Source organism: Tateyamaria omphalii (genome assembly GCF_019802125.1).
In the GTDB taxonomy this organism is placed as follows: Bacteria; Pseudomonadota; Alphaproteobacteria; order Rhodobacterales; family Rhodobacteraceae; genus Tateyamaria; species Tateyamaria omphalii_B.
The window spans coordinates 1,292,813-1,745,574 of the sequence record NZ_JAHVHT010000001.1; the positions used below are offsets into that span (position 1 = coordinate 1,292,813).

450 protein-coding genes, 8 tRNA genes, 1 other RNA gene, 1 pseudogene and 1 riboswitch (1 of these 461 cut by a window edge) are annotated in these 452,762 nt (G+C 61.5%); of the genes and pseudogenes, 222 read left to right on the top strand and 238 right to left on the bottom strand.

Features of this window, described 5'->3' with window-relative positions:
* Positions 1-8 precede the first annotated feature (8 nt).
* The 4 genes from KUV51_RS06445 to KUV51_RS06460 are packed head-to-tail and all read right to left on the bottom strand — an operon-like array spanning position 9 to position 3,115.
* The gene (locus KUV51_RS06445) at positions 9-1,112 is read right to left on the bottom strand and encodes a dimethylsulfoniopropionate demethylase (RefSeq protein ID WP_222520740.1); all 1,104 of its coding nucleotides are present in this window, start codon (positions 1,110-1,112) and stop codon (positions 9-11) included.
* Positions 1,112-1,621, bottom strand: a complete 510-nt coding sequence (locus tag KUV51_RS06450; protein ID WP_315898797.1) for a DinB family protein — start codon at positions 1,619-1,621, stop codon at positions 1,112-1,114. Before KUV51_RS06450 ends, KUV51_RS06445 begins: the two co-directional genes overlap by 1 nt.
* On the bottom strand, positions 1,618-2,325 hold the full coding sequence (locus KUV51_RS06455; RefSeq protein ID WP_222520741.1) for a DUF1326 domain-containing protein: 708 nt from the start codon (positions 2,323-2,325) through the stop codon (positions 1,618-1,620). The genes KUV51_RS06450 and KUV51_RS06455 overlap by 4 nt, the downstream gene beginning before the upstream one ends.
* 1 nt (position 2,326) lies before the next feature.
* Entirely contained in the window at positions 2,327-3,115 is a 789-nt protein-coding gene (locus KUV51_RS06460) for a DUF2182 domain-containing protein (RefSeq protein WP_222520742.1), read from the bottom strand.
* Between the two features lie 86 nt (positions 3,116-3,201).
* Between KUV51_RS06460 and KUV51_RS06465 the strand changes: the two genes are divergently transcribed.
* From KUV51_RS06465 to KUV51_RS06510, 10 genes are all read left to right on the top strand, one after another.
* Entirely contained in the window at positions 3,202-3,957 is a 756-nt protein-coding gene (locus KUV51_RS06465) for a FadR/GntR family transcriptional regulator (protein WP_222520743.1), read from the top strand.
* Positions 3,958-4,031: 74 nt separating this feature from the next.
* Positions 4,032-5,435 carry a selenium-binding family protein gene (locus tag KUV51_RS06470; RefSeq protein WP_222520744.1) on the top strand — a complete coding sequence of 468 codons (1,404 nt, stop codon included), beginning with the start codon at positions 4,032-4,034 and terminating at the stop codon, positions 5,433-5,435.
* Between the two features lie 5 nt (positions 5,436-5,440).
* The gene (locus KUV51_RS06475) at positions 5,441-6,088 is read left to right on the top strand and encodes a hypothetical protein (RefSeq protein ID WP_222521269.1); all 648 of its coding nucleotides are present in this window, start codon (positions 5,441-5,443) and stop codon (positions 6,086-6,088) included.
* A 71-nt stretch (positions 6,089-6,159) separates the two neighbouring features.
* A complete protein-coding gene (locus KUV51_RS06480) occupies positions 6,160-6,852 on the top strand; it encodes a lysophospholipid acyltransferase family protein (RefSeq protein ID WP_222520745.1) in 693 nt (230 codons plus the stop codon).
* A gap of 37 nt (positions 6,853-6,889) precedes the next feature.
* A complete protein-coding gene (locus KUV51_RS06485; protein ID WP_222520746.1) occupies positions 6,890-7,243 on the top strand; it encodes a DUF4345 family protein in 354 nt (117 codons plus the stop codon).
* 76 nt (positions 7,244-7,319) lie between these two features.
* Positions 7,320-7,671, top strand: a transfer-messenger RNA (tmRNA) gene (ssrA, locus tag KUV51_RS06490).
* Between the two features lie 91 nt (positions 7,672-7,762).
* Positions 7,763-8,191, top strand: coding sequence for an ester cyclase (locus tag KUV51_RS06495; protein WP_222520747.1), 429 nt, complete (start codon positions 7,763-7,765; stop codon positions 8,189-8,191).
* Positions 8,192-8,341: 150 nt separating this feature from the next.
* Complete coding sequence (locus KUV51_RS06500) at positions 8,342-9,070, top strand: rhodanese-like domain-containing protein (RefSeq protein ID WP_222520748.1); 729 nt, start codon at positions 8,342-8,344, stop codon at positions 9,068-9,070.
* On the top strand, positions 9,067-10,317 hold the full coding sequence (gene chrA / locus KUV51_RS06505; protein WP_222520749.1) for a chromate efflux transporter: 1,251 nt from the start codon (positions 9,067-9,069) through the stop codon (positions 10,315-10,317). Before KUV51_RS06500 ends, chrA begins: the two co-directional genes overlap by 4 nt.
* Positions 10,318-10,392: 75 nt before the next feature.
* A complete protein-coding gene (locus KUV51_RS06510) occupies positions 10,393-10,896 on the top strand; it encodes an SspB family protein (RefSeq protein WP_222520750.1) in 504 nt (167 codons plus the stop codon).
* A gap of 4 nt (positions 10,897-10,900) precedes the next feature.
* On the opposite strand, the gene KUV51_RS06515 is transcribed toward KUV51_RS06510, so the two are convergent.
* Entirely contained in the window at positions 10,901-11,470 is a 570-nt protein-coding gene (locus KUV51_RS06515; RefSeq protein ID WP_261385670.1) for a hypothetical protein, read from the bottom strand.
* 180 nt (positions 11,471-11,650) lie between these two features.
* On the opposite strand from KUV51_RS06515, the gene fumC reads away from it, so the two are divergent.
* Genes fumC through KUV51_RS06535 form a run of 4 tightly spaced genes read left to right on the top strand, consistent with a single transcriptional unit; the run spans position 11,651 to position 13,665 of the window.
* Positions 11,651-13,042 carry a class II fumarate hydratase gene (gene fumC / locus KUV51_RS06520; protein ID WP_222520751.1) on the top strand — a complete coding sequence of 464 codons (1,392 nt, stop codon included), beginning with the start codon at positions 11,651-11,653 and terminating at the stop codon, positions 13,040-13,042.
* Between the two features lie 7 nt (positions 13,043-13,049).
* Positions 13,050-13,262: a DUF4169 family protein gene (locus KUV51_RS06525; protein WP_222520752.1), complete on the top strand. Its 213-nt coding sequence runs from the start codon at positions 13,050-13,052 to the stop codon at positions 13,260-13,262.
* Positions 13,263-13,303: 41 nt separating this feature from the next.
* A complete protein-coding gene (locus tag KUV51_RS06530) occupies positions 13,304-13,453 on the top strand; it encodes a hypothetical protein (protein ID WP_222520753.1) in 150 nt (49 codons plus the stop codon).
* Entirely contained in the window at positions 13,450-13,665 is a 216-nt protein-coding gene (locus KUV51_RS06535) for a ribbon-helix-helix domain-containing protein (protein WP_222520754.1), read from the top strand. The genes KUV51_RS06530 and KUV51_RS06535 overlap by 4 nt, the downstream gene beginning before the upstream one ends.
* Before the next feature lie 359 nt (positions 13,666-14,024).
* Here KUV51_RS06535 and KUV51_RS06540 read toward each other — a convergent pair whose 3' ends face one another.
* From KUV51_RS06540 to KUV51_RS06555, 4 genes are all read right to left on the bottom strand, one after another.
* On the bottom strand, positions 14,025-14,918 hold the full coding sequence (locus KUV51_RS06540) for a fructose bisphosphate aldolase (RefSeq protein WP_222520755.1): 894 nt from the start codon (positions 14,916-14,918) through the stop codon (positions 14,025-14,027).
* An 85-nt stretch (positions 14,919-15,003) separates the two neighbouring features.
* A complete protein-coding gene (locus KUV51_RS06545; protein ID WP_222520756.1) occupies positions 15,004-16,344 on the bottom strand; it encodes a cytochrome P450 in 1,341 nt (446 codons plus the stop codon).
* Complete coding sequence (locus KUV51_RS06550) at positions 16,341-17,576, bottom strand: SoxR reducing system RseC family protein (RefSeq protein ID WP_222520757.1); 1,236 nt, start codon at positions 17,574-17,576, stop codon at positions 16,341-16,343. The genes KUV51_RS06545 and KUV51_RS06550 overlap by 4 nt, the downstream gene beginning before the upstream one ends.
* A gap of 84 nt (positions 17,577-17,660) precedes the next feature.
* Positions 17,661-18,413 carry a cytochrome c biogenesis CcdA family protein gene (locus tag KUV51_RS06555; protein ID WP_222520758.1) on the bottom strand — a complete coding sequence of 251 codons (753 nt, stop codon included), beginning with the start codon at positions 18,411-18,413 and terminating at the stop codon, positions 17,661-17,663.
* A gap of 94 nt (positions 18,414-18,507) precedes the next feature.
* On the opposite strand from KUV51_RS06555, the gene KUV51_RS06560 reads away from it, so the two are divergent.
* Entirely contained in the window at positions 18,508-18,738 is a 231-nt protein-coding gene (locus tag KUV51_RS06560; protein ID WP_222520759.1) for a sulfurtransferase TusA family protein, read from the top strand.
* Positions 18,739-18,773: 35 nt separating this feature from the next.
* Here KUV51_RS06560 and KUV51_RS06565 read toward each other — a convergent pair whose 3' ends face one another.
* The 8 genes from KUV51_RS06565 to purC all read right to left on the bottom strand — a co-directional run bounded on the left by KUV51_RS06565 (position 18,774) and on the right by purC (position 28,753).
* Positions 18,774-21,614 carry a ribonuclease E/G gene (locus tag KUV51_RS06565; RefSeq protein WP_222520760.1) on the bottom strand — a complete coding sequence of 947 codons (2,841 nt, stop codon included), beginning with the start codon at positions 21,612-21,614 and terminating at the stop codon, positions 18,774-18,776.
* Positions 21,615-22,112: 498 nt separating this feature from the next.
* Positions 22,113-22,916: an endonuclease/exonuclease/phosphatase family protein gene (locus KUV51_RS06570; RefSeq protein ID WP_222520761.1), complete on the bottom strand. Its 804-nt coding sequence runs from the start codon at positions 22,914-22,916 to the stop codon at positions 22,113-22,115.
* A 72-nt stretch (positions 22,917-22,988) separates the two neighbouring features.
* Positions 22,989-23,666, bottom strand: coding sequence for an HAD family hydrolase (locus KUV51_RS06575; protein ID WP_222520762.1), 678 nt, complete (start codon positions 23,664-23,666; stop codon positions 22,989-22,991).
* 111 nt (positions 23,667-23,777) lie between these two features.
* Positions 23,778-25,112 carry a sigma-54-dependent transcriptional regulator gene (locus KUV51_RS06580; RefSeq protein WP_222520763.1) on the bottom strand — a complete coding sequence of 445 codons (1,335 nt, stop codon included), beginning with the start codon at positions 25,110-25,112 and terminating at the stop codon, positions 23,778-23,780.
* 19 nt (positions 25,113-25,131) lie between these two features.
* Positions 25,132-26,913: an ATP-binding protein gene (locus KUV51_RS06585; protein WP_222520764.1), complete on the bottom strand. Its 1,782-nt coding sequence runs from the start codon at positions 26,911-26,913 to the stop codon at positions 25,132-25,134.
* 37 nt (positions 26,914-26,950) lie between these two features.
* Positions 26,951-27,619, bottom strand: a complete 669-nt coding sequence (gene purQ / locus KUV51_RS06590) for a phosphoribosylformylglycinamidine synthase subunit PurQ (RefSeq protein WP_222520765.1) — start codon at positions 27,617-27,619, stop codon at positions 26,951-26,953.
* A 127-nt stretch (positions 27,620-27,746) separates the two neighbouring features.
* Positions 27,747-27,977: a phosphoribosylformylglycinamidine synthase subunit PurS gene (gene purS, locus KUV51_RS06595; RefSeq protein WP_039687109.1), complete on the bottom strand. Its 231-nt coding sequence runs from the start codon at positions 27,975-27,977 to the stop codon at positions 27,747-27,749.
* Between the two features lie 14 nt (positions 27,978-27,991).
* Positions 27,992-28,753, bottom strand: a complete 762-nt coding sequence (gene purC, locus KUV51_RS06600) for a phosphoribosylaminoimidazolesuccinocarboxamide synthase (protein WP_147104752.1) — start codon at positions 28,751-28,753, stop codon at positions 27,992-27,994.
* A 149-nt stretch (positions 28,754-28,902) separates the two neighbouring features.
* Between purC and KUV51_RS06605 the strand changes: the two genes are divergently transcribed.
* From KUV51_RS06605 to bmt, 3 genes are all read left to right on the top strand, one after another.
* The gene (locus KUV51_RS06605) at positions 28,903-29,220 is read left to right on the top strand and encodes a DUF1476 domain-containing protein (protein ID WP_222520766.1); all 318 of its coding nucleotides are present in this window, start codon (positions 28,903-28,905) and stop codon (positions 29,218-29,220) included.
* A 165-nt stretch (positions 29,221-29,385) separates the two neighbouring features.
* A complete protein-coding gene (locus tag KUV51_RS06610; protein ID WP_222520767.1) occupies positions 29,386-31,260 on the top strand; it encodes a phosphatidylglycerol lysyltransferase domain-containing protein in 1,875 nt (624 codons plus the stop codon).
* 39 nt (positions 31,261-31,299) lie between these two features.
* Positions 31,300-32,322, top strand: coding sequence for a betaine--homocysteine S-methyltransferase (bmt, locus tag KUV51_RS06615; protein ID WP_222520768.1), 1,023 nt, complete (start codon positions 31,300-31,302; stop codon positions 32,320-32,322).
* Here the strand turns inward: bmt and KUV51_RS06620 are convergent.
* Positions 32,319-33,395, bottom strand: a complete 1,077-nt coding sequence (locus tag KUV51_RS06620; RefSeq protein WP_222521271.1) for a PA0069 family radical SAM protein — start codon at positions 33,393-33,395, stop codon at positions 32,319-32,321. The two genes, bmt and KUV51_RS06620, sit on opposite strands and share 4 nt — an antisense overlap.
* 207 nt (positions 33,396-33,602) lie before the next feature.
* On the opposite strand from KUV51_RS06620, the gene KUV51_RS06625 reads away from it, so the two are divergent.
* Genes KUV51_RS06625 through KUV51_RS06635 form a run of 3 tightly spaced genes read left to right on the top strand, consistent with a single transcriptional unit; the run spans position 33,603 to position 35,501 of the window.
* Positions 33,603-34,304 carry a corrinoid protein gene (locus KUV51_RS06625; RefSeq protein WP_222520769.1) on the top strand — a complete coding sequence of 234 codons (702 nt, stop codon included), beginning with the start codon at positions 33,603-33,605 and terminating at the stop codon, positions 34,302-34,304.
* Between the two features lie 28 nt (positions 34,305-34,332).
* Entirely contained in the window at positions 34,333-34,878 is a 546-nt protein-coding gene (locus KUV51_RS06630; RefSeq protein WP_222520770.1) for a thioredoxin family protein, read from the top strand.
* On the top strand, positions 34,869-35,501 hold the full coding sequence (locus KUV51_RS06635; protein WP_222520771.1) for a DUF1638 domain-containing protein: 633 nt from the start codon (positions 34,869-34,871) through the stop codon (positions 35,499-35,501). The genes KUV51_RS06630 and KUV51_RS06635 overlap by 10 nt, the downstream gene beginning before the upstream one ends.
* 96 nt (positions 35,502-35,597) lie before the next feature.
* On the opposite strand, the gene KUV51_RS06640 is transcribed toward KUV51_RS06635, so the two are convergent.
* Entirely contained in the window at positions 35,598-36,002 is a 405-nt protein-coding gene (locus tag KUV51_RS06640) for a SufE family protein (protein WP_222520772.1), read from the bottom strand.
* A gap of 136 nt (positions 36,003-36,138) precedes the next feature.
* Here KUV51_RS06640 and KUV51_RS06645 point away from each other — a divergent pair, with 136 nt between their 5' ends.
* Positions 36,139-36,672 carry a hypothetical protein gene (locus tag KUV51_RS06645; protein ID WP_222520773.1) on the top strand — a complete coding sequence of 178 codons (534 nt, stop codon included), beginning with the start codon at positions 36,139-36,141 and terminating at the stop codon, positions 36,670-36,672.
* Between the two features lie 9 nt (positions 36,673-36,681).
* Here the strand turns inward: KUV51_RS06645 and rnd are convergent, their stop codons facing one another.
* The 3 genes from rnd to purM all read right to left on the bottom strand — a co-directional run bounded on the left by rnd (position 36,682) and on the right by purM (position 39,542).
* Entirely contained in the window at positions 36,682-37,842 is a 1,161-nt protein-coding gene (gene rnd / locus KUV51_RS06650; protein WP_222520774.1) for a ribonuclease D, read from the bottom strand.
* A gap of 66 nt (positions 37,843-37,908) precedes the next feature.
* Positions 37,909-38,499, bottom strand: coding sequence for a phosphoribosylglycinamide formyltransferase (gene purN / locus KUV51_RS06655; RefSeq protein WP_222520775.1), 591 nt, complete (start codon positions 38,497-38,499; stop codon positions 37,909-37,911).
* The gene (purM, locus tag KUV51_RS06660) at positions 38,496-39,542 is read right to left on the bottom strand and encodes a phosphoribosylformylglycinamidine cyclo-ligase (protein ID WP_222520776.1); all 1,047 of its coding nucleotides are present in this window, start codon (positions 39,540-39,542) and stop codon (positions 38,496-38,498) included. Before purM ends, purN begins: the two co-directional genes overlap by 4 nt.
* Before the next feature lie 104 nt (positions 39,543-39,646).
* On the opposite strand from purM, the gene KUV51_RS06665 reads away from it, so the two are divergent.
* Positions 39,647-39,723, top strand: a tRNA-Ile gene (locus KUV51_RS06665).
* 14 nt (positions 39,724-39,737) lie between these two features.
* Here KUV51_RS06665 and KUV51_RS06670 read toward each other — a convergent pair.
* Positions 39,738-40,184, bottom strand: a complete 447-nt coding sequence (locus KUV51_RS06670) for a PaaI family thioesterase (RefSeq protein WP_222520777.1) — start codon at positions 40,182-40,184, stop codon at positions 39,738-39,740.
* 77 nt (positions 40,185-40,261) lie between these two features.
* Complete coding sequence (locus tag KUV51_RS06675; protein ID WP_222520778.1) at positions 40,262-41,581, bottom strand: ATP-binding protein; 1,320 nt, start codon at positions 41,579-41,581, stop codon at positions 40,262-40,264.
* Between the two features lie 42 nt (positions 41,582-41,623).
* Between KUV51_RS06675 and KUV51_RS06680 the strand changes: the two genes are divergently transcribed.
* A complete protein-coding gene (locus tag KUV51_RS06680) occupies positions 41,624-42,535 on the top strand; it encodes an MBL fold metallo-hydrolase (protein ID WP_222520779.1) in 912 nt (303 codons plus the stop codon).
* An 80-nt stretch (positions 42,536-42,615) separates the two neighbouring features.
* Positions 42,616-42,690: transfer RNA gene (locus tag KUV51_RS06685), tRNA-Asn, on the top strand.
* Between the two features lie 442 nt (positions 42,691-43,132).
* On the opposite strand, the gene KUV51_RS06690 is transcribed toward KUV51_RS06685, so the two are convergent.
* The 8 genes from KUV51_RS06690 to KUV51_RS06725 form a co-directional block, all read right to left on the bottom strand.
* Complete coding sequence (locus KUV51_RS06690; protein WP_222520780.1) at positions 43,133-43,528, bottom strand: RidA family protein; 396 nt, start codon at positions 43,526-43,528, stop codon at positions 43,133-43,135.
* Positions 43,525-43,932 carry an acyl-CoA thioesterase gene (locus KUV51_RS06695; protein WP_222520781.1) on the bottom strand — a complete coding sequence of 136 codons (408 nt, stop codon included), beginning with the start codon at positions 43,930-43,932 and terminating at the stop codon, positions 43,525-43,527. Before KUV51_RS06695 ends, KUV51_RS06690 begins: the two co-directional genes overlap by 4 nt.
* Before the next feature lie 103 nt (positions 43,933-44,035).
* Positions 44,036-45,661 carry an AMP-binding protein gene (locus KUV51_RS06700; protein WP_222520782.1) on the bottom strand — a complete coding sequence of 542 codons (1,626 nt, stop codon included), beginning with the start codon at positions 45,659-45,661 and terminating at the stop codon, positions 44,036-44,038.
* Complete coding sequence (locus KUV51_RS06705) at positions 45,655-46,815, bottom strand: acyl-CoA dehydrogenase family protein (RefSeq protein WP_222520783.1); 1,161 nt, start codon at positions 46,813-46,815, stop codon at positions 45,655-45,657. The genes KUV51_RS06700 and KUV51_RS06705 overlap by 7 nt, the downstream gene beginning before the upstream one ends.
* Entirely contained in the window at positions 46,815-47,615 is an 801-nt protein-coding gene (locus tag KUV51_RS06710; protein ID WP_222520784.1) for an enoyl-CoA hydratase family protein, read from the bottom strand. Before KUV51_RS06710 ends, KUV51_RS06705 begins: the two co-directional genes overlap by 1 nt.
* Positions 47,608-48,093: a MarR family winged helix-turn-helix transcriptional regulator gene (locus tag KUV51_RS06715; RefSeq protein WP_222520785.1), complete on the bottom strand. Its 486-nt coding sequence runs from the start codon at positions 48,091-48,093 to the stop codon at positions 47,608-47,610. The genes KUV51_RS06710 and KUV51_RS06715 overlap by 8 nt, the downstream gene beginning before the upstream one ends.
* Positions 48,090-48,818, bottom strand: coding sequence for an SDR family NAD(P)-dependent oxidoreductase (locus KUV51_RS06720; protein WP_222520786.1), 729 nt, complete (start codon positions 48,816-48,818; stop codon positions 48,090-48,092). The genes KUV51_RS06715 and KUV51_RS06720 overlap by 4 nt, the downstream gene beginning before the upstream one ends.
* A 2-nt stretch (positions 48,819-48,820) precedes the next feature.
* A complete protein-coding gene (locus KUV51_RS06725; protein ID WP_222520787.1) occupies positions 48,821-51,115 on the bottom strand; it encodes a bifunctional salicylyl-CoA 5-hydroxylase/oxidoreductase in 2,295 nt (764 codons plus the stop codon).
* Positions 51,116-51,266: 151 nt separating this feature from the next.
* Here KUV51_RS06725 and KUV51_RS06730 point away from each other — a divergent pair, with 151 nt between their 5' ends.
* Positions 51,267-52,478: an acyl-CoA dehydrogenase gene (locus KUV51_RS06730; RefSeq protein WP_222521272.1), complete on the top strand. Its 1,212-nt coding sequence runs from the start codon at positions 51,267-51,269 to the stop codon at positions 52,476-52,478.
* Between the two features lie 22 nt (positions 52,479-52,500).
* Here KUV51_RS06730 and KUV51_RS06735 read toward each other — a convergent pair whose 3' ends face one another.
* Entirely contained in the window at positions 52,501-53,442 is a 942-nt protein-coding gene (locus tag KUV51_RS06735; protein WP_261385672.1) for an AraC family transcriptional regulator, read from the bottom strand.
* A 171-nt stretch (positions 53,443-53,613) separates the two neighbouring features.
* On the opposite strand from KUV51_RS06735, the gene KUV51_RS06740 reads away from it, so the two are divergent.
* The 6 genes from KUV51_RS06740 (at position 53,614) to kynU (ending at position 59,169) form a co-directional block, all read left to right on the top strand.
* Positions 53,614-54,072: a cupin domain-containing protein gene (locus KUV51_RS06740; RefSeq protein WP_222520788.1), complete on the top strand. Its 459-nt coding sequence runs from the start codon at positions 53,614-53,616 to the stop codon at positions 54,070-54,072.
* A 12-nt stretch (positions 54,073-54,084) separates the two neighbouring features.
* Positions 54,085-55,572, top strand: a complete 1,488-nt coding sequence (locus KUV51_RS06745) for a flavin-containing monooxygenase (RefSeq protein WP_222520789.1) — start codon at positions 54,085-54,087, stop codon at positions 55,570-55,572.
* A 106-nt stretch (positions 55,573-55,678) separates the two neighbouring features.
* Positions 55,679-56,128, top strand: coding sequence for a cupin domain-containing protein (locus KUV51_RS06750; RefSeq protein WP_222520790.1), 450 nt, complete (start codon positions 55,679-55,681; stop codon positions 56,126-56,128).
* Between the two features lie 244 nt (positions 56,129-56,372).
* Entirely contained in the window at positions 56,373-57,143 is a 771-nt protein-coding gene (locus KUV51_RS06755) for a GntR family transcriptional regulator (RefSeq protein ID WP_222520791.1), read from the top strand.
* Positions 57,140-57,970 (top strand): tryptophan 2,3-dioxygenase, encoded by an 831-nt coding sequence (locus KUV51_RS06760; RefSeq protein ID WP_222520792.1) that lies wholly within the window; start codon positions 57,140-57,142, stop codon positions 57,968-57,970. Before KUV51_RS06755 ends, KUV51_RS06760 begins: the two co-directional genes overlap by 4 nt.
* Entirely contained in the window at positions 57,967-59,169 is a 1,203-nt protein-coding gene (kynU, locus tag KUV51_RS06765) for a kynureninase (RefSeq protein ID WP_222520793.1), read from the top strand. Before KUV51_RS06760 ends, kynU begins: the two co-directional genes overlap by 4 nt.
* An 11-nt stretch (positions 59,170-59,180) precedes the next feature.
* Here kynU and KUV51_RS06770 read toward each other — a convergent pair whose 3' ends face one another.
* From KUV51_RS06770 to KUV51_RS06795, 6 genes are read right to left on the bottom strand one after another with little or no spacing between them, the layout of a single operon-like run.
* Positions 59,181-59,606: a YybH family protein gene (locus KUV51_RS06770; protein WP_222520794.1), complete on the bottom strand. Its 426-nt coding sequence runs from the start codon at positions 59,604-59,606 to the stop codon at positions 59,181-59,183.
* A gap of 1 nt (position 59,607) precedes the next feature.
* Positions 59,608-61,062, bottom strand: a complete 1,455-nt coding sequence (locus tag KUV51_RS06775) for an aldo/keto reductase (RefSeq protein WP_222520795.1) — start codon at positions 61,060-61,062, stop codon at positions 59,608-59,610.
* Entirely contained in the window at positions 61,052-62,008 is a 957-nt protein-coding gene (locus KUV51_RS06780) for a branched-chain amino acid ABC transporter permease (RefSeq protein ID WP_222520796.1), read from the bottom strand. Before KUV51_RS06780 ends, KUV51_RS06775 begins: the two co-directional genes overlap by 11 nt.
* Positions 62,008-62,925: a branched-chain amino acid ABC transporter permease gene (locus KUV51_RS06785; RefSeq protein ID WP_222520797.1), complete on the bottom strand. Its 918-nt coding sequence runs from the start codon at positions 62,923-62,925 to the stop codon at positions 62,008-62,010. Before KUV51_RS06785 ends, KUV51_RS06780 begins: the two co-directional genes overlap by 1 nt.
* The gene (locus KUV51_RS06790; RefSeq protein ID WP_222520798.1) at positions 62,922-63,653 is read right to left on the bottom strand and encodes an ABC transporter ATP-binding protein; all 732 of its coding nucleotides are present in this window, start codon (positions 63,651-63,653) and stop codon (positions 62,922-62,924) included. Before KUV51_RS06790 ends, KUV51_RS06785 begins: the two co-directional genes overlap by 4 nt.
* Positions 63,650-64,420, bottom strand: coding sequence for an ABC transporter ATP-binding protein (locus KUV51_RS06795; RefSeq protein WP_222520799.1), 771 nt, complete (start codon positions 64,418-64,420; stop codon positions 63,650-63,652). The genes KUV51_RS06790 and KUV51_RS06795 overlap by 4 nt, the downstream gene beginning before the upstream one ends.
* A gap of 114 nt (positions 64,421-64,534) precedes the next feature.
* On the opposite strand from KUV51_RS06795, the gene KUV51_RS06800 reads away from it, so the two are divergent.
* The 5 genes from KUV51_RS06800 to KUV51_RS06820 are packed head-to-tail and all read left to right on the top strand — an operon-like array spanning position 64,535 to position 68,326.
* Complete coding sequence (locus KUV51_RS06800) at positions 64,535-65,245, top strand: GntR family transcriptional regulator (protein WP_222520800.1); 711 nt, start codon at positions 64,535-64,537, stop codon at positions 65,243-65,245.
* The gene (locus KUV51_RS06805; RefSeq protein WP_222520801.1) at positions 65,238-65,582 is read left to right on the top strand and encodes a TIGR04076 family protein; all 345 of its coding nucleotides are present in this window, start codon (positions 65,238-65,240) and stop codon (positions 65,580-65,582) included. Before KUV51_RS06800 ends, KUV51_RS06805 begins: the two co-directional genes overlap by 8 nt.
* Entirely contained in the window at positions 65,579-66,628 is a 1,050-nt protein-coding gene (locus KUV51_RS06810) for an aldo/keto reductase (protein WP_222520802.1), read from the top strand. Before KUV51_RS06805 ends, KUV51_RS06810 begins: the two co-directional genes overlap by 4 nt.
* Positions 66,628-67,038 carry a hypothetical protein gene (locus KUV51_RS06815; RefSeq protein ID WP_222520803.1) on the top strand — a complete coding sequence of 137 codons (411 nt, stop codon included), beginning with the start codon at positions 66,628-66,630 and terminating at the stop codon, positions 67,036-67,038. Before KUV51_RS06810 ends, KUV51_RS06815 begins: the two co-directional genes overlap by 1 nt.
* 31 nt (positions 67,039-67,069) lie before the next feature.
* Positions 67,070-68,326, top strand: a complete 1,257-nt coding sequence (locus tag KUV51_RS06820) for an ABC transporter substrate-binding protein (protein WP_222520804.1) — start codon at positions 67,070-67,072, stop codon at positions 68,324-68,326.
* A gap of 32 nt (positions 68,327-68,358) precedes the next feature.
* Here KUV51_RS06820 and KUV51_RS06825 read toward each other — a convergent pair whose 3' ends face one another.
* The 3 genes from KUV51_RS06825 to KUV51_RS06835 are packed head-to-tail and all read right to left on the bottom strand — an operon-like array spanning position 68,359 to position 71,216.
* Positions 68,359-69,495, bottom strand: a complete 1,137-nt coding sequence (locus KUV51_RS06825; protein WP_222520805.1) for an aminotransferase class V-fold PLP-dependent enzyme — start codon at positions 69,493-69,495, stop codon at positions 68,359-68,361.
* Complete coding sequence (locus KUV51_RS06830) at positions 69,492-70,601, bottom strand: cupin domain-containing protein (RefSeq protein ID WP_222520806.1); 1,110 nt, start codon at positions 70,599-70,601, stop codon at positions 69,492-69,494. Before KUV51_RS06830 ends, KUV51_RS06825 begins: the two co-directional genes overlap by 4 nt.
* 9 nt (positions 70,602-70,610) lie before the next feature.
* On the bottom strand, positions 70,611-71,216 hold the full coding sequence (locus KUV51_RS06835; protein ID WP_222520807.1) for a helix-turn-helix domain-containing protein: 606 nt from the start codon (positions 71,214-71,216) through the stop codon (positions 70,611-70,613).
* Positions 71,217-71,502: 286 nt separating this feature from the next.
* On the opposite strand from KUV51_RS06835, the gene KUV51_RS06840 reads away from it, so the two are divergent.
* The 4 genes from KUV51_RS06840 to KUV51_RS06855 all read left to right on the top strand — a co-directional run bounded on the left by KUV51_RS06840 (position 71,503) and on the right by KUV51_RS06855 (position 75,421).
* Entirely contained in the window at positions 71,503-72,675 is a 1,173-nt protein-coding gene (locus KUV51_RS06840) for a thiolase family protein (protein ID WP_222520808.1), read from the top strand.
* Between the two features lie 14 nt (positions 72,676-72,689).
* A complete protein-coding gene (locus tag KUV51_RS06845) occupies positions 72,690-73,925 on the top strand; it encodes an SDR family NAD(P)-dependent oxidoreductase (RefSeq protein ID WP_261385673.1) in 1,236 nt (411 codons plus the stop codon).
* Entirely contained in the window at positions 73,925-74,704 is a 780-nt protein-coding gene (locus KUV51_RS06850; protein ID WP_222520810.1) for a cyclase family protein, read from the top strand. The genes KUV51_RS06845 and KUV51_RS06850 overlap by 1 nt, the downstream gene beginning before the upstream one ends.
* Positions 74,705-74,869: 165 nt before the next feature.
* Positions 74,870-75,421, top strand: coding sequence for a winged helix DNA-binding protein (locus KUV51_RS06855; protein WP_222520811.1), 552 nt, complete (start codon positions 74,870-74,872; stop codon positions 75,419-75,421).
* An 80-nt stretch (positions 75,422-75,501) separates the two neighbouring features.
* On the opposite strand, the gene KUV51_RS06860 is transcribed toward KUV51_RS06855, so the two are convergent.
* The 5 genes from KUV51_RS06860 to KUV51_RS06880 are packed head-to-tail and all read right to left on the bottom strand — an operon-like array spanning position 75,502 to position 82,028.
* Positions 75,502-77,040, bottom strand: coding sequence for an indolepyruvate oxidoreductase subunit beta family protein (locus KUV51_RS06860; RefSeq protein ID WP_222520812.1), 1,539 nt, complete (start codon positions 77,038-77,040; stop codon positions 75,502-75,504).
* Positions 77,037-79,187: an indolepyruvate ferredoxin oxidoreductase subunit alpha gene (locus KUV51_RS06865; RefSeq protein WP_222520813.1), complete on the bottom strand. Its 2,151-nt coding sequence runs from the start codon at positions 79,185-79,187 to the stop codon at positions 77,037-77,039. The genes KUV51_RS06860 and KUV51_RS06865 overlap by 4 nt, the downstream gene beginning before the upstream one ends.
* 8 nt (positions 79,188-79,195) lie before the next feature.
* Complete coding sequence (locus KUV51_RS06870; protein WP_315898798.1) at positions 79,196-79,675, bottom strand: MarR family transcriptional regulator; 480 nt, start codon at positions 79,673-79,675, stop codon at positions 79,196-79,198.
* Entirely contained in the window at positions 79,672-81,240 is a 1,569-nt protein-coding gene (locus KUV51_RS06875; protein ID WP_222520814.1) for a phytoene desaturase family protein, read from the bottom strand. The genes KUV51_RS06870 and KUV51_RS06875 overlap by 4 nt, the downstream gene beginning before the upstream one ends.
* Complete coding sequence (locus KUV51_RS06880; RefSeq protein ID WP_222520815.1) at positions 81,237-82,028, bottom strand: cyclase family protein; 792 nt, start codon at positions 82,026-82,028, stop codon at positions 81,237-81,239. Before KUV51_RS06880 ends, KUV51_RS06875 begins: the two co-directional genes overlap by 4 nt.
* A gap of 114 nt (positions 82,029-82,142) precedes the next feature.
* Between KUV51_RS06880 and KUV51_RS06885 the strand changes: the two genes are divergently transcribed.
* The 6 genes from KUV51_RS06885 (at position 82,143) to KUV51_RS06910 (ending at position 88,835) form a co-directional block, all read left to right on the top strand.
* Positions 82,143-83,711, top strand: coding sequence for a phytoene desaturase family protein (locus KUV51_RS06885; RefSeq protein WP_222520816.1), 1,569 nt, complete (start codon positions 82,143-82,145; stop codon positions 83,709-83,711).
* 24 nt (positions 83,712-83,735) lie between these two features.
* The gene (locus KUV51_RS06890) at positions 83,736-85,259 is read left to right on the top strand and encodes an ABC transporter substrate-binding protein (protein ID WP_222520817.1); all 1,524 of its coding nucleotides are present in this window, start codon (positions 83,736-83,738) and stop codon (positions 85,257-85,259) included.
* Between the two features lie 65 nt (positions 85,260-85,324).
* Positions 85,325-86,335 (top strand): ABC transporter permease, encoded by a 1,011-nt coding sequence (locus KUV51_RS06895; protein ID WP_222520818.1) that lies wholly within the window; start codon positions 85,325-85,327, stop codon positions 86,333-86,335.
* Positions 86,328-87,179 (top strand): ABC transporter permease, encoded by an 852-nt coding sequence (locus KUV51_RS06900; protein ID WP_222520819.1) that lies wholly within the window; start codon positions 86,328-86,330, stop codon positions 87,177-87,179. Before KUV51_RS06895 ends, KUV51_RS06900 begins: the two co-directional genes overlap by 8 nt.
* Positions 87,176-88,051, top strand: a complete 876-nt coding sequence (locus KUV51_RS06905; RefSeq protein WP_222520820.1) for an ABC transporter ATP-binding protein — start codon at positions 87,176-87,178, stop codon at positions 88,049-88,051. The genes KUV51_RS06900 and KUV51_RS06905 overlap by 4 nt, the downstream gene beginning before the upstream one ends.
* Positions 88,041-88,835 carry an ABC transporter ATP-binding protein gene (locus tag KUV51_RS06910; protein WP_261385674.1) on the top strand — a complete coding sequence of 265 codons (795 nt, stop codon included), beginning with the start codon at positions 88,041-88,043 and terminating at the stop codon, positions 88,833-88,835. Before KUV51_RS06905 ends, KUV51_RS06910 begins: the two co-directional genes overlap by 11 nt.
* A gap of 33 nt (positions 88,836-88,868) precedes the next feature.
* Here the strand turns inward: KUV51_RS06910 and KUV51_RS06915 are convergent, their stop codons facing one another.
* From KUV51_RS06915 to KUV51_RS06935, 5 genes are all read right to left on the bottom strand, one after another.
* Positions 88,869-89,591, bottom strand: coding sequence for an SDR family NAD(P)-dependent oxidoreductase (locus KUV51_RS06915; RefSeq protein ID WP_222520821.1), 723 nt, complete (start codon positions 89,589-89,591; stop codon positions 88,869-88,871).
* 157 nt (positions 89,592-89,748) lie between these two features.
* On the bottom strand, positions 89,749-91,365 hold the full coding sequence (locus KUV51_RS06920; protein WP_222520822.1) for an AMP-binding protein: 1,617 nt from the start codon (positions 91,363-91,365) through the stop codon (positions 89,749-89,751).
* On the bottom strand, positions 91,362-91,850 hold the full coding sequence (locus tag KUV51_RS06925) for an aromatic-ring-hydroxylating dioxygenase subunit beta (protein ID WP_222520823.1): 489 nt from the start codon (positions 91,848-91,850) through the stop codon (positions 91,362-91,364). The genes KUV51_RS06920 and KUV51_RS06925 overlap by 4 nt, the downstream gene beginning before the upstream one ends.
* The gene (locus tag KUV51_RS06930; RefSeq protein ID WP_222520824.1) at positions 91,850-93,160 is read right to left on the bottom strand and encodes an aromatic ring-hydroxylating dioxygenase subunit alpha; all 1,311 of its coding nucleotides are present in this window, start codon (positions 93,158-93,160) and stop codon (positions 91,850-91,852) included. Before KUV51_RS06930 ends, KUV51_RS06925 begins: the two co-directional genes overlap by 1 nt.
* Positions 93,161-93,171: 11 nt before the next feature.
* Entirely contained in the window at positions 93,172-94,110 is a 939-nt protein-coding gene (locus KUV51_RS06935; protein WP_261385675.1) for a PDR/VanB family oxidoreductase, read from the bottom strand.
* Positions 94,111-94,226: 116 nt separating this feature from the next.
* Between KUV51_RS06935 and KUV51_RS06940 the strand changes: the two genes are divergently transcribed.
* A complete protein-coding gene (locus KUV51_RS06940) occupies positions 94,227-94,679 on the top strand; it encodes a MarR family winged helix-turn-helix transcriptional regulator (RefSeq protein ID WP_222520826.1) in 453 nt (150 codons plus the stop codon).
* 121 nt (positions 94,680-94,800) lie between these two features.
* Positions 94,801-95,232 carry an acyl-CoA thioesterase gene (locus tag KUV51_RS06945; RefSeq protein WP_222520827.1) on the top strand — a complete coding sequence of 144 codons (432 nt, stop codon included), beginning with the start codon at positions 94,801-94,803 and terminating at the stop codon, positions 95,230-95,232.
* A gap of 12 nt (positions 95,233-95,244) precedes the next feature.
* Here the strand turns inward: KUV51_RS06945 and KUV51_RS06950 are convergent, their stop codons facing one another.
* The 3 genes from KUV51_RS06950 to KUV51_RS06960 form a co-directional block, all read right to left on the bottom strand.
* Positions 95,245-96,558, bottom strand: coding sequence for a TRAP transporter large permease (locus tag KUV51_RS06950; protein WP_222520828.1), 1,314 nt, complete (start codon positions 96,556-96,558; stop codon positions 95,245-95,247).
* On the bottom strand, positions 96,555-97,040 hold the full coding sequence (locus KUV51_RS06955; protein WP_222520829.1) for a TRAP transporter small permease: 486 nt from the start codon (positions 97,038-97,040) through the stop codon (positions 96,555-96,557). Before KUV51_RS06955 ends, KUV51_RS06950 begins: the two co-directional genes overlap by 4 nt.
* A 101-nt stretch (positions 97,041-97,141) precedes the next feature.
* Entirely contained in the window at positions 97,142-98,158 is a 1,017-nt protein-coding gene (locus KUV51_RS06960) for a TRAP transporter substrate-binding protein (RefSeq protein ID WP_222520830.1), read from the bottom strand.
* A 579-nt stretch (positions 98,159-98,737) separates the two neighbouring features.
* On the opposite strand from KUV51_RS06960, the gene KUV51_RS06965 reads away from it, so the two are divergent.
* The 6 genes from KUV51_RS06965 (at position 98,738) to KUV51_RS06990 (ending at position 106,329) form a co-directional block, all read left to right on the top strand.
* Complete coding sequence (locus KUV51_RS06965; RefSeq protein WP_222521276.1) at positions 98,738-99,367, top strand: CDP-alcohol phosphatidyltransferase family protein; 630 nt, start codon at positions 98,738-98,740, stop codon at positions 99,365-99,367.
* A complete protein-coding gene (locus KUV51_RS06970; protein WP_222520831.1) occupies positions 99,364-100,560 on the top strand; it encodes an ABC transporter substrate-binding protein in 1,197 nt (398 codons plus the stop codon). The genes KUV51_RS06965 and KUV51_RS06970 overlap by 4 nt, the downstream gene beginning before the upstream one ends.
* Before the next feature lies 1 nt (position 100,561).
* Positions 100,562-102,262, top strand: a complete 1,701-nt coding sequence (locus KUV51_RS06975; RefSeq protein ID WP_315898799.1) for an ABC transporter permease — start codon at positions 100,562-100,564, stop codon at positions 102,260-102,262.
* Positions 102,255-102,914, top strand: a complete 660-nt coding sequence (locus KUV51_RS06980; RefSeq protein WP_222520832.1) for an ATP-binding cassette domain-containing protein — start codon at positions 102,255-102,257, stop codon at positions 102,912-102,914. Before KUV51_RS06975 ends, KUV51_RS06980 begins: the two co-directional genes overlap by 8 nt.
* 235 nt (positions 102,915-103,149) lie before the next feature.
* Positions 103,150-104,250, top strand: a complete 1,101-nt coding sequence (locus KUV51_RS06985) for an aminotransferase class I/II-fold pyridoxal phosphate-dependent enzyme (RefSeq protein WP_261385676.1) — start codon at positions 103,150-103,152, stop codon at positions 104,248-104,250.
* A gap of 243 nt (positions 104,251-104,493) precedes the next feature.
* Complete coding sequence (locus KUV51_RS06990) at positions 104,494-106,329, top strand: PAS domain-containing sensor histidine kinase (RefSeq protein WP_222520833.1); 1,836 nt, start codon at positions 104,494-104,496, stop codon at positions 106,327-106,329.
* Here KUV51_RS06990 and KUV51_RS06995 read toward each other — a convergent pair.
* Entirely contained in the window at positions 106,326-107,312 is a 987-nt protein-coding gene (locus KUV51_RS06995) for a response regulator transcription factor (protein ID WP_222520834.1), read from the bottom strand. The genes KUV51_RS06990 and KUV51_RS06995 overlap by 4 nt on opposite strands.
* Positions 107,313-108,186: 874 nt before the next feature.
* On the opposite strand from KUV51_RS06995, the gene KUV51_RS07000 reads away from it, so the two are divergent.
* Both KUV51_RS07000 and KUV51_RS07005 read left to right on the top strand, forming a co-directional pair.
* A complete protein-coding gene (locus KUV51_RS07000) occupies positions 108,187-110,514 on the top strand; it encodes a BNR-4 repeat-containing protein (protein ID WP_222520835.1) in 2,328 nt (775 codons plus the stop codon).
* A gap of 334 nt (positions 110,515-110,848) precedes the next feature.
* Positions 110,849-111,364 carry a GNAT family N-acetyltransferase gene (locus KUV51_RS07005; protein ID WP_222520836.1) on the top strand — a complete coding sequence of 172 codons (516 nt, stop codon included), beginning with the start codon at positions 110,849-110,851 and terminating at the stop codon, positions 111,362-111,364.
* 127 nt (positions 111,365-111,491) lie between these two features.
* Here KUV51_RS07005 and KUV51_RS07010 read toward each other — a convergent pair whose 3' ends face one another.
* Complete coding sequence (locus tag KUV51_RS07010; RefSeq protein WP_222520837.1) at positions 111,492-112,409, bottom strand: aminotransferase class IV; 918 nt, start codon at positions 112,407-112,409, stop codon at positions 111,492-111,494.
* A gap of 10 nt (positions 112,410-112,419) precedes the next feature.
* Between KUV51_RS07010 and KUV51_RS07015 the strand changes: the two genes are divergently transcribed.
* From KUV51_RS07015 to KUV51_RS07035, 5 genes are all read left to right on the top strand, one after another.
* The gene (locus KUV51_RS07015) at positions 112,420-112,965 is read left to right on the top strand and encodes a GNAT family N-acetyltransferase (protein ID WP_261385677.1); all 546 of its coding nucleotides are present in this window, start codon (positions 112,420-112,422) and stop codon (positions 112,963-112,965) included.
* Between the two features lie 47 nt (positions 112,966-113,012).
* Complete coding sequence (locus KUV51_RS07020) at positions 113,013-113,930, top strand: galactose mutarotase (protein ID WP_222520838.1); 918 nt, start codon at positions 113,013-113,015, stop codon at positions 113,928-113,930.
* 241 nt (positions 113,931-114,171) lie between these two features.
* Entirely contained in the window at positions 114,172-114,501 is a 330-nt protein-coding gene (locus KUV51_RS07025) for a TfoX/Sxy family DNA transformation protein (RefSeq protein ID WP_222520839.1), read from the top strand.
* Between the two features lie 70 nt (positions 114,502-114,571).
* Positions 114,572-114,742, top strand: a complete 171-nt coding sequence (locus KUV51_RS07030; RefSeq protein ID WP_076627211.1) for a YqaE/Pmp3 family membrane protein — start codon at positions 114,572-114,574, stop codon at positions 114,740-114,742.
* Positions 114,735-115,112, top strand: a complete 378-nt coding sequence (locus KUV51_RS07035) for a DUF4112 domain-containing protein (RefSeq protein WP_222520840.1) — start codon at positions 114,735-114,737, stop codon at positions 115,110-115,112. Before KUV51_RS07030 ends, KUV51_RS07035 begins: the two co-directional genes overlap by 8 nt.
* A 297-nt stretch (positions 115,113-115,409) precedes the next feature.
* Here the strand turns inward: KUV51_RS07035 and ndk are convergent, their stop codons facing one another.
* Together ndk and KUV51_RS07045 are read right to left on the bottom strand one after the other, a co-directional pair.
* Complete coding sequence (gene ndk, locus KUV51_RS07040) at positions 115,410-115,832, bottom strand: nucleoside-diphosphate kinase (RefSeq protein WP_147104679.1); 423 nt, start codon at positions 115,830-115,832, stop codon at positions 115,410-115,412.
* A gap of 60 nt (positions 115,833-115,892) precedes the next feature.
* Positions 115,893-117,086: a multidrug effflux MFS transporter gene (locus KUV51_RS07045; RefSeq protein ID WP_222520841.1), complete on the bottom strand. Its 1,194-nt coding sequence runs from the start codon at positions 117,084-117,086 to the stop codon at positions 115,893-115,895.
* A 45-nt stretch (positions 117,087-117,131) separates the two neighbouring features.
* Between KUV51_RS07045 and KUV51_RS07050 the strand changes: the two genes are divergently transcribed.
* From KUV51_RS07050 to KUV51_RS07060, 3 genes are all read left to right on the top strand, one after another.
* Entirely contained in the window at positions 117,132-118,979 is a 1,848-nt protein-coding gene (locus KUV51_RS07050; protein WP_222520842.1) for an ABC-F family ATP-binding cassette domain-containing protein, read from the top strand.
* A gap of 88 nt (positions 118,980-119,067) precedes the next feature.
* On the top strand, positions 119,068-119,691 hold the full coding sequence (locus KUV51_RS07055; RefSeq protein ID WP_222520843.1) for a MarC family protein: 624 nt from the start codon (positions 119,068-119,070) through the stop codon (positions 119,689-119,691).
* 31 nt (positions 119,692-119,722) lie between these two features.
* The gene (locus KUV51_RS07060) at positions 119,723-120,304 is read left to right on the top strand and encodes a TIGR02281 family clan AA aspartic protease (RefSeq protein ID WP_222520844.1); all 582 of its coding nucleotides are present in this window, start codon (positions 119,723-119,725) and stop codon (positions 120,302-120,304) included.
* Here KUV51_RS07060 and KUV51_RS07065 read toward each other — a convergent pair.
* Positions 120,301-120,756 carry a DNA polymerase III subunit chi gene (locus KUV51_RS07065; RefSeq protein ID WP_222520845.1) on the bottom strand — a complete coding sequence of 152 codons (456 nt, stop codon included), beginning with the start codon at positions 120,754-120,756 and terminating at the stop codon, positions 120,301-120,303. The two genes, KUV51_RS07060 and KUV51_RS07065, sit on opposite strands and share 4 nt — an antisense overlap.
* A gap of 1 nt (position 120,757) precedes the next feature.
* The gene (locus KUV51_RS07070; RefSeq protein WP_222520846.1) at positions 120,758-122,230 is read right to left on the bottom strand and encodes a leucyl aminopeptidase; all 1,473 of its coding nucleotides are present in this window, start codon (positions 122,228-122,230) and stop codon (positions 120,758-120,760) included.
* Between the two features lie 174 nt (positions 122,231-122,404).
* On the opposite strand from KUV51_RS07070, the gene lptF reads away from it, so the two are divergent.
* From lptF to rsmA, 6 genes are read left to right on the top strand one after another with little or no spacing between them, the layout of a single operon-like run.
* Positions 122,405-123,532, top strand: a complete 1,128-nt coding sequence (gene lptF, locus KUV51_RS07075; protein WP_222520847.1) for an LPS export ABC transporter permease LptF — start codon at positions 122,405-122,407, stop codon at positions 123,530-123,532.
* Positions 123,529-124,626, top strand: a complete 1,098-nt coding sequence (gene lptG, locus KUV51_RS07080) for an LPS export ABC transporter permease LptG (RefSeq protein ID WP_222520848.1) — start codon at positions 123,529-123,531, stop codon at positions 124,624-124,626. Before lptF ends, lptG begins: the two co-directional genes overlap by 4 nt.
* Position 124,627: 1 nt before the next feature.
* Positions 124,628-126,817, top strand: a complete 2,190-nt coding sequence (locus KUV51_RS07085) for an LPS-assembly protein LptD (RefSeq protein ID WP_222520849.1) — start codon at positions 124,628-124,630, stop codon at positions 126,815-126,817.
* On the top strand, positions 126,814-128,043 hold the full coding sequence (locus KUV51_RS07090) for a peptidylprolyl isomerase (RefSeq protein ID WP_222520850.1): 1,230 nt from the start codon (positions 126,814-126,816) through the stop codon (positions 128,041-128,043). The genes KUV51_RS07085 and KUV51_RS07090 overlap by 4 nt, the downstream gene beginning before the upstream one ends.
* On the top strand, positions 128,040-129,002 hold the full coding sequence (gene pdxA / locus KUV51_RS07095; RefSeq protein WP_222520851.1) for a 4-hydroxythreonine-4-phosphate dehydrogenase PdxA: 963 nt from the start codon (positions 128,040-128,042) through the stop codon (positions 129,000-129,002). The genes KUV51_RS07090 and pdxA overlap by 4 nt, the downstream gene beginning before the upstream one ends.
* Positions 128,999-129,841: a 16S rRNA (adenine(1518)-N(6)/adenine(1519)-N(6))-dimethyltransferase RsmA gene (rsmA, locus tag KUV51_RS07100; protein WP_222520852.1), complete on the top strand. Its 843-nt coding sequence runs from the start codon at positions 128,999-129,001 to the stop codon at positions 129,839-129,841. Before pdxA ends, rsmA begins: the two co-directional genes overlap by 4 nt.
* Before the next feature lie 57 nt (positions 129,842-129,898).
* On the opposite strand, the gene KUV51_RS07105 is transcribed toward rsmA, so the two are convergent.
* The 3 genes from KUV51_RS07105 to prfA all read right to left on the bottom strand — a co-directional run bounded on the left by KUV51_RS07105 (position 129,899) and on the right by prfA (position 132,554).
* Complete coding sequence (locus KUV51_RS07105; RefSeq protein ID WP_222521280.1) at positions 129,899-130,468, bottom strand: DUF4167 domain-containing protein; 570 nt, start codon at positions 130,466-130,468, stop codon at positions 129,899-129,901.
* 203 nt (positions 130,469-130,671) lie between these two features.
* Positions 130,672-131,487, bottom strand: coding sequence for a peptide chain release factor N(5)-glutamine methyltransferase (prmC, locus tag KUV51_RS07110; protein ID WP_222521281.1), 816 nt, complete (start codon positions 131,485-131,487; stop codon positions 130,672-130,674).
* A gap of 17 nt (positions 131,488-131,504) precedes the next feature.
* Positions 131,505-132,554, bottom strand: coding sequence for a peptide chain release factor 1 (gene prfA, locus KUV51_RS07115; protein ID WP_222520853.1), 1,050 nt, complete (start codon positions 132,552-132,554; stop codon positions 131,505-131,507).
* A gap of 62 nt (positions 132,555-132,616) precedes the next feature.
* On the opposite strand from prfA, the gene KUV51_RS07120 reads away from it, so the two are divergent.
* Entirely contained in the window at positions 132,617-132,907 is a 291-nt protein-coding gene (locus KUV51_RS07120; RefSeq protein WP_222520854.1) for a hypothetical protein, read from the top strand.
* Here KUV51_RS07120 and KUV51_RS07125 read toward each other — a convergent pair.
* The 4 genes from KUV51_RS07125 to KUV51_RS07140 all read right to left on the bottom strand — a co-directional run bounded on the left by KUV51_RS07125 (position 132,845) and on the right by KUV51_RS07140 (position 136,451).
* Complete coding sequence (locus tag KUV51_RS07125; protein ID WP_261385678.1) at positions 132,845-133,261, bottom strand: DUF1499 domain-containing protein; 417 nt, start codon at positions 133,259-133,261, stop codon at positions 132,845-132,847. The two genes, KUV51_RS07120 and KUV51_RS07125, sit on opposite strands and share 63 nt — an antisense overlap.
* Before the next feature lie 51 nt (positions 133,262-133,312).
* Positions 133,313-134,260 (bottom strand): agmatinase, encoded by a 948-nt coding sequence (gene speB / locus KUV51_RS07130; protein WP_222520855.1) that lies wholly within the window; start codon positions 134,258-134,260, stop codon positions 133,313-133,315.
* A complete protein-coding gene (speB, locus tag KUV51_RS07135) occupies positions 134,250-135,218 on the bottom strand; it encodes an agmatinase (protein WP_222520856.1) in 969 nt (322 codons plus the stop codon). Before speB (KUV51_RS07135) ends, speB (KUV51_RS07130) begins: the two co-directional genes overlap by 11 nt.
* Positions 135,219-135,287: 69 nt before the next feature.
* Positions 135,288-136,451, bottom strand: a complete 1,164-nt coding sequence (locus KUV51_RS07140; RefSeq protein WP_222520857.1) for a M20 aminoacylase family protein — start codon at positions 136,449-136,451, stop codon at positions 135,288-135,290.
* A 30-nt stretch (positions 136,452-136,481) separates the two neighbouring features.
* On the opposite strand from KUV51_RS07140, the gene mazG reads away from it, so the two are divergent.
* Entirely contained in the window at positions 136,482-137,336 is an 855-nt protein-coding gene (gene mazG / locus KUV51_RS07145) for a nucleoside triphosphate pyrophosphohydrolase (protein ID WP_410001060.1), read from the top strand.
* Here mazG and KUV51_RS07150 read toward each other — a convergent pair.
* Positions 137,323-138,192 (bottom strand): hypothetical protein, encoded by an 870-nt coding sequence (locus tag KUV51_RS07150; protein WP_222520858.1) that lies wholly within the window; start codon positions 138,190-138,192, stop codon positions 137,323-137,325. The genes mazG and KUV51_RS07150 overlap by 14 nt on opposite strands.
* A gap of 120 nt (positions 138,193-138,312) precedes the next feature.
* Here KUV51_RS07150 and KUV51_RS07155 point away from each other — a divergent pair, with 120 nt between their 5' ends.
* From KUV51_RS07155 to KUV51_RS07165, 3 genes are read left to right on the top strand one after another with little or no spacing between them, the layout of a single operon-like run.
* Positions 138,313-139,254 carry a nucleoside hydrolase gene (locus tag KUV51_RS07155; protein ID WP_222520859.1) on the top strand — a complete coding sequence of 314 codons (942 nt, stop codon included), beginning with the start codon at positions 138,313-138,315 and terminating at the stop codon, positions 139,252-139,254.
* A complete protein-coding gene (locus KUV51_RS07160) occupies positions 139,251-139,700 on the top strand; it encodes a GNAT family N-acetyltransferase (RefSeq protein WP_222520860.1) in 450 nt (149 codons plus the stop codon). The genes KUV51_RS07155 and KUV51_RS07160 overlap by 4 nt, the downstream gene beginning before the upstream one ends.
* Before the next feature lie 32 nt (positions 139,701-139,732).
* Positions 139,733-141,130: a protein adenylyltransferase SelO gene (locus tag KUV51_RS07165; protein ID WP_222520861.1), complete on the top strand. Its 1,398-nt coding sequence runs from the start codon at positions 139,733-139,735 to the stop codon at positions 141,128-141,130.
* Between the two features lie 24 nt (positions 141,131-141,154).
* Here KUV51_RS07165 and KUV51_RS07170 read toward each other — a convergent pair whose 3' ends face one another.
* The gene (locus KUV51_RS07170) at positions 141,155-142,030 is read right to left on the bottom strand and encodes a DMT family transporter (protein WP_222520862.1); all 876 of its coding nucleotides are present in this window, start codon (positions 142,028-142,030) and stop codon (positions 141,155-141,157) included.
* 121 nt (positions 142,031-142,151) lie between these two features.
* Between KUV51_RS07170 and KUV51_RS07175 the strand changes: the two genes are divergently transcribed.
* Positions 142,152-142,946: a DUF533 domain-containing protein gene (locus KUV51_RS07175; RefSeq protein WP_222520863.1), complete on the top strand. Its 795-nt coding sequence runs from the start codon at positions 142,152-142,154 to the stop codon at positions 142,944-142,946.
* A gap of 27 nt (positions 142,947-142,973) precedes the next feature.
* Here KUV51_RS07175 and KUV51_RS07180 read toward each other — a convergent pair whose 3' ends face one another.
* Positions 142,974-144,254, bottom strand: a complete 1,281-nt coding sequence (locus KUV51_RS07180; RefSeq protein ID WP_222520864.1) for a DEAD/DEAH box helicase — start codon at positions 144,252-144,254, stop codon at positions 142,974-142,976.
* Between the two features lie 76 nt (positions 144,255-144,330).
* Between KUV51_RS07180 and KUV51_RS07185 the strand changes: the two genes are divergently transcribed.
* The 7 genes from KUV51_RS07185 (at position 144,331) to KUV51_RS07215 (ending at position 149,253) form a co-directional block, all read left to right on the top strand.
* Complete coding sequence (locus KUV51_RS07185) at positions 144,331-144,750, top strand: Fur family transcriptional regulator (RefSeq protein ID WP_222520865.1); 420 nt, start codon at positions 144,331-144,333, stop codon at positions 144,748-144,750.
* 17 nt (positions 144,751-144,767) lie between these two features.
* Positions 144,768-145,466: an NYN domain-containing protein gene (locus KUV51_RS07190; RefSeq protein WP_222520866.1), complete on the top strand. Its 699-nt coding sequence runs from the start codon at positions 144,768-144,770 to the stop codon at positions 145,464-145,466.
* A 4-nt stretch (positions 145,467-145,470) separates the two neighbouring features.
* Positions 145,471-146,346, top strand: coding sequence for a DMT family transporter (locus KUV51_RS07195; protein WP_222520867.1), 876 nt, complete (start codon positions 145,471-145,473; stop codon positions 146,344-146,346).
* A gap of 70 nt (positions 146,347-146,416) precedes the next feature.
* The gene (eno, locus tag KUV51_RS07200) at positions 146,417-147,691 is read left to right on the top strand and encodes a phosphopyruvate hydratase (protein ID WP_222520868.1); all 1,275 of its coding nucleotides are present in this window, start codon (positions 146,417-146,419) and stop codon (positions 147,689-147,691) included.
* Entirely contained in the window at positions 147,688-148,305 is a 618-nt protein-coding gene (locus KUV51_RS07205) for a DUF7002 family protein (RefSeq protein WP_222520869.1), read from the top strand. Before eno ends, KUV51_RS07205 begins: the two co-directional genes overlap by 4 nt.
* Positions 148,298-148,822: a GNAT family N-acetyltransferase gene (locus KUV51_RS07210; RefSeq protein ID WP_222520870.1), complete on the top strand. Its 525-nt coding sequence runs from the start codon at positions 148,298-148,300 to the stop codon at positions 148,820-148,822. Before KUV51_RS07205 ends, KUV51_RS07210 begins: the two co-directional genes overlap by 8 nt.
* Before the next feature lie 8 nt (positions 148,823-148,830).
* A complete protein-coding gene (locus KUV51_RS07215; RefSeq protein WP_222520871.1) occupies positions 148,831-149,253 on the top strand; it encodes a cupin domain-containing protein in 423 nt (140 codons plus the stop codon).
* Here the strand turns inward: KUV51_RS07215 and KUV51_RS07220 are convergent.
* Positions 149,240-150,343 carry an anhydro-N-acetylmuramic acid kinase gene (locus tag KUV51_RS07220; RefSeq protein ID WP_222520872.1) on the bottom strand — a complete coding sequence of 368 codons (1,104 nt, stop codon included), beginning with the start codon at positions 150,341-150,343 and terminating at the stop codon, positions 149,240-149,242. The two genes, KUV51_RS07215 and KUV51_RS07220, sit on opposite strands and share 14 nt — an antisense overlap.
* Positions 150,344-150,407: 64 nt before the next feature.
* Between KUV51_RS07220 and tyrS the strand changes: the two genes are divergently transcribed.
* Positions 150,408-151,649, top strand: a complete 1,242-nt coding sequence (gene tyrS, locus KUV51_RS07225) for a tyrosine--tRNA ligase (RefSeq protein ID WP_222520873.1) — start codon at positions 150,408-150,410, stop codon at positions 151,647-151,649.
* Between the two features lie 40 nt (positions 151,650-151,689).
* Here tyrS and lpxB read toward each other — a convergent pair whose 3' ends face one another.
* From lpxB to pyrH, 13 genes are all read right to left on the bottom strand, one after another.
* Complete coding sequence (lpxB, locus tag KUV51_RS07230; RefSeq protein ID WP_222521284.1) at positions 151,690-152,847, bottom strand: lipid-A-disaccharide synthase; 1,158 nt, start codon at positions 152,845-152,847, stop codon at positions 151,690-151,692.
* Entirely contained in the window at positions 152,844-153,743 is a 900-nt protein-coding gene (locus KUV51_RS07235; protein WP_222520874.1) for an LpxI family protein, read from the bottom strand. Before KUV51_RS07235 ends, lpxB begins: the two co-directional genes overlap by 4 nt.
* On the bottom strand, positions 153,743-154,531 hold the full coding sequence (gene lpxA / locus KUV51_RS07240; protein ID WP_222520875.1) for an acyl-ACP--UDP-N-acetylglucosamine O-acyltransferase: 789 nt from the start codon (positions 154,529-154,531) through the stop codon (positions 153,743-153,745). The genes KUV51_RS07235 and lpxA overlap by 1 nt, the downstream gene beginning before the upstream one ends.
* Positions 154,528-154,992: a 3-hydroxyacyl-ACP dehydratase FabZ gene (gene fabZ / locus KUV51_RS07245; RefSeq protein ID WP_222520876.1), complete on the bottom strand. Its 465-nt coding sequence runs from the start codon at positions 154,990-154,992 to the stop codon at positions 154,528-154,530. The genes lpxA and fabZ overlap by 4 nt, the downstream gene beginning before the upstream one ends.
* A gap of 69 nt (positions 154,993-155,061) precedes the next feature.
* A complete protein-coding gene (locus KUV51_RS07250) occupies positions 155,062-155,565 on the bottom strand; it encodes an OmpH family outer membrane protein (protein ID WP_222520877.1) in 504 nt (167 codons plus the stop codon).
* A gap of 40 nt (positions 155,566-155,605) precedes the next feature.
* Positions 155,606-157,936, bottom strand: coding sequence for an outer membrane protein assembly factor BamA (bamA, locus tag KUV51_RS07255; RefSeq protein ID WP_222520878.1), 2,331 nt, complete (start codon positions 157,934-157,936; stop codon positions 155,606-155,608).
* A gap of 153 nt (positions 157,937-158,089) precedes the next feature.
* Positions 158,090-158,215 carry a hypothetical protein gene (locus KUV51_RS22110; protein ID WP_261385679.1) on the bottom strand — a complete coding sequence of 42 codons (126 nt, stop codon included), beginning with the start codon at positions 158,213-158,215 and terminating at the stop codon, positions 158,090-158,092.
* Between the two features lie 93 nt (positions 158,216-158,308).
* The gene (gene rseP / locus KUV51_RS07260) at positions 158,309-159,658 is read right to left on the bottom strand and encodes an RIP metalloprotease RseP (protein WP_222520879.1); all 1,350 of its coding nucleotides are present in this window, start codon (positions 159,656-159,658) and stop codon (positions 158,309-158,311) included.
* A 5-nt stretch (positions 159,659-159,663) separates the two neighbouring features.
* Complete coding sequence (gene dxr, locus KUV51_RS07265) at positions 159,664-160,833, bottom strand: 1-deoxy-D-xylulose-5-phosphate reductoisomerase (RefSeq protein ID WP_222520880.1); 1,170 nt, start codon at positions 160,831-160,833, stop codon at positions 159,664-159,666.
* Positions 160,830-161,615, bottom strand: a complete 786-nt coding sequence (locus KUV51_RS07270; RefSeq protein WP_222520881.1) for a phosphatidate cytidylyltransferase — start codon at positions 161,613-161,615, stop codon at positions 160,830-160,832. Before KUV51_RS07270 ends, dxr begins: the two co-directional genes overlap by 4 nt.
* Positions 161,612-162,331, bottom strand: coding sequence for a polyprenyl diphosphate synthase (uppS, locus tag KUV51_RS07275; protein WP_410001068.1), 720 nt, complete (start codon positions 162,329-162,331; stop codon positions 161,612-161,614). Before uppS ends, KUV51_RS07270 begins: the two co-directional genes overlap by 4 nt.
* A 112-nt stretch (positions 162,332-162,443) precedes the next feature.
* Positions 162,444-163,007, bottom strand: a complete 564-nt coding sequence (gene frr / locus KUV51_RS07280) for a ribosome recycling factor (RefSeq protein ID WP_222520882.1) — start codon at positions 163,005-163,007, stop codon at positions 162,444-162,446.
* Positions 163,008-163,099: 92 nt separating this feature from the next.
* On the bottom strand, positions 163,100-163,831 hold the full coding sequence (pyrH, locus tag KUV51_RS07285) for a UMP kinase (RefSeq protein WP_222520883.1): 732 nt from the start codon (positions 163,829-163,831) through the stop codon (positions 163,100-163,102).
* 72 nt (positions 163,832-163,903) lie between these two features.
* Here pyrH and miaA point away from each other — a divergent pair, with 72 nt between their 5' ends.
* The 5 genes from miaA to KUV51_RS07310 all read left to right on the top strand — a co-directional run bounded on the left by miaA (position 163,904) and on the right by KUV51_RS07310 (position 170,778).
* Positions 163,904-164,785 carry a tRNA (adenosine(37)-N6)-dimethylallyltransferase MiaA gene (miaA, locus tag KUV51_RS07290; RefSeq protein WP_261385680.1) on the top strand — a complete coding sequence of 294 codons (882 nt, stop codon included), beginning with the start codon at positions 163,904-163,906 and terminating at the stop codon, positions 164,783-164,785.
* Between the two features lie 72 nt (positions 164,786-164,857).
* Positions 164,858-165,646, top strand: a complete 789-nt coding sequence (locus KUV51_RS07295) for a helix-turn-helix domain-containing protein (RefSeq protein ID WP_222520885.1) — start codon at positions 164,858-164,860, stop codon at positions 165,644-165,646.
* Between the two features lie 363 nt (positions 165,647-166,009).
* On the top strand, positions 166,010-167,056 hold the full coding sequence (locus KUV51_RS07300) for an ABC transporter permease (protein ID WP_222520886.1): 1,047 nt from the start codon (positions 166,010-166,012) through the stop codon (positions 167,054-167,056).
* A gap of 12 nt (positions 167,057-167,068) precedes the next feature.
* Complete coding sequence (locus tag KUV51_RS07305) at positions 167,069-168,520, top strand: ABC transporter permease (protein ID WP_222520887.1); 1,452 nt, start codon at positions 167,069-167,071, stop codon at positions 168,518-168,520.
* Between the two features lie 158 nt (positions 168,521-168,678).
* A complete protein-coding gene (locus KUV51_RS07310; protein WP_222520888.1) occupies positions 168,679-170,778 on the top strand; it encodes an ABC transporter ATP-binding protein in 2,100 nt (699 codons plus the stop codon).
* Here the strand turns inward: KUV51_RS07310 and KUV51_RS07315 are convergent, their stop codons facing one another.
* Complete coding sequence (locus KUV51_RS07315) at positions 170,779-171,264, bottom strand: hypothetical protein (protein WP_222520889.1); 486 nt, start codon at positions 171,262-171,264, stop codon at positions 170,779-170,781. It abuts the gene before it with no gap.
* Between the two features lie 88 nt (positions 171,265-171,352).
* Positions 171,353-171,940: a lytic transglycosylase domain-containing protein gene (locus tag KUV51_RS07320; RefSeq protein WP_222520890.1), complete on the bottom strand. Its 588-nt coding sequence runs from the start codon at positions 171,938-171,940 to the stop codon at positions 171,353-171,355.
* A gap of 170 nt (positions 171,941-172,110) precedes the next feature.
* Here KUV51_RS07320 and ssb point away from each other — a divergent pair, with 170 nt between their 5' ends.
* The gene (gene ssb, locus KUV51_RS07325) at positions 172,111-172,608 is read left to right on the top strand and encodes a single-stranded DNA-binding protein (protein ID WP_039687269.1); all 498 of its coding nucleotides are present in this window, start codon (positions 172,111-172,113) and stop codon (positions 172,606-172,608) included.
* 54 nt (positions 172,609-172,662) lie between these two features.
* Here ssb and KUV51_RS07330 read toward each other — a convergent pair whose 3' ends face one another.
* Genes KUV51_RS07330 through KUV51_RS07340 form a run of 3 tightly spaced genes read right to left on the bottom strand, consistent with a single transcriptional unit; the run spans position 172,663 to position 174,978 of the window.
* Positions 172,663-173,259 (bottom strand): pyridoxamine 5'-phosphate oxidase family protein, encoded by a 597-nt coding sequence (locus tag KUV51_RS07330; RefSeq protein ID WP_222520891.1) that lies wholly within the window; start codon positions 173,257-173,259, stop codon positions 172,663-172,665.
* A 26-nt stretch (positions 173,260-173,285) separates the two neighbouring features.
* Positions 173,286-174,398, bottom strand: a complete 1,113-nt coding sequence (gene aroB / locus KUV51_RS07335) for a 3-dehydroquinate synthase (protein WP_222520892.1) — start codon at positions 174,396-174,398, stop codon at positions 173,286-173,288.
* Positions 174,391-174,978 (bottom strand): shikimate kinase, encoded by a 588-nt coding sequence (locus tag KUV51_RS07340; protein ID WP_222520893.1) that lies wholly within the window; start codon positions 174,976-174,978, stop codon positions 174,391-174,393. The genes aroB and KUV51_RS07340 overlap by 8 nt, the downstream gene beginning before the upstream one ends.
* Before the next feature lie 93 nt (positions 174,979-175,071).
* On the opposite strand from KUV51_RS07340, the gene KUV51_RS07345 reads away from it, so the two are divergent.
* The 4 genes from KUV51_RS07345 to KUV51_RS07360 all read left to right on the top strand — a co-directional run bounded on the left by KUV51_RS07345 (position 175,072) and on the right by KUV51_RS07360 (position 179,316).
* The gene (locus KUV51_RS07345; protein ID WP_193743538.1) at positions 175,072-175,221 is read left to right on the top strand and encodes a hypothetical protein; all 150 of its coding nucleotides are present in this window, start codon (positions 175,072-175,074) and stop codon (positions 175,219-175,221) included.
* Positions 175,211-176,749 carry a hypothetical protein gene (locus KUV51_RS07350; protein WP_222520894.1) on the top strand — a complete coding sequence of 513 codons (1,539 nt, stop codon included), beginning with the start codon at positions 175,211-175,213 and terminating at the stop codon, positions 176,747-176,749. The genes KUV51_RS07345 and KUV51_RS07350 overlap by 11 nt, the downstream gene beginning before the upstream one ends.
* Entirely contained in the window at positions 176,746-177,678 is a 933-nt protein-coding gene (locus KUV51_RS07355; RefSeq protein ID WP_222520895.1) for a site-specific tyrosine recombinase XerD, read from the top strand. The genes KUV51_RS07350 and KUV51_RS07355 overlap by 4 nt, the downstream gene beginning before the upstream one ends.
* Positions 177,679-178,005: 327 nt before the next feature.
* On the top strand, positions 178,006-179,316 hold the full coding sequence (locus tag KUV51_RS07360) for an HlyC/CorC family transporter (protein ID WP_222520896.1): 1,311 nt from the start codon (positions 178,006-178,008) through the stop codon (positions 179,314-179,316).
* Positions 179,317-179,321: 5 nt separating this feature from the next.
* Here the strand turns inward: KUV51_RS07360 and KUV51_RS07365 are convergent, their stop codons facing one another.
* The 3 genes from KUV51_RS07365 to KUV51_RS07375 all read right to left on the bottom strand — a co-directional run bounded on the left by KUV51_RS07365 (position 179,322) and on the right by KUV51_RS07375 (position 184,094).
* Positions 179,322-180,152: a LytTR family DNA-binding domain-containing protein gene (locus KUV51_RS07365; RefSeq protein WP_222520897.1), complete on the bottom strand. Its 831-nt coding sequence runs from the start codon at positions 180,150-180,152 to the stop codon at positions 179,322-179,324.
* A 148-nt stretch (positions 180,153-180,300) separates the two neighbouring features.
* Positions 180,301-182,712, bottom strand: coding sequence for an FAD-dependent oxidoreductase (locus KUV51_RS07370; RefSeq protein ID WP_222520898.1), 2,412 nt, complete (start codon positions 182,710-182,712; stop codon positions 180,301-180,303).
* A 107-nt stretch (positions 182,713-182,819) separates the two neighbouring features.
* On the bottom strand, positions 182,820-184,094 hold the full coding sequence (locus KUV51_RS07375) for a DUF2254 domain-containing protein (RefSeq protein ID WP_222520899.1): 1,275 nt from the start codon (positions 184,092-184,094) through the stop codon (positions 182,820-182,822).
* 140 nt (positions 184,095-184,234) lie between these two features.
* On the opposite strand from KUV51_RS07375, the gene KUV51_RS07380 reads away from it, so the two are divergent.
* Complete coding sequence (locus KUV51_RS07380) at positions 184,235-186,643, top strand: FAD-dependent oxidoreductase (protein WP_222520900.1); 2,409 nt, start codon at positions 184,235-184,237, stop codon at positions 186,641-186,643.
* A 277-nt stretch (positions 186,644-186,920) separates the two neighbouring features.
* Positions 186,921-187,520, top strand: a complete 600-nt coding sequence (locus KUV51_RS07385) for an NTP transferase domain-containing protein (RefSeq protein ID WP_222520901.1) — start codon at positions 186,921-186,923, stop codon at positions 187,518-187,520.
* Here KUV51_RS07385 and KUV51_RS07390 read toward each other — a convergent pair.
* From KUV51_RS07390 to KUV51_RS07400, 3 genes are all read right to left on the bottom strand, one after another.
* Complete coding sequence (locus tag KUV51_RS07390; RefSeq protein WP_222520902.1) at positions 187,513-189,384, bottom strand: Hint domain-containing protein; 1,872 nt, start codon at positions 189,382-189,384, stop codon at positions 187,513-187,515. The genes KUV51_RS07385 and KUV51_RS07390 overlap by 8 nt on opposite strands.
* Positions 189,385-189,694: 310 nt before the next feature.
* Entirely contained in the window at positions 189,695-196,123 is a 6,429-nt protein-coding gene (locus KUV51_RS07395; protein WP_222520903.1) for a tandem-95 repeat protein, read from the bottom strand.
* Positions 196,124-197,045: 922 nt separating this feature from the next.
* A tRNA-Leu gene (locus KUV51_RS07400) sits at positions 197,046-197,131 on the bottom strand.
* Between the two features lie 87 nt (positions 197,132-197,218).
* On the opposite strand from KUV51_RS07400, the gene KUV51_RS07405 reads away from it, so the two are divergent.
* Positions 197,219-197,797 carry a YqaA family protein gene (locus KUV51_RS07405; protein WP_222520904.1) on the top strand — a complete coding sequence of 193 codons (579 nt, stop codon included), beginning with the start codon at positions 197,219-197,221 and terminating at the stop codon, positions 197,795-197,797.
* Positions 197,794-198,264: a disulfide bond formation protein B gene (locus KUV51_RS07410; RefSeq protein ID WP_222520905.1), complete on the top strand. Its 471-nt coding sequence runs from the start codon at positions 197,794-197,796 to the stop codon at positions 198,262-198,264. Before KUV51_RS07405 ends, KUV51_RS07410 begins: the two co-directional genes overlap by 4 nt.
* On the opposite strand, the gene KUV51_RS07415 is transcribed toward KUV51_RS07410, so the two are convergent.
* The gene (locus KUV51_RS07415) at positions 198,245-198,670 is read right to left on the bottom strand and encodes an Lrp/AsnC family transcriptional regulator (RefSeq protein WP_222520906.1); all 426 of its coding nucleotides are present in this window, start codon (positions 198,668-198,670) and stop codon (positions 198,245-198,247) included. The genes KUV51_RS07410 and KUV51_RS07415 overlap by 20 nt on opposite strands.
* 105 nt (positions 198,671-198,775) lie before the next feature.
* Between KUV51_RS07415 and rocF the strand changes: the two genes are divergently transcribed.
* The 3 genes from rocF to KUV51_RS07430 all read left to right on the top strand — a co-directional run bounded on the left by rocF (position 198,776) and on the right by KUV51_RS07430 (position 202,464).
* Positions 198,776-199,696, top strand: coding sequence for an arginase (rocF, locus tag KUV51_RS07420; RefSeq protein ID WP_222520907.1), 921 nt, complete (start codon positions 198,776-198,778; stop codon positions 199,694-199,696).
* A gap of 11 nt (positions 199,697-199,707) precedes the next feature.
* A complete protein-coding gene (locus KUV51_RS07425) occupies positions 199,708-200,754 on the top strand; it encodes an ornithine cyclodeaminase (protein ID WP_222520908.1) in 1,047 nt (348 codons plus the stop codon).
* 339 nt (positions 200,755-201,093) lie between these two features.
* A complete protein-coding gene (locus tag KUV51_RS07430; protein WP_222520909.1) occupies positions 201,094-202,464 on the top strand; it encodes a hypothetical protein in 1,371 nt (456 codons plus the stop codon).
* A gap of 568 nt (positions 202,465-203,032) precedes the next feature.
* Here the strand turns inward: KUV51_RS07430 and dksA are convergent.
* The gene (dksA, locus tag KUV51_RS07435) at positions 203,033-203,455 is read right to left on the bottom strand and encodes an RNA polymerase-binding protein DksA (RefSeq protein WP_222520910.1); all 423 of its coding nucleotides are present in this window, start codon (positions 203,453-203,455) and stop codon (positions 203,033-203,035) included.
* Between the two features lie 182 nt (positions 203,456-203,637).
* Between dksA and KUV51_RS07440 the strand changes: the two genes are divergently transcribed.
* The 7 genes from KUV51_RS07440 to KUV51_RS07470 all read left to right on the top strand — a co-directional run bounded on the left by KUV51_RS07440 (position 203,638) and on the right by KUV51_RS07470 (position 209,821).
* Positions 203,638-204,477: an AAA family ATPase gene (locus tag KUV51_RS07440; protein WP_222520911.1), complete on the top strand. Its 840-nt coding sequence runs from the start codon at positions 203,638-203,640 to the stop codon at positions 204,475-204,477.
* 192 nt (positions 204,478-204,669) lie between these two features.
* On the top strand, positions 204,670-205,125 hold the full coding sequence (locus tag KUV51_RS07445) for a GNAT family N-acetyltransferase (protein WP_222520912.1): 456 nt from the start codon (positions 204,670-204,672) through the stop codon (positions 205,123-205,125).
* Between the two features lie 5 nt (positions 205,126-205,130).
* The gene (locus tag KUV51_RS07450) at positions 205,131-206,489 is read left to right on the top strand and encodes a DUF2927 domain-containing protein (RefSeq protein WP_222520913.1); all 1,359 of its coding nucleotides are present in this window, start codon (positions 205,131-205,133) and stop codon (positions 206,487-206,489) included.
* Positions 206,490-206,523: 34 nt separating this feature from the next.
* Positions 206,524-206,694, top strand: coding sequence for an apolipoprotein acyltransferase (locus KUV51_RS07455; RefSeq protein WP_222520914.1), 171 nt, complete (start codon positions 206,524-206,526; stop codon positions 206,692-206,694).
* Position 206,695: 1 nt separating this feature from the next.
* On the top strand, positions 206,696-207,883 hold the full coding sequence (locus tag KUV51_RS07460; protein WP_222520915.1) for a vWA domain-containing protein: 1,188 nt from the start codon (positions 206,696-206,698) through the stop codon (positions 207,881-207,883).
* A 38-nt stretch (positions 207,884-207,921) separates the two neighbouring features.
* Positions 207,922-209,085: a cytochrome P450 gene (locus tag KUV51_RS07465; protein WP_222520916.1), complete on the top strand. Its 1,164-nt coding sequence runs from the start codon at positions 207,922-207,924 to the stop codon at positions 209,083-209,085.
* Between the two features lie 40 nt (positions 209,086-209,125).
* Entirely contained in the window at positions 209,126-209,821 is a 696-nt protein-coding gene (locus KUV51_RS07470; protein WP_222520917.1) for a M48 family metalloprotease, read from the top strand.
* Here the strand turns inward: KUV51_RS07470 and KUV51_RS07475 are convergent.
* The 5 genes from KUV51_RS07475 to KUV51_RS07495 all read right to left on the bottom strand — a co-directional run bounded on the left by KUV51_RS07475 (position 209,818) and on the right by KUV51_RS07495 (position 215,453).
* Positions 209,818-210,366: an RSP_2648 family PIN domain-containing protein gene (locus KUV51_RS07475; protein WP_222520918.1), complete on the bottom strand. Its 549-nt coding sequence runs from the start codon at positions 210,364-210,366 to the stop codon at positions 209,818-209,820. The two genes, KUV51_RS07470 and KUV51_RS07475, sit on opposite strands and share 4 nt — an antisense overlap.
* Positions 210,363-211,571 (bottom strand): RSP_2647 family RNA methyltransferase, encoded by a 1,209-nt coding sequence (locus tag KUV51_RS07480; protein WP_222520919.1) that lies wholly within the window; start codon positions 211,569-211,571, stop codon positions 210,363-210,365. The genes KUV51_RS07475 and KUV51_RS07480 overlap by 4 nt, the downstream gene beginning before the upstream one ends.
* 39 nt (positions 211,572-211,610) lie before the next feature.
* Complete coding sequence (locus tag KUV51_RS07485; protein WP_222520920.1) at positions 211,611-212,282, bottom strand: DUF6778 family protein; 672 nt, start codon at positions 212,280-212,282, stop codon at positions 211,611-211,613.
* A 130-nt stretch (positions 212,283-212,412) separates the two neighbouring features.
* Positions 212,413-212,688, bottom strand: coding sequence for a hypothetical protein (locus KUV51_RS07490; protein ID WP_222520921.1), 276 nt, complete (start codon positions 212,686-212,688; stop codon positions 212,413-212,415).
* Positions 212,688-215,453, bottom strand: coding sequence for a glutamine-synthetase adenylyltransferase (locus KUV51_RS07495; protein WP_261385681.1), 2,766 nt, complete (start codon positions 215,451-215,453; stop codon positions 212,688-212,690). The genes KUV51_RS07490 and KUV51_RS07495 overlap by 1 nt, the downstream gene beginning before the upstream one ends.
* A 65-nt stretch (positions 215,454-215,518) precedes the next feature.
* Between KUV51_RS07495 and KUV51_RS07500 the strand changes: the two genes are divergently transcribed.
* The 4 genes from KUV51_RS07500 to KUV51_RS07515 all read left to right on the top strand — a co-directional run bounded on the left by KUV51_RS07500 (position 215,519) and on the right by KUV51_RS07515 (position 217,927).
* The gene (locus tag KUV51_RS07500) at positions 215,519-215,986 is read left to right on the top strand and encodes a YbaK/EbsC family protein (RefSeq protein ID WP_222520922.1); all 468 of its coding nucleotides are present in this window, start codon (positions 215,519-215,521) and stop codon (positions 215,984-215,986) included.
* A 140-nt stretch (positions 215,987-216,126) separates the two neighbouring features.
* Positions 216,127-216,534 carry a DUF2852 domain-containing protein gene (locus tag KUV51_RS07505; RefSeq protein WP_222520923.1) on the top strand — a complete coding sequence of 136 codons (408 nt, stop codon included), beginning with the start codon at positions 216,127-216,129 and terminating at the stop codon, positions 216,532-216,534.
* Between the two features lie 66 nt (positions 216,535-216,600).
* On the top strand, positions 216,601-217,035 hold the full coding sequence (locus tag KUV51_RS07510) for an RDD family protein (protein WP_222520924.1): 435 nt from the start codon (positions 216,601-216,603) through the stop codon (positions 217,033-217,035).
* Between the two features lie 67 nt (positions 217,036-217,102).
* Positions 217,103-217,927, top strand: a complete 825-nt coding sequence (locus KUV51_RS07515) for an arginyltransferase (protein WP_222520925.1) — start codon at positions 217,103-217,105, stop codon at positions 217,925-217,927.
* A 276-nt stretch (positions 217,928-218,203) separates the two neighbouring features.
* Here the strand turns inward: KUV51_RS07515 and KUV51_RS07520 are convergent, their stop codons facing one another.
* The 3 genes from KUV51_RS07520 to KUV51_RS07530 all read right to left on the bottom strand — a co-directional run bounded on the left by KUV51_RS07520 (position 218,204) and on the right by KUV51_RS07530 (position 222,779).
* Positions 218,204-220,558, bottom strand: a complete 2,355-nt coding sequence (locus tag KUV51_RS07520; RefSeq protein ID WP_222520926.1) for a TRAP transporter large permease subunit — start codon at positions 220,556-220,558, stop codon at positions 218,204-218,206.
* Between the two features lie 66 nt (positions 220,559-220,624).
* On the bottom strand, positions 220,625-221,581 hold the full coding sequence (locus tag KUV51_RS07525; protein ID WP_222520927.1) for a TRAP transporter small permease subunit: 957 nt from the start codon (positions 221,579-221,581) through the stop codon (positions 220,625-220,627).
* 112 nt (positions 221,582-221,693) lie between these two features.
* Complete coding sequence (locus KUV51_RS07530) at positions 221,694-222,779, bottom strand: TRAP transporter substrate-binding protein (protein WP_222520928.1); 1,086 nt, start codon at positions 222,777-222,779, stop codon at positions 221,694-221,696.
* A gap of 283 nt (positions 222,780-223,062) precedes the next feature.
* On the opposite strand from KUV51_RS07530, the gene KUV51_RS07535 reads away from it, so the two are divergent.
* The 6 genes from KUV51_RS07535 (at position 223,063) to ilvN (ending at position 229,155) form a co-directional block, all read left to right on the top strand.
* The gene (locus tag KUV51_RS07535; protein WP_222521287.1) at positions 223,063-224,472 is read left to right on the top strand and encodes a cache domain-containing protein; all 1,410 of its coding nucleotides are present in this window, start codon (positions 223,063-223,065) and stop codon (positions 224,470-224,472) included.
* The gene (locus tag KUV51_RS07540) at positions 224,469-225,113 is read left to right on the top strand and encodes a response regulator transcription factor (RefSeq protein WP_222520929.1); all 645 of its coding nucleotides are present in this window, start codon (positions 224,469-224,471) and stop codon (positions 225,111-225,113) included. The genes KUV51_RS07535 and KUV51_RS07540 overlap by 4 nt, the downstream gene beginning before the upstream one ends.
* 48 nt (positions 225,114-225,161) lie before the next feature.
* On the top strand, positions 225,162-225,938 hold the full coding sequence (locus KUV51_RS07545) for a methyl-accepting chemotaxis protein (protein WP_222520930.1): 777 nt from the start codon (positions 225,162-225,164) through the stop codon (positions 225,936-225,938).
* A gap of 281 nt (positions 225,939-226,219) precedes the next feature.
* The gene (locus tag KUV51_RS07550) at positions 226,220-227,971 is read left to right on the top strand and encodes an acetolactate synthase 3 large subunit (RefSeq protein ID WP_222520931.1); all 1,752 of its coding nucleotides are present in this window, start codon (positions 226,220-226,222) and stop codon (positions 227,969-227,971) included.
* A gap of 38 nt (positions 227,972-228,009) precedes the next feature.
* On the top strand, positions 228,010-228,576 hold the full coding sequence (locus KUV51_RS07555) for a hypothetical protein (RefSeq protein WP_222520932.1): 567 nt from the start codon (positions 228,010-228,012) through the stop codon (positions 228,574-228,576).
* Between the two features lie 18 nt (positions 228,577-228,594).
* Positions 228,595-229,155 carry an acetolactate synthase small subunit gene (gene ilvN / locus KUV51_RS07560; protein ID WP_222520933.1) on the top strand — a complete coding sequence of 187 codons (561 nt, stop codon included), beginning with the start codon at positions 228,595-228,597 and terminating at the stop codon, positions 229,153-229,155.
* On the opposite strand, the gene KUV51_RS07565 is transcribed toward ilvN, so the two are convergent.
* A complete protein-coding gene (locus KUV51_RS07565) occupies positions 229,152-229,910 on the bottom strand; it encodes a helix-turn-helix domain-containing protein (protein ID WP_222520934.1) in 759 nt (252 codons plus the stop codon). The two genes, ilvN and KUV51_RS07565, sit on opposite strands and share 4 nt — an antisense overlap.
* 265 nt (positions 229,911-230,175) lie before the next feature.
* Here KUV51_RS07565 and KUV51_RS07570 point away from each other — a divergent pair, with 265 nt between their 5' ends.
* The 3 genes from KUV51_RS07570 to KUV51_RS07580 all read left to right on the top strand — a co-directional run bounded on the left by KUV51_RS07570 (position 230,176) and on the right by KUV51_RS07580 (position 232,011).
* Positions 230,176-230,538 carry a hypothetical protein gene (locus tag KUV51_RS07570; RefSeq protein ID WP_222520935.1) on the top strand — a complete coding sequence of 121 codons (363 nt, stop codon included), beginning with the start codon at positions 230,176-230,178 and terminating at the stop codon, positions 230,536-230,538.
* 103 nt (positions 230,539-230,641) lie between these two features.
* A complete protein-coding gene (locus KUV51_RS07575) occupies positions 230,642-231,796 on the top strand; it encodes an aromatic ring-hydroxylating oxygenase subunit alpha (RefSeq protein WP_222520936.1) in 1,155 nt (384 codons plus the stop codon).
* The gene (locus KUV51_RS07580) at positions 231,793-232,011 is read left to right on the top strand and encodes a hypothetical protein (RefSeq protein ID WP_222520937.1); all 219 of its coding nucleotides are present in this window, start codon (positions 231,793-231,795) and stop codon (positions 232,009-232,011) included. Before KUV51_RS07575 ends, KUV51_RS07580 begins: the two co-directional genes overlap by 4 nt.
* On the opposite strand, the gene KUV51_RS07585 is transcribed toward KUV51_RS07580, so the two are convergent.
* The 6 genes from KUV51_RS07585 to KUV51_RS07610 all read right to left on the bottom strand — a co-directional run bounded on the left by KUV51_RS07585 (position 232,008) and on the right by KUV51_RS07610 (position 240,483).
* The gene (locus tag KUV51_RS07585; protein WP_261385682.1) at positions 232,008-232,856 is read right to left on the bottom strand and encodes a DUF2189 domain-containing protein; all 849 of its coding nucleotides are present in this window, start codon (positions 232,854-232,856) and stop codon (positions 232,008-232,010) included. The two genes, KUV51_RS07580 and KUV51_RS07585, sit on opposite strands and share 4 nt — an antisense overlap.
* Positions 232,805-234,214, bottom strand: coding sequence for an amidase (locus KUV51_RS07590; protein ID WP_222520938.1), 1,410 nt, complete (start codon positions 234,212-234,214; stop codon positions 232,805-232,807). Before KUV51_RS07590 ends, KUV51_RS07585 begins: the two co-directional genes overlap by 52 nt.
* A gap of 40 nt (positions 234,215-234,254) precedes the next feature.
* Positions 234,255-235,379, bottom strand: coding sequence for a peptide chain release factor 2 (prfB, locus tag KUV51_RS07595; protein WP_222520939.1), 1,125 nt, complete (start codon positions 235,377-235,379; stop codon positions 234,255-234,257).
* Between the two features lie 75 nt (positions 235,380-235,454).
* Complete coding sequence (locus KUV51_RS07600) at positions 235,455-237,965, bottom strand: penicillin-binding protein 1A (protein ID WP_222520940.1); 2,511 nt, start codon at positions 237,963-237,965, stop codon at positions 235,455-235,457.
* A gap of 103 nt (positions 237,966-238,068) precedes the next feature.
* Positions 238,069-239,280 carry an N-acetylmuramoyl-L-alanine amidase gene (locus KUV51_RS07605; protein ID WP_410001061.1) on the bottom strand — a complete coding sequence of 404 codons (1,212 nt, stop codon included), beginning with the start codon at positions 239,278-239,280 and terminating at the stop codon, positions 238,069-238,071.
* Positions 239,281-239,340: 60 nt separating this feature from the next.
* The gene (locus KUV51_RS07610) at positions 239,341-240,483 is read right to left on the bottom strand and encodes a pyridoxal phosphate-dependent aminotransferase (protein ID WP_222520941.1); all 1,143 of its coding nucleotides are present in this window, start codon (positions 240,481-240,483) and stop codon (positions 239,341-239,343) included.
* 22 nt (positions 240,484-240,505) lie between these two features.
* Between KUV51_RS07610 and KUV51_RS07615 the strand changes: the two genes are divergently transcribed.
* Together KUV51_RS07615 and KUV51_RS07620 are read left to right on the top strand one after the other, a co-directional pair.
* Positions 240,506-241,846 (top strand): M48 family metalloprotease, encoded by a 1,341-nt coding sequence (locus KUV51_RS07615; protein ID WP_222520942.1) that lies wholly within the window; start codon positions 240,506-240,508, stop codon positions 241,844-241,846.
* A 3-nt stretch (positions 241,847-241,849) separates the two neighbouring features.
* Positions 241,850-242,596 carry a DsbA family protein gene (locus tag KUV51_RS07620; protein WP_222520943.1) on the top strand — a complete coding sequence of 249 codons (747 nt, stop codon included), beginning with the start codon at positions 241,850-241,852 and terminating at the stop codon, positions 242,594-242,596.
* A gap of 66 nt (positions 242,597-242,662) precedes the next feature.
* Here the strand turns inward: KUV51_RS07620 and ispG are convergent, their stop codons facing one another.
* The 3 genes from ispG to hemA (KUV51_RS07635) form a co-directional block, all read right to left on the bottom strand.
* On the bottom strand, positions 242,663-243,796 hold the full coding sequence (ispG, locus tag KUV51_RS07625) for a flavodoxin-dependent (E)-4-hydroxy-3-methylbut-2-enyl-diphosphate synthase (protein ID WP_222520944.1): 1,134 nt from the start codon (positions 243,794-243,796) through the stop codon (positions 242,663-242,665).
* A gap of 76 nt (positions 243,797-243,872) precedes the next feature.
* A complete protein-coding gene (locus tag KUV51_RS07630; RefSeq protein WP_222520945.1) occupies positions 243,873-245,099 on the bottom strand; it encodes a helix-turn-helix domain-containing protein in 1,227 nt (408 codons plus the stop codon).
* A 112-nt stretch (positions 245,100-245,211) separates the two neighbouring features.
* Entirely contained in the window at positions 245,212-246,435 is a 1,224-nt protein-coding gene (hemA, locus tag KUV51_RS07635; RefSeq protein ID WP_315898808.1) for a 5-aminolevulinate synthase, read from the bottom strand.
* 217 nt (positions 246,436-246,652) lie between these two features.
* Here hemA (KUV51_RS07635) and KUV51_RS07640 point away from each other — a divergent pair, with 217 nt between their 5' ends.
* The 3 genes from KUV51_RS07640 (at position 246,653) to KUV51_RS22245 (ending at position 249,029) form a co-directional block, all read left to right on the top strand.
* Complete coding sequence (locus KUV51_RS07640) at positions 246,653-248,023, top strand: M20/M25/M40 family metallo-hydrolase (protein WP_222520947.1); 1,371 nt, start codon at positions 246,653-246,655, stop codon at positions 248,021-248,023.
* 152 nt (positions 248,024-248,175) lie between these two features.
* Complete coding sequence (locus KUV51_RS22240) at positions 248,176-248,640, top strand: alpha/beta hydrolase (protein ID WP_315898801.1); 465 nt, start codon at positions 248,176-248,178, stop codon at positions 248,638-248,640.
* On the top strand, positions 248,637-249,029 hold the full coding sequence (locus tag KUV51_RS22245) for an alpha/beta hydrolase (RefSeq protein ID WP_315898802.1): 393 nt from the start codon (positions 248,637-248,639) through the stop codon (positions 249,027-249,029). The genes KUV51_RS22240 and KUV51_RS22245 overlap by 4 nt, the downstream gene beginning before the upstream one ends.
* Positions 249,030-249,052: 23 nt before the next feature.
* Here the strand turns inward: KUV51_RS22245 and KUV51_RS07650 are convergent, their stop codons facing one another.
* On the bottom strand, positions 249,053-249,925 hold the full coding sequence (locus KUV51_RS07650; protein WP_222520948.1) for a glycosyltransferase family 2 protein: 873 nt from the start codon (positions 249,923-249,925) through the stop codon (positions 249,053-249,055).
* Between the two features lie 90 nt (positions 249,926-250,015).
* Here KUV51_RS07650 and KUV51_RS07655 point away from each other — a divergent pair, with 90 nt between their 5' ends.
* A complete protein-coding gene (locus KUV51_RS07655) occupies positions 250,016-250,768 on the top strand; it encodes a hypothetical protein (protein ID WP_261385683.1) in 753 nt (250 codons plus the stop codon).
* Between the two features lie 89 nt (positions 250,769-250,857).
* Here the strand turns inward: KUV51_RS07655 and KUV51_RS07660 are convergent.
* The 10 genes from KUV51_RS07660 to lon form a co-directional block, all read right to left on the bottom strand.
* Positions 250,858-250,934 (bottom strand) — tRNA-Asp (locus KUV51_RS07660).
* 49 nt (positions 250,935-250,983) lie between these two features.
* Positions 250,984-251,060: transfer RNA gene (locus tag KUV51_RS07665), tRNA-Asp, on the bottom strand.
* A 40-nt stretch (positions 251,061-251,100) separates the two neighbouring features.
* Positions 251,101-251,634, bottom strand: coding sequence for a GNAT family N-acetyltransferase (locus KUV51_RS07670; RefSeq protein WP_261385684.1), 534 nt, complete (start codon positions 251,632-251,634; stop codon positions 251,101-251,103).
* Positions 251,631-252,569: a pirin family protein gene (locus KUV51_RS07675; RefSeq protein ID WP_222520950.1), complete on the bottom strand. Its 939-nt coding sequence runs from the start codon at positions 252,567-252,569 to the stop codon at positions 251,631-251,633. Before KUV51_RS07675 ends, KUV51_RS07670 begins: the two co-directional genes overlap by 4 nt.
* 240 nt (positions 252,570-252,809) lie before the next feature.
* Positions 252,810-252,885 (bottom strand) — tRNA-Val (locus tag KUV51_RS07680).
* A gap of 48 nt (positions 252,886-252,933) precedes the next feature.
* On the bottom strand, positions 252,934-253,506 hold the full coding sequence (locus KUV51_RS07685; protein WP_222520951.1) for a histidine phosphatase family protein: 573 nt from the start codon (positions 253,504-253,506) through the stop codon (positions 252,934-252,936).
* Positions 253,507-253,555: 49 nt separating this feature from the next.
* Positions 253,556-253,630 (bottom strand) — tRNA-Val (locus tag KUV51_RS07690).
* Between the two features lie 57 nt (positions 253,631-253,687).
* A complete protein-coding gene (locus tag KUV51_RS07695; protein ID WP_222520952.1) occupies positions 253,688-254,074 on the bottom strand; it encodes an HU family DNA-binding protein in 387 nt (128 codons plus the stop codon).
* Positions 254,001-254,279, bottom strand: coding sequence for a hypothetical protein (locus tag KUV51_RS07700; protein ID WP_222520953.1), 279 nt, complete (start codon positions 254,277-254,279; stop codon positions 254,001-254,003). The genes KUV51_RS07695 and KUV51_RS07700 overlap by 74 nt, the downstream gene beginning before the upstream one ends.
* Positions 254,280-254,354: 75 nt before the next feature.
* On the bottom strand, positions 254,355-256,763 hold the full coding sequence (gene lon, locus KUV51_RS07705; RefSeq protein ID WP_222520954.1) for an endopeptidase La: 2,409 nt from the start codon (positions 256,761-256,763) through the stop codon (positions 254,355-254,357).
* A gap of 317 nt (positions 256,764-257,080) precedes the next feature.
* On the opposite strand from lon, the gene KUV51_RS07710 reads away from it, so the two are divergent.
* A complete protein-coding gene (locus tag KUV51_RS07710; protein ID WP_222520955.1) occupies positions 257,081-257,473 on the top strand; it encodes a DUF4149 domain-containing protein in 393 nt (130 codons plus the stop codon).
* A 204-nt stretch (positions 257,474-257,677) separates the two neighbouring features.
* Here KUV51_RS07710 and tgt read toward each other — a convergent pair whose 3' ends face one another.
* Positions 257,678-258,805, bottom strand: a complete 1,128-nt coding sequence (gene tgt, locus KUV51_RS07715) for a tRNA guanosine(34) transglycosylase Tgt (RefSeq protein WP_222520956.1) — start codon at positions 258,803-258,805, stop codon at positions 257,678-257,680.
* A 186-nt stretch (positions 258,806-258,991) separates the two neighbouring features.
* Between tgt and KUV51_RS07720 the strand changes: the two genes are divergently transcribed.
* The 5 genes from KUV51_RS07720 to KUV51_RS07740 all read left to right on the top strand — a co-directional run bounded on the left by KUV51_RS07720 (position 258,992) and on the right by KUV51_RS07740 (position 263,015).
* Positions 258,992-259,903 (top strand): hypothetical protein, encoded by a 912-nt coding sequence (locus tag KUV51_RS07720; protein WP_222520957.1) that lies wholly within the window; start codon positions 258,992-258,994, stop codon positions 259,901-259,903.
* A gap of 252 nt (positions 259,904-260,155) precedes the next feature.
* Positions 260,156-260,413, top strand: a complete 258-nt coding sequence (locus KUV51_RS07725) for a hypothetical protein (RefSeq protein ID WP_222520958.1) — start codon at positions 260,156-260,158, stop codon at positions 260,411-260,413.
* A 239-nt stretch (positions 260,414-260,652) separates the two neighbouring features.
* The gene (locus KUV51_RS07730) at positions 260,653-261,195 is read left to right on the top strand and encodes a phosphoribosyl-AMP cyclohydrolase (protein WP_222520959.1); all 543 of its coding nucleotides are present in this window, start codon (positions 260,653-260,655) and stop codon (positions 261,193-261,195) included.
* A 131-nt stretch (positions 261,196-261,326) separates the two neighbouring features.
* Entirely contained in the window at positions 261,327-261,689 is a 363-nt protein-coding gene (locus KUV51_RS07735) for an SUF system Fe-S cluster assembly protein (RefSeq protein WP_222520960.1), read from the top strand.
* Positions 261,690-261,797: 108 nt separating this feature from the next.
* A complete protein-coding gene (locus KUV51_RS07740; RefSeq protein WP_222520961.1) occupies positions 261,798-263,015 on the top strand; it encodes a glycerophosphodiester phosphodiesterase family protein in 1,218 nt (405 codons plus the stop codon).
* A gap of 76 nt (positions 263,016-263,091) precedes the next feature.
* Here KUV51_RS07740 and KUV51_RS07745 read toward each other — a convergent pair whose 3' ends face one another.
* Positions 263,092-263,286, bottom strand: coding sequence for a hypothetical protein (locus tag KUV51_RS07745; RefSeq protein ID WP_222520962.1), 195 nt, complete (start codon positions 263,284-263,286; stop codon positions 263,092-263,094).
* 35 nt (positions 263,287-263,321) lie between these two features.
* Between KUV51_RS07745 and KUV51_RS07750 the strand changes: the two genes are divergently transcribed.
* Genes KUV51_RS07750 through KUV51_RS07760 form a run of 3 tightly spaced genes read left to right on the top strand, consistent with a single transcriptional unit; the run spans position 263,322 to position 264,912 of the window.
* Entirely contained in the window at positions 263,322-264,191 is an 870-nt protein-coding gene (locus tag KUV51_RS07750; RefSeq protein WP_222520963.1) for a LysR family transcriptional regulator, read from the top strand.
* Positions 264,192-264,206: 15 nt separating this feature from the next.
* The gene (locus KUV51_RS07755) at positions 264,207-264,587 is read left to right on the top strand and encodes a HesB/IscA family protein (RefSeq protein WP_222520964.1); all 381 of its coding nucleotides are present in this window, start codon (positions 264,207-264,209) and stop codon (positions 264,585-264,587) included.
* Between the two features lies 1 nt (position 264,588).
* Positions 264,589-264,912, top strand: coding sequence for a TfoX/Sxy family protein (locus tag KUV51_RS07760; protein ID WP_222520965.1), 324 nt, complete (start codon positions 264,589-264,591; stop codon positions 264,910-264,912).
* Positions 264,913-264,970: 58 nt separating this feature from the next.
* Here the strand turns inward: KUV51_RS07760 and KUV51_RS07765 are convergent, their stop codons facing one another.
* Positions 264,971-265,603: an HD domain-containing protein gene (locus KUV51_RS07765; RefSeq protein WP_222520966.1), complete on the bottom strand. Its 633-nt coding sequence runs from the start codon at positions 265,601-265,603 to the stop codon at positions 264,971-264,973.
* A complete protein-coding gene (locus tag KUV51_RS07770) occupies positions 265,600-266,505 on the bottom strand; it encodes an isopenicillin N synthase family dioxygenase (protein WP_222520967.1) in 906 nt (301 codons plus the stop codon). Before KUV51_RS07770 ends, KUV51_RS07765 begins: the two co-directional genes overlap by 4 nt.
* A gap of 85 nt (positions 266,506-266,590) precedes the next feature.
* On the opposite strand from KUV51_RS07770, the gene tpiA reads away from it, so the two are divergent.
* Positions 266,591-267,331, top strand: a complete 741-nt coding sequence (gene tpiA / locus KUV51_RS07775; RefSeq protein ID WP_222520968.1) for a triose-phosphate isomerase — start codon at positions 266,591-266,593, stop codon at positions 267,329-267,331.
* 98 nt (positions 267,332-267,429) lie between these two features.
* Here the strand turns inward: tpiA and KUV51_RS07780 are convergent, their stop codons facing one another.
* The 5 genes from KUV51_RS07780 to KUV51_RS07800 form a co-directional block, all read right to left on the bottom strand.
* Positions 267,430-268,806 carry a TRAP transporter large permease gene (locus KUV51_RS07780; RefSeq protein ID WP_222520969.1) on the bottom strand — a complete coding sequence of 459 codons (1,377 nt, stop codon included), beginning with the start codon at positions 268,804-268,806 and terminating at the stop codon, positions 267,430-267,432.
* Positions 268,807-268,810: 4 nt separating this feature from the next.
* Complete coding sequence (locus tag KUV51_RS07785; protein WP_222520970.1) at positions 268,811-269,500, bottom strand: TRAP transporter small permease; 690 nt, start codon at positions 269,498-269,500, stop codon at positions 268,811-268,813.
* Positions 269,501-269,579: 79 nt separating this feature from the next.
* Complete coding sequence (locus tag KUV51_RS07790; protein WP_222520971.1) at positions 269,580-270,578, bottom strand: DctP family TRAP transporter solute-binding subunit; 999 nt, start codon at positions 270,576-270,578, stop codon at positions 269,580-269,582.
* 245 nt (positions 270,579-270,823) lie between these two features.
* Entirely contained in the window at positions 270,824-272,053 is a 1,230-nt protein-coding gene (locus tag KUV51_RS07795; protein ID WP_222520972.1) for a sigma-54-dependent transcriptional regulator, read from the bottom strand.
* Positions 272,050-273,783, bottom strand: coding sequence for an ATP-binding protein (locus KUV51_RS07800; RefSeq protein WP_222520973.1), 1,734 nt, complete (start codon positions 273,781-273,783; stop codon positions 272,050-272,052). The genes KUV51_RS07795 and KUV51_RS07800 overlap by 4 nt, the downstream gene beginning before the upstream one ends.
* Before the next feature lie 66 nt (positions 273,784-273,849).
* Here KUV51_RS07800 and KUV51_RS07805 point away from each other — a divergent pair, with 66 nt between their 5' ends.
* Positions 273,850-275,010, top strand: coding sequence for a cytochrome P450 (locus KUV51_RS07805; RefSeq protein ID WP_222520974.1), 1,161 nt, complete (start codon positions 273,850-273,852; stop codon positions 275,008-275,010).
* A gap of 222 nt (positions 275,011-275,232) precedes the next feature.
* Here the strand turns inward: KUV51_RS07805 and KUV51_RS07810 are convergent, their stop codons facing one another.
* On the bottom strand, positions 275,233-275,700 hold the full coding sequence (locus KUV51_RS07810) for an Lrp/AsnC family transcriptional regulator (RefSeq protein WP_189368571.1): 468 nt from the start codon (positions 275,698-275,700) through the stop codon (positions 275,233-275,235).
* 140 nt (positions 275,701-275,840) lie between these two features.
* Here KUV51_RS07810 and cysG point away from each other — a divergent pair, with 140 nt between their 5' ends.
* The 6 genes from cysG to KUV51_RS07840 all read left to right on the top strand — a co-directional run bounded on the left by cysG (position 275,841) and on the right by KUV51_RS07840 (position 281,391).
* On the top strand, positions 275,841-277,244 hold the full coding sequence (cysG, locus tag KUV51_RS07815) for a siroheme synthase CysG (protein WP_222520975.1): 1,404 nt from the start codon (positions 275,841-275,843) through the stop codon (positions 277,242-277,244).
* Entirely contained in the window at positions 277,244-277,567 is a 324-nt protein-coding gene (locus KUV51_RS07820; protein WP_222520976.1) for a DUF2849 domain-containing protein, read from the top strand. The genes cysG and KUV51_RS07820 overlap by 1 nt, the downstream gene beginning before the upstream one ends.
* Complete coding sequence (locus tag KUV51_RS07825; RefSeq protein ID WP_222520977.1) at positions 277,567-279,231, top strand: nitrite/sulfite reductase; 1,665 nt, start codon at positions 277,567-277,569, stop codon at positions 279,229-279,231. Before KUV51_RS07820 ends, KUV51_RS07825 begins: the two co-directional genes overlap by 1 nt.
* 6 nt (positions 279,232-279,237) lie before the next feature.
* On the top strand, positions 279,238-279,996 hold the full coding sequence (locus KUV51_RS07830) for a phosphoadenylyl-sulfate reductase (RefSeq protein WP_222520978.1): 759 nt from the start codon (positions 279,238-279,240) through the stop codon (positions 279,994-279,996).
* Positions 279,993-280,403, top strand: coding sequence for a DUF934 domain-containing protein (locus tag KUV51_RS07835; RefSeq protein WP_222520979.1), 411 nt, complete (start codon positions 279,993-279,995; stop codon positions 280,401-280,403). Before KUV51_RS07830 ends, KUV51_RS07835 begins: the two co-directional genes overlap by 4 nt.
* 136 nt (positions 280,404-280,539) lie before the next feature.
* Positions 280,540-281,391, top strand: coding sequence for a ferredoxin--NADP reductase (locus KUV51_RS07840; RefSeq protein WP_222520980.1), 852 nt, complete (start codon positions 280,540-280,542; stop codon positions 281,389-281,391).
* 15 nt (positions 281,392-281,406) lie between these two features.
* On the opposite strand, the gene KUV51_RS07845 is transcribed toward KUV51_RS07840, so the two are convergent.
* Complete coding sequence (locus KUV51_RS07845) at positions 281,407-282,282, bottom strand: aminoglycoside phosphotransferase family protein (RefSeq protein ID WP_222520981.1); 876 nt, start codon at positions 282,280-282,282, stop codon at positions 281,407-281,409.
* 90 nt (positions 282,283-282,372) lie between these two features.
* Positions 282,373-283,245, bottom strand: coding sequence for a translation initiation factor 3 (locus KUV51_RS07850; protein WP_222520982.1), 873 nt, complete (start codon positions 283,243-283,245; stop codon positions 282,373-282,375).
* 202 nt (positions 283,246-283,447) lie between these two features.
* On the opposite strand from KUV51_RS07850, the gene infC reads away from it, so the two are divergent.
* Positions 283,448-283,999 carry a translation initiation factor IF-3 gene (gene infC / locus KUV51_RS07855; RefSeq protein ID WP_222521291.1) on the top strand — a complete coding sequence of 184 codons (552 nt, stop codon included), beginning with the start codon at positions 283,448-283,450 and terminating at the stop codon, positions 283,997-283,999.
* Between the two features lie 126 nt (positions 284,000-284,125).
* Here infC and KUV51_RS07860 read toward each other — a convergent pair whose 3' ends face one another.
* A complete protein-coding gene (locus KUV51_RS07860) occupies positions 284,126-284,503 on the bottom strand; it encodes a phasin family protein (RefSeq protein WP_222520983.1) in 378 nt (125 codons plus the stop codon).
* Between the two features lie 176 nt (positions 284,504-284,679).
* On the opposite strand from KUV51_RS07860, the gene KUV51_RS07865 reads away from it, so the two are divergent.
* Positions 284,680-285,429, top strand: coding sequence for an SDR family NAD(P)-dependent oxidoreductase (locus tag KUV51_RS07865; protein ID WP_222520984.1), 750 nt, complete (start codon positions 284,680-284,682; stop codon positions 285,427-285,429).
* Positions 285,430-285,433: 4 nt separating this feature from the next.
* Here the strand turns inward: KUV51_RS07865 and KUV51_RS07870 are convergent, their stop codons facing one another.
* The 6 genes from KUV51_RS07870 to KUV51_RS07895 form a co-directional block, all read right to left on the bottom strand.
* Positions 285,434-285,802: a RidA family protein gene (locus tag KUV51_RS07870; protein WP_222520985.1), complete on the bottom strand. Its 369-nt coding sequence runs from the start codon at positions 285,800-285,802 to the stop codon at positions 285,434-285,436.
* Between the two features lie 69 nt (positions 285,803-285,871).
* Positions 285,872-286,660 (bottom strand): FAD binding domain-containing protein, encoded by a 789-nt coding sequence (locus KUV51_RS07875; RefSeq protein ID WP_222520986.1) that lies wholly within the window; start codon positions 286,658-286,660, stop codon positions 285,872-285,874.
* A 104-nt stretch (positions 286,661-286,764) separates the two neighbouring features.
* Positions 286,765-289,128 carry a xanthine dehydrogenase family protein molybdopterin-binding subunit gene (locus KUV51_RS07880; RefSeq protein ID WP_222520987.1) on the bottom strand — a complete coding sequence of 788 codons (2,364 nt, stop codon included), beginning with the start codon at positions 289,126-289,128 and terminating at the stop codon, positions 286,765-286,767.
* A gap of 91 nt (positions 289,129-289,219) precedes the next feature.
* A complete protein-coding gene (locus KUV51_RS07885; protein WP_222520988.1) occupies positions 289,220-289,705 on the bottom strand; it encodes a (2Fe-2S)-binding protein in 486 nt (161 codons plus the stop codon).
* Between the two features lie 108 nt (positions 289,706-289,813).
* A complete protein-coding gene (locus KUV51_RS07890) occupies positions 289,814-290,806 on the bottom strand; it encodes a molybdopterin-binding protein (RefSeq protein WP_222520989.1) in 993 nt (330 codons plus the stop codon).
* Entirely contained in the window at positions 290,803-291,771 is a 969-nt protein-coding gene (locus KUV51_RS07895; protein WP_222520990.1) for an XdhC family protein, read from the bottom strand. Before KUV51_RS07895 ends, KUV51_RS07890 begins: the two co-directional genes overlap by 4 nt.
* A 163-nt stretch (positions 291,772-291,934) precedes the next feature.
* Between KUV51_RS07895 and KUV51_RS07900 the strand changes: the two genes are divergently transcribed.
* The 3 genes from KUV51_RS07900 to grxD are packed head-to-tail and all read left to right on the top strand — an operon-like array spanning position 291,935 to position 292,849.
* Positions 291,935-292,174, top strand: a complete 240-nt coding sequence (locus KUV51_RS07900) for a BolA/IbaG family iron-sulfur metabolism protein (RefSeq protein ID WP_222521292.1) — start codon at positions 291,935-291,937, stop codon at positions 292,172-292,174.
* Positions 292,174-292,485 carry a hypothetical protein gene (locus KUV51_RS07905; protein ID WP_222520991.1) on the top strand — a complete coding sequence of 104 codons (312 nt, stop codon included), beginning with the start codon at positions 292,174-292,176 and terminating at the stop codon, positions 292,483-292,485. Before KUV51_RS07900 ends, KUV51_RS07905 begins: the two co-directional genes overlap by 1 nt.
* A 1-nt stretch (position 292,486) precedes the next feature.
* Complete coding sequence (gene grxD, locus KUV51_RS07910; RefSeq protein WP_222520992.1) at positions 292,487-292,849, top strand: Grx4 family monothiol glutaredoxin; 363 nt, start codon at positions 292,487-292,489, stop codon at positions 292,847-292,849.
* A 100-nt stretch (positions 292,850-292,949) separates the two neighbouring features.
* On the opposite strand, the gene KUV51_RS07915 is transcribed toward grxD, so the two are convergent.
* Positions 292,950-293,345, bottom strand: a complete 396-nt coding sequence (locus tag KUV51_RS07915; protein WP_222520993.1) for a cell division protein ZapA — start codon at positions 293,343-293,345, stop codon at positions 292,950-292,952.
* Positions 293,338-293,829 carry a hypothetical protein gene (locus KUV51_RS07920; RefSeq protein WP_222520994.1) on the bottom strand — a complete coding sequence of 164 codons (492 nt, stop codon included), beginning with the start codon at positions 293,827-293,829 and terminating at the stop codon, positions 293,338-293,340. Before KUV51_RS07920 ends, KUV51_RS07915 begins: the two co-directional genes overlap by 8 nt.
* Before the next feature lie 279 nt (positions 293,830-294,108).
* Here KUV51_RS07920 and tkt point away from each other — a divergent pair, with 279 nt between their 5' ends.
* The gene (tkt, locus tag KUV51_RS07925; RefSeq protein ID WP_222521293.1) at positions 294,109-296,124 is read left to right on the top strand and encodes a transketolase; all 2,016 of its coding nucleotides are present in this window, start codon (positions 294,109-294,111) and stop codon (positions 296,122-296,124) included.
* 74 nt (positions 296,125-296,198) lie between these two features.
* Here tkt and KUV51_RS07930 read toward each other — a convergent pair whose 3' ends face one another.
* On the bottom strand, positions 296,199-297,155 hold the full coding sequence (locus tag KUV51_RS07930; RefSeq protein ID WP_222520995.1) for a DUF808 domain-containing protein: 957 nt from the start codon (positions 297,153-297,155) through the stop codon (positions 296,199-296,201).
* A 205-nt stretch (positions 297,156-297,360) separates the two neighbouring features.
* Between KUV51_RS07930 and gap (KUV51_RS07935) the strand changes: the two genes are divergently transcribed.
* The 4 genes from gap (KUV51_RS07935) to KUV51_RS07950 all read left to right on the top strand — a co-directional run bounded on the left by gap (KUV51_RS07935) (position 297,361) and on the right by KUV51_RS07950 (position 300,880).
* The gene (gene gap, locus KUV51_RS07935; RefSeq protein WP_222520996.1) at positions 297,361-298,362 is read left to right on the top strand and encodes a type I glyceraldehyde-3-phosphate dehydrogenase; all 1,002 of its coding nucleotides are present in this window, start codon (positions 297,361-297,363) and stop codon (positions 298,360-298,362) included.
* 75 nt (positions 298,363-298,437) lie between these two features.
* Entirely contained in the window at positions 298,438-298,581 is a 144-nt protein-coding gene (locus KUV51_RS07940; RefSeq protein WP_222520997.1) for a hypothetical protein, read from the top strand.
* A gap of 143 nt (positions 298,582-298,724) precedes the next feature.
* Positions 298,725-299,729, top strand: coding sequence for a type I glyceraldehyde-3-phosphate dehydrogenase (gap, locus tag KUV51_RS07945; protein ID WP_222520998.1), 1,005 nt, complete (start codon positions 298,725-298,727; stop codon positions 299,727-299,729).
* 125 nt (positions 299,730-299,854) lie between these two features.
* Complete coding sequence (locus KUV51_RS07950; protein WP_222520999.1) at positions 299,855-300,880, top strand: GSU2403 family nucleotidyltransferase fold protein; 1,026 nt, start codon at positions 299,855-299,857, stop codon at positions 300,878-300,880.
* Between the two features lie 5 nt (positions 300,881-300,885).
* Here the strand turns inward: KUV51_RS07950 and coaD are convergent, their stop codons facing one another.
* The 3 genes from coaD to KUV51_RS07965 form a co-directional block, all read right to left on the bottom strand.
* A complete protein-coding gene (coaD, locus tag KUV51_RS07955) occupies positions 300,886-301,377 on the bottom strand; it encodes a pantetheine-phosphate adenylyltransferase (RefSeq protein WP_222521000.1) in 492 nt (163 codons plus the stop codon).
* Between the two features lie 81 nt (positions 301,378-301,458).
* Complete coding sequence (locus KUV51_RS07960) at positions 301,459-301,893, bottom strand: CBS domain-containing protein (protein ID WP_222521001.1); 435 nt, start codon at positions 301,891-301,893, stop codon at positions 301,459-301,461.
* Positions 301,894-302,067: 174 nt separating this feature from the next.
* Positions 302,068-302,979 (bottom strand): LysR family transcriptional regulator, encoded by a 912-nt coding sequence (locus KUV51_RS07965; protein ID WP_222521002.1) that lies wholly within the window; start codon positions 302,977-302,979, stop codon positions 302,068-302,070.
* Positions 302,980-303,083: 104 nt separating this feature from the next.
* Here KUV51_RS07965 and KUV51_RS07970 point away from each other — a divergent pair, with 104 nt between their 5' ends.
* The 5 genes and pseudogenes from KUV51_RS07970 to mmsB all read left to right on the top strand — a co-directional run bounded on the left by KUV51_RS07970 (position 303,084) and on the right by mmsB (position 308,136).
* Positions 303,084-304,583: a CoA-acylating methylmalonate-semialdehyde dehydrogenase gene (locus KUV51_RS07970; protein WP_222521003.1), complete on the top strand. Its 1,500-nt coding sequence runs from the start codon at positions 303,084-303,086 to the stop codon at positions 304,581-304,583.
* 1 nt (position 304,584) lies between these two features.
* Complete coding sequence (locus tag KUV51_RS07975; protein WP_222521004.1) at positions 304,585-305,022, top strand: hypothetical protein; 438 nt, start codon at positions 304,585-304,587, stop codon at positions 305,020-305,022.
* Positions 305,023-305,083: 61 nt separating this feature from the next.
* Entirely contained in the window at positions 305,084-306,226 is a 1,143-nt protein-coding gene (locus tag KUV51_RS07980; RefSeq protein ID WP_222521005.1) for an acyl-CoA dehydrogenase family protein, read from the top strand.
* Positions 306,223-307,167, top strand: a pseudogene (locus KUV51_RS22250) (enoyl-CoA hydratase/isomerase family protein); the annotation flags it as partial. The gene KUV51_RS07980 and the pseudogene KUV51_RS22250, both read left to right, overlap by 4 nt.
* A 96-nt stretch (positions 307,168-307,263) precedes the next feature.
* Complete coding sequence (gene mmsB, locus KUV51_RS22255; protein ID WP_315898809.1) at positions 307,264-308,136, top strand: 3-hydroxyisobutyrate dehydrogenase; 873 nt, start codon at positions 307,264-307,266, stop codon at positions 308,134-308,136.
* Positions 308,137-308,139: 3 nt separating this feature from the next.
* Here the strand turns inward: mmsB and KUV51_RS07990 are convergent, their stop codons facing one another.
* From KUV51_RS07990 to KUV51_RS08030, 9 genes are all read right to left on the bottom strand, one after another.
* The gene (locus tag KUV51_RS07990; protein WP_222521007.1) at positions 308,140-308,397 is read right to left on the bottom strand and encodes a hypothetical protein; all 258 of its coding nucleotides are present in this window, start codon (positions 308,395-308,397) and stop codon (positions 308,140-308,142) included.
* Positions 308,398-308,544: 147 nt separating this feature from the next.
* Positions 308,545-309,252, bottom strand: coding sequence for a GIN domain-containing protein (locus tag KUV51_RS07995; protein ID WP_222521008.1), 708 nt, complete (start codon positions 309,250-309,252; stop codon positions 308,545-308,547).
* Between the two features lie 73 nt (positions 309,253-309,325).
* On the bottom strand, positions 309,326-312,208 hold the full coding sequence (uvrA, locus tag KUV51_RS08000; RefSeq protein ID WP_222521009.1) for an excinuclease ABC subunit UvrA: 2,883 nt from the start codon (positions 312,206-312,208) through the stop codon (positions 309,326-309,328).
* A gap of 103 nt (positions 312,209-312,311) precedes the next feature.
* Positions 312,312-313,463: an MFS transporter gene (locus KUV51_RS08005; RefSeq protein ID WP_222521010.1), complete on the bottom strand. Its 1,152-nt coding sequence runs from the start codon at positions 313,461-313,463 to the stop codon at positions 312,312-312,314.
* 62 nt (positions 313,464-313,525) lie between these two features.
* The gene (lpdA, locus tag KUV51_RS08010) at positions 313,526-314,923 is read right to left on the bottom strand and encodes a dihydrolipoyl dehydrogenase (RefSeq protein WP_222521011.1); all 1,398 of its coding nucleotides are present in this window, start codon (positions 314,921-314,923) and stop codon (positions 313,526-313,528) included.
* Positions 314,924-315,067: 144 nt separating this feature from the next.
* On the bottom strand, positions 315,068-315,646 hold the full coding sequence (locus KUV51_RS08015) for a DUF924 family protein (protein WP_222521012.1): 579 nt from the start codon (positions 315,644-315,646) through the stop codon (positions 315,068-315,070).
* A gap of 90 nt (positions 315,647-315,736) precedes the next feature.
* Positions 315,737-317,005: an MFS transporter gene (locus KUV51_RS08020; protein ID WP_222521013.1), complete on the bottom strand. Its 1,269-nt coding sequence runs from the start codon at positions 317,003-317,005 to the stop codon at positions 315,737-315,739.
* Positions 317,006-317,100: 95 nt separating this feature from the next.
* Positions 317,101-318,153, bottom strand: coding sequence for a tRNA preQ1(34) S-adenosylmethionine ribosyltransferase-isomerase QueA (gene queA / locus KUV51_RS08025; RefSeq protein ID WP_222521014.1), 1,053 nt, complete (start codon positions 318,151-318,153; stop codon positions 317,101-317,103).
* A 21-nt stretch (positions 318,154-318,174) separates the two neighbouring features.
* Positions 318,175-321,588 carry an AsmA-like C-terminal region-containing protein gene (locus KUV51_RS08030; RefSeq protein WP_222521015.1) on the bottom strand — a complete coding sequence of 1,138 codons (3,414 nt, stop codon included), beginning with the start codon at positions 321,586-321,588 and terminating at the stop codon, positions 318,175-318,177.
* A gap of 72 nt (positions 321,589-321,660) precedes the next feature.
* Here KUV51_RS08030 and bcp point away from each other — a divergent pair, with 72 nt between their 5' ends.
* The 7 genes from bcp (at position 321,661) to KUV51_RS08065 (ending at position 327,284) form a co-directional block, all read left to right on the top strand.
* Positions 321,661-322,122, top strand: a complete 462-nt coding sequence (gene bcp, locus KUV51_RS08035) for a thioredoxin-dependent thiol peroxidase (RefSeq protein WP_222521016.1) — start codon at positions 321,661-321,663, stop codon at positions 322,120-322,122.
* 162 nt (positions 322,123-322,284) lie between these two features.
* On the top strand, positions 322,285-322,647 hold the full coding sequence (locus KUV51_RS08040) for an SH3 domain-containing protein (RefSeq protein WP_222521017.1): 363 nt from the start codon (positions 322,285-322,287) through the stop codon (positions 322,645-322,647).
* Between the two features lie 206 nt (positions 322,648-322,853).
* The gene (locus KUV51_RS08045) at positions 322,854-322,997 is read left to right on the top strand and encodes a hypothetical protein (protein ID WP_222521018.1); all 144 of its coding nucleotides are present in this window, start codon (positions 322,854-322,856) and stop codon (positions 322,995-322,997) included.
* A complete protein-coding gene (locus KUV51_RS08050) occupies positions 322,994-323,803 on the top strand; it encodes a ferritin-like domain-containing protein (RefSeq protein WP_222521019.1) in 810 nt (269 codons plus the stop codon). Before KUV51_RS08045 ends, KUV51_RS08050 begins: the two co-directional genes overlap by 4 nt.
* A 174-nt stretch (positions 323,804-323,977) precedes the next feature.
* Positions 323,978-325,309 (top strand): M23 family metallopeptidase, encoded by a 1,332-nt coding sequence (locus tag KUV51_RS08055; protein ID WP_222521020.1) that lies wholly within the window; start codon positions 323,978-323,980, stop codon positions 325,307-325,309.
* Positions 325,299-325,808: a polymer-forming cytoskeletal protein gene (locus KUV51_RS08060; RefSeq protein WP_039687489.1), complete on the top strand. Its 510-nt coding sequence runs from the start codon at positions 325,299-325,301 to the stop codon at positions 325,806-325,808. Before KUV51_RS08055 ends, KUV51_RS08060 begins: the two co-directional genes overlap by 11 nt.
* A gap of 9 nt (positions 325,809-325,817) precedes the next feature.
* Positions 325,818-327,284 carry an MFS transporter gene (locus tag KUV51_RS08065; RefSeq protein ID WP_222521021.1) on the top strand — a complete coding sequence of 489 codons (1,467 nt, stop codon included), beginning with the start codon at positions 325,818-325,820 and terminating at the stop codon, positions 327,282-327,284.
* 113 nt (positions 327,285-327,397) lie between these two features.
* Here KUV51_RS08065 and KUV51_RS08070 read toward each other — a convergent pair whose 3' ends face one another.
* Positions 327,398-327,958 (bottom strand): peptidylprolyl isomerase, encoded by a 561-nt coding sequence (locus KUV51_RS08070; RefSeq protein WP_222521022.1) that lies wholly within the window; start codon positions 327,956-327,958, stop codon positions 327,398-327,400.
* The gene (locus KUV51_RS08075) at positions 327,948-328,457 is read right to left on the bottom strand and encodes a peptidylprolyl isomerase (protein WP_039687495.1); all 510 of its coding nucleotides are present in this window, start codon (positions 328,455-328,457) and stop codon (positions 327,948-327,950) included. The genes KUV51_RS08070 and KUV51_RS08075 overlap by 11 nt, the downstream gene beginning before the upstream one ends.
* Positions 328,458-328,586: 129 nt before the next feature.
* Here KUV51_RS08075 and KUV51_RS08080 point away from each other — a divergent pair, with 129 nt between their 5' ends.
* From KUV51_RS08080 to KUV51_RS08105, 6 genes are all read left to right on the top strand, one after another.
* Entirely contained in the window at positions 328,587-329,774 is a 1,188-nt protein-coding gene (locus tag KUV51_RS08080) for a phosphoglycerate kinase (RefSeq protein ID WP_222521023.1), read from the top strand.
* Positions 329,775-329,853: 79 nt separating this feature from the next.
* The gene (locus tag KUV51_RS08085) at positions 329,854-330,627 is read left to right on the top strand and encodes an SDR family NAD(P)-dependent oxidoreductase (RefSeq protein ID WP_222521024.1); all 774 of its coding nucleotides are present in this window, start codon (positions 329,854-329,856) and stop codon (positions 330,625-330,627) included.
* A gap of 149 nt (positions 330,628-330,776) precedes the next feature.
* Entirely contained in the window at positions 330,777-331,076 is a 300-nt protein-coding gene (locus KUV51_RS08090) for an FtsB family cell division protein (RefSeq protein WP_222521025.1), read from the top strand.
* A 127-nt stretch (positions 331,077-331,203) separates the two neighbouring features.
* Entirely contained in the window at positions 331,204-332,214 is a 1,011-nt protein-coding gene (pdhA, locus tag KUV51_RS08095; protein WP_222521026.1) for a pyruvate dehydrogenase (acetyl-transferring) E1 component subunit alpha, read from the top strand.
* A 14-nt stretch (positions 332,215-332,228) separates the two neighbouring features.
* Complete coding sequence (locus KUV51_RS08100) at positions 332,229-333,611, top strand: pyruvate dehydrogenase complex E1 component subunit beta (RefSeq protein WP_222521027.1); 1,383 nt, start codon at positions 332,229-332,231, stop codon at positions 333,609-333,611.
* A 12-nt stretch (positions 333,612-333,623) separates the two neighbouring features.
* Positions 333,624-334,928 (top strand): pyruvate dehydrogenase complex dihydrolipoamide acetyltransferase, encoded by a 1,305-nt coding sequence (locus tag KUV51_RS08105; protein WP_222521028.1) that lies wholly within the window; start codon positions 333,624-333,626, stop codon positions 334,926-334,928.
* 64 nt (positions 334,929-334,992) lie between these two features.
* On the opposite strand, the gene cysE is transcribed toward KUV51_RS08105, so the two are convergent.
* The 25 genes from cysE to fabD all read right to left on the bottom strand — a co-directional run bounded on the left by cysE (position 334,993) and on the right by fabD (position 356,245).
* Positions 334,993-335,802, bottom strand: a complete 810-nt coding sequence (gene cysE / locus KUV51_RS08110) for a serine O-acetyltransferase (RefSeq protein ID WP_222521029.1) — start codon at positions 335,800-335,802, stop codon at positions 334,993-334,995.
* A 122-nt stretch (positions 335,803-335,924) separates the two neighbouring features.
* Positions 335,925-339,869 (bottom strand): glycoside hydrolase TIM-barrel-like domain-containing protein, encoded by a 3,945-nt coding sequence (locus tag KUV51_RS08115; protein ID WP_222521030.1) that lies wholly within the window; start codon positions 339,867-339,869, stop codon positions 335,925-335,927.
* Positions 339,869-340,318: an NlpC/P60 family protein gene (locus KUV51_RS08120; RefSeq protein ID WP_222521031.1), complete on the bottom strand. Its 450-nt coding sequence runs from the start codon at positions 340,316-340,318 to the stop codon at positions 339,869-339,871. The genes KUV51_RS08115 and KUV51_RS08120 overlap by 1 nt, the downstream gene beginning before the upstream one ends.
* The gene (locus KUV51_RS08125; RefSeq protein ID WP_222521032.1) at positions 340,315-341,202 is read right to left on the bottom strand and encodes a DUF2163 domain-containing protein; all 888 of its coding nucleotides are present in this window, start codon (positions 341,200-341,202) and stop codon (positions 340,315-340,317) included. The genes KUV51_RS08120 and KUV51_RS08125 overlap by 4 nt, the downstream gene beginning before the upstream one ends.
* Positions 341,202-341,834, bottom strand: a complete 633-nt coding sequence (locus KUV51_RS08130) for a DUF2460 domain-containing protein (protein WP_222521033.1) — start codon at positions 341,832-341,834, stop codon at positions 341,202-341,204. Before KUV51_RS08130 ends, KUV51_RS08125 begins: the two co-directional genes overlap by 1 nt.
* 23 nt (positions 341,835-341,857) lie before the next feature.
* Complete coding sequence (locus KUV51_RS08135; protein WP_222521034.1) at positions 341,858-342,523, bottom strand: phage tail tape measure protein; 666 nt, start codon at positions 342,521-342,523, stop codon at positions 341,858-341,860.
* On the bottom strand, positions 342,520-342,726 hold the full coding sequence (locus KUV51_RS08140) for a rcc01693 family protein (protein WP_222521035.1): 207 nt from the start codon (positions 342,724-342,726) through the stop codon (positions 342,520-342,522). The genes KUV51_RS08135 and KUV51_RS08140 overlap by 4 nt, the downstream gene beginning before the upstream one ends.
* The gene (locus tag KUV51_RS08145) at positions 342,723-343,040 is read right to left on the bottom strand and encodes a gene transfer agent family protein (RefSeq protein ID WP_222521036.1); all 318 of its coding nucleotides are present in this window, start codon (positions 343,038-343,040) and stop codon (positions 342,723-342,725) included. The genes KUV51_RS08140 and KUV51_RS08145 overlap by 4 nt, the downstream gene beginning before the upstream one ends.
* A complete protein-coding gene (locus tag KUV51_RS08150; RefSeq protein ID WP_222521037.1) occupies positions 343,040-343,459 on the bottom strand; it encodes a phage major tail protein, TP901-1 family in 420 nt (139 codons plus the stop codon). The genes KUV51_RS08145 and KUV51_RS08150 overlap by 1 nt, the downstream gene beginning before the upstream one ends.
* Before the next feature lie 27 nt (positions 343,460-343,486).
* Entirely contained in the window at positions 343,487-343,897 is a 411-nt protein-coding gene (locus KUV51_RS08155) for a DUF3168 domain-containing protein (protein WP_222521038.1), read from the bottom strand.
* Positions 343,894-344,232, bottom strand: coding sequence for a head-tail adaptor protein (locus tag KUV51_RS08160; RefSeq protein ID WP_222521039.1), 339 nt, complete (start codon positions 344,230-344,232; stop codon positions 343,894-343,896). Before KUV51_RS08160 ends, KUV51_RS08155 begins: the two co-directional genes overlap by 4 nt.
* The gene (locus KUV51_RS08165) at positions 344,229-344,825 is read right to left on the bottom strand and encodes a head-tail connector protein (RefSeq protein ID WP_222521040.1); all 597 of its coding nucleotides are present in this window, start codon (positions 344,823-344,825) and stop codon (positions 344,229-344,231) included. The genes KUV51_RS08160 and KUV51_RS08165 overlap by 4 nt, the downstream gene beginning before the upstream one ends.
* 163 nt (positions 344,826-344,988) lie before the next feature.
* On the bottom strand, positions 344,989-346,167 hold the full coding sequence (locus KUV51_RS08170) for a phage major capsid protein (RefSeq protein WP_222521041.1): 1,179 nt from the start codon (positions 346,165-346,167) through the stop codon (positions 344,989-344,991).
* A 37-nt stretch (positions 346,168-346,204) separates the two neighbouring features.
* Positions 346,205-346,768, bottom strand: a complete 564-nt coding sequence (locus tag KUV51_RS08175) for an HK97 family phage prohead protease (protein ID WP_222521042.1) — start codon at positions 346,766-346,768, stop codon at positions 346,205-346,207.
* 17 nt (positions 346,769-346,785) lie between these two features.
* Positions 346,786-347,013 (bottom strand): hypothetical protein, encoded by a 228-nt coding sequence (locus KUV51_RS08180; RefSeq protein ID WP_222521043.1) that lies wholly within the window; start codon positions 347,011-347,013, stop codon positions 346,786-346,788.
* Positions 347,006-348,190 (bottom strand): phage portal protein, encoded by a 1,185-nt coding sequence (locus KUV51_RS08185; RefSeq protein ID WP_222521044.1) that lies wholly within the window; start codon positions 348,188-348,190, stop codon positions 347,006-347,008. The genes KUV51_RS08180 and KUV51_RS08185 overlap by 8 nt, the downstream gene beginning before the upstream one ends.
* 161 nt (positions 348,191-348,351) lie before the next feature.
* The gene (locus KUV51_RS08190; protein ID WP_261385747.1) at positions 348,352-349,578 is read right to left on the bottom strand and encodes a DNA-packaging protein; all 1,227 of its coding nucleotides are present in this window, start codon (positions 349,576-349,578) and stop codon (positions 348,352-348,354) included.
* 52 nt (positions 349,579-349,630) lie between these two features.
* Positions 349,631-349,975, bottom strand: coding sequence for a hypothetical protein (locus KUV51_RS08195; protein WP_222521046.1), 345 nt, complete (start codon positions 349,973-349,975; stop codon positions 349,631-349,633).
* Between the two features lie 355 nt (positions 349,976-350,330).
* Positions 350,331-351,497 carry an endolytic transglycosylase MltG gene (mltG, locus tag KUV51_RS08200; RefSeq protein ID WP_222521047.1) on the bottom strand — a complete coding sequence of 389 codons (1,167 nt, stop codon included), beginning with the start codon at positions 351,495-351,497 and terminating at the stop codon, positions 350,331-350,333.
* Positions 351,497-352,756 (bottom strand): beta-ketoacyl-ACP synthase II, encoded by a 1,260-nt coding sequence (gene fabF, locus KUV51_RS08205; protein ID WP_222521048.1) that lies wholly within the window; start codon positions 352,754-352,756, stop codon positions 351,497-351,499. The genes mltG and fabF overlap by 1 nt, the downstream gene beginning before the upstream one ends.
* Positions 352,757-353,026: 270 nt before the next feature.
* The gene (locus KUV51_RS08210) at positions 353,027-353,563 is read right to left on the bottom strand and encodes a GNAT family N-acetyltransferase (protein WP_222521049.1); all 537 of its coding nucleotides are present in this window, start codon (positions 353,561-353,563) and stop codon (positions 353,027-353,029) included.
* 150 nt (positions 353,564-353,713) lie between these two features.
* Positions 353,714-353,947 (bottom strand): acyl carrier protein, encoded by a 234-nt coding sequence (locus tag KUV51_RS08215; protein ID WP_039687539.1) that lies wholly within the window; start codon positions 353,945-353,947, stop codon positions 353,714-353,716.
* 182 nt (positions 353,948-354,129) lie between these two features.
* Positions 354,130-354,867 carry a 3-oxoacyl-[acyl-carrier-protein] reductase gene (gene fabG, locus KUV51_RS08220; RefSeq protein WP_222521050.1) on the bottom strand — a complete coding sequence of 246 codons (738 nt, stop codon included), beginning with the start codon at positions 354,865-354,867 and terminating at the stop codon, positions 354,130-354,132.
* Positions 354,868-354,882: 15 nt separating this feature from the next.
* Positions 354,883-355,320: a hypothetical protein gene (locus KUV51_RS08225; RefSeq protein WP_222521051.1), complete on the bottom strand. Its 438-nt coding sequence runs from the start codon at positions 355,318-355,320 to the stop codon at positions 354,883-354,885.
* Positions 355,313-356,245, bottom strand: coding sequence for an ACP S-malonyltransferase (gene fabD, locus KUV51_RS08230; protein ID WP_222521052.1), 933 nt, complete (start codon positions 356,243-356,245; stop codon positions 355,313-355,315). Before fabD ends, KUV51_RS08225 begins: the two co-directional genes overlap by 8 nt.
* A gap of 174 nt (positions 356,246-356,419) precedes the next feature.
* On the opposite strand from fabD, the gene KUV51_RS08235 reads away from it, so the two are divergent.
* Positions 356,420-357,646 (top strand): cytochrome b/b6 domain-containing protein, encoded by a 1,227-nt coding sequence (locus KUV51_RS08235; RefSeq protein ID WP_222521053.1) that lies wholly within the window; start codon positions 356,420-356,422, stop codon positions 357,644-357,646.
* Between the two features lie 195 nt (positions 357,647-357,841).
* On the opposite strand, the gene KUV51_RS08240 is transcribed toward KUV51_RS08235, so the two are convergent.
* Both KUV51_RS08240 and KUV51_RS08245 read right to left on the bottom strand, forming a co-directional pair.
* Positions 357,842-358,411 (bottom strand): YceI family protein, encoded by a 570-nt coding sequence (locus KUV51_RS08240; protein ID WP_222521054.1) that lies wholly within the window; start codon positions 358,409-358,411, stop codon positions 357,842-357,844.
* A 133-nt stretch (positions 358,412-358,544) separates the two neighbouring features.
* A complete protein-coding gene (locus KUV51_RS08245) occupies positions 358,545-359,030 on the bottom strand; it encodes a hypothetical protein (protein WP_222521055.1) in 486 nt (161 codons plus the stop codon).
* A 240-nt stretch (positions 359,031-359,270) separates the two neighbouring features.
* Between KUV51_RS08245 and rpsF the strand changes: the two genes are divergently transcribed.
* The 4 genes from rpsF (at position 359,271) to KUV51_RS08265 (ending at position 361,190) form a co-directional block, all read left to right on the top strand.
* A complete protein-coding gene (rpsF, locus tag KUV51_RS08250; RefSeq protein ID WP_147104055.1) occupies positions 359,271-359,624 on the top strand; it encodes a 30S ribosomal protein S6 in 354 nt (117 codons plus the stop codon).
* Positions 359,625-359,641: 17 nt separating this feature from the next.
* Positions 359,642-359,869, top strand: coding sequence for a 30S ribosomal protein S18 (gene rpsR, locus KUV51_RS08255; RefSeq protein WP_005608650.1), 228 nt, complete (start codon positions 359,642-359,644; stop codon positions 359,867-359,869).
* Positions 359,870-359,881: 12 nt separating this feature from the next.
* A complete protein-coding gene (gene rplI, locus KUV51_RS08260) occupies positions 359,882-360,523 on the top strand; it encodes a 50S ribosomal protein L9 (RefSeq protein WP_222521056.1) in 642 nt (213 codons plus the stop codon).
* A 103-nt stretch (positions 360,524-360,626) separates the two neighbouring features.
* Positions 360,627-361,190, top strand: a complete 564-nt coding sequence (locus KUV51_RS08265) for a DUF4329 domain-containing protein (protein ID WP_222521057.1) — start codon at positions 360,627-360,629, stop codon at positions 361,188-361,190.
* A 1-nt stretch (position 361,191) separates the two neighbouring features.
* Here KUV51_RS08265 and KUV51_RS08270 read toward each other — a convergent pair whose 3' ends face one another.
* Entirely contained in the window at positions 361,192-361,611 is a 420-nt protein-coding gene (locus tag KUV51_RS08270) for a RidA family protein (protein WP_222521058.1), read from the bottom strand.
* A 159-nt stretch (positions 361,612-361,770) separates the two neighbouring features.
* The gene (tig, locus tag KUV51_RS08275) at positions 361,771-363,108 is read right to left on the bottom strand and encodes a trigger factor (protein WP_222521059.1); all 1,338 of its coding nucleotides are present in this window, start codon (positions 363,106-363,108) and stop codon (positions 361,771-361,773) included.
* Positions 363,109-363,372: 264 nt separating this feature from the next.
* Between tig and KUV51_RS08280 the strand changes: the two genes are divergently transcribed.
* The 4 genes from KUV51_RS08280 (at position 363,373) to KUV51_RS08295 (ending at position 368,918) form a co-directional block, all read left to right on the top strand.
* Positions 363,373-363,756 carry a response regulator gene (locus tag KUV51_RS08280; protein WP_222521060.1) on the top strand — a complete coding sequence of 128 codons (384 nt, stop codon included), beginning with the start codon at positions 363,373-363,375 and terminating at the stop codon, positions 363,754-363,756.
* Between the two features lie 49 nt (positions 363,757-363,805).
* A complete protein-coding gene (locus KUV51_RS08285; protein WP_222521061.1) occupies positions 363,806-367,123 on the top strand; it encodes a chemotaxis protein CheB in 3,318 nt (1,105 codons plus the stop codon).
* Between the two features lie 61 nt (positions 367,124-367,184).
* A complete protein-coding gene (locus KUV51_RS08290) occupies positions 367,185-368,411 on the top strand; it encodes a sensor histidine kinase (RefSeq protein WP_222521062.1) in 1,227 nt (408 codons plus the stop codon).
* A 120-nt stretch (positions 368,412-368,531) separates the two neighbouring features.
* A complete protein-coding gene (locus KUV51_RS08295) occupies positions 368,532-368,918 on the top strand; it encodes a response regulator (protein ID WP_222521063.1) in 387 nt (128 codons plus the stop codon).
* A gap of 7 nt (positions 368,919-368,925) precedes the next feature.
* Here KUV51_RS08295 and KUV51_RS08300 read toward each other — a convergent pair whose 3' ends face one another.
* The 3 genes from KUV51_RS08300 to KUV51_RS08310 are packed head-to-tail and all read right to left on the bottom strand — an operon-like array spanning position 368,926 to position 370,767.
* On the bottom strand, positions 368,926-369,981 hold the full coding sequence (locus tag KUV51_RS08300; protein ID WP_222521064.1) for a YeeE/YedE family protein: 1,056 nt from the start codon (positions 369,979-369,981) through the stop codon (positions 368,926-368,928).
* Positions 369,982-370,023: 42 nt separating this feature from the next.
* Positions 370,024-370,407 carry an ArsR/SmtB family transcription factor gene (locus KUV51_RS08305; protein ID WP_410001062.1) on the bottom strand — a complete coding sequence of 128 codons (384 nt, stop codon included), beginning with the start codon at positions 370,405-370,407 and terminating at the stop codon, positions 370,024-370,026.
* Between the two features lie 6 nt (positions 370,408-370,413).
* Positions 370,414-370,767, bottom strand: coding sequence for a hypothetical protein (locus KUV51_RS08310; protein ID WP_261385748.1), 354 nt, complete (start codon positions 370,765-370,767; stop codon positions 370,414-370,416).
* A gap of 95 nt (positions 370,768-370,862) precedes the next feature.
* Between KUV51_RS08310 and KUV51_RS08315 the strand changes: the two genes are divergently transcribed.
* The 13 genes from KUV51_RS08315 to hemA (KUV51_RS08375) all read left to right on the top strand — a co-directional run bounded on the left by KUV51_RS08315 (position 370,863) and on the right by hemA (KUV51_RS08375) (position 382,561).
* A complete protein-coding gene (locus tag KUV51_RS08315) occupies positions 370,863-371,603 on the top strand; it encodes a cytochrome c biogenesis CcdA family protein (protein WP_222521065.1) in 741 nt (246 codons plus the stop codon).
* 15 nt (positions 371,604-371,618) lie between these two features.
* Positions 371,619-372,179, top strand: a complete 561-nt coding sequence (locus tag KUV51_RS08320) for a SoxW family protein (protein WP_222521066.1) — start codon at positions 371,619-371,621, stop codon at positions 372,177-372,179.
* Between the two features lie 153 nt (positions 372,180-372,332).
* The gene (gene soxX, locus KUV51_RS08325) at positions 372,333-372,788 is read left to right on the top strand and encodes a sulfur oxidation c-type cytochrome SoxX (protein ID WP_222521067.1); all 456 of its coding nucleotides are present in this window, start codon (positions 372,333-372,335) and stop codon (positions 372,786-372,788) included.
* 26 nt (positions 372,789-372,814) lie between these two features.
* Positions 372,815-373,237, top strand: a complete 423-nt coding sequence (soxY, locus tag KUV51_RS08330; RefSeq protein WP_222521068.1) for a thiosulfate oxidation carrier protein SoxY — start codon at positions 372,815-372,817, stop codon at positions 373,235-373,237.
* A 25-nt stretch (positions 373,238-373,262) separates the two neighbouring features.
* Entirely contained in the window at positions 373,263-373,592 is a 330-nt protein-coding gene (soxZ, locus tag KUV51_RS08335) for a thiosulfate oxidation carrier complex protein SoxZ (RefSeq protein ID WP_222521069.1), read from the top strand.
* A 56-nt stretch (positions 373,593-373,648) separates the two neighbouring features.
* Positions 373,649-374,479 carry a sulfur oxidation c-type cytochrome SoxA gene (soxA, locus tag KUV51_RS08340; RefSeq protein ID WP_222521070.1) on the top strand — a complete coding sequence of 277 codons (831 nt, stop codon included), beginning with the start codon at positions 373,649-373,651 and terminating at the stop codon, positions 374,477-374,479.
* Between the two features lie 91 nt (positions 374,480-374,570).
* Positions 374,571-376,271 (top strand): thiosulfohydrolase SoxB, encoded by a 1,701-nt coding sequence (soxB, locus tag KUV51_RS08345; RefSeq protein WP_222521071.1) that lies wholly within the window; start codon positions 374,571-374,573, stop codon positions 376,269-376,271.
* 17 nt (positions 376,272-376,288) lie between these two features.
* Positions 376,289-377,551, top strand: a complete 1,263-nt coding sequence (soxC, locus tag KUV51_RS08350) for a sulfite dehydrogenase (protein ID WP_222521072.1) — start codon at positions 376,289-376,291, stop codon at positions 377,549-377,551.
* On the top strand, positions 377,535-378,845 hold the full coding sequence (locus tag KUV51_RS08355) for a c-type cytochrome (RefSeq protein WP_222521073.1): 1,311 nt from the start codon (positions 377,535-377,537) through the stop codon (positions 378,843-378,845). Before soxC ends, KUV51_RS08355 begins: the two co-directional genes overlap by 17 nt.
* Positions 378,842-379,540, top strand: coding sequence for a c-type cytochrome (locus KUV51_RS08360; protein WP_222521074.1), 699 nt, complete (start codon positions 378,842-378,844; stop codon positions 379,538-379,540). The genes KUV51_RS08355 and KUV51_RS08360 overlap by 4 nt, the downstream gene beginning before the upstream one ends.
* Positions 379,541-379,564: 24 nt before the next feature.
* Positions 379,565-380,833, top strand: a complete 1,269-nt coding sequence (locus KUV51_RS08365; protein WP_222521075.1) for an NAD(P)/FAD-dependent oxidoreductase — start codon at positions 379,565-379,567, stop codon at positions 380,831-380,833.
* Between the two features lie 79 nt (positions 380,834-380,912).
* Positions 380,913-381,344 carry a DUF302 domain-containing protein gene (locus KUV51_RS08370; protein WP_222521076.1) on the top strand — a complete coding sequence of 144 codons (432 nt, stop codon included), beginning with the start codon at positions 380,913-380,915 and terminating at the stop codon, positions 381,342-381,344.
* Entirely contained in the window at positions 381,344-382,561 is a 1,218-nt protein-coding gene (hemA, locus tag KUV51_RS08375; protein ID WP_222521077.1) for a 5-aminolevulinate synthase, read from the top strand. Before KUV51_RS08370 ends, hemA (KUV51_RS08375) begins: the two co-directional genes overlap by 1 nt.
* A gap of 82 nt (positions 382,562-382,643) precedes the next feature.
* Here hemA (KUV51_RS08375) and KUV51_RS08380 read toward each other — a convergent pair whose 3' ends face one another.
* The 6 genes from KUV51_RS08380 to KUV51_RS08405 form a co-directional block, all read right to left on the bottom strand.
* Positions 382,644-382,832 (bottom strand): DUF2892 domain-containing protein, encoded by a 189-nt coding sequence (locus KUV51_RS08380; protein ID WP_222521078.1) that lies wholly within the window; start codon positions 382,830-382,832, stop codon positions 382,644-382,646.
* A gap of 68 nt (positions 382,833-382,900) precedes the next feature.
* Positions 382,901-383,518, bottom strand: a complete 618-nt coding sequence (locus tag KUV51_RS22260; protein WP_222521079.1) for a Crp/Fnr family transcriptional regulator — start codon at positions 383,516-383,518, stop codon at positions 382,901-382,903.
* The gene (locus KUV51_RS08390) at positions 383,515-384,456 is read right to left on the bottom strand and encodes an MBL fold metallo-hydrolase (RefSeq protein WP_222521080.1); all 942 of its coding nucleotides are present in this window, start codon (positions 384,454-384,456) and stop codon (positions 383,515-383,517) included. Before KUV51_RS08390 ends, KUV51_RS22260 begins: the two co-directional genes overlap by 4 nt.
* Entirely contained in the window at positions 384,456-385,361 is a 906-nt protein-coding gene (locus KUV51_RS08395; protein ID WP_222521081.1) for an MBL fold metallo-hydrolase, read from the bottom strand. The genes KUV51_RS08390 and KUV51_RS08395 overlap by 1 nt, the downstream gene beginning before the upstream one ends.
* Positions 385,362-385,565: 204 nt before the next feature.
* Positions 385,566-385,652 (bottom strand) — tRNA-Leu (locus KUV51_RS08400).
* Between the two features lie 122 nt (positions 385,653-385,774).
* Positions 385,775-387,457, bottom strand: a complete 1,683-nt coding sequence (locus tag KUV51_RS08405; RefSeq protein ID WP_222521082.1) for a peptidoglycan-binding domain-containing protein — start codon at positions 387,455-387,457, stop codon at positions 385,775-385,777.
* A 157-nt stretch (positions 387,458-387,614) separates the two neighbouring features.
* Between KUV51_RS08405 and KUV51_RS08410 the strand changes: the two genes are divergently transcribed.
* Both KUV51_RS08410 and lipB read left to right on the top strand, forming a co-directional pair.
* Positions 387,615-388,292, top strand: coding sequence for a DsbA family protein (locus KUV51_RS08410; protein WP_222521083.1), 678 nt, complete (start codon positions 387,615-387,617; stop codon positions 388,290-388,292).
* A 4-nt stretch (positions 388,293-388,296) separates the two neighbouring features.
* Positions 388,297-388,953 carry a lipoyl(octanoyl) transferase LipB gene (gene lipB / locus KUV51_RS08415; protein WP_261385686.1) on the top strand — a complete coding sequence of 219 codons (657 nt, stop codon included), beginning with the start codon at positions 388,297-388,299 and terminating at the stop codon, positions 388,951-388,953.
* Between the two features lie 90 nt (positions 388,954-389,043).
* Here the strand turns inward: lipB and KUV51_RS08420 are convergent, their stop codons facing one another.
* The gene (locus KUV51_RS08420) at positions 389,044-391,524 is read right to left on the bottom strand and encodes a Hint domain-containing protein (RefSeq protein ID WP_222521085.1); all 2,481 of its coding nucleotides are present in this window, start codon (positions 391,522-391,524) and stop codon (positions 389,044-389,046) included.
* 378 nt (positions 391,525-391,902) lie between these two features.
* Here KUV51_RS08420 and ctaD point away from each other — a divergent pair, with 378 nt between their 5' ends.
* The 4 genes from ctaD to KUV51_RS08440 all read left to right on the top strand — a co-directional run bounded on the left by ctaD (position 391,903) and on the right by KUV51_RS08440 (position 395,768).
* On the top strand, positions 391,903-393,576 hold the full coding sequence (gene ctaD, locus KUV51_RS08425; RefSeq protein ID WP_222521086.1) for a cytochrome c oxidase subunit I: 1,674 nt from the start codon (positions 391,903-391,905) through the stop codon (positions 393,574-393,576).
* Between the two features lie 74 nt (positions 393,577-393,650).
* On the top strand, positions 393,651-394,241 hold the full coding sequence (locus KUV51_RS08430; protein ID WP_222521087.1) for a hypothetical protein: 591 nt from the start codon (positions 393,651-393,653) through the stop codon (positions 394,239-394,241).
* Between the two features lie 339 nt (positions 394,242-394,580).
* Positions 394,581-395,195 carry a peptidoglycan-binding domain-containing protein gene (locus KUV51_RS08435; RefSeq protein ID WP_222521088.1) on the top strand — a complete coding sequence of 205 codons (615 nt, stop codon included), beginning with the start codon at positions 394,581-394,583 and terminating at the stop codon, positions 395,193-395,195.
* A gap of 90 nt (positions 395,196-395,285) precedes the next feature.
* Positions 395,286-395,768, top strand: coding sequence for a DUF2244 domain-containing protein (locus KUV51_RS08440; protein ID WP_222521089.1), 483 nt, complete (start codon positions 395,286-395,288; stop codon positions 395,766-395,768).
* Positions 395,769-395,985: 217 nt separating this feature from the next.
* Here the strand turns inward: KUV51_RS08440 and KUV51_RS08445 are convergent, their stop codons facing one another.
* Positions 395,986-396,453 carry a GatB/YqeY domain-containing protein gene (locus tag KUV51_RS08445; RefSeq protein WP_222521090.1) on the bottom strand — a complete coding sequence of 156 codons (468 nt, stop codon included), beginning with the start codon at positions 396,451-396,453 and terminating at the stop codon, positions 395,986-395,988.
* Between the two features lie 206 nt (positions 396,454-396,659).
* Here KUV51_RS08445 and carA point away from each other — a divergent pair, with 206 nt between their 5' ends.
* The gene (gene carA / locus KUV51_RS08450) at positions 396,660-397,808 is read left to right on the top strand and encodes a glutamine-hydrolyzing carbamoyl-phosphate synthase small subunit (protein ID WP_222521091.1); all 1,149 of its coding nucleotides are present in this window, start codon (positions 396,660-396,662) and stop codon (positions 397,806-397,808) included.
* An 83-nt stretch (positions 397,809-397,891) separates the two neighbouring features.
* Entirely contained in the window at positions 397,892-399,808 is a 1,917-nt protein-coding gene (locus KUV51_RS08455) for a glycosyltransferase (protein WP_222521092.1), read from the top strand.
* Here the strand turns inward: KUV51_RS08455 and KUV51_RS08460 are convergent.
* Positions 399,805-400,458, bottom strand: a complete 654-nt coding sequence (locus tag KUV51_RS08460; protein ID WP_222521093.1) for a GntR family transcriptional regulator — start codon at positions 400,456-400,458, stop codon at positions 399,805-399,807. The two genes, KUV51_RS08455 and KUV51_RS08460, sit on opposite strands and share 4 nt — an antisense overlap.
* 105 nt (positions 400,459-400,563) lie before the next feature.
* Here KUV51_RS08460 and KUV51_RS08465 point away from each other — a divergent pair, with 105 nt between their 5' ends.
* Positions 400,564-401,211: a pyrimidine 5'-nucleotidase gene (locus KUV51_RS08465; RefSeq protein WP_222521094.1), complete on the top strand. Its 648-nt coding sequence runs from the start codon at positions 400,564-400,566 to the stop codon at positions 401,209-401,211.
* A gap of 61 nt (positions 401,212-401,272) precedes the next feature.
* The gene (locus KUV51_RS08470; protein WP_222521095.1) at positions 401,273-402,478 is read left to right on the top strand and encodes a UbiH/UbiF family hydroxylase; all 1,206 of its coding nucleotides are present in this window, start codon (positions 401,273-401,275) and stop codon (positions 402,476-402,478) included.
* 30 nt (positions 402,479-402,508) lie between these two features.
* On the opposite strand, the gene KUV51_RS08475 is transcribed toward KUV51_RS08470, so the two are convergent.
* The 3 genes from KUV51_RS08475 to KUV51_RS08485 form a co-directional block, all read right to left on the bottom strand.
* Entirely contained in the window at positions 402,509-403,636 is a 1,128-nt protein-coding gene (locus tag KUV51_RS08475; protein ID WP_222521096.1) for an aminotransferase class V-fold PLP-dependent enzyme, read from the bottom strand.
* A gap of 115 nt (positions 403,637-403,751) precedes the next feature.
* On the bottom strand, positions 403,752-404,210 hold the full coding sequence (locus KUV51_RS08480; protein WP_222521097.1) for an Lrp/AsnC family transcriptional regulator: 459 nt from the start codon (positions 404,208-404,210) through the stop codon (positions 403,752-403,754).
* Positions 404,207-404,662 (bottom strand): Lrp/AsnC family transcriptional regulator, encoded by a 456-nt coding sequence (locus tag KUV51_RS08485; RefSeq protein WP_222521098.1) that lies wholly within the window; start codon positions 404,660-404,662, stop codon positions 404,207-404,209. Before KUV51_RS08485 ends, KUV51_RS08480 begins: the two co-directional genes overlap by 4 nt.
* Before the next feature lie 133 nt (positions 404,663-404,795).
* Here KUV51_RS08485 and ilvC point away from each other — a divergent pair, with 133 nt between their 5' ends.
* Entirely contained in the window at positions 404,796-405,818 is a 1,023-nt protein-coding gene (ilvC, locus tag KUV51_RS08490; RefSeq protein ID WP_039687620.1) for a ketol-acid reductoisomerase, read from the top strand.
* 10 nt (positions 405,819-405,828) lie between these two features.
* Here the strand turns inward: ilvC and KUV51_RS08495 are convergent, their stop codons facing one another.
* Entirely contained in the window at positions 405,829-406,512 is a 684-nt protein-coding gene (locus KUV51_RS08495) for an ArsR/SmtB family transcription factor (RefSeq protein WP_222521099.1), read from the bottom strand.
* 71 nt (positions 406,513-406,583) lie between these two features.
* On the opposite strand from KUV51_RS08495, the gene KUV51_RS08500 reads away from it, so the two are divergent.
* From KUV51_RS08500 to KUV51_RS08510, 3 genes are read left to right on the top strand one after another with little or no spacing between them, the layout of a single operon-like run.
* Positions 406,584-406,907, top strand: a complete 324-nt coding sequence (locus KUV51_RS08500; protein ID WP_222521100.1) for an NIPSNAP family protein — start codon at positions 406,584-406,586, stop codon at positions 406,905-406,907.
* Positions 406,904-407,251: an antibiotic biosynthesis monooxygenase family protein gene (locus tag KUV51_RS08505; protein ID WP_222521101.1), complete on the top strand. Its 348-nt coding sequence runs from the start codon at positions 406,904-406,906 to the stop codon at positions 407,249-407,251. Before KUV51_RS08500 ends, KUV51_RS08505 begins: the two co-directional genes overlap by 4 nt.
* Positions 407,241-408,158, top strand: a complete 918-nt coding sequence (locus KUV51_RS08510; protein ID WP_222521102.1) for a DMT family transporter — start codon at positions 407,241-407,243, stop codon at positions 408,156-408,158. The genes KUV51_RS08505 and KUV51_RS08510 overlap by 11 nt, the downstream gene beginning before the upstream one ends.
* Before the next feature lie 51 nt (positions 408,159-408,209).
* Here the strand turns inward: KUV51_RS08510 and glmM are convergent, their stop codons facing one another.
* The 10 genes from glmM to KUV51_RS08560 form a co-directional block, all read right to left on the bottom strand.
* Positions 408,210-409,556 carry a phosphoglucosamine mutase gene (gene glmM / locus KUV51_RS08515; RefSeq protein ID WP_222521103.1) on the bottom strand — a complete coding sequence of 449 codons (1,347 nt, stop codon included), beginning with the start codon at positions 409,554-409,556 and terminating at the stop codon, positions 408,210-408,212.
* Between the two features lies 1 nt (position 409,557).
* Positions 409,558-410,535: a dihydropteroate synthase gene (gene folP / locus KUV51_RS08520; RefSeq protein WP_222521104.1), complete on the bottom strand. Its 978-nt coding sequence runs from the start codon at positions 410,533-410,535 to the stop codon at positions 409,558-409,560.
* Complete coding sequence (locus KUV51_RS08525; RefSeq protein WP_222521105.1) at positions 410,535-411,464, bottom strand: dihydroneopterin aldolase; 930 nt, start codon at positions 411,462-411,464, stop codon at positions 410,535-410,537. Before KUV51_RS08525 ends, folP begins: the two co-directional genes overlap by 1 nt.
* 94 nt (positions 411,465-411,558) lie before the next feature.
* The gene (locus KUV51_RS08530) at positions 411,559-412,200 is read right to left on the bottom strand and encodes a cell wall hydrolase (protein ID WP_222521106.1); all 642 of its coding nucleotides are present in this window, start codon (positions 412,198-412,200) and stop codon (positions 411,559-411,561) included.
* A gap of 153 nt (positions 412,201-412,353) precedes the next feature.
* Positions 412,354-414,918 (bottom strand): putative PEP-binding protein, encoded by a 2,565-nt coding sequence (locus tag KUV51_RS08535; protein WP_222521107.1) that lies wholly within the window; start codon positions 414,916-414,918, stop codon positions 412,354-412,356.
* Positions 414,919-415,040: 122 nt separating this feature from the next.
* Positions 415,041-417,305, bottom strand: coding sequence for a glycine--tRNA ligase subunit beta (gene glyS / locus KUV51_RS08540; protein ID WP_222521108.1), 2,265 nt, complete (start codon positions 417,303-417,305; stop codon positions 415,041-415,043).
* A 9-nt stretch (positions 417,306-417,314) separates the two neighbouring features.
* The gene (gene gltS / locus KUV51_RS08545) at positions 417,315-418,517 is read right to left on the bottom strand and encodes a sodium/glutamate symporter (RefSeq protein ID WP_222521109.1); all 1,203 of its coding nucleotides are present in this window, start codon (positions 418,515-418,517) and stop codon (positions 417,315-417,317) included.
* Positions 418,514-419,035: a DUF6446 family protein gene (locus KUV51_RS08550; protein ID WP_222521110.1), complete on the bottom strand. Its 522-nt coding sequence runs from the start codon at positions 419,033-419,035 to the stop codon at positions 418,514-418,516. The genes gltS and KUV51_RS08550 overlap by 4 nt, the downstream gene beginning before the upstream one ends.
* On the bottom strand, positions 419,032-419,391 hold the full coding sequence (locus KUV51_RS08555) for a glyoxalase superfamily protein (RefSeq protein ID WP_222521111.1): 360 nt from the start codon (positions 419,389-419,391) through the stop codon (positions 419,032-419,034). The genes KUV51_RS08550 and KUV51_RS08555 overlap by 4 nt, the downstream gene beginning before the upstream one ends.
* On the bottom strand, positions 419,388-420,329 hold the full coding sequence (locus KUV51_RS08560; protein WP_222521112.1) for a glycine--tRNA ligase subunit alpha: 942 nt from the start codon (positions 420,327-420,329) through the stop codon (positions 419,388-419,390). Before KUV51_RS08560 ends, KUV51_RS08555 begins: the two co-directional genes overlap by 4 nt.
* Before the next feature lie 178 nt (positions 420,330-420,507).
* On the opposite strand from KUV51_RS08560, the gene KUV51_RS08565 reads away from it, so the two are divergent.
* Both KUV51_RS08565 and KUV51_RS08570 read left to right on the top strand, forming a co-directional pair.
* Positions 420,508-422,244 carry a serine protease gene (locus KUV51_RS08565; RefSeq protein ID WP_222521113.1) on the top strand — a complete coding sequence of 579 codons (1,737 nt, stop codon included), beginning with the start codon at positions 420,508-420,510 and terminating at the stop codon, positions 422,242-422,244.
* A 123-nt stretch (positions 422,245-422,367) separates the two neighbouring features.
* Entirely contained in the window at positions 422,368-422,640 is a 273-nt protein-coding gene (locus KUV51_RS08570; RefSeq protein WP_261385688.1) for a hypothetical protein, read from the top strand.
* Positions 422,641-422,731: 91 nt separating this feature from the next.
* Here KUV51_RS08570 and KUV51_RS08575 read toward each other — a convergent pair whose 3' ends face one another.
* The 5 genes from KUV51_RS08575 to metZ all read right to left on the bottom strand — a co-directional run bounded on the left by KUV51_RS08575 (position 422,732) and on the right by metZ (position 428,746).
* Positions 422,732-424,348, bottom strand: a complete 1,617-nt coding sequence (locus tag KUV51_RS08575; protein ID WP_222521114.1) for a 5-guanidino-2-oxopentanoate decarboxylase — start codon at positions 424,346-424,348, stop codon at positions 422,732-422,734.
* Entirely contained in the window at positions 424,348-425,796 is a 1,449-nt protein-coding gene (locus tag KUV51_RS08580; RefSeq protein ID WP_222521115.1) for a TrkH family potassium uptake protein, read from the bottom strand. The genes KUV51_RS08575 and KUV51_RS08580 overlap by 1 nt, the downstream gene beginning before the upstream one ends.
* Positions 425,797-425,894: 98 nt before the next feature.
* On the bottom strand, positions 425,895-426,122 hold the full coding sequence (locus KUV51_RS08585; protein ID WP_222521116.1) for a DUF1127 domain-containing protein: 228 nt from the start codon (positions 426,120-426,122) through the stop codon (positions 425,895-425,897).
* 180 nt (positions 426,123-426,302) lie between these two features.
* Positions 426,303-427,406: a GTP cyclohydrolase FolE2 gene (gene folE2 / locus KUV51_RS08590; protein WP_222521117.1), complete on the bottom strand. Its 1,104-nt coding sequence runs from the start codon at positions 427,404-427,406 to the stop codon at positions 426,303-426,305.
* Positions 427,407-427,558: 152 nt separating this feature from the next.
* Positions 427,559-428,746 carry an O-succinylhomoserine sulfhydrylase gene (metZ, locus tag KUV51_RS08595; RefSeq protein ID WP_222521118.1) on the bottom strand — a complete coding sequence of 396 codons (1,188 nt, stop codon included), beginning with the start codon at positions 428,744-428,746 and terminating at the stop codon, positions 427,559-427,561.
* Positions 428,747-428,818: 72 nt separating this feature from the next.
* Positions 428,819-428,896: riboswitch (SAM riboswitch) on the bottom strand.
* 115 nt (positions 428,897-429,011) lie between these two features.
* Here metZ and KUV51_RS08600 point away from each other — a divergent pair.
* The 3 genes from KUV51_RS08600 (at position 429,012) to KUV51_RS08610 (ending at position 431,459) form a co-directional block, all read left to right on the top strand.
* The gene (locus KUV51_RS08600) at positions 429,012-429,947 is read left to right on the top strand and encodes an alpha/beta hydrolase (RefSeq protein ID WP_222521119.1); all 936 of its coding nucleotides are present in this window, start codon (positions 429,012-429,014) and stop codon (positions 429,945-429,947) included.
* Between the two features lie 24 nt (positions 429,948-429,971).
* Positions 429,972-430,658 carry a glutathione S-transferase N-terminal domain-containing protein gene (locus tag KUV51_RS08605; RefSeq protein WP_222521296.1) on the top strand — a complete coding sequence of 229 codons (687 nt, stop codon included), beginning with the start codon at positions 429,972-429,974 and terminating at the stop codon, positions 430,656-430,658.
* 90 nt (positions 430,659-430,748) lie between these two features.
* Entirely contained in the window at positions 430,749-431,459 is a 711-nt protein-coding gene (locus tag KUV51_RS08610) for a Crp/Fnr family transcriptional regulator (protein ID WP_222521120.1), read from the top strand.
* On the opposite strand, the gene KUV51_RS08615 is transcribed toward KUV51_RS08610, so the two are convergent.
* Genes KUV51_RS08615 through ftsY form a run of 3 tightly spaced genes read right to left on the bottom strand, consistent with a single transcriptional unit; the run spans position 431,456 to position 434,513 of the window.
* Positions 431,456-432,076, bottom strand: coding sequence for an inner membrane-spanning protein YciB (locus KUV51_RS08615; protein ID WP_222521121.1), 621 nt, complete (start codon positions 432,074-432,076; stop codon positions 431,456-431,458). The two genes, KUV51_RS08610 and KUV51_RS08615, sit on opposite strands and share 4 nt — an antisense overlap.
* Positions 432,077-432,089: 13 nt before the next feature.
* The gene (locus KUV51_RS08620) at positions 432,090-432,992 is read right to left on the bottom strand and encodes an EamA family transporter (protein ID WP_222521122.1); all 903 of its coding nucleotides are present in this window, start codon (positions 432,990-432,992) and stop codon (positions 432,090-432,092) included.
* Positions 432,993-433,043: 51 nt separating this feature from the next.
* Positions 433,044-434,513, bottom strand: a complete 1,470-nt coding sequence (gene ftsY / locus KUV51_RS08625) for a signal recognition particle-docking protein FtsY (RefSeq protein ID WP_222521123.1) — start codon at positions 434,511-434,513, stop codon at positions 433,044-433,046.
* 48 nt (positions 434,514-434,561) lie between these two features.
* Here ftsY and KUV51_RS08630 point away from each other — a divergent pair, with 48 nt between their 5' ends.
* The gene (locus tag KUV51_RS08630; protein ID WP_261385689.1) at positions 434,562-435,470 is read left to right on the top strand and encodes a lytic transglycosylase domain-containing protein; all 909 of its coding nucleotides are present in this window, start codon (positions 434,562-434,564) and stop codon (positions 435,468-435,470) included.
* A gap of 3 nt (positions 435,471-435,473) precedes the next feature.
* Here KUV51_RS08630 and KUV51_RS08635 read toward each other — a convergent pair whose 3' ends face one another.
* Complete coding sequence (locus KUV51_RS08635; protein ID WP_222521124.1) at positions 435,474-437,168, bottom strand: NAD(P)H-dependent oxidoreductase subunit E; 1,695 nt, start codon at positions 437,166-437,168, stop codon at positions 435,474-435,476.
* Positions 437,169-437,373: 205 nt separating this feature from the next.
* On the opposite strand from KUV51_RS08635, the gene KUV51_RS08640 reads away from it, so the two are divergent.
* Entirely contained in the window at positions 437,374-438,411 is a 1,038-nt protein-coding gene (locus KUV51_RS08640) for an alkane 1-monooxygenase (RefSeq protein WP_261385690.1), read from the top strand.
* Positions 438,412-438,463: 52 nt separating this feature from the next.
* The gene (locus KUV51_RS08645; RefSeq protein WP_222521125.1) at positions 438,464-438,847 is read left to right on the top strand and encodes a hypothetical protein; all 384 of its coding nucleotides are present in this window, start codon (positions 438,464-438,466) and stop codon (positions 438,845-438,847) included.
* Between the two features lie 21 nt (positions 438,848-438,868).
* Here KUV51_RS08645 and xseA read toward each other — a convergent pair whose 3' ends face one another.
* Positions 438,869-440,410, bottom strand: a complete 1,542-nt coding sequence (gene xseA, locus KUV51_RS08650) for an exodeoxyribonuclease VII large subunit (RefSeq protein ID WP_222521126.1) — start codon at positions 440,408-440,410, stop codon at positions 438,869-438,871.
* Positions 440,411-440,488: 78 nt separating this feature from the next.
* On the opposite strand from xseA, the gene purD reads away from it, so the two are divergent.
* Positions 440,489-441,754: a phosphoribosylamine--glycine ligase gene (gene purD, locus KUV51_RS08655; protein WP_222521127.1), complete on the top strand. Its 1,266-nt coding sequence runs from the start codon at positions 440,489-440,491 to the stop codon at positions 441,752-441,754.
* A 295-nt stretch (positions 441,755-442,049) separates the two neighbouring features.
* Here the strand turns inward: purD and KUV51_RS08660 are convergent, their stop codons facing one another.
* Genes KUV51_RS08660 through KUV51_RS08670 form a run of 3 tightly spaced genes read right to left on the bottom strand, consistent with a single transcriptional unit; the run spans position 442,050 to position 443,534 of the window.
* Positions 442,050-442,448, bottom strand: a complete 399-nt coding sequence (locus KUV51_RS08660; protein WP_222521128.1) for a hypothetical protein — start codon at positions 442,446-442,448, stop codon at positions 442,050-442,052.
* Entirely contained in the window at positions 442,445-443,209 is a 765-nt protein-coding gene (locus KUV51_RS08665) for a VCBS repeat-containing protein (protein ID WP_315898804.1), read from the bottom strand. The genes KUV51_RS08660 and KUV51_RS08665 overlap by 4 nt, the downstream gene beginning before the upstream one ends.
* Position 443,210: 1 nt before the next feature.
* Positions 443,211-443,534 (bottom strand): 2Fe-2S iron-sulfur cluster-binding protein, encoded by a 324-nt coding sequence (locus tag KUV51_RS08670; RefSeq protein ID WP_222521129.1) that lies wholly within the window; start codon positions 443,532-443,534, stop codon positions 443,211-443,213.
* 125 nt (positions 443,535-443,659) lie between these two features.
* Here KUV51_RS08670 and KUV51_RS08675 point away from each other — a divergent pair, with 125 nt between their 5' ends.
* The gene (locus KUV51_RS08675; protein WP_222521130.1) at positions 443,660-444,112 is read left to right on the top strand and encodes an OB-fold nucleic acid binding domain-containing protein; all 453 of its coding nucleotides are present in this window, start codon (positions 443,660-443,662) and stop codon (positions 444,110-444,112) included.
* A gap of 71 nt (positions 444,113-444,183) precedes the next feature.
* The gene (locus KUV51_RS08680) at positions 444,184-444,708 is read left to right on the top strand and encodes a peptidoglycan-binding domain-containing protein (protein ID WP_222521131.1); all 525 of its coding nucleotides are present in this window, start codon (positions 444,184-444,186) and stop codon (positions 444,706-444,708) included.
* A gap of 94 nt (positions 444,709-444,802) precedes the next feature.
* On the opposite strand, the gene KUV51_RS08685 is transcribed toward KUV51_RS08680, so the two are convergent.
* From KUV51_RS08685 to KUV51_RS08715, 7 genes are all read right to left on the bottom strand, one after another.
* A complete protein-coding gene (locus tag KUV51_RS08685; RefSeq protein WP_222521132.1) occupies positions 444,803-446,275 on the bottom strand; it encodes a Do family serine endopeptidase in 1,473 nt (490 codons plus the stop codon).
* Between the two features lie 171 nt (positions 446,276-446,446).
* Positions 446,447-446,641, bottom strand: coding sequence for a DUF2065 domain-containing protein (locus tag KUV51_RS08690; RefSeq protein ID WP_222521133.1), 195 nt, complete (start codon positions 446,639-446,641; stop codon positions 446,447-446,449).
* Positions 446,641-447,537 (bottom strand): protease modulator HflC, encoded by an 897-nt coding sequence (gene hflC / locus KUV51_RS08695; protein ID WP_222521134.1) that lies wholly within the window; start codon positions 447,535-447,537, stop codon positions 446,641-446,643. The genes KUV51_RS08690 and hflC overlap by 1 nt, the downstream gene beginning before the upstream one ends.
* A complete protein-coding gene (hflK, locus tag KUV51_RS08700) occupies positions 447,537-448,706 on the bottom strand; it encodes an FtsH protease activity modulator HflK (RefSeq protein WP_222521135.1) in 1,170 nt (389 codons plus the stop codon). Before hflK ends, hflC begins: the two co-directional genes overlap by 1 nt.
* A gap of 73 nt (positions 448,707-448,779) precedes the next feature.
* Positions 448,780-450,258, bottom strand: coding sequence for an FAD-dependent oxidoreductase (locus KUV51_RS08705; RefSeq protein ID WP_222521136.1), 1,479 nt, complete (start codon positions 450,256-450,258; stop codon positions 448,780-448,782).
* A gap of 11 nt (positions 450,259-450,269) precedes the next feature.
* On the bottom strand, positions 450,270-451,058 hold the full coding sequence (gene rpiA / locus KUV51_RS08710) for a ribose-5-phosphate isomerase RpiA (RefSeq protein ID WP_222521137.1): 789 nt from the start codon (positions 451,056-451,058) through the stop codon (positions 450,270-450,272).
* A gap of 102 nt (positions 451,059-451,160) precedes the next feature.
* Positions 451,161-451,748, bottom strand: a complete 588-nt coding sequence (locus KUV51_RS08715) for a hypothetical protein (protein ID WP_222521138.1) — start codon at positions 451,746-451,748, stop codon at positions 451,161-451,163.
* 125 nt (positions 451,749-451,873) lie between these two features.
* Here KUV51_RS08715 and KUV51_RS08720 point away from each other — a divergent pair, with 125 nt between their 5' ends.
* Entirely contained in the window at positions 451,874-452,581 is a 708-nt protein-coding gene (locus KUV51_RS08720) for a glutathione S-transferase family protein (RefSeq protein WP_222521139.1), read from the top strand.
* Between the two features lies 1 nt (position 452,582).
* On the top strand, positions 452,583-452,762 hold the beginning of the coding sequence (locus KUV51_RS08725) for an L-serine ammonia-lyase (protein WP_222521140.1). Its footprint extends 1,194 nt past the window's final position; 180 of the gene's 1,374 nt are visible here — the first part of the coding sequence; its start codon is at positions 452,583-452,585; its stop codon lies off the right edge, out of view.

A 452,762-nucleotide genomic window follows, 5' to 3' on the forward strand; every position in this document is an offset into this window, starting at 1 on the left:
CCCGTACTCTAAATCCAGAACGCCTCTTGCACCGTCGCGCGGCGCATGCCGTCCAGGGTCTCAACTTCCAACTCCGTGCCCGGATCCCAATGTGTCATGCGCACCATACCGATGGAGACGTTGGTCTTGAAGTCGGGCGACCAGGCGGCAGAGGTCACCTGCCCCACCCGCTTGCCACCGGCATAAAGCGGCCAGGGTCGGTCGCATGTCGGCACAGGCTCACCGTGTATGGAAATGGCCCGTATCTGTTGCACCGGACCCTCCTTGGACACGCGCAAGAGCGCGTCACGACCGATACAGCCGATCGCGGTCTGGGTGTCGCAGAAGCGTCCCAATCCACACTCGTGGGGCGTGTTGTCGTCGGTCATGTCGTTGCCGTATGACAGAAGCCCGCCTTCAATCCGCTCGATCGCGTTGGGACACCCTGCGCGCACCTGAAGGTCTGCCCCTGCGTCAAAGAGTGCGTTCCAGAGCGGCATTCCCAATTCGCCGTTTTCGACATAAATCTCGAAGCCGCCCTGCTTGGAATAGCCAGACCGCGCGATGGCAAGATCCGCGCCTTCGAACTGGAACATGTCGAAGCGGAAAAAGCGGATATCCCGGATGCGATCCCCGAACACACGCGCCATGAGCTCATCGGCTTTCGGTCCCTGAATGGCGAGCGGTGACACGTCCGGTTCGTCCACCAGCACATCCAGACGGTAGCCATTGGCAATGCCCTTGACCCACAAGAGCAGGTCGCTGTCGGCAATCGAAATCCACCAGCGGTCCTCGCTGAGCTTCACGGCGACGGGATCGTTGAGCATCCCGCCTGTCTCGTCCACGATGGGCACGTAGTAGCATTGCCCGGGCAGCATCCGGCGCAGGTCGCGCGGGGTGAGCATCTGCATCAAGCGGCCGGCATCGGGGCCACGCAGCTCAACCTGCCGTTCAACGGACACGTCCCAGATCTGCACGTGATCCTTGAGATGGCGGTAGTCCGCTTCCACACTTTCGAAGACCGTGGGCAGCAGCATCCGGTTGTAGATGGTGTAGGCTTTGACGCCTGCCGCCTCGACCCCGTCGGAAAACGGTGTGCGGCGCAGGCGGCGCGAGGGGGATATGACAGCCATTACTCGTCCTTTGGCATAAAGACCAGATCGCTGACCGGTGCTTGCAGCCCTGCTGCGGTCATCATGGCGTGGATCTGGCCACGGTGGTGGGCTTGATGGTTGAAGAAATGCGCGACACAGGTTTCGAGAGGCGCCTGGAGCTCGCGCTGCGTCATGCCGGAATACCAGGAAAGTTCGGTTTTCAGGTCAACGGTATCGAGACCGTCGGCCCAGAGCCGGATCGTGCCATCCATGCGGAACCGCTCGGCGCTCCAAACCGCAAAAGTAGGGGTGAATTCCCTGTGTTTTTCTGCCGGTACCGAAGGTGGGGCCACATCCGGGGTGAACCGGCTCATCCAGATCGTGTCGCCCCACAGGATGTGGTTCAGGGTCTCCATGATTGAGCCGAAGAACGCGCCACGGTCCTTGCGCAGCTCGTCATCCGGCACGCCCGTCAGCATCTCCGTCAACTGGCGGTTCTGCCAGGCGTTGTAACGGGCCATGGTGCGCACATAACCCGCGTCGATCACGGCTTGGGACCTTTCCAGTCGATCGGGCAGATTTCGGCCGACTTGCCGCCAAAGTCCCAGATGCGGCCGTAGTCACGCACCTTCGATTTCACGCCGCGCGCCGCGATGATGTCGGGGCCCATCCAGTACTTGGAATTGGAAATCATCACAGGGTGATCGGGCGACTTCCCGTCGATCATCTCGATCTCGCCCTGGATCTTGCGCCCGATATAGAGCCCGCGCTTCTTGCCGTCGCGCACGATCTCGACCTTTTCGCGCTCGGCGCCCACGATGTCGCTTACGAGCATTGTGAACAGGCCTGTCGTGCCGCCCGCAGCGCCCGAGAAGATCTGAAGGATACCGTTGTATGCCTTGCCGCTCGCCCGCTCGTCCACATAGGCCGCGACGCGCCAACCGCCCTCGCCCATCCGGCCAGGGATGTCGACCATTAGGCCCACGTTCAGGCCGCTGAGGTCCTCGCCCTCGAAATGCCCCTCGTCGATGGCGATGGCCATCCAGGCGTGGCAGTGTCCTTCGGTGGGTGGGTGTGCGCCCAGCGAGACCACGCAAGGGCAGAAGACCTCGCACGAGCAGTTCAGGAACAACTCGCCCTTGATGGCCCATTCCGTGGGCGACATCTGGCGGCGGCCCGGGTTTGGCATCCGGCTGTCGATGCGCTGACTGACGGGCAGTTTGTCCGCGTCGGGGCGTTTCTTTACGGCCATTCTATCCTCCGTTCACAAGGGGCCAGACCAGCACGGCCAGCCCTGCAAGGGTCAGCACGACCCCCATGGGTTTGGTGACGACATGCCCGACCTGGGGCAGCTTTTCGATCACCATGAAGAGCGTTGCGAGGCCCATCCAGAGCAGGCTCATCACCCCACCGACAAATCCGAGCGCCATAAACCCCCAGCAGCAGCCCACGCAGAACGCGCCAAGGCCGAGGCCCATACGCAGGCCGCCCGCAAAGCCGGTGCGCCAGTGGCCAAGAAAATACGTCATGGGGCTATGGCAGACGCCATGGCAGATTTCCTTCGCTCGGGTGAATTGAAACAGACCGACGGCCAGCAACAGCAGGCCCGCAAATGTGGTGGTCTTAGGTATGCCCAGCATGTCGATGATACCACCAAAGAGCAAAGCAAGCTGCACACCCGCGATGAGGGCAGCGAAGAGCACCCAAACAATGAAATACCCAACGATTACGCCCAACCACCCGGCGCGCGTTCCCGTGGCACTGACCATCAGGTCCTCGTAACTGCGCAGGGTCGGCACCAACGTCGGAAGCATCATCGCCGCCATCATAATGGCCCACATCGCGAACAGCGGTCCGAAATTCGCCATCGGCATATACATGGGCATACGCGGGTCCATGGCAGCCATCCGGGCGCCCATCTCGCCGGGCCGTCCGATCAGGTCGACATCCATGTCTACAGACATCGAATACATGACCCACCAGGACGCCAGAATGGCACCGAAAAACCCGAGCCAAAGCGTGGACCTTACAAGATGCGGCATGTGTCCTCCCCGACTGAACCGCGACTCAGTGCTTGCCAGATTAAATGTCAGACAATAAAATGTATGACAAATGAAAAAGTGCGCGCATGAAAATTGATCCCGACAGCGCGGTGGACCTGTCGGCCCAGATTGCCAAGGCGATCCGGGACGCGATCATTGCGGGCGACCTTATCGTAGATCAACGCCTACCGAGCGAATCCGAACTTGCCGATCACTTTGATGTATCACGCCCGACGGTGCGCGAGGCCCTGAAACGGTTGGCCGCACAATCGCTGATCCGGACGCAACGCGGCGCATCGGGCGGCGCCTTCGTCAACCGCCTGCGGTTCGAAGATGCCTATGCCCAGCAGGTCACGACGTCGACCCTGCTGCTGTCGATGAATGCTGTCAGCTTCGATGTCGCCTGCGAGGCACGTTATGCGCTGGAACGGGCCTGCGCCCCGCTCTCTGCACAGCGCCGGACACCGGATCAACTGGCAACCATGCGCGCCGAGATTCACCGGCAGGGGCAGCCGGGTCTCACGGACGAGGCTTTCTGCGCCTCCGACGTCACCTTTCACCGCGCCCTTGTCGATGGTGCGGGCAACAAGGTGCTCAGCTACCAGCTTGCCGGTGCGGTCGAGGCGATGCAGCCTCTGATGAACATGATCACCTTCACCGCACGTTCGCGGGAAGAGATCGTGGCCCTGCACACGGATATCGCTGACGCGGTCGAGGCACAGGATGCGCCCACCGTCGACGCAACACTGATCAAACTAGAAGCCTACACGCGGCTCTTGGCGCATTCTGTCGTCAAGTCCCGTGAAAACCGGGCCGCAGAAAAGGAGCACAAGACCGCCTGATCCCTCCCCAATCAAGTCGCAAAGGCAGCCGAGGGGCCGGGCACTGACAGACACACGCTTCAGGGAGGAAGCCTATGAATTTGAGACCTGATCCAACATTTTACCCCTCGCCCAATGATGCGATCCACGCGCCGGTCGAGAAGTTGGCCTTTACGCTCATGCTCAGTCCGGATGGATCCAAACCCGACGGCCTCGCCGTGGTGGATGTTGACCCGGACAGCAAGACCTATAGCCAGATCGTCCATGAATTATACGTGGACAACCTTGGCGACGAATTTCACCATTTCGGCTGGAACGCCTGTTCCTCGGCCCTGTCGCCGCTCACCGGCCACGCCTTTCTCGAACGGCGCTACCTGATCATCCCCGGCATCCGGTCCTCGCGCATCTACATCATCGACGTGAAGGAGCCGCTGCAGGCCAAGGTTCACAAGATCATCGAGCCCGAAGAGCTGATGGCCAAAACGGGCTACTCCCGTCCCCACACCATCCATTGCGGCCCTGAAGGCATCTACGTCTCGACCCTGGGTGGCGGCGGCGAGGATGGCACAGACGGACCGCCCGGCATCTTCATCATGGATTGCGAAAGTTTCGAGATCTTGGGTCGCTACGAAATGGACCGCGGTATACAGGACAAGCACTATGACTTCTGGTGGAACCTGCCCCGCGACTACATGGTCAGCAGCGAATGGGGCCTGCCGCCGCAGTTCGAAAACGGCGTGGTGCCCGAGGACCTGCTCAGCAACAAATACGGCCACACAATCCACTTCTGGGACTTGCGTGGGCGCAAGGTCGTCAAGTCGCTGGACTTGGGTGAAAATCACCAGATGGCGCTGGAAATTCGCCCCGCCCACGATCCGGTGAAAGAGTACGGCTTCTGCGGCGTCGTGGTAGACACCACCAACCTGCAAGGCGCGATCTTTACCTGGTGGCGCGACGAGGATGGCGAATGGCAGGCCAAGAAGACCATCACCATTGATCCGGTGCCCGCCGATGCCGACGACCTGCCCGAGTTGCTCAAAGGGTTCGGCGCTGTGCCGCCGCTGGTCACCGACATCGACCTGAGCCTTGATGACAAATACCTCTACGTCGCGTGCTGGGGGCTGGGCGAGATGCACCAATACGATGTGTCTGATCCGATGAACCCGGTTCTTGCCGGCAAGGTCGAGATTGGCGGCATCGTCGCCAACCACAAGCACCCCAACGGCAAGGCATTTGGCTATGGCCCGCAGATGGTCGAGGTCAGCCGCGACGGCAAACGCGTCTACTGGACCAACTCGCTCTATTCCACGTGGGACGACCAGTTCTATCCCGGTGACCGAGGGGCGGCGATGGTCATGGCACGTGTGGGTGATGATGGTGGCTTTGCCCTCGATCCCGACTTCTGGATCGACTTCCCCGAAGGCTACCGCAGCCACCAGATCCGGCTTGAGGGCGGCGACTGTTCGACCGACAGCTTCTGCTACCCGTCGGTGGGCTAATGGACATGACAACCGCGGCGGGCCTCTGGCTCGCCGTGATCCTCTCCGGCCTCTACCACGGCCTCAACCCCGGCATGGGCTGGCCCCTTGCCGTATCGTCGGCCCTGTTCGAGCGGCGGCGCAGCGCGCTTTGGCCCGCGCTGGGGGCGCTGTCGCTCGGCCACTTCGCAGCGATGCTTGGCATCCTGCTGCCCTTTTCCATGATGACCCTGCTCATCGACTTTGAAAGCGAGATCCGCATCGGCGCGGGCGTTCTGGTCATCGGTATGGGCCTCTACCTCGCCATCACGCGCAAACACCCCCGTTTTCTCGCCCGTATCCCACCGCACAAGCTGACGCTCTGGTCGTTCCTCGTGGCCCTCGCCCATGGTGCGGCGCTCATGCTGGTCCCCATCTATCTCGGCCTCTGCGCGATCGAAGAACTCGACGCGGGCCACCGCGCCGCCTCCGCCCTGATGGCAACCACCGTGCTCGCCCTGGCGGTCGCTGTCCTGCATACTGTGGCCATGATGGGCTCCGGTGGTGCCGTCGCCTACGCCGTACACCGCTGGCTCGGCCTCAACTTCCTGAAACGCGGCTGGTTCGACCTTGAAATGGTCTGGGCGCTGAGCCTGATCCTCGTGGGCGGCATCGGCCTGTGGACCGCCTTCTGAGAAAGGCGTTGACCTAAGGACAGCCGGGCGCGACTGTCGGCGCCAGTACGAACACTCAGGTACATCAAGGCATGGTGCGGTTCATCGACAACACGCTCGGCAAATGGCTGAGACACTTCTTCTTCGCCATCGTGCGCACCTATTTCGCACTGTTCTACAACGTCAGTTGCTCAGGCAAACACCTGCTTCAGGACACGTCCGGCGCGCTTATCCTGGCGACCCACGTAAGCCGCTTCGACGGCCCGCTGATCGCGGCAATCCTCTATACCACCCAGCGCATCCGACCCGTGGTTCACTACAAGGAATACTACAACTGGGTGCAGTGGTTTCCGATGTTCGTGGCCCGCGCCATCCCTGTCAGCTCGCCCAAAAGCTGGCCCGCCGAAAAACGCCAGGCGCAGAAAGAGACCAGCATGGCCCGCATCTTCGCAGCGCTCGACCGCGGGGAAAGCATCCTGCTGTTTCCGGCAGGCCACACGCGCAAGCAGGAACCGGAAATCATTGCACCGCATCTGTCAGGCGCCCGCGACATCCTGCAAAGAAACCCGGGCCGGCCCGTGTTGATCTTGCGTCTTGAGGGGTTGGGCAGGTTCCAGACGGCAAGCTACGACTATTTCTGGACCTTCATCGGACGCAGCAAGGGGCGGCGCCACATCTCGGTCGATATCAAGACGGTGGACGACTTGAACTCGAAGGCCGACCTCGCTGCCTTCAACCAGGATCTCGAAGACAAGTTGAACACACCCATCCGCAACCACTTCTGACCTTGCCTCGCGCGGCACAAGGCCCTAGTTGCCGACCATGATCGCCATCCTGAACATCGTTGCCGCCCTCTTGACCATCGCCTTCGGCCTCTTCGGCTTTCTGGCCCCCCGCTACACCGCGTCTGCGCTCGACCTCGCGCCAACCGAAAGCACCATGGGGCTCAGCGAAATGCGGGCCTCGGTCGGCGGGCTCTTCGTCGTGGCGGGCCTCGCGGCGATGTGGATCAATGCACCCCTTGGCTATGCCATGATCGGTTTCGCCTTTGCCGGAGCCGCACTCGGGCGCGGCATTTCCCTGCTTCTGGACAATCCACCGGTCAGAAAAGTCATGCTGTTTGGCGGAATAGAGGCAGCGCTCGCAGCATGGTTTATCGCGGCAAATCCATTTTGATCAATGCATTGCGCATCGAAGCTCACGTAACACACCCACTCTTCCCTGTTTCAAAAATCCCCGCCGGAGGCACCCGCCGATTGCAAAGCACACTGCGCTCGCATATGTACGTAATGTCCTTCGGGACTATGGACATAAACGCGCTCGCAATAAGCGGATCGGACCCGGGGGCGGTACCCGGCGGCTCCACCAAACATCCTGTCGTTTGCGGGATCATGGGGCCGAAACAGGATCGACGGACGTCTAAAGGGGTTAGCTTTGTCTCGGCTGTCTGCCACCGTTACCGGCGAAAACAGTACAATTGCAAACGACAATCGTGCTCCGGTTGCTATGGCTGCGTAAGCAGTCCTAGTCGAACCGACTTTAAGCCCTTGCGCCTAGCCGCGTAAGGCGGGGTCCGCAGGCACCTGGCAACAGAAGCCTGCACTTCTCCCCCTGTCTTTTTCGCACGGCTTCAATGGTTGTTAAGAACCGCGCGCTACCAGTTTGGCACAACGAAGCTGATCCGGAACAAAACATATGCCCGACAAGGTCAAGATCCTTCAAGGCTGGTACGACGAGGTGTGGACTGAGGGAGACCTTGACGCGATCCCCAAATTCCTCGCCCCCAATGCCCGCTCGCGCGGGATCATGGGCGACATGCCCTTCTCGATCGAGGACTTGACCGAGCTGGTGACCATGGTCCGTGAACTCCTTGGGGACATCGAAATCACACTGCCGATCACGATGGAACAGGATGACTGGCTCTCCGCCCTGGTCGAGATCAAGAGCCATTCGGCAGACACCGGCGATCCCGTTCATGTCTTCGGTCAGGTGATTGCCCGCTTCGAAGGCGAGCAGATTGCAGAGGTGTATACCGGCACCGACTCCCTGACCCTGTTCGAGCAATTGGGCCTGCTGCCTGAAAACGCCATGGCCGTGATGCTCAGCGGCAACCGACTGCGCTAAGCGCCGACATGCGGCGCAACCTACCGGACTTGACCCGAGCCGTCGCGACCGGCTACGCAAGACGCGGGGACAAAGCGACGGCCCCATCAGGCGTTGCATCCGTGCTGGCCCAAATGTCGCATCCTTTTGTTGTGCTCAAAGGATGCCATCATGGACCATACGCCCAACGCGATTTCCCTTACCGAACTGTTGCCGCTTTTGGGCACGCACCGCATGCCCCAGTTGCTTGATGTCCGTTTGCCCGAGGATATCGCGCAAAACCCCCATCGACTGCCCACCGCGCGCCATGTCCCGCACAACCAGGTTGTCGCATTCGCGGACAGGTTGGACCGCGCACGTCGTGTCGTGACCATCTGCCACAAGGGCCAAAAACTGTCCCACGGTGCCGCTGCGCATCTGCGCAGCGCCGGGTATGACGCACATGTCCTGTCGGGCGGAAGCGAGGCGTGGCGTGATGAAGACTATCCAACCCTTGCCTCCGCCATGGGTCCGGCCCCAGGCGTCTCATGGGTTCTGTCTGCGACCAGAGATCGCCGCGCCGCGCTCGGCGCCTGGATCATCCGGCGATGGTTCGATGCGGGCGCAACCCTTCTTTGGGTTCCCGCCGATCATGTCCAGGATGTTGCAGACCGGTTCGACGCGCAGGCACTGCATGACAAGGCCACGCTGACATCGACCTGCGCGACGCTTGGTCTGACAGAGCCGGACCTGCTGGCCCATATCGACGCCATCGAGACCGGCCAGACGCCGGGAACGACGTGGATCGACACGTTGCCTCATCTTCATGAAACTGATGAAGACTTGGTCGAAGCCGCATTGCCAATCCTTGACGCTGCGTGGCTCGCACATCGCCAGTTGACCGGGCAGAATCGCATATGATGGAACAGAATTGGTCCCAGATGACCCGGGTCTTTGGCCGGATCGGTCTTTTGTCCTTCGGTGGCCCGGCCGCACAGATTGCGCTGATGCACGACGCGCTTGTGGACCGCGAAAGGTGGCTGAGCGAGGATCAGTTCCTGCGGGCCCTGTCGCTGTGTATGCTCTTGCCGGGACCAGAGGCGATGCAGCTTGCCACCTATGCGGGCTGGCGGCTGCGTGGTGTCGCGGGTGGCGTGCTGGCGGGGCTTCTGTTTGTGGTGCCCGGGGCAATGGTCATCCTCGCCCTGGCACTGGCCTATGTGCAATTCGGGGAGGTTCCGCTGGTGCAGGCCGCCTTTCTCGGGGTCAAGGCGGCCGTGATCGTCGTCGTACTCCAAGCGCTCCTGCGCCTCGGGCAAAAAGCGCTGACGGATACGGCGGCGTGGACACTTGCAGGAACGGCCTTTGTCGCCCTGTTTGTCCTTGGCCTTCCGTTCCCGCTGGTCGTTCTGGGCGCGGGCGTCTTCGGGGCCTTGCGTGCAAGGAACCGACCCGCGAACACGGCTGGACCCTCGCAAGGGCGCACGTTACCTGCCGTAGGTGCCTTTGCCGCGCTCTGGGCCGCGCCGCTTATCTTGCTCTGGTTCACGGCTCAGGATTTCCTGCTCGAGATTGGCCTGTTCTTTTCCAAGCTGGCCATTGTCACCTTCGGCGGAGCATATGCGGTGCTGGCCTACATGACGCAGGAGGTGGTGCAGGATCACGGTTGGATCACCACCGGGCAAATGATCGACGCGCTGGGCCTCGCCGAAACGACCCCCGGCCCCCTGATCCTCGTGACCGAGTTCGTGGCCCTGCTCGCGGGCTATGCACAGGGCGGCCTTGCCCTCGCGCTGGCCGCCGGAGCAGTGACACTCTGGGTGACCTTCGTGCCCTGCTTTCTGTGGATCTTCGCCGCCGGTCCCTATCTGGACCACATCGCCGCGCGGCCGCGCCTGTCGGCGGCTCTGTCCGCGATCACGGCTGCCGTTGTCGGGGTGATCCTGAACCTGTCGGTGTGGTTCGCACTGCACGTCGTCTTCGGCACGGTCACAAGCAGCACCCTTCTGGCACTGCCTCAACCCGATCTGTCCACGCTGAACATCTGGGCCTGCCTGCTGACCCTCACGGCAGCGTACCTGATGTTGCGGTTGCGCGTCGGATTGCTCACAACATTGGCAATGATGGCCGGCGCAGGTTGCGCTCTGTCCCTCCTGGGGGCCGTTTAGCGCGAACAGCGCCCGCGGCCCCTTCCCTCCCGGTCAAATTGGGATATGGTTGGACCAAGCACCACGGGGGATACCATGAGCCGCAGCATTGATTACGGCAACCTGATGCACGAGGCCATGCGGGGGCTCATCCGCAAGGTGCTCACCGATGTGTCCAAAAACGGCCTGCCCGGCGCGCACCACTTCTTCATCACCTTCGACACCAGCCACCCCGACGCCGAACTGGCCGACTGGCTCAGCGACCGCTATCCGGGCGAAATGACGGTGGTGATGCAGCACTGGTACGACAATCTCGACGTGGGCAGCGAAGGCTTCGCCGTCACGCTCAATTTCGGTGATGCACCCGAACCGCTCTACATCCCCTATGACGCGATCAAGACCTTCGTCGATCCGTCCGTGGAATTCGGCCTGCGCTTCGAAACCCAGGGGGAAGAGGACGACGCCTCCGCGCCAGCGACCCCGCCCGAGATTCTGCCCAGCCGCGCTCCGGCCGCCCCCAAACCGGCGGATGACGCCACGAGCGAAACCAAGGACGGCAAGGACGCCGACATCGTCTCTCTCGACAGCTTCCGCAAATAGCGGCCTAGCCGCGCTCCAGGAACGTATCAACCGCACGAAGAATGCGACCATCCCGGATGGTCTGAAAGCGAAGGTCCAGCCCGCCTTCGGTCAGTGTGCGATCATATTGCTGCAGACCGTATCCGCCATCGACATCGACAAACAGGGAAAAGACGGTCAGCGTGCTCCCGACGATCCGCGCCCAGACATAGGGTTCGCCTTTCATGGGATCGAGCTGCACCTCGTGCCCGAACACGTTCTTCTTCTGCGCCGCAGCATAGACCTGTCCCCGCCCGCTCGGCACGAAATCCACGGTATAGGACTTTTCCGAAACCTTGCCCGACGCGCGGTAGGTCACCGACGTCCACGTGACGGTGAAGCCATACCTGGACTGGCTGATCTCGACACTCATGTCGCGTGGAACCGTGGTCCCGTCGACCTGCACAACCTCCGCACTGCCGGTGTAGGATCCAACGAAAGGGGCAATATCCGCGCGCGCAGCACCGGCCAGTGCCAGGATGGCGATGCCCAGGGTCATCAGGGTGGTCAAGACACCCTGTGGCGACAAGCGGGTCATGCTGCGTGATACGGTCATGGATCGGCCCTCATTCTTTCGGCACCTGTTATATAGGGAGTGCAAAAGGCGGATGCACCCTCGGGTATGCGGCTTGTGATCACATGGCAGGGACATGCGCACCGCCTGCGCTTGTCTGGCAGGCATACGCCCGGTACATGCAATACACGAAGACGACATTGCGCAACAAGGAGCCGCTCCATGGCCGACACTCGCACCGAATCCGACAGCTTTGGCCCGCTGGAGGTCCCGTCCGACAAGTATTGGGGCGCGCAGACGCAACGCTCGATCATGAACTTTCCGATCGGCTGGGAAAAGCAGCCTGTCGCCGTGGTCCGGGCGCTGGGCGTGATCAAGAAAGCCTGCGCCATGCAGAACAAGGCGCAAGGCACGCTGGACGCCAAACGCGCCGATGCGATCATCGAAGCGGCGGGCGAAGTGGTCGCAGGCAAGCTCGACGACAACTTCCCGCTGGTGGTCTGGCAGACCGGCTCGGGCACACAATCGAACATGAACGCCAACGAGGTGATCGCAAACCGCGCCATCGAAATCCTGGGCGGCACGATCGGCTCCAAGGATCCGGTCCACCCCAACGATCACTGCAACATGGGCCAATCCTCGAACGACACGTTCCCGACCGCGATGCACATCTCGACCGCGATGACGGCGCGCGATGTTCTGCTGCCGGGTTTGGAAAAGCTGCACAAAGGGCTCGAGGCGAAGGTCGCCCAGTTCGACGGCATCATCAAGATCGGGCGCACCCATACACAGGACGCAACACCCCTGACGTTGAGCCAGGAGTTCTCGGGATACAGCCATCAGGTCGCCATGGGCATCCAGCGGGTCAAGGACGCGCTGGGGCGCATCTATGAACTGGCTCAGGGTGGCACCGCCGTAGGCACCGGCCTCAACACCAAGGTCGGCTGGGCCGAAGCGGTCGCAGCCCACATGGCCGACATCACCGGCCTGCCCTTCGTCACGGCGCCCAACAAATTCGAAGCGCTCGCCGCCCATGACGCCATGGTCGAGATGTCGGGTGCGCTGAAAACCGTGGCCGCCTCGCTCTTCAAGATCGCCAACGACATTCGCCTGCTCGGCTCCGGCCCCCGCTGCGGTCTGGGCGAACTGGTCCTGCCCGAGAACGAACCGGGGTCTTCCATCATGCCGGGCAAGGTGAATCCGACCCAGTGCGAGGCGCTGACGCAAGTCTGCGCCCACGTGATGGGCAATGACGCAGCTGTGGGCTTTGCCGGGTCTCAGGGCCATTTCGAGTTGAACGTCTACAAACCCATGATGGCCTACAATGTGTTGCAATCCATGCAGCTTCTGGGCGATGCCAGCGTCGCCTTTACCGACAACCTGATTGACGGGCTGCAGGCGGACGAGACGCGCATCGACAAATTGATGCGTGAATCGCTGATGCTCGTGACCGCTCTGGCGCCAGAAATCGGCTATGACAACGCCACAACCGTCGCCAAAACGGCCCACAAGAACGGCACAACCCTGATTGAAGAGGCGGTCAAGCTGGGCTTTGTCACCGAAGAGCGGTTCAACGAGGTCGTGCGCCCCGAAAACATGATCGGACCCAAGTGATACAGCGATGACTGAGCCGATCAATCTGAACAAGGCCCGCAAGGCCCGAGCGCGCGCCGAGAAAAAGGCGCGCGCAGATGCCAATGCGGTGACGTTTGGGCTGAGCAAGGCGCAGAAACAGCACGCGAAACACGAAAATACGCGCGCGGCGCGAGATTTGGATGGCAAAGCCGCCGAAACACCCCCGTATGGTGCGAATGGGAACGACAAAAAGCCATAAACCTTCGCCATGATGTGCGCGTTAAGAGGTACAGGTGTTCCATGACCCAAGCTGACAAAAAGCGCATTCGCGCCTTGCGCCGCGCAAGACGTTACATCCGCGCCAATGAAGGCGCCCTGGCGCGTGTTCTGAACACGTATGAACGCATCGCCCGACTCGACCCATCGCGCCGCTTTTGGGCGGATCAGTGAGCGCGCGCCCACAAAAACACTCCCTCACCCTCAAAGGGCATCGGACAAGCGTGTCCCTGGAACCCGAATTCTGGGACGCATTTCGCACCATAGCAGCACTGAAAAACCGTCCAATCAACGACTTGGCGGCCGAAATTGATGCAACACGAGGCGATATCGGTCTGGCCTCGGCCATCCGCGTCTTTGTCTTGCGACATTTCATGGACCGTTAAGAACACTCGCGGCAGGCATGCGGCATGACCCGAACTGCCACAGCCTGATCGCTAGATCCCGACAGCTATATGCGCGACCTATTTCGATCCAAGGCTGTACGCGATGGCGCTGTCATTCGACGCAAGCCCGCGACACTGACAGATTGATTGGTCGTGAGCGGTTCCTGGCGGAACTGCAACGGCGGGGTTCCGCGCCGTTGAAATTGCGTGCCAGACCGTTGTCTTCTGCAACGCCGAACCGGTTCGGGTTCTTACGTAGCCGGAAAGCGACACACTTTCCGTAGGTTTTCCGGCGCGGAAAACCGAGCGGGTTCCGGAAGTCGCGCCGATTTCCACCCGGTGTTCGCGCCGAAAACCGTTCAGGCGATGGACGCCCGATAAATCTGGTCGATATTCCCGCCCAGGGCCGCATGAAACCCATCGTCGGTCATGTCACGCTGCAACCCTTCGGTCAGGGCCCGGCTGAAGCTTGCAATCATCTTGTGATTCTGCGCCAGCCGCGCGCTCGCATCATCGGTCGAATATCCGCCAGACAGTGCCACCACGCGCTGAACACGCGGATGATCCGCCAGCGCATCATAGATGCCGGGCTGTTCGGGCAGTGTCAGCTTCAACATGATGTCCTGCCCCTCGCCCAGTGTCTCGGTTTGTGCCATCAACGCCTCGGCCAGCATTGCTTCGGCCTCGGCCTTCGTCTCGGACTTGATGTTCACTTCCGGCTCGATGATCGGCACCATGCCCGCCGCGATGACCTCATGCGCCACCTCGAACTGGTTGTCGACAATGGCCTTGATCCCGTCCGCATTCGCGCTGTGCACGACGGACCGTTCCTTGGTCCCGTAGATCCCCAGCGGCTTGGCCGCGGCGAGCGTCTCCGCCAAGCCCGGGATGGGCTTCAGCAGTTGAACGCCGTCCGCCTCGTCCTGAAGCCCCTTGTCGATCTTCAGAAACGGCACGACACCGCGCTTTTCCCACAGATAGGAGGGCACCGCCTGCCCTTCGATCTGCTCGTGCAGCGTCTTTTCGAACAGGATCGCGCCGATCACCTTCTGGCTGGTGAAATCCGGGCTCAGAATGATGCGTGCCCGCATCCGCTGAATTTCGGCAAACATCTCTTCCTCGGACCCGTAGTCCGACGCATCCACGCCATACAGCGCCAGCGCCTTGGGCGTCGATCCCCCCGACTGGTCCAAGGCAGCGATAAAGCCGCTTCCGTTTTCCATCTGGTCCCGCATCTTGGCAAAGTCGGTCATCCCGTGCTCCAAAGTCATCGCTTCAATTGCGACAGACCTAACCCATTCGCCGCCCCAACGTCATCCCGCCAAGGTGCTGTTTGCGCTATCTTTTGGCAAGATTCAGCCAAATTCCATCCTGGGCGCGCACGGTCAGGTGCGCCACGGGCACAGGCACCCGATCTTCGACCGGAGAAACCGCCATATCCCGCAACAATCGCGCCAGAATCAGCGGGCCCTCGACCATGGCAAAGCCCGCGCCCGTGCACACCCGCGCGCCCGCAGAAAACGGGATGTAGGCATCACGCCCGCAAGCCCGACCATTCTCCGTCTGCCAGCGGCCCGGATCGAACGCATCGGGGCGCTCCCACAGCCGCGCGTGCCGGTGCAGGTGCCACGGGCTCAGCACCAGCTGGCTGCCCTTTCTCACGTCACGATCCCGAAACCGCTCAGGACATGTCGCCTCGCGCACCATCATCGGCACGGGCGGGTACAGGCGCAGCGTCTCCCGAAACACATCGCGGGTGACAGGCAGCTTCGACATCACCGCAAAATCGCAAGCCTCCAGCGCCTGCGCCTCCGCGGCCACCTTCTCCTGCCACTCCGGGTACAGCGCCATCAGGTACAGCGCCCAGGCCAGCGCAGACGCGCTCGTCTCATGCCCGGCGAGGAAAAAGATCGCCACCTGATCGACCATTTCCTCGGGCGTGAACGTTTCGCCCGTCACCGGGTCGCGGGTCGTCATGATCTTGGTCGCCAGATCATCCGGGGCCTTGCCTGCCGCAATCTCATCGGCCCGCCGATCCACCAACTGCCCGATCAATCCCCGGATGCGGGCCGCACTGGCGCGCGTGTCCCGACGAAACAGACGCGGCATCCAGCGGGGCAGAGGCACGAAAGCGGCCAGGTTCAGGATCGGCTGACTGCGCTGATAGGTGCGGAACTCGTGAAAAACGGCGGTCGCCAGCGCGTCCTCGATGGGAATGGAAAACAACGTGCGAAAGATCACATCCGCCGCCGCGTGGCTCGTCTGCTCCTCGATCTCGACCACGCCCTCCGGCAACCGTGCCGCCGCCGCCTCGGACGCGGCCCACATCGCTGGAAACGTTTCACGCAGTCGGCCCCCTTCGAAGGCAGGGTCGATGATCCGCCGCTGCCGCTTCCAAACCTCTCCGTTGGTCAAAAAGACGGAGTTGCCCAAAAGCGGGCGCAACCCCTCGCCCACGCGGTCGGACTTGGGAAAGTCGTCAGGCCGGTCCTTCAGCACCGTTTTCACCAGCTCCGGCTGGTTCATCAGATAGCTGCGGAAAAACGGCGTCCGAAATTCGGCCATCCACGCGCGATAAAGCCGCGCAGGCTGCGCCGACAGGATGTCCTGCCGGAAAAGCTGCATGTAGCGCCACAACGATACACGGTCCGGGCGGCTTGGGGGCTTCGGTGGGTTCATGCCGCCACGCTGGTGTATTTCGACACGGGCACATCGATGCGCGACTTCGACGGCGGCCGGTCAGCGTAGCGGTCGGCTAGTGTCATCGGTCCGGCGGTAATCTGGAAATAATCGTAATCCCTGGGCCGATCAAAGGCACAGAGATACTGGAAATGCAGACGGAAGAACCGCCAGCGCAACTCTTTCCACCGAGCGGGGCTCAAGGACTGCGTAAAGGCGGCAGAGAACACCAGCGGCCAGCGCTTGTCTTCAGGGGCCACACCCGACACCGACACCGGATCGCACAAGGCAAAGGCGCAGCCATCACCGGGTGCTGTCACATCCACCCAGGTCAGCTCATCACGCGCCGACAGATATTGCAGATCGGCCCGCAACCGATGCGCGTCGGGCAGGAAGGATACCATCGGCACAACCTGGCCAAGCGACAGGAAGGCAAGCGCCGGACCATCGGCCGGAACCCGTCCGGCACGGATAAGGTCGGCCAGGATCGACACCGCCAGATGCGCGCCCGAGGAATGGCCGACCACCAGCACCTCGTCCACATTGTCCTCAAGCGCTGCCGCTATGCTGTCCTGAAACGCACGCATACGCTCTTCCAATGCAGGCGGGTTGGCACCTTTCGAAGCAGCGGAATAGGCGTAGTCATGCATTAGGTAATAGGCAAAGAACTTGCCGTCCTTGGCCTTGAACCAACGGAGCAGCGCCACAAAAGCCAAAACACCTGCCACTGCGGCAATCACCTCGCCCGCGAGGCCAAGCCACGGCGCCAGCAACGCCTTGCCAAAGGCAAGGATGAGAGCACCTGCCACGTAGGCAATCAGCAACTGCAAGAGCAACATGCCGACAGGATACAGCGCCGCAATCACCGGCCCTTTGCGCAAACGCATCAATCGGCGCAACGCACCCGAGGCGATATAGGTCCATGCGGTGCGCACCAGTTGCAGGTAGGTGCCGGGAATGGACGCCTCCATACTGTCCCGCACAATGTCGGACCAGACCAGCACCTCGACATCCGCATGCACAGCCTGATCGCCGATCCGCGCATCGACCTGCCAGCCGAAATGCTCGGATTTGGGTGCGGGTGTCAGCGCAATCTCGTAGCCGGAAATGGCAGCCTGCGCTGCCCCCTCCTTGCGATAGAGCTCGCGGTAGCGGCGGGGATGAATCGGGTCATAGCCGGGAATATAGAACACCCGGCGCCGCGTGACTGGTTTTGGATGCGACCTGCTCATTCATGCACCTCTTTGGCGCACCCTAGCGTGGTTCTGAGGCCAAAGTAAGGCGGAGACCGACGCGATCTGCGCGGCAAAAACCGCTTAGCCGAGCGTCGCCAGTGCTGGAAACTGCTCAAGCAGCCAGAACGAAAATCGTGTAAACAGGCCAAACAACATGGCCGCGCCGACCAGCAATAGCAGACCGCCCATCACCTTCTCGATCAGCGCCATGTGCCGCTTGATCCGGTTCATCAGGCCCATGGCACGGCTCATGAACATCGCCGCCAGCAGGAACGGAATGCCAAGGCCCGCGGCATAGACGCCCAGCAGAAATGTGCCCCGCGTCACGGACGCCTCTGTCGCGGCCAACGTCAGGATCGCGCCCAGTTGCGGTCCGATGCAAGGTGTCCACCCAAAGGCAAAGGCAAGCCCGAGGATATATGCCCCAAAGGCCGACCCACCCTGGTCCCCCGCCTCCATCCGCGCTTCGCGGTCAAGGAAGGGAATGCGGAACACGCCCAGAAAGTGCAGACCAAAGATCATGATGATGACGCCGGAGATCTGCGCAAAGAGCACCTGGTTCTGCAGAAAAAAGGCGCCAAACGCCGAGGCAGCAAAACCCAGGAAAATGAACACCGTCGACAGGCCCAGCACGAAAAACAGGGCCGTCAACGTCGCGCGGCTGCGACCGGATTGATCGTCCGACATCTCGCCCACGGTCATGCCCGACATGTAGGCTAGGTAAGGCGGCACGATGGGCAGCACACAGGGGCTAAGAAAACTGATGATGCCCGCCAGAAGTGCCACGCTCATCGCGGGGATCAGGCTTGCGTCGATGATATCGATTCCGAACATGTATCCCACCTAACCGCCCTTGCGGCTCAGGTCACGGGGGCCATCGGTCACATGTCTGTGGACAGGATGTAACATCGCGCCTAACTCTGCCGGTATGGACGATAACACACACGAACTCGACGCCGTTGGGCTGCTCTGCCCCCTGCCCGTGCTCAAGGCACGCAAACGCCTGCAAGCACTGTCCTCCGGTGACATCCTGATCATCGCGGCTGACGATCCCGCTGCCGTGGTGGATGTGCCCCATTTCTGTGCCGAGGCGGGGCACACGCTCGTCTCTGCAGACACGGATGGGCCCGTCCAGCGCTACGCCATCCGCAAGGGATAAAGGGCGCGCCACCGGCACGCCCTTCGATCTTTCTTCTACTTGCCCAGCGACCACCAGCCGCGCTTTTTCGGCTTGGGCGGCTCGTCGGGCGCGGGTGCAGACGCCTCCTCTGCCACCGGTTCGGGCACCTTTGCCTCTTCGGCTGAAGCAGGCTCCGGTGCCGCGTCCGGCACGCTCGTCGGCTCCGTCGCAACCACCGCCACATCGTCTGTGCTGGCCTCCGCCGAAACAGGGGCCGGTTCTTCCGTCTTGGTGGTCTTGGACCGGGTGCTGGTGCTGCGTGAGCGGGTCGAACGGGTTGTCTTTTTCGGCGCGGCCTCGGCCTCGGTCTCAGCAGGTTCCGCCGAAGCGCCGTCGTCGTCTTTCGCCTCTGCCGGGGCGTCCACGACCTCTTCCGTCTTTGCCTTGGTCGACGAGGCACTGCGCGATCGCGTCAACCGGCTGCTGGTACTCCGGGTCCGGCTGCTGCTGCTGCTGCGCGTGGTCTTCTTCGGCGCGTCCTCGCCGGGCTCGGTTGCAGCGTCCGTATTCGCCGCCTCCGCAGCCTCCGTCGCGTCGCTTTGAGGTTCGGCATGTGCCGTTTCCGTATCAGACGCCTCCGACGCCTCCACCTCGGCCTGCTCTGTCGCCGCCTCGGCGGTCTCCGTGCTCGACGACTTGCTCCGGCTCCGGCTACGACGCCGACGACGGCGGCGCTTCGGCTTGGGTTCACCGTCCTCGGACGCAGGTGCCTCGGGGGCCTCGGCGACGGAATCCTCGTCCTCATCCACCTGATCCATGATGGACGTATCGACAGACACGACGGGCATATCGACCGCCTTCACCACGCGGGTCGCCGTCTTGAACTTCTCAAGCGAGAAGTCGGGGCTCACCAGATGCGGGTCGCCCTCGATGCGGACAGACAGACCGTAGCGGCCCTCGATCTGCGCTATATGCTCGCGCTTCTGGTTCATCAGGAAGTTTGCGATGCCCACAGGCGCCTTGATCAGCACCTCGCGCGACCGGCGACGGGTGCCCTCCTCCTCGATCTGGCGGAGAATGGACAGGGCCAGGTTGTCATCCGACCGGATCAAACCGGTGCCGTGGCACGCCTGACAAGGCTGGGTCGTGGCCTCGATCATACCGGGGCGCAGACGCTGGCGGCTCATCTCCATCAGGCCAAAGCCGGAAATCCGGCCCACCTGGATGCGGGCACGGTCGGTCTTCAACCGATCCTTCATCCGCTTTTCAACGGCCGAATTGTTCTTGCGCTCGTCCATGTCGATGAAGTCGATGACGATCAGACCGGCCAGGTCACGCAACCGCAACTGACGCGCCACTTCGTCGGCGGCCTCCAGGTTTGTCTTCAGCGCCGTCTCTTCGATCGACCCTTCCTTGGTCGCGCGGCCCGAGTTCACGTCGATGGCCACCAGCGCCTCAGTTACACCGATCACGATGTAACCACCTGACTTCAACTGAACGGTTGGGTTGAACATGCCCGCCAAATACGTCTCGACCTGGTAGCGCGCGAACAGCGGCAGAGCGTCCTGATACTGTTTCACGTTCTTGGCGTGGGACGGCATGATCATCTTCATGAAGTCCTTGGCGATGCGGTAGCCGCGCTCGCCCTCGACAAACACCTCGTCGATCTCGCGGTTATAGAGGTCACGGATCGACCGTTTGATCAGGTCGCCCTCTTCATAAATCTTCGCAGGCGCAATCGACTTCAACGTCAACTCGCGGATCTGCTCCCACAACCGCTGCAGGTACTCGTAGTCGCGCTTGATCTCCGCCTTGGTCCGCTTGGCACCGGCGGTGCGCACGATCAGACCCGCACCCTGCGGCACCTCGATCTCGTTGGCGATTTCCTTCAGCTTCTTGCGGTCCGTGGCATTGGTGATCTTGCGGGAGATGCCGCCGCCGCGGGCGGTGTTCGGCATCAGCACACAGTAGCGACCAGCAAGCGACAGATAGGTGGTCAGCGCAGCACCCTTGTTGCCACGCTCTTCCTTGACGACCTGGACCAGCAGGATCTGGCGAACCTTGATGACCTCCTGGATCTTGTAACGACGCGGGCGCGGTTTGCGCGGCGGACGGATGTCCTCGCTGTCATCCTCGTCGGCCACGGATTCGATGCTGTCATCCTTCGATGTCGCATCCGCACCCTTTGCCTTGACCTCGTCCTCTTCGTCATCGGACGCGTCGTCTTCCGGGGCTTCTTCGCCCTTGGCATCGGCATCCTCGACCGGCGCCGCATCACCGTCCGCAGACGCCTCCTCGGAGACAGAGGCTACATCAGCTGGTGCATCTTCGCCCTCTGCCGGTGCCTCCGCATCGGCCTCGGCCACCTCCTCGTCGGATTTCGGCGTCTCTACCGGGGTTTCCTTGACCGTCTCCATGGGGGATGCGGCCTCGCCCTCGGGCACGGTCACATCGGCGCCAGCCTCGGCGTCGGCATCAAGGTCGATGGTTTCCATCCCCTCGATCTCGGTCGTGACCTTGGCATCGGTGTCAGCGGCCTTCGACGCCTTGGACCGGGAACGGGACGAGCGGCTGCGCGTGGATTTGGGTTTTTCCTCTTCTTCGTCGCGCGCCTTCATCGCCTCGGCATAGGCGCGCTCTTCCTCCATCAGCGCCTCACGGTCGGCGACGGGGATCTGGTAGTAGTCCGGGTGGATTTCCGAGAACGCAAGGAAACCGTGGCGATTGCCACCATAGTCCACAAACGCCGCCTGCAGCGACGGCTCGACCCGTGTTACTTTTGCGAGATAGATGTTGCCAGCAAGCTGGCGCTTGTTTTCGGATTCAAAGTCGAACTCCTCAACCTTGTTTCCGTCCACCACCACGACGCGGGTCTCTTCCGCGTGGGTGGCATCGATAAGCATTTTCTTAGCCATAAAAGTCCATTGCGCGCGCCCAAGCGCCTCGCGCCAGGCGGCGCAAGAGTGTTGGGGGCGTGTCTTGTCTGGGCGATTGGAGACGCGCTGCAGATCGGGCCTGTTGGGCCGTCTGCCGGGATCAGTGATGTCCTCACGCGCGTCATCGCGGTTCTTCTCCGACACACGCACGAGTGGCCGCACGGTGTCCGTTCATACGCTGCGCCAGGCCTCGGCCCGCGTCAGCAACTCGTGGCCATTTCTGGCCCAATCGGTCTGTTGAAAGCGGCAGGGATCCTGCCCGGATCAATCAACAGCGAAACTCACATGAAGCGGTGCGCCTGCACCTTGCGCTTCAACCCCTAGATAAGAGCAAGGGGTGGCAAATGACAATGGGCAATCTCCGTCACCGGAAAATGACGCATGTTCCGGCCCGTTTTCCGACGCGGAAAACGGCGCATCGCGCATGGCAAACTGCGCCGGTTTCCCCACGGTTTTCGCACTGAAAACCGGACCTGTTCAGAACCGCAGTATCAGGGGCCTGTGATCCGACACCACCGGCTGTGCGGGAACGTCAAACTCCGCTGACAGCAACCCATCGGACACGAGCATATAATCCGCAAAACGCTGCGGCTTCTCGTAAAGTGCCGTGCGGGTGTCGGTGATGCCATGATAGGCGATCAGGTCATGCAGCCCCGCCTGCCTGAACCTGGGAAAGGCGGAACTGTCGGGCAAAATGTTGAAATCTCCGGCCAGGACGGCGTGCGGCCCACCGTCCCACACCTGTTGAAACAGGGCGACAGCACGCGTCGTCTGCGCCTCCCGCGCTGGCGTATCGCCCTTGCCGTTCGGATCACGAAGGCCGTGGAAATGCCCGACACAGATAGCCCGGTTGCGGCTCGGGTCCGCCACCCGCGCCACCTGCATGGTCCGTGGCACCGGTTCCGCCCCCCACCCGTCGGCGCGGTAGCTGCCATGCACGAAGTCCTGCACAATCTGCGTGACAGCCATGCCGCGACGGACCCACAGACCCAGCCCATGCTCCGACGGGACGGCCTCGCCTGCGTCATACGTCAACGTGCCGCGCGTGGCCGGCGCAAAGAACGCCTGGTGCTCCGGCAGCAGCGCCGAGACGTCTCCAAACAGATCGGCGCGTTGCGCCAGATCGCGGTAGGGATCAACATAACGAAGCCATTCCGGACTGGGCACCGGAGCACGTGTGACCTCCTGCAGGCACAAAACATCCGGCTCAAGCGTTGAAAGCCAAGGCCGCAACGCATCCCAGACCTGCCCACCCCAGGCATTCAGACTGACAATCTTCATGGCATATCCCGGATCATATCTGCTCAGCCAATCACCGCGCACGATCCTGTGCAAGCGATCCGGGCGCAAGGATCATTCGGCAACACTGCGCTGACCAAATGCCCCGACCATCTCCAGCGCCGCTGCCAGATCGGGCGCGACCAGTTGCCCGAGCGCAGGCAGAGGTAGGTCCGGTGGCCGCATATCCGGCACCTGCACCGCACGGCAGCCCGCATGAACCGCAGCAGTGATCCCGCGATCACTGTCCTCGAACGCGGCACACAGATCGGGCGCAAGGCCAAGGGCCGCGGCCGCCTCCCGATACGGCGCGGGGTCGGGCTTGCGCGCCGACACCTCATCACCACCCAGAACGGCCTCGAAATGATCGAGCAAACCAGCGCGCCCCAGGTGCCGCCGCGCGGCCTCGCCGTTGGTCGACGTGACAACCGCCATCCGCGCGCCCTGCCCCACGAGCCGCTCCAGACTGTCGCGCACGGTTGGTCGCAAGGGCACATCGGCGCCCACCCGCACGGCCACTTCCGCGTGCCAGGCGGCGTTGAAGGCATGCACATCCGTCTCCGGCCTCAGGAACGCTTCCAACCGGCGCACGCTCTCGGCCCCGGAACAGCCCACCATCGTCAGGAAAAATGCATCCACCGCCGCGGCCTCATAGCCCCAGGGCACCAGAATGTCCCGAGCCACAGCGCCATAAATCCGCTCGCTGTCGAGCAGCAGACCATCCATATCAAACAGGTATGCATATGGGGGCATGATGAAATCTCCTTGGGACCTATGCGTCCCTCATGCCACGGCCCCACCCCACATGAAATGACCGCCGGGGGCACCGGCGGTCACATGTTCCAACAGGCTGTTACAGAAGGGTCAGAGGTAGTCCGAACGCTGCAACCCGTACTTCGCCATCTTCTCGTTCAGCGTCCGACGCGGCAGACACAGCTCTTCCATGACGGAGGCAATCGAGCCCTTGTGACGCCGCATCGTGTTGTCGATCAGCATCCGCTCGAACGCTTCCACATACTCCTTCAGTGGCTTGCCCTCGGTCGTCATCACGGGCTGCATCTCTTCGTGATCGTTCATCAACAGGGACGCGATGGAACCGGTGCCGCGACGGGCCTGCAAAACAGCCCGCTCGGCGATGTTGATCAACTGACGCACGTTGCCCGGCCACGGGGCCTGCAACAGCTGGGCCGCTTCCTGCGCCGACACCTTGGGCGCCTCGCAGCCATATTCATCGGCAAACTGATCGCTCAGACGGGTGAACAGGGTCAGAATGTCCTCGCCCCGCTGACGCAGCGGCGGCACGGTGATCTTCAAAGCGGCCAGACGATAGTAAAGATCGGGACGCAACGCATCCTCACAGGTCTTGCCCGCCTCCTGCATGTTGCAGATGCCGACAATGCGCGTCTCGGCGGGGGTCCCCTGCTCGTTGATGACAGACAGCAACCGCGCCTGCAAAGCCTCGCTCAGCGCCTCGATGTCCTCAAGGACAAGCGTTCCGCCACGGGCCTCTTCAACGGCGGGCAGCGCCGAATCCTCGGGCAACATCGGTCCAAACAGACGCTTCGCCAGCGCTTCCTCTTCCCAAGCCGAACAGCTCACCAGCACGAATTTCTTGCCAGCACGGCTGCCTACAGCATGCAAGGCGTGAGCAACAAGGGTCTTGCCCGTACCCGTCTCGCCATCGATCAAAACATGGCCATCAGCCTGCCCGAGGTCCAGAATATCCTCGCGCAACCGCTCCATCACCGGGCTTTGCCCGATCAGCTTCTTCATCAACTGACCGCCATCGCTCAACTCGCGACGCAGCGCGCGGTTGTCCATGGTCAGCCGCCGCGCGCCGGTGGCGCGCTTGGCCAGCTCGCTCATCCGGTCGGGATTGAACGGCTTTTCCAGGAAATCAAAGGCCCCCACGCGCATGGCTTCAACCGCCATGGGCACATCCCCGTGGCCCGTGATCATGATGACGGGCAAAGCACTGTCATTGCCCATCAGTTTCTTCAAAAACTGCATCCCGTCCATGCCGGGCATCTTGATGTCTGAAATGACAATGCCGGGATATTCCGGCCCCAACACCTTCAGCGCGTCCTCGGCGCTGGCAAAGGTCTCGGTGTCATAGCCCGACAGGGCCAGCCACTGGCTGATGGATTGGCGCATGTCCTGCTCGTCATCGACAATGGCAATCTTCATGGCTTGGGTCATATATGCTCCTCGCGGGTCTCTATTCCGCCGCGCTGATCTTGTTGTTGTCACCTTCCGTGTCCTCGTCTCCGAGCACCGGAAGCTGCATTTCAAATACGGCGCCGCCCATCTGTCCGTTGCGGGCAACGAGCCGTCCGCCTAAATCGTTCACAATGCCGGACGAGATGGCAAGGCCCAGACCAACCCCGTCACCGGGCTGCTTGGTGGTGTAGAATGGCTCGAACAGGCTGTCCAAATCCTCGATCCCCGGACCATTGTCGCGCACCGTCAGGGTGGCCGTCTCACCTGCGGACAGGATGATGTCGACCTGCGGCTCGCGTTCCGACTTGGTGGCATCGATGGCATTGCGCAAGAGGTTCACCATCACCTGTTCGATGCGCATCCGGTCGCCCATGACCTCGATGGGTTCCGGGGGCACAACCCGGTTGATCAGCACCTGACGCTGACGCAATTGGGGTTCCATCATCGACAGACTAGACGCCAGCGCATCGCCCATGTTTACAGGGCTCAGCGCGTCCTGCCCCTTGCGGGCATAGGACTTGAGCTGGCGGGTAATGGCACCCATCCGTTCGATCAGATCATCAATGCGCCCGAAGCTGACCAGCGCCTCGTCCGGGCGATTGCGGCGCAGCAGCAGCCGCGCCCCGGCAAGGTACGTTTTCATCGCGGCCAGTGGCTGGTTCAGCTCGTGACTGACGGCGGCCGACATCTCGCCCAAAGCGGCCAGTTTCGACGATTGCTCCAGCGTCTGTTCGGCCTGTGCAAGGTCCTCCTGCACCCGTTTTCGCTCGGCGATTTCCCGCTGCAACTGGATGTTCAGGTGGCGAAGCTCTGCCGACTCTCGCGCAAACAAGGCGACGCGCAGGGCCGACCGACGGCTCATTGCATAAAAAGCGAGCGCCAAAAGAATGGCGAATCCCATGATTTCAAGGGCCAAGACCCCGTTCACCCGCTCGCGTACGGATTCGTATGTGGTGAACGACGTCATCCGCCATCCGCGGAAAGGGATGCGCGCCTCGAGCCGCATCACACCTTCACCCTGCAAATAGGCATCGGGCGGCAGCGCAGTCCAATCAGCGGTGGCCCGAATGGCACGTTCGATGGCACTTTGCGGGGTCTGGCGGGCCAACGCCTCCTCTTCGGTGCGACCGCGCCATCGCGGTTCTGTCGCCATGATGATCCGGCCTTCGCTATCAGTAACGAGAACGGCAGCCGAAATGCCCGCCCAGGCGCGTTCGAACTTCTGAAGATCGACCTCGACAGCAATGACACCCAAGACATCGCCGCCCGCCGCCACACGCCGCGAGTAGATGAAGGAAAAGCCACCGGCTTCGCGCTCGCTCACCGTGAAAATGGTGTTGTTTGACCGCAATGCGTCAATAAAATAGGACGCCGTGCGGTGGTTCGACCCCAGTCGACTACGGTCCGTCGCGGCCACCGTGCGCCCGTCGCTGTCCAGCAGGATCAGGTTGGCCGCACCGATCTCTTCCACGAACGAGATCAGGCGCTGGGTCGATTGCTGGTAATCCTGACTGTTCAACGCCCCGATCAGCGTGGGATCCCGGGCCAGAAGCTGCGGCACGATCTGGCTTTGGCGCAGCTCGCTCAGCAGGTTGCCGGAGTAAAGCGCCAGTCGAAGCTCGGCACGGTTGCGCGTGGTTTCGGTAAAGCGGTCGGTCAGCAACCTGTTGGTGAAAAAGACGGTTGTCACCGCCGCAATGGTCAGAACGACCAACGCGATCCGAACACGCCAACTGGTCGTCGACGTTCTCGGTTCCTTGTTACGCGCTGCAACTGACATGGCCGGAACCCTACGGCCTCGGCCGTGTCGGCTCAAGTCACGCTGAGGTCAGCTGACCGACCACTGCGCGGAACAGCGCCTGTCCGTCCGTTCCACCATGGCCGGCATCCGCCGCCCGCTCCGGGTGCGGCATCATCCCGAGAACCTTGCGGTTTTCCGACAGAATACCCGCGATGTCACGCTGCGATCCGTTTGGATTGTCGGTGTAGCGGAAAGCGACCCGGTCTTCGCTCTCAAGAGCATCGAGCGTGGCATCATCCGCAAAATAGTTGCCGTCATGGTGTGCAATCGGAATGTCGACCACATCGCCCGCATTGTAGCCTTCGGTGAACGCCGATTGCGAGGTCTCGACCCGCAGGCCGACGGTCTTGCAGATGTATTTCAGACCCGCGTTCCGCAGCAGCGCGCCCGGCAGGATGCCCGTCTCCGTCAGCACCTGGAAGCCGTTGCACACGCCAAAGACATAGCCCCCCTTGTCCGCGTGGGCTTTCACCGCCTTGCAGATGGGCGAGTTCGCCGCGATGGCGCCACAGCGCAGGTAGTCGCCAAAGGAAAAGCCCCCCGGAACCCCAACGATGTCGATGCCCCCGGGCAGTTCCGTGTCCTTGTGCCAGACCATTTCAACCTCTGCCCCGGCGGCACGAAAGGCAACAGCCAGGTCCCGGTCGCAGTTCGATCCGGGGAAGACAACAACAGCAGCTTTCATGTCACGCACTCCCTGAGCGTTAAGGTTCTGGCAAGATTTGGGAGAAAAATCGAGGTGAAGTATGACTTATAAATCACTGTTTCAAAGTGATTTAACCCATCATTAACCGTTCACATCTGTGAACTTCTCACCCCATCTCCACCCGGTAGCTTTCAATCACGGTATTGGCCAACAGCTTCTCGCACATGGCGGTCACATCGTCCTCGCTGGTGCCGTCGGCCAGGTCCAGTTCAATGACCTTGCCCTGCCGCACCCCGTTGACCCCGTCAAAGCCCAGGGCTCCCAAAGCATGGCGCACCGCCTCGCCCTGCGGGTCCAGAACCCCGTTCTTGAGCATCACATGCACGGTCGCTTTCATCTCGGCTGGGTCCTTCAGTTGATCAGGGTCGGTTTGGTGATGGGGGCGGCATTCTTGGGCATCACGCCCAGGCGCCGGGCCACCTCTGTATAGGCGTCGGCCAGGTTGCCGAGGTCGCGGCGAAACACGTCCTTGTCGAGCTTCTGGCCCGTCTCGATGTCCCACAGGCGGCAGCTGTCGGGGCTGATCTCGTCAGCAATGATAAGGCGCATGAAGTCGCCCTCGTAGATCCGCCCGATCTCGATCTTGAAGTCCACCAACCGGATACCAACGGCAAGCATGACGCCCGACAGGAAATCGTTGACCCGCAGCGCCAGCGACAGGATGTCGTCCATATCCTGCTGGCTGGCCCAGCCGAAAGCAGCGATATGCTCTTCGGTGACCAGCGGATCGCCCAGCTTGTCGTCCTTGTAGCAGTACTCGACGATGGGCCGGGGCAGTTGCGTGCCCTCTTCGATCCCCAACCGCTCGCTCATGGTGCCGGCTGCGTAGTTGCGCACGATCACTTCCAGCGGCACGATCTCGCAGGATCGCACCAGCTGCTCGCGCATGTTGAGGCGCTTGAGGAAGTGGGTCGGCACGCCGATCTGGCCAAGGCCGGTCATGAAGAACTCGCTCAGGCGGTTGTTCAGCACGCCCTTGCCCTCGATCACGTCCTTTTTCTGGGCGTTGAAGGCGGTGGCATCATCTTTGAAATATTGGACAATCGTGCCGGGCTCGGGACCTTCGTAGAGAATCTTGGCCTTGCCCTCGTAGATCTTCTTGCGTCGCGCCATGGGCGTCCTTTCGCATCTGCGGGCGGCTGAGTCTGCCCGCTGTTGCGCACCTCATAAGCAATAGACCCAATTGCCGCAAGCAATGGGGTTGCATGGGGCGCCCGTGCCTGCCTATCTGATAGGGAAACATTGCCAAAAAGGGGGGGCCGATGAGCACCTTTGACGAACGCGAAAACGCCTTTGAAAACAAATTCGCTCACGATGCAGAGATGCAGTTCAAGGCCGAGGCCCGCCGCAACAAGCTCTTGGGCCTGTGGGCCGCAGACCTGCTGGGCAAGACCGGCGACGCGGCCGCCGACTATGCCCGCGAAGTGGTCAAATCGGATTTTGAGGAAGCGGGCGACGAGGATGTCTATCGCAAGGTGTCCGGCGATCTGGGTGCCAAATCCGATGAAGCGACAATTCGCGCAAAGATGACCGAACTGATGGCCGAAGCCAAGGCACAGCTGATGCAGGAAATTGATTGATTTCAAAATTCTGACAGTTGAAGTTAATGTATTCTGGGCGCGCATCGTGCGGGATGGGCGCCCTTTTGAATTGCATTGTCGGCACTTGCCAAAGCCCCATTAACAGTTGAGTTACCACTGCGCCCTAGCCGTTGGTTTGGGCGTTCGGGAAAAGGGGTCACGAGTATGCACAGGTCACAGGCGGTGACCGTCGCGCGGGCGGCGGTGCGCATCAGCTTTCCCATCCTGATCCTGACCGGTTGCGCCATGCTTCTGGCCCGCCAGGTACCTATAGAGGTGGTCGCGACCCTGCCCCGTCAGCTTGCGGATATCTCGGCGCTGCAATGGATCGCCGCCGCGGTGCTGACAGCGGGCAGTTTTTTCGCAGTTGCGCAATATGACGTGCAGGCCCACCGCACCCTGGGCACCGGCGTCTGCGCACGGCGCGGACGGATCACGGGGGCCGTGGGCATCGCGATCGGACAAACCGTCGGCTTTGGTCTGTTCTCCGGCGCGCTGGCGCGCTGGCGCATGTTGCCGGAGATGGGCGTTGGTCAGGCCCTGAAACTGTCGACATTCGTATCGCTGACATTCGTGGTGGCCTGGGCCTGTGTCACTGGCGTGATCTGTGCGCTGTTGCCCGCGCCGCCATGGACCGTGGCGCTGTCGTTGGCCGCGTTGATCCTGCTGCCGCTGAGTGCGGCCCTGTTTTTCTGGTATCCGATGCTGCGCCTGGGCAAATTCGATATCCCGCTGCCCACCTTGCGCGTGTCTGGCGCGATCCTGCTGTGGGCGATGGTCGACATGGTGCTGGCGGCCGCGGCCCTTTGGGTTTTGCTGCCCGCAGGCACAATGGCGTTTTCGGCGCTCTTGCCGCTGTTCATGGTGGCCCTGGGGTGCGGGTTGATGTCGAACACGCCCGGCGGCGTGGGGCCGTTTGAACTGGTTCTGGTGTCCGCCCTGCCGCTCGGCGCGGAGGCAAGCGTGCTAGCGGCCATATTGGCCTTTCGCGTCGTGTACTACGCCGCGCCGGCCTGTATTGCGATGGGTGCGATGCTGCGCCCTCTGCCCGTTCCGGCGCCGCGCGCGGCCCTAGCATCCAACTGGAGCGAGATGCCGCGCAGCGAAGCACAGGCCCTGCGCCAAAACGGTGGACGGGTTGAGCACACCGCTGGCACCAAGGCGCCGATCTGGCGCACCGCGCAGACAGAAACCATGTTCACGGATGCAAGGACCGCATCGCCCGGCACCTTGTCCGGCCTGAAGCAACTGGCAGGCGAAAACGGACGTGTGCCGCTGATCTACAAGTCCGGCGCGCGGCTGGCGCATGTGGCGCAGCAGGCCCGCTGGGCCGTTCTGCATATCGCCAATGATGCGGTCATCGACCTGGCCGATTATGACATCGACAGCCCGGCACGGCGACGTTTGCGCCGCAAGCTGCGCGCGGCGGACAAGGCTGGGATCACGCTCCGCTCTGGGGTGCTGCCGGACGCGCGGGCGGCGGCACGCCTTGACATCGACTGGCAGGCGCGCTGCGGCAGGGCACGTGGTGGCAGCATGGGGCGATACTGCCCTGAATACGTTTCTGAACAATGGGTTGTGAGCGCTTATTCAGGTAACGAACTGATCGCATTTGCCACCTTTCATCGCGGCGCAAGGGATTGGTGCTTGGACATCATGCGCCACGGTGCGGCGGCACCCGATGGCACCATGCACGCGCTGGTGCATCGCGCGCTGACAGAGGCGCAGGCGATCGGTGTCGTCCGTGTCAGCCTCGCCTCGGTCATAGCGTGCCCCGACCCGCACCGGGCGATTTGGCGTTGGGCGGCGGAACGTGCCGTGATCCAGGCGGGCGGGACCGGGCTGCGTCAGTTCAAATCTGCCTTCGCCCCGCGCTGGGTGCCGCGCTATGCAGCCGCGCCGACCTGGGCCGCGCTGGCCCTTGGACTGGCCGATGTCGCACGCACGATACGTGCGCCTGACCCGTTGCCCGCGGCCAATGCAAATCCTGCTCATCAAGAAGATGAGAATTATGAACTGGCTTCACGTTCAGTCGCATGACACATGACGGCATTCCCCGCGCGCGAGAGGTGATGCCCGATGTCCAATTCCGATCCGTTGACCGACCTGCTGACCGAGAAAGGCACGTTGCTGGCTGACGGTGCCACTGGCACGAACCTGTTTGCCATGGGCCTGATGTCGGGCGATGCGCCGGAGCTGTGGAACGAGGAGGAGCCTGCGAAGGTCCGCGCCCTGTATCGGGGCGCTGTTGACGCAGGCAGCGATGTGTTTCTGACCAACTCCTTTGGCGCGAATGCATCGCGGTTGAAGCTGCATGATGCGGGCCACCGCGCCTTTGAGCTCAGCAAGATCGCGGCCGAGATCGGCCGGGAGGTGGCCGATGCGGCGGGCCGGACGGTGTTGGTGGCGGGATCCGTTGGCCCGACGGGGGAGATCATGGAACCGGTCGGCAGTCTGACCCACGCCGACGCCGTCGAGATGTTTCACGAGACCGCCGCCGGTTTGAAGGCGGGTGGTGCGGATATCGGCTGGCTCGAGACGATCTCGGCCCCCGAGGAGTACACCGCCGCTGCCGAAGGGTTTGCGCTGGCCGGGTTGCCCTGGGTTGGCACCATGAGTTTCGACACCGCCGGTCGCACCATGATGGGTGTGACAAGCACAGACATGGTGTCTCTGGTCGCGGGTCTGGAGTTTCCCCCTGTTGCCTTTGGTGCCAATTGCGGGACGGGCGCGTCGGATTTGCTGCGCACGGTTCTGGGTTTTGCGGCGACGGGTACCGAACTGCCCATCGTGGCCAAGGGCAATGCGGGCATTCCCAAGTATCACGACGGGCATATTCACTATGACGGCACGCCGGAATTGATGGCCGATTATGCCGAGATGGCCCGCAATTGCGGGGCCAGGATCATCGGCGGCTGTTGCGGCACGACCCCTGCGCATCTCGAGACGATGCGCGCCGCACTAGATGAGCGGCCCGTGGGCCTTGCCCCGACGCTCGATCAGATCGTGGCAGCCCTGGGTGCGTTTTCTTCCGAAACCGATGGCACCGGCGATGACGGCGGGCGGCCCGTGCGCAAGCGCCGTGGTCGCCGTGCGGCCTAGAACAGGCTGAGTTGGGCGCTGTCCTTGCGCGGGGGCCGGAAGAGGTCCGTGCGCATGGGCGGTGCGGTTTCCCTTAACCCGAGGCGTTTGAGCGCGATCTTGAACCGATGTTGCACCAGTTCGGCATAGGCCCCTTCCCCCCGCATGCGGTGGCCCCAGCGCGCGTCGTAGTCGCGCCCGCCATGCATGTCGCGCAGCTTGGACATGATGCGGCCCGCGCGGTCGGGATAGTGCACGGCGAGCCATTCCTGCCAGAGCGGAGAGACCTCGCGCGGGAGGCGCAGCATGATCCAGCTGGCCGTGTCGGCGCCTGCATCGCGGCCGGCTTCGAGGATCGTTTCGAGTTCGGGATCGGTCAGCGCCGGCACCATGGGCGAGGCCATGACGCGCACGGGAATACCCGCCTGCGTCAGCCTGCGGATGGTTGCAAGCCGCCTTTCGGGCGTGGGCGCACGCGGCTCCATCTGGCGGGAAAGTTTCGGATCGAGCGTGGTGACCGAGATCCCCACGCGCGTCAGACCGCGTTGTGCCATACGGGCCAGGATGTCGATATCCCGCTCGATCAGCGTGCCTTTGGTGACAATGGCAACGGGATGGTGGCATTCCTCCAACACCTCGAGACAGGCGCGCATGATGCCGTGATCGCGGTCGATAGGCTGGTACGGGTCGGTGTTCGTGCCGATGGCGAGGGTCGCCACGCGGTAGCTCTTGCGCGCCAACTCGGCTTGCAAGACCTCCGGCGCGTCGGGGCGCGCCACCAGCTTCGTCTCGAAATCCAGTCCCGGCGACAGGCCCAGATAGGCGTGGCTGGGCCGCGCAAAGCAATAAACACAGCCGTGCTCACAGCCACGATAGGGATTGATCGACCGATCAAAAGGCAGATCGGGCGAGCGGTTGTAGCTGATGATCGACCGCGGCCGTTCGATGCTGACCTCGGTGCGCAGCGTTGGCAAATCCTCGTCAATGTCCCAGCCGTCGGCCTCCGCGTGACGGGTGACACTGTCGTAACGGCTGACTGTGTTGCTCACCGCACCGCGTGCCTTGGGTGTCCGGGTCTGAAGGTCGGGTTTCATCACCCGAATATAGAACACAACAAGAACATTTGCCAGTGCCATGCCGCGCCCACCCGTCAAAGCGCATACAATCGCACACAAAAACCACTGCCCCGCGTCGCACCAGAAGCGGGCCATGTCGCAATTCGGACAGTCCGCCTGCGACATTCTGAACGATACATTGGAAAATAGGCACCGGGTCCGGCACCCACGCATGAGGATTGCACCATGTCCGAAGAAGACGACATCATCCTGTCCGAGCTCGACGATGAAGAGCTGGTCCAGCAGATGTTTGACGACCTCTATGACGGTCTCAAGGAAGAGATCGAGGAAGGGGTCAACATCCTGCTGGAACGGGGCTGGCAGCCCTATGACATCTTGACCAAGGCACTGGTCGGCGGGATGACAATCGTCGGCCACGACTTCCGCGACGGCATCCTCTTTGTCCCCGAGGTGCTGCTGGCCGCCAACGCGATGAAGGGTGGCATGGCCATCCTGAAGCCGCTGCTGGCCGAAACCGGCGCACCACGCGTGGGCAAGATGGTGATCGGCACGGTCAAGGGCGACATCCACGACATCGGCAAGAACCTGGTGTCAATGATGATGGAGGGCGCTGGGTTCGAAGTGGTCGATCTGGGCATCAACAACCCCGTCGAAAACTATCTTGAGGCCATCGAACAGGAAGGGCCCGACATCCTTGGCATGTCGGCTCTGCTCACGACCACGATGCCCTACATGAAAGTTGTGATCGACACGATGGTCGAACAGGGCATCCGCGACGACTATATCGTTCTGGTCGGTGGCGCGCCCCTGAATGAAGAGTTCGGCAAGGCTATTGGTGCCGACGCCTATTGCCGCGATGCCGCCGTCGCGGTCGAGACGGCCAAGGAATTCGTGGCGCGCAAACACAACCAGTTGGCGGCGGGATAACCCTGTCGCCCCCCTGACGGAGGACGACATGCTGCTTAAAACGCCCGGCTGCGATTTCGGCGATCCTGCCCCGGACTTCAATCTGCCCGATGCTCACGGGCAGATGCACAGTCTGACCGATGTATCAGGGAAACACGGGGTTCTCGTCGCATTTATCTGTAACCACTGTCCGTACGTCGTGGCCCTGGCCGACCGGCTGGCATCGGACGCCAGGACCCTGCAGGCGGAAGGCATCGGCGTCGTCGCCATCAATGCCAACGACTACACCGCCTACCCTGCGGATGCGCCGGACAAAATGCCCGACTTTGCCGAAAAACACGGGTTCGGCTTTCCCTACCTGATCGACGAGGACCAGTCGGTCGCACGCGCCTATGGGGCCGTGTGCACACCGGATTTCTTCGGGTTCAGCGCGGACGGCCTGCTGCAATACCGCGGACGGCTGGACGACGCACGCATGGGCAATGCCAGTGACCGCACACCGGAACTGGTGAATGCGATGCGCAAGATCGCCGAAACGGGCGTCGGCCCGCGCGACCAGACGCCCAGCATGGGCTGTTCGATCAAATGGCGCTGAGCGACGCGGCTCTGACCGAAGACGGGCTTGCCGCCAAAGGCACGGGGCGCATCCTGCTGATTGCCTGCGGGGCCCTGGCGCGCGAAATCCTGGACCTCAAGGCCATGAATGGCTGGGACCACATGGATCTGACCTGCCTGCCCGCCAAATACCACCTCTACCCCGACAAGATCACGCAAGCCGTGCGCGACAGTGTAGCGAAACACCGCGACGCCTATGACACGATCTTTGTCGTCTATGCCGATTGCGGTACTGGGGGCCTGCTGCAGGCAGCCTGCGCAGAGATGGGCGTCGAAATGATCGCAGGCCCGCATTGCTACAGCTTTTTCGAAGGAAATGAACGCTTTGCCGCGCAAAGTGAAAGTGAAATCACCACCTTCTACCTGACCGATTTTCTCGTCCGCCAGTTCGAGGCGTTCATCATCAAACCCATGGGCCTCGACCGCCACCCAGAGCTGCGGGACATGTATTTCGGCAATTACGAAAAACTTGTCTATCAGGCCCAGACAGACGATCCGGCCCTCACGGAAAAGGCTCGCACTGCCGCAGACACGCTCGGCCTCACATTCGAACGCCGCTTCACAGGCTACGGCGACCTGCAAAAGACACTGAGCGCGCTCTAGTCCTTCTTCTGACTGAAAATACCATCGGGGGAGATCGAGGGGGCAGACAGCCCCCTCGTCAGAAAAAATGAATCGTGTCGCGCAGCGGCCTTTGGATCAGGCAGCGGCCACGGACTGGATCCGCTCAATCATCGCGCGCAACCCATTTGAGCGCTGCGCCGACAGGTGGTCATTCAACCCCAAACGCGCCATCTCGGCCCGTGCATCCACGGCCTGCACTTCGGCGAGCGTCAGACCGTTATACAGCCGACGCAGGACTGCAATCAGCCCCTTCACGATCATCGCATCGCTCTCGCCATCGAAGCGGAACACGCCATCCTCGACCTGCGGGTGCAACCAGACCTGGCTTGCGCAGCCGTCAACCTTTGTCGCCGGCACTTTCAGGGCATCAGGCAGTGGCTCCATCGCCTTGCCCTGCTCGATGACATAGCGATAGCGGTCTTCCCAGTCCTCAAGGAACTCGAAATCCTCGACAATCTCTTCGAAACTCGGCGTTGCCATCGGTTGCCCCCCGGGTGTGATCGTGTTTCTTGTGACGTATGCGCCCCCGTCCCAAAGGTCCAGAGCGGCAAAGGATGCTTTTCAACGGGCGCGGCTTCCGTTACCAACTTGCCAAAAGCAAAGACGCGAGCGGACGATGCCCAAGATCCTTCCAGCCCTTCTGGTGGCCACCCTGACACTGTCGGCCTGCGGCGCGGTGCGCGACAGCCGGGTGAACCCGTTCAACTGGTTCGGGGGCAGCCGGTCCGAGCCGGTGCAGCCCGATCCGCGCGCGGCGACCAACCCGCTCATTCCAGAGACAACCCGTGCCGGCCTGTTTTCCAACCTGCGCGAACAGTCGCAGGTCTACGTGGGCACCCCCATCGACCAAGTGACCGATCTGGTGATCGAGCGTGTGCCTGGCGGTGCGATCGTGCGGGCGACGGGCATCGTGGACGAAGATCGTGCCTATGACGTGCGCCTGACCACCGAGAGCGACGAGAATGTGCCCGTCGATGGCGTTCTGACCTACCAGATGCGCGCCGTCCACACCGACCGCCCGACGCGCACGCTCAGCCAGCGGGTGCGCACCGTCACCGCAGCCCGCCGCCTGACGGATCAGGAACTGGCCGAGATCCGGGTGATCCGGGTCGAGGGTCGTCGCAACGCGCAGACCACGACCCGTCGTTAAAGCCGGCTGTCAGTCGAGCGGGATGATCTGAACGTCGGCCCCGTTGGCCGTCAACGCCACCTGCCCATCACAGAGCCGCAATGCGTCGGTGCCGAACACCTCGGACCGCCACCCGTGCAGTGCGGGCACGTCCCGCACCCCGGCAGCGAGCGCATCCAGATCCGCCGCCGACGCGATCAGCTTGGCCGCCACGCCCGCGCTTTCGGTCTTGGCCTTGAGCAGAACGCGCAACAGGTCGGCAAGTGCCGGGTTCACCTGCAGCTTTTCGCGGGACCTGTCCGGGCGCGGCATGACGTCGGGATCCATATCGACCCCGCGCTTCACCGCCTTGAGGATGCCGTCCGCAATGTCGCCCTTGCGCGCTTCGCGCAGAAGCAGGCGGGAACGACCGAGGTCTTCGTAGGATTTGGGCTTGTTGCTGGCCAGCTCGACCAGCGCATCGTCCTTGAACACACGGTTGCGCGGCACGTTGCGGGACTGTGCGTGCGTCTCGCGAAACGCGGCCAGCTCCTTGACCACGGCCAGGAAGCGCGCGGAATTGGTGCGTGTCTTTACCCGCTTCCAGGCCTCTTCCGGCTGGATGATGTATGTGTCGGGGCTGAGCAGCGTCTGCAGCTCTTCCGAGACCCAGCGGGCCCGCCCGCTGTCGTTCAGCTTGGCCGACAGGAATTCGTAGATCTGGCGCAGATGCGTGACGTCCGCGACGGCATAGGTTTTCTGTGCGTCCGTCAGAGGCCGCCGGGACCAGTCGGTAAAGCGGGAGGTCTTGTCGAGCGACTGCTTGGCGATCTTGCGCACTAATGTCTCGTAGCCGACCTGCTCACCAAAGCCGCAGACCATGGCGGCCACCTGCGTGTCAAAGAGCGGCTCGGGAAAGACCTGCGCGTCGACATAGAAAATCTCGAGGTCCTGGCGCGCGGCGTGGAACACCTTGACCACGGACGTGTCGCGGAAAAGCTCGTAGAGCGGCTCAAGCGACAGGTTGTTTGCCAGCGGGTCCACCAGCACGGCACTGTCGTCGCCGTTGCCGGGCATGGCAAGCTGCACAAGGCAAAGTTTGGAGTAATACGTGCGTTCGCGCAGGAACTCGGTATCCACGGTCACATACGGGTGCGCGCGGGCCTGGGTACAGAATTCGGCCAGCGCATCCGTTGTCGTGATGGTTCTCATATGCGGTTCTTTTTGTTGCTTTTCACCGTCTGGTTGTTTGGTCCTACACCAACTCGCCGGACATGGCTAGAGCATCAGGGGTGCACGCTCTCCGGCTGCGAAGCGGCGCAGCACTGCCGGGTACAATTTGTGTTCCTGCACCAGAACGCGGGCAGCAAGTGCGTCGGGTGTATCGCCCTCTTCCACCGGCACCCGCGCCTGACCCAAAATCGGGCCATCATCCAGTTCAGGTGTGACCAGATGCACCGTACAGCCATGTTCCTTGTCGCCTGCCTCGAGCGCGCGGGCGTGGGTGTGAAGACCGCGGTATTTTGGCAAGAGTGAGGGATGGATATTCAGCATCCGGTCACGCCACGGCGTGACGAAACCCGCCGTCAGCACGCGCATGAACCCGGCTAGGCAGATCAGGTCGAGATCGTGGGGCAAGAGCGCCTCGGTGATCGCGGCCTCGAAGGCCGCACGGTCGCGGCCAAAGGGGCGATGGTCGACGACCGCAGTGGCAAGCCCCGCGTCTCGCGCCCAGGCGATGCCGCCCGCCTGTCCGTTGTTCGACAGAACGATGATGGGCTCTGCCGGGTGCGCGGCATCCATATCCTCGACCAGCGCCCGCATGTTCGAGCCGCCGCCCGAAACGAAAATCCCGACCCGTTTCTTCAAAGAAGGGAACCCGAATACGTGACGCCCTGCCCCGCACCGACCGCGCCGATCCGCGTGACGGTCTGGCCTTCGGCGTGCAATGCGGCGGTCACTTCGGCTTCGGACGCCGGGTCCGCAACCACGACCATGCCGATGCCCGCATTGAAGGTCTTGAGCATCTCGGCCTGATCCATTCCGCCCTGCGCCGCGAGCCACTGGAACACTGGTGGCAGCGTCCATGTGTCCAGATCGACACTCACGCCCAAGCCGTCGGGCAGCACCCGCGGCAGGTTCTCGGTCAGCCCGCCCCCGGTGATATGGGCAAACCCGTGCACGCCGCCTGCCTTGATCGCAGCCAGCGCGGCCTTGACGTAGAGCCGTGTAGGCGTCAGCAAAGCCGCGCCAAGCGTGCTCTCGCCCCATGGGCATGCGTCGTCCCAGCCAAGGCCCGAGGCGTCGACAATCTTGCGCACGAGCGAATAGCCGTTGGAATGGACCCCATCGGACGCAAGGCCCAAGAGGACATCGCCTTCGCTCACATCCGCTGGCAGGGCCGTGCCCCGCTCCATCGCGCCGACCGAAAATCCTGCAAGGTCGAAGTCGCCTGCCGGATACATGCCGGGCATCTCCGCCGTCTCGCCGCCGATCAGGGCGCAGCCGGAGGCTTCACAGCCTCGCGCGATCCCTTCGATGATGCGCGCGGCCTGATCAAGCTCCAGCTTGCCGGTGGCGAAATAGTCGAGGAAAAACAGCGGTTCGGCCCCCTGGCAGACCAGATCGTTGACGCACATGGCAACCAGATCGACACCCACGCCGTCCACGTTGCCAGTGTCGATAGCAATCCGCAGCTTGGTGCCCACGCCGTCGGTCGCCGCGACCAGAACCGGATCGACAAAGCCCGCCGCCTTAAGGTCAAAAAGCCCGCCAAACCCGCCAAGGCCCGAAGCGACACCAGGCCGTTTCGTGGCTGCAGCGGCCGGTTTGATCCGATCCACAAGCGCGTTGCCCGCGTCGATATCCACGCCCGCATCGGCGTATGTCATCCCGTTCTTGCCCTGCGCCATCGCTGTCCCCGTCCGCTGGTTGCGCACCTGCTAGACCAGTTGCGCTTTGGGCGCAACGGACGTCTTGACGCCACCGCGCGCGCCGCATACGCATCACGCATGGCGGGCCTGTAGCTCAATTGGTTAGAGCAGAGCGCTCATAACGCTTTGGTTGCGGGTTCAAGTCCTGCCGGGCCTACCAAAATTCCGCTAATCTCAGGCTTTGCGCACGTGCCAGCCTACGGTCATTGTTACGACCGTATCGCCCTCGCCATCGCGGATGTCGACGTTGATGTCGAAGGCGGTCTTGCCCACCTCTTGCAGTTCCTTGACCAGTTCCGGGCCCGGGCGTTCAGTTTTGGCGTGTGCTTCAAGTCGGCCCTTGGCGATCTTGACGTAAGAGATCTGCGCACCCGAGGCGACGGGCCGGGCCTGGAAGATCATCGGGCCGAAGGCACCGGCAAGCGCTGCGCCCGAGGCCGCCTCGCCCAGCGTGAACATGGCGCCCGCGTGCTGGGTCTGGATATGGTTTGACGTCTCGGGCCGTTGGTCCAGCGCCGCGACGCCCAGCCCGTCGCCCACTTCGATCAGCTCGACGCCCACGTGGTTGGCGAAGGGCACGGCCTTGCCCAACTGTTCGCGGATCATGTCGTATGGGGTCATTTCGGGCGCTCCTGTTCGTTTGTTTTGCGCAGCTAAGCCCGTGTCGCGCCGACCGGCAAGCGTGCCGCTGCGGCAGATCAGCGGGCGATGACGATGTCGGCACGCAGCCCACCCAGCCTGCTGCTTTGACCGAGCCGCAGGGTGCCGCCATGCGCCCGGGCGATATCCGTCGCGATGGCGAGGCCCAGACCGACCCCAGAGCCCTTGTCCTGATTGCGTGCGGGATCAAGCCGGGTGAAGGGGCGTTGCGCATCCGCCCGCTGGTCTTCGGGGATGCCGGGGCCGTCATCCTCGACCCGGAAGCGGAGGGACTTTTCGGTGATCCGCACCGACAGTTCGGCCTTGGCGCCATAGCGGACCGCGTTGGAGATCAGGTTGTCGAGCGCACGGCGCATGGCCAGTGGGCGCAGGCGGACGGTGCCCTGCCCTTCGACCTCTTGGAGCGTGACCGGTTGGCCCGCGCGCTGCGCATCCTCGACCAGTGCGTGCGCCAAGGCGATCGGATCGATGCGTTCCGGCTCGCTCTCACCGTCACCCTTTGCGAAGTCGAGAAAGGCGTCGATCATGCCCTGCATGTCGTCCACGTCCTGTTCGAGCGCGGCGCGGTCGTCATCGTCCAGCATCGAAAGTGACAGCCGCATCCGCGTGAGCGGCGTGCGCAGGTCGTGGCTGACCCCCGACAGCATGAGCGTGCGGGTCTCGATCTGCCGTTCGATCCGGTTGCGCATGTCGACAAAGGCCGTACCCGCGGCCCTGAGTTCGGTGGCTCCGCCAGGGATGAAAGGGATGTTGCGCCCGCGCCCGAAGGCTTCGGCCGCCCGCGCAAGCCGCCGGATGGGCCGCAGCTGGTTGCGCAGGTAGATGAAGGACACCATCGTCGTCAGGATCGAGAAGAAGACCATGTAGACCAGCAGCTGGTGCGGGTTGCGGGCCGAAATGCGCCGCCGATCGAAACTGATGGCAACCGGCCCTGTCCCGGCCTCGACCGCCAGTCGGACCGTCGCGCTGCTCGACAGATCAAAAGACCGGATCTCGGGCACCTGCTCGCTCAGGCGTCGGATGACCACGCGGCCCGAAAAATCGTCCCAGTCCCGCCTGTCGGGTGCCTCCAGGGCCGACCGGGGAATACGCTCCACCACCATGTCGAGCGGTTCGGCGACGTCAGCCGAGGCGACCTGCACATCCGCGCCACCCGGCAGGTCGGACAGGTCCTGCAACACCAGCCTGATCTCGCGTTCGACCGTGTCGGCCATCTGCACGGTGACGCCCTCAAAATGGCGCTGCGCAAAGAGGACGGAAACCACGATCTGCACCACGACGACGGGCAGCAGCAGGATCAGCGCCGCCCGTGCGTAGATGCCGCGCGGCATATAGTGTTTGAGCCAGGCAAAGGACATGGGCTAGACCCTATCTGGCCGCGAACGGGGACGAAAGACACCATGCAATTGCCAGATGATTTTGACCCTGCCATCGGCGTGGCCGAAGTGATGGAACCCGGCCTGCGGCGCATCGTGGCACCAAACCCTTCGCCCATGACCTATCGCGGCACGAACACCTACCTGGTGGGTGAAACCGCTCTGGCCGTCGTCGACCCGGGACCCGAGAGCAGCGCGCATCTGGAGGCGATCCTGCTGGCCATATGCCCGGAACAGAGCGTTTCGCACATAATCGTTACACACAGCCATCTCGACCACTCCCCGCTTGCAGGGCCCCTGTCGGAGGCGACCGGTGCGCCGGTTCTGGCCTTTGGTGATGCGACAGCCGGGCGAAGTGCCATCATGCAACGGCTTGCCGATGCCGGACTGTCCGGCGGCGGCGAAGGGATCGACGCGGGCTTTGCACCTGATCATCACGTGGCCGATGGTGACATCATCGCAGCCACTGGCTGGCAGCTGGAGGTCCTCCACACGCCGGGACATCTGGGCAACCATATCAGCCTCGGGTTTGGCAATGCGTGCCTGACCGCGGATCATGTCATGGGCTGGGCCAGCTCGCTTGTGTCGCCACCGGACGGTGACCTGACGGATTTCATGGCCTCCTGCGCGCGGCTGATGCAAAGAGACTGGCGGGTGTTCTATCCAGGCCACGGCGCGCCGATCACCGATCCGCGCGCGCGCCTCACATGGTTGGTGGAGCACCGGCAGGGGCGTGAGGCTGCCATTGTCGCCGCTCTGAACTCAGGGCCTGCCACCGCTGCGGAGATTGCGGGCAAGGTCTACACCGACACCCCGCCGGCCCTGCTGCCTGCAGCCGCGCGCAATGTGCTTGCTCATCTGATCGATCTGATGGGAAAATCACTGGTTAAACCGCTTGATCCACTGGGCGGAGAGGCCCGATTTGTCCGCATCTAACCGGCGCGCAAATTTTTCGCACCCACCACGCAAATCCCTCTGGACGACCTGAATCGCCCTTGCTATACGGCGCGAACCGTTCCGGCGTAGCTCAGCGGTAGAGCAGTTGACTGTTAATCAATTGGTCGTAGGTTCGATCCCTACCGCCGGAGCCAAAATCTTCCAACCCTTGCAGGTTTTTTGCGTGCAAAGGCCGTTGAAGATGCTCGTCTCTGACCAGACCAAGACCTGCATTTGTGGTCGCCCATTCTGACACATCGATGGTGCGGGTAGCGGAGACGCCCCGTGTTTTTGCGACATGGCGGTCAGCTTGTTTCACTCGAGCAAGCATCACATCGGTTTTAGGGCATATAAGGGTCCTAGCGTGTCTTGTGCTGACCATTGTCCCACGGAGTACGCGCCTGTTGCAAAATCGGGCTTTTCAAACCGTGCATCGCAGACAAGTCTTCCGGACCATCGGTCCCGCGTTTAAGATCTCACCGATACCTGTCATTCCTGCAATCCGCAGACGCAAAGCCCGGATTTGGCGACATTCCTTTTATCCATGGAGCCGATGACAGCGGTGCGGCAGCCTTGGATACAACCTTGCAAAACGGCTCATGCCAGATGTGCGGTTGCTTCGATCTCCACCACCGCGTCATCCTCGACCAATGCCGAAACGACCACCATCGACATTGCGGGGAAATGTTTGCCGAACACCTCCCGATACACCGTGCCAACCTCAAATTGCCGTTTTGCGTATTCCTGTTTGTCGGTCACAAACCAGGTCAACCGCGTGATATCCGTCACCTGGCCCCCGGCAGCCTCAACGATATCCTTGATGTTTTGAAGCGCCTGGCGCATCTGGCCGATGAAATCCTTCGACACGAAGGTCTTGTCTGCGTCCCACCCGATCTGCCCTCCGATGTAGAGCGTGCCGTCTTTTGTCAGCATTCCGTTGGCGTAGCCCTTTGCCGGCAGCCAGCTTTCCGGATGGATTGTCTTGTGGCTCATGCCGCTTCTTCCTTTTGATCTTGAAGTTTTCGACGCAATGCATCGGGCCAAGGTGTCGGTTTTCCGTTTGCGTCGACATGAACAAGCACGCCGTTGGCCTCGAACCGCAGCTCCGATCCTGCATGGGCTGTCATGTCGTAGCTCATCGAGGTTCGTCCGACGCGGTCGATCATGATGCGCAGGACAAGGATGTCACCGTGGCGGCTGGGAGCTGTAAACCGCGCCTTGATCTCGGCCGTCGGCACCCCGGCCGACAACAGCAGCCCCTCCCACGGCGTGCCAAGGCACTGATCAAAAAACGCTTCCAGACTGTCATTGATCATCTCGAAATAGCGCGGGAAAAAGACGATGCCCGCAGGATCGCAGTGCCGAAACAAGACCTTTTGATGCACCTCAAACGTCATAGTCGTGTGCTCTTTCCGATATTCCGGCACCCTCTTCCGGGCCTTGCCGAGGCAATCGACCCTTCAGAATGGCCGAAGCGTGTCGCACCGCTGACAGCCCACATCACGCACGCACCGCTTTCGGCTTCAACATGAACCGCTGTATCTTGCCGGTTTGCGTTTTCGGCAAAGCATCGGCGAAAACGATGGACCTTGGGTACTTGTAGGGCGCAATGGCCGCTTTCACGTGATCCTGCAGTTCCTTGATCAGCACGTCGTCTGCTGAAAAACCCGCGTTCGCGACGACATGTGCCTCGACGATGTGCCCACGTTCCTCGTCCGGGGCGCCGATCACGGCGCATTCGGCGACGGCCGCATGGCTCAGAAGGGCGGCCTCCACCTCGGGACCGGCTATGTTGTATCCCGCCGAAATGATCATGTCGTCATTGCGCGCGGCGAAGTGGAAGTATCCTTCCTCGTCCTGGGTGAAGCTGTCGCCGGTGATGTTCCAGCCGTCCCTGACATATGCCGTCTGCCGCTCGTCCCTGAGGTAGCGGCATCCCGTTGGCCCGCGCACCGCCAGACGGCCAACTTGCCCCAAAGGCGCTTCGGTTCCGTCCTCGGCCAGCACCTTGGCTTCATATCCGGTCACCGGCTTCCCGGTGCAGGCAGGGCGGTGGTCGTCAAAACGGTTTGAGATGAAGATATGCAGCATCTCGGTTGCGCCGATCCCGTCAAGCATCGGCTTGCCAGTCCTGACGATCCATTCGTCATAGACCGGCTTGGGCAACGTCTCACCCGCTGAGACCGCCGCGCGCAGGCTGGACAGATCTGCGCCCTCCTCCATGGCGCGCAGCATGACGCGGTAGGCCGTGGGCGCCGTGAAACAGACCGTCGCTTTGTACTTTTCGATGATCTCGATCATGTTCGGCGGCGTCGCCTGTTCGAGCAGTGTCGCCGTGGCGCCGAACCGCAGCGGAAACAGTGCAAGCCCGCCCAATCCGAAGGTAAAGGCGAGCGGCGGCGATCCGACAAAGACATCTTCGGGCACGACGCCCAGCACCTCCTTCGCGTAGCCGTCCGCGATGATCATCAGATCCCGGTGGAAGTGCATCGTCGCCTTGGGCTCACCGGTCGAACCGCTTGTGAACCCCAGAAGTGCCACATCATCACGGCTGGTCGGCACCGCCTCGAAGGTGACGGGTTTTTCCAGCGCCAGCCGATCCAGCTCCGCATCATGATTGGAGGTGCCATCGAAGGAGAGGACCTTGAGCGTGGGGCATTCGGCAGCGCAGCCCTCCATCTCCTCCATCAGGCGTGCGTCGCAGAGCGCAAAGCCGACCTCGGCCTTTTCCACGTATTTCCGGAGTTCGACAGCCCGCAGCATGGGCATGGTGTTGATGACAACCGCTCCGACCTTGGTCGCCGCGAGCCAACAGGCCACCATGGCGGGATTGTTCGCAGAGCGGATCATGACGCGATTGCCCGGCTGCACGCCCAGATCATCGACGAGGACATGCGCCAGCCTGTTGGTCCAGTCGCTGAGTTCCTTGTAGGTGCGCATGCGCCCGTTGCCGATCAGCGCCGTATGGTCCCCGAACCCTTTGGCGACCATCGCATCGGTCAGCTCGTATCCGGCATTGAGCACCTCGGGATAGTCGAACCCGTCCAGCAGGAAGTCAGGCTGATCGGTCTGGGCCGGGAGGTTGTCGCGGGCAAATGTGTCAACGTGAGCCGTCGCGCCTAGCATTGCGATCCTCCGTGATGAGCGGCCATGGTCTGGCGGGCGATGATGATCTTTTGCACATCGGAGGCGCCTTCGTAGATGCGCAGGGCGCGGATCTCGCGATAAAGCGTCTCAACCGGCATGCCGGAACGCACGCCATCGCCGCCGAAAAGCTGCACCGCCTTGTCGATCACCTGTTGCGCCTGATCGGTGGCAAAGAGCTTGGCCATCGCCGCCTCGCGCGTCACACGAGGCGCGCCGCTGTCCTTGGCCCAGGCGGCGCGGTAGATCAGCAGCGCGCTGGCATCGATGTCGAGCGCCATGTCCGCGATGTGCCCCTGCACCATCTGCAAGTCCGCGAGGGGTGCGCCCTGTACGTTTCGCGTTTTGACGCGGGCCAGAGCCTCGTCCAGCGCCCGCCGCGCAAAGCCGAGCGCTGCGGCCGCCACGGTCGAGCGGAAGACATCCAGCACAGACATGGCGATCTTGAACCCCTGCCCCGGCGCGCCGATCAGATCACCTGCCGGGACGCGCACATCATCAAATCGCAGCCGGGCCAAGGGATGCGGCGCAATGGTCTGCAACCGTTCGACAACCTCGAACCCCGGCAAATCGGGTGTAACGACGAACGCGGACATGCCCTTGGCGCCCGATGCCTCCTCCTCGCTGCGGGCAAAGACCGTGTAGACGTCCGCGATCCCGCCGTTTGAAATCCAGGTCTTCTCACCGCTGAGGACGAAGTGGTTGCCATCGCGCGTGGCGGTCATCGTGTTGTTGGCCACGTCCGAACCCGATCCGGGCTCGGTCAGCGCAAAGGCAGAGATTGCCGAGCCGCTTCGTGTCCTTGGCAGCCACGTCTGCTTTTGCGCGTCGGACCCAAAGAGCGAAATCGCCCCTGTCCCCAGCCCCTGCATTGCAAAAGCGAAATCCGCCAGCCCGTCGTGACGTGCCAGAATTTCGCGGCAGAGGCACAGGCCGCGCACATCGAGCACGCCGTTCTCACTGCCGGTATGCGCCAGCAGCCCCGCCTCACCCAATTGGGCAACCAGATGTCGGCAGGCCGCATCGGTGTCCGCGTGATCCACGGAAAGGCCCTGCGCAACCTCTTCGACGCGTTCTGCCAGAACAGCATGCTCGGGCGCAAAAAACGGCCAGGACAGGAAGCTCTGATCGCTCATCAGTTGCCCTCGAACACTGGTTTTTCCTTGGCAACAAACGCGGTGTAGGCGCGTTCAAAATCACCGGTCTGCATGCAGATCGCCTGGGCCTGCGCCTCGGCCTCGATGGCTTGCTCGATCGACATCGACCATTCCTGCGCCAGCATCGTCTTGGTCATCATATGCGCAAAGTTGGGTCCCGCCGCGATGCGTTCGGCCATCTCCTGCGCGGTTGTGGTCAAGCTATCCTGCGGCACAACCCGATTGTAAAAGCCCCAGGCCGCCCCTTCATCTGCCGACATCGACCGCCCGGTGTAGAGCAATTCCGCTGCGCGTCCCTGCCCGATCAGCCGCGGAAGTATCGCGCACGCCCCCATATCGCACCCGGCCAGACCAACACGTGTGAACAGAAAAGCGCATTTGGCCTCGGGCGTGGCGATCCGTAGATCCGACGCCATGGCGATGATGGCCCCGGCCCCTACGCAGACACCGTCAATGGCAGCGATCACCGGTTTGCCGCAGTTGACGATTGCCTTGACCAGATCCCCGGTCATACGGGTGAAGGTCAGGAGTTCCTTCATGTTCATCCGGGTCAGTGGGCCGATGATGTCGTGAACGTCACCGCCGGACGAGAAGTTGCCACCGTTGGACCCGAAAATGACGACATCAAGATCGTCGCGATAGACAAGGCCACGAAACCAATCGCGCAGTTCCGCATAGCTTTCGAAGGTCAGGGGGTTTTTCCGGTCCGGCCGGTCCAGCGCCACATGGGCAACGCGCTTTTCAATCCGACATTGGAAATGTTCGACGGGCTCAGTCATCACGGGCTCTCCTTGCGGTCAGGCTGGTCTCCAACGTCTGCAGGTCATCCGCCAATGCGCGCGCGGATTCCGCGTCAAACCCTGACAACATGTCGCTGATCCACGCCTCATGTGCGGCAGCCTGCCGGGCAAATTCCTCTTGTCCGCGCTGAGTGAGCCGCACCAGCGACGCGCGACGATCCCCCGGCACCGGAACCCGGATCAACAACCCTTCCTCGGCCAGCCGATCCACAATGCCCGTGACGTTGCCATTGGACACTTTCAGCACGCCCGAGATCTGGCTCATCTTCAGGCCATCGGCATATCGTGACAGGGCTGCCAGCACATCGAACCGCGGCAAGGTCGTGTTGAACTCCGCCTTGAGGTTCTCGCGCAGGGAGTTTTCGACAGAGCGGCTGGCTTTCAGGAACCGCAGCCAAAGGCGCAATCGCTCCTTGGAGGCGGTTTCCAAGGGGGCCTTGGACGGGCTTATGGTCATATTTCGCCTCCTGACAGGCTGAGCGCGTGGCCGTTCACGGCCTGGGCGGCTTCCGACAAAAGCCACATGACCGCGCTTGCCACTTCTTCGGTTTGGACAAAGCGTTTTTGCGGGTTGTTCGCGGCCAGCGACTTGGCCGCCTCCTCACGCGCCATACCCGTCTTGTCGACGATGTTGGCGATGGACCGGTCCAGCATGGGCGTTTCCACGAAACCCGGACAAACCGCGTTCACTGTGATCCCGGTGCGTGCAAGTTCCAGTGCCAGCGCGCGGGTCATGCCCACGACACCATGCTTGGCTGCGCAATATCCCGACACATAAGGATACCCTTTGAGCCCCGCAGTCGACGCCACTGCAACCAGACGGCCGGTCCCGGCCTCCATCATATCCGGAAGCGCAGCCTTCCAGAGGTGGAACACTCCGGCCAAATTGACATCCGTCATCGCTCGCAGGTCGCTGCCTGTCATCTTGTGAAAGGGTAAGGAGGTCGCAGCACCTGCATTGGCAATCGCGGCCCCTATCGGGCCCTGATCGTTGCGCGCAGCCATGCAGGCGGCTGCGACGGCCTCCTCATCGGTCACATCACAGATCTGGTAGGGAAGGTTTTGTGCGGCCAGCGAGGCTTCGGTCCGGCCGAGGATTGTCACTGCGTGGCCGTCGCGCGCGAGGGTTTGCGCGATCTCTGCGCCGACGCCCGTGCCGCCACCTGACACCACAACATGCATGATCAGACCCGCCCGGCCATTTCCATGGCCCGGTCCGCCAGCCGCCAAGCCTGGTCACGCCCGGCTTCATAGGGTTTGGGCCAGACCTCCTGCCGATCACCGATCTCGGCCGCGGCGTGCAGTGTCCAATAGGGATCCGACAGATGAGGCCGCGCGAGACAGACCAGATCCGCCCGGCCCGCCATCAGGATCGAGTTGACGTGGTCCGGCTCATAGATGTTGCCGACCGCCATCGTTCTGATCCCACGCTCGTTACGAATACGGTCGGAAAATGGGGTCTGGAACATGCGCCCGTAGACAGGCTGTGCCTGTGTCGAGGTTTGCCCCGCAGAGACGTCGATGATGTCGGCACCAGCGGCCTCGAAAGCAGCCGCAATTCTGACGGCTTCTTCGGCTGTCACCCCATCGTCCCCCGCCCAATCGCTTGCAGAGATCCGCACCGACATCGGCTTGTGCGCTGGCCATACCTTTCTCATCGCGCCGAAGACCTCCAGCGGATAGCGCAGGCGGTTCTCGAGGCTGCCGCCGTAGGCGTCGTTGCGGGTGTTGGACAGCGGGGAAATGAAGGACGAGATGAGGTAACCATGCGCCGCGTGCAGTTCGATCATGTCAAAACCCGCGCGCTCTGCCATCTGAGCCGCCGATACGAACTCCTCGCGAATGCGATCCATATCGTCGCGATCCATGGCCTTGGGCACGGCGTTTTCGTCCGACCACGGAATCGCTGATGCGGACAGAACCGGCCAATTGCCGTCAGGCAGAGGTTCATCCATACCGTCCCAGCCCAAGCGCGTTGACCCTTTGCGCCCCGCATGACCGATCTGGCAACAGATCTTGGCCTCTGTTTCGGCATGAACAAAACTCGTCAACCGCTTCCAGGCTGCCTCATGCTCTGGAGCATATAGCCCCGGACAACCTGGCGTGATGCGCCCATCGGCCGAGGTACAGGTCATTTCGGTGTAGACCAGCCCCGCGCCGCCCTTGGCGCGTTCGCCGTAATGTATCAGGTGCCAGTCGGTCGGACAGCCATCGACAGCTTTGTACTGGGCCATCGGCGAGACGACGATACGGTTCTTCAACTCCATCTCGCGCAACCGGAAAGGCGCGAACATCGGCGCGCGCGCCGGTGCGTTGCGCCCGGCACCTGCCTGTTCCATGAACCAGCTTTCTGCCGAGCCCAACCATTCGGCATCGCGCTCGCGCAGGTTTTCGTGGCTGATCCTCTGACTGCGTGTGAGCAGCGAATAGTTCAATTGCACCGGGTCAAGATCGAGATACCGCTCCACATCCTCAAACCACTCAACTGAATTTCGCGCCGCCGATTGCAGTCGTAGCACCTCAAGCCGGCGTTCTTCTTCATAGCGCGTGAATGCCGCGTCCAATGTGTCTTCGGACTGGATCAAGTCAGCGAGCGAAATGGCGCTTTCGAGGGCCAGCTTTGTGCCTGACCCGATGGAAAAATGTGCCGTGGCGGCCGCGTCCCCCAAAAGCACGACGTTTTCGTGATGCCACTTTTCGCAAAGAACACGCGGAAACCGCAGCCAGGCAGAGCCGCGGATGTGGTTCGCGTTGGTCATCAGCGGGTGGCCGTCCAGGTGATCGCGGAACACATCTTCACAGATGGCGATGCTGTCCTGCTGGCTCAGATTGCCGAAACCATAGGCGTCGAACGTCTCCTGCGTGCATTCGACAATAAACGTCGCCGTCTCGTCATCGAATTGGTAGGCGTGCGCCCAAAGCCAGCCCTTGTCGGTTTTCTCGAAAATGAAGGTGAAGGCGTCATCGAACTTCTGATGCGTCCCGAGCCATACGAACTGACACAGCCGCCGATCGATATCCGGCTGAAAGACATCGGCAAATTCCGTGCGGGTCTTTGAATTCAGCCCGTCGGCCGCGATCACGATGTCATAGTCTTCCTTGTAAGCGCTCGCGCTCTCGACCTCGGTTTCGAACTTCAGCACAACGCCCAGTTCTCGCGCGCGCTCTTGCAACAGCAGCAACAAGCGCTTGCGGCCGATACCGCAGAACCCATGACCACCGGACACAGTGCGCTTGCCCTGATGGACCAGCGCGACATCGTCCCAATAGGCGAAATGCGCGCGGATCGCATCGGCGCTGACCGCATCGTTTTGCGCAAGGTTATCGAGCGTCTCATCCGACAGAACGACACCCCATCCGAACGTGTCGTCGGGGCGGTTGCGTTCGATCACGACGACCTCCGCGCCGGGATCACGCAGCTTCATCGAGATTCCGAAGTACAAACCCGCCGGACCGCCACCGAGACAAGCAATGCGCATTTCAAGGCCCCTTTTTCGACTTCACGTGTTGACGGTATGGGGCGTTCACATCAATTTCAAGTACAAATATTTTATACTTGAAGTAAATGCATGAATGACTACGCTCCGCGGCAAATCGCAGAGGAGTGCCAAGATGAATGCCCCGACAGCCATGACAACCGGCCCCGAAATTGCCCGTACGAAACCTGCACCGCTCGCCTGGGACGATCCATTCCTGCTGGAGCAGCAATTGTCGGAGGAAGAGCGCATGGTGCGTGACGCCGCCCACGCCTATGCCAAGGATGGGCTTTTGCGCCGCGTGGTCGATGGCAACCGGCACGAAGTCTTTGACAGAGAGATCATGACCGAGATGGGCGCACTCGGCCTCCTGGGTTCCACCCTGCCCGAGGAATATGGCGGTGTGGGCGCGAACTATGTGTCATATGGTCTTGTCGCGCGTGAGGTCGAGCGGATCGACAGTGGCTATCGCTCGGCCATGTCGGTGCAAAGCTCTCTGGTGATGCATCCGATCTATGCCTACGGAACGGAACAGCAGCGGCAAAAGTATCTGCCGAAACTAGCAAGCGGTGAATGGGTTGGATGCTTTGGGCTGACCGAGCCCGATGCAGGCTCCGATCCAGCAAGCATGACCACACGCGCAAAACCCGTCGACGGTGGCTTCATCCTTTCAGGAGCGAAGAACTGGATCACAAATGCACCGATCGCGGATGTGTTCGTTGTTTGGGCCAAGTCGGAAGCGCATGACGGCAAGATCAAAGGTTTCATTCTGGAAAAGGGCATGACGGGCCTCCATGCGCCCAAGATCAATGGCAAGTTTTCTTTGCGCGCGTCGATCACGGGCATGATCCAGATGGATGAGGTTTTTGTACCCCAGGAGAACCTGTTGCCAGAAGTGTCCGGCCTTGCAGGTCCGTTTGGCTGCCTGAACCGCGCGCGCTACGGCATTTGCTGGGGTGCGATGGGCGCGGCAGAAGCGTGTTTCCATGCCGCCCGGCAATACACACTCGACCGCAAACAGTTCGGCAGACCGCTTGCGCAAACCCAGCTTGTCCAGAAGAAACTGGCCGACATGCAGACCGAGATCGCGCTTGGCCTGCAGGGTGCGCTGCAATTGGGTCGTATGCTGGATGCCCACACTGCCCCTGCAGAGCTCATCAGCCTGATGAAACGCAACAATTGCGGAAAGGCACTCGGCATCTCGCGGGAGGCCCGGGACATGCACGGCGGCAACGGGATCAGCGACGAATACGGCGTGATCCGCCACGTGATGAACCTGGAGGCCGTCAACACATACGAAGGCACCCATGATGTCCATGCCTTGATCCTTGGACGCGGGATCACAGGTTTGCAGGCCTTTCACTGACGACGATGTCCCTTTCGGTCATCTAGCGCCGTCTGTGACTGGGAGGTTTGCCAAATCGCGCTTTGTAGTCACGTGAGAACCGGCCCAGATGAGAAAAACCACAGCTGTAAGCGGCGTCCGTTACGCTGACCGGGTCCTGCCCCTGGATCAACATGTAATGCGCCATGTCGAGCCGTGCGGATTTGACATACTGCATCGGCGACAATCCAAAGTTCGCACGGAAACCGAGTTGCAGTGTGCGTACATTGACGTCGGCGGCATTTGCGATCTGGGTCAGGTCAATCGGGTCGATCAGGTTGGCATGTATGTAGTCGACCGCGCGTCTGAGCGCCGCGGGCAGGATCTGATCTCCTGACGCATCAATCATGTGCGTTATGTTGCTGCGTTGATGGGTCAGCAACGCAAGGGCGAGTTGCGTTTCAATCTGATGATCATGCCCCATCCTTGCCGGTGAAAACAGACGGCCCTGTTCAATAGCCATCGCACAGGACACCATCTGTCGACGGATCAGCGCTCCGCCAGCGCGCTGCATGTCCAATTCGGCTTCAAAGCGGATCGGGCCGGGCAGCTCGCGCCCGATCAGGGATTGCGCGACCCTTTCCAGATGGGCCTTGTCGATCTGCATAAGCAGCTTTGCGCAGTCGTGGCTCCACACCATCTGCGTGGTCCGATCCGGGTTCAGCACAGACGCAACCTGGGTGCTTGCAAACACGTCCGAACCGCGATGGCGAATGTGCGCCTGCCCCGCAACCGGCACTTGGACGAGATAGAATGTCCTTAGCGCGCCGGGGTCGATCAATACGTCCCCGCCGTAGCGGATATAGTTGAGAGACACGGCCCGGCCCGCCGCATGGTTGTGCGTGACGGAAAGAGACACCCTTTTGCCCAAAGGTTCCAACCGGTGATCACAGAACTTCCGTGCAACGGTCGCGCGCGCTTCGTCGACCGAAGAGGTCTCGAACAAGCGGTTCGCGCTTAGGTATTCAAGCGTATCCCTCAGAACATGTGTCTCCCCTCAATCAGCGTTCCAAGGATCGGGAGAAATTTCAAGCCTGAAGAAATTCCTTTCGTTTTTTGGATAAAGCCTTCCGGCAAACAGGTGCAGCATCCCTCGATCATCAAAAGGGGAGCGATCATGGACAGCGGAGTAGTCACCGCATCAAGCGGCATCGAAAACATCACGTGGAATGTCGTGGGCCAGACCTATGTGCCCAAACTCATCAGTCCCAACGCCTTTGTCTGGCACGCAATCATTCCGGCAGAGACGTTCGTTCCGCCGCATATTCATCCGACACAGGACGAATGGATCACGGTGCTGTCCGGCGACCTCGAAGTCGAATTCGGGCATGACGAAGGCAATGTCACCACCCACAATGCGACCGCTGGAGACATCGTGCGCATGCCAATGGGTAGATCGCACGGCATCTTCAACCGCTCTGGTGCCGAGGCGCGCTGTATCTTCGGTGTGGCGCCATCGCGTAAGCTGTTTGACCTGTTTCAGGCGCTCGACGGTGTCACCGATCCGGCCGAACTGACCCGCCTGTCCGCGCTGCACGAGGTCGATTTCCTCCCGCCCCCGCCCGACGCACAATAAGGAGACGGCAGCATGATAGAGCGCAAGAAGGTCGCCGTGATCGGCGGTGGTGTGTCCGGATTGGCTGCAGCCAAGGCCTTTGATGAACGTGGTCACCGGGTCGTGGGCTTTGAGCGCAGCCATGACTTTGGCGGCGTATGGGAGCCCAGCCGGTCCTATCCGGATGTACAGACCCAATCGCCCAAGGATCTGTATTGCTACACCGACCATCCGATGCCGGACAGCTATCCGGAATGGCCCAAAGGCCCTCAGGTGCACGCATACCTGCACTCCTATGCCGAGAAGCACAACACGGCACGGCTGTTCAAACTGAATACCAACGTCAAGGCGATGAACCAACGCTCCGATGGACAGCCAGGCTGGACGCTGACCCTGGAGGCTGGCAGCCATAGGTGGCACGAGGATTTCGACTTTGTTGCGGTGGCCACGGGCCAATTCTCGGACAAGAACATCATCCGCCATCCCGGTCAGGATGGCTTTGTCGCCGCCGGCGGGGCGGTCATGCACTCGTCGGAATACACAGACCCGGAGATGATCAAGGGCAAGCGGGTGGTCGTGCTGGGCGGGTCAAAGTCAGCGACAGATATTGCAGTCAACGCCGCCAACAGCGGCGCACGGTCAGTACATTGGGTTTATCTCGAACCGGTTTGGCGGGTGCCCTATTTCGTGGGCGGCATCAATTTCAAGCGCCTGCTCTACATGCGCGCGCAAGAGCAGCAGTTCAACGCCTGGGGCAAAAGCGCGCTTCAACGTGTCGTGGCGGCGGTGTTGAAACCGCTGGTGTGGGCAAACTTCCGGGGCCTGGAAACACTGTTGAAGACCCAGCTTGGCCTGAGGAAATACGGGCTCGTTCCGAAAGCTCCCATCGAGCGCGAAGTGTCTTGCTCGGTCCCGATCGTGACCCCAGGTCTGTTCGAGGCTTTGAAAGCCGGGAAGATCAAGAACATCGAGGGCACCTTTGACCGCTACGACGGGAAAACCATCCATCTTACCGGTGGGGAGAAGATAGAGGCCGACACCACCATCCTCGCCGTGGGGTGGAAGCTGGGCGTGCCCTATCTGCCGCAGGAGTTTCAGGACAAGCTGATTGAACCGGACGGCCAATACCGGGTCTACCGGCTGGCAGTGAACCCGGATTTGCCCGACATGGGATTTGTCGGATTCAATTCGAGCTTCTGTACGGTTCTGTCCGCCGAAATGATTGCAAACTGGCTGGTGCGCTATGCAGACGGTCAGCTGTCCAACCAGCCCACGACGTCCCAGATGAATAGCAACATCGACCTGATGCTGAACTGGAAGCGCGCCGAACGCCCCGCCGCCCAGATCTATGGCGGTCTGTGTTCCGCACCCTTCCATTTCAAGCATTTTGATGAACTGCTGGCAGATATGGGAGCGCGCAAGACCAAGCGCAGCAACCCCCTGGCCGAACAGTTCGGATATCCAAGCCACACGGCCTATGGTGAATTTTTGGCGTCTTGCCCGCAATACCAGGCCGGATAGCGGCAAGGGGCCGGCGCTTGGGCTAAAGGACGCGTTGGCACCGGGAAAGACCCCGACGTCGGGCGAGAGCGCCCGTGTCACACACTCGCAAAACGGAGAACGTCACATGAAAGATCTTGAAAAAGGCATCACCCGGAACGGCATCGGCTACAAGGAGACGACCTGGAACATTCTGGGTCAGGCCTACTATCCCAAGGCCGTTTGCGAGACGACCTTCGCGTTCGAGACGAACTCGAACCCGGGCGATCACGTGCCGGTGCACGTCCATCCAACCCAGGACGAGTTCATTCTCGTTCAGGAAGGTGAGCTCGACCTGAAACTCGACGGTGTCTGGACCAAGGCGAGAGCTGGAGACATCGTTCGAATGCCGATGGGCATTCCTCATGGCTACTTCAACAAGTCAGACAAACCCTGCCGCGCGCTGTTTTGGGTGTCTCCGACGGGCAAGCTCAAAGACCTTTTCGAAGAACTGGATGAGATGACGGATGTCGAACAAATCGTCAAAATCTCTGCCGCCCATGACGTTGATTTCCTGCCGCCGGAGGCAAATGAGTAGAAGGCACCAGCTTCATGATCTCCGGCCGCTCCTGCGCAAGCAAGTGAACGACACCCTGCATCCCGATGGGGCAGAGACTGCAAGAGAAAGCGCGGTTCTGTGTCGTTCGGCGTCGGGTACTTCGCTTCGGGCCAGAATCCGTAATGGCGAGCGGCCTGTAAAAATCACGGTTGAAAACATAAATCATATACGATTTACAAAATAGAGCATGAACGCTACTGTGCCGGTGAAAGGCGGTGCATTGATGCAAACCTCATCAAAGTCGGATGCTCTTTATGCCCAGATGAGAGCAGATATCCTGTCACTCGATCTGACACCGGGAAGCGCCCTGCGCCTCCCGGCCCTGTCCGAGCGATATGACGTCGGTGTGACCCCGATCCGGGAGTGCCTGAACCGGCTGAGCACTGACAAACTGGTTGTTATCGAGCACAACAAGGGCTTTCGCGTGGCGGACCTGGCGCTGGGGGATCTGCTGGATATCGAACGCGGTCGCAGCACGATCGAAGGTGCCTTGTTCTTGCGCGCGATCCGGAACGGAGGTGACGCTTGGGAGGCTGCGATCATAGGCGCCCACCACCATCTGGCCGCGACATCACCGGTATCGGTTCTGGGCACGCAAGACGAGCTGGACCGCTGGAACAGGCGGCATGCTGCGTTCCATGACGCCTTGATCGCGGGCGCCGATGCGCCGTGGATGCAGCACTTCCGCCAGCAACTGACCGACCAGCTTGGACGCTATCAGAAGTATATTCAGACCGGCTTGCGGGACCTATACGAAAGCCACCCGGACGCCGCTCCCAAAGCGGCCGAAACATATGCGACCGCATTGGCGATGAAACCGCATGATGAACTTTATCAGGTGGCCCTATTACGCGACGAAACCGCCGCGGAGGCCGTCTTTCAAAGCCATGTCAACTTGTCGCTTCATGCCTTTGAGAACCTCATGGCGCTGATCCCGGCCAACACGGCGATGGCCCGGACATTGCGCATACCGATGGTGGAGATCCAGATATGACAGCCTATGACCCATCTGCGGACGGTGCACAGATGTCCTTTGCCAAGGACATGTCCTACATCGACTACCTCGCGCTTGATCCCATCCTTGGTGCCCAGCATCGCAAGTCTGACGCGCATGATGAAATGCTGTTCATCATCCAGCATCAGACTTCCGAGCTCTGGATGCGCCTGGCGCTCCACGAGCTTGCCATCGCGCGCGAAGAATTGGCTGATGGCAACTTTCCGGCCGTGTTCAAGATGTTGGCACGGGTGGCGCGGATCTTTGAACAACTCAACAGCGCCTGGGACGTGCTGCGCACGATGACGCCGAGCGAATACACGGCGTTCCGGGACGATCTGGGCAAGTCGTCGGGCTTTCAGTCGCACCAGTACCGGCTTATCGAGTTCATCTTCGGCAACCGCAATACCTCGATGATGAAAATGCACGCGCACCGGCCCGAACTGCACCATATGCTGACGCAGGAAATAGGTCGCAAATCGATGTATCATGTGGCCCTGGATCAACTGGCGGGTCATCTTGGGGTGAACTTCGAACCGACAGCGTACAGGCTCGACCAACCCCACGAGGCGCATCAATCCGTGATGGACGCATGGACCGTGGTGTATGAAGACCCGGGCAAGCACTGGCCCCTTTACGAATTGGCGGAAAAGCTTGTCGACATTGAGGATTACTTCCGTCGATGGCGCTTCAACCACGTGACAACCGTTGAGCGCATCATCGGGTTCAAGCGCGGTACCGGTGGCACATCGGGCGTGAAATACCTGCGCAAGATGCTCGAGGTCGAGCTCTTTCCGGAACTCTGGCATCTGAGGGGACAACTATGAAAGACGCCGCTTACACTCTGCCCATGAAGGATCGTTTCGAGCTGCCACCGGGCATGATCTATCTGGATGGCAACTCCCTGGGTCCGCTGCCCAAAGGCACATCGGACAGGCTGCAGACAATGGTGGCCCAGGAATGGGGTCAGCACCTGATAACGGGCTGGAACCGGGACGGATGGATGGAACAGCCCGCGCGCGTGGGAAACATGATCGCCCGGCTGATCGGTGCGCCGGAGGGCAGCGTCACCATGGGCGACACGCTTTCGGTCAAGGTCTATCAGGCGCTTTCGGCAGCGCTCAAGATGCGGCCCGAGCGACGGGTGATCTTGTCCGACAGCGGGAATTTTCCGTCGGATCTTTATATGGCGCAGGGCCTGATCCGGCAGCTTGGCCAAGGATATCAGTTGCGCGTGGTGGCACCTGAAGAGGTCGGCGATGCCATGGACGACACCATTGCCGTCGCGATGATCACCCAGGTGGATTACCGGACCGGACGGATGCATGACATGGCGGAGATCACGAGGGCCGCCCATGCTGCAGGGGTCGTCATGCTATGGGACCTTGCCCACAGTGCGGGGGCGCTGCCGGTCGATCTGGCCACCGCCAACTGTGAATTCGCGGTGGGCTGCACCTACAAATACCTCAATGGCGGACCTGGGGCACCGGCCTTTATCTACGCGCGCAGCGACGTGGCCCCGATCATGGAACCGGCTCTGGCGGGGTGGCTGGGTCATGACGCCCCGTTTGCCTTTGAACCGGACTACCGCCCTGCCCCCGGCATCGCCCGCATGCGCGTCGGCACACCGCCGGTGATGCAGATGACCGCGCTTGAGCACGCTCTGTCGATCTGGGACGAGGTGGATATGAATGCCCTGCGCGCGGCATCCATCGCGCTCTGCGATCTCTTCATCAGCGAGGTCGAGGCGCGCTGCCCCGGCTTGACCCTGGTCAGCCCACGCGACGGTGCCGAACGGGGCAGTCAGGTCTCCTTTGCTTTCGAACATGGGTATGCGGCGATGCAAGCACTGATTGATCGGAAGGTTATCGGAGATTTTCGCGCGCCAAACATCATGCGCTTCGGTTTCACGCCGCTCTACATTGATGAGGGTGACGTGCTGAAGGCGGTGGATGTTCTGGAACAGGTTGTCCGGAACCGTCTATGGGACAATGCGGTGTATCAACGAAAGGCGCTGGTCACCTGAGGGCGACAGCCTCACCCATCTGCGAACCATTCAGGTGAAACGTCTTCCGGCGTGTTGTCCATGTCAAACGCCATCCGCCAGGTACCGTTTTCCTTGCGGAACAGCAGGAACACACGGCCGGTTGACCCCTCCTTGCCCGTCGCGGCTTCTTCAGCCGGTGGCTGGAAGTAGTAGGACCCGAGGATCCCCGCCAGATTGCCGGACTGCCAGGCCGCTTCCTCCTTGTGCAGCAGCCGTCCCTTGAGGTTCGGGATGGATCCCGCGTACCAAGGCTTCACCGCCTCAAGCCCGCGCCTCAACGGGGCCTTGGCATTCGCGTAGACACTGTCATCGGTGTAAAGAGCAAAAAGCGCGTCCAGATCCTTGCCGTTGAATGCGGCAAGCCAGTCTGTGAGGGCTTGCCGAGCGGCGTTCATCTCGTCCTGATTTTCGATCACCTCAACTCTCCCCTGTCTCGGCCACGAGGGCCTCGGCCTCAATCTCAACGCGGAAATCACCGACGAGCTTGCCAACGACAAAGGTCGTGTTGGTGGGAGGATGCGCCCCGAACACACGGCCATGGGCGCGGCTCACCGCTTCGACGTCCTCCTCATGCACAATGTAGGTTCGCGTTCGGACAACATCGCCCAGCCCCGCGCCGAGGGCTGTCAGCGTCGCTGCGATCTTGTCCAGAATGTAGGTGGTCTGCGCGCCGGCATCACCGGGGGCAATATCGTGATCATGACCGTGCGTTGCGGTTGTTCCGGACACCACGATGCGTGCGCCGTCGCGCAGGCCTCGGCAATAGCCCGCAATGGGTTCCCACTTCGATCCCGAGAAGGCGCGGCGGCGTCCGCGGTCATCCGTCTCTACTTCCAGAACCGATGGAATCTGGCTCAGATGATGTGACAAGTCACCACTCGCCGTCAGGAAGGGCGGCTGGCGGTATTCATCCCCGCAATCCCCGGGGATGGGCTGGGTCCGGGCAAATGCGGCATCAAGCAGCGCGTGATCCTCGGCATCAAGGCTGAACTGAAACAGCTTCAGATTGTCTGTGCGGTGCTCGGCCTCTCCCAAACGCGCGCCGATGATCACGCCGGCCACGTGGGCTTGTTCCAGCACCCAGCGGGATGCGACATTCGATACCGATACGCCATGTTTCCGCGCCACCTGCGCGGCAGCCCGCAGCACAGCCTGAAAGGCGTCCCACCCGCCCGCGGTCTCGATAAAGCGCATGTATTTCATCCGGCTCCAGTCCGGGATGTCCTCGGGTTTTGGCTGATCCAGCCATTTGTCCGTCAGAAAGCCACCGCAGAGGGTGCCATAGGCAAGCAGGCGGACGTTCCGCTCTCGGCACAGATCCGCCAGATGCCCGGCAGCGCGCCTGTCCACCAGAGAGAAGGACACCTGGTTGGACACCAGCGGGATCCCTTCGGCCAGCGCCAGTTCGAGATGCGCTGCATCAAAGTTGGTGACCCCCAGGGCCCGTATCAGCCCTTCCTCCTTCAGGGTCGCGAGTTCCCTCAAGGCGTCCAGCCAAGCCGGGTGCTCAAAACTCCACCAGTGAAATTGCAAAAGATCGACGGTATCGACGCCAAGGCGATCCAGGCGCTCCTGCACACCGGCGCGCACGATCTCTGGCGTCATGGGCCCGGGTTCAGGGCACCACTTGGTGAAGGCATGCGCCTGCGGCTCGCGGCGCAGCATCTTGCCCGCGATCAACTCGGCGCTGCCATAGTGATCGGCCATGTCGAAGGTATCGAACCCGGCCTGCGCATACTTCTGCAATGCGTCCGCTGCAGCGCTCAGATCCGTTTGCCTGCCGTCGCGTTCCTGATCTGCAACCTGCCAGAGACCGGTGAGAATGCGGGAAATGTTCAACCCTTCGGTCAGATCCGTTCTATCAGGTGTCATGGCGGGTCCCCAGATGTTTTGAGATGGTCTGGCGCTCCGGCAACAATCCCTGCGGGCGCCAGAGCAGCAGCAGGCAGAGCATCACGCCGATCACGACGATCTGCAGTGAAGCCGCACGCGCTTGCTGATCCGCCGGAAAGACTTCGGAAATCAGACTGCCGGACAGCGCCCAGATGGCCCACACCAGCACCGCGCCCAGGATGGCGCCCATGTTGTTGCCCGACCCGCCCACGATCAGCATCGCCCAGACCTGAAAGGTCAGCATGGGCAGGTAGTTCGGGGGTGAGATGAAGCCCACGAAATGCGCCTGCACTGCACCTGCGAGCCCCATGATCGCGCCACCCAGCGCAAAGGCCTGTAACCGCAGGGCCGCAGGGTTCTTGCCCAGCGATTGCGCCGCCGCTTCATCCTCCCGGACCGCGCGCAAGACGCGGCCCCAGGGAGAGCGGGCCAGATGCTCCAGCACCAGATAGAGCACCACGACCAGCGCCGCCGCCAGCGCCAGATTGGCATAGTTGAACAGCAGGGCATTCGCCTGAACACTGCCAAAGGCACGGGGGATGAACCCGACACCGAAGACACCGCCAGTCAACACCTCGATATTCTGAAAGCACAGCTGAAGCGCAATCGCGATCCCGAAGGTTGTGATCGCGAGATAATCGGACCGCAGGCGAAGCGTCAGCGCGCCCACCAGAAAGGAGACGACCGCGCTCACACCCGCCGCACCGATCCAGCCAACGGCAATGGGCAAGCCGAAGCCACCGATACGGTCCGGCGTGGCGGGTGTTGTCAGAAGAACCGACGTATAGGCCCCCACCCCCACGAACGCCGCGACACCGACGTTGAAAAGACCTGTCTGCCCCCACTGCACATTGAGGCCAAGGCAGATGATCGAAAAGGTCATTGCGAGTGTCAAAAAGAAGGCGGCATAGGCAAGGTATTCCATCAGGAAGGCCTCCCGAACAGGCCTGTGGGGCGCACCAACAGGACAAGGACAAGAACAATGAAAGCCACGCCTGCCCGCCATTCTGCCCCAAAGATCTGGACGGCGAATGCCTCTGCCAGCCCGATGATCAAGCCACCGATCACGGCACCCGGAATGGATCCGACCCCGCCCAAGATCGCCGCAGCAAAGAGCGGCAGCAGCAAATCAAAGCCCATGTAGGGCCTGATCTGGACCAAAAGGCCTGACATCACACCGGCGACGCAAGCCAGGCCTGCCCCGATGATCCAGGTGACACGAATGACACGCTGCACCTCGATCCCGTAGACACCGGCAAGGGCCGGGTTTTCCGAGACCGCCCGCATCGCCCGCCCCATCGGGGTGCGGGTGACAAACAGGTTCAGCGCCACGACCAGTACGGCCGTCAATCCGATCGTCAGCAACTGATCAGGCGTCGCGCGCATACCCAAGCCAAGTGGCTCTGCTATCTGCAATTCCCGGGTCAGATACTGGGGGTTCGCTGTGTAGATGAACTCCAGAAGCGAGCGCAGCGCCATGGATGCACCGAAACTCGCCATCACGATGATGATCGCGTCCGCACCCCGCCGTCGCAGCCGACCAAAGAGCAGCTTGTCGAGCGCCATCGTAAGGAGAATGGTCAACGTGATCCCAATGATAAGCGAGACAGGCAGTCCCCAACCGAAGCTGAACGGACCTAGCGGTGTGGTAACCCCCAAACTCGCCACCAGCCCACCGAGAAAGCCGGACACCGAAAGTGTCAGATAAGCCCCCCAGGCGAGGAAGTCTCCATGCGTGAAATTCGCAAATCGCAGGATTGAGTAGGTCAGCGTCAGGCCAATCGCCCCAAGGCCAATCGTTGTTCCCGCGATGAGTCCGTCGATTATCGCCTGAAAGCTCATGCCTGCGCGCGCTCCGGTGATTGGCCGAGAAAGAGCTGACCGAGTGTCTTGCCATCCCGCAGCGCCTCAGTCGGTCCATCATGGGCCAATGCGCCATCGACAAGCACCAGCGCCCGCGTCGTTATTTCCAAGGCTGCGCGCACATTCTGTTCCACCAGAATCAGGGTGACCCCCGTCTCGTGAATGCGCCGCAACGTGTCAAAGACTTGCCCGACAAGCTTTGGCGAAAGACCAGCGGACGGTTCGTCGAGCATCAAGACGGGCGGGTCCGTCAAAAGGGCCCGCGCTGCCGCAAGCATCTGGCGCTGACCACCGGACAAGGCCCCTGCGAGGGCGTTGGGTCTCTCTTTCAGGTCCGGGAACATGTCGAACATCTTGTCGATCTGATCAGCCCGCTTGCTTGCAGGCACCAGTTCTGCCGCGATCTGCAGGTTTTCGCGAATGGTCAGCTGTGTGAAGATGTTTTCAGTCTGCGGCACGAAACCAAGGCCGCGCCGCGCCAGCGCGTGAGATGGTGCGCCTGTAATGTCATCATCGCCGAGCTGAACGCGACCTCCCAAACAGATGACCTGCCCCGCGATCGCCTTTACGAGTGTCGACTTTCCGGCGCCGTTCGGCCCCACCACGGAGACCGCCTCACCCACCTGAACATCAAAGCTCACTCCTTTGACGATTGGTAGATCAGGGTCGTATCCGGCCTGAAAATCGGTAACGGACAAAGCGGTCATGACGGCATCCCATCCAGGTAGACGTCCACGACCTCGGGACGGCGCGTCACCTCTTGCGGCGCGCCTTCGGCCAGAAGCCGTCCAGCCGCCATCACCACCACCCGCGAACACAGCCGGGCGATCATGTCCATGTTGTGCTCGATCAGCAGGATAGAGATCCCGCGGCTATTGATATCGGCAATGCGGTCAATGATCAGATCAAGGAGCGCCGGGTTCACCCCGGCTGCAGGTTCGTCCAGGAGAATGACCTTTGGTTCCGTCATCAGGACCCGCGCAAGCTCGAGCAGCTTGCGTTGCCCGCCTGACAGGACGGAAGCTGGTCGGTCTTCCAGATGGCTGAGCGACACGAAGTCGATCAATGCGCGCGCCCGGGCCACGTTCGCGCGCTCCTGCGCGGCAACAGCCCCGGGACGTATCAACACCGACAAGACGTTTTCACCCACCTGCCCCTGCGCCGAGGTCATCACGTTCTCGAGGACCGTCATACGCGCGAAAGGTTTGGGAATTTGGAAACTTCTGCTCAAGCCACTGCCGCAGCGTCCCTGTTGCGACCGATCCGTGACATCCTCACCTGCAAGACGGATCACACCCGCCTTCGGCCGGAGCGTGCCAGCCAACAGATTGAACATCGTCGTCTTTCCGGCACCATTGGGGCCAATCAAACCCACAAGCTCGCCCGTCCCGACATTCAGAGACATGTCACGGACAACGTTATGGCCACCAAAGCTCATGCTGAGCCCATCGGCGGAAAGAGCGGGATTCGACACGCGACTTCCTTAACGTCTTTAAAAGTTGATCAACTATCAATAATCGATTATTAAGATGTCAAGCCCTATCGGCAGGTCCGTTGGGTTTGGGCGACGCAACACCCGGAGGTTTCCTTGAGCCAGGATCCCGTAACATTGAACGGTCTGTCAGGCCTCGCGCCTGTCGCGCGTGAAACGGCGCAAGATCTTGTTTATTCGCAACTTCGCAGATCACTGATCTGCGGCGGGTTTGACGCCGGCGATGTTTTCAAGCCCGCGGACGTTGCAAAACGCATGTCCGTCAGCTCCATGCCCGTACGCGAGGCATTGGCGCGACTGGTGTCTGAACGTGCGCTTGAAGCGATGCCCAACCGTCGGGTCCGCGTGCCCTTGCTCAACCGCGATCAGATGCGCCGCATCCTCCATGCCCGCAAATTGATCGAGGGCGATCTGGTCAAAAGCGCGCTGAACAACATAACCGCACGGGACATCACCAAGATGGAGCTGCTCACGGACGAGTACGAGGCCGCCTCAAACGAAACGGAGGTGGCACTGGCGAACCATGCGTTTCATTTCACCATCTACGATCAGGCCCAGTCCCAGGTTCTGTTGCCATTTGCCGAAAGCCTCTGGATGCAGGCGGGTCCGTACATCCGCGCCGCGTCGCGCCTCGTATCAACGCCGCTGTCGACATCTGCCACGAAGTTTCACCACGAGATTATAGATGCCCTCCGGAACAAGGACGGCGAGGCCCTGTTGACGGCCCTCTACAACGACTTGTCGGGGCCATTCGACATCCTTGAACACGCCCCTGAACCCGTTTGGGGAAAACCGCACCGTGCCTGACGATCAGTTTCAGCTATGGGATCTGCGGGTCGAGGTCGTGGCGCCCAAGGGCGCAACGTTGTGGTGCGGCGCCAAGGTCGGTGATTGGTTCGAATTGCAGGGCGAGATGCTGCATTTGCCGGACGGGCAAGGAATTTCAATCTACTCGCTGGCATCGGTCCTGCCACTCTTGGCAGCCAAACAGCGCCAGGCCGATCCCGCAGACTGGATGACCACCGACGCAGAGATCGCCTGCCCTGATCCAAATTGCACCTCGCGGCTGAAGATCACCCGGACAAAGCTGCGCACATTTCGTCACGGCGACACGACCGCCGTCCCCTTGAAAGGCACTCCATGACACATGTGCACCTCGGCGCCGGTCCGACCATGTCACGGGTCATCAAGGGTGGTTGGCAACTGGCTGGAGGCCATGGTCAAGTGGACCGGACCGAAGCCATCGCGGATATGATCGCATTTTGCGATGCCGGGATCACCACCTTCGATTGTGCCGACATTTACACCGGGGTCGAAGATCTGATTGGCGCATTCCGCACCGAATACCAAAATCTTCGCGGCGCGGAAGCAGCGCGCGCCATACGTGTCCACACCAAGTACGTCCCCAATCTCGAAAATCTGACGCGAGTGACACGCGCCGATGTCGAGGCGGCCATCGACACTTCCTTGACCCGACTCAGGACCGATCAGCTGGACCTCGTCCAGTTTCACTGGTGGGATTATGAGCTTGGCAACTTGCTGGAGGTCGCGGGTTGGCTGACGGACCTGCACAAATCCGGAAAGATCCTCAACCTCGGGGGAACCAACTTTGACACCGCGCACAGCCTCGCAATGGTTGAGGCCGGTATGCCGCTGGTGTCCATGCAAGTGCAATACTCGCTGTTGGACAACAGACCAACGCATCATATGGTCGACGCGTTTGCCCCGCACGACATCCAGTTGATCTGCTACGGTTCTGTTGCTGGCGGGTTGCTGTCCGACCGCTGGCTCGGTCAGCCCGAAATGACCACACCCTACGAAAACCGCTCTCTGACCAAGTACAAACTGATGATTGACGAGTTTGGTGGCTGGTCCCTCTTTCAGGATCTCTTGCAGGCGCTCCGCGACGTCGCTGACCGGCATGATACAGACATCGCCACGGTGGCAAGCCGAACCATTCTGGATCGCCCCGGCGTGGGCGCGGTCATCGTCGGCGCGCGCAATCGCAGTCACCTGCCGCGCAATCTCGAAATCACCACACTGACGCTGACCGATCAGGACCGGCAGGACATTCAGGCCGTTCTGGCGCACGCGCAACCCATTCCGGGTGATGTCTTTGACCTCGAACGCGATCGGTCGGGTCGCCATGGATCCATCATGAAATACAACCTCAACACGGAGTCCGCATAGTGGCCGATCTCCTTGCACTCGCCGAGACCGAAATCCGCAAGCGCCATGTCTTTTTTGTCGATTGGTATCGCGGAACGGCGGACCTGTCTGAAATGGACGTGACTGCCGCATGTTTTGCACCGGATTTTCGGATCATCTGGCCCTCGGGTGGGTATCTGGAGCGCGCACCGCTGCTGACAGCGCTGGCCAAGGCGCACAATTCAACCGGGCCTGAGTTTGAAATTCGGATCGACATCGATCACGCTGTCGCCCTGAGTGACGACCTCTGCCTGATGACCTTCGATGAATACCAAGAGACCGCAAACGGTCCCAATGCGCGGCGGGGAACTGCTGTTTTCAGTCGCGACGACAAGGCGCCGAACGGCGTCGTGTGGCGGCACTTGCAGGAGACATGGCTTACCCAGGAGTGACGCGCGCCAAAACCCAACAAGGAGAGATCACATGAGTTCAATGAAACATGCAGCCGGGGCGGCGTTTTTGTCGCTGATGGCATCAACCGCCATGGCCTGTGAAGTAACCGTCGGCGTTGTGCTGGAATTGACCGGGCCCGCAGGCGCTTTTGGTCAGGCGGGCGCGAAATCCATTGAAATGGCTTTCCGCGACATCAACGACGCAGGTGGGGTCATCGACGGCTGTACGCTTGTCACGGACACCCGGGACAGCCAAAGCCAGGGCAACGTGGCCGTCGATCAGGCGACACAATTGGTGAGCATCGGGAAGGTGCCAGTTGTGATCGGTGGCATCATCTCATCCGTGTCTGTTCCGGTTCTGACCTCTGTCACCGCCCCGGGAAAAATCGTGCAGATGTCGCCGGCTTCATCGTCGCCGACATTGACGCAACTTGGGCGTGAAGGAAAAACCGGCGGATACTTTTTCCGAACCATCACATCCGACGCGCTACAGGGCGTGGCGGCGGCAAAATATGCCCGTGACAACGGCCTCGATAATCTGGCGATTATTCACGTTAACAATGACTTTGGTGTCAACTTGATGCGTGAATTCACCTCTGCCTTCGAAGCGCTCGGCGGGACCATCAAATCGACAACACCCTACAACGAAAACCAGGCCAACTACGCATCCGAAGTCACCGCCGCCCTGTCAAGCGACCCGGAGACACTGTATCTCATCTCCTACCCCGTAGATGGGGCCACAATTGCGCGAACCTGGATCTCTCAGGGCGGGCCGCGGCAGTATCTGTTCAACGACGGCATGAACGCAGCCGAGTTCATCGAGGCGGTGGGCCCCAAATTCCTGGAAGGTGCCTTTGGCACGTCGTCCGGTACGACCGAGACGAAATCCACCGAGTACTTCTATGCCAACTACGGAGACGTCTCCGGCGGCTTTGAACCTTCGGCACCAGCGGCCGATCGATCCTATGATGCGGGTGCAATCGTTGGTCTGGCGATTGCAAAGGCCGGTGTTGCCGAAGCCGACGCCATCCGCGACGCCATCCGAGACGTTGTCGATCCGGCGGGTGAGCCGATTTATGCAGGGCCCGAGGAATTCGAGAAGGCGCTTGGCCTGATCGCCGAGGGCAAGGCGATCAAGTATGAAGGAGTGATTGGTCCTGTGGCCTTTGATGACTACGGCGACATCTCCGGCCCGTTCCGCCTATGGCAGATCGTTGAGGGCGAGGCCGTGACAACAGGGCAAATGACGACCGAAGAAGTTGCGGAAACGGTTGCTTCAATACAATAGCGCATCGTCTGGGGCCTGGTATCTCTCGGGCCTCAGACCATCTTCCCCAACGCGGCATGTGTTTCGGAAAGCAGCCGGGACACATCACTTTCAGACGTCACGATCCCCGGCGAAAAGCGCAGGATGTGATCCCGTCGGTCAAGCGCGAACCCCCGCTCCAAAAGCGCGTTCAAGAGTGTTTCCGCAGCCTCGACCTGAATCATGATACTTCCGCCGCGCGCCTCTGGATCGTCGGGACTGACGCATGTCAGACCCATATCCTGAAATCCGCGACGCAGACCTTCCCCCAACGCATACGTATGCTCACAAAGCTGCTCCCTGTCTTGCACCATATTCCATCGCAGGGCGGGTAAAGACGCAATCGCAGGAACGATCGCAGGCGTGCCGTGATCGAAGCGGCGGATGTCCGGCGCTAGGGCGAATGTCTCAAGATCCCAGCTGAACGGGTTGTCCTGACTGAACCACCCCCTAAGGGTCGGCTCACATTTGTTCAGACAGGATGGGGAAACGTAAAGGATTCCAGCTCCGGGCGTGCCGCATAGCCATTTGAGAGAGGTGGAGACAACAAAATCCACCTCGGGGCTGGTCACATCAAAGGTCAGCAACCCCGCCCCTTGAGTGATGTCCACACCGATCACGCTGCCCATCTGTCGGCCGTGCCCGATGAGCGTGTCGAGGTCGGACCGATGGGATGTTGTCGAGGTGATCCATGTCAGCAGGGCCAGTCCAACCGTTTCGTCCCAATGGCGGACAAAGTCCTCATCTTCGACCCAATGTGCACCTTGGCGCATGGGAACAGTTTCAAGCGTGAAGCCCAGCCTCGCTTCCAACCCGCGCAACAGGAAATGCAGCGATGGAAAACAATCGGCTGCGATCAGTACCTTCTTGCCGTGCAGATACCGTTCTGGAAGCGAACCCAGCAGTGAAGCAAACCCGGATGTCACGCCCTCCGTTGTCGTCAGACTGCCCGCCGGTGCGTTGATCAAGCCGGCCCAGAGTTCGATGAACTCCTGTCGCAACGGAAGCATCCGGTCCCAATGCCCGGTGTCCGACGCGCCAAAGCCTTCTGCAAATTCACTCAGGATAGCTGCGGTTTGACTGCCCTTCCCTGGATAGGTTCCTATGGAGTGATAGAGAAAGTACCCTGTGCTGTGTTCCGATGTGCTCATGTGGTTTCGGTCACGAAATCCGCGCGCAGGCTGACCTCGATCACTTCACAATCGGCGCTGGGGTTCGTGTATCGGCTTTTGAGGAAAGGCGGCAACACAAAGGCGTCGCCCGCCACAAGCTGATATGGATCTTCGCCTGTAACCTCGAGTGTCATGGTCCCCTCTTTCACAAATGTGAAAAGGATATCGGTGTCGTGGCTGGTCCACACCGTATCCGTGCCATCGGGGCGGGCGACGTGGACGCCCGCAACGTTTTGCGTCGCCTCCCCAATTCCCGTATCGCGGCTTTCCCAACCCGGAATGCGCCACGGCCCCCAAGTCGCTTCGGACACTTTGTGGTGGACGAACTTTGTCCCCTGCCAGTCGCGATCCGGGTTCACCGTGCCGTTGGGCAACTCCATCTCATGGTCGATCGTGGTGATGTGTTCAGCGGGCACACCGATCTCCAACACCTCGACATTCGCAGATGCCTCGAGAACACGGTGGCGGATCTGGGGGGGCTGGATGACGCAGCATCCTTCCTCCAGGACAAACGGCGCACCTTGGTCCTCGTAAACCAGCCGGACCCATCCGCGATAACAGAAAATCAGCTGAAATCCGACGGTGTGGTAATGCACCATATCTGGCACCGGCCCACCATCCGGAATGCGAATATGGCTGGCGATGATCGATCCGCCCAGCCGATCCGGGATCAGATCGCGGTAGCGCATCCCGGCCCGGCCAATGACCCAAGCATCGCTGTCACGTAAATGACGTACCATAAACGAGTGCTGTGTCTCTGGCATATCGAGGGGAGGTTTCGCATCCACAATCTCGATCACGTTGCCGCTGGGACTGGTCAGCGTGTCAGCACCGCCCGCAAAGCTGTCGGGTTCCAGGCACCGCAAGCGAAGTCGACCCGGCGGCATATCCGCATCACGGTCGAGCCGAATGCGCATCCCATGCCCAGATACCAATGCAACGGCCGGATCATCAGCTGGAAATATTTCTTCGAGGCGAAAGCCCAGCTGCTTGAGGAAGAACGGCATCTCGGTCTTCAGGTCATCGACGGGAAGATAGACCTCTGCGTGCTCGATCTTGCTGGTTTCGGTTGCGATGTCTTTCATTGTCAGCTCCTAAGGCGAGACTGCGTCAGCGGTTGTGGTCAGCACCAGGATCCGCGCCATCCCGCCCTCGCCGGCGAGATAGGCGTGCGGCATGGTCCCATCGAAATAGATGGAATCCCCCGCATCCAATAACAGCGGAGCGTAGTGAGCGGAGTGCAGAACGAGCTGTCCCTCCAGAACGTAGAGGAACTCCTCTCCCGGGTGGCCGGACAAGGTATCATCCGGGCCGAACCTATCGCGACTGACAACGTTGATGGCTGGATGCATCTGCTTTTTCGACAGATCACTTGCAAGGATCGTAGTCAGAAAGCGGTCCGTTTGAAGGTCGCGCCCCTGCCCCGCGCGTGAAACCGAGCGGATACCTGATTGCAAGGGATGCGCGGCATGGGAGTAGAACGCCGTGATATCGACACCCAGCACCTGTGCCAGAACATAGAGGTTATGGGCGGAAACAAGTGTCTTGCCCGTTTCGACCCGCGAGAGTGTCGCGTCGGAAATCCCCGTCGCAGCAGCCAGCTTGGCCAGAGACCAGCCCTGCTCCGAGCGAAGCTGCTTGAGACGCGCACCGATGTCAGGCGGTTCGGGAATACCGGGCTTTTCAACAACGTTGCTCATGTGTCGACCTCTCGAAGCGCATCCTGAATACCATGCTCAATACAAAATAAGCAATGATATTTCATATGTGTGATAAAATCCCATAAATGTCACGCCTTGCCTGGATGGATTTTGGCCGCGATAGGACCCGATGATTTTGGGAACGCCATGCTTTCGGGATCAGCCTGATCCGCCGCTGCTTTATAAGTAAATTTTTGACTTAAAAACTTAAGCAAGATATATGATTTTACATTTAAACGGTGCCAAGCAAAGCGACGCGCCGATAGAGATGGAAACGTGCCGGGCAATGCGGCAAAGGCAGAAATACGATGGCGTGGCGCTGGTCGCACCATACACGGAACCCTACGCGCGCTACTCCTCACATACGGCGCACTGGTGGATTGCGCGCGCTCTGCGCGGTTGCCTTCAGACAGCGGGGCTGAACAAGAACGCCCTGGACGGTTTCTGTGCCAGCAGCTTTTCTCTTGCACCTGATACGGCCGTCGGGCTGACACAGCATCTGGGGCTGTGCTTGCGCTGGCTTGACCACATCCCCATGGGCGGCGCCAGTGCGATCGTCGCGCTCAGACGTGCGGCCCGGGCGGTACAGGCCGGGGATGCGGAAATCATTGCCTGCGTGGCCGGCGACACCAACCATACTGACAGCTTTCGCAAACTGCTGTCAGGGTTCTCACGATTTGCGTCCGATGCTGCATACCCTTACGGCTTCGGCGGCCCGAACATGAGCTTTGCGCTGCTCACCGATCACTACATGAAAACCTACGGTGCCACACGGGCGGATTTTGGCAAGATCTGTGTGGCGCAACGGGACAACGCCTTGCACGCACCCGGCGCGTTGATGACGAAACCGCTAACGCTGGAGCAATATCTGAACGCCCGGATGATCTCTGATCCGATCGCGCTTTTTGACTGCGTCATGCCGTGCGCCGGCGCCGAGGCCTTTCTGGTCATGACGACGGACCGGGCAGTGAAGATGGGCCTGCCCTTCGCCCGGATCTCCGGCCTGATTGAACGGCACAACGCCCATACTGATGACCCGATCCAGTTCCGTGGCGGGTGGACCATGGATGTGGATGAGCTTTACGCAATGGCCGAAGCGACACCAGAGCAGATCGACCTGCTGCAATCCTATGATGACTATCCGGTGATCTCGATGATGCAGATGGAAGATCTGGGCTTTTGCGCAAAGGGCGAAGGCCCCGCATTCGTGCGCAGGCACGATCTGACCATCGACGGGTCCTTCCCGCACAATACATCGGGCGGCCAAATCTCCGGCGGCCAGGCTGGGGCCGCGGGCGGATATCTCGGCCTTGTAGAGGCCATTCGTCAGGTGACGCACACAGCAGGTTCAACGCAGGTGAAGGGTGCCAAACGGGCGATGGTGTCGGGCTTCGGGATGATCAATTATGATCGCGGCTTGTGCACAGGCGCCGCAATACTGGAGGCAGGCGACATATGAGCAGCCGCGCACACATGCCAAAGAAAGATCCACAAAAGCGGACAAACACGCCTACGCAACCGCCACCACAACGCAGCCGGGCAGCTCTCGGCCTCACAGCTGCAGCAGCCGAAGGTCGTTTCATGCTCCAGGTCTGTCCGGAATGCCGCGCCGTGCAATACCCACCGCGCGATGCCTGTGTCGATTGCCTCGACACGGCGCTGCAATGGCAAGACATCACTCCCACCGGCCAACTGCTTGCCGACACAACAGTTCGAACCTCCACCAACCTTTACTTTCGTGAACGAGGAGATTGGCGTGTCGGGACCGTGGAACTTGACGCCGGCCCCAAGATTGTCTGCCATCTCGCGCAGGATTGCAGCGCTCCTGAACGCGTCACATTGCTTGCACGGCTCGACCGGTCCGGCCAGGGCGTGTTGGTGGCGCAGCCGGAGAACAGCAAGACGCGGCTTGCCGATGACCCCCAACTGAAGGCTTTGACAAGCGATCCACGCCACGCACGGGTGCTGGTGACAGATCTCCGCAACGCCAATACTCCCGCACTTGTCGAGCATTTGCTTGCAGCGGGGGCTGAGACTGTTTTCGTTGGGGAAAGCGAGGCTTGGCGCAAGGACCCGCAACGCGATGCACTGGCAGCCATACCGGGTGTCGAAATCATGCCACTTGATGTGACGGACACAAATTCTGTCAGGCAACTCGCGGCTGAGATCGGGGGAAAGATTGAAATCTTGATCAATAATGGGCGCTTCTTGCGCCCTGCCCGCCTACCCTCAGGCGGCGATACGGTCTTTGCGGCGCAGGAGATGGACGTGAACTATCTGGGTTTGCTTCGGCTGGCCCAAGGCTTTGGCCCAGCTCTGGCATCGCGGACAGCGGATGGGCAACGCCAGGCGCTTGCGTGGGTCAACATCCTGTCGATCTTTGCGCTGAACCCAGTGCCTGGCTTTGACACGTTCGCAGCCTCACAGGCCGCTGCGCGATCCCTTTCACTGTCGATGCGCGCTACCTATCAATCTTCCGGGTTGCGGGTGATGAACGTCTACGTCGGTGCAACCGAGGATGTCTGGCATCAACCGGTGCACCCGCCCAAACAATCCCCTCGCGCATTGGCGCGCGACCTTGTTGCCGGGTTGCAGGATGGGCTCGAAGACGTCGTCAGCGGCGACACGGCCCGCGACCTGATGGAACGGTTTCGCGAGCATCCCGGCGTGTTTGAGCGCGAAGTGACCTTTGGAGAATGGGGCGTTTGATGAGCCACAGCCTTCTGACAGATGTGACGCAGGCGCTGACAACAGGCGTTTTGCGACTTGTGGACCTGACGCACACGCTGGACCCAGACTTCCCGGTCATTATTCTGCCGCCGGAGTTCGGTCAGTGCGCCAGGTTCCGGATGGAAGAGGTCTCTGCCTATGACAATCGTGGCCCGGCGTGGAAATGGCACAATCTGACGCTCAATGAGCATACCGGCACGCATTTCGACGCGCCCGCCCACTGGATTTCCGGGCGTGACGTGCCAAACGGAACGGTGGACGCGATCCCGGTGGACGCATTCGTCGGGCCTGTGGTTGTCATCAACTGCTCTGCGGGGGCGGCCACGAATGATGATTTCGAACTGACGCCCGACATCATTTTCGATCATGAAACTGCGCACGGTACCATTCCCGAAGATAGTTGGGTTCTGATGCGGACCGACTGGTCGAAACGACGTGGCGCGGATTATCTGAACATGCAGGCGGACGGCCCGCACTCACCTGGCCCCACACCGGATGCCGTTCGCTTACTGGTCGAAGAACGGAACATTCGTGGTTTCGGCACTGAAACCGTGGGCACGGATGCAGGCCAAGGCAGCCACTATACACCACCCTACCCGGCACATTTCATTCTGCACGGAGCAGGGAAATTTGGGCTGCAATGTCTGTGCAATCTCGACCAACTTCCACCGACGGGAGCCGTTCTGATCGCGGCGCCACTCAAGATCAAAGGCGGCACTGGCAGCCCATTGCGAGTGATGGCTCTGGTGCCGGGATAGGGATTTGCCGGTCATGGACAATGCTCGATCCGAAGGCACTTAGACAATCCTAAAACGACCTGCAAAGCGCATGCTAAATCGCCTTCTATTGGAGTTTTACACCTAAAATCCACGTATAGGTTACCCACAACGTCGCCGGGAAGCAGAGTTTGAAAGGCATTTCGCATGAGCCAGACTATTCCGACCTTCGCATCCGACCCATCAACAAGCGAGCTCGAGCGTAACAACCTGGCGGTGACGAACTTCGAATTCGCTGCGTGGCATCTCGCTTCGGCTTTTGCCAAGTGGCGGCGTGATTGCAGCGCCTCACTTCCCTACAACGACCTCAGTGGGTCGGAAACGTCGATCCTGCACATCGTACACATGAGCGGGACACCAAAGGGGCTTTCCGACATTGCACGCCTTTTGCATCGCGACGATACCGCAAACCTGCAATATGGGATCAAGAAATTGCTCTCAATAGGCTACGTTGAGAAAGCGGATGGTTCCAGTTCTCGCAAGCTGACACGATATCAGGTCACGGAGGAAGGTGAGGCACTGGTAACGGCGTTCCATCAGCGCCGTGAGGAAATCCTGCTGGAACTTACACAAGCGCTACCTGGTGTTTCCGACACGATTGAGAAAACAACAAACGTCCTGCACGTGATGGCCGGTCTGTATGAGCAAGCAAGTGAAATCGCACTGATGCGTTCAGTTCAGAGCCCATCTGAAGATTGAGCTCACCGCTCCTTCGGTGCCATAGTGCAGAAACGGGCCGTGATGACCCACGAATGCAGGGTAGCCGTCGCCAGTGTCGCTCACAAAAAGCTTTTGACGGTCTCTATCGCCCCATCAAGCGCATCACCATCCGGATCTTGCAAAGCAGCCTCGCGCAAACGCTGAACCCACGTCGCTGCATCGTCGCGCCCCTTCAAAAGCTCGGCGGCAGACATGACCTTCGTAAACTTGGTGAGACCACGCGCGTGGGTGTCCGAATATCCTTTGATCAGACGGCGGTTTTTGAACAGCTCAACGGCAAGTGCATAGTCTTCGGTGCACGCATCCCGGCACGCTGACAACCAGTCTGCCATATGCTGAACTTCAACGGCATGTCGACGGGTACGCAGGCGATACCTTTTGAGCCCGCCCAAGACATGCAGCATCAAGAACACCCGCAAAGTGTGTGTTCTCAGGCGACGCCCCTTGGAAAAGATGCGGTTCAGCAAGGCCATCCTTGCCGGGCTGGCCTCCCAACGGGCGCCCATTTTTGCAGGAAAGAGGCTCACCACCTCTTCCGCTCGCGGATGGAAGAACTCGGTCAATTCCAGAACCTTGTCCGCCGATGCATCCATTTCCTCGTGAATGCGCAACAAGCGGGAGGATCTGGTCTTGAGGTCCGCCACACGAATGATGTCGTCGTAGACCATTGCGTTGGCAATATACTTCGCGGCCGTCCGAGTTAGTTCCCAATCACGCTCGGGTCCGTCTTGGGTTTGAAACTCCGACAGCCGGTCCAAATACAGGGTCCCGTATTCGACATCTTGAAAGTCGACCACTTTCTTGAGCCCGGCGCTGGCTATGGGCTGGACCGGGTGTGCAAGGGCCGCGACACGGGTGGCGAGGTCATCCCAACCGCGCATCAAGGTTACGGGCCCAACCAACTTCCGCTCGGTCGACACAGTTTCATGTGCCACCGCAGGAGCAACACCAGCCGTCGCCGCCTCGAACCCGGCATTGAATGCACGCAGCGACGCGTCAACGCCCTTGCCGCTCCTGCGAATGGCATCCTCGAAAGCATCCCGCGCAAAGGGCAAAACCCCTGACCCTGCAAGAGCACCGAACAGGCTGGATGAGATCACGGAGCCCTGCTCGACCGCCAGTCGGTCCATATCAGCAAGGATCAGGGTCTGGGCTGCAATCTCCGCCGCCGCGCGCACCTCCTCTGAATTCGCTATTCCATCCCCGGGGGCGGTTTTCTCAGACACGGCGAGGGCGCGATGGGTCGAGCCAATCAGAACCGTCCGATCCGGCGTCACGAACCCACGCATGACCGCACGCCCGACCTCCATCATTTCAGCAGCAATGACCACATCCACATCACCCTCTGCAGGGGCAAGGGAAAAGACCGGTGTCTTGTCCGATGCGGGCATCATTTCGACGTAGTAGATCGTGGCGCCCGTCCGCTGCGCCACGCCCGCGACAGACGTGGCCTGACATGTGTAGCCCTGCGCACGAGCCAGGCTTTCGATCCAATTGGTCAGAACACCGCCGCCCTGCCCGCCAACAGCGATTATGGCGATCTTGAGTATGCGCCCCACCGCCGGATCCACCGGTTTTGGATCAAGCGCGAGGTTCATGCTGGTGCGTCCTCGAACCGCAGCCGCTTGGCGTCCCGCCTTTTCTGCAACCATCGGATTGTGCGGTTGCGCAACCCCGCCCGCCAGCTTTCGAACCCTGCCGGATTGTGAACCACGTCGGCGCGGTAGAAGGATGGGCAAAGAACGGCAGCATCGGCGACTTCACCGCAGTTGCCACACCCCACACAGGTCTGGTCAATATGCGCGATCGGGTCATCACGCAGCGGGTCATCGAGTTTCTTGAGCGAGAGTGAGGGGCATCCCGACAAGCGGATACACGCATGATCGCCCGTACAGACATCGGCATCCACACCGAAGCGCGGAACCTCGACACGCTTGCCGTCCTTGATGGCCGCCTTGCGGATTGGCTTTTCTCGGCGTTGCTTGTTCAGCATACACTCGGATGACGCCACGATGACTTTTGGACCTTTGAAATCGGTGGTCAGCGCCTCGCGCACGGTGTCGCGGACATGACCGACGTCATAGGTGTTGTCGATCTGCCTGATCCATTCCACACCAACCCCCTTGAGAGCATCGCTGATCGGATTGTTGGTCGCCTTGGTCTTGTTCTGCGCGCGAGACGACAGGATGTCCTGCCCCCCCGTCGCCGCAGAATAGTAGTTGTCCACGATCACGACGACATTGTCAGATTTGTTGAAGACCATGTTGCCGATGGAGGAGCTCAGGCCATTGTGCCAGAAGCCGCCATCACCAAGGATCGAGATCGCGCGCCGCTCTCCCCCTCCGTCGAAGGCCCCATTCGCGGCCGGCCCAAGACCGTAGCCCATGGTCGCGCCCCCTATCTCGAACGGGGGCAAAGACCCGAACAGATGGCAGCCTATGTCCGCGCTGATCTGGCTTTTGCCCAGCTCCTGTTCCACCAGTTTCAGACCTGCAAAGATCGGGCGCTCCGGACAGCCGGTACAAAAGCCGGGGGGTCGGCCGGGCACGGTCTGCGACAGGTCCGGGATGGCCGGTGCCTCCTGGTTGGGCGCACGGACTTGGCCGGGCAACAGATCTGGTGCTGCCTCTTTCAGGAAATCGGTGATCCCATCGAGCATGACCTGACCGGTGTATTCTCCGGCCATCGGCAAAACACCCTTGCCAAGCAATTTGATCTTGTGACCGCCTTTGTAGAGAAAGTTGCCCAATGCCTGTTCGATATGCTCGGGCTGCCCCTCCTCAACAACCAGAATATGGTCCTTGCCCGCGCAGAAATCGTCAAACTCAGATCGAACCAACGGATATGTGACGTTCAGACAATAGATGGCGATATCCGTTTCTCCGAAGACATCTGCCAGGCCCAGACGCTGCAAGGCTCGGATAACCCCATTGTACATCCCGCCCTGCACAACGATCCCGACTTTCGCATCCTTGGACCCAAAGATTTCGTTCAGGTCATTTTCAACAATGAACGCCTCTGCCGCTGGCCAGCGATGCTCGATCTTTTCAAGCTCGTGGGTGTAGCTTGCAGGTGGCAGAACAACGCGCTTGAAATCGGACTGCGGATTGGCGATGGCCTCCTTGACTGTCAGGGCCGGAGAAACGTTATCCCGTGTCTTGAAACTGCCGGTCACATGGCAGGACCGGATGCGCATCATCAGCATCACGGGTGTGTTGCTCGCCTCCGACAATTCGAAACCATCCTTCACGGCCTTCGTGATACAGGGCAGGTTCGGGCGCGGATCAAGCAGCCAAAACTGGGATTTCATGGCGAAGCCGTGGCTGCGCTCCTGCATGATCGAAGAGCCTTCACCGTAGTCTTCACCGACGATGATCAGCGCGCCACCGTTCACGCCAGATGAACACAGGTTTGCCAGCGCATCCGACGCAACATTCACACCAACCGGCCCCTTGAACGTCACGGCGCCCCGGATCGGATAGTGGACGCTGGCAGCGAGCATCGCTGCCGCTGCGGCCTCCGATGCGTTGGCCTCAAAGCGCACGCCAAGCTCGGTCAGCAGATCTTCGGCATCCGCGAGCACGTCCATCAGGTGGCTGATCGGGGCCCCTTGGTAACCACCGACATAGCCGACACCATTCTCCAACAGCGCCTTGGTGATCGCCAGAATCCCCTCGCCCGTGAAAACCTCGCCATCGCCTTTGCGCAGGTGCTCTACCTCAGCCTTGAATGACCGCTCAGCCATTGGTCCTCCTAGAAATCATGCTTTCTGATGTTGCGCAGCATGGTTTGAAGCGTCGCGACAAAGACCCTTTGGTCTTCTTCACTGATACCCTTGAACATGGCGCTGTAAGACGCCGCCATGCGCGGCCAGATCCGCTCGAAGGCATCGCGGCCGTCGCTCGTCAAAAATATACGCGTTCCGCGATTGTCCTGACTGTCAGCTTCCCGACGCACCAGGCCGCTTTGCTCTAACGTATCCAGAGCCCGGCTAAGCGTCGATTGCTCGGCTACCGCATAGACGGCCAGATCCCGGATCAAGGGACCGTCGATGACGGCCAAAACAGCAATCGCGCGCATCTTGACCGTTGTCAGACCCATGGCGGACATTTCGTCACGCAGCGACGCATTGTATCGCCCCATGATGCGGTTCATCAGATAGGGCGCATAATTGCCCAGACCGATCTCCCCAAGTGGTGCGGTCTGTGTTTCGACCTTGTCCTGTTTGTTCACGCGCCCAGCTCCTTTGCCACATTAAAGCCTGAGCCGCCGCCCAGGCCGGGCCCGGGATGGGTGGACGCGCCTATGTGATAAAGGTTCTTCACGCCCGTGCTGTAATTCGACTGCCCAGCATGTGGACGCCATACAAAAAACTGGTCCAAAGTGCACGCGCCGCCATAAGGGTCACCGCCCACCAGGTTCACATTCATTCGGGCCAGATCGGCAGGCGAATACGCGCGGCGTTTGAGGCGGATTTTCCGCCAGTTGCGGATATGTTGCGAAAGGATGGCTTCGACCCGGTCAGCGAATGCCTCGCGCACAGTTTCCGTCCATTCCGGCGTCGTGTCGATGCTGCCCGCTGCATCACCCTTGATCGTGCGCGGCGCGTCGGGGATCTGCAGCCAAAGGATTGCCTTACCCTCGGGGCAGCGCGTGGGGTCCAACCTGTGAGGCTGACCAACACATATCGTTGGCCTTTCGGGCAGCATTCCACGTTCTGCTTCGTTCGCGGATTTCGACACTGAATCGATTCCATCAGCCAGATGGATCAGAGCCACATCCTCAAGACCTTCGGCAGTCCAGTCGATCGGGCCGTCCAGAGCGAAATGAAGTTGGAAATTTCCACGCCCGTAGCGGTAGGACTTTACGTCCGGCTCATCCTTCTGGGGCGACAAGAGCCCGTCATAAAGCTGAGCTGGTGAAGTGCTTGCGATCACATTGGTTGCGTGCAGCACGTGCTTGTTCGTGGTTTCCACCCCGACGCAGCGGCCAGTGTCAATAATAGCATGCCGCGCCTCAATTCCGGTGCGGACTTCTCCACCGTGGCTCTCGATCACCTTGCGCAACGCTTCAGCCGCCTGTCCTGCGCCGCCCTTGACCACCGGCGCCCCCGCGGCCTCAAGGGCAAAGGCAATGACACGTCCCATCTGACCGGAATAGGTGGCTTCCGGCGTCAGCCCCACATGCAAGACCCAAGGGGCCCACAGCGCCTGCACATCGGCGCTATCATAGCTTGTTTCCAACCACCCGCGCGCGGGCTGCAATGCACGACCGAACCACGCCTTGAGTGGGCCGAGCCCGACCTTCCAGGCGCGCCGTGCCAGCAGCCATGCGATACGTCGTGACCACAAGGATTGGCCGAGCAACGCAAACAGAAACTCCGCATCCTGTTCAATTCCGCCCACATCGCGGGCGTGCTGGTCACCATCGCCATCTGCGCGCGCATTGAATGCTGCGACATTCGCTGACCGATCCGTGGTCAGCACCAGAGCCGATCCATCAGGTCGCAACACGGCCGTGGGATGTGTTCCGTTGCAATAGGCCATGCCATGCGCCGCCAGATCGTCCCCCAATGCCTGTTGCGCGGGCCCGGTCATGAACAAGACGAACGTCGCCGCCATCACATCGTGGTGGAACCCGGGCAAGGTGACGTCATCGGACGTGTAGAGGCAGCCTCCGATACGGTCTTCGCGTTCAATCACCAGAACACGCGCACCTGATTTCGCCAGCATTGCTGCCGCCACCAGTCCATTGATGCCAGAGCCAATCACCAAGTGATCGAAACGATCTGCAGTCATCCCTTGGGCACAAGCGCAAGCGCGCGGATCGGGCTCCCCGTCCCCTTGGCGATTTTCAATGGTGCGGCGATCAGAATTGCCCCCTTTGCCGGCAACTTATCGAGGTTGGCGAGCGACGCCAGCCCAAAACAATTGTCCCGATGCAGCAGGTTGTGTGCTGGGAATGGTGGTTCCATCCCACCGGCCTGCCCGGCATCAGTGCCGATGCATTGCGTGCCCCAGCCAACAATCCTCTTGCTGAGCAGATATTCGATGCAATCCGGCGTGGGGCCGGGCGAGTGCGGCCCATCTTCGTCGGCGTTCAGGAATTTTGCCTCATCCCCAACCCGGGCATCCCAATCCGTGCGCATGACAACCCACTCGCCCGCACCGATCTCACCATGTTCAGCCTCCCAGGCCTTCACGTGGTCGGCGGTGAGCAGGAAGTCCTCGTTCTCTGCTGCGTCCGTTGAGCAATCCAGAACGTTCACCGGAGCAATCAAACGCTGCACATCAATGCTATCGGTGTATCCGTCCTCAAAGTCCTTGCCCGTAATCCAATGATGCGGCGCATCGAAATGCGTGCCTGAGTGCTCACCCAGCACAAGCCAATTCCATGCAAAGAAAGGACCGTCTTCATCATATTCAGAAATCTTGTGTATTTCGACCTTGGGCGTGTTGCGCGCGAAGTCAGGCGGCAGTTGCAAAATGGGCGTCTCAGGTCCCAGCACACCAGAACAGTCAACAACCTCAACGCCGCCCGAGGCCAGCAATTCACCCAGGCTCCCTACTATGTCTTTCGCGCTCAATTTTTGATCTCCCTGAATATCGCTGCAACGCCTTCACTTGAATACGTCGATTCAAAGCTAGACAGAATTACATGCATTTGCAATTATCTTTCAAGGACGGAAGACAAGACAGCGATGAACAAGCAACCGGATGCCGTATTTGTAGGAGCAGGGCACAACGCCTTGGCATGTGCGTGCCATCTTGCAGATCGTGGCTGGCGCGTGGAGTTGTTTGAGCAGGCTACGACACCTGGCGGGGCGGTCAAATCGGGCGAATATACGCTACCGGGATTTCACCACGATTGGGCCGCGATGAACCTGTCGCTCTTTGCGGGATCCAAATTTCACAGGGAAAACGCAAGCAGTCTGGCCAGACACGGACTGACGTTCGCGCCGACTTCACATCCATTCGCATCTGCTTTCCCAAATGGGCGCTGGTTGGGAGTATCTACTGATGTCGCATTGACCACCGCCCGTATTCGCGGTTTTTCCGAGGCAGACGCACGAGCCTGGACAGAGCTGACAGAAGCATTCGATGGGCAGGCAGAACAGATCCTTGGCCTGCTCGGATCACCGATGAAATTCAGTGCGTTTGCATCTTTTGCGTGGAAGGCACACCGCAAACTGGGAATTGGCGGCGTTCTGGATTTGGCGCGGTTCCTTACAATGTCGCCACGGGCCTGGCTGGATGAGACATTTGAGACGCCACAGGTCAAAGCGATGCTTGCCGCCTGGGGCATGCATCTGGATTTTGCGCCGGACGTCGCGGGCGGGGCAGTGTTTCCCTATCTTGAAAGCATGGCCGGGCAGGCGTTTGGGATGGTTCTGGGCGCCGGTGGCGCGGACACCATGATCAACGCGATGGTGCGCTTGATCGAGGAACGCGGCGGTAAGGTGCATTGCAACGCAAGAGTGGCAGAGATCCGGCACATGTCCGGAGCTGCGACGGGAATTCTCCTTGAGGATGGGAGAGAGGTGCACGCCAGCCGCGCCGTAATTGCCAATGTTGCACCCGGTGCTCTCGTCAAGCTGACCGAGGGCACAGGTGACGCCGGGTATGATCGCAAGCTCTCCTCGTTCCATCACGCGCCGGGCACAATGATGATCCACCTGGCGCTGAGTGCCCTGCCCAACTGGACGGCGCCGGAATTGAAACGTTTCGCTTACGTCCACCTGGCGCCATCTCTTGACCAGATGGCTCGCACCTACGCTCAGGCGAAGGCCGGTCTTTTGCCCGATGAGCCGGTCATCGTCTGTGGGCAGCCGACGGTTGTTGATCCTTCTCGCGCGCCCGAAGGCAAACACATCCTTTGGCTTCAGGTCCGCATGGTGCCCAGCAAGATCAAGGGCGATGCAGGCGGCGCGATTTCTGCCAGAGCTTGGCCGGAGGCTGGCCCTGCGATGGCTGACCGCGTGATGAACATCCTGGAGCAATACGCGCCGGGCACCAGCGCACATGTCCTGGGCCGCCATGTGGTGACACCCGATATGCTGGAAGCCGACAATCCCAACCTGGTGGGCGGCGATCAGGTCTGTGGCAGCCATCACCTGCATCAGCATTTCCTCAACCGCCCCGCGCGTGGCTACGCCGATGGCACCACTCCGCTGCGCAATCTTTACCACACCGGCGCTGCCGTTTGGCCAGGCGGCGGAACCGGGGCTGGCTCCGGCATGATGCTGGCCGAAAAACTGGCCGGAAAATAATGACAAAAAATAGGGAGACTTTTTATGACACTTTCCAGACGAACACTTCTTAAAAGCACAGCAGCGGCAACAGTATTTTCGACAATAGGCTTACCGTCCCTTGCCGCGATTGATGAGCTTGTCATTGCCTACAACGTGACTCTGCCCAGCTGGGACCCAACGGTCGGTCCATCCGCGGTCAACCCCACCCTGCAAGGCTACTATTTGTCCGTCTTCGACCTGTTTATCCCGCAAAACCCCGATCTCAGCTTCGGCTCCGGGATTGTCACCGATTACGGCTGGACAGACGACAACACCAAGATTTTCCTGGATGTGCGCGACGGGGTGACCTGGCACAATGGTGACCCGCTAACGGCCGAAGACGTGGCTTGGTCGCTTCAGCGTGCAGCCAATCCCGACACAGGCAACCCCATCCAGTTCATCTGGGGCAAAATCAGTAACATCACGGTCGACGGCAGCCGGGTCACTGCCGATGTTGTCGAATTCGAACCCACGATTTTCAAGTGGATGTCGTTCCTGACCGGCTATGTCATGCCAAAGAAATACTACGAAGAGGTGGGCGCAGAGGGCTTCGAGGCTGCCCCCATCGGATCGGGTCCTTACAAGGTCGAACGATTCGAGCGGAATGCCTTTGTCCGTCTTGTCGCCAATGAAGACTACTGGGGCGGGGCGCCAGACTTCAAAACGGTCACCATCAAGTTCGTGACCGATGCTGCCAGCCGGGTGGCCGAAGTGGAATCCGGCAACTCTCATGTCACGCTGGAAGTACCCTATGAAGAGTATGACCGCTTGCGCGAACAGAGCGGTATAGAAGGCACGGCATCTCCCATTTCCGACATCGGGATGATCTTCCTCAACGATATCGAGATCATGCAGGACCCGAACGTGCGCAAGGCCGCGGCTCATGCCATCGACAAACAGTTGATCATTGACCGCCTCCTATCCGGCTACGGGATCGCAATCGATACCCTACAAACGCCAGACTACATCGCGTTCGACCCAAGCATCGAGGTTCCCTATGATCCGGAACTTGCAAAATCACTGCTCGCAGAGAGCGGTTATGGCCCCGACAATCCGGCGCGCTTCACGATCCAGACCACGCGCGGTTTCAAGCCAAAGGACTACGAGATGATTCAGGCCGTGGTCGGTCTATGGCGTCGCGTGGGCATCGAGGCCGAGATCGAAGTCTACGAGATCGCCAAGCACTTCGAGTTGCGCGCGGCGGATCAACTGGCCCCTGCCGCCTTTTACAACTGGGGTAACTCGGTGGGCGATCCCACCACGTCGACCGGCTTCGCGATGTTTGGCCCCTCCCCCCATTCGGTTTGGGATGGTGAAGACACATTTAACAAGATCCTGCCGCTCTGGGGCGAGGCAGACGAAGCCAAGCGCATCGCGGGCTGGAAAGACGTCGACCGCAGCATTGCCGAAAATGCCGAGGTCATCCCGTTGTTGCAGTATGTTCAACCGATCCTGCATGCCTCCGGCGTGAGGGTAACACCGCACCGCTCGGGCGCCCTGCTGCCTCATCTGATGACACGCGCCTGAATGGCTGCGTCTGACGGGGCCGCAGAGTGCGTGCTCTCCGGCTCCGTCACTCCTGGAATATTGGCATGATCTTTCTTCGCGCGCTCCTTACGCGACTTCTGACGATGGCCATAACGCTGTTCGGCGTGGCCGTCGTCGTGTTCTTCCTGATCCGCGTTGTGCCGGGAAACCCCATCGCCATGATGCTTCCCCCCGGTGCAACGGAAGAGGATATCGCGCGCCTGCAAGCGCTCTACGGATTTGACAAATCGCTGCTTCAGCAGTTCCTGATCTGGTCGGGCGATGTGTTGCGCGGGGATTTTGGTACCTCGATTTCCCTGCGTCAGCCTGTCTCTGAGCTTGTTCTGGGACGCTTGCCGGCGACGCTGGAACTTTCCCTTTTCGCACTCCTGATCGCGATCGCGCTCGGGGGACTCATGGCTTTCTTGGGGACGCTTTACCGGCATTCGGCAGCAGAGGCGGCGGTGGATGTCACCACCGGCACAGCCCTGTCCGTCCCGGATTTTCTCTGGGCGTTGGTTCTGATCCTGCTTTTTGGCGTGCTGTGGCCCGTCTTCAGCATTTCTGGCCGTGTGTCGCCATCACAGGCGTTCGAGTTCACCACGGATTTCTACATCATCGAGGCATTTCTGCGCCTGCGGTTCGATGTAGTCGCGCACCTGCTGTCCCGGTCGTTCATGCCCGCGCTGGCCCTTGCAATTCCATTGGCCGCCATCATCGCGCAACTGCTGAAACAATCCCTGAAGGAGACCATGCATCTGGACTATGTCACCCTCGCCCGCACCAAAGGATATAGCGAAACCTGGGTGATCCTGCGCGAAGCGCTGCCAAATGCGGTCTTGCCTACGCTCACCCTGATTGGCGTGCAGTTCACGTTTCTTATCGGCGGAACGGTCATCATCGAACGGCTGTTCAGCTATGAAGGCTTGGGCAACATGGCAATCGACGCGGTGATCAACCGCGACCTTCCGCTGATCCAGGGCATCGTGATCCTGTTTGCCGCCCTGTTCACCGTGATCAACCTGGTCGTGGACATGCTCTATGTCGTTCTGAATCCAAAGCTGCGCCATGCGTGACGCCCGTGCACACATCAGGCGTCCGCTAGGCGCGCGCCTTTGGCTCTCGGGCACTTGGTTGAGCATTCTGGCGCTGGCGGCCGTTTTTGCGCCTTGGGTGGCGCCGCATGATCCATTGGCACAGGACCTGTTTCTGGGCCGCTTGCCCCCTTTCTGGATGGACGGGGCCGAGCCCGGATATTGGCTTGGTACCGACAGTCTTGGAAGAGATGTACTGTCACGCATGATCCACGGTGCACGCGTCGCGCTTATGGTCGCACTGGTGGCAGGAACGCTGACCTGCATCATCGGCGCGTCGCTCGGCGTTCTTGCCGGCTTCTATCGCGGTTGGTCGGATCGCATCATAAGCCGTCTTGTGGACATCTGGATGGCCTTTCCGCCAGTGCTGTTTGCCATTCTGCTGATCGCAGTCATGGGCCCCGGTCTTGTGTCGATCATTCTGGCCATCGTGGTTATCGACTGGACGCGATTTGCGCGCGTCATCCGGGCTGAAACACTCAGCCAGGGTGCGATGGATTACGTCGCAAGTGCGCAGATCGCTGGGCGGACGCGGTTCAACACCATGATCGCAGAGATCCTGCCAAACATCTTGCCGACGGTGGTCGCATTGCTGACGCTTGAGATGGGCATCGCTGTGATCGTCGAAGCGATCTTGAGCTTTGTGAACCTGTCGATCTCGACCGACAGCCCAACCTGGGGCGGAATGATCGCCGAAGGCCGCACTTCCGTTCACCAAGCATGGTGGGTGCTGGTCTTTCCGCTGTTCACGCTGTTCCTGACTGTTCTGAGTTTTTCGCAACTGGGCGAAGGGTTGAAGGACCGCTTTGATCCGGTGCTGCGATGACCCAATTTCTCGACATCAGGAACCTGACCCTTCGCCTGAGGGGCGGACCGATCATTCTGTGGTCTGTCTCACTGAGGGTCACATCGGGCATGGTGCACGGCCTGGTCGGGGAATCCGGGGCCGGCAAATCAATGATCGGCAAGGCGGTGCTGGGCACCCTGCCCCGCGCCATCGAGGTGATGGGCGGGGAAGTCTGGCTTGATGGTGTTGACCTGCTTGCACTGCCGCCGCGCGACCGGCGGCGGCGCATCGGGGAAACGGCTGCGCTGATCCCCCAAGACCCGTTGACCGCCCTCAACCCGTCAAAGCGGGTTGGCCCTCAAATCACACGGCGTCTGATCGATATTCTGGGCTGGTCCAAGTCTGAAGCCGATCAGCGCGCCAGAACTCTTCTGGACGAGGTGCGTATACCTGACATCCCGCGCGTGATGCGCAGCTATCCGCACGAGTTGTCGGGCGGTATGCGTCAGCGCGTGCTGATCGCGTCGGCCTTTGCCGCCGAACCCAAACTGATCGTGGCAGATGAACCGACAACCGCCCTGGACGTCACGGTGCAAAAGCAAATCCTCAGGCTGATATCCGAGATGCGCATCCGCCACGGCACTGCGTTGCTTTTCGTGACGCATGATCTGGGGGTGGTGTCCAAGGTCTGCAATTCGCTTTCGGTGCTCTACGCTGGCAGAGTGGTGGAAGAGGCGCAGATGCCCCGTTTTTTCATGCGGCCCATTCACCCCTATTCCCGCGCCCTGCTGGCTGCGACACCGACATATCTGGACCCCGATGGCAGCCTGCAACCGGTGCCTGCCAATGTCATCGAGGACGTCGAAAACGAAAATCACCATCACGCGCTAAGGGCCGGATATGATGTATGAGATCCGTGATCTTCGACTGTCATTCCCGGACATGGCACACAAACCGTTTTTGGGGGCGCCGCCACAGATCGAAATCCTCAAGGGTCTGAGCTTCGACATCCCCAAAGGCGAGGTTCTGGGCATCGTCGGAGGCTCCGGCTCCGGCAAATCAACCTTGGGCCGGGCCATGTTGCGGCTTCTGGAACCGTCCTCCGGCACGATCCGCTTTGACGGCATCGACATCACGCACCGGTCTGAGCAGCAGTTGCGTCCCCTGCGCAAGAGATTTCAAATGATCTTTCAGGACCCCATGTCCTCGTTAAACCCGCGCAGGCAAGTCCGCGGCTTGATCGCCGGACCGCTGCGCTTGCACGGAATGGACAACGTGACCGAACGGGTCGCATCGGCGTTGGACAGGGTTGGCCTGCCCCAGCATTTCGCCACCCGGTACCCGCATGAGCTGTCCGGAGGACAGCGCCAGAGGGTTGGCATTGCAAGGGCGCTGGCGCTTGAGCCCGACTTCATTCTGGCCGATGAGATCGTGTCGGGCCTTGATGTCTCATCCCAGGCGCAGGTGCTGAACCTATTGGGACAACTTGTGAACGACCTGGGGATGACACTTGCGTTTATTAGTCACGATTTGTCCGTTGTACGGCGTCTGTGCACGCAGGTGCTTGTCCTGCATCATGGAGAAATCGTGGAACATGCCGAAACGGACGCGCTGTTCAACACCCCGCGCGCGGCGTATACGCAAGAACTTCTGGCTTCCATACCTCTGCCGGATCCCTATCAAGAATGGGCATAGCGACACCTGCAATACACACGTCATCAAGGCGTCCTAGATCGAAATCGCCCCGATGCTGGCTCCACCACAGACATAGAGCGTTTGCCCCGTGACAAAGCTGTTGGCAGGATCGGCAAAGAACAAGAATGCGTTGGTCACATCTCGCACTGTACCGATGCGCCCAACCGGAATGCGTTTGGCAAGGGCCTCTTGCTGAGGGCTATCCTTTTCCACGATGCCCCAGAAGTTATCAGTCAGGATCGGACCGGGCGCGACAACATTGACGGTTATCCCATGCGGGGCGAGTTCCAGCGCCCATGTGCGGGCCATACCAATCATCCCCGCCTTGGTCGCGCCATAGGCAGTCCGGGTCGGCGCCCCCAGAGCAGCGCGCGAGGCATTGAACATCACCCGCCCGAACTGCCTTTCCTTCATGTTGGGAAGAAAGGCCTGCAAGAGCGTGAGCGCCGCGCCCAAGTGAAGCTGGGCAAGCCCGCCGATATCTTCCGGCTTGGCATCTTCGATCAGGTTTGGCCAGATCAACCCGGCATTGTGAATGAAGTGGGTTACGTCGAAATGAGCCGCGATCTGTTTGGCCGCGATGTTCACGGCCTCAGGGTCCAGCAGATCGGCTTTGACTGAATGCAGTTTGGGGTGGCTGATCTCGGGGTTGCGCCGCGCGACCGAGATAACAGTATACTCTTGATCCAAAAGGCGTTCAGCCAAATCGGCGCCGCAGCCTTTGTTCCCACCCGTAATGACGGCTGTGTAGCTCATATCAATCCCACTGCCAGACACGGCTGGCCCTGTTCTGAAGGGGTGATGCGCGCACCTGAACCATCACACGCATCAGTGAGACCCCATTCGGCAGAAGATGCCGCTGAAAGCATCTGGCCGGTCGCCAGCGCTGCCATCATTGAGTACATACCCACCATCAAGCCAGCTGCCGTTTCTTGAGATGCACCGTTTTCACCGTTTCCGGTGCCCCAAGTAGATCAAGGGCCAGGGCCTTGAGCGCCGCGCGCTGGATCTTTTGCGTAGCTGTCAGCGGCAACTGATCAACAAAGGCGATGTAGCCGGGTGCCTTGTAATAGGCCATTTGCTCCAGGCACCAGTGAACAATCGCGTCCGCCTCGACTTCAGGATCGCAGTGCAGGCAGGCAAAGACTTCGTCCCCCCGCACGGCATCCGGCACCGCCGTCACTCCGGCTGCGTGAATGTGCGGGTGGCGCATGAGGATGGACTCCACCTCAACGGCGGCAATGTTTTCACCGGACCGGCGTATGACATTCTTTTTGCGGTCCACGAAAAACACGTTCTTGTCCGCCGTCTGGCGCACAATGTCACCCGTGTGAAACCACCCGTTTTCCCAAGCCTCGGCCGTGGCGTCGGCATCCTTGTAGTAGTGCGAGAAGAAACCGTATCGCGGGTTGTCCCCAGCCCGTCGCACCAGCAACTCGCCCGGCTCTCCAAGCGGAACGGGTGCTCCGGATTCGTCGGCAATCATGCAGTCGAGATCCGAGCCAGGTTTCCCGATGCTCGCTTGTCCCACCAGGCGATCTTTCGTCGACGCAGCGATCACGGCTCCGGCACCCGTTTCGGTCATCGCCCAAGCCTCGACCAGCGGAAAACCATAGCGCTCCTCGAATGCGACCTGCTTTTTGGGATCAACGCCTGCCCCGAAGCCAAATCTGACACTATGAGCGGTTTCAGCCGGGCTCCGCTCCAGACCCAGCAGCATGGAGGGCATGACACCCAGGTAGTGCAAGCACGTCGCCTCTGCATCGCAGACATCCTGCCACCAGCTGCGCGGATGAAACCGGTCCAACGCCGTAAGGCATCCACCCACCGCCACCATCGCCATGAACGAGTACGCCATCGCATTCATATGAAAGATCGGAAGCGGCGTGATCATGCGCTCGCCATCGTTGTACAGGGTGGCAATGCCACCGACCTGCGCGTACCAGCGGCCGGCCAAGAGAAAGTAGGCGTTGGGCAACACGCACCCCTTGGGCTTTCCGGTCGTTCCCGATGTATAGAGGATCGCACCCTCCCGCGCCTCACCACGCAACTGTTCCGCGACCACGCATTGAGGTCTCGGCGTCGGAGCACGTTCACCCAAAACAATGACCGGAACCGCCAATCCAGCCGCATCCGCCGCAGACTCAAGATCATCTCGCCGCGCCGGTATGGTCACGGCCAGAGCAGGCTCTGAATGTCCCATCAGATACTCAAGTTCCGCAGCGCGCAGGTCCGGGTTGACCGGCACGACCGAAGCGCCGATTCTGTTGGCAGCCAGCCAGTAGACAAAGAATGCAGGCCGGTTTTCCAGCAGAAGCGCGATGCGCATGCCTGCTTCATACCCACAGGCCAGCAGCTGCTCGGCAAGTGCATCAACCTCGGCCAGCGCCGCGCCGTAGCTGAGCGCACCCGCAGTGATACCGTAAACCTCCGCGGTGTTCGGCAAAACGTTCAATACGGGCCGATCCGGGTAACGCGCCGCGGTCGCGGCGAACGCATCATAGACGGTGTCCACATGCTCAGCGATCACGGCAGCAACTGAATACTGCCAAAAGCAGCGTCCGAATTCAGCAGATCAACGCGCTTGTTGGCGATGCGGAGCTGCCCCTCGACAACTCTCAACTCATGTGTCGCCACCAACGCCAGCAAAAACTGCTCATCCAACCGCGTCTCGACATAGTGCATGGACGTGTTGGTGACGATGCGCTCGGGCGTGAACTCGTCGATGAACGGGCGCTGGATCACATGGTGACAGCGGCTTTTGGGCTTCTGACTGAATGTGCGCGCGCCGTTCAACCGCTCAACCCGAAGCCGCAGCATGAAATTGTCTTCGTAAAGCAAGGACGTCACCAGATGCGGATCGGTCTGCTTGTAGTCCAGCGGCATCCAGTAGTGGCCATCGGGCAGCCAAAGCGCCAGCCATTCGTCGTAGCGGCCTTCATCCAGCATTCGTGCCTCATCATAGATGAAGTCGACTACCTGATCCTTCGTGACATCCGCGGCTTTGTCCAACATTACGCGGTCCCCATCGACACGGTCATGAATTTGACCCATGCGTCGAACTGGTTGCGCATCTGTCGTTCCGTGGTGCCGTTTTCCACCACCTCTTCGGAATAGTCCTCGACACCCGTCATCAGACGCTGGATGTCCACCCACTCCAACCCGTTTGAAACCAGGCCCTCCTGGGCGCGTTCGTACATCTCCAAATCGTCATGCCCGACAATCGAAGTCGGTGCATTGATCATGCGATTGTACATCGCCGTCCGTGCCAGCAACTCGTCCGGCGCATCAACGAGGCGGTAGATATAGCTTTCCACCAACGTCCTGTCCGGCCCGAGCGGGATGAAGTTCCGTAACTGCTGGATTGGACCTTTGATCATTATGTTGGGAAAGTAGACGGTGTTGTGGCGATTTTCGTTCAGGATTTCCTTTGCACGTTGTTCGCCATACGCTTCGCTCAGCGCCGGAAAATAACCCGGAACCTCTGAATACTCCGAGTGGATCGAATGATTTACCCCCGTATGGCCATGGCCATTGGGCCAGGTGCGGATGCCCATGTTTTCAAAGAATTCATAGGGCGACATGAAAGGCGCGATGATCTCCATTGCAGGTGGACGTGGCTCCGGGTTGCCCATCTCCTTCCAGATACCGACGGCCGTGCCCGCGCTGCTTTCATGCGCCACCATCGGGTGGCAGGTGTCAGTCTGGTTTTCGACCAGCATCTTCCAATTGCATTGATGCATATAGCGAAGGGGTGGACCCGCCACCTCCAGCCGCCCGGCAGGTGAGCGATCCACCGTATTGTCGATCGAACTCAGGCTATCGCCGAAGTAGTCCTCGAACGATATGCCCTCGTCCGCAAGCCGCGCAAAGACAAAGCCACGATAGACCCGCACCGCACCAACAGCTTTCATGCCCTTGGCATTTTCGGTCTTGTTCAACTCGGTGTCCTGGTAGCCCTTCTTCAGCGGGATCGCGAGCAGGCAACCGTCCGTCTTGAAACTCCACGCATGATAGGGACAACGAAAGAACTTTCCGGTGTTGCCGGATCGGTCGATGGCAATCTTTGTCCCTTTGTGCGGGCAGCGATTGTGGAGAACCTTGATCTCTCCATCACCGTGGCGCACCTGAATGACCGGCTGTGCGCCGATCTGCGTTGTGTAGTAGTCGCCCTTGTGCGGCGTCTGGCTTTCATGCCCCACGAAAACCCACGTATTCACAAAGAGATGGCGCATCTCCAGATCATAGACCTGTTGACTGGTGTACACATCGCGGTGGACCTGTGGCCCTCGAACCATGGCTGAAACATCACCGGCTGTGAGCATGGCTGATCTCCTCAAATGTCGAGAACAAGGCGCTTGGAGGTGGCGCGGCTGACACAGATTTGCATGACTTTTCCCGCGAGACGTTCCTCTTCCGAAAGAACCACATCCCGGTGATCAGGCGTGCCAGACAGCACATCGCACTGGCAGATACCACAATCACCGCGTTGGCAATCGTACATGACATCGACCCCTGCTGCCTCGAGCACCTCAATGATGGTCCGGCCAACCGGGACCTGAAAGACGCGGCCATCGTTGATTTCAACCTCGAAGTCCGTGTCGTCGGTTTTCATGTCGTGGGGCGCAAAAAGCTCGACATTGATATGGGTCAGTCCTGCCGCTTCGGCCGCGCGTCGTGCGGCGCTGATCATGCCGCTTGGGCCGCAGATGTAGAGTGCCGTGTTCTGCGGCTGGGTCGTCATCAAGTCATCAAGATCAAGTGGCTCCACATCGTCGAAATGGAAAACCGTCTGCTCTTTGAAAGCAGTTGTCAAAGCGCTCACAAAGCCCATCGCAGCTGCGCTACGCCCGGTATAGTGAAGCGCAAAACATCGTGTCGTCTTCGAAAGCGCTGTTGCCATCGAGATCATTGGGGTGATGCCGATACCGCCCGCAAGCAGGAGCACCGGAGCGTCCGTTACGTCCAGTGGAAAATCGTTGGCCGGGGCACTTGCATCCACAACCGCCCCAACATCAAGGGCATGCATGGCCTTCGAACCACCCGCGCCCTCGTCTTCGCGCTGGACCGCCACCACGTAGTCCTGCCGTGGGCCTGTTTGGGAATTCGGCCAGTCAATGAGAGAATAGGACCGCTGCCCTGCCACCCCCAAGTCAAACTCCACATGCGCCCCAGCCTCGTACGCTGGAAGGCGCGCGCCATCTGCCGATTGAAACCGAAAGACCCGAATACGCGGTGTCTCATCAACGATCTCTGTCAATCTGAGCGCAGTCATGGCTCCTCCTAGCCCGACTATTATATGAATTTTCATATTTATATGGTCAAGAGTTTTCTGCTTGTGAAGGCGGGGGAAATATGACCCAAGGGTCCAGGTTTTGAAGGAGGTCCCCGGTGAGCAAAGGATTTGTAAAATCCTACCTGTTGTATTTGCTCGCAGCCTGCAGCGAGACGGCCAGCGCCGAATTTCACGCCAAGGTCCGCAAATCAGGTCTGAGGGTGCCGGAATGGCGCGTTCTGGCGTGTTTGAACGACGAAGACGGGCAGATGATCACGCATTTGGCCCATGTGGCCCTTGCCGAGCAGTCCCGCCTCACACGCATTATCGACGGTATGGTCAAACGGGATTTGCTGGAGCGTCGCAGCGATAAATCCGACGGACGACGCGTGCGCATCTATCTGACCGATAAAGGTCGGGCGATTGCGACAGATCTGGTGGAACAGGCCAAAGCCCACGAGACGGATCTTCTCTCCCGTCTACCAGAAGCGCAGGTGAGTGCATTGAAGCCAGCGCTCACAACGCTGTTGGAGGTTCTGGAACAAAAAGAGGGCGAGACACACACCTAGGCAAAAGAACGTCCGAGCGCGACGAGGGTGGGGCCGCTGGGATTTTCTCGCATTAGGGTTCACATTTGCATATTTTGCGCATTGTCTTGCGAAAACCCACTCTCCAGTCTCGAGTATCTGAATGGCACTTGTCTTCACCACTGATCGCGAACTTCGCTTCGGAGATTGCGACATTTCCGGCACCGCGTACTTCCCGGCCTACGTCAACATTCTGAATGGCGTGAACGAGGAATTCTGGGCGCATATCGGATATCCATGGCATGAGATCATCTGGAAAGAGCGTTGGGGCACGCCAACCGTGCACCTGAGGTGCGACTTTTCAAAACCGTCTATGTTTGGCGAAACGCTGACATTCCACCTCGGCGTGATCCGACTTGGCCGGTCCTCGATGACCGTGCGCCACAAGATCAACTGTGGTGGCGAACAACGGTGGACCAGCACGCAGATCCTGGCGGCCAGTGATCTGGACAAGCACAGCTCGATCCCCTGGCCCGACGCCGTGCGCGACACGCTGCAAGACTGGCTCACCACGCAGGAAGAGCTGGGTTTCTGATCCTGACCAAGTCTACATCTGGCCCGGCAGAAACAGCACCAGCGCCGGTATCGCGAGCAGCAATATCAGCCGGATGATGTCCACGACCCAGAAGGGTGTAACCCCGCGGAAAATCGTTCCCGTCGACACATCGCCGACGACCCCCTTCAAGACAAAGACATTCAGTCCGACGGGTGGCGTGATCAGGCTGATTTCGGTCACCACAACGACAATGATGCCGAACCAGATCGGATCGTAGCCAAGCTGGATCACGATCGGAAAGAAGATGGGTACCGTCAGAAGCAGCATCGACAGGCTTTCGAACACACACCCCAGCAGGATGTAGATCACGAGAATGCAAGCCATGACCTGCCATGGTTGCAAATCGTATTGGGTCACGAACCCGCTCAAGGCACCAGGCAGCCCCGCAATATTGACGAAGTTCGAGAAGATCCAGGCGCCGATCAAGACGACAAACAGACCCGCGGCCGTCATTGCGGTTTCCTGCAGGACTTCAAGTGTGTCACGAAAACTCAGGCGCCGCCGCGCCAATGCGATCAGGAACGCCCCCATCGCACCCATGCCAGCCGCTTCGGTTGGGGAAAAGTTCAGGTTCAGCGGCGGAACATCAAAGATCCCGTAAAGCCCGCCGATGACCAGAAAGAACAAAAGCAACACGGCCCAGACATCGCGCAACGCGGCAAGCCGGTCTTTCAGGGACGTGCGAGGGCCTGCAGGGCCCGCATTCGGGTCACGATAGACAACAAACCGAACCGCGACGAGATAAAGAACAATCCCAAGCAGGCCAGGCACGATGCCTGCCACGAACAGCTTGCCGATGGAGGTTTCCGTCAACAAACCGTAGATCACCAGGATCACGGAAGGCGGGATCAGAATGCCGAGTGTGCCGCCCGATGCGATGGAGGCGGTCGAGAGACGATCCGAATAGCCAAAGCGGCGCATTTCCGGCATCGCGACCTTGGCCATTGTCGCAGCTGTCGCCAATGACGATCCGGAAATGGCGGCAAACCCACCGCATGCCACAATTGTTGCCATGGCCAGGCCGCCCCGGAAATGCCCAAGAAACGCGTTGGACGCCGCATAAAGCTCCCGACTGATCCCCCCCTTGTTCACGAAAAGGCCCATCAGAATGAACAGCGGTACGACCGACAGCCCATAGTCCTGAGAGGTGTCGATGATCAACCGCGCGACCATGGAAATCGCGGCACGAAAACTTGTCTCGAACATGAAGCCGATCATGCCGACACATCCCATGGCAAAGGCAATCGGGATGCGGACCAGCACAAGGACAAGGACGGCTGCGAAGCCAATCAGGCTCTCGATCATTGCCGTTCCTCCAGGTGATGCGGAGCAAAGGCAAAAACCAGACCACGTATGAGCAGGACCAGAGCCGTCACGGCGGTCATCGCCGCGATAAACCACCCGATGTAGAAAAGCGGCAGTCTCAGATACTCGCTTACATCACCATAAGACCGGCTGCGCTCTGCCAGAACCCAGACGCGCTGCGCGGGCCAAACAAGGAGCAATCCACAAAACACATTGCCCACGGCATCCCGCCACCGCGCCAGACCCCAGCGCCGGAATGGCCCGTCCAGAAGGTCCACGCTCACGTGTTGTCCCTTCCCCGAAAGTACGGGCAGCACGGAAAAGACCATGATCGCCATCAGCACCCGGGTCAGGTCCGCCGCGACCTCAATGGGCGCGTTCAGCATCGACCGAAGCATGACATCGGCAAATGTGAGCAGCATCAGCGCAAACAGAGCCGTGGATGCCAAAAGGCCGGGCAAGCGCGTTAGGAGTGAAAGCATGAGCAAGCCGGAACCTGGGAAGTGGCGATGGGATTTTCGGGGGTCAATGCTGCCGCGGGACGTACCTGCCAGCACAGTAGCTCGAGATGCGCGGGATACACTCAGTCCGCTGCCATGTCCGCCTTCACCTGGGCATAGGCCGCTGCGGCATCGACACCCGCGTCGCTAAGCTCGCTCAAGACCGCGGTGATCACGGTGTCCGCGATTTCGGCAAACGCGGCCTGATCTTCGGCAGATGCAACGACGACATTCACATCTTCTGCACTTTCGGAGGCCTCATAGCCAAGCTGATCTGACTTGTCCCACGCAGCTCCTGCCATTCGGCTCGCGGGCTCCCCGAAAACTTGTGTGTCCAACGCAACCTGAGCATCCTGCGGGAGAGCGGCGAAGGTCTCCTCGCTCATGATGATTGCAAACGAGCCGCGATAGAGGCCGCCCGGCATATCGTAGAGTGTCTGTGCGACCTCGTTCAGCTTAAATCCGATCCGCTCGCCAACATTCATGGCCACCGCATCGGCAGCGCCGGATTCAAGTGTTTCGTACACTTTCGGGGCAGGCACATTGATACCCACCAGTCCCAACGCTGCGCCCACATCGCCTGCGACACCGCCACCAATACGCGTTTTCAAACCAGCCAGATCGGACAGGTCGTTGACCGTACCGTTGATATGCATCTGGCCCGGGCCATGCGTGTTCAGCGAAATCAATTTGACGCCACGGTGCTCGTTCAACTGTGCAAGATGCGTTTCGTGCACACGCCAATACGCGACAGAGGCTTGCTCGGCATTGCCTGTGTACCCTGGCAATTCAATCAGCTTGGTACCGACAAAGCGACCGGGCTGATAGCCATGAAAGATAATGGCTATATCAGCTGCGCCATCAAGGATCAGGTCCATCTGCGCGGGTGGCGGCGCGAGGCCAAAGATCAACTCACCGGTCACCGCGCCACCGGTAGCGTCTTCCATCATCTCCACCAGGCCCGCGAAAATCTCGGTGTTCACACCATGGGTGGGAGGTAGCCATGTCGAGATTCTCAGCGTCGTGTCAGCGGCCAAGGCCGAGGCTGCGCTCAGGACGCCTGCCACAACGGCAGCCAGCAATGCATTCACGTTTTTCATACAATTTACTCCCGGTTGTGCTTTCATTTTTCAAAACAACATGAATTTTCATGTATTTTATGTCAAGCGTCATGATCGGGACGGAAGCCGGTGAAACGAGATTGGGGGCTGATCCTAACCCCTGCACGAAAGATCGGTGGCTGTTGACGACCTGCTTGTGCGACCGAGCGCATTCAGGACCGCGAGCGCATGTAGAAGCAGGGCGCAATCAGTGATCGAAAAGCGTTCAGCCGAGCCTTGCCGCAACAGCCAGCACCCCTCAAAGCACTAGAAACACGTGCCTTTCAGATCACCTTGCAGTGACCAAATCCCGCCCAAGGCAACACTGTTGCACACGCCGCCAAAACCGATGCGCAAGTTGGCTCGGGCGTCGGGTCTCCTTGCCTCGAGCATTCCGAACCTGTTTCAAAGCAAACCCAGGGACCCCGTATCGCGTTACACGACTTTCAAGGACCAGGTCGATCCGGCGCACCGTGATCACATCCCCGTAACCTAGCTTACATGTTTTCGTTTCGCGTTGCTTGCGAAGTGAGCATTCGGTACCGATCCCGAACAAGTTTGAAAACCGTGCCCAACCAGATGCTTGACGCCCATATCCGTCCACTGATTGATCCGCCTTTGGATGCGGCAGGACGTTATCTTGCAGCCAGCGGCATGACCGCAAACCTGGTAACGCTGGTCGGATTGGGCATCGGACTCCTTGCAGCTCTTGCGATCGCGTTCGGCTTTTGGCTCGCGGCAATCCTCTTGATCCTGATGTCGCGCATTGCGGACGGTCTGGATGGCGCAATCGCGCGCGCCACCGGCAAAACCGACTTTGGCGGCTACCTGGATATCACCTGCGACTTTCTGTTCTACGGCGTCGTTCCCATGGCGTTCGTGTGGGTGGACCCTGTCGGAAACGGAGCGGCCGGTGCCTGGCTGCTGGCCAGCTTCTACATCAACGGCGCAACATTCCTGGGGTATGCGATCCTTGCTGAAAAGCACGGTTTGGCCACAAGCAAGCATGGCGCAAAGTCGCTCTACTTTACCGGGGGCCTCCTGGAAGGCACGGAAACCATCATGTTTTTCGTCGCAATCTGTGTGTGGCCGGACTGGTTTGCACCGATGGCATGGGTGTTTGGCGGGGTATGCTTTGTGACGGCTGCGTCGCGCATCCTGCTGGCCCGTCAGGTGTTCGAACACACAAACGATAAGGATAACGGATGAAACAATTTCTGTGTGCCATGTCCATGGCCATGGCGGGGGCTGCGGCCGCAGATCCCGACCCGGCGGCATGGGACTCGGTTCTGAAAGAGGCCGAGGGACAGGTCGTCTACTGGAACGCTTGGGGCGGTTCCACGACGACAAACGATTTCATCTCTTGGGTCGGAACCCGTGTCTATGACGAGTTCGGCGTCACACTTGAACATGTGAAACTGTCCGACACCGCAGATGCGGTTGGCCGCGTGATTGCAGAAAAGTCCAGCGGTCAGGATGAAGGCGGTGCCGTCGACATGATCTGGATCAACGGCGCCAATTTCAGCGCCATGAAGGACGCAAATCTACTGTTCGGACCTTTCGCCGAGGCATTGCCAAACTGGCAATTTGTGGATGTCGAGGGAAAGTCCGTCACCCGGGATTTCACAGTGCCGACAGAGGGGTTCGAAAGCCCCTGGGCCATGGCACAAGTGGTTTTCATCTACGACAGCGCAGTGCTGCCTGATCCACCGAGGTCCGCAAAAGCAATCAGCGCATGGATTGCGGAGAACCCGGGCCGGTTCACGTTTCCGCAGCCTCCCGATTTCTTGGGCACGACCTTTCTCAAACAAATGCTGATTGAACTGGTTCACGATCCTGATTTGCTTCAGCAGCCCGTCGGCGATGACTATGCAACCGTGACGCAGCCTTTGTGGGAGTGGCTGGACACGGTCACGCCGCACCTTTGGCGAAGCGGTCGGGCGTACCCAAAGACCGGCCCGCTTCAACTGCAGCTGATCAACGACGGTGAAATCGACATGGCCATCAGCTTCTCCCCCGGAGAAGCCACGGCAGCCATCGCGAATGCGCAACTTCCCGACACCGCACGAACTTTCGTTCTGGATGGCGGAACGCTGGGCAATGCCAGTTTCGTTGCAATCCCCTACAATGCATCGGCAAAGGCCGGCGCAATGGTGGTTGCCAACTTCTTGATAAGTCCGGAAGCGCAACTCAGAGCGCAGAACCCCGAAATCCTGGGCTATGGCACTGTTTTGGACATGGGCGCGCTGCCTGAAGCGGATCGCGCTGCATTTGACTCGCTGGACCTCGGCATTGCCACACTGTCACCGGCAGAGCTTGGTTCGGCCCTGCCGGAACCGCATCCAAGTTGGATGACCCGGATCGAAGCCGATTGGGCCAAGACATACGGGGTAGGAAAGTAGCGTGAAGCCCGGTGTTGGTTGGGCCATGGCACCAACCGTGACCATCGTACTGCTATTTGGCCCGATTTTGGCCGGCTTGATCGGAACGATCCTGCCAGCCTTCGGCGGGCTGCGTGCGGACGGGTCGAATGCGTTTTCCGTCGATCCATGGCGGCAGTTGATGGTCGAGCCGGGTGTGTGGACAGCGATCTGGCTGTCGATAAAGACCGGGGTTGTGTCAACTTTGGGCGCCCTTGCGGGATGCTTCCTGTTGATCGCAGGATGGCATGACACCCGGGCCTTTCGCATGATGGAAAGAGTGCTGTCGCCTTTGCTGTCCGTACCGCATGCCGCAGCAGCACTTGGCCTGGCCTTTCTGGTGGCCCCCTCGGGATGGCTCGCACGTTTGACGACGCCCTGGTTGACCGGCTGGGACCGGCCGCCCGATCTGCTCATCCTCAACGACCCCGGCGGATGGACGTTGATCCTGGGGCTGCTCAGCAAGGAGTTGCCCTTCCTCTTGCTGGTTTCGCTGGCGGCCTTGCCGCAAATCCGGGCTGCGCAAAGCATGAGGGTCACCCAGGCGCTTGGCTACGGCAAGGTGCGGGGCTGGGTCCTTGCGGTCATGCCCTCCCTTTACGCGCAGGTGCGCCTGCCCGTTTACGCCGTGCTTGCCTATGCGATGTCAAACGTCGACATCGCCGTGGTGCTGGGGCCAAGCAGGCCCCCACCCTTGGCCGTACTTGTATTGCAATGGATGACGGACCCGGATCTCGGCCTGCGCGCACAGGCGGCCGCAGCGGCACTCGTGCAACTTGTGTTGGTTGTTGCCGCCATTGCCATGTGGCGCTGTGGCGAACGGTTTGCTGCCGGGCTTGCCACGCGGGCTGTCGAGAGCGGAGACCGTGGTGTCGGCGCGCGTGACTACGCATCACGGGGTGTCGGGCTCGGGATTGCAATGCTCGTGGGTGGCATCGTTTTCAGTGGTCTGTTCGCGCAATCTGTCTGGTCATTTGCCGGACGGTGGCGGTTTCCCGAGGCATTGCCGGACAGCTTCACCCTGATGGCATGGGCACGCCATGGGGGATCTGTCTTGGACGTCACCCTTGTCACCTTGGCGCTGGCATTCTCGACGGCATTCATCGCGTTGGTCCTTGTCATCGGATGTCTGGAGACCGAGATACGACGTGGCAAAACTGTCGGCAAAACCGCGCTTCTGACGATCTACTTGCCCCTGATCCTGCCGCAAATCGCCTTCTTGCCGGGTCTGCAAATCCTTTTGCTTCACATCGGCGCGGCACGGGGCATCGTCCCGGTCGTCTTTGCACATGTGGTCTTTGTGCTGCCCTATGTCTTTCTCACGCTTGCAGAACCTTTCCGTTCTCTGGACAGTCGCTACGCCACACTCGGCGCCACGCTGGGTGTCAGCGAAACGGGGGCGTTGTGGCGCATTCGGTTGCCATTGCTGTTGTCACCAATCCTGACCGCATTGGCGGTCGGAATGGCCGTGTCGGTCGGGCAATACCTCGCGACACTCCTCATTTCAGGCGGACGCGTCAGCACACTCACCACCGAAGCCCTTGCCTTGTTCTCCGGCGGGGATCGACGGGCCATCGGCGTTTGGACCCTCGCCCTGACCGGGGCGGCATGGCTGCCATTTGCCATCGCACTTGTCGTGCCTAGACTTGTCTACAGAAACAGAGGCGAAATGCGACATGGGTGATCGTGGGCTTGTTCTTGATCAGCTTGCGATCCGCTATGCCGATGGCACTCCGCTGCTGTCCATTTCGGCAGAGATTGCGCCCGGCCACGTGCTGAGCCTCATGGGGCCATCCGGCATCGGCAAATCGACCGTGCTGGCCGCGATTACAGGGACACTGCCCTCCGCGTTTCGCTGCGATGGGACAATTGCACTGAACGGTCGCATGCTGAACGGATTGCCACCACAAAAGCGCCGGGTCGGGATCCTGTTTCAAGACCACCTCTTGTTTCCGCACCTTTCGGTCGGCCAGAACATCGGGTTCGGCTTGCCCAAGGGGACACCCAACCGCAGTGACCAGGTACACGGGGCACTGACCGAAATCGGACTTGCGGGATTTGCCGATCGCGATCCCGCGACATTGTCCGGCGGGCAACGCGCACGTGTCGCCCTGATGCGAATGCTCCTGTCAAAACCCGAGGCGCTTCTGCTCGACGAACCATTTTCGCGCCTGGATATCGGTTTGCGGGCGCAGGTCCGCAGTCTGGTCTTTGAGCGTGCGCGCTCAGCCAGGCTTCCGGTGCTTATGGTGACCCATGACGCGGCGGACGCGGAAGCCGCAAACGGTCAGATCATCTCGCTGCCGATGCAGAATGGGCAATCTCTTCCACTTTGAACACAGGCCGCGCGTCTCAAACCGTGGCCAAATATGAGGCATCAGGACTTGCAACCACACCGAGCCAATGAAAACGATGCAAAGGCCCTCCGAACTTCACGGGCCGGCTGCTGCGCGCTGCAAAGTCGAATGAAAACGAGGTGACCAAGTGAACACGCCCGCATCCCCCCGCAAAATGCGCGATTTCGGTCTGGAAGTGTATTTCTCGAAGTGGGAATTCACAGCAAAGCATCACATGACCGCTTCGGACTTTGAAAGCATGACGCTATCCGACTTGCTGGCACTTGCATCGGCAGAGGACCGGGCCGCGTTTGATGATTTGTGGCTCGGCTACACCGAGACATGGGGCGCCCCTGCCCTCCGGCACGAGATTGCGGCCACCTACGAGACCATGACCGACAAAAACATCCTGTGCCATGCAGGCGCTGGCGAGGCCCTCTATGCAATCCCCCGTGTGCTGTTGGACAAGGACGATCACGTGATCGTACCGACGCCGAACTACCAGGGGGCGGAAACCATCCCGCTTTCGATCTGCGAGGTCACCGGTGTGCCGATGGATCACACCCCGGGTCGGAACCAGAAAGGGGGATGGCGGCTGGACATCGACCGCATCAAACATGCGATCCGCCCGAATACCAAGCTGATCTCGGTCAACTTTCCACACAACCCGACCGGATTGCTCCTGGCCCGAGACGATCTGGATGCACTGATCGCACTCTGCCGGGACCACGGTATCTATCTGCTGAGTGACGAGGTCTACCGCGGAGTTGAAATCGATCCCGAAGATCAGATGCCGCAGGTCGCGGATCTGTATGAAAAGGGCATATCGCTGAACGTGATGTCCAAGGCCTATGGCCTGCCCGGCTTGCGCATCGGTTGGATCGCATCGCAGGACACGGACCTTTTGCAAAAGGTCGAGCGGTACAAGCACTACCTGTCCATCTGCAACTCGGGTCCATCAGAAATGCTGGCACTGATTGCACTGCGGTCACGGGATGGGATCCTGAAGCGGAACCGAGCAATCGTGACGCAAAACCTCTTGGCACTCGAAAACATGCTGCTCGACTTTCCCGACCTTTTCGAATGGTCGCGACCAATGGGCGGTTGCGTCGCCTTTCCAAGGTATTTGGGCCCGGACGGAGGGGAAGAGTTTTGCCGCAAGCTCATTGAGGAAAGCGGTGTTCTGCTGCTGCCCTCATCGATCTATGCCAGCGATCTGGGCGACACACCGGCAGATCACTTCAGGATCGGGATTGGCCGCGACCAGGTCTTCAAAAACGGGCTCATCGCATTGCGTGCGCATCTCGACAAGCACTACGGCGACTATCGGACCTAGAAACCAGCGCAACAACAAAGCCGCTGTAAACAATGGTTTTAAGGTGTCTTGAGCACAAGAACTGCCGCCGCACGCACCCCTTCCCTGCCGGCGCAGCTTTCCGGCACACATCCGGCTGCATTTGCTGAATACATGGTCGGATGTCACTGGACCTGACGACGCGCTTGCCGCTACTATGGCGGGAACGTCCTGGGCGCCGGTCCTGGTTCCAGAGGCATTTCTGATCACAATCAATCGAGTGGCATGGATCAGCTTTCCACGAAACTACTGGATACCGTACCCGTACCGATCCTTGTGGTGAGCGAGGACGGCACAATCTCGTTTGCCAATGCCTCTGCACGGAGTCTGACAGGCTTTCCAGCAAAGAACCTGCATGGGAACAGCATTATCGACCACATTGCGACGGGTGATGAGACGCCCGTCCTGGATCTCTTAGACCGTGCAGAAGACCGTTTCGTGATCGAACGTGTCCTTGTGCGCCAGACATCGGGTCAGACCGTCCCTGCCCTGCTCAATGTCGAACGTTGGTCCGAAAATGGCAAGGTTCTTTATACCATAGCGGTGCGCGATCTGACGTCTCAACAACAGCGCGAAGATGAGCATCTGGCCGTGTTTGCACGATTGGACCACGCCGTACGCGGCGCAAATATCGGTGTTTTCGAGGTCGACGTCGTCAATCAAAAATCCATCGTGTCTGACACGTGGAAAGAGCTGATGGGTCTTGAGCCCGACGAGGACATCGACTTTCAGGCGGAGTGGGAAAGCCGGGTTCACCCCGAGGATCTGCCCCGCACACAGCAAGCGGATGCGGAATGCATTGCCAACCCCAACACCAGCACGCTGTCCGAGTATCGGGTCAAAAACCGATCCGGGACCGGATGGCGCTGGATGATGTCCGACGCAATTGGCATTGACCGTGATCAGTCCGGGCAGGCCAAAAAGATCATCGGCGCCCAGACAGACGTCACCGACCGGAAGAACGCGGAAGAGGCGTTGCGCTCCAGTGAACGACAGCTTCGCTCCCTGATCGAGGAATCACCCGTCGGCAAGGGCACGGTCAATCTCGAAGGACTGTACGTTCAGGCGAACAAGGCGTTGTGCCAATTCGTGGGTTACGAAGACCACGAGCTTATCGGCCAACCAGCCGGCGACATCATTCACCCTGACGATCTTCCCGAAGATATCAGGCAGGCCACCGAATTGCTGTCGGGGACCCAGTCCGTCTATTCCCGGGAAAAGAGATATATTCGAAAAGACGGCGCGTTCGTCTGGGGACTGGTGACCGTCAAACTTGTGCGCGACGTGCTGGGCGAGCCCAAGCATTTCATAACGCAGGTTTTCGACATCACAGAGCGTCGCTTTCTGCAGGAAATGAAAAAGGATTTCGTGGCGACCGTCAGCCACGAATTGCGAACACCCGTCACATCAATCCTCGCGGCGCTGGACCTGCTTGTGCCCGATATTCCCGCAGACGCGCCCGAGACGACGCATCGGCTTTTGTCCATAATGCGGTTGAATGGGGACAGGCTGAACGCGCTGATCAATGACATCCTGACCATGCAAAAGCTCTCCGCCGGAGAGATGGCCGTGCATTTGCAATCTGTCGACATGACACATCTGGTCAGGCAAGCCGCCGAACTCAATCAACCCTATGTCGACAAGTGCAATGTCACATACAGCTTTGACCTGCCGGAACAGGAAATGCTGTGCCGCACCGATCCCGCTCGGTTCCAGCAGATTGCCGCAAACCTCATCTCCAACGCCGCAAAATTCTCGGATCCGGAGGGGCGTGTCGAACTCATTGTAGCCGAAGCACAGGACCGCATACGGTTTACTGTTCGAGATCACGGCCAAGGGCTTTCCGAACACCAGCAACACCATATCTTCGAACCCTTTGCACAGTTCGAAACCCCGTCACCCACCATGCAGGTCGGAACCGGATTGGGCCTGAGCATTACGAAGCGCCTTGTTGAAATTCAGGGCGGGGCGATCTCGGTGCAAAGCACGCCCGGGCAAGGATCCGCGTTTTCCGTAGAGTTCCGCCGTACGACTTCGCATGATGCGACTACACCAGCTTAGCGCACGTTCCTGCGTATTTCGATTGGCCTTGGCGCGTCGATTATTTCCTTGATGCGCATGTCAACGCGCGCAGTGGTCCGGAACTTCAGATCTTCGAAATCAATATCGCCATTTGACAGCGGCGAAACGCTGGCACCAACAGCTATGTCGAGATCGATGGGCAAATCCTGCTCGGAGACGAGGTTCTTTTCATCCAATACGCCCTGTATCTCGCTCTCAAGCTCGATCGCAGGTCGGGTGTTCATCGCGGTTGAACTGGAAAGGAACACACCTTTGCCCAGATATGTCGTCAGTGCGTTGTAGCGCGACAGCACACCAAGAATGGTGTCCGCGGCATGGGAGATCGCATATTTGAAATCCGCCTCCGAAAGCGTCTCGTAGAGCTTTCGTGCGTTCGACACGCTGGTTGCGTGAAAAAGCGTCGCCTGCAAGCCGGATCGGGACAACTGGCGCACATAGTTCGAAAAGGCGAGCGGCTGGAGCAGCCCTTTGACGCCTTGCAATGCCACCGTGTTCTCGAACGAACACGCGGCGGGAATGCTGGCGGGTTTCGCAATTTCAACCCGGGAAGCCTGTCCATTGCGCGCCGTGACCTGCCGTATCCGAAGGCCAACCTCCGAAATGTTGAACGGCTTGGTCAAATAGTCGTCCGCTCCCGCCTGAAAGGCCTGTTCGACGAAATCCCGTTCGTTCATTGCTGTCAGCATAATGATGGGCACGTGCGAATATGCCTCGATTTCACGAATGTCGGCGCACAGTTCGACACCGCTTTGCTGTGGCATCTGAATATCGAGCAGAAAGCACTCAAACCGCTCTTCGGCCTCTGAAACGGCGCTAAGTGCCTCACTCGCCGATGCGGCAACGACCACGTTGTCGTACCCGACTTTCCCCAGAATCATCGGAAGCAATTCGCGGATCGAAGCGTCATCATCGACAGCCAATATTTTCATCTCTGAACTCCAAACGACATCGGATGCCGACAAGGCGCAGCAAAAAACAAGCTGAGGAAAGCAAGGGCTGAAGAACAATGTGAGATCAGCGCCGCTCGGTACAATACGGTAGGGTCTTGTTGCTCGTTATACGAGTATCGCAACGCGATGGAAATGTCTTTTACGCAAGTAAGTCGCCGTTTTTGTGTTGCTCGTTTGAAACAGCGCATGACATACCGCCCGTTCAGCGCCGTAGCTGACCAGTGATCGCAATCCGACACGGATGATCGCTTGCGCAGCGAAAAAAGCCGCCCGTTGCGCCCGAACAGGTTGCGGTCAGTGCCCGTCATTCACAGCCGCGTATTCCGGCCCCCGCCTCTTCCCATCAGTACCCGGTACGGTTGAGGACGAAACAGGTGGTGATCCCGGGGCCCGAGCCTCTGCTTCGCCTCAGTGATGCGGTCTGCCCGACGGCCCTTGGCCAGCAAATGGCAAAAGTCGCAACCAAGAGCGTTTCGGAATCGAGTTTCTGCTTCTGAATGCGCCCTATGTCGGGGGAAACAATCACGGCATCCGCCATGCAGACCAACCACTGCGATACAACACGCACACAGCGGCTCCCGGGTTTCACCAACCTGCACAGTGTCCTCGGCAAGTTTCTGCGTAGGACGGACCTCTGCCGCCTCTTCCGGTTCAAAACCGATTGAAGCAACGCGCTGCATTGATACAACCACGTCATATTCCCGCCGGATCAGATGGTCAGGCGCAATAGATCAAAACTGCTTGTAGCCATTTCCTCATAGCTCCGCCTCATCGGTTCCTATTGTCAGGCCCGACAATCGATACGCCATGCGGCATCGAACCCGGCGGATTGCCAAAACTACAAAACCGTTTTGCCACCCACCCTTCCCACATTTCGGAGTTTTCCATGCTCAAGCATGTCACTGTCTTTCCCGTCCTTGTCTGTATGGCCCACACATCAACCGCGGCGCCGCTGCGCCTTCCGATCACGGTCAAGCCATTCGAAAACGTAAGGCTGCTTGGGCCTGCACGGCAAAATCAGGAATTGCGTCTGGATTACATCGGTGACATCGGGAACACGGCCGCATTCTCCTGCTACCGGGACGGCGAACGCGTTGCAGGTCTTTCCGAACGGCTTCGATCCTATCGAACCAGCGCCGCAGATGTGGGCACACTGGTGGAATGTGCGCTTACCGACCCCTATAGCGGCTTTGAAATGCGCTCGCCCCCGGTCGGACCAATCCGTTCCGGCACGCTGGAGGCCGACAGCGAAACGATCACCACCGAAGTGCTGCATACCATCCCCGAAGGTTCATTTTCGACCGACGTGAAAAACCTGCGGCAAATGCCATCCGTGGTGACCTTCCGCGGCGAGACATATTTCGTCTACGTCGACGAAAACCTGTTTCCCATCATCGGAAAGGTCGCCCTTGACGGCACCGTGACCGAAGCAAGACTGGAACCCGATGACGCGTTCGAAGTCACACGAGATGACCACCACAATTTTTCAATCGGCGTGGACAGTCAGGGCTATCTCCACGTGGCCGGCAACATGCACCGCTACACCGGTCTCGGAAACTCGACCGCAGAACAGGAGCTGCCCGAAAAGTATCGCGGCCAGCGCATCCTGTTGTGGCGCAGCAACCAACCCGGCGACATCTCACAGTTCGACTTCAAAGGGCGCGCCAGTGACGGTGCACCGGACGGGACCGGGTTCACATACACCGCCTTCAAGTCCGGTATGGACGCGGAGCTCTATATGCGCGCGCGCAAGAACCTCGGTCAAACGACGCCCTTTCGCTATCCACTGAGTGCGTGGGGCCTTTATAAATACGATCCCGAAAGAGAAACCTGGACCGCGATCGAGGGCGACATCGATCAACAGGCATACAGCGCCTACTTCGACTTCACGCCGCGCGCTTTCCTGTGGGAAGACAATGGCAACGATGGCTTGGGGTACCAGGGCTATCTGTCTGGCATGATGATCGATTTCGACAATACGATCCATATCGCCAGCGCCGTGAACAACAACGACGGGCCAGCGGCGACGCATATCGTATACGCACGATCCAACGATGGCGGCGCCTCGTGGGAACGCAGCGACGGCAGCGCAATAGACGAATTGCCACTGCGGGTCGACCCCGGTCCGGGACAGGCTGACATCGTATACACCCTCGGCGACAATGCGGATGGTTTTTTCACTCAAGTCCACGTGTCCGCCAGCATGTCCGGGGCGCCAGTGATGACCAGCGGCACAATGAACACGATGACGGACTCCGGTTTCGACCGAGGAAGCTTTCGCCTCTACGATGATCGCATCAAGGTCTGGTCAACGGTTCAGCCCGATCCACTCGAGGCGACAAACGACACGTCCATCGTCACCGATGTGAACGGCATTACGACACTGATGCACCACAAGGGATACGGACAGGTGTATCGCATGTATTCGGGCGACATCACCGGATACAAAACGCAGGTTTTCCCGGATTATGGCCTGAGCGGTCACGATGAACGCGCATTGCGTGAAAAGGCTGCAATTGTCGGATTGGGCTATTGGTCCAACGCGGGCGACACATCGGCGGCGCATGATCTGAAACTGCTCAGCATCAAGACGGATGTGGCCGGCATCCCCCTGCCCGAGTTGGCCGAAACGGATGAGCAGGTTGACGGAGACTGGCGCTGGCGCCGGACACAGATCGGAGGTCGCCAGGGCACGGCGACAATTGCAAACAGCATTGTGAAACTCACGGGCACTGGCGCGGGTTTCGACGAGAACGGACTGAAAAGCCTGCAATTCACGAACAAGCTTGTCACCGGCGATTTCGAACTCCTCGCGAGGGTCATAAATGTCGATTATACCGGCCCTGACAGCTTTGCGGGACTGATGATCGCGAACGGCCCGGACAGCGAAAGCGACGCCGTCGCCGCCTACATCACAGCCAGCGCGAACCTGATGACCCACAGGCAGATCGGCGGAGTAAAGACGCCCCTGCAATCCGTGGCGCGCGAAGCCAGCGAATGGCTGAAAATTGCCCGCATTGATGGCCTGATCCGCGTCTACCATGGCTCAAACGGCAAAGACTGGACCATACTGTCGGAAACATTCGTGCCCTCTCTCAACCCGCAACTGCATGTCGGCCTGATCAACGGCGGTGGCGTCGACCCGAATGACGTCGGAGACAAGGAACCCAATGGCGTCACACGCATCGACAACATCCAGCTTTTCAAGATGTAGACAGGTCAAAAGCCAATTCTGAATGGTGGGCACGCAGCGTCAGCATCGCTGCGATGCCTGCCTCAGCCGCATATTCGTTTCAAGGCCGCTGGGACTGAGCCAATTGCTGTTACACACGCGCCCAAGCAGGCACCTACCGTGTCATCGCGACATGAAGCCCCGCCGGACCGTATGCCATTCACGGCAACCGCCCCCATCATGAACCACGCTTCGCTCCATCGGACGGAACGACCGAAGGCGCTTCGGCATGGTTCAGCCGCACCGGGTAAAACCCGTTTGCACAGGCATCAGATATCCGATTTCAAAACACATCTGAGCGGCCGGAGACCTGCGCATGTCGAAACACGCGACATCTGACGCACCCATCAATGTTGCACGGGACAGGATTTCCCTGTCCGAGGCACGACCGTTTCTCAAGCGCTGTTTCGTCGCCGCATACCCCGCTTTTGTCACCTCCGAAATGCTGGCGCATCTGGAACAGGTGCAGGCGGCGGACATCCTGGCCAATGATGTAGAGGATCGTATCCTCGTCACTGCGCGGCGCAACACACAGCTCTTCGGCATGGGCGTCGGGGTCCTGCGTCATGCCACTTTTTACGTATGGGGGTTCTACGTGGCGCCCGAACTGCAGCGCACAGGTCTTGGGCGTCGGATCATGGCGGTTCTATGCGCGGACCTGCCCGACGACACTGTGGTGGAGCTACATGTCTACACCGAAAGCCACGATGCCCTTGCCTTCTATGCCACGCTCGGGTTCCGCAAAACGGGTGATACACGGGCTGAATTGTTCCCCGGACAGATATGCAATCTCTCCATCCTGTCCGCCAAACGCACCGCGCTCCGCCTCTAGTCGGTACGTCGAAACAGCACCCGCTCCCTGTGTTTCAACTTTGAGCCACGATCCATACGGCCTGCACAATTCAGTTTCGGCCCACCAAACGTTCACCCGATCAAAGCGCCGACCCGGGCAATGTCCACTACCTGCTCTTCGCGATCAGCGCCTTGTACGCGGCCCGCAACTTCAAAAACACCGGCCCCGCAGCACCACCGCCGATCACGCGCCCGTCAATCTCGAACACAGGGGTCTGGGCGCCAAAGGTGCCAGTCAAAAACGCCTCGTCGGCCGCGTAGGTATCGACCAGCGAATAGTTCCGCTCGAACACCGGAATGCCCTCCGCCCGACACAGATCAATCACCTTCTGCCGCGTGATCCCGTTCATGCAGTAATCCCCGGTCGACGTCCAAACCGCCCCCTTCTTCACGATGAAGAAGTTGCAGGCATTCGTCGTGTTCACGAACCCGAACGGGTCCAACATCAGCGCCTCATCCGCCCCCGCCCGCACCGCATGGTTCAGGGCGATGATGCAGTTCAACTTCGAATGCGAGTTCAGCTTGGCGTCCTGCGTCAGCGGAAGGCCCCGATGATGCGGCACGGTGTGCAGGCGAATGCCGCGCTCCACAACGCTTTCATCAGGTTTCGAGTGCTCGGCAATAATGACGATGGTCGAGCCCCACAGGCTCAGGTGCGGATGCTGAAACGGTTTGGCCTTGCGCCCCCGCGTCACCATCAGACGCACATGAACATCGGTCTGCATCTCATTGGCCTGCAACGTTTTCCACACCGCATCCTTCAGCCCATCCCGGTCCAAGCCGATGTCGATCTCGGTATAGGCGGCCGCCTCGAACAGCCGATCCAGATGGTCGTCAAAGAACGGGATATGCCCGTCATAGAGGCGCAGACCTTCCCAGATCCCGTCCCCCAGCATGAAGCCGCTGTCATAAACGGACACAACGGCCTGATCGCGCGGCACGATCTGCCCGTCGACATAGATCAGGATATGATCGTTGCGGTCATCGGCGGCGGCGTCATGGGTAGAAATGGGCTTGTCTGTCATAAGCACCGTCATGCCACCCCGCCGCAGCACCGCGCAAGGCGCTTTGCACTCGGACGCGCCCTGCCCTAAACCTGTGCCGAACCCAGCGGAGCGGACGGACATGATCACACGGGATGGCACTCTCGACGACGTAGAGCAGATGAGCGCGTTCCTGCAGGAACTGACCGCCCTGGGCAAACGCACCAGCCCCGATGACCCAGACCACGTGCGCACCTACTACATCCTCGGCGAAAACAGGATCCGCCTGACCGTCGCCGAAGAAGATGGCACGATCCTCGGCTTCCAATCCCTGAAACTGGCAGAGTCCGGCAACCAATGGGGGGTCGAGCCGGGCTGGGGCATCATCGGCACCCATATTGCCCCCTCGGCCGCACGGCGCGGTGTTGGACGCACGCTGTTTCCCATCACACGGCAGGCGGCGCGCGATGCCGGTTTGTCCTCCATCGACGCCTCCATCGGCGCCACCAACGCCGAAGGCCAAGCCTATTACGAAGCCATGGGCTTCCGCACTTACCGTGAACCCGACGGACTGGTCTGCAAACGCTACGACCTCTAGGCACAGACCCGTTTGCATGGGCAAAAGACCTGCGCCATGGTGCGCCGATGACCAAGACCTACACGATCCATTCCGACCGCCTGACGGCCACGTTCGACCCCGACGGTGCAAGGATGCGCAGCCTGCAGCTCGATGGTGGACCCAACCTGATCCTCGACGTCGATGATGCGGTCACTCCAGCCCTGCGCGACGCTTATGGAGGTACCATAGTGGGACCTTTGGCAAACCGGGTGCGCGGCGGCAAGGTTCCCATGGGCAACGTCATCCACCAGATGCCCTGCAACGAAGTCGGGATCACAGCGCTTCACAGTGGGCCCGATGGCCTCGACCGGATGCAGTGGACGGTCACCGGTCAGCACCCGGCGCGCCTGTGTTTGCAATATCATCTGCCGGACGGACATGGCGGCCTGCCCGGCAACCGGGTCATCGACCTTGAATACTCCGTGTGGCGCAGCACGCTGACCGTCAACATCTGGATGCAAACAGACGCGCCTACCCCCGCCTCGATTGCCCATCACCCCTACTGGCGGGTCACCGGCGGCCACAGCCTGCGCATTCATGCGGATCAATACCTGCCAACGGACAACACCAACCTGCCAACAGGCGACATCGCAGATGTCGCAGGCACCCCGTTCGACCACCGCACACCGCGTGCCATCGACAAGGACACAGACCATAACTTCTGCGTGTCGACGACCCGCGCACCGGACCCGCGCCCGATGGCCGAATTGACCACAGCGCATTCCCGCCTGAAAATCGACAGCACCGAACCCGGGTTACAGGCCTATTCCGGTGCGTTTTTGCCCGACATCCCTCAGGCCGAGATCGCGCCGCTGTCCGGCATCGCGCTGGAGCCGCAGGGATGGCCCGATGCAGTCAACAACGCGCATTTCCCAAACGTGATCTGCGCACCAGATCACCGCTATTCACAAACCACCCGCTACACGCTGAACTCTGCCACATAATTGCCACATTTCAGCCACTGCCACGGCACAGTCCCGTGCTGGGCTGACAGTGCCGCGCAAGCGCGCGGCCAATGTCAAACGTAAGAGGTGAAGAAATGTCGAGCAAACAACGCCCACCGGACGCGCAGCAACCGCCGCAGCCACAACCCAAGAAAGAGGCCAAACCGGCCCCGATCATCACGGACTACGCCAGCATCTAAGTCCGCGTGACAGCACCCGGATGGCTGGATAAGGTCGCGGCATGAGCGAGCCTGTTTCCTCCATCCGCAACCTTGGCCCGGCCATGGACGCCGCCTGTGCCAAGGCAGGCATTCACGATGCCGAAACGGTCCGTTCGCTGGGCGCGGATGAAACCTACGCCCGCCTCCTACGCACCGGTGTACGCCCCCATTTCATAGGCTATTACGTGCTGGTCATGGGGCTTCAGGGTCGACCTTGGAACGACTGCAAGGGCGACGAGAAAAAGGCCCTGCGCAAACGCTTCGACGCGATCAAGGCGCAAGCCTTCGACAAGGACCTCAGCGCCTTCGAACGCACCCTGAACGAGATCGGTGTGATCGCCAAACCCTGATTTTTTGGGAACCTATACCCCTGTCGCCCTGTTGATTGTGCAAATGCAGCACAATCGAAAGGACGACATCATGGACCTGATCCGTATCATCCTCGCAGTCATTCTGCCCCCGCTGGGCGTCTTCCTGCAGGTGGGCATCGGCAAACACTTTTGGATCAACATCCTGCTGACCCTTCTGGGCTACATCCCCGGCATCGTGCACGCCGTCTGGGTGATCGCACGCACGCCTGAACATGCCTGATCGAGCGGCACAACTCGACCGGCTTGACCGCATCGCCCGCAGCATGGACAGGGCGATGCGGTTGCCTGTTGTCGGCGTGCGCGTCGGCTGGGACAGCATTCTGGGCCTGATCCCCGGCATCGGCGACGCGCTGACACTCGGCCCCGCCGGCTACATCGTGCTGCAGGCGCACAGGATGGGTACGCCCGGTGTCCTCAAGGCGCGCATGCTCGGCAATATCGGCATCGACGCGCTGATCGGGTCCATTCCGTTGATCGGCGACCTCTTCGACATCGGCTGGAAAGCCAACACCCGTAACGTGGCCCTTCTGCGAAGGCATTTTGAACGACATCCGGAACGAGCAGCGCACGGTGCGGTCACCTCCTCTTAACCCTCAATGGCCAAGCTTTGCCGAATACCACATCCGGTGGTTCTCCGGCCAAAGAGCACAAGGCCGGTGTACAGGGGGTGCACAAGGGGTGTACGGGTGGTGCATGGGTGTCACCGCCCCGAAATAAACTAAAAGTGCCTTATTTTCATACAGCTACCGAACGGTCTTGAACTTGACTGGGCGCAAAAACAACACCCGTTGCCCGCACGGCCCATTAACCATCCATCAACCAACAAAAAACCGGCGCACCCAAAGGGCACGCCGGTGTATCACATCTGCACGGAAAGTGCGGCAGGCTTAGCCCACCAACTCCAGCCCCGAGAAGAAGTAGGCGATCTCGACCGCAGCCGTCTCAGGCGCGTCCGACCCGTGGACAGAGTTCTCACCCACGCTCTCCGCAAACTCCGCCCGGATCGTCCCCGGCTCTGCATCCGCAGGGTTGGTCGCACCCATCACTTCGCGGTTCTTGGCAATGGCACCTTCGCCTTCCAGAACCTGCGCCACGATCGGGGCCGACGCCATGAACTCGCACAGCTCATCGTAGAACGGACGCTCCTTGTGCACGGCATAGAACTCGCCCGCCTGCGCCTTGGTCAGGTGGATGCGCTTCTGCGCCACGATCCGCAGGCCCGCGTCCTCGAACTTGGCGTTGATCTTGCCCGTCAGGTTGCGGCGGGTGGCATCGGGTTTGATGATGGAAAAGGTGCGTTCGAGCGCCATTGGATCTCTCCTGTCAGGGTGCGCCGGGACCGTCCCGCCGCGAAATTCTGCGCCCCCGTATCACGGGGTTTTGGGCTTGGAAACCCCTGTCTCACTTGTCTCCCAGGCCGCAGCCGCAAGTGCTGCAATCAACGCCAGAACCAGAGTGGCAAGCATCAAAGACAGCAGACCGTCAGCCGTCGCCCGCCCACTCAGCGCAGCCGTCGTCACCCAGCTGTGCGCCGCGCCGACAGCCAGCACAATCGCCCCGCCGAACCCCGACGCACTGCCCGCCAGATCAGGCCGCACCGACAGCGCCCCCGCATTGGCGTTGGCCAACGACAAGCCGTTGCCGATGCCCACGGTCACCGTGCTCAGAAACAGCGGCCAGACCAGCGCACCGCCACCCGCGTAGTAGGCAAAGGCCACACCGAGTCCCGCAATCGGCACCACGCGGCCCAGCAGGATCAACCGCATCGGCCCCACCCGCTGCACCAGCCGCGCCGATGCACCGGCACCCAGGATGAACCCCGCCGTCGTGGACCCCAGCCCGATCCCGATCTGCGCCGGGTTCAGACCGAACACATCCGCCGCCACAAAGGGCGCGCCCGTCAGAAACATGAAAAACGTCCCAACCCCAAGGGCTTGCACGCCGACATAAGCCCAGAACAGCCGTGCGCGCAGCAGCGCTGCAACCTCCATCCGACGTCCCGGCCCCGGTGTATGCGTCTCGCCCAAGTCCCGCGCGCACCACAAAAGCAGACCGAGTCCCAGCGCTCCATAAGTCACAAAAACCGACCGCCAGCCAAAGGCCGTCTCAAGCACCCCACCGACCATCGGCGCCAGCATCGGTGCAATCGCCATCGCCGACGCAATCAGTGACAGCTTCGCCGCCGCCACACGCCCGTCATACAAGTCACGCACCACGGCAGAGGCGAGTACACTGCCACCCACAGCCACCGCCTGCCCCGTCCGCGCAATCAAGAACAGCGTGATGTTTTCCGCCAGCAAGCACAGCACCGAGGCCACCGCGTAGACCACCAGTAGCCCAAGGATCACAGGCCGTCGCCCCACCCGATCCGACAACGGCCCGATCAGCACCTGCAGCACCGCTGCCGCCAGCATGTAAAGCGAGATGGACCGGCCCATCACCGCCTCCGACACCCCGAACGCCTCACGCATCGCAGGCAGCGCAGGCAGGAACATGTTCAGCGTCAGCACACTCAGCGCCGTCAGCAGAACAAGGGTCACAAGATGGGGCGGCGTCCGGGTCATCCGCCGGGGCTAGCACGCCCCGCGACCCTCTGCTAGAGCGCGCCTATGCTGCGGATTTCAGATATCACCTACGCAATAGCAGGCCGCCCCCTCTTCGAAGGGGCCAGCGCCGTGATCCCCGAGGGCCACAAGGTCGGCCTTGTCGGTCGCAACGGCACCGGCAAGACCACGCTTTTCCGCCTGATCCGGGGCGAGTTGGCACTGGAATCAGGCGACATCGCCCTGCCCTCCGGCGCCCGCATCGGAGGCGTCGCGCAGGAAGTGCCAGCCTCCAACACCTCCCTGCTCGACACGGTGCTTGCCGCCGACACCGAGCGTGCCGCCCTGCTGGCAGAAGACACCGAAGACGCCACCCGCATCGCAGACATCCAGACCCGCCTCGCCGATATCGACGCCTGGTCAGCCGAAGCGCGCGCGGCCACGATCCTCAAAGGCCTCGGCTTCGATGACGAAGATCAGCTGAAACCCTGCGCCGACTTCTCCGGCGGCTGGCGCATGCGCGTGGCCCTTGCCGCCGTTCTCTTTGCCCAGCCTGACCTGTTGCTGCTCGACGAACCGACCAACTATCTCGACCTCGAAGGCGCGCTGTGGCTGGAAAGCTACCTCGCCAAATACCCCCACACCGTGGTCATCATCAGCCACGACCGCGGCCTGCTTAATCGCGCCGTGGGCAGCATACTGCACCTCGAAGACCGAAAGCTGACCTACTACCAAGGCCCCTACGACCAGTTCGCCCGGCAGCGGGCCGAAAAGCTGGCGCTGGCGGCCGCCCAGGCCAAGAAACAGGAGGCGCGACGCGCTCACCTGCAATCCTACGTCGACCGCTTCCGCTACAAGGCGGACAAGGCGCGACAGGCCCAATCGCGGCTCAAGGCGCTCGCCAAGATGCAGCCCATCACCACCCCGCAAGAGGCCGGGCTTAAACGCTTCGACTTCCCCAATCCCGAAGAGTTGTCGCCCCCGATCATCCACCTCGACGGCTCAAGCACAGGCTACGGCGAAACAACCGTTCTCAGCAAACTGAACCTGCGCATCGACCAGGACGACCGCATCGCCCTTCTGGGCAAGAACGGCCAGGGCAAGTCGACACTGTCCAAGCTGCTCAGCGACCGACTGCCGTCGATGTCGGGCAAGATGACCAAATCCTCCAAGCTGCGCATCGGCTATTTCGCCCAGCACCAGGTGGATGAGTTGCACGTCGACGAAACCCCGCTCGACCACCTGCGCCGCGAACGCCCTGCGGAAAGCCCCGCCAAATGGCGCGCGCGCCTGTCGGGATTCGGGCTGATGGCGGACCAGGCGGACACACTGGTGGGCCAGCTCTCGGGCGGACAAAAGGCCCGCCTGTCGCTCCTGCTGGCAACGCTTGACGCGCCACACATGCTGATCCTCGACGAGCCCACGAACCACCTCGACATCGAAAGCCGCGAGGCACTGGTCGAAGCGCTCACCAACTACACCGGCGCGGTGATCCTCGTGAGCCACGACATGCACCTGCTGGAACTCGTGGCCGACCGGCTGTGGTTGGTGTCGCACGGCACGGTCAAACCATTCGAAGACGATCTCGAAGCCTACCGCAAACTCCTGCTCAGCGATGGCAAGCCCGCCAAAACCAGCAAGGCGGACACGCCGAAACCCAAGAAACCCAGCCGCGACGCCATCCTCGCGCTCCGCTCCGAAGTGCGCAAATCCGAGGCGCGTGTCGAAAAGCTGAACCAGATGCGCGACAAGCTGGCGGACAAGCTGGCCGACCCGACGCTCTACGAAGATGAAAACATCTCGGAAATGGCAGTCTGGCAAAAGAAATATGCCGAAGTGATGGATGCGCTCGACCGCGCCGAAAGCATCTGGATGCAGGACCTCGAAAAACTCGAAACCGCAGAGCGTGCCTGAGTTTCTTCTGACTGAAAATACCACGGGGTTTGGGGCAGAGCCCCAATAAAGAATGGAACGCGCCAAAGGCGCTCAATGTAACAAGACCATGATCGACACCGCCTTCCTCATCACCGCATTCGTGACCATGTTCGTGGTGATCGACCCAATCGGGCTGGCCCCACTTTTCGTGGCCCTGACCCAAGGCGTCCCCGAACGCCAACGCCGCGCCATCGCGCTGCGTGCCTGCGCCATCGGCATGATCATCCTGATCGTCTTTGCCCTCTTCGGCGAAGCGGTGCTGGGTTTCGTCGGTATCTCTATGCCCGCCTTCCGGGTGGCGGGCGGCATCCTTTTGTTCCTCACCGCGCTCGACATGCTGTTCGAACGGCGCACCAAGCGGCGCGAGGACCAGTCGGAGGACACGGATCACGACGACCCGTCTGTCTTCCCGCTCGCCATCCCGCTCATCTCGGGGCCTGGCTCCATCGCTTCGGTGATCCTGCTCACAGGCCAGAAACCGGGGGTGGAAGGGCTGGCCCTTGTCCTCGCCATCACCGCACTGGTGCTGTGCGTCTGCCTCGTGCTTTTCCTCGCCTCCAGCCTCTTGGAACGCGCATTGGGAAAGACAGGCATTACGGTCGTCACGCGCCTTCTTGGCATGTTGCTCGCGGCGCTGTCGGTCCAGTTCGTACTGGACGGTCTGCGCAATTTCGGGCTGATGCCGGGCTGACACCCATACGCGCCCGACCTATATAAGCTCCATGAGCGGCGACAGCATTGCACAACTGATCTATCTAGGCACCTTTGCCCTCGTCCTTGGGGGCGGGTTTCTGCTGTCCTCGAAACTGAAACTCAGCCAGACCCTGCAGATGGCCGCTATCTGGGCTCTTATCTTCATCGGAGCCATCGGCGTGGTGGGCCTCTGGGGCGACATCCAGGACGACCTGCTGTCCAACCAAACCCGCTTTGACGACAGCGGCACGGTCACGATCCCGCGCAGTTTCGACGGGCACTACTATCTCACCCTAGACATCAACGGCCAGCCCACCGATTTCATCGTGGACACGGGCGCGACCGACATCGTGCTGAACCGCGCGGATGCCGAAGCTGCGGGTCTCGACCCCGCCAACCTGCACTTTCTAGGCCGCGCAGCCACCGCAAATGGCGAGGTGCGGACAGCGCCGGTCCGGCTGGACAGTGTCATCATCGGACCGCACGAGGACACGAATGTGCCCGCGGTGGTCAACGATGGTGAGCTTGGACAGTCCCTCTTGGGCATGGGCTACCTGCAACGATGGGGCCGCATCGAAATCTTCGGCGGAGAAATGACGCTGAGCCGCTAGGTCTCGGCTTTCTTCTCCCACCGCCCGCTTTCCTCGGACCAGTACTGCGCAGACGCGCCTGCATCCTTGAGCGCCTTCCACTGCGCCCGCGCGACGTTCAACGCCTCTGGATCGTTGCCATCAAAAAGCACGCAAACCCGGTCCAGTGCGGCCACTTCTTCGGCCGTCACCTCGGCCCCGTCGATGGTCATGACACAGGTTGCATTGTTGGCGGCCTCGCCTGTGGTCAACAGGATCGGCTGATCCGCATCATGCGGCTCACCTGAAAGCCCATGGGGCAAAAACCCCTCATCGGGGCCAAGCCACAGCTTTTCATCCAGCCACCCGAGCCGACCTACATCCGGCCCACGCACGGCCACACGCCAACCTGCCTGGAGGGCCTTGCCCAGCAGCATGGTCAGCGTGTCCTCAAGCGGGCGGCGCGTCAGGTGGTAGAAATAGGCAGCCCCCATGTCACTCCGTCTCGTATTCGTCGGCCACCAGCCGGTTCAGGGCCATCACACCCCAGCCCGTCGCCCCCGCAGGCGCCAGCGCCGTTGCGGATTTGACCGAAGCCACGCCCGCGATGTCGAGGTGGATCCACGGCGTGTCCTCCTTGACGAACCGCTGCAGGAACTGCGCCGCCGTGATTGAGCCTGCGGGCCGTCCGCCCACATTCTTCATGTCCGCAATCCGGGACTTGAGCTGCTCGTCATAGGCCTTGCCCAACGGCATCCGCCAGGCCCCTTCGTTTTCCTTGTCTGCCGCTTTCAGAAAGGCATCGCAGAAGTCGTCATTGTTGGAAAACACGCCCGCCTTCTCGTGACCAAGCCCAATGATGATCGCCCCCGTCAGCGTGGCCAGATCTACCATACCCGCCGGTTCAAACCGATCCTGCGCGTACCACATCACGTCACACAGAACGAGCCGCCCCTCGGCATCGGTGTTGATGATCTCGACCGTGTCGCCCTTCATCGACTTGACCACATCGCCGGGGCGCGTTGCGTTGCCCGACGGCATGTTCTCGACCAGGCCAACAAGGCCCACGACATTCGCCTTGGCCTTGCGCTTGGCCAGCGCGCGCATGGTGCCCGCCACAACACCCGCGCCGCCCATGTCCATGGTCATGTCTTCCATGCCTGCCGCGGGCTTCAGACTGATACCGCCTGTGTCAAAGACGACGCCTTTGCCGACGAGCGCAAGCGGCGCCGCGCCCTTCTCACCGCCGTTCCACTGCATGACGACGACCTTGGACGGGCTGTCGGACCCCTGCCCCACGGACAAGAGCGTGCGCATGCCCAGCTTTTCCAGTTCCGCCTCTTCCAGCACCTCGACCTCAAGGCCCAGATCCTTCATCTCGACCAGCCGGTTGGCAAACTCGGTGGTGGTCAGTACGTTGGCAGGTTCGTTGGTCAGGTCACGGGTCATGAACACGCCCTCGGCAATGGCCATCAGCGGAGCAGCGGCCGCCTCAGCCTCGTCCGGTTTCGAGCACATGACCGTCACGCCGGTATCGCTGTCTTTCGCATCTGTCTTGTGGGCGGAAAAATCATAGTCCCGCATCGCAAGACCAAAGGCGATTTCGGCCACGCGGCGGGCACCGTCAGCCGCCAGCAGAACCGCCTTGCCCCCGCGCGCCTTGCCCAAAGCGGCACCGGCCTTGCGTGCGTCCTCCACCGAGTGATTGCGCGCCAGGCACACGACATCCAGCGCCTCCGCCGCCATGCCCACAGGCCAGGCAAAACTGGTCACCTGCCCCGGCTTCACCTTCTCGAAACCTTCACTGTCCACAAAGCGCTGCACAGCGCCCTTGGTCAGTCGATTGGCGCGCCGCGCGCTCTGCTCCAGCTTGCCTTCGGGCGTGACGATGACCGCGACGCGGCCCTCGTGCCCGGCAATGGCATCAAGATCGGTGGCAATAAAGGTGACGGGGGTCAGGTCGGTCATGGGATGCTCCGAATATGTCATGGACCAAGACGTAACCCGGCACCGCCCGGGTGACCAGCGCTCGCGTCTGCTTTCGCATCAGTTTTGGAGTTTTCCCCGACCGCACCTTGGGGTAGGTTCCCGACAAACGCTGCCGCGTCCAAAAAGACGAACACACCACAACCGGGGGTCCCCTTGGTCAGATTTGACCGCTATATGTTGTCACAGCTCATGTGGCTCTTTGGCTTTTTTGCCCTCGTTCTGGTGTCCGTTTTCTGGATCAATCGCGCCGTTCAGTTGTTCGACCGCTTGATCGGAGACGGGCAGACGGCGCTGGTGTTTCTGGAGTTTTCGGCACTCGGCCTCCCGCGGCTCATAACGACGGTCCTGCCCATCGCAACCTTCGCCGCCGCGGTCTACGTCACCAACCGGCTGAACAACGAAAGCGAACTGACCGTGATGATGTCCACCGGCTCATCACCCTGGCGCCTGGCCCGGCCTGTTGCCGTCTTCGGTTTGATTTCCGCGCTGATGATGTCTGTTCTCAGCCATGTTCTCGTGCCGGCAGCGAGCGAACAACTGAACCAGCGCGAGGGCGAGATTTCCCGCAATGTCACATCGCGCCTGCTGACCGAGGGAACATTCCTCAACCCGACGCCGGGTGTGACCTTCTACACGCGGGCGATAAGCGAGGACGGCGTGTTGCAGGATGTGTTCCTCGCGGACCGACGCACGCCAAATGAGCGGGTCATATACACTGCCGCCGAAGCGTATCTTGTCAGAAACACCGACAACACATCCCTGATCATGGTCGACGGATTGGCGCAGCGTCTTTCGACAAACGACAACCGGCTGTCTACCGCCAAGTTTCAAGACTTTTCATTCGATATATCGCCGCTGATGACAGGGGATGACGAAGTTTCCCTGTCGCTGCAATTCCTGCGCACACCCGCCTTGTTGGCTGGTTGGAATGAAACCGCGAGAACGTTCGGCACCACACCCGGCGCCGTGGCTGAGGAGGTTCACAGCCGGTTTGCACGGTCGGCCTTTTGCTTTGTCACCGCGCTGATCGGATTCGCGACCCTCTTGGTCGGCGGCTATTCGCGGTTCGGCGCGTGGCGCGAGGTTGTGATCGCCTTCCTGCTGCTGATTGCCCTGGATGGAATGCGGAGCCCGCTCTCGACACCCGTGCTGGACGATGCGCGATACTGGCCGATCCTGTATACGCCGTCGCTCATTGGCCTGGGTCTGACCGTTGGACTGTTGTGGGTTGCGTCGGGCGGCGGCGCACGGTTGCGCAATATGCGGAGGCGCACGGCATGATCCTTCACGTGTATTTCGCCCGCCGCTTCGCGATCGCACTTCTCGGGATTGCAGCCGTGCTCACGGCATTGGTCGCGCTTGTGGACCTGATCGATCAGACACGGAAATTTGCGCAATTCGGTGTCGGCTTTGGCCAACGCATCGGCCTGACGCTGTTAAAAGTACCGGAAACGCTGAACCAGATCCTGCCACTGATCATGATCTTGGGCACTGTTGCGCTCTTTGTCTCACTGGCCCGATCATCGGAATTGGTGGTTACACGCGCTGCCGGACGGTCGGCACTTCGGGCGCTGACGGGACCGGTTGTCGTGTCGATCATCATCGGCATTCTGGCGACAACCACGCTTGGCCCCATGGTCGCTGCGACGTCCAAGCGCTACGCGACATTGGCGGAAACCTATCGCTCTGGCGGCGTATCGGCATTGTCGATATCAGAAGAGGGCCTGTGGCTGCGCCAGGGCAGCGAGGCCGGGCAGACCGTGATACGGGCGGCCCGTTCGAATGCGGATGCCTCCGTGCTCTATGGGGTTACATTCGTTGCCTATGCGCCCAACGGAGGTCCGATTCGGCGGATCGAGGCTGCAAGCGCTGCGCTGCGCGACGGCGCCTGGTCTCTACGCAGGGCCAAGGCGTGGCCGCTCACCGTCGGAATCAATCCAGAGGCAAACGCGGTCGAACACGAGCTTCTCGAAGTGCCCTCTACCCTGACGCTTGACAGCATACGCGAACGTCTCGGCACCCCGGCAGGCGTTTCGATCTGGGATATGCCCGAGTTCATCGCACAATTGGAACAGGCAGGTTTTTCAGCACGCAAGCACGTGGTCTGGATGCAGTCGGAACTGGCGCGCCCGATCTTTCTGATGGGCATGGTTCTTGTTGCCGCTGCCTTCACGATGCGCCATACCCGGTTTGGGGGGACCGGCACGGCAGTGCTGGCTGCGGTGTTGCTGGGGTTTGGCTTGTACTTCATCCGAAGCTTTGCACAGATACTGGGCGAAAATGGCCAGATACCGGTGTTGCTTGCGGCATGGGCACCGCCAGTTGCTTCGATTCTCTTGGCACTTGGTCTGCTCCTTCGGGCCGAGGACGGCTAGGATGCGGCGCAGTTTTGGACATGTTCTAGCGCTGGTTCTGCTCATGACGGGGTGGAGTGGTCCTTCTGCGGCGCAATCCCAGCCTGACGCCCCGGCCACCGAACCGCCGCCTGCGGTCCTGGTGGCCGACGATATCGAGGTCACGCGCGACCGACGCCTGATCGCACGCGGCAATGTCGAAGCATTTCAGGGTGCAACCCGACTGAGTGCGCAGGCCATCGAGTACAACCCCGATACAGGCGCTCTGACCATCACCGGCCCCATCGTCGTCGAAGAAGGCGACGACGTTCTGATCCTGGCAAGCCAGGCGGAGTTGAGCGAGGATCTGCAAAACGGCCTTCTGACCGGAGCACGGCTCGTGCTGAATGACCAGCTGCAACTGGCCTCCGTCCAGATGAACCGTGTCGGCGGACGATATACGCAACTCTACAAGACCGCGGTCACGTCCTGCCGCATATGCGAGGACGATCCAAAGCCCCCATTGTGGCAAATCCGCGCCAAGCGCGTCATCCACGATCGGGAGGCGCGCCAGCTTTACTTTGACGGGGCGCAGTTGCGGGTGCTGAACGTGCCCATCTTTTACCTGCCGAGGCTGCGGCTGCCTGACCCGACACTCGAACGTACGTCCGGTGTGCTGTTTCCGCAGATCCGGTCGAACTCGCGCCTCGGGACCGGGCTGGCCGTACCGTATTTCATCGCACTTGGGGATCACAGGGACCTGACACTGACCCCCTACCTGTCCAGCAGCACCCGCACTTTGGAGTTCCGGTATCGTCAGGCGTTCCGACGGGGAAACATCATCGTCCAGGGCGCATACTCCAATGACGATGTGCAGCCAGACGACACGCGCGGCTATCTGTTTGCCGCCGGTGAATTTGCGCTTGAGCGCGGCTTCGTCCTGGAATTCGATCTCGAGTCGATTTCTGACGACGCCTACTTCAACGACTACGGCTTTTTCGGCAAGGACAGGCTGGACAGCACCATACAGCTGTCGCGGACGCGCAGGGATGAGTTCATCCGGCTGTCCTATGTGAACTTCAAATCGCTGCGCGATGATGAGGATGATGACCTGCTTCCCTCGGATGTGATCGACGCGCTCTATGAGCGGCGGTTCCATCCGAACCTGATTGGAGGAGAGGTCAGACTGGCTGCCGAAGCACATGCGCATGAACGCCCGTCTGACGTCGATTTCGATGCCGATGGCGACGGGTTTGCCGATGGCACGGATGTCCTGCGGTTCAGCTTCGACGCGGAATGGTTGCGCACGATGCAGTTTGGCGGCTTGCAAACGCAAACAACGCTCGGGCTCGCCGCCGATGTCATTCGGGTCAGCGACGACGCTACTTTTGATGGCGGAGACAGCGGTCTCGCCCCCAAGCTCGGCGTTACCCTGCGCTATCCACTGGTTCGGCGCGGCAACAATGGCGTTCGTCAGTTCTTTGAACCGATTGCCCAGTTCGCATGGGTTGGCGGGGATGGTTTGCATGTTCCCAACGACGAAAGCACCCGGGTTGAGTTTGATGAAGGAAATCTTCTGTCTCTCAGCCGCTTTCCATCCGAAGACCGGCGCGAGCGCGGCTGGGCACTGGCCTATGGTGGCACCTGGGCGCGCCTGGATCCGGATGGGTGGTCGGCCAGCCTGACGATGGCACAGATCCTGCGCGAAGAGGAACAGGTGGATTTCAACGACACATCCGGCTTGTCCGGCACGACGTCCGACTTTCTGCTGGCCGGCAAGCTGGAGTTTGATGGCGGCTTGGCGCTTTATGGCCGCACACTGTTCAACGAAAGTTTTGACGTATCCAAGGCCGAAGTCCGTGGCGCCTGGAGCAGCAATCGGCTGCGGCTCGGCGGCAGCTACATCTGGATTTCCGAGGATGCAGATATCGATCTGGACTCGCCAATCGGCGAAGTGACGTTCGATGGCGGCTTCAAGATCGATCGGTTTTGGACGGCAAATGCGAGCTGGCGATATGATCTGGAGGAGGGCCGCGCCGCGACGGCAGGCGCCGAGATTGCATATACCAACGAATGCGTGACGGTGGGGCTGTCGGTCAATCGCAGCTTCGCGGACTCGACAACTCTTGAGCCCTCCACCAGTCTGGGGTTAACAGTGTCCCTGCGTGGGTTCTCGGTCAACACCGGGGAACGCGTGGAAACACGATCATGCGGAAAGCAGGCGACAAGATGAGCGGTAAGAAGTTTCGGCGAGCGGTCATTGCAACATGCGCCCTGATCCTGTCCACGGTGCAGGCTCCGGCGCAAGGGCTGTTCGACCCCGTCGCACAGGTAGATCAACGGACGATCACCGAATTCGAGGTGCAGCAGCGTCAGCGCTTTCTGCGCTTGCTCGGTGCCAGCGGCAGCAGCCGCAGCGAAGTGATCGAAGAGTTGATCCGTGACCGCCTGCGCGAAGCGGAAACACGGGCGGTGGGCATTGTCCTTGGCCCGGATGAACTGGCCGCAGGGCTCGCAGAGTTTGCAGGCCGCGCCGATCTGAGCACCGAAGAATTCGTTCAGGGCCTCGCCAGCGAGGGCGTGGCCGAAGAAACATTCCGTGATTTTGTGAATGCGCAGCTGGTGTGGCGTGACTATATCCGTGCGCGCTTCGGCAACCGGGTGCGCATCGACGATCGCGAGATCGACCGCGCCGTTCAGTCCGCGCGCGGCAATTCGGGTATCGAAGTCCTCGTTTCCGAGATCATCATCCCTGCACCACCGCAGGAAGCCGAACGGGTTCTGGAACAGGCCGAAATCATCGCCCAGACCAAGTCCGAGGCCGAATTCTCGAACTTCGCGCGCCGTTTTTCCGCCACCGCATCACGCGGAGCGGGGGGCCGCCTGCCCTGGACACCAATCTCGGACCTGCCGCCCGTGCTGCGCCCGCTTCTGCTGGCGCTTGGACCGGGCGATGTGACGGCACCCTTGCAGATCCCCAATGCCGTCGCCTTGTTCCAGTTGCGCGACATCCGCGAAACCGAAGCTCCGCAGCAGACATTCTCCGCCATTGAGTACGCGGCGTACTACATCAACGGTGGACGCACGCCGGAAGCGCTGTCGCGGGCTCAGTCGATTGCAGCCCGCGTCGACCGCTGCGACGACCTCTACGGTGTGGCACGCGGGCAGGATCCGTCGGTTCTCGACCGTGGCAGCTTGCCGCCGGACGAGATCCCCGATGACATCGCCATCGAGCTGTCCAAGCTCGACCCCGGCGAGGTGTCCACGGCCCTGACACGCGCAAATGGCAATACGCTTGTGTTCCTGATGCTTTGCGGCCGCACGCCGACACTGGAAGAGGATCAGGAAATCGACCGTGGCGCCGTCGCATCGCAGTTGCGCAACCAGCGCCTGAATGCCTTCTCCGAGACGTTGCTGGCCGATTTGCGGGCTGACGCCGACGTGCGCATCTTCGAATGACGGCACGGCCCATCGCCATCTGCTGTGGCGAACCGGCGGGCATCGGCCCGGAAATTGCGGCAAAAGCCTGGACAGAACTGCGCAATGACATCCCGATGGTCTTGCTGGGTGATCCACGGCATCTGCCGGATGGCACGCCTTGGGTCGAGGTTGGTGACGGTCGCCTGACAGGGCCGACAGACGCCCTGCCCGTTCTGCGCCACGACTTTCCCGCCCCCGCCACGGCGGGCACACCGACGCTGGAAAACGCACAGGGTGTGATAGACGTGATCGCCCGCGGGGTTGATCTGGTGACCCGTGGCGAGGCAGCGGCGCTGTGCACCGCTCCCATCCACAAGAAGGTGCTGATGGACGGTGCCGACTTTGCCTATCCGGGACATACCGAATACCTCGAAGCGCTGACCGGTGCTGCGCGCGCAGTCATGATGCTCGCCTCGGACGAATTGCGCGTGGTGCCGACCACGATCCACATCGCGCTTGAAGATGTGCCAAGCGCGCTCACACCCGATCTGCTGCGAGAGACGGTCCAGATCACCGCAAACGGCCTGCGCGATCAGTTCCACCTGCCCGACCCGCGCATTGCCGTGGCCGGTCTGAATCCCCACGCGGGCGAAGGCGGCGCCATGGGACGACAGGAGCTCGATTGGATCGCCGACCTGATCACGGACATGGCGAAGGACGGTCTGAACATAACCGGTCCCTGGCCTGCCGACACGATGTTCCACGCCGCCGCGCGCAAACAGTACGACGCGGCGATCTGCATGTACCATGATCAGGCCCTGATCCCGATCAAGACATTGGATTTCGACCGGGGCGTGAACGTGACACTCGGTTTGCCCATCATCCGCACATCGCCGGACCATGGCACCGCCTTCGACATCGCAGGCCGCGGCACCGCCAACCCCACAAGCATGATCGAAGCGATCCGGCTGGCGCACAAGATGGCGCAAGGCTCATGAGCGCCATTGACGATCTGCCGCCGTTGCGCGAGGTGATTGCAACGCACGGGCTGAGTGCGCGCAAGGCATTGGGCCAGAACTTTCTGCTCGACCTGAACCTGACAGCCAAGATCGCACGGCAGGCCGGTGACCTGAGTGGTTCCGATGTTCTGGAAATCGGTCCAGGCCCCGGCGGGTTGACCCGCGGGCTCTTGTCCGAAGGCGCACGCAAGGTCCTTGCCATCGAAAAGGATGCACGTTGCCTGCCCGCGCTGGCAGAGATTGCCGACCGCTATCCGGGCCGTTTGCAGGTGATCGAGGGCGACGCGCTCGAAATTGATCCGCTGGAGCACCTCACGCCGCCCATCCGGGTTGCCGCCAACCTGCCCTACAACGTCGGCACGGAGTTGCTGGTGCGCTGGCTCACACCGCAGACATGGCCGCCTTTCTGGCAATCCCTGACGTTGATGTTTCAGCGCGAGGTGGCCGAACGGATCGTGGCGCAACCGGGGTCCAAGACCTATGGCCGTCTCGCCGTACTGGCCCAGTGGCGGGCCGATGCAAGGATCGTCATGTCACTGCCCCCCGGTGCGTTTACCCCACCGCCAAAGGTGTCGAGCGCCGTTGTGCACCTGACCGCCCTGCCCCAGCCCAGGTTCGAAGCGCAGGCCGATGTGCTAAGCCGTGTCGTGGCCGCCGCCTTCAATCAACGGCGCAAGATGTTGCGCGCCGCGCTGAAGGGCACGGCTCCCGATATTGAAGATCGATTGATCGCTGCCGGCATCAAACCGACGGACCGCGCAGAACAGGTTCCGCTCGAGGCGTTTTGCGCCCTCGCGCGTGAAGTAGCAAAGGGCTGACACAGCACCTGGCACGCCAGCGGCAAGCGCCCGTACTACCGAGAACAAAGGAAGCGCTTACTCAGCCGCCTCGGACGCCTCTGGCGCTGATCCGTCGGCTTCTGATTGCGAAGCGGCTTCAGCCTGCTCGGCCACGGGTTCGGCCTTGGGCTTGCGCGGGGCCCGGCTGCGCGTGGATTTCGGCTTTGGTTTGGGCTGACTTTCGGGCGTTTCCACCAAGCCGCTGTCGCCATCGCTATCGACAACGTCAGGCTGCGGCGCCTGTGCGGGATCGGGATTGGCCTCCTGCTCCTGGCGGGCAGCGCGTTCGCGGTCACGCTCGGCCTGGCGTTCACGGTTCTGGCGATCCTGCTCCTCCCGGCGCGCTTCGATCTCGCGCTGCGCTTCGGCCAACATGCGCAGGTAGTGCTCCGCGTGCTGCTGAAAGTTCTCGGTCGCGACACGGTCACCAGACAGCTGCGCGTCACGGGCGAGCTGGTTGTACTTGTCGATAATCTGCTGCGGCGTGCCGCGCACCTTGCCCTCGGGGCCGGAACTGTCGAACACGCGATTGACGACGTTGCCGCCACCACCGGAATTGCGGTTGCGGTTGCTCTTGGACCGGGACCGTGATCTCGAAGACTTCATGGATGTGTTCAGCTCTCTGGCAAAATACTTTGGGATCGCCTGTGCCGCATCAGCCTGGTTGCGTGTCACAGTCTCTTGGCGATCTTGTGGATGGGACGCTGCTGCATGACCAAGGCCGCGCAATCTGCGTCTGATCCCGAATATGCACGCTCAGACCCGGACGACAAGGGTTAATGGGGCATTTTCGACACTTTTTGACCCACTCACGCCGGATTCCGCGCAATAAGGACCCTGTCGCGCCCGTCAAGATCGGGCAGGATGTCGACCGTGCCCCATCCACCGTTCTCAAAAATGGTGCGCACATCCGGCCCCTGCTGCCACCCTATCTCGCACAGGACGCGGCCTTGCGCAGTCAGATAGCTGCCCGCTTCGTTGGCGATGGTGCGATAAGCGTTAAGACCGTCGCCCTCGTCGGTCAGAGCCATGCGAGGTTCGTGATCGCGCAACTCCGGCGCGATCTCTTCCATTTCGAATGCAGACAGGTATGGCGGGTTCGCAACAATCAGGTCAAACCGCTCTTCGACCGGGTCAAACCAGTCGCCTTGCAGAATGGTCGCCCTGGCAGCAACTTTGTGCAGTACAGCATTGGCAGAGGCTTGCAGACAGGCTGCCTCCGAAAGATCGACACCGACGCCATGCGCTTCTGTCCGTTCCGCTAAGAGGGTAACCAGCAAGCAACCGGACCCGATGCCCAGATCAAGGACGCGCCCGAAATCCTCTGTCAGCGCCGCCTCGACCAGTGTTTCGGTTTCCGGGCGCGGGTCCAGCACATCCGAGCTGACCTTGAAAGCGCGCCCATAGAACTCACGCTGACCGATCAGGTGGCTGACGGGCACACGGACCGCACGCAAGGCGATGAGATGATCATACCTGTCGGCGATGTCAGGGGCGATGTCCTCGGGTGCGATAAGGGTCACGCGCGCCGCATCGACCTGCGCCGCGTGCGCAAGAAGCACCCGCGCGTCGCGCGCCGGATCAGGCACACCCGCTGCCCGCAGCCGCGCGGTGGCCGCGACCATGGCCTGTGCGGCCGTGGTCACGTGCCCATCTCGGCCATCAGCCGCGCCTGCGCATCCGCCGTCAACGCATCGATCACCTCGTCCAGATCGCCCTGCATCACCTGATCCAGCTTGTAGAGGGTGAGGTTGATCCGATGATCGGTCATGCGGCCTTGGGGGAAGTTGTAAGTGCGAATGCGCTCCGACCGGTCGCCCGAGCCAACCTGCGCCGCCCTGTCGGCGGACCGTTCGCTGTCCACCCGGCTGCGCTCAAGGTCGTAAAGCCGCGCGCGCAGCACCTGCATGGCGATCTCGCGGTTGCGGTGCTGCGACTTCTCGCTGCTGGTTACCACGATGCCTGTTGGCAGGTGCGTGATGCGCACGGCACTGTCGGTGGTGTTGACGTGCTGACCGCCCGCGCCGGAGGCGCGCATCGTGTCGATGCGGATATCCTGTTGAGAGATGTCGATGTCGACATCCTCGGCCTCGGGCAGCACGGCCACCGTCGCCGCTGACGTATGAATACGCCCGCCGCTTTCGGTCGTGGGCACACGCTGCACGCGGTGCACACCGCTTTCATACTTCATCCGGGCAAAGACGTTGTTACCGGTAATATGGGCCACAACCTCCTTGATCCCGCCCAGCTCCGTCGCCTGTTCCTCAACGATATCAAGCTTCCAGCCCCGCCCCTCGGCGTAGCGCTGGTACATGCGCAAAAGGTCGCCCGCGAACAGGGCTGCTTCGTCGCCTCCCGTCCCGGGTCGGATCTCAAGCATGGCGGGTTTTGCGTCTGCGGCATCCTTGGGCAAGAGCGCGATCTGCAAGGCTGCTTCGGCGTCTGGCAGAGCTGCCTTGAGGCGGGGCAACTCCTCTTCCGCCAGTTCTGCCATATCGGGATCGGACAACATGGCCTCGGCTTCTTCCATGTCGGCCACGATCTGCTGATACGCATTGATCTGATCCACGACAGGTTTGAGGTCGGAATACTCCTTGGCCAGCGCCGCAATGTCACCGGACCCGTCGGCCATGGCGGCCTCAAGATACTGAAAGCGCTGGGTGATCTGCAAAAGGCGGTCTTGGGGGATCATAACGCCGGTTTGATCCAAGCCCGACTATTGGTCAAGAGGCCGTCTGTGCTATACTCCTACTCATGCTGCGCAACACGTTGATTTTTCTGATGATGGCCAGCCCCGCGCTGGCAGATGTCACCTCACCCTCTGGCAAGACGGTCGAGTGCTACTGCACGGACAAGGCTGGTAGCAGGATCGAATTGGGTCAAACGATCTGCATGCAGGTGGATGGTCGCATGTTCATGGCCCAGTGCCAGATGTCGCTGAACTCGCCCATGTGGCGCGAGGTGCAGGAAGGCTGCATGAGCTCATCCCTGCGCGGCGGCGAGAAGCAACCGCTCCAGTCGTTCGCGGTTGACGCCAAAATCTGAGCGACCGAAACGCAACCGGGCATGCATCCTGAGCAGCCCATCGCTGTATTCCACCGTTGTGTAATCCGGAAAGCCGATCCATTTGGAGCGGGTCACGTATGTGATCCGCCCTTCTTCAACCGATCCGGCGATTGCATGCGTGCGCGGCAGGCTGCGCGCGGCTGCGTCAACCCGCGCCAACGCGTCAGGCTCCGCCGGCGCAACCCGTATGGCACCGCCCGCCATGTTCTGGTTGTTGGTTTCTGCAACCGGCCTGTGCCACTGGCCCACATCTGTCGGGGCGAGCCGGACAAAGGCGAGCAATCCGATAACAAAAACACAAGCAACGACAAAGAGATACATCACAAACCTCATTCCATGCTCTTCACTTTGCCAGATAAACCGCCGCCGGAGGCTCCCGCAATCTCAACGATAGGCCACGCCCGGAAGGACGCATAACAGTTCATACAGGATATTCGCTCCTGTCAGCGCTGTATTGCCGGATGTATCGTATGGCGGAGAGACTTCAACGAGGTCGCAACCCACAATGTTGAGACCGCGCAATGCCCGGATCAATTGTAGCGCCTGCGGCGTGGTCAGGCCAGCGATTTCGGGAGTGCCGGTGCCGGGCGCAAACGCCGGATCCAGACTGTCGATATCATAGCTGACATAGGTTGGAACATCCCCGATATCCCGCCGGATTTCAGCCCCGAGCTGGCTCAGATCGCGCCCCCACAACTCGGAGGCTGGAAAATGCTGAAAACCCCAACCCTGCGCCTCGGTAAAGTCTTCTGCCGAATAGCCAGTGCCGCGCAAACCGATCTGGTAGACCTTCTCGAGCTGGACAAGACCCTCTTCAAAGGCGCGGCGAAACACGGTGCCGTGCGTCTCCTTCTCGCCGAACATCTCGTCATTGACGTCTGCATGGGCATCCACATGCACCAACGCGACGCGACCATGGCGTTTGGCCATCGCCCGCAGAATGGGAAGCGTAATGGAATGGTCGCCACCGATGGCCAACGGCACTGCGTCGAAGTCGAGGATCGCCTCGTAACTCTCTGCAATGATACGCAAACTATCGGCCAGAGAGAACGTATTGATCGCAAGATCACCAATATCCGCCACCTGCAAACTGTCAAAGGGCGCAGCCCCCGTCTGCAGATTGTAGGGCCGGATCATCGCGGATTCGCTGCGCACCTGTTTCGGTCCGAACCGCGTGCCTGACCGCCACGAGGTCCCGATGTCCATTGGCACGCCAAGAACGGCCACATCCAGCTTTTGCAATTCGTTCGAAAACGGCAGGCGCATGAACGTGTTCGGCCCGGAAAACCGCGCCAGATCATTGCCGCTGATCGGCTGATTTCTAGGCGCCACTGCGCATCCTCCATCCCAGAAGCTGACAAATCTCGGTCGCCACATGCGCGCCCGCGATGGCCGTGGCACCGGTTGTGTCAAAGGGGGGTGAAACCTCGACCACGTCCCCGCCTTGAATGTTGATACCCGCCAGCCCACGCAGCAGCGCCGCCGCCTGAGCGGAACTGAGACCGCCCCACACAGGCGTGCCTGTGCCGGGGGCAAAGGCCGGGTCCAAACCGTCGATGTCGAAACTCAGATAAACCGGCCTGTCACCTACGATCTCCCGCGCACGTGCCGCCGCCGCCTCCGGCCCAATGCGATGGAATTCCGGCGCGTCGATGATGTTCACGCCCAGTGTATCCTCGTTCGTCGTCCGGATCCCGATTTGGACCGACGTGGCAGGGTCCACGATCCCGGACTTCACCGCCTTGTAGAACATTGTACCGTGATCGACGCGGGCCATGTCGTCATCCGCCCAGGTATCGGTATGGGCGTCGATCTGGATCAACGAAATAGGCCCATGTTTCTCGGCATATGCTTTGAGAATGGGGAACGAAATGTAGTGATCGCCGCCCAGTACGACGCTCGCTGCACCCGCGTCGAGGATACCGCGGACATGCAACGTCAACGTCTCTGGAAAGGCGGGAATATTGGCGTAGTCGAACGCCAAATCGCCATAGTCGACGATGACACGCTCGCTGAGCACATCAAATGGCCAGCCATAGGGCGCGTCCGGCGCCAGCAGAGACGACGCCTCTCGGATAGCGCGCGGGCCCAGCCGTGTGCCGGGCCGGTTCGTCACCGCCTGATCAAAGGGCACACCGGTCACCGCAATGTCCACGCCAGTCAGATCCTTGGTGTAACGTCGCCGCAAAAACGACGTCGCCCCGCCAAAGGTCAGCTCATAGGACGGCCCACGTGGGTCTTCGCGGGTAAAGGCATGATCGATCTGGTGTTTCGCGTCTTCCAACGCCATCCCGCGTCTCTCTTCTCTGTTTGAACAAAATCCGGGGGTCAGGTGCTGCGCGCCGAGGGGCAGCGCTTCTTACCGCAGTGGCTGTGCCGTCTCGACCAGTCGTGCGAAAAAGGACGCACCGATGGGCGCAATCTCGTCATTGAAATTGAACTCGGGATGATGAACGCCCACACCTTCGCCCTGCCCAAGCATCAGGTAAGCGCCAGGTCGCGCCTCGAGCATATAGGAAAAATCCTCTGCCCCCATCACCGGCTCAACATCCGCGTCCACTCCCGTTGCACCAGAAACCTCTGCTGCAACCTGAGCGGCAAAGGCTGCCTTGTCGCTGTCATTCACCGTCGGAGGATAGCCAAATTCGAACTCCAGCCGCGCCTCGCAGCCATATGCCGCGGCGGTCCCCGCAACAATCTCTTCCATCCGACGCACAACCATCGCCTGCACGTCCTTGGAGAAGGTGCGCACCGTGCCGTTGATATAGGCGCTCTCGGGGATGACGTTGTCGGTCGTGCCGGTATGGATCTGGGTCGTCGAGATGACCAGTTGCTCCAGCGGGTGATGATTGCGGCTGACGATGGTCTGAACCGCCGTCACGATGGCGCAGGCGGCGACGACCGGATCCACGCAATCATAGGGCCGCGCGCCATGCCCACCCTTGCCCGTGACATGAATGTGGAACGTATCGGCCGCCGCCATTATGGGACCCGCGCGGGTGTGAAACTTGCCGACATCACGGCCGGGCGAGTTGTGGATGGCATAAACCTCGCCGATGTCGAAACGGTCCATGATGCCCTCCTGCACCATGACCTCACCCCCGCCTCCATCTTCCTCGGCGGGCTGGAAAATCAACGCGACCTTCCCGGTGAAATTGCGCGTCTCAGCCAAATACTTCGCTGCGCCCAATAGCATTGCCGTATGCCCGTCATGCCCACAGGCGTGCATCTTGCCGGGATGAGTCGAGGCATAAGGCACGCCGGTCTGCTCCTCGATGGGCAGTGCATCGAAATCTGCGCGCAGGCCAATGGTCGGCCCCTCGCCCTGCCCCTTGATGATCGCCACGATGCCGGTCTGCGCGATCTCGCCATGCACCTCATCCACACCAATCTCGGCCAGCCGTTCCAGGATAAAGGCCGATGTCTTGGGGCAATCGAACGACAGTTCCGGGATCGAATGCAGATGCTGACGCCATGCGGCCATGTCGGGGGCAAGATCGCCGATGCGGTTGATGATGGGCATGGGTGGACTCCGGGCGCTGGGATACGTCACATGTCAGCAAACCTGAAACCGGCGGGGGCTGCAATGGGTGACGACCTGATCCATGACCAAAACGCAGGGATAGAGCGCCTGCTGGAAATCATGCGCCGCCTGCGCGATCCGGAGACGGGTTGCCCCTGGGATGTCGAACAGACCTTCCAGACCATCGCGCCCTACACGATCGAGGAAGCCTATGAGGTGGCAGACGCCATCGAACGGGAGGACTGGACCGAGCTTGAGGGCGAATTGGGCGACCTGCTTCTGCAATCGGTCTACCACACGGCCATCGGCGAAGAGGCTGGGCATTTCAGCTTTCATTCCGTGGTCACGAACATCTCGAACAAGATGGTGGACCGGCACCCGCATGTGTTCGGCGACGAATCCCGAGACAAGAGCGCCGAACAGCAAACCCGTGACTGGGAAGCGATCAAGGCCGCCGAACGGGCCGGCAAGGCCCAGAAAGGTGCGCTTGACGGCGTTGCGATGAACCTGCCCGCTCTCTTGCGCGCGGTGAAGCTGCAGAAGCGCGCGGCCCGCGTGGGCTTCGATTGGCCCGAAACTGCGCAGGTGATCGACAAGATCAAGGAAGAGGCCGCCGAACTGGTCGAGGCGCGTGATACCATGGGCCATGACGAGATGGTGGACGAGATGGGCGATCTGCTTTTTGTCGTCGCCAACCTCGCGCGGCATCTCGGGGTCGAGCCCGAAGAGGCGCTGCGACGCACAAACGCCAAGTTCACCCGCAGGTTCAGCGCGATCGAGGCCACCTTGGCGCAAGACGGCAAGCGCCCGCAGGACAGCACGCTGGAAGAGATGGACGCACTTTGGAACGCGGTGAAAGCGCAGGAGAAAGCTACACGAAATTGACGTGCGGCATCCATTCGATCTGCTTTAAGTCGGACGCGTAACGCGCTGCCAAATCAGCTTTTTCAATATCGGAAAACTCGGCAATACCGCGTGATGCACGATCCTGCGAATGTTCGTCGATGATCGCTGTCCAAGCAGCGCGCGACAATGACTCACCCGCTTGGTAGCGCGCTTGCAACACCTCCAGCGCCGCATCGGTTGCGCTTTTGTTGACCACCCTCGCGGGCTCTCTCAGCATATCGCGCGGCAAGTCCGGGACCAGTCTGTGCAGGAGGTCGACATTGGTGCCGCGCGCGGCATAGGGCACAACGGTCATCACTTGCGGCTTCAGCGCCTCATACATGCCAGCAACCAAGGCGGGCCACCCGCGGTCCATATTCATGTAGTGATCGCGCACCTGTGCAAAGCCGGGCATCGCATTGTCTTCGGCCCGCTTGCGATAGGCTGACACAAAAAGCTGATCGTATGGGCGCACAACAAGGAGAAGATGGGCAATCGGCCCCGTCCAGGCGGCGCGCAGAGCGGCGCATCGTTTTTCGGCAAAGGGATAAAACAGGCCCTGCATGAAGTGATACATGCGTCCGGTGATGTTTTCTTCGGACAGGATCAACGGACGGCCGTCGCGATACTCTTCAAGCCCCTTACGGGCCTTGATTGCCGCCGCTTCTGGGTCGATCCGTGAGCCGGAAGGCAGTCTGAGCGCCAGCTTGCCCGAAGGGATGCCATCCCGACCGGGATAGGCTGTCGCCCAACCAAGGTCGCCCAGGATCTGGCGGTTTTCGTGCAGCCCAAGCTGAAAGGACGAAGTGCCCGTGCGGTGCGCACCTGCATGGATATAAATCGGGGCGTCGGCCATGGTGTCCGCTCTTATGTCAGCATTTCCGCCCCGTGCAAGGATTTGCGTATTGCGACGTGACGCTTCTGGACAAGGGGTGCCAAAGGGGCCACGGTGCGCCAAAATCCGAGCGGAGGCAGCGTGACAGCGCGCAAGATCATCATCGACACCGATCCCGGACAGGACGATGCCGTCGCGATCCTGCTGGCATTGGCCAGCCCGGAGGATGTCGAAGTGCTGGGCATCACCGCCGTCGCCGGCAATGTCCCACTGGACCTGACAGCCAAGAATGCACGCATTGTCTGCGAGTTGGCAGGCAAAGTTGATGTTCCCGTCTTTGCCGGATGCGACCGACCGCTGGGCCGCGACCTGGTGACGGCAGAGCACGTGCACGGCAAGACCGGACTTGATGGTCCGGACCTGCCCGATCCGACCATGCCGCTGCAGGATCAGAACGGCGTCGACTTCATCATCGACACGCTGCGCGACAACGATCCCGGCACCGTCACCCTGTGCCCGCTCGGTCCGCTCACCAACATCGCCACCGCATTTCAAAAGGCGCCCGACATCGTGGAGCGGGTGCAGGAGATCGTGCTCATGGGCGGAGCCTATTTCGAGGTCGGCAACATCACGCCCGCCGCCGAATTCAACATCTATGTAGACCCACAAGCTGCTGATATCGTGTTCAAAAGTGGGGCGCCAATCGTCGTCATGCCGCTTGATGTCACCCACAAGGCGCTGGTCACGAAACCGCGCAACGACGCCTTCCGCGCTCTCGGCACAGCCGCGGGTGTGGCCGTTGCCCAGATGACCGATTTCTTCGAACGCTTCGACAAGGAAAAATACGGCTCCGCCGGAGCGCCGTTGCACGACCCTTGCGTGACGGCCTACCTGATCCGCCCTGATCTGTTCTCCGGCAGGCACATCAATGTCGAGATTGAAACCACGTCCGAGTTGACGATGGGCATGACCGTCGCCGACTGGTGGGGTGTCACCGACCGTCCGGCCAACGCGCTCTTCATTGGCAACCTGGACGCCGACGGCTTCTTTGACTTGCTCACAGAACGGCTGGCCCGGTTGTGAGCGCGGCCCTCACCCTTGCCACGCCCGAGCATTTCGATCGGCTGGATGCGCTTGTCGCGGGCTTCCATGCCGAGGAGGGCATCGAGATGTCGGAGGAGGCGCGGGCCGCCGGCCTCAAACCCCTGCTCGACGGCATTCCGCACGGAGTGGCCTACCTGATTGGACCGGCCCGCGCGCCCATTGGCTATGTCGTCGTCACCTTCGGCTGGTCCATCGAATTCGGCGGGATGGACGGGTTCATTGACGAGATTTTCATCCGCCCCGGTGTCCGGGGACGCGGTATTGCCACCGAAGTCCTGCTCGCCTTGCCCCGCGCCCTCGGAGAGGCGGGCGTGAAGGCGCTGCATCTTGAGGTCGGGTCAGACAACACCGTTGCACAGCGTCTCTATGGCCGCGCTGGCTTTCGGATGCGCGACGGCTACCATCTGATGACGCGCAGGCTCTAGCCTTTGGCACCGTGCCCGCCTATCTCAAACGCATGAGCCTGCACATCCCTTTTGACAACAGCTACGCGGAACTGCCCGCGGGGTTTTACACGCGCCTGAACCCGACACCGGTCAAGCGCGCGGATATCCTTGCCTGGAATACGCCACTGGCTGAAGAACTGGGGATCGAAGGGACCGACCCGACCGTATTTGCAGGTACGACAGTCCCCGACGGCGCAGCGCCTCTGGCGCAACTCTATGCGGGACATCAATTCGGCAATTACAATCCGCAACTTGGCGACGGGCGCGCGATCCTGCTTGGCGAGGTGATCGACCAGACGGGCCAGCGCCGCGACATCCAGCTAAAGGGGTCCGGCCCTACGCCCTATTCGCGCATGGGCGATGGCCGTGCCTGGTTGGGGCCTGTCTTGCGTGAATACGTGGTAAGCGAGGCGATGCACGCCCTCGGCATCCCAACCACCCGTGCGCTTGCTGCGGTGGCCACAGGCGAGCCTGTCTACCGCGAACAGGGCGCTTTGCCCGGCGCCGTGCTGACACGGATCGCTGCCAGCCATCTGCGTGTCGGGACCTTTCAGATATTTGCTCACCGGGGCCAGATCGACGAACTTGGCACACTGACCGACTACGCAATTGCGCGACATCACCCGGACGCTGACGGCCCGCTGGGCCTGCTCAAGGCCGTATGTGCAGCACAATCGGACCTGGTCGCGGCCTGGATGTCCGTCGGCTTCATCCACGGCGTCATGAACACCGACAACTGCACGATCTCGGGCGAAACCATCGACTACGGCCCGTGCGCCTTCATGGACGCATATCACGAGGGGCGCGTGTTCTCGTCGATCGATCAGATGGGGCGCTACGCCTTTGGCAACCAACCGCGCATCGCCGTTTGGAACATGGCGCAACTCGCCACAGCCCTGATCCAGCTTTTCAACGACAAGGAACAGGCGGTCGAGGACGCCACAGCCATCGTCCACGCCATGCCGGGTCAGCTTCAGGCGGCCTGGTTGCGCCGCTTTGGCGCAAAAATCGGCTTGAACGATCCCACATCTGACGATCAGTCATTGATCGAGGATTTGCTGACCCTCATGCAAACGGACGGTGCAGATTTCACTAACACATTCGCGAACCTGCATACCGATCAGGCGCGCGACCAGTTCACGGACCGCGACGCCTTCGACGCATGGGCCGAACGCTGGCGCACGCGCGGCCCCGACATGGATCTGATGCGACGCACCAATCCCGAGATCATCCCGCGCAACCACCGGATCGAGGCGATGATCGAAGCGGCGGTGGCCGGTGACATGGCCCCCTTCGAGCGATTGATGATGGCGCTTGGCACACCTTTCGATCTGCCCGCAGACTTTGACGATCTGCGCCGCCCACCCACCGAAGCCGAAATTGTACCCGCCACCTTCTGCGGCACCTGATGCCGGGCGGAGGACACCTCCGCCTTACTTGCGATTGATCAGAACCAGGCCCACAGCCACCAGCCCAAGCGCCAGCCAGATCGTGCCGGATATGTCTTCGCTCAGGATCACCCATCCCAGCACAACAGCAAAGACCGGTGACAAGAAGCTGAACGAGGCCACTCCGGACGCCGGGTAAATCTTCATCAGGAAGAACCAGAACAGAAAGCCGAAGCTGGCAATGAACACGATCTGATAGGCCAGCCCAAGTACATGAATGGCCTCAAGCTCGCGCAAGAGCGGGCCAAAGGCCGGGGCCAGCAGCAAGAGCACCGGGGCGGAGATCAGCAATTGCCAGAACAATTGCTGCTCAGCCGGAATGCGCGACAAGGATGTCACCCGCACGCACAGCGCGATACCGGCCCAGCACAGCGCCGCACCAAGCGCAAAGATGTCACCCAGCAGATTGCCCTGCCCCGCATCGCGATCAACAAGCGCCAGAACGACGCCGCCCATGGCAACACCCAGTCCGATCAGGCGCACGCCCGTCAGCCGCTCCCCCGGCAGCAAGACATGCGCCGAAAGCGCCAGCCATACGGGCATCGAATAGAACAGGATCGACGTGCGCGCGACACTGGTCAGGTCGAGGGCCAAAAACAGACAGATGAATTCGATGGCAAACAGCAACCCAGCGACAATGCCACCGACACGCCCCTCGGCGGGCAGACGCAGTGAAATCCCCCGCGCCCACATCCACAGTCCCAAGAGCACCAGCGCCCCAAGCGACCGCAGCCCCGCCATGAACACTGGCTGAAAGCCCCCATTCGCCACCTTGATCACCACTTGGTTGAACCCAAGGTTCAGCGAAAACAGCGTCAGCGCGACGGCGCCGATCAGGTCCATGTGGGATTTGCGGGTCATCGGCGCAGAACGGCCCGTTTGCCGGTCAATGTCAATCGGGCCCGAACATTCCCCGCCGTTTGGCCCGCAATCTGTGTCAAGCTGACAGCCAACGAATCCCCGGGGAGATGGAGGAGAGAATATGAGCTTGATGAAAACACTGGCCAAGGTGGCCATCGGCGTGGCTGTCGCAAAGGGCGCCAGTGCCATGATGAAGAACCGCGCCGGATCGACCGGTGCAGGTGGCGGTCTCGGCGGTCTGCTTGGTGGTCTTTCCGGCGCTCAGGGGCAAAGCGGTGCAGGCCTGCAAAACATGCTCGGCGGTCTCATGGGTGGATCTCAGGGCGCATCCGGTGGCCTGGGCGGTCTACTGGAAGGGCTTGGCGGCTCCGGCGGACAGGGCCAGGGCCTGCAAGGCATGCTGGGCGGTCTTGCAGGTGGCGCGGGTGCTGCTGGTCTACTGGGTGCGCTTGGCGGTGCCGTTGGACAGCGACCTGCCGACAATGGCGCGAGCTTTGGGCAGGTCCTGAATTCCAATTTCGATCAGACACCCGAGGACCCCATCGAACCCACCGCCGATCAGGAAGCCGCCGCAGCGCTGATGCTGCGCGCTATGATCCAAGCGGCGAAATCCGACGGACAGCTTGACGACGCCGAACAGGAAAAGCTCATGGGTCAGCTCGGCGGCGACATCGACGCGCAAGAGGCGGCGTTTCTCAAGACCGAGATGCAGCGCCCTGTAGACGCGCAGGCGCTTGCCAATGACGTGCCGCATGGCATGGGACCACAGGTCTATGCTATGTCGGTTCTCGCCATCGATCTCGACAGCCAGGCTGAGGCACAGTACCTGCACCAACTGGCGCAGGCTCTCGGCATGGACGCGGGAACGGTCAATGACATTCACGCTCAGCTGGGCGTTGCGTCGCTCTACCAGTAACCCTTGAGTTGCGGGTGTGCTGCACGCCTATGTGCGCGGCCCCTTGGGCTTGGGCTTGCGCCGCCGCCGGTTCGACGGCTTGGACGTACCCGGTGCGCCCGGGCGTCCACCACCCGGCTTGCCACCGGGGCGCCCTCGCCCACGCCCGCGACCACCCGCAGGCTTGGCGTTTGGGTCCTGCATCGGCTCCCACGCACGACCTGACAGCACCGGGATGCTCAGTTTCATCACCTTCTGGATGTCCTTGAGGTGATCCATCTCCTCCGGCGCACAGAACGCCACGGCTGACCCGTCCTTGCCCGCCCGCGCCGTCCGGCCGATGCGGTGAACATAAGCTTCGGGCACATTGGGCAGCTCGTAGTTGTAGACGAACTTCACATCCGGAATGTCCAAGCCCCGCGCCGCCACATCAGTTGCCACCAGCACGCGCACCTCACGCGCCTTGAATGCGGCCAGCGCACGCTCCCGTTGCCCTTGCCGCTTGTCACCGTGAATGGCGGCCACGGCAAATCCCTTGCGCTCCAGCGTGCGCGCCAGACGGTCGGCCCCATGTTTGGTACGGGTGAAGACGAGCGCACGGTTTTCACAGTGTTGATCCAGCAGTTCGATCAGCAAAGCCGACTTCTCGGCCTTGGCAATGAAATGCACCCCTTGGGTCACCTTATCGGCTGCCTTGCCGGGCGGGTTCACTTCGATCCTGATGGGGTTTTGCAGATAGCTCTGCGCAATCTCGTTCATCTGCTTGGGCATGGTGGCCGAAAACAGCATCGTCTGCCGGTCCTCACCCATCAGCTCGGAAATCTTCCGCAGCGCGTGGACAAAGCCGAGGTCCAGCATCTGATCCGCCTCGTCGAGCACCAGAAAGCCCGTATGCGCCAGCTTGATCGCCTTGCGATCCACCAAGTCCAACAACCGCCCCGGCGTCGCCACCAGAATGTCCGCTCCCTTGGCCAAACGCTGGATCTGCGGATTGATGCTCACACCACCCACGACGATCTGCACCCGCATCGCGGTCAATTCACGCAGCACGGCTGCAATCTGCCCCGCCAACTCGCGCGTGGGGGCAAGGATCAAACCACGGGCCGTCTTGGGGGCCGCCTTACCGCCCTCCTCCATCAGCCGCGCAATCAGCGGAATGCCAAAGGCCGCTGTTTTGCCGGTGCCCGTCTGCGCCAAACCCATCACGTCGCGCCCGTTCAGCGCATGGGGAATCGCCTGCGCCTGAATGGGGGTCGGATCCGTCAGACCCATCTCTGCCACACGACGCGCCAGGGCGTCGGGCAGGTTCATCATGTCAAAATCACTCATGGCTCCCAGTGAACCCATCCCGGACCAGCGTCAACCGCAATTGCCCCTGCGTGAAGCTTTCGGTAAACGCAGGATCATGACCACCAAACGCGCCACCATCACCGACCGCAGCGAAGCCAAAGGGCTGCGTATGACGCACCCGCGTCGGGTGATTGCGCAGGTTCTGGAGGCATCCGACGACCATCCGGATGTGGAAGAGCTCTACAACCGCGCCAGCGCCGTCGATTCGGGTATCTCCATCGCCACGGTCTACCGCACGGTCAAACTGTTCGAAGAGGCAGGCATCCTCGACAAGCTGGAATTCGGCGACGGCCGCGCCAGATACGAAGACGCCGAGCGCGAGCACCACGACCACCTGATCGACATGAACTCGGGCGAAGTGATCGAGTTCGTGGACGAGGAAATCGAAGCCCTGCAGGAAAAGATCGCCGAAAAGCTGGGCTATGAGCTGCGCGGGCATCGGCTGGAACTCTATGGTGTGCCGCGCAAGCGGTAGCACCCGAAAGGACCCACATGGCCGACCGTGACCGCCCGCTGCTCGCCGTCCTGATCGATGCCGACAACGTGCCCGCCAAATTTGCCGACGCCGTGCTGCGCGAGGTGACTTCCATTGGCGAACCCGCCCTGCGCCGCGTCTATGGCGACTGGTCTTCCGGGCGGCTCAAGGCGTGGTCCGAACGCATCCTTGAACTGGGCCTCGTCGCCCACCAAGACACGTCGAACACCACCGGCAAGAACGCCAGCGACATCGGCCTCGTAATCGACGCAATGGACATCCTGCACGGGCGGCGTTTTGACGGTTTTGTCATCGTCTCCTCCGACAGCGATTTCACCGCCCTCGCCAACCGCCTGCGCGAAGACGGCCTCATGGTCATCGGCATCGGAGAGGCAAAGGCCCCCGAAGCGCTGCGGAATGTCTGCAACCGCTTCATCCTGATAGAAAACCTCGTGGGTGGCGGGGAACAGCCCAAGGGGCGCGCCGCACCCAAAGACGCCCTGCCCCTGATCGAGTCCGCCATGGAAAAGATCGACCAGGACGACGACTGGTATGCGCTCGGCCAGATCGGTCAGGCAATCCAGAACGCACACCCCGATTTCGACACGCGCACCTACGGTCATCGCAAACTCTCAGCGCTGGTCGAAGCGTTGAAAGGGGTCGAGACGCGCAAACAGGGCAATCAGTTGATGATGCGCCTCAAGCGAACGGGCTGACCCCATGGACAATCTGCGCGGCGCGGCCATCATGGTGCTGGCGATGCTCGGCTTCGCTCTCGAGGATGCGGTGATCAAATTCCTTGCCGGGGCACTGCCCGTCGGACAGGTGATCGGGTTTCTCGGCATTGGCGGCACATTGGTCTTCGCCGTCATCGCGCGGGCCAAAGGGCAAAGCCTGTGGGACCGCGCGTTCCTCTCTCCGGCGATCATGATCCGCAATCTGGCAGAAGTCGTCGGGCTGATTGGCTTTGTCACTGCCCTCTCCCTGATCCCGCTCTCCACCGCCTCCGCCATCCTGCAAGCGGCACCCTTGCTCGTGACGCTCGGGGCAGCTGTCTTTCTGGGCGAAGACGTGGGTTGGCGCCGCTGGGCCGCGATATTTGTGGGGTTCTTCGGCGTGATGCTGATCATCAAACCCGGCACGGCGGCCTTTGACTGGAAACTGCTGTTTGCGGTTGTGGGCGTGCTCGGTCTGGCGGCACGCGATCTGGCCACCCGGCGGGTCCCACCCTCGGTCAGTTCCGTCCAGTTGAGCTTCCTGGCCTTCCTTGTGGCCATCCCGGGGGCCCTGCTGCTGCTCTATCTCGGTAGCGACCGGATCGTTGCAACCACGCAGGCGCAGCTTGGCCTCCTGATCGCCTCGGTCGGCATCGGCTGCCTGGCCTATTTCGGCATCACCGTCGCGATGCGCGTGGGCGAGATCAGTTTTGTCACGCCATTCCGGTATTCGCGCATGGTCTTTGCGCTGATCCTCGGCATGCTCATCTTCGGCGAACGCCCCGATGCGCTGACCTTGCTCGGCGCTGCCATCATCATTCTGTCCGGCCTTTACACTCTTTGGCGCGAACAGATCAGGAAATCACCCGGTTTGGCGTAAAGCCCCTTGTTGCCAGCACAGCCGGCGGGCTAGACGCAGCGTAACTTTCCAAGACAGGAGCCCTCCTCCCATGAGCACGATCATCGACATTCACGCCCGCGAGATCCTCGACAGCCGCGGAAACCCGACAGTTGAGGTCGACGTGACCCTCGAAGACGGCACCATGGGCCGCGCCGCAGTGCCTTCGGGCGCATCGACAGGCGCCTACGAGGCGGTGGAAAAGCGCGACGGCGACAAGGCGCGCTACATGGGCAAGGGCGTGCTTGAAGCTGTCACCGCAGTGAATGGCGAGATCGCAGAAGCACTGGTGGGCATCGACGCCACCGAACAGGTCGAACTTGACCGCGCCATGATCGAACTGGACGGCACCGACAACAAGGGCCGTTTGGGGGCCAACGCGATCCTCGGCGTGTCAATGGCCGCCGCAAAGGCCGCCGCCGACTGGACCTCGCAACCGCTCTACCGCTACGTGGGCGGCACCTCGGCCCGTGTCCTGCCCGTCCCGATGATGAACATCATCAACGGCGGCGAACATGCCGACAATCCCATCGACATCCAGGAATTCATGATCATGCCCGTCGCCGCGGACAACATCCGCGAAGCGGTGCGCATGGGCTCCGAAGTGTTCCACACGCTGAAGAAAGAGCTGTCGGCTGCGGGTCTTTCCACCGGCATCGGAGACGAGGGCGGCTTTGCCCCCAACATAAACTCCACCCGCGACGCACTTGATTTCATTTTGAAATCTATCGAAAAGTCGGGCTACAAACCGGGCGATGACATCCATCTCGCGCTCGACTGCGCCGCCACCGAGTATTTCAAGGATGGCAAGTATGTTCTTGCAGGTGAAGACAAGACACTCTCCTCCGACGAAAACGTCGCCTATCTCGAAGCCCTCGTGAACGACTACCCCATCATCTCGATCGAAGATGGCATGGGCGAAGACGACTGGGACGGCTGGAAGGCGCTGACCGACGCCATCGGCGACAAGGTGCAACTTGTGGGCGACGACTTGTTCGTTACAAATCCCGCGCGTCTTGCCGACGGCATCGCCCGCGGCTGCGCCAACTCCATGCTGGTAAAAGTCAACCAAATCGGCAGCTTGACGGAAACTCTTCAAGCTGTTGATATGGCCCACCGCGCCCGCTACACCAACGTCATGTCCCACCGCTCGGGTGAGACGGAGGACGCCACCATCGCCGACCTCGCCGTCGCCACGAACTGCGGCCAGATCAAAACCGGCTCGCTCGCCCGCTCCGACCGGCTGGCGAAATACAACCAGCTGATCCGCATCGAGGAAATGCTAGGCGAAACCGCAGAATACGCAGGCCGCTCGATCCTGAAGTGACGGGCGCTTTCGTGAACGCCGTGGGCGGCAAGCTCGCCCACGTCACCGCATCGACCAACCTGCCGTCCATCAAGGCGACGGGCCTTTTGCCCGCCAGCAACTTGGCAACGGCGGCAGGCATCCCCCATGCAAACATCGCCCTGCGCAATCACCGGATGCAGGTCGGCCCGGCAACGTTGAACCACCAAAAACCGATCCTGCACGGCCTCAGAGCCGCCCACCGCGTCCTCGACGGCCACACACCGGAAAGCTGGGCGCACCAACTGGATCAACGGGTTTTCCTCTGGCCCGAACGCAAGGGCCACGCCTTCGCCGCCTCAATCAAACGCGATCTCGACATCACCATCCTCTGGCTCGACGCCACCAAACTGGCCGAGGCACTCCACGATCACATCGACCTCAGCCCCATCAACTCCGGTAACTTCACCCAGGGCGGCGCCCACGCCCGCCGAGGCGACTGGCTCTATGTCCCGCTCACCGCTGGCCTCGACACCTTCCGCCAAAACCGCTCAAAACGCGGGCTCAAACACACACCCGACAGCGTCACCGAAATCTCCCTCCGCTGCCCCATTGCACCTGACCTGCTGGCCGACGTAACGATAGGGCATGACTGACCTCACCATCCGCACAGCAACCCCGAACGACATGGCAGATGTCGCGCGGCTGTGCTGGGCCTATCGCGACCTTCTGCTCGACCGAGAAAGTGGCGCCGGTCTGCCCCCGATGACGGCCGCCTTCTACCCGGCAGAAACTTATCAGGCCCTGATCGACGACCTGCCGCGCATCCACGCCCGCCCCCACGGCGACATACTCTTGGCCGACATTGACGGGATCACGATGGGCTGCGCCATGTACTACCCCCTCAACGATCAGGGTGTGACAGAAATCAAGCGCGTCTACGTCGACCCTGCCGCACGCGGACAGCGGGCGGGACGCCGCCTGATCGAGGACGCGATGACCCGCGCCCGGGCAGACGGCTACACGCGCATGGTCCTCGACACCATGGCGTCGCTGACCGAGGCCATCGCGCTTTACGAGCGCATGGGCTTCACCCCGTGCGCACCCTACTATGACGAAGAGGTCGCACCGGAGTTCCTGCCGCATCTCCGCTGTTTCGACCACCCGCTGTGAGAGCCCGCATGACCGCCGACGACATCATCGCCCACCTCAACCTCGCCCCACATCCCGAAGGCGGTCACTACCGCCAAACATGGGTCGCAGAAAACGATGGCCGGCCCACCGGCACCTGCATCTATTTCCTGCTGAAAGCTGGCGAATCCAGCCACTGGCACAAGGTCGACGCCACCGAAATCTGGCTCTACCACGCAGGCGCGCCGCTGATCCTGTCGATGAGCGCCAGCGAAGAAACCCCCGCGCAGGATCACCTCCTGACCCCGGTCCTCACCCAAGGCGCACCACAAATCATCGTCCCCGAACAGCATTGGCAAGCGGCCCGGACCACGGGAGACTACACGCTGGTCAGCTGCACGGTCTCCCCCGGCTTTCAGTTCGACGGGTTCACGCTCGCCCCCGCAGGCTTCGACATCCCTAGGGATAGCTAAGTGTGCCACCACCTACAGAAGCCCGCACCCCGGTCGTCCCCGGACAAGACGTCGGCAACCCACGTGCCACCCGCACGGCAAGATAGGCAAAGGCCTGCGCCTCAAGCATATCCCCGTCCAACCCCACATCCTCAACGGGCCGCACGGGGCAGTCCAAAGACACATCCAGCATCTTCATCAGCACCGGATTGTGGCGCCCGCCCCCGGTGACCAGCACCTGCGACGGCAAGCGCGGACAATGCTGCATCGCCTCGGCCACCCCGGCGGCGCACATGGCGGTCAGCGTCGCCGCCGCATCCGCATCGCTCAGTTCGCTGACCAGACCAACCATCTCGGCAAAGTCATTGCGATCCAGCGACTTGGGCGGCATCCGGGCAAAGTAGGGTTCGGCCAGAAACAGCTCCAAGGCCCCGGTCTCAACCGTGCCCGACGCGGCAATGCGCCCGCCCTCATCAAAGGGCACCCCACGCCGCGCCTGCACTAGATCGTTCACCGGCGCATTGGCAGGCCCGGTGTCAAAGGCCAACAGCGCGCCCTCTTCCTCCGGCGCACGACGCATCGGATCCACCCAGGTGATGTTGCCCACGCCCCCAAGGTTCAGAAACGCAACCGGACCGGTCGCCTTCATCCACTTGGCACAAGCGAAATGAAAGAAAGGGGCGAGCGGTGCGCCCTCTCCGCCCAACTCCACATCCGCGCTGCGAAAATCCCAGACAACAGGCCGCCCAAGGGACCGCGCCAATGCCGCCCCATCCCCCAATTGCAAAGTCCCTTGCAAACGCGGCGCATGGGCCACGGTCTGCCCATGAAACCCAACCAGATCCACGCCGTCAAATGTCGACAACAGCGCCTCATGGGCCGCCATCACAACCTCGGTTGCCGGGTCCAACGTGGGGCCAGACCAATGCCCGAGGGCCGCACGCAACGCCGCACGTTCCTCTGCCGAATACTCCCGATACCCCTGCGGCCCAAACCCATGAATGGTCACGCCGTCGGTCTGCAACACCGCCGCATCGACACCATCCAAAGACGTGCCCGACATTGCCCCAAGGGCGGTTATGACCGCCCCTTTCTCTTTGACCTTATCCATGGCCTTTTCCTTTGCCCGTCCCCCGCTTATAGACTGCGCCGGAGCCGTTCCAAGGACAAGCCAAATGACTTACACCCCCCGATCCGATTTTGTGCACGTGATGCAAAGCCGCGGGTTTCTGGCCGACTGCACCGACATGCAGTCGCTGGACGAAGCATTGCTGGTTCCGGGTCAGACGGCCTATATCGGCTTTGATGCAACGGCTAAGTCGTTGCATGTGGGCTCGCTCATCCAGATCATGATGCTGCGCTGGTTCCAGAAGACGGGTCACAAACCGATCACCCTGATGGGCGGCGGAACGACCAAGGTGGGCGATCCCTCCTTCCGCGCCGACGAACGCCCCCTGCTTGGCCCCGAACAGATCGACGCGAACATCGCCGGCATCAAACAGGTCTTCTCGGCCTATATCGACTACGATGCCGGCGCGCAGATGCTGAACAATGCCGAATGGCTCGACGATCTGAACTACCTCGATTTCCTGCGCGACATCGGGCGACATTTCTCGATCAACCGGATGCTCAGCTTCGAGAGCGTGAAATCCCGCCTCGACCGCGAACAGTCGCTCAGCTTCCTCGAATTCAATTACATGATCCTGCAAGCCTACGACTTCATGGAGCTGAACCGCCGCTACGGCTGCATCCTGCAAATGGGCGGCAGCGACCAATGGGGCAACATCGTCAACGGCATCGACCTGACCCGCCGCGTGATCCAGAAAGAGGTGTTTGGCCTGACCTCACCTTTGCTGGAGACGTCGGACGGCAAGAAAATGGGTAAGTCCCAATCCGGTGCGGTCTGGCTGAACGCTGAAATGCTGTCGCCTTACGAGTTCTGGCAGTTCTGGCGCAACACGACGGATGCCGATGTGAGCCGCTTCCTGAAGCTCTACACCGAGTTGCCGCTGGATGAATGCGACCGCCTCGGCGCGCTCGAAGGGTCCGAGATCAATGAGGCCAAAGCGCGGCTTGCAACAGAAGTCACGACGCTCCTGCACGGCGCGGACGCAGCGGCAGCGGCGGCTGAGACGGCGAAGGAGGTCTTCGAAAAGGGCGGCGTCGGTGATGACCTGCCCACTCTGACGCTGAGCGCATCCGATGTAGGCGACGGCATCTCTATCGTGCAACTGATCGTGAAATCCGGTTTGGCAGGGTCAGGCAAAGAAGCCAAACGCCTCATCGCCGAAGGCGGCGCAAAGATGAATGACGCTCCTCTGACGGAAGCGGGCACCATGATCGACGCCGCCACGCTCGCCGAACCCATCAAATTGTCTGCAGGCAAAAAACGCCACGCACTGGTTCAAATCGGTTAATTTTCCACCGTACGGTCAAATCTGTCCCCGCGGGGACAGATCACCCCAACCGCATCAAAATCGCCCGCGCGGCGCGCACGCCCGGGTCCGCGCCACCGCGACCGAGCAGGTCCATGGTCAGCTCCATCGCGTCCCGTTGCGCCGATGGATCAGCCAACAGGTCCTCCATCGCGCGCACGACGTTGTCGACCGTGAAATCCTTGCCCACCACCTCCGGCACCACGCGGGTGTCGGAGACATGGTTGATCAGGCTGCCGGTATCGGTGGTCACCATCCGGCTGATGATGGCGCGGCTGAGCCAATGCAGATCATAGGCGCTGACCATCGGCGTACCTGCCGCCGCCAGTTCAAGCGAGACCGTGCCGGACGTCGCCAACGCCACGTCCGCCGCGGCAAAGGCAATCCGCTTTTCGGTGGCCGCTGCAGTCGGATCTTGCCCGGTCGGGTCCAGCACAAGCGGGCTTACAGGCCACTTTGACACTGCTTCACGCACCTGCGCGGCGACGGCTCCAGCCGCAGGCAGAACCATCTTCATGTCCGGCCTGCTCTGTGCCAGCCGCCCAAGTGCCGCACCAAAGGTCGGCGCCATCCGTTTGATCTCTCCGCGCCGCGACCCCGGCAGGACAAGGATCAGCGGCTCGGCCCCGCGCAGCCCATGACGCGCCCGGAAGGCCGCTGTCTCGGCCACGCTCGCCCGCGGTACGGTCGCCGCCGGGTGGCCGACGAAATCGCAGGCCATGCCTTCGTCCTCCATATAGGGCGGCTCGAACGGAAACAGCGCCAGAACATGGTCGATCATCGCTGCCATCTTCTTGGCCCGCCCCGGGCGCCATGCCCACACGGTTGGCGCCACGTAGTGCACCGTGCGAATATCGGAGCCTGCCTTGACCAGCTTGGCAACCCGCAGCGAAAAGTCCGGACTGTCGATAGTGATCAGAACGTCCGGTTTCTGGTCGATGACCGCTTGCGCCGTCTCGGCAATCCGACGCTTCAGATGACGGTACTTTGGCAACACCTCTGCAATGCCCATGACGCTGAGTTCGGACATGTCGAACCGGCTCACCAGCCCCTGCGCCTGCATCAGCGGGCCACCGATGCCGTCAAAGCTGACCTCCTGCGCCTCTTTCTTGAGCCCGGCCATCAGGGCCCCGCCCAATGCATCGCCCGAGGGCTCGCCCGCCACGACAAAGACCCTCAGCGTACCCACAGAAACAGCCCCTCCTCATCCAGAAGACGCACAACCTCGCCCCGGTCGAGCACCATGACCCCGCCGGCCTCCAACACCAGCCCATCCAGCCGGGCCGCGATTGCGGCACGCGCTGTGCTGGGGCCAATGGTCGGCAGGTCGATCCGGCGATCCTGTCCGGGTTTCGGCGCCTTGAAGAAAATCCCGCCGCTCGTTTGCGCACGCGCTTCGGCCACCGGGCCGGACAGCCAGTCGGCGGCATCGTCGAGCATGTCACCGACAAAATCCATCGCGGCGGCAAACGGATCGTCGCCCGCAGGCGGCATCGGTTTGACGGGCCTGTCGAGCAACCCGCGCAACATCGCATCAGTGCCTCGCGCGTCCTCGCGCGCGATCACCTGGCCTTTGCGGATCACGCAGGACTGACCTTCATCGGCGCGACCCTGCTCGATCGAAACCTCCTCGGCGGCCTTCACCTGCATGTCGATGTCATTCGGCACGGGCGTCTTGCTCAGAACACCGGATGTGGGCAGCAGGTCCGGCACCAGCTCATGCGCGCCCCGCACGGTCATGCCGCGCGTTTCAAACAGGCCGATGACCGCCCGCAACGCAGCGTCTTCGCCGGCCTTCACGGCCTTTGCGATGGTGGGCACCAACGGCATGGTCCTGGCATCAAGCCGCAATGGATTGAAGCTTGGACGCTGGATCGCCCCGCAAAAGCACACGTCCGTCACGCCGCGCTGCTTCAGCAAATGAAGCAAGGTGCCGATGGTTTCGATCCGGAACCAGTGATCGACCTCGAGCTCATCGGGCGCATAGCCTTCGAGCGCGCAGACCATGGGTGATGACGATTGCTCGCGCGCGACAACCGAAGGAAGCGCGCCTGTTCCCGTGATCAGTGCCAGCATCACCGCGGCGTCAGGAACGACCGGTCGCTGTCGCCCATCACGAACGCCACGATCTCGCGCACATACTCGCTGTCTGTTTCCTTGCCCAACCGCTCTGCCCGGTCGTGGAACGTGCCCTCGCCCTGCGCAAGCATCTGGAAGGCCGCACGCAAAGCGGTGATGTCGCTGCGCGCCACACCTTTGCGCTTGAGACCGACGAGATTGAGACCATCCAGGTCCCCACGGGGCGCCTGCACGAGTCCGTATGGTATCACGTCATTTGTGACCATGGTGACAGCGCCGATGATGGCGCCCTTGCCGATACGGACGAACTGGTGAATGCCGGACAGTCCGCCGACAATAACGTCATCCTCAAGAATGCAGTGGCCCGCAACAGCGGCCGAGTTCACGACGATCACACGGTCACCAACATGAGCATCATGCGCGATGTGACAGCCTGCCATGAACAGACCATCATCGCCGATGCGGGTCACACCGCCGCCACCTTCGGTGCCGCTGTTCATCGTCACATGTTCGCGGATACGGTTGCGTTTGCCGATCACGAGACGGCTCGCCTCGCCCTTGAACTTCAAATCCTGCGGTACTTCGCCGATCACGGCGAAAGGAAAGATCGTCGTGCCCTCGCCCACCTCGGTCTGGCCGGTCACAACCACATGGCTCTTGAGGACGACCTCCGGACCGATCACGACATCAGGGCCAATCACGCAAAACGGGCCAACCGTGGCAGTCGGGTCTATCCGGGCCCCCTGTTCGACGACAGCCGAGGGGTGGACGCCAGCGTCGCTCATGTTTTGGGAATATCCATCATAGCAGTAAATTCGACTTCGCAGGCCATATCACCCTCCACTTCGGCAACCCCGGCGAACTTCCAAACCTTACCACCAGGCTTGCCGCGAGTTGTAGTCAAATTGAGTTTCAAAACGTCACCAGGGATCACCATACGGCGGAATTTGCATTTATCGATGGACATGAAATAGACCAGCAGTTCCTTGTCGGCGAGGTCAAGTGCGACCCCAACCATGACCGCCGCTGTCTGTGCCATCGCTTCGACGATGGTGACGCCCGGCATGATCGGATGCCCCGGGAAATGCCCCTGAAAATGCGGCTCGTTCATCGTGACGTTCTTGATCCCGGTGGCACTTGCATGGCCGTCGATGTCGACCACCTTGTCCACCAGAAGAAACGGGTAACGGTGCGGGATGATCCGCTGGATAAGGCCGATATCAGCGGTTTTCAGTTCAGAGGTCATGTGGTGCTCGGCCCTTTTGTCGTTGGTCTGTTTTTGCCTAGCAATAGCAGCGCAAGCCCGCAAGCGCGCCTATTGCTGCGTCCCACCATCGCCAAGCGTCGCGTCCATCCGCTCGATCGCCAGATCGGTGATGTCGATGGCGTTGGCGCTGACAAAGACGCTGCGCTGTTCCAGGATGACGGCGGCGCCCGTATCGCGCATGATTTCTTCCAGCACTGGGGCAGCAGACATCAAGAATCGGTCGCGATTTTCCTCAAGCAGATCCGCGATAGCACGACTGCGCGCATCCCGATCTCGACGGATCACTTCGACGCGGGCGTCAAATGCATCTGCCAAAGCGCGAAATGCATCCGGCTCCATTTCGCCGCGTTGATCGGTCAGAAGCTGCTCTTCAGCCTCCAGTTCAGCCTCGATGCGACGGTTGTCTTCGGCCAGTTCAGAGGTGCGCGCCTCGATTTCGTTCAGCACGCGTTGGCCGAATGCACTGTCGCGATACAGGCGTTCACTGTCGATGGTCAGGATTGGGCTGCGCACGTCCTGTGAGGTGGACGCCGTGGCCCAAGAAAGGGCCATGGCGATGAGAGTAAGGGCGCGCGCGAGCCTGCCCATCGGATCAGAATGTGGTCGAGATGGTCAGGTCGAAGCTTTGCTCGCGGTCAAACTCTTCTTTCTTCAGCGCATTCGAGAAGTTCAAGCGAAGCGGACCAATGGCCGTGTCCCAGAGGATCGAGAAGCCGATCACGTGGCGGAACGACCCGCCCTCGCCCACGACATTGCCGCCCGACAGATCGACCGAGTCGAGATCCCACAGGTTGCCGACGTCGTAGAACAGGCCACCGCGAATCCCCAGTTCTTCGGGCAGGCCGAGCGGGAATTCCGCCTCGAACCGTGCCGCGACAAAGATGTTGCCGCCCAGAGGATCGGGGTCATCGCCTGCGGTGTTCAGGTCGCGCGGACCGATACCGCCCGGTTCGAACCCGCGGATGATGTTGGGGCCAAGGATGAACCGGTCAACGGTGCGATTGGTCCCGCCGTTCCACGCCAGATAGCCCGCTTCGAGGGAGGCGCGCAGCGTCACCTCTTCGTTGAAGGCGAGCCGCTGGCCGACAATGCGGCCCCGTGTCCGGATGAACTCGGCGTCACCACCGATGCCCGCGAAGTCCTGCGAAAACTCGAAGAGCACACCCGCATTGGGGTTCAGACCGCCCTCGCGAGTGTCGTAGGTATAGGTGTAGCCGATGGAGGACGCTGCCTGTTCACCCGCGTCGATCTCGCGTTGGACTATGGTGCCGTTCTCGACGGGGTCACGCGCGATCTGTTCGTTGGCGAGGTAATTGTAGTTGATCTGCAACCGCGCGCGTTCGCTGACGGGGAATGTCAGGCTTGGGCGGAACACCAGAGACTCGGTGTCGTAGTTGGCAAAGCTCGAGTCCGTTTCGCTGTATTGCAGGTTCAACCCGAAGGCTACGTCACGCCCCAGGAAAGCCGGTTCGACAAAGGTTATGCCGTATTGTTCCGATTCCTCGGCGGTTGAGAAGTTGAAGCCCAGCGTTTGACCGCGACCAAGGAAGTTGCGTTCGGTGAAGCTGACCAGCAGCCCGAACCCGTCATCCTGCGAGAATGCACCACCGAAGTTCAGCGAGCCGGTGGGCTGCTCTTCGACGTCGACGTCGATCACCACCTGCTCGGGCGTGGAACCCTCGCGTGCGTTCACGTCGGCGACCGAAAAGTAGCTGAGTGCGCGGATACGTTCTGCCGCGTCACGGATTTCGCGGGGGTTGAACGGGTCACCCTCGGCCACACGGAACTGGCGGCGGATCACACGGTCAAGTGTCGTGGTGTTTCCTTCGATGTCGATACGCTCGACAAAGACGCGCGGTCCGCGGCTGATCACGAATTCCACATCAAGCGTAAGCTCGCGATCGTTGCGGGTGATGCGCGGTTCGACCCGCAAGAAGTCTACGCCGTCGCGCTGGCCCTGACGTTCGAGCCGCGTGATTTCCGTTTCGACAAGCGTGGGCGAGTAGATGACGCCCGGGCGCACCCTGACGAGCTCCTGATAGGCGTCGCCATCGACGGATGGAATTTCGCTGGTCACGGAGATGTCGCCGAATGAGAACTGCTGACCTTCCTGCACGTTGAACGTCAGAAAGAAGCCATCACGCTCTTCGGTGAGCTGCGCATTGGAACTGACGACCCGGAAGTCCACGTAGCCGCGCGAATTGTAGAAGTCGGTCAGCACCTGCTGGTCGAACTGGATCCGATCCTCGACCAGCGTGTCGGTCTGGATCAGTGCGCGGAAAAAACCGGCCTGCTTTGTGTCGAGGACGCGACGCAGACGACGATCCGAATACACACGGTTTCCGACAAAGCTGATGCGCTCCACCTCGACCACGTCGCCTTCGAAGATTTCAAAGACGAGATCGACGCGGTTGTCTGTGCGGCGGATGATACGTGGTGTGACACGGGCCGCGACGCGACCCTGGCTGCTGTAGGCTTCCGCGATGGCGCCCGCGTCCCGCTCTGCCTGGGCAGGTGAGAACACACGGCGTTCCTGGCTTTGAACCGTGGCGGACAGCGCCTCATCATCGACGCGACGGTTGCCTTCGAACGAGATGCGGTTGATCGTCGGGAATTCTGTTACCGTGATCAGCAGCGTGCTGCCTTGCGCCGCAACCGAGACGGTTTCGAACAAACCGCTGTTTTCCAGGTTCTGGCGCGCGGCATTGACCTGCCCCGCGGTCAGCGTTTGGCCGGGTGCGATTCCTGCCCGCGCGATCACCGCGGCGTCGCCAACCCGCTGGTTGCCATCCACGACAATGCGCGAAAATTGAAAACTCTGCGCCTGTGCCGGGGCCAATGAGGCCACCCAAGACACTGACACCAGTACGAAAATTGCTGCTCTAAAAAACGCTTTGCGCCCGCACGTCTGTGCCTGCGCCATTACGCCCCTCAACCCCAGTCCCATGGTTTTGCCCCACGTGTTCAGACATCCAATACAGACGTGAGTAACGGCATTGCGAAGTGTTGTCAAAAGCGCAAAACCCCGTGGATCACCACGAGGCAGATAGCACATCTTGTGGATAAATACCTGTGGCTAGAGGCTGCCCAACCACGCGCCTGCAGCCAATGCACCGGCCAAAGTCGCACCATACAGGGCGCGATCCCAGTTCAGCATCATCAGCAGGCTCAGGCCCCGGTATCCGCTTTGCAGTGTTTGCATCGTTCCATCCTTTGACGGATGACGCATACCGGCCGATTACGGCAACAGATGGGGCCAATTGTGGCAGGATTGGGGCACTTGCCCCGACCCGCCCTACGGACAGAAAAGATCGTTGCCCACGGCAAACAGCATGAGACTCAGCACCAGCGTCAGGCCGAATGCCATCAACACGCGCAGAGCGCCATCGCTCGGCGGCTTTCCGGTTACAGCCTCATAGGCATAGAAAACCAGGTGCCCCCCATCGAGCGCCGGAATGGGAAAGAGGTTCAGAAGGCCGACGGCTGTCGACAGAACAGCGATGAACCAGACAAAACTCTGTGCGCCCTGGCTGGCCATTGTGCCGGACACCTGCGCGATTCCGATGGGCCCCGACAGATTGCAGGTGCTGATGGCACCGGTAACCATGTGACCGAGCCCGGAAATGGACCCTGTAATGATCCGCCATGTCTGAGCCACACCGCCAGTGACGGCATCCACAACGCCGGGCGCCTCGCTTGCGGGATCGAACGCATTGCCGCTGGCAACCCCGATCCGCCATTGCGTCACAAATCCGCCGCCGTCTTGCGGTTCGTCCACCCGCTTGGGCGCGAGGCTTTTCTCCAACGTCTCTCCGTCCCGCCACACACCGAGTTCCAAGGTCGCTCCGTTCGAGCCCTCGACGGCGTTCACCAGTTGGCGGAAGGCATAAACAGGTTCCCCATTGATCGAGGTGATCACATCCCCCTGCTCGAGCCCCGCGGCCAGCGCCGCACTGCGTGGCGTGACAGACCGCACCAGAGGTGGGCGCAGGTATGGGCCCTGGACCAGCATCCGTTCGCCTTCGCGCTCGACCGTGTAGTCAAGCTGTGGCGCGATGGGCAGGTTGTCGATCAAATCACCATAGGCCGGGTCCGAGAGACTGGGCACGGGCATTCCGTCGATTTCCAGCACCACGTCGCCGGGTTGCAGTTCCTGCACCTCGGTGGGAAGAGTATAGAGCTCTCCGACCGTCAGCGGATCGCGCGGCACGCCATTTGTGTAGCCGACAATGGCAAAAACCATGATCGATAGGGCAAAGTTGAACACCGGACCAGCCGCGACTGTCGCTGTCCGCGCCCAAAGGGGTGCACCATGCATCGTGCGACGGAATGCCTTGGGATCAGCGGCTGCCGCTTCCATCGCGGCCTCATCCTTGCCCGAAGCGGCATTGGCATCACCTGCAAACTTCACATACCCGCCGAAGGGAAGTGCGGCTATCTGCCACTTGGTCCCACGACGATCCATGCGGCTCCAGATCACCGGACCAAACCCAATGGAAAACACGTCTGCGTGGATACCGGACCAGCGGCCCACGATGTAGTGGCCGTATTCATGGATGGCGACGATCACACTGAGCGCCACAATGAAAAAGAAAATGGTCCAGGCAAAGCCGCCAAAGGCGGGAATCAAGGCCGAAATGTCCAAGGGTTTTATCCTGCTTTATGCTCGATCACGTCGCGGGCGGCTTGTCGTGCCATTTGGTCCACAGCGTGTACGTTATCAAGGGTCATTGGGGCATCAATATGGCCCGGATCTGTGTCATTCAGCACCTGTTCGACAACCTGTGCCATGGTTTGAAATCCGATCCGGCCCGCGATGAACCCGTCGAGTGCCGTTTCCTTGGCCGCATTGAAGACCGCCCCCGAGAGCCCGCCACGTTCCATCACCTCGCGTGCCAGACGCAGGGCGGGCCAGCGCACTTCGTCCGGCGGGCGGAAGGTGAGCGCGCCGATTTGTGCGAGGTCGAGCCGGTCAACCGGCAGCGCACGGCGATCCGGCCAATGAAGGGCATAGCCGATTGCGTGACGCATGTCTGGCGGCCCGACATGGGCCATCAGCGCACCGTCGGTGAAGCCGACCATCGCATGTATCATGGATTCCGGATGCACCAGCACCTCGATCTGATCAGGACGAACGCCGAAATACTCTCGGGTTTCAATGAGTTCGAGCGCCTTGTTGAACATTGAGGCACTGTCGATCGTGATGCGTTGTCCCATGTCCCAATTGGGGTGGGAAGATGCCTCGGCCAGCGTGGCACTGGCCAGCTTGTCCAGAGGCCAGTCGCGGAAAGCGCCGCCGCTGGCAGTGATGATGATCCGCTCAACCGCGTCCATGTCTTCGCCCACCAGTGCCTGAAAGACGGCGGAGTGTTCGCTGTCCACAGGCAAAAGGCGGGCGTCATTGGCCTTGGCGGTGGACAGAATCAACTGGCCTGCGCACACAAGCGATTCCTTGTTGGCAAGCGCGAGCGTCGCGCCCTGCTCGAGCGCGCAAATGCCCGGTGCGAGCCCTGCCGCACCGACGATGGCGGACATCACCCAATCCGCTGGGCGGCATCCGACTTCGGTTAGAGCGGCCTGTCCGGCGGCTGCCTCAATACCGCTGCCCTCCAGGGCCGTGCGCAGATCGTCGAGTTGCGTTTCGTCGGCCGTCACCGCGATATCGGCCCGCAGGCGCATGGCGTCTGATGCCAGTTGATCGATGTTGGATGCGCCCGTGAGCGCCACGACGTCGTAGGCGTCAGGGTCGCGCGCGATCAGGTCTATGGTGTTCTGGCCGATGGACCCCGTCGCGCCAAAGATCGACACGCGGCGCGTCACAGCACACCTCCGGGGAAGCCGGAGACCTGGCCGAGCATCAGCAGGAATACAGATGCGCCGAGCATCCCGTCGAACCGGTCCAACACACCGCCATGGCCCGGGATCAGGGCAGAGCTGTCCTTGACCCCCATGCGGCGTTTCATGGCGCTTTCGCCGATGTCGCCCATCTGGCTGGCCATCGACAGCGCGATTGAGACACCGACCAATTGCGCCGTCGCCTCGGTATTGATGGCAAAGACAGCACCGACGATCCCTGCCCCGATCCATCCCGCCACGGTGCCGGACCATGTCTTTTTCGGGCTGACACGCGGCCAGAATTTCGGCCCGCCAAACGCCCGGCCTGCGAAATAGCCCACCACGTCGGTGACCACGACAACCATCACAAGCCAGGTCATCCAGCCAAAGCCCAGATCATCGCGCACCTGCATCATGCCGAAGCCCGCCATCAGCACGAGCACGGTGAAGATCATGTAGGTGGAACGGTTCTGCGTGAGTTGACCCAAGCCAACCATGCAAGGCGCGAGCAGGATCGGCAGGGCAAAGCCCACGGGCAGATAGATCGCCAGAAGAGCAGCGACGCCCGAAACGGCGCCCAATTGGATGGCGAGACCGTCCTGAGTGGGCGACACCATACGCACCAGTTCCCAGATCATCAGACCGCAGACGAGGGCGACGAGGACGTGAAACACATCGCCACCCATCCAGATGCCCCAGATGCCGACCAGGACCATCAGCAGGCCCGAGCCCATGCGGGCGGCAAGGTCGGACCACTTCTCGTTCATCGTTTCAGACCGCCGAAACGACGTTCGCGTCCGCCATAGGACGCGCAGAGCCGGGTGAATTCCTCGCGGCTGAAATCGGGCCAGAGCGTGTCGATGAATTCATACTCGGCATAGGCTGATTGCCAGAGAAGGAAGTTCGAGATCCGCGCCTCGCCACTTGTGCGGATCACGAGATCCGGGTCAGGCAGGACATAGGTGTCCAGATATTTGGGCAGCGTTTCCTCGTCCACATCGTCGGGATGCAATTTGCCATTTGCCACATCTTGCGCAAGCCGCTGGGTGGCGCGCGCCACTTCATCACGACCGCCGTAGTTCAGCGCGATGGTCAGGTTCACCGTAGTATTTGGCGACGTCAGCTCTTCCAACTCGTCCATCAGGGAGATCAGCTTGGCATCAAGCCGCACCCGGTCTCCGATGAACCGCACGCGCGCACCAAATTCGTTCAGCGAGCGCGTTTCCTTGGAAATGTAGCGGCGAAAGAGGCTCATCAGCCCCGCGACCTCGACCTGGGTCCGTTTCCAGTTCTCGGTCGAGAACGCAAAGATCGTCAGGTATTCGACACCGATATCCGGGCAGGTTTCGACCACCTCGCGCACGCGGCGCGCACCGGCATGGTGACCGAACAGCCGCGGACGACCCCGTTGCGTGGCCCAGCGGCCATTGCCATCCATGATGATGGCGACATGGCGCGGACCGGTATGAGAGGCATCTGCGATGGTGTTTTCCTTGGAATCGTCCCGGCGATGGCCGCCATTTGGGGCTCCGCCCTTTGACACTCCAAACGCTCCCCCGGAGCGTTTGCCTGCACCAGAGGTGCAGGTTCGAATGTCAAACCTGCATGATCTCGGTTTGCTTGGTGTCGAGCGCCGTGTCGACGGACTTGATGAACTTGTCCGTCATCTCCTGCACTTCGTCTTCCCAAAGCTTCTGGTCGTCCTCGGACATACCATCAGCTTTGGCCTTCTTGATCTGGTCCATCCCGTCGCGGCGCACGTTGCGGATAGAGACGCGGGCGTTTTCCGCATACTGCCCCGCCACTTTGCCCAACTCGCGGCGCCGTTCCTCGTTCAACTCGGGGATCGGCAACATGATGATGGTGCCGTTGAGCTGCGGGTTGATACCAAGCCCGCTTTCGCGAATGGCTTTTTCAACCTTGCCGACAAGTCCATTGTCCCAGACGTTCACGGTCACCATCCGCGGCTCGGGCACGTTGACTGTGCCCACCTGGTTGATCGGCGTCATGGAACCGTAGGCATCCACCATCACCGGCTCCAGCATGGACGCCGACGCCCGGCCTGTCCGCAGGGATGCAAATTCGGTCTTGAGGTTCGCCATCGCGCCTTCCATCCGGCGCTCAAGGTCATCTGTGTCCAGCATGAAATCGTCAGACATGGTATTCCCCGTGTTTCTTCTTGTCGCCCAATAGGCGTTTGATACGCATATAAATCAAGCAGCGCGCCCATGACCAGCGCGAGTTGCGCGGCCTAACCCTGGACGCGCGTGAATGTGCCATTGCCTTCCAGAATTTCCTTAAACCCGCCAGGCGTGTCGAGCGGGAACACGATCAGCGGCAGATTGTTGTCGCGCGCAAGCGCGATGGCAGACGCATCCATGACGCCCAGTCGCTTGGCTAGCACTTCGTCATAGGTCACGACATCGTAGCGTTTGGCGTCGGGATGTTGCTTGGGATCCTTGTCATAGACACCGTCGACGCCGTTCTTGCCCATGAAGATCGCCTCGCAGGACATTTCGTTCGCACGCAGGGTCGCGGCCGTATCCGTGGTGAAGTATGGGTTACCCGTTCCGGCCGCAAAGATGCAGACACGCTTCTTTTCAAGGTGGCGCACGGCGCGGCGGCGGATGTAGGGCTCGGCCACTTCGTTCATGGTGATCGCGCTGATAACCCGGGTGAACACACCCAGCCCCTCCAGCGCGGATTGCATGGCAAGCGCGTTCATGACGGTCGCGAGCATTCCCATGTAGTCGGCGGTTGTCCGCTCCATCCCCTGGGCCGACCCTTGCAGCCCGCGAAACACGTTGCCACCGCCGATCACCATGCAGATTTCGACGCCCATGTCGTGAACAGCCTTCACTTCCTGCGCGATGCGTTCCACGGTCGGTGGGTGCAGACCAAAGCCCTGATCGCCCATCAGCGCCTCACCAGAGATCTTCAACATGACCCGTTTGAAAGTTGCCTGTGTTTCGGTCTCGGTCATGGTGCGCCCCCGCTCTTTGAATTTGCGCGCAACCTGTCCTAAATGCGGCAGGTTTTCAATGGACGACACGACATGATCCGCGACCTGATCGCTAAATTGCCCAAGGACTTGCCGGTTCTCATTGCCGGACCGACCGCATCAGGCAAATCCGCGCTGGCTTTGGCCATTGCCGAAGCCAAAGGCGGCGTGATCGTGAATGCCGATGCCAGCCAGGTTTACGACTGTTGGCGGGTGCTGACCGCCCGGCCTTCGGTCGAGGAAGAAGCCCGCGCGCCTCACCTCCTATATGGTCATGTTGCGTATGATGCGCCCTATTCCACCGGGCATTGGCTGCGCGACGTCACTCCGCTGTTGGACGGGCCACGCCCCATCATCGTGGGCGGCACCGGCCTTTACTTCAGCGCACTGACCGAAGGGCTGGCGGATATACCCGAAACACCCCCCGACATTCGGGCGCTGGGTGATACGCTGGATGTGCCTGCGATGCTGATGAACATTGATCCGGTCACGACCAGCCGGATCGACACAGCCAACCGCGCCCGCGTGCAGCGCGCGTGGGAGGTGCAACAGGCCACAGGTCGGCCCCTCGCCCATTGGCAGGATCAGACACGCGCGCCGGTTTTGAACGCGGGTGACTTTGTCGGCATCGTCATGGACAGCCCAAAGGAGTGGCTGACGCCGCGCATCAAGACCCGATTTGATCAGATGCTGAAAGGCGGAGCGTTGGAGGAGGCGCGCGCGATGCAAGACAGGTTTGATCCTGCCCTGCCCGCCTGTCGGGCCATCGGGGCGGCAGAGGCGATGGCAGTGTTGCGCGGCGAGATGGACCATGACACGGCGGTGGAGCGCGCAACAATAGCAACCCGCCAATATGCCAAGCGACAACGCACATGGTTTCGCGCGCGGATGGCGGATTGGCACCGGATTTCATCGCCCGACCTGGTTGCCACTTGACATATTCGACGCAACTGACGCCAGTGTTGTGGGGAATCGCGTCGCCGACTTGTCCAAAACGGACCATTGCCCATGTCCCTGCCGCCGGTCGAGATCAAGCCGTTGAGCCAACTGACCCTTGGTCAGGATTGGCGGATTGCGCTGGCCCATGACAGGCCACAGCATGTTGTCATCTGGGTGACCCGCGGACAGGGGCGGCTGCTGCTTAACGGGACTCGGCGCGGCGTGGGCACGCACAATGCCCTTACGATTCCGCCGCACACGCTGTTTTCGCTGGATCTGGGTCGGCAAGGTGTTGGGATGGCGGCGCTGATCCCAGATGGCACGGAGGTGCGCCTGCCTATTGGCCCCCGTCAGTTGCGGATACGGGATGTGGATGCCATCGGCGAGCTGACGGGCATCTTTGAAGCCGCACATCGGGAGACAACCCAAGGCAAGGCCCTGGCCCAGGACGCCATTGATGCGCAGATGTCGCTTTTGTCGGTCTGGCTCAGGCGCCAGATCGCCCTGCCGGAGAACCTGCCCGTCGCGATGAATGCCGCGGCACGCTTGAGCGCGCGGTTCTGCGAACGGGTGGCACGCGACCATGCAAGCGGGCTGTCGATGGCGGAACATGCGGCGGAACTGGGGGTCACTGCCACGCACCTCACCCGCGCCTGCAAGGCGGCGACAGGGCGCACCGCAGCCGACTTGCTGACGGAGCGCATCCTTTATGCAGCGCGGGTCGCGCTGATTGAAACCGCTGTTCCGGTTCAGGACATTGCCCGGCACCTCGGCTTTGGCTCAGCCGCTTATTTCACCCGATTCATGCAGCAGCACACCGGGCAAACACCCACGGCACTGCGCAAGGCAGCGCGATAGCGTGATCCGGCAAATCCTCCGCCGGTCGCGGGCGATGTCGCAAACAGGATAGGCAAATGTCGCAAACGTGTTCTGATTTTTGAAACCGCCCCGTTGACCTGTGTGCGTATCTGTTGCCTCATAAGGTCAGGGAACAACAAAGACCGCAGATGTGCACGAAGACGTCCGGCACGAACCGGACACACGCACGATGACCCGCCACCTGGGTCTGCTTCGGTCACTGGGGGCGTCAGTGTAGGCACAATCACAACCACTTCCATCTGTTGGCTCATCCGAGCCGTGCCAGAGACGTCGACCAAAGAACGTCCGGCAGCCAAAAGCGGCGGCACCTACCCGCCCGAAGCCACCCAACAGGGGCGATTTATGGGACTTTTCATACTCAGACGTTTGGGCGTGATGCTGCTGACGGCCTTGTGCCTGACCTTCATCGTGTTCTTCCTGACCAATCTCTATCCAAATCTCGAAAAGCTGGCGAAGACCCAAGGCAACTTCCGGATGACGGACGAAGCCGTGGCAAGCTGGCTGGACGACCGCGGATACATCGACAACACGTTCGTGAAATATGGTCGCTGGCTGGGTGTCGTCCCCGGTTGGGTGACAGAAAAGGAAGACGGCACCGTTACAGGTCAATGCTTTGCAGAGAATGCGCCGGTCGCGGAGCGCGCGACCTTTTGTGGCGTGTTGCAAGGCGATTGGGGCTTTTCGCTGGTGTTCAAGGATGAGGTCAGCAACATCGTCGCCACCCGGCTTGCAGCCACGGGCAAGTTGATGGGCTTTGTCCTGCTGGTCATGGTGCCGATGTCGCTGATCGTGGGCGTGCTTGCGGGGATGCGTGAGGGGTCGGGGCTGGACCGGTCGTTGTCCACCTTCTCTATCGCTACGACGGCGACGCCCGAATACGTGTCCGGCGTGATCTTCATAGCCATTTTCGCCTCCTCCGCCTTTGGCCTCAAATGGTTCAAGGGGTCGGCAACGCAGGCCATCGAGAATGCGACATTCGAAAACTTCACCCTGCCCGTGCTGACCATTGCGCTTTATGGCATGGGATACATCGCGCGAATGACGCGGGCGAGCATGACCGAGGTCATGACGGCGCAATACATCCGAACGGCGCGGCTGAAGGGCGTGAGTTTCGGCAACATCGTCCTCAAGCACGCTCTTCGCAATGCGCTCATCGCGCCCTTCACGGTGATCATGCTGCAGATCCCGTGGCTCTTGAACGGCGTTGTGATCGTCGAGACGCTCTTTAACTACAAGGGCTTTGGCTGGCTCTTGGTACAAGCGGCAGGCAACAACGACATTGAGCTTCTGCTCGCCGTGTCTGTCGTATCCGTCGTCGTGGTGCTGATCACGCAGCTGATCTCGGACATCGGCTACGTGTTTCTCAACCCGCGTATTCGCATTTCCTAAGGAGGCAGACCCATGGACCCTTTGACATGGACCGGCCCGCTTGGGCAATTTCTGGACCCGGTGCTGTATGTACTGTCCGCAATCTTTCTGATCGCCGTGCTGATCCAGATCGTGATGAGTGTGGCGACCGGTGGGTCGCGGGTCGTGACGAACCCGGATGGCACGCTCAGTTCGGCAGGCGGGGCGTATGACCTGTCCGCTACCGCGACGCGCTGGACGGGCGCGGCCCTGCTGCTGGTGGTCTTGGCGTATATCATACTCGGCGTTTTTGGTGGACCGGGCACAACCGGCATCATCGGCGGGATGAGCCAGCAGTTGATCCCGGTCTGGATCGCGCTGATCGCGACCTTCGCGCTGTCGATCACCTTTAAGCGCAAGCTGGGGCTTTACGGCAAACTCTTTGACTCCACTGTTGGCATGATCGGTTTCGCGCTGGTGATGTTCTGGGTCTATGCCGGTGCAATGGCGGGCCTGTTGGACTGGATCACCACCCATGACAGTCTGAGCCAAGTGTCCGGCATGAAGAACAAGGTGCCGGGCACGCCCATGCGCGGGGCCGAGGACGGCGAATACGCCTGGTACCTGCTGGGCGGAGACAACCTTGCCCGCGACGTGTTTAGCCGCCTTTTCAAAGGCGCTTGGATCGTGGTGCAGATTGCGCCACTGGCAACGCTCTTTGCCTTCATGGTCGGGATCACGCTGGGCCTGCCTGCGGGCTACTATGGCGGTCGGCTCGACACGCTTCTGTCGTTCCTTGCCAACCTGATCCTCGCCTTCCCCGTGATCCTGCTGTTCTACCTGCTGGTCACACCGGAAATCGTGGCGACGGGCATTCCGAACTACATGGCGACGGTGCTGTTCGTCTTTCCATTGATCTTTGTCGGTGTCCTGCTGAACTCGCGCTACTACACGCAGCCGAGTTTCCGCACGCCGCTTTTGATCATCGTGCTGGGGATCATGGGCTGGATCTACCTATCGCTGATCTCGGACGGCGGAACAAAGGTGGCGGTGCTGCCCGAGTTCCTCGACCTGTTCGACATCGATCCGGGTATCCTCGTGGTGTTTGTGTCCGTGGTCTTCGTCAACGCCCCTACGGTGTTCCGGATCGTGCGCGGCCTCGCCCTCGACATCAAGACGCGGGACTACGTGGCGGCTGCTCAGACGCGCGGCGAAGGGCCATGGTACATCATGCTGTGGGAGATCCTGCCCAATGCGCGCGGGCCGCTGATCGTCGATTTCTGCCTGCGCATTGGCTACACCACCATCCTGCTGGGCACCTTGGGCTTCTTTGGCCTGGGTCTTCAAAGCGAAAGCCCGGATTGGGGAACGACCATCAATGCCGGTCGGCGTTTGCTGTCGGTCTATCCGCATGCCGCCATCGCACCTGCTCTGTCGCTGCTTACCCTGGTGTTGGGTTTGAACCTGTTGGCGGATGGGCTGCGCGAAGAAAGCCTCAAGGATTGAGCGCAGGGCCTGACCCACACAGAAGAAACCTGGGAGCCAAACATGGCAAACGGAGCAACACTTTAGCAACGGAGGGACCGGGGGCCAGCCCCCGGACCCCCGTCGTATTTTTGGTCAAAAGAAGCCCGAAGGGCACGCACTGACTGGGAGAGATGAAGATGGCGAAACAGGACTATGATGCGGCTTACTCGGGGCCGATCCTTGAGATCGACAAGCTGAGCATTTCCTTCTTCACGCGGCTGCGGGAAATTCCTGCGGTCATGGACTTTTCGGTGACGGTACAGCCCGGTGAGGCGGTCGGGCTGGTTGGAGAGTCAGGTTGCGGCAAGTCGACCGTGGCCCTGGGCGTCATGCAGGATCTGGGCAAGAACGGGCGTGTTGTCGGTGGGTCGATCAAGTTCAAGGGCCGTGATCTGGGCGAGATGAGCATGGAGGAGCTGCGCGACATTCGCGGCTCCGAGATCGCGATGATCTACCAGGAACCGATGGCGTCCCTAAACCCGGCCATGAAAATCGGCAAGCAGCTCATGGAAGTACCGATGATCCATCAAGGGATGAGCGAGAAGGACGCTTATGACCGCGCCTTGCAGGTGGTCACCGACGTAAAGCTGCCTGACCCCAAGCGCATTCTGAACAGCTTTCCGCATCAGCTGTCGGGCGGGCAACAGCAGCGCATCGTGATTGCGATGGCACTCATGTCTGAGCCGTCGCTCCTCATCCTTGATGAGCCAACCACCGCGCTGGACGTGACGGTCGAGGCCGCCGTGGTCGAGCTGGTTAAAGACTTGGGCAAGAAATACGGCACCTCGATGCTGTTCATCTCGCACAACCTTGGCCTGGTGCTGGAAACCTGCGACCGTATCTGCGTGATGTATTCGGGCGAGGCCGTCGAACGTGGAAGCATCAAGCAGGTGTTCGACGAGATGCAGCACCCCTACACCCAGGCGTTGTTCCGCTCGATCCCCCTGCCCGGCGCGGACAAGAACGCGCGGCCGCTGGTCGCGATCCCCGGCAACTTCCCCCTGCCCCACGAACGCCCGCCGGGATGCAATTTTGGCCCCCGTTGCGACTATTTCGAAGAAGGGTTGTGCAACGAGGACAAGGCGATCCCGATGTTCCCAGCCAATGATGATGGCAGCCACGAAACGCGCTGCCTGAAGTTCAAGGAAATCGACTGGAATGCCCCACTGACCGTGGGCGAGCAGAAGCAAAAGGGCGAAGTCGGCGACGTTGTCCTGAAGATGGACAAGCTCAAGAAGTATTACGAGGTGGCCGCGTCTGCCCTATTCTCGTCCGGTGAAAAGAAGGTGGTCAAAGCCAATGAAACTCTGAGTTTCGAGGCACGCGAATCCGAAACGCTCGCCATCGTCGGCGAATCCGGGTGCGGAAAATCCACCTTTGCCAAGGTTCTGATGGGGCTGGAGACAGCCACCGAAGGGTCGATCACCCTTGGCAACAAGGCCATTCAGGATGTGCCGATCGAAGAGCGGGACACGCAGACCGTCGCTGACGTGCAGATGGTCTTCCAGAACCCCTTCGACACGCTCAACCCGTCCATGACGGTCGGGCGCCAGATCATCCGTGCGCTCGAGATTTTCAAGGTAGGCAAGAACGAGGCGGAACGGCATCAACGGATGCTGGAGCTGCTCGATCTGGTGAAACTGCCCCGCGCCTTCGCCGACCGGATGCCGCGACAATTGTCCGGCGGTCAGAAGCAGCGCGTGGGCATCGCCCGCGCCTTTGCTGGTGACGCGCGGATCGTGGTTGCGGATGAACCTGTTTCCGCCCTCGACGTGTCGGTGCAGGCGGCTGTGACCGACCTGCTGATGGAAATCCAGCGCGAGCAGAAGACGACGCTTCTGTTCATCAGCCATGACCTGTCCATCGTGCGCTATCTCAGCGACCGGGTGATGGTCATGTATCTCGGCCACGTGGTCGAATTGGGCTCGACCGAACAGGTCTTTGCCCCGCCTTACCACCCTTACACCGAAGCGCTTCTGAGCGCGGTGCCCATTGCTGACACGTCCGTCGAAAAACAGCACATCGTGCTCGAGGGCGACATTCCGTCAGCCATGAACCCGCCCCCAGGCTGCCCATTCCAGACCCGGTGTCGTTGGAAATCAGAAGTGCCAGGCGGTCTGTGCGAAAAGGAGGTGCCGCCCGTGCGCCATCTGGCCGAAGGACACCAGGTCAAATGTCACCTTGCCGATGACATCCTTGCTCGGATGGAGCCGGTGATCAAAATCGCGGCGGAGTGATCACACCACGTCGGCGGCGGCGGTGTAGTTTTCCATGAACTGCCAGAAAGCGGGTATTGCGACCGTCTCTGCCCAGTATCGCAGGTCTGTCGCATTCGTTGCCAGTGCCCCAAGGCAATAAGCGGTCCAGAACTGCCACGCCCGCTTGACGGTTCGGGACAGGATCAACGTCCAAAGAAAGCCAAGCGGCCCAATCGCGACAGCAGCAATGTACGCCGCCATCGTTATGTCCGCCGCCAGCAGACCGTACAATGTGACGTAGTCGAGCGTGATCAGAAACAGAAACCCGATATTCGACGCGAAAAGCGTTCCGGCAATCGCCCCAGCAATCCCACCTGCTGCCAGCATATCCAGGTGAAATCGGCGTGCGGACGGGCTTTGGTGGATCAGTTTTGGCTTCGAGACCACCACGTCTTCCGCGTTCAGCGTGCGCCCCTTGTTGATGCGCGCCAGCCGCTCGTCGAATGTGGATTGCCCCGGTTTCATGCCTGCCCCTGCCCTTTTTCTCGTTAAACGAGATAGTGGGGTCTCGTGGCAGGTTTGTGGCAGAAAACGCTCAATGGCGCGGCGCGGGTCAGCTGCCCCAGATCACCTTGACGTAGTTGCGTGTTTCGCGGAAAGGCGGCACGCCGTTGTACTTCTTCACGGCACCCGGCCCGGCATTGTAGGCAGCTAGGGCCAGACGCCAGCTTCCGAAGGTGCGGTACTGTTCCTTGAGATAGCGCGCGCCGCCATCGAGGTTCTGTGCCGGATCCTCGCGATCAACGCCGAGACTGCGCGCCGTTGCTGGCATAAGCTGCGCCAGACCATAGGCACCCTTGTGCGACTTCGCCTTTGAATTCCACCCACTTTCCTGCTGCACAAGGCGCAGGAACAGATCCTCGGGCACGCCATGACGCCGGGCCGCGTCCCTTGCCATGTTCAGGTAGGGACCCCGGTACTTTCCAGTAAACCGCTTGGTTTCGCTATCCCATTTGGTTGGCGTAACGACCTTGCGCGGCTGTAGCCGGACCGAGTTCGAGTATTGCTTCGCGGCGCGCGTGTCCAAGACCTTGGTCTGGGACTTGAACAAGTTGTTTCGGCTCTTCGAAGACAGGCTTTGCGCCATGCCCGCGTCCGCAACAAAGGCGGCGACAATCGCCCCGACCCAGAATGCCCGCATCTTCACCGTCCCCAGCTCGTACACTGCCACCGTTTCTTGGCGCGCAATATACGGCTTTTTCGCCAGTTTACTACCTCCGAGATTTAAGTCTGCGTTAACCAAGTGTAGTCTAGCCAGAACACAAAGGCCGAGGCGTGGAATCAGCCCGGCACGGGACAAAGGGAAAAGACATGGCAGGCTCAGTCAACAAGGTCATTCTGATCGGCAATCTGGGGCGCGACCCCGAAGTGCGCACGTTCCAGAACGGCGGCAAGGTGTGCAACCTGCGCATCGCGACCTCCGAGACATGGAAGGATCGCAACACGGGTGAGCGCAAGGAACGGACCGAATGGCACTCGGTCGCGATTTTCTCTGAACCGCTGGCGCGTGTGGCCGAGCAATATCTGCGCAAGGGGTCCAAGGTGTATCTCGAAGGGCAACTGGAAACCCGCAAATGGCAGGACCAGTCGGGCCAGGACCGCTATTCAACTGAAGTTGTACTGCGCCCCTACACCTCGACCCTGACCATGCTGGACGGTCGCGGCGAAGGCGGCGGCGGAGGAGGCAGCTACGGTGGCGGCGGTGGCGGCCAGATGGGCTATGACGACCAGGGCGGCGGTTATGGTGGCGGCAGCAGCCAGCCAAGCCCGGCGCCCAGCCGCGATCTGGATGATGAAATTCCGTTCTAAGTCGAGCGATCTGATTGCCAAAGGCCCGCCATTCCGGTGGGCCTTTTTCTTGGATCAATAAAGCGTGTTGCGATACAGATCGTCTACAGCCTCTTGATCTGTCCGCTCCTGCGGGATCGCCGTGTGATCGCGCAACATCTCAAGCAGGGTCGCGACCGGCCGCTGTGACGGCCATGTCTCCGGCTTCCAAAGGCCACCCCGCATCGGCGCCTTGCCGCAATGGGTGTAGATTTCATCGGCGTTGATACGCACCACCGTCTTGGGGCTGCGCCCGTTCACCTGGAACTGCTCACACAATGCGGGATCTTCGCTAATCTCAGCCGTGCCATTCACACGCAGGGTTTCGTCCACAGTGGGGATCAGAAACAGAAGCGCCACCTGCGGATGGGCCAGAATGTTCATCAGGCTGTCGATCCGGTTGTTGCCGGGCCGGTCCGGCAGCAGCAGCGTGGTATCGGATTCGACCGTCACAAACCCTGCCGGATCGCCCTTGGGTGACACGTCGAGCGTGTGCCCATCAGACGTCGCAAGCACCAGAAAAGTAGAATGCGCAATGATCTGGCGACAGTGGTCATCAAAGGATGTGATCACCTTGGCCGCGGCACGTTCATGCACATCGCCGTAGAGTTCGCGCAATCTCTCTGGGGTCATCACCCTGTCTCCTTTTCAAAACCGCCCTAGCGGGCTGCGAGGGCATCCTCCAGCACGGCCATCACCGTGTCGCGCGGCACGTCCGAGGTCACAAACGCCTCACCAATCCCGCGCGCGAGGACGAAATTCAATGTGCCGGCCACGACCTTCTTGTCCTGACCCATCAGATCCAGCAGCCCTGCCGCATCGGGCAGATCGCCGGGAATATCGGCCAGATCGGCCTTCATCCCCATCGCCTTGATATGCGCACGGACGCGGCTGGGGTCCTCCTGGCTGCACAGACCCAGACGCGACGACAGCTCAAAGGCCAGACCGCATCCGATGGCCACCCCTTCCCCATGCAGCAGCCGGTCGGAATATCCCGTCGCCGCCTCAAGCGCATGGCAGAACGTGTGGCCAAGGTTCAGCAACGCGCGATCCCCCTGCTCCGTCTCGTCACGGGTCACGATGTCGGCCTTCATCTCGACCGACCGCTTGACTGCGGCGACACGCAAGGCGACGTCGCCCGCCGCCATCGCCTGCGCGTTCTCCTCCAACCAGGCAAAGAAAGTCGCATCCCCCAAGAGGCCGTACTTCATCACCTCGCCATAACCCGCCAGAAAATCGCGCGGGCTGAGCGACGCCAGCACATCCGTATCGGCCAAAACCAGGCTGGGCTGGTGAAAGGCCCCGGCCAGGTTTTTGCCCTGTGCCGTGTTGATCCCGGTCTTGCCCCCAACCGAGCTGTCGACCTGCGCCAAAAGCGATGTGGGCACCTGAACGAAGCGCACGCCGCGGCGCAGGATGGCACAGGCAAAACCGGCCAGATCGCCAATCACACCACCACCCAGGGCCACGACCACATCCCGCCGCTCGATCTTCTGATCCAGCAGCCATTCGGTGGCCTGCGCCAGGTGCGCCCAGCCTTTGGTGCTCTCGCCGGGCGGCAGTTCCAAAGCGACGCACTCAATGCCCGCCGCAGCCAACCCGTTTTCCAGCGCGGCAAGGTGCAGGGCCGCCACGCGTTTTTCGGTCACAACGGCCACGCGCAGACGGGGGAGCATCGGCGCGATCAGTGTTCCCGCCTCGGCCATCAGGCCGGGCCCGATCACTACGTCATAGGCCCGATCGCCCAACGGCACGCGCACGGTTTCACGCATCAACTGTCTCCAACACATCAGGCCGTTCCGCCAAGAGCGTTGCGATCACCCGATCCACCATTTCTTCGATGCTGAACCCGGGCTCGGACACCACGCTCACATCGGCCAAGGCATACAGCGGCACACGCTTGGCGTAGATCTCGCCCAAAGTGGCGCGCGGATCAGGCGTGCGCAGCAAGGGCCGCGTGTCCTTGTGTCGAACGCGCTGCCAGAGCAGATCAAGATCAGCGTTCAGCCAGACGGACACGCCGCGCGCGGTGATGTTGGCCCGGTTCTCCTCGGCCAGAAACGCGCCGCCCCCGGTGGACAGAATACCGCGTTCCTCGTCCAGAAGACGCGAAATCACCTGCGTCTCCTTGCGCCGGAAGAACGGCTCACCATCGCGCTCGAAAATCTCGGGCACGGTCATGTTCGCAGCACTTTCGATCTCTGCATCGCTGTCCAGGAACGGGACATCCAGACGCAATGCGAGACCACGCCCAACAGCGGTCTTGCCCGCACCCATCATGCCAACCATCACCACCGTCTTCTTCAGTCGGTAAGTCGTGGCGATCACATTGTCCTGCTGAATTTCGCTCATATCGCTGTCAATGACGTGATTTTGCAAAAAAGGCCATATATGCTTTGGGCAAAACAAAGAACCACAACCAAGAATTCTGGGGCAGGCAAAAACATGATCCGTCTATTCAAGCTGTTGATCTTTCTCGCGATCATCGGATTTGTCGGGCTTGTGGGCTATGCCTATGTCGGCGAGTATTTCGGCGCCAACTTTTCGCCGCCCCAGGACGAGATGCGCCTGCCCGTGACTTTGGATGCGGAATAGACTTACCTCCCTGCTCGCCGCGCTCCTCTGCGCAGGCACCAGCCTCGGCGCGCAGAACGAGGCGACGGCACCGCTCAGCGTCATCGACTGGCTGGACACGCAAGGGGCGATCGATGCCGCCCTGCCGACGCCCGAAGAACCGGATGTGACCGACAGCGGGAATGTGCCACAGGTCACCGTACAACCCCTGCGCACAGACGCGGCGCAGCGCGTGGGGTTGGCCCCTTCGAACATCACGGGACTGCCCGACACCCTCTGGCAGAAAACCGACGCACGCACCCTGTCGCGGGCCATAAATGCGCTGCCCGACGCGCCGCTGCCCGCGCTGCAAAACCTGATCCTGACATTGCTTCTGGCCGAGGCGAACCCGCCTGCGGGGGAGGCACACCTGTTTGACCTGGCACGCGTGGACGCGCTGTCCCGGTTTGGCGCCCTTGATCCCGCCCTCGCCCTGCTGGAGCAAACCGCCATCGACAAGCGCGCTGCAAAGCTCGCGCGGTACATGGACCTCTCGCTGGTGTCTGGCGATCCCAGCACGGCATGCGGCTTGATCCTTGCCAATCCGAAATTGTCTCCCGGCAAAGCGCATGAGGTATTCTGCAACGCCCGAGCCGGAAACTGGGAGGATGCCGTCCTGGTTCTGGGCACGGCTCGTGTTCTGGAACTGATACCCGAGGACCAGGCCGCCGCACTTGAGCGTTTCCTCGATCCCGAATTGTTCGAGGGCGAGCCGCCACTGCCGGTCCCCGCCACCCCTGACCCGCTGACCTTCCGCCTGTTCGAAGCCATTGGCACGCCGATCCCGACGCGCACATGGCCGCTCGTCTATGCAAATGCGGACCTGTCTGCGAATGCGGGGTGGAAAGCACAGCTTGAAGCCGCCGAACGCCTGGCGCAGCGCGGTGCGCTCGGCGACAACCGCCTGCTGGGCCTCTACACCCAGCGCCAACCCGCAGCATCAGGCGGGGTCTGGGACCGCGCTGCCGCCATCCAGCGCTTTGAAACCGCACTCGGCACTGGCAGCCCCTCGGCGGTGTCCAAGACACTGCCTGCCGCGTGGCGCGCGATGGACGACATCGGTTTGAAAACCGTCTTTGCCAAACTGTTCGCCGAAGACCTGACGAAGCTGGTTCTCAGCGGCCCGACCGCGGATATCGCTTTCGATGTGGCATTGCTTTCGCCCGCCTACGAAACCGCGGAGACGCACTTTCCGTCGCGCGCCTTGCAGCGTCCAGCTATGGCGGCGGTGGCGCGCGGTGATGTGCCCGAGGGGCTGACATCGGATGGGGTCGAGGGTGCCGTTCTGGCCGCATTCAGCGACGCGGCGCCCGATCCGGGCATAGTCGCAGCCGCACAGGCGGGTGAATTGGGTCTCGCACTGGCGAACACGATCAGCCTGACACACGGCGGCGCCAGCGGCGACGTGGCGCGGCTCACGACCGGCCTTGCCACCCTGCGCGCACTCGGGCTTGAGGACGTGGCGCGGCGCACCGCGCTACAGGTTATGTTGCTGGGGAGCACGGGATGAGCCACCGCTGGATCTCCACCTTTCTTGACGCGCAAGCCGCAGAACTTGGGGCCGCGCGCAATACCCTGCTGGCCTATGGCCGCGACCTCAAGGATGCGGATGCGTGGTTGACAGGTCAGGGGGCGGATTTCGAAACCGCCGATACGGCGCAAATCGAAGCCTACCTGATCCACTGCGACGCCCAAGGCCTCGCCAAATCCACGCGCGCGCGGCGCCTGTCGGCCATCAAGCAGCTCTACCGCTTCGCCTTCGAGGAAGGCTGGCGCAGCGACAACCCCGCCATCCAGATCGCCAGCCCCGGCCAGGACAAGCGCCTGCCCAAGACCCTCGACGAAGAGGAGGTCGACCGGCTGCTCGACGCCGCCCGCAACTTCGGCCGCGGCGATCATGACAGGCTGCGGGACACTTGCCTGATGGAACTACTCTACGCCACGGGTATGCGGGTCAGCGAGTTGGTCAGCCTGCCCGTCTCTGCCGCCAGAGGTGACCCGCAGATGCTGCTGATCCTCGGCAAGGGCGGCAAGGAACGCATGGTGCCGCTGTCACCTTCTGCCCGCACCGCACTTTCCGCGTGGATCGCCTGCCGCGATGCGCGGCGCGAGACGGTAGAGGCCGATGGCGCCCCACCCTCCCGCTTCCTGTTTCCGTCACGTGGCGTTTCCGGCTACCTCACCCGGCACTGGTTCTACGCACGTATCAAATCGCTGGCCGTCCATGCAGGCGTTGACCCGTCAAAGGTCACACCGCACACCCTGCGCCACGCCTTTGCAACGCACCTCCTTGCCGGGGGCGCCGATCTCAGGGCGATCCAGACGATGCTTGGCCACGCCGACGTTGCCACGACCGAAATCTACACCCACGTGGTCGACGAACGCCTGACCCAACTTGTCCTGGATCATCACCCGCTGGCCAAGGACAAGCGCAAATAGCGCGATACGACACCCTCGGATGGCCAGTGGTCGCCGAACAGGCAGGGCGGCACATTTCGGTCAAAACGATGCTCAATGGCTCCGTGCCGGCAGTGCAGGTATTTCTGAACAACCGGTGTGCAAGCAGGCACCCATCCTTGCACAAGACACCCGAACGGCTTGCACAGCAGCGGTTGATCCGCTGCGTCCAGCCTGCCCGGCGGCTCGGACAAAGGTCACAAAACGACGGATCGCGGCCCTTCATCGCTGTCAGATCCTGCACGCGCATCCCTTGATTGCATCGCCTTGCGGCCCCATAACCCATGCAACACCAAAGGATTATCTCGAATGGAAGACCCCACCTCGACGCTGGATGCGGCGTTCTGGATCACCAGTGCGGTGATCCTTGGCCTCCTGGTCATGTCCGGCTTCTTCTCCGGCTCGGAAACGGCACTGACGGCGGCGTCGCGCGGCAAGCTGCGGGCGCAGGCGGACAAGGGATCGCGCGGGGCCGAACGCGCGCTGGAGATCACCGAAGACAACGAGCGGCTGATCGGCTCGGTTTTGCTGGGCAACAACCTCGTGAACATCCTCGCCACGTCACTGGCGACAGCACTTTTCACACGTGCCTTCGGCGAATCCGGTGTGGCCCTCGCGACGCTGGTGATGACCATTCTCGTGCTTGTCTTCGCCGAGGTGCTTCCCAAGACCTATGCCATCACCAATTCGGAAAAGGCCGCCTCCCTGGTGTCGCGCCCCATTTCGCTGGTCGTGCTGGTCTTCTCGCCCATCGTGGCTGCCGTGCGTCTCTTGGTGCGGGGCGTGTTGCGTGTTTTCGGCGTCAGGATCGACCCGGACAGCCACATCATGGCCGTGCGCGAGGAAATCGCAGGCGCCCTGCAACTGGGCCATTCCGAAGGGGTCGTGGAAAAGGAAGACCGCGACAGGATCCTCGGCGCGCTGGATCTGGGGGACCGCACGGTGGAAGAAATCATGCTCCACCGCTCCGGCATCGAGATGATCAACGCCGATGACGATCCGCAGGACATCCTGGAACAGTGCCTGAAGTCCAACCACACCCGCCTGCCCGTCTACCGCAAGGAACAGGAAAACATCATCGGCGCAATCCACGCCAAGGACCTTTTGCGCGCCATGTATCAGGTGATCGGAGGCCCGGAGGGAGAGGCCGCAGCGCTCAAGAATTTCGATATCCGGCAAGTGGCCATGCCACCCTATTTCGTGCCCGAGACCACAACGCTCGATGATCAGATGCGGCAGTTCCTACGGATGCGCACGCACTTTGCATTGGTCGTGGACGAATACGGCTCGCTTCAGGGCCTCATCACGCTCGAGGATATTCTCGAGGAGATCGTGGGCGAGATCACGGACGAGTTCGACCCCGATGACGAGGATGTCGTGCAACGCGGCGAAGACGGGCACTACTATATCGACGGTGCCATGACGATCCGCGACCTGAACCGCGCCACAGACTGGAACCTGCCCGATGACGAAGCGAACACCATTGCTGGCCTGGTCATCCACGAGGCGCAAATGATCCCTGAGGTCGGTCAGGTCTTCAGCTTTCACGGCTTCCGTTTCGAAGTCACAGCACGCGAGGGCAACCGCATCACCGCACTGCGCATTCGCGGACTGAATTGACCGGTTCAGGCCACTTCGCGCGTTTCGGCATGGTCATCCAGCCACGCGCGCACAGCCTCCAGACGCCCCCGCGCCACTGGCACTTTCTCACCGCAGGAAAGGGTCAGCTTTGAACCGGACAGGGATTGCGCCTTTTCGCGCGCAACCCAGTGCGAGCGGTGGGTCTGAATGCCATCCTCGGGGCGGACCTGTTCAAGGAATGTGGCCAGACGCTCGCGCAGGATCTCGACGCCATCCGGCGTGTAAATCTCAAGGTAGTGCTCCGCCGCCTTGACCCGCATGACCCGGTCCAATGCCATCGTACGCCCCGACAAGGTCACGGACCGCGTTTGCGGTGTCGTGGCCTTTCGGGCCCGCTGCGCGGGCAGCAGCCACATCAGTGCCGTCGTTTCGAACACATGGGCCACCAGCACATTCCGCACATTCATCTGCCAGGACATGCTCAGCAACGGAGGCTTGTGGGGCTCAAACAGATAGGTCAGCCCGACCGACGTGATGTAGGTGGCGGCCAATACGAGCGGCGATGACAACACGATCAACGGGATCGGACCGCCAACGATCGTCCGCCACACACGGCAGGCACCAAGCGAATACACCATCGACAGCAGCAGATAGACAAACAGCGCGATAAACCAGAACGCCAACCTGAGACCAAAGCTGTCGAATTGCGGCAGCGTCACCGGGTGACCCGTCGCCATGATCAGAAAACCGACCATCACGAGAACCCACAATTGCCAGGACCCGTAAAGCTCGTGCACTTCACGCATCGTGAAATGCGTCAGGCTGCCGTTCGAGACATAAACCTGCACTTCGTGATCATATGCGCTTCGAAACATGATATTTTCCTACCATGTGACGCTAAATAGAGTAAATGATTTCGCGGGCCTACTCGGGGTACGGACAGGCTTTGTAGTCGGTGTCAGTTACAGGCCTGTATCGATCAGTGTGCACGCCTGTCCGTGCCCCCGCCCATCTCGAACACAGCTAGCCGCGCAGCCTCGACCCTTCGGGATCGAATGGCGCTGAGCCAAGAATAGTTGCGTTATGGGAGCGCCCAAGCACCCTTACGTCAACCTTGTCGCCGGCACCTGCATCCCGCACGAAACCGAGCGCAAGGCTCATGCCAACGCTGTATCCATACGCGCCGGAGGTCACGCGACCAATGCCCGCACCGCTCCGAAAAATCGGTTCACCGCCCGTCGCATCGGCGCAAGACGCCTCCGTATCCGAATCATCCAGCCTCAACACCACAAGCGATTCGCGCGCTGGCCGCGCCATGACGTCCATCGCGGCCTGCTTGTTCAGAAAGTCCTTGTCCAATTTGATCAACCGGTCCAGCCCCACTTCCTGCGGCCAGTACTCCGGACTGTATTCCCGGCCCCACGAGCCGTACCCCTTTTCCACACGCAGGCTCATCAGGGCACGGCTGCCAACCGGCCCGATCCCCATTTCGCGGCCCGCATCGACGAGCGTCGTGTAAAGCTGCAATTGATCCTCGCTCCGGCAATGCAGCTCCCAGCCCAGATCGCCAGTGAACGACACGCGCAACGCCACCACGTCCACTCCGCCCAGAACAATCCGCTGCGACCGCATGAACGGGAAATCAGCCGTCTCAAGCGATGCATTCGTCAGCCGCTGCAACAGCGCCCGACTGTCCGGCCCCGCCACGTTGAACCCGCAGACAGCCTCGGTCCGACTTTCGAACACTGTCCCCTCAAGCAAAGGCACCTGCTTGAAGAATCGCTGGTGATAGCGCTCCGCCATCCCCGACCCGATGATCCAGAACTCCTCTTCCCCCAGCCGCGTCACGGTGAAATCGCCCGCGATGCCCCCGCGCTTGCCGATCAGCGGCGTCAGACAGGATCGGCCAACGGCCACAGGCATCCTGTTGGCAAAGACGGCATTCAACCAATCCTCTGCCCCCGGCCCCTTGCACACATATTTGGCGAAGTTCGAGATATCGATGATCCCGCCCCGGTCCCGCAGCATCCGCGCCTCGGCCCCGACGACGTCAAACCACGGCTGACGGGCAAAACCGGCGGTATCTTCGACATCATCGAAGTAAAGCGGATGCTCCCACCCATAGTTGAGGCCCATCCTGGCCCCCATGTCCACCTGCATGTCGTGCACCGGACGGGTGCGCACAGGCCGGCCTGCCGCCCGCTCCTCTCCGGGGAAATGGATCTTGAACCGGTGCGCATACTGGTCACCCACCCGCGCCTTCGTAAACGCCTTGCCGGCCCACACCCCAAACCGGGCCATATCCCAGGCGAACATGTCGTACTGCGTCTCACCCTCGACGATCCACTGCGCCGCCAACAGGCCCATGCCACCCGACTGCGAAAAGCCCGGAATGATCCCGTTGCAGCAAAAGTACCCCTGCAGTTCCGGTACCGGACCAAACAACACGTTGGAATCCGGCGACCAGATCATCGGTCCGTTGATGACCCGCTTGATCCCCGCCGTACCCACGACGGGTATCCGGTCGATGGCGCGCATCATGTTCTCTTCGATCCGCTCCAGATCATCGGCAAAGAGCTCATGGCCGAAGCCCTGTGGCGTGCCGTCCTCGGCCCAGAACTGGACATCCTTTTCATAGGCCCCGACCAGCAGCCCCTGCCCTTCCTGCCGCAGGTAATACTCGCCATCCCGGTCCGCGACCGACGGCAAGCGGCGATCCATCGCAGCCACTTCAGCAATGGTCTCGGTCACGAAATACTGGTGCTCGGTCGGTTGCAGGGGCAATTCAATCCCCGCCAAAGCCGCCACCTCACGACCCCAAAGCCCAGCAGCATTGACCACCCAAGGGGTCGCGATGTCCCCTTTCTCGGTCCGTACGATCCATGTGCCATCCGGCTGCTGCTCCGTCCCGATCACCGGACAGAACCGCACGATCTCCGCCCCGTTCTGCCGGGCACCCGCGGCATAGGCATTGGTCACACCGGACGGGTCCACATTGCCACCTTCCGGCTCCCACATGATGCAACGGATGCCGTCGAAATCGACCAGCGGGTGCAACCGCTCCGCCTCCGCCCGATCCACCTCGTGAAAGTTCATGCCATAGAGCGCGGCCTTGGCGGCCTGCAGGCGCAACTGATGCTCCCGCGCCTCGGTCTGCGCCAGGTACAGCGAACCGGGTTGAAACACCCCGCAGCCCTGCCCGGTCTCCTGCTCCAGCGCTTTATACAGCCCCATCGTATAGTGCTGGATCCGGCTGATGTTGGTGCTGTCGTGCAGCCCATGAATGTTCGCCGCCGCGTGCCAGGTCGAACCGGATGTCAGCTCGTCCCGCTCCAGCAGGATCACATCGGTCCAGCCCAGCTTGGTCAGGTGATAAAGGATGGAACAACCGATAACGCCGCCGCCGATCACGACGGCCTGTGCGTGGGTGCGCATGGGGATGCCTTTGCAAATGCTTCGCTGACCGCCACCCTGCGCGCGCCACATCGCACCCGGTTGCCCAAGCGCGACATCTCACGTCGCTTGGGGCAAAGGCTGCGGATTTAGTCGCGCAACCGCTTTGCCGCCTTCGCCACCAGCCGCTCCCGATCCGGCGCCCAGGCTATGGCCTCCTGCGCACGCTCCAGAAACTCGCCCCCCAAATCGCGGGCTGCCTCGCTCAAGCCGCTGTCCGGATGATGCATCAAGCCCGCCATCACGCGCTGCAGTCTCTGCTGGACTTCAACCTCGCTCGCCCCGTCGCGTGCAATCCCCCCGAAAGCATCAATGATCAGATCACGGGGATCGAGCGGTCGAATATGCAGCCGGTCATGCACAGGATCCGCGTCGCTGGCGGTTTCATCCTTGTAAAGCGACAGAATGCGGGCAGACCGGTTGAGAACGTCAATGGCCGTGCCAGGGTCATTGACCCCAGGCGACAACGCCTTGGACCCGATCTCCGACATCACGAGCAGGCCAAAGCGCGGATCCTGATCGTAGGTGCGCACATCCCCCGTCTCGGCAAGACGCTGCACATCTTCGATCAGGGCATCCCGATCCTCCGGCTCCCCCACAACCCAGGCCAACGGTTCGTTGACGAAAACAAAACTGCCAATGCTACAGGGCATGTATAGTGTCACATCGTGATCACATGCCGCCTGTTGCAAGGCTTCGGGGTAGAGGTATTGCAGGTAACCGCTGTCGCTGGCGGGTACACACCATGCCTTATCGGGGACCTCCCCGGTCCAGGGGCACGCCCCCAGGCAGGGCGTGTCCAGTCGCTCTTCAAATTGCTGTCGCGTGATGTCTTCCACCTGTCTGGTGGTGTCGATCAAAGACCCAAGGGTCTGCAAATGCAGGGTCCACCGGATCAGCGACCACACCACAAAGGCCAGAACCAGCACCGTCAGCCAGAACAGCACCAGAGCCCGGTCATCTACATAAACCCCAATCTCCCGCAGCACGATGGCCACAAGGGCATAGACATAAGCTCCGATAAACGCGGCAAGCGTGTTCTGCGTGACCGCGTCCTGCATGATCAACTGATGCACACGCGGCGTCCACTGGGTCGAAGATGACTGGTACACGCTCACCATCACGGTCAGAGAAAACGTGGTGACTGCCAGCATTGCATTGGCAATCACGTTCAACAGCCGGTCCGCCGACGACCCCGGCAGACGCGTTGCCATGTCCTCGGACACCAAAGGCTCGATCAACTGGGTCAGACCAAGCGCCACAAAGGCAAAAAGCCCCATCAGCGCCACACGCACCCACAGTTTGCGGGTGTATTTCCGGATGGAGCCAAGAATGGTCTTGGGCAGCAATTTCAGAAATTCCATACGCGTCAAACGCCCCAACGCGCCAGCCGTTCCCATTACCGACAGAACATGTCGCAGATGACCAGCCTTGCTCCTTCATCTTGCCAAATAAACTCTTCCCGAAGGGTCGGCCTGTCACCCCAAAGCCTAGGATCGAAACCATGCAAACCACCATCCGCGTCGCCGTGATCGGTGGCGGCGTCATCGGCGCTTCCGTCCTCTACCACCTGACGAAACTCGGCTGGTCCGACGTCATGCTGCTCGAACGTTCCGAACTGACCTCCGGCAGCACATGGCACGCCGCCGGCGGGTTCCACACCCTCAACGGCGACAAGAATATGGCCGCACTCCAGGGCTACACCATCAAGCTCTACAAAGAGCTGGAAGAGATCACCGGCATGTCCTGCGGCCTGCACCACGTGGGCGGCATCACACTCGCCGACAACCGGGACCGCTTCGACATGCTGCTCGCCGAACGAGCCAAGCACCGCTTCATGGGGCTGGAAACCCAGATCGTCACGCCAGAAGAGATCGCAAAAATCGCCCCCATCACCAACACCGACGGTATCCTCGGCGCGCTCTACGACCCGCTCGACGGCCACCTTGACCCCTCGGGCACCACCCACGCCTATGCCAAGGCCGCGCGGATGGGCGGCGCCACGATCCATACCCACACCATGGTGCAGGAAACCAACCAACGCACCGACGGCACATGGGACGTGGTCACAGACAAGGGCACGATCCACGCCGAACACGTGGTCAACGCCGCGGGTCTCTGGGCGCGCGAAGTGGGCGCCATGGCGGGCGTCTACCTCCCCCTCCACCCGATGGAGCACCAATACATCGTCATCGACGACATCCCTGACATCTACAATCGCGACACCGAACACCCCCACGTCATGGACCCCGCAGGCGAAAGCTACCTGAGGCAAGAGGGGCGCGGTCTCTGCATCGGCTTCTACGAACAGCCCTGCCGCCCCTGGGCCGTCGACGGCACACCGTGGAGCTTCGGCCACGAACTCCTCCCCGACGACTTCGACAAGATCGAAGACTCCATCGCCTTCGCCTACAACCGCTTCCCCGTGCTCGAAACCGCCGGGATCAAGTCGGTCATCCACGGCCCCTTCACCTTCGCGCCCGACGGCAACCCGCTGGTGGGCCCCGTGCCGGGCCTGCGCAACTACTGGTCCGCCTGCGGCGTCATGGCGGGCTTCTCCCAGGGCGGCGGCGTCGGTCTGATGCTCGCCCAGTGGATGACGACAGGCGAATGCGAACGCGACGTGACCGCCATGGACGTCGCCCGCTTCGGTGACTGGATCAGCCCCGGCTACACACGCCCCAAGGTGATCGAGAACTACCAGAAAAGGTTCTCCGTCGCCTACCCCAACGAAGAACTGCCCGCCGCCCGGCCCAACCGCACGACACCCATGTACGACATCTTCACCGACATGGGCGCTGTCTGGGGCCAGCAATACGGGCTCGAGGTCGCCAACTACTTCGCCCAAGAGGGCGAGCCGACCTATGAAACCCCCAGCTTCCGCCGTTCCGACGCCTTCGCCGCCACGGCCCGCGAGGTCAAAGCCGTCCGCGCCAGCGTCGGCATCAACGAAGTCCACAATTTCGGCAAGTACCGCGTGACCGGCCCGAACGCCCGCGCCTGGCTCGACCGCATCATGGCAGGCCGGGTCCCCCAGGCCGGGCGCGTCTCGCTCACCCCCATGCTCAGCGCCAAGGGCCGACTGATCGGCGACTTCACCATGTCCTGCCTCAGTGAGACGGAATTCCAACTCACCGCCAGCTACGGCGCACAAGCCGTCCACATGCGCCACTTCCAACAACATGAAGAAACCGGCGTAACCATCGAAAATATCAGCGACAAACGCAACGGCTTCCAACTCGCAGGTCCACGCGCCCGCGACGTCCTGCAAGCTGGCACCCGTACCGACATCGCAGACATGAAATTCCTCGACGTCCGCGAACTCACCGTTGGCATGACCAACTGCATCGTCCAACGGGTCAGCTACACCGGCGATCTGGGGTTCGAGATCTACTGCGACCCCATGGCCCAACGCCAGCTCTGGTGGACACTCTGGCGGGCAGGCCAAGCCCACGACATCACCCCCTTCGGCATGCGCGCCATGATGTCCCTCCGGCTCGACAAGTTCTTCGGGTCATGGCTCAGCGAATACTCCCCCGATTACACTGCAGCCGAAACCGGCCTCGACCGTTTCATCGCATGGAACAAGCCAACCAACTTCATCGGCCGCGCCGCAGCGGAAGCGAAGCGCGCAAACGGCACCGCCCGCAAACTCTGCGCCTTCCTCGTCGACGCAGACGATGCCGACGTGCAGGGCTACGAACCCATCTGGCTCAACGACAAGGTCGTCGGCTTCTGCACCTCGGGCGGCTATTCCCACCACGCGAACACATCCGTTGCCTTGGGCTTCCTGCCGACGGACAAGATTGCCGAAGGCCTGACAATCCAGATCGAAATCCTCGGCCAAATGCGAAACGCCAGTCTCACCACCACCCCGCTCTTCGACGTGGATGGCAGCAGGATGCGGGGGTAATCCCGCCGGGCACGAGAGTGGCCGAAGGCTCCGCCCATGCGCAGGCGAAACCCCGCCCCACGGCGTTTGCCGCTGCGCGGACCGGTCTGGGGCTCCGCCCATTCGGACCTCAAATGCCGTCCCACGGCATTTGCCGCTGCGCGGACTGGTCCGAATTCCCTGTTTCAAAAAATCCTGGGGGGAGGCGCAGCCGGGGGGCAAAGCCCCCCCTCACAATGTCGTCGCGCCCCCGCGCGTCCGTGTTGCAGCGCCGTTGTCAGAGACATACGCTCAAAACATGATACCGATCCTGATCCTCGCCGCTGGCGCGTCATCGCGTATGCGCGGCACCGACAAACTGCTTGAGGACGTGAACGGGCAACCGCTGCTCTCACGGCAAATCGGGATCGCAAGCACACTCACATCAGACATCCGGGTCGCCCTGCCCCCGGCGCCGCACCCACGGTACGCCTGCCTCGACAGCACCCCGGCTCAGGCCATACCGGTTCCCGATGCAGACGAAGGCATGGGCGCCAGCATCCGCACCCTCTTTGCAACGCTGGAGCCAACAATATCCCACGCCATGCTGCTGCTTGGCGACCTGCCGGACATCACTGCTGACGACCTGCATGCGGTGGAAAATGCAGTTCATACACATCCCGAAGCCCTGATCTGGCGCGGTGCGACGGATGACGGACGCGGCGGGCACCCGATCATCTTTGCGCGTGCGCTGTTTCCGGCGTTGTGCAAGCTCTCGGGGGATGACGGCGGACGCGATGTCGTTGCCGCGGCGGGCGACAAGGTACATCTCGTCCCTCTGCAAGGGACACGGGCGCGCCGCGATCTCGACACGCCCGAAGATTGGGCCGCCTGGCGGGCGGCCCGAAACTCTACTTGAGGCGATCCACCAGGATCTCGGCCTCGTGGCGCTTCAGCGCCACGCGCGCGGCACCGTAGCTGTCGAGACCCGCCAGCGTATCAAGCTCCGGGAACAGGGTCAGAACCTCTTCGCGCTGCTCCGCACCAATGCCGCGCAGGGAATGGTCGCCCGGCTGGAAGCTTTCCGACCACGCGCCATCGGCCAACACCACCTCGTGCTGATCGAACATCAGGTGCAAATAGCTGACCGAACCGGTCTGCACCTGATCCACACCGTCCAGACCGGTCAGATGCTTCGCGGCGATCAGAACCTCACGCTCATCGAACATGATCTCCGCCAGGTCCGAATTCACCAACATGCGGTGCTGCGGAGAGACCAGCATGTCCCGCTCAGGCAGTCCTTTGCCCAGCGCACCCTGACGGATCAGCACCGGCTGAAAACTGTCATTGGCGCGCATCTCGTCAGGCGTCAGGTCACGGCGGCCCACCCAGCGCAGGGTTTGCGCGCCGTTGTCACGGGTAAAGACGCGGTCACCCGCCTCCAGGCTTTCAACAGGAACTTCGCCCTTGGGCGTCGCGATGCGTGTGCCGGGTGTAAAGCAGATGATGATCTGCTCGATCTCGGAATAGGTGACACGGCGCGCGACGTTGCCATTGTCGTCCAGCAGTTCGACGGTCCCGGACTCCGAACCGGGCCCATCCGGCAGCACATTTGCGCGAACGCCGGTCAGGTCCAGAATATCGATGTCGGATCCATCCGCATCTTCGCCACCGACGATGTTGTGGTTGCCCAAACCGTCAAAGGTGAACCGGTCCGACCCGGTTCCACCCTCTGCCTGGTCATTGTCCGGTCCAAGGGTAATCAGGTCTTCGCCGTCACCGCCAAGAAGCGTGTCGTCACCGGTACCGCCCACAAGCGTATCGTTGCCTGCACCGCCAACCAGTTCGTCCTGGCCTTGACCGCCGTCAAGAACGTCATCGCCTTCGCCGCCGTCAAGCGTGTCGTCTCCCTGACCACCGGACAGACTGTCGTCGCCGCCCTGGCCAAAGATCGCGTCCTGACCGCTGCCGCCGTCAATCGTGTCGTCACCCGCTTCGATCGGGGTCACAACAGCATCGTCGATCAAATCGCCGGAGAAGGAGAAACCGGAATTGGACGACCGCGCCTCCAGCGTGAATTCGATGAATTCACGGTTTTCGAATGAGGCCGAAAACCACGCATCCTGATCGCTGGGCGTATTCTGTTCGCCCCCGGCTGCGGTCACCTGACCGCCATTCTGGGTGACGTTCAGCGACGTATCGCTGCTTGTTGCGAATGCCGTAAAGCTGTTTGCATCAATCGTGACGGCTTCCTGGTCACCGGGGCTGTTGCGGTCCAGGTCGTTCACGGTTGCAGTGGAATTCAGGGCCACAGCCGTCCCGGTGGTCGCATTCGGGCTGCTCGGGATAAAGAACTCCATCCGGAAACTGGCGGTATCACCGGTTCCGTTGCCGTTCATCAGGATCTCAGCGCCGGTCGAACCCGACAGGTCGACGGTCAGGTTCGGATCGGACTTCGACACCAGCACAATGCGTGCAGACACCTGCGTGCCATCCTCAAGCTGCGCCACGTTGCGGTAAACGGCGAAATCCCCGGGATCGTTATCACGATCATTGGGCGTGACGCGATTGGCCCGCGAAATGACCAACGGTGTGGCGTCATTGCCGGGAGCCGTTCCTTCGCCCACATCGCCGAACAGGGTGTCGTTGCCGTCCCCACCCAGAATGCTGTCGTCGCCACCCTCGCCCGACACCAGGTCCTGGCCGCCAAAGGCCTGAATCGTGTCGTCCTCATTGGTGCCCTGAAGGGTATCGTTGTTCGACGTTCCGTTGATATTTGCCATGGCAGCAGCCTCTACACTCAAACGAATTAACCGGGGCAACGACCTGCCCCCACAGATCTAACACCCGATCTTCGGTTTAATTCAAAACGTCTCGAAATTCAGGGGGAAAAGACGCAGATGATTAACTCTGACGTTTTTCCTGCACAAAGATGCCGCATTGCAGCACTATACGGATCCGTAGCGGAAACAATAGTGCCGTAGGGTGCGTATTGAACACAGGAAACGGGTACAGCCCCCTGCCCCGTTTCCTGCATCACCGCGAATCGATTCGCGGAGATGCTGCATGATTCTGTTGATTCGGCGCGTGGCTCTACTGCGTCAGCAGCTTCGCCTCGTGCTTCTTCAAACTCCGGCGTGCGGATGCGTAATTCGTGATCCCGTCAACCGTTTCCAACTCGGGGAACAGCTCGAGGATCTCGGCGCGTTGCGCGTCGCCCATGGCATTCAGTGTCATGTCGCCGGGCTGGAAACTCTCGGTCCAGGCCCCGTCGGACAGGATCACCTCGTGCTGGTCGAACATCACGTGGATATACGTCGTCTCCGACACCTCCACCACGTCGATACCATCCATCTGCGTCAGGTGCTTGGCCGCGACGAGAACCTCGCTCTCGTCGAAATACAGGGCCGTCTTCTTGTCAGCGACAAGCACACGGTGCTGCGGCGACACAAGCATGTCACGCTCCGGCAGCCCCTTGCCCAACGCACCCTGCCGGATCAGGACCGGACGGAGGTGTTCTGCATCGGCCAGCTCTTCGCCGGTCATCGCACGGTGACCGACCCAGCGGACCTCCTGGATCCCGTTGTCACGGGTGATCACACGATCACCAGGTTGCAGGTCTTCGACACGACGCTCACCCGTCGGGGTGGCGATCAGGGTGCCGGGCGTGAAGCAGGGAATGATGTTCTCGATGTTCTGATAGGTCAGCTGACCTGCCGGATCACCGTTCTGGTCGAAGTAGTTGACCACACCGCTTTCCGCGCCCGGGAAGTCCTCGACCACCTGCAGCGAACCATTGGACGGAGCCGACCCACGCAGATCAAGCGTGTCAAAGTCGATGCCGCTCGTGACCGCCTCGGAGCCATCGACGTTCTCGCCCGGACCGACATTGATGAACAGATCTTCATCTGCGCCGCCAACCAGATTGTCCTGACCGCCGCTGCCGTCCAGGGTGTCCGCGCCATCGCCGCCATCGAGGAAGTCATCCCCAGTCGAGCCGATCAGCAGGTCATTGCCTGCGTCACCGCGCAGGATGTCACCACCGGTACCACCCTCGATAACGTCATCACCTGCACCGCCCGACAGAGAGTCGGAGCCTTGACCACCCAAAATGGTGTCATTGCCCTCACCGCCATCCACGGTGTCCGCAGTGTTGCCGCCGTCGATAAAGTCGTTGCCCTCACCACCAAGGATGGTGTCGTTGCCCTGACCACCGAGCAGGCTGTCGTCACCGATGCCACCGTCGATGAAGTCGTCGTCGATCTCACCGTCGATGGTGTCATTGCCCTCCTCGCCGTAAAGCTCGTCATCGTCGTCGGCACCAAAGATCAGGTCGTTGCCGTCGCCACCGAATACCGTGTCCATCCCGTTGTCGGGACGCGGGTCCGCAGGGAAGAACGGGTTCGACCCGTCATCCTCGATGTTCAGCTGGTCAAGGCCCAGATCGGGATCGTTGCCGGCATAGATGGTATCGTCACCGATGCCGCCCTTGATCAGGTCGTTGCCTTCACCGCCAACGATGCGGTCCGTGCCTTCGTCGCCCGAGATCTCGTCATCGTCGATACCGCCGTCGATCACGTCGTTGCCGGTGCCGCCAACAATGGTGTCGGCATCGTCGCCCGTGCTGATCGTGTCGTCACCCGCGCCACCGTCGACAAAGTCGAGGTCGTTGTCGGGATCGTCGTCCGCCGCAAAGCCGAAGGGGAAGCCCGGAACAGGCGTACCGTCATCGTTCGGGAAGCCCAGGTCGGGCTTCACATCGCCATTGCCGGTGTCGATCAGGTCGTCGCCATCGCCGCCATCGACCACATCGTCGCCTTGACCGGCGATGACGATGTCGTTGCCGCCGCCTGCTTCGATGATGTCATCGTCAGCGTCTTCGGGATCGCTCGAGAAGATGTTGTCTCCGCTGTCGACCATGTCGCCTTCGGGATCGCCCGTGTAGTTCACGTCGATCAGCTCACCGTCGTCGGAGCCTTCAACGATACCGTCCAGCGGGTTCGGCTCGACCGTCACGGTGACTTGCGCGCTGTCAAAGCCGCCCTCGTCGTCCGTGATGGTGTAGTCAATGATCGCATCACCTTCGAAACCGTCATTGGGCGTGAAGGTCAGCGTACCGTCGCCATTGATCACCACGTCACCATCAGGCGACGTCGCCTCGGTCACGCGCAGGTCATCACCGTCAACATCCGTGTCGTTGGCCAGCACGGGAATGTCGACCGCAGTATTGAACGGCGTGGTTTCGGCATCATCGACGGCCTCGGGCGCGTCGTTGACCGGTGTGACCGTGACGACCAAATCGCCTGTGTCGGTGCCGCCGTTCCCGTCCGAGATCGTATAGGTGATCGTTGCATCGCCGTTGAAGTTCTCGGCGGGGGTGAACACCACCTTGTTGTCAACGATGTCCGCGGTGCCCTGCTCGGGTGGAACAACGGCCGAGATGACAGTCAGATCGTCACCATCCGCATCCGTGTCATTCGCCACGACGTCGACGGTAACCTGGGTGTCCTCTTCGGTGGTTTCTGTGTCATCGACAGCAACCGGGCCATCATTGACCGCACCAACGGACACAACCGCTTCGCCGGTGTCCTCGCCACCATTTCCGTCAACGACAGTGTAGGTGATCGTGGCCGGGCCGTTGAAGTTCGGTGCCGGGGTGAAGGTGACAGTGCCATCACCGTTGTCGACAACCGAACCTTCCGCCGGATCAACACTCAGCGACCCGATTTCCAGCGTGTCGCCATCGACATCCGTGTCGTTGCCCAGCAGGTCCACGACAACAGCCACGTCTTCGTCCGTGGTCTCGATATCATCCACGGCGACCGGATCGTCGTTCACGGGGTTCACGGTCACCGCAACTTCGGCCGCGCTGGTGCCGCCATTGCCGTCTGTGATGGAGTAGCTGATCGTCGCGTCGCCGTTGAAGTTCTCGGCAGGTGTGAAGAACAGCTTGTTGTCGACAATATCGACCGTGCCCTGATCGGCAGGCACAGATGCGCCCGTGATCGTCAGGGTGTCGCCATCCGGATCGGTGTCATTGGCCACAACGTCGATGGTGACGGGTGTGTCCTCATCCGTGGTCGCCGTGTCATCGACAGCCGTCGGACCATCGTTGACGGCGCCCACGCTGACAATGGCCTGGCCATCATCAGTGCCACCATTGCCGTCCGACACGGTGTAGTCGATGGTCGCCGTGCCGTTGAAGTTGGGCGCAGGCGTAAAGGTCACCGTGCCATCGCCATTGTCGACGACCGAACCTTGCTCCGGCGGAACCGAAACAGAGTCGAGGATCAGGGTGTCGCCATCCACATCGGTGTCATTGCCCAGAAGGTCGATCACGACGGCTTCGTCTTCCATTGTGTCGGCCAGATCATCGACCGCCACCGGATCATCGTTGACCGGGTTCACGGTCACAGTCACCTCGGCGGTGTCCGTGCCGCCATTCCCGTCCGAGATGGCGTAGCTGATGGTCGCATCGCCGTTGAAGTTCGGCGCAGGCGTGTAGAACAGCTTGTTGTCGACAACATCGACCGTGCCCTGATCGGCGGGCACCGACGCGCCCGTGATGGTCAGTGCATCGCCATCCACATCTGTGTCATTCGCCAGCGCGTCGATGGTGACGGCAGTGTCCTCATCCGTGGTTGCCGTGTCATTGACCGCGTCAGGCGCATCATTGACCGGGTTTACCGTGACGTTGACAGTGCCGGTGTCCTCGCCGCCGTTGCCGTCAGAAACGGTGTAGGTGATCGTGGTCGGACCGTTGAAGTTCTCGTTCGGCTCAAAGGTGATCGTGCCGTCCGCATTGATCGTCACCTCACCATCGGGCGAGGATGCATCGGTCACTTCCAGCGTGTCGCCATCCGCATCGGTGTCGTTGGCCAGGACAGGAATATCGACCGATCCGTCCTCGTCCACTTCGGCCGTGTCGTCATTGGCAACCGGGCCGTCATTGATCGGGTTCACGGTCACGTTGACGGTGGCCGTGTCTTCACCACCATTCCCGTCAGACACGGTGTATGTGATCGTCGTCGGGCCGTTGAAGTTCGGGTTTGGCTCGAACGTGATCGTGCCGTCGCCGTTGATGGTCACATCCCCATTGGGCGAGGAGGCGTCGATGACCTCAAGCGTGTCACCGTCCACATCCGTATCATTGGCCAGAACCGGGATGTCGACCGAACCGTCCTCGTCCACTTCGGCTGTGTCGTCATTGGCAACCGGATCGTCATTGACCGGGTTCACCGTCACATTGACAGTCGCCGTGTCCTCACCGCCATTCCCGTCCGAGATGGTGTAGGTGATCGTCGTCGGGCCGTTGAAGTTCTCATTCGGCTCGAAGGTCAGCGTGCCGTCCGCGTTGATGGTCACATCACCGTCGGGCGAGGTTGCGTCGGTCACAGTCAGCACATCACCGGCATCGGGATCGCTGTCATTGGCCAATACGTTGATATTGACGCTCCCGTCCTCATCCACGGTCGCCGTGTCATCCACCGCATCCGGACCGCGGTTGATCTCGTCGCCGATCACATCCTCAATCTCGGTGAAGTCGATGGTCAACCCGTTCGGATTGCCCGACCCGTCCACAAAGACAACCGTACCATTGATACCATTGCCGTTGCTGTCCGAGGTCACGTTGTCCAGATAGAACGGGCCTTGGCCGGTCAGATCCAGAACATCGCTGTCCGTGTTCAGCGCCGGATCGGCGTTGAAGCCACCCGAACCACCATCAACGGTGTCGCCCGCGCCGCCAAAGATCGTGTCGGCATTGGCGCCACCTTTCAGCAGGTCGTCACCGTCGCCGCCGATGATGACGTCATCGCCATCCTCGCCAAAGACCATGTCGTCGCCATCGCCGCCGTCCAGCGTGTCATTGCCGGTCTGGCCGTGGATCCAGTCGTTGTCGGCACCGCCGTCCACGACGTCGTTCCCCGATCCCATCCAGATCTCGTCATTGCCGTCGCCACCAAGACCGGTGTCGTTGCCCGACCCGCCGACAAGCACGTCGCGGCCTGCGCCGCCATCCAGCAGGTCGTTGCCCTTGCCACCTTCCAGACGGTCATTCCCGTCACCGCCGACCAGGCTGTCGTTGTCATCTTCGCCCTTCAGCGTGTCGTTGCCGCCCTCGCCAAAGATCGTGTCGTCACCGGCACCGCCCTGCAGCGTGTCGTCGCCATCGGCGCCTTCATCCAGGATGGGCGCGTCGAAATAGACGTCGGTGATGTTGATGCCCGAGTTGTTGTTGCCGTCCTGATCATGCTCGATCACGATGCGGGCAACTGGCCCCGGAATGCTGACCAGCACCGAATACTCGTCCGAGGTATCGTCGAGATAGCCACCGTTGCTGTCGGCAGTGTCATTGCCCGCCACGCCATCGGTGTCTTTCAGGGTCAGCTCGCTACCGCCCTCAAGGTTGACGAAAATCTGCTGACCGGCGGCATTGTATGCCTTAACGCGCACCACACCGTCGCCATCAATGTCATTGATACGGAAGGAGACATCCTCGACCGGGTTCGAGAAGGACAGCTCGTAGTCAGCCGAATTGCCCTTGCCGTTCAACACGTTGTCGAGCGAGCTGTTGTCGTCGACGTTGTTGCCGTCACCGTCGATATTCGACACGTTCTGATCGTCATCGGACTGGATCGTCTCGGACGCACCGGACTGGCTCAGGATCTTGAAGGACACGTTCACATTGCCGGTGTCCTGGGTGAAGTTGCCCAGGTCGTTGCCGTCACCGAACGGGGACTTCTCCCATTCAAAGACTTCGCGCTCGGACACACCGGCGCCCGGGCCTGAATAGTTGCTGTCGCCATAGATGACGTCGTCACCGTCGCCGCCCAACACGCTGTCATTGCCCGATCCGGCATAGACTTCGTCATCGGCATCGCCAGACTTGACGGTGTCGTCACCGCCCAAGGCGTCCACGATGTCATCATCCGGACCCTCACCCGGCAGCAGGGCATCGCCCGCATCGATCATGTCGCCTTCGGGATCACCCGTATAACCTGCATCGATCAGGTTTCCGTCATTGTCACCCTCGACCACACCGTCGCCGGTCGTGTCGAACACCAGGTTGTCGATGGCACCCGAGCCTTTCAGCTCGACTTCCATCCGCGTCACACCGGAAATGTCGAAATCCACGATCGACTGACCATTGTTGTCGGTATCGTCGATCTTCACCTTTTCGATCTGGTGGCCGTCCGCATCAAAGAACCGGACATAAGCTCCCTCTTCAATGTCGAGGAATGTCAGGCGGTTGATCGTCGAAGGATCGTCAAAGACAAAGTTGATCTTGCCGCCGCCTGCGTTGTCGTCGGGATCATGGCTGTCGCCATCTTCCGAAATGATCAGCGCCTTGCCCAGGTTGGTCGTGCGCAGGTCCGTGTCACCACCGGTCGGATGCGCGGTGTTGAAGATCATGGCCTTGTTCGACCCGCCAACGGCAGAGATGGTCACACCCTGCGCTGAAAACTCGTTGTCAACCACGGTCCCAGTCGCGAGGTTGTTGAAATCGATAAACTTAGTCATGGGTCAGGCCTCCTAGGCAGGGTTGCGCGCAGCACGCAACGCGACCGAAATCAATTCAGAATGAACAGTGGACACGGGCGCTCCCCGCCCGTTGGAAAACAGACGCGCATCCAAAACTCGCGGCGCCAGGCTGTGCATTGATCGGCACATGGAAACGTCTCCATCATTCACTCACTCTTCACCCGAGACGAGGCGACGCAGTCGGTAACTGGGCGATCCGCACGCACACCTGCCAGAAATGAGGGAGAATGACGGCCCGCGCCGATGCGCACGCGGGTAAGTGACCCGACACACGCATGTATCAGCGGTTGCTCAAGCAACGCAGCGAACACACATTTCCCGCACCTTGCCAGTGCGTCTTGTGCGGTCGCCCCCATGACCTACAGACATCGCCCCCCAGTTGGGCAAGAATGTTCTTACGGTCACGTTTGATGCAAACAAAGGGAAAAATGTCCGAAAAACGTCGGCATTGCCTCAATTGAGTCCGCTTTCCTCACATTCAACTGAACAATTTCACTACCCTTGGTTGAATGTATCTGCCGGACAAACCTCAACGTATGCGCGAAAATCCGCCTAAACATCTGTAGCGCAATAACTTCGGCGGCTTTCCGCGCACCACTTTATTCAACGTCGAGTTTCGTCGGTCGAAACAATTAACCCTAGGTCAGATCGCCAAAATCCTGCCGTGATCCGGATAACATACGTTCACGAACTGACACCAATCTTGAAAGATTTCAGCGAATGGTGCGCAGCGACGAACAAGGTCTCAAAAATGAACGAATCGGTCGGACCAACAGCCTGAACATAATGCGGATGCCGCCCGGCCATGTCGCTGCACGCAAAACGCGCCGCCCAACGGTGCTTCACGACATGCGCATCAAAATGGCAGTGTCGCCAGACAGAGCACTGAATTTGGTGAGGCTGGTACCCAAGGCCGGACTCGAACCGGCACGCCCGCAAAGGCGGGGGATTTTGAATCCCCTGCGTCTACCATTCCGCCACTTGGGCCTCGCATAGGCGGATACCGAACTGCTGCAGCAGGAGCAAGGGCAAAGCGACTTGACGTTGTCCTGCGCGCATGGTCTGCCGCCGCGCATGATACGTGGACTGTATGACTGGACCATGGGCTGGGCCAACCACCCCTATGCGCTGTGGGTTTTGGCATTTGTGGCCTTCATCGAAAGCTCGGTGTTTCCGATCCCGCCCGACGTGCTGATGATCCCCATGATCCTGGCCGCCCCGCACCGCGCCTTTCTGATCGCGGGTGTGGCGCTGGTGTCTTCCGTGCTTGGCGGGCTACTGGGCTATGCCATCGGCGCCTTCGCGTTCGAGACCATCGGCCAGCCCATCCTCGCGGCTTTGGGCAAGGCCGACGCGATGGAGGCGTTCAACACCCGCTTCAATGATGTCGGCTTCTGGGCGGTGCTCACAGCCGGGGTCACACCCTTCCCCTACAAGGTCATCACGATCATGTCGGGTTGGACCTCCATGCCGCTCGCCACCTTCGTCGCCACCTCGATCCTCGCCCGCGCACTGCGCTTCTTCATCGTGGCGGGCCTGCTCTGGGGCTTCGGCGCACCAATTCGTGATTTCATCGAACGCCGCCTGGGCTTGATGTTCACCCTGTTCATCGTGATCCTCATTGGCGGATTCTTGGCCGTGGGGGCGCTATGACACGACAGTCCTACGTGATCCTCGCCGTAGCCGGGTCGGCCGCCTTGCTGCTCGGCGCCTTCGCCTTTCAGCACCTCGGCGGGCTGGCCCCGTGCAAGATGTGCATCTGGCAACGCTACCCGCATCTGGCTGCCATCTTGCTGGGCGTATTGGCGTTCTTCGTCCCCCTACCCGTCCTCATCGTCCTCGGCGCAGGCGCGGCTCTCGTCACCGCAGGGATCGGCGGCTACCACGTCGGCGTGGAACAAGGCTGGTGGGAAGGCCCCTCAAGCTGCTCCGGCAGCGCCGTCGGCGACCTCGACCCCAACGCGCTCTTCGACCAGATCATGGCCGCCCCCCTCATCCGCTGTGACGAGATCGCCTGGCAATTCGCGGGCCTGTCGATGGCAGGCTGGAACATGGTGCTGTCGCTGGTGATCGCGGGTCTCTGGATCGCCGCCCTCCGCGTCAGGCCGACTTCCGCGTAGACAGCAGCAACGACGTCTCGCTCGCCACCACCCCATCAAGACGGCGGATCTTGAACAACACCTCGTCAAACCGTTCCAGCGTCTCCGTCCCGATCTCGACAATCACGTCCCAGCGCCCATTGGTCGAATGCACGGCCCGCACCTCGACCATGCCCTGAAGCTGGCGGATGATGCGCTCGGTCCCCCGCCCCTCGATCCCGATCATCATCAGCCCGCGCACCGGGTCCTGCGCCGTGTCCGCCTTCAGCACCACGGTAAAGCCCACAATGTCACCACGCGCTTGCAGTTTCTCGATCCGCGACCGCACCGTCGTGCGGGACAGGCCCAGCCGAATGGACAGATCCGACAGCGACGCCCGCGCATCATGGCGCAAGGCCGCAACCAACCGATTGTCTATATCGTCCACTCACACCTCCAATTTGAACAGTCAGGTTCCGATACGTCCACTTTGACCGCTTGTCCACGACACAAATTGATCAGACATCTCGGCCAAGCAGATGCGAGACCCCAGATGACACCCAAAACAATCGACCTGATCGGCGTACCCATGGACAGCGGCAAACGGCGCCGAGGCTGCCTCATGGGCCCCGACGCCCTGCGCACAGCGGGCCTCCACGCGGCCCTGTCGGACCTTGGCCACAGCGTCACTGACACCGGCAACGTCACCCCCGCCGCCTTCACCGAAACCACTGGCACCCACCTGCACGCACAACAGGAAACCATCGCCTGGACCCAGGCCCTCTCCGAACGCGCCGAAGCCACCGACCCGAACACCGTCCCGATCTTCATGGGCGGCGACCACGCCCTCGCCCTCGGCACCGTGCGCGGCATGGCAAACGCGGCAGCACGGGCAAACCGCCCCCTCTTCGTCCTCTGGCTCGACGCCCATACTGACTACCACACGCCCGCCACCACAGCCTCCGGCAACCTGCACGGCACACCCGTGGGCTATGTCACGGGCCGCGACGGGTTCGACGGCTTCCCGCCCGTCCCCAGCCCCGTACCCCACGAAAACATCGCCATGCTCGGCCTCCGCTCCGTCGATGCCGAAGAACGCGCCGCCATCGAAGAAACTGAAGTCACCTATGTGGACATGCGCCACATCGACGAACACGGCATCGCCAAACCGCTCGCTGCCTTCCTCGACCGCGTGACCCAAGCAAATGGCCTCCTCCACGTCTCGCTCGACGTGGATTTCCTCGACCCCTCCGTCGCCCCCGCCGTCGGCACCACCGTTCCCGGCGGTGCCACCATCCGCGAAGCGCATCTGGTGATGGAGATGATCTGCGACAGCGGCCTCCTGTCGTCGCTCGACATCGTGGAGTTGAACCCCTTCCTCGACGAACGCGGGCGCACCGCGCAGCTGATGGTGGACCTCACGGCCTCCGCCTTCGGCCGCCGCGTCTTCGACCGCCCCACCCGCGCCTATTAAGGAGACAGAAAATGCAAGAACCCTCCGACAAGGCCCTCGTCCCCTTCGTCTCCGTCGATCACATGATGCAACTGATCCACCACATCGGCCTGAAGGACATGCTGCGCGGGCTGGCGGGCTACATCGAAGCCGACTTCAAACGGTGGGAGCTGTTCGACAAGACGCCCCGCGTCGCCTCGCACTCCGCCGAGGGCGTGATCGAGCTGATGCCAACCTCAGACGGCGAAACCTACGGCTTCAAATACGTCAACGGACACCCCAAGAACACGGCCGACGGGCTGCAAACGGTCACGGCCTTCGGGCTGCTCGCGGACGTCGACACCGGCTACCCCGTCCTGCTCACAGAAATGACAATGCTCACCGCCCTGCGCACAGCGGCCACCTCCGCCATGGTCGCGCGCGCACTCGCGCCCAAAGGGGCCAAAACCATGGCGATGATCGGCAACGGCGCACAATCGGAATTCCAGTCGCTGGCCATGCAAGCCATCGCAGGCATCGAAGAAGTCCGGCTTTATGACATCGACCCGGCGGCCACCGCCAAATGCTCCGCCAACCTCGCAGGCACCGGCCTGCGCGTCACCCGCTGCACCACGGCCGAGGACGCCATCGAAGGCGCGCAAATCCTTACCACCTGCACGGCGGACAAGGCATATGCCACGATCCTGACCGACAATCTGGTCGGCGCGGGCGTGCACATCAACGCCATCGGCGGCGACTGCCCGGGGAAAACAGAAATCGCCCCCGCGATCCTCAAACGCGGCGACATCTTCGTCGAATATCCGCCCCAAACGCGGATCGAGGGCGACATCCAGCAACTGGACGGCGACCACCCGGTCACCGAAATCTGGCAGGTCCTGACCGGTCAGGCCCAGGGACGCACCTCCGACAAGCAAATCACCATCTTCGACAGCGTCGGCTTCGCGATCGAGGATTTTTCGGCCCTGCGCTACGTCCGCGACCAGATCGCAGGCACGCCTTACTTCCACCCGCTCGATCTGCTTGCCGACCCCGACGACCCGCGGGACCTGTTTGGAATGCTCACGCGGGCCAAGGGTTAAAGGGCGAATCAACCGGCTCGGGTTTCCGATACACGTCGTCATTCGTCAGATCGACGACGGATCATTTGCATCCATCGCGACTGAATGCGCGGCGTGGCCCGGCGCATTCCAGCCGCTTTTTCAAAATGAATCCGGCATCTGGCTGCCAGACAGTTCAATCCGGGGTTGCATTGTCACTTCGGTGCCGACCCTCGGAACCGCACCAAGCATCAATTTGCCCACTCAAAACAGCAGGTGAGGATTTGATGCGAAGCAGCGTCAACGCCCCCCAGTCTTCCCAGGCGAAGGTCATTCTTCGCGCACCAACACGTCATGATGCACTCCCAAAAGGAAGACCAAATGCCATTCGATGCAAACCACTCCGGCACCGATGAATTTCAGTTCAATACCACGTCGGAACTGTTCCAACTGCCCACCGCCACCACAGGTCAAATCGCGCTGACACAAGCACTCTTGAGCCGCGACATCGAAGTGTCCGAGCTGACCGACGCGCAAACAGAGACCTTCTCTGATTTTGCCGAGTTGCTGGACACGGCCTCAGCCGCCGACATCAACACAAGCGACCATGTGATCAACCTTTTGGGCGAAGATCTCGACATCACGTTCGTGGAAGACTTCCGCACCACGGACGGCCAAAAACTGGACGGTGCTGCGACAGAACACGGACGGATCTTCCTTGATGCCGATCTGACCGGCGCCTCACTCAAAGCCACCCTCGTCGAAGAGATCGCCGAAGCCGCCTTCAACGAAGCCTTCGACAGCACATCTCAGGGTGACTTTGGCGCCGAAGTCGCCGCACGTCTGTCAGGAAAAACCGACCCAGCCGTACTGGCGGCGTTCAGTTCCGAGACCCAAGACGACACGGTGCAGACGGAGTTTGGGACAGCAGAAGCGGCAACAAGCAGTCCGGTGTCCGACCAGTTCACCTTTCCCTTCAGCCAGGACATCATCGGAGTGAACAACCTGGACGGGACCTACGACCACAAATTGACGACCTACGGATCGGGCGACCTACCTCCATTCGAACGGCTTGATGAACCGACACTTGTGACCCCGGGCGCCAGACAGATGAACCTGTCCAATATCCAGGGCAAATATGATCTGAACGGCGACGGTGTCCTGGATCAATATGCGATGAGAGCGGCCTATGCAGATGTGGAAAGGCCAATTTCGGTGCTTGGCGTAACGCCCACCAAACTGCTCCCGACATCGCAATCGAACTCCGTCCTGATCGGTCAAGGCGAGGCTTCGACGACCTGGGTCCTGAGAACGGAGCAACGGCATGAAACCTCAGCGGAGTTCAACTGGAACTCATCGGTTGCCACCACTTTGGAGGCATCGGGCGAGTTTCTGGGGATCGGCGCATCCGCATCCGTGACCGCATCGGTAGAGGCCGGTGGCTCCGTGAAATCGACCAACGCCTTTACCGTGGCAAACGAAGTTCGTGACACCTACACCATCCCCGCAGGCGCATATGAACCGGGCACCCTGGTGAACTACGGCTTCCACATGATCGTGGGCGACGTCGATGTTGTGCAACACACGTTGTACATCCTCGAAATCACCAACGCGGCATCAGGAACCGAGGATTTCATCACTTTCCAGGGCTACAATCGGGACACCATTCAAGACCACTATGCCGGTCTTGTCGTGACCGACTACGACGTCAACAATCCCCCCTTGGGCGAAGACATCATCGGTCTTGCGTAAATGGCCGAATGAGGTGGACAGAGCGAACATATCGCTCTGTCCAATCCATGTCTTGCCGAGGCATCAGAGCGCAAGGCGGCCGGACATCAACGCCAGCCCCGGCACTCGGGTGTCGACGGTCAGGTGCGGCGTGCCCACCTGGAGCCCATTGCAAGGTTGGTTCGCTTGAACGACCTCCAGACCAGAATGAAGCGGGGCGCCGCCTGCGCTGATCCTTTGCGCGGCACAACCATATCTGGTGAAAGGTGTATGAAATCTGCCACCCCAAAACGGGCCACGCTGCGCGCGCCGCGCAGAGACCACGGACAAGGTTTGCTTGTAACGTAGCGCAGAGGTTTCGGAAGAGTGAACGCGCCGCCTCAAACGTTAACGGGTCGCCATCGGTAAACAGACAGTAAACACATGCCCGGCATCAAAATGCGTAGTTTCACCGCAAAAATATGCAGTTTTGGAAAAAGCCCCTGAAATCGGTGGGTTTGGCGGGGCGCAAAATGCGCAGTTTTCCTGCCAAAATGTGCGGTTCGGGGCGAACGCCGCCCCGACACCTCAGCGTACGGTGCGTTAACGCTTAGTCGTCGCGATGGACCTTTTCACGGCGCTCGTGACGCTCCTGCGCCTCGAGGCTCATGGTCGCGATGGGACGCGCATCCAGACGTTTGAGCGAAATCGGCTCGCCCGTCACGATGCAATATCCGTACTCGCCTTCGTCGATCCGACGCAGGGCGGAATCGATCTTGGCCACCAACTTGCGCTGGCGATCACGGGTGCGCAGTTCCAGCGCTCGGTCCGTTTCCTCGGAGGCACGGTCGGCCACGTCCGGGATGTTGCGGGTCCCGTCCTGCAGTCCTTCAATTGTATCTTTGCTTCCTGCCAGAAGCTCAGATTTCCAGTTCAGCAACTTGCGGCGAAAATACTCAACCTGCCGGTCATTCATGAACGGCTCGTCTTCGGCCGGACGATAATCATCCGGCAGGAACACTTCCTGTTTCATTGGCTTCCCCTCAATACGACTGACGTTGGCCATAACGGCTCCCCAGTTGGTCCTGTGCTTGCCCCGACCATCTCCCTGCCGCAGCGTCTATCCGAGGGACATGGGATTGTCACTACCCATTCCCGCACCAGATTGGCTAAAAGCTGCGTGATGAAGAGATTGCCGCAAATGGGTGAACACACATGAAATTCCAGGGCACAGACGCCTACGTCGCCACCGACGACCTGACCATCGCCGTGAACGCGGCCGTCACACTTGAACGGCCCCTGCTCGTCAAAGGCGAACCCGGCACCGGCAAGACCGAACTTGCCAAGCAGGTGGCCCGCGGCCTTGGACTGCGGCTGATCGAATGGAACATCAAGTCGACCACACGCGCCCAGCAGGGCCTTTATGAATATGACGCCGTCAGCCGTTTGCGCGACAGCCAGCTGGGCGAGGACAAGGTCCATGACGTCGGCAACTACATCAAGAAAGGCAAGCTTTGGGAGGCGTTCGAAGCCGACGAGAAAGTGGTTCTTCTGATCGACGAGATCGACAAGGCCGACATCGAATTTCCCAACGATCTCCTGCAGGAACTCGATAAGATGGAGTTCTTCGTCTACGAGACCGGCGAGACAATCCAAGCCCGCCAACGCCCCGTTGTCATCATCACCTCGAACAACGAAAAGGAACTGCCCGACGCCTTCCTGCGCCGCTGTTTCTTCCACTACATCCGCTTCCCGGACATGGAAACGATGAAGCAGATTGTGGCCGTCCACCACCCGGGCATCAAGGAAAGCCTGCTGACCACGGCGCTTACCCAGTTCTTCGAAATCCGCGAACAGCAAGGGCTGAAGAAGAAGCCTTCGACCTCCGAAGTGCTGGACTGGCTCAAGCTGCTTCTGGCCGAGGATATGAGCGCCGAAGACCTGAAATCCGGCGGTGCCTCGGCCCTGCCGAAACTGCATGGCGCACTGCTGAAAAACGAACAGGACGTGCACCTGTTCGAACGGCTCGCCTTCATGGCGCGCGGCCAACGCTGACGTCACGGCCCGCTAAGTAAACCTCTGACCCAAAAGGCGAGTCTTTTGGGTCACAATCTGCGCGCGCACCGGAAACGCGTATGATTTGAGGACAAAAAACCTTTCTTTTGCCTGAATTGCTCCATACCTTGACCGTGATGAGAGGCGAAAACGCCCGCATCCAAAATGCTAAAAGGCAGGCAGGCAGTAATAATGACCGGTACAGACGCACTCAAAGTGCGCCCTCTTTTGTCGTCGGATCGCCCCGCGTGGGATGATCTGTGGAAAGCGTATCTCGCCTTTTACGAGACAACCCGCCCGCAAGAGATTTTTGACACATATTTCGACCGCCTGCAGGGCAATGATCCTCAAGACTTCAACGCAATCGTCGCCGAAGTGGACGGCAAACTCGTCGGGCTGGCCCACTACCTGTTCCATCGCCATGGCTGGAAAGTCGAGAATGTCTGCTACCTGCAGGACCTTTACGCCGATCCGTCTGTTCGGGGACAAGGCATTGGCCGCGCGCTGATCGAAGGTGTCTACGCCGCAGCCGATGCGGCGGGAGCGCCCTCGGTCTACTGGCTGACGCAGGACACCAACACGCAGGCCCGCAAGCTCTACGACCGTGTCGGCACCCTGTCGCCCTTCATCAAGTACGATCGGGGATAAGACAGATGCGCCGTTTTGTTTTGCCCTTCGTTCTGTTGCTCAATGCCTGTGTGCCCGTAACACCCGGCGACACGCCCACGCGCGCCCTGTCTGCCAGCAACGACTTGCCCCCGATGAAGACCTTTGGCGCGCCGCGCCCGGTCAAGCCAATCCGGTCCAACAACGACCTGGCACTCGATTTCATCGAACTCAGCTTTCAACTGGAATCGGGCCGTGAACTGCCCGTCTTCACCCGGTTCGAAGGCCCCATATCAGTCCGCGTGACCGGCGCTCCGCCCGCGTCACTCGGCACCGACCTACGCCGCCTGATGCACCGGCTGCGGAGCGAGGCGAATATCGACATCTACGAAGCCGCGCCCGGCAATCCGGCGAACATCACGATCGAGGCGGTGTCGCGCAAAGAGATCCGCAAGGCCCTGCCCCATGCCGCTTGTTTCGTCGTGCCCAACATCACGACCATCTCTGAATACAAGCCCAACCGCCGCACACCCCGCACAAGCTGGTCGAACCTGCGTACCCGCGAGCGGCTGGCGATATTCCTGCCCAATGACGCAAGTCCTCAGGAGGTGCGCGACTGTCTTCACGAGGAACTGGCGCAGGCCATCGGCCCGCTCAATGACCTCTACCGCCTGCCCGACAGCGTGTTCAACGACGACAATGTACACACGGTTCTGACCGGCTTCGATATGCTGATGCTCAAGGCGTATTATTCGCCCGAACTGCGCTCCGGGATGACGCGGGGCCAGGTGGCGCAACGCCTGCCGCAGATCTTTGCCCGCATCAATCCGGCCGGTGAGAATCTGCCCGCCAGATATGCCACGCGCACCCCCCGAGCCTGGAGCGAGGCCGTGCAAACCGCGTTGGGCCCCGGTGCGAGCACCGCGCAGCGCAAGGACGCCGCCGCACGCGCGCTCGACATTGCACAAGCGATGGGCTGGCGGGATCACCGCCGCGCCTTTGCCCACTACGCGAATGGCCGTTTGCTGCTTGCCAGCGATCCCAGCGCCGCGCAGTCCCATTTCCGCGCTGCCGACCAGTTCTATGCCGCGACCCCGGGGGCCGACCTGCACCGCGCCTATGTTGCCACCCAACTGGCCGCCTATGCCATCAGCCGCGGCGATGGCGACACTGCCATGATCACCCTTGCACCCCATATTGATCGCGCGGCCCGCAACGAAAACGCAGCCCTTCTGTCGACCCTTCTCCTGCTGCGCGCCGAAGCCCTGGACCTGCAGGGTCGCGCCGCCGAAGCACGCACGGTCAGGCTGGACAGCCTGGGGTGGGCGCGCTACGGATTTGGCTCTGACTGGGCGGTGCGGGCCAAGCTGCGGGAAATCTCTTCGCTGAGCCCGCTGAAAGGGTGAACTTGCCGCCCCAAGGCATTGAGAGGCAAGGCAAATGATAGTCATCGCAGCGGCCCTTCTGGGCGCTCTGATCGGCGGGTACACGGCAAGCAAGCGCAACGGCAACCGGCTCGACATCCTGCAATACGCTGCGGGCTATGCGCTGGCCTTTGTCATCGTGGGCATGATCGCCACCGTCCTGATCGACCGCGCGCTGCGGGGCTGACATGTTCCTGCCCTTCTTCGAAAGCCTGCGAAAGAACGGTGTGCCGGTCAGCTTACGCGAGTTCCTTGTCTTTCTCGAAGGGATGAAAGCGGGTCTCGCGACCTATGATGTCGAGGCATTCTACTACCTGGCCCGTGTGGCGATGGTGAAGGATGAGCGCAACATCGACAAGTTTGACCGCGCCTTTGCCGCGGCCTTTGAAGGGTTGGAACAGATCAGCATCGACCAGGTGCTGGAAGCCGTGGACATCCCGCAGGACTGGCTTGAGAAGCTGGCCGAAAAGCATCTGAGCGAAGAAGAGCGTGCGGAGATCGAAGCTTTAGGTGGCTTCGACAAGCTCATGGAAACGCTCAAGAAACGGCTTGAGGAACAGAAAGGCCGCCATCAGGGTGGCAACAAGTGGGTCGGCACCGCCGGCACCTCGCCCTTTGGCGCCTATGGCTACAATCCTGAAGGCGTTCGCATTGGCCAGAAAGAGAGCCGTCACCAGCGCGCGGTCAAGGTCTGGGACAAGCGTGAGTTCAAGAACCTGGACGACACCGTTGAGCTGGGTACCCGCAACATCAAGGTGGCGCTCAAACGCCTGCGCCGTTGGGCGCGCGATGGCGCGGCGGAAGAACTTGACCTGAACGGCACCATCCGGGCCACCGCCGAACACGGCTATCTAGACGTCAAAACCCGCCCGGAGCGCCGCAATGCGGTGAAAGTGCTGTTGTTCCTTGATGTGGGCGGCTCCATGGACCCGCATGTGAAGATCGTGGAAGAACTGTTCTCGGCCGCCAAGTCCGAGTTCAAGCATTTCGAATATTTCTACTTCCACAACTGCCTTTACGAAGGCGTGTGGCGCGACAACCGCCGGCGCTGGGACGCTCAAACACCCACGCATGAAGTGCTGCGCACATACGGCCCCGACTACAAATGTATCTTCGTAGGGGACGCCAGCATGTCACCCTACGAGATCGCCTATCCCGGCGGCGCAAACGAGCACTGGAACCAGGAAGCAGGCCAAGTATGGCTCGCCCGCGCGCGCGATCAATGGACCTCGAACCTGTGGATTAACCCGGTGCCCGAGAAATACTGGGGCTACACCCATTCCATTGGCATGATCCAGGAAATCTTTGGCGCCGACGCCATGGTCCCGATGACGCTCGAAGGGTTGAGCCGCGGAATGCGGGCACTCACGCGCTAGACCTTTTTGGTTACAAACGGCGCGTGTAGCGTCGTGGTATGTCCTCCGCGCCAACCATCCACATCGACCCCGCGACCTTTCACGCGGACCCCTACCCGACCCTTGCAGCCATGCGTCAAGACGCACCCGTCTGCTACGTGCCCGAACTCGGCGCCACGCTCTTCACCCGACGCGACGATGTCTTTCGCGAGGAAAAGCGCGTTGATCTCTTCTCAAGCCATCAACCCAACGGCTTGTTGACCAAGGTCATGGGCAGCAACCTGATGCGCAAGGATGGCGATGCCCACATGCGCGAGCGCAAGGCGCTGTTTCCCGCCCTCAGCCCACGCACGGTACGCGATGTTCTAGGTCCGAAGTTCCGCGAGATCGTGCAGGGCCACATCGACCGGCTGAAACCCTTGGGCGCGTGCGATCTGGTGACGGACTACGCCATGCCGGTCTCTGCCGACGCGCTGCGCCTGATGACGGGCCTGACCAACATGGAGGCTGCGGAAATGGACGCTGCAAGCCAGGCGATGCTGGACGCCGCCGCCAACTACCAGCGCGATCCGGAGGTGGATCGGCTTGGGTACGGCTATGCTGACCGCGTGCTGGAGTTGATCAAGGAGCGCCTGCCCCAACTGCGGGCGGCTCCCGACATGTCGATCATCTCTGTCCTCGACCAGGCCGGTCTGACCCTTGACGAGATCGCAGGCAACGTGCGCGTCATCATTGGCGGCGGGCAGAACGAACCGCGCGATGCCATTGCGGGCACGGTCTGGGCGCTGCTGAGCCATCCGGACCAATACACAATGATCAAGGATGGATCAGCCAGCTGGAACGCCGCCTTTGACGAATATGTGCGGCTCGTGGCGCCGATCGGCATGTCACCGCGCCGCGTGGCGCGCAACGACACCGCCTGCGGCGTCGACTTCGAAGCGGACGAGCTGATCTTTCTCATGTTCGGCTCTGCCTGCCGCGACGCAGATCATTTCGACAGGCCCGACACTTTCGACCTGACCCGCGACACAGGCCCAGCGATCCCCTTCGGTGCTGGTCCGCATTTCTGTGCCGGTGCCGCAGCCTCCCGCACCCTGATCGCGGGACACGCCCTGCCTATGCTGTTTGACCAACTGCCGAACCTGCGCCTGACGGATGAGGTGACGTTTGCAGGCTGGGCCTTCCGCGGCCCATTGTCCGTTCCTGTCACCTGGGACAACTGATCCGCTTGCCGGACGGCCCAAACGGCCCCATATCCAAGCCATGATCAAGTTTACCCCGATCCTGCTGGCCATCGTTTATGGGCTTGTTATGTACCGGTTCTCGGTCTGGCGCACGGCGCGCGAGCTGGACGCGCAGTCCACCGAACTGGCTGACCCGATGCTGCGCCAGATGTGCGACCAGATGGCCGCCGCGCTCGATCTGGAGCGGATCAGAGTGCACATCTATGAAATCGACCCGGTCAATGGCCTTGCCGCACCAGACGGCCGCATTTTCATCACGCGCGGGTTCTACAACAAGTTCCGGCAAGGGGCCGTATCGGCATCCGAAATGGCAAGCGTGATTGCGCACGAGCTGGGGCATGTCGCGCTCGGCCACAGCCGCCGCCGCATGATCGACTTTTCCGGACAGAATGCGCTGCGCACAGCGCTGGCCATGGTGCTTTCGCGCTTCATTCCCGGCATCGGCGTGCTGATCGCGAATGCGCTTACAACCCTGCTGGCCGCCCGCCTGTCGCGCAGTGATGAGTACGAGGCGGACGCATACGCCGCAGCCCTTTTGACCAAGGCCGGGATCGGGATCGGGCCGCAGATCTCCCTGTTCGAGAAGCTCGAGCAGTTGACCAAGTCGAACTCAGGCGCGGTGCCTGCGTGGCTGATGAGCCATCCCAAGACCACCGAACGGATCAAGGCGCTGGAGGCGCTGGAAGCGAAATGGGCGCAAGTGCCCGCGCCCTAACCGTGCCGTTCCAGCGCTTTGCCCAGGCGCGGCAGGCGCGCTTTCTTCATCAGGCTGCGCATGGTCCACGTGTCTCCGGAAAGACGTCTGGCTTCCGCCAGAACGGCATGGCCTGCGTGGGATACAGCCTCTGGCTGAGCCTCGAAACATCCCAGCAGAAACCCGTCAGGATCAGCGCGCGACAGCCCCTCCTCGGCAAGGATGTTGCGCGGAAAGTCCTTGGCATTCGATGTCAGGATGATGTCGGACGATCCGGCAATAGCGGCCGCCAGCACGTGCACATCCGCCGGGTCCGGCAGCCACAAACGCGCCTCCAGTTCCGGTGCATATCGCACATTGGCACGCCCCCACCGTGCCGACAACATTGCAATCTCACCCCGCGCCTGCGCCTCGCCCTCTGGCCCCAAACGTGCCGCGGCACGCGCCCATTCTTCAAGGATGCGGTCGGACCATTGCGGCTCGAACACCCCAGCCGCTGCCACACCCAACACCACCTCGCGCATCACGGTCGGGTAAAGCACATTCGCGTCGATCAGCACTTTCATAGGCGGAAGAACAGTGCCTTGAGATAGCCGCTCTCGGCCAGTTGCGGCAATTGCGGATGGTCCGGGCCGGCGAAGCCCGTGTAAACCAGCGCAGGCGACCGCCCTGCCCGCCCGATACCACGCGCGGACGCGGCGCGGAATTTGGCGAGGTCCGCCGCGTGCGAACAGCTGCAGAGCCCAAGAATACCGCCTTCTGCCACCAGCGGTGCCGCAAGCCGCGCAATCCGTTCATAGGCGCGCAGACCGGCATCAAGTGCTTGCTTGGACGGGGCAAAAGCCGGGGGATCACAGACCACCAGATCGAATTGCGCCCCTTCTTCCTGCAAGGCGCCCAGCACATCAAAGGCGTCGCCCTGACGGGTAGAGAACCGCTCGTCGACCCCCATCGCAGCCGCGCCTTGGGCGGCAAGCTCGAGCGCGGCAGCCGATCCGTCGACACAAGTCGCGTGGGCCGCGCCGCCTGCCAATGCGGCCAACCCGAACCCGCCCACATGGGAAAACACATCCAGCACCCGCGCGCCCTTGGCGACGGACTGTGCAAAGGCATGGTTCGGTCGCTGGTCAAAAAACAGGCCGGTTTTCTGCCCACCCGCGATGTCAGCCATATACGTGGCACCATTCATCGGCACGGCGATCGGTTCAGTCGGCATGCGTCCGGCCAGGACCTGGGTCTGGTCATCCAACCCTTCCAGCGCGCGTGTGCGTCCACCTGCATTCTTGATCACGTGCGTGACACCAGTGATGTCCGATACGGAGGACGCCAAATGATCCAGATGCACCTCGGCCCATGCTGCATTTGGCTGGATGACGGCCAGGTCACCAAACCGGTCGACAATGACCCCCGGCAAACCATCCGCCTCGGCATGGATCAAACGGTAATACGGCGCATCGAATAGGCGTTCCCGCAACCCCAGCGCTGCCCCGATCCGTGCATCGAACCATGCGCGGTCAAGTGAGGCGGCTGCATCCCGATCCAACAGGCGGCCAGCGATCTTGGACAGGGGATTGACCGCGACCAGGCCAAGCGGGCTGCGATTTGCATCCTCAAGCACGGCCAGTGTACCCGGCGCCAGTGCCTTGGTCCTGCGGTCCAGGACCACTTCATTGGCATAGACCCAGGGAAAGCCATGGCGAATGCGACGTGCATCGGTCTTGGGGCGCATCCGCAAAACCGGGCGATCGGACGTGAAAGAGGGCGCTGTCATAGCGCCCTCCTCTAATCCCAACGCTGTGCGTGGGAAAGGTCAGAGTTGGTTCATCGCCTGGATTAATCCGAGCTTGGCGTTGGTATAGCCCTCGACCGTTGTCAGTTCCTGACGGATGACCTCGGCCAAGTGATTGGTGATCCGCACCTTTTGCGTCAGGCCGCGTGCTTCGGCTTGCAGCGCTTGTTGGCCACCAAAGCCGTCGAGATCAGCGCGCACCTTGCGCGGCTCCGTCAGCAGAGCGCCGGTTTCCGGGTGGCGCAGTGTCAGTTCGAAGTTGATATTGTGCACACCACCCGTGGTGTAGCGCGCTTTCTCGGTCAGCGCGTGGAAGCGTGTCACCTTGATATCCAGAGCGACCGGCACGGCGCCGTCAAGTGGATCGGTTCCCCGGCGCATCGCGGTGTCAAAAATGGCTGCAACCTGGGCATGGCGATCGCCGATCGGATCTTCGCGCCAGACAATGTCGCCGCGCGGAATGTAGCGGTTCGCTTCCGACACGGTCAGACTGCGTGGCACACGGATGGTGACACCTTCAACGCGAACGTCGGTCAGCGGGGCCAGCAGCGGTGTCGCTTCAACTGCAGCAAACGACATTGCCGGCAGTACGGGCGCTTCAAACGGGACGTTGCGAGACGCCACGTTGGTGTTTGCACAGGCCGATACAAGGCCCCCCATCATCAACAGCACAACCAGTTTGATCCGTTTCATTTCCAGTCTCCAGTCCGGACGCCTACATTGCGCCCTGTCTTTTTTCTGGAGCTCTGTTTGAAACTGAACTTGGGCAGAATTTGGACAAATTCCGTTCAAATAAGAGATTGTTTTGCGGCGGGCGACAGTCCTAGGCGTCCCTTGGACGGCTGCGCCAGCCGCCTCGGCGGCGCGGTTGACCAATCCGTTCAAGGCCGTCCCTGAGCGTTTGGGTCATCGGATGAAGCGGGTGTTCGGCTTCATAGCGCTGCAAAAGCGCGGCGATCCGTTCGGCAGGGACATGTGTGCCCGGCACGCTCAGCGCCCAGTCCAGAAAGATCGTCCGGCACTCGGGGCCGGTGATACCCTCAATGCGGTATGCCTCGAAAATCAGGCCCTTGGGGTCAAGTTCGTCACCCTTTTGCATCAATCCGCTTCCGTCCCGGACACCGCCGCAGCAATGATTTGCGCTGCACCCTCTGTGGCGCGTGTGAGTCTGTCTTCAGCCGCCTCTCGCCTGTCACAGCCTACGGCACGTAGCAGAACGCCTTGCCCTCCCAGCCCCAGATTGTCGAGATCGACCGCTTCGGTGCTGAGCAGACGGGACGCAATCTGCATGGCCCATAATAGCGCGTGAGTGTCCAAGAGATGTTGCGCGTCAGCGTCGCTCAACACACCAGCGGCGACACAGGCCTGCAGCCCCTCACTCACGCCCGAGCGTGTCTCGCCTGTCAGCACGGCACCGGCTTGCGCTATCAATTCGATATCCTGCAAACGGCCCGGCCCGATCTTGGCATCCCAGATGGACGCCGGCTGTTTCGCCGCTGCAATCCGGCCGCGCATCTCGGCCAACTCCGCCATGACATGGGCGGTGTCCCGAGGCTGACGGATGATATCCTGCCGAAACTGCTCGATGTCGCGGGCCACAACTTCAGGCCCCGCCACCACAGTCGCGCGCACCAGAGCAAGATGTTCCCAAAGCCAGGCATCTTCGCGCTGGTAGCGCTGGAATGAGGGCCAGCTCGTCGCGACCGGTCCCTGGTTGCCGGAAGGGCGCAGACGCATATCTGCCTCGTAGAGACGCCCCTGCGCCGTCTGCGTGGTGATCGCCGTGATCATGGCTTGCGTGAGCCGCGCATAGTAGCTGCGGGTGAGAAGCGGGCGCGGCCCGTCGGATTGCTCTGCATCCAGCGGGTCATAAACGACAATCAGGTCCAGATCGGATTGCGGCGTCAGATGCCCGGCCCCGAGACTGCCCATACCCAGGATCACGCCACCGCGCCCCGGCGGGGGGCCATGGCGCTTGGCAAACTGCGCCTGCACTTCCGGCCAGAGCGCGGCAATGCTGGCGCGCGCCAGGTCGCTATACTGCTTGCCCGCTTCGGTTGCCGACGTCAGTTGGCGCAAGTGATGCACGCCCACCCGGAAATGCCATTCCTTGGCCCAGGCACGGATGGCGTCCAGCTTCGCCTCGTAGTCCGGTTCGTTGGACAGGCGCGCAATGGCCATGTCGGTCAGAGCCGCCTGCCCCGGCCAGGCAGCGAAAAAGCTGCCACCTATGACCGCGTCCAGAACAGAGGCGTTGCGCGACAGGTAGTGCGCCAGCGCAGGTGACGTACCGACAATGTCCACCAGAAGATCGACAAGCTGCGGGTTTGCCTCGAACAATGAAAAAAGCTGCACACCTGCAGGCAGACCAGCCAGAAACCCATCAAAAGCGGCCAGCGCCTCTTGCGGTTTTGTCGCCGCTCCCAACCGTTCCAGCAGCATCGGTTCAATCCGGTCGAACAAGGCCGCACCGCGCGCACTGCGCAAGGCGGGATAGTTGCGCCACCGTGATTGCATGGCCGCATCAATCGCGACGGCCTGGGCTGATACCGGTGCCTCAGGCGCAAAGAAGCCCTCTGTCTCCGCATGGACCGCAGACAGGCGCTCTCGCAATTCGGTTTCAAGGGCCGCGCGCTCGGCTCCCATCATCGCAGCCAGCCGCTCAAACCCCTCATCGCTGCCCGGCAGCTTGTGGGTTTGCGCGTCGCGCTGCATCTGCACGCGATGCTCGACCGTGCGTGCAAAACGGTAGTGGTCGATCAACATGTCGCGGGTGCCTGCCTCGACCCAGCCCTTGCTGGCGAGGCGTTGAAGGCCAGTGACGGTATCGCGGACACGCAGCTCCGCATCGCGCCCACCCGCGATCAACTGCCGGGTCTGGGTGAAGAACTCGATTTCCCGGATGCCCCCGCGCCCGAGCTTCATGTCGTGGCCGGGCAAGGTGATCGGCCCGCCAGTCCCCTTGTGCGCCCGGATGGCAAGGCGCATGTCATGGGCGTCCTGCACGGCGGCAAAGTCGAGATGACGTCGCCAGACAAACGGGCGCAGCTCCCTCAGAAACGCGTCGCCTGCAGCAATGTCGCCCGCACAAGGGCGTGCCTTGATGTATGCAGCGCGCTCCCAGGTCCTCCCAACACTCTCGTAGTAGCGTTCTGCCGCGCCCGAAGACAGCACAACCGGGTTCACGGACGGATCCGGTCTGAGCCGCAGGTCGGTGCGAAAGACGTAACCGTCCGGAGTCAGATCACTCAGGATCTTGCACATATCCTGAACCGCGCGCACACACGCTTTGCGCACCGCTGCATAGTCCGATGGGTCGTGGCGCGTCTCGTCGAACAGGCAAATCAGATCGATGTCAGACGAGTAGTTCAATTCAAAGGCGCCCATCTTGCCCATGGCAAGCACGAACAGGCCCACATCCGTATCCGGCAGCTTGCCACGCCGCACCTGCTCGGACAAAGCAGCCTCCAGCGCAACATTGCACGCCATATCAGCCAGTTTCGTAAGGGCATGTGTTACAGTTTCGAGAGACCAGGCGCCGGCAAGGTCCGCCAAACCTGCCAAAAGAGCCACACGTCGTTTGGCATGTCGCAATGCAGGTTTGAGCGTGGCCAGATCTGGCGGTGGCGGTCGCAGCGCATCCGAAAGTGCGCCGTCCAGATCGGTCAACGCATCGGGCAGCCATGCCGCGTCCTTTTCGATCAAACCCGCCAGATATGGGCTGCACCCGGCTACGCCGGCGATCAGATCTCGCAACTCGCCATCCAGCGTGGGAAGGGCGGCAACAACCGAAGCCCCTCTGTCTCTGTCGAAGGGACGCGGCATTCGCGTTATGTGGTCGGCCAAGCGCATGGTCGGTACCATCAAAGGCTCCCACGGGCGCGTCAATGCCTCTTGCGTCCGCATTCGCTGCGGGACAGGTTCCCTGCATGAGCAAAAGCCTGAAACGTGTACGCGCAGCCCTGGATGCCGCTGGGATTGATACCGAAATCATGGAAACGCCCCTCGCCCGCACGGCGGCGGATGCGGCATCCGCCATCGGCTGCGACATTGACCAGATCGCCAAGTCGATCATTTTCCGCGGTGAACACAGCGGCGCGGCCATCCTTTTCATCACAGCAGGCGGCAACACTGTCGACGCAAGCAAGGCAACAGCGGTTGCGGGCGAGGATCTTGGAAAGGCAGACGCAGCCCTGATCCGCGCGCAAACCGGGTTCGCCATTGGCGGCGTCGCACCGATTGGACACATCAATCCGATCCGTGCTTTTTTCGACCCCAGATTGACTCAATTTGGCATGGTTTGGGCAGCGGCAGGCACACCACATCACGTTTTTCGGTCGCAGCCCGATGACTTGCGTAGACTTTCCTGTGCGCAAGCATCTGATTTCACAACCTAAAATCACCTCATGTAAAAAACATTCACATCAGCCCTTGCAACGTGGCGCAACAACTCCAATCTTATTTGATGTGAAACGGCTTCACATACAGTCACACACATCACCGGGGCGCCGACCCCGCCTTTGTGAAAGGTTTGAAAATGACGTCCATGTCCACCACTGCCCCCGCCCAACACAGCGCTGGCGGCTGGTTTTCCAAGACCGAACGCTGGCTTGACGAACGCGGCAAGGGTGCCTGGATCGCGGCCGTGGTCCTCGGTTTCATCTTTTTCTGGCCCGTCGGCCTCGCCCTGCTGGCCTACATGATCTGGAGCAAACGCATGTTCTCGAAATCCTGCACCCCGCGCCGCATGGGCGGTGCAATGACCACGATGCGCTCGACCGGCAACTCGGCGTTCGACGCCTACAAGGCCGACACGCTGCGCCGGTTGGAAGAGGAACAGCACAACTTTGAGGCTTTCCTCGAGCGACTGCGCGAAGCCAAGGACAAGGCAGAGTTCGACCAGTTCATGGACGAGCGTGCCAAGGCAGCCAAGTCCGAGGAATAAGCAAACCTCTGTACGTCGGCCCCGGAAACAGTCCGGGGCCAAATCCATGCCCGCACGGAGCCTCCCATGCACCTCGCCGATCCGATCACGCAGCCGCAGTTCTACCGCGATGTCGCAAGCAAGCGGCTCATGGCGTGGATCATCGACACGATCATCATCGCCCTGTTCAGCTTGCTGATCGTTCCGTTCACCGCCTTTCTGGCGCTGTTTGTCTTCATGGGGCTCTACGCGGTCGTCAGCTTCATGTACCGCACCATCACGCTGGCGACAGGGTCTGCGACATGGGGCATGCGCCTGATGGCGATCGAGCTGCGCGATGCCGCCGGCGCCCGTTTCGATCTGGGGCAGGCCTTTCTGCACACTTTGGGCTACACGGTGAGCTGGGCGGTAGCACCCTTGCAGCTGATCTCCATCGTTCTGATGGCGACATCGAACCGTGGCCAGGGTTTGACCGACATCGTGATGGGCAGCGCGGCCCTGAATCGCCGCGCCCGCGCCTGAGGTCACGTTACACACTTGTCAGCACAATTGGCGCTGGTATCATCTGCCCGACACTCATTGGATACAGATGCGCCACACGCTTCCCCTTGCCCCGCAGTTTTACGTGACTGCGCCACAGCCCTGCCCGTATCTCGACGGGCGGATGGAGCGGAAGTTGTTTACGGCGCTGCAGGGTGAAAACGCCGAGAAACTGAATGACAGTCTGAGCCAACAGGGCTTCCGCCGCTCGCAGAACGTGCTCTACCGCCCCTCCTGCGCGGATTGCTCGGCCTGCCTGTCGGCGCGGATTGATGTGTCGGCCTTCAAGCCGTCCAAGAGCCAGAAAAGAACAAGCAAACGGAACGCGAATCTGGAGCGCCGCGCGACCTCGCCCTGGGCGACAGAGGATCAATACGCCCTGTTCCGGGAATATCTCGACAGCCGCCACGCCGATGGCGGGATGGCGGATATGGATGTCTTTGAATTCGCCGCGATGATCGAGGAGACCCCGATCCGCAGCCGGGTGATTGAGTATCTGGACAAGACATCGGGCGACCTGATCGGGGTCAGCCTGACGGACGTTCTGAGTGACGGGCTGAGCATGGTATACAGCTTTTATGCGCCCGACATGCAGCGGCACTCGCTGGGCACCTACATGATCCTCGATCACGTGAAAATCGCGCAGGAAGCCAACCTGCCCTATGTCTACCTTGGCTATTGGGTGCCGGGCAGTCAGAAGATGGGGTACAAGTCCAAGTTTTCGGGCCTTGAGGTTTACCTCGGCGGGCGCTGGCAGAAGATGCGGGATCCTGAGAATTTCAGCCCCGATACGCACCCCTTGTCGACCGATCCGATTGCGGAACAGGTGGCAAATATTTCCCTTCCGGACACGCGGCCGACCCATAAGCCTTGAGAAGGGCGTCCCATGCTGGGACAGCGGCGCGTACATGCAAAATCAAAGGCTTGCAGGGGCGGGTTTACCGTTTGTTAGGGATTGCAATGTCTACCGCTGCGCCTGTGGCTCCGGGGGCTCCGCCCATTCGCAAGCGAAACGCTCCCCCGGAGCGTTTCCGGGAAGCTTGCGAATTCCCTGTTTCGAAAAAATCCTGGGGGAGCCGCCATGGGCGGCGGGGGCAAAGCCCCCTCATAATGAAGCAAGGGCGGCCCTTGGGCCGCCCTTTCCTTTGGATCAGTTCGGGATCAGATCCGGGATGAAGGTCACGATGCTCGGGAAGGTCCACAAGAGCGCGAGCCCCGCCACCTGGATCAGCACGAAGGGGATGATCCCGCGATAGATGTGGCCCGTCGTCACCTCCTTCGGCGCGACCCCCCTGAGATAGAAGAGCGCAAATCCGAAGGGCGGCGTCAGGAAGGACGTCTGCAGGTTCACCGCGATCATGATCGTCACCCATTTCGGATCGAACGTGCCGCCATAGATCACCGGTCCGACGATCGGGATCACGATGTAGATGATCTCGAGGAAGTCGAGAACGAAGCCCAGCACGAACAGCACCAGCATCACGATCAGGAAGACCGTGAACTCGTTGTCGAAGCTCTTGAGGAACTGCTGGATGTAATGCTCACCCCCGAAGGAGATCACCACCAGGTTCAAAAGCTGCGAACCGATCAGGATGGTAAAGACCATCGACGTGACCTTGGCCGTCTCGCGCACCACCGGGCTCAGAACGCCGGATGTATAGAGGATCCAGCACGAGAACAGCAGACCGAACAGTGCGTAGAGATAGGCGGCGTAGGCGACGAAGAAGGCAAACCAGCTTTGCGCCGACACACCGGCCTGGTTGATCCGCAGGTCAAAGTTCACGCCCACCAGGATACAGACCACGATGGCCAGCGTGGACCAGATGATCACCTTGGGGCTGCGGTCCATGTCGGTCAGCTTGCGATAGGCCGCGAGCATGATCGCCCCACCCGCCCCAAGCGCCGCAGCAGGCGTCGGGTTGGTGATGCCGCCCAGGATCGAGCCCAACACGGCCACGATCAGGACCAGCGGCGGGAAGACCACGCGCACCAGTTCGTTCTTGGCACAGCGTTTCACGCCCTCGACCACGCCATACATGATCAGCGCAAAGGGGATCGCCATGACGAAGACATAGTAGCCCGCGCTGTTGAGCGGCCCGAGCAGGATGATGTCCGCAAGCAGCGCCAGCACGACCCCGATACCGCCAATAAGCAGCGGCTGGTTTTCGCGGCTGGGCGCGATGCCCTTGGCCGTGGTCAGGATCAGGCCGAGCATCACGAGCAGGATGGCCGTGCCGGTGCCGATGGGCGCCGCGTTCGCGACCTTGGCGTCGACGGCTGCGGCCACTTCTTCCTCGGTCAAACGCTGGGATTGCTGAATGCCACCGGCGGCGTCGATCTCTTCCTGTTGGGCGACGGCGTCGTCCCACGCCTCTTGCCCGTGCAGTTCGATCATCGACGCCTTGCACTCTTCGCCGACATTGGTGCGCAGGCTCGCCGCCTGACCGATGTCGGAGAAGTTGGACACGACCGTGGACTGGCTGCCCACGATGTTCAGGTTGCCCAGAAGGATGGTGCCCACGATGATCAGGACAGGTGCGCCCAGGAACCATGTGAAGGCTTCGTTGCGCGTGATCGGTTCGGCATTGGTGGCGCCCATTTCGACCGCCGGTGCTTTCTCAGGGTTCAGAAGCGCGTAGCCGAAGGCGTAGAGCGCATAAAGCAGTGCCAGCATGATCCCCGGCAGCAGCGCTGCCTGGAACAGCGTGCCGACAGATACCACCGCAGGCTCACCCAGATAGGTCAGCGCGTCGGTACAGCCCGCCACTTGTGCGCGGTTTTCCTGTGCCGCCGAATAAAGGTCACCGGCCAGCGTGCCCAAGAGAACAATCACGATGGAGGGCGGAATGATCTGCCCCAGCGTGCCGGAGGCCGCGATGACGCCCGTTGCAATCTCTGGCGAGTAGTTGTTGCGCAGCATGGTGGGCAGCGCGAGCAGACCCATGGTCACCACGGTCGCGCCCACGATACCTGTCGACGCCGCAAGGAACGCGCCCACAACCACAATCGACACCGCCAGACCGCCAGGCAGCGGGCCAAAGACGCGCGCCATGGTGGTCAACAGGTCGTTTGCGATCTTGGACCGCTCCAGCGTGATGCCCATCAGGACGAACATCAGCACCGCCAGAAGTGTTTCGATGGACTGGCCCGCAAGGACCCGTTCGTTCATCCGGTTGACGACAAAGGACACGTTGCGGTCCAGCGCCACTTCCCAGCCGCTGGGGAAGACCGGCTCGCCGATCCGCGGCAGCTCCGGGTATCGGAAGACACTGATCGTGTCGGGTTTGACCCCCGAATTGACCAGGTCGCGATAGGCTTGCGTGCTTTCGTCAATCGCCTGGTGGATCAGCAGCCCTGCACTGTCGAGGGCCGCGATGATCCCGAAGGAGATGACCCCTGCCCCCGCGATGGCGAAGGCCACCGGAAAGCCGGAAAGAATGCCGCCGAAGAGGCAGATAAAGACGATGATCAGGCCGATCTCTACGCCATCAAGTCCAAACAACATGGGTCAGCCCTTACTTTTGTTCTTGTGTGCGCGTGTGGCGCAATTTGGGTGTGTGAGCGGCAATCATCAGTGCGTCCCCTCGTAGGCTTCCTCGCCCTCGCCCAGCGTGTCGCGGTCGAGGTATTTGCCTGCGCTTTCCTCGCCTTCCTTCCATTCGAGGTAGGAGCGGTAGAAGAACGCGATGGCGTGCAGGAAGACGAGACCGGCAAAGGCCACCAGCAGGATCTTGAACAGGAAGTAGCCGTTGAAGCCGTTGGGGCTGAACCCGATGGTCTCAACATTCCAGCGGACTGCGCGGGCGGACCGTTCGGCCCGTTCGAGGTCCCAGCTTGCCGCCGGTTTCGGGGTGACGAGGTGCCGCCACAGGAAGTACCAGCCGTACATCCAGATCAGTGTCGCCGAGGGCGCCATGAACAGGATGCAGCCGCACATGTCGATGATCCGCTTGGTGCGGTGTTTGACCGCCGAGTAGACGAGGTCGACCCGGACGTGTCCGCCCTGCACAAAGGTGTAGGTGACACACATGCACACGACGAGCGCGTTGTAGAGCTTGAGCTCTTCCGCGAACCACGAGATGTCGAATTGCAGCGGGATGCCGAAGCCGATGGAGATGTCGGGCCGGGTGAAGATCCGTTGCATGAAGACGATGATGATCTGCTGGATCACCATGAGGAGCCCGGCCCAGGCAAAGAAGCGGCCCGAGGTGTTGGCGATCCCCTCCATCACCCGTACGCAGCCCCACATGAATTCGTTGCGCCAGAGCCCGATGGCTGTGACCACCAGGACGACCGCGAGGATGGCGAAGAAGAACTCGACCGAGCCGCCGTAGTAGACGAATTTCATCAGCGACAGCTTGTCTTCGTCGGTGTTGGCCCAGGTGACCCAGTCCAGCCACGACCCCGGGTGGGTGATCGCGTAGGCGATGTTGTAGAAGGCCATCGCGAGGCTCTGAAAGAACCACAGAACGCCGTCTATGATCGCTGCAAAGGTGCCCGCGGCTTCCGCCCCGTTCTCGTTTTCCATGGATGTGCCCCCTGCGATGCGGTCCTGTCATGGCCCGCGGATCGCCTCAGTTCCTCACGTGGACCAAGGGCCCCGATCATCGGGGCCCTTGGTTGATTTCAATAGTGTCGGCTTAGCCGCCCAGCACGCGCACGCGCTGTTGGACGTAGTAGCCGTCGGATTTGTTGATCCAGCTGGCCGAGTTGGCGAGGCTGGCTTCGAACGACTCGCGGATTTTCGCGAAGAGCTCGTCGCCCATGTTCTCGTCCATGACCTCTGCCGAGGCGGCGCCGAACGCATCCCAGACGTCGTCCGAGAATTGCAGCGTCTTGACGCCCTGCTGTTGCAGGCGTGCCAGGGCCGCACCGTTGTTGGCCAATGTTTCGGCCAGCTGGTAGTGCGTGGTGGCACGTGCCGCGTTGGTCAGGATGGCCTGATGCTGCGGTGTCAGGTCGTTCCAGACGTCGAGGTTGACGTTGGCGGCCAGCGCCGAGCCCGGCTCGTGGAAACCGGCGGTGTAGTAGACTTTCGCCACTTCCTGGAAGCCGGCGCGTTCGTCGGCCATCGGGCCAACCCACTCCAGACCGTCGAGAGCACCGGAGGACAGCGCCTGGTAGAGTTCGCCGCCGGGGATGTTTTGAACCGAAGCGCCCAGCTTGCCGAGCACCTTGCCGCCCAGACCGGGCATACGGAACTTCAGGCCGTTGAAGTCTGCGGCCGAGTTGATCTCGTTGCGGAACCAGCCACCGGATTGCGAACCGGAGTTACCGGCCAGCAGACCCTTGAGATTGAAGATTTCGCCCAGCTCGTCGTGCAGCTCCTGGCCGCCGCCGTGCTCGTACCAGTTGGTCACTTCCTGCGCGGTGCCGCCGAAGGGCACGGCCGTGAAGTAGGCGTAGCCCGGGTGCTGACCGATGAAGTAGTAGTCGGCCGAGTGGTACATGTCCGCCTGGCCCGACGACACGGCGTCGAACACTTCGAAGGCGCCCACAAGCTCACCGGGGGCTTTCTTTTCGATGGTCAGTTGGCCATCGGACATCGCGCCCACGAATTGCTCAAGATACGTTGCCGCGTCATCCAGAACGGCAAAGCCGCGCGGCCACGAGGTGACCATGGTCAGCGTGCGCTTGCCTTGCGCGTAGGCCGGTGCGGCCAGCGTCGTGGCTGCGGCGGCCGAACCACCCAGTGCCGATGTCTTTAGAAAAGAACGACGATCCATAGAGATACTCCTCCCAATTATGACACCCGTCCCCTCCCAGGGCAGGCGGATCGTTTCGAGTGCGGCCACATTAGTGATGAGGTCCGCGATGAAAATACCTAGTACTGCGTAGAAAGCTGGCAATTTTCCGATTTTGGTCAGTATTTTTCACCAATTTCGCCGCAGCATCGCACCCCTGACATGCCGCTGTCTTGCTGTTAGCGCGACCAAAACGTCCCCTGCCCCTTTGATTCGAGCAATATTCCGCGTATCGAATCAGACCGTGCGCCAGACCTTTTCCCATATGCGCCTCAGCTATGCGCAGAAGCTGTCCCTTGTGGCGGCGGTCCCGCTGATCCTGGCGGTGGCGGCCATTGCGCTGCTTGTGGCCATACAGTCGCGTGCGTTGGCCGAACGGGAGATACAGGCGCTCGAGTCGCAGCTGATCGAGGCCAAGAAACGCGAATTGCGCAACTACGTCACGCAGGCCCGCAACGGGTTCTATTTCATCTACGGTTCGGCCGCGCCGAACGATCAGGACGCCAAGGATCAGGTGGCCCAGATCCTGTCGGCGATGATTTACGGGGATGAGGGCTTTTTCTTTGTCTATGATTACGACGGCACCAACCTTGTGAACCCGCGCCAGACCGACATGATCAACCGCAACCACATGGACCTGACCGACAGTGACGGCACGCCGGTGGTTGGTCGTTTGATCGAGATTGCGCGTCAGGGTGATGGATACCTCACCCATCTGTGGCCGAAGCCGTCGAACGGGCAAGAGGCCGAGATGATCACCTATGTCACCTCATTCCCGTCGTGGCGGTGGGCGGTTGGCACGGGCGTGTTCATTGACGATGTGCTGACATCCGTGGCCGAGGCGCGCGCGGATGTGGAGACGCGGGTGCAGCGCACCTTCTACTATATATCTGGCATCACGCTGGCAGCGCTGCTGATGGTGTTCGGGTCGGGCATGGCGCTGAACATCCGCGAACGGCGTCTGGCGGATGCCAAACTGAAGAAGCTGACCCAGCGTGTGTTCGACGCGCAGGAAGAAGAGCGTGGCCGCGTAGCGCGCGAGTTGCATGACGGGATCAGCCAGATCCTGGTGGGTGTGCGCTACGCGCTGGACAGTGCGCGGCGGCGTCTGGACAAGGGCAATGGTGATCCGACGGCGCCGTTGACCCAAGGTATCGAAAACCTTGGCACCGCCATTTCAGAGGTGCGCAGGATCAGCCGGGACCTGCGCCCCGGTGCGCTGGATGATCTGGGTCTGGGCCCTGCACTCAAGGCGCTGGTGGAGGATTTCGCGGAACGGACGGGCGTGGAGACCGAGTTCAACACGGTGGTGTTCCGCAACCGTCTGGATCAGGACGCCAAGATCGCGCTGTACCGGATTGCGCAGGAGGCGCTGACCAATATCGAGCGTCATGCCGCGGCGACCTATGTGTCGGTGGACATTCGCGGGCACAAGCGCGGCGCCACACTTCGCATTTCCGACAATGGCGTCGGGCTGGACCGGAGCCTGAGCCGACGATCCTCGGGCATCGGGCTGCGCAACATGCAGGAGCGGGTGGAACAGCTTGACGGTACCTTGCGTATTCTGTCCGGTGCGGGCCCTGATGGTGGCACGGTGATCGAAGCGACCGTCCCCCTCACCCATCTGTTGCCGCCCGAGACCACGACGACCAAGAAGGAGCGCGCACGCGCATGACCGATACAATCCGCGTTCTCATCGTCGATGATCATCCGATGGTTGCCCAGGGCATCCAATCCGTGCTGGAGGATCAGGACGGGATCAGCGTTGTCGGCACGCTGAGCAATGGTCGGATGCTGATCGATCAGTTGGACCGCTTCGATCCGGATGTGATCCTGATGGATCTGAACATGCCCGAAATGGGCGGGCTGACCGCCACCGAGCTGGTGCTGGAGAAACGCCCCGGCACCCGCATCCTGATCCTGTCGATGCATGACAGTCCCGAATATATCTCGTCCGCGCTGAGCCATGGCGCGATGGGCTACGTGCTCAAGGATGTGCCCACGGACGAGATTGCCGAGGCTGTGGAGACCGTGATGAAGGGCGAGCGGTATCTGTGCACCGGCGCCGAGGGCGCCATCGCGCCGAAGCGGTCGGACGGGGCCGGTGCGTTGACCGGTCGCGAGCAGACGATCCTATTGCAGCTTGCGCAGGGGCTGTCGAACAAGGAGGTGGCGATCGCCCTCGATATTTCGGTCCGAACGGTCGAGACGCATCGCAAGAACATCAAGCGGAAGCTGGGCATATCCTCGACCGCGGGGCTGACGCGCTACGCGCTTGAGCATGGGGTGTTGCAGGGCACCGGAAACGCGCTTTGATCAGGCCGCACTAACGTTTTTTACATTCCTTGCTGGCAAGGGGAATGTATGGTGCATTCCCTGCCTCAAAACCCGCTGGTCGTCGAAACGGACGCGGAACGATTTGCGCAACGCAGGTTGGCGATTGATCTGATTGCAACGACCCGTGCGCGTGCGATCCGCTCGGCCCTTTTCGGCAGTTACATCTTTCGGGTGAACCCGCTGGGCCCAGAGAGTGCGGAAACACGCGCGCATTGGCGCATCGTCCTGCGCGAACAATACGACGCGATTGAGCGTGCGGCGGCTCTGGTTCAGGGCAGCGATCCGATGCAGATGATCCCGGACTGGGTGTGTGACTGGATCGGCCAGCATGGCGCAAACAACCCCCGATCCGTTGCCGCCTTTGTCGAAATGCGCGACCTGACCTACGACGTTGTTCTTGCGACCGAGGGCGATGACGTTCAACAGCTGCGCGATGCGTTGGCGGAACATCTGCGGGTTGGGCGCGGTGGCTTTTTCGAAAAGGTGACCGCGTTCTGCGACGGGCTTTGGGCCAACCTGGACGCCAAGCGGCATCAGGAAGTCGAACATGCGGCTGCTGCGGGTCAGGCGATCACCAAGACCCTGAGCCGTCTTGAACAGATCGGCAAACATGTGCGGCTGGTGTCCCTCAACGCCTCGGTCGAGGCGGCGCGCGTCGGGGATGCGGGGCGCGGGCTGGGCGTAATCGCCGTGGAGTTCAAGACACTGGCCGAGGAGATCCAGATGCTTGCGACGACAGCGCGCCGGGATATCGCAGCGATGACCGGCAATTCGGCTGATCTGGGGCCGTCAGAGCGGCGTTGAATTCGCTTCCTTTCCTGCTGTCGCGTGTTTGCGCAAGATAATTGCGCATTTTTCTTGTCGCGAGACAGATTTTTCGGGGATTCGGCTGTTGACGCCTTCCCGACCCACGCATAATGTCCGCCCACGCATTGAAGGACCGTCAGTTATGACACAGCTAGTCGTCATCGTAGTGGACACGCGCATGGGCCGGTAACGGAATTCCAGACCGACACCCATGCGCCCCCGAAACTCGGGGGTTTTTTTATGCGCGAAGAGAAACCGCAAATCGGAGCACGCGGAACATGACACGTCAAATGACCGGAGCGAAAATGGTCGTCCAAGCCCTTATCGATCAGGGTGTGGACACGGTATTCGGATATCCCGGTGGCGCGGTGCTACCGATTTACGACGAGATCTTTCAGCAGAACTCGATCAAGCATATTCTGGTGCGGCACGAACAGGGGGCGGTGCATGCCGCCGAAGGGTATGCCCGCGCCACCGGCAAGCCGGGTGTGTGTCTTGTGACCTCGGGCCCCGGGGCGACCAATGCGGTGACCGGGCTGACCGACGCGCTGATGGATTCGATCCCGATTGTCGTGCTGACGGGTCAGGTGCCGACCTTCATGATCGGCTCGGACGCCTTTCAGGAGGCGGACACCGTGGGCATCACCCGCCCCTGCACCAAGCACAACTGGCTGGTGAAGGAGACCGACAGGCTGTCGGGCACCATTCACGAGGCGTTTCATGTGGCGACCGCCGGTCGTCCCGGCCCGGTGCTGATCGACATTCCGAAGGATGTGCAGTTCGCAACCGGTACCTACCAGCCCGCCAAGCCGTCGACCTCGCATTACCAGCCACAGGTCAAGGGCGACATGGAGGCGATCACCGAGCTGGTTGCAGCCATCGAGACGGCCAAGCGGCCGATTTTCTATACCGGCGGCGGCGTCATCAATTCCGGCCCCGGCGCGAGCCAGCTTCTGCGAGAGTTGGTGGATGCCACGGGCTTTCCCATCACCTCGACGCTGATGGGGTTGGGGTGCTATCCGGCGAGCGGCAAGCACTGGATAGGCATGCTGGGGATGCACGGGCTTTATGAAGCCAATATGGCGATGCATGACTGCGATCTGATGATCAACATCGGCGCGCGGTTTGACGACCGGATCACGGGGCGCATCGACGCCTTCAGCCCGAAATCGAAGAAGGCGCATATCGACATCGACCCGTCCTCGATCAACAAGGTGATCAAGGCGGACATTCCGATTGTGGGTGACGTGGGTCACGTGCTCGAAGACATCCTGAAGGTCTGGAAATCGCGGGGGCGCAAGACCAACCAGTCGGCGGTTGCGCAGTGGTGGTCGAAGATCGAGGAATGGAAGTCCGTCGATTGCCTGAAGTTCGAACAGAAGGGCAAAACCATCAAGCCGCAGCACGCGCTGGCCCGGCTTGAGGCGCTGACCAAGGATCACGACCGGTACATCTGCACCGAAGTGGGCCAGCACCAGATGTGGGCCGCGCAGTATCTGGGCTTTGAAGACCCGAACCGTTGGATGACATCGGGCGGTCTGGGCACGATGGGCTATGGCTTCCCGGCCTCCATCGGCGTGCAGATGGGCCATCCTGAGGCGTTGGTCATCAACGTCGCGGGTGAGGCATCCTGGTTGATGAATATGCAGGAGCTTGGCACGGCCATGCAGTTCAACCTGCCGGTCAAGCAGTTCATCCTGAACAACGAACGCTTGGGTATGGTGCGCCAGTGGCAGGAGCTGCTGCACGGCGAACGCTATTCGCATTCCTGGTCGGAAAGCCTGCCTGATTTCGTGAAGCTGGCCGAAGCCTTTGGGGCCAAGGGTATCCTATGTTCGGACCCGGACGATCTGGATGATGCGATCATGGAGATGATCAACCACGATGGGCCAGTGCTGTTCGACTGTCTCGTGGAGAAGCACGAAAACTGCTTCCCCATGATCCCGTCCGGCAAGGCGCATAACGAGATGCTGCTGGGCGAGGCCGAGACGCAGGGTGTGATTGATGCCAAGGGAAGTGTGTTGGTGTGATGCGGACGTTTACTTTGTGCCTGACATGGGCCGTTCTGTTGATCAACACAGGTTTCGCTGTCGCCCTCGACGAAATTAAAGGGGGCGTTTTTCAACAGATTTCGGAAATTGAACTCTCCACAAAAGGCGAGCAAGAGTTTCGGAAATTTCGTAGTTCAAGAAATGGCTACGGCGCGATGTATGTATCCCCCGATGGCGTCAGAGGTGGCTGGCGAGACAACATGTTCAGTCTGCAATCAGCTGAGTTACTGGCCAAAACTATCTGCGAGGTAAATGCAAAGGTGGAATGCGTTCTGCTGGGGCGTATCGTCCCTCGAAATCAACCGGGTGAAGTCGCCATCCCTCAGCGCGCCCAAAGCGATTTCAGGAAGGCAATTCGCGAAACACGGTCCCAACGATTTGCCGCTTTCGCAATCCATGGTCTTGGCGGTTGGGGCTGGGCGAACAATTTTAATACAGTTGAAGAAGCGCGTGAAAGCGCAATCCTGAACTGCCAAGCATCTGCCGCGCGCGAGCGCGCGAAACTTGGTCGTGAGCGTCGCGCAGCCTTTGACCGCGCGAAACTTTTTGACTGTAAGGTCATCCATTCAGTGCAGAAAAGATAAAAGCAAGGTCGAAACATAATGTCCGCACTAAAGATCAAAAAAGGCTCCACCAGCCACTCCGCCTATAACCTACGCCCCACCTTCTCGGACGTGGAAGAACGCCACACGCTCGCCGTGCTGGTCGAAAACGAACCGGGCGTTCTTGCCCGGGTCATCGGCCTGTTTTCCGGCCGTGGCTACAACATCGAAAGCCTGACCGTGGCCGAGGTGGACCACACCGGGCACCTGTCGCGCATCACCATCGTCACCGCAGGCACGCCGCAGGTGATTGAACAGATCAAGGCGCAGTTGGGCCGGATCGTATCCGTACATGAGGTGCATGACCTGACGGTCGAGGGGCCCTCGGTCGAGCGCGAACTGGCGATGTTCAAGGTCGCCGGTCAGGGCGACAAGCGGGTCGAGGCACTTCGCCTTGCTGACATCTTCCGCGCCAATGTGGTCGACAGCACGCTGGAGAGCTTTGTGTTCGAGATCACGGGTGCGCCGGACAAGATCGACGCCTTTGCCGATCTGATGCGCCCACTGGGTCTGGTCGAGGTTGCGCGCACGGGCGTGGCCGCCCTGCCCCGCGGCGACTAGGCGAAGGGCTCGCCCACCTTGAGCAGGCGCCGTTCGAACGGCGCCAGTTCGTCGGCGGTGCAATACCCGGCCTTGCGTGCTGCTTCCTTGGCAGGCCCGAAGCCGGTGCCGAGGTATTCGTAGACCATGCGCACGATTCGATCGTCGCCAATCGCTTCCTTGATCGTGCGGGTCACATAGCCGACCCAGAAATTGTTCTCGAACGACGTGACGCGGCTGAGGTAGTTGAACGAGGCCGTATGGGCGCCCTTTCGGGAAATGAGAGCGCTGACACCATCTTCCTGACGCAGCACCAGGCCCCGGAACTCGCGTGCCTGCCGTGTGACTGACATGCCCTGCGTGCTGAGCGCTGCACGGGTTTCGTAGCCACGCACCACCGTAGCCCCCCCATCGCGAAAGACACGCACCAGGCCGGTCACGTACATATCCTGTTCCAGGAAACTGCGGCGCGAGAAACGGTAAAAGCCGGTCGGAAACATTCCTTCATCGACCGAGCCAACGCCAACGCCGACGAAATCCTTGAGAAACGGGCCCGTAAGCGGGTCAGCCCCGGACGCGATGTTCTGCACCGGCTCCAGCAGCACCCGGGCATCCACCTCGAAGAAATCGCATATGCGCGACAGGACATCGGGACGGGGAAAGCTCTCACCGGACAGGTAGCGATTGAACTGTGTCCGGTTGATCCCAAGTTGCCGTGACAGCTCGGAGATGGATGGATAGGCGTCGGCGAGAATCCGCAGATTTTCCCCAAACATGCTGCGCAATTCCGCCGGTGATCTGCGCATTTCGGGCATTGTCGTCTCTTTATTCGTGTAGTGTCTTGAATTCTGATCGTTAACCTGTCGCCACTTAGCGGCTATCAAGCGCGCATATGACGCTATTCAACGTCAACGGTGACGCCAAATTGCAACCGTACGATACTGTTGCGGACACAAAATGCAAGCGCACGTTGCTGACTTAACCATGTCACAAATGTCCAGAATTGAGTTTGATTAAAAGCGTCCAACTCTGGGTAGAGCAATGATTGGTGTCATACTTTGGAGCGATCCCGCAAAAGCGAAAGCGGTGATCTGGTGCGAGGATCACGGCGACCTCGCATTCTTGTCGGCTGACGACTGCCCCACCTTGCCGGACGTGTTCTTCGACGTGGGGGACATTGTCGAGTTCGATGTGTTCGCAGAAAAGAACATCCGCAAGGTACACAGGGCCAAAAGGTTGCAGCAGACGTTTGGCAAGCCTCTCGTCGACAGCCTGACACATACAGGCCGGCGGACCGAGCCGCAGGTCGATGTGGCCGATTCCGCAGAGATCATTCCGTTCCGGCTCACCCCTGCCATGCGCCCCTTGCCTGCTGCTCAACCGCAGCAACGCCGTCGCGGGTGACCCCAGGATTATGTCGGAGACAGCAAAGTGCTGTCGAAAATCCGCGCGTTTTTGGTGATGTCCTGCCTCAACATGAGGTGACACGAAAACGGGGAACGCGCGTATGGATGCCACTGATCTCACCGCGGTGAACCAGCCGATCACCTTGGCCAATGGTTTGCCCAATGCCCACTACACGGACAACCGCGTCTTTGACGAAGAGCGCGAGGCCCTGTTGATGTCCGGTTGGTCCGGCCTTGCCGTTGCGGCCGATGTCCCGACGCAGGGTGACGCTGTTCCCATCACGTTTCTGGGTATGCCACTCTTGCTGGTCCGCGACAGGACGGATCAGGTGCGCGTTTTCCACAACATATGTCGCCATCGCGGCATGATCCTGGTCGACGAGCCGCGAAAGATCGAAGGGGCCATCCGCTGTCCCTACCACAGCTGGTGTTATTCGACCGAAGGACGGCTCATATCGACGCCCCATGTTGGCGGGCCCGGCCAGAACACCGTGGACGGCATCGACAAGGCCTTGCTCGGCCTCGTGGAAGTCCGCAGCCATGTCTGGATGGATGTGGTTTGGATCAACCTGTCCGGACAGGCTCCCTCCTTCGAGGATGCCCATCGGGATTTGCTGGCGCGGTGGGCGGAGTTCGACAAGCCGCTGTTTCATGGAGGAGCCGACAGCCGCTTTGAACTGAGCGTTGCGTGCAACTGGAAACTGGCGGTCGAAAACTACTGCGAGAGCTACCACCTGCCGTGGGTGCATCCCGGCCTCAACACCTATTCCCGGCTGGAGGACCACTACCACATCGAGGCGCCGGGCCAGTATTCCGGCCAGGGCACGCTGGTCTACCGGCAGCTGCAAGGCGGCGACGGGCAGGTCTTTCCCGACTTCCAGAGCCTGAGCGACAAGTGGGACACGGCGGCGGAGTACATCACGGCCTACCCCAACGTCCTGCTTGGTGTGCACCGCGACCACGTCTTTGCCATCATTCTGGTCCCCGAGGCGCACGGACACACGCGCGAGCACGTTCACCTGTACTACGCGCAGCCCGACACGGACCCCGCGCTGCGCGAACGTAACACCGAACTTTGGAAAGGCGTGTTCGAGGAGGACATCTTTGTCGTCGAGGGGATGCAAAGGGGGCGCCATGCGCCCGGCTTTGACGGCGGGCGCTTTTCACCGGCGATGGACGGCCCCACGCACCTGTTCCATGCCTGGGTCGCCGATCGGATGATGGCGCATCGCGGGCAAAAGCAAGCGGCGGAATGAGCGACCTCGAAGCGCGATTGTTGGCTGCGCATGCGCATGGAGACAACGCCGCGATGGTCGAACTGTATCAGGAGGCCGCCAGCACCGCCCCAGACCCGGCCGAACAGGCGTTTTTTCTGACACAGGCCCATGTGTTCGCCATGGAAATCGCGCATCCGGATGCTGCGGCGCTTCGGCAGACCCTGGTACGGATGGGACGCGAAACGCCGCTCTAGCGCTCTCCCGCCGCCATCTGCGCGTAGATGTGCCAGGAGGCGTGACCAAGCCACGGCAAGACGATGATCAGGCCGATCAACCCGGGCAGCATAGCCAGAAACATCAGAACGACAATCAGGGCAGCCCAGGTGAGCATGGGGAGCATATGCGCCTGCACATGGCCCCAACTGGCGAGGATCGCCGTCATGTAGTCAACCTCGCGCGCCAGAAGAAGCGGCAGGCCCAGCACGCACATGGCGAAGAAGATGAAGGCAAAGATGCCGCCCACCACGGTGCCGAGCGCCATCATCATCAGGCCGTCGGGGGTCAGGAAAACTTCAAAGGAACTGGTCACGTTCACCATCGGCTTCAGCCCCAGAAACAGGGCAAAGATCATGTGGCCGAGAAAGAACCAGAACAGGAGCGCCACGACCATCAACATCGACAACCACGGCAGTTGCCGCCCGCGTTCCCGCCGCAACCGGGCCAGCACGTCGCCCACCCCGGCGCTTTCCCCGCGTCCGATGCGGCGCGACACTTCGTAGGTGCCAAGAGCGCAGAGCGGGGCGACGAGGGGGAAGCCAAAGACGGCGAGGATGAGCCAGAAGGTGTGCCCGGCCCATATGGTCAGACCCAGAAGGGCCCAACCTGCGATCACCGCAGAAAGGCCGGTCAGGATGCCAAAGCCCGGGGCCGCCCGAAAATCCGCCCAACCTGCAGCAAGTGCATTGCGAATGAAGTTCGGTTGCGGCGGCTGGAACGGCGGGACACCGGCGGGCAAGGCTGGGTATGGGTCGGCGGCTTGGGTCATCGTCACATCCGTTTTGGCGGGCGGCGTGAAGGCCAGTTGGTCGCATCGTGCCATGCCTGTGCCAGCCGAAGCAACATCGCGTCGCTGCCGCGTCGCCCGATCAATTGCAGGCCCATGGGCAAATCGTGCGGGCCGCCGAAGCCTGCAGGCACGCAGATGGCAGGCAGACCAAGCAGACTGGCGGGCACCACCACCTCCATCCAGCGGTGATAGGTGTCCATGTCCGTTCCATTGATGCTGCGGGGCCAGTCGATGGTCACGTCGAAGGGCCACATCTGCGCGGATGGCAGGGCCAACACGTCGAACCGTTCGAACAGTGTTGCCGCCGTCTTGAACCATTCGGAGCGGGTGACGCTGGCGCGGTGCACCTCCATCGCCGACAGGGCAAGGCCGCGCTCGACCTCCCATATGGCGGTGTCCTTGAGCTGGTCGCGTTTGCCGGGATCGGTGTGCAGTGCACCGAGGTTGCCCGCCACGGCCCAGCTGCGCAGGGTGATCCAGGACTGCCAGAGGGCGTCGCGGCTGAAGGGGGCATCCAATGCCTCGACCGTGGTGCCGAGGGTTTCCATCTCGCCAAGCGCGCTTTCGCAAAGGGCGAGGATGCCGTCTTCCATAGTCAGCGCGCCGCCCCAATTGCCAAGCCAGCCGATGCGCATCCCCTCGGCCCCGCCGCTGATCTGCGGCAGGGTTGGCGGCGCGTCGACCCCGTGCGGTTGTCGTGGGTCAGACCCGGCCATGGTGTCGAGCAGTGCGGCGAGGTCGGCAGGCGTGCGGGCCATGGGGCCGTTGGTGGAGAGCTGATGCAGGAAGCTGTCGCCAAGCGGCTCGGATGGCACGAGCCCCCAGCTTGGCCGCATTCCGTAGACATTGTTCCAGCCCGCCGGATTGCGCAGACTGCCCATCATGTCGGAGCCGTCGGCGACGCTGAGCATGGCGGTGGCGAGCCCCACCCCTGCCCCGCCCGATGACCCACCGGCGCTGCGCGAGGGGTCGTAGGGGTTGCGCGTGGGTCCGAAGACCGGGTTGATGCTGTGCGAGCCGAGGCCGAATTCCGGCGTGTTTGTTTTGCCGATGATGATCGCACCAGCGGCGCGAAGACGGGCCACCATGATGTCGTCGGTAGCCGCGATTTGGCCTGCAAACAGGGGCGAGCCCATGGAGGTGGGCAGACCGGCGGCATTGGCGAGGTCCTTGATCGCCATCGGGATGCCGTGCAGCCAGCCCGTTTTGGGGGCTGCGTCGGCAGCGCGGGCTTCGGCCATCAGCCTGTCGGGGTCGCGCAGCGATACAATGGCGTTGACGCTTGGGTTGACCGCATCGATGCGTGCAAGCGTTTTGGCCATGACCGCTTCGGCGCTGGTGTCGCCCGCATTCATATGCGCCCGCAATGCCAGCGCGCCCTGTTCGATCATCCTGTTGGCCTCCCTGTGTTTTGGCAGGCCGGTGCGCGGATTAGTCCGCCTGCGCCTCTGCCCGGGACTTGCCCGATACGTCCAAGGCTAGCGTGGCCGCCATCAGCCCATCAAGGTCACCATCAAGGACGCCCTTGGTATCGGACGTCTCGAAGTTGGTGCGCAGGTCCTTGACCATCTGGTAGGGCTGCAGAACGTAGGACCGGATCTGGTTGCCCCAGCCTGCGTCGCCTTTGTTCTCGTGCATCTCGTTCACGGCGGCGTTGCGGCGGTCAAGCTCCATCTGGTAGAGGCGACTCTTCAGTGCCTTCATCGCGATGTCGCGGTTTTGGTGCTGCGATTTTTCGGAACTGGTCACGACGATGCCGGTGGGCGCGTGTGTGATCCGCACGGCCGAGTCGGTCGTGTTCACGTGCTGGCCGCCTGCACCCGAGGAGCGGTAGGTGTCGATGCGGATGTCCGCCGGGTTCACCTCGATCTCGATATTGTCGTCGACGACCGGGTAGACGCCCACGGATGTGAAGCTGGTGTGCCGTTTGGCGGCGCTGTCGAAGGGGCTGATCCGGACGAGACGATGCACGCCGCTTTCCGATTTCAGCCAGCCGTAAGCGTTGGTGCCGCTGATCTTGTAGGTAGCGGATTTGATCCCTGCCTCTTCACCTGCGCTTTCGGATTGCAGCTCGACCTTGTAGCCCTTTTTCTCGGCCCAACGGACATACATGCGGGCGAGCATGGCGGCCCAGTCGCAGCTTTCCGTGCCGCCTGCGCCCGCGTTGATTTCGAGGAAGGTGTCGTTGCCGTCCGCCTCGCCATCGAGCAGCGCTTCGAGCTCTTTTTGGGCGGCGGTTTCGGCGAGCGCCTTGATCGCCGCTTCGGCGTCCGAGACGACCTCTTCGTCCTCTTCCATCTCGCCCAGTTCTATCAGCTCGATATTGTCAGCGAGATCCTGTTTGATCTTGGTGTGTGTGTCCATTGCGTCGACCAGCATCTGCCGATCGCGCATCAGCTTTTGCGCGGCTTCGGGATCGTCCCAGAGGTTCGGGTCCTCGACCCGCGCGTTGAACTCTTCCAGCCGGTGCTGGGCCGTGTCGACATCGAGCCGTTGGGCCAGCAAAGCCACCGACTTTTCAATCTCTTCGACGACGTTTTGAATCTCGGCGCGCATATCGAACCCTTCCCAACAGAGCCTTGGGGATAGCTCATGCCGGACGGGGCGACAAGATCAGTTGGTGCCGCTGGCCTAGTAGAGACCGCCGGAGCTAAGCGTACCGAAATTCGCCTTGGGGCCGACGACGGCCTTGCGACCCGTCGAGGTCGTCACCTGACGGCCGCCGCCGCCCACTTCCTCGAAGAGCGGCAGGTCGGCACCCATGGCAAAGCCACCGTCAAAGGTGATGCCGAAGGTCGGCTCGAACCCGTCGCGGAAGCATTCGCTGACCACGTTGGGACCCGAGGCGTCATTGCCGAGGCGCGCGCCCGAGAAGCGGTCTATCTTGATGAACATGCACTCGTCCGGCACGTCGAACGCGCCGCCGCCATATTTGGCAATCGCTTCGCGCATGAACGTGTTGAACACAGGGCCGCACATGCCGCCGCCCGAGGCGCTACGACCCAGGCTGCGGGGTTGGTCATAACCGATGTAGCAGCCTGCCACGATGTCGCTGGAAAAGCCGATGAACCACACGTCCTTGGCATCGTTGGTTGTGCCGGTCTTGCCTGCGATGGGTACGGGCAGCTTCACGGTGCCCGACGCCGTGCCGCGGTCTACCACGCCCTTCATCATCGAGGTGAGCTGGTAGGCCGTGACCGGGTCCATGATCCGCTCGCGGTTCGACACAACGCGGGGCGCAAAGCCCGGATCGAGGCTGGCCAATTGCGTGCAATCGCGGCACTCGCGCTGGTCGTGGCGATAGACCGTGCGGCCGAAGCGGTCCTGTACCCGGTCAATGAGGGTGGGCTGCACCCGCTCGCCACCGTTGGCGAACATCGCGTAGGCCGACACCATCTGGTAGAGCGTCGTTTCCTCGGCCCCAAGGGAGTTGGCGAGGAAGCGGTTCATGTTGTCATAGACGCCGAAGCGCTCTGCATAGTCGGCCACGATGTCCATACCGACCTCTTCAGCCAGACGAATGGTCATCAGGTTCCGCGACCGCTCGATCCCTGTCCGCAACGGCGTGGGCCCGTAGAACTTGTTGGACGAGTTGCGGGGCCGCCAGAGGCCCTGGGGCGTGTTGATCTCGATCGGGGCGTCCACGACGATGGTCGCGGGCGAGTAGCCACTGTCGAGCGCCGCGGCGTAAACGAAGGGTTTGAAGGACGAGCCGGGCTGGCGCTTGGCCTGTGTCGCGCGGTTGAAGACCGAGTTCTGGTAGCTGAACCCGCCCTGCATCGCGATCACACGGCCGGTGTTGACGTCCATGGCGACAAAGCCGCCCTGCACGCGCGGCACCTGGCGCAAGGACCAGCGGATGAACGACCCGTCATTGTCGGCGGTCATGGCGCGCACATGCACCACGTCGCCCACTTCGAAATTGTCAAAGAAGTCGCCGGCGATCCACTGGATGTCCTCGCGCGGCACCACTGGCGCAGGCTCCGCATCTGTCCACCCTTCGATCCCGAGGCGCAGTTGCTGATCCTCGATCTCGAGCACAACGGCAGGACGCCAGACCCCGTTCAGGTCGATGTCGCGCGCCACGGCCACGCCGCGCAGCGCTGCTTCCCAGTCTTCAAGCTGATCTGCCTCGATGCTTTTGCCGGTGCCGCGCCACTGGCCTGCCCCGCGGTCATAGGCTTCGAGCTGGCGACGAAGGGCGTAGGCCGCGACAGGCTGCATTTCGGCGTCAATGGTGGCACGCACCGTGTAACCGCCGGTGAAGAATTCGCCCTCACCGAAATCCTGGCTCAGCTGCCGGCGGATTTCATCGGTGAAATAGTCGCGCGGCGGCAATTCAGCCTTGAAGCTCTCGAAATCCCCGTTCTGGACCGAGCGCAAAGGCATGGCCTTTTCCGCCTCGTAGGTCGCCTCGTCCAGATAGCCGTTTTCCTGCATCTCCCTGAGCACGAAGTTGCGGCGGTTCAGCAAGCGATCCTTGCGGCGGACCGGGTGATAGTCGGACGGTGCCTTGGGCAGCGATGCGAGGAATGCCGCCTCGTGCGGCTCAAGCTCGCTGAGCGTCTTGTTGAAATAAGTCTGGCTGGCCGCGGCCACGCCGTAGGAGTTCTGGCCGAGGAAAATCTCGTTCAGGTACAGTTCGAGGATTTTTTCCTTACTCAGCGCCTCCTCGACCCGTGCGGCAAGGATGATCTCCTTGATCTTGCGTTCGGCCTGACGGTCGCCGGACAACAGGAAGTTCTTCATCACCTGTTGGGTGATGGTCGAGGCGCCGCGCACGTCGCGCCCGCGCGTCCGAACCGCATCGTATGCCGCTGCCCCGATGCCCCGCAGGTCATAGCCATCGTGGGTGTAGAAATTCTTGTCCTCGGCCGAAATGAACGCCTGTTTCACAAGATCGGGAATGGTCTCTGCCGGGGCAAAGAGCCGCCGTTCCTGCGCAAACTCGTCGATGATTTGCCCTTCACCGGAGTAGATGCGGCTGATCGTGGCGGGCTGATATTGCGCCAGCGACTCGTGGCTGGGCAGGTCGCGCCCGTACATCCAGAACACGGCCCCGATGGACAGCGCCACCATGGCAACGCCCATCGTCACCGTGGTGAAGATGCCGCCAAAGAAAGACAGAATGAACCGAAACATGACCGCTCGCACCTGTTATCAACGGTTGCTTTGGCACCCGTATACGCGAGGCAGCGAACAGGGTCAAAAGCCTGGCCTCGCGCGATCCCGCCGATGTGAACGATTATTGACGGATCAGCGGACGCATGGCGAGGTCGTCATCGCGCCATTGCAGGATACCGGTGGCAAGTGCCTCGACCATGACGGCGCGCCAGATGGGGTCGCGCAGATTCGCAAGGTCGCGCTGGTCGGACAGGAACCCGACCTCGACCAGCACCGAGGGGATGTCGGCGCTTTTGAGGACCGAGAACGCCGCTTCGCGCCGGGGGCGTCGGTTCATCGGGCCGCCCGCCGTGTCCATGGCGTCGATCAGGGCGGTGGCAAGCGTGTCGGTGCGCGGCATGGTTTCGGTGCGCGCGAGGTCCATGAGGACGGCCGCCACCTGATCGTCAGTGCCGCTGAGGTCCACACCGGCCAGGATGTCGGCTCGGTCGTGCTGGGCCGCCAGTTGGGCAGAGGCCGCATCGCTCGCCTCCTCCGACAGGGTGTAGACCGTGGCACCGCGCGCCTGTCCCTGGCTGAGCGCGTCGGCGTGCAGCGATACGAAAGCGTCCGCGCCCACCTGATGTGCCAGCGCCACCCGGCCCGTGAGCGACACGAAGGTGTCGGTGTCGCGAGTCAGCACAACCTCGACCCCGCCCGCCCGGCGCAGCGCGTCGCGCAGGGCGATGCCGATGTCGAGCATCAGTTCCTTTTCGCTGGTGGTCTCGCGCACGGCACCAGGGTCGATGCCGCCGTGGCCCGGGTCGATGACCACGACGAAACTGTCGTCCTGGCCAACCGGTGGCGGTGCGGCCGCCTCCACCGCCCAATTGGCGTCGGGTGGCGCGCCCGCCTGTGCGGCAAAATCCGCGTCCTCTGTACCGCGCAAGGCGATGTTAAGCACGGCCTGTCCGGAGGAGGCGTTCACAGGCATGGCAATTGTGTCCGGCACCATCGGTTCGGCCAGATCCATGACGAGACGGGACCAGCCGGGTTTGAACGCGCCGAAGCGGATAGCAGCGACCCGCCCCGATTCCGGCAGCAGCGTGTCTGGCGATACGCCGGAGAAGTCGACCTCACGAAAGTCGACAACCAGCCGGGCGGGATCGGCCAATGTAAAAACGCGGAAGGGCACACCCTGGCTGAGACCCAGCGTGATCTCTGTCCCGCCGAACCAGCCGTCGGAGATGGTGCTGCGCGCAGGATCGACCCGTGCCAGCCCCGACAGGTCCTGTGCCGCGACAGCCGTCGCGCAGAGCCACATCATCACAGCCATCAGGATCGCCCGCATCATCACTGCCCTTGTCGTTTTGCGGGCAGCTTATCGGGTTCGAGGGGCGCCGGGAATCCCTGTTCAGCGCGGCGCCATGAATTCCTTGAGCCTGCGCAGCCCTTCGGCGATGTCTTCGGTTGTGCGCGCATAGGAAAAGCGCAGGGTCTGGTGCCCACGGATCGGGTCGAAGTCGAGGCCCGGTGTGACGGCCACGCCTGCTTTGTCGAGAATCTCCGCCGCGAAGGCGCGACTGTCATTGGTGAGGTCCGACACGTCGGCGTAGACATAGAAAGCGCCATCGGGCGGCGCGATCTTGTCGAAACCCGCCTGCGGCAACCCTTCCAGCATCAGTGCTCGGTTGGCGCGGTAGACATCGAGGTTGGCTTCAAGCTCCTCGGTTGCGTCCATGGCCGCGAGGGCGGTGACCTGACTGGCATGGGGCGGGCAGATGAACATGTTTTGGGCCAGCCGTTCGACGACACGCACGTGATCCTCGGGTACGACCATCCAGCCGATGCGCCAGCCTGTCATCGAAAAGTACTTGGAGAACGAGTTGATGACGTAGACGTCGTCGCTGACATTAAGGGCGCTGACGGCTTTCGCCTCGTATTCGATGCCGTGGTAGATTTCGTCACTGATGAAGCTGGCCCCTGCCCCATGGGCTGCGCCGATGAGGTCGGACATGGCGGTATGGTCCAGCATCGTGCCGGTGGGGTTGGCCGGGGAGGCGACAAGCAATCCCTGCAGGTCGAGGCCATGGAAATCGCCCGGCACGGGTTGGTAGCGATTGTCGGCGCTGGTCGGCAGATCAACAGGCGTCAGACCGAGGCCGGTGAGGATCTGGCGGTAGCTGGGATAGCCCGGTGCGCCGATGCCGACGCGGTCCCCGCTGTCGAAAAGCGCGTTGAAGGCCAGGATGAATCCGCCCGACGCGCCCGAGGTCACGATGACCCGGTCGGGGTTCAGATCGAGATCGTACCATTCGCCATAAAGCTGCGCGATGCGCGCCCGCAGCGCGGGCAGGCCCAAGGCAACCGTATAGCCCAGCGGCCCCTCCTCCATCGCGGCAGCCAATGCGCGGGTTGCTGCCTGCGGAGCGCCTGTGCCCGGCTGGCCCACCTCCATGTGGATAATATGCCGTCCAGCGGCCTCGGCGGCGCGGGCGGCTTCCATCACGTCCATCACAATGAAGGGATCGACATCGCTGCGTCTTGAGGTTCGCATGGGGTCTCCTATGATCCGGCCCATGACCTTTCATACCCTGACGCGGGTGGCGTCAATCCTGATCGTGTCGCTTGCGCTTGCCCTGCCCGCGCGCGCCGTGACGCTGTTGCGTGACGCTGACATGGAGTACGCGCTGGCACAGGTTGCGGCCCCCGTGCTCAAGGCCGCGGGGCTGAGCGCATCGCGCACCAAGATCCTGGTGGTCGACGACAGCTCTCTCAACGCTTTTGTCATCAGCAATGATGCCATCTACATCCATTCCGGCCTGATCAGCCGCATGGACCGGGCGGCGATGCTGCAAGCGGTGATTGCACACGAAGCGGCGCATATCGCGAACGGGCATATCACGCGGCGGATGACCAATATCGGCAACGCCCGCACAGCGGCAGGGCTGGGCCAAGCGCTGGCCATCCTCGCCGCCGCGGCGGGCGCTGGTGAGGGTGCCGTCGCCATCGGGATCGGCACACAAAGTGCCGCCCAACGCGCCTTCCTGCGCCATACACGGGCCGAGGAAAGTGCCGCCGACCAATCCGGTGTGCGCTACTTGCGCAGTGCGGGCGTGGATGTGGGCGGCATGCTGGACGTGTTCCGGCTGTTTCGCGGTCAGGAGGCCCTGAGCGAGACCCGTCAGGACCCTTATGTCCGCTCCCACCCGCTGAGCCGTGACCGCCTGCGCGCCATCGAAGGTTTTGCGTCAGCCTATGGCACTGGCGGCGCAGCAGATGCTGCCGCATGGGACTACTGGTTTATGCGAGCCAAGGGCAAGCTGACCGCCTTTACCCGCAGGCCAAGCTGGACGCTGAACCGCGTGGGTGAAAGCGGCTATCAGGACATCGCGCTGATGCGCGAAGCGGCGGCACGGCACCGCAACTCGCAGACAAGCCGCGCCATCGCTGCCATCGACAAGGCCATCGCGCTGCGCCCGACCGATCCGTTCCTTTATGATCTGAAGGGACAGATCCTGATGGAAACGCGGCAATTCGCAGCGGCTGCCAACACCCATGCGCGGGCCGTGCAACTGCGCCCGAACGACGGGTTGCTACAGGCTGGATATGGGCGCGCACTGCTGGCCGCAGGCAATGTCCGCGCCGCCCTGCCCGCGCTGGAACGCGCCCGCCAGATCGATTTTCGCGACGGTTCCATGCTGCGTGATCTGAGCGTGGCCTATGCCAAGGCCGGTCAGCGCGGTATGGCGTCCTTGATCACCGCCGAACGCTACGCCCTGCGCGGGCGACTTGAAGATGCCGGTATTCACGCCAAGCGGGCCACGGGTCTGCTTGCTGTCGGGTCCGGCCCTTGGCAACGGGCGCAGGATGTGCTCCTTGCCTCTGAACGCGCTGAAAAGCAAAAAAAACGGAGATAGCCGATGCTCACTCGCACTCTTTCCTCTGCCGCGCTGGTCGCAGCACTTGCACTGCCCAGCTCTGCGCTGGACCTGAGCAACATGACGGATGAAGAGCGTCAGATCTTCCGTGAAGAAGTCCGCGCTTACCTAATGGACAACCCGCAGGTGATCATGGACGCGGTTCAGGTGCTTGAGGAGCGGCAGGCCGTGGCGCAGGCGCAGGCCGATCTGTCGCTGGTGTCGGACAATGCCGACGACATTTTCAACGACGGCTTCAGCTATGTTGGCGGCAATCCCGAGGGTGACATCACGCTGGTCGAATTCCTCGACTACCGCTGCGGTTTCTGCAAGCGCGCCCATGTCGAAGTGGCCAAGCTGCTTGAGACCGACGGCAATATTCGCCTGATCGTCAAGGAATTCCCGATCCTGGGCGAGCAATCCCTACTGGCGTCGCGCTTTACCATCGCGACCAAGCAGATCGCGGGCGATGACGCATATAAAAGCATGAGCGATGCCGTGATGGAGATGTCGGGCGACGTGTCCATGCGCACACTGCGCCGCATGGCGTCGACCTTCGGCCTCGATGCCGACGCGATCGAGGCACATATGGACAGCGAAGAGGTAACGGAAGAGATCCGCCAGACCCGCGCGCTGGCCCAGCGGCTTCAGATCACCGGCACGCCCACTTTCGTACTGCAGGACGAGCTTTTGCGTGGCTTCCTGCCCTTTGACGAGATGCAGGCGTTGGTCGACGAAAAACGCGGCTGATCGGTTTTGTGAGGGACCGGAATTTTTGAAAATTCCGGTCCGTTTTCTTTGTAAGAAAACGGCGCGCTACTCGGCTGCCTGAGCTTCGGCTGCGCTGGCAGCGTCAATCTCTGCCGCCTTCTTCTCAACCTCTTCGACGATGTGATCGACCATCTGGTCGTTGTCCATCCGGTGGCTCTGCTTGCCGGCAAGGTAGACCATGCCGTGCCCCGCCCCGCCGCCGGTAAAGCCCACGTCCGTCATCAACGCCTCACCCGGCCCGTTGACCACGCAACCGATGATCGACAGGCTCATGGGCGTCTTGATATGGGCCAGCCGTTCTTCCAGCACCTCGACCGTCTTGATCACGTCAAAGCCCTGGCGCGCGCAGGACGGGCAGGAGATAATGTTCACGCCGCGGTGGCGCAGGCCAAGGGATTTGAGGATTTCGTAGCCGACCTTGACCTCTTCCACCGGATCGGCGGAGAGGGACACGCGGATCGTGTCGCCGATGCCCATCCAGAGAAGGTTGCCCAAGCCGATGGCCGACTTGATCGTGCCGGAGGTCAGGCCGCCCGCTTCGGTGATACCGAGGTGGATGGGGGCATCCGTGGCCTCTGCCAGCTTCTGGTAAGCGGCGGCGGCCATGAACACGTCGGATGCCTTGCAGCTGATCTTGAACTCGTGAAAGTCGTTGTCCTGCAGGATCTTGATGTGGTCGAGACCGGATTCGACCATCGCGTCCGGGGTCGGCTCGCCGTATTTCTCGAGCAGGTGCTTTTCCAGCGATCCCGCGTTCACCCCGATGCGGATCGAGCAGTTGTGGTCGCGCGCGGCTTTGATGACTTCCTTGACGCGATCCTCGGAGCCGATGTTGCCGGGATTGATACGCAGGCAGGCGGCGCCAGCCTCTGCCGCTTCGATCCCGCGTTTGTAGTGGAAATGGATGTCGGCCACGAGCGGTACGGGGCTTTCAGCGACGATCTCTTTCAGCGCTTTTGACGATCCTTCGTCGGGGACGGACACCCGCACGATGTCGGCACCCGCCTCGGCTGCCGCCTGAACCTGCGCGACAGTGGCGGCCACATCGGTCGTCAGGGTGTTCGTCATGGTCTGCACCGTGATCGGTGCGTCGCCGCCCACGGGCACGTTGCCAACCATGATCTGACGGCTGGTCCGGCGGTAGATATTGCGCCACGGACGAATGTGGTTCAGCGACATGAGGGGCCCCGTTCGCATATGAAGTTGTCAGGAAAGATAGACAGTGCGCACCTGCCCGGCAATGGGGCAGCGGTGACTATTCGGTGTCTTGCGTCAGCGCTGCGGCCTTGGCCTCGGCATAGCGGACCAGACCTTCGTCCGTGTTGATGTCTACCGGCAGATAGGTTTCCTTGAGGCCCGCAATCTCAAGCGGCAGGTTCGAGGTCACGGCACCGGTCTGGCCGACCGGGCCATAGAACTTCTGGTTCATGGCGAAATAGATCGCGCCGCTTTCGCCGGTCCGCAGGGTCGGCGGTTCTTCGGTCAGGGGCGCTTCCCATGTGTCGCCGGCCTGCATCGTGGCCTCGAAAATCACGGTGCCGTCGGCCGAGCGCACGCGCACCCAGGACGGACGCACGGCCACCATGGTCAATGCGGGCGCGGCCTCTTCCACAACTTGCGGAACGGTCGGCGTCACGGCCTCGGCCAGTGCGCGGTCGATGCCTGTTATGGTCGAGCCACCGAAGGACGGCACGCTGTCTGCCGGTTCGGGCGCGGCAAAGGTCCCAATCTCGCGCGGGTCAAGTGTGGCGATGGGCGCGTCACGGGCCACCAGCACAGGCACATCAAGGGCCTGTGGGCGATAGAGCCGATCCAGCGCATCCGCGCGCGGTGTTTCGATGGCAGGCCCCTGCTCGACCTGCGCCGTGCTTGCGGCGCTGCCCAATGGATCAAGGTCGGACAGGACAACCGGCGTCTGATCAACCGGCGCCACCTGTACGCGCTGCACTTCCTGCAGGACGGAATACCCGCCAAAGCCGATGCCGCCGATCAGGGCCAGCAACACGAGCGACGAGCCGATGGCGCGGGGTTCGATGTGCGACCAAACAGCCTCGCCCGCGGGCACGAAAGGTGTGGCAGGTGCTGCAAAGATGTCAGCGCCGTGCGGCTTTTGCAGCCGCTCCTCGCGCGCGGCCTTTTTGACCACGGACGCTTCGGCCGACATGCCGTGCGCCACGGCAAAGCCGCTTTCCGCGCAGAAGGTGTTGAACGCGCGGTCGGGATCCATGTTCAGATAGCGGGCGTAGGACCTCACATAACCAGCAATGAAGCCAGGCGTGTCGAATGCGTCGGGATTGCAAGCTTCTATGGCGGCGATGTAGCTCGCCTTGATCCGCAACTCGCGTTGAACATCCAGAAGGGATTTGCCCATCGTGGCGCGTTCACCGCGCATGATGTCACCGAGACGCAATTCGAAATCGTCAAAGCCCTTTGGCTCGACGTTTTCTTCGATTTTGGTGCTACCGGATTTGCGCCCGATCATACCGCTGCCCCGTTGTCCCACGAAATTACGAACCGATCCCACTCGATTCGTCCCGCCTCTGTTGTTGAACAGACGGTACCACATGGCAACGCTATTTGCGAATTTTAGTGAATTACCCGGCGCTCTCGGCGCGATTTAGCGCACAGTGAGACCACAATTTGTCCATTGCGTGCACCAGCGCATCGATCTCTTTCGGACCATGCACGGGCGACGGCGTGAACCGCAGCCGTTCGGTCCCGCGCGGCACGGTCGGGAAATTGATCGGCTGCACGTAAATGCCGTGATCTTCGAGCAGCATGTCGCTGAGCATCTTGGTGTGGACCGGGTTGCCTACCATCACAGGCACGATGTGGCTGCCATGGTCGATGATCGGCAGCCCCATACCCTTGAGCCGCAACTTCAGCGCCTTGGCCTGCGCCTGGTGATCGGCGCGCAGGTTTTCCGCCGTTTTCAGGAACGCAACGGACGCAGCCGCACCCGCAGCAACAGCAGGCGGCAAGGACGTGGTAAAGATGAAGCCCGGCGCATAGGACCGGATCGCATCACACATCTTCGCCGATGCCGCGATGTAGCCACCCATGACCCCATAGGCCTTTGCCAGCGTGCCGTTGATGATGTCGATGCGGTGCATCAATCCATCACGCTCGGCCACACCCGCACCGCGAGGGCCATACATGCCAACCGCGTGCACTTCGTCGATATAGGTCAGCGCGCCGAATTCGTCGGCAAGGTCGCAAATCTCTTCGATCGGACCAAAATCGCCGTCCATCGAGTAGATGGACTCGAAGGCGATCAGCTTCGGTGCTGCCGGGTCATCGGCGGCCAGCAATTCGCGCAGATGCTCAACGTCATTGTGACGGAAAATCCGCTTTGCACCGCCGTTGCGACGCACCCCTTCGATCATGGACGCGTGGTTGAGCGCATCCGAGTAAATGGTCAATCCAGGAAAGAGTTTAGGCAGCGTACTTAAAGTCGCGTCATTGGCGATGTAGGCGCTGGTAAACAGCAGGGCGGCCTCTTTGCCATGCAGATCAGCGAGTTCCGCCTCAAGCCGTTTGTGGTAGACGGTCGTGCCAGAGATATTGCGCGTTCCGCCCGAGCCTGCCCCGGTCGCATCGATCGCGTCGTGCATGGCCTGAAGGACAATCGGGTTTTGGCCCATGCCAAGGTAGTCGTTTCCGCACCACACGGTGACCGGCGCCTTGGAGCCATCGGCACGCGTCCACTCAGCATGAGGGAATTGCCCCTTCTGCCGCTCGATGTCGATGAAGGTCCGGTAGCGGCCCTCGTCATGCAGGCGTTGCAGGGCGTCGTCCAATTTGGCGGTGTAGTCCACGCGAAGCTCCATTTTGGTCTTGATGCGATGTGGCTCCATCGCGCTTTAGAACGAATATAGATTGCGAGTATGCGCTTCAATGCTAATCGAATGCGCGTCATGTCGCAGGTCCGGTATTCCCGACCCGTGCCGCGAACACCTTGACCCAGATCAACCACTGGACACCGGCCCGGGGCATCGTAGTGTGGCCGCACCACTTGCACCCAAAGGACCCGCCATGACCCTCGACGCCGTTCTGTCCCGAATCGACAGCGATCTGCCCCACGCCACCGAACGGTTGATGGAACTGTTGCGGATCCCCTCGATCTCGACCGACCCGGCCTTTGCCGATCATTGCCAGACGGCAGCGGACTGGCTGGTGGCCGACCTGCAAAGCATCGGGGCAGACGTCGAAAAGCGCCCCACACCGGGCCATCCGATGGTGGTGGGCCATGTGGAAGGCGATGGCCCGCACCTGCTGTTCTACGGCCACTACGATGTGCAGCCTGTGGATCCTCTGGAGCTGTGGGACCGCGACCCGTTCGATCCGCAAATCGAGGACACTCCGGCGGGCAAGGTCATCCGCGGGCGCGGATCGTCGGACGACAAGGGCCAGCTCATGACTTTCGTCGAAGCCTGCCGCGCGTGGAAGGCGGAGCACGGCACCCTGCCCTGCCGCATCACCTTCTTCTTCGAAGGCGAAGAGGAATCCGGTTCGCCGTCCCTTGTTCCCTTCATGCAGGAGAATGCGGCCGAGCTGAAATCCGACCTCGCCCTGATCTGCGACACCGGCCTTTTCGAATCCCGCGTGCCCGCCATCGTGACCATGCTGCGTGGGCTATTGGGCGAAGAGATCACCATCACCGCCCCCGACAAGGACCTGCATTCCGGTATGTATGGCGGCGTGTCGATGAATCCTATCCGGGTGCTGACGCGCATCCTTGCCTCACTGCACGACGATAAGGGCCGCGTGACGGTACCGGGATTCTACGATGGCGTGCCGGAACTGCCCGATGACATCCGCAGTCAGTGGCAGGGCCTCGCCTTTGATCATGGCAAATTCCTGGGTGACGTGGGGCTTTCCGAACCAGCGGGCGAACAGGACCGTACCCCGATCGAGATGATCTGGTCCCGCCCCACATGCGACGTCAATGGCATCTGGGGCGGCTACACCGGCGCCGGGTTCAAGACGGTGCTGCCCTCGCAAGCGCATGCCAAGGTCAGCTTCCGCCTTGTCGGTGATCAAGACCCGCACGTGATCCGCGAAAGCTTCCGCCAGATGGTGCGTGACGCGCTGCCCGCCGATTGCGAGGTCGACTTCACCGGCCACGGCGCAGGCCGCGCCTCGGTCACGGAAACCACCGACCCGGCCTTCGAGGCCGCCCGCAAGGCGCTGACCGACGAATGGAACATACCCGCCGCCTATGTCGGTTGCGGCGGCTCCATCCCCATCGCGGGCCACTTCCAGAACATCCTTGGCACGACCCCGATGCTCGTGGGCTTCGGCAAGGACGACGACCAGATCCACTCCCCCAACGAAAAATACGACATGGAAAGCTTCCACAAAGGCATCCGAAGCTGGGCGCGCATCCTCGACGCGCTGACCTGATCTCCTTCACTTTGCCAAGAAAACCGCGGGGGGTGAACGGCGTCTTGCAAACGCTCTGGTAGAGCGTTTGAGCCGTGAACGAGCGAAGCGCCGGAGCGCGCCAGCGCGAGGGGGCTGGCCCCCTCACCCCGGCCATGTCAAAGGACAAAAGAATGGCCGAATTCACAACACCGGACGGCATAACCATTGCCTATGACATTGCAGGCGAAGGCACGCCTGTCCTGCTGCTTCATGGCTTTCCCCAAACCCGCGCCATGTGGCACGCCATTGCGCCCCGGCTCGCACAGAATTTCACTGTCGTCACCGCCGACCTGCGCGGCTACGGCGCCAGCACCAAGCCACCGCGGATGGAAGACATGAGCTTCCGCCACATGGCCGCCGATCAGCGCGCGCTCATGGCGCACCTGGGCTTCGACACCTTCCACCTTGTCGGCCACGACCGGGGCGGACGCACCGCGCATCGCATGTCGCTCGACAGCCCTGACGCGATCCGGTCGCTTACGCTCATGGACATCGTGCCGACGCATCTGCTGCTAAGCGAGGTGACGCAACAGGTCGCCCGTGCGTACTATCACTGGTTCTTCCTTGCGCAGCCCGAACCCTTTCCGAAACCATGATCGGCCATGACCCGGACGCCTATTTCGAAAGCTGCCTTGCGGGCTGGGGAGGCGGTATGGACGGGTTCGACAAAGCGGCCCTCGACGCATATCGGGTTTCCTGGCGTGACGCCGACTGCATCCACACGATGTGCAACGACTACCGGGCTGCGATCGACGTGGACTTCGATCTCGACAGCGCCGATCTGGGTCGCAAAGTCGACTGCCCGGCACTGGTGCTGTACGGCGCCGACGGCGTCATGGGCCGCGCCTATGACGTGCCCGGCACATGGGCGGACAGGCTGACACACATGCAGGCAAAAGGGCTCCCGGGCGGGCACTTCTTCCCCGACACACACCCCGACGAAACCGTGCAGGCGCTCTCAGACTTCCTGACCGCCCAATCGTAAGGCGCAGGTGCCCTGCGCCCAGGTCAGATCACACCGACAAACCGGTCGGGCAGCACATATTGGGTGCCGTAGTCAGGCCGGTCGAAATGGTAATACCCGGTGTCACCGCGCGGCTTGAACGTACGCTGCATCTTGCGGCGCAGGGGGCGCATGTCGAACTCCTCAACCATCTCCAGCTTGGCAAACTCCTCGAACACGGCCCGATCCTCGCCCCGCGCCTCGGCAAACCAATGGCGGCCGATTGAGGCTTCCTTGACCGACGCATTCACCTCGTCGGTCACGGCATTGCGATGGTCCATCACGCCCACATAGGCCCCGAAATCACAGAATTTCAGATGCAAGAGATACAGATCGTCCGGCGTAAACAGCTTGTCAGCCTGGGTAAAATGCCCGCCCCGCGCAATCTTCACGGGTGCGGAAATGATGCACGGCTTGGAATAGTGCGGCGCCGGGCGCACGTGGCGGCGCGGGCCGATGATGTGATCGGTGATTTCGTCCGGCTCCACATCAATGCGGTGAATGACCTCCAGGCCCAGGGGCGTCAGCACCCGACCTTCGGGCGCATCCTCCAGAAAATCCAACAAATTGCCGCCCGCCTCCGGGTCACGGACCACCAACTCGTCCACATCGCCCACGATCACGTGGCGATAGTAGCGCCGTAACCCACCGACAAGGTTGTTCAGCAAGCCCCAGCGCTTGATGTCGAAATTCTTGTGCGGATCGCCCGGAATACCGATGACATTGCACCCCGCGGCAAGCTCCGCCACCTCGGCCCCGCGCCCATGGTTGATGACATAGCAATTCTCCCGCCCGAACATCTCACCGTAGTGGCGCAGCCACGCCTTGAGGAAAAACGCGTCATCGCGCACCATGGTCACAGCGGCCACTGTCTGCATCTGCTAAGGTCCTGCCAAATGGGTTCTTTTTGCGCACCCTACCGCAAGCACCCTGACAAGAGAATCGTTAATTTGCCGCAAAGGCCGTGCATGACCCTGCCCCCAGACTTCGCCAAGACCGGACTGCATGTAGTGCGCGCGGGCGACACCCCCATCACGCGCTACCAGGTCATCGGCGAGCGGTCCTCCGGCACCAACTTCGTCAAGCGCCTGCTCGGGCGGAACACCGACCTGAAACCGACAGAGGCGCTCGGATGGAAACACGGCTTCCCGCACATGATGGCTGTGCCACCTGACATGGCCGTGATCCTCGCCGTGCGCAGCGCAGATACATGGGCGCGGTCGATGTTCTCCAAACCCTGGCACACGACGCCCGCCATGCAGGCCCGGCCCTTCTCCGACTTCATCCGCGCCCCATGGGACACCATCATCGACCGCCCACGCTATTTCGAAGGGTTGATCCCAAACGGCAGCATCGGCGCCCCTCTCCAACACGACCGCCACCCGGTCACGGGCGCACGCTTTGAAAACCTGTTCAAACTGCGCACAGCAAAACTGCAAGCCATGCTGTCATTGCTGGGTCGCCACTGCACCTGCGCCGTGATCCGCATGGAAGACGCCCAAGCCGAACCCGAAGCCACGCTGTCGTCCATCACCAGCGTATTCGGCACCGCAGCGCCAAACGCCGAATACCGCCCCGTCATCAAAAGGCTCGGCTCAAAGTTCAAAGCCGCCGTGCCAGACCGCCCTGCCTTGCCCGACACATGGGCCGACGCGGACATGAACCACCTTCGCGCAGAAATCGATAGCGACCTCGAAGCGCAGCTCGGCTACACCTACTGATCCCCCTTCATCTTGCCAAAAAAACTCCGGGGAGCGCGAGGGGCTGGCCCCTCGTTCCGACGCAAACCATCCAGCGATGCAATGAAAAGTGGCGCGGTTGACGGGGCTCGAACCCGCGACCCCCGGCGTGACAGGCCGGTACTCTAACCAACTGAGCTACAACCGCGCATTTTGCCTTTCGGCGCGCCCATTTCTCCGGGACCAGAGGGCAGCAGTGGCGCGGTTGACGGGGCTCGAACCCGCGACCCCCGGCGTGACAGGCCGGTACTCTAACCAACTGAGCTACAACCGCCCGCTGCGTTTGGCGGGTTTATGATCCGGCCCCCGCCCCGTCAAGCGTCTTTTCCGGGCTGTTCGCCAAAATCTGCAGCCAAAGCGTCGAAGGCAGCGCCAGACCATCGCATCGGCACCATCCGCACAGGTGCATCAAGCAAGGTATCGTCGGCCGCTGGCCCTTCCTGCCCGCCAAGACGACGATAAAATCGACGCGCGCCTGAATTGCCTTCCAGAACGTGGAGGAGCAGTTCAGTCACGCCTTCCTGCTTCAACCGCGCTGCTAGGCTGCGCAACAATCGTTCACCGATGCCGCCACCGCGCATCTCGGGGTCGACATGCAGGTTATCGACAATCGGCACGTCACCGCGTTCTGCCGCGACAAAGCCCAACACCTCTCCTGCCCGCTCGGCCAGAAGGATCAGGCGGTGCGCTGGCCAGGTGTCCCATCGCGCACGCATATTGGCTTCCAGCGGGGCCTCCAACACTTCAGGCGGAACAAACGGCGCGTAAGACGCGCGCCAGCTCCGTGCGTGAAGCGCAGCGATGTGAGGTGCGTCAGCTGGAACCGCATCGCGCAAAAACACCGTCATTTCTCGGGCAACGGAATGAACTCCTCGTCATCGCCTGGCGGCAGTTGGAACCGGCCATGGGCCCAGTCGCCCGCGCGCCACGCCTCTTTCGCCGCATCAATCCGGTCCTGCGACGAGGCGACGAAATTCCACCAGATGTAGCGCGATCCCTCCAGCGTCGCGCCGCCGAGCAGCATGAGCCGCGCGCCCTGATCACCAGCGGTCAAAGAGATTGCGTCGCCCGGGCGGAACACCATCATCTGGCCTGCCTCGTAGACGTCTCCGGCCACCGTGATCTCCCCGTCGACCACGTAAACGCCGCGATCCTCATGATTGTCGGGCAGTGGGATGCGGGCGCCCGCCTCCAACACGGCGTCGGCATAGAACATCTCTGAAAAGGTCTCGACCGGTGCACGCTCGCCCCAGGCATCGCCCAGGATCAGGCGCACCTCCTTTCCCTCGCCTTCCAGCACCGGCAGCGTGTCCTTGGCTGCGTGCTGGAAATCGGCGGGATTGTCCTCGGCACCCTTGGGCAGCGCGACCCAGGTCTGGATGCCGAACAGATTGTGCGGCTTTTGCCGGATCTCGCCATCGGTGCGTTCCGAATGGGTGATGCCATGACCGGCCACCATCCAGTTCACCGCCCCCGGTTCGATCCACTGGTCGGTGCCAAGGCTGTCGCGGTGATGGATCTTGCCCTTGTAAAGATAGGTGACCGTGGCCAGCCCGATATGCGGGTGCGGGCGCACGTCGATGCCCTTGCCGGTCACGAACTCCGCCGGGCCCATCTGATCAAAGAAGATGAAGGGCCCCACCATCTGGCGGCGCGGCGCGGGCAAGGCGCGGCGGACTTCAAAGCCACCGAGGTCACGGGCACGCGGCACGATGACGGTTTCGATGGCGTCCACGGCGTCGCCCTTTGGACAATCAGGATCGAGTGCAGGGTTCCAGCTCATGACATCTCCCTTCATGCAGTGTCACACAAAGATAACCGTGTCCGGGCCGACAACAACCACCACCTCAGCACCACTGTTGTGCGCAAAATCGGCGGTCCTAGGCAGGCCAGTGCCAGGCGGGTGCCTCTTCAGGTGTCAGGAGTCAGTAAAGCGCACAACGACGTGGCGAGGTGCGACGCTCATCTGCGCTGCCGTTGCGCACGACGACGCCAAGCTCAAAAGTGGTGGTGCGGATGTTCATGGTGGGTCGTGAGAGGCTCGAACTCCCGACATCTTCGGTGTAAACGAAGCGCTCTACCAACTGAGCTAACGACCCGTCCGACGCGCTTTTAGGACAAGCGGCACCGGGTCTGCAAGCGCATTATCACAGGCGGCGATGTACGCCGTTTTCGACGACATAAATCATACCCTGCCCGCCCGGCAAATCCCCCAGACTGGCGGATGGCTGGCCCAATGCGACCGTCCGCAACATGCGCGATGTGATCCCGTGGGTCACGCATAATGTCGGCGCCGTCAGGCTGCTTAGAAAGTCCACGCAACGGGCACGCAATGCGGCAAAGCCCTCACCCTCAGGCGCATGTTCGTAAAGGGCCAGTGGACCGTCCGGTGTATCGTCCTGAACGGCGCCGCCCGGGCTCACCTCAGTTCTCAGCTTGCCGGACCAGAGCCCGACACCAATCTCGCGCAGGCGGGCATCCGTATGCAATTCCGGAACCTGATGGGCCAGCGCAATGGCCGCCGTTTCAAAGGCGCGGCCCTGTGGGCTGACGCGCACGTCGAAACCATTCAGCTCATGTGCAGCCAATGTCTCGGCCAGCGCTTCGGCCTGCGCGCGCCCCCGCTCCGTCAACGGAGAGTTCAGCGCACCCTGAAACCGCCCTTCGGCGTTCCAGACCGTTTCACCATGGCGCATCACGTAAATCGGTTGAAAAGCCATGGCGCCACCTCCTGAAACGACAAAAGCACACCGGCGGGTGTGCTTTTGATGGTGGGTGATAAGAGATTCGAACTCCTGACATCTTCGATGTGAACGAAGCGCTCTACCACTGAGCTAATCACCCAAGTTCGCGCGTCTTAGCCAACTGCACGAACCCATGCAAGAGGTCCGCAGCCAAAAACTACTCGGCAGCCTTATCCGTCGCAGCTGCGGGCTCCGATGTGTCGGCCGAACCTTCCGAGGCGGCGTCGCTTTGACGGATACGCGCGACAAACATCCGGCCCGACGCGAGCTTCTTTTCGCGGTTGACCTTGACCTTTCCCAGCGGTTGGAGGTTCAGGGCCCGCCCATCCTTGAGCGCATCGCCCAACACCGCGAGCGTCGCCTCCACCGCCGGTTTGACATCTTTCTTCTTCATGCCGCTGCGCGCGACGACGGCGTCAACAAGTTCCTTCTTGCGCATCATCGGCCCGGCAACCACGGGCGTCGGCGCATCAACAACCACCGGCGACGCCGTGGCCGCCGCCGCCTTCGTTGTGGTCGTTGCAGTCGACTTCGACTTGGCCATCGTTGTGCGCGGTTTGGCAGCGCTGCTGCGCGTTGTCGTGGTTTTCGTGGTGGTTTTCGTTGTGCGGGTCGCCATTCTCGGGCCTCTTCATGTCGGAACTGCTTTCACCAAGTGTTACCGCGAAATGATGAATCGTTCTACATGCGCGAAACAAATCCTCGGGTACGGGTGACATTGTCGCATCTAAATCAACAATGACGAACATTCAGTTGACGGATCGACTGCATAAAGAAGGGCGCGCAAGCAACTGCTTGCACGCCCTTTTTCCGTCTTGCAACGCTTAGTGAGCCGTGGCGCCGGTACTCGTATCGCGTGCAGCCGCCGCTGCGGCAGCCGCCGCCTCTTCCGCAGCTTCATCCCATTCGATGGCATCCGGCGTGGACACCAAGGCGCGTTCGAGAACCTCTCTCACATGCGTGACCGGAATGATCTTCAGACCTTCCTTCACGTTGTCGGGGATGTCGGCCAGATCTTTCTCGTTCTCTTCTGGAATGAGGACGGTCTTGATCCCGCCGCGCAATGCTGCGAGCAGCTTCTCCTTGAGCCCCCCGATCGGCATCGCGTTGCCCCGCAGGCTGACCTCGCCCGTCATCGCGATGTCCTTGCGCACCGGAATGCCGGTCAGCACAGACACGATGGACGTCACCATGGCCAAGCCAGCACTTGGGCCATCCTTGGGCGTGGCGCCGTCGGGCACGTGCACGTGAATGTCGAGCCTGTCGAATTGCGGCGGTTTGACACCGATGTCCGGGCTGATGGACCGGACGTACGAGCTGGCTGCGTCGATGGATTCCTTCATCACGTCGCCCAGTTTGCCCGTCGTTTTCATCCGGCCTTTGCCCGGCAGCTTCAGCGCTTCGATGTGCAACAGATCACCGCCGACGGACGTCCAAGCCAGTCCTGTCACCACACCGATCTGATCATCCTGTTCCGCCAAGCCATAGCGATGCTTCCGCACGCCAAGGAAATCGTCGAGATTCTCGGAAGTTACAACAACTTCCTCAACCTCTTTCTTGACGATCTTGGTCAGCGATTTCCGCGCCACCTTGGCGATCTCGCGCTCCAGGTTCCGCACGCCCGCCTCGCGGGTGTAATAGCGGATGATGTCGCTCAACGCTTCATCGGTCAGTTCGAACTCTTTGGCCTTCAGGCCGTGGTTCTTCACCTGTTTCGCGATCAGGTGCTGCTTGGCAATCTCGCGCTTCTCATCCTCGGTGTAGCCGGCCAGCGGAATGATCTCCATCCGGTCCAGCAGAGGCCCAGGCATGTTGTAGCTGTTCGACGTGGTCAGGAACATCACGTTCGACAGGTCGTATTCGACCTCCAGATAGTGGTCCACAAACGTGCCGTTCTGCTCCGGATCCAATACCTCGAGCATGGCCGACGCCGGGTCGCCGCGGAAGTCCTGCCCCATCTTGTCGATCTCATCGAGCAGGATCAGCGGGTTCGTCGTCTTCGCCTTTTTCAGCGCCTGAATGATCTTGCCGGGCATCGACCCGATGTAAGTACGTCTATGGCCGCGAATCTCGCTCTCATCGCGCACACCACCCAAGGAGATGCGGATAAACTCGCGCCCCGTCGCCTTGGCAACCGACTTCCCAAGCGAGGTTTTACCCACTCCGGGCGGGCCAACCAAACACATGATCGGGCCCTTCATCTTCTTCGAACGCTGCTGAACGGCCAGATACTCGACGATCCGTTCCTTGACCTTCTCAAGGCCATAGTGATCGGCGTCCAAAATGTCCTGCGCCCGGCCCAGATCTTTCTTCACGCGGGATTTCACGCCCCACGGGATCGACAGCATCCAGTCCAGATAGTTGCGCACGACCGTGGCTTCGGCGCTCATCGGCGACATGTTCTTGAGCTTCTTCAGCTCGGCATCCGCCTTCTCGCGCGCCTCTTTCGACAGCTTGGTGGCTTCGATTTTCTCTTCTAGTTCAGCAACTTCGTTCTTGCCGTCCTCGCCATCGCCCAGCTCCTGCTGGATCGCCTTCATCTGCTCGTTCAGGTAATATTCGCGCTGCGTCCGCTCCATCTGGGACTTCACGCGGGTCTTGATCTTCTTCTCGACCTGCAGAACGGACATTTCCCCCTGCATCAGGCCATAGACCTTCTCCAAACGCTCGCTCACCGCCAGCGTCTCAAGCAGGTCCTGCTTCTGATCAACCTCGATACCCAGATGCCCGGCGACCAGATCGGCCAGTTTCGCAGGCTCGGTGGTTTCCCCAACGGCGGCCAGCGCCTCTTCGGGAATGTTCTTCTTCACCTTGGCATAACGCTCGAACTCGTCGGCAACGGACCGCAGCAGCGCTTCGGTCGTGGCAACGTCACCCGGCATCTCGGTAAGATACTCGGCGCGCGCCTCAAAGAAGTTGTCGTTGTCCAGGTATTCGGTGATGCGCACCCGCGCCTGCCCCTCGACCAGCACTTTGACGGTGCCATCGGGCAGTTTCAGCAGTTGCAACACATTCGCCAGCACACCGGCCTTGAAGATGCCGGCGGCTTCGGGATCATCCTCGGACGGGTCAATCTGGCTCGACAGCAGGATTTGCTTGTCGTCGGCCATGACCTCTTCCAGCGCGCGCACGGATTTGTCGCGGCCCACGAACAGGGGCACGATCATGTGGGGAAATACCACAATGTCGCGTAACGGCAGCACCGGGTAAGAGGCGTTGAGTGGCTCTTGCATGCTCAAAAGTTCCTTATCATTGGCAAGACAGCGCGGCCCCGCTTTGCGGCAACCAGTGGCTGTCTCCGTGTGTCGGACTGTTTGATCTGTGATCCCAGCCCATGGGTTTCAAGGTGTATCCTGCCGCGCAAGGGGCAAGGGTGCAATGGGGCCGGGCAAACTGTCCCCAGTTTTTTGGCACAAATTGTCGTGGGTCCACCGATCAAAACCGCAACATAACCGAATGCCAGCGCCGCCGTGCGGCAATCTGCGCGCGGACATGCTGCTTGATCCTTGGGCAGACGGCCTAAATCCCAGCGCTCAGGAGGATTTACCCCATGTCCACACTCGCCCTGTTGCTGACCGCCCTGCTTTTTGGCGGCATGACATTGTTTTCCTTCGGCTTTGCCGCCGTACTCTTTGCCATTTACGGGCCTGATGATGCGCGGCGCGGCATCCGAAACACGTTTCCTCACTATTATTTGTGGGTCATCGCCACCGCAGCCGTGACCGGAGCCGTTGCCTATCCGGTCAGCACGTTGGCCGCCTGGCTTTTGTTCGCCATCGCGCTCAGCACCGCCTATGCGCGGCAAATGCTGATGCTGCAAATCAATGCCGCGACCGACAGCGGCAACGCGGGCCGGTTCAAGATGTTGCACGGGGTCAGTGTGATGATTCAATTGGTGCAAATCGGTATGGCGGGCTGGGCGCTCGCGCTGGTGGCTGGCTGATCAGCGGGGATGGCACGCGCAATGCGCACCAACCCCCATCACTCACACGAGAGTGAGGACCGCCAAAGCGGATACTGAAAACCAAACAAACGAAAATACAGCAAATTGCATGGCGGTCCCCCCCAGGGTGCGTGACATCATCACCATAGCCGCAAGCGCATGCTCCAGCGATGGAGGTATTCCTGACCCCAAAGCACCCCGGGGTCAGAGCGGCTCGATATCCCCTTCGGCCCGTCCAGCGTGGAACGCTGCCTGCCACGCCTCAAACGTGCTGGCCGCAATAGCATCGCGCATCCCCTGCATGATCTCCTGGAAGTAATGCAGGTTGTGCCAGGTCAGCAGCATGCCCGAAATCATCTCCTGCGCGCGGAACACGTGATGCAGATAGGCGCGCGAGTAATTGGAGCAGGCGGGACAGGTGCACTCCTCATCCAGCGGGCGCGGATCGTCGGCATGGCGCGCATTCTTGATGTTGATCACGCCCCGGCGGGTAAAGACTTGGCCCGTGCGCCCCGACCGCGAGGGCAAGACGCAATCCATCATGTCAATGCCGCGGGCCACAGCGCCCACAATGTCATCGGGCTTGCCAACGCCCATCAGATAGCGCGGCTTGTCCTTGGGCAGCTGCTCAGGCGCGTAGTCAAGGCATCCGAACATCGCTTCCTGCCCCTCGCCCACAGCCAGACCGCCAATGGCATAGCCCTCAAACCCGATGTCCTTCAACGCTTCGGCGCTCTCTTCGCGCAGGTCCTGTTCCAGCCCGCCCTGCTGGATGCCAAAAAGCGCATGACCGGGACGGTCACCGAAGGCTTCCCTCGACCTCGCAGCCCATCGCATGGATAGGCGCATGCTCTCGACAATACGATCCCGTTCAGCAGGAAGCGCCGGGCACTCGTCAAAGCACATCACGATGTCCGACCCAAGCAGGCGCTGGATCTCCATCGACCGCTCAGGCGTCAGGGCGTGCTTGGAGCCGTCGATATGGGATTTGAAGGTCACGCCCTCTTCGGTCAGCTTGCGCAACCCGGCAAGGCTCATCACCTGAAACCCGCCGCTGTCGGTCAGAATGGGCCGATCCCAATTCATGAACTTGTGCAGACCGCCCAACCGGTCGATCCGCTCAGCAGTCGGGCGCAGCATCAGGTGGTAGGTGTTGCCAAGTAGAATATCGGCCCCGGTGGCCCGAACGCTCTCGGGCATCATCGCCTTGACCGTTGCAGCGGTCCCGACGGGCATGAATGCCGGGGTGCGAATATCACCGCGAGGGGTCGATATTACACCTGTGCGGGCACGACCATCTGTGGCCTGAAGATCAAAGGAAAAACTGCTCATGGCCCCTCATGCCGCGCGCGCAGGGAAATGCCAAGCCCCCGCACACCGGCCACAGAATGACCTAGCAAAGGACCAAGCGCGGCACATTTGACGCCCGGTTTTAGACAAATTGTACCAATAACCCTTCGCTATTCCCGACGCCCTGCCGCTCCGGCATGGGCAACACATAGCATATGAGGCCTCGCCATGAGCAGCGCAGGACTGACCCCCACGACCGTTACGGTCGAAGACACAGAGAACAAAAAGGGCTGGACGAGTATCACCAGCACATATGACGGCTTCGGATTTCTGGTGGCCAGAGCAACGGTGATGGATGACGGCAGCACTTTGTCGGAAACCTTCTTCGGCCCGCAACGGCTCAGCCTGACGGTCACCGACACCGCGGCAAATGACGCCAATTGGGCGACACGCACGACCGAGTGGAACTGGCAAGGCCAGAAAACCTCGCGCACCACGAACTACGACAACGGCGATCAAATGATTGAAAAATACGATGCCGTCACAGGAAATCGGATTGAACGGATCAGCTTCGACGGCAACGACGACAAGCCGTGGACGTCCGTAACCACGACATATGACAGCACCGGGACGGTCGTGATTGGATCGGAAAAGGTTCTCGACAACGGGCGCATCGAAACCCTGACCTTCGACGAGGTGACAGGCGTACGCACCAGCAGAACAATCGTGGACGGTGCAGACGACAAATCCTGGCACTCCAAATCTCTGACATATGATGCAGATACCGGCGAACTGACCGAACGTGAGATCATCAATGATGACGGCAGCAGCGACGTCATCACCTACGAAAACGGAAAGAAAGCCACGCAGCTTCTGACCGATGGCGATGCGGACACCTTCGAATGGGAGACATTCGAGAGCACCTACGATGCCAACGGACGCCTCGCGCTGACCGAAGAAACCCGTGACGACGGCGACCTGATCGTATCGTCCTATGCGGGGGGTCGTTTGACGGGTCAGACCACCTACGACAACTCCGGCGATGAGGCCTGGCATGTGGAGGAAATCTCGTACAATTCGGCCGGCGATGTCGTTGACACAACCTATTACGATGAATTGGGCAACATTCTCATCGTCTGACCTCAATATTCATCTTTGCTCAAAAAACAGGCACTGTCGCGGAATATGCGGCGGTGCCTTGCGCATTTGAGCCTGCTTCGAGCACGCCACACGCCGCTTTTCCATCATTTAGGCAAGGCCTCGCCGCCCCACCGGCAAGGCTCCGCTCGCACTTCGGACCCGCACTTGCTGACGTAAGGGCAGGCGTCGACTGTCAGTATGTGTTCAAACACCAAGATCTTTTTGAAACGTATTTTCGTAGGGAACATTGTGATGCCCAACAGTTTGTATGGTGAAAAAGACAAAATCATCATTGTTGGCAACCCGAACAATGGCACTGTCTATTTCGGGCTAGGGTCGTGGCGGTTGTCAGCCCTTCAAACTGAAACGTTCAACTCGGAAAATGCGTCGGTCAGTGGTGAACGAACACATCCAGCCGCAGCACAGTCACACATATTCCTCGGTTTCCCCGACAAACTCGTCGAAATCCCATCGAATACTGCGGCGACGCGAAGCCACTCACTGGTTTAACAGCCCTTTCCATACACTCACGGAGGGCGGGCGCACCTGTAACGGGTGCGCCCATTTTCTTCGCCGTAACTCTGCCGACCACTTTTCCCCCGCATCACCGTTTTCAGGTCGAAGGCAAGCCATTGATGCATAAAAACTATGACCAACTGAACGTCTTTCGATTGGTATTGCCGCCTCGCCTTCCCCACGTCCTGGTCACTGCGCCCAGAAGCGGGCGCCCTCAACCCAAGGAGAGCCGCATGCTGAAAACACTCACCCTCACCTCTGCACTCGCCCTGACCGCGACCACTGGCCTTGCTGACACGGCAACACTCACACCGGAGCAAGTGACCGAGTTCCAGACCGCCTGGGGCGACGGGATCGTGAACATCGGTCAGATCCACACTGATGGCGGCGACTACGAAGCCGCAGCACGCGAACACATCGAAACCTTTTATGCGTACGGAGAGGAAGAGGTGCTGTTCAAACCCACGCTCGCCAGCGCCGACCAGTTCCGCGGCACCTTTGACGAGGCACTCTCCTATTTCGTCGGCGGCAGCATCGAAGAGGATGGCGGCTTTGCCATCGCGCCCTACACCGCCGTGCGTTGGGAAAACGAGGGCACGACCATCATCGGCGACACCGCGCTGGCCATGGGCAACTACTTTTTCACCAAAACGGACGGCTCAGAAATCAAGGTAGAATACAGCTTTGGCATCCAGCAAATGGACGACGGCGAGCTGAAGATCGTCCTGCACCATTCCTCGATCCCGTTTACGCCTGAGGACCCCGCAGACACGTAAACTGGATCCTGGCAGGCGTGCCGGACCAGTGTCGGCTGGACCACCACAACGGCGGTTCAGCCGGCATCCAGCCCTTTACCCCTCGCACCCCTTTCCCTATATAAACGGTCAGGAACCAGCACGGGATCGCCATGAACCAGCCCACAGAACAGATGGAAGGCACGCCGCTGATCGCGCCGTCCTCCACAGACCACCCGCTGCACGAAGCGGTGGTCGAAGCGTGCCGCACGGTCTATGACCCCGAAATTCCGGTCAACATCTATGAACTTGGCCTGATCTACACGATCGACATCTCGCCCGAAAACGAGGTCAAGGTGATCATGTCGCTCACCGCCCCCGGCTGCCCTGTCGCTGGCGAAATGCCGGGTTGGGTCGCCGATGCGGTCGAACCGCTGCCCGGTGTCAAACAGGTCGATGTCGAACTGACATGGGAGCCGCCCTGGGGCATGGAAATGATGTCGGACGAGGCGCGCCTCGAACTGGGCTTCATGTAGGCCAACCGCGCGTCACTGATCGTTACAAAACAATCATCAGCGCATTGAGAAACCGTCACACGCAGGCGGCATCCTGACGGGGTAAAGACCCTTTCAAGGATATCCTCCATGCGTTTAACCGCCGCCTGCGTCCTGCTTGCCTCGGCACCCGCTGCCCTTCTCGCAAACGAAACCCTGCCGCCTGTCACCATCGACTACGGCCCCCGCCCCGCCTATCTGATCGACAAGCTGCCCGAGGGCGAACTGAAGTCGAAGCTGCAAAGCTGCCAGGGCCAGACACCGGCCAAATCCGACTTTTCCATCGGCCACCGCGGCGCGCCCATGATGTTCCCCGAACACACGGTCGAGTCCAACATCGCCGCCGCGCGCATGGGCGCAGGCATCCTGGAATGCGACGTGACCTTTACCGAGGATCACGAACTGGTCTGCCGCCACGCGCAGAACGACCTGCACACCACAACCAACATCCTGCTCACCGACTTGGCCGACACCTGCGTCACTCCCTTCTCGTCCGCCAGCGGCGACGCGGACGCGACAGCCGAATGCCGCACATCCGAACTGACACTGGCCGAGTTCGAAACGCTGATCCCCAAGATGGACAGCTCTGACGCCTCAGCCACCACAGCCGAAGAGTATCAGGGCGGCATCGCAGGCTGGCGCACCGATCTCTATACCGACGGCGCGCAACTGATGACGCACGCCGAGTCCATCGAACTCTTCAAATCGCTCGGGACCAAGTTCACCCCGGAACTCAAAACCCCCTCGGTCGAGATGCCCCATAACGGCTTCAGCCAGGAGGATTACGCCCAAAAGCTGGTCGATGAATACAAGGCCGCAGGCATCCCCGCCTCGGATGTCTGGCTGCAAAGCTTCAACCTCGAAGACGTGCTCTACTGGATCGAAGCCGAGCCGGAATTCGGCGCACAGGCCGTCTACCTCGACGACAGCTACGACATCGACGGCTTCGACGCGAACGACCCGGCGACCTATCCCGACAGCATGGCCAGCCTTTATGAGCGCGGCGTGCGCTACGTCGCACCTCCGCTCTGGATGCTGGTGACGATGGAAGACGGCCAAATCGTCCCCTCGGCCTATGCCAAGGAAGCGAAAGCCGCCGGCCTGAACATCATCACATGGACGCTGGAACGCTCCGGCCCTCTGGGTGCGGGCGGCGGCTGGTATTTCCAGTCCATTGCCGAGGCGACCACGCATGACGGTGTCTACTACGAATTGCTGGATGTGTTGGCACAGGATGTGGGCGTCGTGGGCGTCTTCTCCGACTGGCCTGCCACGGTGACCTACTACGCAAACTGCATGGGCCTGTAACCCGTACCCCCGCGCCATCCCCGCGCGCCACAGGCTCGAAAGGGTCGCCGGTCCCCCCGGCGGCCCTTTTTTCGTCTTACAGGCGGCGCAAAACCCACATCAACGCCCGACGACGGCGCTGCTTGCGCTTGCGAATTTGCTCTTCGGCTTGCAATTTTGCAAATACGCGCTGCTCTTGCGCATAAAGGCTGTTCATTTCCAGAGACTTGTAAGGATGTTGCATAAGATGTCCTTTCGTTCTGAAACTTATATGGCGCAGCGCGATCCGCATTGTCAGACCCCGGTTTCGCACCTAGACTTGCAATCATGCAAATCACTGACTGGACAGATTACGGGCTCTTTGCCGCCGTGGCCCGCCACGGCTCGCTCGCCCGCGCCGCACACGAAACCGGGCTCAGCCAGGCCACCCTCTCGCGCCGCATGACGGCCCTCGAACAACGCACGGGCCGCAGGCTCTTTGCCCACGGGGCCGCGGGCTACACCCCCACGACAGAGGGGCGCGCCCTGCTGGAACAGGCCAAAAAGATGGAGGCGGCAGCCCGCGGCATCGCCCATTGGTCCGCGGCCCAATCCGGACCGCCCCGCGTCCGCATCTCGGCAGGCACCTGGACGATGCTCTACCTCGCGCGCCATCTCGACACTTATTGGAGCCAGGGCGACCGCTGGACGCCCGAATTTGTCAGCTGCAACCTCGACATGGACATCGAGCGGCGCGAGGTCGACATCGGCATCCGCAACCGCCGCCCCGATCACGACTGGCTCGCCGGTCGCCGCACCGGCTATGTCGAACACGCGATCTACGCCACTTCTGCGGACGTCAAAGGATGGATCGGCCCCAGCGACGACACCGCCACCCTGCCGTCCGAGGCCTGGACCATCGCCCACCACGCCGAGGACATGGTCGCTGTCTCGAACGATCCGCAGGTGCGCATGGCACTCGCGCAAAGCGGCGTGGGCCGTGTCGTCCTGCCGACCTTCGCCGCCGACACCGCACCGCGCCTCGTCCGCGTGTCGGGCATCGTAGACGCGCTGACGTCCGAAGAATGGCTCGTCTGCCACCAGGACACCCGCCACGACCCGGCGATCCGCGCCGCCCTCGACGCAATCAGCGCTTTCCTCAAACGTCCCCGACCCTTGCGTGAGGCCACCGAAAGCCCTACCTTATCTGTCGGATAACCCCGGAGGTTCCCCATGTTCTCCATCCCCGGCAAACAGGCCGTGACCATCACCGACCGCGCCGCCGCGCAAATCTCCAAACTGATGGAGAAACAGGGCCATTCCGGCCTCCGCATCGGCGTGAAAAAGGGCGGCTGCGCGGGCATGGAATACACCATGGAATATGTGGACGAAGCCGACCCCAACGACGAAACGGTCGAACAGAACGGCGCGCGCGTGATGATCGCGCCAATGGCTCAAATGTTCCTCTTCGGCACGGAAATCGACTACGAAACCTCGCTGCTTGAGTCTGGTTTCAAGTTCAACAACCCCAACGTGACCGACGCCTGCGGCTGCGGCGAAAGCATCTCGTTCAAGGACGTCGAAGAGCTGCAAGCCGAACAGAACGCAGGCTGACATGGCCCTCACAGACGAAGAGATCGACCACGTGCTCGACCTCTTCTCCGGCGTACCTGACCTCTCCACCCGCAAGATGTTCGGCGGCATCGGCGTCTACTCCGCTGGCACGATATTTGCCGTGATGATGCGCGACGGCCGCCTGATGCTGAAGGGCCAGGGCGACATGATCCCCCGCTACGACGAACTTGGCATGGAACGCTGGACCTACCAACGCCCGGGCAAAGCCGAGACCGCAATGCCTTACTGGATCATGCCCGACAGCGCCCTCGAAGACGCCGAAGAAGCCTCCGCCCTCGCCCGCGAAGCGCTAAAGCACCTGTAGGGTGCGCATTCACTGCGCACCGCAACGCGCCAGCAAAGATGCGCGATAAACGCACACCCTACACCCGCGCTTCCCGCGCTAACGTCTCCTGAAACACCCGCATAAACGCCACCCGCTCCTCCGCCATCTGGCGCGCTGGCGGCGTATTCATTGTCTCGGCAATCCCAAACAGCTTCACCTCGAAATGATCCAGCGCATAGGCCCGGTCATCCAGCGTCCGACCCTCGGCCAGCGGATCACCGCCATGCACCAGACCCGCGCCCATCTGCCCCGCCACGTTAAAGCAGCGCGCAATTCCAATAGCGCCCAACGCCTCCAACCGGTCCGCATCCTGCAACACCTGCGCCTCCAGCGTCTCGCACGGATGCCCGGCGGAATAGCTGTGCGCCCGAATGGCATGGGCGACGGCCTCCTGCCCGGGCAGCCCCCGCGCCGCCATCCACGCAACCGCATGATCGGCGGACATCTCAGCCGCTCGCACCCGGCGCGGATCGTCCTTCGGCACGTTCACAATGTCATGCAGATAGGACCCGATCAGAAGCACATCACGGTCGACAGACTTGTCCAATCCTTCCGCAATCCGCTGACAATTCGCCCACACCCGCCGCAGGTGCCAGATGTCATGCGCGCCATCGGTCTGGCCCCACCACACCCGCGCCACTTCAGCTTCAAGGTCACCCTGCAAGCTCATGCTTTATCTTGCAAATGCACGTAGGTCTCTTCAAACCGTGCCGACAAGTGATCGCCCGCCAACATCACCTGTTCCGACCCCTCCGGCGCCACATTCACATCATATGTCGGATTGAAAAACATCGGGATCGAAATGCGCTCGGCCACCCCCCCGACAACCCGATGCGGCGTCGCTTTCACCCGGCCTCCGGTCCAGAACTCCAGCATCTCCCCAAAGTTGATGATGAACTCCCCCGGCGGCGCGCTCACAGGGATCCACCCGCCGCCTCGCTTGCGCACCTCCAGCCCCGGCGATCCATCGGTCGCAAGCAGGGTCAAACAGCCATAATCCGTGTGCGTCGCGATCCCGAAATCCTTCGCGCCGGCCCAATCGGGCCGCGCCGGATAAAAGTTGCCCCTGAGCAGCGCCATAGGCGTATCAAACGCCCCATCAAAATGCGCCGCATCCGCCCCGATGGACCGCGCAATGGCCGTCAACAGCCCCCGCGCCACATCCAAAGCATCGCTGTAATATACAGAAATTACACGCTTAAACTCGGGATCCTCCGGCCACAGGTTCTGCGCATAAAACCGCTTGTCCCCAAGGGGATGTCCCACGGGCAACTGAAACCCCACATCAAAGAACTGCTTGTAATCCGGGTTCGCCTGCGGATCGACCTGCTCCGACCCCGGCGCGCCCCACCCCCGGTTCGACCCGGTTCGCGCCATGTCCACGGCCCGTTTCTCAGTCTCGGGCAAATGGAAGAACGCGCGATACGTCTCAATCGCCTCCTCCACCCGCGCTGCCGACAAGGCGGTGTTGTGAACGGTGGCAAAGCCCACCCCCGTGGCCGCCTCACCAAGCGCGGCCAGGCTCGCCGCATCGCCTGCCGCCAAAGCCGCTGCATCCAACCGTGGGATCATGTCACGCACTCCATTTTGGCGCAGCCCTAGCGCAAGGCGCACCCCAATGCTAGGACCAGCGGGACCACCAAAAGCGGAGACGGACATGCGGCGCAAACTGGCAGCAGGCAATTGGAAAATGAACGGCACACCTGAAATGCTGGCAGAACTGTCCACGCTCACCGGTGGCGAGAACGGCCCGCAAATCCTCATCTGCCCCCCTGCGCCCCTCCTGACCCGCGCCGCTGACGTCACGCTGGGCAGCCCGGTTGAAATCGGTGGCCAGGATTGCCATGCCAATCCAAAGGGCGCGCATACAGGCGACATCGCGGCTTCGATGCTCAAGGACGCAGGCGCCAGCGCGGTCATCGTCGGCCACTCCGAACGCCGCACCGATCACGCCGAGACCGACGCACAAGTCCGGGCCAAGGCCGAAGCCGCCTATGCCGCAGGGCTCACCGCCATCATCTGCATCGGCGAAAGCGAAGAAGAACGGCTCGGTCCCGACTGCCTCGACATCATCGCGGCACAACTCGACGGCTCCACCCCGGACACGGCCACAGCGGACAACACGGTCATCGCCTACGAACCCATCTGGGCCATTGGCACCGGCCGCGTCCCCACGATGGAACAAATCATCGAAACCCACGACATGATCCGTACCAAGCTCACCGCCCGCTTCGGCGACGCAGGCGCAAACATGCGCGTCCTCTACGGCGGCTCGGTCAAACCCACCAACGCGGCCGAGATCTTCGAAGCTGAAAATGTCGACGGCGCCCTCGTCGGTGGCGCATCCCTAAAGGCCGCTGACTTCCAGCCCATCATCGACGCGCTCGCCGCCTCCTAACCTTTCTTCTGGCCAAAAATACTTTCGGGGGAGCTCGAGGGGGCAGACAGCCCCCTCGTCAGAAAAAATAAATCGTGTCGCCAAAGGCGTCATTCAGGTCAGTTGATGATCACTTCCGGGCCCATCATCAGCGTGGGCAACCACGTCGAAATGGCCGGAATATACGTGACCATAATCAGGAAGACGAAGAGCACCGCGAGGAACGGCAACGCCGCCCGCACCACCCGCATCATCGGCATGCCCGCAACACCGGAGGTCACGAACAGGTTCAGACCGACGGGCGGCGTGATCATCCCGATCTCCATGTTCACCACCATGATGATGCCCAGATGAATGGGGTCGATCCCGAGCTCAATCGCAATGGGAAAAACCAGCGGCGCCACGATAACCAGCAGCCCCGACGGCTCCATGAACTGCCCGCCAATCAGCAGGATCACGTTCACGATGATCAGGAACACCACGGGGCCAAAGCCTGCATCCAGCATCGCCGACGCGATCTGCTGCGGGATCTGCTCATCGGTCAAAACGTGTTTCAAAATCAAAGCATTGGCGATGATGAACATCAGCGTGACCGTCAGCTTGCCCGCCTCAAAGAGCGCGTTCTTGGTGTCGCGGTGCACCAGCGCCGTGACAATCGCCCAAGGCTTTGTCAGCAGCGAATGGTTCCGCTGCCCCTCAGGTGTCGCCAGAGGTCCCATGTCCCGATAGACAAACACGGCAATCAGGAAAGCATAGACAGCAGCAACGGCGGCGGCTTCTGTCGGCGTAAAGATACCTCCATAGATCCCGCCCAGAATGATGACGATCAGGAACAGACCGCCCGAGGCGTGCAGCGCGGATTCCCAGACCTCACCCCAGCCCAGCCACTCGCCTTTCGGCAGGTTCTTGACCTTCGCCATGATATAGATGGTGACCATCAGCATGGTTCCGGCCATCAGGCCCGGAATGACACCCGCCAGGAACATCCGCCCGACGGAGACGTCAGTAGCCGCCGCATAGACCACCATCACAATCGACGGCGGGATCAGGATACCCAAGGTGCCCGCGTTGGCGATCACGCCAGCGGCAAAGTCTTTGGTATAGCCCACCTGCCGCATCCCTGCGATCACGATGGAGCCGATGGCGACGACGGTCGCGGGCGATGAGCCGCTGAGGGCGGCGAAGAGCATGCACGCGAACACACCAGCAATCGCCAGACCACCGGGGAAATGCCCCACGATGGCGATCGAAAACCGGATGATCCGCTTGGCCACCCCGCCCGTCGACATGAAGGTCGAGGCGAGGATGAAAAACGGGATCGCGAGCAGCGTGTAGTGCCCGGCCATCGCCTGGAACAACGTCTGTGCGATGGAGGCGAGCGATGTGTCGCTCAGCACCAAGAGAAACAGGATGGACGAGATGCCGAGGCTCACAGCAATCGGTACGCCGATCAGCATCAGCCCGATGACGAGCGCAAAAAGGATAGCGACTTCCATGGGTTCAGTCTCCGGCGTTCATGTGGCGGACGTCTTCGATGGCGTCCTCGGCCTCGTGGCTGACGATCAGAGCATCCGCCTGCCCCCGCCAGATGCGGACAAAGGCCTGCACGAAACGGAACAAAAGCAGCGTCATACCAAACGGCAGGATGAAATAGGGGATGAAGCGCGGGATCTTCTCGTATTCCTCGCCCTCGTTCATGAGGGGTTCGATCCAGCGCATCCACTCGGGCATGGGGATGTCGACCACCTCGTACCAGCCGCGATAGGACGTGCGCTTCATCTCCTCGAACCCCGTGGGGAACCAGCGCCCGGTGGTCTGCGGCAGGTTCGCGAAGTTGGCCCAGTAGTCCCACGCGCCTTTCAGCAGAAGGAAGGCATAGATGATGCAGATGGCGCCCGCGATCAGCGCGAGGATGCGGCGCACGGGCTTGGAAAAGAGGTTCGTGACCGCGTCCACGCCCAGGTTCGCGGTGATCTTCACGGCGTAGGACACGCCGAACAGGATCAGCCACGAGAACAGGAAGGTCACCATCTCGAGGCCCCAGATGAGCCCGGTGTTGAAGCCGTAGCGCAGCACGACGTTGATGAAGGTTACGATGGTCATGCCCGCCAGCAGCAGCGCGATCATCGTTTCTTCGAATTCATGGACAAAGCGGCCCACAGGCCCTTTGGGAACATACGCCCCGGACATCTCGAAACCCCGAATTTTTGTTGTGAGGAAAGCGCCCCGGAGCATGTGCTCCGAGGCGCGGGAACGTCAGGCGGTTGCCTTAGTTCGTGGCGGCGTTAAGCGCCTGTGCTGCGTCGATATTGTCCTGGCCCACGTCATCCTTGAACTGGTCCCAGACGGGTTTCATCACGGCCACCCACTCTTCGCGCTGTGCTGCGTCAAGGCTGCGGACCACGCCACCGGCGTCGATGATGGCCTGCTTGGCTTCTTCGTTCACGCGGGTCGACTCGCCGTTCCGGGTTTGTGTGACTTCGGACAGGATCGTGCCGAGCTGGTCACGCACGTCGTCAGGCAGACCATCCCAGAAGTCGGTGCCGGTCACGACGAGGTAGTCGATGATGCCGTGGTTCGTCTCGGTGATGCCGTCCTGCACCTCAAAGAATTTCTGGCCGTAGATGTTGGACCAGGTGTTCTCCTGCCCGTCCACAACCCCGGTTTGCAGAGCGCCGTAGACTTCCTTGAACGCCATGGGCTGGGGCGAGCCGCCGAGGGCTGCCATCTGCGCCTTGAGCACGTCCGAATTCTGCACGCGGAACTTCAGGCCGTTTGCATCAGCAGGCGAGTTCAGAGGTGTGTTGGCCGACATCTGCTTCATGCCGTTGTGCCAGAACTCGAGGCCTAGAAGACCGCGGCGCACCATGGATTCCTTCATTGCCTGACCGGTTTCGGAGGCCTGGAAGGCGTCGACGGCATTGATGTCCTTGAACATGAACGGCAGGTCGAAGATGCGGAACTGCTTGGTGAACTGCTCGAATTTCGACAGCGAAGGTGCAGCCATCTGCACGTCGCCTTGCAGCAGCGCTTCGAGCACCTGGTCGTCGTTGTAGAGGGTCGAGTTCGGGAAGACCTCCATGCACGCCTTGCCGTTCATTTCCTCGTTCACGCGCTCTTGCAGGAGCGAGGCGGCGATGCCCTTGGGGTGCTTGTCGGTGTTGGTGACGTGGCTGAACTTGATGACGATTTCGCCATCGTCACAGGCAGCGGCTACGGCGCCTGCGCTGACGGTCAAGGCCAGAGCGGCGGCGGTCAGGAATTTCATGGGTCTGTCTCCTCCCAGAGATCGTGTTTTTCTGATGTGTCCCCGCGGGGACAGCGGCATACAGAAAAGCAGACCGTACGGTGGGGTACACGTTTTCTTTTCGTTTACTTATGTGAATTTTATGATTTTTGTTTTATTTCATTTGATTATCTGTCAATATTGATGTTCTCAGGGTGTTGCGTGACGCGCATCTGTGCGGATTTTCGCACTACCCCGCGCAACACCGTGCGGAAAACCACACACTGTTAGCGCCGATAGTCTTCGGGGCGAATCCCGTATTTCTTGAGCTTGTCGTAAAACGTCTTGCGCGGCAGCTTCAGCGCCTCGGCCGCGGCCGAGGCGTGGCCGTTCTGACGACCGAGCGCGGCGACCAGCAAGGACCGTTCGACGCGCGCCATCTGTTCGGCGAGCCCGAGATCGACTGCTTTCGACGCATCCTCGGGCATCCCTAGCACAAAGCGCATGGCGGCACTCATCAGTGAGCGGGCATTGCCGGGCCAGTCCTGCGCCATGAGCGCGGCCATGTGATCGGGCGTCAGCGCAGGTGGGGTCAGGCCCGCCTGCTCGGCCGCTTGGGCCACGTAGTGTCGAAAGAGGATCGGGATGTCTTCGGGCCGTTCAGAGAGGCTGGGGATGCGGATCGGCATCACCTCGATCCGGTAGTAGAGATCGGCGTTGAGCGCGCCCTGCTCGACCGCTGAGCCCAGATTGCGCGTGCTGCCGGCGATCAGGCGGGGGCCATCGCCCGCCTCCAGCGCTTCGAGCAGCGCAAGCTGGCTGGCGTGGGGCAATTGAGTGATTTCATCGAGAAAGAGGCTGCCGCTTTTGGCCTTGTCCAGGGCGTCGGCCAGCGCGCTGGGACGCAGATCGGCGGCGGCGCGTTTCACAAAGGGCGCCTTGGAGCGGAGCGAGGACAGGTGGATGATCTCGGCCACTTTGGAAATCCCGCAGCCGGGCGCGCCGGTCACAAGAACTTCGTTCTCGAGCGGGGCCAGCAGGCGGACGCGGTCGCGCAAGCCTTCGGCCAGATCGGATTCGCCAAAGAGCATCCGGGCTGCCGGGTCGCCGCTTTCGACCAGTTGGCGGAGGCGGCGGTTTTCGAGAACGAGCGCGCGGGTTTTCAATGCGCGTTCAAGAACGGCCAGCAACTCATTGGGTGCGCAAGGTTTTTCAAGGAACCCAAAGGCGCCGTCCCGCATGGCCTGTACGGCCATGGGAATGTCGCCTTCGCCGGTGAGCAGGATCACGGGCAGGTCGGCGTCGATCTTGCGGGTGTGGGCCAGAAGGTGGAAGCCATCGCGGCCCGGCATGCGGATGTCCGACAGGATCACGCCGTCAAAGTCGGCGGTGATGTGATCCTTGGCGACGACAAAAGAGCCTGCCGGGATCGGTGTGCAGTCCGCCAGTTCCAGCGTCTGGGCCAGCGCGTCGCGCACGGCGGCGTCGTCATCGACCAGCAGGACCTTGGTCGTCATGCCGCCGCCTCTTGCGTCCAGGGCTGTAGGTCGACGGTGAAAACAGCGCCCTCTGCACTGTTTTGCCCGTGGATTTCACCGCCGAAGCCCTGAATGATGCCGTAAGAGATGGACAGGCCCAGCCCCATGCCTTCGGACGCGCCGACCTCTTTCGTCGAGTAGAACGGGTCGAAGACGCGGTCGGGGGTTTCGATGCCCGGGCCGGTGTCCGCAATGATGACAGATGTGTCTATGACCGTGATCGTGAGTGCGCGCCTGTCCTGCCCTGCCATGGCGTCGACGGCGTTCGAGATCAGGTTGACGAAGACCTGCCCCAGCCGCACCTCGCCGCCCGAAACCCAGACGGGGGTGTCGGGGGTCGAGAGGTGCAAAGTGACATCCTCGTTCCGGATGCGCGGTCTGGTGAGTTCCACTGCGTCCCGCACCACTTGCGCGAGATCGACCCGCACTGCCGGTTCGCTTTCCTGCCGGGAAAAGGCGCGCAGGTTCTTGATGATCCGCCCCATGCGGCGGGCCATATCCGCGATGCGCTTCAGGTTGTCGCCCGCGCGGTCCGGTTTGTCCCGGTCGAGGAAGGCTTGGGCGTTGTCGGCGTAGGTCTGGATCGCCATCAGTGGCTGGTTGAGTTCGTGGGAAAGCCCGGCGCTCATTTGTCCCAAAGCGCTGAGCTTGCCGGCCTGTACGAGGTCAGCTTGTGCGCGTGCCAGCGCGGCTTGCGCCTGTTCCCGCTCCTCAGCCTCGCGCCTCAGGCTTGCGTTGGTGTCCGACAGTTCGGCCGTGCGTTCCGTCACGCGGGCTTCGAGCTGTGCGTTGGCTTCTGCCAGGGTGCGGCGCCGTTCGGTGGCGAGGAACAGGAGCGCACCGAAGGCGAGGCAGAGCCCGGCGACCGCTGCGGCCTGCAGCGTGGCCAGGCGGCGTGCGGGGGCGACATCCACCAGCGCTTCGCCCGTCATGCCAATGACCGGGAGCGGACGGACAAGGTGGAGCGCGTTTTGCGGCAGGTACGGCCCCCACCCCAGCTGCCAGACCTCGTGCCGCCCAAGCTCGTAGCTGTCGAAGGGCAGCGCCGGTCCGTCCGTCGGCTTGAGCCCTGCCCCGGTTTCGGAGCGCTGCCAGTAGACGATTTCGGAGCGGTTGGTGATGAAGACCCGGTCGCGCGCGTCGGTGAAGAAGACCGCCGGGTTGGAGCCGACCCAGTCCCATTCGATGCCGGCAAGGTCTGCCGTGACGACCACCGTGCCCACCACGTCGGACCGGTTGTCGAACACGGGCGCGGCATAGGCGAAGACGCGGATGCCTTGCGCGGTGCGCCCGTTGCCCCAGCCAAGCGCCCCTTGCGCGGCGCGCTGGACCAGCGGGCCGATGTCGAGGCCCGGCACGTCGGGTCGTGCGGCCGCAAGGATCAGGCCACCCGCGTCCGTCAGGCGGATGTCCTGGGCCGCCGTCTTGTCCGCGATGTCCAGAAACAGTGCCTCGGCCTGGGTGATGTCCTCGCCCGCCAAAGCGGCGGCGACGCGGGGGTGGTCGGCCACAAGAACGGCCAGTTCGCGGTAGCGCTGCAGCTGCCCCGTCAGCCGGTCGGAGGCCAGCGCGAGGTCGGATTGCCCCTGCCGCGCCAGTTGGTCGAGTGCCTGGAAGTAGCCGTAGCGCCAGACCCCGGCCGCTGCTGCCGCGACCAGGGCGATGAAGCCCAGCACCACACTGATCCGTCTGACATATCCGTTCGACATGGCGCGCACCCTAGCCTTGCCCGTTGTCGCTTGCCAAGGCGGCGCGGGCCTGAGACATGTTGGTCCATGTTGATCCAGTCCCCCCATGACCCCGCCTTTGTTCAGGATCCCTATACCTTCTATGACCACGCGCGGGCCGAAGGTCCGGTGCTGTATTGGCAGGATTACGGGATGTACGCCGCCTTTGACCATGCGACGGTGCATGCGCTGCTCAGGGATCGTCGGTTGGGCCGTGCCGTGCCGGGGCGTGCGGCGGCTGCGCCGCATTTGGCGGAGTTCGATGCGGTGGAGCGGCATTCGTTGCTGGAGTTGGAGCCGCCGGAGCATACGCGGCTCAGGCGCTTAGTACTTCATGCCTTCACCTCGCGCCGGATTGCGGGGCTGGAGGGGGATATTCGGGCCATCTGTGCCGAGTTGCTGGCGGGGCTGCCCGACGGGCCGTTTGATCTGATCCCGACCTATTGCCAGCTGGTGCCGGTGCGGGTGATTGCGCGGCTGCTGGGGGTGCCGGAGGAGATGGGTCCGGACCTGCTGCGCTGGTCGTCGGCGATGGTGGCGATGTATCAAGCGGGTCGCACGCGGGCCATTGAGGACGCCGCGAACGCGGCTGCGGGTGAGTTTTCGGCCTTTCTGGCCGGCTACATCGAAGAGCGGCGCGATGATCCGCGCGATGATCTGATCACCGAGTTGATTGCGGCCGAGGACGGGGGCGAGACCCTGAGCCGGGAGGAGATGATCGGCACCTGCGTGCTGCTGCTGAACGCGGGGCACGAGGCGACGGTGCATAGCCTTGGCAATGCGGTGAAGGCGCTGGCGGAGCATGGGGCGCAGGGCGCGCTGGCGCAACCGGAACGATGTGTGGAAGAGGTCATGCGGTATGACCCGCCACTGCATATGTTCACACGGCATGTTTATGAGCCGATTGAGGTGGGTGGGCATAGCCTTGGACCCGGCGATGAGATTGCACTGATGCTTGGGGCGGCGGGGCGTGATCCGGCCGTGTTCGACAAGGCCGATCAGTTTGATCCGGGCCGGGTGAAGAACGCCCATGTGGCCTTTGGCGGGGGCCTGCATTTTTGCGTGGGCGCGCCGCTGGCGCGGCTCGAGATGCAGATCGCGCTGCCGATACTGTTCGAAGCGTTGCCAAACCTCACGATCGCCGAACAGCCCCAATACGCCGACAGCTACCATTTCCACAAACTCGACCGGTTGATCGTCACAGCGTGAGTCGGGACCGGGTCAAGGATGGCCGCAGGCCACCGCCAAAGGCGGCTTGTCCTTTACACGGGCGCGACTCACATCACCCTCGCACAGGTCCGTTTAGGACGCACTGCGCCCTAAACGACCTCTCAGCAGACTATCAAGAGCGTCCAATCTTGCGCAGCGTCAAAGGCAGAGCGTCGCCTCACCGCTGGCTGAATTAAAAATGCGCGGTAGCGCTCTTTCGGATTACGTTTCCAGCGGGAGCATCGTGGTGGACTTGATCTCTTCCATCGACAGAAGGGCCGTGACGTTGTGGACCCGCACCTCGGAAATCAGCGCCTGGTAGAAGGCGTCATAGGCACGCGCATTTTTCACCCGCACTTTCAGAATGTAGTCGATGTCACCAGCCAGCCGATGCGCCTCTTGCACCTCCGGGCGCTCCTGAAGCGCACGCAGGAATTTTGCCTGCCAGTCGGCCTCGTGCTCGGAGGTGCGGATGAGGACAAAGAAACAGGCCTCGAACCCCAAAGCTTCGGCATCCAGCACAACGGTCTGCTGGCCGACGACGCCCGCCTCGCGCAGTTTGCGAATCCGGTTCCAGACGGGGGTCTTTGATGATCCAACGGCCTTGGCGATATCATCCAGCGATTGGCTGGCGTCACGCTGCAGCTCGGCCAGAATTTTGCGATCCACGTCGTCGATGCGAACAGACATTCCAAAGGGCTCCAATTCGGGAAACAGGCGTTCTGCGCCTGCAAACAGATGGAACAATCGTCCTTATCTACGCCGCTGTCTAGCGCCAAAGGGGGAAATTTTCCTATATTGAGGGCCAGTTTTCGCGGATCGAGGCCCAGATGAACCACTTTCCCATCTTCCTGAATACTGCTGGTCGCCGGATCGTGCTGTCCGGTGGCGGCGATGCAGCGCTGGCAAAGTTGCGCCTTCTGATGAAGACGACGGCGCATATCACGGTATTCGCGCCCGAAGCCGATGACCAGATCAAGACATGGGCCGCGGACGGTAAACTGCGCCTGATCGACCGCGCGATGGAGCCGGGCGATACGCTGTGCGCTGCCCTGTTCTATGCCGCGGACGAAGACGACGCCGAAGACAAACGCACCGCCGCTATCGCGCATGCGGACGGCGCGCTGGTCAACATCGTAGACAACCTCGCCGACAGCCAGTTCATCACCCCCGCCATAGTGGACCGTGATCCGGTCACCGTCGCCATCGGCACCGAAGGGGCGGCACCCGTTCTTGCCCGCGCGATCAAGGCCGACCTGGAAGAACGCCTTCCCACATCGCTGGGGACGCTGGCCCGCATCGGCAAGGCATTCCGCAAGGCTGCAGACGCCCTGCCCTTTGGCCGTCCGCGCCGTGACTTCTGGCGCGACTATTACTTCAATGCCGGTCCCAAGGCGATGAGCACGGGCGAAGAGGCTGTGCAGCCTGCACTGGACGATCTGCTAGCCGATCACCTGATGCGCGATGCGCGCAAGGGCCATGTCGCCTTTGTCGGCGCAGGTCCCGGTGATCCGGAACTTCTGACCCTCAAGGCGCGCAAGGCGTTGGATGAGGCGGACGTGGTGATCTACGACCGGTTGATCTCCAAGGAAATTCTCGAACTGGCCCGCCGCGAAGCAACCATGATCGATGTGGGCAAGGAAGCCTTTGGCCCCTCCACCCCTCAGGAGACGATCAACGATCTGATCGTCGAACATGGGCTCAAGGGCAGCCAAGTTGTGCGCCTCAAGTCCGGCGATGCCACCGTCTTTGGCCGTCTGGACGAAGAGATCGAGGCCGTGACCGAAGCGGGCGTCGATTATCACATCGTGCCGGGTATCACTGCCGCCTCCGCTGCGGTCGCGTCCATCGGTCAGTCGCTCACGCGCCGGGGCCGCAATTCCTCCGTTCGGTTCCTGACCGGCCACGACACGCGCGGCTTTGCCGACCACGATTGGAAGGCGCTGGCCAAACCCGGTGAGGTCGCCGCCATCTACATGGGCAAGAAATCGGCCCGCTTCATTCAGGGCCGCCTGATGATGCACGGGATCGATCCCGAGACGCCGGTGACCTTCGTGGAAAACGCCTCGCGACCCGATCAACAGGTCCTGTCCACCACCGTAGCCGAGATGGAGCCGACGCTGACGGAAGCCGGTCTGGGCGGCCCTGCCCTCACCTTTATCGGCTTGGCACCCCGCGCCGCACTTGCCGCCGTTCCCGACATTCCAATGCCCCACATGCAGGAGGCACAGTGATGCCCAAAGCCTTCACCCCCAAAGTTGTCACTGCCAATCACCTGTTGGCGGGCGACGTGATCTACCAGACCGTCGATGGTTGGACCCGCAAACTGGATGAGGCCGAGGTGCTGACCGATGAAGCTGACGCCGACCTGCGCCTGATCGAGGCCACGCAGCAAGTGGACGAGGTCGTGGGTGCCTACCTGGCGGATATCGCGGTCGAGGACGGCAAACCCGTCCCCACGCACTTCCGAGAAGAGTTCCGGGCCAACGGCCCCAGCAACTACGCCCATGGCAAGCAAGTGGACCTTGCGCCGGGCGCATATGAGGACGCGAACTGATGTATAGCTATTCCGAGTTCGACACAGCCTTTCTGGCCGAACGCAACCGCCAGTTCCGCGCGCAGGTGGAGCGTCGGATTTCCGGCGCACTGACCGAGGATGAGTTCAAGCCACTGCGCCTGATGAACGGGCTGTACCTGCAACTGCACGCCTATATGCTGCGGGTTGCCATTCCCTATGGTACGTTGTCGAGCGCCAAGATGCGCAAGCTCGCCGAGATCGCAGAGCGCTGGGACAACGGCTATGGCCATTTCACCACGCGCCAGAACATCCAGTACAACTGGCCCGAACTGAAAGACGTGCCCGACATGCTGGATGCGCTGGCCGAGGTGGGAATGCATGCCATCCAGACCTCCGGCAACACGATCCGCAACGTGACGGCCGACCACTTTGCAGGCGCGGCGGCAGACGAGATTGCCGACCCGCGCCCGGTTGCCGAACTGCTGCGCCAGTGGTCCACGGATCACCCCGAGTTCCAGTTCATGCCGCGCAAGTTCAAGATCGCCATCACCGGCTCGCCCAATGACCGGGCCGTGACCAAAGCGCATGACATCGGGTTGCGCATGTTGGAACGCGATGGCGCGAAGGGTTTCGAGGTCATCGTCGGCGGTGGTCTGGGCCGAACCCCGATGATCGGCAAGGTTATCAACGACTTCCTACCCGAAGCCGATCTGCTGCCCTACCTTGAAGCGATCGTATCCGTCTGGAACCAGATCGGCCGTCGCGACAACAAGTACAAGGCGCGGATTAAGATCACGGTGCACGAGCATGGGATCGACGAAATCCGCCGTCTGGTCGAAGAGCGCTTTGTCGAGACGCGAAAGGCCTTCTCTGGTGTTGACCAGCAGATGCTGCGGGAGATCGAGGGGCATTTTGCGCCGCCCGCCTTCGTGCAGGCCGACACTGCGCCTTACACACAAGCGCTGCAGCACTACCCGGCCTTCCGCGCCTGGACCGACACCAACGTGACGCCGCACCGCGATGCGGACCACGCCATCGTCACGATCAGCCTGAAAAAACACGGGGCGACGCCCGGCGATGCGTCTGCTGCGCAGATGCGCCTGATTGCCAGCCTCGCGGAAACCTATGGCTACGATGAAATCCGCATCAGCCACGAGCAGAACGTGATCCTGCCGCATGTGCACAAGGCGTCGCTGCCGTCGATCTATTCGGCGCTCAAGGCCGAGGGGCTGGCGACAGCCAATATCGGGTTGATCAGCGACATCATCGCCTGCCCGGGCATGGACTATTGCGCGCTGGCGACGGCCCGGTCGATCCCGATTGCGCAGGAGATTGCAACAGCCTTTGACGATCTGAAGCGCGAGCACGACATCGGCCAGCTGAAGATCAAGATCTCGGGCTGCATCAATGCCTGCGGGCACCACCACGTGGGCCATATCGGCATTCTGGGCCTCGACCGTTCAGGGGTGGAGAACTACCAGATCACGCTGGGCGGGGACCATACCGAGACAGCCACCGTGGGAGACCGCGTGGGCCCAGGCTTCTCCGCCGAAGAGGTTGTACCGGCCATCGAGCGGATCGTGGACACCTATCTCGATCTGCGCACGGATGAGGATGAGGCGTTCATCGATACTTACCGCCGCACGGGCCTCGCCCCGTTCAAGGCCGCCCTCTACCCCGAGACGAAGGTGGCAGCGGAGTAGAATCCCATGCTTCATTTCGCAGAAAAAACCGCCCCCGGAGGACCCGCCCACCCGGAAGCCGAAGTGATGGTCAGCGCGCTGAACGCGCAACTGACCCATCACGGCGCCACCGACGTGCTGCGCGCGGCGTTCGAGGCGGTGCCGGACATCGCTCTGGTGTCGAGCTTTGGAGCGGAGTCCGTGGTGCTGCTGCACTTAGCGGCGATGGTGAAACGGGACGTACCGGTGATCTTTATCGACACCGAGATGCTGTTTGCCGAGACGCTGGTCTACCAGCAGGACGTCGCAGAGCGGCTGCGGCTGGAGAACATGACGGTGATCCGTGCGGATGACATTTCCGCCCACGACCCGGACGGCACGCTGCACACGCGCGACACCGATGCGTGCTGTGCGCTGCGCAAGACCGTGCCCCTGCAGAAAGCGCTGGCACCCTATGGCGGCTGGATGACGGGGCGGAAACGGTATCAGTCAGCGACGCGGACGAGCCTCGAATTTTTCGAGGTCGAGGAAGCGACTGGTCGGATCAAGGTGAACCCGCTGGCAAGATGGGCGCCCGAAGACGTGCGGGATTACATGGATGAAAATCGCCTGCCACGGCACCCGCTGGTGGCCAAGGGCTATCCCAGCATCGGCTGTGCGCCCTGCACCTCACCCGTGGCCGAGGGGGAAGATGCGCGCGCGGGGCGCTGGCGGGATCAGGACAAGGACGAATGTGGGATCCACTTCGTTGACGGCAAACTCGTGAGAGTAGGACAAGAGACATGACAATCGTAGTGACCGATCAGGGCTTTGGCCCGGACACATGGGATGCGGGCTATACCCCGCTGGGTGAGGCGGCGAATGATGCGGCAGCGCTGGATGTGCCCAGCGATGCAGACCCCGACCAGATCCCGCTGAACGCGGACATCATCCGCGTGGATTTCCCCAGCTTTGCCGATGGGCGCGGGTTCACCATTGCCCGGATGCTGCGCCTGCGCGGCTTTCAGGGCCGGTTGCGGGCCAAGGGGCATGTGATCTCGGATCAGTACGCCATGGCCCGCCGGTCAGGCTTTGACGAGGTCGAGATCAGCCAGGCGCTGGCCGCACGCCAACCCGAGGACCAGTGGCAGTTCCGCGCCGATTGGCAGAGCCATGATTACCAGGCCCGGCTGCGTGGAGCGTCCAATCACTAAGCCGATCTTTGATCCGAGCCGCTGACGTTCCGTCAAACTGACGCATATCAAGGCGCGCGACCATTCGCGCCCTTATCAATCGCAAAAAATCTTCCCAAATAGAGAGGCGCGGGTGTAAACCTGCGTTGACACATTCATGACCGAGCAAAGCCCCGTGAACGAGACAACCGCCGTCAAGGCCACGCCCACCCTGCCCGACGCCCAGACGGTGACAGAGATCGAACACTACACCGATCGCCTGTTCCGCTTCCGCTGCACCCGGCCTGCGTCCTTGCGTTTCCGCTCGGGCGAGTTCGTGATGATCGGCCTGATGGGCGACCCGCACCCTGAGACGGGCAAGCAAAAGCCGCTCTTGCGCGCCTATTCCATTGCGTCGCCCTCTTGGGACGAGGAGTTGGAGTTCTATTCCATCAAGGTGCAAGACGGTCCGCTGACCTCGAAACTGCAGCACATCCAGCCGGGCGACGAGATTATCCTGCGCCCGAAGCCCGTGGGCACGCTGGTGCATGACGCACTGCTGCCGGGCAAGCGCATCTGGTTCTTTGCCACGGGCACAGGCTTTGCCCCCTTTGCGTCGCTCCTGCGCGAGCCACAGACATACGAGGACTATGACGAGGTCATCATCACCCATACCTGCCGCGAGGTGGGTGAGCTGACCTATGGCCGCGACCTGATCGAGAGCCTCAAGCATGACGAGCTTCTGAACGAGGTGATCGGCGAAGGGTTCTGGAAGAAGATCAAGTATTACCCCACCACCACCCGCGAAGAGAGCCCGAAGATGGGCCGCATCACCGACCTGATGAAGTCGGGCGAAGCGTTCAAGGATCTAGGTGTAGAGCCGCTGAACCCGGAAAGCGACCGTGCGATGATCTGCGGCAACCTGGCCTTCAACCTCGAACTCAAGGAGATGTTCGAGGAATACGGGCTGGAAGAAGGGGCGAATTCCAAGCCCGCGCATTACGTGGTTGAAAAAGCGTTTCTCGATTAACGCGCTCTGCCCGCGTCACATGTCCTGATCCTGTGCAATCAGGGTCAGGAACGTGTCGATCAGTGTCATGTCCTTGGCCACGTCTGGACCAAAGACGGATTTATGCGTCCAGCTGAGCGACAAGGCACTGTAAGCCGCCGCCCATGACAGCATGTGGCTTCGGGTCACGTTCAGGGCAGTCGACCACTGTGCTGCCCGCCGCAGGATCACCGCAGGATCGGAAAAGAGAGCATCGGACCCGAGCGGGTTTCGAAAAGCGTTTGCCAGTTCGAAGGTCGGCTCACCCAGCACTCCCTTGGCATCGAAGGCGAGAAAGCCCCGCGCGCTGGCGCGCACGTTGTCGTGGTGCAAGTCGCCGTGCAATGGGCGGATATTCGTTTGACGGGCCAGTAGGTCCTTCGCCAGTTTGCGTGCAGCCTGCACGGTCGCTTGGACGTGAGATGGACAACCAGGCGTGAAGGTTGCCGAAAAGAGCGCCTTGAACCGGTTGGGCAGCGGATCGAGGCTGTGCGGCGGTGAATATTCCGCGCTGTGCAGCCGCTGCGCGACCTCACCCAGGATCCTCGTGGCCCCGGCATCATCACCGTTGCGCGCCATGTCGCCCAGCGAGGGCCCGTCGAGCCACTCCATCAGGATCGCGGCCTCGTGCCTTTGGTAGATGCGGACCGCACCAAGACCCGCTTGAGCCGTCAGCAGATCAAATCCGGGCGCCTCATCCCGCAGATCATCATCCTTGTACCGTTTCAGGCAGGCGAGCGTGCCATCCGCCCGCTTGACGCGCCAGATCGATGCGATCGGTGTGTCGGCCACATGTTCGGGTTCGGTGACGGCGAATTGGGCCAGAAGGCGGGTGTCGGCTTGCATGTCGCAGAGTTGGGCGGTCTGCATCATGTGCACAACCTGAAATGCGCTTGTACCGCATGAAAAAGGCCGCGCTCCGGAGCTGGGGCGCGGCCTTGAACGTGGTAGCAGATGGTGTGCTTAGAGGCCCATCGCCTGCTTCAGCTGATCCAGAAGCCCTTGCAGCACTTCGGGGTTGTTCTGCGCCTGTTCGATCCCGGCCTTGAGCGTGCTTTTCTGCACGACACTCAGCGCTTCGGAATTGTCGATCATCTCGGCCACGCGGTCGAAGTCGAAGCCTTCGACAGTCAGCAGATCCGCGATGCCGCCAGCGCTGGCGACGTCTTCCGTGCCGTCGGTTGCAGCTTCGGCAGCTTGATCGACAGCTTCTTCGGTTACATCCGAGCCGGTTTCGGCGGCGTCTGTTGCCGTTTCTGTTGTTGCGTCAACAGTCGCGTCTGCAGCGTCCGTAGCCGTATCAACGGCGTCGCTTGCTGCGTCTGCGGCTTCCGCGACCGTGTCAGTTGTCGCGTCAACGGCATCGGTGGCAGCATCCGTTGTTGCCTCGGTCGCGTCAGATGCACCTTCGGTGAGGGCGGAGACAGCATCGTTGACGGTCTCGGTTGCGTCTTCAACGGCTGCGCTGGCTGCGTCTGTTGCCGCGTCAACTGCTTCATCTGCCGCTGTCGCCGCATCCTCGGCCAGATTTTGAACGCCTTCGACAGCGTCGGAAGCCGCTTCGGATGCGGTGTCAACGGCCCCAGTGGCCGCATCTTCGACCGCGGTGGCAGCCTCTTCCCCGGCAGCGGTTGCGGCATCTACGGTGTCTGTCACCGCCTCTTCCGTTGCCTCAACGGCTTCACCCACTGCATCGCTCGCGCTGTCGAGCGCTTCGGGCGCGCTCACGGCATCTGCGGCCTGCGTCGCAACCTCTTGCGGGGTCTGGCCGGAATAGAGCAAGTACGCTCCGCCCGCGATCAAAACCGCCACGATAATCCAGATCAGATTTCTCATTGCGCTATCCTTTGTACGTCTCGCGGCCACCCCCCGTGACCGCCTGTTGGCTTTGGGGTGTCAGATGCGGAACGCGATGAAAAGGTTCAAGGGGGAAAATCGTAGATTTCGGCGCAGGATGGCCGATTCATAGGGTTGAAGAAAACCGGGCCAAGGGCTATTTTCCGGCCTCACATTTTTGAACGATCAAAGGACGACCACCATCGCTCGCAGACCCCACAACGCGCCGCCGCAACGCGACACCGGCCCGCGCGTCAACGACAAGATTCGTGCCCCCGAAATCCGCCTGATTGGCGCCGATGGCGAAAACGTAGGCGTCGTCAGCCCAGCCCGCGCCATGGACATGGCCGACGATGCCGGGCTGGACCTGGTTGAGATTTCGCCCAATGCCAATCCGCCCGTATGCAAGATCATGGATTTCGGCAAATTCAAATACGAACAGCAGAAGCGCGAGAGCGAGGCCCGCAAGAAGCAGAAGGTGATCGAGGTGAAGGAGGTGAAGTTCCGCCCCAACACCGACACCAACGACTACGACGTGAAGATGCGCAACGTCTTCAAGTTCCTCGAAAACGGAGACAAGGTGAAGGTCACCCTACGCTTCCGGGGCCGCGAGATGGCGCACCAGAACCTGGGCCGTGAGCTGCTGGAACGCGTGGCCGAGGACACGAAAGAGATCGGTAAGGTCGAAAACTTCCCCAAGATGGAAGGTCGCCAGATGGTCATGATGATCGGCCCGCTTCCGCAAAAGGGCTGACCAAATCCAAACCCATTCAGGGGGCGTTGCTACGGCAGCGCCTTTTTTTCTTTGCCAAGCCCCCCTGTAGGACTTCGTTGTGCCACAACCCGCCGACGAGGCGCCGGCGTGCAGCGGACGTTGGGCCTATACGTTGACGTTGTCGCTTGCCGCCTCGTCATCATCATTTTCGAACAGTTTCGAACTCATCTCGATCATCTTGCCCGTCTCGGCGCTGTACTGGTCCATTGCCTTTTGCAGAAACCGCATTTGCAATTGCTGCACTTCCGCCGGGGACTTGGCGTGCAGGAGCCCGTGTTGCAGTGCAACGTCTTCCCGCACACGTTCGGCCACGAAGGTCATCCATTCTGCCCCCATGTCGCCCATGCGTTCAATGGTTGACGCGTTGAACCAGTTCAACGCCCCCAAACCCGCCGCCTGCCAATTGGCCATTGCATCAATCATGGTGCCCGTGGCGTCGGATTTGTCCTTCGACCTGGATTTGGTACTGGTTGTCTGAGCCATGCTGTCTCCTCCACTGATGGTTGCAGGATAGCATGGACCGTCGCAATTCCCGTTGATCATGCTCAAAAGTGGCGACCCATGGCGGTGATTTGCTGACATCTTGTGCAATTGTCTGTGTCTTGACCTCTGCGTGGCGGCACAAGACAAGGTGGGGACGCATCAACCGGAGATGAGCCATGCCAGAATTCGCACGTTATCCCAGCCTTGAAGGCACGTCTGTGCTGATCACGGGCGGCGCCTCGGGAATCGGTCGGTTGACGGTCGAGGCGTTTGCGGAGCAAGGCGCCAGGGTTGGTTTTCTGGACCGGGATGCAGAGGCTTCAACGGACGTGAGCAGCGAGACCGGAGCGGCCCATGCGTTGTGCGACCTGCGCGACATCGACGCGACGCGGGCGGCCATCGCGGACCTTACAAGTCGGGTCGGCCCGTTCACCGTGCTGGTCAACAACGCGGCGCGTGACGACCGGCACAACTGGCAAGACGTAACGCCGGACTACTGGGACGAGCGGATGCAGACCAACCTGCGGCACATGTTCTTTGCCATTCAGGCGGTCGCGCCCGGCATGATCGATGCGGGCGGCGGATCTATTATCAACCTCGGGTCAAATTCCTGGTGGGAAGCTGGCGGCGGCTTTCCGGCCTACACCACGGCCAAGGCCGCCGTGCACGGGCTGACGCGCACCATGGCGCGGGACCTGGGCGACCACCGCATCCGCGTGAACACGGTGGTGCCGGGCTGGATCATGACGGATCGGCAGAAGGAGTTGTGGGCGACGCCCGAGGCGTTGGAGGCGCATCGCGCGCGCCAGTGCCTGCCGGATCTGATTGATCCGGTTTACGTGGCGCGGATGGTGTTGTGGTTGGCTTCCGACGATGCAGCGATGTGTACCGCGAACAACTTCATGGTCGAGGCCGGGTCGATCTGAGCCGCTAAGCCTGTGCGGCAATCGCCACGATTTCGATTAAGGTGGTGCCGTTGTCCCCGATATCCGCGCCCATGCACGCCCGCTGGGGCCAGTTCTCAGGTGGACCGATCCATGCGGTCCAGACGACGTCCATGTCCTGTTTCATGGTCATGTCCTGCAGGTAGATGGTGACTTGCAACAATCGCGATTTGTCACTGCCAGCCTCGGCCAGACGTTCATCAAGAAATGCCAAGGCGTTGGTGGTCTGCGCGGTGATGCCCTGCGCGGCGTCCGGGTCGTAGGCCACCGCGTAGACAAGCCCGCCATGCGCAACCGTCAGGCTCCGCGCCCGCACAGGCGCGTGCCAGCGTTCTATGTCCCTATGTGACGGCATCCGTGCCCCTTCCCAGACATGCAAAAGGCCCGGGACGCGCCCGAGCCTTTCGAGTTTTCCGAGCCCGTGTCAGGCCGCAGCCGCGACAGCCCGCTTGGTCATCACGCCACACAGGTGCGCGCGGTAATCGCCCGTGCCGTGCAGGTCACTGATCATGTCGTCTCCACTCAAGCTCAGCCCGTCAACGGCGTCGGGCGAGAAGTTGGACGACAGCGCCGCCTCGGCCTCCGTCCAGCGGAACACGCCGTCATTGCTGGCCCCGGTGATCGCGACGCGCACGCCGTCGGCGTATTTGGCCACGTAGACCCCGACGAGCGCAAAGCGCGAAGCGGGCTGGACGAACTTCTGATAGTTCGCCTTTTCCGGAACGGGGAAGCGGACCTCGGTGATGATTTCACCCTCGTCCAGCGCAGTCGTGAACATGCCCTGGAAATAGTCGTCCGCCGCGATTTCGCGCGTGTTCGTCACGATGGTGGCGCCGGATCCAAGCGCTGCAGCGGGGTAACAGGCGGACGGGTCGTTGTTTGCGAGGGATCCGCCAATGGTGCCACGGTTGCGCACGGCGGGATCCCCGATATGGGCCGCTGTGGCTGCAAGTGCCGGGTAGGCCCCCGCCTCTGCCGCGACGGTGGCGTGGCTGGTCGCCCCGCCGATGCAGATCGCGCCATCGTCGCCGGTGCAGACCCCCTGCATCTCGGCAATGCCTTTCAGGCTCACCAACTTCGTCGGCATCGCCAGACGCTGCTTCAGCGTTGGGATCAGTGTCTGCCCGCCCCCCAGTGCCTGCGCGTCATCGGCCCCGAGCGCTGCGACTGCATCGGCGACTGAACCGGGTTTTTCAAACTCGAAGTTGTACATCTTCAGTTCCTTCCTGTCGGCAACATGATCCTCTTCATCTTGCCAGATAAACTCCGGGGGTTCGGGGGCTGGCCCCCGATCCCGCCATTTCCATTCAGCTCCATTCAGCCGTTCATCGCCGCCCAAACGCGATCCGGCGACAATGGCATGTCGATATGGGTCACATCCTTGCCCGCCGATTGCAGCGCATCGACCACGGCATTGACCACCGCCGGCGGAGAGCCGATGGCCCCGGCCTCGCCACACCCCTTCACTCCCAACGGATTGTGCGTACAGGGCGTTTGCGACGAGTGATCCACGTCAAACATCGGCAGATCGTCCGCACGCGGCATGGCGTAATCCATGTAGGACGCGCTCAGAAGCTGACCGTTTTCGTCATAGGCGCAGTTTTCGAGCAGTGCCTGCCCGATCCCCTGCGCCAGACCACCGTGCACCTGTCCGGTCACGATCATCGGATTGATGATGTTGCCGAAATCATCCGCCGCCGCGAACCGTTCGATGGTCACCTTGCCGGTGTCCGGATCCACTTCAACTTCACAGGCATAAGCCCCTGACGGATATGTGAAATTCGACGGATCGTAGAACGCTGTTTCCTCCAGACCCGGCTCGATGTCTTCGAGCGGGTAGTTGTGCGGGACGTATGCCGCAAGGGTCACATCGCCCCAGGCCACGGACTTGTCGGTGCCAGCGACGGAGAACGCGCCATCCTTCAGCTCAATGTCCGCTTCGGAGGCTTCCAGAAGGTGCGAGGCGATCTTCTTGGCCTTGTTGATGATCTTTTCCGTCGCGCGGACCATGGCCGAGCCGCCCACCGCGATGGAGCGGGAGCCATAGGTGCCCATGCCCATCGGCGTGTTGGCGGTGTCGCCATGCACGATCTCGACCATGTTCTCGTCGATACCGATCATCTCGGCCACCACCTGGGCAAAGGACGTCTCGTGCCCCTGCCCGTGGCTGTGCGAACCTGTCATCACGACCAAACCACCCGTGGCGTTCACCCGAACAGTCGCGCTTTCATAGAGACCCGCGCGCGCGCCGAGCTGCCCCACGAGGTTCGACGGCGCGATGCCACAGGCCTCGATGTAGCAGTTCACGCCCAGACCACGCAGCTTGCCGTTCTTTTCGCTTTCCGCCCGGCGGGCTGCAAAACCGGCGAAGTCGCCCATCTCTTCGAGCTTGTCCATGGTGCCGTGGTAGTCCCCGGTGTCGTATTCGACTGCGACCGGCGTGGCATAGGGAAACTCGGTGATGAAATTCTGGCGACGCAGCGCGATGGGATCGACGCCCAGCTCGCGCGCGGCCTTGTCCACCACGCGCTCCAGTTGGAACGTCGCCTCGGGACGGCCCGCGCCGCGGTAGGCATCGACGGGCACGGTGTTGGTGAACACCGCCTTGACGTTCACGTAGATGAGCGGGGTCTTGTAGTTTCCGGCCATCAGCGTGCCGTGCAGCCATGTGGGCACGGACGGCGCGAAGGTGGACAGGTACGCGCCCATGTTGGCATGCGTCTCCGTGCGGATCGCGGTGAAGTTGTTGTCCGCATCCAGCGCCAGTTCGATCTTGGTCACGTGGTCACGGCCATGGGCGTCCGAGATGAACGCCTCGGTGCGCGAGGACGTCCATTTGACCGGACGGTTGCAGGCTTTGGCGGCGAAGGTGCAGAATGCTTCTTCCTGGTAGTGGAAGATTTTCGTGCCGAAGCCGCCGCCCACATCCGGAGCCACGACGCGCAGCTTATGCTCGGGGATGCCGAGAACGAAGGCGCCCATCAGGAGCCGGATCACGTGCGGGTTCTGAGACGTGGTGTAGAGCGTCGACTCGTCCGTGCCGCGGGCGTAGTCGCCGACGGCCACGCGCGGCTCCATCGGGTTGGCGACGAGGCGGTTGTTGACCAGTTCCAGGCTGGTCACATGCGCCGCGTCCTCGAACGCCTTGTTCACGGCGTCCTTGTTTTCTTCGACAAAGCCCCAGTCGTAGCAAAGGTTATTGTCGAGATCGTCGTGCACCTTGGTGGCGCCGTCTTGCAGAGCCGCCTTCATGTCCACGACGGCGGGCAGTTCGTTGATGTCCACGACAATGGCTTCTGCCGCATCGCGCGCTTCTGCGAGGCTGTCCGCCACGACAGCGGCGATGGGTTCGCCCACGTGGCGCACCTTGCCCTGGGCCAGGATCGGGTGGGCCGGTTCCTGCATCGGTTGGCCGTGCTTGTCGGTGACCTGCCAGCCGCAGGGCATGCCGCCCACGCCTTCGAAGTCCGAGCCAGTGAAGATGCGCACGACGCCGGGCATGGATGCCGCGGCACTCGTGTCGATGTTGGTGATCGTTCCGTGCGCAATGTCTGAGCGCAGGAAATGCACGTAGGCTTGCCCGTGCATGTTGATGTCGTCGGTGTAGTTCCCGGCCCCTGTCAGGAACCGCACGTCCTCGCGCCGTTTGCTGCTGGCGCCGATGCCTCCGTCTTTTGGCATGTTGTTATTCCTCCTGTTGGCGTGGCGCGCCTCCCCGCGCGCCTGCTGACTGACAGCCCGGAAGGATATCCGGGCTGCGGAATGCTTGGGTCTATTCGGCCGCGATGGCCGACACGTCCTGACCGGATGCCGCCATGATCGCCTTGACGATGTTGTGGTAGCCCGTGCAGCGGCAGATGTTACCTTCGAGGTATTCGCGCACCTCTGTCTCGGACGGCTTGGGGTTCTCTTTGAGAAGCGCTGCCGCCGACATCACCATGCCGGGCGTGCAGAAGCCGCATTGTAGGCCATGATGATCCTGAAACGCCTGTTGGATCACGTTCAGCGAGCCGTCGGCATTGGCCTGTCCTTCGATGGTCGCGACGTCGGCCCCGTCAGCCTCCATCGCCAGCATCGTGCAAGACTTCACCGCCTGCCCGTCCACATGCACCACACAGGCCCCGCATTGCGACGTGTCGCAGCCCACATGGGTTCCTGTCAGCATCAGCTGGTCGCGCAGGAAGGACGACAGCAATGTGCGCCCCTCAACCTCGCCAGACGCAGCCTTTCCGTTCACGGTCATCGAGACCTGTGCCATGGCATCCTCCCTTTTGGCATTCTTGTTTATGGGGAGTTAAGCATGGGCCACGGCACTTGAGAACAGAAATCTTCGCCGCATCCGCGAAGTGCAAGATGTTGCAGGGCTTTAGCCGTCGCGCGGGCGGGGCCGCGTCGGGATTTCCTTGAGCAGTCCACCGACCCCCATGCGAGAGATGTCCGCCTGCGTCAGTTCTACACCGCAGATCAACCGTTCCATCACCCAGTCGGCGCCATTCAGCGCGGGTGAGCGGGCGCAGCCCGGCAGACCAATGACAGGTTTGGCACCCAACGCGCCAAAGAACAGCAGGTTGCCTGGGTCAACGGGCATACCGTAGGCGGTGACGGTTCCCCCGGCTTCACGCACCGCATTGGGGGCAACGTCGTGGCTGTCGGAGGTGGCGGAGGCAGTCAGGATGAAGATGAAATCGCCCACGGCCTCTTCAACCGCTTGGGCCAGCGGCGCGTCGCGGTGGGGCACGATCACGCGGGAGCTGAGGCTTACGTTCAGTCGGTCGAGCCGACCCGTCAGAGCGGCGCGGCCTTTGCTGGAAGGCTCGGCATTACCGACCTGTGTTTCGATGAGTGTCGCGGTCGCATAGCGCGGGGGCAGAACCCGCATGGCATGAGCCGCATCCTGTGTTGCTTGGTCCAGCGCCGCTTCCGGCACGGCGTAGGCGATGATCTTGATCGTGGCGATCATGGTGCCTTTGTCCACGCGGTGGAACGGGGGCACGGTGGCGATCGTGATCATCGGATCGACACTGTTGATGGCCGCAATGCGGTCAACGTCGAGCGCCACAATGCCCGGCCCTGTCGCATAGAGGTTCACCCGCCCTGCCCCTGCTGCGCTGATGCGCAAGCCTTGAGCCTCAGGCTCAGGCGCAACGGCCGCAGCCAGCCTTTGGGCGGCCGTGTTTTCTTCGATGTCACCTTGATCCAGCGCCGCCACAATCAGCGTGTCGTGACCAGCCGCCTGCAAATTGGCGATATCATCCGGCGTCAGCACGGTCCCTTTGGGCACGCGGCCCGTGCCGCCTGCAAGTGAATGGGCGAGGATCGTGCCAGTCGCCCCACCTGCGGGCCGTGGGCCGAACTTCATGCGCCTTGCCTGAGGGTCGAAATCATCTGGGCGAGGATCGACACGGCGATCTCGGGCGGGCTCGCCGCGCCGATGTCGAGGCCGATGGGCCCCTTGATCCGGGCGATCTGGTCGGCACTGAACCCGGCTTCTTGCAGCCGTGCGACGCGCTTGGCATGGGTACGGGTGGAGCCGAGCGCGCCAATGTAAAATGCGTCAGAGTTGAGCGCGATGTGTAGCGCCGGATCGTCCAGTTTGGGATCGTGGGTGAGCAGGATCAGGGCGGTGCGCGCATCGACGCCAACCTCTTGCAGCGCCTCGTCCGGCCAGTCGTTGATCACTCGCTCGCCAGGGAAGCGGGCTTCGGAGCCGAAGGCGTCGCGCGGATCGATAATGTAGGGGTCGTAACCTGCGAGTTTTGCCATAGGCACCAGCGCTTGCGCGATGTGCACACCGCCCACGATGGCGAGGCGCAGGGGCGGGTTGTGGATGGCGACGAAGGTTTTGCCGTCCTCCTCCATCCCCGTGCGGTCCTTTGCAAACCGGGCCGTGTGGCCGTCATGGTCCAGCCGCCGGTCCCATGTATCCGTGTCGACCACGTAGGCGACCTGGTCGCGACCCGCCCGCGCCTGCACTAGCGCTTCGAGCGTGTCCTGGGGCATGGCGGCACCTACGGGCTCTACGAGGATCTTGATCGTACCGCCACAGGCCAGACCGACCGCAAAGGCGTCGCCATCGCTGACGCCATATTCCAGCAAGCGTGGCGCGCCGTCCTCCAGCGCTTCCATCGCCTCGACCACCACAGCGCCTTCGACACAGCCGCCCGAGACGGAGCCCATCATGTCGCCCGTCCCCGACACCACCATCTGCGCCCCGGCCCGGCGCGGCGCGCTGCCCCAGGTCTCGATCACGGTGGCCAGGGCCGCGCCCTTGCCCGCCTTGACCCAGTCGAGTGCCTGTTCCGGTGCGGTCTCAACCGACGGCATGTGAGGCTCCACTTTTTGCTGATCTTCTCCCGCTTGAAAGGTAGTCATGCGGCCGGAAAGAAGACAACCCCGCCTAAAGCACATGTCCTTGCGCGCGCTTGTGCTTGCACGCCCCCGACCTGCGGCCTACATCTTGGAGCAAGACCTGCCGGAGACACCATTCATGCCCATGCAAGCGCAAGAGATCGAAGATTTGATCCGCGAAAGCTTTCCCGACGCCAAGATCACCATCACCGACCTGGCCGGTGACGGGAACCACTATTCTGCGGAGGTGATTGATGCGTCCTTTGCCGGTATGAACCGGGTGCAGCAGCACCGGGCGGTGACGAAGGCGCTCAAGGGCAAGATGGATGGCAGCCATGGGGAGCTGCACGCGCTAGCCCTTACGACGAAAGCGCCTTGATGGGGCTGTTCTCTCTCATCCAACGCGCGTTCACGCGCGAGGCGCGTCGGCCGCTGGCGGCGCGTCGACCCGGGCGAGATGAGATGGGTCAAGACAGGTCTGTGCCACTTGGCATGGAGGCAACGGACATGGCGTTGGTCGACCGCGTGAACCGCAAGAACGACGCATTGGAGCGTGCAAACACGGTGCGCACCTCAAACTCAAAACACGACACGTACACGGCGCACGCCAGCACCCATGTGAGTGCGATGCCCGAAGACGAAACCTATGCCGCGCGGTTCCACCGCGCCTTCCAGAAGAAAGGCAAATGACATGACCGACGCTGCAAGCCGGATCACTGACACGATCAAGGAAAACCCCGTGGTGCTGTATATGAAAGGTACCAAGTCCATGCCCCAGTGTGGCTTTTCCAGCCGCGTGGCGGGTGTGCTGAACTACATGGGCGTGGACTTCACGGACGTGAACGTGCTGGCCGATGAAGAGATCCGGCAAGGGATCAAGGATTTCTCCGATTGGCCCACCATTCCGCAGCTTTACGTCAAGGGCGAGTTCGTGGGCGGCTGCGACATCATCACCGAGATGACGCTGTCGGGCGAGTTGGACACGCTTTTCGACGAAAACGGCGTGACCTATGACAAGGACGCTGCCGACAAGATCCGCGAAGCCAACGGCTGATGCCGGGCCAGGCGCAGGGCACCTGCGCCTTACCAAGAATGAAACAAGCCGCGTCCCATCGGGGCGCGGCTTTCTTTTGGATCAGCGCTGATCGAGGTACTTAGCTGGCGGTCTTTTCCTCGACCTCAGCCGCCAGTGCTTCGGCCCGCGCGGCCAGCTCGGCCAGCGTTTCGGTGACGGCTTCGGGCACCACAGGCACCTCGATCCGCTCAGGCTCCGGCGCACCCATGGTGCGCAGACCTTCCAATTCAGCCTCGCGCTCTGCCAATTTTGCCTCGACCTCGGCCACGCGGTCCTCGACGCTTGCGGTCTTGTCAGCCAGCATCAGGCCCGCCATGAGCAGCATCCGCGCTTCGGGCATCCGGCCCGCCTGATCGGCCAGGATCTGGGCCTCGTCATCCAGCATTTTCGCGGCGGCATGCAGATAGCTTTCCTCGCCCTCCTGGCAGGCCACCTGGAACGGGCGCCCGCCGATATTGATTGTGACCTCAGGCATCGGCGTCCTCCTCTTCCGGGGCTTCAAGCTGATCAAGCAGCGGGGTCAGCGCAGTGATGATGCTGCTGGCCTCGGCCACGTCGGCAGCACGGGCGGCGCGCAGGCCCTCAAGCTCGGCCATCATGGATTTGTTGATGAGGTGCGGCTCGCCCACCCCTTCCTCGTTCGCGGTGCGGAGCGCGGCGTTCGACTCGCGCAATTGTTCGTTGGCTTTGCGCAAGCGTTGCAGTTCGAGATCAAGTTCTTCGACCTGCGCGCGGGCCGCGTTGGCGGCAGCCTTTGCTTCGGCGGCAGCACTCTCCTGGCTTTCGGACAGCTTGCGCACCCGTTCGGTCAGCTGGGCGTTCGCCACCTTTTCATCATCAAGAGCCGCCTGCAGCGCTGCCGTATCCTCGGCTCCGGCGGCATCCAGCCCACCCAGACCCGTCGCGATCCGGTCCATCGCGGCAGTGAGCCGCTGTTGCAATCCGTCGATGTCACTCATGTGCGGTGCCTGTCCCCTTGTTCTTTTTGCGCCCGGGGCGCTTTCCCATCCCCCAAGCGGTCAGCATCGAATCGATTTCCCGCCTGATTGCGCCCAAGTCTAGCCAAAGCGGTTCTGAAATGCGCCCCCCTTTGCGATCAACGACTTGGCAGGCGGCCTTGAAGTCGCACATCGCCGCCGACGCCCATGCGCGCGTTTTTGCCGGAACGGACCGGCTTGATCTTTGGTCTTTGCCTGATATGCAGCCCCAAACCCATATTCCAAAGGACGATCATGCCCCTGGATCTTACCGCCCTTCGCACCGCCCATCCCGACCACTGGTCCAAGGCCACAGCCATCCGCGCCCTGACCCTTGATGCCGTGGCTGCAGCCAATTCCGGCCACTCCGGCATGCCGATGGGAATGGCAGATGTCGCGACCGTCCTGTTTGAAAAGCACCTGAAGTTCGACGCCAAGGCACCCGATTGGCCCGACCGCGACCGGTTCATCCTGTCGGCAGGTCACGGCTCCATGCTGCTCTACTCCCTGCTGCACCTGACCGGTTACGAGGACATGACGCTGGAGCAGGTCAAGAACTTCCGCCAGTGGGGATCCATCACTGCTGGCCACCCTGAATATGGTCATGCCAAGGGGATCGAGACCACGACCGGCCCGCTGGGTCAGGGCATTTCGAACGCTGTGGGCTTTGCGATGGCCGAGGAGATCCTGCGCGCGCAATACGGCAAGAAGGTCGTCGATCACTACACCTATGTCATCGCGGGCGACGGCTGCCTGATGGAGGGCGTCAGCCAGGAAGCGATCACGCTTGCAGGCCGTCACCAATTGGGCAAGCTGATTGTCTTCTGGGACAACAACAACATCACCATTGATGGCCCCGTGACGCTGGCCGATACGACCGATCAGCCGATGCGCTTCAAGTCCGCTGGTTGGGCGGTGATCGAGATTGACGGCCACGATCCCGAGGCAATCGACGCCGCTATCACCAAGGCGAAGTCGCAGAAAAAGCCAACGATGATTGCCTGCAAGACCCACATCGCGCTGGGTCACGCGGCGCAGGACACGTCCAAGGGTCACGGCGCGCTGACCGATGCCGACCAGATGGCGGACGCCAAGTCTGCCTATGGCTGGACCACAGGTCCGTTCGACGTGCCTGCAGACGTCAAATCCGCATGGGAGGCCATCGGCACACGCGGCGCAGACGACCGCAAGGCTTGGGAGGAGCGCTTTGCCTCTATCTCCGGCGCCAAGCAGGCGCTGTTCAATCGTACCCTCGCCCGTGAAGTGCCCAAGAAGCTGTCGGCGACCGTCAAGGCGTTCAAGAAGCAGATGTCGGAAAGCGCGCCCAAGTTGGCCACGCGCGCCGCATCGGAGAAAGCGCTGGAAGTCATCAACCCGATCATGCCCGAAACCGTGGGCGGTTCGGCGGACCTGACAGGCTCGAACAACACAAAAACCGGTGATTTGGGCGTGTTCGACACCGACAACCGGTCAGGCCGCTATATCTATTGGGGCATTCGCGAGCACGGTATGGCCGCCGCCATGAACGGCATGGCCTTGCATGGCGGTCTGCGCCCCTATGGTGGGACGTTCATGTGCTTTACCGACTATGCCCGCCCCGCAATGCGGTTGGCGGCTTTGATGAAGGTCCCCACGGTCTTTGTCATGACCCACGACAGCATCGGTCTGGGCGAAGATGGCCCAACCCACCAGCCGGTCGAGCATCTGGCGATCAGCCGCGCGACACCAAACACGATGGTGTTCCGCCCTGCGGACGCCGTCGAGACGGCGGAAAGCTGGGAACTGGCGCTGTCGTCGACCGAAACGCCGTCGGTTCTATCCCTGACCCGTCAGGGCCTGCCCACCGTGCGCACCGACCACAAGCTGAAGAACATGACCGCACAGGGCGCCTATGTTCTGGCCGAGGCCGAGGGCAAACGTCAGGTGATCCTGATCGCCTCCGGTTCCGAAGTGTCGGTTGCAATGGACGCCCGCGCGAAACTGCAAGAGGCCGGGATTGGCACGCGGGTCGTGTCGATACCCTGCATGGAGCTCTTTGCGCAGCAGGATGAAAGCTACCGCCGCAAGGTGCTGCCTGCCGGTCCTGTCCGCGTTGGTATCGAAGCCGCTGTGCGCCAAGGCTGGGACCGCTGGCTGCTGGGCGAGCGCGGCAAGGCGAACAAGGCCGATTTCGTGGGTATGGACGACTTCGGCGCCTCTGCCCCGGCGGGTGTGCTGTTCGAAAAGTTCGGAATCACAGCAGAGGCTGCGGTCGAAAAAGCGAAGGCGCTCCTGTAGCGCCATGACCGGCAAGGGGACCGGAATTTTTCAAAAATTCCGGTCCGTTTTCTTTGTAAGTAAACGGTGCGCCATCAGATCGCCTTCGGCGCCACTGCACGCCAGATAGGCGTAATCATCTTTTCCCCGATCGGGATCAGCACAAAGCCCCAAGCCAGCCCGAAAAGCCCGTGAAGCAGTGCCTTGACGCCCCAGACAGCGGCTGCGGCGTCTCCACCCACGGCCTTGGCGATGCCATACACAACGTCTTCGGGCCCGTGCCATCCCATCTGGGCAAGCCCATGGACGATAATCTCTCCGCCCACCCATAGCATCGCTGCGGTACCGACGATGGTCAGGGTCTTCATGAAGCCCGGCATCACCTTGACGATGCCGCGCCCCAACGCTCTGATCAGACCGATGCCGCCGCGCTGTGCCATGGCCAGACCCACATCATCCGCTTTGACGATCAGCGCCACCGAACCGTAAACGGCGACCGTAATCATCACGGCCACGGCAGCAAGCGTTGCCGCCTCCATCCAGAAATTGCTTTCTGGAATCGCAGCCAGCGCAATCGTCATGATTTCGGCGGACAAAATGAAGTCGGTCTTGATTGCGCCCTGCGCCTTCTGTTCTTCCAAGTGCGCGGGATCTTCGATCTCGGTTTCCTTACCCTCGTAATCCTCGTGCCCGTGGCCCCATCCCATGACATGCGCCACCTTCTCTGCGCCTTCAAAGCAGAGATAAGAGCCGCCCAGCATTAGCAGCGGTGGGATCGCCCAGGGCGCAAAGGCGGACAAGGCCAGTCCGATGGGCAATAGGAAAACAAGCTTGTTCTTGAGCGACCCTTTGGCGATGCGCCAGATGATCGGCAGTTCACGATCCGCCGAAAACCCGGACACATATTTCGGTGTCACTGCAGCATCGTCGATCACGGCCCCCGCCGCCTTGGACCCGGCCTTGGCCGCTTGTCCGATCACATCATCGACTGATGCGGCGGCCACTTTGGCGATTCCCGCAACGTCATCCAAAAGCGCCAAAAGTCCGCTCATACCGCCTGTCCCTTCATCGTGTTGTTACGTTAGCGCATAACACAGCCCAAACGTTCCGCATACTGTTAGCGCGAACTGCATACGATGGAACACGTTTATCGCTAACACACTGATTTTCTGCCCATTTCCCCCTTCTCACGCTGCGGTGCGGCGGCTATCTAGCGGGCACAAGTTTAACTGCCCCAGCGGAAGGACAACCGGGACCATGACCATCAAAGTCGGAATTAACGGGTTTGGACGCATTGGGCGTTGCACACTCAGCCACATCGCCACATCGCTGCGCAACGACATCGACGTCGTCGCCGTGAATGCCACTGGCCCTCTTGAGACTGCAGCCCACCTGATCAAATATGACAGCGTGCATGGCCGGTTCCCGAACGAAGTAAAACTGACCAACGACACAATGGATCTGGGCCGTGGCCCCATCCGCATGATGTCGACCTACGACATGAACGAGCTGGACTGGACCGGCGTTGACGTGGTGCTGGAATGCACCGGCAAGTTCAACGATGGCGAAAAAGCCAAGGTCCATTTCGAGCGTGGCGCCAAGAAAGTCCTGCTGTCGGCCCCCGGCAAGAACGTGGACAAGACGGTTGTCTTCGGCGTGAACGACGAACAGCTTGCTGCGAATGACCGCATGATCTCGAACGGGTCGTGCACGACGAACTGCCTCGCCCCGCTGGCCAAAGTGATGGATCGCGCCATCGGCATCGAACGCGGCGTGATGACCACCATCCACAGCTACACCGGTGACCAGCCGACGCTGGATCGCCGCCACAATGACCTCTACCGCGCGCGCGCGGCCGCCATGGCGATGATTCCGACCTCGACCGGGGCGGCCAAGGCGCTTGGAGAAGTGCTGCCCAACCTCGCGGGCAAGCTTGACGGTACCGCCATGCGCGTACCCACCCCGAACGTGAGCGCCGTGGACCTGACGTTTGAGGCGGCGCGCGACGTGACCGCAGAAGAGGTCAACGCCGTCGTGGCCGAAGCCGCCGCCGGCCCCATGGGTCGCGTGCTGGCTTATGATGACGAACAGAAGGTCAGCATCGATTTCAATCATACTGAACACTCGTCGATCTTTGCCCCGGACCAGACCAAGGTCGTGGGCAACCGTCTGGTGCGTGTGCTGGCCTGGTACGACAATGAGTGGGCATTCTCGGTCCGCATGGCAGACGTCGCCGTTGCGATGGGCCGGCTGACCTGATCCACGTCACAACTTGCAAGCAAAGGGCGGGGCTGTCACAACGGCCCTGCCCTTTTCTTTTGTGACCCACTCCTGATGACGAACCGCATTGCCATTGTCCTTGCCCTGCTGATCATCGGCGCAATTACAGCGGACGTGATGCTCTACGGGATGGAACACCTCATTTTCCTTGGCAAGAAATTTGCAGAACTCCTGGAATGGATCGCCTTCTGGCGCTGATGCCCGCCTGACATGCTGCACGGGTTTGACCCGCATCGCCGGTTGACAATTGCGCTGCTTTGCCGTTGTTAGCGGTAACGGCGCAACCTCGACCCTCGGGGCCGCGTTCAGACAGCATTCTGACACCAGACATGGGGGACACCATGGCCATCAAAGTAGCAATCAACGGCTTCGGGCGCATCGGGCGCAACGTGCTGCGCGCGATCGTCGAAAGCGGTCGGACAGATGTCGAGGTGGTCGCGATCAACGACCTCGGCCCGGTCGAGACCAACGCGCATTTGCTGCAATATGACAGCGTGCATGGCCGCTTCCCTGCTCAGGTGAATGTCTCAGGCGACAGCATCGACGTGGGCCACGGGCCCATCAAGGTCACGGCAGAGCGCAACCCGGCGGACCTGCCATGGAGCGATGTGGACATCGTGATGGAATGCACCGGTATCTTCACCTCGAAAGAGGCGTGCCAGGCGCATCTGGAAAACGGGTCCAGCCGCGTGCTGATCTCCGCCCCCGGCAAGAATGCGGACAAGACGATTGTGTATGGTGTGAACCATGACGCGCTGACCGGCGATGATGTGGTTGTGTCCAACGCCTCCTGCACCACGAACTGCCTGACGCCCGTTGCCAAGGTGCTGCAGGACCAATTCGGCATCAAGCGCGGCTTTATGACGACCGTACACAGCTACACGGGCGACCAGCCCACGCTGGATACGATGCACAAGGATCTCTATCGCGCGCGCGCTGCCGCGATGAGCATGATCCCAACGTCAACCGGCGCGGCCAAGGCCGTGGGCCTAGTGATGCCGGAACTGAACGGTAAGCTCGATGGTGTCGCCATCCGCGTGCCCACGCCTAACGTGTCCTGTGTGGACCTGACGGTCGAAGTGGATGGCGATGTCACCGTCGAACAGATCAACGCAGCGATGACCGAGGCGGCGGCATCGGGCCCGCTCAAGGGCGTGCTGGGTGTGACGGACGCCAAGCTGGTGTCGATGGACTTCAACCACGACCCGCACTCGTCGATTTTTGCCACCGACCAGACCAAGGTGATGGATGGCAACATGGTCCGTATCCTGTCGTGGTACGACAATGAGTGGGGATTTTCCAATCGGATGGCCGACACGGCGGTCGAGATGGGCAAATACCTCTGACCGATTGAAATCGTTGCGAAAGGGCGTCTGTTCAGGCGCCCTTTTTCTTTGCGCGCCACTATGTGCATCAATTAATTTTCTGCTGCATACTTGCGATATGTGCAGCAAAAATATATTTGATGCACATGCTTATCCTGTCTCATTCCCGCGCAGCACAGGTTGCGTATCAGGACCTGCTGCGCCTGCATCTCGACGACCGCGCCGCCGATTTGGTCGGCAGCGTTGAGGCGCGCACCCGTAACGGGCGCACCTATCTCTATGATCGCTTCCGCCTCGGGACCGAGATGAAAGCGCGCTATCTGGGCGAGGACACGCCCGAGCTGCGCGCACGTCTGGACCGCGCCGCTGCGCTGAAGGCCGAAGCCGACACGCGGAAAAAGTCCATGGCCCGGCTCGCCCGGATGCTGCGGGCCGAGGGGTTCATCACCACCGATCGCGACACCGGGTCCCTTCTGGGCGCCTTTGCGCGGGCGGGCCTGTTCCGTCTGGGCGGTACGATGATCGGAACGGGCGCCTATGCGCTCTACCAGGGCGAGCTGGGCGTGCGCTTTGACACGGATGAATTGGCGCAAACCGGCGACATCGACTTTGCCAGTTTCGAACGACTGTCCGTCGCGCTTGACGATCGTGTCGAAGCACAGCCGAACGACATCCTGAGCGCGCTGAAATTCGACCCGGTGCCCGGTGTGACGGACACGCAGGTCTGGCGCTGGCGGCAAAGCCACGGCACAGCCATGGTCGAGTTCCTGACCCCCGCCTTCGGCGACGAAACGGTCAAGGCGCTGCCCGCGCTGGGTGTTAGCGCACAAGCGCTGAACTACCTCAACTACCTGATTTCAGACCCTATTCACGCGATTGCGCTCTACCGGTCGGGCATTCTGGTGCAAGTGCCCCGCCCCGAGAAATACGCCATTCACAAGCTGATCGTGGCGGACCGCCGCCGCGACGGGCCGGACCAGTTCAAGGCGCGTAAGGACCGCGCGCAGGCAGAGTTTCTGATTGACGTTTTGGCTCAGGACAGACCGGACGATCTGCGCGAGGCATATGAGGATGCGCTCGATCGCGGCCCCCGCTGGCGGCAACGGATCGACGCAACCCTGGCCCGTATGCCAGCCACAGCAGAGGTTTTACGGGATCTGGCGCACGCCTGAAGACTTCAGGCGAACCGCTCTTTCAAAGCGTCATTCACCAGCGGCGTCACGAATTCACTGACGTCACCGCCCAACCGGGCAATCTCCTTCACCAGCTTCGACGCAATCGCCTGATGCTCTGCTTCGGCCATCAGGAAGACCGTTTCGATGCTGTCATCCAACCGGCGGTTCATACCGACCATCTGGAATTCGTATTCAAAGTCAGCCACAGCCCGCAGCCCACGGAAGATGAACTGCGCACCTACATCGCGGGCGCAGTCGATCAGCAGGTTTTCAAAGGGGTGCGCGACAATCTCGGTGCCCGTCTGTGCGCTCAGCTTGGCGCATTCGGCTTCGATCATGGCAACGCGCTCTTCCAGTGAAAAGAGCGGTCCCTTGTCCCGGTTGATGGCCACGCCGATGACCAGGCGATCCACCATCGGGCTCGCCCGTCTGATGATGTCGATATGCCCCAGCGTGATGGGATCAAAGGTGCCAGGGTATAGGCCGATGCGCATGGGGCGGCTCCGTCAGTCGTCTTGGCCGCAATGCAGCATTTCGCGCCCGCGATTGCAACCCGACAGGACGCGCGCGTGTGGTCAGTGACCCATGATCATGCCTTGCAGGGCATCCTTCTCCATCGCAAGCTCGGTCAGCCGCGCCTTCACGACGTCTCCGATGGTGATCAGACCGACAAGCTGGCCATCCTCGACCACAGGCATGTGGCGAAACCGGCGTTCCGTCATGGTGGACAGTACCGCATCGGCATCGTCGTTGCGCCCGCATGTAACGAGCTGTGTTGTCATATGCGCGTCGACCGCATCCGACAGGACCGAGCCGCCCTTCTGCGCCAGGACCCGCACGATATCACGCTCGGACAGGATACCATCGGCCGTTTGCGCATTTGCCGACACCACAACCGTACCGATCTTGCGCTCGGCCAAGATCTTCGCCGCTTCCGACACTTTCGTACCGGGCGGGACGGTGACAACGGCATCATCTGATTTTAACTTGAGAATCTGGTGCACAAGCATGTCTTCGGACCTCGCAACTCTGGGCTGTAACCCAGCGTCCGCCGCGGACAGGCCATCTGTCAAGAGTATGAAGAGCCTGCGGCAATCTACCGCCAGTTGAAATTGTGCGGAATAGCGCGGGCGTCCAGACCAGACAGAAACATGAATTTCGACCTGTAAGCATCTGATTTCGTGTTAAAGACTTCCTTCCAATCGTCCAACTTCAGCCCGCACAGCTTGGACAAGCAACTCGGCAACACGGTTGAGCCGCGCATCCCGCGTATCTGACTGGTGCCGGATCAGGTAAAAGCTGCGTGACAACGAAAATACCCCGTCCAAAACGCGGCGCACACCAGGGGCAAACGGCAATGCAAAGTCGTGGACAACGCCTATCCCACCGCCCTGCCGCAGTATGTTCAACTGGACCGCAACCGAGTTCGAAGCGAGTGCAACCCGCGCCACCCCGGCGTCGGCCAGATAGTCCAGCTCGCGGTCAAAGATCATATCGGGGATGTAGCCCACGACCCGGTGATGCTGCAGATCCTCCAGCCCATTCAACGGCGGCGCCTGTTCGAGGTATGTCTCGCTCGCTGCGAAATGCAGTCGGTAGTCTGTCATGCGCTGCACGGTCAATTGCCCGGCTGTGGGTGCGCTCACCCCGATTGCCAGGTCCGCCTCCCGCCGGGAGAGGTTGAACACACGCGGCAAGGCGACAATCTGGATGTCGAGGCTCGGATGCGCGTCCGCGAGCGCGGCACACACCTGCGGCAGCACGTAATTGGCACAGCCGTCGGGCGCACCGATCCGGACCTGCCCGGTCAACCCCGCATCCACCTCTGCCTGCCCTGCCCCGCTGATCCCCTCGGTGGCGGCACGCATTGCGATCTCGGCCGCCTCGGCCCTGTCGCGCAACCGCACCCCCGCTTCGGTCAATGCGTACCCTTGCGGAGACTTGCGGAACAAAACGACATCCAGATCCCGCTCGAGCCGCGCCACCCGCCGCCCGAGCGTGGCAGCATCCTTGCGCACCGCTTTGGCCGCGGTCGACAGCGTCTCGGCCCGCGCGACTGCGAGAAACAGGCGCAGATCATCCCAATGCGGCAGCATCGCTCCTCCATCATGCAAAAATGCAGAACCGTTTTGCCCAACTGCCCCTTTTACACGGTATTTTGCAAGACTATCCTGCGCCCAACAACGATCAGGAGGATCCGATGCAAGAGCTTTCCCACTACATCGACGGCGCCCATGTCAGCGGCACGTCGGGCCGTTTCGCCGACGTGATGAACCCAGCCACAGGCGAGGTGCAGGCCAAGGTGCCGCTCGCCTCCACCGAAGACGTCGCCATGGCGGTCGAGATCGCGGCCAAGGCCCAACCGGCCTGGGCCGCCACCAACCCGCAGCGCCGCGCGCGTGTTCTGATGAAGTTTGTGGACCTCTTGAACCGCGACATGGACAAGCTGGCCGAAGCGCTGAGCCGTGAACACGGCAAGACGCTGCCCGATGCGGCCGGTGACGTGCAGCGGGGCCTCGAGGTTGTTGAATACTGCATCGGTGCACCGCACCTGCTGAAGGGCGAATACACGGACAGCGCGGGCCCCGGCATCGACATGTATTCGATGCGGCAGCCGCTGGGGGTGACCGCGGGCATCACGCCCTTCAACTTTCCAGCCATGATCCCGATGTGGATGTTTGCCCCCGCCATTGCCTGCGGCAACGCCTTTATCCTCAAGCCGTCGGAACGCGACCCATCGGTCCCGCTGATGCTGGCGGAACTGATGGCGGAAGCAGGCCTGCCCAAGGGCATCCTGCAGGTCGTGAATGGTGACAAGGAAGCGGTGGATGCGCTGCTGCACCACGACGTGGTCCAATCCATCGGCTTTGTCGGCTCGACCCCCATCGCCGAATACATCTACGCCACCGGCTGCGCGAACGGCAAACGGGTGCAGTGCTTTGGCGGCGCCAAGAACCACATGATCGTCATGCCGGATGCCGACATGGACCAGGCCGCGGATGCGCTGGTGGGCGCCGGCTATGGCGCTGCGGGTGAACGCTGCATGGCGATCTCTGTCGCAGTACCCGTGGGCGACGACACCGCCGACCGGCTGATTGAAAAGCTGGTGCCGCGCATCGAAAAACTGAAGGTGGGTCCCTACACTGCCGGAAATGATGTCGACTACGGTCCTGTTGTCACCGCCGCGGCCAAAGCGAACATCGAACGGCTGGTGGAAACCGGCGTCGATCAGGGCGCCGAACTGGTGGTCGATGGGCGTGACTTCAAGTTGCAGGGCTATGAGGACGGCTATTTCGTCGGGCCGCACCTTTTCGACAAGGTGACCAAGGATATGGACATCTACAAAACCGAGATTTTCGGCCCCGTCCTGTCCACCGTCCGCGCGCAAACCTATGAAGAAGCCATTGGCCTCGCAATGGACCACGAATATGGCAACGGCACCGCCATCTTCACCCGCGACGGCGACACGGCCCGCGACTTTGCCAACCGGATCAACATCGGCATGGTGGGGATCAACGTGCCGATCCCCGTCCCGCTCGCATACCACACCTTCGGCGGCTGGAAGAAATCAGTTTTCGGTGATCTGAACCAACACGGTCCTGATGCGTTCAAGTTCTACACGCGCACAAAAACAGTGACGGCGCGCTGGCCTTCAGGCATCAAGGAAGGTGGAGAGTTTTCAATACCCGTTATGGAGTAAAATGCCAGTTCAGTTCCGTATTTTGCCGGACCGCGGCCTTGTCGTGGTTCGGTACACCGGCCATGTGGCCATCGAAGACACGATGCGCGCCACGCGCGCCTATGTAAGCCATCCGCACTACGCCGCCGGGCAAAAGCAGTTGGTCGATTTCAGCGCAGTCACCGGCTATGAAAAGGACTATGTCCGCTTCATGACAATGCAGGCCGCGAAGGCCGGGCGCTTTACGAGTTCCGGCACACAATCGCTTGTTGTCTACATCGCCCCCACTGCAATCAGTCAGGAATTGGCATCGCTTTTCTTCAAGTCTTGGAATGACGTGCATGCCGTTGTCCCCATTGTTCAGGACTCCGAGATCGAAGCGCTGACCCTGCTGGGTGAGACGGACGAAACGGTGGACACATTGCTGATGCCAGCGACCGGGCGACGGGCCTTGCAATAGTCCTGCAAACATCGGAATTTAACGTGCGTTCAATTCAAGGCGTCGCAAGACGGGAGGAACCATGGACTTCGCACTGACCGAAGAGCAAACAGCAATCTTCGACATGGCGCACGCATTCGGCCAATCCGAAATTGCGCCCCACGCCCGGGACTGGGAAGCGGCCGGCACGATCCCCAAAGACCTGTGGCCCAAAGTGGGTGAGCTGGGGTTTGCCTCGCTCTATGTCTCCGAGGATGCTGGCGGCGCGGGCCTGTCCCGTCTGGATGCCACGCTCGTGTTCGAAGCGCTGTCGATGGCCTGCCCTTCGGTCGCGGCCTTCCTGTCGATCCACAACATGTGCGCCAAGATGCTCGACAGTTTTGCAGACGACGATCTGAAAGCGCGTGTCATGCCCGACATCCTGAGCATGAACACCGTGCTCAGCTACTGCCTGACCGAACCCGGCTCCGGATCGGACGCCGCTGCCCTGCGCACCCGTGCGGATCGCACGAACGAAGGCTACACGCTGAACGGCACCAAGGCGTTCATCTCCGGCGGTGGCTATTCAGATGCGTATGTCTGCATGGTGCGCACGGGCGAAGACGGGCCAAAGGGCGTTTCTACCGTCTATGTTGAAGACGGAACCGAAGGGCTGTCGTTCGGCGGGCTGGAGGACAAGATGGGTTGGAAAAGCCAGCCCACAGCGCAGGTGCAATTCGACAATTGCAACATTCCCAGCGGCAATCTGGTGGGTGACGAGGGCTCTGGTTTCAAATATGCGATGATGGGCCTTGATGGCGGTCGCCTCAACATCGCCGCCTGTTCGTTGGGGGCTGCGCAGTCTGCCATCGACGCGACGCTGGCGTATATGGGCGAACGCAAGGCGTTTGGCCAATCCATCGACCAGTTCCAAGGTCTGCAATTCCGCCTTGCTGATATGGAGATCGAACTCCAAGCCGCCCGCACGTTCCTCCGCCAGGCGGCATGGAAGCTGGACAACGGCGCCCCGGATGCGACGAAGTTCTGCGCCATGGCCAAGAAATTCGTGACCGAGGCCGGATCGAAAGTCGTCGACCAATGCCTGCAACTGCACGGCGGCTACGGTTATCTGGCGGATTACGGCATCGAAAAACTGGTACGGGACTTGCGGGTACACCAGATCCTCGAAGGCACGAACGAAATCATGCGCGTCATCGTGGCGCGCGATATGTTGAAGAACCGATGACTGACATCTCCATCCGTATCATTGGCCACGCGGGCCGGATCACGCTTCAGCGCCCGCAGGCGCTCAACGCCATGACCTACGAGATGTGCCTCGCCATCGAAGCGGCCCTGGACACCTGGCGCGACGATGACACGGTCGCAGTGGTTGTCCTGGATGCCGAAGGCGACCGCGCCTTCTGTTCCGGCGGCGACATTGCGGAACTCTACGCGACCGGCACCAAGGGCGACTATGCCTATGGCCAAAAGTTTTGGGCCGACGAATACCGCCTGAACCACAAGATCTTTCACTACCCCAAACCGGTCATCAGCTTCCTACAGGGTTTCACCATGGGCGGCGGCGTCGGCATCGGCTGCCACGGCTCGCACCGGGTCGTGGGCGACAGCAGCCAGATTGCAATGCCGGAATGTGGCATCGGCCTTGTCCCCGATGTGGGCGGGTCGCTCATGCTGGCCCTCGCACCGGGACAGCTGGGCGAATACCTTGGCACCACTGCGGCACGCATGAACGCGTCCGACGCCATCTTTGCCGGGTTCGCGGATCACTACGTGGACGAAGCGCATTGGCCCGCCCTAATAGCCACGCTCGAAGCAACCGGCGACACGGGCTGCATCTCAAAGGCGGCAACCTCCCCGGCCCCCGGCCCGTTACAAGCCGCGATGCCCGACATCGACCGCCACTTTCACGGCGTGTCCCTTGGCGACGTCCTGACCACGCTCAAGGGCGAAGACAGCGATTTCGCCCGCGACACCCTCAAACGCATGTCCCGCAACAGCCCGCTCGCCATGGCCTGCACGATCGAAGCGCTCAACCGCCTGCGCGGCCCTTCCCTCACGCTGGAAAAAGCGCTCGACCTCGAATACCGCTTCACGGCACGCGCGATGGAACATGGCGACTTCCTCGAAGGGATCCGCGCGGCCATCATCGACAAGGACCGCAATCCGAAATGGCAATATGCCGACGGCTCGGTCCCGCCCATGGCCGTCAGCAAGATGCTGATGCCACTCGGCAAAATGGCGCTAGACTTCGGAGGAACAGGCATGAAGATCGGATTTATCGGATTGGGAAACATGGGCGCGCCGATGGCTGCCAACCTCGCCAAAGCGGGGCATGAGGTGACCGGCTTCGATGTCGCGGGCACAACCGCAGAGGGCGTGACAAGCGCCACAAGCGCCGCCGAAGCAGCTGCAGACCAGGACATCGTGATCACCATGCTGCCCAATGGCGACATCCTGCGGGCCGTGGCGAATGACGTGATCCCTGCCATGAAAGCGGGGGCCACGCTGATCGACTGCTCCACTGTCGATGTCGAAAGCGCCCGCGCGGTGGCCGCGCAGGCCGAAGTGACCGGACTGGGCTGCGTCGATGCCCCTGTCTCCGGCGGGATCGGGGGTGCCGCGGGTGGCACACTCACCTTCATGGCTGGTGGCACGCAAGCCGCCTTTGACGCAGCCAAACCGCTCTTCGACATCATGGGACAAAAGGCCGTGCATTGCGGCGATGCGGGTGCGGGTCAAGCAGCCAAGATCTGTAACAACATGATCCTCGGTGCGACCATGATCGCCACCTGCGAAGCGTTTGCACTCGCCGACAAGCTGGGTCTGGCACGGGACAAGATGTTCGACGTGGTCAGCACATCCTCGGGCTATTCGTGGACGATGAACGCCTACTGCCCTGCCCCCGGCGTCGGACCAACCAGCCCGGCAGACAACGACTACCAACCGGGCTTCGCCGCAGAGCTGATGCTCAAGGATCTGGGCCTCAGCCAGCAAGCGGCAGAGGCGGTGGACGCAGATACACCGATGGGCCAACGGGCGCTGGAACTCTACCAGCAGTTCGTCGAGAACGAAGGCGGAAAAGGCAAGGATTTCAGCGCCATGCTGCCCCGCTTCTTTGCGCGTGGCCGGGGCTGAGCGCTACTTCCCGACCGTGATCAGCAGCAGAACGCCAAACATCACAGGCACGAGGCCCACAGCGACGATGATCAGCGCTGGATAGCCCCAGGTGGCGATGGCGAGCCCCCACAGCGTGACCAGCACAAGGATGGCGTAAAGCACACGCGCCTCTGTCCCGATCAGGGCCGGCGTGATTGTCTTGGCAACGTCGGCAACGGCGTTCAGCCCATCGCGAATAAAGGATCCGCGCGGCGGTATTTGTGTGGTTGTTGAAGTCATGGAATGGAGCTCTCCGTTCAGGTTTCGCCTGAGTTAAGAGCCCCAGTTCCGGATTGAATGCGGCATTCTGACCGAAAGCGCCGGATAGGTCAGACAGGTTGACGCAGGCAACGGCCGCAGCACATTTTCGGCATCATTTTTGATGATTTACGAGCTGGGCAAGCTCACATCACCGCCCGAGCTTTCAGTGATCTTGGCATCGACCGGAGCGCCGTCCACGTCAATGTCCGCCCCGCTCGACGCGCGTGCCACCAAAGCCCCCGTGACGTGAACATCGATGTCCGAGCCGCTTGATGCCTTCGCCTCGACATCCTTGCACTCGAAATCCTCCGCATCGATGTTCGACCCGCTCGAGGCTTCCACCAGAAGTGATCCACAGGCTCCACGCACGTCCATATCGGACCCGGAACTGGACGTCAGTATGACATTCCCCGCCTCCAAACCGTCGATATCGACGTCTGCACCGCTGCTTGTCTTAGCCTGGAATATCTCGGGAAAACTGCCCGATGCTTCGACATAGGCGCCACTTTTGGCGGTCAGTGCGGTCAATGCGGGCATGTGCACCGTCACCGTGTAGTAATCCGCCATCCCCATGAGGATCATGGACGACCGCCCCTTGCGCGAAATGACAAGCGTATCGCCGTCCTGCTCAACAACCAGTTTGTGCGCGCGGGCGGTGCCCGACACATCCGACACAACACTGAAATCAGAACCGGAAAACACCTCGACCTTCACATGATCTGAGGCAACGATTTTTGAAAACCCGGTCAGGTCATGCACCGTTTCGTGCGCGGCCACGGGGGAGGTCAACGCGACAGCGCACATGGCTGAGGCGGCTAAACAAGATGGTCTCATCTTCACTCTCCTGACGTGATTGTGAAGATGAGATGGTGTTAATCCGATTCACATTCAAGATGTGCCGAGGGAATTACTCCGCCGCAACCTTGCGCGGTGCCAACATCGGTTTGAGGTAGCGACCAGTGTGGCTTTCCGCGACCTCCGCCACATCCTCCGGCGTACCTGTCGCGACCACTTGGCCACCACCATCGCCGCCCTCGGGGCCGATATCGATGATATGGTCGGCGGTTTTCACCACGTCCAGATTGTGTTCGATCACGACAACCGAGTTGCCCTGATCCACCAATTCATGGAGCACTTCCAACAGCTTGCGCACATCTTCAAAGTGCAAACCAGTTGTCGGCTCGTCCAGAATATAGAGCGTCCGGCCAGTCGACCGTTTCGACAGCTCTTTCGACAGCTTCACCCGCTGCGCTTCGCCCCCCGACAGGGTCGTCGCCTGCTGGCCGACCTTGATATAGCCGAGACCCACGCGCATCAGCGCATCCATCTTCTCGCGAATGGACGGCACCGCCTGGAAGAACTCCTGCGCGTCTTCGACCGTCATATCCAGCACATCGGCGATGGACTTACCCTTGAACTTGATCTCGAGCGTCTCGCGATTGTAGCGCGCACCCTTGCAGGTCTCGCACTCGACATAGACGTCCGGCAAAAAGTGCATTTCGATCTTGATGACGCCGTCACCTTGGCACGCCTCGCAGCGCCCTCCCTTCACGTTGAAGCTGAAGCGCCCGGGCTTGTAGCCGCGCGCCTTCGCTTCGGGCAGACCGGCAAACCAGTCGCGGATCGGGGTGAAAGCGCCCGTATACGTCGCCGGGTTCGACCGTGGCGTACGCCCGATGGGCCGCTGGTCGATGTCGATCACCTTGTCCAGATGCTCCAGCCCCTTGATCGTCTCGCAGGGCGCAGGCGTCTGGCGCGCGCCATTCAGTTGCATCGAAGCGGTCTTGAAAAGCGTCTCAATCGTGAGCGTGGACTTGCCCCCACCCGACACACCGGTCACACAGACAAACTTACCGAGCGGAAAGTCGACCGTCACGTTCTGCAGGTTGTTCCCCGTCGCCTTCACGACCGTCAGCTTCTTCTTGCCCTTCTTGCCCTTGCGCCGCTCCAGCGGCACCGCGATCTCGCGCTTGCCAGACAGGTAGTCACCGGTGATCGACCCGCTCGCCGCCAGCTCCGGCGGCGTGCCATGGGCCACCACCTGCCCGCCATGCACACCCGCGCCCGGACCAATATCGAACACGTAATCTGCCTCTCGAATGGCCTCCTCGTCATGTTCCACCACGATCACGGTATTGCCCTGATCGCGCAGGTTCTTGAGCGTACCGAGCAGCCGGTCATTGTCACGTTGGTGCAGGCCGATGGACGGCTCGTCCAGCACGTAGAGCACCCCGGTCAGACCCGAGCCAATCTGCGACGCCAAACGGATGCGCTGGCTTTCGCCCCCACTCAACGTACCACTTGAACGTGACATCGTAAGGTACTCAAGTCCCACATTATTCAGAAACCCAAGGCGCTCACGGATCTCCTTCAGGATCGCCCGTGCAATCTCGTTGTTCTGATCCGTCAGATGCTTCGGCACCTCCTGGCACCAGGCGTAGGCTTCGCGGATCGACATCTCGACCACCTGCCCGACGTGCAACAGGTTTTCGGGATCATCCCGCGGCCCGATCTTCACGGCCAGTGCCTCTGGGCGCAGACGGTACCCGCCACAATCGCCACAGGGTCGGTTGTTCTGATACCGCTCAAATTCCTCGCGGATCCAGTTCGAATCCGTCTCACGATAGCGGCGCTCCATGTTGGGGATCACCCCCTCGAACACGCGCGTCACCTGATAGACACGCCCGCCTTCGTCATAGCGGAATGGTATCTCATCATCACCCGAGCCGTGCAGAAACACCTGTTTCACATGGGCGGGCAGATCCTTCCACTTCGTCTGCGGATCAAACTCGTAATGCTTCGCAATCGCCTCAATGGTCTGCAGGAAATACGGCGACTTCCCCTTCCGCCAAGGGGCCAAGGCGCCATCATAGACCTTCAGATTCTGATCCGGCACGACCAAGCGTTCGTCAAAGAACAGCTCATGCCCCAAGCCGTCACAGGACGGACAAGCCCCAAAGGGCGCGTTAAAGGAAAACAAACGCGGCTCAATCTCGGGAATGGTGAAGCCACTGACAGGACACGCGAATTTTTCGGAAAACGTCGTCCGTTCCGGATCACCCTCACTCGGCGCGGTCTCGAGAATGGCAATCCCATCCGCCAGATCCAAGGCAGTGCGCAGCGAATCCGCCAACCGCGTCTCAAGCCCCTCGCGCACCACAATCCGGTCCACCACCACGTCGATGTCATGGCGGAACTTCTTGTCCAGCGTCGGCGGCTCGTCCAGCTCATAGAACGACCCGTCCACCTTCACCCGCTGGAAACCCTGCTTGCGCAGCTCCAGAAACTCCTTGCGGTACTCGCCCTTGCGGTCGCGAATGATCGGCGCCAGAAGATAGGCGCGCGTCCCCTCCTCCATCGCCATGATGCGATCGACCATATCCTGCACCTGCTGCGCCTCGATGGGCTTGCCCGTGGCCGGTGAATAGGGCGTGCCGACCCGGGCAAAGAGCAGACGCATGTAGTCATAGATCTCGGTCACGGTGCCGACGGTCGACCGGGGGTTCTTCGACGTCGTCTTCTGCTCAATCGAAATCGCGGGGCTCAGGCCCGAGATGTGATCCACATCCGGCTTCTGCATCATGTCCAGGAACTGGCGCGCATAGGCCGACAGCGATTCCACATAGCGGCGCTGCCCCTCGGCATAGATGGTATCAAAGGCAAGGCTCGACTTGCCCGACCCCGAAAGCCCAGTGATCACAACCAGTTGGTCGCGCGGGATATCCACGTCGATGGACTTGAGGTTGTGCTCGCGCGCGCCACGCACCTCGATATTCTTTTGCTCGGCCATGTCAGCCCCCCGGATTAACGAGTTGTACATAGGTCAGATGGCCGAAACAGCCAACGGAAAAGTTAGAACAAGGCGTGAACATGTCGCTTGCTGCCGCAACCTGTCAGGAGCGGCGCGCCGCCATCCACGCGTGGGCTGCAATCCCGCACAAAAAGACGACGATGCAGGTCCACACCAATCCTGGGAACCCGGCCACGCTCAGCACCGCAAGCAAGGCAGGCGTGCCCAGCGTGTTGCCCAGATTGCCCGTCTGCGCCAGCCCGCCATAGGCCTGTGATTGATGCGCGGCGGTGTCGTTCAACTGCGGCACAGCGGCAAAGCTCGCGCCCTGCACCAGCCCCAATGCACCAGCCAGTGCCAAACAGGCGATGGGCAAACCAGGCGCCACCCACAGCCACAACAGCGATGCGATGCACAACGCAAACCCGATCTGCACCAGCATCACCGCCGAGATATGGCGCAGCATGTAGACCCCGAACGTGAGCGACACGCCAATCGACACCAACGGCATCGCCCCAATGACCCAAGCCCGCCATTCCGGCGCGATGTAGGGCGGCAGCACCGTCAGGATGGCCAGAAAACAGAAGGTGTAGAACATCCACCCTGCCCCCGGCGCAGCGATCCGGGGCGAGGCATAGATGGTCACGTGATCCCGCAGAATTCCGCCAAGCGTCAGCCGCCCCTCCGGCGGTACCTCCAACGGGCGCAGGAATAAGCCAAGGATCACGGCAAAAACTGCCAGCCAGATGGCATGCGCGACAAAGAGCGCGGGCAGACCCATTGCATCAACCAATGGCAGCCCCAGCACCACGAGCAGCGTGAAGGCGACAGAGAAAAACGTACTCCACAGCGTCAGGGTAAATCCGCGATGCCGCTCCGCGCTCAACTGCGCAATCAGGGTCGGCGCAGCCACCACCATCGCCAGGTGCGACACGCCCTCCAGCGCGCGGCTCACCAACATCCACGGCAGGCTCGGCAATGTTGCCTGGAACAGCGACAGCGCGGCCCCGGCCCAAAGCGCCCACAGCATCGCACGGCGATAGCGAATGCGGGCAACGACCAGCCCCGCAACGACGCCAAGCACGATGCCAACGAAGCCGACCAAAGACACGATGAATCCAAGCGCCGCACCCGCATCCGGGTACACCGCCGGAAGCTGATCAAAGATAACGGAAATCTTGGCGTATTGCCCCGCTGCACCAAGCCCCGCGCCCCAAAGGGCGAAGACAAGCGGGAAGGACGTGCGGTCGGTCATGCCCCCCGGCTACGCTTGAACTCGGGGGGCTGCAAGGCCGCGATATGTGCGCGGCCTGCGTCTTACATGTGGATCACGCGATCATAGGCATCGAGCACACTTTCATGCATCATTTCCGACAGCGTCGGGTGCGGGAAGACGGCGTGCATCAGGTCTTCTTCCGTGGTCTCCAGAGCCTGTCCCACGACATAGCCCTGGATCAGTTCGGTCACTTCGGCCCCAATCATATGCGCGCCCAGCAGCTCACCGGTCTTTTCGTCGAACACCGTTTTGATCATGCCCTCGGGCTCGCCCAAAGCGATGGCTTTGCCGTTGCCGATGAACGGGAACTTGCCGACCTTGATCTTGTAGCCTGCCTCTTTGGCCTTCGCCTCGGTCAGACCGACACTCGCGACCTGCGGGTGGCAATAGGTGCAGCCGGCAATCGAATTCGGCTTGATCGGGTGCACGTCGTTCTTGCCCGCGATCAGCTCGGCCACCATGACGCCCTCGTGGGACGCCTTGTGCGCCAGCCAAGGTGCGCCCGCGATATCACCGATGGCAAAGATACCCTCGACCCCGGTGCGGCAGAACTCGTCTGTCACAACGTGGGTGCGGTCCACCTTCACGCCCAGCTTCTCAAGGTTCAGCCCCTCGACATTGCCGACGATGCCCACGGCGGAGATCACAGTGTCAAATTCGTGCTGCTCGACCTTACCGCCCACCTCGATATGGGCCGTGACCTTGCCCTTAGCGCGGTCCAATTGCTTGACCATCGCCTTCTGCATGATCTTCATGCCCTGCTTTTCGAATGCTTTCTTGGCAAAGGCGCTGATTTCCTCGTCTTCAACGGGCAGCACGCGGTCCATCACCTCAACCACGGTCGTGTCGGCCCCCAGCGTGTTGTAGAAGCTCGCAAATTCGATCCCGATGGCGCCCGAGCCGATTACGAGCAGCTTTTTCGGCATCCGCGTCGGCGTCAGCGCCGCTTTGTAGGTCCAGACCAACTCGCCATCCGCCTCAAGCCCCGGCAACTCGCGTGCCCGCGCGCCGGTGGCGAGGATGATATTCTTGGCTGTCAGCTCTTCGGTGCCCTTGTCGGTCTTGACCGACACCTTGCCCTTGGACGGGATCGTCCCCTCGCCCATGATGACCGTCACCTTGTTCTTCTTCAGCAGATGCTGCACGCCACCTGACAGCTGCCCCGCGACCTTACGCGAGCGGTCAACGACGGCGTCCAGATCGTAGTCGATGCCATCCGCCTTCAGGCCAAACTCCTTGGCCCGGTGCATCAGGTGGAACACTTCGGAAGATCGGAGCATCGCCTTGGTCGGAATACAGCCCCAGTTCAGGCAGATCCCGCCCAGATGTTCACGCTCCACGACGCAGGTGCTCAGGCCCAATTGCGCGGCCCGAATGGCCGCCACATAGCCGCCAGGACCAGAACCGATGATCACCACGTCAAAGGATTTCGCTGCCATATCAAGCTCCTCGCCAAGCGCTGCATCAAAACTAGTTTACCGTTAAACTATTTTTGGACAAGCCACAACGAAAGCCAAGCGCGACAAATCGACTGACGCAGGGGAAAGCCCTGCGCCACAAACGTTTCAACGTTCGGAAAAGTTTCAGGCGGCTTCGGCTGCCTGCAATCCGCGCACCACTTCGCCGTAGCCACCGGCGTCCAGGTGCGCCTGCTCGGCGGCGGTGGTTGCCCGCCCCAGAACCCCATTGCGATGCGGGAACCGGCCAAACTGGCGAATGACCTCGCGATGCGCGCGGGCATGCAGCAGAAACTCCGCATCGTCCATCCGCTCACAAATCAGGCGAACGGCACGGTCCTGATCACAGGCGTTCTCCGAATGCTCGAGCGGCATGTAGAAGAACTGGCGCGCAGGCGCATCGATGCGCATGTCCCACCCTTTGGCGATGGCCGACTTGGCCGCGGCAAGTGCCGCCTTGTCTGTCGAAAAGGCCGCCGCATCATCGCGGAACATGTTGCGCGGAAACTGGTCGGTCAGAATGATGTAGGCCAGTGCGCCCGACGGATAGGTCAGCCACAGGGCAAACTTACCCTCGGTCGCTGCTTTCCATGTCGCGCCAAAACGATCCCGTATGACCTGGTCAAAATCAGGATCGGATTTGAACCAATCCTCCGGACCACATTCGTCCAACCAGAACCGCAATATTTCGTCCGGACCCACCATGGCTGTCTATCTCCCTGCCCATGTCCCGCCAAAAACCGTTACACAGTTTACCTTGGGTCCCAAATCACGAAATACAACAGGCACGACACATTATGCCGCCCGTGTGTCGTCTTCGCCCTCCAGGTCCGTCTCGATGGCATATTCTTGTGCAATTTCCATGGCGACAGGCGTGGTTGTTGCCTGCGACATGACCACATACGCCCCCGTCTCGTCCACAGGCACCGTGGCGCGCTGAGTCGTCCGGTAGGCGGCGTAGCCGACAAGCGCCGCAAACAGCACACCCGTGAACATGTAAAAGCCCGACGGCCCCACGCTCTCCATCAGAGCGCCCACGATCAGCGGGCCAAAGACAGCGCCAAGCCCGTTGATAAACACCAACCCACCCGAAGCTGCCGCCATATCGTCGTGATCCAGAAAGTCGTTCGTGTGGGCCAGCAACAGCGAATAGAGCGGGTTCGACATGCCCCCCACCACAAAGGCCGACACCAGCAGCATCGCAAAGTTGCCCCCCAACAGCAGACCAATCACCGACCCTAGCCCGCCAATGGCGGCAGCAATCAGGATCAGCACACGGCGATCCATCCGATCCGAAATCCACCCGATAGGATACTGCAGCACCACTGCCCCGATAAAGAACGTCGACACAAAGGCTGAGATCTGCGCCACGCTCAGCCCCGCTGCGGTGCCATAGACCGCCGCCATCCCGAACTGCGCGGCAAACACGCCGCCCAGCAGAAACATGCCCACGCAGCCCAGCGGCGAATAGCCGACAAGCTCGCGCAGCGTCATCGGCTTCGTCGTGTCAAAGGCCGGGACCGGGCTGATCGACAGCAAAATGGGCGTGATCGCCAATGACACGAGGACCGACGGAATAACAAACAGGATGAAGCCCGACGGATCAGCAGTCAGCAGCAGGTACTGGCTGACAACAATACCCGTCGTCTGCACGATCATATACAGCGACAGCGCCTTGCCCCGGTTCGAATTGTCGGCCGCATCGTTCAGCCAGCTCTCCGCCGTCACGTAGACGGCCGAAAAACAGAAGCCGATCACAACCCGCCCTACGGTCCACGCCCACGGATCGGCAAAGGTCGGGTACAGGATCATCACCGCCGAGATCAGGGAGGCCAGCGCCGCAAACACCCGCACATGGCCCACGCGCTGAATCATGCGCGGCGCCATACGACTGCCGCCCAGAAAGCCAAGGAAATAGGCCGACATCACGATCGACATCTCGGCGGTCGAAAATCCCTCGATCTCGCCCCGGATGCCCAGCAGCGTGCCCTGCATGCCGTTGCCGACCATCAAAAGGCCCATGCCAAACAAAAGCGCCCACGCGCTTGTCAGTACCTGGAACATCTCGCCAAACTCCTCAGAGGGGTGTGTTCAAAATTCGCCCGGCTCAGGGCCTCGTGTCGCAGATATGTGCGACGTTCAAATGTCGGTTTCCGGTGTCACGTTTGCGGCAACAAAAGCGACGCATCGCCGTAAGAGAAAAAGCGGTACTCGGATCGCACCGCGTGGTCGTAAATCGCCCGGATCCGATCCTGCCCCATCAGGGCCGACACCAACATCATCAGCGTGGATTTGGGCAGGTGGAAATTGGTCATCAGCCCGTCTGCCACGCCAAATGTGAAACCGGGGTAAATGAAGATGTCGGTCTCGCCGTCCCACGGGGCAATGCCGACATCGCGTGCCATCGTCTCGATCAACCGCAGCGCGGTCGTGCCGACCGGAATAACCCGATTGCCGCGCGCCTTTGCGTCGGCAATGTCCCGGGCCGCTTGCTCCGACACCTGCCCCCATTCGGCGTGCATCTTATGCTGGGTCACATCATCGACCTTCACCGGCAGAAACGTGCCCGCACCTACGTGCAAAGTGACATAGGTCGTCTGAACACCGCGCTCGGCCAAGGCCGACATCAGCGCTTCATCGAAATGCAGCGACGCGGTGGGCGCTGCGACCGCCCCGGAATTTTTCGCCCAGATGGTCTGATAATCGTTCTTGTCCTTGTCATCGGCGGGCCGCTTGGCCGCGATGTAAGGAGGCAAGGGCATCGCCCCCGCCTCAGCCAGCGCCGCATCGAAATCATCGCCGGTCAGATTGAACCGCAAATGCCCCTGCCCGTCTGCACTGCCATCCAGCGTGGCCGACAGATCAGCCGAGAAGCGTACAACCTCCCCCGGTTTCACCTTCTTCAACGGCTTGACGAGTGCCGACCACGTGCCATCTGCGCGCGGTTCCAGCAGCGTGACTTCAATCCGCGCTTCGGTTAGCCCCTGCGCACTTTCCCGTGCCCGCGTGCCAAACAACCGCGCCGGGATCACGCGCGTGTCATTCAGCACCAGCAGATCACCGGGGCGCAGCCAGGACACAAGGTCGGTCACACGCTGGTCATGGATCGCGTCGCCGTCCGCCACCAGCAGCCGCGCGGACGAGCGTGGTGAAGCGGGCCGGGTCGCAATCAGCGCGTCGGGCAGGTCAAAGTCGAAATCATCCAGTTTCATGCGCGCCCTGTAACGGTGCGCTCAACGTTCATCAACACGTTGCTGACGTTCCTGGCGCCGCCGCTCCGCGTCACTTGGTCCGGGGTCGACCGGGGCAAAGGCTTCGGGCACGACCGGCGCCGGGGTTTCCCCTTCGACGCGTGGCAAATCTGGCGGTGGCGCGCGGAAAATCTCGCGGAAAAGGCCGGGCGTCAGGGCGGATAGCGGATTGACCTGCACGCGCGGGTCCGCCGCAGGCCCGCGCAGGGTGTAGTTGAACCCGATCAACCCCTCGCCGCGACGGGTAAAGATGCTGCCGATCCCATTGATCAGGAACAGCGGCGAAATCACACCCTGCATGTTCAGCCGCCCTCCCGCCACGTCATAGACACCGTCCATCGACAACCCCATCGACGGTCCGGTCGCACTGGCTTGTGTCAGGGTCATGGTTGACGGCGTCAGCCGGAACGCTGCGTTCACATCCTGAAAGTGAATGCCGCTGCCGCCCATCTGTTCGAGCAGACCAACGACACTCAAGGCATTCAGCAGCGCCGCGATCGCGGGCGCGTCCTGAACACGTGTTTCCTTGATGGACAGCGTGCCATCGAAACCGGCGGCACCCACGGGCAGCAGGGTCAGATCCAGAGTCCCACCGCGCGCTTGTTTGAGAATACGGGCCGACGCAGCCACACCGCCTGCGTCATTCGCTGTGATGCGAATGGCACTGCGCCCGCCCTGCGGCAACACCTGGCCCCGGATCGGCGTGCCCGCGTTCACCCGCGCGGTGAACGTGCCGTCCAGTCCATTGCTCATGTTGAATTCACCCGACACGCCAATCAGCGCGATGGTGTCGGTGATCTGCAACCGGTCCAGGGTCAGGCTCAGCGGTCCGCCACCCTGCTGCCCCCCGGTGCCAGAGCCGGAGCCGCCAAAGTCGGCCTCGCGCAGATCAAGCGTCCCGCCACGGACAACCACGGCAGGCGGTACACCGCGACCGCGGCCCACCAGATCAACAGGCCCGTTCATCCAGTTGCCAACCCGCACCGCGCTGAAACTGGCGCGCTCGAGCCCCGCACCAGGTGTTGCAGTGATGGCCCCTTCAGCCTGTAAACCCGGCGCGTCCAGAACCAGCCGGTCAACACGCGGCGCTGGACCCAACGCCCCCGAAAGCGACAAGGCGGCCGGGCTGCCCGCAGGTTTTGACCACCCTAGGGGCGGCGAAGACAAGCGCACGCCACGCAGGTTCGATGACAGGGCAAAAGATGGCGCCGCCTCACCCACCGGCAACGTTATCTCGATATCGCCACTGCCCCGTCCCGACACCAGTCCGGCAGGCAGGCCGAGGTCAAAGGCGTCAATCGTCCGCTCGGACAACTCGATTGAGCCGCGCACCGTGCTGGGCTGCGGCCCCTGCCCCAAAGGTTGGGCCCAGGTCACGTCAAAGGGCACGCCATCCAGCGTGCCGGGTCCTGCGACCTCTACCCCCGTTTGCGACGCAACGACCGTCAACCGGTCGGCAGACAGGCGGCGCCCCTCGATCAGGGACGTGCTCAGCACATCGCGGGCGGTGCCTGTCGCGTCGTATTGAACGTCTTTGGGCTTCAGCCCTTTCTTCATCGCAAAGGCCAGCGTACCCGCGGCAGCGATCCGCCCATCAGCGATGGTCGGCGACAGCCCGGCCCGCTCCATCACGTTCAGCGGCGGCATGTCGAGAAGCGAGAGACCGGCCGTCACCGTTCCATCTGTTTCAAGCCGGACAACAGCGGGCACCTCATCGCGCGCGCGCACGTCCGGGATGATGAAGGACGACCCGCTCACATCGATACGGCCCCCTTGCGGCGCGGTCACATGACCCTGATCCACGGACACAACGAACCGGCCATCGAGCAGGCTGGCACTGCCCCGTGCCTCCTCGACCGGGGGCAACGTCTTGAGATATCGCACCTTCGCATCTTCATAGGCAAAGCTGGTATAGGCCACGACGGCCCCCGTCGGAGTGTCGCGCAAGGCCAGATCGAGATCACGCATCTGCCCCTCGAACAGGTTCTCCAGCACCCATTTGCGTGCCTTGGGGGCATAGCGCTCCGGCCACAGCTCAAGCAGACGGTCCGGCATCATGGCCTCCATCTGCGCGTCAAGCTCGTAGCTCCACCCGTCGGGGTCCGCCATCAGCGCGCCGCGGGCAATCAGGTCCTGCCCCTTGTCCTGAAACAACGCCTGCCCGATATCCAGGCGGAAAGGATCGAGGCTCAGCCGAAAATCGAGCTGCGCTGCTTCCATTTGAATGGGCTCGGGATACAGGGCGTCGGGATTGGCACTCAAGGATGTGGCGCGAAACTGACCAACCAGATCGTCCAGGCCACCCCGCTCATCGATTCCAAGCACCGCCTGCCCGTCGATCTGGGCCGTGATCCACGCACTGTCGACGGACAACTCGTCAAAGAGCAGAACAGTGCCCTCGGGATCGTAGCTGAAATAGCTGCGCGCCGACCGGAACGGCACGGGGCGGGTCGCATCGGTCGGTTGAATGACACCCTCGCCTATGTTCAGCGCAACATTGATCGGGGCCAGCGTGCCATCGACACCAAACACCCCGCGAACCGCCCCCGAGATAGGGGCGCGCAGAACATCCAGCCACTCGAACGCGGGGGCCAGAACAGCGATGTCGCCTGCATCCACATCATTGACCAGCACACCAAAAGTCGCAGCCGAGGCGCCCACGCGGCCCTCGTAATTCGCCTCCAGCGTCGCCACGCCCTGCCCGCCGCTGAGCAAGGCCAGGTCCGAGGTGATGCGCAGAACGTCGCCATCGCGGATCAGCCGCATCCGCCCACCATCGACCGTCCAGGCGCGGGCCGACCGGACATCCTCGATCTGCAGGGTCAGCGCCTGCACATCCGCTTCTGTCATGGCGGAAAGGCCGGGGATCGACACAAGATCGTCAATCCCTTCGATCAATTTGGCAAAGGTATCCGCTTGCTGCGAGGGCGCCCCCAGATCCAGACCGCCGGACAGGATCACAGACCCGTCAATCTCGCGGCGCAGCTTGGCAAAAACACCGGTCACGCCAATCTCTGTCGGGCGGAACGTCCCCTGCACAAGGTCCGTCAACGACAGACCGATCCGCATCTCGGAAAAACCGACAATCTCGACACCTGCATCATTCAGCAGCTGCACGTTGGTCATGCGCACACGTGGCTTTGTGCTGTCTTCAACCACCAGGTCCAGCGCATCGAAACGCAAAGATGCGGCCCCAAGCGCTTCGCCTGCACGAATTTCGATCCGGTCACGCAACCAATCCGGGGCCATCACCGGCCGCCCGATCAGCACATAGATCGCCGCCCCCATCACAGCAGCGAACATCAGGCTGAACAACATGCTCCCAAGCCCAAGGCGACGCCACAGGCTCTTTTTCCGCTCAGTCGGCGGATCGGTTACAGGGTCTGCACTGCTCATGTCTTTATTCTTGTCCGCTCAGCCCTATCATGCCAGTCACAACTTTCCCAAGAGTAATGAAAAGGCCAAAACATGCTCGACATAGCCTCCTCCGCCCCTGATTTCACGCTGCCCGACGCCGACGGCAATGATGTGACGCTCTCGGCGCTACAGGGCGGTCCGGTTGTGCTCTATTTCTACCCGCGCGACGACACGCCCGGCTGCACCAAGGAATCTATCGCCTTTTCCGAACACCTGTCCGAATTCGAAGCGGCCGGCGCCAAGATCTTCGGCATCTCCAAGGACAGCGTGGCCAGCCACGCCAAGTTCGCCAAGAAACGCGAGCTGACGGTGGGCCTTCTGTCGGATGAAAACGGCTCGGTCTGCGAAGACTACGGCGTGTGGAAGGAAAAGAACATGTACGGCAAGAAGTACATGGGCATCGAACGCACGACCTTCCTGATCGACGCAAATGGCAACATCGCCATGGTCTGGCCCAAGGTGAAAGTGCCAGGCCATGCCGAGGCGGTATTGGCGGCTGTGAAGGCGCTGTAGCAGGCTCTGGCACGCCGGAGTGTATCGAGACATCGCCGGACGCCATCCTGAACGCGCCCGGCGAAGCGCGTCGGTTTTGCGGACTTTGCTGCCGTTCGCTATTCTTGAGAACCTGGCGATGATGAGCTTAACTGTTATCGGCGCTCTATCCGGGATCAGCCAATGAGTAGTTTTGACGTAGTTACAGATTGGACGGCGGCGTATGAGCATCCTATCACTCTCGAAGAGGGTGACGAATTATGGCTGTCTGGTAAGTCCGACAATTGGGATGGTCACATTTGGGTCTGGGCAAAAGATCGAGCTGGTAGAGAGGGTTGGATACCGGACAACCTCGCCAAGCGTGTCGGTGGTAAGACATATGCCAGGGCGCCGTTTTCGGCTCAGGAGTTAACCTGTCAGTTGGGCGAGAAGCTGGACGGCATCGACGAAACGCACGGATGGGTCCTTTGCAGAAATACAAATGGTATGGTGGGGTGGGTTCCATCAAGAAGCCTTCGAGAAATTTTTGATTCCCGGGAAACCTAAGCGACAGTTTGGGCTCATAGCGGACCTCTCTCAGCAGCGTCGAAGGTGTATGCGACGCCAAACAAGCCTCTATTCGGCGACGCTGTCAGCCAAGTCGCTTTCGGCGATCAGTTCAGCCAATCAAACGTGAGGTGAATGGCAACGCTCGAACTTCGACGTTGTTGGATCGATTGTCCCGTTCAACCCTTGTATGGCACGAACGAACCATGGATACGTTTCAAACAGGGACGCCCTCGCAATACAACATGAGCGGCCCACCGCTGACCGAACCGTCAGGATCAGAACATATGCCACAGCTTGAAAACATCGACGCAACACGCCGGGCCGCCTTGCCCGCACTTGCCGCATGATACCGCTCGCCCAGATGGCCGAGGCCGTGCTGCGCACAGCCGACGGGCGGGAAAAGACGGCGCTCTCCCGCAAGCTCGCCGCCGAATGGAAAGCCGCACGCGCCGATGGGCAGACCCCAGAGATCGGCACCGCCAACCCGCCCATGCACCCTGCGCGCCCTGCGCAACCCGAACTGCTCAGCCCCCGCGATGTCCCCCGCCGCCGCCCCGGCAGCCCCGAAGGGCGGATCGCCCTCCTGCACGCCGTGGCCCACATCGAACTCAACGCGGTCGATCTGCACTGGGACATCATCGCACGTTTCACCCACGTGCCCATGCCCACGGGCTTCTACGACGACTGGGTCAAAGCGGCTGACGAGGAATCCAAGCATTTCAACCTGATGTGCGACTGCCTCGAAGAGCTGGGCAGCCACTACGGCGCCCTGCCCGCCCACGCTGGCATGTGGCGCGCTGCCGAAGACACTGCGACCGACTTCATGGGCCGCCTCGCCGTCGTCCCCATGGTGCTCGAAGCGCGCGGGCTCGACGTCACCCCCGGCATGATCGAGGTGTTCCGCAAAGCCAAGCTCGACAGCGCCGTCGCCGCTCTCGAAACCATCTACTCCGAAGAAGTCGCGCACGTCGCCTACGGCTCAAAATGGTTCCACTTCCTCTGCGGCCGCGACAACCTCGACCCAAAGGACGCCTTCCACCAGCTGGTACAACGCTACTTCCACAGCCCCCTCAAACCACCATTCAACGAGGAAAAGCGCGCCGAGGCCGGGCTGCCCCCGGACTTCTATTGGCCACTCGCCGTGGCAGACTGATCCGTATGGTCTGATGGGCGGTTTTCCGCCAATTTGACACATTTCCGCACCGCTTTTTGCCGGATCGCCACGTCAGACTTGCCGCCAAAGCGGTGTGACTTTATGCACAGGCGCTAGGTGCCGTGTTTGGGGATATGAGCGCCTGCAACGGGATGGGACAAAGGGACGAGGATTTTGCGGACACGCCTCGCGATCAAATGGCACGGCCTGCTGGAAAGGTATTTTCCCGAAAGGCGCGTATTTCTGAAATCGGACAACGACACCCGGTTCATCCGGCTCCGATCCGGGACTCAACTGATCGCATTCACTGGCAGTTCCTTCCTCGTGGCCTGGGCCATCATTGCCACGGCAATCCTCCTGATGGACAGCATCGGCGCGGGCAATTTCCGCGAGCAGGCCAAGCGCGATCAACGAACCTATCAGGCACGTCTCAACGATCTGGCGGGGCAACGCGACGCCCGCGCAGAAGAGGCGCTCGCAGCCCAAAACCGTTTCAATGCGGCCCTCGAACAGATCTCCGTCATGCAGTCCGAACTGCTCGCCTCCGAAACGCGGCGGCGCGAATTGGAGACGGGTATCGAGGTCATCCAAGCCACCCTACGTGGCACAATGAAAGACCGTGAAGCGGCCCGCAACCAGCTGGCCGCGTTGCAGGAAAAGGTCGAAACCGGTGGGGCGGGCACGGCGCTCGCCGCAAACTCTGGTGGGGCACCCATAGATTTCGTGGCCCAAGCGCTCGCCAAAACCGCTGCCGAACGTGACAAGATCGAGCGTGACGCGCAGGACGCGCTGCTCGCTGCCGACGAAATGGCGACCGAAATCGCGTTGATGAAAGAACAGAACGACCAGATCTTCCGCCAGCTCGAAGAGGCGATGACCGTCTCGGTCGCCCCGCTGGACAAGATGTTCCGCGCAGCTGGCATGCCCACCGACCGGATCATCGAAGAAGTGCGCCGCGGCTATTCCGGCCAGGGCGGCCCGCTCACGCCACTCAGCTTCTCCACACGCGGGGAAGAGCCCAGCCCCGACACCCGCCGCGCAAACCGTCTGCTCAACCAGATGGACACGCTCAACCTCTACCGGATTGCCGCGCAAAAGGCGCCGTTCGCAACACCGGTCAAGTCCTCCTTCCGCTTCACATCCGGCTTCGGCTTCCGCCGCGACCCCAAAACCGGCGGGCGGCGCATGCACAACGGCGTCGATTTCGCCGCCTCGAACGGCACTCCGCTTTATGCCACAGCCGACGGCGTCGTCACCCATGCGGGCTGGCAATCGGGCTACGGGCGACTTGTCAAAATTCAACATGAATTCGGGATTGAAACCCGCTACGCGCATCTCTCACGGCTTCGTGTGAAAGTTGGTCAAAAGGTCTCGCGCGGGGACCGGATAGGTGATATGGGAGCGTCCGGACGGGTCACTGGCGTGCATCTGCACTACGAAGTCCGCGTCGGCGGAAAAGCCGTCAACCCGATGATCTATATCAAGGCAGCCAACGATGTTTTCTAAGAGCAAAATCAACGAACCTGGCCCCAGCTCTGATGCGGCCAAACCCGCGGCACCGGCCGCCCCTGCCCCCGCAGCGCCCAAGCCGCAAAGCGAATTCAAGGCCAGCGCGCCCAAGGCGAAACCACCTGCCTCGCTGCTGTCGGCCGATCTGCACATCACCGGCAACATGAAAACCACCGGCGACATCCAGGTCGAAGGTACGGTCGAAGGCGACATTCGCGCCCACCTGCTGACCATAGGGGAAAGCGCCACGATCAAGGGCGAAGTCGTCGCTGACGATGTCGTCATCAACGGCCGCATCGTCGGCCGTGTGCGCGGTCTCAAGGTCCGCCTCACCTCGACCGCACGGGTCGAAGGCGACATCATCCACAAAACAATCGCCATCGAATCCGGCGCCCATTTCGAAGGCTCCGTGCAGCGTCAGGACGATCCCCTGAACGCCGGTGGCAACAAGCCGAAGCCGCAGCAACCGGCCCCAGCGCCGCAGCAAAACGGCTAAGTTCCTTACATGACAGATCAACGGGCGCCCCAGACACCTGCGGCGCCCGTTTTTCATGCGGGGTTCTGCGCGGAACGCAGCCGCCCCTATATCCTCGTTGCGGCTGTTCTTGCCACATCCATCGGACTGATAGACGGACATGTCGTCGCCATAGCCCTGCCCGCCATGCGCGACAGTCTGGGCGCCGATCTGATGCAGGCGCAGTGGATCCACAACGCCTATATGCTCACTCTGTCGGCCCTGATCCTTGTCGGCGGGGCCATGGGCGACCGGTTCGGACTGGGGCGTGTCTTTGGTCTTGGAATTGCGCTGTTTGTCATCGCCTCGATTTTCTGCGCCATTGCACCGACGCCATGGTTCATGATCATGGCCCGCGCGGTGCAGGGCATCGGGGCCGCCATCATGGTACCCGGATCGCTTGCCCTCATCGCGCGCGCTTACCCTCGAGAAAGCAGAGGCCGCGCCATCGGCATCTGGGCGGCCGCCTCCGCCGTCACGACCGCCGCCGGACCCATCATCGGAGGATTGGCACTGACCATTAGCGGCCCCGACATGTGGCGCTGGATCTTTGCCATCAACCTGCCTTTGGGTGGGCTCGCACTGTACATCCTTTTCCGCCATCTGGCCGAGGACCCGTCAAAGGACGAGGCCCGCGTGGACATCCCGGGGGCCCTCAGCGCCACTTTTGCCCTCCTCGCAATCGCTTGGGGCCTCACATCGCTTGATCACGGATCGAACGCCAGCATCTGGCTGATCGGCGGCTGTGCAATGCTGCTCGTCTTTCTTTGGATACAAAGCCGCAGCACGCACCCCATGATGCCGCTCGCGCTCTTCGCGTCCCGGCCCTTCTCCGCCGCCAACGCCCTCAGCTTTACGCTCTACTCGGCCCTATCGATGATGTTCTTCTTCATGCCCATGACCTTCATCGCCGGTTGGGGCCTGAGCGAGATCGAGACCGCCGCCGCCTTCGCGCCCATGTCCGTTTTCATATCACTGCTGTCGGCCCGCGCAGGTCAACTGGCCGACCGCATCGGGCCCGCTCCACTCCTCATGGGCGGATCGCTCGTCGTGGCCACGGGCTACGCCACCATGGCCCTCCTCGCCCCCGCACAGAACTTCTGGGGCCACATCCTGCCTGCAATGTGCCTCGTTGGTCTTGGCATGGCCGCCGTCGCCGCCCCCCTTTCGACAGCCGTCATGGCCGCCGTGAATGAGGCGCAATCGGGCATCGCGTCGGGCATCAACAACGCAGTGACCCGCATGGCGGGTCTGATCTCTGTCGCAGCCGTGGGTGGCATCATCGCTACGCTCTATGCAGGCGCAGGCGGCACCGCCAGTTTCGGCGTGACGAGCGATACGGCAGGGCATGGCGCGGCCATGACAGCCGCGTTTTCGGGCCTCGCCTGGATCGCCACCGCACTGGCGCTGATCAGCGCTGGCCTCGGCTGGCTGACCCGCGGCGTCACCAAATCTTAACCTTCGTTAAATCGCAGGTAAGGTGAGCGTCGGCCTGTAAAGGCCTGTCTTCACAACAAAAAAGGGCGCGGAAAATCCGCGCCCTTCAAATCTGTCCCCGCGGGGACAGATTTTCACTCTGTCACAGTGACCTTCGTCATCACATCCGGAGCGCCCTCGATAGCGCCCGACCGCGGATGCCCGCGCTTGATCTGATCCAGCACCTCAAGCCCAGACGTCACGCGGCCAACCACGGTATATTGCCCGTCCAGAAACGGCCCCGGCTGGAACATGATAAAGAACTGGCTGTTGGCACTGTTCGGGCTCTGCGACCGGGCCATACCAACGACACCACGGTCAAAGGTGATGTCCGAAAACTCCGCCGGAAGGTCCGGCTGATCCGACCCACCCGTGCCTGCACGACGCCCATTGTAGTCGGCGGTCGTGTCACCAAACTGAACGTCACCAGTCTGCGCCATAAAGCCGTCGATCACGCGGTGAAAGGCCACGCCATCATACTCGCCACCCTCAGCCAATGCCGTGATGCGCGCGACGTGCTGCGGAGCGGTGCCTTCGAGCAGATCGATGGCGATGGTGCCATTGGCCTCTCCCGTCACTTCGATCTCCAAGCCCGACGCCAGCGCTGTCCCCGCGGGGACAGCAAGTGCTGCGGCGGCAATCAGATTACGCCACATCGGCGGCCACCTTGACGCTGATCATGCGATCCGGCTCGGCAGGCGGCTCACCACGGGTGATGGCGTCGACATGCTCCATCCCTTCGATGACCTGGCCGTAGACAGTGTATTGTCCATTCAGGAAATCGTTGTCCTTGAAGTTGATGAAGAACTGCGAGTTCGCGCTGTTCGGGTTCGCCGAACGCGCCGCGCCCAGCGAGCCACGAGCGTGCGGGATCTTTGAAAATTCAGCAGGCAGATCGGGCTTGTCAGAGCCACCTGTACCCGCCATACGGATGTTGAACCCGTCTTCCATGTCGCCGTGCTGCACGTCGCCCGTCTGCGCCATGAAGCCGTCGATCACGCGGTGGAAGGCGACATTGTCGTACTCACCAGCGCGCGCCAGTTCCTTCATCCGTTCCACGTGCTGCGGGGCCACGTCGGGCAGGAGTTGAATGGTGACGGTGCCGCCCTTCAATTCCATCAGGATCGTGTTTTCGGGGTCTTTGATCTCGGCCATGTCTGCCTCTTTCCGTTCAGGTTGGGCACCTACCTAAGCCTGTGGGCGCCGAGGGACAAGTCACCCGGTTGACCCAAGGTGCATTTGCCGCGATGGAAGGGCCGACCGCTGAACAAGGGAGTATGCGAGATGGGCTGGAAATCGCTGGATGACATGGACCTTGGGGGCAAGCGCGTGCTGACCCGTGTGGACATCAATGTCCCCATGGAAAACGGCCGGGTCACCGACGCCACCCGGATCGAACGGATCGTGCCCACCATCACCGACATCCGCGCGCAAGGCGGCAGCCCCGTTTTGCTCGCCCATTTCGGGCGGCCCAAGGGCAAGCCCAATCCGGACATGTCGTTGCAACCGTTGGTGCCTGCCCTCGAAGAAGCATTCGGCTGCCCCGTCACCTTTGTCGAACGTCCCAGCCGGGACTTCATCGACGCGCAGCCGAACGATGCAGTGATCCTTGTGGAGAACACGCGCTTTTCCCCGATGGAGGAAGCGAACGATCCGCAGATGGCGCAGTTTTTGGCGACGCTTGGAGACATCTATTGTAACGACGCATTCTCGGCCGCGCACCGGGCCCATGCCTCGACCACCGGGGTCGCGCACCTGCTTCCCAATTGTGCGGGTCGCCTGATGCAAGCGGAGTTGGAGGCGCTGGAGGCGGCGCTCTCGACACCCAAGCGTCCGGTTGGCGCAGTGGTTGGTGGAGCGAAGGTGTCGACCAAACTCGACCTGCTGCAGAACCTGGTGAAGAAGATCGACGTGCTGATCATCGGGGGCGGCATGGCGAATACGTTCATTGCCGCGCAAGGTGCGGATCTTGGCGCCTCGCTGCAAGAGGCCGATCTGCACGACACCGCGCGGGACATCATGGCCGCAGCGGACGAGGCAGGCTGCAAGGTGATCCTGCCCACCGACGGTCGGATCGCGCGGGAGTTCAAGGCGGGTGCGGCGCATGAGGTGATTGCCCTTGGGCAAGACACCAGGCTCGCCGGGGATCAGATGGTTCTGGACGCGGGCGATGCGGCGGCTGAGACCATCGCGCGGTGCTTTGACGATTTGGAAACACTGATCTGGAACGGCCCTCTTGGAGCCTTCGAAATCGAGCCCTTCGACACCGCGACGATGGCCGCAGCCAAGGCGGCGGCAGAGCTGACCAAGGCGGGCAAGCTGGTCACGGTTGCAGGCGGTGGCGACACAGTCGCCGCGCTGAACCAGGCGGGCGTGGCCGACGACTTCACCTATATCTCGACCGCCGGAGGCGCGTTCCTGGAGTGGATGGAGGGCAAAGAGTTGCCCGGTGTCGCGGCGCTGACCCAATAAAGACTGCAGCCGCTTGGCGACGCGGCAACCGCGCCCCATATGACCCCGTATAGTAGAACAACGATACGGGGATCATCATATGGCGTGGACACTCATCACCGGCGCGTCCGAGGGCCTTGGCGTGGAATTCGCGCGCATCGCGGCCAAGGAACAACGCAACCTGATCCTCGCCGCCCGGTCCGAAGACAAGCTGAACGCGGTCGCGGACGAAGTGCGCGCGCGGGGTGTGGAGGTTATGGTCATCCCCGCCGATCTGTCGGACATGGAAGAGGTCGAGCGGTTGTGGGCTGAGGCCACCGATGGGCGTGAGATCGACGTGCTCGTGAACAATGCCGGGCTTGGCTACAACGGCCCCTTCGACGAAGGTCAGGGATGGGCGCGTGAGCTCAATTCGATCAACGTGAACATGCTGGCGCTGACGCGGCTGATGAAACTGGCCATTCCGCACATGAACGCCCTGCCCAAAGGGCGCATTCTGAACGTGTCGTCTGTCGCCGGATTCACGCCGGGGCCGAACATGGCTGTGTACCACGCCACGAAGGCCTATGTGCTGTCGCTGTCCGAAGCCGTGGCCGAGGAATTGCGCGGGTCCAAGGTGACCGTCACGGCCCTGTGTCCGGGGGCGACAGCGACGAATTTCTTTGACGATGCCGACATGGACGGCGTGCGCTTGTTGAAGCTGTCGAAGCCCATGAAAGCGAAAGACGTCGCTGAGGAAGGGTGGCTGCAATCGCGGATCGGCAAACGGATCGTCGTGCCGGGTGTTATGAACAAGGTCATGGCCTTTCTGCCTCGGATCAGCCCGCGCGGGATCGTGACGCGGATTGCGGCGCAGATGATGGGCAAGCACTGAACTCGGCGCATCACGATGCGCCTTACGTCGTAAGGTGGACGTGTCGTCCGCCAATGTCAGCCAATTGAAACAAAAGGGATTCACAGCGCGAATCACCTGTGCCATAGTGGTCAAAACCGCCCCGAGAGGCGGACCAGAGGCAGAGTAGTATGACCCGTACCGCACGTCCCGCTTTGGGCACATTCGTCTTTTTCTCGGTCGCGTTTGCGCTGGCGACCTATTTCACCTTTGCCGCCGTGCAGGGAGATTTCGGCGTGTTCCGCCGGGCCGAGATCGAAGCCGAGGCGCGCGACCTGACCCGGCAACTGGCCGAGGTGGAGGCGCAGGTGGCCGAGATGGAGAACCTGACCAAGCGGCTGTCGGATGATTTCCTGGATCTTGATCTGCTGGATGAACAGGCGCGGTCCGTTCTGGGCATGTTGCGCAGCGACGAGATCGTCATTCGCTAAACCACCCGTAAAACATGGCTGCCATGCATCAGCTTGCCGTTGCGGCAAATTGACTGTCGCGTATGGGAACCGAATCCTGTAGGGGATAGTTTAACGCTAAACTATTTCAGTTACGGGAGGTTGCCGCATGGCCGCGCGCAAAGCCGCAAGTAAACCGAACGTGTCGGCGGAGGAGTTGAAAGGCTACTACCGCGACATGCTTTTGATCCGCAGGTTCGAGGAAAAGGCGGGTCAGCTTTACGGCATGGGTCTGATTGGCGGCTTTTGCCACCTCTATATCGGGCAGGAAGCCGTGGTTGTGGGCCTGGAAGCGGCAGCAGAGGAAGGCGACAAGCGCATCACCTCCTACCGTGATCACGGCCACATGTTGGCCTGCGGCATGGACCCGAACGGCGTGATGGCCGAGCTGACGGGCCGTGATGGCGGTTACTCCAAGGGCAAGGGCGGCTCCATGCACATGTTCTCGAAAGAGAAGCATTTCTATGGCGGTCACGGCATCGTTGCGGCGCAGGTGCCGCTTGGCGCGGGCCTCGCCTTTGCTGACAAGTATCTTGAGAACGACCGCGTAACCTTCACCTATTTCGGGGATGGGGCCGCGAACCAGGGGCAGGTTTACGAGTCCTACAACATGGCCGAACTGTGGGATTTGCCCGTCGTGTTCGTCATCGAGAACAACCAATATGCAATGGGGACGTCGACCAAACGCTCGACCAAGTCGCCGAGCTATTGGGAACGTGGTGCCGCCTATGGCATTCCGGGTGAGGAAGTGGACGGCATGGATGTGCTGGCGGTGAAGGCGGCGGGCCAGAAGGCTGTCGCGCACTGCCGCGCTGGCAAAGGTCCGTATATCCTGGAGATCAAGACATATCGCTATCGCGGCCACTCGATGTCGGACCCGGCCAAGTACCGGACCCGCGAGGAAGTGCAGAAGATGCGTGATGAGCGTGATCCGATCGAAGCGGTCCGCTCGATGCTGCTGACCGGCAAGCACGCGACCGAGGAAGACCTGAAGGCCATCGACAAAGAGATCAAGGAAATCGTGAACGCCTCTGCCGAGTTCGCCAAGGAGAGCCCGGAGCCGCATCTGGACGAGCTCTGGACCGACATCTACGCCGAAACGGCGCCGCAGAACGCGTAAGGGGAGCAAGACACATGGCAACCGAAATTCTGATGCCCGCCCTGTCCCCGACGATGGAGGAAGGCACGCTGGCGAAGTGGCTGGTGAAAGAGGGCGATACGGTGTCGTCCGGTGACATCATGGCCGAGATCGAAACCGACAAGGCGACGATGGAGTTCGAGGCCGTCGACGAGGGGATCGTCGGCAAGATCCTGATCGCGGAAGGCACCGAGGGTGTGAAGGTCAATACCCCCATCGCCGTGCTGATCGAAGAAGGCGAGAGCGTCGACGATATCGAGACATCGAGCGCCCCTGCCCCGGCAGCGTTGTCCGATGAGGAAGGCAAGGCTGCCTCGCCCGCGACGGCCTCCACCCCCGAGACGCCCCCTGCGGCGCCCAAGGTGGACAACAGCCCCGACTGGCCTGAAGGCACGGCGATGAAGGAACAGACCGTCCGCGAGGCCTTGCGCGACGCAATGGCCGAAGAAATGCGCGCCGACGACACCGTATTCCTGATGGGTGAGGAAGTGGCCGAGTATCAGGGCGCGTACAAGGTGTCTCAAGGCTTGCTGGATGAGTTCGGCGCCAAGCGCGTGATCGACACGCCCATCACCGAGCACGGCTTCGCCGGGATCGGCGTTGGTGCAGCGTTCGGCGGATTGCGTCCCATCGTTGAGTTCATGACCTTCAACTTCGCAATGCAGGCGATTGACCAGATCATCAACTCGGCTGCCAAGACGCTTTATATGTCGGGCGGCCAGATGGGCGCGCCAATGGTCTTCCGCGGTCCCAACGGCGCGGCCGCCCGCGTCGGTGCCCAGCACTCACAGGATTACGCTGCGTGGTACATGCAAGTGCCGGGTCTAAAGGTGGTCATGCCATATTCGGCCTCAGACGCCAAAGGGTTGATGAAGACCGCCATTCGTGACCCCAACCCGGTGATCTTCTTGGAAAACGAAATCCTCTACGGGCGCACCTTCAACGTGCCGGACATGGACGACTTCACCGTTCCCTTCGGCAAAGCCCGCATTTGGCGCGAGGGCGATGACGTGACAATCGTGTCCTTCGGCATTGGCATGCAATACGCGCTGGAGGCCGCCGACAAACTGGCGGAGGACGGCATCAACGCAGAGGTGATCGACCTGCGCACGCTGCGTCCGATGGACACCGGCACGATCATCAATTCGGTGATGAAGACCAACCGATGCGTGACCGTGGAAGAAGGCTGGCCGCAAGGCTCCGTCGGCAACTACATCAGCTCGGTTCTGATGCAGCAGGCGTTCGACTATCTCGACGCGCCGGTCATCAACTGCACCGGCAAGGACGTGCCGATGCCCTATGCTGCGAACCTCGAAAAGCACGCGCTGATCACCACCGCCGAGGTGATCGAGGCCGTCAAACAAGTCACCTACCGCTAAGGAGCCGCAGACATGCCGACAGAAATTCTCATGCCCGCGCTGTCTCCGACGATGGAGGAAGGCACGCTGGCGAAGTGGCTGGTGAAAGAGGGCGATACGGTGTCATCCGGCGACCTTTTAGCCGAGATCGAAACCGACAAGGCAACCATGGAATTCGAAGCGGTCGATGAAGGGACGGTGGGCAAGATCCTCGTTGCCGAAGGCTCCGAAGGCGTCAAGGTGAATACCCCCATCGCCGTCCTGCTGGAAGATGGCGAAAGCGCCGACGACATTGGCAGCTCACCGGCGGCGGCACCCGCGCCGGAAGCGGCCCCGGCAGCTGACGCGGCCGGTGACGTGTCGGCGCCAGCCGCCGCCGAGAAGGCCGCACCCGCGCCAGCTGCACCGACCAAGGATGGCACGCGCATCTTTGCCTCCCCTCTCGCCCGCCGCATTGCAGCGCAAAAAGGTCTGGATCTGAGCGCGATCAAGGGCTCGGGCCCCCACGGTCGCATCGTCAAGGCAGATGTGGAAAAAGCCGAAGCGGCACCCGCGAAATCAGCCGAACCTGCGCCTACCGCAGCACCTGCACCCGCGGCTCCGGCAGGTCCGTCGGGCGATGCAATTGCCAAGATGTACGAGGGACGCGACTACGAGGAAGTCAAGCTCGACGGAATGCGCAAGACCATTGCGGCACGCCTGACCGAAGCCAAGCAAACTGTACCGCATTTCTACCTGCGGCGTGACATCAAGCTCGATGCGCTGCTGGAATTCCGTGGTACGCTCAACGGGCAGCTCGCGGACCGTGGCATCAAGCTTTCGGTCAATGACTTCATCATCAAGGCCTGCGCACTAGCCCTGCAGCAGGTGCCCGATGCAAACGCGGTCTGGGCCGGTGAGAAGGTTCTGAAACTGACCCCGTCCGATGTGGCCGTGGCCGTGGCGATCGAAGGTGGACTGTTCACCCCTGTTCTGCAGGACGCCCACCAGAAATCTCTTTCGGCCCTGTCAGCCGAGATGAAGGATCTCGCAGGTCGCGCACGGGACCGCAAACTGGCGCCGCACGAATACCAAGGTGGCAGCTTTGCGATTTCCAATCTTGGCATGTTTGGCATCGACAATTTCGATGCCGTCATCAACCCGCCGCACGGGGCTATCCTTGCGGTTGGTGCTGGAGTGAAAAAGCCGGTTGTCGGAAAGGATGGAAGTATCGAAGCGGCCACCGTCATGTCGGTGACACTGTCTGTTGACCACCGTGTCATCGACGGCGCACTCGGCGCGCAGTTGTTGCAAGCGATCGTCGAAAACCTCGAGAACCCATTGACCATGCTGGCGTGATGCCGGAGCGCAAACAAAAAAAGGCCGGAGCATCGCTCCGGCCTTTTTGCATTTCTTGTTTGCTCTATTGGTCCTTGCCCAACATATGGTTCATCGAAACCGATGGCTGATCGCAACCGGCCTCCCCGACGATACGGGCTGGAATGCCAGCAACGGTTTTGCACGGCGGTACCTCCGCAAGAACGACAGAACCTGCGGCGATACGGCTGCAATTGCCGACCCTGATGTTGCCCAACACCTTGGCGCCAGCACCGATCAATACACCATCTCCGATTTTCGGGTGCCGGTCCTCTTCCTCTTTGCCCGTGCCACCAAGGGTGACGGAATGCAACATCGATACGTTGTCCCCGACAACAGCTGTTTCACCAATCACGATCGAGTGTGCATGGTCGATCATGACGCCTTTGCCAATCCGGGCGGCCGGATGGATGTCGACACCAAAGATTTCCGAAACGCGCATCTGGAAGAAATAGGCCAGATCACGATGTCCTTCCGCCCACATGAAGTGGCCCACCCGGTACGCTTGTATCGCCTGATACCCCTTGAAATAAAGAATGGGCTGCAACAAGCGATGGCAGGCCGGATCACGTTCGGAAACGGCGACCAAATCGGCGCGCGCAGCTTCGACAAGGGCTGGCGACTTCCGGTATGCCTCCTCAACGACCTCTCGCACCACAACCATCGACATCTCATTCGAGGCGAGCTTGGCCGCAATGCGGTAGGACAATGCTTTTTCCACGGATTTATGATGCAGAATACATGCGTGCACAAACCCGCCGATCAACGGTTCATCCGACACCGCCTGTCTGGCTTCTTCCGTGATCTGGTCCCAAACCGGGTCGATAGAAGAGATATTTGTACGTGGGTCAGCCATGTAGCGTCCTTTCAAGACCTCCCTAAACTAGATAAGGCCACTTCGCCAAACGCAAACCCGTGATAACATACATTCCGGAAAGAGATCAGTGCACGAGGATCAGGCGCTTACCGTCAACATCATCAGCCTTGCCAAACAGCGCTCTTGAACGGACCCGGTCCGTATCGTGCAGAATTCTGCGCCACCGAGATGGAAAATGGACCCGCTACCCCGTCGGCCTGTTGCATCGCGTTTGTGTAGGACCAGCTTGGCGATGCAGTGGTCGTTTCTCGAACAACTTGATCTGCCTGAACGACCCTAACGGTGTAGCTTTCAATTTCCTCGGCCAAAGGCACATCAGGTAACTCCCAGTCGTCTCCGTCAAGCCGTGTTCGTCGGACCCAATGAGCGGTAACGCCATCAGCATCACCGGACATTGTAAGGTGAACGGGCGAATATGGACGCAACCCGTTGCCATTGAATGCGTGGATGGCCTCAGTGTACGACGGATCATCATAGCTGCGTTTTGCCGGCCCGATGCGGAAAGTCTGCGATATCCGACGCAAGGCGCGTAACAAACCTATCTGCGATGGTACACCGTTCATAAGCACGAACCACGAACCGATGGGCCATTCATCAGGCATCAATGCATCCGTGCCAGCTTGGCCACGCAATCGATGTGACAAGAGGTATTGGTTTTGCGCAATCAATTCCGCATCTCGGAACTGCAGCAATTCCCAGTTGTCAGCTGATCCATCACCAATCGCCACAAGGTTCCCACCGTTCAGAAAAGTGGTTTCAGGAATTGATTGAAGAGTTCCATGAACCATCCTCACATCCAAAGGTTCGCCGCGATCGATGACACCACTTCTCGCACCGAGTAGCGGTTGGTTTAGAAAACCAATGCTCGCACGGGCTGCAATGATCGAGTTCAGAACGAAATCCGACTCCGTGGATGATTGATAAACAGCAACACCACCAGGCCAGGGTGTTCCTGTCACCGCCAGATGCGGCGCATGTTCGACCTCATCACCAGTCAAAAGGGGTAAGTCCATAAACACTGACGTCAAAGGGACCGGGGGTACGAACTCGCGCACACCTGCCAATTCGTCGGATAGTTCGGACGGTGTGTAAACTTCGGGTTCGATCCGAACTGCTTCAAGTAACTGCATCTCGCCGTGTTCGACGCGATCTACGCGGTAGAGCCCCGGACCTTCCGACCCGTCAGCTGCCACTTCGATCACATCGCCAGCACCGACGCCTATCAAAGAAGGAGGTAGGGCCAGCTTCACCCCCTCACGCGCAATGCGTGCCTCGGCAAGCCAACGCTCAGCAACCTGCCGCCCCTCCGGGCGGGTCAATGCCATGGCGACTTCGCTTATTGAAACGGCGTGGGTAGCTTCATCAGCGAGAACCGCCTCTTCGGCAAGCACATCAAAGTTGCCGTCCGTCTGCACAAACCTCAGCCGTACACGCCCCGCAATGTCGGCTTCTGATTCACGAGATTGCTCCAATCGGCCATTCAAGTCCGTATGAAGCGCGAGTGCATCAGACGTGAGCTTGACTGCATTCCGTCCGGTGCGTGTGATGAATTTCAAAACACCATCCCGCTCGACGGCATCAAATGCAAAACGCAGCATCAAGGGCTGCAAAGCACTGCGGGCGTCTGTCACATCTTCAACCGTGTAACCACGAACAAAGCCGTAGAGTTCAGATGTGTCATAGTGCGTGAGGCCTGACCTCTGACAGATTTCACCAACAACAGATGCAAGAGAGCGCCCGGATGTACGACCATTGATCCAATGGCCCCTCGGATAGTTCTCGCCGTCAGACCAAATACGCAACGAATTTGGAAAAAACGGATACGGGCGCGCGTCCCATGCCCAAACGAATGCCCGCGACATATCAATCATCGGACCCGCATATTCATCGGATATCGGGTTGTTCTCTGGCGCGCGCCAGTGTGAGTGCATAGCGCGCAGGTACTGCTTCTGGATCAAGTCGTCGCGCCCGCCGTTGGAATACCTCGGCAAGCTGCTTTCAGACGATTTCCGGTCCAAGAACTTGTTCGGCTGGTTTGTGCCCTTGTCTACCGCCGCACAGCCGAGCTCCGTGAACCAAATGGGTTTGGATTGTGGAACCCAATCCGTCGGCATCTGCGAACGCTCTCCGCCTATCCGTTCGTAGTGCGCATTGCTCCACCAGTTTCGCAAATCCTTGAAGCGAAACATCCATGGCTCATCATGTGCACCATCGGTAATTGCCGTTCGCATCTGCGCCACACTGGCTTCGTCCGACGCATAGTACCAATCGTATCCTTCGCCGCCTTCAATATTGGCGCGCAGATAGTCGAGATTGTAGATGCTACCCCACTCGGCATCCGTGTGTTCGTCGCCGTCACGCCAGTCAGAGATGGGCATGTAGTTATCGATCCCGATGAAGTCGATATTGTCGTCTGACCAAAGCGGATCCAAGTGGAAGTATCGATCACCACTGCCGTCCTGCGGCTGATAGCCAAAGTACTCCGTCCAATCCGCTGCATAGCTGATTTTGACATCTGGACCTAGAAGCAGCCGAACTTGCGCCGCAAGTGCCCTTAGCTTTTCCACGGCATAAAACCGGTTCTGCGTTCCCCGGATTTGGGTCAGACCACGCATTTCAGAACTGATGCAGAACGAGTCGACGCCGCCTGCAGCACGACACAGTGTTGCATAGTGCAGAATGAAGCGGGACAAGGTCCACTCGTCAGGCCCGCTATAGTGAATTTCCGAGTCGATGGAGAAATCGGCCGCTTGCACCGTGCCAAAAAATGCATCGATCTCCGCTTCAGCGGCTGACGTCCCATCTGGCGAACCCTCAACGCCGGGTGCGGTCGACAACGTGATCCGACCTCGCCAGGGCAGGTGCGGCTGGCTCTCGTCCGGATTGTATGGGTTGGGCAGCGTGTTGCCTTCCAGCTGGTCCATGAGAATGAAGGGATAGAACATCACCTTCTTTCCGGCCTGAACCAAGGCGCGTATGGACTCTACTACCGATTTGTCCGACGGAGTTCCTCCATAGATTGGACGGTCATCAATGCGTGGCACGTCATAGGCCGCAGTCCGCACCAAACTGCTAACTGACCAACGCATGTTCTCACCGTCAGTGTTCCAACGCTCGACCTTTGGGCGGATCCGACATTGCCCGCATCGCAGATCACTGCCGAACCAGGAGACAATCAGTGACGCCGCTCCACAATTTGGCAGCTCAGTCTGCAAAGCATCCAGTGAAACCGTGAAGTCAGTCAGTCCTGCCGGCGTATTTATGTTTGCGCTCCAGCGGGCATTGTTGCCATCCAGATAGTTCACAGGTGTGGTCGCCAGTGTGTATTCACCAGTTCCAGGCATTATTGCTACGGCCTGAATGGCACGGGTCATTTCTTCGTCCGCACCCGCCTCGCCAGCCTGCTCCGGCCGCACAACTTCAAACGAGAATTGCGGTACGCGGTTTCCAAAACGGCCCAGCGCAAGATTCTCGATCACGACGTAAGCGGTTCCGCGATATGCAGGAACCAAACCCTGACCTTCAATGGCTTCGATCAGCGGATCGGGCAGTTGATCTTTTGAACCGGTGTAAACGCGCATATTGATGTCATTCAGCGCCACCTCCTCGCCATCTGCCCAGACGCGGCCAATTCGGGTAATCTCCCCCTCGCAAACAGCAAGCGCCAAGCTGACCGAGTACGAGTACTCGCGCCGCTCCGGCTCGGGCGGTGCAGACGGCGCACCCTTGCCACCCCCACCGCCTCCACCGCCGGTCACCGTTACTGTTTCCAGAAAGTCTGAGCTCCATATGACCTGCCCGCCCAGCCGCATGCGACCATAAAGCTGGGTAACCGGCGCACCTTCGCCCGAGTTGGACAACCGGAAACGATCAACTTTCCCATGTTCAACAACTTCAGAGCCTTGTCCCATGACGCGTTGATCGATCACGCGCCCAAGTGTTGCTCCCACGGCGCGTCCAATCGCAACGGAGGACAGGCCAAGAAAAGACCCGCCAACCGAGCCGCCAATAGCCGCGCCTGCGGCAGATAGTACAACGGTCGCCATCAGGTAGCCTCCACGTCAGGGAATTGAAAACGGGCAACGACACGGCGGGCCCATGGAGCACTCAAAGGGCTTTCGACGACGCCATGGCCGCTATAGGCGTGAACAAAGCGCGGCGCTTGGCCGACCTCTGATTGAATGCCCAAGTGTTTGGCGACAGCCCCGTCGCGCATCCGGAACAGGATAACGTCTCCAAGTGCGGGTTCTCCAAACTCCTTGGGTGACAAATGACGTATCGCCGCTCGCCACAGCAACTCCTGCCCCTGCGGCTCAGACCAGTCCATGCTATATGCTGGCGGCTGTTCCGGCTCGTGACCGACAACAGCGCGCCAGACACCACGCACCAGACCAAGACAATCTGTCCCTGCTCCGCGTGCCGCCATTTGATGAACATACGGTGTCCCAATCCAAGCGCGCGCTTCTCGGACGATTATCGACGCAGCACCACTCATCTCAGGCTTCCCCCACTGTTTGCGCCGCCCGAAGTGGGATAGGCCATCATCCAGTCATCGCTGGGCAAATCTGGGAAGCCTTGAAAATTGATCAGGTTGTTGAACTTCAGGCGACAGGTCTCGAACCGTTTGTCGCAGCCGACAGTAAGGCGGACCTGATCGTCGGCGCTGATCTCACCGCGTATGGCTTCCCAAAGCTCAACGCGGCGTACGCCATCCTCAAACACGTCGCGTTTGATCATACCCCAAAGGCCACTTGCGGGTCCGGTCAGGACATCAAGCCGTCCGCGCATGAACCATTGCGGTTCAAACCCCGACAGATCATCCCACTCGAACACGCGGCTATCTATGACGCGGCTCGGTGTTCCGTCGTGCCTATATCCAGGCCGCTCCAGGTCGAACCCACAATCCGCATCGCCCACCACTGCAGTGCAAGGCTTCTGATAGATACGACCAAGCGGGCGGTTCAGCGCTTCGGTCAATCCCCGCAGTTCAGCATGAAACGCGCCGCCTGAGCGGCGCATTTCACCAATCGTTCCCCGAAACTGCAACCAGCGGACATCAGGATCAGACCAATTCACCAACCATGCACGTACTTCGGCATTGTCGAAACGACCTGCCTCGATCTCGTCCTCTCGTACCGACGCGTCGGTCAACGCGCCCAGCGCTTCAGTGTTGTCCACGCTCAAACCAGTGCTTTGAGCAAGGGCAGCAGCCGACAACCCCGTATCGGCACGGAACACAATCCCATCAAACGCCAGTTCGGTATCATGGTCGGTAAATCCGAACGTATTGCCATCCTTTCGCAATATCGCCCAGGCCCGGCACAAGGTTGTGACACCGGTAGCCGTATGCGCCAGGAATTCTTCGCTCTGCCCGCTCATTACACACGTACCTCGATGATGGGGACGTTCGGAACAGTACCGGCCTGAAAGCTTGCGACCGATGTCTGTATCTGGTCAGTGTCAAAGCGCACGGGAACATCGAACTCGAAACCGGCAGTGACTTCCTCATTCTCTTCTGGTGGATGTCGGAAAGTGATCAGCCCCGTCTCGAGCTCAACCTCGTAGTCCACGCCCTCCTGCATCTCGTCGCGACCCAAACCTACACGAACCGTGCCGGCGACGGGTTTCGTGATAGGCCGCGCGTAGGAAAACGCACCCGACCGATATGTCTTCACAAGGGGAAAGACCGCCTGAACACCATTTCCACTCGCGATGGTCTGATCCAGAAAATCCGGATCTACGCTGGCCGAACCCGACTTGTAGTCGGCCCAGTCCTTCCAACGAAACCCGTACATCTGCCCCATACGCGCCTCGAAAAACGCGATCAAAGTCTCGACATCGTCCAATGATCGCATACCCAATCCCGCATCATATCGACGGCGTGAGTGTGCCCATGGCGTGTTGCGCTCTTCGTACCCGTTGGCGAGGGTCACAACCTCTGTGCGACGCTCCGGTCCTCCGACCGAACCGAAGCTCAAGGACGCAGGAAAACGAACCTCGTGAAAATTCATGGCGTTTGCTCCCCTTCTGTTTCTTAACGGTTGCGATTTGCGCGGCTGAGCACGCGGTTCATCTGGGCGGCGATCTGGTTCTGCGAACGCGCAAAGCCTTGAACATCCGGTGTGGTGATGTTCATCACCACGGTGGGCCCGCTTTGCCCGCCCCCACCACGCACACCCAGCTTGCCATCTGGCCCGCGAGCAAGCGGCATGATGGCCTCGGGGCCCGCCTCTCCCATGACCCCCATACCTCCTCGCATACCGAAAGGCGTGGCCGAACTGACCACGCCTCCGGACGCAAAGGGCATCACGCGGCCCTGGCTGAAAGGTGCTCCATCTGCAAAGGGCAGGATCTTTTCAAAAATGTTGCCTGCACCGGTCGCCAACAGGCCACCAAAGTGATCCGTGACTGGCTTCATTGCGGCATTGTAGGTCGCATTGATCATCGAATTGGCCAGACCGTCCAGCGCATCCGACAGGCTCATCCCGTCAAAAACCAACCCGTCAAAGGCCTTGCGCAACCCGCGCGACAGCCCCTTTTCCAGCGTCGCAACGTCCTTGTTGGTCGCAGTGAGGCTCTCGCGCATCCGGCGCAACTCGCCGTCAAACCCGGTCACCATGTCCGCGGTGGCACTCAGAGAAAACCGCAGGCTCTCGCTGTTCTCTTCGAGGTTCTCGATCTCGTCGTTGTAGTCACTCATGCGGGATCCCCTTCCGACGTTTCGTCTGGCCAGGCCGCCATCAGTGCATCCAGGCCCTCGCTCAACAGCGGTGCGGCCTGGGCAGGTGGGCCCAGCATCATCTGCAATTCGGCAGGGGTCAGCCCCCAGAACGCCTCGGGCGTCAGGCGCAACCCCTGTATCCCGGCCCGCATCAACGCGGGCCAGTCAAGGCTTCGGCTCATGCGTCCGGCACCACAAAGGCGCGGGCAATCAATTCGGCCGCCGCGCGGGCAGCACCCATCGGCCCCCCGGCGATCTCGGCATGATCCAAAGCGTCCTGATCAAATCCAGCACCGCCGCCGGTCAAACCGGCCTTCAGGACCGCAAGGACATCCGCGCTGGAAAACCGGCCCTGTTCGAACCGCTCGACCAGAGCCACAAGCGACGGCTCAGCCAATGCAGCCTCAAGTCCGGCCAAAGCCCCAAGGGTCAGCCGCATGGTTTGCGGCTGCCCCTCGATTACCAAAGTGACCTCTCCCCTCCACGGATTGGTCATCAGGCCACGAGCGCCGTGAATGCGAGTGCGCCTGCCGACGCCAGTGACACCTCATAGGTGGCCTCGCCGTTGTGGCTGCCCGAGTATTCCAGCGACGTCACCTGAAATGGACCCTCGACGATCCCGAAATCAGGGATGATCACCTGAAAATTCGGCGTCTCCCCGTCAAAGAAGATCTGGCGCGCACGTTCATCCGTGCCTTCATCCTTGAACACACCCGCACCGGTGATGGCCGCCGACCGCACCCCGGCACCGGCCAGCAACTCACGCCACCCGCCTTGGCTCTCCAGACTGGTGACATCCACCGTCTCGGCATTGAAGCTGACGCGCGTGGCCCGCAGACCCGCAATGGTTTCGAACTGGCCGTCCGAGGTCATGTCGACCTTCAGAAGCAGGTCCTTTCCGTTCTGAGCACCCATGGGTTTTCTCCGTTTGAATTGAGTTGGTTAGTTGTCTTCCGTCCGCGCGCGGAACGTCAGGTCGATGCGGCGACCCGTGCCCTTGTCGATCTTGACGGCGCGGGCGCGATCAAATCGCAGGAACACCAAGCGGCCGCGATCCAGCGGCAGGTCGGCGTCGTGCAGCACGTCGCAGACAGCGCCCGCGACCTCCTTGGCCCTGAAAAAGCCAGGCACCTCGGTGACCACTGACACGACAAAGCGATGTTCGGCACCGCCGCCGGTCTTGTCGTCGGCGGCACGGACGGTCTCGGGACCGATGCTGACGTAAAGGCTGGGTAACGCCCCGCTGGGCAGCGCGTCATAAACGGCGTCACCCACGGCATCACTCACGGCAATATCGGCGGCAACGGCAGAAAAAACAGCACTCTGAAGCGCTGCGGAAACAGCATAGCTCATACCGCGATCTCCTCGTCAGCCATGCACACCAGATACCGGCCCTCTGGATCGCGTTCCGCGACACTGCGAATGTGAAACAAACGGTTGCCATCACGAAACCGCTGCTCTGCAATGGGCCGTTCCGGGTGGCCAGCAGGCGCGCCACGCACGACAATCTCGTAAGGCACGGCAGACACCGCAGCACCTGTTGCGACGGTCTCTCGGCCCGTCCTTGCCGTCAGCTCCGCCCACAACACACCAAGGGACGACCAGCTTTCGGAAAAGCCGCCCGCACCATCAGGTACACGCATCGGGCTCTCCAGGGTCAGGCGCCGGTTCAGGCGCGGCGTTTTCACCGGACACCCCCGCCCAAGCGGATGGGCTTGTAACGCTCAATCAGGCTGGTCACACCAAAGGGCATGCAGCCCTCGCTCAAACTGGTCTCATTCCTGAACTCGTAATAGTGAGCGGCCAACAGCATCACGGCCTGCGCCAGATCTGCCGGCACTTCGGACCAAACCGCGCCGTAGCCGGCGGTAAAGGACACGATCAACGCTCCCGCCGCCGGAATGGTCGGCAAAGCCGCACCAACGGACCGCACTCGCGGACGGTGCGCATCACGCTCAAGCCAATGCGCATCACCAGACACCGGCGCCTCAACGCCCGCCCGGTCCACCAACGCAGCCGCAGTCACCGCAACAACCGGTGCCACGGGCAAGGCAACCGCATCCGGCGCGCTCAAGGACGTCACAGACAAAACAAAATCACGGGCGATCAGCACCTTACCCGTCCGCGCCTCGATCGCAGTCACAGCAGCCCGCAAAAAGCTGATCAGCACTGCGTCCTGCACGCTGTCGTTGCCAAAGCCGCTGCCCAGACGCAGATGCGCCTTGAATTCTTCGACCGGCAGCGCGCCATCGGGCACCGTGGTCACCTCGTTCAACATCATGGAACATCTCCAGGAAAATTCTGCCCCTCGGCTCCAAAGGCCCGGGCGCGCGCCAGTCCGCGTTGCTCGGACGGAGGGGAGCAGCTAGACAACACGGCGCACTTGATCAGCGCGCACCCGGAACCGGGGGCAGTCACCCACCCCCGGCCACCCGCACCTGCCCTTAGGCGGTTGCGAATTTCAGCAGCTTGATCGCGGCAAAGTCGCTCACGTCCCCGCCCACGCGCTTGGTGGCATAGAACAGGACGTGGGGCTTGGCGCTGAAGGGATCACGCAGCACACGCAGGTCGGGGCGCTCGGCCACGGTGTAGCCTGCATCGAAGTCACCAAACGCAATCGCGTCGGCACCCGTACCCGCATCGGGCATGTCCTCGGCGATCAGAACCGGATAGCCCATCAGGGTCGCAGGCTGACCAGCCGCCAGACCGTCCGACCACAGGAAGCGGCCATCGTTGTCTTTCAGCTTGCGCACGATGCCAGCCGTCTTCGAGTTCATAACAAAGGTCGCGTTGGCACGGTACTCCGCACCCAGGGCATAGACGACGTCGATGATGGCTTCGGCCGTCACGTCGCCGTCCACACCGGTGGGCACATAACCAAGGTTGCCCCAAGCCCAGACGTCATTGTCGACGGTCGTGTGGGTCAGGAACCCCTTGGGCTTGTCCACACCATCGCCGTTGATGAAGGCCGCAGCCTCGGCACGGGCAAACTTGTCGGCGATGCGACCGGCCAGCCAACCTTCGATATCGAATGCGCTGTCATCCAGCAGACGCTGGGACGCCTTCGGCAGGGCCGACAGCTCATGCAGCGGAATGGTGATGCGGTCGATGGACGGCGTGTCGGTCTCGGCCTGGGTGCCGGTTTCGGTCGCCCAACCTGCGCCCACATCCGTGTGGTCGACAAGCACGTCGTACGATGTCGCCTCGACATTCACGACCGACGCGATGGAACGGATCGACGCCGTCGCGTTCAGAACCGATTTCACCGACTCCGAAGTGGCCGGATCGACGAGGTAGCCGCCATCCGAGTTCACCGCCGTGGACAGCGATTTGCCCTCCAGCTCCAGGCCGCGCAGGCCATCATCTTCGCCCGACCGCAGATAGGCGTTGAACGCCTTCTGGTGGGGGGCTTCCATCTCAACGGCACCAGCCAGAGGGGTGCGCGCAGCCGTCATGTTTTTCCGATCCAGCATGGTCAGTCGCTCTTCCGTTTGTTGAAGTTTGGTTTGAATGTCGGCCTTGAAGCCTTTCAGTTCATTGACGAAACCACTCATGGCCTCGGCAACGTCCTGGGCTGGGGACAAACCTTCCCCGGCCCGAGCCTTGATCTCGGTCTTGCTCATCAGCATGTCCTTGATGGTTGATGTGAATGGCTGCGCTCTAGCGCGTCGCCAACTCCGCGCGCGCAGCCCGTAGGGCCGCCGCCATGTCGCGCAAATGCACGTCCGCCTCCGAAGACAACTCTTCGGACTTGGCCGCCACCCGCGCACTGGGCAGCATCGGGAAGGTCACCAGCGACACCTCCCAAAGCTCCAGTTCGGTCAAGAGCCGCTGGCCCTTGTCATTCTTCGTGGCCTTCACGGTGCGGTAACCGATGGACAGCCCATCAATGGCCCCTGCCCCGATCAGCTCCGCCGCCTCACGGCCCTTGGCTATGGACGGCAAGAGCCGTCCCTTCACCCACAGCCCCTTGGCATCCTCGCGCACCTCATCCCACACACCGATGGGAAAGGCCGGATCATGCTGCCACAACATCTTCACGGACCGCCCCTCGGCAGCAATGGCTTTCAAGGACGCCGCATAGGCCCCCTTCGTCACCACATCGCCGCCCTGATCACAGGCACCAAAGAGGCTCGCATAGCCCTCAATGACGGTCCCATCCTGCACCTCGACACCCTCGCCAAAGCGCGCAAATTTCGTCTCCAGACCGGTCTCTGCCTGCATCTGCTCTCTCCTCGTATTCAATGCGGGATCGCCGCCATGATCGACTGAAACCCGGTCGCCAAAACCACCGCCACAACGCCGTAGACGGTCAGCCACAACCGCTTCTCCAACCGTTCCATCAACGTCTCCAACCGCGCCAAACGGTCGGAAATATTGGCAAAATGCACCTCGGTCAGCCGCTCATGGGCCTCCAACTTCAGACCCGGCCCACAGGCAAACTTCTCCCACAGCTTGGCATCATCCATCCGCACCGTCCTCGGCCACGGCGGGCAGCCCCAGCAAACGCCGCTTCTCCGCCACGCTCAGAAAATCGGCGGCAGCAACCCGCGCCCACTGCGCGTCCCGTTCGGCCGCCAGCGCCGGCACCTGATCCAAATCCGGAGCCAGGACCACATCCTCGCCCGTATGCGCACCCAACCACTCGGCCAAGGCAGCAGCCACCCGCGTCGCCAGGGGCAACACAGTCAGGCGATAGAAGGCCCGGTTCGCCTCCTGATAATTGGCGTAGGTCGCATCGCCCTGGATCCCCAGCAGCATCGGCGGCACCCCAAAGGCCAACGCGATCTCCCGTGCCGCGGCCTCCTTGGTCTTCTGAAACTCCATGTCCGACGGCGAAAAGCCCATCGGCTTCCAGTCCAGCCCACCTTCCAGCAACATCGGACGCCCCGCATTGCGCGCCCCCGAATGGTTGGTCTCGATCTCACTCACCAACCGCTCATACTGATCGCCCGACAGTTGCGACTGCCCGTCCGACCCGCGATACACAATCGCGCCCGAAGGCCGCGCCGCATTGTCCAGCAAGGACTTCGACCACCGCGACGCCGCCGTATGGACATCCAGCGCCATGGCCGCCGCCTGCATCGGCGAAAACCCGTAATGATCGTCCTGCGGATGAAAGCTTTTGATATGACAGATCGGGCTCACCGCCCCACCCGCATCAAAGCGATGCTTGGCCCCGCCAACCGCATACTCATAGGCCACAGGCCAGCCATCGGACCCCGGCACCACCGACATCCGATCCGACCGCAACACATGCAATTCCAGCGGCGCGCCACTCTCGCCAGACACCGCCTCAACATAGGCATTCCCCGACAACAGCAACTGCGCGTAAAGCGCTTCAAGCAACTCAGCCCGCCCCTGCCCCGGATTGGGCCGCTTGATCAGGCTCAGAATAGGATGCGCCTCAAACCGCTGCTCCATATCCTGCAAGACCAGGGGCAACGCCGCCGCTGCCTCCGCAATCAGCTTCACCGACCGAAACCCAACCGGGTTCCCCGAAAAACCCGCCCGCGTCAGGGACACAGCATCGCGCGGGCTCCACGCCACACGGCCCCCCGTCTGCCAGGCCACCACCTTGCCTGTCGCACTCGCCTTCTGTTCCGGCACATCCGCCTGCGCCCGGCTCCGAAAGAAATCAAACACACCTGTCTCCTTCACATGATCCCGAGAGAGGCCAATCCCCCGTCCGTCCAAAGAAAAAGGCGGCCCAAACCGGAACCGCCTCACCAACCGGGACACCGCCCCGATCCTTCATTTCGCCAAATAAACCGCCCCCGGAGGGTCGGTTTCAAACCACGCGCGTCTCACAAACTCCGCACCCCTGGCCGCCTGTAGGCATTCGCGGGCTCAATCATCAACTCGTGCAGCGCCCAAACGAGCGCATCCACCCGGTCGGGCGATCCCTCACCTACATATCCGGCCCGCGTCATCCGCGTCATCTGATCCTCAAGCGGGCCAAGGTTCAACGCATGGGTCACCCGGTCCTGCTCATAAAGCGCGGCAATGGGCTCCGCCCGCGCCACCTTGCCTTTCGAGGCATGGACCGTCTTCAGCGACACCAGCGGATCGACCTGCCGGATCACCTCGGTCACCAGCTGCCCGCCCTGGTTCACCTCAGCGACCAACCGGTCCGCCTTGTACGTGTCCATGGCATCAATCGCCGCCTTGGCCCACCCGCTCGGGCCGACACCCTGCACCGTGCAATCGGCGATCACATGAGCACGCCAATCCTGTGGCGGGCCATCCATCGTCACCCCCGCGACGATGATGCCGCAGGCGTCAGAGGAGCGACCGGCACTGACAGCAGGGTCCACCCCCACCACCACGCGGTCCAATTTCGGTTTCCGTTTGCGGCGCACGGCATCCAGCATCGCCGTGGTCCAGAACGCACCCTCTGCATCGCTCAGCAGAATGCCTTCCAACTCCTGCCGCCCCAACCGCGTCCCGGCATAGCGGCGCCGCACCTCGGCCAGAAACGATCCCGCCAGGTTGGCAGCGTTCGCCTCGGTCGGCGCGTGGGTCATCACGGTCGATCCCTGCGCCAGCAAATCCTTCAAAACATCCACGTTGCGCGGCGTCGTCGTCACGCAGCAGCGCGGATCATCGCCCAGCCGCAACGCGAATTGCAACATGTCCCAGGTCTCCTGCCCCTTCTTCCACTTGGCAAGCTCATCGACCCAGGCACAATCGAACTGCGGCCCCCGCAGCCCCTCCGGGTCATGCGCGGTGTGGATGGTCGCCACAGCCCCGTTCGGCCACTCCAGCATCTTGCGGCCAACGTGAAACTTCGGACGACGATCCGAGGGCGTACACGCCATCAGACCACTGTCGCCAAACACCATCACCTCACGCACCTGATCTATCGTCTCTCCGACCAGGGCCACGCGCCGGGCCTTGCCCGTGTCAAAGGGCATCGCGCCTTCCACCATCGATCTTACCCACTCGGCCCCGGCCCGGGTCTTGCCGGCCCCGCGCCCACCCATGATGACCCAGGTCCGCCAATCACTCTCGGGCGGCAACTGATGCTCCATGGCCCAGAACTCGAACAGAAAAGGGAGGGCGCCCAAGGCGCCCTCTCCCAACTCATTCAGAAACCGTTCCTGCGCCTCCACAGGCGCGGATGCGACCAAGCGCGCACCGTACCTCAGCTTCGGCAAGGTCAAGGTCAAAGGCATATCCGTTTTGGGCAATGCCGCTGCGGGCTTCTCTGAACTTGTCAAGTTTCTGCTCCGCTCCTTGAAGGGCCACCACCAGCTTCGTCATGGACGTCAGCTGGCCGTTGACCTCGGTTTCCTTCAATTCCTCCCCGGCACCAGCCTTTTCTTTGAAGGCTTGGATGGTCTGCCGCAATTCTGCGAGCGATGCCTGCATCGAAGAGACAAGCTCCTCGCTGCGGGCCTCTTCAGCCTCCGGGGTAATCAATGTCATATGGTATGACCTCTCATGCGTTGGGATTGTCTCCGCACGAGAGAAACGAAAAAGCGACCACCGGGTCACCCCAGGGCCGCTTCCCCACTTCTTCTAGCTTGTCACAAGTTATACGTGTGACCGTTCGCAAAGTCAAGCGAAATCGAATTGAGCTACGCCTGCTAACCGTACGGTACCATTAATAAAATCTTACTCGAGCGGTTAAGATGTGGTTAACGCGACGGGTAAGCCATTGAGATCGAAAAACAACCCTTGCGTGTCCCCGCGGGGACAAATGGGCGGAGAACACCTCCGCCTCACGATTGGCCCTCCCCACGACCGTAGGGTGCGCATTCACTGCGCACCGCTACCTGCGTCAACCGCCATCGTTCTGATTGGCCCGCTCCGCCTCGATCTCACGCCATCGCGCCACGTTGCGGTTGTGCTCGTCCAGCGTCTCGGCAAAGGCATGCCCGCCGGTCCCATCCGCCACAAAGAACACGAAATTCGTGTCTTCCGGCTGCGCCGCCGCCATCAGGCTCGCGCGTCCAGGATTGGCAATGGGTGTCGGAGGCAGTCCCTGAATGACATAGGTGTTCCAAGGCGTCGCGGCCCGCAACTCCGACCGGCGCAAACCACGCCCCAGCACGCCCTGCCCCTTGGTGATCCCGTAGATGACGGTCGGGTCGGTCTGCAACCGCATGCCGCGGTTCAGCCGGTTCACAAAAACCGAGGCCACCTGCCCTCGCTCCTCGGCCACCCCGGTCTCCTTCTCGATGATCGAAGCGAGTGTCAGCAACTCCTCCGGGCTCTCCAGCGGCAAAGCTTCGTCGCGCGCCTCCCACGCCGCAGACACCCACAATTCCTGTTGCTCCGCCATCTGCACAAGAATGTCTGCGCGGCTGTCTCCGCTGCGCACCTCGTAGCTGTCAGGAGCCAGCGCGCCCTCTGGCGGCACTTCTTCAATCTCGCCATCCAGCACATCCATGTTGCGCAGCGCATCCACGACCTGCCAGCTGGTCACGCCTTCGGCCAGGGCGATGCGATAGCGCGTGTCCGGCCCTGCGCGGACCTCGGTATATGCCGCAGGCGCCTCTTCTTCGCCGGGCTCAAACTCGGCCCGCTCAACAAAGCGATTGGTCGCGGGATCCAGCTCACGCACCTGCGCGCTCAACCGGTTCACCCCGATGCGATAGACCACTTCGGTGCCGCAGGTGCTTGCACCCCCACGGGTGACAACGTCCACGATCTCTTCCATCGACGCGCCCGGCTCGACCAGGAAACTCCCGGCCTTCAACTCACCCGTCTTGCCCGCGTAGTCCGCGCCAGTGCGGAAGATCCAGCCGTATTCCACGGCCCCCTGCTCTTCCAGATCGCGGCTCACCCGGCGGAAGTTCGACCCTCGATCCACCTGCACGCAAATGGCCTCGGTCAGTGGCCCCGCACCTTCATACTGGCCGCGCCCCCACAGGATCAGGCCGCCCAGCACGAACAAGGCGACAATCAGGAATGTCAGCGCGTTCGAGGCGATGGATCGCCACATCAGCTGACCTTTCCAAAGATCACGCTGGCATTCGTGCCACCAAAGCCAAAGCTGTTGGACAGGGCGTAGTCGACCTTGCGCTCCCGCTTGGCATTGGGCGCCAGATCAACGGGCGTCTCCACCGCTGGCTTGTCCAGGTTGATGGTCGGCGGACAGACCTGATCGCGGATCGCAAGGATCGAGAAAATCGCCTCGATCGCGCCCGCAGCGCCCAGCAAGTGCCCGGTAGCCGACTTGGTCGACGACATGGTCACATTGGCCGCATGATTGCCCAGCAACCGCTCCACCGCGCCCAACTCAATTGTGTCCGCCATGGTCGAAGTCCCATGCGCGTTGATGTAATCGATGTCCGAGGCTTCCAGCCCTGCATTGCGCAGGGCAGCCCGCATCGACCGCTCACCACCCTCACCATCTTCGGACGGCGCGGTGATGTGATAGGCGTCACCCGATAGACCGTACCCTTTGACCTCCGCATAGATCTTCGCACCCCGGGCGACGGCGTGCTCGTACTCCTCAAGCACCACGATGCCTGCACCCTCGCCCATAACGAACCCATCGCGGTCCTCATCATAAGGGCGGCTTGCAGATTGCGGATCGTCCGCACGTTTCGTCGACAGCGCCTTGCACGCATTGAAGCCCGCAATCCCGATCTTGCAGATCGCCGCCTCGGCCCCGCCTGCAATCATCACATCCGCATCGCCATGCTGGATCAACCGGCTCGCATCACCAATGGCATGTGCGCCGGTGGAACAGGCCGTCACCACCGAATGGTTCGGCCCCTTGAACCCGTATTTGATGCTCACCTGACCCGAGATAAGGTTGATAAGCGCGCCCGGCACAAAGAAGGGCGACACACGGCGCGGCCCCTTTTCTTCCATCATGACGGCGGTGTTCGCGATGGAGTTCAGACCACCAATTCCTGAGCCGATCAGAACACCAGTCCGCTCCAGGCTCTCGGTATCCTCGGGCATCCAGCCCGCATCCTCAACCGCCTGCTGAGCGGCGGCCAGACCGAACATGATAAAGGTATCAACCTTGCGCTGTTCCTTGGGCGCCATGTAGGCGTCACCGTTGAACGTCCCGTCAGAGCCGTCCCCGCGGGGCACTTCGCAGGCGTATGTCGTGGCCAGTCCCTCGGGATCGAACTGCGTGATCGGACCCGCGCCCGATTGGCCATCCAGAATACGGCTCCAGCTCGCTTCGACCCCGTCCGCCAACGGCGTCACCAGTCCAAGACCTGTCACGACAACTCTGCGCATCTGCTCATGCCCCTCTCTTTTCTGGCTCGCCTCTTACCGCGCCCGCTGGCACCTGTTCAAGTCCCGAGGGAGGAAGGCGAAGTACTCTATCATGTAGCTGATGGCTTTGGTAACCGGCACCCAGATACTCCACGGTGTGGCCGACAGCTTTGCAAGCAAAGCAGTCCTTGCCACTGGTCGCGTCTGCCTGCGCAGTCGCGACCGCTTTCGCTTTGGTGAGCCTGCAGCGCCAGATAAAGAATGTAATGCGCCGTAAGGCGCTCAATTGGATCACGCCTGGGGCGGAGACTTCCGCAGCTTCAACTGGATCGGCCCGTCATCATCTTCGGCCTCGCGCATATCCTCATAGCCCAACTGCTCTGCAATACGCGCCGACGCACGGTGATCCGGGTCCATCATGCAAACCACCGGCCCGGTCACGACCCGATCAAACCAATCATGCGCCGCCTGTGCCGCTTCAAGTCCCAGACCCCTGCCCTGCGCTTCAGGCGCCAGAACCCAACCCGCCTCGGGGATGGAATCGAAATCTTCGCCCAGGCCCCGCGCGCCGTAGAAAAAGCCCACCTGTCCGACAAGGCGCTGTGTGGCGTGCTCCTCAATGCCCCACTGACCGAAACCCGTGACCTGCCAATGTCCCGCAATGCTGATGAAGGACCGCCACGACGTATCTCGATCGCGTGGGGCGCCACCGATATAGACGGCGACCTCCGGCATTGCCCAAATCTCGGCGAAGCGATCGAACTCGCCCGGTCGCATGGCGCGCAATGTCACGCGCGCCGTGTTGATGGTCGGCACATGTCTGCCCATGTTTGTTGTCCTGCCCGAACATGATTTTTGGTTTTTCATGATCTTGTCCCCGTGGGGACATCAAAGGCAAGAGACCATCGCACGGACATGAAAAAACGGCGCCCTTCCGCGAAGAAGAACGCCGTTTGATCAGGCATACACCTGAATGACTTAAGAGGCTTTGGTGATGAAGCCCACTGCGTCGCCGAAGGTCTGGATGGTTTCGGCCGCGTCATCGGGGATCTCGATGCCGAATTCTTCTTCGAAGGCCATCACCAGTTCCACGGTGTCCAGGCTGTCGGCGCCCAGATCGTCGATGAAGGACGCGTTTTCGCTGACCTTGTCTTCGTCAACGCCCAGGTGTTCCACAACGATCTTTTTCACGCGATCGGCGATGTCGCTCATATGACTGTCCTCATTTTGCCGGGGCAGATAGTCACGCCCCCAAGTGGTGTCCCCGTGCAAGCAGGGCTCTGGTCTTGCCCCCTTGGGGCGGTGAGACATTGGGCCGAATGGTGGCCCGCTGCCGGAATCTGCGCCGCCTATAGCACATCCCGATAAGATGGCAATACGCAGCGTGTTAGCGCCTACAACATGGCCATGCCGCCGTTGACGTGCAAGGTGGTGCCGGTGACGTAGGCCGCCTCGGGGCTGGCAAGATACAGCGTCGCCGCGGCGATTTCATGCGCCTCCCCCATCCGACCGGCAGGGATTTGGCCCATGATTCCAGACTTTTGGTCGTCTGTCAGTTTGTCGGTCATCGCCGTGGCAATGAACCCCGGCGCAACAGCGTTCACGGTGATCCCTCGGCTTGCCACCTCGTAAGCCAGCGATTTGGACATGCCAACCATCCCAGCCTTGGACGCCGCATAATTCGCCTGACCAGGGTTGCCCGTAGCCCCGACAACCGACGAGATATTCACGATCCGCCCCCAGCGCGATTTCATCATGCCGCGCATCACACCCTTGCAGAGCTTGAAGGTGGAAGTGAGGTTCACGTCGATCACCGACTGCCATTCCTCATCCGACATGCGCATGAAGATGTTGTCGCGCGTGATCCCGGCGTTGTTGACCAGGATGTCCACCGCGCCCATGGCTTCGATGGCCTGTTTCGGCAAGGCGTCAACCGCCTCGGCATCGCTGAGGTTGCAGGGCAGAACGTGTGCCCGTTCGCCAAGCTCTCCGGCCAGCGCCTCAAGCGGGTCGGTACGTGTGCCGCTCAGCCCGACGGTCGCACCTGCGGCGTGAAGGGTGCGCGCAATCTCGGCCCCGATGCCACCCGATGCGCCGGTGATCAGCGCTGATTTTCCTGTCAGATCAAACATTTGAACCTCATTTCTTCAAGCTGTGGCGACATCCATGTAGACATCGCAGATATTCAGGGAAGAGTCTTTGGCCATGAACCGGTAGACCTCGCGCGCCCATCCGGTGCGGGTCAGGCCCTGCGCCTCGACCTCTGCCGAGAGCGCCTGGTAGACGCGCGGCAGCGTGTCGAAGGCGCCGTGATGGCGCACGTGCAGCGCCCGCGTTTCGGCCACATCGAACATTGTGAACCCCGGCAGGCGCTTGGGCAGGCTGACCCCGATCCGTATCTCCATATCATCCCCGTCTACCCGGTAGAGCGCCGTCTGCGGCCCAGCAAAGAAGATACCCGCCTGCCCCAACGCCGAATCCATCCGTCCGAACACATCCGGGATCAACTGGAAGCGTTTGGCAAATGGCAGGGTGTCGATCACACCGCCCAGCATCTGCGCCGGGAGGGTGACCAGATCAGCCATCCAGTGCGGCCTTTACATCGTCCGGCGTGCCCACGGCGCGCGTGGCGATGGAGCGATCAATGCGTCGGATCATCCCTGACAGCGCCTTGCCCGCGCCGACTTCCCAGATCTCGGTCACGCCCTCGGCAGCCATGTACATGACGCTTTCGCGCCAACGGACCGAGCCGGTGACCTGATCGACCAGATGGCGGCGCACGAGCGTGGCACTTTGGCAGCTCTGGGCCGTGACGTTGGGGATCACAGGCACGGCGGGGTCATTGATGTCCACATGGCTCAGCGCTTCGGCCATCACCGCGGCGGCGGGCTCCATCAGGCTGCAATGGAACGGGGCGGAGACCGGCAGCATCACGGCGCGCTTGGCACCCTTGGTCTTTGCGATCTCGACGGCGCGCTCGACGGCACCCTTGTGGCCCGAGACCACGACCTGGCTGGGGTCATTGTCATTGGCGGCCTGGCAAACCTCACCACCAGCAGCTTCGGTCGCCACCTCGGTCGCGGTTTCGAAATCGAGACCCAGAAGTGCCGCCATGGCGCCGACGCCCACCGGCACTGCCTCTTGCATGGCTTTGCCGCGCGTCCGCAGCAGTCGAGCCGTATCAGCCACACTGAGCGCTCCGGCGGCGCAGAGTGCGGAGTATTCACCCAAGGAATGGCCGGCCACGAAGCTGGCCTTGTTGATCGTGATCCCTTCAGCCTCGAGCGCGCGCATCGCGGCGATGGATGTGGCCATCAGAGCAGGTTGCGCATTCTGGGTCAGGGTCAGCGTATCCTGCTCCCCCTCCCAGATCAGCGCGCTCAGCTTCTCGCCCAGCGCCTCGTCCACTTCGTCGAACACAGCCTGCGCTGCGGGATAGGTCTCGGCCAATAGCTTGCCCATGCCCACCGTTTGGGCGCCCTGCCCCGGAAATACGAACGCCACACTCATGGCCTGCCCCCCTGTTTTTAGGTCCTGCTCCCCGCCGGGTGTAATGGCAGTGCCCGTGCCAGACAAGAGAGTGACGCACGGCACATGTGCGCCAATCGCAGGTTGTTCTATTGCGCGAATGCATAACATTGGCACCAAAGGTGTTACACCGATACACACGCTCGGAGACCGCACATGGCCCTCGCCAATACCGCTGACCGCTACGGCAGCCTGACCAAGACCTTCCACTGGCTGACCGCCCTTCTGATCATCACGCTGATCCCGCTCGGACTTGTCGCCAACAACATGGCCTACCAAATCCAGGCCACCACCGCACCGGCAGATGAATTGATCGCACGCGCGGCGTGGCTCTTCAGCTTGCACAAGACGTTGGGGATCGCTGTCTTCTTCGTCGCATTGGCGCGCATTGGCTGGGCGCTGAGCCAGCCCAAGCCCGGCCTGCTGCATCCCGACCGCAAGATGGAAAGCCTCGCGGCGGAGACGGTGCACTGGCTGCTGTACGGGAGCCTCGTGGTCGTGCCCCTGTCGGGCTGGATCCACCATGCAGCCGCCAGCGGCTTCGCCCCGATCTGGTGGCCGCTTGGCCAGAACCTGCCGCTGGTCCCAAAATCCGAAGCGCTGGCCGGTGCCATGGCTGGCGCGCATTGGGTGCTGACCAAAGTGCTGGCCGGAGCCCTGCTTCTTCACATCGCCGGGGCCCTCAAACACCACATCATCGACAAGGACGCGACCCTGAAACGTATGTGGTTCGGCAAGACGGACGTGCCCGCCACAGCGCACGAACACAAACACGCCGCCCCGGTCACCGCGGCTCTCGCCCTCTGGGTCCTGGCCCTGTCAGGTGGCGCTGCGCTCGGCGTCTATGCGCCACATGGGGACGTGGTGGCAGCTGCCGAACTGGAGGAGGTGCAATCCGACTGGCAGGTACAGGACGGCACGCTCGGCATCACGGTTACGCAACTGGGCTCTGAGGTCGAAGGGCAGTTCGCCGACTGGACAGCTGCGATCAGCTTCGACGAAACGGTCGAAAACGGCACTGCCGGCACGGTCCAGGTGACTGTGTCGATCGGCTCCCTCACCCTCGGCTCTGTCACTGATCAGGCGATGGGCCCCGATTTCTTCAACGCGACGGATTTCCCGACCGCAACCTACACGGCCGACATCGTCCCGGTCGTCGACGGTTACGAAGCGCAAGGTAACTTGACGATCAAAGGGCAGTCCCTGCCGATCACCCTGCCCTTCGGGCTTTCCATTGACGGTGACACCGCCTCGATGACGGGCGGGCTGACACTTGACCGCCGCGACTTCAACATCGGCAAAACCATGGCCGACGAAAGCTCGCTTATGTTTGCAGTGGATGTGAACGTGTCGCTCAGCGCGACCCGCGCAACACCCGAGTGACGGAGGCAACCAAGCGCAGTCCCCATGTTTCTTCTGACCCAAAATACGACCGCCGGAGGCATATCCCAGAAGGGTCTGAAAAGGCCCTTCTGAATAAAATCACGTCGCGCCGCAGGCGCGTCACTGCAACGGCAGAGACGAAAAGGGCCGCGCGAACGGATCGCGCGGCCCTCGTGTTCTGTGAGTGGTGAAACCTTATTCGGCCTTTTCCGCCTCGATCGAGATCTGCACCTGAACCTCGTCGCTCACTGCGGGGGCAAAAGCACCGACACCGAAATCCGAACGCAGCAGCGTCGTGGTGGCGTTGAACCCGGCCCAGTCCTTCTGGTTGAGCGGGTTGGCGCCCGCCTGGTTCAGCGTTGCGTCCAGAACGACCTCCTTGGTGACGTCATTCATGGTCAGATCACCGGTGATCTTCGCCGTACCCTCGCCCGTCACTTCGATGGCGGTGGAGGTAAAGGTTATCAGGTCCTCATCCGTAGCGCCAAAGAAGTCGTCCGACATGAAGTGTCCGTCGCGCTGCTCCCAACCGGTGAACATAGACTTGGTGGGCATCGACACGGTCACGCTCGAATTTGCGGGGTTTTCCTGGTCGAACATGATTTCGCCTTCAAAGCCCGAGAACATACCCCAGGTCGTCGAGAAGCCGAGGTGGTTGTAGGAGAACAGCACCTGGCTGTGGCTCGAATCGAGCGTGTAGCGCTCGGCCGCCGCGGCGAGGGATGCTGATGCGGCAAGCGCAGTAGCGAGGAGAAGAGATTTCATGGGACGTGCTCCGCAAGAGTTTCTGTGTGAGAACAAAATGTCGCAGATCGGCGCGGAGACAACTGCACATCGCTCAACAGATCGTGCGCATGGCTGAACATCGCCCATGCGCATAAAGCACAGCCCTGAAGTGTTAGAGTTTTCCGGCGTCGCGCAAAGCGCCGAGCATGCTGCGGCGCACGTCGGGGTCGGTCAACGACACCTCGGCAAGCACGTCGTCATCTGCGGATTTGAGCTGCACCGCATTGTCGCGCAGTTCTGCCTTGCTCAGATCGCAGATCGGGGCCCGGCCCGCGACCTTCCGATGACGGCCCCTTCCGGTGAGGGTGCGCACTTCCCGGCGCACCAGGTCGATCTCGACCTCAAAAGTATCATTCGCGCGGTCTTCCTGCAGGATCATGAAGCCGGCAAGGCACAGAACAAGCGACACGGCGAGCTTCATCGCGACAAGATCTGCACCGGCATGGGCGGTCGGCTCCAGCCAGACCCAGATGCCCGCGAGCGTCAGAGTTACCCCGGCGGCGCGTGTGACGAAATGTGCAACGGCGTCCATGTTCACTCCGGCGCGTGGCGCGTCGGATCTGCTGGTGTCTGTCGTGGCGTCGAAAGTGGCAGTCATGGCAGTGCTCCCAAGGTTGGTCGCACTTTTTCTGTTCGCAAAAGGTGACAAAATTGCGGCCCCTCCAAGGAAAGGCCGTGGACACGGCCGATCACCAATCCGCCCTTGCACCGCAGGCCCAACGGTGTATACGGGCGCATCCCTGCAAACCCGTTTTGCCGCGCAGTCTCTCGTGACCGTCCCGCAGGGCCTTGATGGACCGGTCTATGAAATGCGCCTTGATAGAAGTGGAGACTATCCATGCCTCTTTATGAGCATGTGATGATTGCCCGTCAGGACCTGTCGAACACGCAGGCCGAGGGTCTCATCGAACATTTTGGCACCGTCCTGTCGGACAATGGCGGCACCCTCGTGGACAACGAGTACTGGGGTGTGAAGACCATGGCCTACAAGATCAACAAGAACCGCAAGGGCCACTACGCCTATATGCGCACCGATGCTCCGGCCACCGCCGTGCAGGAGATGGAGCGCCTGATGCGCCTGCATGACGATGTCATGCGCGTTCTGACGATCAAGGTGGACGAGCACGCCGAAGGCCCCTCGATCCAGATGCAGAAACGTGACGAACGCGACAGCCGTCGCGAGCGCCGCTAAGGAAAGGGAGCTAAACCATGGCCGCAAAACCATTTTTCCGCCGTCGTAAAGTGTGCCCCTTCTCGGGCGAGAACGCACCCAAGATCGACTACAAGGACACGCGTCTGCTGCAACGCTACATCTCTGAGCGTGGCAAGATCGTGCCTTCGCGCATCACCGCCGTATCGGCCAAGAAGCAACGCGAGCTGGCCCGTGCCATCAAGCGCGCCCGTTTCCTGGCGCTGCTGCCCTACGCCGTGAAATAAGGAGCGACTGACATGCAAGTTATCCTTCTCGAACGTGTGGCCAAGCTGGGCCAGATGGGCGACGTCGTTGACGTGAAGCCCGGGTATGCCCGCAACTACCTGCTGCTGCAGAAGAAAGCGCTGGTCGCGTCTGAGGCGAACATCGCAGACTTTGAGGCGCAGAAAGCACAGCTGGAAGCCCGCAACCTCGAAACCAAGAAAGAAGCTGAGACCCTCGGTGAAAAGCTGGACGGCCAGCAGTTCATCGTGATTCGCCAAGCCTCCGACGGTGGGAACCTCTATGGCTCCGTCACGCCGCGTGATGCCGCTGACGTGGCAACTGCCGAAGGCTTCACCGTGGACCGCAAGCAGGTTGTGATCCCCAACCCGATCAAGGAACTGGGCCTGCACGACGTGCACGTGACCCTGCACCCTGAAGTGGACGTGGTCATCAAGCTGAACGTGGCCCGCTCGGAAGAAGAAGCCGAGCTGCAAGCCTCGGGCAAGTCGATCCAGGAGCTGGCCGCCGAAGAGGAAGCCGCTGCAGAGTTCGAAATCCAGGAGCTGTTCGACGACATCGGTGCTGCCGCATCCGACGACGAAGAGCTGGCCGAGACCGCTGGCATTGCCACCGAAGAGGCCCCTGCCGAAGGCGACGAAGAGCCAAAGGCCTGATCGAGCCCTCTTTACAAGCATTTGAAGCCGCGCCCATCCGGGCGCGGTTTTTCTTTGCCGATGCGGTTTGACCTTTGTGGGTCCCACCGCCAGTCTGCGCCACATGACACGATACCTCGGCCTTTGCCTCTTTCTCGCTGCGGCCTGTGATGCCCTGCCCCCTGATGTAAATGTGGCCGACATCGTGATGGATCCGCGGCCCATCCCGCAAACAGCCACCGAAGTCGCCTTTGCCACCGACCTGTTCAACGAATTGCAGGTGCGGTCGATTGACGAAGGGCGCGAGTATTGCGGCTTGATCGGGATTGATGCGTCGGGCGACTACGTGGCGACCACCGCGCGGCGCGGGGACGCGGTAAGCTGTCTTCCACCACAAAGTGCGGGCCGCAATGTCACTGTGTTGGCGTCCTACCACACCCACGCGGCCTATGACCCGGAATACCTGACCGAAGTGCCGTCCTTTGACGACATGCGCACCGATATCGAGGACGGCACCGATGGATACATCGCCACGCCCGGTGGGCGTCTGTGGTACATAGATGCCCGCGCCCAAGAGGCGCGACTGATCTGTGGCGCCGGGTGTCTTGTGAGCGATGTCCGCTTCGAAGAGGACCCGGACTTTCCGGTGCGGAACCGTTACACGCTTTATGATCTGAGTGCGTTCTGACTTAGCCTGAAGTCTCCTCGGGCAAATGCACCACCATCTCGACTTCTATCTTGAGCTCCGGCATCGCGAGGGCGGCAACACCGATCCCGGTTACGCTCGGCCGTGCTCCCTGCAGGAACGCCGTGAGAGGTGGCATGGCGACCGACATCGCTCCGTCATCAAGGTCCGTCATGTAGATGCGCATCTGGGCTATGTCGTGCGGTGTCGCCGAAAGAGCCGCAAGCGCGTGGTTCAAGTTGTCGATGACCTGTGCAACCTGCCCGTCAAGCGATGACGGTGTCCCGCTTCCGTCAGCGGACAGGGCGACCTGACCAGACACGAAGGCCAGCCTGCCCGGACCGGCGATCGAGATTTGCGAATAGCCGAGGTCACTGGGATCCGGCAGCGTCTCAGGGTTCAGACGCGTGAGCGATGGGGCCATGTGCTGTCCTTTCGTAGTAAACACATGACCGAGATAGGCGCGCATCCACCTGTGCAACAGACGCAGCACATGGGCCTGCAAAATGCCGCCAATCCGGACCCAAAAGAAAAGGGCCGCACCAGTGGCGCGGCCTTATCCAATAGCATCTGAGAGAACAGCTTAGCTGTCTTCTTCTTCCAGTGCTTCGACGGCCTTTTGCAGATCGTCCTTGCTGACCTCTTTGTCGCTCACAGTGGCGTTTTCGACAATGTGGTCCACCACTTTGTCCTCGAACAGGGGCGCGCGCAGTTGCTGTTGCATCTGGGCGTTTTGCTGAACGAATTCAAAGAACTGGCGTTCCTGACCGGGGTACTGGCGCGCTTGTTGCATGATCGCCTGGCTCATCTCGGCGTCGGTCACTTCGACCTCTGCCTTCTGACCCAGTTCGGCCAGCAGAAGGCCCAAGCGCACGCGGCGCTCGGCCAGGCTGTTGTGCTCGTCCGTGGGCTCGATCTCGGGGTGATCGTGCCCTTCGACGTCCGGGTTTTCCTCGTGCCACAGCTGGTGGGCGATCTGCTTGGCTTCGGCTTCCACCAGCGAGGGCGGCAGGTCGAACTTGACGAGGTCGTCCAGCTGGTCCAGCAGCGCGCGCTTCATCACGGCGCGGGCGGCACCGGAATATTCGCTTTCCAGTTGCTCGGAGATGCGAGATTTCAGGCCGTCCAGGTCCTCCGCCCCGTATTTCTTGGCAAGCTCATCGTCGATCTCGGCGGCGACCGGCTTTTTCACCTCTTTGATGGTGCAGTCAAAGACAGCCTCTTTGCCTTTGAGGTTCTCGGCCTGGTAGTCTTCGGGGAATGTGACCGTAACGGCCTTTTCCTCACCTGCAACCGCGCCGACAAGCTGATCCTCGAAGCCGGGGATGAAGCTGTTGGAGCCCAGTACAAGCGGGTAGTCCTCGGCCGAGCCGCCTTCGAACGCCTCTCCGTCCACCTTGCCGACAAAGTTCATGACAACCTGATCGCCGTCCTTGGCCTTGGCGCCCTTCTTGCGGGCTTTGAAGTCCTGCGCGTTTTCCGCAAGCGACCCAAGGGTTTCTTCGACAGCGGCGTCGTCGGCTTTCACAACCAGACGCTCAAGCGACACCTTGCCCAGATCAACCTCGGGGATCTCGGGCAGCGCCTCGTAGGACATCTCGACGTGTACGTCATCGCCCTCTTTCCAGTCCTCGTTGGTCATCTTGACCTCGGGCTGCATGGCAGGGCGGTCGCCGCTGTCCTCGAAATGCTTGTTCATGGCGCCATCGATGCTTTCCTGCATCGCTTCGCCCATCAGACGCTGGCCGAACTGCTTTTTCAGCAGTGCCATCGGCACCTTGCCCTTGCGAAAGCCCTTCATCTCGACATCGGGCTGCGCCTCGGTCAGCTTTTCGTTGACCTTGTCGTCCAGCTCGGCGGCGGTCACGGTGATGGCGTAACCGCGTTTCAGCCCTTCGTTCAGCGTCTCGGTGACCTGCATGTGTGCTCCCATAGCATTAAAGCCCCCTGAGTGGGGGCTGTTCGTAAATTCGCGCCCTTCTATGCAGCGTGAAGCCTGTGCGCAAGGGCTTTGGGCCGCTGGTTCCTGCAAATTTGCGGTGGTGACGATCGCCCCCGTCCGAACGGGATAAATAAACTGTCGCAGGGCGTTTTTTGCAAAGGTATGGTGGGTCAGTAATTTATTTGCTAACATTATGTTCTAGCGCCCTTTGGACGGTGCGCCCCGTCGGTCAGGACACGTACAATGCAACAGCAAAAGAAAGTACTCCTGGTCGAGGATGATCAGTTCAGTCGCTTCATGATGAAGGAAGTGATTGATATGCTTGGTGTCGGTGTCGACATTGCTGAAAATGGCAAACAGGGGTGCGCTACGCTCGATGAACACCCGGAAGACTACGGTCTGGTGTTGATGGATCTGCACATGCCCGAAATGTCGGGCATAGATGCCGCGAATTACATTCGCACCCGCGTGCCGCCCAACGCCGTCCCGATCATTGCCGTGACCGCAGATGTGGATTTCCACGACAATGACGTGATCGAAAAGCTGGGAATGAACGGGTATGCAAGCAAGCCTGTATCACCCGGGCATTTGATGGAATTGATCGATCAGTATTGCCACGTGCACTAACCCAGCCATAGAGACCAGCGCATAGCCGCCACGAATACCCGAGGACTTGATGAGCGCGGATACGCCTGACCAGCCGACAGACCTTTCCACTGATACCACTGATACGGGAACGAACGAACCATTGCGTGTTATCGGCATCGCCGCTTCCGCAGGGGGGCTCGAAGCCGTTTCACTGCTCGTGCAGAACCTGCCGCAGGCTGCCAATGCCGTCTACGTCGTTGCCCAGCACATGTCGCCCACGCACAAAAGCGTCCTTTCGACGCTGATTTCGCGGGAAACAAGTCTGCCGGTCGTGGAACTCGGTCCGGAAACCGAACCTGAGCGTGGGTACATCTATGTCACCCCGCCCAACACGGATGTGGTGCTGGAAAGCGGCATTCTGCGCCTGCGCAACCCGTCCGGGCACGCGGCCTCGCCCAAGCCATCTGCGGACCGGCTGTTCAAAAGCCTGGCCAACGAGCAGGGCGAGAATTGCATGGGCATCGTGCTGTCCGGCACCGGTTCGGATGGCAGCTATGGCGTACAGGCCATCCGCGAGGTCGGCGGCATCACCATCGCGCAGGACCCGGCTTCGGCGAAATATGACGGGATGCCCACATCAGCCATCGAAACAGGCTGCATCGATCTGACCCTGTCGCCCGAACAGATCGGGACCCACCTGGAAAAGATCCTGGCACAACCGCGCAACCTTGATGGGTTGCGCAGCCTGCAGGACGAACCCAAGCCCTTGGGTGAATTGTTCGGCATTCTGCTCGCCCGGACCCAGGTGGATTTCGCCGACTACAAAGAAAACACCCTGAACCGCCGCATCGCGCGGCGCATGACGGCCCTCGGCATCCAGAACTACGACGACTATGTCGACTATTGCCGCACCAACATGCCCGAGGTCGACGCGCTGCACCGCGACCTGCTGATTTCCGTCACGCGGTTTTTTCGCGACCCGGATCAGTTCGACAAACTGCAGCGCGAGCTTGAAACCCAGTTGAATGGCCGCGAGGATGGCCCGATCCGTGTGTGGGTCGTCGGCTGTGCGACAGGTGAGGAAGCCTACACCATCGCCGTCATTCTGGCGGAGGTGCTGGGCGGGATCGAGATGCTGGCCCGGCGGAATGTTCAGATCTTTGCCACCGACATTGATCAGAACGCGATTGATGTGGCCCGCAAGGGCATCTACCCCATCGCGGCGGCCTCGGACATTCCGGTCAAGTTGCTGAACAAGTACTTCAGCGTCGGAAACACCGAGATCACGGTGCGCCCGGAACTGCGTTCCGTCACGCTGTTTTCCCACCACAACGTGTTTCAGGACCCGCCGTTCATCAATGTGGACATTGTCAGCATTCGCAACCTGCTGATCTACTTCAACCTCGCGCTGCAAGAACGTGTGCTGAGCCGCCTGCATTATGCCATGGCTGCAGGCGGCCTGCTGTTTGTCGGCACGTCCGAGACCGTGGGCGAAATGGGCGTCTTCTTTGAAGGGCGCCAAGGGGCGGACAAGGTCTATATCAAGCGTCGCGGCATCTCCGGCGAGTTGTCCATCGAACCGACTGTTCGTGGGTACAAGGGCGGTATGCGTGCCTATCCGGCAGGGGACAAGGCACAGTCCAAGACCGAGCAAAGCGAATATCGCGACCTGTCTCTTGCCCGCGCCGTGGCCCCGAATGGCATGATCTGCACGCAGAATGGCAACATCATCGAGGTGCTCGGCGATCTGAGCCCGTTCATGGAAATCCGCGCGGGTGCGTCAACCTCTTTGAACCTGAGGATGCTGATTGATCCGCTCCGCACCGAGGCAATGAGCCTCATGGCCGTGGCCATACGGAACAACGGCCGGCGAACCGGCAGATGGCACCGGGTATCGCTGCCGGTTGGCAACCAGGTGCAGTTGCAGGTGTTCCCCTTCATCAGCCAGCGCGGCGGAGAGCCACAATGCCTGATTGCCGTCAACGCCAAGTTTGAAGAGGTGACCGAGACACCGCTCGAGGATATCGCGGATCTCGACCATCGCGCCTATGTCGAGAAGATGGAACTCGAGATCAAGTCGACGCAGGAGGCCCTGCAACAGACGATCGAAGAGTTGCAGACGGCGAACGAGGAACTGCAATCCTCGAACGAGGAATTGCAGTCGACCAATGAGGAGTTCCAGGCCACGAACGAGGAACTGGAAACCTCGAACGAGGAATTGCAATCCACAAACGAGGAGTTGCTGACCGTCAACGAGGAATTGCAGATCAGTTCTGCCGAACGGCAGGCACTGGCCTCCGAACTCGAAGCGACGATGACCTCGGCCCCCTACGCTGTCGCGCTCGCGGATCAGGCCCTGATGGTGCGTCGCATGTCGCGCGTGGCGATGGAATTCTTCGGTGTCGGAGAAATTCCACCCACCGGCATCCACCTGAGCCAATGCAACATGCCATCGGGCTTTCCTGCCCTGGCGCCCATCGCGAACACGGTACTGCGCGTGCAGGAACCGCGCCGCCTGCCCGTCCTGTCGCACGGCCGCTACTACACCATGCTGATGTCACCGGTGCACGATGTGCATCGCAAGCTGATCGGCTTGTCGATCACGATCACCAAGGACGTGAGCGACCCGATGGCTCTGATCGTCGACATGATGAGCAAGGCCAGCAATATCGCCCACTGGTCCTATAACCTCGATACACTGGAACTGACCTGGTCGCCCGACATGTTCGCCCTGCATGGGCGCACGGATTCCGGCGACATGCCGACATGGGAAGACACAATACAAATGATCCACCCTGCAGATCGGATCGCCTATCGCACCATGATCGACGACCTGCTGGCGGAGGGCACCTCTCAAACATACGAGGCGCGGATATTTGGCCCCGGGGGCCGCATCGTAAAGACCACCGGCAGCATCACGATGATCCGGGATTCCGAAGGGGAGCCTGTGCAGATGGTCGGCGTTACGTGGGATTCAGCCGCCGGACATGCACGAGACATTCAACTGTCCAGCCTCGAAGCCGTTCAGGACGATCTGGGGATCGGGTTCTACTCCTTTGACATCGAGAACAATACCGGGCTGTGGAGCAAGGCGATGTACGAGATACTCGACTTCAACCCGGACCGGCATACCCCGTCGGTCGAAGCGTTGCTGACCCGTGTGATCGAAGATGAGCGCGAAGCTCTATCGAATGACTTTCAAACAGTGCTCGAGCGTGGGGATCCCTTTGACCGCACCGTGAGATTGGCCGGAGACACGGGCGTTCACATCGTTTGCACATGCCTGGGCCGGGCTCGGTCCGAGGAAGATGGCCGCATCAGTCATGTCTTTGGCAGTTTGCGTGTCCTGAACGAGATAGACTTGGCCGACACGCAGCCCGCCGCTCAGGACACGTCGACCGGTTAACTCTCCGTTCACCAACTCTGGTCAGTATTGAACGCATTGGAACCGAGTGGAACAGAACTCCATGAACATGATGCCTGCCGCACGCTTTGTGAAAAACCGGTATTCGCAGGATGTGGATCGCGCGCTGAACCTGCTGCCCGCCGATGCCGACGTGGACGCAGATACGTTGAGCGCTGCCTTCCTTGCTTCGCCATATGCATGTTTTCTGCTGGATCAGGAAGGCCGCGTACTGGTGTGCAACCGGCGTGCCGAGCGCATGTATTGCCCGCCGACACATGAAATGCCGGACGGGCTGCGCGGCATGGGTCTCCATAAATTGACCAAGCTGACCCATGAAGAGACGATGGAGACGCTGAGAAAGGGCGCGGCCCGCAGTTCGATGGAACTTCCCATGGTGACGTCGCACGGCGCAAACGCCGTCCGCCCGACCATGTTTCGGGTCGCGCTTCTGCGGTCCAGCGCATTGGGCCAGCGCCTGTACTTGCTGACACAGGACCATTTGAAAGCGGCAGCCGATGCGTTGAGCCAAATGAATCAGCGCCGCATCTCGGCCCGCAAGGACCTCGTCGAGATTGAAGGGCGCTTTGTCGACCTGCACGCATCCCTGATCGCCATGGAATCCTTTGCGCATCAGGCATCACACGATCTGCGCACACCTCTGAGTACGATTTCCGGCATGCTGCAATTGTTCGAGACGCGGTTTGGCGATGACTTGCCGGATAAGGCCCATCAGTATCTCGACGTCATGCGTCGTGCGGCCGAGCAGATGGACACGCTGACTTGTGACTTTCTGGAACATGCGCGGTCCGTGTCCGCCGAGGTGGCTGCCGAACCTGTTGATCTGCAGGTCGTTCTGGAAGACGTGCGACGGGACCTGCAGAACGGTATGGCGCCGAGCGAGTTCGACCTGAGAATTGCATGTCCCTCCTTGACCGTGATGGCGGAACCGACGCTTCTGCGGATGTTGCTGTCGAACCTGCTGGGCAACGCGATCAAGTACCGTCACCCCGATCGCAGGCTGCGCATTGATGTCGCCTTGCATACAGAGCCGGACGGCACGCATCGCCTAACAATTGCAGATACGGGCAGCGGTTTTGACCCAAGCGAAAGCGAAGCGATCTTCCTGCCGTTCCGGCGCCTGCATATGTCGATTGACGGGACGGGTATGGGGCTGTCGACTTGCGCCGAAGTGTGCCGCCGTCATGGATGGAGCATTTCCGCGTCGTCGGACGGGGAGAGTGGCGCCACTTTTACGTTGCTTTTTCCACACTTACAGCCATCGGTTTAGATTTCCTAAAATCTGAGAAAAATTCTTCGGCTACCTACTTCTTCATACATTGAACGCTGTGTTAAATGTTTTTTTAACCCCAGACGCATAGATGTCTGTCGTAGGAAGTCGGAGTTGTTCATGGCTGTAGTTCTGGTTCTTGAAGATGACCCCGGTTTGCAATTCACCTTCTCTGAAGCGCTGGAAGATGCAGGCCATGAAGTGCACATCGCGTCCGATAACGAAGAAGCCATGAATGAATTGCGCCGCTGCAGCCCTGACGTTCTTCTGCTTGACCTGATGGTGGATGGGGGATTGTCCACCGATGTTGCCAACTACGCGGGCTATTCAGCCCCCGACGCCGAGGTGATCTATGTCACCGGAAGCGGGTTGTTCGCAAAGGGCGAGTTGTTCACGATGACCCGAAACGCGCGCATGGTCCTGCGCAAGCCGGTCGATCTGCGTGAATTGATCTCCATGGTCGGGCATGTGGCTCCGGAGCCTATTCGCGTATCTGCAACCGCGTAAGCGGCGGCTACTCCGCCGGAGTGAAACCGGAAATCAACTGCTTCAGCCCCACGCTCGCGCCAATGAAGATGGCGACGAAGGCAACGGGCGCGCTGAACGCCAGCGTTGAAAACGCAGATATCCCCTGCCCCACACTGCACCCCACGGCGAGGATCGCGCCCGGGCCCATCAGCGCCGCCCCACCGATCTGACGCCGCAATTCTCGCGGGTCTTCGCAGGCTTCCCACCGGAAATGCCCCTTGGAATACGAGCCGAGTGCTGCACCGATCATGACACCAAGGACCGAACCCACGCTGAAGGAAAGCGTGTTGCCCGACGCGGTCATCATGTAGAACAGCGTGTCGCCGATGGGGGCCACGAAGCTGTGTGTCTCGATCGGTTCCGGCTCAAACCCTGTCGTTGTCACCCAATAGGTACCGAGCCAGCCCGACACCACCGCAAGGCCCACAACCGTGCCCCAAAACAGGTGCCGCGGTGACCGGCGCATCTGCGCGCTCGACAGGCCAGCCGCAACGACCAAGGCGCCGATCACGATCCCTGTCATGGCTGATGACAGGCCAAACTGCGCCTCGATCAACTGGCTCAGCCCTTGCGGGCTGCTTGCATCCAACTCAACCGGAAACAACCAGACGCGGGCGTGTGCCAATGGCCCTGACATCACGAAATAGGCCGACAGCCCCATCACAATCACGATCACAAAGGACCGCAAGTCACCGCCTCCAAGCCGCGCCAGAGCGCCGTAGCCGCAATTGCCGCTGAGTGCCATGCCATAGCCGAACACCAGCCCGCCAATGATGGTGCCCGCCGGGTTCCAGACGCGGTCGAGATAGGCAGCTTCGGAGGCTTCGAACAGGTCGAACATAATGGCCAGATGCGTGCCGATGATCGCAACACCGATGGCCAGCGCCCACATGCGCAGGCGTCTGTCGTCCGAGCCGTAAAGCACATCTTCGAAGGCACCCAGGGTGCAGAACCGCCCGATCCGCGCCGCAAGACCAAGGGCGATGCCGCCAAAAAGTCCAATCAAAGCAACGGTGTTCGCTTCTCCAAGCGCATCAAGCATACAGGCTTCCTCCCGAAGACCGTACGCGGGCGAAGCGTGCGGTCAGTCTTCCCTGCAGAACAGGTCGTAGACGACTTCCATGATTTGCTTGGGTCGGTCGTCTGTCAAGCTGTAGTAGATCGCTTTGCCCTCGCGGCGGGGCTTGACCAGCCCTTCGAGCCGCAGGCGGGACAGTTGCTGAGACACAGCCGCCTGCCGGGCCGACAGCAGATCCTCCAGCTCGGTCACTGACTTTTCGCCCGACACGAGGTGGCACAGGATCATCAAGCGCCCCTCGTGACTGATCGCCTTGAGGAAGTTCGACGCGGCCTGCGCGTTGCGCATCATCTTTTCCATGTCCTCGGGACACATGTCCGGGTCGAAGACAGGCAGGCGCGATGGCGTGTTGTTTTGCGTGTCAGGTTCCGTTGACATATCCAGCGACATACCGCGTTAACCTCTGTTTTCCAAGGGAATGTTCGCGCGTTCGAACATCATTGTGAGCAGGCCCCAGAAGAAGTCTTCTCCCGGATAGCCTTCGATCCGGCCCACCTCTGCCCCGTCTTGTACCAGGACGAAGGTGGGCGTGAAATGCACCCGCTGCGTGAACGCCACATCGGGCTTTTCGGCATGCAGATCATAGCGGTGCAGCGGGGCCGCCTGCCCCTCTGCGGTCTTGGGATAAATGTGCGCAATCTCTTCGTTCCACTTGCCGCACCAATAACATCCATCCTCTTCCGCCATCAGCAGATAGGTGTCCGCCCAAGCCCCCAGCGGCAGGCCCGCCAAGGCCGCCACTGCCATCATGCGTAAGAGTTTCAACAGACTGCTCCGATTGACGCCGTTCGACAATTAATCATAATCTAATTCTTGAATATCTCAAGACAAGGGACGCAGGGGCGATGTTTGATGTGACATTTTTGGGCGCTCTGCTGGCCGGTTTGCTGTCTTTTTTGTCGCCCTGCATCCTGCCGATCGTGCCGTTCTACCTCAGCTACCTCGCTGGCGTCGGCATGAACCAGATCTCGGCCGAGGCGGAGATTTCGCGCGAGGTGCGCATGCGCGCGTTTCTGGCTGCTTGCTGTTTCGCGCTTGGCGTCATCACGGTGTTCATGGGCCTCGGTGCCACGGCCACGGCGTTTGGCCAGATGGTCCGTGAATACTTCGATGTCCTGCGCTGGATCGCCGCCGCCATCATCATCGCGATGGGCTTGCACTTTCTGGGCGTCGTCCGGATCGGGTTCCTCTACCGCCAGTTCCGCGCGGATGCGGGCAACACATCAAATGTCGGGTTGCTCGGCGCCTTCGTCATTGGCCTCGCCTTCGCCTTTGGCTGGACACCCTGCGTCGGACCCGTCCTCGCCGCCATCCTGTTCACCGCCGCGGGGCAAGACACAGCGAGCCAGGGCGCGAGCCTGCTTTTTGTCTATGGGCTGGGCATGACCCTGCCCTTCATCGCCGCCGCCCTGTTCATCGGTCCCTTCATGTCGTGGATGGCCCGCTTTCGCCGGCACCTCGGCCTGATCGAAAAAGCGATGGGCGCGCTCTTGATCCTATTCGGCGTCCTGATCGCCACGAATTCCATCAACTACATCGCGCAATGGATGCTGGAACACGTCCCGTGGTTCAGCGCCATTGGTTAATCCTGGGAGGAGACCATGAAACACCTGATTGCTTTGCTGACCACACTTGCCCTCGCCCTGCCCGTCGCCGCTGCCGAACTGGGCGACGACGGGCTGCACAAGACACCGTGGATGCGCGACACGTTCAAGGATCTGACCGAGGATCTGGAAGAGGCCAATGCCGAGGGCAAGCGCTTGATGGTCATGGTCGAACAGCGAGGCTGCATCTACTGCACCAAGATGCACGAAGAGGTGTTCGTCATCCCCGAGATCGAACAGTATATCGAGGACAACTTCTTTGTCGTGCAGATCAACATGTTCGGCGATCTGGAAGTCACCGATTTTGACGGCACCACCCTGCCCGAGAAGGACATGGTGAAGCGGTGGGGTGCGCTGTTTACCCCGAACATCTATTTCTTTCCTGAAGAGGTCGGCGCCGATCAGAAGGCGAACGAGGCCGCCGTTGCCAACATGCCGGGCGCTTTTGGCCGCTGGACCACCTTCAACATGCTGAACTGGGTGGTCGGGAAAGGCTATGACAGCGACGAGCCGTTTCAGAAGTACCACGCCCGCAAATTCGAAGAACAGAACGGCTAGGCGTTGCTGCAGCTGCGAACGAAATCTTGCGGCACTTGCTGCGGTTGCGAACAGATACAAAAATTCAAGTAGTTGAATTTGATGTTGCGTACGCGAGAATGTGTACGATAGTGTGCAGGAAAACAAAGCCAAGAATCGACCAAGGGAGGGCGCATGAAACATGCACTTGGAGGGGTCTTTGCTGCACTGATGGCTGGAACGATGGCCATCGCAGAAGACGTGAAACCAACCGCTGTGGCGTTCGTCGACGGAACTGTCGAACAGTCGTTGACCGGCCAGCCCGGTGATGCAGCCGAAGGCCGCAAGGTGTTCGCAAACCGCAAGCAGGGCAATTGCCTCGCTTGCCACATGAACGCCGATCTGGCCGAAGAAAGCTTTCACGGCGAAGTTGGCCCACCCATGGACGGCGTCGCGGATCGTTGGACCGTGGCCGAACTGCGCGGCATCGTCACCAACTCCAAGATAATGTTCGAGGGCACGATCATGCCCGCCTTCTACGTCGATGCAGGCTACACCCGCCCGCTCGATGACTTTGCCGGCCAATCCATCCTGACCGCCCAGCAGGTCGAGGATGTGGTCGCCTATCTGATGACGCTCAAAGAGCTGTAATTTCCCGAGACCCGAGGAGACATGACATGAAACTGACACGGCGCAACCTGCTGATTATCAGCTCCGCCGGGGTGGCTGCGACGGCCATGGGCTCCCTGCCCGCCTTCGCCTCGCTGACTGATGACGCGATCAACGAACTGACGGGCGGTGCAGCCCTGGGCGAAGGGGCCATCACCCTGACTGCCCCTGAAATTGCCGAGAACGGCAACACCGTCCCGATCGAGGTCGACGCACCCGGTGCGGTCGCCATCACGCTCTTTGCCGACGGCAACCCGGTGCCCAACGTGGCGACCTTCAAATTTGGCCCGCTCAGCGCCTCGCGCAGCGCATCCACACGCATCCGCCTGGCCACAACCCAGAACGTCGTCGCCATCGCACAGATGGAAGACGGATCGTTTCAGAAGGCATCGGCCAACGTCAAAGTGACCATCGGCGGCTGCGGCGGCTGATCCCAGAGATGCGAGGAGTACAAACATGGCATCCGGCGTAAAACCCCGCGTAAAAGTCCCCAAAACAGCCTCGGCTGGCGACACGATCACCATCAAGACCCTGATCAGCCACAAAATGGAAAGCGGTCAGCGCAAGGACGATGATGGCAACGTCATCCCCCGCTCGATCATCAACCGCTTCACGGCTGACTTTAACGGCCAGAACGTCATCGACGTGACGCTCGAACCGGCGATCTCGACCAACCCGTATTTCCAGTTCGAAGCGGTCGTGCCGGAATCTGGTGAGTTCACCTTCACCTGGTACGACGATGACGGCGACGTCTACGACACATCGAAGAAGATCGAAGTCTCCTGATCAACAAGGGGACACGATCCAGCCAGGCCCGGACGGGTCAGCCAGGGAGGGATAACATGAACATGAAACCATGGATTGCAGTGGTGGTTGCAGGGCTTGCCAGCACCGCCGCAGCCCAAGACCAAAACAGCCTGAGCATCGAGGGTGAGGATATGGTGACCGAGGCTGCGGCCCCAGCCCATATGGAGAACCTCGACACCATCTACTCCGGCTGGCGCTTCCGCTCGGGCGAAACGCAAGCGCTGGAAACCGATGATTTCGACAACCCGGCTTTTGTCTTTGTGGATCAGGGCATTGATCTGTTCGACAAGGTGGATGGTACCGAGGGCAAGGCCTGTTCGTCCTGCCACGAGAATGTCGAGGATTTCGCGGGCCTGCGCACGCAACTGCCCAAGGTTCAGGACGGTAAACTCGTCGCGATGGAAGATCTGGTAAACGGATGCCGGACTGAACGTATGGGTGCTGAGCCATGGAAATGGTCGGGCGGCCAGATGACGGCCGTCACCGCCCTGATCGGTCTGCAATCGCGCGGGATGCCCATGGATGTTGCCATCGACGGTGACGCCGCCCCCTTCTGGGAGCAGGGCAAGGAGCTGTATTACACCCGCGTTGGTCAACTCGATATGTCCTGCTCGAACTGTCACGAGGACAATTACGGCATGATGATCCGAGCCGACCACCTGAGCCAGGGTCAGATCAACGGCTTTCCGACCTACCGTCTGAAAAACGCCAAGCTGAACTCGATCCACGGGCGCTTCAAGGGCTGCATGAAGAACATCCGCGCCACCCCCTTTGCCGAGGGCGGCGACGAGTTCAAGGCGCTTGAGCTCTACCTCGCCTCGCGCGGCGAGGGTCTGTCGGTCGAAACACCGTCGGTGCGCAACTAACCAATCAAAGGGCCTCGCGTTTTCCAGCGCGGGGCCTTTTCTTCGCGTATAAATTCAAACATACGCATATGTATAAAGGGATAGATCACAGATGATCTCGCGGCGTGACTTTCTGCAAGTAGGTATGGCGGCTTCGGCCCTTCTGGGCACATCGGGTTTCGGCAATTGGGCGCGGCTGGCAGCGCAACAAAAGCTGACGCAGGACCAGCTTTTGCAGTTCGACACGTTCGGCAATGTGTCCCTTATCCACGTCACGGACATCCACGCGCAGCTCAAGCCCATCTATTTCCGCGAACCTTCGATCAACATCGGCGTCGGCGGCAACAAGGGGGCCGTGCCCCATGTGACCGGTGCGGAATTCCGAAAACTCTACGGTATCGAAGACGGCAGCCCCAGCCACTACGCCCTGTCCTCCGGCGACTTCTCCGCCCTCGCCCAAGGCTATGGCCGCGTCGGCGGCATGGACCGCGTTGCCACAGTGATAAAAGCGATCCGCGCCGACCGTCCCAACGCCATCCTGCTCGACGGCGGCGACACGTGGCACGGCTCCTACACCTGCCTCAAGACCCAAGGGCAGGACATGGTCAACGTCATGAACGCGCTCGAACCGGACGCCATGACCTTCCACTGGGAATTCACCCTCGGCTCCGACCGCGTGAACGAGTTGGTCGAAAACCTGCCCTTCGCAGCGCTCGGCCAGAACATCTTTGACGTCGAATGGGACGAACCGACCGAGCTTTTTCCGCCCTACAAGATGTTCGAACGCGGCGGCACCAAGATCGCCGTGATCGGACAGGCCTTTCCCTACATGCCTATCGCCAACCCCGGTTGGATGTTCCCCGAGTACGCGTTCGGCATCCGGGACGAAAACATGCAGGCCATGGTGGACGAGGTCCGCGCCGCCGGTGCCGAATGCGTCGTCGTGCTCAGCCACAACGGCTTTGACGTGGACAAGAAGATGGCAACGGTCGTCAGCGGCATCGACGTGATCCTGTCGGGCCACACCCATGACGCCCTGCCCGAACCCGTATTGTCAGGCGAAACACTGATCTTCCCTTCCGGCTCGAACGGGAAGTTTGTGACGCGCATTGACCTCGATATCCGCGACGGTCGGATGATGGGCTACCGGTCCAAACTGATCCCGATCTTCTCCGACGTCATCTCTCCCGATGCCGAGATGGCCGCGCTGATCGACGAGCAGCGCGCACCGTTCCAGGCCGACTTGTCGGAGGTGATCGGCCAGACCGACAGCCTTCTCTACCGTCGCGGAAACTTCAACGGCACGTGGGATGACCTAATCTGCGACGCGCTTCTGTCCGAACGGGACGCCGAGATCGCACTCTCGCCCGGCGTCCGCTGGGGGCCGTCCCTCATCCCAGGTCAGGACATCACGCGCGAAGACATCTTCAACGTCACCTCCATGACCTATGGCAAGGCCTATCGCACGGAAATGACAGGTGAATTCCTGAAAATCGTGCTGGAGGATGTGGCCGACAACATCTTCAACCCCGACCCCTACTACCAACAGGGCGGCGACATGGTCCGTACCGGCGGGCTTGGCTACAGCATCGACGTCAGCCAGCCGCAGGGCAGCCGGATCAGCGACATGACCCTACTCTCGACCGGCGAACCCATCGACCCGGCTCGCAACTACGTGGTCGCCGGCTGGGCCTCGGTCAACGAAGGCACCGAAGGGCCGCAGATCTGGGACGTGGTCGAAGATCACATCGCCAAACTGGGCACCGTCACCGTCAAACCAGACAACAACAGCGTTACAGTCACAGGCGTTTAACCAAGGGATTCAACACCATGGATGACACATTTAAACCTTCCCGTCGGGCTTTCCTGCGTGGCAGTGCCGCGGTTGCCGCAGGCACAGTGGCCGGTGCGGCCACCGCAAACAGCCCCGACCCGCTGATCACCGAACTCCAGGACTGGGCGAGCTACACTGGCGTCGGCGTCGATGAGACACCTTACGGCATGCCGATCAGCTTCGAAAGCCACGTGGTCCGTCGCAACGTCGAATGGCTGACCGCCTCCCCCATTTCGTCCATCAACTTCACGCCGATCCACGCGCTCGACGGCACGATCACACCGCAGGGCTGCGCGTTCGAACGGCACCACTCGGGCGCGATTGAGCTGTCGAAACCCGACTACCGCCTGATGATCAACGGCCTTGTCGATCAGCCCTTGGTCTTCACCTATGACGACCTGATGCGCTTCCCGCGCGAAAACCACGTCTATTTCTGCGAATGCGCCGCCAACACCGGCATGGAATGGGCAGGCGCGCAGCTGAACGGCGTGCAGTTCACTCACGGCATGATCCACAACATGGAATATACCGGCGTACCCCTGCGGACCCTGCTGCAGGAAGCGGGCGCAGACATCAGCCCCGACAAGTGGGTCTATGTGGAGGGCGCCGACGCCTCCTCCAACGGTCGTTCGATCCCCATGGAAAAAGCCCTCGATGACGTGCTGGTCGCCTTCAAGGCCAATGGCGAGGCGCTGCGGATGGAACATGGCTATCCCGTCCGCCTCGTCGTGCCGGGATGGGAAGGTAACATGTGGGTCAAGTGGCTGCGCCGCATCGAAGTGACCGACATGGCCGTCGAAAGCCGCGAGGAAACCTCGAAATACACCGACGTTCTGGAGGACGGCACCGCCCGCAAATGGACGTGGGAGATGGACGCCAAATCCGTCATCACCTCCCCCAGCCCGCAAATGCCGATCACCCACGGCAAGGGGCCGCTCGTTATCTCGGGCCTTGCATGGTCCGGCCATGGCAAGATCACGCGCGTCGACGTGTCCAAGGATGGCGGCATCACCTGGGAAACCGCCCGTCTGGGTAAGCAGGGCGACACCAAGGCCCTTACCCGCTTCTATCTGGACATGGATTGGGACGGCGCGCCGATGCTGCTGCAATCCCGTGCCATGGACGACACCGGATATGTCCAGCCGACCAAGGCGCAACTGCGCGAAAAACGGGGCGAGAACTCCGTCTACCACAACAACTGTATCCAGACCTGGTACGTGAACGCAGAAGGGATCGCCGAGAATGTCGAAGTCTCCTAACCTCCTCCTTCCCGCGCTCGGGGGCACGGCACTGGTACTGGGCGTCGCCTTCGGCGTGATGAACCGCGACTACGCTGCCGACAAGATCGACACGCTGGAAACGCGGGTCGAACAGGTGAACGCACAAGCAAGTGCTGCCGCGGACAAGGCCAAAGCCGAAGCCACCCGCGCAGCCGAACTGGAAGCCAAAGTGGCCGAGATTCAAGCCAACGCGCAGGCGCAACTGCTGAACGCCAGTGCCACGCAACCCGCACCAAAGACCGACGGGCGCCTGGGCCTTGGTCGTGCGGCCTTGCCGGAAGAAATCGCCGCCTGGGACGTCGATGTCCTGCCCGACGGGCGCGGCCTGCCCGAAGGCAGCGGCGATGTCTGGACGGGCGAAGAGGTCTATGTCGAAAACTGCGCCTCCTGTCACGGCGACTTTGCCGAAGGGGTCGACAACTGGCCCGTCCTCGCGGGCGGCTTTGACACGCTGGGCGACAAGGATCCGGTCAAGACGGTGGGCAGCTATTGGCCGTACCTCTCGACGGTCTGGGACTACGTCCACCGCTCCATGCCCTTCGGCGCGGCGGGCACGCTGACCCCAGACGACACCTACGCCATCGTCGCCTACATCCTCTACTCCAACGACCTTGTGGACGATGATTTCGTCCTCAGCCGCGACACGTTCCTCAATGTGCCCATGCACAACGCCGACGGCTTCATCGTGGATGATCGGGCCGAACAGGAATACGCCGAATGGCGGACGGAACCCTGCATGGAGAACTGCAAGGAAGAGGTTGCAGTCACCATGCGTTCCGTCTTCCTCGTCGAAACCCCGCCCGAGGGGGGATCGAACTCGGTCATGAACCACGCGCGAACGGTCGATGACCTGCCCACCTTCTCGGCCGCCGGCCCGTCCTTCATCCCCGAGGCGGCACCGCAACCTGCTACCCCTGCCCCAACCGTGACGAAGGCAGCCGTCAGCGATGGCGACGCGCTGCTGGAACAAGGTAAAAAGGTCTTCCGCAAATGCTCCGCCTGCCACGCGGTCGGTGACGGAGCCAAGCACAAGTCCGGCCCCCAACTCAACGGGGTCATGGGCCGCGCCATGGGATCGGCGAATGGGTTCAAGTATTCCGACGTCTTCCAGGAGGCCAACGCCGAAGGGCGCACTTGGACGGCCGAAGAACTCGCCGCCTTCCTCGCCAAGCCCAAGGCCTACATGAAAGGCACGAAAATGGCCTTTGCCGGTCTGAAAAAGGAAGAAGACCTGACCGCCATCACCGCCTATCTCGAAAGCTTCACCGAGTGAGGACACTGGCCGCATATGTGGCGGCGGCGGCCTTCGCCGCATTGCCCGCGCTCGCAGACCCCGGCGACGTCGAAAAAGGCGAAAAGCTCTTCCAGCAATGTAAGGGCTGTCACCAGATCGGCGCAGGGGCCACGAACCGCAGCGGCCCGCATCTCAACGGCCTGTTTGGACGCAAGGCGGCAGGCCTCGACGGCTTCCGCTACTCCAAAAGCTTCCAGCGCGCAGGCGCAGGCGGCCTCGAATGGCATGCTGAAACCCTCGACACCTTCCTCGAAAACCCGCGCGCCATGACCAGCGGCACGCGGATGAGCTACCCGGGCCTCAAAAGCGCCGAGGACCGCACACACCTCATCGCCTTCCTGCGCCAATACTCCGACGACCCCGCCAACATCCCCGAGGCTGACCCGACTGCACAAGGCATCGACCACGACCTAGACCCGGCGATCCTCGCCCTCGTGGGCGACCCGGAATACGGCGCGTATCTGAGCGGCGAATGCACCACATGCCACCAGGCGGCAGGCAGCGATGACGGCATCCCGTCCATCACGCTCTGGCCCGAGGATCAGTTCGTCGTCGCCATGCACGCCTACAAGACGAAAAAGCGCAACCACCCGGTCATGCAGATGATCGCCGGGCGGCTGGGCGATGAAGAGATCGCGGCACTGGCCGCGTATTTCAAAGACCTCGAAAACTGAGGCGACACTAGGGAGGAGACTAAAATGACATTGAACAGAAGGACATTCTTGGGAACATCCGCCGTTGCGGCAGCGACCCTCGCAGCCCCCATGGTCCGCGCGCAGGGCAAACCGCGTGTCGTTGTGATCGGCGGCGGCGCAGGCGGGGCCACAGCGGCGCGCTACATCGCCAAGGACAGCAAGGGCGACATCGACGTCACGCTGATTGAGCCCACGCGCACCTACTACACCTGCTTTTTCTCGAACCTCTATCTCGGCGGGTTCAAGACGATTGACGAAATCGGGCACAGCTACGGTGGCCTTGCCGCCAATGGCGTGAACGTCGTGCACGATTGGGCCGTAGGCGTGGACCGCGACACCAAGATGGTGACACTGGCGGGCGGCGGCACCCTGAAATACGACAAGCTGATCCTCAGCCCCGGCATCGACTTTGTCGACATGGCCGTCCCCGGCTGGGACATCTCGGCGCAAAACGCTATGCCCCACGCCTACAAGGCAGGCTCACAAACCGAACTGCTGAAGGCACAGCTCAAGGCGATGCCCGAAGGCGGCACGTTCGCCATGGTCGCCCCACCCAACCCCTACCGCTGCCCCCCCGGACCGTACGAGCGCGTCTCGATGGTGGCCCACTACCTCAAGGTTAACAACCCGACCGCCAAGATCATCGTGGCCGACCCCAAGCCCAAATTCTCCAAAATGGCGCTCTTCCAGGAAGGCTGGAACAACCACTACGAGGGCATGGTCGACTGGATCGGAGAAGACTTCGGCGGCGGCAGTGTCTCCGTCGATCCCGTAGCGATGACGGTCACCATCGACGGGGAAGAGACCAAGGTAGACGTGGCCAACGTCATCCCCGCCATGAAAGCGGGCCGCATCGCGGACATCGCGGGCGTGACGGACGGCAACTGGGCCCCGGTCAACGCCGCCGACATGTCATCGAAGATGGACCCGGATGTCTACGTGCTAGGCGACGCCAGCCAACAGGGCGACATGCCGAAATCCGGCTTCTCGGCCAACAGCCAGGCCAAGGTCTGCGCCAACGCGGTGCGCGGCGCGCTGACCGGGTCCAAGGTGTTCCCCGCCAAGTTCTCCAACACCTGCTGGTCGCTGATCGAGACCAATGACGGGGTCAAGGTGGGCGCCACTTACGAGGCGACGGACGAAAAGATCGCCAAGGTCGACGGGTTCATCTCGCAAACCGGCGAAAGCGCGGATGTACGCAAAGCCACCTACGAGGAATCCGAAGGCTGGTACGCGGGCATCACTGCCGACATGTTCGGCGCAAAAGCCTGAGAATACCGCGGTGCATTGACACATCTCAGTGCCCCGCCGGACCCAGCATGCAACACTGCGGCACTGTCAGGAGGATAAGATGAAACAGACCATTCTTGCCATCTCGCTCGGCCTTGCCGGTGCCGCAGCCCACGCCGAAGACCCCATTGTCGTCCCCTTCGACGGCAGCTTTGACGACGCCACCTTTGCCGTCGAAAGCGCCATCGTCGATCGCGGGCTGGTCATCGACTACGTCAGCCATGTGGGCGACATGCTGAACCGGACAGGCACGGATGTGGGCAGCGACACGAAACTCTTCGACGCCGCTGACATCTTCATTTTCTGCTCCGCCGTCATCTCCCGCGAGGTGATGGAGGCCGACCCGATGAACATCGCACACTGCCCCTATGGCATCTTCGTGGCCGAACGCGAGGGCGCGGTGATGGTCGGCTATCGCGACTACCCCGAAGGAGAGATGGCCAAGGTCGAAGACCTGCTTCAAAGCATCGTCGCCGAGGCCGTCGAAAACTGATGAATTACCAAGACTTCTTCCGGTCCGCGCTGGACCAATTGCGCGATGATGGGAACTACCGCGAATTTGCCGAGCTTGAACGCCATCGCGGCGCCTTCCCCGCCGCCATCTGCCACAACGGACCGGGCGAGGTCACCATCTGGTGCTCAAACGACTACCTTGGCATGGGCCAGCATCCCGACGTGCTGGCGGCCATGCACAACGCCCTCGACCGCACGGGAGCGGGCGCGGGCGGGACGCGCAACATCTCCGGCACGACCCACGACCACGTGCAGCTTGAGGCGGAACTCGCCGACCTGCATGGAAAAGAAGCCGCGCTTCTCTTCACATCCGGCTACGTGTCGAACTGGGCCACACTCCGCACGCTCGGCGCCCGCATCCCCGGCCTGACGATCCTGTCCGATGCGCTCAACCACGCCTCGATGATCGAAGGCATCCGCCATTCGAAGGCCGCGCGGCGGATCTGGAAACACAACGACCTCGCCGACCTCGAAGCCAAACTCGCCGCCCTGCCGCTGAACGCACCCAAACTGATCGCGTTCGAATCCGTCTACTCCATGGACGGCGACATCGCCCCGATTGCCGAGATCTGCGATCTCGCCGACCGCTACAATGCGATGACCTATCTCGACGAAGTGCACGCGGTCGGCCTTTACGGCCCGCGCGGCGGTGGCATCGCGGAACGCGACGGGCTGATGGACCGGCTGACGGTGATCGAAGGGACGCTGGGCAAAGCCTTCGGCGTCATGGGCGGCTACATCGCCGCAAGCGCCGAACTCTGCGACTTCATCCGCTCTTTCGCGTCCGGCTTCATCTTCACCACCGCCCTGCCCCCAGCCGTTGCTGCAGGCGCAACCGCAGCCGTCCGACACCTGAAATCCAGCACCACCGAACGCACCGCCCATCAGGCCCGCGTGGCAGAGGTGCGCGCGCGGCTCGACGCCATCGGCCTGCCGCACATAGACAACCCAAGCCACATCATCCCGGTGATGGTGGGCGACCCGGTGAAGTGCAAATTCATCTCGGACACGCTGCTGCGCGACCACGGCATCTACATCCAGCCGATCAACTACCCGACAGTGCCCAAAGGCACCGAACGGCTGCGCATCACACCGTCGCCCGTGCACTCGGCAGCAGACGTCGACACCCTCGTCTCGGCACTGGAAACACTCTGGACCCAATGCCAACTCGCGCGCAGGCCCATCGCGGCCCAATAGGCTCAGGCAAACACAATCGCCGTCCCAATTGCAAAGACCATCGCGGCAAAACCAACCGCCGCGATAATCCAGACGAGGCGCGTCAGCAATCCTGGCACGTCTTCAAGCCAAACACCCGGTAGATCGGGCAGAAATTGACAAAGGCGGTACCGACAAAGATCGCACCGACAAAGCCCCAGGCACCGATGGTGCCAAGCGCTGCCAGCACGATCAGAAGGGCGCCGATGACAAAACGGGCGATACGGTCAATCTGTCCAAGGTTGCGGGTCATGTGAAGCTCTCCGGTTTGCGGTTACAGACTCACCGTGCCCTGCCTCGCGCTGCGCGTCTGTGACTCCGTCACACGCCGTCCTGCGCACCGTGCGCCTCCAGCGCGGCCGCATTCAGAACGGTGATCGTCCCACGCTCCACCGCAATCCAGCCCTGTCGCTCAAATGACTTGAGGGTCCGCGACACCACCTCGCGCGCCGTCCCCAACTCCTGCGCAATGTCCTGCTGGGTCCGCGAGACCGTGGCCGGTTGCCCACTCAACCACCGCGCCAGCTTCAGATCGGTGCGGTGCAAGAGCAGCGCATCAATCACATCCGTCAATTCGCCCACCCGCTGGGCAAAGCCGCGAAACACCAGCTCGCGAAAACCCGCATCCCGGCCCAACAGCGCCTGAAACCGCGCCGCACTGATCGCCACGGCCGTCACCGCCCCCTCCGCATATCCATACCCGGAATAAGGTCGCCCCGACAAAAGGCAGGTCGTCGTCAGCACGCAACTGTCGCCTGCCTGCACACGATATAGAACAACAGTCCGCCCCACCGCATTCGTCTGCTCCACCCGGACCACACCGGATTGCACGATCAGAAACGCCCGCCCCTCATCACCGGGCCGAAACAGGCACGCGCCATCCGGGGCGTCAATCGGATCGCCTTGATCTGCGTAATCCGCAAGGCTCTGCTGCGTCACTCGAATTCCATCTGCTCATAGACCCGCCCCGCATTCCGCGTGGCCAGTTCTTCATAGGTATCGAGATGTAGATAAGGCGTCTGATCGACATAGTAAGCGTCTGCCAGATCACCGCCCGCCTCCAGATGCGCACCGACAACCTCGCGCAGATGCACCAAGTAGTCGCGGGTATACCGCCGCACCTGCGCCATGTTGGTCGGATGGCCGTGACCGGGAATGACATAGGTCGCGTTCAACGCCTCGAAACAGCACTCCCATGTCTCGATCCAGTCGAGTACGATGGTGTCCTCGAAAATCGGCAGCATCCGCTCGTGAAAGGCCATGTCGCCGGCGATCACCATCCCCTGCTCGGGCAGCCAGACCTGCGTGTCGCCGGGACCATGAGCGGGACCAAGATGCAAAACCTCGATCCGGAAATCGCCCATCTCGATGATTTCCTTGTCCTCGAAGGTCCGCGTCGGCGGCGCGACAAATGTCCCCTCGGCCTTGTCGCGATTGTACCGCTTCATGTTCTCAAGAATGCGGTTGCCCCGCTCCTCAATTTCGTGCGCTGCGTCCACATGGGCGAGGATCGGCACGCCCTGCTCCGCCCAATAGGAATTGCCAAGCATCGCATGCCCCTGCCCGTTCTCATCAATGACCAGCTTCACCGGCTTATCGGTGACGACCTTGATCTCGTCATGCAGCGCCTTGGCCAGCAGATAGGCCGCCCCACCATTGATCACGACCACCCCGTCGCCCGTCACGATGAAGCTCAGGTTGTTGTTGTGCCCGCTGTTCTCGTAGGTCGGCGGCGCTGTGGCCCCGATGGCGGACCACACATGCGGGATCACCTCGACCGGCTTGGAGTAAAGAACCGAGCCCGGATACTGATCGGCAATGTCCTCGCTGGCGAACACGGGTGCGGCGCAAAGCGCCAAAGCCATTGCAACCCGCATCACGCACCCTCCGGCACGAACACGTACCCCTCCGATGTCCGGTCAACGCGCCCCATCCCGCCCTGCGGCAAGTGAAAGCCCACGATCTGCATCCGCTCCGAGGTGATCCGATCAAACAGCATCGCCCGCGTCTTTGCGGCCATCCCCCCATCCTGATCCGATCCGCTGATCCAGTCCGGCTTGTGAAAGGCGACGTGATGGTTGCCAATCGCATCGCCCAGGATCAGGGCGGCGTCGGACCCGTTCCGCAGCTCGAAACTCATATGCCCCGGCGTGTGCCCATGCGTGGCAACCGCCGCGATCCCCGGCAGCACTTCCTGCCCGTCGTCGAACAACTCCACGCTGTCCTCAATCACCTCCATCCGCCGCTTGGCCCCCACGGCAAAGGCAGCGCGCGCCTCGCCAATGGTGTCGACCGTCTCGGGGTTCCACCAATAGTCCCACTCTGCCCGGCCCATCATATAGGTGGCATCGGCAAAAAGCGGTTCGTCGAAATCATCCAGCAGACCCCAGATGTGATCCGGGTGCGCGTGGGTGAACAGAACATGGGTGATGTCTTCCGGCGTCAGGCCCAGGGCGTCAAGGCTGTCTGTCACCATCCCCGCCGTGGGCATGAAATCAGGGCCGGAGCCCACGTCGAACAGCACGGTCCGTTCACCGTCGCGATACAGGGCCAGATTGCACTCAGGCGTCAGTTGCGCATCCGACAGACCGTATTTTGCAAGGATCGGCTGCAACGCATCCTGCGGCATCGGTTCAAAGATGAAACTGCCGGGCAACGTCAGGCTGCCGTCGCTGACCGTGGTCAGGGTCGCTTGACCGACCTGTGCCTGTGCTATGACGGGCGACAGGCCCAGACACCCCGCAGCCATACCGCTCCGCATCAGAAAAGACCGTCGATCCATCTGCTTCCCCCCCCACATTCAAATTCTCATATCTGAATGTTTCTCAAGCAAATTCATAAATCAAGATGTTTCCCGCAACGACGCAAAAGCGCAGCGCGTGCCAAACATTTGAAAACCTGAAGTGAGGGAAGAAAGTGGTGCGCCCGTTCGAACATAGTTCAAACTCAATCAATGGATCGGACGCGTCAATCGACGTCAGGAGATTGGTGCGGCCGGCGAGACTCGAACTCGCACGAGTGTTACCTCACAGCGACCTCAACGCTGCGCGTCTACCAATTCCGCCACGGCCGCACGCCTTGACTTGGTGAGCGGGGTTTAGCGACGAACGCGCCCCTTGCCAAGCCGAAAACTCAAAGAAAAACCGGGGCCCGTAAAAGGCCCCGGTTTCATCACACAAAGCTGACCGAAACGGATCAGTCCGCCGCAATCCCGAATGTGGGCAGGGCCGCTGGTTGCACGGTCGGTTGCGCAGGTGCGAGGCCCGAATTGGACACGCCCAGTTGCAGCGACGCCGTGCGCAGCAACTCGATCCGCTCGGGCTGACCGGGGGCAAAGACCGCCTTGGCCCCGCCGTCCACGGCCTTCAGCCCTTCGGCATACCAGACACGCGCATTGTCCACGCGCGGCGCGGTGCCGAAGCCTTGCGCCAGGTGGTGCCCCATGATTTCGCCGTACACATGGTCACCCATGGCATACATCATCAGGGCCGAGCCAAGCGCCACATCCATGTTGTCAGTGCGGTAGCCGACCCCCATGCAGATCTGCGCGGTGCCCTTGAGCTGCGCAGGCGACATGCCGGTGGTCAGGATGAAGCTGGTGACATCCTGCACGACCTCGGGCTGCGATTTCAGCGCCAGCGCCGCCACATAGGGCTGCATGGCCGGGCCGAACTGCTCGCATTGCGCCGCGATCTGGTCGGGTGTGAAGCCCTGCACCTTGGCAATCATGTCCTCGCTTTTCGCGATGGCATAGGTCCGGGCGAGGCAGAACTGTTCGTTCAGCGCCACGTTCGGATCGGTCATCTTGTCCGCCGTGGTGAAGCCGCCATTGGTGTTGGTCAGCAACGACACCGTGTTGCAGTGCGAGGCCAGCGATTGGGCCGAGCCGGTGCCGCCAAGGAAGTTGGGCAGCGCCGACGGGGCTGCCGCAGCAACCGCCGTGGTGCCCGGCGACGCTGGGATCGCTGTCGCCACAGGCAATGTGGCCGACTGGACCTCTGGCAGCGTTGGCGCAGGCTGCGCCGGTGCCGGTGTCGCCGCGGCAAAGGTCGCCTCATCCGTCTTCGTGCAATTGCCACGCTGGCAGCTGAACATCGCAGGTGTCACGTTGAACGCCTGGAAGTCGTTGCGCTCATAGCCTTCGGGGGTCGAGGCGAACACACGCACCGCACAGCTTTGCGCGTTGCACCAGAACGCGCTGCCGGTGACGGATGTGTCGATGACATAGTCCGTCTGCCCATCGCCATTGATGTCCGCGAGCTGGATAAAGCCTGAGCGTTGCACAAGCTGCTGCGCGCTCGGGTCCGAGCTGCGCGCAATCTCGTTGACCGAAGCCGCCACTTCACGGGGCAGACCATAGGTGTTGCCGACCGTCGTTGTGGTGCTGCCACCGGCCAGCTCTGAGCGATACGCGATCAACAGGCCACGACTGCCCTGCCCCAGCGACGCGATCTGCTGCGACGCGGCCAGCGGGTCGGCCTGCGCGCGGTTGTAGGCCCCGGTCAGAAGACTTAGCTCGTAGGGCGTCAGCTGGCCCGTGGCTGGATACCCGAGAAAGACCTGGTAGGCTGAAATGGCGTTGCGGGACCGCTGGCCCAACTGACCATCGACACTGCCCGCATCGAACCCGAAATAGTTCAGCGAGGTCTGGATCTGTCGCCCTTCCTGCGTCGAGGGCAGCCGCGGCTTGTACGTCTTCTTGGTATAGCTCCGCGAGGACGTCGCCTTTTTCTTGCGATTTTGATTTGCAGCCGCACCCACAATGCCGCCAATAATGGCCCCGGCCACGAAGTCACCGGCATCGGCGGCAACACGTGAGGCAGGAACAACAGCGACGGACAAGGCAAGGACGGAAGCAACAATCGGCTTTCTGAACATGACTAAAAACTCCAAGTAATATGAAGGGAGTGTAACAGCGGACGAAGATTCGCGAAGTCATTAATTCCGGACCATTTGGAATTGGCGCATTGCCGAATTCGCGCAAACCGGGAATTGAACGAATGCGACGCGCCAAAAAGCGAAAAGGGAAATACAGATGACACTGTCGGATGACACCGGGGAAGACACCTCCGCCGTGGTGCAGGTCGAAATCATTTCGGACGTCATGTGCCCATGGTGCATTGTCGGTTTTCGTCAGTTGGAACAGGCCCTTGGGATGACGGGCATGGGGGCACGCATACGCTGGCACCCGTTCGAGCTGAACCCCGACATGCCGCCGGAAGGTCAGAACCTGACCGAGCATATTTCAGAAAAATACGGCGCCAGCCCGGAACAATCCGCGCAGAACCGCGCGCATTTGCAGGAGTTGGGAAAGACTTTGGGGATCGACTTCGCCTTTTCCCCCGACAGCCGCATCGTCAACAGCTTCGAGGCGCACCAACTGCTGGATTTCGGACTGTCCCAAGGCCTCCAGCACCCGCTGAAGCTCGCGCTCTTCGAGGCGCATTTTGGCACAGGCCGGGACGTATCGGACCGGACCGTGCTGCTGGAGATCGCAGAACAGGTCGGCCTCGACCGGAACGCCGCCGAAGACGTTCTGTCAAACGGCACCCATCGGGACCGCGTGCGCGAGCAACAGGCCTTCTGGACCTCTCACGGCATCTCCGGCGTGCCGTCGATGATCTTCGGCGGCAAATACCTGGTCACCGGCGCGCAGGGGGCGGACAATTATGCCCAGATCCTGCGCAAGACCGCGCAAGAGGCGGCGGCCTGACCCCATGGTCGAATGGATCACGACCCCGGGCCTGACCGACTACCGCAAAGCGGAAGCCTGGATGGAGGAGCGCGCGACAGCCATCGCGGACGGCAAAGCGGAGGAGTGCATCTGGCTCGTCGAACACCCACCGCTCTACACCGCCGGCACCTCGGCCAGGCCCGCGGACCTGACCGATCCCGACCGTTTCCCCGTCTATGAAACGCGGCGCGGCGGGCAATACACCTATCATGGGCCGGGCCAGCGCGTGGCTTACGTGCTGCTGGATGTGGGCAAGCACGGACGCGACGTACGCGCCTTCGTCCAGCAGCTCGAAGCATGGGTGATCGCAACGCTGGAGACGTTCAACGTGAAGGGCGAAATCCGCGAGGGCCGGGTCGGCGTCTGGGTCACGCGCCCTGAAAAGCCGCTGCAGCCGGATGGCTCCGTGGCCGAAGACAAGATCGCCGCCATCGGGATCCGGCTGCGCAAATGGGTCAGCTTTCACGGGCTGAGTATCAATGTCGAACCGGACCTGTCGCATTTCGACGGCATCGTGCCCTGCGGCATCGCCGAGCATGGAGTGACGTCGCTGGTGGACCTGGGCCTGCCGGTGACGATAGAGGACGTGGATCTGGCGCTGCGCCAGACATTCGACACCGTGTTCGCGCAGCAGCCGTGATCCAAAGGCCGCTCTCGCGACACCATTCTTCAGGGGGCTCTGCCCCCGCCCTGCGGGCTCCCCCGAAGTATTTTCAGCCAGAAGAAGGGCTTAGCTGAGCATTCCGGCCAAAGCGCGTGCCTCGTATCCTTTCATCACCGGGCGGACGCACCGGCTTGCGCACATCAGGAGTTCCGGGAACAACCGCGCGATTTCGAGGGCCACGGCCCCCTCTTCGGTGTCGCCGTATTCCGCTGCCTCGACCGCCTCGCGGGTCAGGTGGAAGCTCTCGGTCGGTGCGCCTTCGGCATAGATCACTTCGTGCCGGTCCATCAGGATATGGTAATAGGTCACATGCGGCTGCGGCGCCCGGTAGATCAGATCGCCCCGCACCAGGTTGACCGCGCTGACCAGCACCTCGTCCGCACCGAACAGCATCTGCGCCCGCCAGTCCGAGATCAGCATCCGGTGCGCCGGCGACACGATCAGATCCCGATCATTGCCCAAGGCACCCGCCGAGATGTGCACCGGTGCCAGGTCCCCCGACCCGTCGACCTTGCGCCGCAACACCGCACGCACCGGGCGGTCCCCATTGTCCCAGGTGCGCAGGCGCATGCCCCGGCGCAACGCTTCGACCGGCACCGGCCCTTCGGTCGTCTCGATCAGGGCCCCCTTGGTGAAACAGGCGACATTGGTGTTGTCAAAGGTCAGATCCCCCCCGGTCACGCCGGTCATGGTGATCGACCCGCCCAGACCGGTATTGTCGCCGAAATCGCCGACCGACTGGTTCAACACACCGTCATCGGCCAGGTCGGCGCGCAGTTCGAAGATGTTGGTGTAATACGAACTCAGGTCGATGAAATCGTTGTTGGTCTGATCGCCATCGCTGATCGTGCCGCTGTTGCCAGCATTGAAATCGGTAATGACATCGTCGCCATCGCCCGCATTGAACACATAGACATCGTCGCCCGCCCCGCCGGTCAGCGTGTCGTTGCCGGTACCGCCCTCAAGCGTGTCGTTGACCGCATCCACCCGCACGACCGAGAAATTGTCGATCGCGAAACTCTCGTTCGCGATGCTGGAATTCAGCGTGCTGCCGAACCCGACCGTCAGTTCGGCGGGCGCGTCCGTGATGGTGATCACGACATTCATGATCGTGTCTTGCGAGTTCGACACCGATCCGCCGCTCGTATAGCCCAGCTCGCCCGTCTGCGTGTTGGTGAAGTCGATGGTGTAGGTCGCCCCGTCGGCACCCACGAAGCTCTGGCTCGCGGGCGAGGACGTGTCACCGGCGAGGTGCGAGATCCGCACCTCCTCGCCGTTCAGCGTGATCACGAAGTCTTCGCCATCCCAACTGTCCAGCAGCAGGGCGTCAAACTCGACCTGCACTTCCTCGGAATCGGCCCCCAGTTCGAATGTACGTTCGGTCGCGACAAGGCCGTCCCCGGCGCCGAAACGGCCCAGCGAGCTGCCGAGATCGGGATCGGTTTCGGTCGAGTTGTCCGACCAGCCGCTGGCACCGGATTCGAAATCGTCTTCGAAGATCGTCGTGCTGTCGGACCCGTCGTCCCCCACCAGCACGTCTGCACCCGCGCCGCCGACAAGGCTGTCTGCGCCCTGCTGGCCCTCCAGCGTGTCGGCGCCATTGCCGCCTTCGAGCGTGTCATCACCCGTGCCCCCGGTGAGGCTGTCACTGCCCCCGTCGCCGGACATGGAATCGTCACCCGATCCGCCGATCAGCGTGTCCGCACCGCCATTACCGGCAAGAACGTCGTCGCCGGTGCCGCCATCGACACTGTCATTGTTGGCCCCACCCGACAGCGTGTCATTGCCGCCATCGCCGAAGATCGTGTCATCCCCGTCGCCGCCATTGATCACATCATTGCCTTCGACACCCGCAGGCGTGCCCGTCACCGAGTATTCCGGTCCCGGCGGCATCCCGATCATGGGCGAGGTCAGCAGGTTCTGGCTGGCACCACCCGTGTCCGGGCCGCTGATCGTCGCCGACAACGTGTCCCCACCGCGGTTTTCCCAATACCGGATCTGGATCGTGTAAGTCTCGTTCGGATCGAGTGTCACATCGCCGAAACGCGTCGTCGTGCCCTGGTGGAAATCGTTGTTCAGGTAGTCGAGCGTGCCACCCGTCTGATTGGCGAACTGGACAGGATTGCCATTGGAATCAAAGATCTGGATCGTCGAGCCGTCATCCGAAGACGTGGTCAGCCGGTATGTTCCGCCGGACGTGACATTGAGAGTGCTGGTATAGATGACCCCGAAGTCCTCGGGGTTGCCGGTGGTGCCCCGCACCGTGTTGGTCAGCCCGCCCTCGTTGAAATCCGTGACGTAGCCCGACCCGGTGCGCGTGCCGTTCTCGATATCGAACGCCTGCCCAGCCGCGGACGAGAAGTCGTAGTCGAATGTTTCGAAATGCCACGCGCCTTCCACCGGCCCGTCACCACGCAGGACATCGGCGCCCGCGCCGCCATTGATCGTATCGCTGCCAAAAGCGCCGGTCAGCGTGTCGGTTCCGGTTGTACCCGAGATGACCTGATCGCCTTCGGTGCCCGGATTTGTGTTGTCGTTCGTTGCCATTATTCTGCACTCAACCTTGGCGCGCATCAGCGCTTTGGGGTGAGGAATGGCGGCGGATTCGGGCTTAACGAGGGATGAACAATGCCTCGATTGGCCCGAAATTGTGACCATTCCACGTCTTCACAGCGTATTTGGAAACGACACAGCGTGTCGCACCCTATAGTTGCATATGCGGAAACGATGCGCGAGTCCCATCGACGTTCGAAAACCGAACCCAGGACGATGGATGCAGGATGTTTCACACGCGACAATTCATCCCGGCCATTTGGCGTATCTTCCATTGATGCGCGCGGGCCAAAACTTTAGAACCGCTCAAGAATCCGTGCGCGGAGCGGGAACCCCGTGCGCGAACCAAACAAACCAGCCAGGAGGCACCGCATGGCAGACGCAGCCATTCACGGGCACGAGCACGAAGACGAACGGGGCTTTTTCACCCGTTGGTTCATGTCCACCAACCACAAAGACATCGGTATTCTGTACCTGGTGACCTCGGCCCTCGTCGGCTTCATATCGGTCGCATTCACCGTTTACATGCGGCTCGAGCTCATGGACCCGGGCGTGCAGTACATGTGTATGGAGGGCGCGCGCCTGACAGCCGCGGCTGCCGGTGAATGTACACCCAACGGGCACCTCTGGAACGTTTTGATCACCGGCCACGGCATCCTGATGATGTTCTTCGTCGTGATCCCGGCCCTGTTTGGTGGTTTCGGCAACTATTTCATGCCCTTGCAGATCGGCGCGCCGGACATGGCATTCCCGCGCCTGAACAACCTGTCGTTCTGGCTCTACGTCGTCGGCACAACGCTGGCGGTCTGCTCGGTGCTCGCACCGGGTGGCAACGGACAGCTTGGCTCGGGCGTGGGCTGGGTCCTCTACCCGCCGCTTTCGACCAACGAACAGGGCATGTCGATGGACCTCGCGATCTTCGCGGTCCACGTCTCGGGTGCGTCCTCGATCCTGGGTGCGATCAACATGATCACCACCTTCCTGAACATGCGCGCACCGGGCATGACGCTCTTCAAGGTGCCGTTGTTCTCGTGGTCGATCTTTGTCACATCATGGCTGATCCTCTTGTCCCTGCCGGTTCTGGCGGGCGCGATCACCATGCTGCTGATGGACCGCAACTTCGGCTTCACCTTCTTTGATCCGGCCGGTGGCGGTGACCCCGTGCTCTACCAGCACATCCTGTGGTTCTTCGGCCACCCCGAAGTGTACATCGTGATCCTGCCGGGCTTCGGCATCATCAGCCACGTGATCGCGACCTTCTCGCGCAAACCCGTCTTCGGCTACCTGCCGATGGTCTGGGCTCTGATCGCCATCGGCGCACTGGGCTTCGTGGTCTGGGCGCACCACATGTACACCGTCGGCATGAGCCTCAACCAACAGGCTTACTTCATGCTGGCCACCATGGTGATCGCGGTGCCGACAGGGGTCAAGATCTTCAGCTGGATCGCCACGATGTGGGGCGGCTCGGTCGAGTTCAAGACCCCCATGCTCTGGGCCTTTGGCTTCCTGTTCCTGTTCACCGTGGGCGGTGTGACGGGTATCGTGCTCAGCCAGGCTGCCGTGGACCGCTACTACCACGACACATACTACGTTGTGGCGCACTTCCACTATGTGATGAGCCTCGGTGCCGTGTTCGCGATCTTCGCAGGGATCTACTTCTACTTCCCCAAGATGACGGGCCGTATGTATCCTGAATGGGCGGGCAAACTGCACTTCTGGACGTTCTTCATCGGCACGAACATCACCTTCTTCCCGCAGCACTTCCTGGGCCGCCAGGGCATGCCACGCCGCTACATCGACTACCCGGAGCAGTTCGCCTACTGGAACGCCTGGTCGTCGTGGGGTGCGTTCGTGTCCTTCGCCTCGTTCCTGTTCTTCTTCGGGGTCATGTTCTATGCCCTGCGCTCGGGCGCACGGGTGACGGAAAACAACCCCTGGAACGAATATGCGGATACGCTGGAATGGACCCTGCCCAGCCCGCCGCCGGAACACACGTTCGAAATCCTGCCCAAGCAGGAAGACTGGGACAAACAGCCCTCGCACTAAGCGTGGTCTGATGTGAAAATCCAAAGGGCTCCGGTGGCGACCGGGGCCCTTTTTTCAAAAGCAGCTGCCCTCACATGCTAACGCCGCCCTCAATCGACCTCTTTTCCCTGATATGCCTCGCCGTGATGGCGGGCGTCAGCCTCGAGCTGCATCGCAAAACCGTCCCCGCCCCGATGCACGCAGCGACCCTCGTCGCGCTTGGTGTCGTCAGCATCGGCGCTTCAATCATCTATAATACCGCGACGCTTTCAGGCCTGGCTGTCGATGGTATGGCAAACCAGATTGACGCTTTCGCAGGTACGGCCCCGCTGCTGATCACATCTATCACGGTGCCCCTTCTGCTGCTGGCGATCCTTGGACCGTGGCAGGCGATGACACAGAACTGGCGCGGCGCACCGCAACGCAGCACATGGTACATCCTGCACTGGACGCTGCTCGTGGGATGGCTGGTCGTCGCCCTGATGGACCCCGCCACCCTGTTCGCAAACACCCCCCCACTTGCAGAGCAATCGCCTGAGGACCGAAGGGACCTGATGGCCAATTTGAGCAAAGCAAGACAGACCTACATGATCGCGATCCTCCTATATGCGATCGCCACAACAGGGGTCTTCCTGCTCCCCGTTGTCGCGCGCTGGGTGAACCCGTGGCACAGCCGCACACCCTAACTCTGTGCACCCAGTCGCCAAAAACCCTCTTTCTTCTGGCTGAAAATACTTCGGGGGGCTTGGGGGGCTGGCCCCCCATCCCGCAGTGGATCAAGCACGCCAACACCCGCCCAAACCGCGGTACGACAGGCGTTGTTATGCAATATCACGTAACAAAACTGGGCCATCTCCCGCCCAAGACCCTTCCGAAACGCGCGATCCGCCGCCCACGCGCGCGCGAGGCTCCCAAACCATCTTCCCCGACCCGGCCCCTGCCCCATATGCCAATGCCATAGCTGCCTGTAACCCCGTGCTGCCCGAACATCCCGGAGCCAGGCGATACGAAGAAAAGGAGCAGTCATGCTGTCCAAAACAATCATCTCCGCCGCAATTGCGGCCTCGCTCGCCCTCGTACCGGCCACCCAGGCTGCCGCGGACAAGAAGGATTTCATCGCCGGCGCCATCCTTGGCGGCATCGGCGGCGCAATCATCAACAATGAGGTGCGCAAGAACAAGGAACGTCAGGCCGCGCGCAGCCGCGCCGTCGCACCGCGCACCACGACGACCACACAACGCGCCTACCGCGCACCGGCGAAAAAGACCTACCGCCCCTCGATCCCGGCCACGCCCGAAGGACGCGAGATCCAGTCCTCGCTCAACTATTTCGGCTTTGACGCCGGCACCATCGACGGCAAGGTCGGGTCCAAGACGCGCGACGCCATCGCGGACTACCAGCGCTACATGGGCTACGAAGGCACGGGCACGCTGACCTCGTTCCAGCAGCACCTGCTGACCTCGGCCTATTTCCGCGCCGAAGCCGGTGGCAACCGCACCTTCCAGGACATCGCCTCGCATCCCGACGGCACACGCGGCCTGCTCAAGATCTACCGCGATGACCTCGCCGCCGGTAGCACGCAGGAACGCACGCTGCGGCCCGAGCCGTCTTCGGCAACGACCGAGTACACCGACCTGTAAAAAAACACCGAGCAGGCGGGGCGACGCAGCTGTGCCGCCCCGCGACATCCTGCCCTTCGACTTCGCACGCGTCCGACATATAACGACGTCATGCCCTATCGTTGGACAACAGAACCCGATGCGCGGGTGCAGGAATTGCACCTCTGGCCGCACAACTCCCTTCCGCAGCACGGAATGGCGGCGTTTGTCCTCGCGACCTTTACCCTGATCCTGATCCCCGCCCTGCCGCTTCTCGGCTCCGTCGTCCTCTGGGGGCTCCTTCCTTTCGTGCTGGGTGCTGTGTGGGCAATGTACTTTGCCCTGCGCCGCAACCGCCGCGCGCGCCAGATCATCGAAGTGCTGACGCTGGACGCCGATGAAACACACCTCACCCGAACCGAAGCCGATGGACGGGTGCAGGCATGGGATTGCAACCGCTACTGGACGCAAGTGACCAAGTACGAGGACGATGGCCCCGTGCCGCATTACGTGACACTCAAAGGCAAGGGGCGCGAGGTCGAGATCGGCGCATTCCTCAGCGAAGAGGAGCGCATCGCGCTTTACGATGAGCTGCAACGCGCATTGCGCCGTTAACCCCGGTTAACGGCCACATTTGAGGTCTTTCACCAAAACACGCAGTTTCGGACTGAAAATGTGCAGTTTCCGGAAAACCGGCCAAAATCGACCCCTTTCAGTGGATCGAAAACACGCAGTTTCGGGCGCAAACTTCGCAGTTTGCTTGAGCACCGGCCGTCACAGGACACGAAAAAGGCGGGCATTAACCCGCCTTAACAAAGCGTGCGTTGCCCGGTCAGTGTGCCGCGCAGAGCCGGTCCTTGACCATCGGTCCAACCGCGCCAAAATCCATCTGGCCGGTATATTTGGACTTCAGAACGCCCATCACCTTGCCCATGTCGCGAATGCTGTCGGCACCCACTTCGGCAATCGCATCATCCACCGCCTTGGCCGAGGCTGCGTCGTCCAGTTTCTGCGGCAAAAACTCCTCGATGACCGCGATCTCAGCCACCTCACGCTCGGCCAGATCAAGCCGCCCGCCTTCTTCATAGGTCTTGGCGCTCTCCTTGCGCTGCTTGACCATTTTCCCAAGGATCGCAAGGACTTCACCCTCGCCCACCCCGTCATCCTGACCGGCGGCGCGGGCGTCGATATCCTTGTCCTTGATGGCGGCATTGATCAGGCGCAGCGTGGATAGTCGGTCTGCATCCTTGTCTTTCATGGCCTGCTTCAGCGCGGCCGAAATCTTGGTGCGCAAATCCATTTGATGTCCATCCCCATGGGCACGTGTTGAACTGTTTAAAATAGAGCATCAAGGGAGTCGAGGCAAGGGAGCGGAAGGCGGTTAAGACATTGTTTTCATTACACAAAGTAAATTGATGAACGGGCTTGACCAACACCCGCCTCCACACTAGTTTCCGCGCAATTTGCCTGCACTCACCTGTCTCTGCCGCATCAGGAAACCCTGCCATGACCCCTGCCACACCCACCGCCTGCCTCGCCCTCGCCGACGGAACTTTGTTTTATGGTCAAGGGTTTGGCGCCACTGGACAGACCGAGGCGGAGCTGTGTTTCAACACCGCCATGACCGGCTATCAGGAGATCATGACCGACCCCTCCTATGCGGGCCAGATCGTCACCTTCACCTTCCCCCATATCGGCAATGTGGGCGTGAACCCCGAGGATGACGAAACCGGCGATCCCGTAGCCTCGGGCATGGTGGTCAAATGGATGCCCACCGACCCGTCGAACTGGCGTGCCGCGCAGGACCTGTCCAGCTGGCTGGCAAGCCGGGGTCGCATCGCCATCGGCGGCGTCGACACCCGCCGCCTGACCCGCGCCATCCGGCAGGCAGGTGCACCACATGTAGCGCTGTCGCACAACCCGGACGGCATATTTGACATCGAAGCGCTCGTCGCCGCGGCCCGGGGCTTTGCCGGTTTGGAAGGCATGGACCTCGCCAAGGACGTCACCTGTGCCCAGTCCTACCGCTGGAACGAGAAACGCTGGGCTTGGCCCGAGGGCTACACGCCGCAAGAAGATCCCAAGTTCAAAGTGGTTGCGGTCGACTATGGCGCCAAGCGCAACATCCTGCGTTGCCTGGCCTCCGCCGGCTGCGACGTGACCGTGCTGCCTGCCACCGCCACGGCAGATGAGGTGATGGCCCACGAGCCCGACGGCGTGTTCCTGTCGAACGGCCCCGGCGACCCCGCCGCCACCGGTGAGTATGCAGTACCCATGATCCGCGACGTGCTGGACAAGGACCTGCCCGTCTTCGGCATCTGCCTGGGGCACCAGATGCTGGCGCTCGCCCTGGGCGCCAAGACGGTCAAGATGAACCACGGCCACCACGGCGCCAACCACCCGGTCAAGGATCTGGATACCGGTAAGGTTGAAATTACCTCGATGAATCATGGCTTTGCCGTGGATGCTCAAACCCTGCCCGAGGGCGTGGTCGAGACCCACACGTCGCTCTTTGACGGATCCAACTGCGGCATCCGCGTCGAGGGCAGGCCGGTCTATTCAGTGCAGTACCACCCCGAAGCCAGCCCCGGCCCCCAAGACAGCTACTACCTGTTCGAGCGCTTTGCCGAAGCGATGGCCTCCCGAGCAGGTTGAATTTGAGCCGCAAAGGCACAACCTTAATCACTTGTTAACCATGGATTGCCATGGGTGAAGGGCCCTGATTTCAGGACCTTTTTATGAGTGACCCGCTCTTACGTTTGTCAGCGCCGCAGCCCGTTGCGCGGCGGCCGCGTCCTGCAGTTCCTGTGGGCCGTCAGCTGGTGAACGCGGGGCTGATCAACCAGACGACCCTTCTGGATGCGCTGAGCAAGCAACACAGGATCGACGCGCCACTGGGCGAGATCCTTGTGGCGGACGGCCATGTCGACCCAAGCGATGTGCTGGATGCGCTTGCGGTCCAGCACGATGCCGACCGCATCGATCTGACCATCGACCCACCCGGCCCACTGATGGCTCAGGCCATGCCGGTCCATATCTGTCAAAGCTTTGGCGTGGTGCCATGGCGCTGGATCGGAAACACGTTGCTTGCGGCCACGACGCGCCCCGACCGCATGCCCGAACTGGCGCGCGCGCTCGACAAACCTGTTTGGGCCGTCTTGCCGGTGCTGTCCCCCATCAACCAGATTCATGACCAGATTACAGCGCTTTACGGCACGGCCCTTGCACACCAAGCGGCACACAAGGTGCCCGACGATCTGAGTTGCCGGACGTGGTCCTCGCGCCAAAGCGCCAGAACCATTATCCTCTACGTGGGTGCCGCGCTCCTATTGTTGCTGAGCGTCCTTTTTCCGGCATGGATTGCCACGGCGGCCATCGGCTGGGCGGTACTGACGCTTGCCATGACGACGGCACTCAAGCTGGCGGCCCTGACCGCGCGGTTGATGCATCACATTCCTGCACCTGCTGAACCGATGCCGCCACAATTGCCAACCCGCCTGCCGCGGGTTTCAGTCATGGTCCCCCTCTTCAAGGAAGAGCGCATTGCCGAGGCGTTGATCACTCGCCTGTCACGGCTCACCTATCCCAAGGCGCTGCTCGACGTGGTGCTTGTGCTTGAGGCGAAGGACAATGTCACCCGTGCCACCCTCGCCCGCACGGCGCTGCCCCGGTGGATGCGTGTCATCGAAGTGCCCGACGATGGCACCATCACCACCAAGCCCCGCGCATTGAACTACGCGCTCGACTTCTGTCAGGGCGACATCATCGGTGTGTGGGATGCCGAGGACGCGCCGGAAACCGACCAGATCGAAAAGGTGGTCGCGAAGTTCGCCGCCGCAGGTCCGGACGTGGCCTGCCTGCAGGGGATGCTGGACTACTACAATGCACGCCACAACTGGCTCGCGCGCTGCTTTACCATCGAATACGCAAGTTGGTGGCGCCTTGTCTTGCCGGGGGTGGAGCAGCTTGGACTGGTTCTGCCGCTAGGCGGCACAACCCTGTTTTTTCGGCGTGACATCCTTGAGGAATTGGGCGGGTGGGACGCGCACAACGTGACCGAGGATGCCGATCTGGGCCTGCGCCTCGCCCGGCGCGGCTACCGAACAGAACTGATCCGTACCGTCACCTATGAAGAGGCCAATTGCCGCGCCTGGCCGTGGGTCAAGCAGCGCTCACGCTGGCTGAAAGGCTACCTGATCACCTACTGCGTACACATGCGGAACCCCATGGCCCTGTTGCGCGATCTGGGGTTCAAGCGGTTCTGCGGTGTGCAGGCGATGTTCCTGGCCACCGTGTCACAATTCGCGGCCCTCCCCGTGCTTTGGAGCTTCTGGCTACCCGCCGCCGGCTTTTCGCATCCTGTCATTGTCACGCTTGGACAGGCGGTGATCTGGCCCATCGCGATCTTTTTCATATTTGCCGAGATACTGAACTTGACCATCGGAATGATGGCAGTCTCCGACCGCGCGCACCGCCATCTCGTGCCTTGGGTATTGACCCTGCCGCTCTACTTCCCGCTGGCAGCCCTCGCGAGCTACAAGGCGCTCTATGAAATGGTGTGCGCGCCGTTCTACTGGGACAAAACGCAGCACGGCACGGCGACAGGTGACATCGTGCGTCCCCTTCACAAAGAAGGGGATCAGGCCACGCCCTAGGCTTCGTCGCGGCGCGTTTCGGCGTCCTGCTTCAACCGGGTCATAAAGGCGACGGAGATGTGATCGCGCAGCGCCTTGCCCGCTTCATCCGCATTCTTGGCCTCGATCGCGCTGACGATGCGGTCATGTTCTTCCTGCGCAATACGGGTCCGTCCGTCTGCTGCCAGAGACGTGGTGGCCATAAGGGCCATGGTGCGATGCACAAGGTCCAGTTGCTGCACGAGATAGCGGTTGTGCGAGGCAAGGTGGATCTGGGTGTGGAACCTGCGGTTGGCGCGCGCCAGCGCGGGCGGGTCGTTGACGAGTTCGTTGTCCGCCTCCACCATCTCGCGCAGGATGCGCACCTCTTCCTCAGTGGCGTGTTGAGCTGCGAGCGAGGCCGCAAGCCCCTCAAGCTCGCGCCGCACCACGTAGAGCTCTGACATCTGGTTGTGGTCGAGCGACGCCACGATCAGACTGCGCCCATCCCGAGACAGCAGAGACTGCGTCTCAAGCCGCTGCAACGCTTCGCGGACGGGGGTGCGGGAGACACCGAACCGTTCGGCCAGCTCGCTTTCCACCAGCCGGTCGCCGGGGCGATAGGTGCCGATGTCAATCGCCTCGAGGATCATGGAATAGGCGTCGGTGTTGTTGGGACGTGGAGCAGGCATGGCATCTTCGCAAGTCGTTGAATTTCAACACCGTAGTGCGGGCACACCGCATGGCGCAACCCCAAGCCCTTGCGGATGTGCCCCACCCCGCCTATCCACACAGCCATGCCTGCCGCCGATTTCACACATATACGCACCTGGGTCTTTGACCTCGACAACACGCTCTACCCGCCGGCCGTACGGCTTTTCGATCAGATCGAAGAACGGATGAGGGCCTATGTGATGGACGCGCTGAACGTCACGTTGGCCGAGGCCGACCGGCTGCGCGTCTATTACTGGCACACCCATGGCACCACGCTGGCCGGCCTGATGCGCGAGCACGACCTTGATCCGTTGCCCTTCCTTGAGGACGTGCACGACATCTCATTCGATCAACTGACACCGGACACCGACCTGGCCGCACAGATCCGCGACCTGCCGGGGCGCAAGATCGTCTACACCAATGGCAGCGCCCCTTATGCCGCACGGGTGCTCGAGGCGCGCGGGCTGTCCGGACTGTTCGACGCCACCTACGGCGTGGAGCATGCGGATTTCCAACCGAAGCCCGAGCGCGCCGCCTTTGTCCGCGTCTTCGGTCGCGATGGGCTCACGCCCGAACAGGCCGCGATGTTCGAGGACGAGCCGCGCAACCTTGCCGTGCCGCACGACATGGGGATGCGCACGGTGCATGTTGCCCCTGCCCGCGCGGATGGTGAACACATCCATCACCACACCGACGATCTGGGCGCGTTTCTGGCGCGGCTTACAGGGTAGGACAGGATGCCGCCTTGGCCGCGCTGTGTGACAGCATAGGTTGGTCGGGCGGAGGCACGTTATGACCGAAACCTGTGACATTCTCATTTCCGGCGGCGGCATCGCCGGGCTTACGGCGGCCGCCGCATTTGGCACCGCAGGCTTCCATGTGATCTGCGTGGACCCGACCCCACCGGTGACCGACCGGGATGCCGATGGCGCCGACATGCGCACGACCGCCATGCTGCAACCGGCCCGCGCGCTGCTGGACCGCGCAGGCGTATGGGATGCCCTCGCCACTCATGGTGCGGCTCTTGACGTGATGCAGATCGCGGATGCCGCGACCGAGACGGGCGCTGCGCGCGAGGTCAAAGCCTTTCGCGCCTCCGACGTGTCGAACCTGCCCTTCGGCTGGAACTTCCCCAACTGGCGGCTACGCCGCGAACTGCTCGTGCGCCTCGATGAATTGGACACCGTCGATTTCCGCCCCGGCACCGCCACGACCCGTTTCCTGGGCCGCACGGCAGAGGCGCGTGTCGGTCTGAGCGACGGTACATCAATCAAAGCCCGCCTCGTCATCGCAGCCGACGGGCGCAACTCGCCCACGCGGCAGGCGGCGGGTATCGGGGTTACGACCAAACGCTATGGCCAAAAGGCGCTCGCCTTTGCCGTCACACACCCGATCCCGCATGACAATGTCTCGACCGAGGTGCACCGGACCGGCGGCCCCTTCACCCTCGTGCCCCTGCCCGATCACGACGGAATGCCCTGTTCTGCGGTGGTCTGGATGGATGATGGTCCAAAATCGGTCGCGCGGATGGCGCTGGACACAGAAGCATTCGAAGCGGAAATGACCGAGCGCAGCTGCCACATCCTCGGACCGCTGACGCTGGCGTCGCGCCGGTCGATCTGGCCCATTATCAGCCAGATCGCCGACCGGCTGAATGCAACCCGGCTGGCCCTGATCGCAGAGGCGGCGCATGTCGTCCCCCCAATCGGCGCACAGGGGCTGAACATGTCACTGGCTGATACGGCAACTCTGTTGGATCTGGCAATTGCCCACCCGGATACGGTGGGCGACGCCCAAATGCTCGACGCCTATCACGCCGCCCGTTACCGGGACATCCGGATGCGGGTGACGGGCATCGACCTGCTGAACCGCACCAGCCAAGCGACATCACCGCTAGCCCGCGACGCCCGCGCCATGGGGCTGAAAGCCCTGCACGAGATCGCACCAGTGCGCAAAACACTGATGAAACTGGGCCTCGGCGTTCAAGCGGCTGGTTAGGGCGGAGGACACCTCCGCCTTACGATTGCCTCAGAGTACCTGATCGACGACACGCTTCAGGCGCGCGACAGTGCCACCGACGTCATAGAGCTTGTCGAGACCAAAGAGCCCAAGGCGGAAGGTCCGGAAATCGGCAGGTTCATCGCATTGCAGCGGCACACCGGCGGCAATCTGCATCCCCTCCGCCGCGAAGCGTTTGCCCGTCTGGATGTCAGGATCGGCGGTGTAGCTCACAACCACACCCGGCGCGCCAAAACCGTCTGCCGCCACCGATGTCACACCTTTCTCGGCAAGCAGCGCGCGCACCGCGCCACCCAAGGCCCATTGTGCGTCCTTCAGCTTATCAAATCCATACGCCTGCGTCTCTTTCATCGTATCGCGGAAATCACGCAGCGCGTCCGTAGGCATCGTCGCGTGATAGGCATGACCACCGCCCTCATAGGCCTGCATGATCTGGTGCCACTTCTTCAAGTCAATCGCGAAGCTGTCCGAAGTTGTTTCCTGCATCCGCGCCACAGCCCGCTCCGACAGCATGACAAGCCCGGCACAAGGCGACGCGCTCCACCCCTTCTGCGGGGCAGAAATCAGCACATCGACGCCAAGCGCACGCATATCGACCCAGGCACAGCCCGACGCGATGCAATCCAGCACCATCAGCGCACCCACCTCGTGCGCGGCGGCGGCCATCGCGGCAATGTAGTCATCCGGTAGGATCACACCCGCGCTGGTTTCTACATGCGGGGCAAAGACGACATCGGGTTTCTGCTCGCGAATAGCCTCCACAACCGTATCAATCGGCGCAGGCGCAAAGGGTGATGGCGACGCATTCCCGGTCTGGCGCGCCTTCAACACGGTCGTGTTGGCCGTCAGCCCGCCAGTCTCAAAAATCTGGCTCCAGCGGTAGGAGAACCAGCCGTTGCGCACGACCAGCACATCGGCGCCGCGGCCAAACTGACGGGCCACAGCCTCCATCCCGAAGGTGCCACCACCCGGCACCACAACCACGGCATCTGCGGCGTACACCTCTTTCAGCATGGACGAGATGTCGTTCATCACACCCTGAAACGCGGCACTCATATGGTTTAGCGACCGGTCGGTGAAGACAACGGAAAACTCCTCAAGACCTTGCGGGTCAACGGTATCCAGCAATGCGGGCATGGTGATGTCCTTTCTCTTTCCGCTGCACATAGCGGCTTGGGCGCGCAGGAACAAAGCCTATCACGGTATACATTCGCGGCAGTGCGGCATGGCGCGGCGCCGATGGGAAACCCCGTCAGCCAATCGGCCCCGGTCGGCGCTCTTCGCTGAGCAGCACGTTGGCCTCCACCTCGCCCGCGCCGGGCAAGGTCATGATGCGCCGCCGCAGGACCCGCTCGAAATCCGGCAGGTCGCGGGCGACAACGCGCAGGCGATAGTCATAGAGGCCCAGAACATGCTCGACCGTCTGCACTTCGGGGATCGCCGACACCGCGCGTTCAAAATCCTCAAGGCTCACGCGCCCCTTGGTCGCCAGCTTAACGCCCAGAAAGACGGTCACCCCAAATCCCAGCTTCTCGGCATCCAGAACCAACCGCTGCCCCCGGATCACACCCGCCTCGCGCAAACGATTGATGCGCCGCCACGCGGCAGGCTGAGACAATCCACACGCCCGCCCAACCGCACCGGCCCCCTGCCCGGCCTCTTCAGCCAACAGGCGCAAAATCGCGAAATCGGTCGCATCCAGATCGATCACAGCGGCAGCCCCTCGTCGCTTTTGATCCGCGCGACCTGCATCAACGCCTCAATATCCGCGATATGCGGCAAGGTCAGGATGCGACTGCGATAGAGGTGCTGGTAGTGGCTCATATCCCGAGCAATGACCGACAGGCGCACGTCAACACGGCCCAGAAAGGTCTGGATCTCAATGACCTCCGGCACCTCACGCGCAGCCTCAATGAACTCGTCGAACGCGCGGGATTGTGTCTTGTCCAAGGTCACGCGCAGCGACACCTCAACAGCGTACCCAAGCGCCCCCCAATCAATGACCGCCTGCACACCCTTGACCAACCCGGCCTCGCGCAACTTGGCCTGACGTCGCGCCAACTGCCCCGGACTCACCCGCGCCCGCTCCGCCAGCTCGGCAGGTGCAAGTGAAGGGTCTGCCTGCCATTGACGCAGTATGCGCCGGTCAGCATCATCAAGCATGATATTTGCGAGTTTCCTGAATTTGACGAATGATCCAATCTTCATCTTGCCAAATAAACTCAAAATACAACGCTGACCAGAGGCAACATCGCCCGTATAACGCGCCCCAGACACAAACTCCGGAGGGAAAACCATGCGCGTTTACTATGACCGCGATTGCGACATCAACCTGATCAAAGACATGAACGTGGCCATCCTCGGCTACGGCTCACAGGGCCACGCCCACGCCCTGAACCTGCGCGACAGCGGCGCGAAGAACGTCGTCGTCGCTCTGCGCGAAGGCTCGCCCTCGATCGCCAAAGCCGAAGGCGAAGGCCTGAAAACCATGGGCATCGCCGAGGCGGCGGCCTGGGCTGACCTGATCATGTTCACAATGCCCGATGAACTGCAGGCCGAAACCTACAAGAAATACGTCCACGACAACATCCGTGAAGGCGCTGCGATTGCCTTTGCTCACGGCCTGAACGTCCATTTCGGCCTGATCGAGCCCAAGCCCGGCATCGACGTGGTGATGATGGCACCCAAGGGCCCCGGCCACACCGTGCGCGGCGAATATGTCAAAGGCGGCGGCGTACCCTGCCTCGTGGCCGTCGACAATGACGCCTCGGGCCGCGCGCTGGAAATCGGCCTGTCCTACTGCTCCGCCATCGGCGGTGGCCGCTCGGGCATCATCGAAACCAACTTCCGTGAAGAATGCGAAACCGACCTCTTCGGTGAACAAGCCGTGCTCTGCGGTGGCCTCGTGGAACTGATCCGCATGGGTTTTGAGACGCTGGTCGAAGCGGGCTACGCGCCCGAGATGGCCTATTTCGAGTGCCTGCACGAAGTGAAGCTGATCGTGGACCTGATCTACGAAGGCGGCATCGCAAACATGAACTACTCGATCTCGAACACTGCCGAGTACGGCGAATACGTTTCCGGCCCGCGCGTCCTGCCCTATGACGAGACCAAGGCGCGGATGAAAGCGATCCTGACCGACATCCAGACCGGCAAGTTCGTGCGTGACTTCATGCAGGAAAACGCGGTTGGCCAGCCCTTCTTCAAAGGCACACGTCGCATCAACGACGAACACCAGATCGAAGCCACTGGCGAGACCCTGCGCGGCATGATGCCGTGGATTTCGGCTGGAAAAATGGTCGACAAATCAAAGAACTAAATCTAGTTCTTCATGTTTCGGGAAAGGCCGTCGCAAAGGCGGCCTTTCCTTTTTGGGTCACCAGAACCGCACGGCTGCCCGCATCCCGCCGCATCCAGCCCTGATCCTCCATCCGGGTCAGCATCGCGCGGCCCAAAGACCCCGCGAGATGGTTGCGCCGCTCCGACCAGTCCAGACAGGTCCGACACATCCGCGCCCGCCCGGTTTCCAAAGCCGTCACATCAATTCCGAACCCGGTGACAAACTCGCGCCCGTCGCCAGTCAGCGCCACATCTTCGCCCTCTTCCGCAAGCAATCCGCGCCCGATCAGGCTGCGATACATCTGCACGCCCATCCGCCCGGCCAGATGATTGTAACACACCCGCGCCACCTGCATCTGCGCGTCCCTCGGCCCCGTCCGCACCCGCGTCGCCCCTTTGCGAGCGGCCAGCCCCATCAACGCCTCAAGCACGCCCGCGACCTCTGCGTCAGCCAGGTTGAAATACTTGTGCCGCCCGGACTTGCGTGGGGCGATTAACTCCGCCTCGGCCAGCTTCGACAAATGCCCGCTGGCCGTGGACAGGCCCACGCCTGCCTCCTCCGCCAATTCAGACGCCGTCAATGCGCGCCCATCCATCAGCGCGGTGAGGATACTCGCCCGCGCCGGATCACCGATCAACGCCGCGATATGAGAGATATCTGGACCTTCCTTCATAGTTCGACCGTAGCCGAAGCATTGCCGTTCGTCAAAGTGCTAGGACAAGGCCAGCAACGAAAGGACCAAACATGCTCACCTGCATCATCCAGTATCAAATCGACCCAACCAAACGCGCCGCCTTTGCCGAATACGGGCAACGCTGGGGCCAGTGTATCCCCCGCTGCGGCGCGGACCTCGTGGGATATTTTGCACCGCATGAAGGGTCATCGACCCTCGCCTACGGCATCTATCACGTTGAAAACCTTGCCGCTTATGAAGAATACCGCGCCCGCCTCGCGGCCGATCCGCTGGGGCGCGAGAATTACCTGTTTGCACAATCCGAGAAATTCATTCTCAAGGAAGACCGGACATGGCTGCAAAACGTGTCCGCACCGCAGGGAGGCTCCAAATGATTGCTGTCATCTTCGAAGTTTGGCCCAAAGACGGCCACCGCACCGCGTATCTGAACCGGGCTGCAGCGCTCAAGGAGCATCTGGTCGACATCCCCGGCTTCATCTCGATCGAGCGGTTTGAAAGCCTCGTTGAGCCGGGCAAGCTGCTGTCTCTCTCCTTCTGGGAAGACGAAGCTGCCCTCGAACACTGGCGCAAACTGCCCGAACACCGCAGCGCGCAAACGGCGGGCCGCGACATCCACTTCGACAACTACCGCCTGCGTGTCGCCGGGGTCATCCGCGACTACGGCATGACGGAGCGAGAGCAAGCGCCGGCGGACAGCAGGGCATTGCATGACCGCTAGCCCCAAGATCACGGGCGCAAGCTGGTTGATGGTTGCCATCCTGGGGTTCACCTGGGGTGGCACATTCCTGGTGACCGAAATCGCGCTGCGGGGCATCACGCCATTCTGGCTCGCCGCAGGGCGCATCTGCTTTGCCGCCGTGCTCATGGTTGCCATATGGCAGGCCACGGGTGGTCAGCTGTTCAAAAACAAAACGAAGCCATATACTTGGACGGCCCTCATCGCCATCGGCAGTTTCAGTTCGGCCATTCCGTTCATGCTGCTCGCTTGGGGCCAGCAATACGTCACGTCCGGCTTTGCGGGCGTCTCCATGGCGTCCGTGGCGTTGATCGTGCTGCCGCTGTCACACTTCTTCGTTCCGGGCGAACGCATGACATGGCGCCGCAGCCTCGGCTTTGTCATCGGCTTTGTCGGGGTCTGCATCCTGATTGGCGGGCAGGCATTCGAGACCAGCGGCGCGCAGCGCGAAACGGCCGGGCGCGTTGCCTGTATCAGCGCCGCGTGCTGCTACGGCATCTCATCCATACTGATGCGGCGCCTGCCTGCGGTCGATCCCATCGGCCTTTCGACAGTCGTGCTCCTCATCGCTGCCTGCATCACCCTGCCAGCAGCCTGGGTTGTTGAAGGGCCACCACCCCTGCCCGACACACAAACCCTGATCGTCATCGCCTGCCTCGGCCTGATCCCCACGGCAGCGGCCAATATGCTCCGGGTACTGGTGATCCGCAGCGCAGGCCCGGTCTTCATGTCGATCACGAATTACCAAGTGCCCGTCTGGTCGGTGGTCTTGGGCGCGCTGATCCTGAGCGAACCGCTCCCGCCCAGCTTGCTGTCGGCGATGGCACTCATTCTCGTGGGGGTCGGCCTCAGCCAATACGGCGCGCTACGCAGACTTTTCGCGCGCTGATCCCGCAGCTTCATTTCGCTAAGTAAACCGCCCCCGGAGGGCCGCTCTGCTTCAGGTGGCAACAGCCGCCTCGACTGCACTGACCACATGCTCAACACTGGCGTTCAACACTGCCTCGTCCTCACTCTCGGCCATGACCCGGATCAAAGGCTCGGTTCCCGACTTGCGGATCAGAAGCCGTCCGTTGCCGTTCAGCTGCCCCTCCGCTTCGGAAATCGCGGCCTTGACGCTGTCCACCTCAAGCGGGGTCTGACCCGCAGCAAAGCGCACATTCTTCAGAAGCTGTGGCACCGGATCAAAGACGTGCAGAACTTCGCTCGCCTTCTTACCAGATTGCACCAACTCCGCCAGGAATTGCAGCCCCGCCATCAGCCCGTCACCGGTCGTAGCATAGTCGGTCATCACGATATGACCCGACTGCTCGCCACCGAGGTTGAAATCGCCCTGCCGCATCCGTTCCACGACGTAGCGGTCGCCGACGCCCGTCCGCTCCAGCCGCACACCGTGGCCTTGCAGGAAGCGCTCAAGCCCGAGGTTCGACATGACCGTCGCCACAAGCGCGTTGTTCCGCAAACGCCCCTCCGACGCCCACCGGGCCGCCATCAGCCCCATGAACTGGTCGCCGTTTCCAACGCGCCCTTTCTCGTCCAGCAGGATCACGCGGTCCGCGTCACCATCAAGGCAAAGGCCCACATCAGCCCCATGCGCCACCACGGCTTCGGCCGCGGTTTGCGGATGCATCGACCCGCATCCTTCGTTGATGTTGTGACCGTTCGGCGACACGCCCACCGGGATGACGGTCGCGCCCAGTTCCCACAACGCCTCGGGCGCCACACGGTGGGACGCGCCGTTGGCGCAATCCACAACCACCTTCAGACCATCCAGCCGCATCTGGCGCGGGAACGAGGATTTCACCCGCTCAACATAACGGAACCGACCGTCGTCAATCCGCTTTGCGCGCCCGATTGTCCCGGCGGGGACAGGCTCAACCCCTTGAGAGACAAGGTTTTCTATTTCGGCTTCAGCCGCGTCGCTCAGCTTGTAACCATCCGGGCCAAAGAACTTGATGCCGTTGTCATGAGCGGGGTTGTGGCTGGCAGAGATCATCACGCCCAGATCGGCGCGCATCGACCGGGTCAGCAGACCCACGGCGGGCGTCGGCACAGGTCCCAGCAACAGAACATTCATTCCCGTACTGGTCAGCCCGGCTGTCAGCGCATTTTCGAACATGTAGCCCGACAGGCGCGTATCCTTGCCAATGACCACGCGGTGTACGCTGTCCCCGTCCCTGCGAAAATACCGCCCCACAGCTGCACCGATGCGCAGCGCCATCTCGGCCGTCATGGGGGCCACGTTGGCCGTGCCCCGGACGCCGTCCGTCCCGAAGAGTTTTGTCATGTCAGCGATGTGCCACGGATGCGCGCCACAGCGCAATGGCCTGCGCATGCTCGGCAACGTCATGCGCACGAATGATCTGCACGCCTTGAGCGATGGCAGCGAGGGCCACGGCGACGGAACCGGGTGCGCGTGCCGATGCGTCGGGCGCATTGCCAAGGGTGCCGATGAACCGCTTGCGCGACGCGCCCAGCAGGATCGGTACGCCAAGGCTGTGAAACAGACTGATCCGGTTCAAAAGGGCGAGGTTGTGGTCCAGCGTCTTGCCGAAGCCGATGCCCGGATCTGCGATGATCCTGTCCTTGGCAATACCTGCCGCCTGCAGCATCTCGATCCGTTCCGCGAGGAAGTCATACACATCCAGCAGCACATCATCATAGGTCGGATTGTCCTGCATCGTCTGCGGATCGCCCTGGGCGTGCATGACGCAGACCGGCACGCCACGCGCAGCACAGAGTGGTGCAAGGTCGGGATCGTAGGTAAAGCCCGACACATCGTTCACGATGCTGGCCCCCGCATCCAGCGCAGCCTCGGCCACCGCTGCCTTGCGCGTGTCGATAGAGATGGGCGTCGTGACGCCTGCCGCCCGAAGATCCCGGATCACGGGCGCGGTGCGTGCGATTTCCTCGTCAACGCCGACAGTCTGCGCGCCGGGTCGTGTGCTTTCGCCCCCAATGTCGAGGATCCGCGCCCCCTGCCCGATCAGAGCCTGCCCGTGCGCCACGGCATCTCTGCGCACGTTGTGCTGTCCGCCGTCCGAGAAACTGTCCGGCGTGGTATTCAGGATGCCCATGATCTGCGGTGCGTCCCAGGCACGGCCAAAAGACGCCCGTTCATCAGATGTCAGTTCAGACACCGGGAGAACCTGCGGTGCAGCCTCGCGCGACAGCAACTCCACATCGGTGAACCAGCATCCGCCACATGAGATCGCACCCGCCGGTCGGGCGGGGCCGACCTGCATCAACGGACGAATGTAGCGCATCAAAGCGTGGCCTGATCGACCGGGATCGCCCGCAGCGCAACGGGCGCATCTGTGGGACCATCATCGCCGATGACAAACATTTCGCGCACGTCGAACGTGGCCGCGAACCACGACGCCAGTGCAACCGCATCCGCCCCCTTGGCCGACGGGCCGTCAACGGCATCCAGAACGATCTTGGACGGCGCCCAGACACACGCCTGCCCGTTGCGCATGGCCCAGTCGAGTTCTGTCCGGGTGTCCACCACCTTGCACCGCGCGTCGCGCGCAGCGAGGACCCAGGCATTCTGTTCAATCGCCAACAGGTCGATGCGCCGTTGCGCCAGCGGGTGGCTGGCTTGCGGTGCGTCGATGTCCGCGGGACCAACGCAGAAGATGAGCGGACGGCCCATCGCTTCAAGTTGGTCAATCCAGCCGCTCAGATGATCCGACGCGATGGCCGCGTTTGACAGATACACCAGCTCGGGGTGCATCACGTCCTCTTCCATATCCTCTGCCGCGACCGGTCGCGATGTGCCCCGGCTGCGCACGATCTCGACCCCAAGCGCGCCGGGACCACGGTCCAGCTTTTCAATGCGGACAAAGACACGCATGGCCTGTGGTTCGATCAGGATGCGGTCAGCGACGCGCTCGGCCAGAGTTTCCAAAAGGTTCAGACGCTCTGCGGCCAACTCATAAGTGATGGCCTCAGTCACCTTGTCATAGGACAGGATGCGGTCGACATCGTCGTCGATAGGGCCGGTCAGTGGGCGCACCTCGACCACGATGTTGAAGCAGATACGCTGGGTCACACCGCGCTCGGCCTGGAACGCGCCGATCTCGACCTCGACCGTGTGATCGCGGACGGATATGCGGTCGAGCGGGGCTGAAGTTGCCGTCGCTTCGGACCGCTCGGACGGGTGGGAAAACGCGAGACGGATTTCGGATGCCATGGGTGCGTGGCCTTTGCAGAAGAACTCGCGCCCTTCTATCCAAGCTGTCCCCGCGGGGACAGGGGCAAAGACGCCGCGCCAGCGCCCGAAAACGTCAGTTCGAGGCGGTGCGGAACGTGTGCCGGTAGAACACGTGCACGCCGATGGATGCGGTTTTGGTGTAGACCCGGCTCCAGCGCGGACGGACAGCGGTGGTGTGATAGTGCGTTGCGCCCTTGGTCAGATCGGGTGCACGGCCATCAAGCACGGCACGGGCGACCTTGGCCACACGCTCGAACGCGCGGGGTTCGTGGATCGTCTCAGGGTTGCCGTCGCAGGTGTAGGTGAACTGGCACTGGTACCGTTTGCCCGTACCCTGGTTGATCACGCCGCAGACATTGTCGGGAAAGCGCGCGCTGCGCACGCGGTTCATGATGACCTCGGCCACTGCAAACTGGCCCTTCACCGTTTCTCCACGCGCCTCGAAATAAAGCGCTTCGCTCAGGCACTTCCAATGTGCACCACCCTTGGCGGTGGGCTGCGCGTCAAGCCAGCTGCGGGTAAAGGACAGGTCTGTCGCCTGTGCTGGTGGCGTCAGCATGTCGCTCAAAAGCGCTTGCGACACACCACGCAAGCCACGCGCCTCGGCCTTGCGCAGCGCTTCGCCGGTCAAGACAGAACCATCCGTATCAGCCGCAAAAAGTGGCGTGGCCGCACACAGGCACCACGCAGTAAGCGCCTTGACCAAACGTTGCATGGATCACCCCAGGATCATTGTCGATCAGCGGCATTTAGGGAAAAATGTTCAAAACGTCCAGTTTTTGGGCGTTTTGGTCGCACATGGCCGCTATGCGCCAGCGAGATACGGCTTGTGGTTTGGCCCAGAATACAGCGTCCAAACCGCGTGTAGCTACCCGATTTTGTGGGCGATCGCCAGTTGAGCAGAGGCCAGCCGCGCCACCGGAACGCGGAAAGGAGAGCAGGAGACATAGTCAAAACCTGCATTCCTGCAGAATGCAATTGATTCGGGATTGCCCCCGTGTTCCCCGCACATCGACAGGGTCACCTCGGGCCGCGCGGCACGCCCCCGTTCAGAGCCGAGTTGCAGAAGTTCACCCACACCATCGATGTCGAGGGAATGGAACGGATCCTCAACGAATACCTCCTGCCGGACATAATCCGACATGAAACGGCCCGCGTCGTCCCGCGACAGGCCATAGGTCATCTGTGTGAGGTCATTGGTACCGAAAGACAGGAAACTGCAGTGCTGCGCGATATCGCCTGCGCGCAGGGCGGCACGGGGCGTTTCGACCATGACGCCAAGCTTGTAGTCAAAGGCCTCGCCGGCCGTCATCGCAACTGTTGTTGCAACCGCATCAACGCGGGTGCGCACGAGCTCCACCTCCCGCTTGGCACTCACCAACGGGATCATGATCTCGGGCACGACCGGCTCACCATCGCGGCTGGCCTCGATGGTCGCTTCGAAAATGGCACGGGCCTGCATTTCGTAGATCTCGGGCACCGTCACGCCCAGACGGACCCCACGCAGGCCAAGCATGGGGTTGTATTCCATCATCGCCTCGATCCGGCGCGTCACGTCGGACAGGGGTAGATCCAATGCATCAGCCAACTCGCGTTGACCGTTTCGGTCGGTCGGCAAGAATTCGTGCAGGGGTGGATCAAAAAGCCGGATGCAGACCGGTTTGCCCTGCATGATCCTGAAAAGCTGGATGAAATCGGCGCGTTGCATAGGCAGCAGCCGTTCAAGCACCGCACGACGGTCATCGCTGGTGGCGGCAAAGATCATTTCTCGCATGACAGTGAGCCGCCCCGGCTCGAAAAACATGTGTTCCGTCCGGCACAACCCGATGCCCTGTGCGTTGAAATTGCGCGCGGTCTGCGCATCCGCGGGCGTATCCGCGTTGGCGCGGATGCCGATGTCGCGTTCCGCATCGGCCCAGTCCATCAGGTCTGTGAAGGCGTCATCAAGGGCGGCCTCCTGCATTTCAGGTGCGCCCAGCAGGATCGTGCCGTTGGTGCCGTCCACCGTGACAACGTCGCCCGCTTTCACGATCCGCCCATCCTGAGCCGTCAACTGCCCTTTTCGGGTCTGAAAGCGCATATCGCTTACGCCCACAACGCAAGGCAGGCCGATGCCGCGCCCGATCACCGCCGCATGGCTGGTGATGCCGCCCCGCTCGGTGATCACGGCGCTGGCGGCGTGCATGCCGCGAATATCTTCGGGAGAGGTTTCGCGACGCACGAGGATACAGTCCTCGCGACGGGCCGCACTGGCCTGCGCCTCATTCGCCGAAAACACCAAGCGACCGGTGGCGGCACCGGGACTGGCGGCGATACCGCTGCCAAGGATATCCCGCTTGGCATGCCGGTCCACCTGGCGGTGAAGAAGTTCGTTGAGCGTGCGCGGCTCAATCCGCATCAGCGCTTCTTGTCGTGGAATGATGCCATCGCGGGCAAGTTGCACCGCGATCCGGACAGCGGCCCGGGACGATCGTGCCACGCGGACACCATCAAGGATGTGCAGGTGCCCGTCCTCGATGGTGAATTCCACCTGCATCTCTTCACGCAGCTTGACGCGCATGAGGCGGGCATGTTCCACCAGTTGGGCAAAACCATCGGGCACCTGATCCTCCAGCGACGGGCCGCGCGGATCGCGGGTGATGAACAGGCTGTTGGCATCGCTGCGCAGGGCATCGCGCCCCTGGCTTTGGCGCAGATAGCGCCCCGTAATCTGCGGCATCCCGGTTTTGGACGACACGAGCTGCAGGACGCCGGAGCCGCTTTCGCCCTGCCCAACACCAAAGGCCATCTGCTGCACGACAAGGCCGAGGCCCGCATCCGCAGGCGCGCCCTTGGCCTGGCGCAGCAAGCGGGCGGAGGTTCCTTCCCATGCGCGGGCCATGGATTTCAGAACACCGGCAAGCTGTTCGGCGCGGGTGGCCGGAAACGGGGTTTCCGTTTCGTTTTCATAGGCTTCCAGCGTTTGCAGAAGCGCCTGCGGCCCCTCGCCTGTGACATCGTCAAACATGTCGGGGTCCAGCCGGTCCACATGGATGGCGTAGCTTTGTGCAAAGCGGGTGTAGAGGGCAGAGACGGCATCGACACCCAGCGTGGCGCACAATGTCTCGAACCTGGTATCGTTCATCCCGATGTTGAGGATGGCCGACGGCCCGCCCCAATCGGGGTCCTCGGAAGACGGACGCACGCAAAGCAGCGCATCCTCGGGAAACTGATCGAGAATCGCGCGGATGTCCGGCAGGTGCCCGCTGGCAATATCGTGCACCGCGCTGAAAGACAGGGCGACCGTCGTCGGCACCGGCAGGTCCAGCCGTTTCAGGCGTTGCAGGCACTTCGCGCGCCCCCCGTGCGTTTCCGTCGCGATGGGTGCGGTCGGTGTCACCAGCGTTGTGTTGGGATTATTCTGCACTGCGGCGATCCTTTCGCCGCGCACCATACCCTGTGACGGTGATGTGACAAGGATTTTGAGCGTATGTGCAGGTGTTTAGGCGGCGTAAGGGGGCCAGCCCCCTCGGGCTGCGCCCTCATCCCCGTCGTATTTTCAGTCAGAAGAAGGGCTTAGCCTTCGATCTTGGTCAGGTCCGCAACCGATAGGCAGAGCGTTCGGATACGGCTGAGCAGGTTGAGCCGGTTGCGGCGGACGGTCTGGTTGTCGGCATTGATCTGGACGGCTTCGAAGAAGGCGTCGATGGGGCCGCGGAGTGCCGCCATGGCCTGCATCGCCGTCGTGAAGTCCTGCGCGTGCATCGCGGGTGCGATTTTGGCTTCGGCTGTGTCGAGCGCTTCGAAGAGCGCTTTTTCTTCGGCATCCTCGGCGAATTTGATGTCGGCGCCATAGGAGTATTCGACGCCGTCGGCTTCCTCGGCTTGCGTGAGGATGTTGTTAGCGCGTTTGAAGCCCTGGATCAGGTTTTCGCCATCGTCGGTAGCGAGGGTTTCGGAGAGGGCACGGGCGCGTTTGACCAGCAGGGTGAGGTCGTCGTTTTGCGGCATCGCGATGCAGGCGTCGATAATGTCGTGGCGGATACCCTGGTCGCGGAGGTAGACCTTGAGGCGGTCGTGGAAGAAGGAGAGGAGGTCGAGAAGAAGCTCACTACCTTCACCTTTACCTAGGTTGTCAATGTAAGCTGAAATGTTTTCAAACGCCTGTTTCTGTGCGTTTTTCCCAATTGATTTAGTTTTCACTTCATCCAGCGCACTTTTCAAAAGATCTAGATCAAGGTTTTCTTGATTGGCAAACCCCTCAACATTCTTAGACGCACTTTCGTCAAACACCCGAATTGTATCTGCTATGTGCAAAAGTTTCGATCGCCCGGACAAAGACAACAAACTAAACGAAAAGCCGTTTTTGAGAGTAGTGCGAATAACACCCAATGCCGCACGCCTCAAAGCATACGGGTCCTTTGAGCCTGTGGGCTTTTCGCCCGCATACCAAAACCCAGTGAGGGTATCTAACTTGTCTGCCAAGGCCACGGCCACCGAAACTGGCGCTGTCGGCACATCATCCGACGGACCAAGCGGAGAGTAATGGTCTTCGCACGCCTCGGGCACGCCGTCATCATGACCCGCCGCTTCGGCGTAGTATTTGCCCATGATCCCCTGCAGTTCGGGGAATTCAAAAACCATTTCGGAGGCGAGGTCGGCTTTCACAATCCGGGCCGCTTCGGCGGCGAGGTCCGGCTTTGCTCCAACTACCGGTGCCAATTCGCGGGCGAGTGCTTCGATGCGCGCGACGCGCTCGGCTTGAGACCCGAGCTTGTTGTGGAAGGTGACGTCGGCCAATGGCTTTGCCATGCCTTCAAGTCCAACATAACGAACGGTGCGCAAGTCATTCTCCCAGAAGAACTTTGCATCCGCCAGTCGCGCGATCAAAACCTTTTCGTTACCTGCCAGAATGGTCGCGCCATTGTCCGCAGTTTCGCGGTTTGCGACCGTGATGAACCGTTCAATCCGGCCCGTCTTGGGGTTCTTCACGGAAAAGAACTTCTGGTGCTCTTTCATCGAGGTTTGCAGCACCTCGGGCGGCAGGTCGAGGAAGTCGTCACCGATCTTGCCCATCAGGACCACGGGCCATTCGACGAGCCCCGCGACCTCGGCCAGAAGGCCCTTGTCTTCAACCACTTCCAGGCCAGACGCAAAGGCAGCATTGGTCGCGTCGTGCCAGATGGTTTCAGCACGGTCTTCCGCGTTCAGCACCACGTGGGCATGCTTGAGCTTCTTCTCGTAATCCTCGAAAGAATTTACAGAAAAGCGGCCTGGCGCCATGAAGCGATGGCCTTCGGTCGTGTCGGTGAAGGCGATGCCGTCGACCTCGCCCGGCACCACTTCGGTGCCGGCCTCATCCGTCAGGATGCAGAGGATCGAGTGCAGCGGGCGCACCCATTTCAGGGCACCGGACCCCCAGCGCATGGATTTGGGCCAAGGGAAGGTGCGGACGGTTTGGGCCAGCACCTCGGCAATGATGTCGGCGGCGGGGCGACCGGGCCTTTCGATGACGGCGAAGAGGACGTTGCCCTTGGGCGTTTCACGCTCCTCGACCTGATCGCGGGTCAGACCTGCACCACGCAGGAATCCTTCGATTGCCTTTTCTGGTGCGTCCGCCTTGGGTCCCTTGCGCTCTTCCCGCGTGGTGGGCGACTTGTCGAGCAATCCTTCGACCGTCAGCGTCAGGCGACGGGGCGTGGTGAAGGCAGCGGCAGAGGCATAGGTCAGGCCCGCCTCGACCAGACCGTTTGTCACCAGTTTCTTCAGGTCTTCCCCGGCCCGCGTCTGCATGCGCGCGGGAATTTCTTCGGAAAACAGTTCGATCAGCAGGTCGGGCATTGGAAAGCTCTAGAGATTGACGAAGAATTGGATGGCGATGGCGTTCGCAATATCGACAAAGAACGCCGAGACCAAGGGTAGGATGACAAATGCCATGGGCGACGGGCCGTAGCGCTTGGTCACGGCCGTCATATTGGCGATGGCCGTGGGCGTCGCGCCCAGGGCAAAGCCGCCGAACCCCGCCCCCAGCACGGCAGCGCGATAGCCACCGCCCATGAGGGGGAACAGGACGAGGATCACGAAAGCCAAGGTGGCCAGTGTCTGGACCGCAAGGATCAAGCCGATGGCTGCGCCAAGCTCGACCAGGGTCCAGAGTTGCAAAGACATGAGCGACATCGCCAGGAACGCCCCCAGCGCGATTTCGGAGATGAGAGCCAGCGCCGGGGTCCGGGACACCGGCTCCGCCTTGGGAAACAGTCCCTCGCGCAGGTTTGCGATCACGATCGCCATGATCAGGCAGGGCACGAAAAGCGGCAGCTTTATCCCCGCCTCGATCAACGCGAGGTGGGCCGTATAACCGCCGATGATGGCGAGGTTCAGATACAGGAGCACGCGCGAGACGCTGATGGGATCGATCGGTGTCGTCGGACCATTGTCTGCGGGCAAACCGACTGTGAGCCCCTCGTCCGGGCGGTCCGGGGTAAGTGCCTTGCCTTCAACAAGATGGCGCGCAATGGGACCGCCAATGAGCGCTGCCAGCACAAGGCCAAGTGTGGCCACCGCAATCCCGAGCTCAGGTGCGTTTGCCAGGCCACTGGCTTCGGCCACTTCGGGCGACCAGGCAATGGCCGTACCGTGCCCCCCGATCAACGCAGCAGAGCCGAACAGCACGCCCGTCGCCGCCGGATAGCCCAGAAGCAAAGCGCCCGCTGTCCCGATCCCATTCTGTAAAAGGATCATCACCAGCGTTAGAACCAGCAGAATGGCAAGCGGTTTGCCACCGGCCAGCAGGTCTTCGAACCGGGCGTTCAAGCCGATCCCGGCGAAGAACAGGACAAGAAAGAAGTCTCGGACCTCCATTTCGAATGCGAACTCGACGCCGGTAAGAAGGTATAGAAACAAGCCGACGACGGCGGCAATCAGTCCGCCCGACACGGGTTCGGGAATATTGAACTGGCGCAGCACCGCAAACTTCCTGTTCAGCATGGTACCGAACAGGAAAACCGCCAGCCCCAAAGTGGCGGTGATGAAAGCGGGAACGACAAGCGTCATTGCGTGATCAGGTCGCGATCCGGGCATTCCTCGCCCACGATTGTGCCGTCATAGGCTTTTTCGCCGCAATCATTCAGCTCGTGCCAGATATAGCCGCGCCCGTCCTCGGTGATGGCGACGATACGGTCGACGCCGAATTCGATGTTCTTTTCGCCGAGAAACGGCAGGGCCGTGCCTGCGTCAAGCTCGGCTGCGATGCCGGCAGCGTCGAAGCAGTCGAACCAGCCGGGCGCGTTGCGCGGAGTGGCGTCGTCGAGACCCACATAGGTTTCCGTCAGGAGGGCCAGCGACATGTCGGTGGTAAAGCAGGCCCGGTAGCGGATGGGCGAGCTTTCGGCGTCGATGGCCTGGAAATTGTCGAAGGGGATGGGTTCGGGTGCGTCCGTGACGACCGAGACAAGCTGGACGTCGGCCAACTCAACCTCGTCATAGAAGCCGTAGACTTGCAGGTAGTAGAGGGCGGCGCCCGCGATGATCGAACTCAGCACAATGACAATCCCGATGATCTTTCCGTTCACGCTGCGTCCTCGCCCAGACAGATGACGTTGCCGTCGGGGTCGGTCACCTGCACCTCCCGCATCCCGTATTCGGTGACGGTTGGGCCAGAGACGGCAGTTCCCGTCGCAGCAATATGCGCGAGTTGGGCGTCGAGGTCCTGTGGGTAAAGATAGACACGCCAGCCATCATACGCGGCATCCGGCCCGTCCCATGCCATCAGAAAGATCTGCGCGGACCCGGCCCGGAAGATGCCGAAGCCCGTGACGGGATCGCCTGCTTCCTGCGTCACCTCGAAACCGAGGACGTCCATGTAGAACGCCTTGGCCCGCGCGTAGTCGGAGACGCGCAGGACTGGGGTGGCGTTGGTGTAGGTCACGCCGCATCCTCCGGCTGCCAGCCCCCTGCCCGCGTCTGGACGAAGGCATCGGCGCATTGCTTGGCCAGCGCGCGGACGCGGCCGATATAGGCTTGGCGTTCGGTGACCGAGATCACGCCGCGCGCGTCGAGCAGGTTGAAGATGTGGGACGCCTTTATGCACTGGTCATAGGCCGGGTGCGCCATGATGATCCGCTTGCCGGTTTTCGGATCGTCGTGTTCGGCGGCGAGGATCGCCTTGCACTCGTTCTCCGCCTCGACAAAGTGGTCGAGCAACACCTCGGTATTCGCGGTGTCGAAGTTCCAGCGGGCGTATTCCTCTTCCGTCTGCTTGAAGATGTCGCCGTAGGTGAGTGCGATGGGCGTTTGCGGGTCGTTGAAAGGCATGTCCATGACGTGATCAACACCGAGGATATACATCGCCAGCCGTTCGAGGCCATAGGTCAGCTCACCCGAGACGGGGTGGCAGTCATGACCGCCAACCTGTTGAAAATAGGTGAATTGCGACACTTCCATGCCGTCGCACCAGACCTCCCACCCGAGACCCCAGGCGCCGAGTGTCGGGCTTTCCCAATCGTCCTCGACAAAGCGGATGTCGTGCAGATCCATGTCGATGCCGATGGCGCGCAGAGAGCCGAGGTAGAGGTCCTGCAGGTCCGGTGGGCTGGGTTTGATCAGCACCTGGTACTGGTAGTAGTGCTGCAGCCGGTTGGGGTTTTCACCGTAGCGCCCGTCGGTCGGACGGCGCGAGGGCTGGACATAGGCCGCGGCCCAGGGTTGCGTGCCGAGGCTGCGCAGCGTCGTGGCCGGGTGAAATGTCCCTGCACCCACTTCCATGTCATAGGGTTGCAGTACGGCGCAGCCCTTCTCGGCCCAATAGTTCTGCAGGCGCAGGATGATTTCCTGAAAGGATTTGGGCGTGGTTACGGTGTCGGACATGGAAGGCTGCCATCGGTTGGTTCTGCGTGACTTACCTACGGCTCACCCCCGGAATGGTCAATTGCGCGTGGGGTGGCTTTTTTGCGGGTATTCCACCATTTCCATTGCGGCGGAATCCTGCTTAATCTGCGCCGCAGTACAAGTATGGCACCAAGACCAACCAAGGGGATATGGGCGGATGTTGAAGCGTATGATGCTGGCGTGGGTGATGGTGCTTGCGTCCGCTGTCGGGACCTTTGCGCAGGAGGATCCGGTCTGGATCCAGATCGAGGCCCAGCCGAACCTGAATGCTGCAACGGATCGTGCCCGTATCTATGCTGCCGAATTGCCTGACGTGAACGGCTTCTCCCTGGGTGGCGGATGGTATGGCATCGCCCTTGGACCCTATGCGCGTTCGGACGCGGAACAGGTGTTGCGCGTCTACCGATCCGAAGGCGTTATCCCCCGTGACAGCTATATCGCGCTGAGTTCCGCCTTTCGGCAGCAGTTCTGGCCGGTGGGCGCCAACGTGCTGAACCGCGGCGTGGTTGACGCGCCCCTGCCCGCAACACCTGCTGCACCTGAACCCACGGTCGAGGCCCCGGCCCCTGAGCCAGCAGACGAAACGCCAGCGCAGGCGCAGCGCAGTGAACGCCAACTGACCCGGGCCCAGCGCGAGGACCTGCAGGTGGCTCTGCAATGGGCAGGCACCTATCGCGGTGGCATCGACGGTGCCTTTGGTCGCGGAACGCGCAACGCGATGGCCGCATGGCAAGAACGCAAAGGCTTTGACGTGACCGGTATCCTGACCACGCAGCAGCGCGCCGTGCTGTTGCAGGACTATAACTCCGTGCTGGATGGTCTGGGCCTTGAGGTCGTCCGCGACGACACCGCAGGCATCGAGATGCTGATGCCCACAGAGGTCGTTGCCTTTGACAAATACGAGTATCCCTTCGCGCATTACAGTGCTTCGGGTGACATTGAGGCGACAGTGCTTCTGATCAGCCAACAGGGCGATCAAACAACGCTGTTTGGTCTGTATGACATCATGCAGACGCTCGACATCGTCCCCCTCGACGGGCCGCGCGAGCGAAAGGACCGGTCGTTTACACTGGTGGGCCAGGATGCAACGCGCGTGTCGGAGACCCGCGTCGCGCTCGAAGATGGGCAGATCAAGGGCTTTACCGTTGTCTGGCCCGCCGGTGACGAAGAACGCCGCACGCGCCTGATGGACGAGATGGAAAAGAGCTTTAGCCGGACCGAAGGCACCATTCCGGCCAGCGCCAGCACCTCTGAGCAGGCCATTGACCTGGTGTCGGGTCTGGAAATCCGCAAACCGCGCCTGTCGCGTTCGGGCTTTTTCGTGGACCGCCGTGGCACGGTTCTGACCACGGCGGAGGCGGTCAACAGCTGTACGCGCGTGACCATCGATTCCGATGTCGAAGCCGAGGTGTCGGTGCTGGATGATGCGCGCGGCGTTGCCGTGCTGAAACCCGAAACAACCCTCGCGCCCCGCGCCGTGGCACGCTTTGCCGAAGTGCAGCCACGTCTGCAATCGGAGGTCGCCGCAGCCGGTTTCAGCTTTGAAGGGGTGTTGGGGGCACCGTCTATGACCTTTGGCACGCTCAGCGATGTGCGCGGATTGAATGGCGAGCCGGACCTGGCGCGCCTGGCCGTGAACACCCTGCCCGGTGATGCGGGTGGCCCCGTGCTGGATGCAGGTGGCGGTGTGCTGGGGATGCTTTTGCCTGACGCGCAAACGGGCCGCGCCCTGCCTGACGGCGTGCGTTTTGCGCTGGACCGGGAAGCGTTGCAGGATGTTCTGGCGCAGGCTGGCATGGCTGCGGCCGGAACCAACAGTGCGGCACCAATTGATCCGGTTGATCTGTCCGAAGCGGCCACCGGCATGACCGTCCTTGTGAGCTGCTGGGACTGACGGCAATTCGTTAAAATCACGCACATTCCGAGGTGCCCCGTTAGCAGCCTGTTAACGGGAGCAGGGTCACTGTGACGCCAAGGCGTGGGGGCGCCGAACCGTGTTCAGTGATCGGAGTGTGTCATGTTCAAATCTCTTGTGAAAACCGTGGCTGCGGCCGCATTCGTCATCGTGCCAGCGGCTGAGGCCGTCGCGGCCACCGCCGTCGTCAAGCCGCCTGCGTCGCATCAGGGACAGTGGTGGACGCATCCTCTGGGCTGTGAATACAGCCGCGCCGGGCGCCCGGGTGAGACCATGTGGTTCCTGATCGTCAACACCCGCAAGAAAGGCTGCCCGAGTTATATTTCAGGCAAGACCTGGGGCGGTATCTACCGTGCCGAAGGGTCGAAGATGTGATCCAAAGGCCGCGTGCCGCGACGCGATGCTTTAGGGGGCTCTGCCCCCGCCCGTGCCGGGCTCCCCCGTCGTATTTTTAGTCAGAAGAAGACTATTTTGCGTTTGATATGTCCGGCGTGAGATAAATCAGCGTCGGGCCGTTGGCGTCGAATGCGGCGCGAACGACTTCTTGCATTTCTGACAACGTCTTGGGCGCGGTGGCGTATGCCCCAAATGCTTCTGCCAGTTTGCAGAAGTCGGGGTTGCGGGCGACGACGGCATTGGGCGCGATCTGGGCGCGGACCATGCTTTCCTCGATCTCTTTCAGCTTGCCGTTGTCCCAGAGGATGATCGGAAGAGGCAGGCCGAGTTCGACGGCGACACCCAGTTCCTGCATCGTGTAGTGGAAACCGTAGTCGCCGATGATGGCCATGGTGGGCTTGCCCTTGCGCGCGACCGCGCCGCCGATGGCTGCCGGGGTCGCGTAGCCGAGAGTGCCGAAACCCGTCGGGTGGTGCCAGTGGCCGGGGCGGTCCATGTCCCAGACTTCTTTCGCCGTGTAGGCGAACTGGGTCATGTCGGAGTAGATCATCGTGCCGTCGGGCAGGCAGTCGCGCAGGGCATCGCAGACAGGGACAATGCCGGGGCGTTCGGCGTCGACCTCGGCGCGCCAGCGGTCACGGGTTTTTGCAATATCATGCGGATCCCATCCTATGGCGGGCGTATGCCCTGCCACTTCGTCCAGAACTGCCTCCATGATCTCGTAGGCTTCGCCAAGCACCACCCGGTCCTGCGAGCGCTGATGCGTGGCAAGGACCGCCGGATCGATGTCCAGCCGGATCACCGGCGCATCACTGCCAAGATCTGCGCGCCACAAGTCAACCTCTGCCAACTCACAGCCGACGACGATGATGAGATCTGCGCTATTCAGCACGCGGGCTGACTCGGGCCGGGCCAGCGATGCACCAAATGACAAGGGATGTTCGGGCGGCATGATCCCGCGGCCTGCATAGCTGGTGAATACGGCAGCGCCGACCGCTTCGGCCAGTTTGGGATAGAGTGACGCGCCAATTGTCGCGCCACCGCCAAGGACCATGACAGGTTTCCGGGCGGCCTTGAGTGCATCTGCAACCCGACGGACAGCGAGTTCATCGCGCCTGATGTCGCCCGCGAGTTCCTGGTTGGCCGCGGGGGGCGGTGCTGCGGCCTCTGCCTCCAGCAAGTGGATTGGCACCTGAAGGTGCTTGGGGCGTGCGCGACGGGTGTCGAACTCCATCAAGGCCCGATCAATCAAGGCATAGGCTGCCCCCGCTGCCCGCGCTTCCTCCGACCAGTCGCATACGGTTTCAGCTGCCGCGCGCTGGTCCTTCATCTGGTGCAGCTGCCCTTTAGTCGCCGCCGTTTCATCCAGACAGCTTGAGATCACCAGCATCGGCACGCTGTCGCTGTAGGCCTGGCCCATCGGCGTCATGATGTTGGTCAGTCCCGGCCCTGTGATCACGTAAGCCACACCCGGCTTGCCGGTGGCCCGCGCATACCCATCCGCCATGAACCCCGCGCCCTGTTCGTGCCGGGCCAGCACATGGGTGATCCCCGCCTCTTCGATCCCTCGGTACATTTCCTGATTGTGCACGCCGGGAATGCCAAAGATCACATCGACCCCACGGTCCTTGAGCATGTGGGAAATCTGTGCACCGAGAGGGCGGGCCAAAGCCGGGTCATGCGTCATCACGCTCTCCAGAATTGAATGGTAAAGATCACGTAGACGGCCATCAGCTCCAGCCGCCCGATCAGCATGGCAGCGGCCAGCAGCCATTTGGCGGTGTCGTTGAGGCCCGCGAAATTGCCCGACGGGCCGATCTGCTCTCCGAAGCCGGGGCCGATGTTGGCGAGTGCTGTGGCCGCGCCCGAAAGGGCGGTCACGAAATCGAGGCCCGTCATGGCGAGCGCGACGGACAGAACCCCGAGTGTCACGACGAAGAACATGAAGAACGACATGACCGAGTTCAGGACGTCTTCGCCCACCGGGCGGCCCGCATAGCGTGGGGTGAAGATGCCATGGGGGCTGCGGGTTTTCTGGAGTTGCGCCTTGATCGAGGCGAAGAGCAGTTGGTAGCGAAACACCTTGATCGAACAAGCGGTTGAGCCTGCGCAACCGCCGATGAGGCCGGTGAAAAACAGGACCGCCACGGCAAAGCTGCCCCACTGGCCGTAATCGGCGTTGGCGTAGCCGGTGCCTGTCATCAGGGACACGGTGTTAAACAGGGCCGCGCGCACGGCCCCTTCGTTCACCGCGTTTTGCTGCCAGAGGTTCCAGGCGGCGATGACGGCGACGATGGTGAAGGCCGTGACAAGGAACACATGGATCTGCCGGTCCTGCAACAGCGGTTGTGCCGTTCCTGCGCTCAGTTGGACGAAGCGCACGAAAGGCAGCGCTGCGAGGATCATGAATACGGTCGCAACATATGACACGGCGGGCCCGAACGCGCCAAAGGACGCATCGTAATTCGCAAACCCCCCCGTCGCGATCGTTGTCATTGCGTGTACGGTCGCGTCGAAGGCGTCCATGCCAGCGGCAATATAGCAGAGGGCGCAGATCAGCGTGAGCGCCACATAGATGACCGAGATACGGCTTGCGATCTCAGTGGCGCGGGGCAGGATTTTGCCAAAGGTGTCAAAGGCTTCGGTGCGAAAGATCTGCATACCACCCACCCGCAGCTCGGGCAGGAACACCATGGCAACAACGATGATGCCGATGCCACCCAGCCATTGCAGGATACCGCGCCACAGCAAGAGGCCCTTGGGCAGAGTGTCTAGCCCGGACAGCACCGTGGAGCCCGTGGTTGTCAGGCCCGACATCGCCTCGAAAAATGCGTCGACAAAGCGCGCGTCGGTCTCGCCAAAAAAGAACGGCAGCGCACCAAAGATGGGCAGTGCCAGCCAGACACCGGTCGTCAGAAGGAAGGTCTGCTGGATTGTCAGCCCTTCACGTACGCCGTTCTGGCAGCTGAGGGCAATCATGCCTCCGGTCAGCACGGTGATCAGGGCACATTCAAGGAAAACCGGCCAATGTCCCCGCCCCTCCGCCACGTCGACGAGCATCGGCAGGATCATGGCCAGTCCAAGCACGGCCACAAGCAGGCCGATCACATATCCAACAGGGCGCAGGTCGATCATTGCGCTCAGCGTTGGCGGGGTGCGCGGGCGGTGTCAAGCGGGTGCCACCGCTCCGTCAGGTCAACCATCATGCGACGCTGTCGGGCGCCGCAAACGGGTCACAGGTGCATCATGTCCCGGAACACATAGGCCGCGATGTCTTCGCGGCGCAGGTTCATTGCAGCCAGTTCTTCGTCCGACTTGGCGCGCAGTGCCTCGATCCGGCGGAACCGGCTTTCTGCAGCGGCCGACATGGCAGCTGAATGACCCAAGGCAGCAAAGAACGCGGTCACGCGGTCCAGCAGGTTGCTTAGGATGGAAGAGTTTGAGTGGGAGACGTAAGCCATTGGAGTACCTCGCAAATCATGCGTAAATCAGTGTCCTCCCGTTGATGCGAATATAGGGTTTGGCGCCCGGACTTACCAATGCCGATACTGCATGGCCGGGTTGCATCTGCGCACGAAAAAGGCGCGCCCGGTCGGGCGCGCCTTTCAAATCGTAAGGCGGAGGTGTCCTCCGCCCAGCCCTTAACCTGTGTGGAACAGGGTCTGGAACATACGCGGGTCGATGCTGTCCGCTTCGAAGGTCTCACCTTCAGTCAGGACCGACACGGCGTCATGGCTGTGCAGGCTTTCCTGGTGGCTTGCGACGACCCGAAAATCCCCGATGCGCACATCTGCCAAAAGCTGTTCGCTGAAGAGCCGCGCGGCATCTTCGACAAAGATCGGGTTGGCGGCGTTCAACTCGGCAAAGGCCTGTTCATCTTCGCGCTTCACCATCACCTGCGTTTCGGTCGGCACAGCGCGGCGGCAGGCGTCGATCAGGTCTTCGAACCACAGGGTATCCGCATCGTCTTCGAGCGCCACGGAAATCCGCGCGACCGAGCGCTGCGAATGCGGTGTCGCCAGCTGGCCGCGAACAGCACGCGCGTGCTCGCTCAGTTCCAGCGAGCAGGGGCAGGTCGATGAATACACGTAGTCGAGATGCACGATGCGCTTGCGCACACCCGCCTGCTCTACCAGCTCCAGCGCGATGTCGTAGTACTGGTAGCCCGACAGGCCCGAGCGCAGGCTGTCCACCTGCACCGGCATGGAAAACCGCATCTGGATGCGTGCGTCAAAGCTGTCGAGATCCGCCTTGTAGTCGTCAAGCGCCGCCTCAATCACCCCGAAAGAGAATGTCTCCTCCGCGTGTTTGTAGAAGGACCGCATGATGCGGGACATGTTGATGCCCTTCTTGTCAGCCTCGAGGCTCACAGTGCCGGTCACGGATGTTTCCAGCGTCAGGGGCGCGCCATCGCGGCTTTCGACCCGCAGCGGCAGGCGGAAGTTCGAGATGCCGACATGTTGGATGCGCGTCTTGGCGCCACGGATCAGGCTCGACGGCCCGTTTTGCAGGTCGGGCAGCGTGTCCTTGTATTTCGCATCGACATGGAACCCTTCCGGGTAGTCGCGCGCAAAGGATGGGTAATCGACGCCATCACCGCCGGGCACAAGCCGTGCGACCGACGGGTCGAGTTCGATAATGTCTGTTGTCGTTGCGTTTTTGGCCCAGCGGCGCAGGACGTCCAGTGCTGCTTCGGCCTCGTCGCGCTCGGGTATTGCGGTGATGTCGGGCGTATGAATGTTCATAAAGTAGCCCCCCTTTCTGTCTGCGTGCCGCTTAGAGGTAAGCCCCGCGCAGCACTTTTCCAATATTGCTAACAGTTACGTGTGACGCTGCAACATGGATGACATTTAGATGGGGCTCCTGCCGCTTTTTCGCGGCAGGGTGACAATGTGCATTATTGTGCCTTTTCCAAGGCTTGCAGGATGTCGGCCACCAGATCGTCGCCATGCTCGATCCCCACGGACATGCGCACGAGGCCGGGGGTGATGCCCAGAATGTCCTTCTGATCCTGCGGCAAACGCTGGTGCGTCGTGGTGGCGGGATGGGTCAGGATGGACTTGGCGTCGCCCAGGTTGTTCGAGATCACCGGGATCGTCAGGGCATTCAGAAACCTGAACGCAGCCTCCTGCCCCCCGGCGAGGTCCAGCGACAGAACCGTGCCGCCGGGCCCACCCATCTGACGCGCCACAAGATCGTGCTGAGCGTGGCTGGCATGGCCGGGATAGATCACCCGTGCAAGCGCCGGATGCCCCTGAAGCGCATCGGCCAATTGCAAGGCCGAGGCCGCCTGCGCCCGGACCCGCAGCTCCATGGTCTCCAGGCCCTTGAGCATAACCCAGGCGGTGAATGGCGACATCGCAGCGCCCGTGTGCTTCATGTAAGGCTCAACCGTTTTGCGGATGAACTCTTGTGTGCCAAGGATCACACCGCCTAATGCGCGCCCCTGCCCGTCCACGTGTTTGGTGGTCGAGTAAATGACCACGTCCGCGCCCTGCGCGATGGCATCCGAGAACACGGGCGTGGCGAAGACGTTGTCCACAAGGACCGTCGCGCCGACCGCATGGGCCAAGTCAGACACCGCCTTGATGTCCACGACTTCCAGTGTCGGGTTCGAGATGCTTTCGAAAAACACAGCCGTGGTGCCGGGCGTGATCGCAGCGCGCCATGCCTCGATGTCGGTGCCGTCCACGAACTCAACCTCGACCCCGTAGCGGGTCAGCACCTCTTCCAGCACGTAAAGACAGGACCCGAACAGCGCGCGCGCCGACACGACCCGGTCCCCGGCCTTGAGCATTGAGGTCAGTGCCCCCGACACCGCAGCCATGCCCGAAGCGGTCGCAAAGCCGTCCTCGGCCCCTTCCAGCATCGCGATACGCTCTTCGAACATGCGCACGGTCGGGTTGCCGTACCGGGCATAGATGAACTCGTCTTCACCAAGCGTTTCAAACCGCTGCGCCGCCGCTTCGGCTGTGGGATAGACAAACCCCTGCGTCAGAAAAATCGACTCACTCACCTCGCCATACTGGCTGCGGCGGGTGCCGCCGTGGACAGCACGGGTGCGCGCATTCCATGTGTCGGACATGTTCAGTCTCCATCGTGGGCCTGGAATGGGGTCAGGCCACAAAAAACCCCCAGACGCGGGTCAAGCGAAAGGGGGGCTTTCATCCTGACCTTTTAGCGGAAATGTTTAACGTGGCCCGCAATCCGGTAACAAATCGCCACGGCGCATGGATTACGCCCGCCGCAGCGCAGCGTCAACACCGTCACGGTGCTGTAACCTAAAATTCATCGCCGCGTCATATGCCTGCGCCATAGGAGCCCCACAACATGTGGTAGGAGGTGCAGACATGCCCATCCTGAGACTGAATGCCGGTCCCGACGGATTGGTGCTGCACGGCTCCCCTGCGCCTGCTCTGCCTGCCCTGCGCCACGCGGCGCGCGGCAAGGGTCCGATCATCATCCTGATCCACGGCTTCAAATACGACCCGAGTGATGCGCGGTTCTGCCCACACGTCCGCATCTTTGGCCGCACCCGGCACCTCGACAACACGCATCGCCAGTGGCTGCGGCCCTTGGGTTTCGCTTGTGGCCACACGAATGAGGGGCTGGCGATTGCCTTTGGCTGGCGCGCACGCGGCAATCTGTGGCGCGCGCAGCGATCCGCCCGGATGGCGGGCGTGGCGTTGGCCCAGACCATCCGCACCCTCCGCGCCACGGCACCAGATCGGCCCATCCACGCCATCACCCATTCCATGGGCTCCGAAGTCATCTTCGAGGCGCTGCACCACCTGCCGCCCCACGCGCTCCAGCGGATCATCGCGATCACCGGGGCCAGCTATGCCAGTGTAGCGGAAACCGCTCTCGAGACTGTCGCGGGTCGCACGGTCGAGATGCTCAACATCACCAGCCGCGAAAACGACCTGTTCGACCTGATGTTCGAACGCCTGATCGCACCGGATGTCGCTCAGGACCGCGCCATGGGCAGTGGCCTGTCCGTGCCCAATAGCGTCAACATTCAACTCGACTGCACGCGCACCCTTGCCGCGCTCAACCGGTTCGGCGGCCATATCGACCCGCCACAACGGCGGATCTGCCACTGGTCCGGCTACACCCGTGGCGGCGCGCTCCGGTTCTACGCCCGCGCCCTGCGCCAAGCCGATGCTGTACCGCTCGATGCCCTGCAGGACGCCCTGCCCGACCATACTGCTCCACGCTGGTCACGCATCTTTGCAGTGCCGCACCTCCCCTCTTACTTGCCCGCCGGTCAGAAAACCGCAACATGATGTCCGGATTGCCCGGAGGACATGATGATCGACCTGTACTATTGGCCCACGCCCAACGGCTGGAAGGTCTCAATCGCGCTTGAGGAGTTCGATCTGACCTACAGGGTCAACCTGATCGACATCCGCGCCGGAGATCAGTTCAAGCCGGACTTCCTGAAAATCGCGCCCAACAACCGGATGCCCGCGATCACCGACCCCGATGGACCGGACGGCTCCCCGATCTCGATCTTTGAAAGCGGTGCCATCCTGCAATACCTCGCCCGCAAGACGGGCCGTTTCGGGGGCAAGAGTGAACGGGAGCGTGTTGCAGTCGATCAATGGCTGATGTGGCAGATGGGCGGCGTCGGTCCGATGGCCGGTCAGACGCATCATTTCCTGAAATACGCCCCGCAAATGGGGCATGACATCCCCTACGCCAAGGACCGCTACCGCAATGAAACAGCGCGGCTCTACGGCGTGCTGGACCGGCAACTGGCCGAGAATGAGTACGTCGCCGGTGACTATTCCATCGCTGACATGGCGATCTGGCCATGGGCGTCGCTGTGGGAGGGGCAGGAGCAGACCCTCGACGACAAGCCCAACCTCGCCCGCTGGCTTGATTTGGTGGGCAGCCGCCCGGCGGTGCAACGGGGCCACGCCCTGCACCTTGATCTGCGGACCACCAAGCAGGACAAGACATCGCAGGAAAACCTGTTCGGTCGCAAAGGCTGACGCCGCTTTTGACGCCTGACGTCTCAAAAAGTGCTTTGAGAATTAAGCCTTCCGGTCCACCCTGCGCGGCGGGGAAACGGGAAGACGAAAATGCTGAACGATGTGGTGCCGCCAGAGTGGATCGTGCTGGCCGCAGGTGTTGTGTTCACGCTGGGTTATCTGATCATCAACCAGGTGATCCTGCGGCTGATGATCCTGACCGGCACGTTGCTGTATATCTGGTACTACGCGGTGGCCGCCGATGTGCCCCTGTGGGAGGCGATCTATACCTCCATCGTGATGGGCGTGGCCAATGTGATCGGACTGTGCAGCCTGTTCTGGCGGAACTCTCCGCTGGCCGTCCCGCTGGCGCACCGCGATATTTACCCTCAGTTCGAAGGTCTGCCGCCCGGTGACTTCCGGGAACTGGTTGTGCGGGCCCGCCGCTACACCTTGGACGCTGACACCGACATCTCGACCGAAGGCGCGGCAATGCCGTCGCTGTTCTACGTCATCTCCGGTGCGATCCAGATCGAGAAACGGGGTGAGCGATTTGTCATGCCGCCCCGCCTGTTCGTGGGTGAGGTCGCGTATCTGTCGCAACAGCCCAGTGCCGCGACAACACGTTTGCAAGCCGGAGCAGAGGTGCTCGAATGGGACGTGACGGCCTTGCGTGCGCGTGCCGCGCGCAAGTCGCGGTTCAAGCTGGCGTTGGAGGCGATGATCTCGCGTGATCTGGCGCTCAAGGTCGCCTTCGCCGTGGCCCCGCGCGAAAGCAACTGGCAGCATGATGCGGAAAAGATCCGCAGCGCACGCGCCTAGGCCTGCGGACTTTCGTCTTCGTCTTCTGAAATCATGTGCTCTTGCAGCGCCGCGAATTGCAGGAAGATGAAAGCGATCATGGCGATGGGAAAGCCAAAGGTCTCGATTTTCACCCATGTGTCAGTGGACATGGTGCGCCATATGATCTCGTTGGCCACCGCCAGCGTGGCGAACATCGCGCAGAGCCGGCGGGTAAGGATCATCCACCCCTCGTGCCGCATCGGTACGGCATCGGCCAGTACGTAAGCCAACCAGCTTTGGCCGCGCAGAAGGCCGATCCCGAGCAGCAGGGCAAAGACGCCATAGACGATGCTGGTTTTCATCTTGAAGAACCGCTCGTCATTAAACCACGCCGTCAGCGCGCCGAAGAAGATGACCATGAAGGCGGTGAAGATCTGCATCCGGCTCAGCTGCCGTGTGAGCGCCCAGAGGACGCCCATGGCGATCAGCATGATGGGCACAAAGATCAGCGTGGCGACGATGAAGCCGGAGTATTCGGTGCCCGCAAATTCGTAGGTCTCGTCGCGGATGCGGAGGTAGATCAGGAAAAAGACCAAGGGCGGGCCCAGTTCCAGCACCTGTTTCAACAATGGATTGATCTCGCGCGCCTCAGCCATGTTCTGCCTCTTGTTACCCGCCCATCTCGACGATCACGGCCCCGGCGGCAATCAGAGCCATCAGGGCAATTCTGCGCGGTCCTACCGTTTCTTTCAGCACCAGCCAACCGATGATTGCGGCAAATACGGTCGATGTTTCCCGCAGCACCGCCGCCTCGCCCACCTTGTCCAGCCGGGTCGCCATCATGATGGAGCCGAAGGAGAGGAAGGCAACGATGCCGCCGATCACGCCTTTGAGCATGAGGGGCGGCAGTGCCGGTGGGTTTTCCATCCGCTTCCAGCGCATGTAGGCGACGGGCGGCATGAAGATGCCATCGATCATGAAAAACCACGCGAGGAAGGTGAAGGGGTTCTCGGTCGCCCGGATGCCGTAGGCGTCGTAGGTGGTGTAGAGGGCGACGAAAAGGCCGGTGACCACGGCGAGGCCCAGGGCCATGGGGAGCGTGTCGCGGTTGGTTTCGAGGTGGCGCAGGTTGTAGAGGGCGAGGCCGTAGATTCCGGCGAGGAGGACTCCCACGCCGAGCCATTGGATGAGCGTGAAGGTTTCGGAGAAAAGGAGGTAGGCACCGATGACCGTGAAAAGCGGGCCGGTGCCGCGGACCACGGGGTAGACCACCGTGAAATCGCCCTTGGTGTAGGCCCAGGCTTGCAGGACTTTGTAGGCGACGTGGATCAGGAAAACGACGCCGAAAATGGGCCACATGTGGGGTTCGGGCCAAGGGACCACGAAGAGGGCGAAGGGGGCGGCCATGAGGCCGTAGGAGGCGTCGATGGCGCCGCGGGTCAGCCAGGGGTCGTGGCGGCCCTTTTGGAGGGCGCCGAAAACGGCGTGGAGAAAGGCCGCAGAAATGGCCAGGTAGAGGGCCACCGTATGGCCCGTTTCGGTGCCTTCGATGCTGGCGAGCCAGTCGGTCATGTCTGGGGTGTCCCAGCGTGGGACATTTTGCAAGTCATTGAAATTGCTGGATCAAGAACCTTCCAAATTCGTTAACGCCGCCGCGAACTCTTCGGGATCGAAGGGCGAGAGGTCGTCGATTTGCTCGCCCACGCCGATGGCGTGGATGGGCAGGCCGAACTTGTCGGCGAGGGCCACGAGCACGCCGCCTTTGGCCGTGCCGTCGAGCTTGGTCATGACGAGGCCCGACACGTCCGAGACCTCCTGAAACACCTTGACCTGCGCCAGTGCGTTCTGGCCGGTCGTTGCGTCCAGCACCAAGAGCGTGTTGTGCGGAGCGCTTTCGTCTTTCTTGCGGATGACGCGGACGATCTTGGCGAGCTCTTCCATCAGGTCGCCACGGTTTTGCAGACGGCCCGCAGTGTCGATCATCAGAAGGTCGGCGCCATCGGCCTGCGCCTTGGTCATGGCGTCGAAGGCGAGGCTGGCGGGGTCGGTGCCTTCGGGTGCGGTCAGCACGGGCACCCCTGCCCGTTCGCCCCAGACCTGCAATTGTTCGACCGCCGCCGCACGGAACGTGTCGCCTGCGGCGATCACGACGGATTTGCCTGCGGCGCGGAACTGGCTGGCGAGTTTGCCGATGGTGGTGGTCTTGCCCGAGCCGTTGACACCCACGACCAGCACCACCTGCGGCTTTTGCGGATAGAGTGGCAGAGGTTTCGCCACGGGGTCCATGATCCGGGCGATTTCCTGCGCCATCAACTCCTTGATTTCCTGCACCGACAGCTTCTTGCCCATGCGCCCCTCGGCCATGTTGGCAGTGACACGGAGGGCGGTGTCGACGCCCATGTCGGCGGCGATGAGCAACTCCTCCAGCTGTTCCAGCATGTCGTCGTCCAGTTCACGACGCATGACGGGGGCCGCGTCACGGCGGCCCAGCAGGCGACCAAGAAGGCCCCGCTTGGGTTGGTCGGGTGCGGGTGCTGTTTCGACCAGTGCGGAGGGATTGACGACAGCGGCCATAGGGGCCGGTTCCGGGTCCACGGCCTGCGGCAGGTCCTCGACCGCTGCGGCGGGCGTTTCCATGGCAAGATCGGTTGGGCGCGGGGTGGGTTCCGGCTCAGGCTCAGGCACATTGATCGGCTCTGGCTCTGGCTCTGGCTCTGGCTCTGGCTCTGGCTCTGGCTCTGGCTCTGGCTCTGGCTCTGGCTCTGGCTCTGGCTCTGGCTCTGGCTCTGGCTCTGGCTCTGGAACGATGACCGGTTCGGGATCGGGCACAACAGGTGTTTCCACCGGTTCGGACATCGGCTCCGGATCGGAAATCTGTGGCATCTCCGCTGGCGCGGATGCGGGCACGGGGTCCGCGAGCGGGGGCATTTCTGTGGGCGTCGGCGCTGGCGTCGGGTCGGGTGTCGGAATGATCTCGGGATCGGGGGCTGCGGCCTCTTCCACGCCGCCATCTTCGACGATCGCCTCCAGCCCCTCGTCAATCTTGGACGAGGATTTGAACAACCGGTCCTTGAGTTTCTTGAAAAATGCCATGATGCCCCGATACTTGACCTGACCCTCACCTAATACGAGCGCGCTGGCATGAAAAGGTATGAGTTCTGGGCGGTTTTGTTGCTGGCCCTCGCGATGGCGCTGCCAATGCCGATGCCGGTGGCGGCGCGGTCACCGGGTACGTTGTGTTCGGACGGATCGCTGGGACCTGTGGCCTGTATCCGGCCTGAACATGCGGCGTTTGATATCTGCCAGCATATCGAGGATGCGAGCCGCAGGCATCTGCTGGATGCTGGGTTTTTTGCGCGGCTGTTATGGCAGGAGAGCCGGTTTGATGCCAATGCGCTGAGCCCTGCGGGGGCGCAGGGGATTGCGCAGTTCATGCCGGGGACGGCAAAACTGCGCGGGTTTTCAGACAGTTACAACCCGGCAGAGGCAATGGAGCGGTCGGCGCAGTATCTGGCCGAGTTGCAGCGTCGCTATGGCAATGCCGGGTTGGCGGCGGTGGCGTATAACGGTGGTGAGCGCCGGGCTGACGGGTTCATGGAAGGCGGCGGGCTGGCGCGAGAGACCATCAACTATGTCCAGATCATCACCGGCCTGACGGCGGAGGATTGGCGGGATGCGCCGCCCAAGGCCCATGATTTTGCGCTGGAGACGGACAAGCCGTTCATGCCTGCGTGCCTTGCCATAGCGCGCAGTCGGAAGGTGAGCAAGATCAAGGGGATACCGGGCAAACCGACCCTTCCGAAATGGGGCGCGCAGATCGGGTTTGGTGCGACCAAGGCAGCGGCGGAGCGCAAGGCGAAGGCGGTGGCGCAGTCCTGTCGTGCCCTTGGCGATGCGAAGGTGGACATCGTGTTTGTGAAGAACCGGGTGCAGGGGCGGCCCGGCTATCACATGGCGCGTGTGTCGGGGAATGACCGTGGTGCCGTGTCGAAGATTTGTCAGGATGTGCGGGCGCAGGGGTGTCCCTGCGCCGTTTACAAGAATTGGTAGGTCTTAGATTTCGTCTGCGAAGTGCTGGATCGTCAGTTTGATCGGGTTGGGGGCTGCTTGGCCGAGGCCGCAGATCGAGGCGTCGGTCATGGCGGTGCAAAGCTCGCCCAGCAGGTCCTGATCCCATGTGTCCGCCTGCATCAGCTTGACCGCCTTTTCGCAGCCTACGCGGCACGGGGTGCATTGGCCGCAGCTTTCATCCTCAAAGAATTTCAGCATGTTGAGGGCGGCGTCGCGGGCGCGGTCTTGGTCCGAGAGGACAACGACTGCTGCCGAGCCGATGAAGGTGCCGTGCGGTTGCAGCGTGTCGAAGTCGAGGGGGATGTCGTTCATGGAGGCGGGCAGCAGGCCCGAGGATGGGCCGCCAGGTTGGTAGGCTTTGAAGCTGTGGCCGTCGGCCATGCCGCCTGCGGCCTCGATGATGTCGGTGATCGTGGAGCCTGCGGGCAGCAGGTAGACGCCCGGAGTGGCGACACGGCCCGAGACGGAGTAGCTGCGCAGGCCGGTGCGTCCGTTCTTTTCGGTGCTGTTCAGAACCTCCGGCCCTTCGCGGCAGATGCGGGCGATCCAGTGGAGCGTTTCGACGTTGTGGACCAGTGTGGGGCGGTCGAAGATGCCGACTTGCGCCACGTATGGGGGGCGGTGGCGTGGGAGGCCGCGTTTGCCTTCGATGCTTTCGATCATGGCAGATTCTTCGCCGCAGATGTATGCGCCTGCGCCACGGCGGAGGTCGATATAGCCTTTGGGTGCGAGCCCGGCCTCTTCGATCCTTTGGATCTCATCGGCGAGGATTTTGAGCACGGCCGGATATTCGTCGCGCATGTAGATGAAGCAGGTGTCGGCCTCGACCGCCCATGCGGCGATGAGCATCCCTTCGAGGAAGAGGTGCGGTGTGCGTTCGAGGTAGTAGCGGTCTTTGAACGTGCCGGGCTCGCCCTCGTCCCCGTTGACGGCGAGGTAGCGGGGGCCTGCGTTGGCACGGACAAAGCCCCATTTGGTGCCGGAGGGGAAGCCTGCGCCGCCCAGGCCACGGAGGCCGCTTTCCTTGATTTTGGCCTGCACGTCTTCCCAGTTGCCGTTGGCACGGAGCTTGAGAAGTGCGTCGTAACCGCCTGTTTCGCGGTATTTTTCGAGCGTTTCGTATGTAGGGATGTGGGGGTGCGTGTCGTCTGCGGTGATGGCGGCTTGGACCTTTTCGACCGTGGCGTGGTCGATGTGGTTGTGGCCAAGCTCGAGCGTGGGGGCCGTGTCGCAGCGGCCCATGCAGGGGGCGCGGAGGACGCGGACTTCGCTCGCGTCGAGGCCGTCTTCGAGGGCGGCTTTGAGTTGTTGGGCACCCGCCAGTTCGCAGCTGAGCGAGTCGCAGACGCGGATGGTGAGCGCGGGGGGTGGGGTTTCGCCTTCTTTCACCACGTCGAAATGGGCGTAGAAGGTGGCGACCTCGTAGACCTCGGCCATCGACAGACGCATTTCTTCGGCGAGCGCGCGCAGGTGGGCGGCGGAGAGGTGGCCGTAGGTGTCCTGGATGAGATGCAGGAATTCGATCAGCAGGTCGCGGCGGCGGGGTTGGTCGCCGAGCAGTGCGCGGACCTCGTCCCAAGGCCCGTCTTCGAGCGCGCGGCCCTTGGGGCGGACACGGCCCTTGCCCTTGCCGGATTTCCAGACGCCTTTGCCCTTGGTCGATTGGTCCAGTGCCATTGCACACTCCTGCCCTGCGTGTTGAAGCATAGATACCAAGCGGTGCGCACCGCCATCAGCCCAAAAGCGACGCGTTGCGGATCAATCGACGCGCCTATCGTCACCATGTCGCCGCCAATCGGTCACGCTTTGGCAGCAAATGCCTGCGAGCTTGGCGCGGACGCAGGCCGTGCTAGGGTTTGCTGTCCTAAGCGTGAGTGATTCTATGACCATGCCAACGTTGACACCCTTTGCGATTGCGAGCTTTCTGCCGGGTCTGTGCCTGGCGGCGGCGTGCCTGTTTGGCGGGCCGTGGCCTGCTATTGCGGTGGCGGTGATTACGGTGGTCGTGTTTTTCCTCGACAAGCTGCCGGTACGGCCTGCGGCGACGCAAGCGACGGGGCATCGGTTGTCCGAGGTTTTGGGGCTGGCGCACTTCGTGCTGCTGGGACTGAGCGTGTGGGCGATGGGGACGGAGTTGCCGACGCTGGACAAGGGGTTGATCATCGTCGCGGCGGGGCTGTTTTTCGGACAGGTGTCGAACTCGAACGCGCATGAGTTGATCCATCGCGCCAATCGCTGGGCGTTTCGGCTGGGGGCTGCGTGCTACAGTTCGATCCTTTTCGGACATCACACGAGCGCGCATCGGCTGGTGCATCATATCCATGCGGCGACCGAGAAAGACCCGGCCACGGCGCTGCGCGGTGAGGGGTTCTGGGCCTATCTGCCGCGCACGTGGGTGGGGAGTTTTCGCGCAGGGTTGCGGGCGGAACGGCAGAGACATGGCGGGTCAGCGGTGCCCCCACCCTATTTGTTCTATGGCATCGGCGCGGCGTTGAGCTTGGGTGCAGCCGCGCTGCTGGCGGGTACTTCGGGGTTGGTGGGGCTGATCCTGATCAGCCTCTACGCGCAGGCGCAGTTGATGCTGTCGGATTACGTGCAGCACTATGGATTGTTGCGGAAAACAATGCCCGACGGGCGGCGTGAGCCAATGGGTCCGGCCCATTCCTGGAACGCGCCGCACTGGTATTCGGCGGCCATGATGCTGAACGCGCCGCGCCATTCGGCGCACCATGCGCGCCCCGCCACCGCCTTTCCACAGCTTGATCTGGACGCCGAACGGATGCCGATGCTGCCCCATTCCCTGCCCGTGATGGCCGTGCTGGCGCTCGTGCCACCGCTCTGGCGGCGCGTCATGGACAAGCGGGTGGATCGCTGGGCCAGTGCCGCGCCTCAAGGCGAGTTGATGCCGGAACCGGCCTGAGGCACTAGCGGGCGCCTCCAAGCTCTGACACAGTGCGCGCATGTTGTTTCGCATGTTGATCGCTGCCCTAGTTCTGTGCTCGGGCGCTGCGTCGTCCGAACCGATGAGTGCGGCGGAGTTCGAAGCCTATGTCACTGGCAAGACGTTGTACTACGGACGCTCGGGTGAGGCGTATGGCGCTGAAATCTATCACGAAAATCGGCGCGTGACGTGGTCTTTCCTCGATGGCGAATGCCGCGAGGGGCGGTGGTATGCCGATGGCCCGCTGATCTGCTTTGTCTACGAAGATCGCCCCGATCCGCAATGCTGGACCTTCGAGAAAGGGCCAGGCGGGTTGATCGCAACCTTTGCCAGCGATCCGACCAGCACGGAGCTGTATGAGGCGCAGGACATCGGGGAAGAGATGGTGTGTCTGGGGCCCAAGATCGGCGTTTGACAGGCGGACGACACGTCTGCCCTAGAACAGCGAGCCCTGTTCGGGCGTCTTGGCCGCTTTTTTCGTCGCCGTCTTGCCGCCACCCAGCTTGAGCCGCCCGTCGGCGAATTCGATCTCCAGCCCGCTGGCCTGTTCTGCCGCTGCCTTGGTCGTCAGCACGCCCCCGTCACCGCGCACGACCGCGTAACCGCGCGCCAGCGTCGCCTTGTAACTGAGTGTTTCGCGCAGGCGGTCCATGGCGTCGAGCTTGCGTTGCAGGCTATCCACCTGCCGCTGGCCTGCCGCGTGCAGGCGGGTTGTGACATCGTACAAACGGTCGGATTTGCGCGCCGCATCCTGTGCGATCCGGGCGGGTGTCAGGCGGGTGGCGCGGGTTTCAAACCGTTCACGTTTGGCAGCCGCCACGCGGGCGAGTGCGGGTTCCAACCGGGCCGACAGGGCCTGTAGCCGCCGTTTTTCGGCATCGATACTGCGCTGCAACGTGGCAGGGCGCAGGCTGCCGGACACGTCCGAAAGGCGCACCTTGCGCCGCTGCACCCCTGCGATGAGGGCCGGGCCAAGCTGCCCGCCGATCACGTCGAGCCGCTGGCGCGGCCCTTCGACCAGCGCGTCGGCGCGGGGCAATGCGCGGGCCAGGTCGCGCAAGCGCTGTTCGCGCCGTTGCATGGCGCTGCTGACGGCGCCGGTCATGCGTGCGCCTGCCTGTTCGACCCAGGCGAGCAATTCGTGGCGCACCGGCACCGCCATTTCCGCGGCCGCCGTGGGTGTGGGCGCGCGCCGGTCCGACACGAAGTCGATCAGCGTCGTGTCCGTTTCGTGCCCGACGGCAGAGATCAGCGGAATGTCTGAGGCGGCGGCGGCGCGTGCGACGACCTCTTCATTGAAGCCCCAAAGATCCTCGACCGAGCCGCCGCCGCGCGCCACGATCAGCAGGTCGGGTCGGGGCATTGCGCCACCGGGCGTGAGCGCATTGAACCCTTCGATCGCCCGCACGACTTCGGGGGCGCAGTTGGCCCCCTGCACGGCGACCGGCCAGATCAGCACCTTGCGCGGGAAACGGTCGCGCAGGCGGTGCAGGATGTCGCGGATCACGGCGCCCTGTAGCGACGTCACCACCCCGATCACCTCGGGCAGATAGGGCAGCGGCCGTTTGCGCGCGTCATCGAAAAGCCCCTCGGCCGCGAGCGCTTTCTTGCGTTTTTCCAGAAGCGCCATCAGCGCCCCCTGCCCCGCGATGGCGATCCGCTCGGCGTTGAGCGAGAATTTCGACTGGAAGCCCGAGGCGGTCATGCGCCCCTCGGCCACGACCTCCATCCCTTCCTCGGGCATGGTGCCGAGGCCCTGCACCTGCCCTTTCCACGTCATGCAGGACAGGACGTTGCGGTCATCCTTGAGGTCGAAATAGAGGTGGCCCGAGCGTGCCAGCACCACGCGCCCGACCTCGCCCTTGATCCGGACCCAGCCCAGTTCGCCCTCGATCAGCTTGCGGACCTTGCCCGCGATCTCGGACACCGAGAATTCGGGTGTGTTCGAGCCGGGAACGGGGTCGTCGATGAGGTCCATGGGCCGTCCTTTTGCCGTCCTTGTGCAGCGGGTCCGCCCAGCTTAGAACGCGCCCCAGCAAAGGCCAAGGAGCAAGCGATGAACATTCTGATTTTGGGCGGCGGCGGTCGCGAGCACAGCTTGGCCTGGGCGGTGTTGCAGAACCCCAAATGTGACCGGTTGGTGGTGGCGCCGGGCAATGCGGGCATCGCGGCGATTGCGGAATGCGCCGCTTTGGACATCGAGGATGGCGGCGCCGTGGTGGGCTTTGTCGAGGCCGAGAGCATTGATTTCGTCATCGTCGGCCCCGAGGCGCCGTTGGCCGCGGGTGTGGCGGACCGGTTGCGGGACGCGGGTGTGCTGGTCTTTGGCCCCAGCCAGGCGGCTGCACAGTTGGAGGCGTCCAAGGCCTTTACCAAGGCAGTTTGCGATGCGGCGGGTGCGCCGACGGCGGCGTATGGGCATTTCACGGAAGCCGCGGCGGCCAAGGAGTATGTCAGCGCGCAGGGTGCGCCCATCGTGGTCAAGGCCGACGGGTTGGCTGCCGGCAAGGGTGTGATCATTGCCGAAACGGTTGCGGACGCCCATGCCGCCATCGACGACATGTTCGGCGGCGCCTTTGGCGGTGCCGGGGCCGAGGTTGTCATCGAGGAGTTCATGGAGGGCGAGGAGGCATCGTTCTTTGTCCTGTGCGACGGGACCGACGTGCTGCCCATCGGCACGGCCCAGGACCACAAGCGCGTGGGCGAAGGCGACACGGGCCCCAACACCGGCGGCATGGGTGCGTATTCCCCTGCGCCGGTGTTGACGGATGCGGTGGCCGAGCGTGCGCTGTCAGAGATCATCCGCCCGACCATGGCCGAAATGGCCAAGCGGGGGATGCCGTATCAGGGCGTGCTCTATGCCGGTTTGATGATCAAGGACGGTGCGCCGCGGCTGGTGGAGTACAACGTGCGCTTTGGCGATCCCGAGTGCCAGGTGCTGATGATGCGGCTGGGTGCGCAGGCGTTGGACCTGATGCACGCCGCCGCAGAAGGACGCCTGGCTTCGGCGCAGGTCAACTGGGCCGATGATCACGCCATCACGGTGGTCATGGCGGCAGATGGCTATCCGGGCAGCTACGACAAGGGCGCCGTGATCGGCGGGCTCGATGCCCTGCCAGAGACGAGCAGCCAGATGGTGTTTCACGCGGGCACGGCCGAGACGGATGGCAAGATCACCGCGTCAGGTGGCCGGGTGCTTAACGTCACGGCCCGTGGCCCGTCTCTACGCGAAGCTGCGGATACTGCATATGCCATGGTCGATGCCATCGACTTCCCCGGCGGCTTCTGCCGACGCGACATTGGTTGGCGGGCGTTGGACTGACGATCGGCGCGCAACGGGTCTGCGGCTCCGCCCATCCGGACCTCAACAAGCGTGCCGCATCGCGGCGCGCTAGCGGGACACTCCTCTGGGTGTTTACCGCTGCACCTGCAGCTCCGGGGCTCCGCCCATTCTTACCTCAAACGCCGCCCCCACGGCGTTTGCCGCTGCGCGGACCAGCGGGCTTTGCCCGCGTCGCCCGGCAGCATGCCGCGAAGTGGCGCGCGAGAGGGACGGTCCGCATTCCCTGTTTCAAAAAAATTCTCCCCGAAGGGCCCCTCTCCGGCTGCGCCAACGCTCAGGAGATGGGCGCCTGCGTGCAGGCCACAGGGTCTTCGCTGATCTCGACCACCTCCTGCACCTCGCCCAGATCGCCGGTTGAGGCCACGAACAGTCGTGCATCGCGCAGGAAGGGCACCCAGCAATGCGTGACACCCGGCGGATCATCGTCGTAGTCGAAACAGACCTGTCCTTCCTCCACCGTCACAAGGCCATAGGCGCAGGTTCCGTTGGCACGGGCCCAAACCGTACGGGAGCGGGACAAGAACTGCTCGATGCCCACCGGCTGACGACCGGGGAAGGTCGAGAAAGACGCCGTGCGCTTTTCGACAAGGTCAAGGAACTGGTCGGGGCTCAGCCGATCCTGCGCGGCCAGCGGCGCGGCCCACAGGCCCACAACGAGAGCGAGCCGGATCACTGACACGCCAGCGCGCGGGCAAAGGCAGGGCGCCGCGTGTCATCGCCGAGATATTCAAAGATGAAGGCCTCGCCATCCCAGGCAAATGCAACCAGGTCGGACCAATCCTCCGAGGCGAGGACAAGTTGCGGACCGTTTCCGCACTCCCGGATGCCACCGGCAATGTCGGTTTCTCCGATCCGGTGATTGGTGACGCCGCGCAAATCGACTGCATGGGTCAGCGTACTGTGCTGATAGCGCCAGATGCGCAGCGTCTTGGCCAGATGCGGGCGGTCCACATAGGCGATCTCGATCACGCCATCACCGTCCAGATCTGCCGCGCCGACGGGTGCCAGCCAGCGGTTGCGCGTGCCGATATGCGGGGTCTCGGTGATCTTGCCTTCTGCGCCGTAGATGGCAAAGGCGGCTCCAGCCGATATGTCGGCTTCGACCACCATAACTTCGGGGGCGCCGTCGCCATCGAGGTCGGCGAGACGCGGTGCGATGTCTTCAAACACGTGGTCGCGGGGCAGCACGAACCGGCGCACTTCTCCGTCCTGCATCACAAGTTCCAGCGTGCCCCACTCGATCGCGTCGCCCAGAACCCCGTGGGCATAGCGGTCGGTCGGATCGGCATAGCGCGCCTCCGCGATGACATCGGCCCAGACGGGTGCGACAGCCGTCATCACGCCCAGCGACATAAGCCAAAGGCGCGCCGGTTGCAGCGCGCCGCGGGCGGACGCGCACAAGAGGCGCGACAGCAGACGCGGCGCCACCGCCATCTTAAATCTGCTTCTCGGGCATCTGCACGACCAGACCGTCCAGTGCGTCCGTCACCTTGAGCTGGCAGGTCAGACGCGAGCGGGTCTCGTCCGGCTCGTAAGCGAAGTCGAGCATGTCGGTTTCCATGTCGTCCTTTTCGGGCAGTTTGCCGACCCAGTCGGGGTGGACATAGACGTGACAGGTCGAACAGGCGCAGGCGCCGCCGCAATCGGCCTCGATCCCCGGAATGTTGTTGTCGCGTGCGCCTTCCATGACCGTCAGGCCGTTGGCGACGTCCACGACATGTTCGGTTCCGCCATGTTCGATATAGGTGATCTTGGCCATTCTCGTGCCCCCTCAATTCCGCATTTCGCATATCTCTACCGGGCAGGAGATAAGGCTGCCAGCCCCTTTTGCGACCCCCCTCTTTTCCGCTTGCGACATGTGATATTTGTTCTATCTTTGTTCTCATGCAGATCTTTCAACCACCCAGAGTGCAGGATGTCCCACCGGCCCCGTCACGGGGGCCTGCCACTTGGCCCCGGCCGCCGTCCTGTATGCGCGCCTCGGAGATGGAGGCACCGCCCGTCAATGCGCGGATCGCGGTGGCGGGGCTGGTGATCCTGCGCCAGCGGCCCGGGACGGCCAAGGGGGTGATCTTTCTCACCCTCGAGGACGAGACCGGCGTGGTGAACATCATCGTCTGGCGCCACATTTACGAACGGTTCCGCCGGGCCGTGGTGGCGGGCCGGATGCTGAAGGTGACCGGGCGCCTGCAGCGGGCCCACAACGTCACCCATGTGCTGGCCGAAGAGATCGAGGATATTTCCCCCCTGCTCGACCAACTGCTGGCCGAGGGCACGGGGCGGCAGATGGGCCCCGAAGCGCGGACCGACACCTGGGACAGCCGTCGCAACGACTGAGGCGTGCGGGACTAGGCAGGGGATAAACGCGCCGCTATGGTGGCGTCAAAAGCCCATCCAGAGGCCCGAGCATGACAGTCAAATCCTTCTTTCCCGTTCTGGCGGCGGCCCTTGCGCTGGCAGCCTGTGCTCACAACGGCACGGTCACATCGGCGTCCAATATCGACCCGATTTCGCTGGCCACAGCACCCCCCGGCGCGGCCCCCGGCACCTGCTGGGGCAAGACCGTGAGCCCGGCGGTGATCGAAACCGTGACCCGCAAGGTTCTGCTGCAGCCCGCCCAGATCAGCAGTGACGGGCGCGTGCAGACCCCGCCGATCTACAAGACCGAGACCCGGCAGGAGGTCGTGCAGCCCCGCCGCGAGACCTGGTACGAGATCATCTGCGAAGACGACGTGACCCCGGATTTCATCGCCTCTGTCCAGCGCGCGCTGGAAGCACGGGGCTATTACCGCGGCCCGATCACGGGCGAGATGGACACCGCCACGCGCGCCGCCATTGGCCGCTATCAAAGCGCCGAGGGGTTGGAGAGCAAGGCGCTGTCCATCGCCGCGGCCCGCAAGCTGGGGCTGATCGCCGTCGCCCGCGACACCTGAGGCCGGGGCGCACCGGTCGGTGCGCCTTACGGTCGGCAGCCCCAAGAAAAAGGCGCCCCGCGGGGCGCCTTTTGTCATTCAGAGCGATCTGGGGTTACTCGGCGAGGCTGAGTGCCACGAACCGTGGATCCCCGGCACGCCGCACCAGCAGCAGAAGCGATTTACGCCCGGCTTCGCCGACCTCATCCAGGCGCACTTCGAACTCGCCGATGCTGTTCACACGCTGCTGGCCCGCTTCGGTGATGATGTCACCGGCGCGCAGGCCTTTTTCGTAGGCTTCCGAGGTCTCATCGACCTCGACCACGACAAGCCCTTCCTGATCCGCGTCGGCGCCGAGTTCCTCGCGCAGCTCATCTGTCAGCGTGCTCAGCGTCAGGCCAAGCAGGTTCGCGGTTTCGGCTTCAGCCGGCGCGTCCGGTGCGGGCGCTGCGGCAGGCACGGCGCCTTCGGCTTCTTCGCGGCGGCCCAGCGTCACACGCAGTGTCACCGTCTCACCCTCGCGGAAGACCACGACGCGCACCGTTTCACCAACCGGGCTGTTGCCCACTTGGCGCACGAGGCCGCGCGTGTCGGCCACATCCACGCCTGCAAAGCTGAGGATGACGTCGCCGTCCTGCATCCCTGCATCCTTGGCCGGGCCATCGGGCACGGAGGTCACGAGCGCACCCGCCACCGTTTCAAGGCCGATCGCTTCGGCGATGTCTTCGGTGACGTCCTGGATGCGCACGCCGAGCCAGCCGCGGCGCGTCTCACCGAACTCCTTCAGCTGGTCGACCACGCGGGTCACCACGTTGGAGGCCATGGAAAAGCCGATGCCGATGGAGCCGCCATTGGGCGACAGGATGGCCGTGTTCACGCCGATCACCTGCCCGTCCATGTTGAAGAGCGGGCCGCCGGAGTTGCCGCGGTTGATGGCGGCGTCGGTCTGAATGTAGTCGTCATAGGTGCCGCTGAGCGCGCGGTTGCGGGCCGACACGATCCCGGCAGAGACGGAAAAGCCCTGCCCCAGCGGGTTACCCATGGCGACGACCCAGTCACCCACGCGGGCGCTGTCGCTGTCACCGAAGGGCACGAAGGGCAGCGGGCCATCGGCTTCGACCTTCAAGAGGGCGATGTCGGTGTTGGGGTCGGTGCCGACCAGCTCAGCGGTCAGTTCATTGCCGTTGAAGAACTCGATATTGATCTCGTCCGCGCCCTCGATGACGTGGTTGTTGGTGACGATGAAGCCATCCTCGGAGATCACGAAACCCGAGCCGAGAGCCGAGGACCGACGTGGGCGGTCACCGGGGCCGTTGCGGTCCTGGAATTCGCGGAAGAAGTCCTCGAACGGGGAGCCTTCGGGCACGATGCCCTGCGGGCCTGTGCGACCTTCGACCACGGTCGAGGTGGTGATGTTGACCACCGAGGGGCTGATCTGCTCGGCCAGGGGCGCGAGGCTTTCGGGGCGGGCCTGCGCCATCAGCGCCTGCACCAGAACAAAGGCGAGGCTGAGCGCGCCGAGCCAGAGGGCGCGCATCAGGGGCGTCGGGGAAAACTGTCGTGAGACGGCGATTGCCTGTCGCTGCATCAGGTTACTCCTGCGTAATATTCTTGACCGTTTTGGTCATTTGCACACGGTCGTGCGCGGCTGCGCACAGCGTGCATGTAGGGTTGCATCCTTGCAACATCAAAGATGGATCAGCCCCAACATGTTTCAACAGACCGTGAGCATGTCGTGATCGGCGTTACGGCAAAGGCGTTACAATCCAATGAAAAAAGCCAGCCAGATACAGATCAGGCCTGTTACAAGAACGAGAGCGCCAAATTGCCGGCGTGCGCTTTCGGGCAGTGTGCGCAGCACCTCGAGCACCCGTTCGATAAGCGAAGGGGCCAGCACATAGGCCAGCCCCTCCACAAGCATCACAAGTCCGAGGGCCAGAAGGACCCAAGCCATCACTGCCCTGCAACTCCGGTCGCCGCATTGTTTCCGGTGGGCGACTTCAGGTAGTTGAAGAACTCTGAGTCCGGCGACAGAACCATTGTCGAATTCGAGCCCTGCAGCGACCGCTGATAGGCCGTGAGCGAGCGATAGAACTCAAAGAATTCAGGGTCCTGGCCAAACGCTTCGGCAAAGATCGCGTTGCGGCGGGCGTCCGCCTCACCGCGGATGATCTCGGCCTGACGCTCGGCATCCGAGGTCAGCTCCACCACGGTCCGGTCGGCTTGCGCGCGCACACGCTGCGCCGCCTCGCTACCCCGGGCACGTTCGTCGGTTGCTTCCCGTTCACGCTCTGCCCGCATCCGTTCAAAGGTCGCATCCAGGTTTTCCGGCGGCAGGTCGGTCCGTTTCACACGCACGTCGACAACCTCGATGCCCAGCGCGCGGGCCTCGGCGATAGCGCCGTTGCGGATGCGCAGCATCAGTGCTGCACGATCCGAGCTGAGGATGTCGTTGGACGACACCGAACCCAACACTTCGCGCAACTCATTCCGCAAGATACCGTCGATGCGGCGGTCGGCGGACGCCTCACCACCTGTACCAACGGCCTGCCGGAACCGGTTCACGTCCACGATCCGGTATCGGGCGAACGCATCGACCACGAGACGACGGTCATCAAGCGGTGTCACTTCGAGCGGTTCGACATCCCGGCTCAGGATACGGTCATCATAGCGGACAACCTCCTGAATAAGCGGAATCTTGAACGCCAGACCGGGGTCTTCCTTGACCGCGACCACGCGACCGAATTGCAGCACAAGGGCTTTTTCACGTTCATCCACGATGTAGATGGAGGACAGACCCACAGCGGCCAGGACCGCGAGGATGGGCAAAAGGAACGCTGACTTTCGCATCAGTTTGCCTCCGCTGTGTTACGGCGCAGTTCGTTGAGCGGCAGGTAGGGCACAACGCCCTGGCCACCAGCACCTTGGTTTTCATCGAGGATGATCTTGTCCACGCGGCCAAGCACCTGCTCCATCGTCTCGAGATAGAGACGTTTGCGGGTCACGTCGGGCGCCTTGGCATACTCTTCCAGAACAGCGGCAAAGCGGCTGGCTTCACCTTCGGCCTGGTTGACCTGCTGGGCGCGGTAGGCTTCGGCCTCTTCCAGAAGCTGCGCGGCCTGACCACGCGCTTCGGCGAGCACGCGGTTGGCGTAAGCGTCGGCCACGTTCTGCAAGCGTGTGCGTTCCTGTTCAGCGGCCTGCACGTCGCGGAAGGCCGCGATCACCGTGTCTGGCGGATCAGCGCGGTCAAAGTTCACGCGGATGATGTTGACGCCGCTGCCGTAGGCATCAAGCGTCTCCTGGATCAGATCCTGAAGCCGGCCCGCAATCGCGCCACGGTCCCGGTTCAGGATCGGGGCGAGGTCAGATTGTGCGATAATCTCGCGCATGGCCGATTCCGACACCGCCCGAATGGTCGGGCGCGGATCGCGCAGGTTGAACAGGAACTGGTCAGGTTCCGTGATGTTCCAGACGACCTGGAAGTCGATGTCGACCACGTTTTCGTCACCGGTCAGCATCAGGCCAGCATCACCGCCGCGACCGCCCACACCGATTTCCTCGGTCTGTTCGCGGGTCACCGGGATCACCTCGGCCGTGACAACCGGCCAGGGGGCAAAGTTCAGGCCCGGATCGCCGGTGCGGTAATATTCACCGAGAAACAGTTCGACCGACTGCTCTTCGGGCCGGACGGTGTAGAAGCTGGCCAGCCCCCACAGGATAACTGCGGCCAGAACGCCGAGGCCAACTGTCCCGCGTGTCAGGAACGGACCACCGCCGCCCCCTGCCCCACGGCCGCCACCGGCGTTGCCACCACCGCGGCCACCCATGAGCACGCGCAGCTGCTCCTGGCCCTTTTTGACCAATTCATCGATTTCGGGGATCTGCGGACCCTCATCACCGGGACCACGCCCGCCATTGCCGCGGCCACCGCCGCCGCGCGGACCGGTGCCGCGACCATCGTCGCCCCCGCCCGAGTTTCCGCCACCCCCCCAGGGGCCGCCTGTATTGCCAGCCATGTGGTATTGTTCTCCTCTTGCCGTGCAGCCTGTGCTGCACCTTGTGCATTACCTGTGGTTTTTACCAGAAACTTCAAGCAGTCCGCATAGGTGTCCGCATGGTCACGATTTCTTCAGACATCGTGGGGTGGACTGCAACCGTGCGATCGAAATCTTCCTTGGTGGCTCCCATCTTGATGGCGACACCGGCGAGTTGGATCATCTCGCCCGCGTCTGGTGCGACGATGTGACAGCCCAGCACCTTGCGTGTGGCCTTGGATACCACCAATTTCATCAAAACGCGATCAGGCTGACCCGCGAACGCGGTGCGCATCGGGCGGAACGAGGTGCAGTAGATTTCAACCTCTTCCTGTTCGCGCGCGTCTTCTTCGCTGAGCCCCACGGTGCCCATTTCGGGCTGGGTGAAGACGGCGGACGGGATCAGGTCGTGATCGACCGCTGTCGGATTGTCCTTGAAGGCCGTTTCGACAAAGGCCATCCCCTCGCGGATGGCGACGGGGGTGAGGTTCACCCGGTTGGTGACGTCCCCGATGGCGTAGACGCTGTCGACGGCGGTTTTGGAATACTCGTCGACAATGATCTCGCCGCGACGGCCGATGTCGATCCCGGTGTCCTCGAGCCCCATGTCGGTGCTGTTGGGATCGCGCCCGGTTGCGAAGAGAACCATGTCGAACACGTTTTCATGCCCCATGGTGGACTTCACCCAGATCGGGCCGGTGTGATCCGGATTGGAGGCGGTTTTGACACCGCCATGGGCCATTACTAGGTCCTGCTGCGCGCCCGCCCCCATCGCCGCATCCGACGCGGTCGGGGTCGCACCCGAATGATCGTCCGATGCTGGTCCCATCTGCACGATGTTGGTGCCCGTATGCAGGTTGATCCCCCGCTCTCGCATGGATTCCGCGATCAGGCCGCGTGCCTCGTCATCGAAGCCGCGCAAGATCTGGGCGCCGCGGTAGTACTGCGTCACCTCGACCCCAAGCCCGTGCAGGATGCAGGCGAATTCGCAGGCGATGTAGCCGCCGCCGATGATCAGGATGGATTTCGGCAGGGTTTCGAGGTGAAAGATGTCGTCGCTGACGATCCCCATATCGGCGTTGGGGATGTCGGGCCGGACGGGGTGCCCGCCGGTTGCGATCAGGATGGTTTTGGCCGTCTTGGTTTCGCCCGTGGACAATTCGACCGTATGGGCGTCCTTCAGCTTGGCGCGGGTGTCGAAGGTTTCGACGCCGGAATTCTTGAGCAGGCTGCGATATACCCCTTCGAGCCGGTCGAGTTCGGTGTTCAGGTGGTCGCGGAACTGTCGCCAGTCGAAGGTGCCCGGCGTCATGTTCCAGCCATAGGCGTTGGCCACGTCCGCCGTGCCCGAGAACTCGCTTGCGAACACCATCAGCTTCTTGGGCACGCAGCCCCGGATCACGCAGGTGCCGCCATAGCGGTCCTCTTCGGCCAGCGCCACCTTGGCCCCCGTCTCGCCCGCGGCCACACGGGCGGCGCGCACGCCACCGGAGCCGCCCCCGATCACAAAGAGGTCGTAGTCATAGTCCGCCATCGCGCCCGTCCTTAGTCTGCAAGATCGGTGAACAGGTTGTCGCTTTCGAGAAAATCGAGCCTGTCCTGCTCCACCGTGCCTTCATTGATGTCGCGCACCTCGACCCGGCCATCGCCATAGCCGATCACGACAGCATCACAGATATCGATGAAGAGCCCGTTTTCAACCACGCCCGGCATCTGGTTGATCACCAGGCTGAGCTGCCGTGGGTTGCCGATGCGTTGCAGGTGCAGGTCCAGGATGTGGTTCCCCTCATCCGTGACAAAGGGGCGGTCCCCGTTCATCCGCAACGTGGACTGACGGCCCAGAACATCCATGGAGACAAGGGTTTCCTCGACCAGCGCCTGCGTGGTCTGCCAGCCAAAGGGGATCACCTCGATCGGCAGGGGGAAAGCGCCCAGATGTTCGACCTCCTTACCGATGTCTGCGATCACCACCATTTGATCGGAGGCGGTCGCCACGATCTTCTCCTGCAAGAGTGCGCCACCGCCGCCCTTGATCAGGTTCAGGTCGCCATCGAACTCGTCCGCGCCATCAATCGTCAGGTCGAGCCACTTGGCCTCGTCCAGGCTGATCACCTCGATCCCGACCTCGCGGGCCAGGTCGGCTGTGCGGGTCGACGTTGGCACGCCCTGAAAGCGCAAACCGCCCTCGCGCACCTGCTCGCCCAGGCAGCGCACCAGCCAGGCGGCGGTTGATCCGGTCCCCAGACCCACGCGCATTCCGTCCTCGACATAATCGGCAGCGCGCTTGGCTGCGACGAACTTGGCCTTGTCGATGGGCGACAATTCTCCGGACATATGTGACGACTCCCCAAATAGTGTGGGGCTTATACGCATCGTGCGCGGTCGTTGCGACCCCAAAGGCAGCGAAATGGCACCGACAGGCCGGCGGAAGGCCGATCAGGCTGGCGCGCCCAACAGCTCCATCGCCTCCAAAACCTCGTCCAACACCACAAGATCGTCGCCATTCAGGTCGAACGTCATCATCGCACGCATTGCGGCGATGGCGCTTTCCGACATCTCCGCCTCCGCCCGTTTGGCGGCAAAGCTGCGCAACTCCGCCCAGCGCACCGTGCCGTCACCGTCGGTATCCGCAGCCCGGTGCCAGACCAGAAGCCGCCCCCGCATCGTGGCGGATGCGGCACGCACCAGCACGTCCAGTTCTGCGCGCGTGACGCTCAGGTCGTTGTTCAGATCCGCCTCCAGCAGGCGCCGCATCTCGCGGGCCCGCAGCCGGGCACGCTCTGCATCAATCGCCGTCTCTATATCTGCCGCACCCAGACCCTCAGGCCCGCCGTAACCGAGGATGAGGCCCGCAGCCTCCTGCACGAAATGGTCGGGGCGGTCGCGCATCCGGTCGAGGGTTGCGCCGGGGGTCCGGGCGACCAGCACATCGACCAGATCCTGCCCCGACAGCTCCTGCGCCAGCGCGGCACGCCATGGCATCAGGCAGGCCAAGACCGACATCAACACGATAATCCAGCGCATGGAACGTCCTCCTGCACTCCACACAAGCGCGAGTCGGTAAATGCGCAGTTAATCGTGGCCCATTCTCTGCCGATTTGGTCGTTTTGAGACATTGGATGATGCGCGCGGATGGCTACATAGCGCCCATGGCTTACGTTCTGCACTATGCGCCCGACAACGCCTCGCTCATCGTGCGGATGACGCTGGAGGAGATGGGGGTCGACTACACCACCGCACTTGTGGACCGCGCCGCGCGTGCCCAAAGCGGCGCCGCCTATCGCAACATCAACCCTGCCGGACTGATCCCGGCGCTAGAAACCCCGCACGGGGTCATGTTCGAAACCGCCGCGATCCTCCTGTGGCTCTCGGACACGCATGGGCAGATGGCGCCGCGGCAAGACAATCCCGAGCGTGCGCGCTTTCTCAGCATGCTCTTCTTCGTATCCAACACCTTGCACGCGCAGTTGCGCATGTTGTTCTACCCGGAGAAATACGTAGGAGACGATGCGCAGGCACAGCGTGCTATGCGCGACCGGCTCATATCGAACAGCGAAACTGCCATGACGTTGCCGCGCGCACTTGGTCTGGTCGATGCCTATATCGGCGCACAGTCTGACCTCGACGCGCCGTCGATCCTTGAGTGTTACATGGCGGCCATTGTCCGGTGGTGCGCCCTTTACCCCGCTGGCCTGACCGCGTGGTTTGACCTCTCCGCCTATCCCGCCCTTGCCACCATAGCCGCGCGGCTCGACACCCGGTCTACCACACGCGCCGTGGCCGAGGCCGAGGGGCTCGGCCACACACCATTCTCCCGCCCCGTCCTGCCCAACCCACCCGAAGGAACCGCGCTTTAGCATGTTTTTGTCTGTCTTCGAGATGTTCAAGGTGGGCATCGGCCCGTCGTCGTCCCACACCATGGGCCCCATGGTGGCCGCTGCGCGCTTTCTCGACATGATGCGCGCGTCGCCCTTCCAGTTTGCAGGTGTGCGGGCGTCGCTGCATGGCTCGTTGGCCTTTACCGGTGTGGGACATGCG

Excerpts from the sequence above, each read along its gene's own strand:
- KUV51_RS08150 (WP_222521037.1), bottom strand. The coding sequence starts at position 343,459 with ATGGGTGCTCAGAACGGAAAGGACCTGCTTCTGAAGGTCGACATGACC.
- KUV51_RS07770 (WP_222520967.1), bottom strand. The coding sequence starts at position 266,505 with ATGATCCCACGGTTGGATGCAGCGGCTTTGGCGGCAGGCGATGCGGCG.
- KUV51_RS06935 (WP_261385675.1), bottom strand. The coding sequence starts at position 94,110 with ATGACTGCGCTCAGATTGACAGAGATCGTTGATGAGACACCGCGTATT.
- KUV51_RS07120 (WP_222520854.1), top strand. The coding sequence starts at position 132,617 with ATGCTGCGCAACACGTTGATTTTTCTGATGATGGCCAGCCCCGCGCTG.
- KUV51_RS08685 (WP_222521132.1), bottom strand. The coding sequence starts at position 446,275 with ATGCAGCGACAGGCAATCGCCGTCTCACGACAGTTTTCCCCGACGCCC.
- KUV51_RS07060 (WP_222520844.1), top strand. The coding sequence starts at position 119,723 with ATGAGCGGCGACAGCATTGCACAACTGATCTATCTAGGCACCTTTGCC.
- KUV51_RS06875 (WP_222520814.1), bottom strand. The coding sequence starts at position 81,240 with ATGACTGCAGATCGTTTCGATCACTTGGTGATTGGCTCTGGCATCAAT.
- KUV51_RS08210 (WP_222521049.1), bottom strand. The coding sequence starts at position 353,563 with ATGGGCAGACATGTGCCGACCATCAACACGGCGCGCGTGACATTGCGC.
- KUV51_RS08130 (WP_222521033.1), bottom strand. The coding sequence starts at position 341,834 with ATGAATTTTCACGAGGTTCGTTTTCCTGCGTCCTTGAGCTTCGGTTCG.
- KUV51_RS07850 (WP_222520982.1), bottom strand. The coding sequence starts at position 283,245 with ATGAGAAATCTGATCTGGATTATCGTGGCGGTTTTGATCGCGGGCGGA.
- KUV51_RS07295 (WP_222520885.1), top strand. The coding sequence starts at position 164,858 with ATGTCCCTGCCGCCGGTCGAGATCAAGCCGTTGAGCCAACTGACCCTT.
- fabG (WP_222521050.1), bottom strand. The coding sequence starts at position 354,867 with ATGTTTGATCTGACAGGAAAATCAGCGCTGATCACCGGCGCATCGGGT.
- ispG (WP_222520944.1), bottom strand. The coding sequence starts at position 243,796 with ATGTCGCTGAACCACATTCGTCCGTGGCGCAATATCTACCGCCGGACC.
- KUV51_RS08630 (WP_261385689.1), top strand. The coding sequence starts at position 434,562 with ATGAAAAGGTATGAGTTCTGGGCGGTTTTGTTGCTGGCCCTCGCGATG.
- KUV51_RS07305 (WP_222520887.1), top strand. The coding sequence starts at position 167,069 with ATGGACCCTTTGACATGGACCGGCCCGCTTGGGCAATTTCTGGACCCG.
- cysG (WP_222520975.1), top strand. The coding sequence starts at position 275,841 with ATGAACCACTTTCCCATCTTCCTGAATACTGCTGGTCGCCGGATCGTG.
- purM (WP_222520776.1), bottom strand. The coding sequence starts at position 39,542 with ATGGCGCAGGGCAAGAACGGGATGACATACGCCGATGCGGGCGTGGAT.
- ilvC (WP_039687620.1), top strand. The coding sequence starts at position 404,796 with ATGCGCGTTTACTATGACCGCGATTGCGACATCAACCTGATCAAAGAC.
- KUV51_RS08175 (WP_222521042.1), bottom strand. The coding sequence starts at position 346,768 with ATGCAGGCAGAGACCGGTCTGGAGACGAAATTTGCGCGCTTTGGCGAG.
- KUV51_RS07085 (WP_222520849.1), top strand. The coding sequence starts at position 124,628 with ATGCGGCGCAGTTTTGGACATGTTCTAGCGCTGGTTCTGCTCATGACG.
- KUV51_RS07395 (WP_222520903.1), bottom strand. The coding sequence starts at position 196,123 with ATGACTAAGTTTATCGATTTCAACAACCTCGCGACTGGGACCGTGGTT.
- queA (WP_222521014.1), bottom strand. The coding sequence starts at position 318,153 with ATGAAACTGGATGATTTCGACTTTGACCTGCCCGACGCGCTGATTGCG.
- tpiA (WP_222520968.1), top strand. The coding sequence starts at position 266,591 with ATGCGGCGCAAACTGGCAGCAGGCAATTGGAAAATGAACGGCACACCT.
- KUV51_RS06570 (WP_222520761.1), bottom strand. The coding sequence starts at position 22,916 with ATGAAGATTGTCAGTCTGAATGCCTGGGGTGGGCAGGTCTGGGATGCG.
- KUV51_RS08395 (WP_222521081.1), bottom strand. The coding sequence starts at position 385,361 with ATGGATCGACGGTCTTTTCTGATGCGGAGCGGTATGGCTGCGGGGTGT.
- KUV51_RS07805 (WP_222520974.1), top strand. The coding sequence starts at position 273,850 with ATGTTGATCCAGTCCCCCCATGACCCCGCCTTTGTTCAGGATCCCTAT.
- KUV51_RS07885 (WP_222520988.1), bottom strand. The coding sequence starts at position 289,705 with ATGGCACAGGTCTCGATGACCGTGAACGGAAAGGCTGCGTCTGGCGAG.
- KUV51_RS08380 (WP_222521078.1), bottom strand. The coding sequence starts at position 382,832 with ATGACCCGCAACCTTGGACAGATTGACCGTATCGCCCGTTTTGTCATC.
- KUV51_RS06540 (WP_222520755.1), bottom strand. The coding sequence starts at position 14,918 with ATGACCGACTTTGCCAAGATGCGGGACCAGATGGAAAACGGAAGCGGC.
- hflK (WP_222521135.1), bottom strand. The coding sequence starts at position 448,706 with ATGGCTGGCAATACAGGCGGCCCCTGGGGGGGTGGCGGAAACTCGGGC.
- KUV51_RS08570 (WP_261385688.1), top strand. The coding sequence starts at position 422,368 with ATGTTCAAATCTCTTGTGAAAACCGTGGCTGCGGCCGCATTCGTCATC.
- KUV51_RS07930 (WP_222520995.1), bottom strand. The coding sequence starts at position 297,155 with ATGAGCGGACTTTTGGCGCTTTTGGATGACGTTGCGGGAATCGCCAAA.
- KUV51_RS06715 (WP_222520785.1), bottom strand. The coding sequence starts at position 48,093 with ATGACCATAAGCCCGTCCAAGGCCCCCTTGGAAACCGCCTCCAAGGAG.
- KUV51_RS06925 (WP_222520823.1), bottom strand. The coding sequence starts at position 91,850 with ATGTTGGACAAAGCCGCGGATGTCACGAAGGATCAGGTAGTCGACTTC.
- KUV51_RS07895 (WP_222520990.1), bottom strand. The coding sequence starts at position 291,771 with ATGCCGTCGGTTGAGACCGCACCGGAACAGGCACTCGACTGGGTCAAG.
- KUV51_RS07370 (WP_222520898.1), bottom strand. The coding sequence starts at position 182,712 with ATGCGCACCCACGCACAGGCCGTCGTGATCGGCGGCGGCGTTATCGGT.
- KUV51_RS08180 (WP_222521043.1), bottom strand. The coding sequence starts at position 347,013 with ATGGATGATGCCAAGCTGTGGGAGAAGTTTGCCTGTGGGCCGGGTCTG.
- KUV51_RS07065 (WP_222520845.1), bottom strand. The coding sequence starts at position 120,756 with ATGGGGGCTGCCTATTTCTACCACCTGACGCGCCGCCCGCTTGAGGAC.
- KUV51_RS08600 (WP_222521119.1), top strand. The coding sequence starts at position 429,012 with ATGCCCATCCTGAGACTGAATGCCGGTCCCGACGGATTGGTGCTGCAC.
- KUV51_RS06905 (WP_222520820.1), top strand. The coding sequence starts at position 87,176 with ATGACCCAATTTCTCGACATCAGGAACCTGACCCTTCGCCTGAGGGGC.
- KUV51_RS08535 (WP_222521107.1), bottom strand. The coding sequence starts at position 414,918 with ATGGTGCGCGGCGAAAGGATCGCCGCAGTGCAGAATAATCCCAACACA.
- KUV51_RS08565 (WP_222521113.1), top strand. The coding sequence starts at position 420,508 with ATGTTGAAGCGTATGATGCTGGCGTGGGTGATGGTGCTTGCGTCCGCT.
- KUV51_RS07380 (WP_222520900.1), top strand. The coding sequence starts at position 184,235 with ATGCAAACCACCATCCGCGTCGCCGTGATCGGTGGCGGCGTCATCGGC.
- uvrA (WP_222521009.1), bottom strand. The coding sequence starts at position 312,208 with ATGGCCGAGCAAAAGAATATCGAGGTGCGTGGCGCGCGCGAGCACAAC.
- KUV51_RS08405 (WP_222521082.1), bottom strand. The coding sequence starts at position 387,457 with ATGTTCAGAAAGCCGATTGTTGCTTCCGTCCTTGCCTTGTCCGTCGCT.
- KUV51_RS07695 (WP_222520952.1), bottom strand. The coding sequence starts at position 254,074 with ATGGCCAAGTCGAAGTCGACTGCAACGACCACAACGAAGGCGGCGGCG.
- KUV51_RS07655 (WP_261385683.1), top strand. The coding sequence starts at position 250,016 with ATGACCCTGCCCCCAGACTTCGCCAAGACCGGACTGCATGTAGTGCGC.
- KUV51_RS07250 (WP_222520877.1), bottom strand. The coding sequence starts at position 155,565 with ATGGCCCTTTCTTGGGCCACGGCGTCCACCTCACAGGACGTGCGCAGC.
- eno (WP_222520868.1), top strand. The coding sequence starts at position 146,417 with ATGAGCACGATCATCGACATTCACGCCCGCGAGATCCTCGACAGCCGC.
- KUV51_RS07465 (WP_222520916.1), top strand. The coding sequence starts at position 207,922 with ATGTCCTCCGCGCCAACCATCCACATCGACCCCGCGACCTTTCACGCG.
- glyS (WP_222521108.1), bottom strand. The coding sequence starts at position 417,305 with ATGCCCGACCTGCTGATCGAACTGTTTTCCGAAGAAATTCCCGCGCGC.
- KUV51_RS08030 (WP_222521015.1), bottom strand. The coding sequence starts at position 321,588 with ATGAGCAGTGCAGACCCTGTAACCGATCCGCCGACTGAGCGGAAAAAG.
- KUV51_RS06480 (WP_222520745.1), top strand. The coding sequence starts at position 6,160 with ATGGTGCGGTTCATCGACAACACGCTCGGCAAATGGCTGAGACACTTC.
- KUV51_RS08440 (WP_222521089.1), top strand. The coding sequence starts at position 395,286 with ATGCCCTATCGTTGGACAACAGAACCCGATGCGCGGGTGCAGGAATTG.
- purD (WP_222521127.1), top strand. The coding sequence starts at position 440,489 with ATGAACATTCTGATTTTGGGCGGCGGCGGTCGCGAGCACAGCTTGGCC.
- KUV51_RS06755 (WP_222520791.1), top strand. The coding sequence starts at position 56,373 with ATGCAAACCTCATCAAAGTCGGATGCTCTTTATGCCCAGATGAGAGCA.
- KUV51_RS07320 (WP_222520890.1), bottom strand. The coding sequence starts at position 171,940 with ATGCGGGCATTCTGGGTCGGGGCGATTGTCGCCGCCTTTGTTGCGGAC.
- KUV51_RS08530 (WP_222521106.1), bottom strand. The coding sequence starts at position 412,200 with ATGCAACGTTTGGTCAAGGCGCTTACTGCGTGGTGCCTGTGTGCGGCC.
- KUV51_RS08510 (WP_222521102.1), top strand. The coding sequence starts at position 407,241 with ATGACCGCTAGCCCCAAGATCACGGGCGCAAGCTGGTTGATGGTTGCC.
- mazG (WP_410001060.1), top strand. The coding sequence starts at position 136,482 with ATGTCAGCAAACCTGAAACCGGCGGGGGCTGCAATGGGTGACGACCTG.
- KUV51_RS08225 (WP_222521051.1), bottom strand. The coding sequence starts at position 355,320 with ATGGCTGATCTGGTCACCCTCCCGGCGCAGATGCTGGGCGGTGTGATC.
- KUV51_RS06635 (WP_222520771.1), top strand. The coding sequence starts at position 34,869 with ATGGCGCTGAGCGACGCGGCTCTGACCGAAGACGGGCTTGCCGCCAAA.
- mltG (WP_222521047.1), bottom strand. The coding sequence starts at position 351,497 with ATGTGGCGATCCATCGCCTCGAACGCGCTGACATTCCTGATTGTCGCC.
- KUV51_RS08455 (WP_222521092.1), top strand. The coding sequence starts at position 397,892 with ATGAGTGACCCGCTCTTACGTTTGTCAGCGCCGCAGCCCGTTGCGCGG.
- KUV51_RS08285 (WP_222521061.1), top strand. The coding sequence starts at position 363,806 with ATGAGCGCGGATACGCCTGACCAGCCGACAGACCTTTCCACTGATACC.
- KUV51_RS06900 (WP_222520819.1), top strand. The coding sequence starts at position 86,328 with ATGCGTGACGCCCGTGCACACATCAGGCGTCCGCTAGGCGCGCGCCTT.
- KUV51_RS08715 (WP_222521138.1), bottom strand. The coding sequence starts at position 451,748 with ATGCGCTGGATTATCGTGTTGATGTCGGTCTTGGCCTGCCTGATGCCA.
- prfA (WP_222520853.1), bottom strand. The coding sequence starts at position 132,554 with ATGATCCCCCAAGACCGCCTTTTGCAGATCACCCAGCGCTTTCAGTAT.
- purS (WP_039687109.1), bottom strand. The coding sequence starts at position 27,977 with ATGAAAGCGACCGTGCATGTGATGCTCAAGAACGGGGTTCTGGACCCG.
- KUV51_RS06625 (WP_222520769.1), top strand. The coding sequence starts at position 33,603 with ATGTCCGAAGAAGACGACATCATCCTGTCCGAGCTCGACGATGAAGAG.
- KUV51_RS07345 (WP_193743538.1), top strand. The coding sequence starts at position 175,072 with ATGATCCGTCTATTCAAGCTGTTGATCTTTCTCGCGATCATCGGATTT.
- KUV51_RS08280 (WP_222521060.1), top strand. The coding sequence starts at position 363,373 with ATGCAACAGCAAAAGAAAGTACTCCTGGTCGAGGATGATCAGTTCAGT.
- KUV51_RS07175 (WP_222520863.1), top strand. The coding sequence starts at position 142,152 with ATGAGCTTGATGAAAACACTGGCCAAGGTGGCCATCGGCGTGGCTGTC.
- KUV51_RS07875 (WP_222520986.1), bottom strand. The coding sequence starts at position 286,660 with ATGTACAACTTCGAGTTTGAAAAACCCGGTTCAGTCGCCGATGCAGTC.
- KUV51_RS08005 (WP_222521010.1), bottom strand. The coding sequence starts at position 313,463 with ATGACCGACCGCACGTCCTTCCCGCTTGTCTTCGCCCTTTGGGGCGCG.
- KUV51_RS08365 (WP_222521075.1), top strand. The coding sequence starts at position 379,565 with ATGACATTGAACAGAAGGACATTCTTGGGAACATCCGCCGTTGCGGCA.
- KUV51_RS06495 (WP_222520747.1), top strand. The coding sequence starts at position 7,763 with ATGCCCGACAAGGTCAAGATCCTTCAAGGCTGGTACGACGAGGTGTGG.
- KUV51_RS08680 (WP_222521131.1), top strand. The coding sequence starts at position 444,184 with ATGACAGTCAAATCCTTCTTTCCCGTTCTGGCGGCGGCCCTTGCGCTG.
- KUV51_RS07480 (WP_222520919.1), bottom strand. The coding sequence starts at position 211,571 with ATGACAGCGCCCTCTTTCACGTCCGATCGCCCGGTTTTGCGGATGCGC.
- KUV51_RS07845 (WP_222520981.1), bottom strand. The coding sequence starts at position 282,282 with ATGATGCAGACCGCCCAACTCTGCGACATGCAAGCCGACACCCGCCTT.
- KUV51_RS08605 (WP_222521296.1), top strand. The coding sequence starts at position 429,972 with ATGATCGACCTGTACTATTGGCCCACGCCCAACGGCTGGAAGGTCTCA.
- KUV51_RS06750 (WP_222520790.1), top strand. The coding sequence starts at position 55,679 with ATGAAAGATCTTGAAAAAGGCATCACCCGGAACGGCATCGGCTACAAG.
- KUV51_RS07405 (WP_222520904.1), top strand. The coding sequence starts at position 197,219 with ATGATACGTGGACTGTATGACTGGACCATGGGCTGGGCCAACCACCCC.
- KUV51_RS07790 (WP_222520971.1), bottom strand. The coding sequence starts at position 270,578 with ATGAAATTCCTGACCGCCGCCGCTCTGGCCTTGACCGTCAGCGCAGGC.
- KUV51_RS08145 (WP_222521036.1), bottom strand. The coding sequence starts at position 343,040 with ATGACCAATCCGTGGAGGGGAGAGGTCACTTTGGTAATCGAGGGGCAG.
- KUV51_RS07810 (WP_189368571.1), bottom strand. The coding sequence starts at position 275,700 with ATGTCTGTTCGCATCGACGACGTGGATCGCAAAATTCTGGCCGAGCTG.
- KUV51_RS07475 (WP_222520918.1), bottom strand. The coding sequence starts at position 210,366 with ATGAAAGTGCTGATCGACGCGAATGTGCTTTACCCGACCGTGATGCGC.
- KUV51_RS07310 (WP_222520888.1), top strand. The coding sequence starts at position 168,679 with ATGGCGAAACAGGACTATGATGCGGCTTACTCGGGGCCGATCCTTGAG.
- KUV51_RS06575 (WP_222520762.1), bottom strand. The coding sequence starts at position 23,666 with ATGCCCCCATATGCATACCTGTTTGATATGGATGGTCTGCTGCTCGAC.
- KUV51_RS06785 (WP_222520797.1), bottom strand. The coding sequence starts at position 62,925 with ATGAGCTTTCAGGCGATAATCGACGGACTCATCGCGGGAACAACGATT.
- prmC (WP_222521281.1), bottom strand. The coding sequence starts at position 131,487 with ATGGTCGCGGCCACCGCGCGGCTGCGGGCAGCGGGTGTGCCTGATCCG.
- KUV51_RS08370 (WP_222521076.1), top strand. The coding sequence starts at position 380,913 with ATGAAACAGACCATTCTTGCCATCTCGCTCGGCCTTGCCGGTGCCGCA.
- KUV51_RS08235 (WP_222521053.1), top strand. The coding sequence starts at position 356,420 with ATGGCCCTCGCCAATACCGCTGACCGCTACGGCAGCCTGACCAAGACC.
- KUV51_RS07795 (WP_222520972.1), bottom strand. The coding sequence starts at position 272,053 with ATGACGACCAAGGTCCTGCTGGTCGATGACGACGCCGCCGTGCGCGAC.
- KUV51_RS06675 (WP_222520778.1), bottom strand. The coding sequence starts at position 41,581 with ATGTCCTTTGCCTGGCTCAAACACTATATGCCGCGCGGCATCTACGCA.
- KUV51_RS07640 (WP_222520947.1), top strand. The coding sequence starts at position 246,653 with ATGACCCTCGACGCCGTTCTGTCCCGAATCGACAGCGATCTGCCCCAC.
- KUV51_RS06830 (WP_222520806.1), bottom strand. The coding sequence starts at position 70,601 with ATGAAAGACATCGCAACCGAAACCAGCAAGATCGAGCACGCAGAGGTC.
- fabD (WP_222521052.1), bottom strand. The coding sequence starts at position 356,245 with ATGAGTGTGGCGTTCGTATTTCCGGGGCAGGGCGCCCAAACGGTGGGC.
- lptG (WP_222520848.1), top strand. The coding sequence starts at position 123,529 with ATGATCCTTCACGTGTATTTCGCCCGCCGCTTCGCGATCGCACTTCTC.
- KUV51_RS07235 (WP_222520874.1), bottom strand. The coding sequence starts at position 153,743 with ATGCTGGCACTGATCACGGGAACAGGCGCGCTTCCTTCGGTTGTCGCG.
- KUV51_RS08045 (WP_222521018.1), top strand. The coding sequence starts at position 322,854 with ATGGATACGTTTCAAACAGGGACGCCCTCGCAATACAACATGAGCGGC.
- KUV51_RS07000 (WP_222520835.1), top strand. The coding sequence starts at position 108,187 with ATGCTCAAGCATGTCACTGTCTTTCCCGTCCTTGTCTGTATGGCCCAC.
- KUV51_RS07720 (WP_222520957.1), top strand. The coding sequence starts at position 258,992 with ATGAGCAGCGCAGGACTGACCCCCACGACCGTTACGGTCGAAGACACA.
- KUV51_RS06680 (WP_222520779.1), top strand. The coding sequence starts at position 41,624 with ATGCAATTGCCAGATGATTTTGACCCTGCCATCGGCGTGGCCGAAGTG.
- KUV51_RS08140 (WP_222521035.1), bottom strand. The coding sequence starts at position 342,726 with ATGAGCCGAAGCCTTGACTGGCCCGCGTTGATGCGGGCCGGGATACAG.
- KUV51_RS07365 (WP_222520897.1), bottom strand. The coding sequence starts at position 180,152 with ATGTTTCGAAGCGCATATGATCACGAAGTGCAGGTTTATGTCTCGAAC.
- KUV51_RS07355 (WP_222520895.1), top strand. The coding sequence starts at position 176,746 with ATGAGCCACCGCTGGATCTCCACCTTTCTTGACGCGCAAGCCGCAGAA.
- KUV51_RS06645 (WP_222520773.1), top strand. The coding sequence starts at position 36,139 with ATGCCCAAGATCCTTCCAGCCCTTCTGGTGGCCACCCTGACACTGTCG.
- KUV51_RS08620 (WP_222521122.1), bottom strand. The coding sequence starts at position 432,992 with ATGACCGACTGGCTCGCCAGCATCGAAGGCACCGAAACGGGCCATACG.
- KUV51_RS08080 (WP_222521023.1), top strand. The coding sequence starts at position 328,587 with ATGGGCTGGAAATCGCTGGATGACATGGACCTTGGGGGCAAGCGCGTG.
- ndk (WP_147104679.1), bottom strand. The coding sequence starts at position 115,832 with ATGGCGCTCGAACGCACCTTTTCCATCATCAAACCCGATGCCACCCGC.
- KUV51_RS07185 (WP_222520865.1), top strand. The coding sequence starts at position 144,331 with ATGACCACCAAACGCGCCACCATCACCGACCGCAGCGAAGCCAAAGGG.
- KUV51_RS08295 (WP_222521063.1), top strand. The coding sequence starts at position 368,532 with ATGGCTGTAGTTCTGGTTCTTGAAGATGACCCCGGTTTGCAATTCACC.
- KUV51_RS07315 (WP_222520889.1), bottom strand. The coding sequence starts at position 171,264 with ATGAAACCGGGGCAATCCACATTCGACGAGCGGCTGGCGCGCATCAAC.
- KUV51_RS07750 (WP_222520963.1), top strand. The coding sequence starts at position 263,322 with ATGCAAATCACTGACTGGACAGATTACGGGCTCTTTGCCGCCGTGGCC.
- KUV51_RS06780 (WP_222520796.1), bottom strand. The coding sequence starts at position 62,008 with ATGGAATACCTTGCCTATGCCGCCTTCTTTTTGACACTCGCAATGACC.
- KUV51_RS07915 (WP_222520993.1), bottom strand. The coding sequence starts at position 293,345 with ATGCCTGAGGTCACAATCAATATCGGCGGGCGCCCGTTCCAGGTGGCC.
- KUV51_RS07825 (WP_222520977.1), top strand. The coding sequence starts at position 277,567 with ATGTATAGCTATTCCGAGTTCGACACAGCCTTTCTGGCCGAACGCAAC.
- KUV51_RS06790 (WP_222520798.1), bottom strand. The coding sequence starts at position 63,653 with ATGACCGCTTTGTCCGTTACCGATTTTCAGGCCGGATACGACCCTGAT.
- KUV51_RS06695 (WP_222520781.1), bottom strand. The coding sequence starts at position 43,932 with ATGACGTTTGAGGTGCATCAAAAGGTCTTGTTTCGGCACTGCGATCCT.
- KUV51_RS07835 (WP_222520979.1), top strand. The coding sequence starts at position 279,993 with ATGACAATCGTAGTGACCGATCAGGGCTTTGGCCCGGACACATGGGAT.
- dksA (WP_222520910.1), bottom strand. The coding sequence starts at position 203,455 with ATGAAACAGGAAGTGTTCCTGCCGGATGATTATCGTCCGGCCGAAGAC.
- KUV51_RS06640 (WP_222520772.1), bottom strand. The coding sequence starts at position 36,002 with ATGGCAACGCCGAGTTTCGAAGAGATTGTCGAGGATTTCGAGTTCCTT.
- KUV51_RS07015 (WP_261385677.1), top strand. The coding sequence starts at position 112,420 with ATGCCACCCCGCCGCAGCACCGCGCAAGGCGCTTTGCACTCGGACGCG.
- KUV51_RS08125 (WP_222521032.1), bottom strand. The coding sequence starts at position 341,202 with ATGAGCGGGCAGAGCGAAGAATTCCTGGCGCATACGGCTACCGGTGTC.
- KUV51_RS07425 (WP_222520908.1), top strand. The coding sequence starts at position 199,708 with ATGCAAGAACCCTCCGACAAGGCCCTCGTCCCCTTCGTCTCCGTCGAT.
- lipB (WP_261385686.1), top strand. The coding sequence starts at position 388,297 with ATGGTCGAATGGATCACGACCCCGGGCCTGACCGACTACCGCAAAGCG.
- soxA (WP_222521070.1), top strand. The coding sequence starts at position 373,649 with ATGAACATGAAACCATGGATTGCAGTGGTGGTTGCAGGGCTTGCCAGC.
- KUV51_RS07865 (WP_222520984.1), top strand. The coding sequence starts at position 284,680 with ATGCCAGAATTCGCACGTTATCCCAGCCTTGAAGGCACGTCTGTGCTG.
- KUV51_RS06960 (WP_222520830.1), bottom strand. The coding sequence starts at position 98,158 with ATGAAAAACGTGAATGCATTGCTGGCTGCCGTTGTGGCAGGCGTCCTG.
- KUV51_RS07920 (WP_222520994.1), bottom strand. The coding sequence starts at position 293,829 with ATGAGTGACATCGACGGATTGCAACAGCGGCTCACTGCCGCGATGGAC.
- KUV51_RS08315 (WP_222521065.1), top strand. The coding sequence starts at position 370,863 with ATGTTTGATGTGACATTTTTGGGCGCTCTGCTGGCCGGTTTGCTGTCT.
- KUV51_RS06725 (WP_222520787.1), bottom strand. The coding sequence starts at position 51,115 with ATGCGCATTGCTTGTCTCGGTGGCGGTCCGGCGGGTTTGTACTTCGGA.
- kynU (WP_222520793.1), top strand. The coding sequence starts at position 57,967 with ATGAAAGACGCCGCTTACACTCTGCCCATGAAGGATCGTTTCGAGCTG.
- KUV51_RS07430 (WP_222520909.1), top strand. The coding sequence starts at position 201,094 with ATGCCATTCGATGCAAACCACTCCGGCACCGATGAATTTCAGTTCAAT.
- pdxA (WP_222520851.1), top strand. The coding sequence starts at position 128,040 with ATGACGGCACGGCCCATCGCCATCTGCTGTGGCGAACCGGCGGGCATC.
- KUV51_RS07035 (WP_222520840.1), top strand. The coding sequence starts at position 114,735 with ATGCCTGATCGAGCGGCACAACTCGACCGGCTTGACCGCATCGCCCGC.
- KUV51_RS07485 (WP_222520920.1), bottom strand. The coding sequence starts at position 212,282 with ATGAAACGGATCAAACTGGTTGTGCTGTTGATGATGGGGGGCCTTGTA.
- KUV51_RS06610 (WP_222520767.1), top strand. The coding sequence starts at position 29,386 with ATGCACAGGTCACAGGCGGTGACCGTCGCGCGGGCGGCGGTGCGCATC.
- KUV51_RS07195 (WP_222520867.1), top strand. The coding sequence starts at position 145,471 with ATGGACAATCTGCGCGGCGCGGCCATCATGGTGCTGGCGATGCTCGGC.
- tig (WP_222521059.1), bottom strand. The coding sequence starts at position 363,108 with ATGCAGGTCACCGAGACGCTGAACGAAGGGCTGAAACGCGGTTACGCC.
- KUV51_RS07570 (WP_222520935.1), top strand. The coding sequence starts at position 230,176 with ATGATTGGTGTCATACTTTGGAGCGATCCCGCAAAAGCGAAAGCGGTG.
- KUV51_RS07525 (WP_222520927.1), bottom strand. The coding sequence starts at position 221,581 with ATGGAAAACGAGAACGGGGCGGAAGCCGCGGGCACCTTTGCAGCGATC.
- KUV51_RS07270 (WP_222520881.1), bottom strand. The coding sequence starts at position 161,615 with ATGAACGAGAAGTGGTCCGACCTTGCCGCCCGCATGGGCTCGGGCCTG.
- KUV51_RS06460 (WP_222520742.1), bottom strand. The coding sequence starts at position 3,115 with ATGCCGCATCTTGTAAGGTCCACGCTTTGGCTCGGGTTTTTCGGTGCC.
- KUV51_RS07190 (WP_222520866.1), top strand. The coding sequence starts at position 144,768 with ATGGCCGACCGTGACCGCCCGCTGCTCGCCGTCCTGATCGATGCCGAC.
- soxB (WP_222521071.1), top strand. The coding sequence starts at position 374,571 with ATGATCTCGCGGCGTGACTTTCTGCAAGTAGGTATGGCGGCTTCGGCC.
- soxC (WP_222521072.1), top strand. The coding sequence starts at position 376,289 with ATGGATGACACATTTAAACCTTCCCGTCGGGCTTTCCTGCGTGGCAGT.
- KUV51_RS08720 (WP_222521139.1), top strand. The coding sequence starts at position 451,874 with ATGGCTTACGTTCTGCACTATGCGCCCGACAACGCCTCGCTCATCGTG.
- KUV51_RS06620 (WP_222521271.1), bottom strand. The coding sequence starts at position 33,395 with ATGAAACCCGACCTTCAGACCCGGACACCCAAGGCACGCGGTGCGGTG.
- KUV51_RS08640 (WP_261385690.1), top strand. The coding sequence starts at position 437,374 with ATGACCATGCCAACGTTGACACCCTTTGCGATTGCGAGCTTTCTGCCG.
- KUV51_RS07010 (WP_222520837.1), bottom strand. The coding sequence starts at position 112,409 with ATGACAGACAAGCCCATTTCTACCCATGACGCCGCCGCCGATGACCGC.
- gap (WP_222520998.1), top strand. The coding sequence starts at position 298,725 with ATGGCCATCAAAGTAGCAATCAACGGCTTCGGGCGCATCGGGCGCAAC.
- KUV51_RS06845 (WP_261385673.1), top strand. The coding sequence starts at position 72,690 with ATGCCAAAGAAAGATCCACAAAAGCGGACAAACACGCCTACGCAACCG.
- rpsF (WP_147104055.1), top strand. The coding sequence starts at position 359,271 with ATGCCTCTTTATGAGCATGTGATGATTGCCCGTCAGGACCTGTCGAAC.
- KUV51_RS07505 (WP_222520923.1), top strand. The coding sequence starts at position 216,127 with ATGACGTCCATGTCCACCACTGCCCCCGCCCAACACAGCGCTGGCGGC.
- KUV51_RS06705 (WP_222520783.1), bottom strand. The coding sequence starts at position 46,815 with ATGAGCGATCAGAGCTTCCTGTCCTGGCCGTTTTTTGCGCCCGAGCAT.
- KUV51_RS07950 (WP_222520999.1), top strand. The coding sequence starts at position 299,855 with ATGCTTATCCTGTCTCATTCCCGCGCAGCACAGGTTGCGTATCAGGAC.
- KUV51_RS06525 (WP_222520752.1), top strand. The coding sequence starts at position 13,050 with ATGACTGAGCCGATCAATCTGAACAAGGCCCGCAAGGCCCGAGCGCGC.
- KUV51_RS07550 (WP_222520931.1), top strand. The coding sequence starts at position 226,220 with ATGACACGTCAAATGACCGGAGCGAAAATGGTCGTCCAAGCCCTTATC.
- rsmA (WP_222520852.1), top strand. The coding sequence starts at position 128,999 with ATGAGCGCCATTGACGATCTGCCGCCGTTGCGCGAGGTGATTGCAACG.
- KUV51_RS07020 (WP_222520838.1), top strand. The coding sequence starts at position 113,013 with ATGACCAAGACCTACACGATCCATTCCGACCGCCTGACGGCCACGTTC.
- KUV51_RS06585 (WP_222520764.1), bottom strand. The coding sequence starts at position 26,913 with ATGTCAGTTGCAGCGCGTAACAAGGAACCGAGAACGTCGACGACCAGT.
- gltS (WP_222521109.1), bottom strand. The coding sequence starts at position 418,517 with ATGACGCTTGTCGTTCCCGCTTTCATCACCGCCACTTTGGGGCTGGCG.
- KUV51_RS07760 (WP_222520965.1), top strand. The coding sequence starts at position 264,589 with ATGGCCCTCACAGACGAAGAGATCGACCACGTGCTCGACCTCTTCTCC.
- KUV51_RS07670 (WP_261385684.1), bottom strand. The coding sequence starts at position 251,634 with ATGACGGTGTTTTTGCGCGATGCGGTTCCAGCTGACGCACCTCACATC.
- KUV51_RS08470 (WP_222521095.1), top strand. The coding sequence starts at position 401,273 with ATGACCGAAACCTGTGACATTCTCATTTCCGGCGGCGGCATCGCCGGG.
- lon (WP_222520954.1), bottom strand. The coding sequence starts at position 256,763 with ATGCAAGAGCCACTCAACGCCTCTTACCCGGTGCTGCCGTTACGCGAC.
- KUV51_RS07675 (WP_222520950.1), bottom strand. The coding sequence starts at position 252,569 with ATGAGCTGGAACCCTGCACTCGATCCTGATTGTCCAAAGGGCGACGCC.
- KUV51_RS08615 (WP_222521121.1), bottom strand. The coding sequence starts at position 432,076 with ATGGCTGAGGCGCGCGAGATCAATCCATTGTTGAAACAGGTGCTGGAA.
- KUV51_RS07800 (WP_222520973.1), bottom strand. The coding sequence starts at position 273,783 with ATGTCGAACGGATATGTCAGACGGATCAGTGTGGTGCTGGGCTTCATC.
- KUV51_RS08155 (WP_222521038.1), bottom strand. The coding sequence starts at position 343,897 with ATGAGCTATGCTGTTTCCGCAGCGCTTCAGAGTGCTGTTTTTTCTGCC.
- rpiA (WP_222521137.1), bottom strand. The coding sequence starts at position 451,058 with ATGTCCGGAGAATTGTCGCCCATCGACAAGGCCAAGTTCGTCGCAGCC.
- bmt (WP_222520768.1), top strand. The coding sequence starts at position 31,300 with ATGTCCAATTCCGATCCGTTGACCGACCTGCTGACCGAGAAAGGCACG.
- KUV51_RS07440 (WP_222520911.1), top strand. The coding sequence starts at position 203,638 with ATGAAATTCCAGGGCACAGACGCCTACGTCGCCACCGACGACCTGACC.
- KUV51_RS08135 (WP_222521034.1), bottom strand. The coding sequence starts at position 342,523 with ATGAGTGACTACAACGACGAGATCGAGAACCTCGAAGAGAACAGCGAG.
- KUV51_RS08485 (WP_222521098.1), bottom strand. The coding sequence starts at position 404,662 with ATGCTTGATGATGCTGACCGGCGCATACTGCGTCAATGGCAGGCAGAC.
- KUV51_RS08265 (WP_222521057.1), top strand. The coding sequence starts at position 360,627 with ATGACACGATACCTCGGCCTTTGCCTCTTTCTCGCTGCGGCCTGTGAT.
- KUV51_RS07165 (WP_222520861.1), top strand. The coding sequence starts at position 139,733 with ATGAGCCTGCACATCCCTTTTGACAACAGCTACGCGGAACTGCCCGCG.
- KUV51_RS07580 (WP_222520937.1), top strand. The coding sequence starts at position 231,793 with ATGAGCGACCTCGAAGCGCGATTGTTGGCTGCGCATGCGCATGGAGAC.
- KUV51_RS07780 (WP_222520969.1), bottom strand. The coding sequence starts at position 268,806 with ATGGAAGTCGCTATCCTTTTTGCGCTCGTCATCGGGCTGATGCTGATC.
- ssb (WP_039687269.1), top strand. The coding sequence starts at position 172,111 with ATGGCAGGCTCAGTCAACAAGGTCATTCTGATCGGCAATCTGGGGCGC.
- KUV51_RS06970 (WP_222520831.1), top strand. The coding sequence starts at position 99,364 with ATGAAACAATTTCTGTGTGCCATGTCCATGGCCATGGCGGGGGCTGCG.
- KUV51_RS08320 (WP_222521066.1), top strand. The coding sequence starts at position 371,619 with ATGAAACACCTGATTGCTTTGCTGACCACACTTGCCCTCGCCCTGCCC.
- KUV51_RS07620 (WP_222520943.1), top strand. The coding sequence starts at position 241,850 with ATGCTCACTCGCACTCTTTCCTCTGCCGCGCTGGTCGCAGCACTTGCA.
- KUV51_RS07515 (WP_222520925.1), top strand. The coding sequence starts at position 217,103 with ATGCGCCACACGCTTCCCCTTGCCCCGCAGTTTTACGTGACTGCGCCA.
- KUV51_RS08390 (WP_222521080.1), bottom strand. The coding sequence starts at position 384,456 with ATGCGGGTTGCAATGGCTTTGGCGCTTTGCGCCGCACCCGTGTTCGCC.
- bcp (WP_222521016.1), top strand. The coding sequence starts at position 321,661 with ATGCTCGACATAGCCTCCTCCGCCCCTGATTTCACGCTGCCCGACGCC.
- KUV51_RS08445 (WP_222521090.1), bottom strand. The coding sequence starts at position 396,453 with ATGGATTTGCGCACCAAGATTTCGGCCGCGCTGAAGCAGGCCATGAAA.
- KUV51_RS08675 (WP_222521130.1), top strand. The coding sequence starts at position 443,660 with ATGCAGATCTTTCAACCACCCAGAGTGCAGGATGTCCCACCGGCCCCG.
- KUV51_RS07540 (WP_222520929.1), top strand. The coding sequence starts at position 224,469 with ATGACCGATACAATCCGCGTTCTCATCGTCGATGATCATCCGATGGTT.
- aroB (WP_222520892.1), bottom strand. The coding sequence starts at position 174,398 with ATGCGTGAAACCGTGCGCGTGCCGTTGGGCGATCGGGCCTATGACGTA.
- KUV51_RS08705 (WP_222521136.1), bottom strand. The coding sequence starts at position 450,258 with ATGGCGGACTATGACTACGACCTCTTTGTGATCGGGGGCGGCTCCGGT.
- KUV51_RS07445 (WP_222520912.1), top strand. The coding sequence starts at position 204,670 with ATGACCGGTACAGACGCACTCAAAGTGCGCCCTCTTTTGTCGTCGGAT.
- KUV51_RS22240 (WP_315898801.1), top strand. The coding sequence starts at position 248,176 with ATGGCCGAATTCACAACACCGGACGGCATAACCATTGCCTATGACATT.
- KUV51_RS07180 (WP_222520864.1), bottom strand. The coding sequence starts at position 144,254 with ATGAGTGATTTTGACATGATGAACCTGCCCGACGCCCTGGCGCGTCGT.
- KUV51_RS07300 (WP_222520886.1), top strand. The coding sequence starts at position 166,010 with ATGGGACTTTTCATACTCAGACGTTTGGGCGTGATGCTGCTGACGGCC.
- KUV51_RS06515 (WP_261385670.1), bottom strand. The coding sequence starts at position 11,470 with ATGACCGTATCACGCAGCATGACCCGCTTGTCGCCACAGGGTGTCTTG.
- KUV51_RS08090 (WP_222521025.1), top strand. The coding sequence starts at position 330,777 with ATGACCCGTACCGCACGTCCCGCTTTGGGCACATTCGTCTTTTTCTCG.
- KUV51_RS08475 (WP_222521096.1), bottom strand. The coding sequence starts at position 403,636 with ATGCCCGCATTGCTGGATACCGTTGACCCGCAAGGTCTTGAGGAGTTT.
- KUV51_RS06965 (WP_222521276.1), top strand. The coding sequence starts at position 98,738 with ATGCTTGACGCCCATATCCGTCCACTGATTGATCCGCCTTTGGATGCG.
- KUV51_RS07340 (WP_222520893.1), bottom strand. The coding sequence starts at position 174,978 with ATGAGCGAAATTCAGCAGGACAATGTGATCGCCACGACTTACCGACTG.
- KUV51_RS07590 (WP_222520938.1), bottom strand. The coding sequence starts at position 234,214 with ATGATCGAACAGGGCGCGCTGGCATTGCGGGCGCATATGAATGCGGGC.
- KUV51_RS06445 (WP_222520740.1), bottom strand. The coding sequence starts at position 1,112 with ATGGCTGTCATATCCCCCTCGCGCCGCCTGCGCCGCACACCGTTTTCC.
- KUV51_RS08060 (WP_039687489.1), top strand. The coding sequence starts at position 325,299 with ATGTTTTCTAAGAGCAAAATCAACGAACCTGGCCCCAGCTCTGATGCG.
- KUV51_RS06560 (WP_222520759.1), top strand. The coding sequence starts at position 18,508 with ATGGACGATAACACACACGAACTCGACGCCGTTGGGCTGCTCTGCCCC.
- soxX (WP_222521067.1), top strand. The coding sequence starts at position 372,333 with ATGAAACATGCACTTGGAGGGGTCTTTGCTGCACTGATGGCTGGAACG.
- cysE (WP_222521029.1), bottom strand. The coding sequence starts at position 335,802 with ATGGCTGACCCACGTACAAATATCTCTTCTATCGACCCGGTTTGGGAC.
- rocF (WP_222520907.1), top strand. The coding sequence starts at position 198,776 with ATGACACCCAAAACAATCGACCTGATCGGCGTACCCATGGACAGCGGC.
- KUV51_RS07710 (WP_222520955.1), top strand. The coding sequence starts at position 257,081 with ATGTCCACACTCGCCCTGTTGCTGACCGCCCTGCTTTTTGGCGGCATG.
- KUV51_RS08015 (WP_222521012.1), bottom strand. The coding sequence starts at position 315,646 with ATGGTGGGTCCGGACGAAATATTGCGGTTCTGGTTGGACGAATGTGGT.
- ilvN (WP_222520933.1), top strand. The coding sequence starts at position 228,595 with ATGTCCGCACTAAAGATCAAAAAAGGCTCCACCAGCCACTCCGCCTAT.
- coaD (WP_222521000.1), bottom strand. The coding sequence starts at position 301,377 with ATGCGCATCGGCCTATACCCTGGCACCTTTGATCCCATCACGCTGGGG.
- KUV51_RS06950 (WP_222520828.1), bottom strand. The coding sequence starts at position 96,558 with ATGATCGAGAGCCTGATTGGCTTCGCAGCCGTCCTTGTCCTTGTGCTG.
- KUV51_RS08435 (WP_222521088.1), top strand. The coding sequence starts at position 394,581 with ATGCTGTCCAAAACAATCATCTCCGCCGCAATTGCGGCCTCGCTCGCC.
- KUV51_RS08170 (WP_222521041.1), bottom strand. The coding sequence starts at position 346,167 with ATGAGCAAGACCGAGATCAAGGCTCGGGCCGGGGAAGGTTTGTCCCCA.
- KUV51_RS07170 (WP_222520862.1), bottom strand. The coding sequence starts at position 142,030 with ATGACCCGCAAATCCCACATGGACCTGATCGGCGCCGTCGCGCTGACG.
- KUV51_RS08580 (WP_222521115.1), bottom strand. The coding sequence starts at position 425,796 with ATGATCGACCTGCGCCCTGTTGGATATGTGATCGGCCTGCTTGTGGCC.
- KUV51_RS07900 (WP_222521292.1), top strand. The coding sequence starts at position 291,935 with ATGCCCATGCAAGCGCAAGAGATCGAAGATTTGATCCGCGAAAGCTTT.
- KUV51_RS07960 (WP_222521001.1), bottom strand. The coding sequence starts at position 301,893 with ATGCTTGTGCACCAGATTCTCAAGTTAAAATCAGATGATGCCGTTGTC.
- KUV51_RS07685 (WP_222520951.1), bottom strand. The coding sequence starts at position 253,506 with ATGGCTTTTCAACCGATTTACGTGATGCGCCATGGTGAAACGGTCTGG.
- KUV51_RS06630 (WP_222520770.1), top strand. The coding sequence starts at position 34,333 with ATGCTGCTTAAAACGCCCGGCTGCGATTTCGGCGATCCTGCCCCGGAC.
- KUV51_RS06470 (WP_222520744.1), top strand. The coding sequence starts at position 4,032 with ATGAATTTGAGACCTGATCCAACATTTTACCCCTCGCCCAATGATGCG.
- KUV51_RS06510 (WP_222520750.1), top strand. The coding sequence starts at position 10,393 with ATGAGCCGCAGCATTGATTACGGCAACCTGATGCACGAGGCCATGCGG.
- ctaD (WP_222521086.1), top strand. The coding sequence starts at position 391,903 with ATGGCAGACGCAGCCATTCACGGGCACGAGCACGAAGACGAACGGGGC.
- KUV51_RS08460 (WP_222521093.1), bottom strand. The coding sequence starts at position 400,458 with ATGCCTGCTCCACGTCCCAACAACACCGACGCCTATTCCATGATCCTC.
- KUV51_RS07530 (WP_222520928.1), bottom strand. The coding sequence starts at position 222,779 with ATGGATCGTCGTTCTTTTCTAAAGACATCGGCACTGGGTGGTTCGGCC.
- KUV51_RS07495 (WP_261385681.1), bottom strand. The coding sequence starts at position 215,453 with ATGGTACCGACCATGCGCTTGGCCGACCACATAACGCGAATGCCGCGT.
- KUV51_RS07890 (WP_222520989.1), bottom strand. The coding sequence starts at position 290,806 with ATGAAGTTCGGCCCACGGCCCGCAGGTGGGGCGACTGGCACGATCCTC.
- miaA (WP_261385680.1), top strand. The coding sequence starts at position 163,904 with ATGATCCGCGACCTGATCGCTAAATTGCCCAAGGACTTGCCGGTTCTC.
- KUV51_RS08105 (WP_222521028.1), top strand. The coding sequence starts at position 333,624 with ATGCCGACAGAAATTCTCATGCCCGCGCTGTCTCCGACGATGGAGGAA.
- KUV51_RS07450 (WP_222520913.1), top strand. The coding sequence starts at position 205,131 with ATGCGCCGTTTTGTTTTGCCCTTCGTTCTGTTGCTCAATGCCTGTGTG.
- KUV51_RS06465 (WP_222520743.1), top strand. The coding sequence starts at position 3,202 with ATGAAAATTGATCCCGACAGCGCGGTGGACCTGTCGGCCCAGATTGCC.
- KUV51_RS07025 (WP_222520839.1), top strand. The coding sequence starts at position 114,172 with ATGAGCGAGCCTGTTTCCTCCATCCGCAACCTTGGCCCGGCCATGGAC.
- KUV51_RS08465 (WP_222521094.1), top strand. The coding sequence starts at position 400,564 with ATGCCTGCCGCCGATTTCACACATATACGCACCTGGGTCTTTGACCTC.
- KUV51_RS22110 (WP_261385679.1), bottom strand. The coding sequence starts at position 158,215 with ATGCAAACACTGCAAAGCGGATACCGGGGCCTGAGCCTGCTGATGATG.
- KUV51_RS07125 (WP_261385678.1), bottom strand. The coding sequence starts at position 133,261 with ATGAGGTTTGTGATGTATCTCTTTGTCGTTGCTTGTGTTTTTGTTATC.
- KUV51_RS07965 (WP_222521002.1), bottom strand. The coding sequence starts at position 302,979 with ATGCTGCCGCATTGGGATGATCTGCGCCTGTTTCTCGCAGTCGCGCGG.
- KUV51_RS08430 (WP_222521087.1), top strand. The coding sequence starts at position 393,651 with ATGCTAACGCCGCCCTCAATCGACCTCTTTTCCCTGATATGCCTCGCC.
- KUV51_RS06810 (WP_222520802.1), top strand. The coding sequence starts at position 65,579 with ATGACACATGTGCACCTCGGCGCCGGTCCGACCATGTCACGGGTCATC.
- rpsR (WP_005608650.1), top strand. The coding sequence starts at position 359,642 with ATGGCCGCAAAACCATTTTTCCGCCGTCGTAAAGTGTGCCCCTTCTCG.
- folP (WP_222521104.1), bottom strand. The coding sequence starts at position 410,535 with ATGCGCTACATTCGTCCGTTGATGCAGGTCGGCCCCGCCCGACCGGCG.
- folE2 (WP_222521117.1), bottom strand. The coding sequence starts at position 427,406 with ATGAACATTCATACGCCCGACATCACCGCAATACCCGAGCGCGACGAG.
- KUV51_RS07535 (WP_222521287.1), top strand. The coding sequence starts at position 223,063 with ATGCGCCTCAGCTATGCGCAGAAGCTGTCCCTTGTGGCGGCGGTCCCG.
- KUV51_RS06475 (WP_222521269.1), top strand. The coding sequence starts at position 5,441 with ATGACAACCGCGGCGGGCCTCTGGCTCGCCGTGATCCTCTCCGGCCTC.
- KUV51_RS07520 (WP_222520926.1), bottom strand. The coding sequence starts at position 220,558 with ATGTTGTTTGGACTTGATGGCGTAGAGATCGGCCTGATCATCGTCTTT.
- KUV51_RS07970 (WP_222521003.1), top strand. The coding sequence starts at position 303,084 with ATGCAAGAGCTTTCCCACTACATCGACGGCGCCCATGTCAGCGGCACG.
- KUV51_RS07605 (WP_410001061.1), bottom strand. The coding sequence starts at position 239,280 with ATGATGCGGGCGATCCTGATGGCTGTGATGATGTGGCTCTGCGCGACG.
- KUV51_RS06485 (WP_222520746.1), top strand. The coding sequence starts at position 6,890 with ATGATCGCCATCCTGAACATCGTTGCCGCCCTCTTGACCATCGCCTTC.
- KUV51_RS07585 (WP_261385682.1), bottom strand. The coding sequence starts at position 232,856 with ATGGCACGATGCGACCAACTGGCCTTCACGCCGCCCGCCAAAACGGAT.
- KUV51_RS07360 (WP_222520896.1), top strand. The coding sequence starts at position 178,006 with ATGGAAGACCCCACCTCGACGCTGGATGCGGCGTTCTGGATCACCAGT.
- KUV51_RS22245 (WP_315898802.1), top strand. The coding sequence starts at position 248,637 with ATGATCGGCCATGACCCGGACGCCTATTTCGAAAGCTGCCTTGCGGGC.
- KUV51_RS07455 (WP_222520914.1), top strand. The coding sequence starts at position 206,524 with ATGATAGTCATCGCAGCGGCCCTTCTGGGCGCTCTGATCGGCGGGTAC.
- KUV51_RS06745 (WP_222520789.1), top strand. The coding sequence starts at position 54,085 with ATGATAGAGCGCAAGAAGGTCGCCGTGATCGGCGGTGGTGTGTCCGGA.
- KUV51_RS07350 (WP_222520894.1), top strand. The coding sequence starts at position 175,211 with ATGCGGAATAGACTTACCTCCCTGCTCGCCGCGCTCCTCTGCGCAGGC.
- KUV51_RS06820 (WP_222520804.1), top strand. The coding sequence starts at position 67,070 with ATGAGTTCAATGAAACATGCAGCCGGGGCGGCGTTTTTGTCGCTGATG.
- KUV51_RS08645 (WP_222521125.1), top strand. The coding sequence starts at position 438,464 with ATGTTGATCGCTGCCCTAGTTCTGTGCTCGGGCGCTGCGTCGTCCGAA.
- KUV51_RS08560 (WP_222521112.1), bottom strand. The coding sequence starts at position 420,329 with ATGTCCGACACCGTAACCACGCCCAAATCCTTTCAGGAAATCATCCTG.
- KUV51_RS08355 (WP_222521073.1), top strand. The coding sequence starts at position 377,535 with ATGTCGAAGTCTCCTAACCTCCTCCTTCCCGCGCTCGGGGGCACGGCA.
- KUV51_RS07995 (WP_222521008.1), bottom strand. The coding sequence starts at position 309,252 with ATGAGACCATCTTGTTTAGCCGCCTCAGCCATGTGCGCTGTCGCGTTG.
- KUV51_RS06455 (WP_222520741.1), bottom strand. The coding sequence starts at position 2,325 with ATGGCCGTAAAGAAACGCCCCGACGCGGACAAACTGCCCGTCAGTCAG.
- KUV51_RS06945 (WP_222520827.1), top strand. The coding sequence starts at position 94,801 with ATGGCACTTGTCTTCACCACTGATCGCGAACTTCGCTTCGGAGATTGC.
- hemA (WP_222521077.1), top strand. The coding sequence starts at position 381,344 with ATGAATTACCAAGACTTCTTCCGGTCCGCGCTGGACCAATTGCGCGAT.
- KUV51_RS06670 (WP_222520777.1), bottom strand. The coding sequence starts at position 40,184 with ATGACCCCATACGACATGATCCGCGAACAGTTGGGCAAGGCCGTGCCC.
- KUV51_RS06740 (WP_222520788.1), top strand. The coding sequence starts at position 53,614 with ATGGACAGCGGAGTAGTCACCGCATCAAGCGGCATCGAAAACATCACG.
- KUV51_RS06955 (WP_222520829.1), bottom strand. The coding sequence starts at position 97,040 with ATGCTTTCACTCCTAACGCGCTTGCCCGGCCTTTTGGCATCCACGGCT.
- prfB (WP_222520939.1), bottom strand. The coding sequence starts at position 235,379 with ATGCGCGCCGAGATTCAAAACGTCGTCGAAGAGATTGAAAAGTCGGTG.
- KUV51_RS07545 (WP_222520930.1), top strand. The coding sequence starts at position 225,162 with ATGGTGCATTCCCTGCCTCAAAACCCGCTGGTCGTCGAAACGGACGCG.
- KUV51_RS08495 (WP_222521099.1), bottom strand. The coding sequence starts at position 406,512 with ATGAAGGAAGGTCCAGATATCTCTCATATCGCGGCGTTGATCGGTGAT.
- KUV51_RS07490 (WP_222520921.1), bottom strand. The coding sequence starts at position 212,688 with ATGCAAAAGGGTGACGAACTTGACCCCAAGGGCCTGATTTTCGAGGCA.
- soxZ (WP_222521069.1), top strand. The coding sequence starts at position 373,263 with ATGGCATCCGGCGTAAAACCCCGCGTAAAAGTCCCCAAAACAGCCTCG.
- KUV51_RS08195 (WP_222521046.1), bottom strand. The coding sequence starts at position 349,975 with ATGACATTGATTACCCCGGAGGCTGAAGAGGCCCGCAGCGAGGAGCTT.
- KUV51_RS07860 (WP_222520983.1), bottom strand. The coding sequence starts at position 284,503 with ATGGCTCAGACAACCAGTACCAAATCCAGGTCGAAGGACAAATCCGAC.
- KUV51_RS07980 (WP_222521005.1), top strand. The coding sequence starts at position 305,084 with ATGGACTTCGCACTGACCGAAGAGCAAACAGCAATCTTCGACATGGCG.
- KUV51_RS08165 (WP_222521040.1), bottom strand. The coding sequence starts at position 344,825 with ATGATGTTGAACGAGGTGACCACGGTGCCCGATGGCGCGCTGCCGGTC.
- KUV51_RS07990 (WP_222521007.1), bottom strand. The coding sequence starts at position 308,397 with ATGACTTCAACAACCACACAAATACCGCCGCGCGGATCCTTTATTCGC.
- KUV51_RS07820 (WP_222520976.1), top strand. The coding sequence starts at position 277,244 with ATGCCCAAAGCCTTCACCCCCAAAGTTGTCACTGCCAATCACCTGTTG.
- KUV51_RS07840 (WP_222520980.1), top strand. The coding sequence starts at position 280,540 with ATGACCGAGCAAAGCCCCGTGAACGAGACAACCGCCGTCAAGGCCACG.
- KUV51_RS06690 (WP_222520780.1), bottom strand. The coding sequence starts at position 43,528 with ATGAGCCACAAGACAATCCATCCGGAAAGCTGGCTGCCGGCAAAGGGC.
- KUV51_RS06885 (WP_222520816.1), top strand. The coding sequence starts at position 82,143 with ATGAACAAGCAACCGGATGCCGTATTTGTAGGAGCAGGGCACAACGCC.
- KUV51_RS07575 (WP_222520936.1), top strand. The coding sequence starts at position 230,642 with ATGGATGCCACTGATCTCACCGCGGTGAACCAGCCGATCACCTTGGCC.
- KUV51_RS06700 (WP_222520782.1), bottom strand. The coding sequence starts at position 45,661 with ATGCTAGGCGCGACGGCTCACGTTGACACATTTGCCCGCGACAACCTC.
- KUV51_RS07375 (WP_222520899.1), bottom strand. The coding sequence starts at position 184,094 with ATGGAATTTCTGAAATTGCTGCCCAAGACCATTCTTGGCTCCATCCGG.
- KUV51_RS08245 (WP_222521055.1), bottom strand. The coding sequence starts at position 359,030 with ATGACTGCCACTTTCGACGCCACGACAGACACCAGCAGATCCGACGCG.
- KUV51_RS07385 (WP_222520901.1), top strand. The coding sequence starts at position 186,921 with ATGATACCGATCCTGATCCTCGCCGCTGGCGCGTCATCGCGTATGCGC.
- KUV51_RS07765 (WP_222520966.1), bottom strand. The coding sequence starts at position 265,603 with ATGAGCTTGCAGGGTGACCTTGAAGCTGAAGTGGCGCGGGTGTGGTGG.
- KUV51_RS07410 (WP_222520905.1), top strand. The coding sequence starts at position 197,794 with ATGACACGACAGTCCTACGTGATCCTCGCCGTAGCCGGGTCGGCCGCC.
- KUV51_RS06910 (WP_261385674.1), top strand. The coding sequence starts at position 88,041 with ATGATGTATGAGATCCGTGATCTTCGACTGTCATTCCCGGACATGGCA.
- KUV51_RS08120 (WP_222521031.1), bottom strand. The coding sequence starts at position 340,318 with ATGAGTGGTGCTGCGTCGATAATCGTCCGAGAAGCGCGCGCTTGGATT.
- KUV51_RS06760 (WP_222520792.1), top strand. The coding sequence starts at position 57,140 with ATGACAGCCTATGACCCATCTGCGGACGGTGCACAGATGTCCTTTGCC.
- KUV51_RS07755 (WP_222520964.1), top strand. The coding sequence starts at position 264,207 with ATGTTCTCCATCCCCGGCAAACAGGCCGTGACCATCACCGACCGCGCC.
- KUV51_RS07055 (WP_222520843.1), top strand. The coding sequence starts at position 119,068 with ATGATCGACACCGCCTTCCTCATCACCGCATTCGTGACCATGTTCGTG.
- KUV51_RS07390 (WP_222520902.1), bottom strand. The coding sequence starts at position 189,384 with ATGGCAAATATCAACGGAACGTCGAACAACGATACCCTTCAGGGCACC.
- KUV51_RS06730 (WP_222521272.1), top strand. The coding sequence starts at position 51,267 with ATGACAACCGGCCCCGAAATTGCCCGTACGAAACCTGCACCGCTCGCC.
- ftsY (WP_222521123.1), bottom strand. The coding sequence starts at position 434,513 with ATGGCATTTTTCAAGAAACTCAAGGACCGGTTGTTCAAATCCTCGTCC.
- chrA (WP_222520749.1), top strand. The coding sequence starts at position 9,067 with ATGATGGAACAGAATTGGTCCCAGATGACCCGGGTCTTTGGCCGGATC.
- KUV51_RS08610 (WP_222521120.1), top strand. The coding sequence starts at position 430,749 with ATGCTGAACGATGTGGTGCCGCCAGAGTGGATCGTGCTGGCCGCAGGT.
- KUV51_RS06550 (WP_222520757.1), bottom strand. The coding sequence starts at position 17,576 with ATGAGCAGGTCGCATCCAAAACCAGTCACGCGGCGCCGGGTGTTCTAT.
- KUV51_RS07500 (WP_222520922.1), top strand. The coding sequence starts at position 215,519 with ATGAGCAAAAGCCTGAAACGTGTACGCGCAGCCCTGGATGCCGCTGGG.
- KUV51_RS07740 (WP_222520961.1), top strand. The coding sequence starts at position 261,798 with ATGCGTTTAACCGCCGCCTGCGTCCTGCTTGCCTCGGCACCCGCTGCC.
- purC (WP_147104752.1), bottom strand. The coding sequence starts at position 28,753 with ATGGCGCGACGCAAGAAGATCTACGAGGGCAAGGCCAAGATTCTCTAC.
- KUV51_RS07005 (WP_222520836.1), top strand. The coding sequence starts at position 110,849 with ATGTCGAAACACGCGACATCTGACGCACCCATCAATGTTGCACGGGAC.
- purQ (WP_222520765.1), bottom strand. The coding sequence starts at position 27,619 with ATGAAAGCTGCTGTTGTTGTCTTCCCCGGATCGAACTGCGACCGGGAC.
- KUV51_RS07030 (WP_076627211.1), top strand. The coding sequence starts at position 114,572 with ATGGACCTGATCCGTATCATCCTCGCAGTCATTCTGCCCCCGCTGGGC.
- metZ (WP_222521118.1), bottom strand. The coding sequence starts at position 428,746 with ATGTCCGACACATGGAATGCGCGCACCCGTGCTGTCCACGGCGGCACC.
- carA (WP_222521091.1), top strand. The coding sequence starts at position 396,660 with ATGACCCCTGCCACACCCACCGCCTGCCTCGCCCTCGCCGACGGAACT.
- KUV51_RS07210 (WP_222520870.1), top strand. The coding sequence starts at position 148,298 with ATGACTGACCTCACCATCCGCACAGCAACCCCGAACGACATGGCAGAT.
- KUV51_RS08290 (WP_222521062.1), top strand. The coding sequence starts at position 367,185 with ATGAACATGATGCCTGCCGCACGCTTTGTGAAAAACCGGTATTCGCAG.
- KUV51_RS07470 (WP_222520917.1), top strand. The coding sequence starts at position 209,126 with ATGATCAAGTTTACCCCGATCCTGCTGGCCATCGTTTATGGGCTTGTT.
- KUV51_RS08050 (WP_222521019.1), top strand. The coding sequence starts at position 322,994 with ATGATACCGCTCGCCCAGATGGCCGAGGCCGTGCTGCGCACAGCCGAC.
- KUV51_RS07725 (WP_222520958.1), top strand. The coding sequence starts at position 260,156 with ATGCCCAACAGTTTGTATGGTGAAAAAGACAAAATCATCATTGTTGGC.
- KUV51_RS08075 (WP_039687495.1), bottom strand. The coding sequence starts at position 328,457 with ATGGCCGAGATCAAAGACCCCGAAAACACGATCCTGATGGAATTGAAG.
- KUV51_RS08575 (WP_222521114.1), bottom strand. The coding sequence starts at position 424,348 with ATGACGCATGACCCGGCTTTGGCCCGCCCTCTCGGTGCACAGATTTCC.
- KUV51_RS07785 (WP_222520970.1), bottom strand. The coding sequence starts at position 269,500 with ATGTCCGGGGCGTATGTTCCCAAAGGGCCTGTGGGCCGCTTTGTCCAT.
- KUV51_RS08085 (WP_222521024.1), top strand. The coding sequence starts at position 329,854 with ATGGCGTGGACACTCATCACCGGCGCGTCCGAGGGCCTTGGCGTGGAA.
- speB (WP_222520856.1), bottom strand. The coding sequence starts at position 135,218 with ATGGCGTTGGAAGACGCGAAACACCAGATCGATCATGCCTTTACCCGC.
- KUV51_RS06500 (WP_222520748.1), top strand. The coding sequence starts at position 8,342 with ATGGACCATACGCCCAACGCGATTTCCCTTACCGAACTGTTGCCGCTT.
- rnd (WP_222520774.1), bottom strand. The coding sequence starts at position 37,842 with ATGAGAACCATCACGACAACGGATGCGCTGGCCGAATTCTGTACCCAG.
- KUV51_RS07615 (WP_222520942.1), top strand. The coding sequence starts at position 240,506 with ATGACCTTTCATACCCTGACGCGGGTGGCGTCAATCCTGATCGTGTCG.
- KUV51_RS07050 (WP_222520842.1), top strand. The coding sequence starts at position 117,132 with ATGCTGCGGATTTCAGATATCACCTACGCAATAGCAGGCCGCCCCCTC.
- KUV51_RS06840 (WP_222520808.1), top strand. The coding sequence starts at position 71,503 with ATGCGGCAAAGGCAGAAATACGATGGCGTGGCGCTGGTCGCACCATAC.
- KUV51_RS08270 (WP_222521058.1), bottom strand. The coding sequence starts at position 361,611 with ATGGCCCCATCGCTCACGCGTCTGAACCCTGAGACGCTGCCGGATCCC.
- KUV51_RS08310 (WP_261385748.1), bottom strand. The coding sequence starts at position 370,767 with ATGATGGCAGTGGCGGCCTTGGCGGGCCTGCCGCTGGGGGCTTGGGCG.
- tgt (WP_222520956.1), bottom strand. The coding sequence starts at position 258,805 with ATGAGCAGTTTTTCCTTTGATCTTCAGGCCACAGATGGTCGTGCCCGC.
- KUV51_RS08525 (WP_222521105.1), bottom strand. The coding sequence starts at position 411,464 with ATGGCATCCGAAATCCGTCTCGCGTTTTCCCACCCGTCCGAGCGGTCC.
- KUV51_RS06895 (WP_222520818.1), top strand. The coding sequence starts at position 85,325 with ATGATCTTTCTTCGCGCGCTCCTTACGCGACTTCTGACGATGGCCATA.
- KUV51_RS06710 (WP_222520784.1), bottom strand. The coding sequence starts at position 47,615 with ATGACTGAGCCCGTCGAACATTTCCAATGTCGGATTGAAAAGCGCGTT.
- KUV51_RS07610 (WP_222520941.1), bottom strand. The coding sequence starts at position 240,483 with ATGCGAACCTCAAGACGCAGCGATGTCGATCCCTTCATTGTGATGGAC.
- mmsB (WP_315898809.1), top strand. The coding sequence starts at position 307,264 with ATGAAGATCGGATTTATCGGATTGGGAAACATGGGCGCGCCGATGGCT.
- KUV51_RS07600 (WP_222520940.1), bottom strand. The coding sequence starts at position 237,965 with ATGTTTCGGTTCATTCTGTCTTTCTTTGGCGGCATCTTCACCACGGTG.
- KUV51_RS06605 (WP_222520766.1), top strand. The coding sequence starts at position 28,903 with ATGAGCACCTTTGACGAACGCGAAAACGCCTTTGAAAACAAATTCGCT.
- KUV51_RS06835 (WP_222520807.1), bottom strand. The coding sequence starts at position 71,216 with ATGAGCAACGTTGTTGAAAAGCCCGGTATTCCCGAACCGCCTGACATC.
- xseA (WP_222521126.1), bottom strand. The coding sequence starts at position 440,410 with ATGGACCTCATCGACGACCCCGTTCCCGGCTCGAACACACCCGAATTC.
- KUV51_RS08070 (WP_222521022.1), bottom strand. The coding sequence starts at position 327,958 with ATGTGGCGTAATCTGATTGCCGCCGCAGCACTTGCTGTCCCCGCGGGG.
- KUV51_RS07940 (WP_222520997.1), top strand. The coding sequence starts at position 298,438 with ATGACGAACCGCATTGCCATTGTCCTTGCCCTGCTGATCATCGGCGCA.
- lpdA (WP_222521011.1), bottom strand. The coding sequence starts at position 314,923 with ATGGCAGCGAAATCCTTTGACGTGGTGATCATCGGTTCTGGTCCTGGC.
- KUV51_RS08020 (WP_222521013.1), bottom strand. The coding sequence starts at position 317,005 with ATGTTCCAGGTACTGACAAGCGCGTGGGCGCTTTTGTTTGGCATGGGC.
- KUV51_RS08410 (WP_222521083.1), top strand. The coding sequence starts at position 387,615 with ATGACACTGTCGGATGACACCGGGGAAGACACCTCCGCCGTGGTGCAG.
- KUV51_RS06850 (WP_222520810.1), top strand. The coding sequence starts at position 73,925 with ATGAGCCACAGCCTTCTGACAGATGTGACGCAGGCGCTGACAACAGGC.
- KUV51_RS06860 (WP_222520812.1), bottom strand. The coding sequence starts at position 77,040 with ATGAACCTCGCGCTTGATCCAAAACCGGTGGATCCGGCGGTGGGGCGC.
- KUV51_RS07745 (WP_222520962.1), bottom strand. The coding sequence starts at position 263,286 with ATGCGGATCGCGCTGCGCCATATAAGTTTCAGAACGAAAGGACATCTT.
- KUV51_RS07045 (WP_222520841.1), bottom strand. The coding sequence starts at position 117,086 with ATGACCCGGACGCCGCCCCATCTTGTGACCCTTGTTCTGCTGACGGCG.
- KUV51_RS07880 (WP_222520987.1), bottom strand. The coding sequence starts at position 289,128 with ATGCCAAAAGACGGAGGCATCGGCGCCAGCAGCAAACGGCGCGAGGAC.
- KUV51_RS08040 (WP_222521017.1), top strand. The coding sequence starts at position 322,285 with ATGAGTAGTTTTGACGTAGTTACAGATTGGACGGCGGCGTATGAGCAT.
- KUV51_RS07105 (WP_222521280.1), bottom strand. The coding sequence starts at position 130,468 with ATGAAGTCTTCGAGATCACGGTCCCGGTCCAAGAGCAACCGCAACCGC.
- KUV51_RS08190 (WP_261385747.1), bottom strand. The coding sequence starts at position 349,578 with ATGGAGCATCAGTTGCCGCCCGAGAGTGATTGGCGGACCTGGGTCATC.
- KUV51_RS07510 (WP_222520924.1), top strand. The coding sequence starts at position 216,601 with ATGCACCTCGCCGATCCGATCACGCAGCCGCAGTTCTACCGCGATGTC.
- KUV51_RS07460 (WP_222520915.1), top strand. The coding sequence starts at position 206,696 with ATGTTCCTGCCCTTCTTCGAAAGCCTGCGAAAGAACGGTGTGCCGGTC.
- soxY (WP_222521068.1), top strand. The coding sequence starts at position 372,815 with ATGAAACTGACACGGCGCAACCTGCTGATTATCAGCTCCGCCGGGGTG.
- grxD (WP_222520992.1), top strand. The coding sequence starts at position 292,487 with ATGACCGACGCTGCAAGCCGGATCACTGACACGATCAAGGAAAACCCC.
- KUV51_RS08100 (WP_222521027.1), top strand. The coding sequence starts at position 332,229 with ATGGCAACCGAAATTCTGATGCCCGCCCTGTCCCCGACGATGGAGGAA.
- fabZ (WP_222520876.1), bottom strand. The coding sequence starts at position 154,992 with ATGACCTCTGAACTGAAAACCGCTGATATCGGCCTTATCCAGCGGATC.
- KUV51_RS06890 (WP_222520817.1), top strand. The coding sequence starts at position 83,736 with ATGACACTTTCCAGACGAACACTTCTTAAAAGCACAGCAGCGGCAACA.
- KUV51_RS07830 (WP_222520978.1), top strand. The coding sequence starts at position 279,238 with ATGCTTCATTTCGCAGAAAAAACCGCCCCCGGAGGACCCGCCCACCCG.
- KUV51_RS08505 (WP_222521101.1), top strand. The coding sequence starts at position 406,904 with ATGATTGCTGTCATCTTCGAAGTTTGGCCCAAAGACGGCCACCGCACC.
- KUV51_RS08500 (WP_222521100.1), top strand. The coding sequence starts at position 406,584 with ATGCTCACCTGCATCATCCAGTATCAAATCGACCCAACCAAACGCGCC.
- KUV51_RS08420 (WP_222521085.1), bottom strand. The coding sequence starts at position 391,524 with ATGGCAACGAACGACAACACAAATCCGGGCACCGAAGGCGATCAGGTC.
- KUV51_RS08065 (WP_222521021.1), top strand. The coding sequence starts at position 325,818 with ATGACAGATCAACGGGCGCCCCAGACACCTGCGGCGCCCGTTTTTCAT.
- KUV51_RS06825 (WP_222520805.1), bottom strand. The coding sequence starts at position 69,495 with ATGAGCACATCGGAACACAGCACAGGGTACTTTCTCTATCACTCCATA.
- KUV51_RS08240 (WP_222521054.1), bottom strand. The coding sequence starts at position 358,411 with ATGAAATCTCTTCTCCTCGCTACTGCGCTTGCCGCATCAGCATCCCTC.
- glmM (WP_222521103.1), bottom strand. The coding sequence starts at position 409,556 with ATGACAAAACTCTTCGGGACGGACGGCGTCCGGGGCACGGCCAACGTG.
- frr (WP_222520882.1), bottom strand. The coding sequence starts at position 163,007 with ATGTCTGACGATTTCATGCTGGACACAGATGACCTTGAGCGCCGGATG.
- KUV51_RS06555 (WP_222520758.1), bottom strand. The coding sequence starts at position 18,413 with ATGTTCGGAATCGATATCATCGACGCAAGCCTGATCCCCGCGATGAGC.
- KUV51_RS07630 (WP_222520945.1), bottom strand. The coding sequence starts at position 245,099 with ATGATCGGGCGCAAATCCGGTAGCACCAAAATCGAAGAAAACGTCGAG.
- pdhA (WP_222521026.1), top strand. The coding sequence starts at position 331,204 with ATGGCCGCGCGCAAAGCCGCAAGTAAACCGAACGTGTCGGCGGAGGAG.
- KUV51_RS06855 (WP_222520811.1), top strand. The coding sequence starts at position 74,870 with ATGAGCCAGACTATTCCGACCTTCGCATCCGACCCATCAACAAGCGAG.
- bamA (WP_222520878.1), bottom strand. The coding sequence starts at position 157,936 with ATGGCGCAGGCACAGACGTGCGGGCGCAAAGCGTTTTTTAGAGCAGCA.
- KUV51_RS08665 (WP_315898804.1), bottom strand. The coding sequence starts at position 443,209 with ATGGCGGTGGCGCCGCGTCTGCTGTCGCGCCTCTTGTGCGCGTCCGCC.
- KUV51_RS07975 (WP_222521004.1), top strand. The coding sequence starts at position 304,585 with ATGCCAGTTCAGTTCCGTATTTTGCCGGACCGCGGCCTTGTCGTGGTT.
- KUV51_RS08215 (WP_039687539.1), bottom strand. The coding sequence starts at position 353,947 with ATGAGCGACATCGCCGATCGCGTGAAAAAGATCGTTGTGGAACACCTG.
- KUV51_RS07565 (WP_222520934.1), bottom strand. The coding sequence starts at position 229,910 with ATGTTTGGGGAAAATCTGCGGATTCTCGCCGACGCCTATCCATCCATC.
- KUV51_RS07140 (WP_222520857.1), bottom strand. The coding sequence starts at position 136,451 with ATGCCCATCATCAACCGCATCGGCGATCTTGCCCCCGACATGGCCGCA.
- KUV51_RS07870 (WP_222520985.1), bottom strand. The coding sequence starts at position 285,802 with ATGCCGTCACATAGGGACATAGAACGCTGGCACGCGCCTGTGCGGGCG.
- KUV51_RS08670 (WP_222521129.1), bottom strand. The coding sequence starts at position 443,534 with ATGGCCAAGATCACCTATATCGAACATGGCGGAACCGAACATGTCGTG.
- rplI (WP_222521056.1), top strand. The coding sequence starts at position 359,882 with ATGCAAGTTATCCTTCTCGAACGTGTGGCCAAGCTGGGCCAGATGGGC.
- KUV51_RS07905 (WP_222520991.1), top strand. The coding sequence starts at position 292,174 with ATGGGGCTGTTCTCTCTCATCCAACGCGCGTTCACGCGCGAGGCGCGT.
- KUV51_RS06915 (WP_222520821.1), bottom strand. The coding sequence starts at position 89,591 with ATGAGCTACACAGCCGTCATTACGGGTGGGAACAAAGGCTGCGGCGCC.
- lpxA (WP_222520875.1), bottom strand. The coding sequence starts at position 154,531 with ATGAGCGACGCTGGCGTCCACCCCTCGGCTGTCGTCGAACAGGGGGCC.
- KUV51_RS06985 (WP_261385676.1), top strand. The coding sequence starts at position 103,150 with ATGACCGCTTCGGACTTTGAAAGCATGACGCTATCCGACTTGCTGGCA.
- fumC (WP_222520751.1), top strand. The coding sequence starts at position 11,651 with ATGGCCGACACTCGCACCGAATCCGACAGCTTTGGCCCGCTGGAGGTC.
- KUV51_RS07700 (WP_222520953.1), bottom strand. The coding sequence starts at position 254,279 with ATGTTCGTCATTGTTGATTTAGATGCGACAATGTCACCCGTACCCGAG.
- KUV51_RS06980 (WP_222520832.1), top strand. The coding sequence starts at position 102,255 with ATGGGTGATCGTGGGCTTGTTCTTGATCAGCTTGCGATCCGCTATGCC.
- gap (WP_222520996.1), top strand. The coding sequence starts at position 297,361 with ATGACCATCAAAGTCGGAATTAACGGGTTTGGACGCATTGGGCGTTGC.
- KUV51_RS06580 (WP_222520763.1), bottom strand. The coding sequence starts at position 25,112 with ATGACCCAAGCCATGAAGATTGCCATTGTCGATGACGAGCAGGACATG.
- KUV51_RS06930 (WP_222520824.1), bottom strand. The coding sequence starts at position 93,160 with ATGCTCACAGCCGGTGATGTTTCAGCCATGGTTCGAGGGCCACAGGTC.
- KUV51_RS06545 (WP_222520756.1), bottom strand. The coding sequence starts at position 16,344 with ATGAACCCACCGAAGCCCCCAAGCCGCCCGGACCGTGTATCGTTGTGG.
- KUV51_RS08635 (WP_222521124.1), bottom strand. The coding sequence starts at position 437,168 with ATGGCACTGGACCAATCGACCAAGGGCAAAGGCGTCTGGAAATCCGGC.
- KUV51_RS08690 (WP_222521133.1), bottom strand. The coding sequence starts at position 446,641 with ATGGCTTGGGTCCTTCTGGCCCTCGGACTTGTGATGCTTGTGGAGGGG.
- KUV51_RS08305 (WP_410001062.1), bottom strand. The coding sequence starts at position 370,407 with ATGTCGCTGGATATGTCAACGGAACCTGACACGCAAAACAACACGCCA.
- KUV51_RS07090 (WP_222520850.1), top strand. The coding sequence starts at position 126,814 with ATGAGCGGTAAGAAGTTTCGGCGAGCGGTCATTGCAACATGCGCCCTG.
- KUV51_RS06720 (WP_222520786.1), bottom strand. The coding sequence starts at position 48,818 with ATGCATGTTGTGGTGTCAGGTGGCGGCACGGGCGTCGGCGCAGAGATC.
- KUV51_RS06565 (WP_222520760.1), bottom strand. The coding sequence starts at position 21,614 with ATGGCTAAGAAAATGCTTATCGATGCCACCCACGCGGAAGAGACCCGC.
- pyrH (WP_222520883.1), bottom strand. The coding sequence starts at position 163,831 with ATGACCGAGACCGAAACACAGGCAACTTTCAAACGGGTCATGTTGAAG.
- KUV51_RS07730 (WP_222520959.1), top strand. The coding sequence starts at position 260,653 with ATGCTGAAAACACTCACCCTCACCTCTGCACTCGCCCTGACCGCGACC.
- KUV51_RS07735 (WP_222520960.1), top strand. The coding sequence starts at position 261,327 with ATGAACCAGCCCACAGAACAGATGGAAGGCACGCCGCTGATCGCGCCG.
- tyrS (WP_222520873.1), top strand. The coding sequence starts at position 150,408 with ATGACTTACACCCCCCGATCCGATTTTGTGCACGTGATGCAAAGCCGC.
- KUV51_RS08115 (WP_222521030.1), bottom strand. The coding sequence starts at position 339,869 with ATGGCGACCGTTGTACTATCTGCCGCAGGCGCGGCTATTGGCGGCTCG.
- KUV51_RS07650 (WP_222520948.1), bottom strand. The coding sequence starts at position 249,925 with ATGCAGACAGTGGCCGCTGTGACCATGGTGCGCGATGACGCGTTTTTC.
- KUV51_RS07070 (WP_222520846.1), bottom strand. The coding sequence starts at position 122,230 with ATGACCGACCTGACCCCCGTCACCTTTATTGCCACCGATCTTGATGCC.
- KUV51_RS06530 (WP_222520753.1), top strand. The coding sequence starts at position 13,304 with ATGACCCAAGCTGACAAAAAGCGCATTCGCGCCTTGCGCCGCGCAAGA.
- hflC (WP_222521134.1), bottom strand. The coding sequence starts at position 447,537 with ATGCGAAAGTCAGCGTTCCTTTTGCCCATCCTCGCGGTCCTGGCCGCT.
- fabF (WP_222521048.1), bottom strand. The coding sequence starts at position 352,756 with ATGCGCAGAGTTGTCGTGACAGGTCTTGGACTGGTGACGCCGTTGGCG.
- KUV51_RS06775 (WP_222520795.1), bottom strand. The coding sequence starts at position 61,062 with ATGACACCTGATAGAACGGATCTGACCGAAGGGTTGAACATTTCCCGC.
- KUV51_RS07150 (WP_222520858.1), bottom strand. The coding sequence starts at position 138,192 with ATGGCCGACGCCCCGATTTATATCCATGCAGGTGCGCACCGCACGGGC.
- KUV51_RS07215 (WP_222520871.1), top strand. The coding sequence starts at position 148,831 with ATGACCGCCGACGACATCATCGCCCACCTCAACCTCGCCCCACATCCC.
- KUV51_RS07330 (WP_222520891.1), bottom strand. The coding sequence starts at position 173,259 with ATGACCCCAGAGAGATTGCGCGAACTCTACGGCGATGTGCATGAACGT.
- KUV51_RS06990 (WP_222520833.1), top strand. The coding sequence starts at position 104,494 with ATGGATCAGCTTTCCACGAAACTACTGGATACCGTACCCGTACCGATC.
- KUV51_RS08300 (WP_222521064.1), bottom strand. The coding sequence starts at position 369,981 with ATGCTTGATGCGCTTGGAGAAGCGAACACCGTTGCTTTGATTGGACTT.
- KUV51_RS06865 (WP_222520813.1), bottom strand. The coding sequence starts at position 79,187 with ATGGCTGAGCGGTCATTCAAGGCTGAGGTAGAGCACCTGCGCAAAGGC.
- KUV51_RS07220 (WP_222520872.1), bottom strand. The coding sequence starts at position 150,343 with ATGGATAAGGTCAAAGAGAAAGGGGCGGTCATAACCGCCCTTGGGGCA.
- KUV51_RS08585 (WP_222521116.1), bottom strand. The coding sequence starts at position 426,122 with ATGGCTTACGTCTCCCACTCAAACTCTTCCATCCTAAGCAACCTGCTG.